This is a genomic window from Azospirillum cavernae, assembly GCF_003590795.1.
Lineage (GTDB): Bacteria > Pseudomonadota > Alphaproteobacteria > Azospirillales > Azospirillaceae > Azospirillum > Azospirillum cavernae.
Genome location: NZ_QYUL01000001.1, coordinates 547678 through 1000334 on the forward strand (window position 1 = coordinate 547678; position 452657 = coordinate 1000334).

Annotated in this window: 427 protein-coding genes, 4 tRNA genes, 1 other RNA gene, 3 pseudogenes and 1 riboswitch (2 of these 436 only partly in view); of the genes and pseudogenes, 217 read left to right on the top strand and 218 right to left on the bottom strand. The window is 65.8% G+C overall.

Annotation, left to right across the window (positions count from 1 at the left end):
• On the top strand, positions 1-40 hold the 3' end of the coding sequence (locus D3877_RS02600) for an efflux RND transporter permease subunit (protein ID WP_119829201.1). It extends 2381 nt beyond the left edge of the window; the window shows 40 of its 2421 coding nt (coding positions 2382-2421); its start codon lies beyond the left edge, outside the window; it ends in the stop codon at positions 38-40.
• A 29-nt stretch (positions 41-69) separates the two neighbouring features.
• Here the strand turns inward: D3877_RS02600 and D3877_RS02605 are convergent, their stop codons facing one another.
• Positions 70-1908, bottom strand: a complete 1839-nt coding sequence (locus D3877_RS02605) for a sigma-54-dependent Fis family transcriptional regulator (protein WP_119829202.1) — start codon at positions 1906-1908, stop codon at positions 70-72.
• A gap of 224 nt (positions 1909-2132) precedes the next feature.
• Between D3877_RS02605 and D3877_RS02610 the strand changes: the two genes are divergently transcribed.
• The 5 genes from D3877_RS02610 (at position 2133) to D3877_RS02630 (ending at position 7866) form a co-directional block, all read left to right on the top strand.
• Positions 2133-3287 carry a serine hydrolase domain-containing protein gene (locus D3877_RS02610; RefSeq protein WP_119829203.1) on the top strand — a complete coding sequence of 385 codons (1155 nt, stop codon included), beginning with the start codon at positions 2133-2135 and terminating at the stop codon, positions 3285-3287.
• Positions 3288-3348: 61 nt separating this feature from the next.
• A complete protein-coding gene (locus tag D3877_RS02615; RefSeq protein ID WP_199720684.1) occupies positions 3349-4761 on the top strand; it encodes a methyl-accepting chemotaxis protein in 1413 nt (470 codons plus the stop codon).
• A 254-nt stretch (positions 4762-5015) separates the two neighbouring features.
• Positions 5016-6095, top strand: a complete 1080-nt coding sequence (locus tag D3877_RS02620; RefSeq protein ID WP_238474698.1) for an aromatic ring-hydroxylating dioxygenase subunit alpha — start codon at positions 5016-5018, stop codon at positions 6093-6095.
• Positions 6096-6124: 29 nt separating this feature from the next.
• A complete protein-coding gene (locus tag D3877_RS02625; protein WP_119829206.1) occupies positions 6125-6868 on the top strand; it encodes a GntR family transcriptional regulator in 744 nt (247 codons plus the stop codon).
• Between the two features lie 26 nt (positions 6869-6894).
• Entirely contained in the window at positions 6895-7866 is a 972-nt protein-coding gene (locus D3877_RS02630) for a PDR/VanB family oxidoreductase (RefSeq protein WP_119829207.1), read from the top strand.
• Positions 7867-7879: 13 nt separating this feature from the next.
• Here D3877_RS02630 and D3877_RS02635 read toward each other — a convergent pair whose 3' ends face one another.
• From D3877_RS02635 to D3877_RS30775, 5 genes are read right to left on the bottom strand one after another with little or no spacing between them, the layout of a single operon-like run.
• Positions 7880-8842, bottom strand: a complete 963-nt coding sequence (locus D3877_RS02635) for a metal ABC transporter substrate-binding protein (RefSeq protein ID WP_119829208.1) — start codon at positions 8840-8842, stop codon at positions 7880-7882.
• Positions 8843-8876: 34 nt separating this feature from the next.
• Complete coding sequence (locus D3877_RS02640; protein ID WP_119829209.1) at positions 8877-9761, bottom strand: metal ABC transporter permease; 885 nt, start codon at positions 9759-9761, stop codon at positions 8877-8879.
• Positions 9758-10534 (bottom strand): zinc ABC transporter ATP-binding protein AztA, encoded by a 777-nt coding sequence (aztA, locus tag D3877_RS02645; RefSeq protein ID WP_199720685.1) that lies wholly within the window; start codon positions 10532-10534, stop codon positions 9758-9760. The genes D3877_RS02640 and aztA overlap by 4 nt, the downstream gene beginning before the upstream one ends.
• Entirely contained in the window at positions 10531-10695 is a 165-nt protein-coding gene (locus tag D3877_RS29710; protein ID WP_158599766.1) for a hypothetical protein, read from the bottom strand. The genes aztA and D3877_RS29710 overlap by 4 nt, the downstream gene beginning before the upstream one ends.
• The gene (locus tag D3877_RS30775; protein ID WP_274379595.1) at positions 10682-10810 is read right to left on the bottom strand and encodes a hypothetical protein; all 129 of its coding nucleotides are present in this window, start codon (positions 10808-10810) and stop codon (positions 10682-10684) included. The genes D3877_RS29710 and D3877_RS30775 overlap by 14 nt, the downstream gene beginning before the upstream one ends.
• Before the next feature lie 386 nt (positions 10811-11196).
• Between D3877_RS30775 and D3877_RS30430 the strand changes: the two genes are divergently transcribed.
• Positions 11197-11451, top strand: a complete 255-nt coding sequence (locus tag D3877_RS30430) for a helicase-related protein (protein WP_238474699.1) — start codon at positions 11197-11199, stop codon at positions 11449-11451.
• Between the two features lie 498 nt (positions 11452-11949).
• Here the strand turns inward: D3877_RS30430 and D3877_RS02660 are convergent, their stop codons facing one another.
• The 3 genes and pseudogenes from D3877_RS02660 to D3877_RS30435 form a co-directional block, all read right to left on the bottom strand.
• Positions 11950-12279: a hypothetical protein gene (locus D3877_RS02660; protein WP_119829211.1), complete on the bottom strand. Its 330-nt coding sequence runs from the start codon at positions 12277-12279 to the stop codon at positions 11950-11952.
• Positions 12276-12716, bottom strand: a complete 441-nt coding sequence (locus D3877_RS02665; RefSeq protein ID WP_238474840.1) for a glycosyltransferase — start codon at positions 12714-12716, stop codon at positions 12276-12278. The genes D3877_RS02660 and D3877_RS02665 overlap by 4 nt, the downstream gene beginning before the upstream one ends.
• Positions 12688-12771: pseudogene (locus D3877_RS30435) on the bottom strand (transposase); the annotation flags it as partial. The pseudogene D3877_RS30435 and the gene D3877_RS02665, both read right to left, overlap by 29 nt.
• A 476-nt stretch (positions 12772-13247) precedes the next feature.
• On the opposite strand from D3877_RS30435, the gene D3877_RS02670 reads away from it, so the two are divergent.
• The 4 genes from D3877_RS02670 (at position 13248) to D3877_RS02685 (ending at position 17372) form a co-directional block, all read left to right on the top strand.
• Positions 13248-13712, top strand: a complete 465-nt coding sequence (locus tag D3877_RS02670; protein ID WP_119829213.1) for a DUF192 domain-containing protein — start codon at positions 13248-13250, stop codon at positions 13710-13712.
• Between the two features lie 75 nt (positions 13713-13787).
• Positions 13788-15416: an HlyD family secretion protein gene (locus D3877_RS02675; RefSeq protein ID WP_119829214.1), complete on the top strand. Its 1629-nt coding sequence runs from the start codon at positions 13788-13790 to the stop codon at positions 15414-15416.
• Positions 15406-16143, top strand: a complete 738-nt coding sequence (locus tag D3877_RS02680; RefSeq protein WP_274379596.1) for an ABC transporter ATP-binding protein — start codon at positions 15406-15408, stop codon at positions 16141-16143. The genes D3877_RS02675 and D3877_RS02680 overlap by 11 nt, the downstream gene beginning before the upstream one ends.
• Positions 16140-17372 (top strand): ABC transporter permease, encoded by a 1233-nt coding sequence (locus D3877_RS02685; RefSeq protein WP_119829215.1) that lies wholly within the window; start codon positions 16140-16142, stop codon positions 17370-17372. The genes D3877_RS02680 and D3877_RS02685 overlap by 4 nt, the downstream gene beginning before the upstream one ends.
• Here the strand turns inward: D3877_RS02685 and D3877_RS02690 are convergent.
• Positions 17341-17742 carry a hypothetical protein gene (locus D3877_RS02690; protein ID WP_119829216.1) on the bottom strand — a complete coding sequence of 134 codons (402 nt, stop codon included), beginning with the start codon at positions 17740-17742 and terminating at the stop codon, positions 17341-17343. The genes D3877_RS02685 and D3877_RS02690 overlap by 32 nt on opposite strands.
• A gap of 166 nt (positions 17743-17908) precedes the next feature.
• Between D3877_RS02690 and D3877_RS02695 the strand changes: the two genes are divergently transcribed.
• The 7 genes from D3877_RS02695 (at position 17909) to D3877_RS02720 (ending at position 21623) form a co-directional block, all read left to right on the top strand.
• Positions 17909-17985, top strand: a tRNA-Pro gene (locus tag D3877_RS02695).
• 37 nt (positions 17986-18022) lie between these two features.
• Entirely contained in the window at positions 18023-18319 is a 297-nt protein-coding gene (locus D3877_RS02700) for an ETC complex I subunit (RefSeq protein ID WP_119829217.1), read from the top strand.
• 62 nt (positions 18320-18381) lie between these two features.
• Positions 18382-18458: transfer RNA gene (locus tag D3877_RS02705), tRNA-Arg, on the top strand.
• A gap of 342 nt (positions 18459-18800) precedes the next feature.
• A complete protein-coding gene (locus D3877_RS02710; RefSeq protein ID WP_119829218.1) occupies positions 18801-19313 on the top strand; it encodes a sigma-70 family RNA polymerase sigma factor in 513 nt (170 codons plus the stop codon).
• Positions 19313-20254 carry an anti-sigma factor family protein gene (locus D3877_RS02715; RefSeq protein WP_119829219.1) on the top strand — a complete coding sequence of 314 codons (942 nt, stop codon included), beginning with the start codon at positions 19313-19315 and terminating at the stop codon, positions 20252-20254. The genes D3877_RS02710 and D3877_RS02715 overlap by 1 nt, the downstream gene beginning before the upstream one ends.
• Before the next feature lie 9 nt (positions 20255-20263).
• Positions 20264-20395, top strand: a complete 132-nt coding sequence (locus D3877_RS30780; protein ID WP_274379597.1) for a hypothetical protein — start codon at positions 20264-20266, stop codon at positions 20393-20395.
• Positions 20396-20408: 13 nt separating this feature from the next.
• Positions 20409-21623: an ATP-binding response regulator gene (locus D3877_RS02720; protein ID WP_119829220.1), complete on the top strand. Its 1215-nt coding sequence runs from the start codon at positions 20409-20411 to the stop codon at positions 21621-21623.
• Between the two features lie 11 nt (positions 21624-21634).
• Here D3877_RS02720 and D3877_RS02725 read toward each other — a convergent pair whose 3' ends face one another.
• Positions 21635-22402: a class II glutamine amidotransferase gene (locus D3877_RS02725; RefSeq protein WP_119829221.1), complete on the bottom strand. Its 768-nt coding sequence runs from the start codon at positions 22400-22402 to the stop codon at positions 21635-21637.
• Positions 22403-22552: 150 nt separating this feature from the next.
• Positions 22553-23287 carry a hypothetical protein gene (locus D3877_RS02730; RefSeq protein WP_238474700.1) on the bottom strand — a complete coding sequence of 245 codons (735 nt, stop codon included), beginning with the start codon at positions 23285-23287 and terminating at the stop codon, positions 22553-22555.
• 143 nt (positions 23288-23430) lie between these two features.
• Here D3877_RS02730 and D3877_RS02735 point away from each other — a divergent pair, with 143 nt between their 5' ends.
• Positions 23431-24072 (top strand): peptidoglycan L,D-endopeptidase MepK, encoded by a 642-nt coding sequence (locus D3877_RS02735; protein ID WP_158599767.1) that lies wholly within the window; start codon positions 23431-23433, stop codon positions 24070-24072.
• A gap of 28 nt (positions 24073-24100) precedes the next feature.
• Here D3877_RS02735 and D3877_RS02740 read toward each other — a convergent pair whose 3' ends face one another.
• Entirely contained in the window at positions 24101-25135 is a 1035-nt protein-coding gene (locus tag D3877_RS02740; protein ID WP_119829223.1) for a DUF2125 domain-containing protein, read from the bottom strand.
• 111 nt (positions 25136-25246) lie between these two features.
• On the opposite strand from D3877_RS02740, the gene D3877_RS02745 reads away from it, so the two are divergent.
• Positions 25247-25834 carry a gamma-glutamylcyclotransferase gene (locus D3877_RS02745; RefSeq protein ID WP_119830749.1) on the top strand — a complete coding sequence of 196 codons (588 nt, stop codon included), beginning with the start codon at positions 25247-25249 and terminating at the stop codon, positions 25832-25834.
• Positions 25835-25849: 15 nt separating this feature from the next.
• Here D3877_RS02745 and D3877_RS02750 read toward each other — a convergent pair whose 3' ends face one another.
• Positions 25850-26725 carry a LysR family transcriptional regulator gene (locus D3877_RS02750; RefSeq protein ID WP_119829224.1) on the bottom strand — a complete coding sequence of 292 codons (876 nt, stop codon included), beginning with the start codon at positions 26723-26725 and terminating at the stop codon, positions 25850-25852.
• Positions 26726-26842: 117 nt separating this feature from the next.
• Here D3877_RS02750 and D3877_RS02755 point away from each other — a divergent pair, with 117 nt between their 5' ends.
• The 3 genes from D3877_RS02755 (at position 26843) to hypD (ending at position 31096) form a co-directional block, all read left to right on the top strand.
• The gene (locus D3877_RS02755; RefSeq protein WP_119829225.1) at positions 26843-27820 is read left to right on the top strand and encodes a quinone oxidoreductase family protein; all 978 of its coding nucleotides are present in this window, start codon (positions 26843-26845) and stop codon (positions 27818-27820) included.
• Positions 27821-28229: 409 nt separating this feature from the next.
• Positions 28230-29909: a methyl-accepting chemotaxis protein gene (locus D3877_RS02760; protein ID WP_158599768.1), complete on the top strand. Its 1680-nt coding sequence runs from the start codon at positions 28230-28232 to the stop codon at positions 29907-29909.
• A 65-nt stretch (positions 29910-29974) separates the two neighbouring features.
• On the top strand, positions 29975-31096 hold the full coding sequence (hypD, locus tag D3877_RS02765) for a hydrogenase formation protein HypD (RefSeq protein WP_119829227.1): 1122 nt from the start codon (positions 29975-29977) through the stop codon (positions 31094-31096).
• On the opposite strand, the gene D3877_RS02770 is transcribed toward hypD, so the two are convergent.
• From D3877_RS02770 to D3877_RS02785, 4 genes are all read right to left on the bottom strand, one after another.
• Positions 31093-31572, bottom strand: a complete 480-nt coding sequence (locus D3877_RS02770) for a hypothetical protein (RefSeq protein ID WP_119829228.1) — start codon at positions 31570-31572, stop codon at positions 31093-31095. The two genes, hypD and D3877_RS02770, sit on opposite strands and share 4 nt — an antisense overlap.
• A 9-nt stretch (positions 31573-31581) precedes the next feature.
• A complete protein-coding gene (locus D3877_RS02775; protein WP_238474701.1) occupies positions 31582-33102 on the bottom strand; it encodes a GspE/PulE family protein in 1521 nt (506 codons plus the stop codon).
• Positions 33099-34658 carry a hypothetical protein gene (locus D3877_RS02780; RefSeq protein ID WP_119829230.1) on the bottom strand — a complete coding sequence of 520 codons (1560 nt, stop codon included), beginning with the start codon at positions 34656-34658 and terminating at the stop codon, positions 33099-33101. The genes D3877_RS02775 and D3877_RS02780 overlap by 4 nt, the downstream gene beginning before the upstream one ends.
• A 178-nt stretch (positions 34659-34836) precedes the next feature.
• Complete coding sequence (locus D3877_RS02785; protein ID WP_119829231.1) at positions 34837-35514, bottom strand: hypothetical protein; 678 nt, start codon at positions 35512-35514, stop codon at positions 34837-34839.
• A gap of 367 nt (positions 35515-35881) precedes the next feature.
• Here D3877_RS02785 and D3877_RS02790 point away from each other — a divergent pair, with 367 nt between their 5' ends.
• On the top strand, positions 35882-36703 hold the full coding sequence (locus D3877_RS02790) for a universal stress protein (protein WP_119829232.1): 822 nt from the start codon (positions 35882-35884) through the stop codon (positions 36701-36703).
• Positions 36704-36779: 76 nt separating this feature from the next.
• Here the strand turns inward: D3877_RS02790 and D3877_RS02795 are convergent, their stop codons facing one another.
• The 6 genes from D3877_RS02795 to D3877_RS02820 all read right to left on the bottom strand — a co-directional run bounded on the left by D3877_RS02795 (position 36780) and on the right by D3877_RS02820 (position 42939).
• A complete protein-coding gene (locus tag D3877_RS02795) occupies positions 36780-37517 on the bottom strand; it encodes an ABC transporter ATP-binding protein (RefSeq protein WP_119829233.1) in 738 nt (245 codons plus the stop codon).
• The gene (locus D3877_RS02800) at positions 37505-38257 is read right to left on the bottom strand and encodes an ABC transporter permease (RefSeq protein ID WP_119829234.1); all 753 of its coding nucleotides are present in this window, start codon (positions 38255-38257) and stop codon (positions 37505-37507) included. The genes D3877_RS02795 and D3877_RS02800 overlap by 13 nt, the downstream gene beginning before the upstream one ends.
• 18 nt (positions 38258-38275) lie before the next feature.
• Complete coding sequence (locus D3877_RS02805) at positions 38276-39307, bottom strand: ABC transporter substrate-binding protein (protein WP_119829235.1); 1032 nt, start codon at positions 39305-39307, stop codon at positions 38276-38278.
• Positions 39308-39573: 266 nt separating this feature from the next.
• Positions 39574-41442, bottom strand: coding sequence for an adenylyl-sulfate kinase (gene cysC, locus D3877_RS02810; RefSeq protein ID WP_119829236.1), 1869 nt, complete (start codon positions 41440-41442; stop codon positions 39574-39576).
• Between the two features lies 1 nt (position 41443).
• Positions 41444-42241, bottom strand: coding sequence for a sulfate adenylyltransferase subunit CysD (gene cysD, locus D3877_RS02815; RefSeq protein WP_119829237.1), 798 nt, complete (start codon positions 42239-42241; stop codon positions 41444-41446).
• Entirely contained in the window at positions 42238-42939 is a 702-nt protein-coding gene (locus D3877_RS02820; RefSeq protein WP_119829238.1) for a phosphoadenylyl-sulfate reductase, read from the bottom strand. The genes cysD and D3877_RS02820 overlap by 4 nt, the downstream gene beginning before the upstream one ends.
• 271 nt (positions 42940-43210) lie before the next feature.
• Between D3877_RS02820 and D3877_RS02825 the strand changes: the two genes are divergently transcribed.
• From D3877_RS02825 to D3877_RS02845, 5 genes are all read left to right on the top strand, one after another.
• The gene (locus tag D3877_RS02825; protein ID WP_119829239.1) at positions 43211-43768 is read left to right on the top strand and encodes a precorrin-2 dehydrogenase/sirohydrochlorin ferrochelatase family protein; all 558 of its coding nucleotides are present in this window, start codon (positions 43211-43213) and stop codon (positions 43766-43768) included.
• On the top strand, positions 43765-44598 hold the full coding sequence (gene cobA / locus D3877_RS02830; protein WP_119829240.1) for a uroporphyrinogen-III C-methyltransferase: 834 nt from the start codon (positions 43765-43767) through the stop codon (positions 44596-44598). Before D3877_RS02825 ends, cobA begins: the two co-directional genes overlap by 4 nt.
• 42 nt (positions 44599-44640) lie before the next feature.
• Positions 44641-44952: a DUF2849 domain-containing protein gene (locus D3877_RS02835; RefSeq protein WP_119829241.1), complete on the top strand. Its 312-nt coding sequence runs from the start codon at positions 44641-44643 to the stop codon at positions 44950-44952.
• Positions 44953-45016: 64 nt separating this feature from the next.
• Positions 45017-46708 carry a nitrite/sulfite reductase gene (locus D3877_RS02840; RefSeq protein ID WP_119829242.1) on the top strand — a complete coding sequence of 564 codons (1692 nt, stop codon included), beginning with the start codon at positions 45017-45019 and terminating at the stop codon, positions 46706-46708.
• Positions 46695-47198, top strand: a complete 504-nt coding sequence (locus tag D3877_RS02845; protein ID WP_119829243.1) for a DUF934 domain-containing protein — start codon at positions 46695-46697, stop codon at positions 47196-47198. Before D3877_RS02840 ends, D3877_RS02845 begins: the two co-directional genes overlap by 14 nt.
• Before the next feature lie 286 nt (positions 47199-47484).
• Here the strand turns inward: D3877_RS02845 and D3877_RS02855 are convergent, their stop codons facing one another.
• Both D3877_RS02855 and D3877_RS02860 read right to left on the bottom strand, forming a co-directional pair.
• Complete coding sequence (locus D3877_RS02855; RefSeq protein WP_119829244.1) at positions 47485-48699, bottom strand: threonine ammonia-lyase; 1215 nt, start codon at positions 48697-48699, stop codon at positions 47485-47487.
• Positions 48696-51092 (bottom strand): penicillin acylase family protein, encoded by a 2397-nt coding sequence (locus D3877_RS02860; RefSeq protein ID WP_238474702.1) that lies wholly within the window; start codon positions 51090-51092, stop codon positions 48696-48698. Before D3877_RS02860 ends, D3877_RS02855 begins: the two co-directional genes overlap by 4 nt.
• 248 nt (positions 51093-51340) lie before the next feature.
• Here D3877_RS02860 and D3877_RS02865 point away from each other — a divergent pair, with 248 nt between their 5' ends.
• Positions 51341-51874, top strand: coding sequence for a hypothetical protein (locus D3877_RS02865; RefSeq protein ID WP_119829246.1), 534 nt, complete (start codon positions 51341-51343; stop codon positions 51872-51874).
• On the opposite strand, the gene ygfZ is transcribed toward D3877_RS02865, so the two are convergent.
• The gene (gene ygfZ, locus D3877_RS02870; protein WP_119829247.1) at positions 51871-52773 is read right to left on the bottom strand and encodes a CAF17-like 4Fe-4S cluster assembly/insertion protein YgfZ; all 903 of its coding nucleotides are present in this window, start codon (positions 52771-52773) and stop codon (positions 51871-51873) included. The two genes, D3877_RS02865 and ygfZ, sit on opposite strands and share 4 nt — an antisense overlap.
• 182 nt (positions 52774-52955) lie before the next feature.
• On the opposite strand from ygfZ, the gene D3877_RS02875 reads away from it, so the two are divergent.
• The 6 genes from D3877_RS02875 to D3877_RS02900 all read left to right on the top strand — a co-directional run bounded on the left by D3877_RS02875 (position 52956) and on the right by D3877_RS02900 (position 58928).
• Positions 52956-53465, top strand: a complete 510-nt coding sequence (locus D3877_RS02875; RefSeq protein ID WP_158599769.1) for a DUF2867 domain-containing protein — start codon at positions 52956-52958, stop codon at positions 53463-53465.
• Between the two features lie 184 nt (positions 53466-53649).
• Complete coding sequence (locus D3877_RS02880) at positions 53650-55218, top strand: ABC transporter ATP-binding protein (RefSeq protein ID WP_119829249.1); 1569 nt, start codon at positions 53650-53652, stop codon at positions 55216-55218.
• A 21-nt stretch (positions 55219-55239) separates the two neighbouring features.
• The gene (locus D3877_RS02885; protein WP_119829250.1) at positions 55240-56316 is read left to right on the top strand and encodes an ABC transporter permease; all 1077 of its coding nucleotides are present in this window, start codon (positions 55240-55242) and stop codon (positions 56314-56316) included.
• The gene (locus D3877_RS02890) at positions 56313-57245 is read left to right on the top strand and encodes an ABC transporter permease (RefSeq protein ID WP_119829251.1); all 933 of its coding nucleotides are present in this window, start codon (positions 56313-56315) and stop codon (positions 57243-57245) included. Before D3877_RS02885 ends, D3877_RS02890 begins: the two co-directional genes overlap by 4 nt.
• Before the next feature lie 82 nt (positions 57246-57327).
• Complete coding sequence (locus D3877_RS02895; RefSeq protein WP_119829252.1) at positions 57328-58401, top strand: BMP family ABC transporter substrate-binding protein; 1074 nt, start codon at positions 57328-57330, stop codon at positions 58399-58401.
• 89 nt (positions 58402-58490) lie between these two features.
• Entirely contained in the window at positions 58491-58928 is a 438-nt protein-coding gene (locus D3877_RS02900; RefSeq protein ID WP_119829253.1) for a DUF29 domain-containing protein, read from the top strand.
• A 20-nt stretch (positions 58929-58948) separates the two neighbouring features.
• Here the strand turns inward: D3877_RS02900 and D3877_RS02905 are convergent, their stop codons facing one another.
• Positions 58949-59407 carry a hypothetical protein gene (locus D3877_RS02905; protein WP_119829254.1) on the bottom strand — a complete coding sequence of 153 codons (459 nt, stop codon included), beginning with the start codon at positions 59405-59407 and terminating at the stop codon, positions 58949-58951.
• A gap of 129 nt (positions 59408-59536) precedes the next feature.
• Here D3877_RS02905 and D3877_RS02910 point away from each other — a divergent pair, with 129 nt between their 5' ends.
• Together D3877_RS02910 and D3877_RS02915 are read left to right on the top strand one after the other, a co-directional pair.
• Positions 59537-60232, top strand: a complete 696-nt coding sequence (locus tag D3877_RS02910) for a phosphatidylserine decarboxylase (protein ID WP_119829255.1) — start codon at positions 59537-59539, stop codon at positions 60230-60232.
• Positions 60232-61104, top strand: coding sequence for a CDP-alcohol phosphatidyltransferase family protein (locus tag D3877_RS02915; RefSeq protein WP_119829256.1), 873 nt, complete (start codon positions 60232-60234; stop codon positions 61102-61104). Before D3877_RS02910 ends, D3877_RS02915 begins: the two co-directional genes overlap by 1 nt.
• A 29-nt stretch (positions 61105-61133) precedes the next feature.
• Here D3877_RS02915 and D3877_RS02920 read toward each other — a convergent pair whose 3' ends face one another.
• The gene (locus D3877_RS02920; protein WP_119829257.1) at positions 61134-61505 is read right to left on the bottom strand and encodes a hypothetical protein; all 372 of its coding nucleotides are present in this window, start codon (positions 61503-61505) and stop codon (positions 61134-61136) included.
• Between the two features lie 192 nt (positions 61506-61697).
• On the opposite strand from D3877_RS02920, the gene D3877_RS02925 reads away from it, so the two are divergent.
• Positions 61698-62288 carry a GNAT family N-acetyltransferase gene (locus D3877_RS02925; protein WP_119829258.1) on the top strand — a complete coding sequence of 197 codons (591 nt, stop codon included), beginning with the start codon at positions 61698-61700 and terminating at the stop codon, positions 62286-62288.
• 24 nt (positions 62289-62312) lie between these two features.
• Here D3877_RS02925 and prmB read toward each other — a convergent pair whose 3' ends face one another.
• Positions 62313-63254 carry a 50S ribosomal protein L3 N(5)-glutamine methyltransferase gene (gene prmB / locus D3877_RS02930; RefSeq protein ID WP_119830750.1) on the bottom strand — a complete coding sequence of 314 codons (942 nt, stop codon included), beginning with the start codon at positions 63252-63254 and terminating at the stop codon, positions 62313-62315.
• Positions 63255-63295: 41 nt separating this feature from the next.
• The gene (gene arsC / locus D3877_RS02935) at positions 63296-63637 is read right to left on the bottom strand and encodes an arsenate reductase (glutaredoxin) (protein ID WP_119829259.1); all 342 of its coding nucleotides are present in this window, start codon (positions 63635-63637) and stop codon (positions 63296-63298) included.
• Positions 63638-63822: 185 nt separating this feature from the next.
• On the opposite strand from arsC, the gene D3877_RS02940 reads away from it, so the two are divergent.
• The 4 genes from D3877_RS02940 (at position 63823) to D3877_RS02955 (ending at position 67499) form a co-directional block, all read left to right on the top strand.
• Positions 63823-64122, top strand: coding sequence for a hypothetical protein (locus D3877_RS02940; protein ID WP_238474703.1), 300 nt, complete (start codon positions 63823-63825; stop codon positions 64120-64122).
• Complete coding sequence (locus D3877_RS02945) at positions 64123-64695, top strand: DUF1007 family protein (RefSeq protein ID WP_119829261.1); 573 nt, start codon at positions 64123-64125, stop codon at positions 64693-64695. It abuts the gene before it with no gap.
• A 5-nt stretch (positions 64696-64700) separates the two neighbouring features.
• Positions 64701-65684 carry a nickel/cobalt transporter gene (locus D3877_RS02950; RefSeq protein ID WP_119829262.1) on the top strand — a complete coding sequence of 328 codons (984 nt, stop codon included), beginning with the start codon at positions 64701-64703 and terminating at the stop codon, positions 65682-65684.
• 654 nt (positions 65685-66338) lie between these two features.
• Positions 66339-67499, top strand: coding sequence for an amidase family protein (locus D3877_RS02955; RefSeq protein ID WP_158599770.1), 1161 nt, complete (start codon positions 66339-66341; stop codon positions 67497-67499).
• Positions 67500-67584: 85 nt separating this feature from the next.
• Here D3877_RS02955 and D3877_RS02960 read toward each other — a convergent pair whose 3' ends face one another.
• The 3 genes from D3877_RS02960 to D3877_RS02970 all read right to left on the bottom strand — a co-directional run bounded on the left by D3877_RS02960 (position 67585) and on the right by D3877_RS02970 (position 73057).
• Complete coding sequence (locus D3877_RS02960) at positions 67585-68988, bottom strand: methyltransferase regulatory domain-containing protein (protein ID WP_119829263.1); 1404 nt, start codon at positions 68986-68988, stop codon at positions 67585-67587.
• Between the two features lie 142 nt (positions 68989-69130).
• Positions 69131-71188 (bottom strand): O-linked N-acetylglucosamine transferase, SPINDLY family protein, encoded by a 2058-nt coding sequence (locus D3877_RS02965; RefSeq protein WP_119829264.1) that lies wholly within the window; start codon positions 71186-71188, stop codon positions 69131-69133.
• A 39-nt stretch (positions 71189-71227) separates the two neighbouring features.
• Positions 71228-73057, bottom strand: coding sequence for an ABC transporter ATP-binding protein (locus D3877_RS02970; RefSeq protein ID WP_119829265.1), 1830 nt, complete (start codon positions 73055-73057; stop codon positions 71228-71230).
• 364 nt (positions 73058-73421) lie between these two features.
• Between D3877_RS02970 and D3877_RS02975 the strand changes: the two genes are divergently transcribed.
• The 4 genes from D3877_RS02975 (at position 73422) to D3877_RS02990 (ending at position 75694) form a co-directional block, all read left to right on the top strand.
• Positions 73422-73964: a phage tail protein gene (locus D3877_RS02975; RefSeq protein ID WP_119829266.1), complete on the top strand. Its 543-nt coding sequence runs from the start codon at positions 73422-73424 to the stop codon at positions 73962-73964.
• A 34-nt stretch (positions 73965-73998) separates the two neighbouring features.
• On the top strand, positions 73999-74559 hold the full coding sequence (locus D3877_RS02980; protein WP_119829267.1) for a phage tail protein: 561 nt from the start codon (positions 73999-74001) through the stop codon (positions 74557-74559).
• 15 nt (positions 74560-74574) lie between these two features.
• Entirely contained in the window at positions 74575-75159 is a 585-nt protein-coding gene (locus D3877_RS02985) for a phage tail protein (protein WP_119829268.1), read from the top strand.
• 67 nt (positions 75160-75226) lie between these two features.
• Positions 75227-75694 (top strand): GNAT family N-acetyltransferase, encoded by a 468-nt coding sequence (locus D3877_RS02990; protein ID WP_199720687.1) that lies wholly within the window; start codon positions 75227-75229, stop codon positions 75692-75694.
• Between the two features lie 251 nt (positions 75695-75945).
• Here D3877_RS02990 and D3877_RS29275 read toward each other — a convergent pair whose 3' ends face one another.
• Positions 75946-76659: a hypothetical protein gene (locus tag D3877_RS29275; RefSeq protein WP_147395078.1), complete on the bottom strand. Its 714-nt coding sequence runs from the start codon at positions 76657-76659 to the stop codon at positions 75946-75948.
• 15 nt (positions 76660-76674) lie between these two features.
• Here D3877_RS29275 and D3877_RS29280 point away from each other — a divergent pair, with 15 nt between their 5' ends.
• From D3877_RS29280 to D3877_RS03010, 4 genes are all read left to right on the top strand, one after another.
• The gene (locus D3877_RS29280; RefSeq protein WP_147395079.1) at positions 76675-76968 is read left to right on the top strand and encodes a hypothetical protein; all 294 of its coding nucleotides are present in this window, start codon (positions 76675-76677) and stop codon (positions 76966-76968) included.
• 38 nt (positions 76969-77006) lie between these two features.
• Positions 77007-77819, top strand: coding sequence for a sulfotransferase domain-containing protein (locus D3877_RS03000; RefSeq protein ID WP_238474841.1), 813 nt, complete (start codon positions 77007-77009; stop codon positions 77817-77819).
• An 80-nt stretch (positions 77820-77899) separates the two neighbouring features.
• The gene (locus D3877_RS03005; protein WP_119829272.1) at positions 77900-78199 is read left to right on the top strand and encodes a lasso peptide biosynthesis PqqD family chaperone; all 300 of its coding nucleotides are present in this window, start codon (positions 77900-77902) and stop codon (positions 78197-78199) included.
• Positions 78183-78719 carry a lasso peptide biosynthesis B2 protein gene (locus D3877_RS03010; protein ID WP_158599771.1) on the top strand — a complete coding sequence of 179 codons (537 nt, stop codon included), beginning with the start codon at positions 78183-78185 and terminating at the stop codon, positions 78717-78719. The genes D3877_RS03005 and D3877_RS03010 overlap by 17 nt, the downstream gene beginning before the upstream one ends.
• Positions 78720-78752: 33 nt before the next feature.
• Here the strand turns inward: D3877_RS03010 and D3877_RS03015 are convergent, their stop codons facing one another.
• Genes D3877_RS03015 through D3877_RS03030 form a run of 4 tightly spaced genes read right to left on the bottom strand, consistent with a single transcriptional unit; the run spans position 78753 to position 82880 of the window.
• A complete protein-coding gene (locus tag D3877_RS03015) occupies positions 78753-80663 on the bottom strand; it encodes an asparagine synthase-related protein (protein WP_119829274.1) in 1911 nt (636 codons plus the stop codon).
• A 34-nt stretch (positions 80664-80697) separates the two neighbouring features.
• Positions 80698-81075 carry a hypothetical protein gene (locus D3877_RS03020; protein WP_119829275.1) on the bottom strand — a complete coding sequence of 126 codons (378 nt, stop codon included), beginning with the start codon at positions 81073-81075 and terminating at the stop codon, positions 80698-80700.
• Positions 81072-81701, bottom strand: coding sequence for a 2OG-Fe(II) oxygenase (locus D3877_RS03025; RefSeq protein ID WP_119829276.1), 630 nt, complete (start codon positions 81699-81701; stop codon positions 81072-81074). The genes D3877_RS03020 and D3877_RS03025 overlap by 4 nt, the downstream gene beginning before the upstream one ends.
• A gap of 42 nt (positions 81702-81743) precedes the next feature.
• Positions 81744-82880, bottom strand: coding sequence for a 2OG-Fe(II) oxygenase family protein (locus tag D3877_RS03030; protein ID WP_158599772.1), 1137 nt, complete (start codon positions 82878-82880; stop codon positions 81744-81746).
• A 136-nt stretch (positions 82881-83016) separates the two neighbouring features.
• Here D3877_RS03030 and D3877_RS29715 point away from each other — a divergent pair, with 136 nt between their 5' ends.
• The 3 genes from D3877_RS29715 (at position 83017) to D3877_RS03040 (ending at position 84699) form a co-directional block, all read left to right on the top strand.
• Positions 83017-83169 (top strand): hypothetical protein, encoded by a 153-nt coding sequence (locus tag D3877_RS29715; protein ID WP_158599773.1) that lies wholly within the window; start codon positions 83017-83019, stop codon positions 83167-83169.
• Positions 83170-83217: 48 nt separating this feature from the next.
• On the top strand, positions 83218-84012 hold the full coding sequence (locus D3877_RS03035) for a 2OG-Fe(II) oxygenase (RefSeq protein WP_119829278.1): 795 nt from the start codon (positions 83218-83220) through the stop codon (positions 84010-84012).
• A 78-nt stretch (positions 84013-84090) separates the two neighbouring features.
• Positions 84091-84699 carry a sulfotransferase family protein gene (locus tag D3877_RS03040; protein ID WP_147395080.1) on the top strand — a complete coding sequence of 203 codons (609 nt, stop codon included), beginning with the start codon at positions 84091-84093 and terminating at the stop codon, positions 84697-84699.
• A 168-nt stretch (positions 84700-84867) separates the two neighbouring features.
• Here D3877_RS03040 and glmS read toward each other — a convergent pair whose 3' ends face one another.
• A complete protein-coding gene (gene glmS, locus D3877_RS03045) occupies positions 84868-86694 on the bottom strand; it encodes a glutamine--fructose-6-phosphate transaminase (isomerizing) (protein ID WP_119829280.1) in 1827 nt (608 codons plus the stop codon).
• Positions 86695-86761: 67 nt separating this feature from the next.
• Complete coding sequence (gene glmU, locus D3877_RS03050) at positions 86762-88114, bottom strand: bifunctional UDP-N-acetylglucosamine diphosphorylase/glucosamine-1-phosphate N-acetyltransferase GlmU (RefSeq protein WP_119829281.1); 1353 nt, start codon at positions 88112-88114, stop codon at positions 86762-86764.
• 271 nt (positions 88115-88385) lie between these two features.
• Here glmU and gph point away from each other — a divergent pair, with 271 nt between their 5' ends.
• Both gph and D3877_RS03060 read left to right on the top strand, forming a co-directional pair.
• Positions 88386-89066 carry a phosphoglycolate phosphatase gene (gph, locus tag D3877_RS03055; RefSeq protein WP_119829282.1) on the top strand — a complete coding sequence of 227 codons (681 nt, stop codon included), beginning with the start codon at positions 88386-88388 and terminating at the stop codon, positions 89064-89066.
• Between the two features lie 141 nt (positions 89067-89207).
• The gene (locus D3877_RS03060) at positions 89208-89399 is read left to right on the top strand and encodes a hypothetical protein (RefSeq protein WP_119829283.1); all 192 of its coding nucleotides are present in this window, start codon (positions 89208-89210) and stop codon (positions 89397-89399) included.
• Here the strand turns inward: D3877_RS03060 and D3877_RS03065 are convergent.
• On the bottom strand, positions 89389-90270 hold the full coding sequence (locus tag D3877_RS03065; RefSeq protein WP_158599774.1) for a DUF3108 domain-containing protein: 882 nt from the start codon (positions 90268-90270) through the stop codon (positions 89389-89391). The two genes, D3877_RS03060 and D3877_RS03065, sit on opposite strands and share 11 nt — an antisense overlap.
• A 139-nt stretch (positions 90271-90409) precedes the next feature.
• Here D3877_RS03065 and D3877_RS03070 point away from each other — a divergent pair.
• The 4 genes from D3877_RS03070 (at position 90410) to D3877_RS03085 (ending at position 92551) form a co-directional block, all read left to right on the top strand.
• Positions 90410-90484: transfer RNA gene (locus D3877_RS03070), tRNA-Val, on the top strand.
• 254 nt (positions 90485-90738) lie between these two features.
• Positions 90739-90903 (top strand): sugar tyrosine-protein kinase, encoded by a 165-nt coding sequence (locus D3877_RS03075; protein WP_119829285.1) that lies wholly within the window; start codon positions 90739-90741, stop codon positions 90901-90903.
• Between the two features lie 167 nt (positions 90904-91070).
• A complete protein-coding gene (gene panC / locus D3877_RS03080; RefSeq protein WP_119829286.1) occupies positions 91071-91979 on the top strand; it encodes a pantoate--beta-alanine ligase in 909 nt (302 codons plus the stop codon).
• 113 nt (positions 91980-92092) lie between these two features.
• The gene (locus tag D3877_RS03085) at positions 92093-92551 is read left to right on the top strand and encodes a flagellar basal body-associated FliL family protein (protein WP_238474704.1); all 459 of its coding nucleotides are present in this window, start codon (positions 92093-92095) and stop codon (positions 92549-92551) included.
• A 75-nt stretch (positions 92552-92626) separates the two neighbouring features.
• Here the strand turns inward: D3877_RS03085 and D3877_RS03090 are convergent, their stop codons facing one another.
• A complete protein-coding gene (locus tag D3877_RS03090; RefSeq protein ID WP_119829287.1) occupies positions 92627-94018 on the bottom strand; it encodes a class II 3-deoxy-7-phosphoheptulonate synthase in 1392 nt (463 codons plus the stop codon).
• A 230-nt stretch (positions 94019-94248) separates the two neighbouring features.
• Between D3877_RS03090 and D3877_RS03095 the strand changes: the two genes are divergently transcribed.
• On the top strand, positions 94249-95607 hold the full coding sequence (locus D3877_RS03095; protein WP_119829288.1) for an AmpG family muropeptide MFS transporter: 1359 nt from the start codon (positions 94249-94251) through the stop codon (positions 95605-95607).
• A gap of 181 nt (positions 95608-95788) precedes the next feature.
• A complete protein-coding gene (locus tag D3877_RS03100; RefSeq protein ID WP_119829289.1) occupies positions 95789-97168 on the top strand; it encodes a hypothetical protein in 1380 nt (459 codons plus the stop codon).
• 78 nt (positions 97169-97246) lie between these two features.
• Here D3877_RS03100 and gor read toward each other — a convergent pair whose 3' ends face one another.
• Together gor and D3877_RS03110 are read right to left on the bottom strand one after the other, a co-directional pair.
• Positions 97247-98608 carry a glutathione-disulfide reductase gene (gene gor, locus D3877_RS03105; RefSeq protein WP_119829290.1) on the bottom strand — a complete coding sequence of 454 codons (1362 nt, stop codon included), beginning with the start codon at positions 98606-98608 and terminating at the stop codon, positions 97247-97249.
• Positions 98609-98758: 150 nt separating this feature from the next.
• The gene (locus D3877_RS03110) at positions 98759-99256 is read right to left on the bottom strand and encodes a flagellar basal body-associated FliL family protein (RefSeq protein WP_119829291.1); all 498 of its coding nucleotides are present in this window, start codon (positions 99254-99256) and stop codon (positions 98759-98761) included.
• Between the two features lie 377 nt (positions 99257-99633).
• Here D3877_RS03110 and D3877_RS03115 point away from each other — a divergent pair, with 377 nt between their 5' ends.
• Positions 99634-100770: a nicotinate phosphoribosyltransferase gene (locus D3877_RS03115; RefSeq protein ID WP_238474705.1), complete on the top strand. Its 1137-nt coding sequence runs from the start codon at positions 99634-99636 to the stop codon at positions 100768-100770.
• Positions 100771-100828: 58 nt separating this feature from the next.
• On the opposite strand, the gene D3877_RS03120 is transcribed toward D3877_RS03115, so the two are convergent.
• The 3 genes from D3877_RS03120 to D3877_RS03130 form a co-directional block, all read right to left on the bottom strand.
• A complete protein-coding gene (locus D3877_RS03120) occupies positions 100829-101161 on the bottom strand; it encodes a (2Fe-2S) ferredoxin domain-containing protein (RefSeq protein WP_119829293.1) in 333 nt (110 codons plus the stop codon).
• Between the two features lie 101 nt (positions 101162-101262).
• Positions 101263-101811 carry a hypothetical protein gene (locus D3877_RS03125; RefSeq protein ID WP_119829294.1) on the bottom strand — a complete coding sequence of 183 codons (549 nt, stop codon included), beginning with the start codon at positions 101809-101811 and terminating at the stop codon, positions 101263-101265.
• 142 nt (positions 101812-101953) lie between these two features.
• On the bottom strand, positions 101954-104569 hold the full coding sequence (locus D3877_RS03130) for a glycosyltransferase (RefSeq protein ID WP_119829295.1): 2616 nt from the start codon (positions 104567-104569) through the stop codon (positions 101954-101956).
• Positions 104570-104783: 214 nt separating this feature from the next.
• On the opposite strand from D3877_RS03130, the gene D3877_RS03135 reads away from it, so the two are divergent.
• The gene (locus tag D3877_RS03135; protein ID WP_119829296.1) at positions 104784-105221 is read left to right on the top strand and encodes an HIT domain-containing protein; all 438 of its coding nucleotides are present in this window, start codon (positions 104784-104786) and stop codon (positions 105219-105221) included.
• On the opposite strand, the gene D3877_RS03140 is transcribed toward D3877_RS03135, so the two are convergent.
• The 5 genes from D3877_RS03140 to D3877_RS03160 form a co-directional block, all read right to left on the bottom strand.
• A complete protein-coding gene (locus D3877_RS03140; protein WP_119829297.1) occupies positions 105199-106260 on the bottom strand; it encodes an ABC transporter ATP-binding protein in 1062 nt (353 codons plus the stop codon). The two genes, D3877_RS03135 and D3877_RS03140, sit on opposite strands and share 23 nt — an antisense overlap.
• Before the next feature lie 73 nt (positions 106261-106333).
• The gene (locus D3877_RS03145) at positions 106334-107356 is read right to left on the bottom strand and encodes a Fe(3+) ABC transporter substrate-binding protein (RefSeq protein WP_119829298.1); all 1023 of its coding nucleotides are present in this window, start codon (positions 107354-107356) and stop codon (positions 106334-106336) included.
• A gap of 105 nt (positions 107357-107461) precedes the next feature.
• Positions 107462-109135, bottom strand: coding sequence for an ABC transporter permease (locus tag D3877_RS03150; protein ID WP_119829299.1), 1674 nt, complete (start codon positions 109133-109135; stop codon positions 107462-107464).
• A 185-nt stretch (positions 109136-109320) separates the two neighbouring features.
• Complete coding sequence (gene typA, locus D3877_RS03155; protein WP_119829300.1) at positions 109321-111147, bottom strand: translational GTPase TypA; 1827 nt, start codon at positions 111145-111147, stop codon at positions 109321-109323.
• Between the two features lie 315 nt (positions 111148-111462).
• Positions 111463-113046, bottom strand: coding sequence for a calcium-binding protein (locus tag D3877_RS03160; protein ID WP_158599775.1), 1584 nt, complete (start codon positions 113044-113046; stop codon positions 111463-111465).
• 393 nt (positions 113047-113439) lie between these two features.
• Between D3877_RS03160 and D3877_RS03165 the strand changes: the two genes are divergently transcribed.
• Positions 113440-115353 carry an autotransporter assembly complex protein TamA gene (locus tag D3877_RS03165; RefSeq protein WP_119829302.1) on the top strand — a complete coding sequence of 638 codons (1914 nt, stop codon included), beginning with the start codon at positions 113440-113442 and terminating at the stop codon, positions 115351-115353.
• Positions 115354-115370: 17 nt separating this feature from the next.
• Positions 115371-119675, top strand: coding sequence for a translocation/assembly module TamB domain-containing protein (locus D3877_RS03170; RefSeq protein WP_238474706.1), 4305 nt, complete (start codon positions 115371-115373; stop codon positions 119673-119675).
• A 21-nt stretch (positions 119676-119696) separates the two neighbouring features.
• Here D3877_RS03170 and D3877_RS03175 read toward each other — a convergent pair whose 3' ends face one another.
• From D3877_RS03175 to D3877_RS03185, 3 genes are all read right to left on the bottom strand, one after another.
• Positions 119697-120542, bottom strand: a complete 846-nt coding sequence (locus D3877_RS03175; RefSeq protein WP_238474707.1) for a class I SAM-dependent methyltransferase — start codon at positions 120540-120542, stop codon at positions 119697-119699.
• 3 nt (positions 120543-120545) lie between these two features.
• Positions 120546-120857, bottom strand: coding sequence for a hypothetical protein (locus D3877_RS03180; RefSeq protein ID WP_119829304.1), 312 nt, complete (start codon positions 120855-120857; stop codon positions 120546-120548).
• 81 nt (positions 120858-120938) lie between these two features.
• The gene (locus D3877_RS03185; RefSeq protein WP_119829305.1) at positions 120939-121274 is read right to left on the bottom strand and encodes a hypothetical protein; all 336 of its coding nucleotides are present in this window, start codon (positions 121272-121274) and stop codon (positions 120939-120941) included.
• A 617-nt stretch (positions 121275-121891) separates the two neighbouring features.
• Between D3877_RS03185 and D3877_RS03190 the strand changes: the two genes are divergently transcribed.
• Positions 121892-122566 carry an RNA polymerase sigma factor gene (locus tag D3877_RS03190; RefSeq protein WP_238474708.1) on the top strand — a complete coding sequence of 225 codons (675 nt, stop codon included), beginning with the start codon at positions 121892-121894 and terminating at the stop codon, positions 122564-122566.
• A 60-nt stretch (positions 122567-122626) separates the two neighbouring features.
• Here the strand turns inward: D3877_RS03190 and D3877_RS03195 are convergent, their stop codons facing one another.
• From D3877_RS03195 to tldD, 6 genes are all read right to left on the bottom strand, one after another.
• A complete protein-coding gene (locus D3877_RS03195) occupies positions 122627-122791 on the bottom strand; it encodes a DUF1328 domain-containing protein (protein WP_119829307.1) in 165 nt (54 codons plus the stop codon).
• A gap of 127 nt (positions 122792-122918) precedes the next feature.
• The gene (locus tag D3877_RS03200) at positions 122919-124994 is read right to left on the bottom strand and encodes a YjbH domain-containing protein (RefSeq protein ID WP_119829308.1); all 2076 of its coding nucleotides are present in this window, start codon (positions 124992-124994) and stop codon (positions 122919-122921) included.
• 74 nt (positions 124995-125068) lie between these two features.
• A complete protein-coding gene (locus D3877_RS03205; protein ID WP_119829309.1) occupies positions 125069-125593 on the bottom strand; it encodes a glycine cleavage system transcriptional repressor in 525 nt (174 codons plus the stop codon).
• 40 nt (positions 125594-125633) lie between these two features.
• Positions 125634-126395, bottom strand: coding sequence for a glycosyltransferase family 2 protein (locus D3877_RS03210; RefSeq protein WP_119829310.1), 762 nt, complete (start codon positions 126393-126395; stop codon positions 125634-125636).
• A 55-nt stretch (positions 126396-126450) separates the two neighbouring features.
• Entirely contained in the window at positions 126451-126852 is a 402-nt protein-coding gene (locus D3877_RS03215; protein ID WP_119829311.1) for a hypothetical protein, read from the bottom strand.
• Between the two features lie 115 nt (positions 126853-126967).
• Positions 126968-128401, bottom strand: coding sequence for a metalloprotease TldD (gene tldD / locus D3877_RS03220; RefSeq protein ID WP_119829312.1), 1434 nt, complete (start codon positions 128399-128401; stop codon positions 126968-126970).
• Positions 128402-128607: 206 nt separating this feature from the next.
• Between tldD and D3877_RS03225 the strand changes: the two genes are divergently transcribed.
• From D3877_RS03225 to D3877_RS03265, 10 genes are all read left to right on the top strand, one after another.
• Positions 128608-129984, top strand: a complete 1377-nt coding sequence (locus D3877_RS03225) for a DUF3422 family protein (protein ID WP_119829313.1) — start codon at positions 128608-128610, stop codon at positions 129982-129984.
• A 558-nt stretch (positions 129985-130542) separates the two neighbouring features.
• The gene (gene coxB / locus D3877_RS03230) at positions 130543-131388 is read left to right on the top strand and encodes a cytochrome c oxidase subunit II (RefSeq protein WP_119829314.1); all 846 of its coding nucleotides are present in this window, start codon (positions 130543-130545) and stop codon (positions 131386-131388) included.
• A gap of 113 nt (positions 131389-131501) precedes the next feature.
• Positions 131502-133115 (top strand): cytochrome c oxidase subunit I, encoded by a 1614-nt coding sequence (ctaD, locus tag D3877_RS03235; RefSeq protein ID WP_119829315.1) that lies wholly within the window; start codon positions 131502-131504, stop codon positions 133113-133115.
• 105 nt (positions 133116-133220) lie between these two features.
• Positions 133221-134120 (top strand): heme o synthase, encoded by a 900-nt coding sequence (gene cyoE, locus D3877_RS03240; protein WP_119829316.1) that lies wholly within the window; start codon positions 133221-133223, stop codon positions 134118-134120.
• The gene (locus D3877_RS29720; protein ID WP_158599776.1) at positions 134117-134284 is read left to right on the top strand and encodes a hypothetical protein; all 168 of its coding nucleotides are present in this window, start codon (positions 134117-134119) and stop codon (positions 134282-134284) included. The genes cyoE and D3877_RS29720 overlap by 4 nt, the downstream gene beginning before the upstream one ends.
• A 4-nt stretch (positions 134285-134288) precedes the next feature.
• Positions 134289-134897 (top strand): cytochrome c oxidase assembly protein, encoded by a 609-nt coding sequence (locus tag D3877_RS03245; protein WP_119829317.1) that lies wholly within the window; start codon positions 134289-134291, stop codon positions 134895-134897.
• A 20-nt stretch (positions 134898-134917) separates the two neighbouring features.
• Positions 134918-135787, top strand: a complete 870-nt coding sequence (locus D3877_RS03250) for a cytochrome c oxidase subunit 3 (RefSeq protein ID WP_119829318.1) — start codon at positions 134918-134920, stop codon at positions 135785-135787.
• 42 nt (positions 135788-135829) lie between these two features.
• Positions 135830-136201 carry a DUF983 domain-containing protein gene (locus D3877_RS03255; RefSeq protein WP_119829319.1) on the top strand — a complete coding sequence of 124 codons (372 nt, stop codon included), beginning with the start codon at positions 135830-135832 and terminating at the stop codon, positions 136199-136201.
• Positions 136198-136929 carry an SURF1 family protein gene (locus tag D3877_RS03260; protein WP_119829320.1) on the top strand — a complete coding sequence of 244 codons (732 nt, stop codon included), beginning with the start codon at positions 136198-136200 and terminating at the stop codon, positions 136927-136929. Before D3877_RS03255 ends, D3877_RS03260 begins: the two co-directional genes overlap by 4 nt.
• A gap of 5 nt (positions 136930-136934) precedes the next feature.
• A complete protein-coding gene (locus D3877_RS03265; protein WP_119829321.1) occupies positions 136935-138428 on the top strand; it encodes a carboxypeptidase M32 in 1494 nt (497 codons plus the stop codon).
• 75 nt (positions 138429-138503) lie between these two features.
• Here D3877_RS03265 and D3877_RS03270 read toward each other — a convergent pair whose 3' ends face one another.
• Positions 138504-138851, bottom strand: a complete 348-nt coding sequence (locus tag D3877_RS03270) for a gamma-glutamylcyclotransferase family protein (protein WP_119829322.1) — start codon at positions 138849-138851, stop codon at positions 138504-138506.
• A gap of 237 nt (positions 138852-139088) precedes the next feature.
• On the opposite strand from D3877_RS03270, the gene thrC reads away from it, so the two are divergent.
• The 4 genes from thrC to D3877_RS03290 all read left to right on the top strand — a co-directional run bounded on the left by thrC (position 139089) and on the right by D3877_RS03290 (position 142711).
• On the top strand, positions 139089-140498 hold the full coding sequence (gene thrC, locus D3877_RS03275; RefSeq protein WP_119830753.1) for a threonine synthase: 1410 nt from the start codon (positions 139089-139091) through the stop codon (positions 140496-140498).
• Positions 140495-141754, top strand: coding sequence for a M16 family metallopeptidase (locus tag D3877_RS03280; protein ID WP_119829323.1), 1260 nt, complete (start codon positions 140495-140497; stop codon positions 141752-141754). Before thrC ends, D3877_RS03280 begins: the two co-directional genes overlap by 4 nt.
• A gap of 36 nt (positions 141755-141790) precedes the next feature.
• Positions 141791-142381: a GNAT family N-acetyltransferase gene (locus D3877_RS03285; protein WP_119829324.1), complete on the top strand. Its 591-nt coding sequence runs from the start codon at positions 141791-141793 to the stop codon at positions 142379-142381.
• 123 nt (positions 142382-142504) lie between these two features.
• Positions 142505-142711, top strand: a complete 207-nt coding sequence (locus tag D3877_RS03290; protein ID WP_119829325.1) for a hypothetical protein — start codon at positions 142505-142507, stop codon at positions 142709-142711.
• Between the two features lie 10 nt (positions 142712-142721).
• Here the strand turns inward: D3877_RS03290 and D3877_RS03295 are convergent, their stop codons facing one another.
• From D3877_RS03295 to efp, 5 genes are all read right to left on the bottom strand, one after another.
• On the bottom strand, positions 142722-144356 hold the full coding sequence (locus tag D3877_RS03295) for a peptidoglycan -binding protein (protein WP_119829326.1): 1635 nt from the start codon (positions 144354-144356) through the stop codon (positions 142722-142724).
• A 53-nt stretch (positions 144357-144409) separates the two neighbouring features.
• A complete protein-coding gene (locus D3877_RS03300; protein ID WP_119829327.1) occupies positions 144410-145600 on the bottom strand; it encodes a flagellar motor protein MotA in 1191 nt (396 codons plus the stop codon).
• A 34-nt stretch (positions 145601-145634) separates the two neighbouring features.
• Complete coding sequence (locus D3877_RS03305; RefSeq protein ID WP_119830754.1) at positions 145635-146429, bottom strand: OmpA family protein; 795 nt, start codon at positions 146427-146429, stop codon at positions 145635-145637.
• 139 nt (positions 146430-146568) lie between these two features.
• Positions 146569-147390 carry an inositol monophosphatase family protein gene (locus D3877_RS03310; RefSeq protein WP_119829328.1) on the bottom strand — a complete coding sequence of 274 codons (822 nt, stop codon included), beginning with the start codon at positions 147388-147390 and terminating at the stop codon, positions 146569-146571.
• Positions 147391-147487: 97 nt separating this feature from the next.
• Positions 147488-148054, bottom strand: coding sequence for an elongation factor P (gene efp / locus D3877_RS03315; RefSeq protein WP_119829329.1), 567 nt, complete (start codon positions 148052-148054; stop codon positions 147488-147490).
• Between the two features lie 167 nt (positions 148055-148221).
• On the opposite strand from efp, the gene epmA reads away from it, so the two are divergent.
• Positions 148222-149295, top strand: coding sequence for an EF-P lysine aminoacylase EpmA (epmA, locus tag D3877_RS03320; RefSeq protein ID WP_119830755.1), 1074 nt, complete (start codon positions 148222-148224; stop codon positions 149293-149295).
• A 155-nt stretch (positions 149296-149450) separates the two neighbouring features.
• A complete protein-coding gene (locus D3877_RS03325) occupies positions 149451-150140 on the top strand; it encodes a substrate-binding periplasmic protein (protein WP_158599777.1) in 690 nt (229 codons plus the stop codon).
• A 79-nt stretch (positions 150141-150219) separates the two neighbouring features.
• Here D3877_RS03325 and D3877_RS03330 read toward each other — a convergent pair whose 3' ends face one another.
• The 4 genes from D3877_RS03330 to D3877_RS03345 all read right to left on the bottom strand — a co-directional run bounded on the left by D3877_RS03330 (position 150220) and on the right by D3877_RS03345 (position 154253).
• Positions 150220-151551 carry an OmpP1/FadL family transporter gene (locus tag D3877_RS03330; RefSeq protein WP_238474709.1) on the bottom strand — a complete coding sequence of 444 codons (1332 nt, stop codon included), beginning with the start codon at positions 151549-151551 and terminating at the stop codon, positions 150220-150222.
• 232 nt (positions 151552-151783) lie between these two features.
• Positions 151784-152590 (bottom strand): TSUP family transporter, encoded by an 807-nt coding sequence (locus D3877_RS03335; RefSeq protein WP_119829332.1) that lies wholly within the window; start codon positions 152588-152590, stop codon positions 151784-151786.
• 25 nt (positions 152591-152615) lie between these two features.
• Positions 152616-153320: a thiamine phosphate synthase gene (thiE, locus tag D3877_RS03340; RefSeq protein ID WP_119829333.1), complete on the bottom strand. Its 705-nt coding sequence runs from the start codon at positions 153318-153320 to the stop codon at positions 152616-152618.
• A 3-nt stretch (positions 153321-153323) separates the two neighbouring features.
• The gene (locus tag D3877_RS03345; RefSeq protein ID WP_119829334.1) at positions 153324-154253 is read right to left on the bottom strand and encodes a class I fructose-bisphosphate aldolase; all 930 of its coding nucleotides are present in this window, start codon (positions 154251-154253) and stop codon (positions 153324-153326) included.
• A gap of 303 nt (positions 154254-154556) precedes the next feature.
• On the opposite strand from D3877_RS03345, the gene D3877_RS03350 reads away from it, so the two are divergent.
• Both D3877_RS03350 and D3877_RS03355 read left to right on the top strand, forming a co-directional pair.
• The gene (locus tag D3877_RS03350; RefSeq protein ID WP_119829335.1) at positions 154557-154901 is read left to right on the top strand and encodes a type II toxin-antitoxin system HicB family antitoxin; all 345 of its coding nucleotides are present in this window, start codon (positions 154557-154559) and stop codon (positions 154899-154901) included.
• 221 nt (positions 154902-155122) lie between these two features.
• A complete protein-coding gene (locus tag D3877_RS03355) occupies positions 155123-156811 on the top strand; it encodes a methyl-accepting chemotaxis protein (RefSeq protein WP_119829336.1) in 1689 nt (562 codons plus the stop codon).
• A gap of 222 nt (positions 156812-157033) precedes the next feature.
• Here D3877_RS03355 and gap read toward each other — a convergent pair whose 3' ends face one another.
• On the bottom strand, positions 157034-158041 hold the full coding sequence (gene gap / locus D3877_RS03360) for a type I glyceraldehyde-3-phosphate dehydrogenase (protein ID WP_119829337.1): 1008 nt from the start codon (positions 158039-158041) through the stop codon (positions 157034-157036).
• A 63-nt stretch (positions 158042-158104) separates the two neighbouring features.
• Complete coding sequence (gene tkt / locus D3877_RS03365) at positions 158105-160102, bottom strand: transketolase (protein ID WP_119829338.1); 1998 nt, start codon at positions 160100-160102, stop codon at positions 158105-158107.
• Positions 160103-160556: 454 nt separating this feature from the next.
• Between tkt and D3877_RS03370 the strand changes: the two genes are divergently transcribed.
• From D3877_RS03370 to ftsH, 20 genes and pseudogenes are all read left to right on the top strand, one after another.
• Complete coding sequence (locus tag D3877_RS03370) at positions 160557-162095, top strand: hypothetical protein (RefSeq protein ID WP_147395081.1); 1539 nt, start codon at positions 160557-160559, stop codon at positions 162093-162095.
• Positions 162096-162420: 325 nt separating this feature from the next.
• Positions 162421-162645 (top strand): hypothetical protein, encoded by a 225-nt coding sequence (locus D3877_RS03375; protein ID WP_119829340.1) that lies wholly within the window; start codon positions 162421-162423, stop codon positions 162643-162645.
• A 4-nt stretch (positions 162646-162649) separates the two neighbouring features.
• Positions 162650-162964, top strand: a complete 315-nt coding sequence (locus D3877_RS03380; RefSeq protein ID WP_119829341.1) for a cell division protein ZapA — start codon at positions 162650-162652, stop codon at positions 162962-162964.
• A 13-nt stretch (positions 162965-162977) separates the two neighbouring features.
• Positions 162978-163141, top strand: a non-coding RNA gene (gene ssrS, locus D3877_RS03385) — 6S RNA.
• A 35-nt stretch (positions 163142-163176) separates the two neighbouring features.
• Positions 163177-163767 carry a 5-formyltetrahydrofolate cyclo-ligase gene (locus tag D3877_RS03390; RefSeq protein ID WP_119829342.1) on the top strand — a complete coding sequence of 197 codons (591 nt, stop codon included), beginning with the start codon at positions 163177-163179 and terminating at the stop codon, positions 163765-163767.
• Between the two features lie 10 nt (positions 163768-163777).
• Positions 163778-164602: a TIGR00282 family metallophosphoesterase gene (locus tag D3877_RS03395; RefSeq protein ID WP_119829343.1), complete on the top strand. Its 825-nt coding sequence runs from the start codon at positions 163778-163780 to the stop codon at positions 164600-164602.
• 191 nt (positions 164603-164793) lie between these two features.
• A complete protein-coding gene (locus tag D3877_RS03400) occupies positions 164794-165546 on the top strand; it encodes a YebC/PmpR family DNA-binding transcriptional regulator (protein ID WP_119829344.1) in 753 nt (250 codons plus the stop codon).
• A 51-nt stretch (positions 165547-165597) separates the two neighbouring features.
• A pseudogene (gene ruvC / locus D3877_RS03405) lies at positions 165598-166137 on the top strand (crossover junction endodeoxyribonuclease RuvC); the annotation flags it as partial.
• A 167-nt stretch (positions 166138-166304) separates the two neighbouring features.
• Positions 166305-166718 carry an endonuclease domain-containing protein gene (locus D3877_RS03410; protein ID WP_238474710.1) on the top strand — a complete coding sequence of 138 codons (414 nt, stop codon included), beginning with the start codon at positions 166305-166307 and terminating at the stop codon, positions 166716-166718.
• A complete protein-coding gene (ruvA, locus tag D3877_RS03415; protein ID WP_119829346.1) occupies positions 166715-167341 on the top strand; it encodes a Holliday junction branch migration protein RuvA in 627 nt (208 codons plus the stop codon). The genes D3877_RS03410 and ruvA overlap by 4 nt, the downstream gene beginning before the upstream one ends.
• Positions 167338-168408, top strand: coding sequence for a Holliday junction branch migration DNA helicase RuvB (ruvB, locus tag D3877_RS03420; protein WP_119829347.1), 1071 nt, complete (start codon positions 167338-167340; stop codon positions 168406-168408). The genes ruvA and ruvB overlap by 4 nt, the downstream gene beginning before the upstream one ends.
• Positions 168401-168916: a YbgC/FadM family acyl-CoA thioesterase gene (locus tag D3877_RS03425; RefSeq protein ID WP_119829348.1), complete on the top strand. Its 516-nt coding sequence runs from the start codon at positions 168401-168403 to the stop codon at positions 168914-168916. Before ruvB ends, D3877_RS03425 begins: the two co-directional genes overlap by 8 nt.
• Before the next feature lie 5 nt (positions 168917-168921).
• Complete coding sequence (gene tolQ / locus D3877_RS03430) at positions 168922-169656, top strand: protein TolQ (protein WP_119829349.1); 735 nt, start codon at positions 168922-168924, stop codon at positions 169654-169656.
• 3 nt (positions 169657-169659) lie between these two features.
• Complete coding sequence (tolR, locus tag D3877_RS03435) at positions 169660-170139, top strand: protein TolR (RefSeq protein WP_119829350.1); 480 nt, start codon at positions 169660-169662, stop codon at positions 170137-170139.
• Positions 170140-170154: 15 nt separating this feature from the next.
• Complete coding sequence (locus D3877_RS03440; protein WP_119829351.1) at positions 170155-171459, top strand: hypothetical protein; 1305 nt, start codon at positions 170155-170157, stop codon at positions 171457-171459.
• Positions 171460-171461: 2 nt separating this feature from the next.
• A complete protein-coding gene (gene tolB, locus D3877_RS03445) occupies positions 171462-172814 on the top strand; it encodes a Tol-Pal system beta propeller repeat protein TolB (protein WP_119829352.1) in 1353 nt (450 codons plus the stop codon).
• A 150-nt stretch (positions 172815-172964) separates the two neighbouring features.
• Positions 172965-173429 (top strand): peptidoglycan-associated lipoprotein Pal, encoded by a 465-nt coding sequence (gene pal / locus D3877_RS03450; protein ID WP_119829353.1) that lies wholly within the window; start codon positions 172965-172967, stop codon positions 173427-173429.
• 225 nt (positions 173430-173654) lie between these two features.
• Complete coding sequence (gene ybgF / locus D3877_RS03455; RefSeq protein ID WP_119829354.1) at positions 173655-174509, top strand: tol-pal system protein YbgF; 855 nt, start codon at positions 173655-173657, stop codon at positions 174507-174509.
• On the top strand, positions 174497-175858 hold the full coding sequence (gene tilS, locus D3877_RS03460) for a tRNA lysidine(34) synthetase TilS (protein ID WP_238474711.1): 1362 nt from the start codon (positions 174497-174499) through the stop codon (positions 175856-175858). The genes ybgF and tilS overlap by 13 nt, the downstream gene beginning before the upstream one ends.
• 81 nt (positions 175859-175939) lie before the next feature.
• Positions 175940-177874, top strand: coding sequence for an ATP-dependent zinc metalloprotease FtsH (gene ftsH, locus D3877_RS03465; RefSeq protein ID WP_119829355.1), 1935 nt, complete (start codon positions 175940-175942; stop codon positions 177872-177874).
• Positions 177875-178002: 128 nt separating this feature from the next.
• Here the strand turns inward: ftsH and D3877_RS03470 are convergent, their stop codons facing one another.
• Positions 178003-179178: a hypothetical protein gene (locus D3877_RS03470; RefSeq protein WP_119829356.1), complete on the bottom strand. Its 1176-nt coding sequence runs from the start codon at positions 179176-179178 to the stop codon at positions 178003-178005.
• 114 nt (positions 179179-179292) lie between these two features.
• Positions 179293-180141, bottom strand: a complete 849-nt coding sequence (fabI, locus tag D3877_RS03475; protein WP_119829357.1) for an enoyl-ACP reductase FabI — start codon at positions 180139-180141, stop codon at positions 179293-179295.
• Positions 180142-180247: 106 nt separating this feature from the next.
• Between fabI and D3877_RS03480 the strand changes: the two genes are divergently transcribed.
• Entirely contained in the window at positions 180248-181576 is a 1329-nt protein-coding gene (locus D3877_RS03480; RefSeq protein ID WP_238474712.1) for a YihY family inner membrane protein, read from the top strand.
• 76 nt (positions 181577-181652) lie between these two features.
• On the opposite strand, the gene D3877_RS03485 is transcribed toward D3877_RS03480, so the two are convergent.
• Both D3877_RS03485 and D3877_RS03490 read right to left on the bottom strand, forming a co-directional pair.
• Positions 181653-182618: a DnaJ C-terminal domain-containing protein gene (locus D3877_RS03485; RefSeq protein WP_119829359.1), complete on the bottom strand. Its 966-nt coding sequence runs from the start codon at positions 182616-182618 to the stop codon at positions 181653-181655.
• Positions 182619-182659: 41 nt separating this feature from the next.
• Complete coding sequence (locus tag D3877_RS03490; protein WP_199720688.1) at positions 182660-183133, bottom strand: RT0821/Lpp0805 family surface protein; 474 nt, start codon at positions 183131-183133, stop codon at positions 182660-182662.
• A gap of 173 nt (positions 183134-183306) precedes the next feature.
• Here D3877_RS03490 and pdxH point away from each other — a divergent pair, with 173 nt between their 5' ends.
• The 5 genes from pdxH (at position 183307) to D3877_RS03515 (ending at position 189094) form a co-directional block, all read left to right on the top strand.
• Positions 183307-183906: a pyridoxamine 5'-phosphate oxidase gene (pdxH, locus tag D3877_RS03495; protein WP_119829360.1), complete on the top strand. Its 600-nt coding sequence runs from the start codon at positions 183307-183309 to the stop codon at positions 183904-183906.
• 304 nt (positions 183907-184210) lie between these two features.
• On the top strand, positions 184211-185602 hold the full coding sequence (locus D3877_RS03500) for a methyl-accepting chemotaxis protein (RefSeq protein ID WP_119829361.1): 1392 nt from the start codon (positions 184211-184213) through the stop codon (positions 185600-185602).
• Positions 185603-185677: 75 nt separating this feature from the next.
• Positions 185678-186502, top strand: a complete 825-nt coding sequence (locus tag D3877_RS03505; protein WP_119829362.1) for an MBL fold metallo-hydrolase — start codon at positions 185678-185680, stop codon at positions 186500-186502.
• A gap of 40 nt (positions 186503-186542) precedes the next feature.
• Entirely contained in the window at positions 186543-187772 is a 1230-nt protein-coding gene (locus tag D3877_RS03510; protein WP_119829363.1) for an SLC13 family permease, read from the top strand.
• Between the two features lie 86 nt (positions 187773-187858).
• Positions 187859-189094, top strand: a complete 1236-nt coding sequence (locus tag D3877_RS03515) for an HD domain-containing phosphohydrolase (RefSeq protein WP_238474713.1) — start codon at positions 187859-187861, stop codon at positions 189092-189094.
• 18 nt (positions 189095-189112) lie between these two features.
• Here D3877_RS03515 and D3877_RS03520 read toward each other — a convergent pair whose 3' ends face one another.
• The 5 genes from D3877_RS03520 to pdeM all read right to left on the bottom strand — a co-directional run bounded on the left by D3877_RS03520 (position 189113) and on the right by pdeM (position 195418).
• Positions 189113-190336 (bottom strand): CobW family GTP-binding protein, encoded by a 1224-nt coding sequence (locus D3877_RS03520; RefSeq protein WP_119829365.1) that lies wholly within the window; start codon positions 190334-190336, stop codon positions 189113-189115.
• The gene (locus D3877_RS03525; protein WP_119829366.1) at positions 190306-190806 is read right to left on the bottom strand and encodes a Fur family transcriptional regulator; all 501 of its coding nucleotides are present in this window, start codon (positions 190804-190806) and stop codon (positions 190306-190308) included. The genes D3877_RS03520 and D3877_RS03525 overlap by 31 nt, the downstream gene beginning before the upstream one ends.
• Positions 190807-190955: 149 nt before the next feature.
• Positions 190956-192989, bottom strand: coding sequence for a PhoX family protein (locus D3877_RS03530; protein ID WP_119829367.1), 2034 nt, complete (start codon positions 192987-192989; stop codon positions 190956-190958).
• A 124-nt stretch (positions 192990-193113) separates the two neighbouring features.
• Complete coding sequence (locus D3877_RS03535) at positions 193114-194592, bottom strand: cryptochrome/photolyase family protein (protein ID WP_119829368.1); 1479 nt, start codon at positions 194590-194592, stop codon at positions 193114-193116.
• A 70-nt stretch (positions 194593-194662) separates the two neighbouring features.
• Entirely contained in the window at positions 194663-195418 is a 756-nt protein-coding gene (gene pdeM / locus D3877_RS03540; RefSeq protein ID WP_338014554.1) for a ligase-associated DNA damage response endonuclease PdeM, read from the bottom strand.
• Between the two features lie 109 nt (positions 195419-195527).
• Between pdeM and D3877_RS03545 the strand changes: the two genes are divergently transcribed.
• Positions 195528-195917, top strand: coding sequence for a 2Fe-2S iron-sulfur cluster-binding protein (locus D3877_RS03545; RefSeq protein WP_119829370.1), 390 nt, complete (start codon positions 195528-195530; stop codon positions 195915-195917).
• Between the two features lie 146 nt (positions 195918-196063).
• Here D3877_RS03545 and D3877_RS03550 read toward each other — a convergent pair whose 3' ends face one another.
• The 6 genes from D3877_RS03550 to D3877_RS03575 all read right to left on the bottom strand — a co-directional run bounded on the left by D3877_RS03550 (position 196064) and on the right by D3877_RS03575 (position 205239).
• A complete protein-coding gene (locus D3877_RS03550; RefSeq protein WP_119829371.1) occupies positions 196064-198547 on the bottom strand; it encodes a ligase-associated DNA damage response DEXH box helicase in 2484 nt (827 codons plus the stop codon).
• A gap of 220 nt (positions 198548-198767) precedes the next feature.
• Entirely contained in the window at positions 198768-200837 is a 2070-nt protein-coding gene (locus D3877_RS03555; protein ID WP_338014555.1) for a methyl-accepting chemotaxis protein, read from the bottom strand.
• 538 nt (positions 200838-201375) lie between these two features.
• Positions 201376-202005 (bottom strand): glycerol-3-phosphate 1-O-acyltransferase PlsY, encoded by a 630-nt coding sequence (gene plsY, locus D3877_RS03560; RefSeq protein ID WP_420796879.1) that lies wholly within the window; start codon positions 202003-202005, stop codon positions 201376-201378.
• The gene (locus tag D3877_RS03565; protein ID WP_119829372.1) at positions 202002-203288 is read right to left on the bottom strand and encodes a dihydroorotase; all 1287 of its coding nucleotides are present in this window, start codon (positions 203286-203288) and stop codon (positions 202002-202004) included. The genes plsY and D3877_RS03565 overlap by 4 nt, the downstream gene beginning before the upstream one ends.
• Positions 203285-204262 carry an aspartate carbamoyltransferase catalytic subunit gene (locus tag D3877_RS03570; RefSeq protein ID WP_119829373.1) on the bottom strand — a complete coding sequence of 326 codons (978 nt, stop codon included), beginning with the start codon at positions 204260-204262 and terminating at the stop codon, positions 203285-203287. The genes D3877_RS03565 and D3877_RS03570 overlap by 4 nt, the downstream gene beginning before the upstream one ends.
• An 86-nt stretch (positions 204263-204348) precedes the next feature.
• Positions 204349-205239 carry a transcriptional regulator GcvA gene (locus tag D3877_RS03575; RefSeq protein ID WP_119829374.1) on the bottom strand — a complete coding sequence of 297 codons (891 nt, stop codon included), beginning with the start codon at positions 205237-205239 and terminating at the stop codon, positions 204349-204351.
• A 173-nt stretch (positions 205240-205412) separates the two neighbouring features.
• Here D3877_RS03575 and D3877_RS03580 point away from each other — a divergent pair, with 173 nt between their 5' ends.
• The 4 genes from D3877_RS03580 to D3877_RS03595 all read left to right on the top strand — a co-directional run bounded on the left by D3877_RS03580 (position 205413) and on the right by D3877_RS03595 (position 207596).
• Positions 205413-205664 (top strand): DUF1127 domain-containing protein, encoded by a 252-nt coding sequence (locus D3877_RS03580; RefSeq protein ID WP_119829375.1) that lies wholly within the window; start codon positions 205413-205415, stop codon positions 205662-205664.
• Positions 205665-205669: 5 nt separating this feature from the next.
• Positions 205670-206092 (top strand): GFA family protein, encoded by a 423-nt coding sequence (locus tag D3877_RS03585; protein WP_119829376.1) that lies wholly within the window; start codon positions 205670-205672, stop codon positions 206090-206092.
• A gap of 226 nt (positions 206093-206318) precedes the next feature.
• Entirely contained in the window at positions 206319-206654 is a 336-nt protein-coding gene (locus tag D3877_RS03590) for a cupredoxin domain-containing protein (protein ID WP_119829377.1), read from the top strand.
• A 93-nt stretch (positions 206655-206747) separates the two neighbouring features.
• The gene (locus tag D3877_RS03595; protein WP_119829378.1) at positions 206748-207596 is read left to right on the top strand and encodes an FTR1 family iron permease; all 849 of its coding nucleotides are present in this window, start codon (positions 206748-206750) and stop codon (positions 207594-207596) included.
• Positions 207597-207630: 34 nt separating this feature from the next.
• On the opposite strand, the gene ruvX is transcribed toward D3877_RS03595, so the two are convergent.
• Positions 207631-208176: a Holliday junction resolvase RuvX gene (gene ruvX / locus D3877_RS03600; RefSeq protein ID WP_119830761.1), complete on the bottom strand. Its 546-nt coding sequence runs from the start codon at positions 208174-208176 to the stop codon at positions 207631-207633.
• A gap of 434 nt (positions 208177-208610) precedes the next feature.
• Here ruvX and serA point away from each other — a divergent pair, with 434 nt between their 5' ends.
• Positions 208611-209855 carry a phosphoglycerate dehydrogenase gene (gene serA / locus D3877_RS03605; RefSeq protein ID WP_199720690.1) on the top strand — a complete coding sequence of 415 codons (1245 nt, stop codon included), beginning with the start codon at positions 208611-208613 and terminating at the stop codon, positions 209853-209855.
• A 102-nt stretch (positions 209856-209957) separates the two neighbouring features.
• Positions 209958-210659, top strand: coding sequence for a hypothetical protein (locus D3877_RS03610; protein ID WP_199720691.1), 702 nt, complete (start codon positions 209958-209960; stop codon positions 210657-210659).
• 34 nt (positions 210660-210693) lie between these two features.
• Here D3877_RS03610 and D3877_RS03615 read toward each other — a convergent pair whose 3' ends face one another.
• The gene (locus D3877_RS03615) at positions 210694-212205 is read right to left on the bottom strand and encodes an MFS transporter (RefSeq protein WP_199720692.1); all 1512 of its coding nucleotides are present in this window, start codon (positions 212203-212205) and stop codon (positions 210694-210696) included.
• Positions 212206-212291: 86 nt separating this feature from the next.
• Here D3877_RS03615 and D3877_RS03620 point away from each other — a divergent pair, with 86 nt between their 5' ends.
• The gene (locus D3877_RS03620; protein WP_119829381.1) at positions 212292-212876 is read left to right on the top strand and encodes a TetR/AcrR family transcriptional regulator; all 585 of its coding nucleotides are present in this window, start codon (positions 212292-212294) and stop codon (positions 212874-212876) included.
• Positions 212877-212934: 58 nt separating this feature from the next.
• Here D3877_RS03620 and carA read toward each other — a convergent pair whose 3' ends face one another.
• Positions 212935-214107 carry a glutamine-hydrolyzing carbamoyl-phosphate synthase small subunit gene (gene carA, locus D3877_RS03625; RefSeq protein ID WP_119829382.1) on the bottom strand — a complete coding sequence of 391 codons (1173 nt, stop codon included), beginning with the start codon at positions 214105-214107 and terminating at the stop codon, positions 212935-212937.
• 373 nt (positions 214108-214480) lie between these two features.
• Between carA and D3877_RS03630 the strand changes: the two genes are divergently transcribed.
• From D3877_RS03630 to D3877_RS03660, 7 genes are all read left to right on the top strand, one after another.
• Complete coding sequence (locus D3877_RS03630) at positions 214481-214942, top strand: GatB/YqeY domain-containing protein (RefSeq protein ID WP_119829383.1); 462 nt, start codon at positions 214481-214483, stop codon at positions 214940-214942.
• Positions 214943-215065: 123 nt separating this feature from the next.
• Complete coding sequence (gene dnaG / locus D3877_RS03635) at positions 215066-216970, top strand: DNA primase (RefSeq protein ID WP_119829384.1); 1905 nt, start codon at positions 215066-215068, stop codon at positions 216968-216970.
• 158 nt (positions 216971-217128) lie between these two features.
• A complete protein-coding gene (rpoD, locus tag D3877_RS03640) occupies positions 217129-219105 on the top strand; it encodes an RNA polymerase sigma factor RpoD (RefSeq protein ID WP_119829385.1) in 1977 nt (658 codons plus the stop codon).
• A 275-nt stretch (positions 219106-219380) separates the two neighbouring features.
• Positions 219381-220064, top strand: a complete 684-nt coding sequence (locus tag D3877_RS03645; RefSeq protein ID WP_119829386.1) for an HAD family hydrolase — start codon at positions 219381-219383, stop codon at positions 220062-220064.
• A gap of 95 nt (positions 220065-220159) precedes the next feature.
• A complete protein-coding gene (hfq, locus tag D3877_RS03650) occupies positions 220160-220408 on the top strand; it encodes an RNA chaperone Hfq (RefSeq protein WP_012974114.1) in 249 nt (82 codons plus the stop codon).
• Positions 220409-220412: 4 nt separating this feature from the next.
• Positions 220413-221729 carry a GTPase HflX gene (hflX, locus tag D3877_RS03655; RefSeq protein ID WP_119829387.1) on the top strand — a complete coding sequence of 439 codons (1317 nt, stop codon included), beginning with the start codon at positions 220413-220415 and terminating at the stop codon, positions 221727-221729.
• 151 nt (positions 221730-221880) lie between these two features.
• A complete protein-coding gene (locus tag D3877_RS03660; RefSeq protein WP_119829388.1) occupies positions 221881-222468 on the top strand; it encodes a hypothetical protein in 588 nt (195 codons plus the stop codon).
• A gap of 7 nt (positions 222469-222475) precedes the next feature.
• Here D3877_RS03660 and D3877_RS03665 read toward each other — a convergent pair whose 3' ends face one another.
• Complete coding sequence (locus D3877_RS03665; protein WP_119829389.1) at positions 222476-223129, bottom strand: aspartyl/asparaginyl beta-hydroxylase domain-containing protein; 654 nt, start codon at positions 223127-223129, stop codon at positions 222476-222478.
• Positions 223130-223307: 178 nt separating this feature from the next.
• Here D3877_RS03665 and D3877_RS03670 point away from each other — a divergent pair, with 178 nt between their 5' ends.
• Positions 223308-224135 (top strand): inositol monophosphatase family protein, encoded by an 828-nt coding sequence (locus tag D3877_RS03670; RefSeq protein WP_238474715.1) that lies wholly within the window; start codon positions 223308-223310, stop codon positions 224133-224135.
• Positions 224136-224159: 24 nt separating this feature from the next.
• On the opposite strand, the gene D3877_RS03675 is transcribed toward D3877_RS03670, so the two are convergent.
• The 6 genes from D3877_RS03675 to D3877_RS03700 form a co-directional block, all read right to left on the bottom strand.
• A complete protein-coding gene (locus D3877_RS03675) occupies positions 224160-224984 on the bottom strand; it encodes a universal stress protein (RefSeq protein WP_119829390.1) in 825 nt (274 codons plus the stop codon).
• 154 nt (positions 224985-225138) lie between these two features.
• Positions 225139-226080 carry an ABC transporter substrate-binding protein gene (locus tag D3877_RS03680; RefSeq protein ID WP_119829391.1) on the bottom strand — a complete coding sequence of 314 codons (942 nt, stop codon included), beginning with the start codon at positions 226078-226080 and terminating at the stop codon, positions 225139-225141.
• 23 nt (positions 226081-226103) lie between these two features.
• Positions 226104-226871, bottom strand: a complete 768-nt coding sequence (locus D3877_RS03685) for an ABC transporter permease (RefSeq protein ID WP_119829392.1) — start codon at positions 226869-226871, stop codon at positions 226104-226106.
• Positions 226868-227662: an ABC transporter ATP-binding protein gene (locus D3877_RS03690; protein ID WP_119829393.1), complete on the bottom strand. Its 795-nt coding sequence runs from the start codon at positions 227660-227662 to the stop codon at positions 226868-226870. The genes D3877_RS03685 and D3877_RS03690 overlap by 4 nt, the downstream gene beginning before the upstream one ends.
• A riboswitch (TPP riboswitch) is annotated at positions 227659-227767 on the bottom strand. Its footprint overlaps the gene before it by 4 nt.
• A 5-nt stretch (positions 227768-227772) precedes the next feature.
• Positions 227773-228231 (bottom strand): acyl-CoA thioesterase, encoded by a 459-nt coding sequence (locus D3877_RS03695; RefSeq protein ID WP_119829394.1) that lies wholly within the window; start codon positions 228229-228231, stop codon positions 227773-227775.
• Positions 228232-228315: 84 nt separating this feature from the next.
• Complete coding sequence (locus D3877_RS03700; RefSeq protein WP_158599778.1) at positions 228316-228957, bottom strand: TetR/AcrR family transcriptional regulator; 642 nt, start codon at positions 228955-228957, stop codon at positions 228316-228318.
• A gap of 607 nt (positions 228958-229564) precedes the next feature.
• On the opposite strand from D3877_RS03700, the gene D3877_RS03705 reads away from it, so the two are divergent.
• From D3877_RS03705 to D3877_RS03715, 3 genes are all read left to right on the top strand, one after another.
• Complete coding sequence (locus tag D3877_RS03705; RefSeq protein WP_119830763.1) at positions 229565-230680, top strand: acetoin utilization protein AcuC; 1116 nt, start codon at positions 229565-229567, stop codon at positions 230678-230680.
• Positions 230681-231039: 359 nt separating this feature from the next.
• The gene (locus D3877_RS03710; RefSeq protein ID WP_238474716.1) at positions 231040-231441 is read left to right on the top strand and encodes a hypothetical protein; all 402 of its coding nucleotides are present in this window, start codon (positions 231040-231042) and stop codon (positions 231439-231441) included.
• Positions 231438-231992: a hypothetical protein gene (locus D3877_RS03715; protein WP_119829396.1), complete on the top strand. Its 555-nt coding sequence runs from the start codon at positions 231438-231440 to the stop codon at positions 231990-231992. Before D3877_RS03710 ends, D3877_RS03715 begins: the two co-directional genes overlap by 4 nt.
• Positions 231993-232077: 85 nt before the next feature.
• On the opposite strand, the gene D3877_RS03720 is transcribed toward D3877_RS03715, so the two are convergent.
• Positions 232078-233538 carry a hypothetical protein gene (locus D3877_RS03720; protein ID WP_119829397.1) on the bottom strand — a complete coding sequence of 487 codons (1461 nt, stop codon included), beginning with the start codon at positions 233536-233538 and terminating at the stop codon, positions 232078-232080.
• Positions 233539-233823: 285 nt separating this feature from the next.
• Here D3877_RS03720 and D3877_RS03725 point away from each other — a divergent pair, with 285 nt between their 5' ends.
• From D3877_RS03725 to D3877_RS03735, 3 genes are all read left to right on the top strand, one after another.
• Entirely contained in the window at positions 233824-234507 is a 684-nt protein-coding gene (locus D3877_RS03725) for a hypothetical protein (protein WP_238474717.1), read from the top strand.
• Positions 234508-234719: 212 nt separating this feature from the next.
• The gene (locus D3877_RS03730) at positions 234720-235097 is read left to right on the top strand and encodes a response regulator (protein ID WP_238474718.1); all 378 of its coding nucleotides are present in this window, start codon (positions 234720-234722) and stop codon (positions 235095-235097) included.
• Between the two features lie 279 nt (positions 235098-235376).
• Positions 235377-235856 (top strand): single-stranded DNA-binding protein, encoded by a 480-nt coding sequence (locus D3877_RS03735; protein WP_119829399.1) that lies wholly within the window; start codon positions 235377-235379, stop codon positions 235854-235856.
• Between the two features lie 287 nt (positions 235857-236143).
• Here D3877_RS03735 and D3877_RS03740 read toward each other — a convergent pair whose 3' ends face one another.
• The 5 genes from D3877_RS03740 to D3877_RS03760 form a co-directional block, all read right to left on the bottom strand.
• On the bottom strand, positions 236144-237028 hold the full coding sequence (locus tag D3877_RS03740; protein WP_119829400.1) for a helix-turn-helix transcriptional regulator: 885 nt from the start codon (positions 237026-237028) through the stop codon (positions 236144-236146).
• A gap of 18 nt (positions 237029-237046) precedes the next feature.
• Positions 237047-237616, bottom strand: coding sequence for a YbhB/YbcL family Raf kinase inhibitor-like protein (locus D3877_RS03745; protein ID WP_119829401.1), 570 nt, complete (start codon positions 237614-237616; stop codon positions 237047-237049).
• A 93-nt stretch (positions 237617-237709) separates the two neighbouring features.
• On the bottom strand, positions 237710-238714 hold the full coding sequence (hemB, locus tag D3877_RS03750) for a porphobilinogen synthase (protein WP_119829402.1): 1005 nt from the start codon (positions 238712-238714) through the stop codon (positions 237710-237712).
• Positions 238715-238788: 74 nt separating this feature from the next.
• Entirely contained in the window at positions 238789-239625 is an 837-nt protein-coding gene (locus D3877_RS03755) for a metallophosphoesterase family protein (protein WP_119830765.1), read from the bottom strand.
• Between the two features lie 19 nt (positions 239626-239644).
• Positions 239645-240538 carry a diacylglycerol kinase family protein gene (locus tag D3877_RS03760; RefSeq protein ID WP_119829403.1) on the bottom strand — a complete coding sequence of 298 codons (894 nt, stop codon included), beginning with the start codon at positions 240536-240538 and terminating at the stop codon, positions 239645-239647.
• 262 nt (positions 240539-240800) lie between these two features.
• On the opposite strand from D3877_RS03760, the gene D3877_RS03765 reads away from it, so the two are divergent.
• From D3877_RS03765 to D3877_RS03785, 5 genes are all read left to right on the top strand, one after another.
• A complete protein-coding gene (locus D3877_RS03765; RefSeq protein ID WP_119829404.1) occupies positions 240801-241862 on the top strand; it encodes an enoyl-CoA hydratase/isomerase family protein in 1062 nt (353 codons plus the stop codon).
• A gap of 222 nt (positions 241863-242084) precedes the next feature.
• Complete coding sequence (locus D3877_RS03770; RefSeq protein WP_119829405.1) at positions 242085-242558, top strand: MarR family winged helix-turn-helix transcriptional regulator; 474 nt, start codon at positions 242085-242087, stop codon at positions 242556-242558.
• Positions 242559-242959: 401 nt separating this feature from the next.
• The gene (locus tag D3877_RS03775; RefSeq protein WP_119829406.1) at positions 242960-244189 is read left to right on the top strand and encodes an ABC transporter substrate-binding protein; all 1230 of its coding nucleotides are present in this window, start codon (positions 242960-242962) and stop codon (positions 244187-244189) included.
• A 95-nt stretch (positions 244190-244284) separates the two neighbouring features.
• Positions 244285-245172, top strand: a complete 888-nt coding sequence (locus tag D3877_RS03780) for a branched-chain amino acid ABC transporter permease (RefSeq protein ID WP_119830766.1) — start codon at positions 244285-244287, stop codon at positions 245170-245172.
• A gap of 62 nt (positions 245173-245234) precedes the next feature.
• Positions 245235-246158 (top strand): branched-chain amino acid ABC transporter permease, encoded by a 924-nt coding sequence (locus D3877_RS03785; protein WP_238474842.1) that lies wholly within the window; start codon positions 245235-245237, stop codon positions 246156-246158.
• Positions 246159-246218: 60 nt separating this feature from the next.
• On the opposite strand, the gene D3877_RS03790 is transcribed toward D3877_RS03785, so the two are convergent.
• Positions 246219-247058 (bottom strand): 23S rRNA (adenine(2030)-N(6))-methyltransferase RlmJ, encoded by an 840-nt coding sequence (locus D3877_RS03790; protein WP_119829408.1) that lies wholly within the window; start codon positions 247056-247058, stop codon positions 246219-246221.
• Positions 247059-247183: 125 nt separating this feature from the next.
• Positions 247184-247774: a transglycosylase SLT domain-containing protein gene (locus D3877_RS03795; protein WP_238474719.1), complete on the bottom strand. Its 591-nt coding sequence runs from the start codon at positions 247772-247774 to the stop codon at positions 247184-247186.
• Between the two features lie 607 nt (positions 247775-248381).
• On the opposite strand from D3877_RS03795, the gene D3877_RS03800 reads away from it, so the two are divergent.
• Positions 248382-249740 carry a tetratricopeptide repeat protein gene (locus tag D3877_RS03800; RefSeq protein WP_119829410.1) on the top strand — a complete coding sequence of 453 codons (1359 nt, stop codon included), beginning with the start codon at positions 248382-248384 and terminating at the stop codon, positions 249738-249740.
• 19 nt (positions 249741-249759) lie between these two features.
• Here D3877_RS03800 and D3877_RS03805 read toward each other — a convergent pair whose 3' ends face one another.
• Both D3877_RS03805 and D3877_RS03810 read right to left on the bottom strand, forming a co-directional pair.
• On the bottom strand, positions 249760-251229 hold the full coding sequence (locus tag D3877_RS03805; RefSeq protein ID WP_119829411.1) for an alkaline phosphatase D family protein: 1470 nt from the start codon (positions 251227-251229) through the stop codon (positions 249760-249762).
• 158 nt (positions 251230-251387) lie between these two features.
• A complete protein-coding gene (locus tag D3877_RS03810) occupies positions 251388-251876 on the bottom strand; it encodes a GNAT family N-acetyltransferase (protein WP_158599779.1) in 489 nt (162 codons plus the stop codon).
• 242 nt (positions 251877-252118) lie between these two features.
• Between D3877_RS03810 and D3877_RS03815 the strand changes: the two genes are divergently transcribed.
• The 3 genes from D3877_RS03815 to D3877_RS03825 all read left to right on the top strand — a co-directional run bounded on the left by D3877_RS03815 (position 252119) and on the right by D3877_RS03825 (position 257648).
• Positions 252119-254617, top strand: a complete 2499-nt coding sequence (locus tag D3877_RS03815; RefSeq protein ID WP_119829413.1) for a glycogen/starch/alpha-glucan phosphorylase — start codon at positions 252119-252121, stop codon at positions 254615-254617.
• Positions 254618-254876: 259 nt separating this feature from the next.
• On the top strand, positions 254877-255911 hold the full coding sequence (locus D3877_RS03820) for an aspartate-semialdehyde dehydrogenase (RefSeq protein WP_119829414.1): 1035 nt from the start codon (positions 254877-254879) through the stop codon (positions 255909-255911).
• Positions 255912-256040: 129 nt separating this feature from the next.
• A complete protein-coding gene (locus D3877_RS03825) occupies positions 256041-257648 on the top strand; it encodes a peptide chain release factor 3 (protein ID WP_119830767.1) in 1608 nt (535 codons plus the stop codon).
• A gap of 93 nt (positions 257649-257741) precedes the next feature.
• Here the strand turns inward: D3877_RS03825 and D3877_RS03830 are convergent, their stop codons facing one another.
• The 4 genes from D3877_RS03830 to D3877_RS03845 all read right to left on the bottom strand — a co-directional run bounded on the left by D3877_RS03830 (position 257742) and on the right by D3877_RS03845 (position 267075).
• The gene (locus D3877_RS03830; protein ID WP_119829415.1) at positions 257742-258659 is read right to left on the bottom strand and encodes a transglutaminase family protein; all 918 of its coding nucleotides are present in this window, start codon (positions 258657-258659) and stop codon (positions 257742-257744) included.
• 7 nt (positions 258660-258666) lie between these two features.
• Positions 258667-261201: a circularly permuted type 2 ATP-grasp protein gene (locus D3877_RS03835; protein ID WP_238474720.1), complete on the bottom strand. Its 2535-nt coding sequence runs from the start codon at positions 261199-261201 to the stop codon at positions 258667-258669.
• A gap of 252 nt (positions 261202-261453) precedes the next feature.
• Positions 261454-263472 (bottom strand): di-heme-cytochrome C peroxidase, encoded by a 2019-nt coding sequence (locus tag D3877_RS03840; RefSeq protein ID WP_119829417.1) that lies wholly within the window; start codon positions 263470-263472, stop codon positions 261454-261456.
• Positions 263473-263718: 246 nt separating this feature from the next.
• Entirely contained in the window at positions 263719-267075 is a 3357-nt protein-coding gene (locus tag D3877_RS03845; protein WP_119829418.1) for a transglutaminase family protein, read from the bottom strand.
• 262 nt (positions 267076-267337) lie between these two features.
• Between D3877_RS03845 and D3877_RS03850 the strand changes: the two genes are divergently transcribed.
• Both D3877_RS03850 and D3877_RS03855 read left to right on the top strand, forming a co-directional pair.
• A complete protein-coding gene (locus D3877_RS03850) occupies positions 267338-268240 on the top strand; it encodes a hypothetical protein (RefSeq protein WP_238474721.1) in 903 nt (300 codons plus the stop codon).
• An 11-nt stretch (positions 268241-268251) separates the two neighbouring features.
• On the top strand, positions 268252-269043 hold the full coding sequence (locus D3877_RS03855) for a lysozyme inhibitor LprI family protein (RefSeq protein ID WP_119829420.1): 792 nt from the start codon (positions 268252-268254) through the stop codon (positions 269041-269043).
• A gap of 20 nt (positions 269044-269063) precedes the next feature.
• On the opposite strand, the gene D3877_RS03860 is transcribed toward D3877_RS03855, so the two are convergent.
• Positions 269064-269972, bottom strand: a complete 909-nt coding sequence (locus D3877_RS03860) for an aldose 1-epimerase (RefSeq protein ID WP_119829421.1) — start codon at positions 269970-269972, stop codon at positions 269064-269066.
• Positions 269973-270164: 192 nt separating this feature from the next.
• On the opposite strand from D3877_RS03860, the gene D3877_RS03865 reads away from it, so the two are divergent.
• Entirely contained in the window at positions 270165-272870 is a 2706-nt protein-coding gene (locus D3877_RS03865; protein ID WP_119829422.1) for a serine/threonine-protein kinase, read from the top strand.
• Positions 272871-272943: 73 nt separating this feature from the next.
• Here D3877_RS03865 and D3877_RS03870 read toward each other — a convergent pair whose 3' ends face one another.
• On the bottom strand, positions 272944-273498 hold the full coding sequence (locus D3877_RS03870; protein ID WP_119830768.1) for a peptidylprolyl isomerase: 555 nt from the start codon (positions 273496-273498) through the stop codon (positions 272944-272946).
• 171 nt (positions 273499-273669) lie between these two features.
• On the opposite strand from D3877_RS03870, the gene D3877_RS03875 reads away from it, so the two are divergent.
• From D3877_RS03875 to D3877_RS03890, 4 genes are read left to right on the top strand one after another with little or no spacing between them, the layout of a single operon-like run.
• Positions 273670-275349 carry an intermembrane phospholipid transport protein YdbH family protein gene (locus D3877_RS03875; RefSeq protein WP_158599780.1) on the top strand — a complete coding sequence of 560 codons (1680 nt, stop codon included), beginning with the start codon at positions 273670-273672 and terminating at the stop codon, positions 275347-275349.
• The gene (locus tag D3877_RS03880; RefSeq protein ID WP_338014558.1) at positions 275346-275609 is read left to right on the top strand and encodes a YnbE family lipoprotein; all 264 of its coding nucleotides are present in this window, start codon (positions 275346-275348) and stop codon (positions 275607-275609) included. Before D3877_RS03875 ends, D3877_RS03880 begins: the two co-directional genes overlap by 4 nt.
• Complete coding sequence (locus tag D3877_RS03885) at positions 275606-275947, top strand: YdbL family probable chaperone protein (RefSeq protein ID WP_238474722.1); 342 nt, start codon at positions 275606-275608, stop codon at positions 275945-275947. Before D3877_RS03880 ends, D3877_RS03885 begins: the two co-directional genes overlap by 4 nt.
• Before the next feature lies 1 nt (position 275948).
• Positions 275949-277943: an O-linked N-acetylglucosamine transferase, SPINDLY family protein gene (locus D3877_RS03890; protein WP_119829424.1), complete on the top strand. Its 1995-nt coding sequence runs from the start codon at positions 275949-275951 to the stop codon at positions 277941-277943.
• Positions 277944-277953: 10 nt separating this feature from the next.
• Here D3877_RS03890 and D3877_RS03895 read toward each other — a convergent pair whose 3' ends face one another.
• Positions 277954-278679: a hypothetical protein gene (locus D3877_RS03895; RefSeq protein WP_119829425.1), complete on the bottom strand. Its 726-nt coding sequence runs from the start codon at positions 278677-278679 to the stop codon at positions 277954-277956.
• A 160-nt stretch (positions 278680-278839) separates the two neighbouring features.
• Between D3877_RS03895 and D3877_RS03900 the strand changes: the two genes are divergently transcribed.
• Positions 278840-279433, top strand: coding sequence for a D-glycero-alpha-D-manno-heptose-1,7-bisphosphate 7-phosphatase (locus D3877_RS03900; RefSeq protein WP_119829426.1), 594 nt, complete (start codon positions 278840-278842; stop codon positions 279431-279433).
• Here D3877_RS03900 and D3877_RS03905 read toward each other — a convergent pair.
• The 5 genes from D3877_RS03905 to D3877_RS03925 all read right to left on the bottom strand — a co-directional run bounded on the left by D3877_RS03905 (position 279390) and on the right by D3877_RS03925 (position 286991).
• Positions 279390-281702, bottom strand: coding sequence for an LPS-assembly protein LptD (locus tag D3877_RS03905; RefSeq protein ID WP_119829427.1), 2313 nt, complete (start codon positions 281700-281702; stop codon positions 279390-279392). The two genes, D3877_RS03900 and D3877_RS03905, sit on opposite strands and share 44 nt — an antisense overlap.
• Positions 281703-281857: 155 nt before the next feature.
• Entirely contained in the window at positions 281858-283279 is a 1422-nt protein-coding gene (locus D3877_RS03910) for a homospermidine synthase (protein ID WP_119829428.1), read from the bottom strand.
• 144 nt (positions 283280-283423) lie between these two features.
• A complete protein-coding gene (locus D3877_RS03915; RefSeq protein ID WP_119830771.1) occupies positions 283424-284698 on the bottom strand; it encodes a type III PLP-dependent enzyme in 1275 nt (424 codons plus the stop codon).
• 427 nt (positions 284699-285125) lie between these two features.
• Positions 285126-285689 (bottom strand): 1,2-dihydroxy-3-keto-5-methylthiopentene dioxygenase, encoded by a 564-nt coding sequence (locus D3877_RS03920; RefSeq protein ID WP_119829429.1) that lies wholly within the window; start codon positions 285687-285689, stop codon positions 285126-285128.
• A 105-nt stretch (positions 285690-285794) separates the two neighbouring features.
• Positions 285795-286991 carry an MFS transporter gene (locus tag D3877_RS03925; protein WP_238474723.1) on the bottom strand — a complete coding sequence of 399 codons (1197 nt, stop codon included), beginning with the start codon at positions 286989-286991 and terminating at the stop codon, positions 285795-285797.
• Positions 286992-287193: 202 nt separating this feature from the next.
• Here D3877_RS03925 and serS point away from each other — a divergent pair, with 202 nt between their 5' ends.
• The 4 genes from serS to D3877_RS03945 are packed head-to-tail and all read left to right on the top strand — an operon-like array spanning position 287194 to position 291393.
• The gene (gene serS / locus D3877_RS03930) at positions 287194-288465 is read left to right on the top strand and encodes a serine--tRNA ligase (RefSeq protein WP_119829430.1); all 1272 of its coding nucleotides are present in this window, start codon (positions 287194-287196) and stop codon (positions 288463-288465) included.
• Positions 288465-289247 (top strand): 5'/3'-nucleotidase SurE, encoded by a 783-nt coding sequence (surE, locus tag D3877_RS03935; protein ID WP_119829431.1) that lies wholly within the window; start codon positions 288465-288467, stop codon positions 289245-289247. Before serS ends, surE begins: the two co-directional genes overlap by 1 nt.
• Positions 289244-289897, top strand: coding sequence for a protein-L-isoaspartate(D-aspartate) O-methyltransferase (locus D3877_RS03940; RefSeq protein WP_119829432.1), 654 nt, complete (start codon positions 289244-289246; stop codon positions 289895-289897). The genes surE and D3877_RS03940 overlap by 4 nt, the downstream gene beginning before the upstream one ends.
• Positions 289894-291393 (top strand): peptidoglycan DD-metalloendopeptidase family protein, encoded by a 1500-nt coding sequence (locus D3877_RS03945; protein WP_119829433.1) that lies wholly within the window; start codon positions 289894-289896, stop codon positions 291391-291393. Before D3877_RS03940 ends, D3877_RS03945 begins: the two co-directional genes overlap by 4 nt.
• Here the strand turns inward: D3877_RS03945 and D3877_RS03950 are convergent.
• Positions 291350-292207: an ATP-binding protein gene (locus D3877_RS03950; protein WP_119829434.1), complete on the bottom strand. Its 858-nt coding sequence runs from the start codon at positions 292205-292207 to the stop codon at positions 291350-291352. The genes D3877_RS03945 and D3877_RS03950 overlap by 44 nt on opposite strands.
• A gap of 224 nt (positions 292208-292431) precedes the next feature.
• Here D3877_RS03950 and yajC point away from each other — a divergent pair, with 224 nt between their 5' ends.
• The 4 genes from yajC to D3877_RS03970 are packed head-to-tail and all read left to right on the top strand — an operon-like array spanning position 292432 to position 295879.
• Positions 292432-292857, top strand: a complete 426-nt coding sequence (gene yajC, locus D3877_RS03955) for a preprotein translocase subunit YajC (RefSeq protein ID WP_119829435.1) — start codon at positions 292432-292434, stop codon at positions 292855-292857.
• Positions 292858-292896: 39 nt separating this feature from the next.
• A complete protein-coding gene (gene secD / locus D3877_RS03960; RefSeq protein WP_119829436.1) occupies positions 292897-294495 on the top strand; it encodes a protein translocase subunit SecD in 1599 nt (532 codons plus the stop codon).
• A gap of 12 nt (positions 294496-294507) precedes the next feature.
• Positions 294508-295458: a protein translocase subunit SecF gene (gene secF, locus D3877_RS03965; RefSeq protein ID WP_119829437.1), complete on the top strand. Its 951-nt coding sequence runs from the start codon at positions 294508-294510 to the stop codon at positions 295456-295458.
• 28 nt (positions 295459-295486) lie between these two features.
• Positions 295487-295879 carry an Mth938-like domain-containing protein gene (locus D3877_RS03970; protein WP_119829438.1) on the top strand — a complete coding sequence of 131 codons (393 nt, stop codon included), beginning with the start codon at positions 295487-295489 and terminating at the stop codon, positions 295877-295879.
• A gap of 102 nt (positions 295880-295981) precedes the next feature.
• Here the strand turns inward: D3877_RS03970 and D3877_RS03975 are convergent, their stop codons facing one another.
• The 4 genes from D3877_RS03975 to D3877_RS03990 form a co-directional block, all read right to left on the bottom strand.
• Positions 295982-296575 (bottom strand): superoxide dismutase, encoded by a 594-nt coding sequence (locus tag D3877_RS03975; RefSeq protein WP_119829439.1) that lies wholly within the window; start codon positions 296573-296575, stop codon positions 295982-295984.
• 130 nt (positions 296576-296705) lie between these two features.
• A complete protein-coding gene (gene hpnE / locus D3877_RS03980) occupies positions 296706-297962 on the bottom strand; it encodes a hydroxysqualene dehydroxylase HpnE (protein ID WP_238474724.1) in 1257 nt (418 codons plus the stop codon).
• A 14-nt stretch (positions 297963-297976) separates the two neighbouring features.
• Positions 297977-298858 (bottom strand): presqualene diphosphate synthase HpnD, encoded by an 882-nt coding sequence (gene hpnD, locus D3877_RS03985; RefSeq protein ID WP_119829440.1) that lies wholly within the window; start codon positions 298856-298858, stop codon positions 297977-297979.
• A gap of 60 nt (positions 298859-298918) precedes the next feature.
• Positions 298919-299791, bottom strand: coding sequence for a squalene/phytoene synthase family protein (locus D3877_RS03990; RefSeq protein WP_119829441.1), 873 nt, complete (start codon positions 299789-299791; stop codon positions 298919-298921).
• Positions 299792-299917: 126 nt separating this feature from the next.
• Between D3877_RS03990 and D3877_RS03995 the strand changes: the two genes are divergently transcribed.
• On the top strand, positions 299918-300772 hold the full coding sequence (locus D3877_RS03995; RefSeq protein WP_119829442.1) for a phytoene/squalene synthase family protein: 855 nt from the start codon (positions 299918-299920) through the stop codon (positions 300770-300772).
• Between the two features lie 5 nt (positions 300773-300777).
• The gene (locus tag D3877_RS04000) at positions 300778-301191 is read left to right on the top strand and encodes a VOC family protein (RefSeq protein WP_119830773.1); all 414 of its coding nucleotides are present in this window, start codon (positions 300778-300780) and stop codon (positions 301189-301191) included.
• Positions 301192-301219: 28 nt separating this feature from the next.
• Here D3877_RS04000 and trmFO read toward each other — a convergent pair whose 3' ends face one another.
• From trmFO to D3877_RS04035, 7 genes are all read right to left on the bottom strand, one after another.
• Positions 301220-302557, bottom strand: a complete 1338-nt coding sequence (gene trmFO / locus D3877_RS04005; protein ID WP_119829443.1) for a methylenetetrahydrofolate--tRNA-(uracil(54)-C(5))-methyltransferase (FADH(2)-oxidizing) TrmFO — start codon at positions 302555-302557, stop codon at positions 301220-301222.
• Between the two features lie 28 nt (positions 302558-302585).
• The gene (locus tag D3877_RS04010) at positions 302586-302993 is read right to left on the bottom strand and encodes an HI0074 family nucleotidyltransferase substrate-binding subunit (RefSeq protein WP_119829444.1); all 408 of its coding nucleotides are present in this window, start codon (positions 302991-302993) and stop codon (positions 302586-302588) included.
• Complete coding sequence (locus D3877_RS29725; RefSeq protein ID WP_158599781.1) at positions 302981-303286, bottom strand: nucleotidyltransferase family protein; 306 nt, start codon at positions 303284-303286, stop codon at positions 302981-302983. Before D3877_RS29725 ends, D3877_RS04010 begins: the two co-directional genes overlap by 13 nt.
• Positions 303287-303389: 103 nt before the next feature.
• Complete coding sequence (locus D3877_RS04020) at positions 303390-303581, bottom strand: hypothetical protein (protein ID WP_119829446.1); 192 nt, start codon at positions 303579-303581, stop codon at positions 303390-303392.
• A gap of 54 nt (positions 303582-303635) precedes the next feature.
• A complete protein-coding gene (uvrA, locus tag D3877_RS04025; protein ID WP_119829447.1) occupies positions 303636-306491 on the bottom strand; it encodes an excinuclease ABC subunit UvrA in 2856 nt (951 codons plus the stop codon).
• Positions 306492-306624: 133 nt separating this feature from the next.
• Positions 306625-308226, bottom strand: a complete 1602-nt coding sequence (locus tag D3877_RS04030; RefSeq protein WP_119829448.1) for a CYTH and CHAD domain-containing protein — start codon at positions 308224-308226, stop codon at positions 306625-306627.
• A 57-nt stretch (positions 308227-308283) separates the two neighbouring features.
• Positions 308284-308802, bottom strand: a complete 519-nt coding sequence (locus D3877_RS04035; RefSeq protein ID WP_119829449.1) for a SixA phosphatase family protein — start codon at positions 308800-308802, stop codon at positions 308284-308286.
• Between the two features lie 147 nt (positions 308803-308949).
• Here D3877_RS04035 and D3877_RS04040 point away from each other — a divergent pair, with 147 nt between their 5' ends.
• Both D3877_RS04040 and D3877_RS04045 read left to right on the top strand, forming a co-directional pair.
• Positions 308950-311097 carry an RNA degradosome polyphosphate kinase gene (locus D3877_RS04040; RefSeq protein WP_119829450.1) on the top strand — a complete coding sequence of 716 codons (2148 nt, stop codon included), beginning with the start codon at positions 308950-308952 and terminating at the stop codon, positions 311095-311097.
• A 28-nt stretch (positions 311098-311125) separates the two neighbouring features.
• A complete protein-coding gene (locus tag D3877_RS04045; RefSeq protein ID WP_119830774.1) occupies positions 311126-312664 on the top strand; it encodes a Ppx/GppA family phosphatase in 1539 nt (512 codons plus the stop codon).
• A 90-nt stretch (positions 312665-312754) separates the two neighbouring features.
• On the opposite strand, the gene D3877_RS04050 is transcribed toward D3877_RS04045, so the two are convergent.
• Positions 312755-313712, bottom strand: a protein-coding gene (locus tag D3877_RS04050) for an IS630 family transposase (protein WP_119829451.1) whose coding sequence is annotated in 2 segments (ribosomal slippage) — positions 312755-313369 and positions 313371-313712 — 957 coding nt in all. Because the reading frame shifts where the segments join, the coding sequence is not laid out codon by codon here.
• A gap of 189 nt (positions 313713-313901) precedes the next feature.
• Here D3877_RS04050 and D3877_RS04055 point away from each other — a divergent pair.
• The 3 genes and pseudogenes from D3877_RS04055 (at position 313902) to D3877_RS04065 (ending at position 315496) form a co-directional block, all read left to right on the top strand.
• On the top strand, positions 313902-314189 hold the full coding sequence (locus D3877_RS04055) for an ArsR/SmtB family transcription factor (protein ID WP_119829452.1): 288 nt from the start codon (positions 313902-313904) through the stop codon (positions 314187-314189).
• Positions 314190-314401: 212 nt separating this feature from the next.
• Positions 314402-315243, top strand: a pseudogene (locus tag D3877_RS04060) (permease).
• 16 nt (positions 315244-315259) lie between these two features.
• Complete coding sequence (locus D3877_RS04065) at positions 315260-315496, top strand: thioredoxin family protein (RefSeq protein WP_119829453.1); 237 nt, start codon at positions 315260-315262, stop codon at positions 315494-315496.
• Positions 315497-315539: 43 nt separating this feature from the next.
• On the opposite strand, the gene D3877_RS04070 is transcribed toward D3877_RS04065, so the two are convergent.
• Positions 315540-316784, bottom strand: a complete 1245-nt coding sequence (locus tag D3877_RS04070) for a lysozyme inhibitor LprI family protein (protein WP_119829454.1) — start codon at positions 316782-316784, stop codon at positions 315540-315542.
• Between the two features lie 254 nt (positions 316785-317038).
• Here D3877_RS04070 and mazG point away from each other — a divergent pair, with 254 nt between their 5' ends.
• Complete coding sequence (gene mazG / locus D3877_RS04075; RefSeq protein WP_119830775.1) at positions 317039-317848, top strand: nucleoside triphosphate pyrophosphohydrolase; 810 nt, start codon at positions 317039-317041, stop codon at positions 317846-317848.
• Positions 317849-317875: 27 nt separating this feature from the next.
• Here the strand turns inward: mazG and D3877_RS04080 are convergent, their stop codons facing one another.
• The 4 genes from D3877_RS04080 to D3877_RS04095 all read right to left on the bottom strand — a co-directional run bounded on the left by D3877_RS04080 (position 317876) and on the right by D3877_RS04095 (position 322857).
• Complete coding sequence (locus D3877_RS04080; RefSeq protein WP_119829455.1) at positions 317876-319330, bottom strand: sodium:proton antiporter; 1455 nt, start codon at positions 319328-319330, stop codon at positions 317876-317878.
• A 65-nt stretch (positions 319331-319395) separates the two neighbouring features.
• Complete coding sequence (locus D3877_RS04085; protein WP_119829456.1) at positions 319396-319806, bottom strand: DUF1850 domain-containing protein; 411 nt, start codon at positions 319804-319806, stop codon at positions 319396-319398.
• Positions 319803-321893 carry a TRAP transporter permease gene (locus D3877_RS04090; RefSeq protein ID WP_119829457.1) on the bottom strand — a complete coding sequence of 697 codons (2091 nt, stop codon included), beginning with the start codon at positions 321891-321893 and terminating at the stop codon, positions 319803-319805. Before D3877_RS04090 ends, D3877_RS04085 begins: the two co-directional genes overlap by 4 nt.
• A gap of 25 nt (positions 321894-321918) precedes the next feature.
• On the bottom strand, positions 321919-322857 hold the full coding sequence (locus tag D3877_RS04095; protein ID WP_119829458.1) for a TAXI family TRAP transporter solute-binding subunit: 939 nt from the start codon (positions 322855-322857) through the stop codon (positions 321919-321921).
• A gap of 247 nt (positions 322858-323104) precedes the next feature.
• Between D3877_RS04095 and D3877_RS04100 the strand changes: the two genes are divergently transcribed.
• The 11 genes from D3877_RS04100 (at position 323105) to D3877_RS04150 (ending at position 334065) form a co-directional block, all read left to right on the top strand.
• On the top strand, positions 323105-323605 hold the full coding sequence (locus tag D3877_RS04100; protein ID WP_119829459.1) for a (2Fe-2S)-binding protein: 501 nt from the start codon (positions 323105-323107) through the stop codon (positions 323603-323605).
• Positions 323606-323686: 81 nt separating this feature from the next.
• Positions 323687-323893 carry a tautomerase family protein gene (locus tag D3877_RS04105; RefSeq protein WP_119829460.1) on the top strand — a complete coding sequence of 69 codons (207 nt, stop codon included), beginning with the start codon at positions 323687-323689 and terminating at the stop codon, positions 323891-323893.
• 67 nt (positions 323894-323960) lie between these two features.
• Positions 323961-326351 carry a xanthine dehydrogenase family protein molybdopterin-binding subunit gene (locus tag D3877_RS04110; RefSeq protein ID WP_119829461.1) on the top strand — a complete coding sequence of 797 codons (2391 nt, stop codon included), beginning with the start codon at positions 323961-323963 and terminating at the stop codon, positions 326349-326351.
• Between the two features lie 14 nt (positions 326352-326365).
• Complete coding sequence (locus D3877_RS04115) at positions 326366-327157, top strand: FAD binding domain-containing protein (RefSeq protein ID WP_119829462.1); 792 nt, start codon at positions 326366-326368, stop codon at positions 327155-327157.
• Positions 327158-327246: 89 nt separating this feature from the next.
• Positions 327247-328059 carry an FRG domain-containing protein gene (locus D3877_RS04120; protein ID WP_147395082.1) on the top strand — a complete coding sequence of 271 codons (813 nt, stop codon included), beginning with the start codon at positions 327247-327249 and terminating at the stop codon, positions 328057-328059.
• Between the two features lies 1 nt (position 328060).
• Positions 328061-329140: a DUF262 domain-containing protein gene (locus D3877_RS04125; RefSeq protein WP_119829464.1), complete on the top strand. Its 1080-nt coding sequence runs from the start codon at positions 328061-328063 to the stop codon at positions 329138-329140.
• Positions 329141-329207: 67 nt separating this feature from the next.
• Positions 329208-330131 (top strand): AAA family ATPase, encoded by a 924-nt coding sequence (locus tag D3877_RS04130; protein ID WP_119829465.1) that lies wholly within the window; start codon positions 329208-329210, stop codon positions 330129-330131.
• Between the two features lie 7 nt (positions 330132-330138).
• Complete coding sequence (locus D3877_RS04135) at positions 330139-331368, top strand: vWA domain-containing protein (protein ID WP_119829466.1); 1230 nt, start codon at positions 330139-330141, stop codon at positions 331366-331368.
• The gene (locus D3877_RS04140) at positions 331365-331694 is read left to right on the top strand and encodes an XdhC family protein (RefSeq protein ID WP_199720693.1); all 330 of its coding nucleotides are present in this window, start codon (positions 331365-331367) and stop codon (positions 331692-331694) included. Before D3877_RS04135 ends, D3877_RS04140 begins: the two co-directional genes overlap by 4 nt.
• The gene (locus D3877_RS04145) at positions 331691-332407 is read left to right on the top strand and encodes an XdhC family protein (protein ID WP_119829467.1); all 717 of its coding nucleotides are present in this window, start codon (positions 331691-331693) and stop codon (positions 332405-332407) included. The genes D3877_RS04140 and D3877_RS04145 overlap by 4 nt, the downstream gene beginning before the upstream one ends.
• Positions 332408-332433: 26 nt before the next feature.
• A complete protein-coding gene (locus D3877_RS04150) occupies positions 332434-334065 on the top strand; it encodes an NTP transferase domain-containing protein (protein WP_119829468.1) in 1632 nt (543 codons plus the stop codon).
• 8 nt (positions 334066-334073) lie between these two features.
• Here the strand turns inward: D3877_RS04150 and D3877_RS04155 are convergent, their stop codons facing one another.
• Positions 334074-334769, bottom strand: coding sequence for a type 1 glutamine amidotransferase (locus D3877_RS04155; RefSeq protein ID WP_119829469.1), 696 nt, complete (start codon positions 334767-334769; stop codon positions 334074-334076).
• A 161-nt stretch (positions 334770-334930) separates the two neighbouring features.
• Between D3877_RS04155 and D3877_RS04160 the strand changes: the two genes are divergently transcribed.
• From D3877_RS04160 to D3877_RS04175, 4 genes are all read left to right on the top strand, one after another.
• Entirely contained in the window at positions 334931-336463 is a 1533-nt protein-coding gene (locus D3877_RS04160) for a bifunctional metallophosphatase/5'-nucleotidase (RefSeq protein WP_119829470.1), read from the top strand.
• Between the two features lie 109 nt (positions 336464-336572).
• Positions 336573-337652 (top strand): hypothetical protein, encoded by a 1080-nt coding sequence (locus D3877_RS04165; RefSeq protein ID WP_119829471.1) that lies wholly within the window; start codon positions 336573-336575, stop codon positions 337650-337652.
• 5 nt (positions 337653-337657) lie between these two features.
• Positions 337658-338668 carry a hypothetical protein gene (locus tag D3877_RS04170; protein WP_119829472.1) on the top strand — a complete coding sequence of 337 codons (1011 nt, stop codon included), beginning with the start codon at positions 337658-337660 and terminating at the stop codon, positions 338666-338668.
• Between the two features lie 54 nt (positions 338669-338722).
• A complete protein-coding gene (locus D3877_RS04175; RefSeq protein WP_238474725.1) occupies positions 338723-339445 on the top strand; it encodes a protein tyrosine phosphatase family protein in 723 nt (240 codons plus the stop codon).
• A 31-nt stretch (positions 339446-339476) separates the two neighbouring features.
• On the opposite strand, the gene D3877_RS04180 is transcribed toward D3877_RS04175, so the two are convergent.
• Entirely contained in the window at positions 339477-340442 is a 966-nt protein-coding gene (locus D3877_RS04180) for a threonine/serine dehydratase family protein (protein WP_119829473.1), read from the bottom strand.
• A 397-nt stretch (positions 340443-340839) separates the two neighbouring features.
• A complete protein-coding gene (locus D3877_RS04185) occupies positions 340840-341685 on the bottom strand; it encodes an AAA family ATPase (RefSeq protein WP_119829474.1) in 846 nt (281 codons plus the stop codon).
• A gap of 155 nt (positions 341686-341840) precedes the next feature.
• Here D3877_RS04185 and D3877_RS04190 point away from each other — a divergent pair, with 155 nt between their 5' ends.
• A complete protein-coding gene (locus D3877_RS04190) occupies positions 341841-343322 on the top strand; it encodes a methyl-accepting chemotaxis protein (RefSeq protein WP_119829475.1) in 1482 nt (493 codons plus the stop codon).
• A 24-nt stretch (positions 343323-343346) separates the two neighbouring features.
• Here D3877_RS04190 and D3877_RS04195 read toward each other — a convergent pair whose 3' ends face one another.
• From D3877_RS04195 to D3877_RS30440, 10 genes are all read right to left on the bottom strand, one after another.
• The gene (locus tag D3877_RS04195; protein ID WP_119829476.1) at positions 343347-343679 is read right to left on the bottom strand and encodes a DHCW motif cupin fold protein; all 333 of its coding nucleotides are present in this window, start codon (positions 343677-343679) and stop codon (positions 343347-343349) included.
• An 89-nt stretch (positions 343680-343768) separates the two neighbouring features.
• Complete coding sequence (gene alaS, locus D3877_RS04200; RefSeq protein ID WP_119829477.1) at positions 343769-346450, bottom strand: alanine--tRNA ligase; 2682 nt, start codon at positions 346448-346450, stop codon at positions 343769-343771.
• 193 nt (positions 346451-346643) lie between these two features.
• Positions 346644-347441: a twin-arginine translocase subunit TatC gene (gene tatC / locus D3877_RS04205; protein WP_119829478.1), complete on the bottom strand. Its 798-nt coding sequence runs from the start codon at positions 347439-347441 to the stop codon at positions 346644-346646.
• 7 nt (positions 347442-347448) lie between these two features.
• Positions 347449-347901, bottom strand: coding sequence for a Sec-independent protein translocase protein TatB (gene tatB / locus D3877_RS04210; protein WP_119829479.1), 453 nt, complete (start codon positions 347899-347901; stop codon positions 347449-347451).
• Between the two features lie 54 nt (positions 347902-347955).
• Positions 347956-348192, bottom strand: a complete 237-nt coding sequence (locus D3877_RS04215; RefSeq protein WP_119829480.1) for a twin-arginine translocase TatA/TatE family subunit — start codon at positions 348190-348192, stop codon at positions 347956-347958.
• A 130-nt stretch (positions 348193-348322) separates the two neighbouring features.
• Complete coding sequence (gene scpB, locus D3877_RS04220; protein ID WP_119829481.1) at positions 348323-348940, bottom strand: SMC-Scp complex subunit ScpB; 618 nt, start codon at positions 348938-348940, stop codon at positions 348323-348325.
• Positions 348941-348955: 15 nt separating this feature from the next.
• A complete protein-coding gene (locus tag D3877_RS04225) occupies positions 348956-349738 on the bottom strand; it encodes a segregation and condensation protein A (protein ID WP_119829482.1) in 783 nt (260 codons plus the stop codon).
• Between the two features lie 9 nt (positions 349739-349747).
• Positions 349748-350425: a site-2 protease family protein gene (locus D3877_RS04230; protein WP_119829483.1), complete on the bottom strand. Its 678-nt coding sequence runs from the start codon at positions 350423-350425 to the stop codon at positions 349748-349750.
• 44 nt (positions 350426-350469) lie between these two features.
• A complete protein-coding gene (nagZ, locus tag D3877_RS04235; protein WP_119829484.1) occupies positions 350470-351564 on the bottom strand; it encodes a beta-N-acetylhexosaminidase in 1095 nt (364 codons plus the stop codon).
• Positions 351536-351754 carry an SPOR domain-containing protein gene (locus D3877_RS30440; RefSeq protein ID WP_238474727.1) on the bottom strand — a complete coding sequence of 73 codons (219 nt, stop codon included), beginning with the start codon at positions 351752-351754 and terminating at the stop codon, positions 351536-351538. The genes nagZ and D3877_RS30440 overlap by 29 nt, the downstream gene beginning before the upstream one ends.
• A 126-nt stretch (positions 351755-351880) precedes the next feature.
• Between D3877_RS30440 and D3877_RS30445 the strand changes: the two genes are divergently transcribed.
• Positions 351881-352444 carry a hypothetical protein gene (locus D3877_RS30445; RefSeq protein WP_238474728.1) on the top strand — a complete coding sequence of 188 codons (564 nt, stop codon included), beginning with the start codon at positions 351881-351883 and terminating at the stop codon, positions 352442-352444.
• Positions 352445-352736: 292 nt separating this feature from the next.
• Here D3877_RS30445 and argS read toward each other — a convergent pair whose 3' ends face one another.
• Both argS and D3877_RS04250 read right to left on the bottom strand, forming a co-directional pair.
• Positions 352737-354497: an arginine--tRNA ligase gene (argS, locus tag D3877_RS04245; protein WP_119829485.1), complete on the bottom strand. Its 1761-nt coding sequence runs from the start codon at positions 354495-354497 to the stop codon at positions 352737-352739.
• Positions 354498-354501: 4 nt separating this feature from the next.
• Positions 354502-355701: a deoxyguanosinetriphosphate triphosphohydrolase gene (locus tag D3877_RS04250; protein ID WP_119829486.1), complete on the bottom strand. Its 1200-nt coding sequence runs from the start codon at positions 355699-355701 to the stop codon at positions 354502-354504.
• Between the two features lie 136 nt (positions 355702-355837).
• Between D3877_RS04250 and erpA the strand changes: the two genes are divergently transcribed.
• The 4 genes from erpA to D3877_RS04270 all read left to right on the top strand — a co-directional run bounded on the left by erpA (position 355838) and on the right by D3877_RS04270 (position 357881).
• Complete coding sequence (gene erpA / locus D3877_RS04255; protein ID WP_119829487.1) at positions 355838-356227, top strand: iron-sulfur cluster insertion protein ErpA; 390 nt, start codon at positions 355838-355840, stop codon at positions 356225-356227.
• 15 nt (positions 356228-356242) lie between these two features.
• Positions 356243-357016: an exodeoxyribonuclease III gene (locus D3877_RS04260; RefSeq protein ID WP_119829488.1), complete on the top strand. Its 774-nt coding sequence runs from the start codon at positions 356243-356245 to the stop codon at positions 357014-357016.
• 112 nt (positions 357017-357128) lie between these two features.
• Positions 357129-357701 (top strand): hypothetical protein, encoded by a 573-nt coding sequence (locus D3877_RS04265; RefSeq protein ID WP_119829489.1) that lies wholly within the window; start codon positions 357129-357131, stop codon positions 357699-357701.
• Between the two features lie 90 nt (positions 357702-357791).
• Positions 357792-357881: transfer RNA gene (locus tag D3877_RS04270), tRNA-Ser, on the top strand.
• 111 nt (positions 357882-357992) lie between these two features.
• Here D3877_RS04270 and D3877_RS04275 read toward each other — a convergent pair.
• From D3877_RS04275 to D3877_RS04305, 7 genes are all read right to left on the bottom strand, one after another.
• A complete protein-coding gene (locus tag D3877_RS04275) occupies positions 357993-359126 on the bottom strand; it encodes an ISAs1 family transposase (RefSeq protein WP_119829490.1) in 1134 nt (377 codons plus the stop codon).
• Positions 359127-359680: 554 nt separating this feature from the next.
• Positions 359681-361081 (bottom strand): nitrogen assimilation response regulator NtrX, encoded by a 1401-nt coding sequence (gene ntrX, locus D3877_RS04280; protein ID WP_119829491.1) that lies wholly within the window; start codon positions 361079-361081, stop codon positions 359681-359683.
• Positions 361071-363377 (bottom strand): sensor histidine kinase NtrY-like, encoded by a 2307-nt coding sequence (locus tag D3877_RS04285; protein WP_119829492.1) that lies wholly within the window; start codon positions 363375-363377, stop codon positions 361071-361073. Before D3877_RS04285 ends, ntrX begins: the two co-directional genes overlap by 11 nt.
• A 169-nt stretch (positions 363378-363546) precedes the next feature.
• Positions 363547-364992, bottom strand: coding sequence for a nitrogen regulation protein NR(I) (ntrC, locus tag D3877_RS04290; RefSeq protein ID WP_119829493.1), 1446 nt, complete (start codon positions 364990-364992; stop codon positions 363547-363549).
• Complete coding sequence (locus D3877_RS04295) at positions 364992-366176, bottom strand: two-component system sensor histidine kinase NtrB (protein WP_119829494.1); 1185 nt, start codon at positions 366174-366176, stop codon at positions 364992-364994. The genes ntrC and D3877_RS04295 overlap by 1 nt, the downstream gene beginning before the upstream one ends.
• Entirely contained in the window at positions 366176-367162 is a 987-nt protein-coding gene (dusB, locus tag D3877_RS04300; RefSeq protein WP_119829495.1) for a tRNA dihydrouridine synthase DusB, read from the bottom strand. The genes D3877_RS04295 and dusB overlap by 1 nt, the downstream gene beginning before the upstream one ends.
• Positions 367163-367281: 119 nt before the next feature.
• A complete protein-coding gene (locus D3877_RS04305) occupies positions 367282-368109 on the bottom strand; it encodes a cytochrome C assembly family protein (RefSeq protein WP_119829496.1) in 828 nt (275 codons plus the stop codon).
• Between the two features lie 154 nt (positions 368110-368263).
• Here D3877_RS04305 and D3877_RS04310 point away from each other — a divergent pair, with 154 nt between their 5' ends.
• Together D3877_RS04310 and D3877_RS04315 are read left to right on the top strand one after the other, a co-directional pair.
• A complete protein-coding gene (locus D3877_RS04310; protein ID WP_119829497.1) occupies positions 368264-369439 on the top strand; it encodes a bifunctional 2-C-methyl-D-erythritol 4-phosphate cytidylyltransferase/2-C-methyl-D-erythritol 2,4-cyclodiphosphate synthase in 1176 nt (391 codons plus the stop codon).
• Between the two features lie 195 nt (positions 369440-369634).
• Complete coding sequence (locus D3877_RS04315) at positions 369635-370138, top strand: CinA family protein (protein WP_119829498.1); 504 nt, start codon at positions 369635-369637, stop codon at positions 370136-370138.
• Positions 370139-370144: 6 nt separating this feature from the next.
• Here the strand turns inward: D3877_RS04315 and D3877_RS04320 are convergent, their stop codons facing one another.
• The 11 genes from D3877_RS04320 to modA all read right to left on the bottom strand — a co-directional run bounded on the left by D3877_RS04320 (position 370145) and on the right by modA (position 380733).
• On the bottom strand, positions 370145-370591 hold the full coding sequence (locus D3877_RS04320; protein ID WP_119829499.1) for a type II toxin-antitoxin system RatA family toxin: 447 nt from the start codon (positions 370589-370591) through the stop codon (positions 370145-370147).
• Between the two features lie 21 nt (positions 370592-370612).
• Positions 370613-371569 (bottom strand): lipoyl synthase, encoded by a 957-nt coding sequence (lipA, locus tag D3877_RS04325; protein ID WP_119829500.1) that lies wholly within the window; start codon positions 371567-371569, stop codon positions 370613-370615.
• 236 nt (positions 371570-371805) lie between these two features.
• Positions 371806-373203, bottom strand: coding sequence for a dihydrolipoyl dehydrogenase (gene lpdA / locus D3877_RS04330; protein ID WP_119829501.1), 1398 nt, complete (start codon positions 373201-373203; stop codon positions 371806-371808).
• Between the two features lie 15 nt (positions 373204-373218).
• Positions 373219-373521, bottom strand: a complete 303-nt coding sequence (locus D3877_RS04335) for a chorismate mutase (RefSeq protein ID WP_119829502.1) — start codon at positions 373519-373521, stop codon at positions 373219-373221.
• 21 nt (positions 373522-373542) lie between these two features.
• Positions 373543-374853, bottom strand: a complete 1311-nt coding sequence (locus tag D3877_RS04340; RefSeq protein WP_119829503.1) for a pyruvate dehydrogenase complex dihydrolipoamide acetyltransferase — start codon at positions 374851-374853, stop codon at positions 373543-373545.
• Between the two features lie 16 nt (positions 374854-374869).
• On the bottom strand, positions 374870-376249 hold the full coding sequence (locus D3877_RS04345) for a pyruvate dehydrogenase complex E1 component subunit beta (RefSeq protein WP_119829504.1): 1380 nt from the start codon (positions 376247-376249) through the stop codon (positions 374870-374872).
• Between the two features lie 79 nt (positions 376250-376328).
• Entirely contained in the window at positions 376329-377339 is a 1011-nt protein-coding gene (gene pdhA / locus D3877_RS04350) for a pyruvate dehydrogenase (acetyl-transferring) E1 component subunit alpha (RefSeq protein WP_199720694.1), read from the bottom strand.
• A 173-nt stretch (positions 377340-377512) separates the two neighbouring features.
• Positions 377513-377902 (bottom strand): FtsB family cell division protein, encoded by a 390-nt coding sequence (locus D3877_RS04355; RefSeq protein WP_119829505.1) that lies wholly within the window; start codon positions 377900-377902, stop codon positions 377513-377515.
• Between the two features lie 192 nt (positions 377903-378094).
• Complete coding sequence (modC, locus tag D3877_RS04360) at positions 378095-379207, bottom strand: molybdenum ABC transporter ATP-binding protein (protein WP_119829506.1); 1113 nt, start codon at positions 379205-379207, stop codon at positions 378095-378097.
• A 22-nt stretch (positions 379208-379229) separates the two neighbouring features.
• The gene (gene modB / locus D3877_RS04365) at positions 379230-379925 is read right to left on the bottom strand and encodes a molybdate ABC transporter permease subunit (protein WP_119829507.1); all 696 of its coding nucleotides are present in this window, start codon (positions 379923-379925) and stop codon (positions 379230-379232) included.
• Positions 379926-379935: 10 nt separating this feature from the next.
• Positions 379936-380733, bottom strand: coding sequence for a molybdate ABC transporter substrate-binding protein (modA, locus tag D3877_RS04370; RefSeq protein ID WP_119829508.1), 798 nt, complete (start codon positions 380731-380733; stop codon positions 379936-379938).
• 178 nt (positions 380734-380911) lie between these two features.
• On the opposite strand from modA, the gene rpe reads away from it, so the two are divergent.
• On the top strand, positions 380912-381565 hold the full coding sequence (rpe, locus tag D3877_RS04375; protein ID WP_119829509.1) for a ribulose-phosphate 3-epimerase: 654 nt from the start codon (positions 380912-380914) through the stop codon (positions 381563-381565).
• 62 nt (positions 381566-381627) lie between these two features.
• Here rpe and D3877_RS04380 read toward each other — a convergent pair whose 3' ends face one another.
• On the bottom strand, positions 381628-382008 hold the full coding sequence (locus D3877_RS04380; RefSeq protein ID WP_119829510.1) for a tautomerase family protein: 381 nt from the start codon (positions 382006-382008) through the stop codon (positions 381628-381630).
• A 145-nt stretch (positions 382009-382153) separates the two neighbouring features.
• On the opposite strand from D3877_RS04380, the gene D3877_RS04385 reads away from it, so the two are divergent.
• Entirely contained in the window at positions 382154-383014 is an 861-nt protein-coding gene (locus tag D3877_RS04385) for a LysR family transcriptional regulator (protein ID WP_119829511.1), read from the top strand.
• A gap of 7 nt (positions 383015-383021) precedes the next feature.
• Here the strand turns inward: D3877_RS04385 and D3877_RS04390 are convergent, their stop codons facing one another.
• From D3877_RS04390 to D3877_RS04400, 3 genes are all read right to left on the bottom strand, one after another.
• Positions 383022-383591 carry a thermonuclease family protein gene (locus D3877_RS04390; RefSeq protein ID WP_119829512.1) on the bottom strand — a complete coding sequence of 190 codons (570 nt, stop codon included), beginning with the start codon at positions 383589-383591 and terminating at the stop codon, positions 383022-383024.
• A complete protein-coding gene (locus tag D3877_RS04395) occupies positions 383569-384291 on the bottom strand; it encodes an SOS response-associated peptidase (protein ID WP_238474729.1) in 723 nt (240 codons plus the stop codon). The genes D3877_RS04390 and D3877_RS04395 overlap by 23 nt, the downstream gene beginning before the upstream one ends.
• A gap of 175 nt (positions 384292-384466) precedes the next feature.
• Complete coding sequence (locus D3877_RS04400; RefSeq protein ID WP_119829514.1) at positions 384467-385069, bottom strand: hypothetical protein; 603 nt, start codon at positions 385067-385069, stop codon at positions 384467-384469.
• A 303-nt stretch (positions 385070-385372) separates the two neighbouring features.
• On the opposite strand from D3877_RS04400, the gene D3877_RS04405 reads away from it, so the two are divergent.
• Together D3877_RS04405 and D3877_RS04410 are read left to right on the top strand one after the other, a co-directional pair.
• On the top strand, positions 385373-387709 hold the full coding sequence (locus D3877_RS04405) for a xanthine dehydrogenase family protein molybdopterin-binding subunit (protein ID WP_119830779.1): 2337 nt from the start codon (positions 385373-385375) through the stop codon (positions 387707-387709).
• Positions 387710-387818: 109 nt separating this feature from the next.
• Complete coding sequence (locus D3877_RS04410) at positions 387819-388574, top strand: EAL domain-containing protein (RefSeq protein WP_119829515.1); 756 nt, start codon at positions 387819-387821, stop codon at positions 388572-388574.
• Between the two features lie 7 nt (positions 388575-388581).
• On the opposite strand, the gene D3877_RS04415 is transcribed toward D3877_RS04410, so the two are convergent.
• Positions 388582-389088, bottom strand: coding sequence for a GNAT family N-acetyltransferase (locus tag D3877_RS04415; protein WP_119829516.1), 507 nt, complete (start codon positions 389086-389088; stop codon positions 388582-388584).
• Between the two features lie 94 nt (positions 389089-389182).
• Here D3877_RS04415 and cysQ point away from each other — a divergent pair, with 94 nt between their 5' ends.
• The 4 genes from cysQ to rnhA are packed head-to-tail and all read left to right on the top strand — an operon-like array spanning position 389183 to position 392301.
• Complete coding sequence (cysQ, locus tag D3877_RS04420) at positions 389183-389956, top strand: 3'(2'),5'-bisphosphate nucleotidase CysQ (protein ID WP_119829517.1); 774 nt, start codon at positions 389183-389185, stop codon at positions 389954-389956.
• On the top strand, positions 389950-390828 hold the full coding sequence (locus D3877_RS04425; RefSeq protein WP_119829518.1) for a ferritin-like domain-containing protein: 879 nt from the start codon (positions 389950-389952) through the stop codon (positions 390826-390828). Before cysQ ends, D3877_RS04425 begins: the two co-directional genes overlap by 7 nt.
• Positions 390829-390841: 13 nt before the next feature.
• Positions 390842-391837, top strand: coding sequence for a homoserine kinase (locus D3877_RS04430; RefSeq protein WP_119829519.1), 996 nt, complete (start codon positions 390842-390844; stop codon positions 391835-391837).
• Positions 391834-392301 carry a ribonuclease HI gene (rnhA, locus tag D3877_RS04435; protein ID WP_119829520.1) on the top strand — a complete coding sequence of 156 codons (468 nt, stop codon included), beginning with the start codon at positions 391834-391836 and terminating at the stop codon, positions 392299-392301. The genes D3877_RS04430 and rnhA overlap by 4 nt, the downstream gene beginning before the upstream one ends.
• 59 nt (positions 392302-392360) lie before the next feature.
• Here rnhA and D3877_RS04440 read toward each other — a convergent pair whose 3' ends face one another.
• Positions 392361-392843, bottom strand: coding sequence for a peroxiredoxin (locus tag D3877_RS04440; RefSeq protein ID WP_119829521.1), 483 nt, complete (start codon positions 392841-392843; stop codon positions 392361-392363).
• 111 nt (positions 392844-392954) lie between these two features.
• Positions 392955-395033, bottom strand: a complete 2079-nt coding sequence (locus D3877_RS04445; protein ID WP_119830780.1) for a protein-disulfide reductase DsbD family protein — start codon at positions 395031-395033, stop codon at positions 392955-392957.
• Between the two features lie 253 nt (positions 395034-395286).
• On the opposite strand from D3877_RS04445, the gene D3877_RS04450 reads away from it, so the two are divergent.
• Positions 395287-395862 (top strand): YqgE/AlgH family protein, encoded by a 576-nt coding sequence (locus D3877_RS04450; RefSeq protein ID WP_119829522.1) that lies wholly within the window; start codon positions 395287-395289, stop codon positions 395860-395862.
• A gap of 28 nt (positions 395863-395890) precedes the next feature.
• On the opposite strand, the gene moaE is transcribed toward D3877_RS04450, so the two are convergent.
• The 7 genes from moaE to D3877_RS04485 form a co-directional block, all read right to left on the bottom strand.
• A complete protein-coding gene (gene moaE / locus D3877_RS04455) occupies positions 395891-396343 on the bottom strand; it encodes a molybdopterin synthase catalytic subunit MoaE (protein WP_119829523.1) in 453 nt (150 codons plus the stop codon).
• 4 nt (positions 396344-396347) lie between these two features.
• Positions 396348-396599 carry a molybdopterin converting factor subunit 1 gene (gene moaD, locus D3877_RS04460; protein WP_119830781.1) on the bottom strand — a complete coding sequence of 84 codons (252 nt, stop codon included), beginning with the start codon at positions 396597-396599 and terminating at the stop codon, positions 396348-396350.
• A gap of 14 nt (positions 396600-396613) precedes the next feature.
• Entirely contained in the window at positions 396614-397867 is a 1254-nt protein-coding gene (moeA, locus tag D3877_RS04465; RefSeq protein WP_119829524.1) for a molybdopterin molybdotransferase MoeA, read from the bottom strand.
• Positions 397868-397926: 59 nt separating this feature from the next.
• Positions 397927-398433, bottom strand: coding sequence for a molybdopterin-guanine dinucleotide biosynthesis protein B (gene mobB / locus D3877_RS04470; protein WP_119829525.1), 507 nt, complete (start codon positions 398431-398433; stop codon positions 397927-397929).
• 10 nt (positions 398434-398443) lie between these two features.
• Positions 398444-399040: a CDP-diacylglycerol--glycerol-3-phosphate 3-phosphatidyltransferase gene (pgsA, locus tag D3877_RS04475; protein ID WP_119829526.1), complete on the bottom strand. Its 597-nt coding sequence runs from the start codon at positions 399038-399040 to the stop codon at positions 398444-398446.
• Between the two features lie 51 nt (positions 399041-399091).
• Positions 399092-401050 (bottom strand): excinuclease ABC subunit UvrC, encoded by a 1959-nt coding sequence (uvrC, locus tag D3877_RS04480; protein WP_238474730.1) that lies wholly within the window; start codon positions 401048-401050, stop codon positions 399092-399094.
• A gap of 404 nt (positions 401051-401454) precedes the next feature.
• Positions 401455-402225 carry an SDR family oxidoreductase gene (locus tag D3877_RS04485; RefSeq protein WP_119829527.1) on the bottom strand — a complete coding sequence of 257 codons (771 nt, stop codon included), beginning with the start codon at positions 402223-402225 and terminating at the stop codon, positions 401455-401457.
• Between the two features lie 57 nt (positions 402226-402282).
• On the opposite strand from D3877_RS04485, the gene D3877_RS04490 reads away from it, so the two are divergent.
• The 3 genes from D3877_RS04490 to D3877_RS04500 all read left to right on the top strand — a co-directional run bounded on the left by D3877_RS04490 (position 402283) and on the right by D3877_RS04500 (position 403747).
• The gene (locus tag D3877_RS04490; RefSeq protein WP_119829528.1) at positions 402283-403116 is read left to right on the top strand and encodes a hypothetical protein; all 834 of its coding nucleotides are present in this window, start codon (positions 402283-402285) and stop codon (positions 403114-403116) included.
• Positions 403117-403258: 142 nt separating this feature from the next.
• Positions 403259-403453 carry an RSP_7527 family protein gene (locus tag D3877_RS04495; RefSeq protein WP_119829529.1) on the top strand — a complete coding sequence of 65 codons (195 nt, stop codon included), beginning with the start codon at positions 403259-403261 and terminating at the stop codon, positions 403451-403453.
• 105 nt (positions 403454-403558) lie between these two features.
• Complete coding sequence (locus D3877_RS04500; protein ID WP_119829530.1) at positions 403559-403747, top strand: hypothetical protein; 189 nt, start codon at positions 403559-403561, stop codon at positions 403745-403747.
• 80 nt (positions 403748-403827) lie between these two features.
• Here D3877_RS04500 and D3877_RS04505 read toward each other — a convergent pair whose 3' ends face one another.
• The 4 genes from D3877_RS04505 to radA form a co-directional block, all read right to left on the bottom strand.
• The gene (locus D3877_RS04505) at positions 403828-404535 is read right to left on the bottom strand and encodes an SDR family NAD(P)-dependent oxidoreductase (RefSeq protein WP_119829531.1); all 708 of its coding nucleotides are present in this window, start codon (positions 404533-404535) and stop codon (positions 403828-403830) included.
• Positions 404536-404607: 72 nt separating this feature from the next.
• Positions 404608-406056 carry an amidophosphoribosyltransferase gene (gene purF, locus D3877_RS04510; protein WP_119829532.1) on the bottom strand — a complete coding sequence of 483 codons (1449 nt, stop codon included), beginning with the start codon at positions 406054-406056 and terminating at the stop codon, positions 404608-404610.
• An 87-nt stretch (positions 406057-406143) separates the two neighbouring features.
• Positions 406144-406830, bottom strand: coding sequence for a CvpA family protein (locus tag D3877_RS04515; protein WP_119829533.1), 687 nt, complete (start codon positions 406828-406830; stop codon positions 406144-406146).
• A gap of 12 nt (positions 406831-406842) precedes the next feature.
• A complete protein-coding gene (radA, locus tag D3877_RS04520) occupies positions 406843-408249 on the bottom strand; it encodes a DNA repair protein RadA (protein WP_119829534.1) in 1407 nt (468 codons plus the stop codon).
• A gap of 151 nt (positions 408250-408400) precedes the next feature.
• Between radA and map the strand changes: the two genes are divergently transcribed.
• From map to D3877_RS04540, 4 genes are read left to right on the top strand one after another with little or no spacing between them, the layout of a single operon-like run.
• Positions 408401-409228 carry a type I methionyl aminopeptidase gene (gene map, locus D3877_RS04525; protein WP_119829535.1) on the top strand — a complete coding sequence of 276 codons (828 nt, stop codon included), beginning with the start codon at positions 408401-408403 and terminating at the stop codon, positions 409226-409228.
• A complete protein-coding gene (locus D3877_RS04530) occupies positions 409225-409833 on the top strand; it encodes an NUDIX hydrolase (RefSeq protein WP_119829536.1) in 609 nt (202 codons plus the stop codon). Before map ends, D3877_RS04530 begins: the two co-directional genes overlap by 4 nt.
• A 55-nt stretch (positions 409834-409888) precedes the next feature.
• Positions 409889-410515: a Uma2 family endonuclease gene (locus D3877_RS04535; protein WP_119829537.1), complete on the top strand. Its 627-nt coding sequence runs from the start codon at positions 409889-409891 to the stop codon at positions 410513-410515.
• Positions 410512-410961 (top strand): cupin domain-containing protein, encoded by a 450-nt coding sequence (locus D3877_RS04540; protein ID WP_119829538.1) that lies wholly within the window; start codon positions 410512-410514, stop codon positions 410959-410961. The genes D3877_RS04535 and D3877_RS04540 overlap by 4 nt, the downstream gene beginning before the upstream one ends.
• A gap of 20 nt (positions 410962-410981) precedes the next feature.
• On the opposite strand, the gene der is transcribed toward D3877_RS04540, so the two are convergent.
• From der to D3877_RS04560, 4 genes are all read right to left on the bottom strand, one after another.
• Positions 410982-412382 carry a ribosome biogenesis GTPase Der gene (gene der, locus D3877_RS04545; protein WP_119829539.1) on the bottom strand — a complete coding sequence of 467 codons (1401 nt, stop codon included), beginning with the start codon at positions 412380-412382 and terminating at the stop codon, positions 410982-410984.
• Between the two features lie 51 nt (positions 412383-412433).
• Positions 412434-413780 (bottom strand): PQQ-like beta-propeller repeat protein, encoded by a 1347-nt coding sequence (locus tag D3877_RS04550; RefSeq protein ID WP_119829540.1) that lies wholly within the window; start codon positions 413778-413780, stop codon positions 412434-412436.
• Between the two features lie 3 nt (positions 413781-413783).
• A complete protein-coding gene (locus D3877_RS04555) occupies positions 413784-414428 on the bottom strand; it encodes a tetratricopeptide repeat protein (RefSeq protein WP_119829541.1) in 645 nt (214 codons plus the stop codon).
• Between the two features lie 214 nt (positions 414429-414642).
• On the bottom strand, positions 414643-415284 hold the full coding sequence (locus tag D3877_RS04560; RefSeq protein WP_119829542.1) for a response regulator transcription factor: 642 nt from the start codon (positions 415282-415284) through the stop codon (positions 414643-414645).
• A gap of 406 nt (positions 415285-415690) precedes the next feature.
• Between D3877_RS04560 and D3877_RS30110 the strand changes: the two genes are divergently transcribed.
• A complete protein-coding gene (locus tag D3877_RS30110; RefSeq protein ID WP_199720695.1) occupies positions 415691-415867 on the top strand; it encodes a hypothetical protein in 177 nt (58 codons plus the stop codon).
• Between the two features lie 418 nt (positions 415868-416285).
• On the opposite strand, the gene D3877_RS04570 is transcribed toward D3877_RS30110, so the two are convergent.
• From D3877_RS04570 to D3877_RS04590, 5 genes are read right to left on the bottom strand one after another with little or no spacing between them, the layout of a single operon-like run.
• The gene (locus D3877_RS04570) at positions 416286-417065 is read right to left on the bottom strand and encodes an SDR family oxidoreductase (protein ID WP_119829544.1); all 780 of its coding nucleotides are present in this window, start codon (positions 417063-417065) and stop codon (positions 416286-416288) included.
• Positions 417004-417768 (bottom strand): HdaA/DnaA family protein, encoded by a 765-nt coding sequence (locus D3877_RS04575; protein ID WP_119829545.1) that lies wholly within the window; start codon positions 417766-417768, stop codon positions 417004-417006. Before D3877_RS04575 ends, D3877_RS04570 begins: the two co-directional genes overlap by 62 nt.
• A 13-nt stretch (positions 417769-417781) precedes the next feature.
• Positions 417782-418849 carry an AI-2E family transporter gene (locus D3877_RS04580; protein WP_119829546.1) on the bottom strand — a complete coding sequence of 356 codons (1068 nt, stop codon included), beginning with the start codon at positions 418847-418849 and terminating at the stop codon, positions 417782-417784.
• Entirely contained in the window at positions 418846-419406 is a 561-nt protein-coding gene (locus D3877_RS04585; protein WP_119829547.1) for a CDP-alcohol phosphatidyltransferase family protein, read from the bottom strand. Before D3877_RS04585 ends, D3877_RS04580 begins: the two co-directional genes overlap by 4 nt.
• Position 419407: 1 nt before the next feature.
• Positions 419408-420787 (bottom strand): DUF2066 domain-containing protein, encoded by a 1380-nt coding sequence (locus D3877_RS04590; RefSeq protein WP_119829548.1) that lies wholly within the window; start codon positions 420785-420787, stop codon positions 419408-419410.
• Between the two features lie 97 nt (positions 420788-420884).
• Here D3877_RS04590 and purM point away from each other — a divergent pair, with 97 nt between their 5' ends.
• The 3 genes from purM to D3877_RS30115 all read left to right on the top strand — a co-directional run bounded on the left by purM (position 420885) and on the right by D3877_RS30115 (position 422851).
• Complete coding sequence (purM, locus tag D3877_RS04595) at positions 420885-421943, top strand: phosphoribosylformylglycinamidine cyclo-ligase (protein ID WP_119829549.1); 1059 nt, start codon at positions 420885-420887, stop codon at positions 421941-421943.
• On the top strand, positions 421940-422617 hold the full coding sequence (gene purN, locus D3877_RS04600) for a phosphoribosylglycinamide formyltransferase (RefSeq protein ID WP_119829550.1): 678 nt from the start codon (positions 421940-421942) through the stop codon (positions 422615-422617). Before purM ends, purN begins: the two co-directional genes overlap by 4 nt.
• 87 nt (positions 422618-422704) lie before the next feature.
• Positions 422705-422851, top strand: a complete 147-nt coding sequence (locus D3877_RS30115; protein ID WP_199720696.1) for an aa3-type cytochrome c oxidase subunit IV — start codon at positions 422705-422707, stop codon at positions 422849-422851.
• Between the two features lie 76 nt (positions 422852-422927).
• Here the strand turns inward: D3877_RS30115 and D3877_RS04610 are convergent, their stop codons facing one another.
• From D3877_RS04610 to D3877_RS04625, 4 genes are all read right to left on the bottom strand, one after another.
• Positions 422928-423365, bottom strand: a complete 438-nt coding sequence (locus D3877_RS04610) for an ArsC/Spx/MgsR family protein (protein ID WP_119829551.1) — start codon at positions 423363-423365, stop codon at positions 422928-422930.
• Between the two features lie 139 nt (positions 423366-423504).
• Positions 423505-424530 (bottom strand): ABC transporter substrate-binding protein, encoded by a 1026-nt coding sequence (locus D3877_RS04615; protein WP_119829552.1) that lies wholly within the window; start codon positions 424528-424530, stop codon positions 423505-423507.
• 25 nt (positions 424531-424555) lie between these two features.
• Positions 424556-425356 carry an ABC transporter permease gene (locus D3877_RS04620; RefSeq protein WP_119829553.1) on the bottom strand — a complete coding sequence of 267 codons (801 nt, stop codon included), beginning with the start codon at positions 425354-425356 and terminating at the stop codon, positions 424556-424558.
• A gap of 7 nt (positions 425357-425363) precedes the next feature.
• Entirely contained in the window at positions 425364-426188 is an 825-nt protein-coding gene (locus D3877_RS04625; RefSeq protein ID WP_119829554.1) for an ABC transporter ATP-binding protein, read from the bottom strand.
• Positions 426189-426409: 221 nt separating this feature from the next.
• Between D3877_RS04625 and D3877_RS04630 the strand changes: the two genes are divergently transcribed.
• From D3877_RS04630 to D3877_RS04645, 4 genes are all read left to right on the top strand, one after another.
• On the top strand, positions 426410-426994 hold the full coding sequence (locus tag D3877_RS04630) for a helix-turn-helix domain-containing protein (RefSeq protein WP_238474731.1): 585 nt from the start codon (positions 426410-426412) through the stop codon (positions 426992-426994).
• Between the two features lie 89 nt (positions 426995-427083).
• Entirely contained in the window at positions 427084-427872 is a 789-nt protein-coding gene (locus D3877_RS04635; protein WP_119829556.1) for a substrate-binding periplasmic protein, read from the top strand.
• Entirely contained in the window at positions 427869-429416 is a 1548-nt protein-coding gene (locus tag D3877_RS04640) for a SpoIIE family protein phosphatase (RefSeq protein ID WP_119829557.1), read from the top strand. Before D3877_RS04635 ends, D3877_RS04640 begins: the two co-directional genes overlap by 4 nt.
• 182 nt (positions 429417-429598) lie before the next feature.
• Complete coding sequence (locus D3877_RS04645; protein WP_119829558.1) at positions 429599-430357, top strand: response regulator transcription factor; 759 nt, start codon at positions 429599-429601, stop codon at positions 430355-430357.
• A 19-nt stretch (positions 430358-430376) separates the two neighbouring features.
• Here the strand turns inward: D3877_RS04645 and D3877_RS04650 are convergent, their stop codons facing one another.
• From D3877_RS04650 to D3877_RS04665, 4 genes are all read right to left on the bottom strand, one after another.
• On the bottom strand, positions 430377-431402 hold the full coding sequence (locus D3877_RS04650; RefSeq protein ID WP_119829559.1) for a sensor histidine kinase: 1026 nt from the start codon (positions 431400-431402) through the stop codon (positions 430377-430379).
• The gene (locus D3877_RS04655) at positions 431399-431848 is read right to left on the bottom strand and encodes a DUF1987 domain-containing protein (RefSeq protein ID WP_338014563.1); all 450 of its coding nucleotides are present in this window, start codon (positions 431846-431848) and stop codon (positions 431399-431401) included. The genes D3877_RS04650 and D3877_RS04655 overlap by 4 nt, the downstream gene beginning before the upstream one ends.
• Complete coding sequence (locus tag D3877_RS04660) at positions 431827-432378, bottom strand: SiaB family protein kinase (protein WP_119829561.1); 552 nt, start codon at positions 432376-432378, stop codon at positions 431827-431829. The genes D3877_RS04655 and D3877_RS04660 overlap by 22 nt, the downstream gene beginning before the upstream one ends.
• 129 nt (positions 432379-432507) lie before the next feature.
• Positions 432508-434268 carry an ATP-binding response regulator gene (locus D3877_RS04665; RefSeq protein ID WP_119829562.1) on the bottom strand — a complete coding sequence of 587 codons (1761 nt, stop codon included), beginning with the start codon at positions 434266-434268 and terminating at the stop codon, positions 432508-432510.
• A 302-nt stretch (positions 434269-434570) separates the two neighbouring features.
• On the opposite strand from D3877_RS04665, the gene D3877_RS04670 reads away from it, so the two are divergent.
• Entirely contained in the window at positions 434571-435233 is a 663-nt protein-coding gene (locus tag D3877_RS04670) for a hypothetical protein (RefSeq protein WP_211100284.1), read from the top strand.
• Positions 435230-435775, top strand: coding sequence for a hypothetical protein (locus tag D3877_RS04675; protein ID WP_119829564.1), 546 nt, complete (start codon positions 435230-435232; stop codon positions 435773-435775). The genes D3877_RS04670 and D3877_RS04675 overlap by 4 nt, the downstream gene beginning before the upstream one ends.
• A gap of 8 nt (positions 435776-435783) precedes the next feature.
• Here the strand turns inward: D3877_RS04675 and hisE are convergent, their stop codons facing one another.
• Both hisE and D3877_RS04685 read right to left on the bottom strand, forming a co-directional pair.
• Complete coding sequence (hisE, locus tag D3877_RS04680; protein WP_119829565.1) at positions 435784-436194, bottom strand: phosphoribosyl-ATP diphosphatase; 411 nt, start codon at positions 436192-436194, stop codon at positions 435784-435786.
• 59 nt (positions 436195-436253) lie between these two features.
• The gene (locus tag D3877_RS04685; RefSeq protein ID WP_238474732.1) at positions 436254-436970 is read right to left on the bottom strand and encodes a Crp/Fnr family transcriptional regulator; all 717 of its coding nucleotides are present in this window, start codon (positions 436968-436970) and stop codon (positions 436254-436256) included.
• Positions 436971-437166: 196 nt separating this feature from the next.
• On the opposite strand from D3877_RS04685, the gene D3877_RS04690 reads away from it, so the two are divergent.
• A complete protein-coding gene (locus D3877_RS04690) occupies positions 437167-437940 on the top strand; it encodes a DUF502 domain-containing protein (RefSeq protein ID WP_199720697.1) in 774 nt (257 codons plus the stop codon).
• Here D3877_RS04690 and recG read toward each other — a convergent pair.
• The 7 genes from recG to D3877_RS04725 all read right to left on the bottom strand — a co-directional run bounded on the left by recG (position 437918) and on the right by D3877_RS04725 (position 448482).
• Entirely contained in the window at positions 437918-439999 is a 2082-nt protein-coding gene (recG, locus tag D3877_RS04695) for an ATP-dependent DNA helicase RecG (RefSeq protein WP_119830785.1), read from the bottom strand. The genes D3877_RS04690 and recG overlap by 23 nt on opposite strands.
• 392 nt (positions 440000-440391) lie before the next feature.
• On the bottom strand, positions 440392-443403 hold the full coding sequence (locus D3877_RS04700) for a chemotaxis protein CheA (RefSeq protein WP_119829566.1): 3012 nt from the start codon (positions 443401-443403) through the stop codon (positions 440392-440394).
• Between the two features lie 22 nt (positions 443404-443425).
• Positions 443426-443842: a response regulator gene (locus tag D3877_RS04705; RefSeq protein WP_119829567.1), complete on the bottom strand. Its 417-nt coding sequence runs from the start codon at positions 443840-443842 to the stop codon at positions 443426-443428.
• Between the two features lie 12 nt (positions 443843-443854).
• Positions 443855-444955, bottom strand: coding sequence for a chemotaxis-specific protein-glutamate methyltransferase CheB (cheB, locus tag D3877_RS04710; RefSeq protein ID WP_119829568.1), 1101 nt, complete (start codon positions 444953-444955; stop codon positions 443855-443857).
• On the bottom strand, positions 444952-446376 hold the full coding sequence (locus D3877_RS04715; RefSeq protein WP_119829569.1) for a chemotaxis protein CheW: 1425 nt from the start codon (positions 446374-446376) through the stop codon (positions 444952-444954). The genes cheB and D3877_RS04715 overlap by 4 nt, the downstream gene beginning before the upstream one ends.
• Positions 446373-447266 carry a CheR family methyltransferase gene (locus D3877_RS04720; protein WP_119829570.1) on the bottom strand — a complete coding sequence of 298 codons (894 nt, stop codon included), beginning with the start codon at positions 447264-447266 and terminating at the stop codon, positions 446373-446375. Before D3877_RS04720 ends, D3877_RS04715 begins: the two co-directional genes overlap by 4 nt.
• 13 nt (positions 447267-447279) lie before the next feature.
• A complete protein-coding gene (locus D3877_RS04725; RefSeq protein WP_119829571.1) occupies positions 447280-448482 on the bottom strand; it encodes a methyl-accepting chemotaxis protein in 1203 nt (400 codons plus the stop codon).
• Positions 448483-448660: 178 nt separating this feature from the next.
• Between D3877_RS04725 and D3877_RS04730 the strand changes: the two genes are divergently transcribed.
• Positions 448661-450673: a methyl-accepting chemotaxis protein gene (locus D3877_RS04730; RefSeq protein ID WP_119829572.1), complete on the top strand. Its 2013-nt coding sequence runs from the start codon at positions 448661-448663 to the stop codon at positions 450671-450673.
• A 25-nt stretch (positions 450674-450698) separates the two neighbouring features.
• Here the strand turns inward: D3877_RS04730 and mltG are convergent, their stop codons facing one another.
• Together mltG and fabF are read right to left on the bottom strand one after the other, a co-directional pair.
• The gene (gene mltG / locus D3877_RS04735) at positions 450699-451709 is read right to left on the bottom strand and encodes an endolytic transglycosylase MltG (RefSeq protein WP_119829573.1); all 1011 of its coding nucleotides are present in this window, start codon (positions 451707-451709) and stop codon (positions 450699-450701) included.
• 6 nt (positions 451710-451715) lie between these two features.
• Positions 451716-452657, bottom strand: partial view of a beta-ketoacyl-ACP synthase II gene (gene fabF, locus D3877_RS04740; RefSeq protein WP_119829574.1) — the 3' portion only. Its footprint extends 321 nt past the window's final position; the window shows 942 of its 1263 coding nt (coding positions 322-1263); the start codon falls outside the window, past its right edge — the gene reads right to left on this strand; its stop codon occupies positions 451716-451718.

Below are 452657 nucleotides of genomic sequence, written 5' to 3' on the forward strand. Positions count from 1 at the left end.
GGGCGCGGCGACGCCCGCGCCGGTGTTGGCGGCGCTGTGAGGCGGGCGCGGGGCGTGGGGCGGGGGGCTTCACTCCCCCCCGTCGCGCGCCCCGTACAGGCCAAGCTTGCGCAGCCGGTATTCCAGCGTCGGACGAGTCAGCCCCAGCGCGCGGGCGGTCGCCGCGACGTTGCCCTTGTGGCGTTGGAGGGCGGCGGCGAACAGGCGGCCTTCCAATTCGGTCAGGGACGATCCGCTGTCCACCAGCGCGTCCACCGGGTCGCCGCCGCGTCGTTCCGCGTCTTCGGCGGGCGGTTGGTCGCTGGACGGGCGGTCGTCGGCGGGCGGCGGCCCGCTGGACAGGCGGCCATCGGCCAGCAGGGTGAAGGCGGATTGCGGCATCGTCTCGCCGTCGCGGAACATGTGGATGATGTCGATCAAGCCATCGTCGGGCGCGTGGACGACGCCGCGTTCGATCAGGTTCTGCATCTCGCGGATGTTGCCGGGGTAGCGGTAGTTCAACAGCGCCTCGGTCGCCCGCCGGGTGAAGCCGCGCGGCGAGCGGCCATGCTCGCGGCTGTAAAAGGCCAGGAAATGGTCCATCAGCAAGGGGATGTCGTCGCGCCGTTCGCGCAAGGGCGGCAACGTCACTGGAAAGACGTTGAGGCGGAAGAACAGATCCTCGCGGAACCGTCCGGCCTTCACCTCGTCGCGCAGATCGACGTTGGTGGCGGCGACGACGCGGACGTCCACCGGAATGTTGCGGGCGCCGCCCACCCGTTCCAACTCGCGCTGTTGCAGGACGCGCAGCAGCTTGCCTTGGGCGACCAGAGTGAGGGAGGCGATTTCGTCAAGAAACAACGTGCCGCCGCTGGCCCGCTCGAACCGGCCGGGGCGGGAGGCGACAGCCCCGGTGAAGGCCCCCTTGTCCACGCCGAACAGTTCGGATTCCACCAGCGTGTCGGGAATCGCCGCGCAGTTGACGGCGATGAAGGGACCGTCGCGGCGCGGGCTGAGATCGTGGAGCGAGCGGGCGAACAGTTCTTTGCCGACGCCGGATTCGCCGACGAACAGCACCGTCGCCCGCGTCGTCGCCACCCGTTCCAGAAGATGGCGGGCGGCGATGAAGCTGGCGGACAGGCCGATCACCGGCCCATGGCCCGGCGTGGCGGTTGTGGCTGGGGCGGTTGGGGATGGCGCGCCCGCCGTCTCGGCGGATGGACGCGGGGGTGGGGCGCTCCACGCCACGCCCAGCGCGGCGAGGTCGGACGCCTCGTCGCCCCAGGCCTCGGCGGATTTCGCCACGCAGCGGCACTGCGCGGCGCCCATGCCCCGGCATTCGATTTCCCGAAACAGCACGGTCTTGCCAAGCAGACGGCTGGTGTAGCCGGTGGCGTAGCCCGTCTGCATCCAACAGACCGGATCGGAGGCGACGCCATAGGCGGCCAGATGCTCGCTCGCCTCGGCGGAATCATGCCACAGGAACTCGCCCAGATAATGGCCGCGCTCCTTGTCGAATTCAAAGCGGCGGGTCGTGACCTTCACGAAGCCTTCCAGCATGTGCATGCGCGGGCCGGTGGCGAAGGCGCTGGCGAGATCCTCGTTCGGCCAACGTTGCCGCACCAGATCGGCGTCGCGCGCGCCTTGCGCGTAGCCGATGCGGGTGAAGAGCGCGCGGGCGCGCTCGATCCCCAGCGCGTCGATCAACTCGCGCCGCAGATGGCCCACGCTGGCCAGATCGATCAACAACATCCGCCGGTCGTTCAGCCAGATGCGCCCGTCGCCCAGGGTGAAGAACAGGCATTCCGCCAGATCCTGCAAGGTTGGGCTGGCGGTTTTCGGCAGATCGTCGCTGCTGCCCCGCTGCATCACCTTGCCGGATTGGCGCGACGCCTCGGCCAGCGAGATGCGGTCGCCTGTGTCGGTCATGCCTGCTCCTCCCCTTTCCGCGATCATACCGCTGCATGCCGGTCTTGCGCGTCGGATTTTCTGGCGCTGTTCATGATGATGATAAAAGCTAATTGATTAACAAACAAACTGTTATATAAAATACCAAATGTGAGCGTTGCGGATCGTTGCCATGGCGGACGAACTCCTTTGATTCGTTTGGGTCTTTCCCGTTTTCCCTTCCTCTTGACGATGAGTTGCCGAGCATGACCAACCCGTCCGCGAACGCTTCAAACCTGTCTCTCGCGCTGGACCGAATCCTGGACGGCGTTGTCGCCGCCGGGCGGATCGCCGGTGGAACCGTTCTGGTCGCCCAGGATGGCGAGACGCTCTACCGCCGCGCCTTCGGCCACGCCGACCAGGAAAACGGCGCGCTGATGACCGACACCCTTCCGGTCCGCTTCGCCTCGCTCACCAAGCCGCTGGTCTCGGCGGCGGCGTTGGCGCTGGTGGAGCGGGGCGTGTTGGCGCTCGACGGGCCGGTCGCCGATTGGCTGCCCGCTTTCCAGCCCGCCCTTCCCGATGGCCGCCGCCCGGTCATCCGTCTGCGCCATCTGCTGAGCCACACCGCCGGGTTGGGCTATCGCTTTCTGCAACCGCCCGATGGGCCGTATCACCAAGCCGACGTGTCCGACGGGTTGGAAACGACGGGGCTGTCGTTGGACGACAATCTGGCGCGCGTCGCGTCCGCCCCGCTGCTGTTCGAGCCGGGGGCCGGTTGGTGCTATTCGGTGGCGACCGACGTGTTGGGGGCGGTGATCGCGCGGGCTGACGGCGGCGATCTGGCGGCGTCGGTGGCCCGGTGGGTGACGGGGCCGCTGGGCATGACGAACACCCGGTTCGGCGCCGACGACCCGACGCGGCTGGCCCCCGCCTACATCGACGGCGACGCGGGCGCGCGGCGGATGGAGGAACCGGACAGCGTGATGTTCGGGCCGTCCCGCCTGATCTACCGCCCGTCGCGGGCCTTCTCGCAGACGCTGTTTCCGTCGGGCGGCAGCGGCATGACGGGAACCGCGCCTGACTATCTGACCTTCCTGGAAGCGATCCGCACCGGCGGCGGGGCCGTGCTGTCGCCGGAATCCTGCGCGCTGATGACCGGATCGGCCACCGGGGATATCCCGGTTTTCATCCCCGGCCCCGGTTGGGGCTTTGGCCTTGGCTTTGGCGTGCTGACCGACCCTGCGACGGCGGGCAGCCCCTGTTCGCCGGGAAGCTGGGGCTGGTTTGGCGTCTTCGGTTCGCATTTCTGGGTCGATCCCGTTCGTCGGACCAGCGTCGTCGTCGTCACCAACACGGCGGTGTCCGGCATGATTGGTCCCTTCGCCGACGCGGTGCGCGACGCGGTGATCGGCGGCTGAACCCTGGCATGGGGGGACAGCCCCCATGCTGTCCCCTCAACGCTTTTGGATTTCAACCATCATGACGTCCCCCACCTCCGCATTGGCCGAATCCGCCGTCGCCATTGTCCAGGAAGTTGATCGGCGAATCGGCGGCGTCGGTCTTGAGTTGGCGGGCGTCACCGCCAACCTGCAAGACGTGTCCGCTGTGGTCCTGCGCCAGGGCGAACAGTTCCGCACCCTGCGCGGCGCCGTGGACGCCATGACCGGCGCCAACGCCGACATCGACCGCAACGCTGACCGGGCCAGCGCGCTCGCCGCCGCCGCCGCGACCGAGGCGGGCGACTCCCACGCGGCGGTGGCCAGCGCGGTGCGGGAAATCACCGGGCTGATCGACGGGGTCGCCCGGATGGAACGGCAGTTGGCGCTGGTCAACAGCTCGCTGACGCAAGTCGCGGCGGTGTCGCGGGCGATCCAGGCCATCGCCAAGCAAACCAACCTGTTGGCGTTGAACGCCACCATCGAGGCGGCGCGGGCGGGGGAGGCGGGGCGCGGCTTCGCCGTGGTGGCGACGGAGGTCAAGGAGCTGGCCCGGCAAACCCAGACGGCGACGGTGCAAATCGGCGAAACCGTGCAGGCGTTGACCAGCCAAGTCGTTGGGTTGATCCGTGACAGCGCCACGGCGACCGCCAGCGCCACCCAGGCCCGCGCAGGCACCGGCCTGATCGAGACGGTGGTCGGGCGGATGGAGGGGATCTTCGCCCAGGTCCACGCCGCCACCCGCGACATCGCCGACAGCGTGCGGGGCAATCTCGAACGCTGCGGCGCGGTGGAGCGGGAATTGGACGATCTGGAACCGGCGGTGGCCGGGTCGGCGCGTCATCTGGAATTGGCCAACCAACGGTTGGGCGCGTTGTTGGAAACCAGCGAGGCGTTGATCGACTATGTCGGGACCAGCCCGATTCCAACCGACGAAACCCCGTTCCTGCGCGCCACCGCCGACGCGGCGGCCCAGGTGTCCGCCTTGTTCGAGGCGGCGGTCCAGCGGGGCGACATCAGCCTTCCGGCGCTGTTCGACGAGGATTATCAGCCCATTCCCGGCAGTGACCCGCAACAGTTCCTCTCCCGCTTCACCAACCTGACCGACCGGCTGCTGCCGCCGGTGCAGGAGCCGCTGCTGGATCTCAGCCCGCGCGTCGCCTTCGCCACCCTCTGCGACCGCAACGGCTATCTGCCGACTCACAACCGGGCCTACAATCAGCCGCAAGGCGCCGATCCGGTGTGGAACATGGCGCATTGCCGGGGGCGGCGTCTGTATCAGTTCCGCGCCGCCTTGAAGGCCGCCCGCTCGTCGCGCCTGTCGATCCACACCATGCAGCGCGACATGGGTGGGGGGCAGCGGGTGCTCATCAAGATCATGAACGCCCCGGTTTTCGTGCAAGGGCGCCAGTGGGGGGCTTTCAGCATGGCCGTTCTGCCCGATCCGGGGCGCTGATCGCCGCGCGCTCTCTCCAAAATGTATACAGCGTCCGGCTTTGATCTGAATCATCATCCGCGCGCCATGGCCGAACACTCTGCAAAATCAGCGATATAAAGACGTTCTGATACGGATTCATGCGCAAACTGTGATTTTGCATCACAATCAGTCTTGGAATCCAGATCGGGAAAATGTATACATTGCTCAACGGCGACGATCCGAGATGCGCCGAATCCCAAGCCCCATGAACGCCAGCCCCAAGGGAGGGAGCGTTGACCGACACCGCCAGGGACTCCACGCCGAATTTCCCAATGAACGCGTGGTACGCCGCCGCTTATGACGTCGAACTGCGGCGCGAATTGCTGCCGCGCACCATCTGCGGCAAAAAGCTGGTTCTGTACCGCCGGGCCGACGACGCCATCGTCGCGCTGGAAGACGCTTGCTGGCACCGTCTGCTGCCGCTGTCCAAAGGGCGGCTGGAGGGCGACAACCTCGTTTGCGGCTATCACGGGTTGGTGTTCAACCCCGAAGGCCGCTGCGTCGGCATGCCGTCGCAGGAAACCATCAACCCGTCGGCCTGCGTCCGGCGCTATCCGGTGGTGGAGCGTCACCGCTTCGCCTGGGTGTGGATGGGCGATCCGGCGCTGGCCGATCCGGCGACGATCCCGGACATGCATTGGAACCATGATCCCGCATGGGCCGGGGATGGCCGTCTCATCCAGGTGAAATGCGATTACCGGCTGGTGCTCGACAACCTGATGGATCTGACGCACGAAGCCTTCGTGCATGCGTCGAGCATCGGCAACCGCGCGGTGGCCGAGGCCCCGTTCGAGGTGACGCACAACGACCAATTCGTCACGGTCACGCGTTGGATGCGCGACATCGAGCCGCCGCCCTTCTGGGCCAAGCAGCTTGGCAAGCCCGGCAACGTGGACCGTTGGCAGATCATCCGGTTTGAGGGACCTTGCACGATCACCATCGACGTCGGCGTCGCCCCGACTGGGACCGGCGCGCCGGAGGGCGACCGTTCGCAAGGGGTGAACGGCTTTGTCCTGAACACCATCACGCCGGAAACCGACAAGACCTGTCACTATTTCTGGGCCTTCTGCCGCAACTACAAGTTGGGCGAACAGAAACTGACGGCGGAGCTGCGCGACGGCGTCACCCGCATCTTCGGCGAGGATGAGGTGATCCTGGAGGCCCAGCAGCAGGCCATCGACGACCACCCCGAGCGGGCCTTTTACAACCTGAACATCGACGCTGGGGCGATGTGGTCGCGCCGCCTGATCGACCGTATGATTCGCGCTGAACAAGCGTCAGCGCCGTCGCCGATCCGGCAGGCGGCGGAATGATCCGTCGGTGAAGGCCAGAGGGAACCGCCATGGATGAGCAACCCCGCGCGTCGCAGACCGTTCGCACGCTCCTGCAACTGCGGGAGCTGATCCTGAACGGCGAACTCAGCCCGGGCGAACGGGTGTCGGAGCTGGGCATCGTCGAGCGGCTGGGCGTGTCGCGCACGCCCGTCCGCGTCGCGCTGGTCCGGCTGGAGGAGGAGGGGCTGGTTGATTGCCTGCCCACCGGCGGCTTCGTCGTCCGCGCCTTCAGCGAGGCCGACATCGCCGACGCCATCCAACTGCGCGGCGTGCTGGAAGGCATGGCGGCGCAGCGGGCCGCCGAACGCCGCCTGAGCCGGGATGAATTGCGCGGCCTGCGCGACGTCGTCGGCAGTCTGGACGCGCTGGTCCGCCAACGCGACCTGACCATCGACGATTTTTCCGACTACATCCGCCTGAACGACCAGTTCCATGGGCTGTTGCTGCAACTGGCCGACAGCCCGGTTCTGAAGCGGTCGATGGAGCGGGTGCTGTCGCTGCCCTTCGCCTCCCCCGGCGCCTTTGTGCGGGTGCAGGCCGAATTGCCGGAATCCCGCGAGATCCTGGTGATCGCGCAGGAGCATCACCGCGCCATTCTCGACGCCATCGAGAATGGGGAGGGCAGCCGCGCCGACCATCTGGCGCGCGAGCATTCCCGTCTGGCCCGCCGCAATCTGGACATCTCCGTGAAAAACCAGCGCCAGCTCGACCGGGTGCCGGGGGCCTCCCTGATCCGGTTGCGCAGCGCCTGACCAAACCCATTTCTGCGAGGAATCCCATGCGCTTCGCCATTGACTGGCAGGACGCCCGGCTGCGCGCGACGCGCGACCTGGCCGCCGACATCCGCCTGTTCGAGATTGAACCGGCCAACCCGGCCAAACCTCCGGCGCCGGGAAGCCACATCAGCGTGACCGTGACCATCGACGGGCAAACTGATGCCCGCTGCTATTCGCTGATCGGCGTCGCCGAGGATGGCGCGTACCGCATCGCGGTCAAGCGTTTGAAGGAAAGCCGGGGCGGCTCGGCCTACATGTGGAGTCTCGCCCCCGGCGCGCGGCTGCGGATCTCCGAACCGCAAAATTTGTTCGAGCTGACGCTGGGCCGTCCCGATTATCTGCTGATCGCCGGGGGCATCGGCGTCACGCCGATCCATGGCATGGCGATGACCCTGGCGGCGCGCGGCGCGAAACTGCGGATGCTTTACGCCTGCCGCCAGCGCGCGGAACTGGCCTTCGCCGACGAGTTGCGCGAGCGGCTGGGCGACCGGCTGGAAACCTATGTCGATGAGGAGGGGCAGCGGATGGATCTGGCCGCCGCCATCGACGGGCTGGACCCCGACGGCGAGCTGTATCTCTGCGGCCCCATCGGTTTGATGGAGGCGGCGCGCCGCCAATGGCGCCAGAGCGGTCGCCCGATGGAGCGGTTGCGCTTTGAATCCTTCGGCAACAGCGGACGTTTCGCGCCGGAAGCCTTCACCGTCCGCATCCCCCGCTTGGGCAAGACGATCACAGTGCCGGACAACCGCTCGATGCTCGACGCGCTGGAAGCGGCGGGGGTTGAGTTGCTGTCCGATTGCCGCCGGGGCGAATGCGGCCTGTGCGCGGTGGACATTCTGGCCGTGGAGGGCGAGGTCGATCACCGCGACGTGTTTTTCAGCGACGGGCAGAAGGCGGAAAATCACCGGCTGTGCGCCTGCGTGTCGCGCGTTGCCGGCGGCGGCGTCACCATCGACACCGCGCGCCGGGACTGACGCCGGGGAGGCGTTACGAGGCTGGGGTGAGCGCCTTGGTGAATTGGCCCAGATTGTGGCGCATCATGTCGATGTAGGTGGCGGCGGGGCCATCGGCGGCGGACAGCGCGTCGGAATAGACCCGACCGCCGATGCGGGCGCTGGTTTCCCGGGTGATCTGCTCCAGCAGGCGGGGGTCGGCGATGCTTTCCACGAAGACCGCCTTGACCTTTTCCTTCTTGATCTGACGGATCAGCGTGGCGATGTCGCCCGCCGACGCCTCGGCCTCGGTTGACAGCCCAACCGGGGCCAGGAAGGTCACGCCATAGGCCTTGGCGTAATAGCCGAAGGCGTCGTGCGAGGTGACGATCTTGCGCTCCTTGCGCGGAATTGGCGCCAGCGCCGTCTTGATCTCGGCCTCGACCGCGTCGAGTTTGGCGCGGAAGGCGGTGTGGTTGGCCCGCAGCGCGTCCGCCTTGGCCGGAGCGACGGCGACCAGGCCCTTCAGGATGTTGTCGGCGTAGATTTTGGCGTTGGCGACCGACTGCCAGGCGTGCGGGTCATGGGCGTGCGCGCCATGCCCGGCATGGTCCTTCGCGTCATGCTCCTTCGCGTCATGGCCCTTGGCGTCCGGCTCCTCTTCGCCAGCGATGGGGGGGACGCCCTTGCTGGTGACGGTGATCGGCCCCTTGTAGCCCGACGCCTTGACCAGACGGTCGATCCAACCCTCCATGCCCAGCCCATTGGCCACCACCAGATTGGCGGCGCCGAGAGCGCGCGCGTCGGCGGGGGTGGGTTCATAGACATGGGCGTCGCCGTCCGGGCCGACCAGCGTCGTCACCGCGACCTCGTCGCCGCCGATCTGGCGAACCAGGTCGCCGAGAATTGAAAAGGTCGCCACCACCTTGACCGGCTCGGCCAAGGCGGGAAGGGAAAGGCTGGGAAGGGCGAACAGGGTGAGGGCCGCCGCCAGCGTGGCGGCAAAGCTGCGTTTCATAGCGCGCGAACTCCATGGGTGAGGGGGCGTGGATTCAGGCTTCGAGGTGCCGACCGGGAAACCAGCGCGCCCGCAGGCTGCCGACCGGGCCAAGCCCGACGGACAGCAGATAGGCGGTTCCGGCGACCAGAATGATCGACGGCCCGGACGGCAGGTTGAGATGAAAGGACAGCAGCAATCCGCCGACGCCCGAGGCAAAGGCGATGGCCATGGCGACCAGGGCCAGCGACCAGATTCGTTCGGCCCAAAAGCGCGCGGTGGCGGCGGGCAGCATCATCAGGCCAACGGCCATCAGGGTTCCCAGCGCCTGGAAGCCGCCAACCAGATTGAGAACGACCAAAACCAGGAACACAAGATGGCAGGCGGCCCCCGGCCCGCCGACCGCGCGCAGATAGCCGGGATCGAAACACTCGACCAGCAAGGGGCGGTAGAGCAGGGCCAAGGTCAGAAGCGTCACGGTGGAGATGCCCGCCACCATCAGCAGCCCGGCGTCGTCCACCGCCAGAATGGTGCCGAACAGCACATGCATCAGGTCGATGTTGCTGCCGCGCAGCGACACGATCAGCACGCCGCCCGCCAGCGAGATCAGGTAAAAGGCGGCGAAGCTGGCGTCTTCGCGCAGGTCGGTGGCGCGCGACACCAGTCCGGCCAGCAACGCCACCGCCAGACCGGCGAGGAAGCCGCCGAGGCTCATCGCCCACAGCGACAGACCGGCGGCGAGAAAGCCGATGGCGGCCCCCGGCAACACGGCGTGGGACATGGCGTCGCCCATCAGGCTCATCCGCCGCAGGACCAGCAGCACGCCAACCGGCCCGCAGCCCAACGCCAACGCCAAACAAGCCGCCAGCGCCCGGCGCATGAAGGCGAATTCAAGAAAGGGACCGACCACGGCGTCAAACAGAGCGTCGGGCGCTATCATGGCGTGGACCTCCGGCAGGGCGTGGCGCTCTCATCCCAGGCTTCGGCCATGGCGCGGGCGCGTTTCAGATTCGCGGCGGTCAGGCTGTCGTCGGTGCGATCCCAGGCGATGGCCTCGCGGGCCAGCAGCAGCGTGTCGGGAAAATGGGCGCGGACCTGTTCGATGTCGTGCAGAACCGCGACCACGGTCCGTTCCTCGCCGTGCCAACGCCGGACGACGTCGAGCAGGTCGGCGGTGGTGCGGGCGTCGATGGCGGTGAAGGGTTCGTCGAGCAGAATCAGGCGGGCGTCCTGCACCAGCAACCGGGCGAACAGCACGCGTTGGAATTGCCCGGCGGACAGCGCGCCGATCGGGCGCCGCTCGAACCCCGGCAAACCGACGGCGGCGAGCGCCTCGCCCGCCTGCTCGATCTGGCGCCGCGTGACGGCGCCAAAAAGGCCGACCCGCCGCCAATGGCCGAGCAGCACGGTGTCGAGCACGTCGATGGGAAAGCTGCGGTCGATCTCGGCCTGTTGCGGCAGAAAGGCGATGTCGCGTCGCTGCGCTCCGGTGAGAACGACACGCCCGCTCAGCGGTCGTAGGGTTCCGGCGATGGCCTTCAACAGGGTGCTTTTTCCCGCGCCGTTCGGGCCGACCACGGCGGTCAAGGACCCGGCGCGGAAGGCTCCAGACAGGTGATGCACCGCCGGATGGCGGCGATAGCCCAGCGTCAGATCATGCAGGCGAACCAGATCATCCGGCGCCGTTCGAGCGGCCATGGCGTGAGCGATCATGACGGATCCTCGACAATCCCACCCAAGGTGAACCAATCCAAGGCCCAGGCGACCGTGATCCACAGCAGGACGCACAGCAGCAGAACCGCCATCACGCGCGCGCCCGCCGACGTGGCCAGCGGTGAGCGGCGCCGGGCGGTCTTTGGATCAACGCGGGTCATGATCGCTGCGCAAAATCAGACGGGCGGATCCGGTGTTGCGGGGGGCCGCCGCCGCCTCCTGGCCGATGGGAGAGGCCGAGGGTGCGCCCGGCGCGGCAAGGGGAGCGTCCAACATGCGTTTAATCTCTGGGGTCCATTGATGGAGGCTAAATAGATATGTTATAACATATCAATTCTTGCAAGCGGAAATCGGATGGGGCAGGAGAACGCGCGTTCGCTCCACGCCCTATCCCGACAAGCTGACCCTGCGGCTGGAGCATTGGGCGTGCGAGGCGCCCGACTGGCTGTTCCTGGCCCAGCGCGGCGCCGATGGGGCGTGGCGGGAGATCACCTACGCCCAGGCGCTGGCAAGCGTGCGCGCGCTGGGCCAAGCCTTTCTGGATCGTGGCCTGTCGGTGACGCGCGGCGTGGTGGTTCTGCGCGCGCGAGCATGTCTCCAACGAGTTCTTTCCGCATCAGGCCAACCTGTCGCGCGACCACCGCGCCTTCGTCGAAGACCGCTTGCGCGAAGGGCCGTTGCCGACGGCGGCGGTCTGCACGGCGACGCTGGAACTGGGCATCGACATCGGCGACATCGCCAGCGTGGCGCAGATCGGCCCGCCCTGGTCGGTGGCCAGCCTGCGCCAACGGATGGGCCGCTCCGGCCGCCGCGCCGGGCATTCTTTCGCCAGCCAAAGGCTGGAACCGGCGGCGTTGCCAGACATCGCGCGCCGGTTGCTGGGGGCGACTCCGGCCCCTGGCCGAACGGCGGTGTGACGACGAGACGATTCTTTGGCGCCTTCATCGGTCTGTGTGGAGAGCACGCCGACAACCTCATGGGCTTCGGTGAAGCGGGGCGGGCGAATGGGCGGGCTGTCCACCGCTTCCATCGCGATCAGGCGGGAATCGCCAAGGCCGCCAACGCTTTCGAACAGACGCAAATGCGGCGATCCGGGCACGGCCTCGCCGACATGTTTGAAAATCGGAACCTCATCGTCCGTCGTGACGGCGATCAGACGTCCCCGATGCGCGTCGATGCGGTCGCCCATGATGGGTGCTGGAAGGATGGTCTGTTCTTCCAGCGCCAACGAAACGCCGCTGCCTGCTGGCGCATCCGGGCGTCGGAAGGACCGAAACCGTCACTCCCAGCGCGGCGCCGACATCGGCGTTGAGAATGGAAGTTTTGCCGCTGCCGTTCTGGCTTTCGAGGAGCAGCGCCGGGCGGTCGAACAGGACCGACAGATCCTCGGGGGGGAATCATACTCCTGCACGCTGTCAAAGTTGTGGATGCGCACATTTTGTGTAGCATAAGCATCTGGGGTCGTGGGTGACGTTGCGACAGGCGGGTTTCCCAGAGTATCGACCGACCCGTGCCGGGAACAGGGCAGGAGGGAGTATCCGGGTTTCCTCCGCGTTCAGCGGCAACTCCTTCCCATACCGTTCCTCGACGGCATCCTCGGCGATCCCGCGCAAGCCCTTGACGACATTCTCAGCCTTGAGCACGCCAGTGCTGACGAGATCGTCCAGCTTGCCCCGCGTCTTCGAGTCCAGTTCCTTGAACAGCTTTGCGGCGGCGCCGGTCAGCGCCTTGCCCAGTGGACTCACCGACACGCTGTCCGCCTCACCTGGCGGCGTGAAGGCCGCAGCAGACCGATCTGCCGCGCCAGGCAATCGGGCAGATTGTAGCCGTCGATTGCTGTTTCGCAGGCCGCCCGCCCCAGCGCGGCAAAGGCGCCGGGATCCCTCAGCACATCCACGACCCGGTCAGCGATGGTCTCCGGGGTGAAAAAATCGGCCAGGAGGCCGTTCTCGCCGTCGCGGATGACGTCCCGCACCGGCGCGGTGTCGGACCCGACCACCACACAGCCGAGCGCCATCGCCTCCATCATCGACCAGGACAGGACGAAGGGGTAGGTCAGGTGGACATGGACGCGAGACACCTGGATGGCGGCTACGTAATGGTCATAGGGAAGATGGCCGAGAAAGACGACGCGCCGGGAAGGCAGCGCTCGGTCGCCGAACGAATTGCCGGAACCACCAATACACCGTCTGCCACGGTGGGAAATCTTTCGGCAAAAGCCGCCCGCCGCAGCCAGAAAAGCCCTGGAGCGGATGAACGCCATGGACTTCACCATGCATGCCGTTGTCCCGCATCAGGTGGGTGATGCGATGGCGACCGCCGCCCTCACCTTCAGCCTTCAACTCAGCGTGCATTCGGGGGAATGCCGTAGGTCATCATGCAATCTGAGAAAATAATTCTGAATACATTAAAGCAAAATAAGGTATTTTTATTAAAAATATCTGGAATTAATTTGGTTTATTCATAATATAATTTCAAAATTAATCCTAGAAATCGCACCGAAGTTCGATCTATTATATCGGCAATCCGCACATTTTTATGATTGAGTTATATTTCAATTTCCACATTATTTATTGTTCGTCATGGATTCCTCTTGATACCCTGTGTTTTCTCAAAAGACTCTCCACTTTTCCAGGGCGACTCCAGTCACTGGACAAGCGCGGTGGGGGCGGGCATCGTCGGGCGGTCTTAACAGGAAGCGGGATTGGGCGCGATGATCGGGCGGATGATGCGGGCGGTGCTGTTCGGAATGCTGATGCTGGCGGCCTTGCCCGCCGCCGCGCTGGAGAGCTTCCAGAAATCCACCCTGACCGTCGAAACGGCGGGCGGGGGCAAGTTCCGCTTCGACATCGAACTGGCGCTGACTCCGGCGCAGCAGGCGCAAGGCTTGATGTTTCGTCAGACGATGGCCGACGACGCTGGAATGCTGTTCGTCTATGACCGGGTTCAACCGGCCAGCTTTTGGATGAAAAACACGCTGATTTCGCTGGACATGCTGTTCATCGGCGCCGATGGGCGGATCGTGAACATTCATGACCGCGCGGTCCCGCAATCGCTCGATTCGGTCAACTCCGCCGGGCCGGTGAAGGCGATTTTGGAGCTGAACGGCGGGATGAGCGCCCGGCTGGGCATCCGCCCCGGCGACCGGGTGGTTCATGCGACCTTCGGACCGAAGTGATCCGGGCTTTCCGCCGCAGACCTTTCCACCGATGAGCGCCGCCCCCATCTTGTCGCCAACAAGACGGGTGGCGGAATGAACGGGCGGCGGGTGATCGGTCTGACGGCGGCGCTGATTCTGGGCGGCGGGGCGGCGGCCTATGTCCTGCTGGCGCGGGCCGAGGCGCCGCCGCTCTACCGGCTGGCGCGGATCGAGCAAGGTCCGCTGGTCAGCGCCATCACCGCCACCGGCACGATGAGCGCCCTGGTGACGGTGGAGGTCAGCTCGCAACTCTCCGGCCAGATCGCGGAGTTGAACGCCGATTTCAACAGCCGGGTGTCCAAGGGGCAGGTTCTCGCCCGGCTGAACGGCGATCAACTGGACGCCCGTCTGGCGCAGGCCGCAGCCGATCTGGATTCCGCGCGCGCCAGCCTGGCCCAGCAGCAGGCCCAGCAGGACAAGGCGCGCGCCGACGTCGCCAACGCCAAGGCCAACGTCGCCAACGCCGACGCCCAGGTGGTGCGCGCCGATCTGGCGTTGCGCGAGGCGGAGCGTGATTTGGTCCGGCGGCAGGATCTGCGCGGGCGCGGCGTGATCGCCGCCGCCGATCTGGAAAAGGCGGAAACCGCCGCCCGCAGCGCCCAGGCCCAGCGCGTCGCCGCCCTGGCGCAAAAACAGCAGGCCGAGGCCGGGGTGGCGTCGGCGGAAGCCTCGCTGGAGGTCGGGATCGCCCAGATCGGCGTCGCCCGCGCCCAGGTCGCCCAGCGGGAAGCGGCGCTGCAACTGGTTCGGGTGGACGCCAACCGCTCGGTCATCCGCTCCCCCATCGACGGGGTGGTGGTGAATCGCGCGGTCAATTCCGGTCAGACGGTGGCGGCCAGCCTGTCGGCCCCGACGCTCTTCACCATCGCCCAGGATCTTCGCCATATGGAGGTGCTGGCCAACATCGACGAGGCCGACATCGGGCGGGTGCGCGAAGGCATGCCGGTGCGCTTCACCGTCAACGCCTTTCCCGGCGATCCGTTCGTCGGCACGGTGGCGCAGGTCCGTCTGGCCCCCAAGGAAGACCAGAATGTCGTGACCTACATCGTCGTCATCACGGTGGACAATCCCGAGATGCGGCTGTTGCCGGGCATGACCGCCAATCTGCGGATCACGGTGGACGAACGCCCTTCGGCGCTGAAAATCCCCAACGCCGCTTTGCGTTTCCGCCCGCCCGGCGTCGAGCCGCCCGCCGACGCGCCCGCCGTCCCCTCGGGCGGTGGAGAAGGCGGACGGGCGGCTCAGGCGTTGGAGGCGGCGACCCGCCGGGTGGCCGACGGTCTGGCGCTGGACGAATCCCGCCGCCGCGACGTCGCCGCTTTGGCGACCGAGGCGCGGGACCGTTTTCTGGCGCTCGACGCCGAGGGCGGCGACCCGGAACGCCGCCGAACCGCCGCCGCCCGCATCCGCAGCGAGACCTTGGCCCGTGTCGCCGCGCTGCTCGACCCCGCCCAACGCGAACGGTTCGAGGGGTTGGTGGAGCCGCGCCGCACGGCGGAAACCACGCGCACGGTCTGGATTCCGGGAAGCGCCGGGCCGGTCGGCGTGCCGCTGCGTCTGGGCATTGGCGACGGCAGCGTGACGGAGGTGATCGCCGGGGATCTCCGCGCCGGGCAGGAGGTCATCATCGGCGTCGCCCCGCCCGACCGCGACAACCGGCGGGGGCCGCGCCTTGGCTTCTGACGCGCCACCTGATGAGGTCATCGCGGTGGAGGGGCTGACCCGCTCCTATCGGATGGGGCCGCAGGTCGTTCACGCGCTCGACCATGTGACGGCGACGGTGCGGCGGGGGGAGTTCGTGGCGGTGATGGGGCCGTCGGGGTCGGGCAAATCCACCTTCATGAATCTGCTGGGCTGTCTGGACCGCGCCGACGGCGGACGCTACCGGCTGGACGGGGTGGAGGTCGGCGGCCTGTCGTCGGACGCGCTGGCGGCGGTGCGCAACCGCAAGATCGGCTTCGTCTTCCAATCCTTCAATCTGCTGCCGCGCCAGACCGCTCAGACCAACGTCGAGCTGCCGATGGTCTACGCCGGGCTTGGCCGGGCGGCTCGGGGGGAGCGGGCGCGGGCGGCGCTGGCCGCCGTCGGGCTGGAGCGGCGGGCGCATCACCGCCCGACCCAACTGTCGGGCGGCCAGCAGCAGCGCGTCGCCATCGCCCGCGCGCTGGTCAATGATCCCATGCTGTTGCTGGCCGACGAGCCGACGGGCGCGCTCGACAGCGCGACCAGCCTCGACATCATGGCGCTGTTTCAGCGGCTGAATCGCCAGGGCATCACCATCGTGCTGGTGACGCATGAGCCGGACGTCGCCCGTCACGCCGGGCGGGTGTTGAGTTTCCGCGACGGGCGGCTGGTCGGCGACCATTCGCAGATCCCAGAGGACGCGCTCAGCGCGGAGGCGGTGGCGTGAACGCGCTCGACGCCCTGCGGTCGGCCTTGGAGTCGCTGCGCGCCAGCCCGCTGCGCAGCGCCTTGACCATGCTGGGCATCGTCATCGGCGTGGCGGCGGTCATCGCCATGGTGGCGGTCGGGTCGGGCGCGCGCGATCAGGTGTTGCGGCAGATCGCCAGCCTTGGCGCGAATCTGGTGCTGGTCGGGCAGGGCAGCGTCGCGCGCGGCGGGGTGAAGCTGGGGGCGGGCAGCGCCTCCACCCTCACCGAAGACGACGCGGCGGCGATCCTGCGCGACATTCCCGGCGTGGCGGTGACGGCTCCGTCCGTGCGGTGGGGCTTGCAAATCGTCGCGGGCAACCAGAATTGGGGCAGCGTTCTGTTCGGCGTCACCCCCGATTATCTGGAGGCGCGCGAATGGACCATAACCCACGGGCGCGGCCTGTCCGACGAGGATGTCGCGCAGGCCAACAAGGTGGTGGTTCTGGGCCAGACGGTGGTGCGCAACCTGTTCGGCGGCGGCGATCCGGTGGGGGAGGTGGTGCGGGTGTTCTCCACCCCGCTGACCGTCATTGGCGTGCTGGGCGAGAAGGGGCAGAACACCCAGGGGCAGGATCAGGACGACGTGATCTTCGTTCCGCTGTCCACCGCCAAGCGCAACATTCCCGGCATGGCGAAATCCAACCCGCGTTTTGTCCACAGCATGGCGGTCAAGCTGCAAGACGGGGTGGATCAGGAGGAGGCGCAGCGGCAGATCCGCGAGCTTCTGCGCCAGCGCCACCGGCTGGTTCCCGGTCAGGACGATGATTTTTGGATGCGCAACCTGTCGGACGTGTCGGCGACCCGCGATGAATCCTCCCGCGCGCTGTCCTTTTTGCTGGCGGCGGTCGCGGCGGTGTCGCTGCTGGTCGGCGGCATCGGCATCATGAACATCATGCTGGTGTCGGTGACGGAGCGCACGCGCGAGATCGGCTTGCGGCTGGCCATCGGCGCCCGGCGGCGGGACATTCTGGTCCAATTCCTGATCGAATCGACCACCCTGTCGTTGATCGGCGCCGGGTTCGGCGTGTTGATCGGGGTGGGAGCCGCCATGCTGGTGGCGGAGCTGGCGGGCTGGCCGACGCTGATTCGCCTCGATTCCATCCTGTTGGCCGTGCTGGTCAGCGGCTTGATCGGCATTTTCTTCGGCCTCTACCCGGCCCGCCGCGCCGCGCGCCTCAACCCGATTGACGCGCTGCGGCACGAATAGCGGCGAGATGCTTGTCCAGCGTCGCATCGGCGGCGAGCGCCACCGTGCGCGCCGGGCTGCGCGCCAGCCTTGCGGCCAAGCGCGCCACCCAAAACACCGACGCGGGCGCCGCCAGAACCGCCGGGCGCCGTTCGGCCAAACACCGGGCCAGCGCCAGGGGGGAGGTCGCCGCGTGGCGTTTGGCCAGATCAATCTGGCCGATGGCCGGATCCAGCGCCGCGCGCAACGCCCCGCCCCCCATCGGCGCCACGAGATCGACGGGGTGGCCCGCCTGGACCAGCGCGTGGGCCAGCGCCACAACCGCGCGGCGATCCGCCCGGTCGGTCAAATCGGGGGTGAACAGGGCGACGCGGGGGAGGGGGGAGGGCACGGGCGAGGATCCCAATCATTGGCGAAACGGAACGGTCGGGGCGACCAAACGCCGCGCGCTGGGGCGGGCGTCGCCCGACGCGGCGTTTTCGTCAAGAAACTGACGCGGAAATTTGCGCCGACTTCTTGCCGTGGGCGTGGCGTTCGTGTATCTCACAACGCGGCGACGGGGTGTAGCGCAGTCTGGTAGCGCGCCAGTTTTGGGTACTGGAGGTCTCCGGTTCGAATCCGGGCTCCCCGACCACCGCCACAGGAACGATTTTCGAGGGGGACGCCGAGCCATGAACGTGCGGATCTATCAGCCGACCAAGACGGCGATGCAGTCCGGTCGGGCCAAGACGCACCGCTGGCAGCTCGATTACGAAATCGAGACGCCGCGCCGCCCGGAACCGCTGATGGGCTGGACCAGCTCCGGCGACACGCTCAACCAGGTACGCCTGATGTTCGAGACGAAGGAAGAGGCCATCGCCTTCGCCGAGCGCAAGGGCTGGGATTATTCGGTCGCCGACGCGCCGGTGCGCCGCATTCGCCCGCGCAACTACGCCGACAATTTCCGCATGGACCGTCCGCGCGTCTGAGGCCTTTGAAGCCCGTGGGTTCACCCTGAATCCACGGCTTGGTCTTTCCCACAAGCTCAGACGGCCCCATAGCTCAGTTGGATAGAGCAATCGCCTTCTAAGCGATAGGTCGCTGGTTCGAATCCAGCTGGGGTCGCCAATTCCCAACGACGCAGCTTTTTTTGCACGGCGTGTTTGCGCTTGCCCTTGCACCCGCAGCGTCGCGCGGGCTTCCCACCCCACCAAAACAACCCGTTCCGCTCCATTGCGTTGGCGCATTTTTGCGACCTGAACCGGGAAGAACGGCGCTCCGCCAAAATTTTGACGCAGATGCGCAAAAGTCTGGAATAAAGAGCGCGCGGGGGACGTTGGCACATCCATGCATCGGGTCATTCTGTGGCCCAGCCCTGGATTGCGGCGCCACACCGTCCTGTTCGCTCGGTTCGACGAAGAGGGGGCCGTGGCCGTCGCCATGGCGTGACCGGAACTATCGGGTGCGCGGTTGAGCAAATTCGGGGTTGATCTGGAAGTCCACATCGCGTCCTTGCGGCGCTATGCGCGGGCCTTGCTGCGCAACAATCGTGCGGACGCCGAAGATCTGGTGCAGGAGGCCTTGGTGCGCGCGGTGTCGCGTTCCGACAGCTTCCAGGCGGGGACGAATCTGCGGGCGTGGTTGTTCACCATCCTGCACAACGTCCACGTCAATCAGGTCCGCTCCAAGGCCGCGCGGCCCGCCGAGGTTGACGTCGACGACGTCGAATCGAAGCTGGTCTCCCCGGCCCGTCAGGAGGAAAGCGTCGAGCTGCGCGAGATGATGCGCCTGGTCGACGCCTTGCCCGAGGAGCAGCGCAAGGTGCTGCTGCTGGTGGCGCTGGAGGGCCTGAAATACGAGGAGGTCGCCGAGTTGCTCGGCGTGCCGATCGGGACCGTCATGTCGCGCCTGTCTCGGGCGCGGGAGGCGATCAGGGCGAAACTGGCGAACGAGGGTGGCGTTGCCCTCCGGCGGGTGAAGTGATGAACGCGCGACAGGTGACAGAGGACGATCTCCACGCCTATGTGGATGGGCAACTCGACAGCAACCGCCGTTTGGCGGTGGAACGCTGGTTGGCCGACGACGACGAGGCGGCGGCCCGCGTCGAGGATTACCGAACGCAAACCGCGCTGCTGCACGACCTGTTCGACAGCGTTCTGCGCGAACCGCCCAGCGACGCGGTGCAGGATCTGACCGACCGGCTGAAAGGCCGCTTGGCCTTCAACGACAACCGTCCGGCGTGGCACGCCCGCCCGCTGGTCCGTTTCGCCGCCGCCGTGCTGTTGCTGGTGGCCGGGGCTGGCGGCGGTTGGATCGGGCGCGGCGTTCAGACCGTCTCCCCGGCGGGGCAGCAGCGCCAGACCTTGGCGACCTTCGCCGAGGAGGCGACCCAGGCCCACCGCTTCTACACCGCCGACGAACGCTTTCAGGTGGAACTGGGCGCCGACAATCAGGACGAGTTGAACGGCTGGCTGTCCAAACGGGTCGGGCGCGACGTTTTTGGTCCCGATCTGGGCCGCATCGGCTTTCGGCTCATCGGCGGCCGGTCCTTGCCGACCGATCTGGGGGCCGGCGCGCAATACATGTACATCAACGAGGCCAACAAGCGGATCACGCTGTTTGTCGGCGCACCGCAATCGGGCAACCCATCGACCTTCAGCTTCACGCAAAACGGCGACGTCGCCACCTTCTATTGGGTGGAAGGGACGTTGTCCTACGCGCTGGCCGGACGCTTGTCGAAAGAGGAGTTGTTGGAGATCGCCAAGGCGGTTTACAGCGACGTCAAGGCCGGTCCCCCCCGCCGCCCGCCGCCTAGCGAGCCGCAGCCGCGCCCAGCGGAGACGGCCCCGCAACAGCCGCAGATGCAAGACGCCCCGGCCGCCGTCCAGCCGATCAGCGACACGCAAAAGCCCAAGGACAGTTGAGCGACCCGGATGAAAGGCCGCCTTGTCGCGATCGACAAGGCGGCCTTTCGCCTTCTGCGCCGCAATCGCGAAAAATCGTTGCAATTCATCGCTCTTGCCGCAACGCTGATGGTGGTGATGGGTGGTGTTTGCCAGACGTGAAGGGCGCAGTCCGATGAGTCGGAACCAGATCGACCCCCAGCTTGACGCGCAAATCAAGGGTGCGCGCATCCTGATTGTGGATGACAATTCATCCAATGTTGAGTTGTTGCGCGAGATTCTGACCCACGACGGCTACACCCGCATTCTGGGGGAAACCGACCCGCGCAAGGTCCCGGCGCTGTGCGAAGCGGAAGCGTTCGACCTTCTGCTCATCGACATCCGCATGCCACACATGAGCGGGTTTGAGCTGATGGAGCGGGTGCGCCCGATCTTCGGCGGCGATTACGTGCCGATTCTGGTGCTGACCGCCCAGACTGACCAGGACACCCGGCGCAAGTCGCTGGAACTCGGCGCCAACGACTTTCTGACCAAACCCTTCATCGCCTGGGAGTTGCTCCACCGCGTCCGCAACATGGTGGAGATCCGCACCCTCTACCGTCGCGCCGCCGACCAGAATCGCGAATTGGAGCGGCGGGTGTCGGAACGCACCGCCGAATTGACCAGCGCGCTGGAGGTCGCGCGTCAGGCCGACCGCGCCAAGCTGGATTTCCTGTCGGTGATGAGCCACGAGCTGCGCACGCCCTTGAACTCCATCATCGGTTTCGCCGACGTGCTGGGCAGCGAATCGATGGGCAAGCTCGGCAACCCGGACTATGTCGAATACGTCAAGATGATCGAGGAAAGCGGCAAATCGCTGCTGACCATGGTCAACAACATTCTGGACTACACGCGCGGCTCCACCGGCTCCATCGAGTTGCAGGAATCCGACGTCAATCTGCCGCAGCTTCTGACCAACTGCATGGATTTGCTGGCGGCCAAGGCCGAGGGCAAGCGGTTGGCGGTGACGGCGCAACCGACCCCGTCGCTCCATCTGCGGGCCGACCGGCGGCGGTTGCGGGAAATGATCCTCAACGTCCTCGACAACGCGGTGAAATTCACCCCGCCCGACGGCGGCGTCTGGGTTGGCGCCGAACGGCGCGGCGACGCGGTGGCCATCGTCGTGCGCGACAACGGCCCCGGCATCGCGCCCGACCTGCTGGGCCGCATCTTCAACCCCTTTACCCAGGCCGAACGCACGCTGGTGCGCCAGCATGAGGGGATCGGCTTGGGCCTGCCCATCGTCCGCCGTCTGGCCGAGTTGCACGGCGGCACGGTCGAACTGACCAGCGCGCCGCAGCAGGGAACCGAGGTTGTGATCCTCCTGCCGGCGGAACGTTTGCTTGGGTGAAGCGCTGGGCGTCAGTGAAAGGTGAAGGCTTCCGGCGCGCCGCCGACGCGGGCGACCAGACCGCCGCCGTTGGGAACCAGCCGCCAGGAGTCGCGCTGGGCGTCCACCGGCTCCGACACCACAATCAGGCCGTTGTCGCTGTTGCGCCAATAGAGGCTGGGCGGCTTGTTGTCCGACGCCCAGCGCACCGCCCACACCCGTTCGCCATCGGTCCAGGTGGCGGTGAAGCGCAGCGGTGAACGGATGCCGCTCGCCGTCATTTCGTCGCGGATGTCGTGCAGCACCGATTGGAAGGCGCCGACCGAATCCTCTTCCAACCCACGGCCCAGCGCGGTCAGGAAAATCGCCTCGCTGTCGGTGGTGCCGGTGCGCGAGGCGTAGAGATGATCGGGGATCATCGCCTCGACCCGGCGGCGCAAGTGACACCAGTCACCGACCTGCCCATTGTGCATGAACAGAAAGCGCCCGGCCTTGAAGGGGTGGCAGTTGGCGCGGCTGACCGCCGTTCCCGTCGCCGCGCGGACATGGGCGAAAAACAAGTGCGAGCGGACATGGCTGCAAATCGACTGCAAATTCTCGTCCGACCAAGCCGGGCGAACCTCGCAGTAACGGCCCGGCTCGCTGCGCTCGCTGTACCAGCCGACGCCGAACCCATCGCCGTTGGTTTCGGTCTTCGCCTCCGACGCGTGCATGGATTGTTCGATCAGCGAATGGCAGGGGGTGCTGACCAGGGATTCCAGCAGCACCGGCTCGCCGCAATAGGCAAGAAAACGACACATCGACAGGCGCACCTTTGAAAGCCGCGCGGAAGTGAGTGCGTCAATTTGACCAGAACCCCGTTGTAAAACAAGACGTCCTCTTCATCAAACCGTCACAACGGGAGCGGGTGTGGCTTTTCTGCCGTGCGCGAGCGCTGATTGTTTGCAAGGTCAACGTTTTGGTTCGGGGGGCGCCTGGGTCTCGATGGTCCATTTGCCGTCCTTGAACTCCAGCTTGGCGGCGTAGCTGCTGGCGGTGATGGCGGACAGTACGGTGTCCCACTGGCGGTGGGGCAGGCGGTTGATGTCGAAATTGCGCGCGGTCGGAACCCGGTGCGGCGACCAATAATAGGTGACGCCGCCGCCCAGCAACAGCGCCGCCCCGGCCAGAAAGCCGACGGCGGCGGCGGCCAGTTGCAGCGGGATGGCGGGCGACAGCCGTTTCATCCGGCGGCTGGTCAGGATGGCGTGAAAGCGCACATGGCCTTGCGGCGCCCAGGCGGGAACGATCAGGCCGAACGGACGGTCGCCCACCCGGTCGGCGGGCTGCACCACCGCCATGCGGCTTTGCACCTCGCGGCTGCGGGTTTCCGACAGCAGCGCGCCGACGGGGCGCCCGTTGCGCACCGTCAGCTCGAACACCCGCCGCCCGGACGGCACCAGCGCGACGCCGCCGGGGTTGGCGTCGATCTCCTTGGCCAAGGCGGGCAGGAAGGAGTAACCGGGGCCGCCCTCGTGAATTTCATAGAGATAACCGCTCCACAGCGGTTCAACCGCGTACCAGCAGCTTTCGGAGCTTTTCAGGCAGCGACGGCCAAAGGCGCGCGCGTAGGATTCGGCGTCCTTGCGCTCGACGCCTTCCAAATAGCCAAACATCACGTTGGTGGCCTGCCGGGCGCCGGGCACCGATCCCCCTTGTTCAAAACCGCTGAACCGCACCAAATCCGGTGGAACGGATCGGCGACGGCCCCCCAAATATGGACTTTTCACCCCCGTCTGTCAGTAGGGGCGGGGACGGGACAAGTCAACATGGAAAGGCTTTGGCTTGGGTGGTGTTGACTTGGGCGGCGGTTTGCGTAACGTCCGCCACCGGCATGATGGACGACCACAGCGACGATTGGCCCCGCGCGCGCCTGACCCGGCGGGGGATGTTGACCGGGCTGGCGGCGGCGGCGGCGCTGGCGGCGCAGACGCGCCCGTCGCAGGCGCTCGACACGACCGTCCCGCAATGGCTGACCGTTCCGCGTCGGCTGGTGATGCGCAATCTGAACACCGGCGAGCGGTTGAACACGCTGTTCTGGCGCGATGGCGCGTATGATCCCGCCGGGCTGGCGACGGTCGATCATTTTTTCCGCGATTGGCGCACCGGCGAGACGGTGCAGACGGCGGCCTCGCTGCTCGACATCCTGTGGCGTTTGCAAATGGCGGCGCGCTTCACCGTGCCGCTGGAGGTGCTGTCCGGCTATCGCTCCGTCCAAACCAATGAGATGCTGCGGCGGACGATGGGCGAAAGCGTGGCGCACCGCAGCTTCCACATCCGGGCGATGGCGGCGGACATCCGTTTGCCCGGCCTGTCCTCGCTGGCGGTGGCGCATTACGCGAACGGGCTGGGGCTGGGCGGGGTCGGCTATTACCCCGACAGCAATTTCGTCCACATCGACAGCGGCCCGCGCCGGGTGTGGATTCGCTGAGGCCGATTTACGAAGGCTGGGCTGGTCGTCACCACACCACGCGCGGCACCGACGCGATTTTCAGCGGGCCGAGGAACAGGGAATGGTTCTGCACCGTCACCGGGGTGGTGAGGACGGGCGCGCCGCCGGGGCCGGTTGGGCGGGACAGCATGGTCAGGACCGTGCGCGCCATCGCCGCGTCGTTCGGGCGCATCATCGGCTTGACCGCGTTCAGCGCGGCGGGCGCGCCGTGGATTTCCGCCGTCAGGGCGGCTTGCGGCTGAAGCTCCCCATCCAGCGCCAGCGTGCCGTTGAGCGCGATGGCCAGCGGCCCCCAATCCAGTGCCAGCCGATCCAACTGCACGGTCCCGCCGTCGCGGCTCCAGGCCGACAGGCTGACCGGCTCGGGCTGGGGCAGGCGGCCCAACACGCGGGCGGAGAGTTCGGCCCGCTTGACGTCGCGGCCCAGCGACGAGGGCGCGCTGTCGGGCAGGGTCATGCCGTTCGCCGTCACGCCGATGGTCAGGCCGGTGGCGGCGTTCGTGTCGGGCGGCGTGTTCGGCTGCGCGGCGGTGAGGTCGAGCGAGGCGATGGGCAGCGGCAGGTTCAGCGCTTGGGCCGTCAGGTCGGTGAAGCTCAGGCGCAGGTTTTCCAGCGTGCCGTTCATCGTCCACACCGCCTGTCCGCCGCCGCCGCCGCGCGCGGTCACATCCAGCGGCGGTTGCCCGGCCTGAACCAGCGTCACCCGCTGTTCGCCCGGCAGGCTCAAGGTCACGTGGGTGACGTCCCAAGGCGCAGCTTCCGCCACCAGACGGGCGCCGCGCCATTCCGCGCCGCGCGTCGCCAGATGCGGTTGCTCCAGCGCCGCGCGCAGGGTGAAGGGGAATCCGTCCACCGACAGCCCGCCGTGATCGGCCAAGCCGCCGTTGGCCCGCTGCTGGTCGATCCAGGCCAGCACCCCGCGCTCGACCGCGCGGGCGGCCTGCTGCCACCACAGCGCGTAGCCAACCGGGGGCAGGGCGATGAGGACCGCCAGAATCACAATCAGGCGGCTGCGGAGCTTGGGAAAGCGCATCGGTGGCATGTCCGTTCCGTGTCGGTCCTGTTATAGCGACGACGGCCCCGCCATGCTAGGCTTGGGGACTTGTTTTGTCTGTGGCCTCTTTGCGCCCTCCGCCGTTTTGTTTGTCGGATCATGCCCCTTCACACGCAGGCATCCCCGCCCGATTGGTCATCGGACATCACGCTGGCGCCCGGCGCCGATCTGTGGGTGTTCGCCTATGGGTCGCTGATGTGGAACCCCGGTTTCCCCTACATCGAGCGCCATGTGGCGACCTTGAGCGGCTATCACCGGCGCTTTTGCGTCGCCTCACACCGCTATCGCGGCACGCCGGAGACTCCGGGGCTGGTGTTGGGGTTGGACCATGGCGGATCCTGCCGGGGCATCGTCTTCCGCATCGCCGCCGCCGAGGTTCCCGCCGCCCTGGATTACCTATGGGACCGCGAGATGACCAACCGCGTTTACCGCCCGCTGTTCCGCCGCTTGCGGCGACGCGACGGCAAGGCGGTGGAGGCCTGCTGCTTCGTCGTCGACCGCCAGCATTATCAATATTGCGGCGGGTTGGACGAGGCGTCGGTCATTCAGCGCATCGCCCGCTGTTGCGGCCAGCGCGGCCCGAACGTCGAGTATCTCGCCAACACCGTCAGCCATCTTGACGCGCTGGGCATTCCCGACGCGGCGCTGCGGCGGATTTACGCCGGGGTGCGGCAAACGACCGACTGAGGCGACCGACCGCGCTCAACCGCCGATCAAATCCCGTTCGGCGTTCATGATGGCGATCACCGCGTCCATCACCGCGCGCACCCGCGCCGACCGCCGCAGATCGCGGTGAACCAGCAGCCACAGCGCGCGCGGTTCCGGTTCGCTGTCGGTCGGAATCGCCACCAGCGCCGGGTCGCTGCGGCCCAGGAAATGCGGGATGGCGGCGACCCCGGCGTCGGCCCGCGCGGCGGCGTGCAGGCTCGCCAAATCATTGGCCCGAAAGGCGAAGGGCCGCCCGGCGGCGGCGGCGCGCAGCCAGCGCTGTTGCGGCACATGGTCCATGCTGTCGTCGTAACCGATGAACTCCCAATCGGCGGGCGCGCGGCGGTCCCGATAGGCGGGCGTGGCGTAGAGGCCATAGCCCATCGCCCCCAGCCGCCGGGCGACCAGCCCATCATCCTCAGGGTCATCGAGACGGATGGCGAGATCGGCCTCTCGCCGGGTCAGGCTGACGCGGCGGGCGTCGCCGACCAGTTCGACCACCAGCTTGGGCAGGGTCTGGCGCAGGCGGGCCAGACGCAGGGCGAGGAAATGGCTGGCGAAGACCGGCGGGGCCGACAGGCGCACGGTTCCGGCGGGTTCCCCGGCCTGCCCGCGCGCGTGGCGTTCCAGCGCCAGAACGGCGTCCTCGACCCGTCCGGCCAGTTCGGCGATGTCCTCCCCCTCCGCCGTCGGGACATAGCCGCGCGGCAGACGGTCGAACAGCTTGACGCCGAGTTCACTTTCCAGCGCCGCCACCCGGCGGGCCACCGTGCTGTGATCGACGCCAAGGGCGCGGGCGCTGGCCGACAGGCTGCCGCCGCGCGCCAAGGCCAGCAACACGCGCACATCATCCCAATTGAGGCCGGTCATCCGCGCAAAAATCCCCAGAAGATGGGTGATAATGCCGAATTTCTGGGGATAGGACCACAGGGTAACGTCGTGGGCGTCGCAACCAACCTCGTCACACGACGACAGGGAGATGCCCCGATGATCCGTTCCATCCGTCTGAACCAGCCCGGCGGCCCCGAAGCCCTGCGCGCCGAAATGATCGACCTGCCGCCCGCCGGGCCGGGGGAATTGCGCATCCGCCACGCGGCGGCGGGCGTCAATTATGTGGACGTCTACCACCGCACCGGCTTGTACCCGTTGCCCGCCTTTCCCGCCGTGATCGGGGTGGAGGCCGCTGGCGTGGTGGAGGAGGTCGGGGCGGGCGTGTCCGGCTTCACCGTCGGCGACCGCGTCGCCTGGGCCGGGTTGCCCGTCGGCGGCTACGCCGAAGCGCGGCTGTTGCCCGCTGAACGCGCCATCCGCCTGCCCGACGGGGTGGAGGCGGTGACTGCGGCCTCGCTGCTGCTGCGCGGGATCACCGCGCACATGCTGTTGACCCGCGTTCGCCCGCTCGGGCCGGGCGACACGCTGCTGGTTCATGCGGCGGCGGGCGGGCTTGGGCTGGTGCTGACGCAATGGGCCAAGAGCCTGGGGGCCACCGTGATTGGGACGGTCGGCAGCCCGGACAAGGCCGACATCGCCCGCGCCCACGGTCTGGACCATGCGATCCTGTATCGCGAGGCCGATTTCGTCGCCGAAACCCGCGCGCTGACCGACGGGCGCGGCGTGGATCTGGTGGTGGACGGCATCGGCGGCGACACGCTGCGGCGCAGCCTGGACGCGGCGCGCGCCTTCGGCATGGTCGCCAGCGTCGGGCAGGCGGGTGGCCCCATTCCGGCGCTGGACGTCGCAGACCTCGGCCCGCGCCGCTCGCTCTGCCTGTCGCGGCCCAGCGTGTTCGGTTACATGACCGATCTCGCCACCTATCGAACGGCGGCGAGCGTTGTCCTGGACTGGGTGGCGGTGGGCGCCTTGCGGGTCGGGCCGGTCGCCTGTCTGCCGTTGGAGGCGGCGGCGGAGGCTCACCGCCTGTTGGAAGGGCGGGGCGCCGGTGGGGCGCTGGTGTTGACGCCGTAAGCGGTGGCCTCTTTGACCATGATTTGGGGGAAATTCCTCAAGTCATGGTTGTGGGGGATGGGGGATCTGTATCGACGACAGCCGTGATGAGACGTTTTGCCACGCCAATCTATGGCTGCAATCGTGTGTTTCACGGCTCGCGCTGCATATCAAAGTATGCAGAAAACATATGCGGGATTATGCTCAAAAATTAAGCAAAAGAAATATAATAAGAAGAATGAGAATTTTTAGTTCTAAATTACACCAAAAAGAGAAGCAAAAATACACTCATCCCTGCGTAAATTCATGCCTTCAGAGAGAATATTTAAAACCTGACCTATTGGTTATATAAGAGAATTATTGTTTATATTTTGACGCTTTTCCCATGCCGCCGTACCTTTTGTGCACGCTCTTCAAGAGGATGGTTGGCATGCAAAACATCAAAATCCGCATCAAATTCGTAATTTTGTCTCTGGTCATGCTCGTCGCCTTGACCGGAATTGGTGTGATCCTCTTGATGGCGCTGCGCGATCAACAAGAGGAAAACAGCCACGACAAAGTCCAGGCGATCACCGAAGCGGCGGTGAACATCGTCACAAGCTTTGAACAACGCGTCGCCAAAGGCGAGTTGACGCTGGAGCAGGCGCAGGAGGCCGCGCGCCACAGCCTGCGGGCCATGCGTTATTCCGGCGGCGAGTACATCTTCGCCACTGACATCGACGGTAAAACTTATGTCCATGGCGGCCGCCCGGAAATGGAGGGCCGCAACATGATCGAGGCGAAGGACGCCAACGGCGTCGCCTTCATTCGCAAACTGACCGAGGGCGCCCGCAAGGGTGGGCAATTCGTCGAATATTCCTGGCCGAAGGCGGGCGCCAGCGAAGCCAGCCCGAAGGTTGGCTTCGCCCAACTGTCGCCGGATTGGAAATGGGTGATCGGCACCGGCGTCTACATCGACAATCTTGAGGCGGACTTCCGCCGACACGCGATGCAGGCCGGGGTGCTGGGGATCGGCTTAGGCGGCGCTGGTTTGATCCTGGCCTACCTGATCGCCCGCTCCATCAGCGAACCACTGCTGCGGTTGAGCGTGGTGATGCGCCGTTTGTCGCGCGATGATCTGACCGTCACGGTTCCTGACACGGAGCGGGGCGACGAGATTGGGGAGATGGCCAAGGCGGTTGGCGTCTTCAAAGAGCGTGGCGTCGAAAACCAACGGCTGCGTCAGGCCCAGGAAGAGATGCAGGCGAAGGCGGAGAACGACCGCAAGGCCTTGCTGATGAAGCTTGCGGACAATTTTGAACGGTCCATCGGCGACGTGGTGTCCGCCGTCACGGCGTCGGCCAACGACATGCAGACCTCCGCCGAGACGCTGACGACGACGACGGGCGCGGCGGTCAGCCGTTCCACCGCCGCCGCTGGCGCGGCGGAAGAGGCGGCGGTCAGCGTCAACACAGTGGCCGGGGCGACCGAGGAGTTGACCGCTTCGATCCGGGAAATCAGCCGACAGGTGTCCGCGTCCAACGATGTGGCCGCGAAGGCGGTGGGCGAGGCCAGCAAGACCAACGCCCTGATGGGCAGCTTGGCCCGCGCGGCGAACGAGGTTGGCGACGTGGTCAGCCTCATCAACTCCATCGCCGGGCAAACCAATTTGCTGGCGCTCAACGCCACCATCGAAGCCGCCCGCGCCGGGGAGCATGGCAAGGGATTCGCCGTCGTCGCCAGCGAGGTGAAAAGCCTCGCCACCCAGACGGCGCGGGCGACCGAAGACATCCAGGCCAAGATCGGTGAAATCCAACAGGCGACCGGCGTCGCCGTGTCGGCCATCCGCGACATCGGCGCCGTCATCGACCAGATGAACAGCATCTCCGGCGCCATCGCCTCGGCGGTGGAGCAGCAGGGCGCGGCGACGCGCGACATCGCGGGCAACATCACCCAGGCCGCCGCCGGGGCGCAGGCGGTCTCGCAAAACGTCGCCGGCGCCAGTCAGGCGTCCAGCGAGGCCGGGCAAAAGGCCGAGCGGATGTTGGACGGGGCCGGGCAACTGGGCAAGGTCGCCCAACGTCTGCGCGGCGAGGTCAACGGCTTCCTCTCCAGCATCCGCGCCGCTTGATCCGCATCAACGCCACAGCCCCCCAATCTCCGTCATAAGGCGGAGTGATTGGGGGGCTTGCGCGCATGAAATACGTCGATGAATTCCGCGATCCGGCGCTGGCCCGCAGCGTCGCCGCCGCCATCGCGCGGGAGGCCGCGCCCGACCGCGCCTATCACCTGATGGAGTTCTGCGGCGGCCACACCCACGCGATTTCCCGCTACGGCATTCCCGATCTTTTGCCCGGCAACGTCCGCATGATCCACGGGCCGGGCTGCCCGGTCTGCGTTCTGCCGGTTGGCCGGATCGACGACGCCATCGCGCTCGCCCGGCGACATGAGGTGACGCTGTGCGCCTATGGCGACGTTCTGCGCGTGCCGGGATCGGGGCGGGTCAGCCTGCTGAAGGCCAAGGCGCAGGGCGCCGACGTCCGCATGGTGGTGTCCCCCGCCGACGCGGTGCGCGTCGCCGCTGACAATCCCGACCGCCAAGTGGTGTTCTTCGCCATTGGCTTCGAGACCACGACTCCGCCCACGGCGCTGGCTGTGCGGGCGGCGCAGGCGCGCGGATTGAGCAATTTTTCCGTCTTCTGCAACCATGTCCTCACCCCGTCGGCCATCGAGGGCATCATGGCGGCGGCGCAGGGGCGGTCGGAGGAGCTGCGGTTGGACGGCTTCGTCGGCCCGGCCCATGTCTCCGTCGTCATCGGCAGCCAAGCCTATGAGCCGGTGGCCGAACAGCATGGCAAGCCGGTGGTCATCGCCGGGTTCGAGCCGCTGGACGTGCTGCAATCCATCCTGATGCTGATCCGCCAGATCAACCAGGGGCGGGCCGAGGTGGAAAACCAATACACCCGCGCCGTCACCCGCAGCGGCAACGAAAAGGCGCAGGCGCTCGTCGCCGAAACCTTCGAGCCGCGCCTGTCCTTTGAATGGCGCGGGCTGGGGAGCATTCCGCGCAGCGGCCTGCGGCTGCGCGACTCCTTCGCCGCCTTTGACGCGGAGACGCGCTTTGGCGTGGAAAGCGCCAGCGTTCCCGATCACAAGGGCTGCGACTGCGGGTCCATCCTGCGCGGAGTGAAGCGGCCCAGCGACTGCAAGCTGTTTGGCGGCGTCTGCACGCCCGACAATCCAATGGGATCCTGCATGGTGTCCGCCGAGGGGGCGTGCGCGGCGCATTACACCTATGGGCGCTTCCGCGATTCCTAACCGCTGGGCGTCGCGGCGGCGGGCGTCGCGCTGGTCTTCACCACCCAATAGGTCGCGGAGACCGCGCCACTTTGCGCGGCGGCGGCCCCGCAGGATTCGGCCACCGCGTAAATCCCTTCGGCATAGCGCGCTTTCAGCCGCTCCAGCGCCGTCTTGGCGATCTGGTCCTTGGGCGTTCCCGACAGACAGAACCAGGTCCCCGTCGCGTCCACGCCATAGGACCAGGCCAGATCCTTGGGCGGGGTCGGGCGGGCGCCGAAGCTGGGGAAGAGGGCGGCCTCCCATGTTTGCGCGGTCGGCGCGGCCAACCCGGCGGCCTGCCGGGCGCGGAAGGCCGACTCCAGCGCCTGGAATCCGGCGTCGGCGGCGCTGCTGAACTTCACGCGCGCCTCGGTGTCCACCCCGATGTATTGGACGCCGCCCATCGTCACCGTCGCGAGCAGGCCGACCGCCACCACGGCGGAAATGAGGTTCATCGCGTGTTCCTAGGGGCGCAAGGCGGGGGCCGACGCGCCGACGCCCTGCGCCTCGCTGCCGAAGACCCGGCGGATTTCGGCGCCGGTGGTTTGCCCGGCGTGGAATTTGGCGATGGCGTCCTGCAACATCGTCGGCCAGCTTCGTTGCCCCTTGGCGGCGTTGACGACGCTGGCGGCCCCGTCGAAGCGGGCGCATTCGCTGACCACCGTCCGCCCGGCGTAACCGCTGTCGAAGCAGGACTCGCAGCCCGCGCCGTGGCAGGCCGGGCAGACGGTGCGGATCAGCGATTGCACCATCACGCAGCGCAGCAGGTTCTTGATGTCGTGCGCCGTCACGCCGAGATGGCGCAGTCGGTCGATGGCCCCAAGGATCGAGCCGGTGTGCAGCGTGGTCAGAACCATATGGCCGGTGTCGGCGGCGCGCACGGCGATCTTGGCGGTTTCCTCGTCGCGCACCTCGCCCAGCACGATGACGTCGGGATCGGCCCGCATGAAGGAACGGACGACCTGGGCGAAATCCATGTTGACGGTCGGGTTGACGCTGACCTGCCCGGCGTAGGCGACGCGGTATTCCACCGGATCCTCGATGCTGTAAACCGCCTTGCCGATGCGGTCGATCTCGCGGATCGTCGCCGTCAGGGTGGTGGTCTTGCCCGATCCGGTCGGCCCGCAAATCAGACACAGCCCATGCCGCTGGTCCACCGCCCGGCGCCATTCGGCCACGCGGGTGATGCCCAGCCCGTCCAACACCGGCTGGATCCGCTCGGCGTCCAGCACGCGCAGCACCAGGATTTCGCCATCGACCGAGGGCACGGTGGCGACGCGCAGGTCGATGGAGCGCCCCCGGATCTCCAGATCGAAACGGCCCTCCTGCGGCACCCGGCGTTCGGCCAGATCCATGGCGGCGCGGTCCTTGATCTGCGCCGTGATCGTCGCGTAATGGTCGAGCGCGCCTTCGTGCATCAGTTGACGGATGCCGTTGACGCGGAAGAACACGCTGTAGCTCTTGCGGCGCGGCACGATGTGGATGTCCGACGCGCCCGCCTGCGCCGCCTGGGTCAGCAGGGTTTCGACGCCTTCGGGGTCGCTGGTGTTGCCCTCGCCCCGGCGGACGCGGTCGAGGAAATCGTCGAAATGGTCGGGCACGAAGGCGACGAAACGGACCCGCTTGCCGGGGTAATGCCGGGCGACGACGCGCGCCGCGATCATCTCCTCATGCAGGGTGGCGACATAGACGCTGTCCGCCGTTTCCCCGGTGACGATGATGGCGTGTTTTTCCAGCAGGCGCAGCGGCACCGGGGTGGCGGCCACCGGCTCCGGCGCGTGGGCGGCGGCCTCGTGGCGGGTTTGCGCCTCCATCAAATCGGCGCGGGCGACGAAGCCGTTGCGGACCAGGATCGACCCCAGCGGCTCCCCCGTCACCCGCTGTTCAGCCAGCGCCGCGTCGAGGATGGAGCGCGACACCAGCCCCCGGTCGAGCAGATAGGCCGCCAGCTCCTCGCGCACGGCGGTCGGGGGATCCAACCTCATTGGCGGCATCCCCAATGGGAGCGGTTGGTCAGCGACACGGCGAGCGGCGCGCTTCCGCCAGCGACCTCGGCGGCGGAGCGGCGGGCGGTGGCCGGTTGGGCGAACAGCTCGCCATGGGCGCATTTGCCGCCCGGCGCGACCGTGATTTGCGAGGCCGAATCCGACGCCACCCGCGCCCCGCCAAGGTCGAGCACCCCCGCCGATCTGGGCCGCGCGCCGTTCAGCCCGACCGCCGTCGCGGTCATCTCCAGCGCGCCGTTTTCCAGGACGACGCCGAATTGCGTGTCGCTTTCGGCCCCGACGTCGGCGCTGTCCAGAATGGTTTGCCCGCCGCCGGAGCGAATCGCCGCCATCGGCACGCCGCCGCGCCCGCGCACCCGCAAGCGGGGGCGCTGCCGTTCGCCGGAAAAGGTGACGGCGGCGCCCAGCGCGCTGACCAGCCCGGCGCGCCCGGTCCCGACCTGCGCCACCACGTCGGCGTCGCGGAACAGCGCCTCGCCCCCCGTCACCTGCACCCCGTCGCCGGTGTTCGAGGTCACGGTCAGGCTGCCGGTGACGTCGAGTCGGGCGTGATAGCCCTTCAGCGCCGGGCCGTTGGCGACGGAAATCGCGTTGGTTCCGGCGAAGCTCAGGCGGGTTCCCGGCATGGCTTCCACCGGGGTGTCGAAGGCGACGTTCTCCACCCGGATGTCGGTGGGCAGGCGGAAGGGCGCGCCGGTGGGAAGGCTGGCGATGACGACCCCGGCGGCCTCGCCCTGCAAGACCAGCCGCATCGTCCGCCCGCCGCCCGATCCGTTGGCCAACTGGTCGAGCAAGGCGGCGGGAACCTCGTGCCGACCCGGCGCGAGGCGCAGCGCCATGCCGTTGGGCTGGGTCGCCTGCCACAGCCCCAGGGCGGCGGTCAGCGACATGGCGTCGGCGGCGGTGGTGCCGCTGCCGTCGCCGGCTTGAGTCGGGGCGACGTGGCGGCGCACGGTGGCCGACGCGGCGACGGCGGCCAGATCGGCGGAGGATCCGCGCGTGACGCCCAACGCCGACCCGGCGGGCAGGGTGAGCTGCCCGTCCTTCATCGTCAGCCCGGCGCAGTCCGGCATTTTATCGGACCCAATGGCGGGCGCGACGATGGCGGCGATGATCCCGGCCCGGGCGATCTCCGCCGGAGCCGCCGGGGCGCTCAAGACATAGTTGCGGGCGCCCGGCGCGCCATCTTGCGGCCAGGGCGTGGTGACGATGCTGGGGGAGATCTGATCGGGGGCGGGGGCGAAGACGCAATAGCCATAGGGAACGCCCCAGGGCGTTTGCACGCCCGGCATCAGCCAGACCGGCAGTTCCGTCTTGCCGTCGGGCCGCTCCTTGGGCGCGGGGGCGTAGAGGGTGCCGTCGTTTTTCAGGGTGCGGAGGTTGGCCTCCACCAACGCGGCCAGCTTGTGCATCTGCCCGGCGCTGCGCTGGGCCTGGGCGATGCGGTCGGAGGATTGCACCAGCGTGAAGGCGGTGTAGCCCGTCGTCGCCACCAGCGAGATCGCCATGATCGTGATGATGAGAAGGGAAACCATGGGCCGCCGTCTGTTGCCGCCGCCTGTCGCCGCCGTCATTGGTCGAACGCGGCGCTCACCCTAACCCGGAACGCGTTGAGACCGCCGCAAAAAACAAAGGACCGGCGGTGGGGCCGCCGGTCCAGCGTCGGGCGCTTTGTGAGGGGAAGCGCCCTGGGGGAGGGAATGATCCTGCGTCTTACATGTGCTTGAAATAGGCGACGTGCTTGCCGGTGTCGGCGCCCACGGCGATGGTGTTGGCCGCGCCGCCCAGGATGATGGTGGCGGTGGTGGTGCCGAGCGGCACGCAGAAATAGCGGTAGACCGCGCCCAGCGCGTCCAATTCCGCCTTGGTGGTGATGCCGCTGACGGCGACCGTCACGGCGTTGACCGTGATGTTGGCGAGGCCGGTGAAGCTGCTGGCGGTCGAGGCGACGTAGCCCGCCGACTTGGCGATTTCCAGACAGGCGTTGGCGCCGGTGGTGGAGGTCAGGACGGTGTAGATGCCGGTGTTGGTGGTTTCGTTGCCGGCGGCGGTGGCGCCGCCGGTGCCGGTGCTGTCGATCACGTAACCGGCGGCGGTCGGGCCGGTGCCGAAGGTGGTCGCGGTGTTGATGGCGGGCGGGTAGGAGGACATGTAGGTCGGCGGCGTGGCGCTGGTCAGCACCGTGGAGCTGGGCAACGACGCGGTGGTGGTGTTGCCGTCGTTGCTCCACATCGTCCAGGCGGCGTCGATCTGCTCCATCGCGCTGAGCACCTGCACGGCTTGGGCCTTGGCGCTCATGTTGGTGAAGGCCGAGCCGGTGTAGAACACCCCGGCGGCGGCCATGAATCCAGAAATGGCGACCGCGACGACCACCGAAAGCAGGTTGAACATTCAGGCACTCCTTGTTGGGTCGTCACAGGGGGAACGTGTTTGGCCGCCGTTCGGCGTCCGCCGCGCTTTCCCTTCCGCGCCGCCATCCCGCAAGGGGGCGGCCCGGTTCGGACATGTCTTTGAACCGACTCAATGCCCAGAGTCGTTAAGGCATTCTAAATTTCGCTTTTAACGATTCTCAGTGACGACCGTCACAGGCTGGTCAAAATGCTGCGGCATGCTGTCATGCGGGCGCAACAGATGGCTGCGACTCTTGACCGCAGTGCGGTAAGACTTGACGGGTATACAGATGAATGGAGTGATGTTTCCGCCGTCAGGGCCAACCGCAGACGACAACCGTCGCATAAGACAAAAGGGGAGGATCTCAATGCCTTACAAACACATCCTGGTTCATCTGGACTCCAGCCCGCATGTGGGCGCCCGTCTGGACGCCGCCGTCGCGCTGGCGACCAAGCATGGCGCGTTCCTGCGCGGCCTGTTCGCCCAGGGCGACCGCAACGCCACCAGCATGATCGCCCGTCGTTCCAGCGACCATCTGACCGAGGCCGCCGTCAAAAGCGAGGCGATGTTCAACGAGGCGCTCGCGGCGTCGGGCCTGCGCGGCCAATGGCACGGCCTGACCCACGGCGAGCACAATCATGTGATTCGCGAGGCGATCATCTGGTCGCGATTCGCCGACCTGACCATCCTTGGCCAGTATGACCGCGACGTCGGATCGGACGGCGCGCCGGAAGAGTTGAACGAGCAGGTTGTGCTGAACTCAGGCCGTCCGGTTCTGGTGATTCCCTACGCCGGAAACTTCCCGGTGATCGGCAAGCGGGTCGCCGTGGCTTGGAACGCCGAGCGCGAAGCCGCCCGCGCCCTGTCCGATTCGCTGCCTTTCCTGGAAAAGGCGGACGAGGTGACGGTCATCACCGTTCTGACGCAAGCCGCGTCGGGCAACGCCGAATCGCCGCGCGTCGGTCTGCTCGATCATCTGGCGCTGCATGGCGTCACCGCCGAACAGACGCATTTCACCGTGAGCGACATCGGCGCGATGGACGCGCTGTTGGCCCGCACCATGGACACCGGCGCCGATCTGCTGGTGATGGGCGCGCATGGCCATTACGGCTTCCCGTTCCTGCACCGGGGCAGCGGAACCCGCCATGTCCTGCGCACCTGCCCGGTGCCGTTGCTGCTGTCGCATTGAGCGTTGGCGCATTGAGCGTTGGCGCATTGATCGGGCGCCCCTCTCCCGAAAAACCGGGAGAGGGGATCCGCGTCGCTCAGATGCTGTAATTGTCGGCGATTTCCAGCCGCAGCTTTTCCACCTGATCGCGGAAGACCGCGCCGTCGCGCCCGGCGTTGTTTTGGACGTCGCGGACCACCCGCGCCGGGGAACCGCCCAGCACGATGATGCGGTCGGCCAGATGCACCGCCTCCTCCAGATCATGGGTGACGAACAGGATGGTCTTGCCGGTTTCCCGGTGAATCCGCCGCAATTCGTCCTGAAGATTGTTGCGGGTGATGGCGTCGAGCGCGCCGAACGGCTCGTCCATCAGCAGAATGTCGGGATCGACCGCCATGGCGCGGGCGATGCCGACGCGCTGGCGCTGGCCGCCCGACAGCTCGTAAGGCCAGCGGCGGGCGTAGCCGTCCAGCCGCACCAGCTTCAAGGCGTCTTCGGCCCGGCGCAGCCGGTCGGCGCGGCTGACCGGCAGACCTTCCAGACCCAATTGCACATTCTTCACCACCCGGCGCCAGGGCAACAGGCGGGCGTCCTGGAAGACCAAACCAACCGGACGATGGGCCGGGCGTTGGTCCTGGTGGATGATGACGTTGCCGCCGCGCGCCTTGTGCAGCCCGGCGACGACGCGCAGCAGGGTGGATTTGCCGACGCCCGACGGGCCGACGATGGCGACGAAGCTGCCGCGCTCCACCGACAGGGTGACGTCCACCAGAACCGGCGGCGCGTCGGCGCCATAGCCGATGGAGACGCCATCAAGATCAATCACCGCTGCCATGACAACACCCGCGACTGCACCTGCATGAACAGGAAATCCGACACGCCGTAGAGCAGCGCGATCGTCACCATGTAGAGCACGACGATGTGCGTGGCCAAGAGGCCCGACGCTTCCATCATCCGCATGCCCAAGCCGGAAATGCCAAAGAGTTCCGCCGCGACCACCGTCATCCAGCCTTGCCCCAGCCCGGCCCGCAGGCCCGCCAGGATGCCCGGCAAGGCGCCCGGCAGGATGATTTTGAACAGGCGCGGGATCAACCCGCCCTGTCCGAAGGCGTGGCCCAGCTCGATCAGATCCTTGTCCACCCCGCGCACGGCGGAATAGCTGGCGTAATAGTTGATCCAGAACACCGTCAGGGCGATCAGGAAGGACGCCGCGCCCTCGCTGACGCCGAACCAGATGATGGCGAAGGGAATCCAGGCGATGGCCGGGATCGGGCGCAGCATGCGCACGACCCAGGCCTGGAAGGCGTCCCAGATCGGCCACAGCGCCGCCGCCGTGCCGAAGCTGACGCCCAGGAACGCCCCCAACGACAGGCCGACGAGGTAGTGGGACAGGCTGGCGAGGACCATCTCCTGCCAGATGCCGCGCTGGAACTCGGCCAGAAAGGCGGCGGGAACCGCGCTGGGCGACGGAATCAGGCGGGCGGGGACGATGCCGCTCTGCGCCACCGCCTCCCAGCCCAGCAGGAAGGCGACGACGCCCAGCGCCGACAACGCCAAGGAATGTTGGATCTTCATCGGTCGTTTTGCACGCGGTTACTTGGCGACGGCGGCGTCATAGAAGCGGAAGTCAAAGGCCTCCGCCACCGGAATGACGCCGTCGGCGGAGCCAATTTCCTTGGCGAAGGCCATCATCTTTTCCACCGCCGGAACCACGCCGTGCGGGTCGGCGACGAATTTCGACCCTGGCCCCCGGAAGGCGGCCTCAAGCGTCGCCGGTTCCATCAACCCCTTGCCCAGATAGTTGTTGACGATCTTCGACGCTTGCGCCGGATCCTTGTTGATGAGGTCCACCGCGCGCAGATGCGCCTTGACCAGCGCGTTGATCGCCTCTGGGTACTTCTTCAGCACTTCGGCGCGGGCGGACATCACGGTGCCGGGCTGGTCGGGGAACATCTGCGCCCCGGTCGCCAGCAGGGTGACGTTGGGATCCATCTGCTGCGTCACCGTCACCGTCGGTTCGCGAATCGTCGCGGCGTCGAGCGCGCCCGCCAGCAGGGCCTGTTGGGTCTTTTCAATGCCCATCGACACCAGTTCGACGTCGGCGGGATCGACCTTGATCACCTTGAACAGCCAATGCTTCAGCACGGTGTCGGGGACCGAGCCGGGCGGCTGGGTGCCGATCTTTGGCTTGCGGCCGGTGTCGGCGAAGAATTTCTTGAAGGTCTCCGGCGTCGGATTGGCGCCCAGCGCCTTGGCGAAGGGGCCGCGCCCGGCGACCACCATCTCCTCAACCGCCGAATTGGCGATGACGGCGACGTCCACGCCCTTGGTGCGGGCGACCAGCACCGGGGCGACGCCCGCGTAGAGCAGGTCGATTTGCCCGGCGGCCATCGCCTGGATGGCGTGCGGCCCGGATTCAAAGCGCGTCAGCTTCAGGGTGATCCCGGCGTCCTTGGCCCAGCCCTGACCATCGATGATGAACAGCGGCGAGGCGGCCAGGATGGGAATGTAGCCGATTTCCAGCTTCACCGGATCGGCGGCGCGGGCGGCGCCGGAGGGCAGGGCGGCGACGGACGCAAAGGCGGCCATCGCAAGGACGGCGGCGCGGCGGGTCAAGCTGTGCATCGAATCATCCTCGACAGAGTTCTGTTGTTATTTAGCACGGAATGTGGCGAGAGGAAGATTGATTTCAACAGTCGCGTGGGAGGGAATTGGGGATTTCACAGATTTTTGTGTGGAGTGGTCGGTGAATTCCCCCTCCCTAACCCTCCCCCGCCATGCGGCGGGAGAGGGAACTCCGCCGCACGTCGTCAAGGATCACGCCCGCTCTCCCGCTGTGAAGCGGGGGAGGGATGGGGAGGGGGCGACCACGCCCACGCTCCCCACAAACATCAGATCACGTAGGTCAGTTCCTTGCCGGACTTCAGGCTGGATTTGCCCAAAGTCTCGTCCACGTAATCCAGCAACTGGGCCAAGGCCTCGCTGCGGTCGAGCGCGCCGGTGTCGATCAGCAGTTCCGGCGATTCCGGAGTCTCATAGGGGGCGGAGACGCCGGTGAATTGGGCGATTTCGCCCGCCCGCGCCTTTTTGTAGAGGCCCTTGGGGTCGCGCTCCTCGCACACCGACAGGTCGGCGCCGACGTGGATTTCGTGGAAACGGTCGCCGCCGATCACCCGCGCCCGCGCCCGGTCGGCCCGCAGCGGCGAAATCAGCGAGGCGATGACGACGACGCCCGCGTCGGCGAACAGCTTCGCCGTTTCGGCCACCCGGCGGATGTTCTCCGCCCGGTCGTCCGGCGAGAAGCCCAACCCGGCGTTCAGGCCGTTGCGGACATTGTCGCCGTCCAGAACGAAGGTCTGCCAACCCCGGTCGAACAGCGCGCGTTCCAGCGCCATCGCCAGGGTGGATTTCCCCGCCCCCGACAGGCCGGTCAGCCACAAAATGCCGCCCTTGTGGCCGTTGGCCGCCGCGCGCTCGTCCAGCGAGACGGTGTGGGAGACTTCGGTCAGGTTGGCCGACGCCGAATCCTCGGCCTCGATCACCAGGCAACCGCCGACGACGTCGTTGCCGTCCAGCAGCACGCCGCGCCCGGTGCGCGGCAGATCCGCCGCCAGATCGACCGCGATGGGCGAGCGGGAGCGCAACACGACCTCGGCCACCTCGTTGCGGTGGACCGCCTTGCCCGGCGTGCTGGTCAGATCCTCCACATTGATGACCGCCGTCACCTGCTCCACCGTCACCCGGTGTTCGGCGGTGGCGATCTTCAGCGTGTAGGTCTTGCCCAGCGCCATCGGCTCCGACACCAGCCAGAACAGGCGGACGCTCAGACGGTGGGTCAGGGTCGGGGCCGCGTCCTCGTGATGGGCGATGTGGCCGCGCTCGGCGAAGATGCGCTTGTCCAGCGTCACGCCGATGCTCTGCCCGGCCTGGGCCGACAGAACCGGGTTCGGGTTGTTCCACGCCTCGATGCTGACCACCGTGGCGCTGGCCCCGCTGGGGGCGAAGCGCAGGGTGTCGCCGACCTTCAAGCGCCCGCTTTCGACGCGGCCCGCCAGGATGCGGCGGTCGTCGGGCTTGTAGACGTCCTGAAGCGGGAAGCGCAGCGGCTGGTCGGGGGAGACCTGCTGTTGGCGGAAGCTGTCCAACTGCTCGATCACCGTCGGGCCGAGATACCAGGGGGCCTGATCGGTGCGGGAGACGATGTTGTCGCCATGGCGGGCCGAAATCGGAATCACCGCCTTGGGGAACAGGCCGAGTTCCGACAGATACTCCTTGATCTCGTGGGCGACCGTCTCATAGCGGGCCTGCGAGAATTCCACGCGGTCCATCTTGTTGATGACCACGGAGACCTGACGGACGCCCAGCAGATGCAGCAGGAAGGCGTGGCGGCGGGACTGCTCCAGCGCGCCTTCCCCGGCGTCGATCACCAACAGGGCGGCGTCGGCCTGGGAGGCTCCCGTCACCATGTTCTTCAGGAACTCGGTGTGGCCCGGCGCGTCGATGATGACGTAGGGGCGCTGCTTGGTCTTGAAATGGATCTGCGTGGTGTCAATGGTGATGCCCTGGTCACGCTCGGCCTGGAGCGCGTCGAGGAGGAAGGCCCACTCGAACGGCATGCCGCGCTTGCGGCTCATCTCCTGGACCTGTTCGACCTTGCCGTCGGGCAGGCTGCCGGTGTCGTTGAGGAGGCGACCGATCAGGGTGGATTTGCCGTGGTCGACATGGCCGACGATGACGATGCGAAGCTGTGAATTCGGCATGTTACATGTACCCCACGCTGCGCAGGCGCTCGAAACTGTCTTCGGATTCATTGTCCATCGCCCGACCGGCCCGTTCCGGGATGCGGGTGATCATCAATTCCTCGATGATCTCATCAATGTTGGACGCGGTCGAATCCACAGGGAAGGTGATGTTCTTTTCCCCCAGCGAGCGGTAACGCTTGCCGTCGCGGGCGAAGTACAGCGGAACGATGGGAATTCCCTCGCGCTTGGAATAGCGCCAGATGTCCAGCTCGGTCCAGGCCAGCAGCGGATGGATGCGGACATGGACGCCTTCGGGGAAGCGGGTCTTGTAATGATCCCAGAACTCGGCGGGCTGGTCCTTCACGTCCCAATCCCCTTCCAGCGAGCGGGGAGAGAAGACGCGCTCCTTCGCGCGGGTCGCCTGCTCGTCGCGGCGGATGCCGACCATGATCCCCTGATAGGCGTCGCCGCGCAGCAGGCTCTTCAACCCTTCCGTCTTGCGCGCGGCGGCGCGGGTCAGTGGCGGCAGGGTTTGGTCCATCTCCTCTTCCGGCGGGCATTGCTCGACGATCAGGTTGAGATCCCATTCCTTGTGGATGCGGTCGCGGAACTCATAGACTTCCGGCAGCTCCATCGCGGTGTCGAGCTGAACGACGGGGAAGGGGATGCGCCCGAAAAACGCCTTGCGGCAGAGCCAGAGCAGGACGTTGCTGTCCTTGCCGATCGACCACAACAGCGCAAGCTTGTCGATGCGGTTGTAGGCCTCGCGAAGGATGTAGATGCTCTGGTTCTCAAGCTGGTCGAGATCGGCGCTCATCGGGCGGTTCCAATCATGGTCATGTGTATGCCGCATTCGGTTTTGTCGGTCCCGGCCCAACGGCCGGAACGCAGGTCGGCGCCGGGCGTCACGCGCTCGGTGCAGGTGTAACAGCCGATGGACAGGAACCCGTCGGCTTCCAGCGGGTGGCGCGGCAGATCGCGCCGGATGAACTCTTCCTCCAGCCGCGCCTTGTCCCAGGCGGCCAGCGGGTTGACCTTGATTTTGCCCCCTTCCGCCTCGAACAGCGGCAGGGCGGCGCGGGTCGCGGCCTGAAAGCGTTTGCGCCCGGTGATCCAGCCGTCGAACCCGGCAAGGGCGCGGTCGAGCGGGATGGTCTTGCGCAGATGGCAACAGGAATCGTGGTTCTTGGAGAACAGCAGGCCGTTCGGGTCGCCGACCGCCAGATCCTCCGCCGTCGGCCCGACCTCGCGCAGGTTGGTCAGGCCAAGCCGTTTCACCAACTGGTCGCGGTAACGCAGGGTTTCGCCGAACAGCTTGCCGGTGTTCACCAGGATCACCGGGAAATCCGGCGCCGCTTCCGCCGCCATGGCCAGCAGAACGGCGGATTCCGCGCCAAAGGAGGACACCAGGGCGATCCGACCGTCCAAAGCCTGATGGAGCGCGGCCAGCAGAGCGGCGCCCTCCAGCCTTCCGTAACGTTCGGTCAGTTCTTTGACCCGCGTCGCCATATCCATGGGGGATCAACCTTCCGGTCGTTTAATTCTCTACTTTTAAAGTAGATTGAAGCGTCTGATTTGCACATTAACACCGGGTTTGAAGTGGTGCAACGCAAATACATTATCTAGTTGTTTAATAGGATTGTGTTGTTTGTGTGAAATATGTTGATTGTCTCCCGCATCAGCGGCTAAATACCGACATGCGCCAGAACCCCGCTGATTTCTGTGTAATTTTCCGCCGCCGCGCCCTCCGCCGCCCCCTCAACCGTCGGGTCCATGGGGGCCGCCGATGATTCCGGTGGCGCTTGATCCGGCGCGGGTGCCCATCGCGCTGGTCGGCAATGGCCCGCTGGCGGCGCGGCGGCTCAGCCAATTGCGCGAGGGCGGCGGCGATCCGCTGGTGTATTCGCCCGAACCCGACGCGGAGTTCGCCGCGCTGGCGGGGGACCGGCTGGTCCGCGCCTTGCCCTTCACCGCCGAACTTGACGCCGTGCGCGTCCTCTTCGTCATGGGGTTGGAGCCTGCGGTGGAGAAATCCTTGGCGGAACTGGCGCGCTCGCGCGGCGTTCTGGTCAATGTGGAAGACGTCATCCCCTTGTGTGATTTCCATTCCCCGTCCGTCGTGCGGCGCGGCGACCTGCTGCTGACCATTTCGACCGGCGGGCGCAGCCCGACCCTGGCCAGTCTGGTCCGGCAACGGCTGGAAACCCTGTTCCCGGAAAGCTGGGGCGACCGGATTCGCGTCATCGCGGCGCTGCGCGACCGGCTGCGGGGCGAAGGGGCGTCCATGTCCGCCGTCGCCAAGGCGACCAAGGACCTCATCGCGCGGGAAGGATGGCTGCCATGATCCAAACGCGGGGCGTCACTCTTCCGGCCTTCGCGCCCGGCGCCGTCTGGCTGGCGGGCGCCGGTCCCGGCGATCCTGGCCTGTTGACCCTGCTGGCCGCCAAGGCGCTGGCCGAGGCCGACGCCATTGTCCATGACGCGCTGGTGGATTCCGCCATTCTGGAGCTTGCCAACCCGGCGGCGCGGATGATCGACCTTGGCAAACGGGCCGGGCGACCGTCGCCCACCCAAGACTCGATCAACGACGCGCTGGTGACGCTCGCCCGCCAGGGCTTGCGGGTGCTGCGGCTGAAGGGCGGCGACCCGTTCGTCTTCGGGCGCGGCGGCGAGGAATGTCTGGCGCTGGCCGAGGCGAAAATCACCTTTCGCGTCGTGCCGGGCGTCACCGCCGGAATCGGCGGGTTGGCTTATGCCGGAATCCCGGTGACGCATCGCGGGCTGGCGACCACCGCCACCTTCGTCACCGGCCACGACAAATCCGGCGCGCTGCCGGACAATTTGGATTTCTCCGTCCTGGCCAAGCTGCCCGGCGCGCTGGTCTTCTACATGGCGCTCGGCACGCTGGACGAGATTGCGCGCCGCCTGATCGCTGCGGGCAAACCGCCGATGACGCCGGTCGCCATCGTCTCCAGCGCCACCACCGCCGCGCAAACGGTGGTGGAGAGCAACCTTGCCCATTGCGGCGAAGACCTCATCCGGCTACAGCCCAAGCGCCCGGCCATCGTCGTGGTTGGCGAGGTGGTGCGGCTGCGCGGCTGGATGACCCAGTTTCAGCAAACGACCATGGCGCCCGCCCCCTTGTCCGCGCCATTGTCCGCCTTATCCGCCTGAATGTTGCCGCCGAACGTTTTTGAGAAGCGAGGAGAGCCAGACATGCCGTCCCCCGATGGAACGCTGCACGCCATCACCGCCAACCGCCTGCGGGACGGCGTCGTCGTCTTTCTCGGCGCCGCCGGGGCTTGGGTGGAGTCCTTCGCCGACGCCGCCCTGCTGACCGAGGCCGAGGCCACGACGGCGCTCGCCGCCGCCAAGGCCCAGGCCGAGCGCGACCAGTTCGGCGTCGATCTCTACGCCTTTGAGGTGGAGAGCGAAAACGGCGCGGCCCTGCCGGTGAAGATGCGCGAACGCATCCGCACGCTTGGCCCGTCGGTCCGCCTTGATCTTGGCAAGCAGGCGGCGGCCTGAGGCTGCGGCCTTAGAGACCCCGCCCTTCGCGCCTTTGCCCGCCCACGCCCTTGGGAACCGTGACATGAACCACATCGCGCCCGGCGCCCGCGCCGGGATCTATCATTACGACGAGATCGACCGCCGTTTCGTCGGCGAACGCGTCGAGCAGTTCCGCCGCCAAGTCGAACGCCGCCTGTCCGGCGAGCTGACGGAGGAGGAGTTCAAGCCGATCCGGCTGATGAACGGCCTCTATCTCCAGCTTCACGCCTACATGCTGCGCATCGCCGTCCCCTATGGGGTGATGAGCGCGGTTCAGCTCCGCAAGCTGGCCGAGATCGGGCGGACCTACGACAAGGGCTACGGCCATTTTACCACGCGCCAGAACCTGCAATACAACTGGATCAAGCTGGAAGACACCCCGGCGATCCTGAACGCGCTGGCCGACGTGGACATGCACGCGCTGCAAACCAGCGGCAATTGCGTGCGCAACGTCACCACCGACCAATTCGTCGGCGCCGCCAAGGACGAGGTGGTGGACGGGCGCGTCTACGCCGAAATCCTGCGGCAATGGACGTCGCTGCACCCGGAATTCACCTATCTGCCGCGCAAGTTCAAGATCGCCATCTCCGGCGCCGCGAGCGACCGCGCCGCCGTGCGCGTCCACGACGTCGGCCTGCTGGCCCGGCGGAACGAGGCGGGCGAGGCGGGCTTCACCTTCTACGTCGGCGGCGGTCTGGGGCGCTCGCCCTTCATCGGCAAGCTGGTGCGCGAGTGGGTGGCGGAGGAGGATTTCGTCGCCTATCTGGAAGCCATCCTGCGCGTCTACAACCAGTATGGCCGTCGCGACAACATCTACAAGGCGCGCATCAAGATCCTGGTGCACGAGCTTGGCCTTGAAAAGTTCAAGGCGGAGGTCGAGGAGGAGTTCGCCCGGCTGCGCGGCCCGAAATACCGCTTGGACCCGGCCATCGTCGCCGAAATCCGCACGCATTTCGCCCCGCCGCCCTTTGAGGATCTGCCGGAGACCTCCAGCGCGCTGGAGCGCGCCAAGGCGGAAAACCCCGCCTTCGCCAATTGGGTGGCGGTGAACGTCGCCGAGCACAAGGCGCCGGGCTACGCCATCGCCACCATCTCGCTGAAGCCGCCCGGCGGCATCCCCGGCGACGCCAGTTGCGACCAGATGGACGTGATCGCCGATCTGGCCGAGCAATACAGCTTTGGCGAGCTGCGCGTCAGCCACGTCCAGAACATCGTGCTGGCCCACGTCAAGCAGGATGAGCTGTACGCGCTGTGGCAAAAGCTCGACGCCGTCAACCTCGGCACGGCGAACGCCGGGCTGATTGGCGACATCATCGCCTGCCCTGGTCTGGATTACTGCGCGCTGGCCAACGCCCGCGCCATCCCGCTGGCCCAGGCGATTTCCGCCCGCTTCGCCGACCCGCTGCGCCAGCGGACCATCGGCGAGCTGGGGATCAAGATCAGCGGCTGCATCAACGCCTGCGGCCACCATCACGTCGCCGCCATCGGCATTCTCGGCGTCGACAAGAAGGGCACGGAGTTCTACCAGATCACCGTCGGCGGCGACCCGACCCTGACCACGGCCATCGGCGACATCCTCGGCCCGGCGGTGACGGAGCATGAGGCGGTGGACGCCATCGAAGCCATCGTCGAGGTCTATCTCGCCAACCGAACCGGCGAGAGCGAGCGTTTCCTCGACACGCTGGCCCGCGTCGGCCACGGCCCGTTCAAGGAGAGAATCTATGCCGCTGATTGAGAATGGCCGCATCGGCGAAGACGCCTGGAGCTTCATCCCGGACGGGGAGCCGGTCCCGAACGACCGCCCGGTCATCATCAGCTTTGAACGCTGGCAGGCCGAACGCGCCAGCTTCGACGGTCGCAACGCCAAGCTGGGCGTGCGGCTGAAAGGCGGCACGCTGGCTGGGGCCATCGCCCCCGACCTCGACCGCTTCGCGCTGGTGGCGGTGGAGTTCCCGAAATTCCGCGACGGGCGTGGTTTCTCCACCGCGCGCGAGTTGCGGGAGCGGTATGGCTACGCGGGCGAGATCCGCGCGGTCGGCCATGTGATCCCCGACCAGTACCAGTTCCTGGTCCGCACCGGCTTCACCTCGGTCGAGGCGCCGGAAGGGACCAACCCGGAGAGCTGGGCCAACGCCCTGACGGAAATCACCATCGCCTTCCAACCCAGCATCGACGACACCCAACCCCTGTCGCTGCTGCGCCGCAAGCTGGGCGTCGCCGGGTAAAAGCCAGGGTTATCGCATTTGGCGTCAAATCTCCCTCTCCCGCTCCGGGAGAGGGAAGGGGCCTGCCGCGAAGCGGCGGGAAGGGTGAGGGGTGATCCAAGGAGCCATGCGGTTTTGGACTCTTGGGCCACCCCTCACCCTCCCCACTCCGTGGGTCCCCTCCCTCTCCCGGAACGGGAGAGGGAGATTCAACGCCACATGCGATAAAACCCTGAAGTAAAGGCTTCCCCCTGTTTCCCTGTCCCGCCACGGCGGCCACGGCAAACAGGGGGAAGCCCGCAGTGGTTTAAGAGACGTCCGTCATCAGCGCCGTCGGGAAACCGGCGTCGCGCATGCGGACCATCAAGGCTTGGACGTGGCTCTGGTCGCGGGTTTCCAGCACGACGTCCACCTCGGCCATCTTCACCGGCACATTGTGGAACAGGCGCTGGTGATAGACCTCGACGATGTTGGCCCCGGCCTCGCCCAGCAGGCGGGTGACGCGGGCCAGCGCGCCGGGGGCGTCGGTGATGCCGATGCGCAGGCGGACGATCCGCCCCTCATAGACCAGGCCGCGCATCAACACCTGCGCCAGGATGCGCGAATCGATGTTGCCGCCGGAAATGACGATACCAACCTTGCGCCCGGCGAAGCGCGCCGGGTTGTCCAGCACGGCGGCCAGACCGGCGCCGCCCGCCCCCTCGGCCACCAGCTTTTGCATGGTGGACAGGCGATAGACCGCCTCCTCCAACCGGGTTTCGCCAACCTCGATCACGTCGTCCACCAGGGCGCGGACGATGGGCAGGGTGATGCCGCCGGGGGCCTTCACCGCGATGCCCTCGGCGATGGTGGCCCCGCCGCAAACGATGGGCTGTCCGGCCAGCGCCTGCGCCATCGCCGGGTAGAGCGCGCATTGAACGCCGATGATCTGGATCGCCGGATTCAGCGCCTTGGCCGCCGTCGCCATGCCCGCGATCAGGCCGCCGCCGCCGATGGGAATCACCAGCGTGTCGAGATCGGGAATTTCGGCCAGAAACTCCAGCGCCGCCGTGCCTTGCCCGGCGGCGACGAAGGGATCGTCGTAGGGGTGGACGAAGGTCAAGCCCTGCCGCGCCGCCAGATCATGGGCGAAGGCGGCGGCGTCGCTCAGCGTGTCGCCGTGCAGCTCGACCTTGGCCCCCAGGCTTTCGGTGCGCTCCACCTTGGTGAAGGGGGTGAAGCTGGGCATGACGATGGTGGACCGGATGCCCAGACGGGTGGCGTGGCAGGCCACGGCCTGGGCGTGGTTGCCCGCCGACATGGCGATGACGCCCGCCGTCCGTTCCGCCGCGCCCAGCGACAACAGCTTGTTCAACGCCCCGCGCTCCTTGAAGGAGCCGGTGGCGTGTTGGCTTTCCAGTTTCAGGTGGATGCGGCACCCCGCCATGTCCCCCAGGCGGGTGGCCGAAACCACCGGAGTCCGCGACAGATGGCCTTCGATGCGCGCCGCTGCGGCGCGCACATCCTCCAAACCAATGGTCATTTTTGTTGTGTCCCGGTGTTGCGTGGTGTGAGTGTCAGCACCTCCGCCCCTGCCGCGATCAACGTGCCACGGTCGCCGGACAGACGCAACGAACCGCCGTCGCGCCAGATGGAAACAAGGTCGCCCCAGTGCGACGACAGCGGATTTCCCGATTGCCCGGTGGCGATTGTAAATCGGGAGTTGTCCAGGTCGGCCAGATCATACACCCCACGATAGCCAGCGCCGTGAACATGGGCGAAGGGCGCCGCAGAATCGCGCAGCCGGGTCGAACCGCGATTGACGGTGAAAAAGCCGCCGTCGGTTTCGATGGACAGATCGGTCAAGGATCCCAGGATCGGCAGCTTGCCGAGGATGCGGTGGCTGAGCGCCGCGCGGTGCTCGTCGCCCCAGCGCCAGCGGGCGGGGTTGCCGCCATGGCGCTTGGACAGATCCTCCAGCGCGGTGGTCAGCGCCTTGGCCACGATGTCGGCGCAGGTCTCGGTCTCCGGCGTCGTCACGTCGTCGCACCAGCGCGGGGCGGTGTTGAAGACATGGCGCAGGGTTTGCGGGCGCAATTCCCAATAGCTGGCGAAGTCGGGGCCGAGTTCGTCGGCGAAGACGGCGCGCGACAGCTCGCGCAACCACGCCTCGAAAATCAGCGGCTCGGGCCGGTCGCGCGCCATGGCGCCGTCCCAGCTCCGCAGCAGGGCGGCGGCGTCGGTGGCGATGCCCTTGGGCAGCGGGTATTTCAGCAGCTCGGGCAGGAAATCGCGGGCGGGCAGGGAGATGATGTCCATCTGCTGGCGCGCGACGTCGTCCACCGAATGGCGGCGGTCGCCCAGCATTTCGACGATGCGCTTGGCGCGCGAGGCGTCCGGCCAGTCGGTCGCCAGACGATAGGGGTAGTCGCGCCCGACGATGGCGTTGTTGGCGTTGACGAACTGGCCCGACGGCGGGTTGACCGCCTGGGGCAGGGTGTAGCTGGGCAGGAAGCCGCTCCAATCATACTCGCCGGTCCAACCCGGCACGGGAACCCGCCCGTCGCCCTTGCGGCGGATCGGCACACGACCGGGGGAGATGATCCCCACCTCGCCCGCGCGGTCGGCGTAGACGATGTTCTGCTGCGGGGCCACGTGCAGGCGGACGGCGTTGCGCACCGCCTCCGCGTCGTCGGCGTGATTCAGGCGGTACAGCGCCTCGGGCGAACGGTCGTCGCTGGCCAGTCCGGGAAAGGCCAGCGCCAGGACATGGCCCTCCGGCGGGGCGTCGCCAGCCTCCAGGCCGGAGACCACCGGGCCGTGCCGCGTCTCGCGCACAGTGAACGTCTCGTCGGCCTGTCCCTTGACGTGGATGGTCTCGCTGCGGCTGACGAAGGGCTTGGCGCCGTCGGGGGTGACGTAACGGCTGGGATCCTGCGGGTCGATCTTCTCGACGAAGATGTCCTGGGTGTCGCTGTGGGTGGTGGTGAAGCCCCAGGCGACCTTGCCGTTGTGGCCAAGGACATGCAGCGGCACGCCGGGAACCGTGGCCCCGGCGATGGTGAAATCGGGCGTGACGATGCGGGCGAGATACCAGAGGATCGGCGCCTCCAGCCCCAGATGCGGGTCGTTGGCGATGATCGGCTTGCCGGTGCTGGTGCGCGCGCCGGTCAAGGCCCATTCGTTCGACGCGGTGTCCGGGCCAAGGTCGGGCAGGGCGGCCAGCGTCCGGCGGACGCCCTCGCCCACATCCAAATCGCGCAGTTCGGCGGCCAGCGTCACCGGCGTGCCGGGCGGGTCGGCGGGGAACAGATCCTCGACCTGCTGCGGCGTCAGCCGCTTCAGCAGACGGGCGCGCAGCAGCTCGTCCCGGTAATTGCCGGACAGTTGCAGCGCCATCAGCTTGCCCCAGACCAGGGAATCGGCGGGCCGCCAGGGTTCGGGGTGGTGGCTGAGCAACTGAAACTCAATGGGCAGCGCCTCGCGGTGGCCGTCGAGGTAGCTGTTCACCCCCTCGGCGTAGGCGTCGAACGCCTCGCGGGCCTCGGGCGACAGACCGGCGCTCATCGCCTCGGCGGCGCGGTAAAGGCCGAGCGTGCGCATCAGCCGGTCGCTTTTCAGGGCGAAATCGCCGTAGCGGACGCCGACCAACTCGGCCAACCGCCCCGCGCCCAGACGGCGCATGGTCTCCATCTGCCACAGCCGGTCCTGGGCGTGGACATAGCCCAAGGCGCGGTAGGCGTCGCGCGGGGCGGCGGCGAAGATGTGCGGCACGCCGTTGCGGTCGCGCAAAACCTCGGCCTTGGCGTCCAGCCCGGTCAGGGCGACCTCGCCGCTGATCTGCGGCTGTTGGCCGCGCAGCCAGAGGAACCAGCCCCCCGCCGCCAGCGGCGGCAGGGCCAGCAAGACGGACAGCGCGATCCCGGCGCGGGCCAAAAGGCGGCGCGTTATGACAATCCGTTGAAGAAACATCACAATCCGTTCAACCCGAAGCGAAGGCCAACCATGATCGGGGCAGGTCATGGCGCGGGCAGACTTACGCCGTCACGCCCGGAATGTCGCGCCCGATTCGCCGCATCGCTGCGCTGCACGAGAGGTTTCTGGGATCGCCGGGCGCCGGTGTTCCAGCGACGGCCTCTTGTGCTACAGAGGGGCGGGGATGTTGTGCGGGAGGAACCACGCCGATGACCGGGCATTCCGCGCCGCCACGCCGCCTGATCGGGCGAATCCTGCGCCCGGTGGTGACGATCGCCGCGCTGCTCTATTTCGTCATCGACGCGCTGGTCTATTGGATCATCCGGCCCTTCGCGCGCTGGCTTGGCGGTCTGCCGATCTTCGCCGGCTTCGTGCACTGGGTGTCGGGGCTGGAACCTTATCCGGCGTTGATCGTCGTTCTGCTGCCGCTGGTGCTGTTGGAACCGGCCAAATGGGCTGGAGCGTGGCTGCTCGCCACCGGGCAACCCAGCACGGGGCTTGTGGTTCTGGTCGGGGCCGAGCTGCTGAAAATCACGCTAGTGGAGCGGTTGTTTCACATCACCCGCGACCGGCTGATGACCATCCCGTGGTTCGCCTGGATCTTCACCCGGCTGGTGCGCTGGCTGGAGCGGTTGAAGGCTCTGCCGCCCTGGCAAGCCGTGCGGCGGTTGGCCGGGCGGGTGAAGGATTTGGCGCGCGAGGCGGCGCGCGCCGTGCGCCTTTGGGTGCAGGGCTTGGGTTAAGCCGCCCCCGCCGCGTCCCACTCCGGCGTTTGCCACGTCAAACGAGTCTCTCCGACCGTCAATGGGGCCGCCGCGTCTTCCAGATCGGCCAGCCGCAGCAGGGCCAAAGCCTGGTTGTCCAGGCCGCTGCGGATCTCGCCGACCTCCTTGTCCCCCATCGTCACCACCGCGCCGGGGGCGGGCAGGGGGCCGTCGAGCGTCACCGGGAACAGCTTTTTCTTGATGAGCGCGCGGTATTTGGTCCGCGCCGTCAACTCCTGCCCCATGTAGCAGCCCTTGGACCAGGAAATGGCGTTCAGCGCGTCCAGGCGGTTTTCCAGGGGAATCGCCTTTTCCGGGACCATGTCGGCGCCGCCGTCCGGCACGCCGAGCGATAGGCGCAGGCGGTCATAATCGGCGACCTCGCGACGCTCCAGCCCGACCGCGTCCAGCGCCGCCAAGCCGTCGGCGGGCAGGTAAAGCCGCGCGCCCAAGGCGGACAGGCGCGGGTCGGTGACGGCGACTCCGCCGCCAAAGGGGCGGACGGCCCCGGCCTCCTCCGGCAAGCCCAACGCCGCCAGCGCGCCAGCGCCAAAGGCGACGACGACGCGCAACGAGTCGGCGCGATCCTCCAAGGCGATCTTGGAGCGCAGCTTGTACATTTTCAACCGGCGCAGCAGATCGGCCCGGCGTTCCATCTCCGGGTCGAGCAGCAACGCGCCGCCCGACTCGATCAGAAGGAAATCATGCAGGAACTTGCCCTGCGGCGTCAGGAACAGGGCGTAGGCGGCGCGATCCTCCCGCACCTGGGTCACGTCGTTGGAGACCAGCCCTTGCAGGAAGGCCGCGCGGTCCTCGCCCGCCACCGCCACCACGCCGCGCCGCTCCAGCACCGCGTACCCTGTCGCATTCGCCGCCATGATCGTCCTCGTTTCGTCGCGCTGTCCGGTCAAAGTTGGGTCAGCGGGTCGGGTCTGGCAAGGGCGCTTCGTTGCGTTGCGGGAAAGACGGGATGATTTATCCACCGGCGCCCGACGCCGCTCGAACGCGATCCACAGAGGGTGTATGCCATCAAGGCCGCTCCCGCGTCGGAGAACGCCTCATGATCCCGATCACCGTGACCGAAATCCCAAGCGTCAGCGCTCTGCGCGGGTCGCTCGCCCGCGCCAGCTTTTGGGATGCTTATGAGGCGCCCTTGCGGAACGGCTCGCTGTCGCCGACCGAAATCGCGTTGAAAAGCTTTGGCGCGACTCCGCCATGGGTGTCGTGGCTGATGGCGTTGCGCAACGGGTTGGTGCGGCTGGTCGGCTTGAAATCGGTTGGCGCGCTGGCGGTCAGGTCCGACAAACCGGCCTCGGCCTACCGGGTTGGCGACCGGCTGGGGATCTTCACCATCCAGGCGATCAGCGACGCCGAGATTTTGATGGGCATCGACGACCGCCATCTCGACGTCCGGGTGTCCATCGTCAAGCCGGAGGCGGGAGAGACGCCGCGCTACGTCGTGTCCACGGTGGTGCGGGTCCACAACGCGCTTGGTCGTCTCTACATGTTGCCGGTTGGCCGCATTCACCCGTTGATCGTCCGGGCGATGATGCGCCGGGCCGTCGTCTGAGCGGCTGTCTGACCACGCGGCGGGCAGCCGAGGTCCAGTGCTGCCGTTAAAATCAGCACATGCATTCGGATTGGGCGGTTGATCGGCTGTTGACGGGTGGCCCGCCCGCCGCGTTACTCTGTGCGACAGGGTGGCATGGCTTTGGCATTGCCGCTTGGCTCTTCACTTTTCGGGTCCGCGCCCCTTGGATTCCTCCCTTCCGACCGATCCGCCGCCGCCCCGTTTGGAGCTGCGCGGCATCACCAAGCGGTTTCCTGGCTGTCTGGCCAACGACCATGTCGATCTCGTCCTGCAACCGGGCGAGATCCACGCGCTGTTGGGGGAGAATGGGGCCGGAAAATCGACGCTGGTGAAGATGATCTACGGGGTGCTCCACCCCGATTCCGGGACGATTCTGTGGCAGGGACGGGAAACCCGCGTGCCGGATCCGGCGGGCGCGCGCCAGCTTGGCGTCGGCATGGTGTTTCAGCATTTCTCGCTGTTCGACACGCTGACCGTGACCGAGAACATCGCGTTGGGCCTGGAAAAGCCGGGGCCGATGGACGCGCTGGCCGCGAAGATCCGCAGCGTGTCGGAACGCTATGGGCTGGCGCTGGACCCCGAGCGCCACGTCTTCCATCTGTCGGTCGGCGAGCGGCAGCGGGTGGAGATCGTGCGCTGTCTGCTCCAAGACCCGAAGCTGCTGATTATGGACGAGCCGACCTCCGTCCTGACCCCGCAGGAGGCGACCAAGCTGTTCGAGACCCTGCGCCGTCTGGCGGCGGAGGGCTGCACGATCCTCTACATCTCGCACAAGCTGGAGGAAATCCGCGCCCTGTGCAGCCGCGCCACCGTGCTGCGCGGCGGTCGGGTGGTCGGCGCCTGCGACCCGCGCCTTGAGACGGCGCGCGGGCTGGCCGAACTGATGATCGGCAGCGAGCTGTCCAGCCCGGAACGCCCGCCGCAGGGCGCGGCGGGGGCGGCGCGGCTGTCGGTGCGCCATCTGTCCACCACGTCGGACAACCCGTTCGCCACCAACCTCAAGGACGTGTCGTTCGAGGTGCGGGCGGGCGAGATTCTGGGAATCGCCGGGGTGGCGGGCAACGGTCAGGCCGAGTTGATGGCGGCGCTGAGCGGGGAGGTTCTGGTCGCCGATCCGGCCTCCGTGGTCATCGAAGGGGCCAGGGCCGGGCATCTCGGCCCGCGCGCGCGCCGGGCGCTGGGGTTGGCGTTTGTGCCGGAAGAGCGGTTGGGGCGCGGTACGGTGCCGGAACTCAGCCTGTCGGACAACGCGCTGCTGTCGGGCTACGCCAGCGAAACCCTGGTGACGGGCGGCATGGTGCGTTTCGGGCGGGCGCGGGCCTACGCCGAAACCATCATCAAGGGCTTCAACGTCGTCACCCACGGCCACCGCGCCGAAGCGCGCTCGCTGTCCGGCGGCAATCTGCAAAAATTCATCATCGGTCGGGAAGTCCTGCAACGGCCCAAGCTGCTGATCGTCGGTCAACCGACCTGGGGCGTGGACGCGGGCGCGGCGGCGGCGATCCATCAGGCGTTGATCGGTCTGGCGCGCTCGGGCGCCGCCGTTCTGGTCATCAGCCAGGATCTGGACGAGCTGTTCGTGTTGAGCGACCGGATTTCCGTGCTGTTCCATGGGCGGCTGTCGGACAGCCGCCCCACCCACGAGACCAGCGTGGAACGGATCGGTTTGTTGATGGGCGGCCTGTTCGCCACGCCGCCGGACGAAGACGGGGAGATCGCGCGTGCGCTGTGACGTCGTGAAGGGATGCAACGCATGAGCCTCATCCGTCTGGAACCTCGTGGGCAGGCCTCGCAGGCCATGGTCTACGCCACGCCGCTGTTGGCGGTGCTGCTGACCTTGCTCAGCGGCTTTGTCCTGTTCCTGCTGCTCGGCTTTGATCCGATGAAGGCGCTGCACGCCTTTTTCGTCGATCCGGTGTCGTCCAAGCGCGGCATTGGCGAGTTGATCGTGAAGGCGACGCCGCTGACCCTGTGCGCCATCGGTCTGGCCATCGGCTTTCGCGCCAATGTCTGGAACATCGGGGCGGAGGGGCAATTGACCATGGGCGCCATCGTCGGCGGCGGTCTGGCGCTGGCCTTTTACGGCGAGGGCGGTTGGTGGCTGCTGCCGTTGATGGTGATCGGCGGGGCGGCAGGCGGCATGGCCTGGGCGGCGATTCCGGCCTATCTGCGGCTGCGCTTCAACGCCAGCGAGATTCTGACCAGCCTGATGCTGACCTATGTGGCGCTGCTGATGCTGAATTATCTGGTCCATGGGCCGTACCGCGATCCCGACGGCTTCGCCTTCCCCGAATCCCGGCTGTTCGAGGCTGACGCGGTGATGCCGATCCTGTGGGCGGGGACGCGCGTGCATCTCGGCGCGGCCTTGGCGCTGTTCGCGGTGGCGGCGGGCTGGGTGTTGATCGCCCGGACCTTCATCGGCTTTCAAATCAAGGTCATCGGTTTGACCCCGGCGGCGGCGGGCTACGCCGGGTTCGACCAGAAGCGCGTCGTCTGGCTGGTCCTGCTGCTGTCGGGCGGTCTGGCGGGGGTCGCCGGGATGGGCGAGGTCGCCGGTCCCATCGGGCAGATCACGCCGAACGTGTCGCCCGGCTATGGCTTCACCGCCATCATCGTCGCCTTTCTCGGGCGGCTGCACCCGGTCGGCATTCTGCTGGCGGCGCTGCTGATGGCGCTGTCCTTCATCGGCGGCGAGGCGGCGCAGATCGCCATGGGTTTGCCGAAGGCGATCACCGGGGTGTTCCAGGGGATGCTGCTGTTCTTTCTGTTGGCGAGCGACGTGCTGATTCGCTACCGGGTCCGATTCGGCGCGCGGAGGGCTGTGGCATGAACGCGGAATTGGCGTTGATCGGCCCGATCCTGGCGGCGATGTTCGCGGCGGCCACCCCGCTGCTTTTCGCCGCACTGGGCGAGCTGGTGGTGGAAAAGTCCGGCGTCCTCAATCTGGGGGTGGAGGGCATGATGCTGGTCGGGGCGGTCTGCGGCTTCGCCGTCACCGTGAAGACGGGTAGCGCGCCGCTGGGCTTTCTGGCGGCGGCGGGGGCGGGGGCGCTGACGGCGTCGCTGTTCGGGGCGCTGACGCTGGGGCTGCTGGCCAACCAGGTGGCGACCGGGCTGGCCTTGACCCTGTTCGGCGTCGGCCTGTCCTCGTTGATCGGGCAGGGCTTCGTCGGCATTCCGTTGCAGGGCATGCCCAAGCTGAACATTCCCGGCCTGTCCGACCTGCCGGTGGTCGGTCAGGCGCTGTTCGGGCAGGATGTTCTGGTTTATCTGGGCGTTCTGGCCGTGCCGCTGGTCCATCTGTTCCTTTACCGCACGCGCGCCGGTCTGGTGCTGCGCGCGGTGGGCGAGAACCACGCCGCCGCCCACGCCCTGGGCTACAAGGTCATCCGCATCCGCTTTCTGGCGGTGCTGTTCGGCGGCGCGATGAGCGGGCTGGGCGGGGCCTTCCTGTCGATGGACTACACGCCGATGTGGGCGGAGAACATGACGGCGGGGCGCGGCTGGATCGCGCTGGCGCTGGTGGTCTTCGCCACCTGGAAGCCGCATCGGGTCATGCTGGGGGCGTGGCTGTTCGGCGGCGTCACCATCGCCCAGCTTCATGTTCAGGGGTTGGGGTTCGACATCCCGTCACAGCTCTTGTCGATGCTGCCCTATCTGGCTACCGTTCTGGTCCTGGTGTTGATTTCGCGGGACGTCGCCCGCATCCGTCTCAACGCGCCGGCCTGTTTGGGCAAGCTGTTCCACCCGGACGCCTGACCCGACCGCGCGCTGTTTTTTCGCCGCAATCAGAAACCCGAAACCAAAAGAAACATGGAGCTTTGACGTGAACAGAAGGACGATGGGCAAGACTCTGCTGGGGCTGGCCGGGGCTGCTGTGGTCGCGCTGAGCGTCGGCGCGGCGGCGGCGCAGGACAAGCTGAAGGTCGGCTTCGTGTATGTCGGCCCGATCAGCGATCACGGCTACAGCTACCAGCACGATCAAGGCCGTCTGGCGGTTGAAAAGACGCTGGGCGACAAGGTGTCCACCACCTATGTCGAAAACGTCCCGGAGGGCGCCGACGCCGAGCGCGTGATCGAGCAGTTGGCCGCCAGCGGCCACAAGTTGATCTTCACCACCTCCTTCGGCTTCATGAACCCGACGTTGAAGGTGGCCCAGCGCTATCCCGACGTGAAGTTCGAGCACGCCACCGGCTACAAGCGCGCCGCCAACGTCGCCACCTACTCCGCGCGCTTCTACGAAGGCCGCACGGTGGTTGGCGCCATCGCGGGCAAGATGACCAAGTCGAACGTCATCGGCTACATCGGCTCCTTCCCGATTCCCGAGGTGGTCAGCGGCATCAACGCCTTCACCATCGCGCTCCGCGAGCAGAACCCGAAGGCCGAGGTCCGCGTCGTCTGGGTCAATTCCTGGTATGATCCGGGCAAGGAAGCCGAGGCCGCCAAGGCGTTGATCGACCAGGGCGCCGACGTCATCGTCCAGCACACCGACAGCCCGGCCCCGATCCAGACCGCGCAGGAGCGTGGCTTGTGGTCGGTCGGCCAATCGTCGGACATGACCCGCTTCGGGCCAAAATCGCACCTGACCGCCATCGTCGACGATTGGAACGGCTATTACGTCGACCGAGTCAAGGCGGTGCTGGACGGCACCTGGAAGGCCGTGGACACCTGGGGCGGCTTCAAGGACAAGATGCTGTTCCTGGCCCCTTACAACCCGGCGATCCCGGCGGACGTCGTGGCGCTGGCCGACACCATCAAAGCCGACATCATGTCGGGCAAGCGCCACTCCTTCCAGGGGCCGGTCAAGGACCAGTCGGGCAAGGTGGTGATCCCCGAAGGCAAGAGCGCGACCGACGAGCAGATCCTGAAAATGGATTGGTACGTCGAAGGCGTGCAGGGCAAGGTTCCTAAGTAAGCCTTTTGGCGCTGGCGGGCCGGAGGCGAATCTCCGGTTCCGCCGCCCAGCGGCGCGCATGATGGCGCGCAGGGGAGAGGAGACCAGCGATGGAGCAGCCCCTCTACGACCGCGATTTCTACGCCTGGGCGAACGAACAGGCGGCGCTGTTGCGCGCGGGAAAGCTCGACGCGGCGGACATCGCCCACATCGCCGAGGAGATCGAGAGCATGGGCCGCAGCGAAAAGCGGGAGTTGGTCAATCGTTTGGCCGTTCTGCTGCTTCATCTGCTGAAATGGCGTTTTCAGCCCGGCCTGCGCGGCAACAGTTGGCGTTTGAGCGTGAAGGAGCAGCGCTATCGGTTGGCCAGCCACATGGCGGACAACCCCAGCCTCAAATCAAAATTGGATGACGCGGTGGCCGACGCCTATCGGTTGGCGCTGGTTGACGCGGAGCGGGAGACGGGGCTGAGCGAGTCAACCTTTCCCGCCGCCTGCCCTTGGAGCTACGCGCAGATGATCGACCATGATTTCTGGCCGCAGCCCTGATTTTACAGATACGGCGGCCCTTACAAATACGGCCCCAGCAGCCGCAGGAAGGGCCGGGCCTCTTGCAACACCAGCATGGTCTGGTGGAACAAATCCTCCGGCGCGGCGTGATGCTCCAGCGTGCTTTCGGAGAAGAGGATGATCTTCTGGCCGCCCTGGACGATGAATTTCACATGCTTCAACCCGTCGATCCCGCGCAGCAGAGACAGAAGCGTGCGGCGGCGGTCGGGGGCCTGGGCGGTGAAGGGGACATGGCCGACGTCGGCCCAAATCTGGCAGATCGACCCCTCGCCCTCGTGACGGACGGCGATGTTGAAGGGCAGGCCGTCGGCCATGAAATGCAGCTTGCAGGGTTTGGGCGGCTTGGCGATGCCCAACACGCCTTCCGGCGTCATCTCGATCGACCCGGGCGTGATGGGCAGAGCGCCGTCCGGCACTTCGGCCAGCAACTGAATGGTCTTCAAATCAGGAACGGTCACGGGGCGGCGCTCGATTTTGCAGTGGCTTGTGCGGTTAGCATGGTGTCTCGCCGCTAAAATTCTGTAAAGGGCTTGATCGGGCGTCTACAATGGCCGCTCGCAATTGGTTGAACAGTGAAGACAGAGGCGATGTCCGCCATCGATACCGTCGTCGTTCCGATCCACCGCGCTGGCTGGCCGTTCATCGCCGCTTTCGCCGTCGTTTCGTTGATCCTGGGTCTTGCCGTCTGGACCCCGCTGGGCTGGGCCGGTCTGGTTCTGACCCTGTGGTGCGTTTATTTCTTCCGCGACCCCGACCGCGTCACCCCGACCCGCCCCGGCCTGCTGGTCAGCCCGGCGGACGGTCGCGTCACCATGATCGTCCAGGCGGTTCCGCCGCCGGAATTGGGCATGGGCGACGCGGCGTTGACGCGAATCAGCGTTTTCCTCAACGTCTTCAACGTCCACGTCAACCGTGTGCCGACCGATGGAACCATCGTCGCCGCCGAATACCACAAGGGCAAGTTCCTGAACGCCGCCCTGGACAAGGCCAGCGACGAGAACGAACGGATGTCCTTCCGCCAACGTCTGCCCGATGGCCGCGAGATCGCCTATGTGCAGATCGCCGGTCTGGTTGCCCGTCGCATTTTGTGGTGGGTCAAGGCCGGGCAGGAGGTGAAGGCGGGCGAACGCTTCGGCCTGATTCGTTTCGGCAGTCGCACCGACATCTATTTGCCGGATGGAGTCGCCCCGCTGGTTTGCGTTGGACAATCGGCCATCGGCGGCGAAACGATCCTGGCTGATTTGAGCGGGACGGAGCCGCAGCGCTACGGGGATGTGCGGTGATGAAACGCCCGCCTGTTTTCAAGCAGCCGATCTTTCGGCCCGGTCGGGCGCGCCGTCCGCGCCGTCCGCACCCTCGGCTCAAGGGGTTGTCGATCAACCATCTGCTGCCGAATGTGCTGACGGTTTTGGCGCTGTGCTCCGGCCTGACGGCGATTCGCTTCGCCATTTTGGAGCGTTGGGAACCGGCGGTGATCGCCATCGTGATCGCCGCCATTCTTGACGCGCTGGATGGCCGGATCGCCCGGCTGCTGAACGGGCAAAGCAAGTTCGGGGCGGAGCTGGACAGCCTGTCCGACGCGATCAGCTTCGGCGTCGCCCCGGCCTTCATGATGTATCTGTGGGGGCTGAACGGCGCTGGCACCTTGGGGTGGATCGCCGCCATGGCCTACGCCGTCTGCTGCGCCCTGCGGCTGGCGCGTTTCAACTCCCGGCTGGGGGTGGTCGATCTGCCGCCCTGGGCTTACAACTATTTCACCGGCGTTCCTGCCCCAGCCGGGGCCGGACTGGTGCTGCTGCCGATGACCTTGGGGTTTGAGGCGGGGCCGAGCATCGTCGGCCATCCCGTCATCATCGTCCCCTGGACGCTGATGATCGGCGGCCTGATGGTCAGCACCCTGCCGACCTTCTCCTTCAAGGGCGCGCGGGTTCCGGCGCAATGGGTGGTTCCCGCCCTGGCCGGGGTCGGGTTGGTCGCCGCGATGATGGTCAACCAACCCTGGTGGACGCTGTCGCTGGTCGGCTTCGCCTATTTGGGCAGCTTGCCCTTTTCGGTCGGCCAGTTCCGCAAATTGCAGAGCGCGGCGGAACTGATGCAGGCCGATTCGCCGGACTCGGACGCCGCCGAAGAGCCTCTTCCCCCGACGGCGGTCTGAACCACGTCGACTCGGCTGCGACAGGCGGTTTACTCCGCTGCGGCGAGCAGGCTGGCCATCCCCTCGACGGACAGCGCGCGTTCGCCAATGGTGACGCGCGCCACCATCGGGATTTGCCGCAGACATTGGCCGACATGGTCGGATTCGGCGCGCACCATGCCGCCGACCTCCATCTCGATGGTGAGCGTGTCGTCAACCAGACGGCTGACCAGCGTCAACGGGACGAGGCCGCGCTTGGCGACCAATTCCAGAACGCGGGGCAGGGTTCCAGGATCGGCGTCGGCGATGACGGAGAAGACCACGCGGCGGCTCGGATCGCAGGGGCGCGATTCGGCGGCTGGCGGGGCCAGGGCGACGGTGGGGGCGGCGGATGCGACGGTGGATTCGGGGGTGCTGGGCATGATGCGTCGGGCCTTGACTGCGAAACTGCGGAGTGGGCGTGCGTTTACCCGGCTCTCAAAAGAGAACCGGGCCGCTAATTCGCAGAATGCTGGCAAACCGATGCGCGTTCATGGCGGCTAAGCTACGGTGCCTCGTCGCGTCCGTCAACCGGCGCGAACGCCGCAACCGTCACGAACAGGAACCGCCCCGTCATGATCGACGACCGTCTCACCCTTCGCCCGGCCTGCGCCGACGACGCGCCGGAGCTGGCGCGGCTGATTACGATCGCGGGCGGCGGGGTTTACGAATTTCTGCTGGACGGCCTCTATCCCGACCTGTCGGCGCGGGAGATGCTGACGCCGGGGCTGGCCGGGCGAACCGGCTCTTTGTCGTATCGCCAGAGCGGAGTCGCCGAATTGGATGGCCGCGTCATCGGGGTGGTTCACGGCTATCCGGTCGATTGGATCCGAACGGAGGATTACAGCGGCCTGCCGCCCGACCGGGTGGAGCATCTGGCCAGCTTTTCCCAAACCCAGGATTGGGGCAGCTATTTCCTGTCCGCGCTGGCGGTGGACGAGGCGTTCCGCCGCCAGGGCGTCGCCGCTCGCCTGTTGGGGTGGTTTGCCGAACGGGCGCGCGGCGGCGGTTTCGACCGTGTGACCCTGCATGTCTGGGCCGACAACGACGCCGCGCGACGGCTCTACGCCAAGGAGGGCTTTGTCGAATTGGGCCGCGCGGCGATTCCGTGGCATGAACGCCTGCCGCATCAGGGGGGAAGCGTTCTGTTGCAGCGGCGGGTGTGAGGCCCGCCGCCTTTGCCAAGCGCCTTACTTCACGCCCTTCAACTGGTCCCGCGTCAGCCAGAACACTTCGCCAAAGCTGTTGGCGGTTTCCAGCCAGAAGAAATCCAGGTTGGGATAATCGGCCTCCAGAATCTCGCGGCCCGTGCCGAACTCGCAGATCAGGCCGCCTTCGGGCGTCAGATGCTTGGCCGATTCCTTCAGGATGCGGCGGACGATGTCCAACCCGTCGTCGCCGCCCGCCAGCGCCATCGACGGTTCATGGCGGAATTCGGCGGGCAGGGCGTCCATCGCCTCGGCGTCCACATAGGGCGGGTTGGTGATGATGACGTCGTATTTGCGGTTTTTCAGCGGGGCGAACAGGTCGCCCTGATGCAGGGTGATGCGGTCGCCGAATCCGCTGTCGGCGACGTTGCGCTTGGCGACCTCCAGCGCGTCGGCGGACAGATCGACCGCGTCCACCTGCGCCTCTGGGAAGATGCGGGCGGCGAGGATGGCCAGACAGCCCGACCCGGTGCACAGATCCAAGACCCGCTCGACCGAGGTCGGATCCTCGACCAGGGTGAAATCATCGCCGCCGAACAGGTCGGAGTACAGCAACTCGCCAATGAAGGAACGCGGGATCAAAACCCGCTCGTCCACGTAAAAGGGGATGCCCTGGATGTAGGCCTTGTTCAGCAGATAGGGGGCCGGTTTGCGGGTGTCGACGCGGGCGTGCAGGATGTTCGCCACCGCCTGCCGTTCGGCCAAGGTCAACCGCGCGTCCAAATAGGGATCGAGCTGGTCGATGGGCAGATGCAGGGTTTCCAGCACCAGAAACACCGCCTCGTCAAAGGCCGTCGTGGTGCCGTGGCCGTAATCCAGCTCGGCCTGGTTGAAGCGGCTGACGCCGTAGCGCAGAAAATCGCGGATGCTGGACAGTTCGGCGGCGGCGGTCGCGGCGGTGTGTTCGGTCGAGGGCGTGGTCACGGGGCGGTCTCCGGTGGCGATGGACGAAAGGGCGGCGGGCGTCACAGCAGGTCGAGCACGGATTCCGGCGGACGACCGACGCGGGCGCGGTCGCCCTTGACCACGATGGGGCGCTCGATGGCGCTGGGGTTGGCGGACAGGGCGGCGATCAGGGCCTCGCCATCCAGATCCGCCGGGATGCCCGCCTCGGCGGCTTCCTTGGCGCGGCGGATGTCGCGCGGCCCAAGCCCGAGCTTGCCCAGAATCGCCGTCAGTTCGGCGGGCGAGGGCGGGGTCTTGAGATATTCGACCACCAACGGCTCGACGCCCTTGTCGCGCAGCAACTCCAGCGTTTGCCGGGATTTGGAGCAGCGCGGGTTGTGATAAATGGTGACGTCGCTCATCGGAATCCCCGTTTCTTGGTTCTCCGACAAATACACCCGTCGGGCGCTCCGCGCCAAGCCGCCGCGCGGTGATCGGCGATCTTGCTGGATTTCCCGCTATGTTATAACGTTGTCACGACCCTGTATTGCGGGGGTGGTGGATCATGGTCGGCGGACCAACACGGCGAAGCGGGAGCGAGCGGGCGATGAAAACAGGACGGCGGAGTCTGTTGCGCGGTCTGGCGCTGGGCGGCCTTGGCGCGGCGCTGGGCGGGGCGGGGTCGAACGCCTGGGCCTTCACCGCGCTGCCGGGATCCGATTATGGCGCTCTGTTGGATGGCGCTTGCGGGGCGTCGGTGGATCATCGCCGCCAGATCGCCGCGTTGGAAAGCGCCTTGGGCGGCACCTTGGCCGATCCGCGCATCGTCGCCCTGTTGCAGAACACCGCCTGCCCGAACTGCGGCTGTCCTCTTCTGACGCCGCCCGGCGCGCCTGCGTCCTTCTGAATGCGGCGTTTGGGGCTGCTGGCGGCGGTGGGGGTGATCGCGCTGTGCGAACCGGCGGCGGCGCACCCGCATGTCTTCGCGGAGGTGTCCTTCGGTTTGCAGTTCGCCGACAAGGGGCTGGAGGCGATTGACGTCACTTGGCGCTTTGACGAGATGTACTCGCAAGCCATGCTGCCCGATTATCTGAAGAAGGGCGAAAAGCAACTGTCGGCCAGCGGCGTTCAGGGGCTGTACAACGACGTGTTCCGCTTCCTTGGCGATTTTCACTATTACACCGACGTCGCCGTCGGCGGCGCGCCGCTGAAGGCCGTCAACGCGGGCGGCTTCACCGCGCGGGCGGAGCGCGGGGCGCTGGTCTTCCACTTCATGATTCCGTTGGACAAGCCGGTCGCCTCCGGCGTGGTGGAGTTGCTGGGCTTCGATCCCGATTACTTCATCGAATACACGCTGGCCGGGCCGCCGCAGGCGCATGGCAAGCCGTTTCGCCACCAGTGCAAAACCCAGCGATTCCAGCGCGAAACCGACATCACCGGCCCCATCGGCGTGGCCGGCCTGTCCTGCACCATCGGGTGAGGCCCATGCGCCGTCTCAGTCTGCTTGCATTCGGCTTGTGGTTGGCGCTGGCCGTTCCGGCGCTGGCGGCCAGCCCGCTGGCCGGTGGCCGCGCCGCCGCGCCCGACGAGGCCGCCGCCTCGCTGTCGCTGCTGCCCGAACCGTTGCGCGGCGCGGCGCAGAGCCTGAACCGCCTTCAAGCCGATCTCAGCCGCCGGATGACCGGGCAGCTTCAGGAGATGCGCGACGCGGACGGCGCCGATGGCGGCTCGCTGGTCGCCGGGGCGTGGCTGTGCTTGATCGCCTTTGTTTATGGCGTGCTGCACGCCGCCGGGCCGGGGCATGGCAAGCTGGTGGTGTCCTCTTACTTTTTGGCGAATCGCGCGGCGTGGCGGCGCGGCGTGCTGCTGTCGGTTGGGGCGGCGCTGACCCAGGCGTTGGCGGCGATCCTGCTGGTGGGCGTGCCGGTGCTGCTGTTGGGCATGACGCGGGCCAGCGCCCTGGGGCAGATCCGCTATCTGGAGCTTGCCAGCTATGGCGTGATGACGCTGATCGGGGTGGGGCTGTTGGTGCGCGCGGCGCGTGGGCAGGTCGGCTGCGGCCACGATCATGGCTTGAGCGAGCACGGTCATCATCAGGGGCACGACCACGCTTGCGGCCACCATCATCATCACGCTCCTCCGGCGGCGGAGCGTCGGGGTTTCCGGCTGTTGGCCTTTGCGGTCGGCTGTCGGCCCTGTTCGGGGGCGGTGCTGGTGCTGCTGTTCGCGCTGGCCAACGACATGGTTCCGGCGGGCTTGCTGGCGGTTCTGGTGATGGCGGCGGGGGTGGCCTTGACCACGTCTGCGGCGGGATTCGTCGGCATCGGCGCCCGGCGCGGGGTGGAGCGGCTGCTGTCGGCCCGCCCGCGCGCCGCCCATGTGGCGGAACGCGGCATGGCGTTTGGCGGGGCGGGGGCGGTGACGCTGCTGGGCGGATTGCTGTTTTTGGCGGCGCTTGGCGGGCTTTGACGCCGCGACCACGCCGCAATCGTTGCGGTTGAGGGTTTCCGGGTGATAGTTCCCGCAATTTCAATGTTTTGGCGAGAAGTACGGCATGTCCGCTCGACAAGGCCAAGTGGCCAAGATCGCGATCTGGCGCATCAAGGTGCCGGACGAGGAACTGGAAGCTTTGGCGGGAACTGAGCAAATCTGAACCTTCGTGGCAACTGAACGAAGTGGACACGACGACGTGCCGCCGATGACCAGCGTGGCGCGCAAAAGTCTGCGCCGCGCAGGATGCGGTGAGGATGCGTTAAGCCGCGCAAGGTTTCTGTTCCAACGGCGGAACGGTCGAAGTTCTACGTCGTGACGAGGTGGTCGAGTGATGAGGCGTTACGCATCTGACCATGGGCGGGGGCGCTGGACGGCTTGCCAAAAAGGACTTCACCGTGTGGAACTGACCGAGGCGCATGTGCGCGCGGTCGAGCAGGGCGGCCTTCAACATTTTCCATCACTGAAAACGCCGGACACCGGCCTGTCGATGCCAAAGCCAGGACGAGCGCCGGCAAGGGCGAGGCCGGGCGATGGACGCCTGCCCATGCGGGTGAGGATCTGTTCTGCACAAGGGCGTCGCCACCAGGCGGGACCACCTCCTCGAGCGGTGGTGCCGGGTATGAATCGACGGTGACGTCGAGCTCTGGCGGACGGAGCGGTTTGCTCGGCAAGGTCAATCTGGGACGAGTTCGCCATGGGATCGGCGACTCATCACCGCCCACCAGGGCGAGACGGTCAAGCCCCTGGAGTCACGGCCAGCCCGGTCATGGATCGCAAGATCGTCGCGGGCGGGTCCCTCCGGCGGCTCGGCGGCGGCGGTGGCGCGCGGGTGGCGCTGGGCGCGACCGGCACCGACACCGGGGTTCGATCTCGTCAACCGGCGGGCTACACCGGCACGTCGGCGTCACAGCCGACTACGGGGCGTGCTCGCGCTGGGGCATCGTCGCTACGCCTTCCCTCGCTGGATCAGGCCGGGCCGGATGGCTCGCACGGTGGAAGACGCGGCGATATGCTCGCGCTCCATGTGTCGGCTCGATCAAGGATCTCGACTGGTCGAACTGGCGGTTCCCGATTTTCGGCGCGCTGACCGGCGACATCCGTGGCCTGCGCGTCGGCATTCCCAAGGAATACCGGGTCGAAGGGCTGTCGGCGGAAATTGACGCGCTGTGGAGCCAGGGCGTCCAATGGCTGAAGGACGCGGGCGCCGTTCCGGTCGAGATCAGCCTGCCGCACACCAAATACGCGCTGGCCGCCTATTACATCATCGCCCCAGCGGAGGCGTCCTCCAACCTCGCGCGCTACGACGGCGTCCGCTTTGGCCTGCGGGTCGAGGGCGGCAGCCTGAACGAGCTGTACGAGAACACGCGCGGCGCCGGTTTCGGCAAGGAAGTGCAGCGCCGCATCCTGATCGGCACCTATGTGCTGTCAGCCGGTTACTACGACGCCTATTACAACAAGGCCCGCCAGGTGCGCACCCGCATCAAGTGGGACTTTGACGAGGCGTTCAAGAGCTGCGACGTCATCCTGACCCCGACCGCGCCCAGCACGCCTTTCGCGATTGGCGAGAAGATGGACGATCCGGTGCAGATGTACCTGAACGACGTCTTCACCGTGCCGATCAACCTCGCCGGTCTGCCCGCCATGTCGGTTCCGGCGGGCTTGGGCGCCGACGGTCTGCCGCTGGGCCTGCAATTGATCGGTCGTCCGTTCGACGAGGAAACCCTGCTGCGGGTCGGTCAGGTGCTGGAAAAGGCCGCGAACGTCACGGCGACGCCGAATTTCATGGCGTGACGCTGCGGTTTTCTGGTTGAGAGCGTGAAAAAGGGTCGGCTCGATTGAGCCGACCCTTTTTTGTTCAGGATAAGCGCCGCAACCGTCACACCATGCCCAACCGCCGCCATACGGGCAGAGTGACGCGCTGTGCATGGTCGATGGCGGACGTCAACGCGAAGCGGCGTTGCGCCTCCGCGTCCAGTTCCGCCGGATTGTTGGCGAAGGCCATCACCTGGAAGGGGCCGAGATAGTGATCGACCAAAAGCGCCGGCTCCATCGGCGCGCCGGTTTGAAGCCCGTGGTGGAGCATCGCTTCGGCGGCGCTCGCCGTCAGCCCGGCGCCGCCGACCGAGGACGCCAGAAACGCGACCGCTCTGCCATCCGCCATCGCGGCGGCGCTTTGCGCGCGGTTGAAGCGCTGGACCGACGGCAGAATCCCCCCGTCCAAACCCCCGATGACCGGCAGCGCGACTCCCAGACCCGTCAGACAAAGGACAAGGTCGCGGGGTGAGGGCGCTTGGCCGCTTTCCAGCACGGCGGGAAGGTCGAGCAGGTCGCCGACGCGGCGCGGCGCCTCGGCCAGAGCGGCGAGGATCGGGCCATACACCCGCTCCTCCAGCACAACCGGCCCATCCACGGCTTGGATGGTGAAGGGCAGGGCGATGGGAGCGATCTGCGCCAGCCCGAGGTCGCGCAGCTTGGCGTCGCGCCGCTGGGGGGAGAGGGGACGGGCGTCGCGCGCGAACACGTCGCAGCGATGCCCCTCCTGCCCGCAATAATCGGCGAAGGTCTCGCGCGCGGTTGGATCGGCGATCCCGGCCAACAGCGCGCGCTGCGCCGCGCTCAACGTCAAGGTCGGCTCATTCTGGAAGATGTGCGCCGCCCCGGCGTAGGTCAGCGCCGCCGCCGCCATGTCGCGCGCCACATCGGCGTGCAGCAAGGGTTGCCAATGAGCGTTCAGATATTCATGCGCCAGATAGGCCCAGTGCTTGTTCTCATCAAGGGGACCCGGATTGCGCACGCGCCGCAACAGTTCCGGCCCGCCCAAGGTGACGGCGCCGGCCGCTTGCAGCGCTTCGGCGAATTCCATCCCCTGACGAACCGCCTCGACGCTGTTTCCGGCGGCGTTGCGGGCGTATTCCTGCAACAGGCGCTGCAACGGCAGCAACGGCGCCCAGGCCGACAGCGAATTGTAGCTGACATAGGCGACGCCGCCCGGCTTCAGCGCGCGATCAAGAAAGCGGACGATCGCCCGTCGCGTCTCCGGCCCGACCCAACTGTAAACGCCGTGCAGGGTGATGTAATCAAAGGCGGGCAGCTCCGGCCCGGCGCCGTCGACGAGATCCTCGAAACTCCGCTCGTGGAAGGTGACGTTCCCCAAATCGGCGGCCTTGGCCATGGCGCGGGCGCTGGCGATGTGGGCGAGGTGGAAATCGACGGCATGGACGTTCGCGCGCGGGTTGGCGGCGGCCACGACGTTGGCGGTGATCCCCTGGCCGCAACCCAATTCGCACCAGGTGAAATCGTCCCCCGCGATGGCGGCTCCACCCCGTTGAGCAGGCAGACGAGATCAAGGTGAGCGGGCGCCTGTTCGCGAAACAGGCCCGCGCCATATTCGACATCGGCGACGTACCCGGCGTTCCAACGAGTCATGCCTCACCCTCTCCGTTCCGTTGTTTTTGAGCGACCTTGGCGCACCAGCGCCGCCACAACGCGCGGTAAACACGCTCCAGATGGCGGGCCATGCGGGGGGCGTCGCACAAAGAAGAAGCCAAAACCCGCTCCCGCAGCCCAGCCCGCAGCGTCGCCAGCCCATGGCTGTCGGTCGCCGCACGCTGGGCGATGGCGATGTAATCGTCGGGCGAGTCGGCGATGAAGGACGTCAGTCCGACGGTCGTCAGGATGGAGGCGCTCCACCGGGCGACAAGGCGCGGCTGCGGCAGGGTCACGACCGGCACGCCCATGAACAGGGCCTCGAAGGTGGTGGTGGATCCGCTGAAGGGGAACGGGTCGAGCGCCACGTCGACGCCGTCATACAGCGCCAGATGCTCGGACACGCTGTTCAGGCTGCCGGGCAGGAATTCGACCCGCGTCGGATCGACGCCGCCCGCCACGAGGTGGTCCAGGATGCGCGCACGGCAGGCCGGGGCGTCGTAGTGTTTTTGATACTTCAACCGCAGCCGCGCGTCCGGCGTCGCGCTCAGCACCCTGGCCCACAGATCCAGCGTCGCGTCCGACATTTTGGCCGGGTTGTTGAAGCAGCCAAAGGTGGGAAACCCGTTGCGCAGCAGCGGCGGCGGGGTCAGCGGCGGCGGATCATCCGGCGGCGCCATGATGACGTAGGAGGGCAGGCGCATCAGACGTTCGGTGAAACATTCGCTCAGCGGGCGGGCGCCGATCACCCGATCAACGATCAAGGCGTCGATCACCGGCATGGCGCTGGTCGTCACGTCGTGGTGGCTGATCTGGACCGGCGCCGGTTGGTGGGCGCAGACGCTGAGGCGGTTCCCGTCGAAATGCCCGGCGAGGACCACCAGAATGTCGATGCCGTCGGAGCGGATTCCCTGGGCGAGCGCCTCGTCGCTCAAACCGGCGACCATGCGCCAGCCGCCGCTCAACGCCTGGAACCGCTCCACGGTGGGGTCGAGGATGGGAATGTCGGAATAGACGAACAGGTCGAACCGCTCGCGGTCATGCGCCCGCAGAACCGGCTCAAGGTTGCGCGCCACCGGCTGGGCGGCGTGCAGATCGGTGCTGAGATAGCCGACGCGCAGGCGACGGTTGGGATCCGGCCAATTGGCGTGCGCGGGATCCTGCGGATAGAGCGGGCGCAGGAAACGCTCCTCGAACGCATGCGCCGCTTGAAAGCATGGTTCGGCGTCGGGCAGCGGCAGATACAGCCCGGCGCTGGCGATCGCGTTGACGACGTCGATCCGGTGCGGCGCCAGCCGGTTGGCGCGGGCAAGGCACATCGCCGCCTCACGCGGGCGGGAGAGGTTGAGCAGGCTGCAACCCATGTTGTGCAGCGCGTCAACATGGGTCGGGTTGGCGGCGAGCGCGACGCGCAGCCGAACCTCGGCCATGTCGTGCCGCCTCGCGTCCACGACGTCGAGCCATGCCAGATTGAAGGCGGCGGCGCTGGCGGGATCCAGGCGGGCGGCGCGGTGGAGCGCTGTTCGCGCCTCTTCGATCCGCCCGATCTGGCCGCTCATCGCGCCGACGTCCAGGATCGGCCCGGCGGCGCTGGGGTCAAGCGCCGACTGAACGCGGGCCAGGGGAATCGCCTCCGCGTAGCGACCCTGCCAACCCCAGCGTTCGCAGAGCTGGCGCAGCGCCTCGACGATGTCGCCGCGCAGCCGCAGCGCGCGGCGGAGCAAGGTCTCCGCAACATCCTGATGACCGGCGGCGTTGAACACGGCGGCGGCGGAGAGGAGATGGGCCGGGGATTCTGGGGACAAGGCCAGGGCGTGCAGCAGATTTTGCGCGGCAAGATCGTGACGACCAGATTGCGAGGCCAGAACGCCAAAAAGTTGCCAGACATCAGCCTGGGCTGGCTCGCGTTCCAGAATCAGCCGGTATTGCTCCTCCGCTTCGGCGACGCGGCCGGATTGGTGATGCGCGAAGGCGGCGATCAGCGGCGCGTTGGTGTCCAACATGGTCGATGCGGGAATGGTGAGCGGGAACGCCACCATAGCGGGCGGGGCCATCCGGCGCCATGACGATCCGGGATTCTTGACCCGGCCTTCTCAATCCATCGCCAGATGGGCCAGATGCGGGGAGGCGGCTTTTACGACGGGCCAAGGGCCGGATGCGACCAGCCGCCCGGCGTCGAGGACGATGACATGGTCGGCGAACTGAACGGTCGATGGCCGGTGAGCGATCAGCACAATCGTGATGCTGGCCTTCAGAGTCTGCATCACGTTCAGGATGCGCTGTTCGGATTCATGGTCAAGCGCGCTGGTCGCCTCGTCAAGAATCAACACATCCGGCCCCGACAGCAGCGCCCGCGCCAAGGCCAGCCGCTGGCGCTGACCGCCCGACAGCAAGGCGCCGCGATCACCCACCATGGTGTCGAGGCCCTGGGGAAGCGCCCGGACGAAATCGGCGGCGTCGGCCTGCTCCAGGGCCGCCCACAAGCGTTTATCGCCGTCGCCGCCGCCGTTCGCCCGGCACGCGATGGCGAGATTGACCCGAACGCTGTCGCGGAACAGGAAGCTGTCCTGCGGCACATACCCGACGCGCCGCCGCCAGGACCGCCGCGCCGCGCCTCCGGCCACCGGCTGGCCGTCGATCAGCATCCGGCCCTGGTCTGGTTCGATGAGGCCGAGCAGCAGGTCGGCCAGCGTCGATTTTCCGGCGCCCGACCGCCCAACCAGGGTGGTGACGGCGCGCGCGGGCACGACCGTGTCGATGCCGGACAAGGCCCATGGGCCATCCGGGGTGTACCGGATCCCAACGCCGTCCAACCGCACCCCCTGCGTCAGCGCCGCCGTGTGGGACAGGTCGGCCGGTGGCGACGCGGCAGGCGTTTCCGAGTCCACCATGTCGGTTCGGCAGCGGTTCAGAAGGTCAAGCACGGCGGCGTGGGCGGGCAGCGCGTGCAGCACGATCCGCCAAGCGTCCTGGATGCGCTGCGCCGTGGTGAGAAGCCGGGCGAAGGCCGCCATCAACACCAGGGTTCCGGCCAGTTCCATATCCAGAACCCGCACAGCGAACCAGACGGCGACCGCCGCCGCCGTTGCCGCCAACCCCTGCGTCACCGCGCGCGCCCATCCGGATTGGCGTTGAAACGCGATCATGTCGGCGCGGACGTCGCGCATGCGCGTTTCAAAAAGCCGGGCGCGCTCCGCCTCCAGCCCGATGGCGCGGATCACCCGCATGCCGGCCAGATCCTCCGACAAGTCGCGGTGCAGGGCTTGCATCCCGGCCACGGCTTGCCGCCCGAGTCGGTGGGCGTGGCGGCTCAATGGCCGCGACAGCGCCAGAGACAGGGCGCCCAGCGCCAGCGCCGCGCCGGTCATCGTAGGCGACAGCCGCAGCGCCACGGCCAACAGAACCGGGATTTCCACCGCCCAACCGGCGGAGCGGAGCAGGAATTCCAGACCGTTCGCGGCGCGTTGCGCCTCGCCGATCACCGCGTTGACCACCTCCGCGCCAGCCAGCCGGTTGAAGGCGCGCCATTCCATCCCGGCGACCGCCTCGTGCAGTTGGCGGCGCAGATGGTCGACATAGCCGAGCCGCAGGCGCGCCACCCGATCCCCGCGCGCCGCGATCACCAGCGCCGCCGCCGCGACCAGGATCACATAGAGCGCCAACGCGCCTTCCAGCCCCAGAGGCGCCAGCCACAGATCGCCTTTTCCCGCTTGTCCGCCCCCAACCCCGACCATCGACAAAAGCGGCGCCAGCAGCAGCAGGCCCGCCCCTTCAGCCAGGGCGGCGATCACGGTCAGCGCCGCCAGCCCCCCCAGCCGCCAACCGGCGAACGCGGCGACGTCATGGAGGAAGCGCGCGAATTCGCCGATTGGCGTCTTGGCGGCCAACCAGAGGCGGGGCAGATGGAACTGGAACAACGGCATGTTGGTTCGCGGCTTTCTGGCGGGCGGGCGGCGCAACCCTAGCGAACCATCCGCCGGGTTGGAACCAAGACCGAGCGGGCGAGGCGTTCGAGTCGGGCTGGAAAGGGCCGTTCAAGCGCTGCGGCGATTATCAAAGGTGGAATTTTATTGCAAACAAAACACGTTTACATGTCGCGCGGCTCCTATTGCTACACAATTGAAATTTCCGGCGCACCCGTTTGCATGTGTTGTCTGTGTTTGTCACAATTTGATGAGACAAGACAAAATCAACTCATGATATATGCTGTTGGCAGTATCCGAGGTTGTCGGTCGCAATCGGCCCAGACGCCTCGGATTTGGTGGCAAGGCTGGGAGGAGGGACGCCATGAGCGATTGGTTCCTAGGTGAAATTCGACTGTTTCCGATGAACTGGGCTCCGCAAGATTGGCATGTGTGTGACGGAACTGTCATGCAAATCCAACAGAATCAGGCGCTGTACTCGCTGATCGGGACGACCTACGGCGGGGACGGGAAAAACACCTTCCAATTGCCCGACCTGCGCGGACGGGTGCCGGTCGATCAAAACTATAACGACACTTCGGGCGAGTATGTGCGGGGCAAGGCCATGGGCGTGGAGACCGTGGCGTTGACCGCCGCGCAGACCCCCCAGCACCAGCACACGCTGAACGTGTTGAGTACGGCGGGCGCCACAGCCAACTCGGTTGGGTCCAGCATCTCCGGGACGGCGACAAGCCCCATCGTTCTCGTGGCGCCAAACCTTTTCGCCTCACCCGGCCCGGCTCCGATACCGCTCAACCCGGCCGTCCTCTCGACGACAGGCGACGGCGCGGCGCACAACAACATGCAGCCTTTCCTGGTTTTGAACTTCTGCATCGCCACAAGCGGCATCTATCCGCCGCGCAACTGATGACGACCAGAAACCTTAGGAAAGGAAACACCCCATGAGTGATTATTTTGTTGGCGAAATTCGCTTGTTCGCTGGAAAGTACCCACCAGCCAACTGGAATTTGTGCGACGGCACCCTTCTGAAGATCTCCGAGTATCAAGCCCTCTACGCCATAATCGGCACGACCTATGGCGGCGACGGCGTCAACACTTTCGCCCTTCCGGATCTGCGTGGCCGCATTCCGATTGGCCAGGGTACGGGGACCGGCCTGACAAATCGCGTGTTGTCCCAGAGCGGCGGCGCCGAGACCGTCGCCTTGACGGCGGCGAACATGGGGCCGCACACCCACAACCTGGTGACTGCGGGCGCCGCCGCCGCCAGCCCGACGCCCGGCCCCACCGTCATGTACGCCAACACGGCGTCGCCGACGACTCAGTATCTTAAGTCTGGCTTGGGGACCGCTGGCGCGACGCCGACCAATCCGATCGCCGGCACGATTTCCACCGCTGGCTCAATTTCCACCGCTGGCTCAGCGACGGCGCACCCCAACGTCATGCCAACCGCCATTCTGACTTACATGATCGCCTTGAATGGCACTTTCCCCACCCGCGCGTAAGAGAGGGGCAAAAATATGGACGCCTTTATCGGAGAAATCCGCATTTTCCCCTTTGGCTATATTCCGCAGGGTTGGCTCGCCTGCAATGGCGGGCAATACAATGTGCAGGACCATCAAGCGCTCTATAGCATCATTGGCAACACCTGGGGTGGCACAGCGATGCAGACCTTCAAGGTGCCCAACCTTGCGGGTTTCTGCGTGATGGGGCAGGGCACAGGCCCCGGCCTGTCGCCCCGGTCGTGGGGCGCCACCACGGTCGGCGCCAAGACGGCGACGCTCAACTCTGCGCAACTGCCCTCGCACACCCACACGCTGACCATCCAGGGAGCGGTTCCGGCCCAGGCATTGACGAACACCACGGCCACGCCGACCGCCAACCAATCCTGGCTGGCTCGTCCGGTGCAGCCCAATTCCACGGGCGCCAACGCGGTGCCGGCCTACACCAAGGTCACAACCCCCAACAGCACCCTGCACCCCAACACCATCGCGCCCGCTTGCGGCATCGCGGCCGGCGCGGTGAGTCCGCACGAGAATCGGCAGCCTTACCTGACCATGGTGTTCGCCATCAACGTTGACGGCGTATACCCGGTGCGGAACTGATCTTTTGCCGGTGACGCCCAAACCAACCCTCGCGCCGCCCGCCCCTTGGGCGGCGCGAGGGTTCGCCTTGCGGACTGAAGCCGTTGAGGATGCTCCCTTTTTGTTGCGGCTCTACATGTCCGTGCGGATGGCGGAGCTGGAGCCGACGGGGTGGCCCGAGGCGATGAAACACGCCTTCCTGACCTCCCAGTTCGCGTTGCAGACGCGCCATTACGCCGCCGCTTACGCCGATCCGGATTTCATGATCCTGACCTGCGGAGACGAATCGGTCGGACGGCTGTATCTTGCCCACACCGACGCGGATTTGCGCGTCGTGGACGTGTCGCTGTTGCCGGAACGGCGGGGGGGCGGGCTGGGGCGCGCGCTTCTTCAGGCCGTGCAGGCGCGGGCGGCGGACGACGGGCGAACGGTGAGTCTGAGCGTGGACATGCGGAACCCGGCGCAAAATCTCTATCGCCGCTTGGGTTTCGTCGAGGATGGAACGGAAGGACCGTCCTGGCGTATGATCTGGCGCTCACCCACCCCGCCAGCGTGAAGCCTGGGGCGCGTCAATCTGCATCCCCAACGCGCAGGAATTGGCTCGGCGCCATCGGCGCTTGCCTTTTCCCCACCTTCCCGCATAAACTTGACGTTGACGCCTTATGGAAACGAAGGCTGGCAACGCCAAACGCCTTGAAGGTAGAACCATGAATTCGCGTGACTCCTTGAATCCGGTGAATGCCGCGCCCGTTCTTGGCAAGAAGGCCTGGATGGCTCCGGAAATCCGCGATCAGGCCATCAAGAGCCTCACTGAAGCAAAAACCAACCAAACGAATGAAACGGATCCTTCTTTCGGCCCGTCGTAACGCAGGTCTGTCTTCTGATTTGTGTTGGTGTCGTTAATCGTAGAGATGATCGTTGTTTTACTATCGAGTCTGCGGTCTTGCCGTCGCATCCGATTTTCCTCTTCCAGGGATGGTGATCGCAGACGAGGTCTTGTCTCAGACGGATGTGCGCGTTCGGTGCGGCACGGCGCCAGCAGCGCTGGACGCCGCAATTCGGGTCGGGCCGACGTGGCAACTTGACGACGCCGCTTTTCTGTTTCGGGTTCCACAAGTCGCGCGTTTCCTCGTCACGAATGGAAACGAGGTTGTCGTTGATCTCCACGCGTCGTCGACCACCACCGACGCCGCGCCCTTCCTGCTGGGCACCGCCTTCGGCGTCTTGCTTCATCAGCGCGGACAGCTTGTTTTGCACGCCGCCACCCTTTCGTATCGGGGCCGGGGGGTGGCCTTGTGCGGCGTCACCGGCGCCGGGAAATCCACCCTGGCGGCGGCGCTTTGCCAGGCGGGTTGTGATTTCGTTGGCGACGACGTCGCCGCCATCCGCTTCGATGACGGCGGTGTGCCCACCATCCTGCCAGATGGGCGGCAGCACCGATTGTGGATGGACGCTGTCGAACAGCTTGCGCTGACCGATTGTCTGGGACCGCCAGTTCGACCATGCCTTAAAAAATTCCACGTTGATCCGCCGAGGATGGCGACGCAAGGACCGACGCCGCTAACCACGATCATCATCCTGCGGAAAGCGGATTCACCAGGTCGGTTCGATTTGACGCCGCTGGATCCTGTCGACGCCGCTGCGTTGGTGCGCGACGAGGTGTATCGCTCAAAGACGGCCAGCCATCTGGGGCGCGACGCTGACCTGTTCCAGCAGATCGCCGCCTTGCTCGGTCGGGTTCGGGTTTTTCTGCTGGACCGCGCCATGGATTTCGCATTGCTGGACGACACGGTCGCCGCTGTGCTCGCGCAGATCGACAAGGAGGTGTGATGCCGTCCGGGGGCAAGATCGTTTGGCTCGCCTCTTACATGAAATCAGGCAACACATGGCTTCGGTTGCTGATCGCCAATTATCTTTTCGCAGCCGACGCGCCAATCGACATCAACCGGATTGATCTGAACAGCCCTTATCCGGTTCGGAAGGATTTTCTTGAGGAAAAAAGCATCGTTGATCCGAATCTGCTCAGCTTTGACGAAACAAACCTTCTCCGCTCCATCATTATGGAGGATTTTGTCCAGCGGTGCGACAGGATCAATTGCATCAAGGTCCATGACAAACACGGCGTCACCATCGATGGCACGCCTCTCTTCGGGCGGGGGGACGCTTGGTCAGCGGTTTATATTCTCCGCGACCCGCGCGACGTGGCTGTATCGCTGGCGTTTCACTACAATGTGACGTTCGACCGCGCGATCAAGATGCTGAACAACCCCAAACAGCGGATCGCTGGATATCGTGGCAAATACGTCCCGCAGGTTGAGCAAGGGGTCAGCGATTGGAGCGCCCATGCCGCAAGTTGGGTCGACCAATCCGATTTTCCCGTCCATATCCTGCGATTCGAGGATTTGCGGGCCAATCCTGTGGAGGCGTTCGGCGCGGTGGTCGCCTTTATGGGGCTTGAAAAGCGACAGGAACGGGTGGAGCGCTCCGTTCGCTTCAGCGATTTTACTGAGTTGCAACGTCAGGAGCGCCAATCCGGTTTCTCCGAACGCTCGTCGCGATCAACCGCGCCTTTCTTCCGATCCGGTCGGGTTGGAGCCTGGGCCAAGGTTCTGACCACGGCGCAGAGCGACGCCATCGCCGCCGCCCACCACCCGATGATGGAACGATTCGGGTATTTGTGATAAGCATGCCGGGCAAAAATGCCCACCGAGCGGCGCGGCTGACGCCGGGGCCATGCAGGGGCAAGACGACGGAGACATCCATGAACAACCCGACGGAAGCTTGCGGAACGCTTCGCCGCGCCGATGGCCTGCTGACCGCCGATGTCGACGGGGAACTGCTGATGATGAGCGTCGAGCAGGGCCGTTACTTCAATCTGAACTCCGTTGGCTCCCGCATCTGGGAACTGCTCGCGGCGCCGGTGGCGGTCGATGAGTTGGTGGACGCGCTGACCGCTGAATATGACGTGGCCCCCGACGAGGCCCGGCAGGAGGTCGAGCGTTTTCTGGGCGCGCTGCGCGAACGTGGCCTGCTCGTCACGGACAATGCGTCGGCTGCGTAAACTCCTCGCCCTGCCGTTGGCGGATCAGTGGCTGGCAGCGGAGGCGGCGGTCTGGTTGGCGTTGGCGCAGCTTCTGCTGGCGGTTTTGCCCTTCCGGTGGATCGCGATCAGCCTTGGTCCCCTGGCGCGTGAACGATCCGATGGAGCCGTCGCCCCGGTCGATCTGATTCGGCAGGCCCAAGTCCGGCGGATCGGTCAGACGGTTGAGCGAACCGCCCGCCATCTGCCATGGACCGCGCTTTGCTTGCCCCAGGCGCTCGCCGCCAGGGCCATGTTGGGCCGACGCGGCATTCCCGCCACCGTGCATTTCGGCATGGCTCTGTCCGATGACGAAACGACCGATCAAGAGGCGACTGAGGGCGGGCGGCGGATGCTGGCCCATGCCTGGGTGACGGTTGGCCGGACGGGGGTGGTTGGGACGCCCGCCGCCGGGCGTTTCGCTGTGGTCGCCCGCTTCACCCATGAAACGGGCAATCACGAAACGGGCAACCACGAAACGGACGGCCAAACCGTTGGGTGACAACGCGCCGCATCCGTGATGTCGCCGCGCGTGTCAGTGATGTTGCCGAACATAGGAAATAAAGCGTAAAACACGCGGCGCCGTTTCCGCAACCTTGCGCAAAGCCCGGTCGCCACCCAATTCGCCCGAGCGGCGCAACGCCTCTTCCGGGGGCGGCAAGGCGCGCAAACGCTGTTCCAAAGCCTCCAGATCGAACAGCGCGTTGATCCGTGGGTGTCCGCGCAGGTCGGAAAGCTGACGGAGCAGCGTGTCGCGTTGCAGGGCGACGACCAGGGAGGCCTCGGGAAAAGGGGTATGTTTGGTGGAGTTTTTAAGGATCTTGTCCGGCAGGATTCCAATCATGGCGTCGCGGTACAGCCGCCGCGAAACACCGTCGCGCAGGAACAGCGCGCTTGGCAACGACAGCGCGAATTCGATCACCCGACGGTCGAGCAGGGGGAAAGCGGCGGCAATGCCGGTGCGGGCGCCCGTCAGCGCCCAATGTTCGGGCCGCCGCGTCAGAACCGGCCCGTTCAGGAGGCGCAGACGATTGGCGACGGCGTTGGGGCGCATCGGCGGCGACGGCGGGGGGACGCCGCCCATCGCCTCGTTGCGCAACAGCAGCCTGATTGAGGTCATTGGCGCGCTGTCCCGCGTTCTGCCGAGCAGACTCCGGGCGAAGGTCTGAATGGCGTCTGGCAGCAGATAGTTCAGCACCTCGCCACGCAGCGTATCCGTCATCAAACAGCCCCTGGCGACGGACACCGCCCGAATCTCGCGCGCGAACCTCCACCAGCGACCGGCGAGCAGCGCTTCGGCCAGGGCGCCGCGACCGTTGAAGGACGCCCCCTCATCGCCGCCCCACCCTGAAAGAAAAATCTGCGCGCCGCGCGCCGCCGCGTCCATGCAGATCCACGCGTTGGGATCGGCGGGGTCGAACGGCAGGGGTTGATCGCAATCCATCCGGGGCAGCAGAAAATCCAGCGGAGGGCCAATGCGCGCGGGAATGCTGACGATGTCCGGTTCCTGGTCCAGCACCGTTTGGGCGAGCGGACCTTCGCCGTCCGGCGCATAGTCTCCCTGCGGCGTCGGCAGGAATGGGTAGGCGAGCAACGGGCGCCCCGTCGCGCGCAAGGCGCGGGCGGCGAGGACGGTGATGGAGGGGGAATCAAGCCCGCCGCTCAGGTGAGTCGCCACCGGCCCGGTTTCCGGCAGGCGGACGCGGACCGCTTGCGTGACCAGCGCCGCCATCTCTTCGGCGGCCTCTTCCGGGCGGCAACGGTTTTGGCCTGCGGTCGCCGGGTCGAGCCGCCAATGCCGCCCGCTTTCCCGCCGACGCGCCGACACACGCGTCCACGCCCCCACCGGAAGCCGTTCAACGCCGCGAAGCACGGAGCGGTTGTTGGGCGTCCCGCGCATCAACAGCGTGCTCAGAAGGGCGGCTTCGTCGAGTTCCCGCGCGACGAAGCCGCTGGCGTTCAGGCCCCGAGGCAGCGAGGCGAAGGCGAACACCCGATCCGGTTGATCGTTGATGAAGAGCGGTCGGACCCCCATGCCGTCACGGGCGCACAGCAGCGTTTGATCGCGCGGATCCCAAGCGGCCAGGGCGAAGTCGCCGAAAATGCCGCCAAGCCCTCCGTCGGACCCGTCAGCCTCCCGACGTTCCAGCGCGTTCAACAGCGCGGCCTCGTCGGTTTTTCCGTCGGCGCCTTCGTAGAGTCGAGCGTCAGCGGCCAGCACGAGACCGCTCGCGCCGCGCGGCAGGGCGGTGGCGGCGGGCGGGTCAACGCGCGGAATGGCGGCGGCTGGCGCAAATTCAAGCGTGGCGAGCGCCATCGGCCCTTCGACAAAACTCGCCACCGCAGGGGTCAGGCCCGACTCGATCATGGCGGCGACCATGGCGGCGAGCCGCCCGGCCTCAGCCGGTCGGCCGTCAAGATGGAGGAAGCCGCAGATCAACCGCATGAATCATGTCCGTGATGGTGGCGTCCTGGCGCGGTCAATTGAGCGACCCGTCAAAGTCGATGTCGACATAATGCGGCGGCGCCCAACTGTTCTGATCCGGCGTCCGGGCGTCGCGTTCCAGGCTGGCGCTGGGTGACGCGAAAGGTTCAGCGCGTTCCTGCGGCAACAGGATCAGGTCGGCTTGCCAATGGGGCATCGCCTCAACCGGAGACGACGGCGCGCTGTCCGTCGCGTCGCCGACCAGAAAGCGCAGAGCGGCGTCGAATCCCGGAGTCTCGCCTTTGGTCAGTCGCCCATGAACAAAGCCGCGCGCGCGCAAATAGGCGTCGACGTCGATGTGTTCGGCAACGCCCGCCTCGGCGTGGATCACCGCGTCGGCGAGGGGGCCTCCCACATAAGCGGACGGGATCATGACGTGCGACGGCTCCGGTACCAGCAGTTGATGGCGAAACGCTGGTCCCTGAACGCGCCGGACGGGCAGGCGACCGGGCGCACCTCGTGGGGCGCCCAGGAGGGGAACAGCAGCAGCATGTCCTGTTCTGGCGTGATGTCCAGGAACTGTCCACCCTGTTCGGGCGGCAGGATGGAATGCAGCCGCAATTCGCCGCCGCTGTAGCTTTTGGGTTCGGCGTGGAAATAGTGCACGCCGGTCAAGGCCCGATCCGTCGTTTTGTCGGACGGGCCGGTTCGCGTGTCGATGTGCCGTCGGTAGAACGCGCCATCGCCATGGGCGACAAGCTCAATCTCCAACCGACCCAAATCGAAAGATGACAGGCGCAGATCGGCGACGGTCGGATCCATGACCGACAGAAAACGCGCCTCCAACGCGTCCCGCAGCGATCCGAAATCCCGCAGAACCCGTGAGACGCGCATCTCGGGATTGATTTTCCTGTCGCCAACCCCGGTGGGCCTGAAGGTGTCCCGGTTGGCTTCGGCGTGAGCCAGCAACTGGCCGATCAAATCGGAGCCGAGAAAATTGCGGATCACCCGGTGGGGGGCGGGCTGCTCGAAAGCGCGCAGGGCGGGGGCGGTGCTCATGCTGCGATCCTGGTTCCGTCTCTGGTCAGGGCTTGTGGGTGGTCAGGGCGTCGGCGCTTGGTCGCACGGAAGGACGTCGAGCGCCACGCAGATTCGCGGCTCGCCCACGCCTGTGGGAATGGTCCCATGTCCAAGGAAGGAGGGGAAAATCAGCAGCGTTCCGTCCTGCGGCTCCACGCGCCAGCGTGGAAAATCCGGCAAGGATTCCCCGATGAACCGGGGCCAGGGGCCGAAGGCGAGCGATCCCGGTGGCGGCGCCTCGCGCTCCGCGCCTCGCGTCTCGCTCGTCGGAACGCGCGCGTAGTAGACGACGGTCAGCCAGCCCTGGGGATGAATGTGAGTCTCTTCGTGCCCGTCATCCGACAGGACCAGCGCCCAACCCTGCAACCGCGCCGTTTGCGGGCGATGGGCAATCAGCGGGTGCGGCGCGTTGAGACGCTCCGCCAGATAATCATCGACCTGTCGGCGAACGACGGCGAGCAGATTGCGGATCGCCGGATGTTCAACGCTGGCCAGCCCTTCAAGGCGCAGATTGCGCCCGTACGTCGGCTTGGTCTCCGGCGATGGGGCGAGCGCCGGGTGCGTCAGGATCGCCTGGGTCAGCTCCTCATTGTCGATCAGCCCGGAATCCAGTTCGATTCGGCGGCACAAATATTCCGGGTCGATCAAGCGAACGACGTCCGACGTTCGACCGGCCAAGGAAAGCGCGGCGGACAGATAGGCGAGATGAAGGGTGGAGCCGACGCCGCCGTCGATGGCCCCCTGACACAAGCTCGCCAGATCCTCGGCGGCGCCGTGCGTCAGGCAGTCGTTCGCGAAGGCGCCCAGCACCATGCTGTCGCTGGGATTCTCGTCCAGAACCTGCGCCGCCGCCGTCCGGGCCTCGTCGATCCGGTTCAGGGCGTAGAGGGCAAGGACTCTTTGTCGGCGCGCGTCTCGCGCTGTTCCGGCGATCTCTGGGGCCAAGACCCTCAACGCCAGGTCCGGCTGGTCGCAGGCGATCGCGGCCTGCGCCAACTCACACGCGAGCGCCGGCGTCAGCCCGCCTTTTTCCGCAAGCGGGGACAGAAGGTCGTGGATCTCCACCCAACGCCGATCGTCCCGAAGAGCGACCGCAAGATCGCGCAGCAGATCGGGGCGGTCAGGGCGCGCGGCGACGGCGGCGCGCAGCAGCGGCAAGAAAGACCGGGCGGGCGGGCGTCGTGTTGGCTGGTCCGTCCGCCAAACGATCTGGGGTCCGTGGGTTGGCATCATTCTGTCGCGCGGATTGATCTGGGGGGAGAATGGATCAAGCGGCGCTGGAGAGTAAAGCTGCATGCGCGCCATTCCGGCGGGCCGCGCGATTCAGCCGCGCCCGATCACCGACGCAAGCGAGCCGGGAATGGACGGCGCGGACCTTCGCGGGGAATTGATCGGTTGGCCCGTCATGCTCCTATTGCTTGCTTTTGCCGAATTGATTTCCGCATGATGCGAAGGCTTTGCCCCACTTGGCCAGCCCCGCTTCGGAGATGAGGTTATGCGGTCCTTGCTTTCCGGCCTTGGGCCGGACGATGTTCGTCTCGATCCTTTTCCCCATTTGGTTGTGCCGAACGCGCTGGACGAGGAGACGCACCAGCGGCTCAGCGAGACGTTTCCGCCCTTTTCGATGATCGGTTGGGCGGGTAAGGCCACGCCGCGCAGCAACTGCCGCTTTCAACTGTCGGCGTGGCAGATCATGGAAATGACGCCGCTACCTGACATATGGAAGGCGTTCGTCGGCCATCACAGCGCGCCCGCCTTTTTTGCGGAGGTGGTGGCTCTGTTCCGCGATCATTGGCCGACGGCTCTCAAAGAGGCGCTGGGCGGCGATCTGCTGAACCATTCGATGGGGCTGATGATGCGCGACAGCTTCAATGAGGCGCGCATTCTTCAAGACGCGCGGGCCGAGATCAACACGCCGGTTACGACCGTCCCCTCCACCTCGCGGGGGCCGCATCTTGACATGCCAAATCGGCTTTTTACGTGTCTTTACTATCTTCGCCATCCCGATGATGACGCGGTGGGGGGTGATTTGGAGCTGTTCCGTTGGAAGAATGGCCCGATCTCCAACACGGAGACATACGCGCTGCCGGGTGATTCGGTGGAGGTCGCCGCTGTCGTTCCCTACCAGGCCAATCAGATGGTGATCTTTCCGCAGGGGATCGACGCGATCCACGGCGTCAGCGTCCGCCATCCGACGCCTCACACCCGCCGTTACGTCTTCATCAGCGCCGAGATTGAGCAAAACTGGCTGGTGTCGCCTGCGGCGGCGACAGTGTCCGGGGAGGGGTGAATGAGGATTCTGGTTTACGGCATGCAGTCGAGCGGCTCGACCGCGTTCACGCTGTTCCTGGCGCAACGATCGGATTGTTTGGCGCTGGTCGATGTCCCCAACAATTTCGCGGCGCCCCGCATCGTTACCGACCTGGACATGGTGACGAAGGTGGTCGTGACCACGGCCTATCCTCTGGCCGTGCATCTTGAGCGTTTTCGTCCTGACCGGGTCATTCTGCTGTTGCGGGATCCCCGTGACAATTATGTCAGCCTGCGCACCAAGGGATACCGGAACTACTCCGGCTTGATCGACGAGAAATTCCTGATCCTGGATCAGATGTTCGCCGAGCGCGAACGCTTTGACGCCGTCATCGAATATGAGGATTTTGTCGCGCGGGATCCGGCTGTGCTTGAGACGATCCGGGCGCTTGGCTGGCCGGTGGAGGATGATTTCTACAACTACCGGCGCCGCCACAACGAAATGCTGGCGGCGCTGTGGCAGCATGTTCCTGATCTGATGCCGGACTTTGAGTTCGTGTTCGGCAATGTCCGTGGCGCGGAAGTTTCAAACCGTTTTGTCGGGCAGACCCGCGACGAGGAACTGGACGCCAAGTTGGAAAAACTGTGCCCCCGCTTGCTCGCCCATTACCGGGCGCGCCCGCTGACTGGCGTTAGGGCAGATCGCGTTAAATCGGGATCAATGTGACGCGCGAATCGGCTCGATCAATCAAAGCTTAGAAGAGCGCCGTGCTGTTTCACATTTTAGGCACGGCGCTCTGGGGCGCTCTTGCTGTCGTGTTCCTCTGAGTTTTCTCAAAAAAAGCTCTCTGCTTTTCCAGGACGCCCCCAGAGAAACTCCATTGTTGAATCTTGCTCACTCAACCGTGACGCTTTTCGCCAAATTGCGCGGCTGGTCCACGTCGGTGCCTTTCAGCACCGCCGTGTGGTAGGCCAGCAACTGGACCGGGATGGCGTAGAGCAGCGGAGCGACCAGCGGGTCGCAGGTGGGGAGTTCGACCGACCAGCGCACCGTGTCGCCCAGCTTGGCGATGCCCTTTTTGTCGGCCAGCAGCAGGACCTTGCCCGACCGGGCGCAGACTTCCTGCACGTTGGAGACAACCTTCTCGAACAGATTGTCGGACGGCACCAGGACGATCACCGGGACGCTGTCGTCGATCAGCGCGATGGGGCCGTGCTTCAACTCCCCCGCCGCGTAGCCTTCGGCGTGGATGTAGCTGATTTCCTTCAGCTTCAGCGCGCCTTCCAGCGCCAGCGGGTACATGGCGCCACGGCCCAGATAGAGCACGTCGCGGGAATCGGCCAGCTCCTGCGCCAGCTCTTTCAAGCGCTCGTCATGGGCGAGCACGCTGGCGGCCAGCGCCGGAACCTCGCGCAGGGCGTGGGCGATTTCCTGCATGCGCTCCGGGCCGATGGCGCCACGGGCGCGGCCCACGGTGACGGCCAGACAGGCCAGCGTGGTCAATTGGGTGGTGAAGGCCTTGGTCGAGGCGACGCCGATCTCCGGCCCGGCCATGGTGTAGAGCACCGCGTCGGATTCGCGCGCGATGGTGCTTTCCGGGGAATTGACGATGGACAGGATCTTTTGGCCCTGCCGCTTGCAATAGCGCAGCGCCTCCAGCGTGTCCAAGGTCTCGCCCGACTGCGAGATGAAGATGGCGACGCCGCCCTCCGGCAGCGGGGCCTCGCGGTAACGGAATTCGGACGCGATGTCGACCTCGACCGGGATGCGGGCCAGCGTCTCGAACCAGTATTTGGCGACGAACCCGGCGTAATAGGCGGTGCCGCAAGCCACGATGGTCAGCTTGGTGGCCTTGGCCACGTCAAAGGGGAAATCCGGCAGCGCGATGTAATTGTTCACCGGGTTGATGTAGGCGTTCAGCGTGTCGCCGATCACCTGCGGCTGCTCGTAGATTTCCTTCAGCATGTAATGGCGGTAGCCGTCCTTGCCGATCAAGGCGCCGGAGACCGCCGTCGTCTTCACCGGGCGGTGAACCACGGCGTCGCTGGCGTCGTGCACCACCGCCTCGCTGCGGCTGACCACCACCCAATCGCCGTCTTCCAGATAGCAGATGCGGTTGGTCAGCGGGGCCAGCGCGAAGGCGTCCGACGCCAGATACATTTCGCCGTCGCCATAGCCGACGGCCAGCGGCGTGCCGTGGCGGGCGCCGATCATCAACTCATGCTCGCCCGCGAAGATGACGACCAGGGAGAAGGCGCCGGTGAAGCGCTTGAACGCCTTGGCCGACGCCTCCACCGGGGACAGCCCGTCCTTGTCCATGTAATGGGTGATGAGTTGGGGGATGACTTCGGAATCGGTCACGCTTTCAAAGACGCAGCCATGGCCGATAAGCTCGTCCTTCAGCTCCCGGTAATTCTCGATGATGCCGTTGTGGACCACGGCGACGCGCGGGGTGGCGTGCGGGTGCGCGTTGGTTTCGGTTGGCCCGCCATGGGTGGCCCAGCGGGTGTGGCCGATGCCGACCGTGCCGGACAGCGGCGCGTCGCGCAGCCGGGCGTCCAGATTCAGCAGCTTGCCTTCGGCGCGGCGCCGTTCGATGCCGTCGCCAACCAGGGTGGCGACGCCGGCGCTGTCATAGCCGCGATACTCCAGGCGGCGCAGCCCTTCCACCAGCCGAGGGGTCGCGTCATGGATGCCGTTGATGCCGATGATGCCGCACATGGGGACTCTCCTGGGGGACTGCGGGCCTGGGGAATGCTGGCCTTGGTGGACTGCTGGAGCGGGAAGGTTACGCCTTGTTCGCCTTCTCGGCCTGTTTGCGCTCACGGAAACGCTTGGCCCAGCCGACATAGGCCTTTTGCTGAGCGCGGGAGACGACCAGCGCGTCGGCCTCGACCGCCGAAGTGACGACGCTGCCCGCGCCGACGATGGCGCCGTCGCCGATCGACACCGGGGCCACCAGGGAACTGTTGGAGCCGATGAAGGCGCCCGCCCCAATGTCGGTGTGCGATTTGCTGAAACCATCGTAATTGCAGGTGATGGTTCCGGCGCCGATGTTGGCTTTCGCCCCGATCCGCGCGTCGCCGATGTAGGTCAAATGGTTGACCTTGGCCCCCGATTCCACGACGGCGTTCTTGATCTCGACGAAATTGCCGATATGGGCGTCCGGGCCGATGTCCGCGCCGGGGCGCAGGCGGGCGTAGGGGCCGATCACCGCGCCGCTGTCGATCCGGGTCTGTTCCAGATGGCAGAAGGGCTTGATTTCCACCCCGTCGGCGACGGTGACGCCGGGGGCGAACACCACATGCGCGCCGACGATCACGTCGCGGCCCAGCCGGGTGTCGTGGCTGAACAGCGTGCTGTCGGGGTCGCACAGCGTGGCGCCGTTGTCCATCGCCGCCTTGCGCAGGCGGCGCTGCATCAGCCGTTCGACCTCCGCCAGCTCGGCGCGGGAGTTGACGCCGACGACCTCGGCGGGCGCGGCCTCCACCACGGCGCAGGCCATGCCGGAGACGCGGGCGATCTGCACGACGTCGGTCAGGTAAAATTCACTCTTGGCGTTCTGGTTGCCGACGCGCCCGATCAGGTCGAACATGCGCGCCCCGTCAAAGGCCATCAGACCGGCGTTGCACAGGGTTACGGCGCGTTCGTCGGCGCTGGCGTCGAGATACTCGACGATCTTCTCCAAACCGCCGCGCGCGTTCAGGATCAGGCGGCCATAGGCGCCGGGATCCTCGGGCCGCATGCCCAGAACGACCACCGCCGGGTCGCTGGCCTGCCGCCGCGCCGTCACCATGGCGCGCAGCGTGTCGGGCGTGACCAGCGGGGTGTCGCCGTACAGCACGACGACGTCGCCGGTGAAGCCTTCCAACAGGCCGAAGGCGGCGCGCACGGCGTCGGCGGTGCCGCGCTGCTCCTGCTGGACGGCGGTGGGGTAGGGGGCGACGGCGGCGGCGACGCTGTCCATGCCGGGACCGACCACGACGACGACGTGATCGGGGTCCAGCGCCTTCACGGCGGCCAGCACATGCCCGACCATCGGGCGACCGGCGACGCGGTGCAGCACCTTCGGCATATCGGACTTCATGCGTGTTCCTTTGCCAGCGGCGAGAATCACGCAAGCGAGAGGACGGTGTGCCATGGGAGTCTTCCTGACGGGCCGAATGGTGAAACCGGACTGAGGATCGCGGCGTCTGACGAAGCAAACACCGGCGAACGCCCTCATGTGCCACAAGCGACGGCGCAAGCCCAAGTCAACTTTTGTGTCAGCGTGTCATAGATCGTGGTCAACCCCCTCAACCGGCGGGGGAAAGCGCGATGGTCCTGTGCAGGGTCTGCATGGTTGACGGGACGGAAGCTGTGCTAGGACGGGAGCGGTTTCTTTGATCCGACCCAACCTTGCGGGGCTTGCGATGCCGTTTCCCTTTTCCGCGCTGGTTTTCGATCTCGACGGCACTCTGATCGACAGCGCCCCCGACATGACCCGCGTGCTGAATCGCACCCTGGCCCATTTCGACCGCCCGTCGCTGACCGAGGCGCAGGTGCGGACCATGGTCGGCGACGGTTCGGCCATGCTGGTCCGACAGGCTTTCGCCGCCACCGGCGCGGTTCTGGACGATGAGACGGTGCAACCGATCCTCCGCCATTATCTCGACCGCTATTTCGAGGATGAGGAAGCCTCCGCCCTCTATCCCGGCGTGACGGAAACGCTGACGGCGTTGGCGGAGCGGGGCGTCCGGCTGGGGCTGTGCACCAACAAGCCCGAACGCATCAGCCGCAAGTTGTTGGACGCGCTCGGGCTGGCTCCCCTGTTCGGCGCGGTGGCCGGGGGCGACACCCTGCCGGTCAAAAAGCCGGACGGGCGGCATCTGTCTTGGGTGCTGGAACAATTGGGGGCCGACCCGCAGGCGCCAAACGCGGCGATGATCGGCGACAACGGCAACGACGTGAAGGCGGCGCGCGCCGTCGGGGTGCCGGTGGTGGCGATGAGCTACGGCTATCCCCGCATGCCGGTCGAGGAACTGGGGGCGGATGTGATCCTCGACCATTTCGCCGATCTGCCGACCGCGTTGGAGCGGCTCGCCGCGCGGTGACGGGCGGGCGCTATCCCACGCTATCCCTCTGCGCTTTGTGGTTATCCCTTCGGACGGCGGACCTCACCATCAGCATACGATAATATGATGGCGTGAATGGGCGCGCGGATCGCCGCGCCGCCCGGAAGAGGAGGGCACGCCATGACCACTCGGATCGCGCGGATCGTGTGCATGGGAAAGCTGGGCGGTTACGCGGCGCTGCTGGGCGGCGCGCTTCTGGAGATTGACGGCCACATGCTGTGGCCGTCGTTGGACGCTGTGATGGCGGACGTCCAGCGGCTTGGGATCGAGACGGCGGGCGCCGTGATCGACACCCGCAGCGTCACGGGATAGCCCGCGTCGGCTCCCCGGCGCGGGCGACGCCGATCAAATGGATGACGACGGCGCCGAACGCGCTGTCGGTTTCCAAGCGAACGGGCAGGGGCGGCGCGTCGGGCAGAATGGGGGCCAACCAGACATCGGTCGGCGGCCCGCCCGGCGGGCGCGGCGTGGAGTCCTCCTCCCGTCGCCAGAAAGACGGGCCAGAGGATTGTTTCGCCTGACCGGCGATGGGAATGATCGATGCCCGGCATTCCTGCGCTGGGCCGGAGAACATCGAATAGCGCGAGGGCGCCAACGGGCGCGTGCCGCCATTGTCGAACCGCATGTCGTAGCGCCGCCGCCCGTCATAAACGGGAACCACGCGGGCGCAGGTCTCGCCGCGCCCGGCGGCCAGCAACAGAAGCAAACCGGCGCTGAGCGGATCGTAGGTGGCGCGGCGCAGAGCCTCGGGAACTGGCGGTCGGTCATCCTCCTCCGGCGGCGGCGTGACCGTGGCGACGACCCCGCCATCGGCGCTGTAGGTCAAGGCGACGCTGCGCGGCTTTTCCCGAAAGACGCTGCTTTGGCTGTGCTGCGCCGGAATCAACCGATCCATCTGGATGGCGCCGTTGCTGCGCGACAGGGTTTTCCAGGGCAGAATCTTGGCGAGGAACCCGCCATTCTGGGCGGTGAGGTCGATCCGATAGGCGTGGTCGGTCAGATCCAGCAGGATGGCGGCGTCCAGAACCGCGATGCCGCCGACATACACCCGGTAGCTGGCCGTCACCGGCGCGGCGACCCCAGGCGCGGGCAACGCCAGCGCGGCGCACAGAGTCAGCCAAAAACGAAGGGCGCGCGGGCGCGCTGAGGCTTGCCGTTTGGCTGTGCGATTTTCTTTCCTCACGGAGTGAATCTCCTGCTTGACAGCAATCAACGAACGCCTTAGAAACCCGCCCACCGCAGCGGCGGCGCCGACGACAACCGGCGAGACGCCGCTTCCGCCAGGGGACAGCCTGGACCGATGGACAGAGAATTCTGGGATCGGGCGTGTAGCTCAGCGGGAGAGCATTCGCTTCACACGCGAAGGGTCACAGGTTCAATCCCTGTCACGCCCACCATTAAAAAGGCTTCGAGAGAAATCTCGAAGCCTTTTTTCTTTTGCGTGATTTCCAGCCATCCACCACTCGTCGGACGCGCCAAGAAAGCCGTTGGAGGATGGGGTATGAGGCAAAATCGACATTCTAAATGAGTGATATATTTTTTGGCCGCTTGATGGGGAAACCTTGCGCAAGATTGATGCAGATCAGCCCTAAGACGCGGGGGGATGGTCTAGGTTTGGAGCATCCTTACCCAATGATCGGGATGTCATCTCATGGAAGATACGCGCACTAGTTTGCTGGCCCTTGGCGCGCTCGTCGTCGTTCTGGCCATTCTCATCGGTTCGGCCATTCTGGCCCCGTCCTTTTTGGCTCTGCTGGCCACGATCCTCGCTTGGGCCAACCTGACCTATCTGATTGGCGTCACGTTGATGCGTTGAACGCGGTTGCCGCGCGGCGGGGGGGGAACGGCGGCCTTCGCCGTCCCCCCCGTTGTGCGTCCGTGTTCTGATCGGGCTTGCTCTTGCGTCGCAGCACGCGGCGCTGGACAGGAACGGTTCGGCGGTTTATCCAGCGCCAGTTTTCGACGCGCGCAAGGGATGACGCCATGACGACGCCGACGGTTGCCCAAACGGACAGCGCCCTTGCCGCAGGCGGCGCGGCGGATCATCTGACGGTCCTGCGCAACGTCGCCGATCTGCGCGCCCAAGTCGCCGCGTGGCGTGGCGCCGGGCAGACCGTGGCCCTGGTTCCCACCATGGGCGCCCTGCATGACGGGCATCTCGCCCTGGTCCGACGCGGGCGCGAATTGGCCGATCATGTCATCGCCAGCGTCTTCGTCAACCCGACCCAATTCGCCCCGCACGAGGATTTCGACCGCTACCCGCGCGACGAGGCGGGCGACGCCGCCAAGCTGGCGTCCGCCGGATGCGCGGCGCTCTACGCCCCGACGGTGCGCGGCATGTACCCCGACGGTTTCGCCACCGCCATTTCGGTCGGCGGTCCGTCCGAGGGGTTGTGCGGAAGCTTCCGGCCCCAGATGTTCGGCGGCGTCGCCATTGTCGTCACCAAGCTGTTTCTCCAGGCGTTGCCCGACGTGGCGGTGTTCGGGGAAAAAGATTACCAGCAACTGATGGTGATCCGTCGCTTCACCCGCGATCTCGACATCCCGGTGCGGGTGGAGGGCCTGCCGACGGTGCGCGAGGCCGACGGGCTGGCCCTGTCCTCGCGCAACGCCTATCTCAGCCCTGACGAGCGCGCCCGTGCCCCGGAACTGAACCGCGCCCTGACCGTCGCCGCCGCCGCGCTGACCGCTGGGGCCGAGTTGGACGGCGTGTTGACGGCGGTGCGCGGGCGGATCGCCGAGGCGGGCTTCGGCGCCATCGACTATGTGGAGCTGCGCGACGGCGAGACTTTGGCGCCAATCACCCGCGTCGAGCGTCCGGCCCGGTTGCTGGTGGCGGCCTGGTTGGGCAAGGCCCGCTTGATCGACAACGTGCCGGTGCAACCGGCGTGAGTTTTTGGAGCCGCTTCAGATTGTCACAAGCGACGGTTTGACCGGGGGGGTAGCATTCCCTAAACTGTCGCTTGGGTGGATCCTGTCGGATCCTGGTGGGCGGAGAGGCTATCTTGCGGCTGGTTCGACGAAACGCCAACGGAGAAACGGTGTCGCTGCTGCCGGTGATTCTCGCCGGTCTTTTGGTGACTCTGGCTGTGTTGGGTGGAACAGGCGCGGTGATCGCCAGCAAGAACGCCAGCCCCAGCGCCGGATCCGACAAGCTTGGCCCGAAGAAGAATTACGCGGCCTTGCCGCAAATGACCTTCACCCTGGGCGGCGGCGACGCCCGTCTGGTCGATGTGAAGGTTCTGCTGGAGGTTGATCCGCTGGTGGACGGCAAGGTGGCCGAACCCTATGTGCCGCGCATCACCGATCAATTGTCGGACAAGATGCGCCAGATCGACCCGCAGCAATTGGCCGGGGCCGATGGGGCCAAGCTGATGAAAAGCACCATCGCCAGCGTGCTGGATCGTGAAATGCGCAACGTGCGCGTTCGCGAGATTTTGCTCGACCGCTTGGTCGTTCACTGATTTTTTCAGATTTTTTGATCGTTTGGTCGCAGAAACGAACGGACCGAAGCCGCGAGGCTCCGGTCCGTTTTTCGTTCACTCGGCGGCGACGGACGCGCGGCGCTGGGCCTCACGCTCCACCCGGCCACGCTTCAACTCGCCGGCCAGCAGGAAGGCCAGCTCCAGCGATTGGCTGGCGTTCAGGCGCGGGTCGCAAGCGGTGTGGTAGCGCTGCGCCAGCTTGTGATCGGTGATCGCCTGGGCGCCGCCGGTGCATTCGGTGACGTCCTGGCCGGTCAGCTCGAAATGCACGCCGCCCGCCTGGGTGCCTTCGGCCTGATGCACGTCGAAGAAGCCGCGCGCCTCGGCCAACACCTTTTCCACCGGGCGGGTCTTGTAGCCCGTGGTCGATTTGATGGTGTTGCCGTGCATCGGGTCGCAGGACCAGACGACGCTGCGCCCCTCGCTCTTGACCTTGCGCAGCAGGGGCGGGAATTTCTCCGTCACCTTCTCGGCCCCCATGCGGACGATCAGGGTCAGACGACCGGCCTCGTTGTCGGGGTTCAGGATGTCGATCAGGCGGATCAACTCGTCCGGGTCGGTGGTCGGGCCGCATTTCAGGCCGATGGGGTTCTTCACCCCGCGCAGGAACTCGACATGCGCGCCATCGGGCTGGCGGGTGCGGTCGCCGATCCACAGCATGTGGGCCGACACGTCGTACCAATCGCCGCTCGTGCTGTCGATTCGGGTCAGCGCCTCTTCAAACGGCAGCAGCAAGGCTTCGTGGCTGGTGAAGAAATCGGTCTCGCGGATCTGCGGGGTGGTTTCCGCCGTGATGCCGCAGGCCGCCATGAAGGCCAGCGTTTCGTCCAGCCGGTTGGCCAGCTCCTGGAAATGCTCGCCCGCCGGGGAACGCTCGACGAAGCTCAGGGTCCATTGATGGACCTTGTGCAGATCGGCGTAACCACCCTGCGCGAAGGCGCGCAGCAGGTTCAGCGTCGCCGCCGCCTGGGTGTAGGCCTGCATCATGCGTTCCGGGTCGGGAACGCGCGAATCGGCGGTGAAGTCGAAGCCGTTGATGATGTCGCCCCGGTAGGAGGGCAGCGACACGCCGTCGATGTCTTCCATGTCGGTGGAACGCGGCTTGGCGAACTGACCGGCCATGCGGCCGACCTTGACCACCGGGATGGCCGCGCCGAAGGTCAGCACGACCGCCATCTGCAACAGCACGCGGAAGGTGTCGCGGATGTTGTTGGGGTGGAATTCGGCGAAGCTTTCGGCGCAATCGCCGCCCTGCAACAGGAACGCCTTGCCGACCGACGCGTCGGCCAGCTTGGCCTTCAGCTTGCGGGCTTCACCGGCGAAGACCAGGGGGGGATAGCTGGCCAGACGCTGTTCGACCGCTTCGACCTTGGATTGGTCGGGATAGGTCGGCATCTGCTTTGCCGGTTTCGACCTCCAACTGGCGGGTGTCCAACGCTCGACCATGACGCGCCTGCTCTTCCTTGACGGGGGTGACGAATGCGATTGGGCCATTAGGCCGGTGATCGCCCCAGGGGGTCAACTCTATAGCCCGATTCGCGGCAACTTTTCCACCGTTTCAGGGGAAACATTCGCAACGCTTGGCAAGCCCGCCGCTGGCAAATGAACCGTGACAGCCAACCGGGCCGGGCCGTATACACAGCGTTCGCGCAGCCGATGTCCAAAGGAAAACGCCGGTGAAACCATCCGTCTGGCCCGCTTCCTGGCTGAACGCCGTGTCGATCTATCTCGACCGCCGGGTTCTGGTGATCCTGTTTCTGGGCTTTTCCGAAGGCTTGCCGCTGGCGCTGACCGGATCGACCCTGAGTGTCTGGCTGCGCGAACAGGGGGTGAGCAAGACCGGAATCGGCCTGTTCGCCCTCGTCACCATGCCCTACGCCCTGAAATTCCTGTGGGCGCCGCTGATCGACCGTTTGCGCCTGCCGCTGCTGACCCGGCTGTTCGGGCGGCGGCGCGGTTGGGCCTTGGTCACGCAGGCCGGGCTGATGGTGGCGTTGCTGGGGCTGGCGGGGACAAATCCGGCGACAGAGCTTTGGTGGACGGCGTTGTTCGCGGTGCTGGTCTCCTTCTGCTCGGCCAGTCAGGACATTGTTGTGGACGCCTATCGGGTCGAGGTGCTGGACGAGAACCGGCAGGCCGCCGGGGCGGCGGTACTGGTGCTGGGCTATCGCTTCGGCATGCTGGCGGCGGGGGCGGGGGCGCTCTACATCGCCGATTTCCATGGCTGGAGCGTGGCGTATGAGGCGATGGCGGCGCTGGTGCTGGTCGGCGTCGTGACCATCCTCATCAACAAGGAGCCGAAGGTCGCCGTTTCCCCGGAATCGCTTCAGCGCGAACAGCACGTCGCCGACTGGCTGGCGGCGCGCCCGCATCTGTCCGGGCGGATGGCGGCCCTGCTGTCCTGGCTCTATGGCGCGGTGGTCGCCCCCTTCGCCCAATTCATGAGCCGCAAGGGCTGGGTCGTCATGCTGGCCTTCATCGCCACCTACAAGCTGGGCGAGGTGCTGGCCGGGGTGATGTCGTCACCCTTTTACGTCGATCTCGGTTTCACCAAGCTCGAAATAGCCAATGTGACCAAGCTGTTCGGGCTGTGGGCGACGATCATCGGCGGGCTGCTCGGCGGGTTGCTGGTCGGGCGGGTCGGGGTGCTGCGCGGCCTGATGATCGGCGGCATCCTGCAAATGGTCTCCAACATCAGCTATGTGGCGTTGGCTTGGGCCGGGCATGACGTGTCGGCGTTGGCGGTGACGGTGGCGGTGGAGAATGTTTGCGGCGGCGTCGCCACGGCGGCCTTCGTCGCCTATCTGTCCGGCCTGTGCAACGTCGCCTACACCGCGACGCAATACGCGCTGCTGTCGAGCTTTTACAAGCTGGGCGGCGATCTGTTCGGCGCGTCCTCGGGCTGGTTGGCCGACCGCATGGATTGGGTCAGTTTCTTCCTGCTGTCGATGGCGGGGGCGCTGCCCGCCTTGATCCTGCTGACCCGCCTGATGGGGCTGGAATCGCGGCGGGCGGCCCCCGCCCCGGCGGAGTAGCGGGGCAGGGCGCGCGCGTGTTTGAGGTTTGAAACGCGGCGGTAATTCTACTGTAACGATTTAGATCTGAAAGATTTTCCCGCATAGAGGTATAAAGCAAAAAGGCCGGTCCCCGACAATTCGACTCAATCGGACACGCTTCGCCGAAACCCGACCGGCTGATACAGGAAGGGTTCAGGACATGACGATTCGAATTTGTCCCATCGCCATGGTCGCGTTGGCGGCGCTTGGCGCGGGCGTCGCGCTGCCAGCGCAGGCGCAAATCACCCCGGTGGACATCCCGGCCAGCTTTGGCGTCGGCGATCAGGGCACGACGATTCAGGGCTGGATCGCCAACAACCAGCAATCCCAAATTCGCGGGCATGGTTGGGCGGTGTGGGCCGGGCTGAACGCGCCGTCGGGCCAAAGCCACAACGGGGCGGTTCTGCCGGTCTGGGAAACCTGGCTCGGCACGGACGAGGTTTTCGCCGTTCCGACGAAGTCGCTGCTGACCGCCGACAAAAAGGCGGTGACGGCCCCGGCCCGCCATTTCGTCAAGCCGCACCAGTTCGGCCATCTCGCCCAGTTGGCCGGGAAAGCCGCCGCGTCGAAAGGGGACGCGCTTCAGGTCGTTTCCTTCAACAAATTCAGCCCGTCGGCGGCGTCCTTCATCGCGGCCCCGCAAACCATCGCCGGGTTGAGCGGCTCGTATTCGATCAACACCAAGGCCAGCTTGGCCACGCTCAACAGCGCTTGGGCGGCGACCGTTCCCACCACCAACCGGGCGATCAATGATTTCCCGGTCGACGCGCTGGAGTTGAAGCCGGTGTTCGGCGTGGTCGCCCAAAAGGGCTACACGCCGCTGCCGCTGTGGCAAGGGCCGTCGCAAGCGACCAACGCCACAAACCCGACGCCCAACACCTGGAAAACCTGCGTCGCCGTCGATCCGGCGGGCACGGGCGGCACAATCCCCATCAGCCAGAGCAAGCTGAGCAAGGCCGACGTCGCCGCCCTGAACGCGGCGGCCAAGAGCGCAGGGTTGGCCTGCACCGTCGGCTATTACGCCCCGGTCGGCGCGCTGTACAATTTCACCCTGTCGGCGGACGAGGCCGCCGCGATGAAGAGCGCCCAAGGGGTCACAGCGTCGGCGGGCGATTACGCCGTGCTGTTCGCCATGCATGTGAACAGCAAGGAAGTTCCGTTCTGGACGTGGCAGACCTACTATTGGCAGCCCGGCCCCGACACCCCGAACAAATTCCCCGGATCCAAGGCGGACGCTCCCGCCAGCCTCCCGGCGCCGTTCAACAACTACGCCATGTGCACCAGCTACAGCCAGACCATCCCGGTCAACAGCACCAAGATGGCGGTGTGCTTCAACCCCTATCTGGAAACCGATCCCGGCATTCCAGCGGGCATCACGTCGAACTGCGTGAGCTGCCATGGCTTGGCCGGGGTGGGCACAGGCCCCACATATCCGGCGAACTACAGCAAGCCGATCAATTTCTTCGGCGACACCAAATATTTCACCAAAAACTCGACCCGCACCGATTTCTCCTGGGCGGTGGCCAGCCCGCCGAATTGATCGCCCGCCGAATTGATCGGTTGAGGCGATCCTGAAAGGGAAGGGGCGGCGCATCCGAGGGAAGCGCCGCCCTCTTTGTCAGGTCGGATCGGGCGATTTTTCGCGCATCAGCACGAATTCTTCGGCGGTGGAGGGGTGCAGGGCGATGGTGCGGTCGAAATCGCGCTTGGTCGCCCCGCAATTCAGGGCGATGCCCAACGCCTGCATCATTTCCGGCGCGTCCATGCCCATCATGTGGCAGCCCAACACCCGTTGGCTCTCGCCATCGACGACCAGCTTCATCAGGATCCGCTCGTCGCGGCCCGACAGCGTGTGCTTCATCGGGCGGAAACCCGCCTTGTAAACATCCACCTTGGCGTGGGCCGCGCGGGCTTGCGCCTCGGTCAAGCCGACCGTGCCGAGCGGCGGGATGGAGAAGACCGCCGTCGGCACATTGTCGTAACCGATGCGGGTGGGGGTGTCGTTGAACAGGGTTTCGGCGAGCGCCCGCCCCTCGGCGATGGCGATGGGGGTGAGCGCCATGCGGTCGGTGACGTCGCCGATGGCGTAGACGCTGTCCACGCTGGTGCGCGACCATTCATCGACCGGAATGGCCCCGGCCTTGTCCAGCGTCACGCCGATGGAGTCCAGGCCAAGCCCGTTGGTGTTGGGGTGGCGCCCGGTGGCGGCCATGACGAGGCCGACGTCGTGCGTCCGGCCCAGATGGTCGGTGACTCGGTAGCCGTCGGCGGTTTTCTCGATCTTGGTCGGTTTGGCCCCGGACAGGATGGCGATTCCGCGCTTTTTCATCTCGCCTTCCAGCGCGACGCGGATGTCGTCGTCAAAGCCGTTCAGCAGATGCTCGCCGCGAATCATCAGCGAGACGTCGGCCCCCAACCCCCGGAAAATCCCGGCGAACTCGACGGCGATGTAGCCGCCGCCCAAAATCAGCACGGATTTCGGCAGAACCGGCAAATCCAGCGCCTCGTTGGAGGTCACGGCGTGTTCCATCCCCTCGATGGGGAGCTTGGTCGGCCAGCCGCCAGTGGCGATCAGGATGCGACGCGCGGTGTGACGCTTGCCGTCCACCTCGACCGTGTGGGGATCGACGATGCGGCCAAAGGACTCGAACAGCGTGACGCCGGAGTTCTTCAGCATGGAGAGGTAGAGGCCGTTCAGCCGGTCGATCTCCGCGTTCTTGCGGGCGATCAGGGTCGGCCAATCGAAGGCGGGAGTCGGAACGTCCCAACCGAAGCCGCGCGCGTCCTCGAAGCCGTCGCCGAACTGGGCGGCGTAGACCAGCAGCTTTTTCGGCACGCAGCCGCGAATGACGCAGGTGCCGCCGACTCGGCTGCCCTCGCAAATCGCCACCTTGGCGCCATAGGACGCGGCGCGGCGGCTGGCGGCGACGCCGCCCGACCCGGCTCCGATGGTGAAGAGGTCAAAATCGAACTCGGCCAAGGCCGTCTCCTTCCGCTGCGCTGTCTGACGCCCACCATCGTCCGGCGGCGGCGTGGGCGGAGTGTTCCGCATTCCACCGGAGCTGTCGAGGGGCGCAGCGACGATATGGGACGTCGGCGGGGGATGAAAAGGGTCGGCAGGGTTGCGCGGTCAGCGCAGCAGCATGTCCTGCACCAGAACCTGCCGGATCTTCAGCGGGCGGATCGCCTTGTTGGCGGCGAAGCCCAGCGCGTCCTTGATGTAATGCGGGCCGTCCTGGCCGCGCAGCTCGTTCGGATCGACGTCCAGCATGCGGACGCTCATGGCGTCGGCGATGCGCGCAAGGTGGGGTTTGACGGTTTCCAGCGGAACCGACGGATCAAGCTCCAGCACGACGCGGACCTTCAACTCGCGCAGCCGCTCGCCGTCGCGCAGGGTGAAGCTCATGGCGGGCATGGCGGCGTAGGCGGGTTGCGTGCCGACGATGGTCTTGGCGGGAAGGGCGCCGGTGTGGGCGGTGGCGGGCTTCAGCATCAACACGCCGCCCGCCCCGGCGGCGGCCAGCGTGACGATCAACAGGAACAGCGCTGGGATGATGCGACCGCCGACGCGCTCCGCCTCCGACAAAAATTCCTGCCGGGTCGGGCCTGTCGCCGCTGTCCTCACCATGATGTCCGCCGTTGGGTCATCGCCGTTCCTTGCGCGTTCATGGGGGGACTGTAGAGGCCGCCAAGCTCTTCGTCAAATATCGGTATTTTATACTGTTTTGTTGTTCCGTTTCGTCTGTCGTTTCTTGAGTGTTCAGGCAAAAGACGCTGGGTATTTGTTTGGTATTCGATCCAAATGCGATCTTGCGGTTGTGACGCGGGCGCAACCCTGCCATCCCGGCGGATGTGTTTTGGGCGGAAGCCTCTTCCCCATTGGGGCTGGGCCGTATAATGCTGGCCATCCGGTCAATCGGCGGCCCCGCGCAAGGCGGGCGCGACGGGTGACGCGCGATGGGATGGCAGGGCGGAAGGCGAGGGCATTTGGCGATGAGCGAGAGCATGAAGCGGCCGCTGGCCGTCCACCCCTCGGCGGCGGCGATTGGCGATTGGACGGACACCTATTTCCGGCGGACCAAGGAAACGGTCGGCAAGTTCGGCGACAAGAAAGTCACCTACGCCATCTTCATGCGCCGCCCGGTGGTGTGCGCCCCGCGTCTGGCGGTGGAGTGGTTGCAGGCGATCGCCCGCGACCGGGGGTTCGAGGTCGACATCCAGTTGAACTTCCCGGAAGGCAAATGGGTCGGCGCGGGCGAGCCGATTTTGTACGTCACCGGATCCTTCTATCATCTGGTGGACACCGAAACGATCCTGCTGCAAAAGCTGGGTCCGGCCTGCGTCGCCGCCTACAACGCCTTCACCATGTGCGCCGATCTGCCCAAGGTGGCGTTCCTGGCGATGGACGCGCGCCATTGCGCCGGAACCGACATGGCCGAGGTGATGGCCTACGCCGCCTCCGTCGGGTCGGATCGGGCCAAGCGCAAGGTTGGGGCCAAGGGCTTCGTCGGCAACGCCACCGACGCCACCGCGCATTTCTTCGGGCAGGCCAAGGGCATGGGCACCATGCCGCACGCGTTGATCGGCTACGCCGGATCGACCGTGCGCGCGGCGGAGATGTTCCACGAAACCTTTCCCGATTTGCCTTTGACCGTGCTGGTCGATTATTTTGGCCGCGAGATCACCGACGGGTTGGAGGTCTGCCGCCGCTTCCCCGAATTGGCGGCGCAGGGCAAGCTGACCCTGCGGCTCGACACGCCCGGCGGCCGCTTCGTCGAGGGGCTGGACCCGCCCGGCTCCTACGCGGTGTTGGAGCGGCACGCGCCGCATTCGATCCGTGGCTATCGCGACGAAACCCAACTGCGCTACCTGATCGGCACCGGCGTGTCGGCGGCGGCGATCCATTACGTGCGCGAGCGGCTGGACGACGCCGGATTCCCGGCGGTCAAGATCGTCGCCAGCAGCGGCTTCGGCCCGGCGAAATGCCGTTTGATGGCCGAGGCCAACGCCCCGGTGGACATCATCGGCACCGGCAGCTATCTGCCCGAACGCTGGACCGAGACCTACGCCACCGCCGACATCATCGAATATGACGGCGAAAAGCGCGTGAAGGTTGGCCGCGAGTTCCTGTTCCGGCGCTGACCCGCAAGCAATCGGCGCGCGCCCTCTCCCGGCCCGTGGCGTGGGAGAGGGCGTTCCTTCAGCGGCTCAGCACCATGACCAGCCGTTCGACCGGCCTGTTGTCGGTCAGGTGCGAGGTAACGATCTCGTCGATGTCCTCCGGCGTTTCCGGGCGGTACCAGATCCCTTCTGGATACACGACCATCAGCGGCCCGGCGGAGCAGAAGCCCAGGCAGCCGGTCATCGCCATGCCGACATCGGTCAGGCCCGCCGCCTGGACCTTCTGATCCAGCCGTTGCCACAGCGGATGGGCGTTTTTCGCCGCGCAACTGCCGCGCGGATGGCCGGGCGGGCGTTGCTGGGCGCAGCAAAAGACGTGGTGACGAAAGGTCTGCGGGATGTCGAGGGGCATGTTGGGCGCTCCATAGCCATAAAGTTTCTATGGATAATGCCCGATTTGTGCGGCGCAGCAAGAAATTTGTAATCGTTCCAGACTGGCGCGGCGCTGTTCCGTCACACATCCACGATGGTGTGGGGGCGCAGCGCGCCATCGACGGTCAGCAGCAGATGCAGATACACCGCGACCTTGCGCGCCCGGTCGGTGTGGCGGGCCAGACAATCGCGCAGTTGAATCGCCAAAATGGCGTTGCCCGCCACCTGTTCGGGGGTGAAGCCGGGCAGGGGGGCGGTGGCCGCCTTGATGATGCGGTCCTCATCCACCGGAACTTTTGCGGCGGGGTCTTTGAGGAGTTTTTCCGCCAGCGCCTCTTCGTCCAGATCGGGCGGCGGCGGTTGGGCGGCGGGGGGCGGGGCGTTGGCGGTCAGATGCTCGCGCAGATTGGCTTTCAGCCGGTCCCGCTGACGCTCATTCAGCGTGTCGAACTGGTCGATCTCGTCGAACAGCAGGTCGTAAATGCGGCGGTGTGGCGGCGGCGGGTTGCGGTCGCGGCGGTCTTGCCGGGGGTTGCGTTTGTAATTCCGCTCCGTCGCGGTCCCGGTGCGTTCAACACCCGCCGACGTGCGCACCGAAAATTCGGACTGGCCCAAGCCGCTTCCGGCCATCGCGCGCCCCCCATGGGGAGACTCCCCACAGGAAAAAGTCTGGCAGAGATCGCCGGACAGTCAATGGCGTTCCGGTCATAGAACGGGCGGCGGATGCGCGCAAGGCGTCCGCCGCCCGTTGGTCAGAGACCAAGCCCCCTCGTCAGTCGGCGGCGCCGCTGCCCAGCGCGTCCTTCACCGGCTCCGGACGGCTCTTGCCCAGGGTCAGATTGGGGAAGACGTTGATGAGCGAGGTGATGAAGGCCGCCAGATAGGGCAGGGATTGCACCACCAGCAGACCCGACCACATGAAGGCGTCACGGTTTTCATGGCCGAACACGAACACGATGGCCAGCGCCGCGCCCCACAGCGACACCAGCAAGGCCAACTCCTCGCTGGCCATCAGGAAGGCCTGCATCAGCGCCGGTTGGTTCTCGCATTTCGGCGTGCGGACGAAGGGACGGCCCGAGGTGAACATGCCCAGCCACATGGCGCGCCCGACCGTGTGGGTCAGCGCCATGCCGGCGATGGCGGCCCCGACCTTGTCCCAGAAGCCGCACTTCACCCGCGCCTCGTACAGCCAGAGCGACGCGCCGACCTTGAAGGCGAAGACGCTGAGCGTCGGGATCATGAAGACGTTGGGCGGGAACTCGAAATATTTCGGGAAGGCCAGCAGGCCGATGGACCAGACAATGCCGGCGATGCCGAAGACCATGTGGGCGGCGTCGGCGAACCAGGGCAGCCAGCCGGTGATGAAATGGTACTTCTGCCCGGTGGTCAGCTCCTTCGCGCCCGGCGACAATTGCCGCCAATGATGCTTCAGGATCTGCACGGCGCCATAGGCCCAGCGGAAACGCTGAGTCTTGTAGGCGGAGAAGCTGTCGGGAACCAGCCCCTTGCCGTAGCTTTCCGACATGTAGACGGCTTCGTACTTGTTCTCGAACAGGCGCAGGCCAAGGTCCGCGTCCTCGGTGATGCACCATTCGCCCCAGCGCCCGACGCCTTCCAGCGCCGTCTTGCGGATGATGGTCATCGTGCCGTGCTGGATGATGGCGTTCTGCTCGTTCCGCTGGATCATGCCGATGTGGAAGAAACCGGCGTATTCCCAGTTTATCATCCGCTGGAACAGGTCGTGGTCCCAATCGCGGTAATCCTGCGGCGACTGGACGAAACCGACCTCGGGACGGCTGAAATGCGGGATGGTCGCCTTCAGCCAATCGGGGTGAACCTGATAGTCGCTGTCGATCACCGCGATGTGCTGGGCGTCCGGCGCGGTCTGGGCCAAGCCGAAATTCAGCGCCCCCGCCTTGAAGCCGGGCCAATTGTCGAGGTGGAAGAAGCGGAATTTCGGGCCAAGCTGCTTGCAATACTCCTCGACCGGCTTCCACACCGCCGGATCCTTGGTGTTGTTGTCGAGCAGCAGCACTTCAAAGTTCGGGTAGTCCAGCCGGGCCAGCGCGTCCAGCGTCTGCATGACCATGTGCGGCGGCTCGTTGTAGCACGGCACATGGATCGACACCTTGGGCGCGTCGGGCAGCGGCGCGGCGGAGCAGGGGATGAACTTCCGCTTGAAGTTCTTCTGCCAAACGACGTCGGTCAGCTCCATGCCGTCGATCAGCATCACGGCGAACAGCACCAACTGGAACAGGATCAGAACGCCCCAAGCGATTTCGGTGGTGAGAGCCAACCCCGCCGCCGACGCGGCGCTGACCGTGAAGACCAGGACCGAGGCCACCGCCTGAATCAGCGCGCCGTAGAACAACTGCCCGCCCATCTTCAGATGGTCGCCGCGCCGCCACAGGAAAAACACCAGCGGCAGGAAGGCCAGCGCCACGGCGGTGGCGCATTTGACTTGCCAATTGCGGATTTCCTGAACGCCGCCGATCATCGGGAATTTCGGCGTGCGGTAGGCGTCCCACAGGCCCCAACTGGTTCCGGCGGTGCCCTCGATCTCCCGCTTCCACGGCTGGTCGAAGGCCTCCATGATGAAGTAATCAAGCTTGTTCTGGGCGGCGATGTTCAGGAAGTTGCGGATGAACTTCGCCTGATTGACTTGGCTCGCCTCCGCGCCCCGGCGCCAGGGGCCATCGGCGGGCCAGCCGATTTCACCGATCAGGATGTGCTTGTTGGGGTATTTGGTCTTCAACTCGTTGTAGCGGACCATGGCGTAATCGACCGATTGATCGACCGGCACGCCTTCCCAATAGGGCAGAAGATGGACGGCGATGAAATCCACCGCTTCCACCAATTCCGGGTGCTTCAGCCAGACGTGCCACGGCTCGGCGGTGGAGACCGGGACGTTGACCTTCTTCTTCACCCGTTTGATGTAGTCGATCATCTGCGGCACGGTCACGTTGGCGCGCAGAAGCGCCTCGTTGCCGACCAGAACGCGGCGCACGTTGTTGTTGGCGCGCGCCAGCTTGATGAGCGCGGCGATTTCCGGCTCGTCGATTTCCGGCTTCCCGGCAATCCAGGCGCCCGCCAGCACCGGCAGGCCGTATTTCTTGGCGATGGGCGCGACCAGTTCCGAACCGTCGGTGGCCGAATAGGTGCGCACGCCCTTCACCGCGCCTTCCAGCGCGATCATGTCCTTTTCGATGTCGTCGGCGCTGGCCTTGTCGCCCTTCGACGGGCTTTTGTTGGGATGGAAGGGCGTGTAGCCGACGCCGTTGATGGCGCCCGCCCACGAGCGTTCGGCGACCGGGCGATTCCACCACGCCCATGCCCCGACATTGCCGAGGATCACCAGAATAAGGACCGCAAACGCTTTTTTGCGCATGTGAGTCGTTCTCGCTCGCCGCACCCAGTTTCACCCGGACGCGGCGGCGTCAAGCCGCCCCGTCCACCCCAAGATCATCAGAAAATGGCAAAGGCCGATTCATCAAAGATCGTAAGATGTTCTATACATCCTTCATGGCCGCGCTGCCACTGTCGGCTTTGCGCGTCCTGCCATTCGTCCTAGGTCATACGGCCTTGCCACAGGGGACAACGCCATGTTTTCACTGCATGAACGGCTTCAGGCCGACAGCCTTCCGGTCAGCGATCTGGGATTGTGCCGGGTCTTGCTGATGAACAACCGGGTTTGGCCCTGGCTGATTCTGGTTCCCCGCCGGGCGGGCGCTGTGGAGATCCATCGCCTGTCCGCCGCCGACCAGACGGCGCTGATGGCGGAAATCGCCGCCGCCTCGCGGGTGGTCGAGCGGTTGTTCGCCCCGGACAAGCTGAATGTCGGGGCGCTGGGCAACATGGTGCCGCAACTGCACGTCCACGTCATCGGGCGGACGCGCGGCGATCCGGCCTGGCCGGGGCCGGTCTGGGGATCGGGCCACGCCGAATCCTACACGGCGGAGGAGGGCGCGGCTCTGGCCGCCCGCCTCGCCCAGGCGCTGGCCGAGGATGCGGACAGCCTCAGGCGGTCGGAAACAGCATGACGCGCTGAACATCCACCCACGCCGCCAACTCATCCCCAGCCTTCACATCGACATGGCCGGGCAGGCGGGCGTGAATCTCGCCGCTCGGCGCGCCGGGCAAGGCAAGGCAGATGCGGGTCGAGGCGCCGAGGAAGCTGGAATGACGCACCAGCACCGGCACGGCGTTCGCGCTTTGGCCCGGCGGGGCGAGTTCCAGATCCTCGATGCGGCAGGCCACCTCGACGCGGGCGCCGCTGGTCATGGTCGGCGTGGCGAAGCGGCCAAGCGGCGTGTTGAGGTGGCCGTCCTCCACCGTTCCTTCAAAGCGGTTGATCTCGCCGAACAGGCGGGCGACGAAGCTGTTGGCGGGCTGGCGGTAGAGCGCCAGCGGCGTGTCGGTCTGCACCAGCCGCCCGGCCTCCATCACCGCGACGCGGTTGCCGATCTCCATCGCCTCTTCCGGGTCGTGGGTGACGACGATGGTGGCGATGCCGCTGGCGCGGATCAACCGCACCACCTCGTCGCGGACGGAGCGGCGCAACTGCTCGTCCAGGGCGGAAAACGGCTCGTCGAGCAAAAGCACCTGCGGGTCGCGGGCCATGGCGCGGGCCAGGGCGACGCGCTGCTGCTGGCCGCCGGACAGGGTGTGCGGGTGGGCGTCGGCGTAGCGGGTCAGCGCCATCAGCTCCAGCAATTCGGCAACCCGGCGTTCGCGCTCGGCGCGGGGGCGGTCGGTTTGGCCGAAGGCGATGTTTCCGGCCACGGTCATGTGGGGAAACAGGGCGAAATCCTGAAACATCATGCCGACCGGGCGGCGTTCCGGCGGCAAGGACCGTTCGGGGGAGGCCAAAACCTTCCCACCCACCGAGATGCGCCCGTGCTGCACGGTTTCCAACCCGCTGACCAGACGCAGCAGGGTGGATTTCCCGCAGCCCGATGGGCCGACGACGCACAGGATCTCGCGCGGGGCGACGCTGAGCGACACGCCGTCCACCGCGCGGTGCGGCCCGTAATGATGGACGATGTCGGACAGGATGACGGAGGGGGCGGGCGCGGTCATCGGCGGGCGGCGGTCCAGAAAACGGGAACGAAAACAGCCCCGCCCCGGTCAGGGGGCGGGGCTGCGGAGCATGTCACTTCCAGCCCGCGCGGTCCATGACGCGCAGGGCCTGCGGGGTGAACTCGGCGAAGGAGGCCGCGTTGACCGCCGCTTGCTTGAAGCTGCCCAGCTTGGTCAGTTCGGCGTGGGGCTGCACCGCCGGGTTGACCGGGAACTCCATGTTGCCGTCGGCGAACATGCGCTGCGCTTCGGGGCTGAGCAGATGCTCCAGCAGCTTGCGGGCGTTCTCGGCGTGCGGCGCGGTCTTCACCACCCCGGCGCCGCTGAGGTTGACGTGGGTGCCGCGATCATCCTGGTTGGGGAAGATCACGCCGATCTTGGCGGCGACCGCCCGGTCCTCCGCCTTGGCCGAGGTGATGAGTTTGCCGACATAATAGGTGTTGGCCAGCGCCACATCGCCTTCGCCGACCGCCACCGCCTTGATCTGGTCGGTGTCGCCGCCCTGCGGCGGGCGGGCGAGGTTGGCGACCAGACCCTTCACCCAGGCCTCGGTTTTCTCCTCGCCGTTGGCGGCGATCATCGAAGCGGTCAGGGCCAGGCTGTAGGGGTGGGTGCCGCTGCGGGTCAGGACCTTGCCCTTCCATTCTGGCTTGGCGAGATCCTCATAGGTCTTGATCTGGTCCGGCTTCACCCGGTCCAGCGAATAGACGATGACGCGGGCGCGGCTCGACAGACCCCACCACGCGCCATCCGGCGCGCGCAGATTGGCCGGAACCTTGACGGCCTCCAACGTGGGGGAGGTGGTGGGGGCGAGCAACCCTTCCTTGGCGGCGGCGGCCAGACGCCCGGCGTCCACCGTGATGAACAGATCGGCGGGGCTGCTGGCCCCTTCCGACTTCAGGCGCTGGATCAACTCGTCGTGGTTGCCCTCGATGATGTTGACCTTGATGCCGGTCGCCTTGGTGAAGCTGTCGTAGATCGCGCGGTCGGTGTTGTAGTGGCGCGAGTTGTAGACGTTCACCTCTTGGGCGTGCGCCGAGGTCAGGGTGAGGGCGCCAAAGGCGACGGTCAGGCCGATGATCGTCTTAACGGACATTCCAAGCTCCAGGATTGCGAACTGTTCGCGTATTTTGTGCGAATGGATATCAGTTGCAAGAGGAGATGTCGAGATTGCGGTTGACCCTAAGACCCCATTGCGGGATCAGCGCCCATGGCCGGGGCGCGACGCCGCGATGCTGCGGCTTAACGCGATCACCGGCAGCAGCCCGACCAGCACGATGGCCAGCGCGGGCAGGGCGGCGTCGTCCAACCGCTCGGTCGAGGCCATGCGGAAGGCTTCGATGGCCAGCGTGTCGAAATTGAAGGGCCGCAGGATCATCGTGGCGGGCAGTTCCTTCACGATGTCGACGAAGACCAGCAGCGCGGCGCTGAGCAGGCTGGGGCGCAGCAGCGGCAGATGGACGCGCCGCATCACCTGCAACGGGCTGTGGCCCAGCGAGCGGGCCGCGCCCTCCAGATTCGGGCCGATCTTGGCGAATCCGGCCTCCAGCGGCCCATAGGCGACGACGAAGAAGCGGATCAGATAGCCATAGAGGATGCCGATGATCGTGCTGCCCAGAATGGTTCCCACCGGCCAGCCGCCCCAATCGCGCATCAGCCCGACGGCGATCAGGATGCCGACGGCGATCACTGTCCCCGGCGTGGCGTACCCCAGCGAGGCGAGGCGGACGGCGGCTGCGGCCAGACGGCTGCGGTCGTGCCGCACGCCATGGATCACCAGCAGCGCGGTGGCGACCACCAGCGCGGCCCCGGCCCCGGCCAAAATCACGGTGTTGACGGCCAGATCGACGAAGCGGTCGAGCGTCAGATCGCCGCCGCCGCGCAGGATCATGGCGATCAAAATGGCGGCGGGCAGCAGAAAGCCGAAAAAGATCGGCGTCAAACACACAATCCAGGCGACCAGCGCGCCGCGCGCCGACAGGCGGGGGGCGGGCAGCGCCCGGTAACGGCTGGTGGTCTGGTGAAAGCGCATCCCGCCGCGCGACCAGCGTTCCAGCCCGACCAGCGCCAGCACGAACAGCAGCAGGACGGAGGCCAATTGCGCGGCGACCGCCGCGTCGCCCAAGGCGAACCAGGTCCGGTAGATGCCGACGGTGAAGGTGTCGATGCCGAAATAGCGGACAGCCCCGAAATCGGCCAGAGTCTCCATCAGCGCGTAACCAACCCCGGCGACCAAAGCGGGGCGGGCCAGCGGCAGCGCCACCCGGCGAAAGGCGCCGAAGGCGGTGCAGCCCAGGGTGCGGCTGGCTTCCAGCACGCAGACCGACTGTTCAAGGAAGGCGGCGCGCGTCAGGACATAGACGTAAGGGTACAGCACGGAAGACAGGACGAATCCCGCGCCCCACGGGCTGTGAATGGCGGGAAACCAGTAATCGCCGCGCCGCCAGCCGGTTAGGCCGCGCAGCGCGCTTTGCAGTGGTCCGGCGAATTGCAGGAAATCGGTGTAGGTGTAGGCCAGCACATAGGCGGGCATCGCCAACGGCAACAGCAGCAGCCATTGCAGAATTCGCCGCCCCGGAAACTCGTGCATCGTCACGGTCCAGGCGCAGGCGACCCCGGTCACGCTGGTGACGGCGCCGACGATTCCCAGAAGGATCAGCGTGTTGACGACGTAATCGGCCAGAACGGTGCCGATCATGTGCCGCCACAGATCGCCGGTCGAGGCGGCGGACTGCACAAAGACGGCGAGAATGGGAACGGCGATGAGGATCGCGAGGATCAGGGCGATCAGGCCAGTGGGGCCGACGCGCGCCAGCAGGCGGAACGGGGAGAAGGACGGGGAGCCGGTGGACTTCGCGTCGGTCGCCAGCGCCATGCGTGGGGATCCTGGGGTGGGAAAGCGGTCTTGAGGCGGCGCGTGTCAGGCCCCCTCCCTAACCCTCCCCCACCTGCGGTGGGAGAGGGGACTGCCGCTGCCTTTCCCTTCACCGCCACAGGCGGGGGAGGGAGGGACCCACGCTGAACAGCGTGGGAGGGAGGGGGCTTGAGACGTTTTCGGTCTTAGCTGGCTTCCGCCGCGCGCGAATGACGCTTGCGCTCGTTCGGGTCCAGGTAACGCTTGCGCAGACGGATCGACTTCGGCGTGACCTCGACCAGTTCGTCGTCCGAGATGTAGGACAGCGCGCGTTCCAGGGTCATCTGGATCGGCGGCGTCAGACGGACGGCTTCATCCTTGCTGGTCGTGCGGATGTTGGTGAGCTGCTTGCCCTTGATGACGTTGACCTCAAGGTCGTTGCCACGGGTGTGCTCGCCAATAATCATGCCCTGATAGACCGGAACGCCCGGATCGATCAGCATCGGGCCGCGATCTTCCAGGTTCCACAGCGCGTAGGCGACGGCGACGCCGTCGCTGTTGGCGATGAGAACGCCGGTGCGGCGCGCCGCGATGGCGCCCTTGAACGGGGCGTAGCCGTGGAACAGGCGGTTCATGATGCCGGTGCCGCGCGTGTCGGTCAGGAATTCGCCCTGATAGCCGATCAGGCCACGCGACGGGGCGTAGAACACGATGCGGGTCTTGCCGCCGCCGCTGGGGCGCATCTCGACCAGATCGGCCTTACGCTCGGCCATCTTCTGCACGACGGTGCCGGAGAATTCCTCGTCCACGTCGACGACGACTTCTTCAATCGGCTCCAGACGCTGGCCGCTCAACTCGTCGGTCTTGAACAGCACGCGCGGACGGCTGATGGCCAGCTCGTAGCCCTCGCGGCGCATCGTCTCGATCAGGATGCCCAACTGCAATTCGCCGCGACCGGCGACCTCGAAGGCGTCGCCGCCCGTCGTGTCGCTGATGCGCAGAGCTACGTTGCCTTCCGCTTCGCGGAACAGACGGTCGCGGATCATGCGGCTCGTCACCTTGTCGCCTTCGCGACCGGCCAGCGGGCTGTCGTTGACCGAGAAGGTCATCGCCAGGGTCGGCGGGTCGATCGGCTGCGAGGCGATGGGGTCGGTGACTTCCGGGGCGCAGATGGTGTCGGCGACCGTGGTCTGGGTCAGACCGGCCAGCGCGACGATGTCGCCAGCCTGCGCCTCGTCCACCGGAACGCGCTCCAGGCCACGGAAGGACAGCACCTTGCTGATGCGGCCGCTCTCGATCAGCTTGCCGTCACGGCTCAACGACTTGATGGCCATGTTGACCTTGACGGTGCCGGTCTGGATGCGGCCGGTCAGGATGCGGCCCAGATAGGGGTTGGCTTCCAGCGTGGTCGCCAGCATCGTGAAGGGCGCGTCCTCGACGACCTTGGGGGCCGGGACGTGGTCGCGGATCAGCTCGAACAGCGGGGTCAGCGTCTCGCGGGCGCCGTTCTCCAGATCGGTGGTCGCCCAGCCGTTGCGGCCCGAGGCGAACAGCGTCGGGAAATCAAGCTGCTCGTTGCTGGCGTCCAGCGACGAGAACAGGTCGAACACCTCGTCATGGACTTCATGCGGGCGGGCGTCGGAACGGTCCACCTTGTTCACGATGACGATGGGGCGCAGGCCGAGCTTCAGGGCCTTGCCGAGCACGAACTTGGTCTGCGGCAGCGGGCCTTCGGCCGCGTCGCAGAGCAGGACGACGCCGTCCACCATCGACAGGATGCGCTCGACTTCACCGCCGAAATCGGCGTGGCCGGGGGTGTCGACGATGTTGATGCGCAGGTCGTTCCACAGGACCGAGGTGCACTTGGCGAGAATGGTGATGCCGCGCTCGCGCTCCAGATCGTTGGAGTCCATGGCGCGCTCAGCGACCTGCTGATTCTCGCGGAAGGAACCGGCTTGTTTCAGGAGCTGATCGACCAGGGTGGTTTTGCCGTGGTCGACGTGAGCGATGATGGCGACGTTTCGGAGATTCATGGAGCCTTGGTCTCGCAATGGCACCCCCGACACGCGGTACGACACCGCAACCAAACAAAAAGGCCCGCCGAAGGACTTCGGTGGGCGCTGTCGGGGAAACTGTTGCGGCGCAATATAGCGATCTGCGGCAAAAAGGCAAGCGTTACCCTGCAAGAGAAACGCCTGGGCAGGAATGCGTGCGGCGCTGGGCGGCGGCTTTCGGAAGTCACCGCCCTCGCGCACATGTTGGGTCTTACCCCATGGTCGATGTCCGTCCGATGCGCCCTGCTCGGCGGGAGGGAAAACGATCATGCCAGAGTGACGTTTTCGTTCGCCTCATACGTCGAACGTCGGTCCGATGAGGATGAAGTCAGAGGAGCTGATTTGCGTAACGCCATCCAGGGTAGCGATGGCGGTGCGCATCGCGTCTGTCGCGTTGTCGTCGTAAAACAGAAGGCTGTTCGTCGTGTCGAAGAAAAGATACATCCCAGCGGGCGTTCCGACAGTGCTTATGCCTGCTCCTGTGTATATTTGTCCGCCGAGACTGGCTGTGTTAAGGCTGGAAAACACTGACGTGGAAAGCGCGATTTTATCGGTTCCGCGCTCAAAGACCTCGATAAAATCTACGCCTGTATTTGGGGTGGCGCCGGAAAAATATACAAAGCCGTATGTGCTTCCGTAATATGCATTGTCAAACACTAGAATATCAGCCCCAGATCCACCAACAAGGCGATCAGTGCCGGTGCCGCCATAGAGCGTGTCAGCGCCACTTCCACCATACAGTGTGTCGCCCCCCGAACCGCCGAAGATAACGTCGTTGCCGCTGTCGCCATACAAAAGATCATTGCCGGACCACCAAACAGACCCAAAGGCGGTCATGTCGCCATAGATGGTGTCATTGTCGGCGCCGCCATAGATGGTGTCGTTGCCCACGAGCGAGCCATAGAGCCTATCCTCGCCGTCGTCGCCATGCAGCAACGCTCCCGGCCCACTGGTTTGGTGGATTTCTGTGTTGGTGGAATATGCGTAGAGCCAATCGTTGCCGCCGCCGCCGATGAGGGTGTCGGCATTTAGCGGGTCGTAGGCGTGGACATCGGCGCCGTAAATAGTGTCGTCGCCCAGGTCGCCGAACAACAAATCCGACCCGGCGCTGCCGGAAATGACATCCTTTCCTTGGCCGCCATAGATTGTGTCTGCTGTAATCCCGCCTTGGATGGTGTCGTCGCCAGCATTGCCGAACAACCACAGGCCATTGCTGTTGCCGGTGTAGGAAATCGAATCGTTGCCGGCGCCGCCATAAACCGTGTCGGCCCCGGATGTGTTGAAGATGGTGTCGTTGCCGTCCCCGCCGTAGATCAAGTTGTGTCCGCTTGAGCCGTTGATGAGGTCATTGTCGGAAAGCCCGCTGGTGATCCCTGTTGATGTTCCGCCGTAGATGGTGTCGTCGCCCGAATCTCCCCAAATTGTATCGTCGCCGTTTCCGCCTTCCAGAGAGTTTCCTGAAAAATCAATCGGTTCCCACCAGTAATCATTAGAACCGCCAATAATCACATCCTGTCCATCACCGCCAAGTACGGTGTCTGAGCCGCGTCCTCCGTGCAAGTAGTCATTTCCGCTGTCCCCAGAAATAAAATCGTTTCCACCGCTTCCTTTTGCGTAGTCATTGCCCTGCCCTCCATAAATTGTGTCATTTCCCTCGCCGCTAATAATGCTGTCGGCACCCTGATTTCCAGACATGAGTTGAGCGTTGCTCGTGGAATAGTCATAAAGATACAGCGTGTCATTTCCGGCGCCGCCAAAAATGGTGTCAGCGCCGTTGGCGCCCAATTTGTCGTCGCCGCCAAGGCCATAGATCACGTCGGATTCAGACGAAGAAATCAGGGTTTCGGCAGCGTCGGAAAGAGTCAGCGTTGTGGCCATGGTCGCCCCCATTTGGTTCATCAGACCGGCTGTTCGTCGATCACGGGAACGAGAATTTGTTGCCACGGACCGCTGACGCCGGACTGATAATTTCGTGAATTGGAAATAACAATAAATAGCGAGGGGGTGGCGAGCAAGCGATTTAAGAGAAAAAATATCCAGAGAAAGCCTAAAAAATTGACGCAAATTTTTTCATTTTCTCAAAGGTAGAAAAATAATTTCTAAAGGATTTGTGATTTCGGTCATTCTGTCGCGGGCGCTCTGTAGTGGGGGTGCGGGCGCCACGCTGTTTCGGATTCCACAAGGGCAGGCTGAGCAAGCGGTTGATGCCCGATCTGACGTGGCGCAATTCCGGGATGGAGATGAACGCCGTTCGCACTTACAGTCGACGCCATGAACCGGCTCCCCCTTCTTCGACCTGTCCTGCCACCGCTGCTTGCGGCGAGCGTCCTCCTGGGGCCGCTGGCGGTCGCTGGATGGGCGCAGGATACGCCCGACCCGAACGACGCCCCTCCGGTGACGGAGGCGCCGCAGGCCCGCACGCCCTACGACGTCACCCTCGACGGGGTGGACGACGACGGGTTGCGCGACACGCTGAGCCAAGCGTCGGCGCTGGTCGGGTTGACCGGCGACCCGCCGCCGTCGCTGGTCGGGCTGGAACGTCGGGCCGACAGCGACCGCGAACGGTTGCAGGCGGTGTTGCGCTCCAACGGCTATTACGACGCCCGGCTTGATGTGCGGATCGACGGAACGGTCCAACCGGCCAAGGTCACGGTCACGGTGACTCCGGGGCCGCTCTACCACGTCAAAACCGCGACGCGGACGCTTCTGGTGAACGGCGCGGCTCTGGGCGGTCCGGCGGCGGAAACGCTGTTGGGCGAACCGACCCTGACGGCGGGCGAACCGGCGCTGGGGCAGCGGGTGGTGGACGGCGAAGCGGCTCTGCTCGACCGGCTGAATCGCCGGGGCTACGCCTTCGCCAAAATCGACGACCGCCGGGTGGTGGTCGATCACGGCGACCGGACGATGGATGTGGCGTGGCGGGTGGCGCTTGGCCCGCTGGTGCGCAACGGCGCGCTGCGGGTCTCTGGGCTGGAGCGGGTGAACGAGGATCTGGTGCGCGGGCGGGTGGCTGTGACTCCGGGGGCCGTGCATGATCCGGCCAAGCTGGACCAGGCGCGGCAGAATCTGGCCAAGCTGGAGGTCTTCGACAGCGTGCGCGTCCGGTTGGACGACCAGCCCGGCCCGGACGGGGTGACGCCGGTGTTGGTGGCGGTGTCGGAGCGCAAACGGCGCTTCATCGGCGGCGGCGTCACCTATTCCACGCAGGAAGGGGTGGGCGCGCAAGCCTATTGGGGCCATCGCAACCTGTTCGGCGGGGCCGAGCAACTGCGCGTCGGGCTTGAGGTTGGCCGCGTCGCTGGGGCGTCGGGCGGAACCAGCAACAAATCGGCCAGCCAAATCAAGAACCTGCCGGATCTGCGTTTCAGCCTGTCCTTCAAGAAGCCTGATTTTCTGGCGGTGAAGCAGTCGCTGCTGGTCAATTTTCAGGTCGCGTCGGACCAGCCGCCCGCCTACAGCCGCGTCGTCACACAATTGACCGGCGCGCTGGAACGTCCGCTGACCGATCAATTGAGCCTCAGCTATGGCCTGACGGCGGAGCGGGGGCGGGTGGAGACTCAAGCGCGGACCTATCAAACCTCTTACATTGGCGCGCCGTTGGCCGTCGCCTGGAACGGAACCGACGACCCGCTGAACCCAACGAAGGGTGAACGCGGGACGTTCCAATTCACCCCCTGGATCCCGGCGGGCGGCGCGAGCCGTCGGCCTTTCGCCACGCTGCAACTGGGCGGGTCGGTCTATTACGATCTGGCCAAGGATGGCCGTTACGTCGCGGCGGCGCGCGTCGGGCTGGGCAGCGTTCTGGGCGCGTCGCTCGACCAGATTTCACCCGACCATCGCTTTTACGTGGGCGGCGGCGGGTCGGTGCGCGGCTATGGCTTCCAAAAAGCGGGACCGCGCAACCGTTTTGGCGAGCCGGAAGGCGGGCGCTCCTTGCTGGAGCTTGGCGCGGAGCTGCGGATCAAGGTGACGGACAGCATCGGCGTGGTGCCCTTCATCGACGCTGGCACGGTGGCCGACCGGGCCTATCCTGATTTTTCATCGTCGCTGCGGGTTGGGGCCGGGTTGGGCGGACGTTACTACACCGATTTCGGGCCGCTGCGGGTCGATGTCGGCGTGCCGTTGAACGCGCCGAAAGGCGACGCGCGTTGGCAACTCTACATCAGCCTTGGGCAGGCCTTCTGATGGCGGAAATTTTGGCCGTGAGTCGGTTGCGCCGCGTCTTGACCCTTTTGGGAATGACGCTGGCCGTCCTTTTCGGGGCGGCGCTGTTGGCCGTTGGGGCGGGCGCCGTGTGGCTGGACGGCGAGTCCGGGCGGCGTTGGCTGGCGCGGAGCGTCGAAGCGGTGGCAGCCGGTCCCGATTCTCATCTAACCCTTGGCGCCATCGAGGGGAGCTTGCCCTTTGATCTGGCGCTGAAGCGGGTGACGATGGCCGACGGGCAAGGCGTCTGGCTGACGGTGGACGCGCTGCGCGTCACGCTGTCGCCGTCGGCCCTGCTGACAAGGCGCGTGCGGATTGAGCGGTTGGAAGCGGATTCGGTGGAGGTCGCCCGCGCGCCGCAAGCGACGGCGCCAGCGCCCCCCGCTGCGGCGCCGGGGCCGGGAGTTGGCTTCGCCTTGCCGGACCTTCCCGTCAGCGTCGGGTTGGATCGGTTGGCGGTCAATCGCCTGCGGCTTGGTGCGGCTCTTTTGGGCGAGGCGGCGACGCTGCGGGTTGATGGGGCGCTGGCGCTCGACGCGGGCGGGGCGGGGCTGGATGGCCGGTTGAGCGTGGAGCGGATTGACGATCAGCCGGGCAAACTTGACGCCAGCGTTGTTTTCGTTCTGGCGAGTCAGCGGCTTGAGCTGGCGGTGAACGGGGCGGAACCGGCGGGGGGCGTCATCGCCCGCGCGCTGTCTTTGCCCGGATTGCCGCCGCTGTCGCTGGCGCTGAACGGGCGCGGAACGCTCGATGATTGGACCGGGGCCGTGACCACGCAGGTCGGCGCGACCAAGCCGTTGACCGCCGAGGCGAGCGTCAAGGCGACGGCGGACGGGCGCGCGTTGAACCTGACCGCCCAGGCGGCGCCGGAGGGGCTGCTGGATCCGGCTTTGGCGCGGCTGGTCGGCGCGCGGTCGTCGCTGACCGCCGCCATTCTGCTGAAACCCGACGGCGGGGTGACGCTGCGCCCGCTGACGCTGGAGACGGCGGCGGGACGGGCCAGCCTGGACGGGACGATGGCCGCCGATCACCAGAGCCTTTCCCTGCGCTGGTCGGTGACGGCGGGACCGGACTCCGCTTTGCACGCGCTGGTCCCGGCGGCGGCGTGGCGTGACGCGCGGGCCGACGGCGTGGTCGAGGGCACGTTGAACGATTTGGCGCTGACCTTGTCCGCCACGGCGACCGAGGTGGTGGGCGGCGATCCTGTTTTGGCCGGTCTGGTCGGCCCGGCGGCGACGCTGATCGGGGCGGCGCGGCTCGACAGCGCCAGCGGGCGACTCACCTTGGATGCGTTGACTGGGCAAGCCGCCGCCGCCACGCTGTCGGCGCAAGGCGCGTTGGATGGCTGGGGGCGCAGCGGCGGGTTGACCGTCACGGCGACGGCGGCGGATCTGAATCGCTTTTCCGCGTTGGCCGGGCGTCCGCTGGGCGGCGCGCTGTCCCTGTCCCTTCCCGTGCGGCGGGAGGAGGACGGGCGGCTGTCGGCGACGCTGTCGGGGCGCATCGACGGTTTGTCCAGCGGAACGCCGGTTGACGCGCTGCTGGGCGCGGCGGCGACCGTCAAAGCGGCGCTGACGCTGGCCCCCGACGGCGGGATGAGGCTGGACAAAGTGGAGCTGGCGGGCGGCAACGGGCGGCTGACCGGAACGGGCGCGCTGGTCGCCGGTCAACTCGACGCGACGGCCCGGCTGGAGGGAACCGCGTTGGGGCCGTTGGGCGCGGCGCTCGGGACGCCCTTGGATGGGGTTTTAGCGGCGGACGTCACGGCGCGGGGTCCGCTCGACCGGCTGGCGGTGACGGCGCGGGCGCAGGCCAGCGGGCTTGTGGCCGATGGCCGAGGTTTGGGCGCGACCAGCCTTGAGGCGACCGCCGCCGGTTTGCCCGACCGACCGGCGGGGCGCGTGACCTTGCGCAGCCAGCCGGAGGGCGCTCCCTTGGCGCTCGACGCGGCCTATGCGTTGGACGGGGACACGTTGCGGCTGTCGGATCTCAGTCTGGTCACGGGGGCCAACCGCATCACCGGGGCGGCGCAGCTCGCCATGACGTCCGGCGTGGCGACAGGCCGCCTTGAGGGGGCCTTGCCCGATCTGAGAGCTTTGTCGGCGCTGGTTGGCGCGCCGTTGGACGGCGCGGCGGGCTTCACGTTGGCGTTGGATGGCAAGGGCGGGCGGCAGGCGGCGACGCTGACCGCCAACGCGACGACTCTGCGGGTGAACAGCGCGGCGGGCGCGCCGCTGACCGTGCGGCGCGTGAGCGTGGCGGCGGAACTGGCCGACGCGCTGGGCAAGCCCTCGGGCAAAGCCTCGCTGGAGCTGTCCGGCGCGGAGAGCGGCGGCAACGCGATCACCAGCCTGACCGCCAGCCTGGACGGCGGGTTGGCCAAGGCGAATTTCCGCGCGGCGGCGACCGGAACCGGCGGCGGCGGGCCAATCGGCCTGGATCTCGCCGGATCGCTGGGCCAGGACGCAGGCGTGACGCGGGTGCGTTTGGAGCGGCTGGAGGGTCGTTTTGCAGGGGAAACCCTGCGGCTGACCGGCCCGGCGACGATCACCGCCGCCGATCAGCGTTACGAGCTGGCGGGCTTGCGGGCGCTGGTGGGCGGCGCGCGGCTGTCGGTTGATGGGGGCATGGCGGGGGATCGGTTGAAGGGGGACATCCGGCTGGATCAACTTCCCTTGGCGCTGGCCCGTCTGGCCGATCCGTCGCTGACGCTGGACGGCGTGGCCTCGCTCCAGGCGAGCGTGAGCGGCACGCTTGGCAGCCCACGCGCCGACGCGACCTTGCGCCTTGCCGGGTTGCGCGCCAAACAGGCGACCCAGGCGGGAATCCCCGGCGTCGACGCCACAGTGACGGCGCAATGGCGCAACAACCGCTTGTCGGTCAACGGCGAGGCGGCGACGCCGAACAAGGCCGGAAAGCTCACCCTGCGGGCGGCGCTGCCGCTGGTGATGAATCCGGACAGCCACGCGGTCGGCGTGCCGCCGAAGGGCGCGCTGGAGGCGGTGGTCGAGGGGACGCTCGACGCCGCTCTGGTCAATGATCTGCTGGCGTCCACCGGCGACCGGGCGCGCGGCAGCGTCAAGCTGGATGTGCGGGCCAGCGGCACGGTGGCGGCGCCCAAGCTGGGCGGCTCGGTGACGCTCAGCGGCGGGCGGTTCGAGAATCGAGCGTCGGGGGCCGTTCTCAGCGGCATCGAGGCGCGGCTGGTCGGCGATGGCGAGGTCTTCACCATCCAATCCTTGCGGGCGCGGACCAGCAACGGCGGGACCATCGGCGGGCAGGGCGTCATTCGACCTGCGGCGGCGGGCGACCGGCAACTTGATCTGGCCATCACCGCCGACAACGCCCGGCTGGTCGACAATGATCTGCTGACGGCGGACGTGGACGCCAAACTGACCGTGACCGGCGGCTTTCTCAGCGCCCGTCTGGCCGGGCCGATCCGTCTGCGCGGCGCTGACGTGCGGATTCCGAACCGGCTGCCGGTCAACGTCGTCGATCTGAAGGTGGAGGAGGTTGGAACGCGCCGCAACGGCCCGACGCGCAAGCCGATTCCCCCCCGCAAGGCGGCGGACAAACCGCCGCCGCCCTTCGCCTTGGCGTTGGATCTGACGGTGGACGCGCCGAACCGGATCTTCGTGCGCGGTCGTGGCCTCGACACCGAATTGGGCGGCCAGCTCCGCATCGGCGGGCGGGCCGACGCGCCCGAAGTGACCGGGAGGTTGAGCGTCCTGAAGGGGCGGCTCGACATCCTGTCGCACAGCTTCGCCTTCAATCGCGGCAATCTGGATTTCGACGGAACCCAACCCATCGACCCGCGCCTTGACCTGCTGGCCGAGGTCGCGGCGAACGGCGTCACGGCGCAGATCGAGGTGTCGGGCACCGCCGGGCAGCCGAAAATTGCCCTGACCTCGCCCCAGGGCCTGCCGCAGGACGAGATTTTGTCAGCGGTTCTCTTCGGCAAATCCGTCGGGAGCTTGGGCGCGGGCGAGGCGGTGCAACTGGCGCAATCGGCGGCGGCGCTGACCGGCGTTGGCGGCGAAGGCGGCGGGCTGCTGGACCGGGTGCGGCGATCCACCGGGCTGGACCGTTTGGACTTCTCGCAAAGCTCCGACGGCAAGGGTGGCGCGGTGCAGGCCGGGCGTTATCTGGACGACGGCGTCTATGTCGGGGTGGAGCAGGGCATGGGCGCCAACCAAACCCGCGCCAAGGTCGAGGTGGAGATCTACAAAGGGCTGAAGGGCAAGGCGGACGTCGGAGCGGATTCCGAGACCCGCTTTGGCCTCAGCTATGAAAAGGATTATTGAGAAGGGTCGCCTTGATCGTCGTCACTGCCCGACGATGATCCGAACATGGGCGGGAACCGGAACCACCCCATCCACCGCCTGCGCGGCGAAGCGGGCGGCGATGTCCGATTCCAAAGCGGCGCGCTCGTTGGCGGGCAAGCCGCCCAGCCGATGGCCGAAACTCATGTCCAGAGCGGCCCGCCAAAAGGGTTGATCGGCGGGGGCCTTGCGCACCGGCGTCAGGTCGCTTTCCGTGACCGTGCCGAAACCAGCTTCGCTCATGGCGGCGGCCAGCGATCCAGGGGCGGCGAAGCGGAACAGCGGGGCCAGGCTGTGATCCTCGCCCAAACGCGCGGCGACCGCCGCGCCGATGTCGGCGAACAGCCCGTTGCCCGCCAACGGTCCCCACACCATGAAGGCCGCCCGGCCACCGGCCCGCAGCACGCGGCGGACGTCGCGCAGGGCGGCGAGCGTATCGGGGACGAACATGACGCCGAACCGGCAGGTGACGCGGTCGAACGCGCCGTTGGCGAAGGGCAGACTTGTCATGTCGGCGGCGGTGAACAGCGGCGGCGCGGTTTCCGTCGCGGCGCGGCGGACGGCCCCGCCCAGCATGCCGGGAACCAGATCGCTGCCGACCACAAGCCCCGCCCCGCCCACCCGGCGCGCCGCGCTGAGCGCCGGTTCGCCCGCGCCCGACGCCAGATCGAGCACACGGTCGCCCGCCACGACCCCGGCGGCGTCGAGCAGCGGACGGTTCAGCTTGTCGGCCAGATCGGCCATGGGATCGGCCCAACGGTCCCAAGCGTCGGCGCTGGCGGTCCAGCGGGCGCGTTCAATGGCGGCGTCAGGGGCGTTGGCGATGGGGGCGTTGGCGGGGGAGAGCATCAATCAGTGCAGGAGCTTTGCCGTGCCGGACACACGCTGGACCGTGTCGGCGTCGCTCAACCGTTCGCCGAGGGCGTTGAATTCCTCGGTCAATTTCCGGTGAGCGTCGGTCAGTTGCTGGATGCGGGTCTGCGCCGCCTGCTGTTGCGCGGACAAGGACGCGATGGTTTCCGACAGCGACTTGATGTGCTGGGACTGGCGCAACGCGCCCTCGTTCAGGCTGCGCCTAATCGAGCCAACGGCTGCCAGCACGACGACGCTGATCGTCACGCCGGTTGTGATCGCGACGATGCTGAACCCCGTGAACCAGTCCATGGCCAAAAGCTTCCGCCCTTTTTCTCCGTCGGTCAAGACGTCAGACGTGGAGCCAGACGTGGGGAATAGGGGCGGGTTTTGTCAGGCGAGAACGCGTTCGACGGTCGCCGGGGCCAGCGTGCGCAGGCTTTTCAAGTGATCGCCGAAGGCGCGCAAGGCCGGCAGGATCTCTTGCGACTGGTCGGGGGTCACATGGGCGTCGGTTTTCAGCACGATGCCGGGCGCTTCGGTCATCAGACGTTGGGCGCGGATCGGTCCGACCTTGTCGTCGAGAAACATCGACAGCCCCATCAGCAGACCAAGCGTCACGTCGTCCGGCGTGGCGGGCTGCGCCAGAGCGTCATGAAGTTCGTTCAGCAGGGTGTAGGCGACGATGGAGGTGCGTTCGATGGTGTCGACGTCGGCGGACATGGGCATCTTGCGGAATCCTTTGGGCGGGAAGGACGGCGGGAGGGGGCGTTGGCGGGCGGAATCGAGTCGCAAGGATAATCGGCGATTTATAACCAAACTGTTAACCACTGACTCTCCGAGTCGCTCCGAGTCGTTTTTTCCGAGTCGCAACCTCTCATATTTTTATGGCCGATGCAAAAACCCTTTTGAGATGAATCGGTCCGCCGAATCCACCCTTTCCCTGTGGGGGCAGCTTGTTGGTCATCTTTGCAATATAGAGAAGAAAAAAATTCCTAATATTTATGATGTATCCCTATTGGTTTGTTGTAATTTTCTAATAATCATGTGAAGATGATAGCGTAATAGGATGTAGTCTTGAGTTATTCCGAAAGTAGTATTACCGCATATACGTCAAACAAAATTTATAAGAATCTTATTCAGAGTCGGAAAAGGGGGCGTGAAAGTTTGATTTTCGGTTTTCCTGGTGAAATCCGTTGAGAACTTTGTCTCTGGCTTTCAGCCCCTGACTGTTTTGGAAAAAGGCGGTTTCCAGGCGAGGCACTCCCGTGTCGCTCCGATCCGCTTTGCGGTTGTCCTTGTCCGTGCGCGGTGTGGACGACGGTCAACATGGAGACTCATTCCAGATGACTCATCTCACAGCTCACCCCATCTCTCGCTCGTCCGGCGTTCCGGTGTCGATGCTTGGCGGCTTGGCTGGCGCCATCCCCCTGAGCGCTCCCCCCTTGGGCGGCGTTCCTTTGAGCGACGACGTGGACGGCGCGCGCCTTACCGATCTCGATCCGGATGGATCGTCCGACGCGGCCATCATTTTGCTCATCACCCAGGAAATCCCGCGCCTGCAACGCTTCGCCCGTTCCATGGCGCGGGACGTCACCCTGGCCGATGATCTGGTGCAGGAGTGTCTGGAGCGCGCCCTTGCCCGTCTGCATCTGTGGCAACCGGGCAGCAACCTGCGCGCTTGGCTGTTCACCATCTTGCGCAATCTGCACATCAACGGCTTGCGCCGCCGCCAGCCGATTCTCGGCATCGACGACGAGGCTCTGGCCGCCTTGGGCGGGGTGCCTGGCTCCCAATTCGTCAGCCTTGAACTGCGCGACATGCGCCGGGCGTTGCGGGTGCTGCCGAGCGAGCAGCGCCGCGTCGTCTTGCTGGTCGGGTTGGAAGGGGCATCCTATGGCGAGGCGGCGATCCAACTCGGCATCTCGCTTGGCACGGTGAAGTCCCGGCTGTCGCGCGGGCGTCGGGCGCTGCGGCGGTTGGTTGAAGGACGATGCCCGTCCGATCAACTGAACGCCTGAGGCGAACAGCCGAAGGGGCAGGCCAATAGGCTTCAGCGCGGCGAAACGGGCCGGACGGCGTCAACGCCGCCGGAACAACCCCATAATCAGGCTGGCGGCAAACAGAACCAAGAACAGGAAGAACAGAATCTTGGCGATTTCAGCGGTCGCCGCCGCGATGCCGCCAAAACCAAGCACGCCTGCGATCAAGGCGATCACGAAGAACATCAACGTCCAATACAGCATCACAGCCTCTCTGGTCCGACCTTCCGCTCCATCATCGGCGTGCGGTGTCGGGCTTTCCAACGCCGGTGGCGCGGCAAGGTTCCGAAGAATTTCACGACGCGCGTCCAGGGCGGTGAGAGGCGGCGGCTCAATCCATCAGGCGTGACCATGTTCCGGCCAACCGGCCAAAGCCGCCGGGAACGCGGGCGTCATACAGGGGCAGGGGTTGGCGCAGCCGTTGCCCGGCGTCGCGGCCCAACGTGCGAACCGCTGTTTCCAGCGTCCCGCCAACCGGCAACCAACCCGACGCGGCGACCGGCACGACCAGCGCCATGCCCCAATCCATCCGCCCGCCAAAGCGGCTCTGCCCGCGATCCGGCCCCTCGGTCCAGGCCGCGTGGGCGGTCAGGGCGACGCCGCCTTCAAAGCGGCGGATCACCTCGACGCCGCCGCCCCAATCGCCGCCCAGATAGCGGCCCAACCGCAAAACGGTGGTGGTTGTGGCGCCGGGATTCTCCCAATAGAGGCTGGCGTGCCCGGTCAGCCGCGCGCTGTCGCGGGCGACGCCCAGCGGCGCGGCGGCTTTGCGTTTCCAGACATGATTCAGGTCCAGACCGGCGGCCCAGCGGGCGGTGAGCGGCTGGTACAACGCCTCGGCGCCGACGCCGCCGAACATTTCCTCAAAATGACCGATGGACAGGCGGGTGGTCAGACCGTCAGCGGGAGTGGCGAGATGGGCGGCGAACAGATGCTCCGCCGCCCAGGGGCGTTCGCTGTGGAGCGGAATGTCGCTGCGCACGGGTTCCGACGCGGGCAGGGCGTTGGTGTCGAGCATGAACAGGTTGTCGTCGGCCCGGATCCGCAACGCTCCGCCCAGAACCAACCCACGCGCCGGTTCGCCGCGCAGCACGATGTCGCTGTAGCTCCGGTGCGTCAGATAGGTTCCGAGTTCGGCCAGATCAAACTCTGAGGCCACCCGAACGCTGAGATCCAGGTGGGGGCGCCAATCGGGCGGGCGCTGGTTGGGTGGCTCCAGGGTCGCGGTGCGCCACAGTTCATCAACGCTGCCGCGATGGCGGGCGGCGCGTTCGACGTCGCGGCGCAGCAGGGTCAGGGACGCGGCGTCCAGCCCATGGGTTCCGGTGACGATCCGCAGCCGCTCGACCTGCGGCGCGCTGAGATCGGCCAGCAGGCGGGCGGCGTGACCGGCCTCTTGCGCGCTGGGGAGCGCGGCGCTTCCCGCTGGATTGAGCCACAGGGTCGCCGTGTCGCCACTGACCTCGGCGGCGCGGGCGGGCAGGCCGTGGGTCCGCGCCAAGGTAAGGATGTCCCCGGCGGGCAGGGCGGCTTCGTTGGACGGGCGCGGTCCGACGGCGGGCGGCGCGCGGCGGTCCGGCTCGGTCCACTCCTTGGGAGCGAAGCGAAACGACAGCCGCAGCATCGCCCGCCGCCCTTGCTCGAACGCCGCGCCCGCGTCGATCCAGGAGAAGGGGCGATAGGACAGGCCAATGTTGTAGCGGCTGCCCGGCGCAAAGCCCGGCTCATCCTGCCGCTGGGCGCGGAAACGGTCGCCGCTGGTCTCAATTTTCAAGCTCAGGTCGGGAATCGGCGTGCGCCACTCCACCCCGCCGAACAGGGCGACCCGCTCGCCGCCAAACCAAGCGCGCGGTCCGCGCAGGCTTGGCCACAGCGACGGGTCGCGGTCGCGGCGGAAACGTCCGCCAAGAAAGCGCAGCGGGTTGCGCAAATGCCCGGCCTCGCCCAGCGTTCCCCAGCCGACCCCCAGCGTGACGTCGAAATCCTGCCAGCGCCGCGACAGCGCCAGATATTCCCCGGCGAAACGCCCCTTGCCTGGCAGATCAAGGCCCGATCCGGTGACGTCGCGCCCGCCGACCACCAGCGCCGGTCCCCATTCGCCTTCCTCGCGCAGCCGCAGTTTGACGTCCAGGCCGGGTTCGCTCAGCCCGTAATAACCGGGATAGAGGCTGTCGCGGGCGGTGACTTCCAGCCAAGGCAGGGGTTGCGCCGACAGGGTGACATGGCGGTGCAAGCGCCCAAGCCCGCTCAGCCCGCCGGTCATCGACCCGTCCGGCGGCATTCGGGCGGTCGGGGTTTGCAGCAGCCCGACGCTCCCCCAGTCCGACAGGCTGGCGCCGACATCCTCCGCGCGGGTGGCGGTGGGCGACGACAGGAGCGCCAGGACCAGAAGAACGGAGCGTTTCACGCAATGATACGCAAAGGATTGGCTTGTGATCCGATCCTTTGCGCATCATACGATGGAATGCAATCAAAAACCCGCTACAGAGCTTCGGTTTTGCAATTCAAAGAGAGGGCTTCCGCCGTGTTGGCGATGGCGGACAGGCACACGTCCGCCCGTTCCGGCGGGATCGCCACGGAAAAGCGCAGGGCGTAGCGTTCGCCGTCGCGGTCGGGCAGGGTTTGCGCGTCGAGACGAACGATGTTCGCGGCGAATTGGGTGAAAATCTCCGACAAACGGGCGACCAGACCGGGTTGGTCGCCGCCCGACACCTCGACCCGGTGGGTGATGAGCGCTTGCGGGCCGGGGACCGGATCGAAGGCGAAGGGGGTGACCTTGACCTCGGCGCCCGCCAGTTCCGGCAGGGCCGACAGGCTGCCTTGCACGTCGTCCACGCTCAGGCCGCCGGGCAACTCGCACACCGCCGAGAACTCCGCCCCGCTGCCCAGCGAGGCGAACGTGGCGTCGCGCAGGTTGATTCCCAGTTCAAACAGATGCCCGGTGATTCCCGACACCAGCCCGACGCGGTCGGGGCAAAAGGTCGATACCAACGCCAGTCCGCTCAAGGACGCCTCCCTGGATTGTTGTGTGTGGCTCCGGCTCCTGTCAGTCCGGGCGCCAATGGCGGTCCCGCCCGCCATGTTGGGCGGGAGGAACGCGCGCGATAAAGGTCATGTCGCGCAACTCGCTGATGTGATAGTCGAAGTTGATCTGCCCAAAATCCAGCGGAAAACCGCCGCCGAACGCCCGATGATATTTGGTGGCGAAGGTCGCGACGTCGGCGGCCATCGAGGTTTGCTTGTGGATCGACTGGCTGTCGGGATCCTCGTCCGGGTTGGTGGCGAGGTGATCGCCCGGCAGCAGCTCGCAGCGTCCGCCCAGCGCCCAGACGCGGATCGCCAGATCGGGATCGCCGTAATGGGCGCGGTAGTCGGTGGAAAACCAGCCGCCGACTTCCTCCACGCTGCGGCGCGACATCACCGGGAAATAGGCGTAATACAGGCCATAAATCACCCCGAAATGCGGATGATCGGGCCGGTTCAGCCCGCCCAGAAATGGGAAATCCAGCTTCTCCTTGGCGGCGATGGTCTCGGCCACGCCGTCGAGCCAGCCGGGCAGGGCCAGATGATCGTCGCTCATCGCGACGATCACATCCCCGCTGGAGGCGGCGTAGCCGGTGGCGTGGGCCGTGCAGTTGCCGCGCCGCTCCGTCTCGATCACCGACACCACGCGCGGCGCGTCGATGGCGAAGGGGGCGACCAGCACGATTTCATAATCATGCCCGACGCTGTGTTCTTGGATCGCCCGGATCGCCGCTTCGGCCAAGGGCTGGCGCAGCGTGGGCAGGATGATGGAGAAAGTCGGCATCGGCTGGTCCCGCGTGTGAGGGCTGCGCGCGTTTCTGGGAGGAGCGGCGCCCGGATCAGGCGTCGCGGGCCGTTCCAATGGGCGTTCCCAAGGGCGTTCCCCCGGATGGCGCGTCCGCCCCGTCCGCCGTCGCGGCGGCCAGAGCGCTCGCCGCGCGTTTGCGCCGCCAAAGCCGGGCCAAGCCCATCATGGCCGCGCCGATGGCGACCCCAGTCAAGCCGATCACGACCAATCCAAAGCCCAACCCGAAGGCGGGCGGCATTTCGCCGCTGGTCGGATCGAGTTGCAACAGCCCGGGAAAGGCGAAGACGCCGATCACCGCCATCAGGCCGATGCCCATGAAGGAGCCGGACAACGCCCAATAAGCCTGAACGACGCCGCGCCGCGTCGCCGCGATCCAAATGGTCCAGGCGTTGATCGCCACCAGACACGCCAAAGCCAGAAAGATCAAAAACATCGGGCTGCTTCCAAGACACAATCGACCCGTTGACTAAGGCGGTCGCAGCCTTCGTCTGTCAAGAGTGGCGGTTATGGGCGGCGGCGGGTCGCAGGCGCCCGCCGCCGGATCGTCCTCAGCCCCCCGTGCCGCCGACCGTCAGCCCGTCCAGCCGCAAGGTGGGCTGGCCGACGCCGACCGGCACGCCTTGGCCGTCCTTGCCGCAGGTGCCGACGCCGGGGTCCATACGACTGTCGTTGCCGATCATCGACACGCGGGTCAGGCTGTCCGGCCCGTTGCCGATCAGGGTGGCGCCCTTCACCGCCGGGCCGATCTTGCCGTCTTCGATCAGATACGCTTCGCTGGCCGAGAAGACGAACTTGCCGTTGGTGATGTCCACCTGACCGCCGCCGAAATTCTTGGCGTAGAGGCCCTTCTTGACCGAGGCGATGATCTCCTCCGGGCTGTGATGACCGTTGCGCATCACGGTGTTGGTCATGCGCGGCATCGGGTGATAGGCGAAGCTCTGGCGCCGTCCGTTGCCGGTCGGGCGCATGCCCATCAGGCGGGCGTTCATCCGATCCTGCATGAAGCCGACGAGGATGCCGTCCTCGACCAGAGTCGTGCATTGGCCGGGCGTGCCCTCGTCATCGACGGAGATCGAGCCGCGCGCGTTTTCGATGGTGCCGTCATCGACGATGGTCACGCCGGGGGCGGCGATGCGCTGGCCGAGCAGGCCGGAGAAGGCCGACGTCTTCTTGCGGTTGAAGTCGCCCTCCAGCCCATGGCCAATGGCCTCGTGCAGCAGGATGCCGGGCCAGCCATTGCCGAGCACCACCGTCATCTCGCCCGCCGGGGCGGGAACCGAGGTCAGATTCATCAGGGCCTGCCGCAACGCCTCGTCGGTGAAGGCGCGCCAGGTTTCCGGCTGGATGTAATGCTCGTAAGTGACGCGCCCGCCGCCGCCATAGCTGCCGGTCTCCATGCGGTCGCCCTCGGCCACCACGACCGAGACGTTCAAGCGCACCAGCGGGCGCAGATCGGCGACGCGCACGCCGTCGCCGCGCAGAATCTGCACCGCCTGCCATTCGCCGCTGATCGAGCAACTGACCTGCCGCACCCGCTCGTCCTTGGCGCGGGCGTAAGCGTCGATGTCGGCCAGCAGCTTCACCTTTTCCTCGAACGGGACAAGGTGCAGCGGGTTGTCGGGCATGTAGAGCGCGCGGTTGGTGCCGCCCGGCGGTTCGGCCAGCGTGCCGCTGTGCCCGGCCTGGACGGCGCGCACGGTGGTCGCGGCGCGGCGGATCGCGTCTTCCGACAAAGTGGAGGCGTGGGCGAAGCCGGTGGCCTCCCCGGCGATGGCGCGCAGGCCGAAGCCCTGCGTGGTGTCGAAGCTGGCCGATTTCAGCTTGCCGTCGTCCCAACCCAGCGATTCGCTCTGGGCGTATTCCAGATAAAGCTCGCCGTCGTCGGCGCTGGCGAGGGCCTCTTGCACGACGCCTTCCACACGGGCGCGGTCCATGCCCGCGCGGTTGAAGAAGAGATCGTCGGTGATGGCAAGCGCGCTCATGAACACTCCGGGTCTCAGGGGCTGAACGGATCGCGATGGATCGTCGGATCGGTGCGGATGGGTGGTGAAACCGCCGACGCTCTCGCGCCGCTGCGTGCAGTGTGGTCTAAGATTGAACATACAGTGTGGCGTCGCGGGCGTCGTCCGGCAAGGCTTGGCGTTTCCGCGACGGCGACGGCGCGTCAGAAAAACAGGGAAGGGCGAGCATGAGCGAGCGTGAGGCAAGCCAAACCACCGGACTCCAGCCGCGCGACGCCACGCCCGCCGGGGCTTCCGCCTCAAGCGCGCGGGTCCTGAAGGATCACGCGCTGCGGCTGGCCCTGACCAACGAGGTCCATGCCCGCCCGCCGGACTCCATGACCGCGCCGGTGCGCGTCACCATGCTGGCCATGCTGTCGGGCGAAGGGGCGGGGGAGACCGACCGCCGTCATCTGGAATCCCTGTGCGACTGGGCCGGGATCCCGCGCCCGTCCCAAGGGGCCACCCACCACAGCGCCTCGTTCGGCAGCTTCCGCCTGAAGTGGGAGCGGCACACCGAATTTTCCACTTGGACCGTCTTCCGCCCCAGCGTCACCCCGGCGGGGACGCTGGCGGATCCCTTCGTTGAACCGGCGCTGAACGCCGTGCCGCGCGAATGGCTGAACGGGCTGCCGGGCGAACTGATGGTCGGCGTCCATGTCGCCGTGCTCGACGACCAGACGCCCGAGCCGTCGGCGAACATGATGACGGCGATGTTCGGCTCCGAAAATTACGTCGGCTCGCGCATCGCCGGACGCTCGGCCACCGCCTGGACGGACTTCCGCATCCATGGCGACGGCTTTTCGCGGATGCTGGTGATGGATCATTCGATGACGCCGCGTCAGACCGGCCGTGTCGTTCAACGCCTGTTGGAGATTGAGACCTACCGCGTGCTCGCCCTGCTGGCCCTGCCGGCGGCGCGCGGGGTGCTGCCGCGCATCAACCCAATCGAGGCCGGGCTGGCCGACGTGACGACGCGAATCGCCACCCTGCGCGGCTTGCAGGACGAGCGTGATCTGTTGGATCGGCTGACGCTGCTGGCCGCGCAGACCGAACAGATCGCCTCAGAAACCTCCTACCGATTCGGCGCGGCGCGGGCTTATCACGAGCTGGTGGAGAAGCGCATCGACGAGCTGCGGGAGATCCGCATCGAAGGGCTGCAAACCGTCCGCGAGTTCATGGACCGCCGCCTGACCCCGGCGATTCGCACCTGCGAGGCGGTGGAGCAGCGGCTCAACAACCTGTCGCAACGAGTCGCCCGCGCCAGCAACCTGTTGCGCACCCGCGTCGAGATTGCGGTGGAGGGGCAGAACGCGGAACTGCTCCAGTCGATGGACCGCCGGGCGCAGTTGCAACTGCGCCTTCAGGAGACGGTCGAGGGGCTGTCGGTGGTGGCGATCAGCTATTATCTGGTCGGCATCGTCGGTTACGCCGCCAAGGGGCTGAAGGGCTTCGGACTGAAGGTCGATCCCGACATGTTGGTTGGGCTGATGATTCCGATTGTGATCGCATTTGTCTGGTCCGGCGTCCGGCGCATTCGCAAAGTCATCGCGGGCGACCATTGACGCTGTTTGGCTCTTTTTGCGGCCATCGTCTGTTCCTGTTCTGACAACTTGCTTGCGAACTCCAGCCTTTCAAGGCTGGGGTTTCATACAGAAACTTTCCTGTTCTCGTTGATTCGGGCGGCGAGGATTCTTCCACGCGCGTTGCGTCGTCGTTCGATAATCGCCCTCCATGATGTGCTCAGGACAAAATCACGACGACTTTTCGCGTTCAAATAAATTTGCTGGACAAACGGACTGCGACAAGCTGCCGCATGGTTTAACCCTTCATAACGCTCAAGCTTTCTGTTCCAACGGAGTCGGAAACCGCTTGTCGTTGTTGGTCAGCCGCAGGGTTAGGAATCGCTTGTAACCGAGTGTGATGTAGGGATAAGCTCGGCCTGCGGGGAAATGACGCCCTCAGAATGGCACGAACCCTGCATTATCCGGTTTTTGCTAAAGCGCCCAATCGTATTCCAGATGCATTGATCGGAGTGCGAACAATTATGGGCGAAAGCGGTTCCGGCGGGAAGAGACGACTGCGACCTATGACGAAAGTCGCGGCATAGATGAGGGTTGGGGATGAAACGGCAAAATCTGCGCGCCGCCGGACTTGGGGCGGTCCTCTCACTGGCGGGAGTCTGCGGAACGGCGGCGGCGAACGAGCCGCACCCGTGGCAGATGGGGCTGCAAGAGGCGGCCTCGCCGGTCAAGCACCTGATGGACTCGTTCCACAGCCTGCTGACCATCATCATCACGCTGATCGTGATCTTCGTGGCGGCGCTGCTGGCCTATTGCGCGGTTCGTTTCAACGCCAAGCGCAACCCGGTTCCGTCCAAGACCGCGCATCACACGCTGCTTGAGGTGGCCTGGACGGTTTTGCCGGTCATCATCCTGATCGTCGTCGCCGTGCCGTCGTTCAAGCTGCTCTACATGGCCGAACGGGTGCCGCAGGCCGACATGACCATCAAGGTCACGGGCCGCCAATGGTATTGGGATTACGAATATCCCGACCAGGGCAACATCGCCTTTTCCAGCTACATCATTCAGGAAGCCGACCTGAAGCCCGGCCAGCGCCGCCTTCTGGAGGTCGACAACCGCGTCGTCGTGCCGGTCAACGCCACCGTGCGCCTGCTGGTGACGGCGGGCGACGTCATCCACTCCTGGGCGCTTCCGGCCTTCGGCGTGAAGAAGGACGGCATGCCGGGCCGCATCAACGAGACCTGGTTCAAGGCCGAGCGCGAAGGCGTCTATTACGGCCAATGCTCTGAAATCTGCGGCACCAACCACGGCTACATGCCCATCGCGGTCGAGGTCGTCTCGAAAGAGAAGTTCGACGCCTGGGTCGCCAAGGCCAAGATCGCCTTTGGTCCGCGCGACGCCAGCCGCGACGTGGCGCAGGCTCCCATCGGTGCGACCGTCGAATAACGCCGCCTGACACCGCAACGCCGAAAAGAACCAACCCCAGCCGCCGCCCACGGCTTTCCGACAGCGGAAAGCGACGCGGGCGGGCCTGAGGGGCAGCGACAAAGGGTAGAGACATGGCAGACGCCAATCCTGGGCAGGCTCACGGCCACGACGATGGCCACGGACACGACCACCACATTCCGGGGTTCGTGCCGCGCTGGCTCTTTTCGACCAACCACAAGGACATCGGAACGCTCTATCTGATCTTCTCGGTGATCGCCGGGCTGATCGGCGGGCTGTTCTCCGTCATCATGCGGCTGGAGCTGCAATCGCCGGGCTTGCAGTTCGTCGCCGACGGCCAGATGTGGAACGTGCTGATCACCGCGCACGGCCTCATCATGGTGTTCTTCGTCGTCATGCCCGCCTTGATCGGCGGCTTTGGCAACTGGTTCGTGCCGCTCATGATCGGTTCGCCCGACATGGCCTTCCCGCGCATGAACAACATCAGCTTCTGGCTGATCGTTCCGGCCTTCCTGCTGCTGCTCGGCTCGGCCTTCGTCGGCAACGGGGCGGGCACCGGCTGGACGATCTACCCGCCGCTGTCCTCGCCGCTCGGCCACAGCGGGCCGTCGGTCGACATGGCGATTTTCGCGCTGCATCTGGCGGGCGCCAGCTCGATCCTGGGCGCGGTGAACTTCATCACCACCATCTTCAACATGCGCGCGCCGGGCATGACGCTGCACAAGATGCCGCTGTTCGTCTGGTCGATGCTGGTCACGGCGTTCCTGCTGCTGCTGGCCGTGCCGGTTCTGGGCGGCGCCATCACCATGCTGCTGACCGACCGCAATTTCGGCACCACCTTCTTCAACCCGGAAGGCGGCGGCGACCCGATGCTGTTCCAGCATCTGTTCTGGTTCTTCGGCCACCCCGAAGTCTACATCATGATTCTGCCGGCCTTCGGCATCATCAGCCACATCATCTCGACCTTCTCCAAGAAGCCGATCTTCGGCTATCTCGGCATGGCCTACGCGATGGTCGCCATCGGCGTCGTCGGCTTCGTCGTCTGGGCGCACCACATGTACACGGTCGGCCTGGACGTCAACACCAAGGCCTATTTCACCGCCGCCACCATGATTATCGCGGTGCCGACCGGCGTGAAGATCTTCTCCTGGATCGCCACCATGTGGGGCGGCTCCATCGACTTCAAGGTGCCGATGCTCTGGGCCATCGGCTTCATCTTCCTGTTCACCGTCGGTGGCGTGACCGGCGTGGTCCTGGCCAACGGCGGCTTGGACAACGTCATGCACGACACCTATTACGTCGTCGCCCATTTCCACTATGTGCTGTCGCTGGGCGCGGTCTTCTCGATCTTCGCCGGGTGGTATTACTGGATCGGCAAGATGTCGGGCCGCCAATACCCGGAATTCTGGGGCAAGGTTCACTTCTACACGACCTTCATCGGCGTCAACATGCTGTTCTTCCCGCAGCATTTCCTGGGTCTGGCGGGCATGCCGCGCCGCATCCCGGATTACCCGGACGCCTTCGCCGGTTGGAACATGGTTTCCTCCTTCGGCGCCTATATCTCCTTCGCCTCGACCCTGCTGTTCGTCTGGATCGCCATCAAGACGCTGCGCAGCGGCGAACGGGTGCCGGGCGCCTATTGGGGGCCGCAGGCCAGCACGCTGGAATGGACGGTCAGCTCGCCGCCGCCGTTCCACGCCTTTGAAACGCTGCCGCAGGTCAAGTGACCGGGTGAGGACCCAACGCCGGGCGACGCTTCCAACCGGACGCCGCCCGGCCATGGGCCGACAGGGCAAACGCAAAAAGCACGAACAAGGCGGGGAGGGACGGCCATGACGGATGCAACGCTTGAGCGGGTTCCCGGCGCGTCCGCCGGAGACTACATCGAGTTGCTGAAGCCTCGGGTCATGTCGTTGGTGGTGTTCACCGGGCTGGCCGGGCTGGTGCTGGCGCCCGGACACATTCACCCGCTGATTGGCGCGGTGGCGGTGCTGTGCATCGCGGTGGGCGCGGGCGCGTCGGGCGCCATCAACATGTGGTACGACCGCGACATCGACGCGGTCATGACCCGCACGGCCAACCGCCCGATCCCCTCGGGCCGGGTCGGCGCGGATGAGGCTCTGGGCTTTGGCTGCACGCTGGCCGTGCTGTCCACTCTGGTGATGGGGGTTGGCGTCAATTGGACGGCGGCGGCGTTGCTGGCGCTGACCATCCTGTTCTACATCGTCGTCTACACCATGGGCCTGAAGCGGCGGACGCCGCAAAACATCGTCATCGGCGGCGCGGCGGGGGCCTTCCCGCCGATGATCGGGTGGGCGGCGGTGACGGGCGACGTCGCCGTGCCGTCGATCCTGCTGTTTTTGCTGATCTTCCTGTGGACGCCGCCGCATTTCTGGGCGCTGGCGCTGTTCCGCAACGGCGACTACACCCGCGCGGGCGTGCCGATGATGCCGGTGGTCGCCGGACCGCGATCGACCAAGCGGCAGATGCTGGTCTACACGCTGGTCCTGCTGCCGGTCGCCGCGTCCCCCTATTTCGTCGGGATCGCCGGACCCGTCTATCTGGCGGCGTCGAGCCTGCTGGGCTTGATGTTCGTCGGCTGCGCCGTGCGCGTGCTGCTGTCCAGCGACGACGGCCCGGCCAAGAAGATGTTTGGCTTTTCCATCCTGTATCTGTTCCTGCTGTTCGCCCTGATGATCGGCGAGCGGCTTGTCGTTGGAGGTGGGGCATGACCGTTGTGGATCGGGAACTTCCGGGCCGACAGGACGCCGCCCAAGTGGCCAGCGAGCGGGCCAAGCGCCTGCGCGGGCGCAATCTGGCGGTGCTCGCCGGGCTGATCGGTCTGGTGGCGCTGTTCTACGGCATCACCGTCGTGCGCATGAGCATGGGGCATTGACGCGATGGACCGCGCGCTGCGCCGCCGCAACCTCGTCATCCTGACCTCGCTCTTCGGGCTGGTCTTCGGGATGATCGGGCTGACCTACGCCTCGTCGCCGCTCTATTCGCTGTTCTGCTCGGTCACGGGCTTTGGCGGGACGACGCAGCGGGCGGCGGCGGCGGCGGCGACGGTGATCGACCGCAAGGTGACGATCCGCTTCAACGCCGACACCAACATGAATTTGCCCTGGTCCTTCCGGCCCGAGCAAAAGGACATGGTGTTGAAGATGGGCGAAACCGGCTTCGCCGCCTACCGGGCGGAAAGCCGCTCGACGCGGGCGACGGTCGGCACGGCGGTCTACAACGTCACGCCGGACAAGGTCGGGCAGTATTTCAACAAGCTCGAATGCTTTTGCTTCACCGAGCAGATTTTGCAGCCGGGGCAGTCGGTGGACATGCCGGTCGCGTTCTTCGTCGATCCGGCGATGAACAACGACCCCAACATGGACGACGTCACCACCATCACGCTGTCCTACACCTTCTTCCGCGCCAAAGACAGCGACGCCGTTCTGGCGCAGCGGGCGCCGGGAAGCAATCAAAAGGCGGCGCCCAGCGCGACCGCCACAAACTGAACCATTGGGGTTGAGAGACGATGGCCGACATCACCCACGGGCACGCGCCGCAAGAACCATCCGCCTCGATTGGGGCCGGTGTTCCGCATCCTTACCATCTGGTCAGCCCCAGCCCATGGCCCTTGCTGGGCGCCTTCGCGGGCGGCTTGTTGGCGACCGGCATGGTCCTGTACATGCACGGGTCGGGCAAGCTGCTGCTGATCCTGGGCGTTCTGTCGATCCTGGGCGTGATGTTCGGCTGGTGGCGTGACGTCATCAAGGAGGCGGTGGTCGAAAAGGCGCACACGCCGGTGGTGAAGATCGGCCTGCGCTATGGCATGGCGCTGTTCATCGCCTCGGAGGTGATGTTCTTCGCCGCCTTCTTCTGGGCCTTCTTTGGCGCGGCGCTGTTCCCCAAGGCGTCGCCGACCAACCCGGAGGCCCATTGGCCGCCGCCGGGCATCGAGGTGATCGACCCGTTCCACATGCCGCTGATGATGACGTTGATCCTGCTGCTGTCGGGCGTCACCGTCACCTGGGCGCACCACGCCATCATCGAAGGCAAGATGAAGGAAGCCTCCAAGGCGCTGGGCATCACCGTTCTGCTGGGCGTGATGTTCACCTTCTTCCAGGGCTATGAATACGCCCACGCCGCCTTCAAATTCACCGACGGCATCTTTCCGTCCACCTTCTACATGGCCACTGGCTTCCATGGCTTCCATGTGCTGGTCGGCACCATCTTCCTGGCGGTCTGCTGGATCCGCACCAACAAGGGTCATTTCACCCCGGAAAGCCATTTCGGCTTCGAGGCGGCGGCCTGGTACTGGCACTTCGTGGACGTGGTGTGGCTGTTCCTGTTCATCTCGGTCTATTGGTGGGGCGGCCTTGGCGGCGCGCATGGTGGCCATTGAGGGGGCGGTCATTGAGGAGCCGAGCGTGAGGAGCCTGGGCGGTTGACCGGCTATCATCCGAACATTTCCCCGGTCACGGCGGGCCTGCGTTGCGCATGCCCGCGCTGTGGCCGGGGAAAGCTGTTCAAGGGCTTTCTGGACGTCGCCGAACGCTGCGACGTCTGCGGTCTCGATTTTTCCAAGGTGGACAGCGGCGACGGCCCGGCGGTCTTCCTCATCTTCATTTTGAATTTTCTGATCGTGCCGATGGCGCTGTGGGTGTCGATGTCGGTGGATTGGCCGTTGTGGCTGCACGCCATCGTCTGGAGCGTCGTCGTCACCGGCCTGACGCTTGGCATGCTGCGCCCGGCCAAGGCGCTGGTCATCGCCCAGCAATACCGCTTTCGCCGCAGCGAGCTTGAGTCGGGCGAATGAGTGGCGCACGCGTCTTCCGTCCCACCCTGGCCGCGACGCTGACGACCATTCCGGCCATCGCCGTCATGCTGGGGCTGGGGACGTGGCAACTCCAACGCATGGCGTGGAAAACCGACCTGATCGCCCGGGTGGCGGAGCGGGTCACGGCGCCGCCGGTCGCCCTGCCGGTCGCGCTTGACGATCCCGCCGCGTGGGAGTTCCGCCCGGTCACGCTGTCGGGCCAATTTCGGAACGATCACGAGATGCTGCTGCTCGCCCGCCCGCGCCAGGGGCAGGCGGGGTATGAGGTGATGACGCCCTTCCAGCGCGCCGACGGCGGCGGCGTGGTGCTGGTCAATCGCGGTTTCGTGCCGATGGACAAGCGCGCGGCGGCCAGCCGCGCGGCGGGCCGCGTCGAGGGGCCGACCAGCCTGCGCGGCATCGTCCGTTTGCCGCAGAGCGCCGGACTGTTCCAGCCCGACAACGCGCCGGGCGCCGAGGTCTGGATGCGCGCCGATCCGGCGGCGATGGCGGCGGCGCAAGCGCTGGGGCCGGTCGCCCCCTTCCTGGTGGAGGCGCTGCCCGGCCAAACGCCGGGCAACCTGCCCGCCGGGATCGAACCGCGCGTTGAGTTGCCCAACAACCACGCGCAGTACGCCTTGACGTGGTATGGGCTGGCGGCGACGCTTGCGGTTGTGTATGTGCTGTCACAACGCAAAAGCCGCCGCGACGGCGAATCCAACAGGTAGGCCGCATGACCGCGTATCAGGAGCTTGAACGCCGCCACGCCCGCATCGCCGCCATTGGCGACGCGTTGGGAGTTCTCGGCTGGGACACCCAGACGATCATGCCGGACGGCGCGAACGAGGGGCGGGCCGAACAGACGGCCACCCTGTCCGTCATCGTCCATGAGATGGCCACCGATCCGCGTCTGGCCGATCTTCTGGCCGAGGCCGAGGGCGACGACAGCCTGGATTCCTGGCAGCGCGCCAATTTGCGCGAGATGCGGCGCAATCACGTCCGCGCCACCGCCGTTCCCACCGAACTGGTGGAGGCGACGAGCAAGGCGACCTCGGTCTGCGAGATGACGTGGCGCACGGCGCGGGCGGACAGTGATTTCGCCGCTCTGCTGCCCTCGCTGCGGACGGTGCTGGATTGCGTGCGCGAAAGCGCGGCGGCCAAGGGCGCGGTGATGGGGCTGTCGCCCTACGACGCCTTGCTGGACGAGTATGATCCGGGCGCGCGGACGGCGCGCATCGACGAACTGTTCGCCGACCTCGCCGGATTTCTGCCCGACCTGATTGGGCGCGCGCTCGACAAACAGGCGGGGCAACCGACGCCGCTTCCCCCCGCCGGTCCTTTTTCGGTCGAGGCGCAACGGGCGCTGGGCGTCTCAATGATGGAGCGGATGGGATTCGACTTCCAACGGGGCCGGTTGGACGTGTCGCTGCATCCCTTCTGCGGCGGGGCCACCGACGACGTCCGCATCACCACCCGTTACGCCGAAGAGGATTTCACCAAGGCCCTGATGGGCGTGATTCACGAAACGGGTCACGCGCTGTATGAGCAGGGCCGCCCGCGCGCCTATCTGGCGCAGCCGGTGGGGCAGGCGCGCGGCATGGCCGTGCATGAAAGCCAATCACTCATTATGGAGATGCAGGCCTCACGGTCCGCTGAGTTCATCACGTGGCTGGCTCCCGTCGTCCGCGAAGCCTTCGGCGGGACGGGACCGGAGTGGGAGGTGGACAATCTCCGCCGCCTGTATGGCCGGGTGGAGCGCGGCTTCATCCGGGTGTACGCCGACGAGGTGACGTACCCCGCCCATGTCATCCTGCGCTATCGCCTGGAAAAGGCGCTGGTGTCGGGCGATCTGGCGCTGGCCGATCTGCCGGGGGCCTGGAACGACGGCATGCTGGAGTTGGTCGGCGTGGTCCCGCCCGACGACAGCCTGGGCTGTTTGCAGGACATTCATTGGCCGAGCGGCGGCTGGGGCTATTTCCCCAGCTACACGCTGGGGGCGATGACGGCGGCGCAACTCTTCGCCACCGCGCGCGAGGCGGAACCGGAGATCGTTCCGGCGCTGGGCCGGGGCGATTTCGCCCCGCTGGTCGGCTGGCTGCGGACCAACATCCATCAGACCGGCTGTTTCCACGCCTCTGGCGACGCGTTGTTGACCGCCGCGACGGGCCGTCCGCTCGACGTCAGCGTGTTCAAGCGGCATCTGGAAACCCGTTATCTCGGGGGCTGACGAGCCGGACCGGCGATCCCCGCCGCCCTCTGCATAAGGACGGCGAGGATCCCGGCAACATCAAAGGTTGTGTGGTCAGATCGGGGCGAAACGGGCGTCCACATACACCCAGACGGACCGTCCGGCGGCGGTGTCGGCGGCGACCCGCTTGTAGGCGGCGACCTCATACGCGTCGGCCTGCGCCAGTTCGGCGTCGGTGATTTCGAACACGGTCCCGTCCACCCGGTCGGCGTTGTCGCCGCTGAAGGCGATGATCGGGTGGTGGGTCTTGCCGCTGGTTTTGACCACTTGCGGGTCGTCGATGGGAACCATCGTCCGATCATAGCCGACCAGTTGATCCGTGTAGCCCTGCAACAGCCGCCCGAACGTGGCTTGCTGCACGTCATCCTGCTGGAGCGTGCCGTAGGAAAAAAGCAAGGGCATGATTGACCTCAGCGTTGTGGCGTGAACAGGGCGCGGGCGACCGGACCCGCCGGGGCATCCGGTTCAGGCGCCCGTCCACCTTGGGCGACCAACGAGATACCGGGCAAGGACGGTTGTCAACACGGCCAAAGCCGGAGAATCATTAGCCAGACGCAGGACGGGGCGTTGCGCGCGCCCCTTGCGCCGGGGGAGGGGGAGCGCTAACTATGCCCTCCTCATCGGACGGAGTTGGAAGCGGTGCAGTACGTCAGCACGCGGGGCGCGGCCCCGGTCCTTGGGTTTGAAGACGTTCTCCTGGCCGGGCTGGCCCGCGACGGCGGGTTGTATGTGCCGCAGACTTGGCCGCAATTTTCGGCGGAGGACATCCGCGCGCTGCGTGGTCTGCCCTACAGCGAAATCGCCGTTCGGGTGATGCTGCCCTTCCTGGGCGGCGCCATCGCCGAGGACGAGTTCCGCGCCCTTGTTCAGGACGCCTACGCCAGCTTCGACCACAGCGCCGTCACGCCGCTGGTCCAACTCGACCAGCGCACCTGGGTGTTGGAACTGTTCCACGGCCCGACGCTGGCCTTCAAGGATGTGGCGCTGCAACTGCTGGGCCGTCTGTTCGACCATGTTCTCGCCAAGCGGGGCGAGCGCGTGACCATCGTCGGCGCGACCTCCGGCGACACCGGGTCGGCGGCCATCGAGGCCTGCCGCGATCGCCAGAACATCGACATCTTCATCATGCACCCGAAGGGCCGCACGTCGGAGGTGCAGCGCCGCCAGATGACCAGCGTGCTGTCGTCGAACGTCCACAACATCGCCTTGGACGGCACCTTCGACGATTGTCAGGATCTGGTGAAGGCGATGTTCAACGACGGCGCCTTCCGCGACAAGATGGGGCTGTCGGCGGTCAATTCGATCAACTGGGCGCGCATCATGGCCCAGATCGTCTATTACTTCACCGCCGCCGTCGCGCTGGGCGCGCCCGACCGCAAGATCGCCTTCACCGTGCCCACCGGCAATTTCGGCAACGTCTACGCCGCCTATGGCGCGCGGGCGATGGGGCTGCCGATTGAGAAGCTGGTGGTCGGATCGAACTCCAACGACATTCTGGCGCGCTTTTTCGCCAGCGGGACCATGGCCGCCGCGCCGGTTGTGCCTACCTTTAGTCCCAGCATGGACATCCAAATCTCTTCCAACTTCGAACGGTTGCTGTTCGACCTGCTCGACCGCGACGGCGACGCCGTGACCGCCGCGCTGAATGCTTTCCGCGCGGAGGGCAAGTTCGTCGTCACCGAGGCCCAACTGGCCAAGGCGCTGACGATTTTCTCCGGCCATCGGGTGGACGAGGACGGCACCATGGCGACCATCGCCGCGACCTGGGAGGAGAGCGGCTATCTGCTCGACCCCCACACGGCGGTTGGCGTCGCGGCGGCGAAGGCCGATCCGCTTGATCCGGCGATCCCGATGGTGGTGCTCGCCACCGCCCACGCCGCCAAATTCCCCGACGCGGTGGAGAAGGCGAGCGGCCATCGGCCGCCGCTGCCGCCGCGCCTTTCCGACCTTTACGAGCGTGAGGAACGGTTGACCGATCTGCCCAACGATTTGGGCGTCGTTCAGCAATTCGTCGTGTCCCACGCCCGCGCCGCCCAGGAGGCCGCATGAGTTCCATTCGTGTGACGACACTGCCCAACGGGCTGCGCGTCGCAACCGACACCATGCCCGACGTGCAGTCCGTTTCGCTTGGCTGCTGGGTCGGGGTGGGAACCCGCAACGAGGCGGCCAGCGTCAACGGCGTGGCCCACCTTGTCGAGCATATGCTGTTCAAGGGAACGGAGCGCCGTTCGGCCTTCCGAATTTCCGAAGAGATCGAGAATGTCGGCGGTCAACTGAACGCCTACACGACCCGCGAGCAGACGGCCTATTACGCCAAGGTTCTGCACGAGGATTCCGGGCTGGCGCTCGACATCCTGGCCGACATGATCCAGCACTCGGCGCTGGACGCCGACGAGTTGGCGCGTGAGCGCACGGTGGTGTTGCAGGAGATCGGCCAGAGCGCCGACACCCCCGACGACATCATTTTCGACCATTTCCAGGCCACCGCCTATCCGAATCAGGCGCTGGGCCGCCCGGTTCTGGGCGCGTCGGACATCGTCGCCAGCCTGCCGCGCGAGGCGCTGGTCGATTACATCGGCGGCCATTACGGCGCGCCCGGCATGGTGCTGTCGGCGGCGGGCCGGATCGAGCATGACCGGCTGGTCGACATGGCGTTCAAGGCCTTCGGCCACCTGTCGAGCGAGGCCCCGCCCGCGCCGGAAACGGCGGTCTACAAGGGCGGCGATTTCCGCGAGGCGCGCGATCTGGAGCAGATGCATTTCGTCCTCGGCTTTGACGGGGTGGGGGTGCACGACCCCGATTTCTACGCCCATTCGGTGCTGTCCACCCTGCTGGGCGGCGGCATGTCGTCCCGCCTGTTCCAGGAGGTGCGGGAGAAGCGCGGGTTGGTCTATTCCATCTACACCTTCACCGGCGGCTACCACGACGGCGGCCTGTTCGGCGTCTACGCCGGGACCGGCGAGGACGAGGTGGCGGAGCTGGTTCCGGTCATCTGCGACGAACTCGCCAAGGTCGGCGAGGATGTGACCGAGGATGAGGTGGCCCGCGCCCGCGCCCAGTTGAAGGCCGGAACGCTGATGGCGCTGGAAAGCACCATGTCGCGCTGCGAACAGTTGGGGCAGCAATTGCTGATCTACGACCGCCCGATCCCGGTCGAGGAGATCGTCCGCAAGATCGACGGGGTGGACCGCGAGACGGTCATCGCGGCGGCCAAGCGCTTGCGCGCCAGCCCGCCGACGGTGGCGGCGCTTGGGCCGATTGACCGGCTGGAGTCCTATGACCGCATCGCGGCGCGTCTGGCCTGATTGGGAGGGGCGCTGGATGGGGTGGTGGGGGGCCTTATGATTCGTCTGCTTGGCAGTGGCCTCATCAGCCCGCCCGCCATGCGGTTGGACGGCCCCTCCTGCTACATCCGCCCGCCCTTGCCGCGCGATTGGCGGGAGTGGGCGGAGTTGCGCGATGAATCCCGCGCCTTCCTCACCCCGTGGGAGCCAACCTGGCCCGCCGACGCGCTGACCCGCAGCGCCTTCGGTCGCCGTTTGCGGCGGCAGGCCCAGGAATGGCGCGACGACGAGGGGTACAGCTTTCTGATTTTCGACCGCCGCACCGACGCCATGGTCGGTGGGCTTGGCCTGACCAACATCCGACGCGGCGTCGCCCAGATGGGCACGCTGGGCTATTGGGTGGGGCAGCGCTACGCCCGGCGCGGGTTCGTCTCCGGCGGCGCCCGGCTGGTCTTGGATTTCTCCTTTGGCCAGTTGGGTTTGCACCGGGTCGAGGCCGCCTGCCTGCCGACCAACGCGCCCAGTCGTGGGGTGCTGGAGAAGGTGGGCTTCACCCACGAAGGCTACGCCCGTGGCTATTTGCGCATTGATGGGACATGGCGCGACCATGTTCTGTACGCCGTCCTGCATGAGGAATGGCGAGGCTGACGACAAGACCAAAGGATGAGGTTAGGTCTGTCTTTTGGTTGATGTCCCCATTGTCAGCTTAACGAACCATTAACCGATTTCGAGCATCCTTACGTGTGCGTGGTATCGGCTAATGGTGATAAAATGTCAAACGCACCCACCTGGACGAAAGAAACGCCCTATTCCTACGCGGTCGAGCAGGGCCGTTGTCGAGTTGAGCTTCAGTATGAAGAAGACGGCCTTCGCAGCGGCTGGGCCGTTTATGCTGGAGAAAATCTGATCCGTCGTTGCGCCGAATTGATTCAGGCGCGCGTGGTCGCCATGGCGGTGGTGGCGGGTCGGGAGCCGTGAGTCTTCCGGCTCAGCGTTGGTCGAGCTTGATTTCGATGCGGCGGTTGCGGGCCATCGCCTCGTCCGTCACGCCGGGGTCGAGCGGTTGAAACTCGCCGAACCCGGTCGCGGCCAGACGTTCGGCGGGAATGCCCTGGTCGATCAAATATTTCACCACGGAGATGGCGCGGGCCGACGACAATTCCCAGTTTGACGAGAATTGCAGGCGAACCGGGCGCACGTCGGTGTGGCCATCGACGCGCAGCACCCAATTGATGTCCGAGGGAATGACCTTGCCGACCTCGATCAGGGTGTGGGCCAGTTCGGCCAGCCGCTGCTTGCCGCCTTCTTCCAGATTGGACGAGCCGGAGGGGAACAGCAGTTCGGATTGGAAAACAAAGCGGTCGCCGACGACCCGCACGTCCGGGCGGTTGCCCAACGCCTCGCGCACACGGCCAAAAAACTCCGACCGATAGCGGGCCAAATCCTGAACCTTGGCGGCCAAGGCCTGATTGAGCCGCGATCCCAAATCGGCGATCTGCACCTTCTGCTCAGTCGAGGTCTTTTCCGAGGCGTCGAGGATGGCGGCGACGCGGGCCAACTGGTCGCGCAGCGCCAGAAGCTGTTGGTTCAGCGCCTCCACCTGCTGGCGGCTCTTGCCGCCTTCGGCCTGTTCGCCCGCCAGCGCGCTCAGCAGATCCTTGACGCGGATGTCGCGCTGGTCGATGTCCTTTTGCGCCAGCATGGTCCGCTCGGCGGCGGTGGCGAGTTGCGTTTCCAACGCTTTCGAGCGGTCGCGCAGGCTGCCCAACTCGGCAAGCAGGGCTTGCCGCTGCGTCTCGGTCAGTTTGGCGGCGGCCAGGGCGGCGGCGAGTTGGCTGTCGAGGCTCTTGGCGCGCTCACGGGTGGCTGTCAGGTCGGTGGTCAGGCTCTGCCGTTGCTCGTCGGCCAGTTTGGCGGCGGCCAGCGCGGCGAGGAGGCGGCTGTCGAGACTCTTGGCCCGGTCGTTGGCCTTGTCCAAATCGGCCATCAGCGCTTGACGTTGGCCGTCGGTCAATTTGGCGGCGGCCAGAGCGGCGGCGAGCTGGCTTTCCAGAGTCTTGGCTTGGTCGCGGCTGGCGTTCAATTCCGTCGTTTGGCTGAGCTGTTGCTCCTTGGCCAACCGGATGATGGCGGCGGCGGCGGCCAGATCGCCTTCCAGCTTTTCCCGCGCCTCGCGCAGCGCCTTCAGGTCGTTCTGGAGGCTGATGATCTCCTTCAGCTTCAGCTCATAGCTTTCGCGATCCACCCGAACGGCGCGCTGCAACTCGTCCAGCGTGCGGGCGGCGCGGTCGCGGTCCTCCTGAAGCTTGCCCATGGCGAGCGTCATGTCGTCGCGCCGGATGACGGAGGATTGCAGCTCTGAGGACAACTGAGCGATGTTGACGCGCAGATCGGCGTTGGCGTCGCGCTCCAACGCCAGCATGTCGTTGATTTCCGCGACCTTGCGGTTCAGCGCCACCAACTGCTCGTCCCGCCCGGTCAGGGTCGCCGCCAGATAGAATTGGGCGACGACGAAGACCATCAGCAGGAAAATCACCACCATGACGAGCGACGACAGCGCGTCCACCCAGCCGGGCCATGCGTTGGCGTCCCGGTGGCTGTTGCGGCGGCTGATGCTGGCCATGGGTGGTCCTTAATCCGAGACAGGGCGCTTTTGGGTGGGGAGGGGGCCGCGCTTTAACGCGGCTGCGACTCCGCCTCTTCGGCCAACGCGGCGATGGTGCGGGCCAACAGCTTGATCTCGCTGCGAATTTCCTGCACGGACTGAACCCGGCCCACCGCCGATTCCTCGACCATCCGGGCCAGATAGATGTCCATGTTGCGCAGATGCTGGCGCGAGGCGTCGTCAAACCCGCCGACGGTGGATTCGGCGACGCGCTCCAGCAGCGCCTTCATGTCCAACTGGCTTTCGCCCAGCCGCAGCAAAAGCTGCTGCTCCGCCCGCATATGGTCGGTCAGGGAGGAGATCCGTTCGGTCAGCGCCATCAGATTGGCGTTGGCGGAACGGCGCCCTTCCTCGGCGCTGGCGACGGTGCGTTGCAGGGAATCGAGATTTTCCGCCGTCTGCTCCAGCAAGGCTTGGAGATAGGCCGGGACCGACTGCTCGCCAACCTCCAACCCGCCCGCGCCGCCGCTCGACAGGCGGGTGGCGCTGGATAGCCAGTCTTCCAAATCCTGGAAAAAGCGGTTGTGCGCTTGGCTGGCCTGAAGCTCCAGAAAGCCCAGAACCAGCGACCCGGCCAAACCGAACAGAGAGGAGCTGAAGGCGGTTCCCATGCCGACCAGCGGCGCTTCCAACCCCTTTTGCAGATTGCCGAACATGGCGCCGACGTCGCCGCCGTTGACCGACAGGCTGCCGATGACGCCGCCGACCGACTGCACCGTGTGCAGCAGCCCCCAAAAGGTGCCGAGCAGGCCCAGGAAAATCAAAAGCCCGATCAGGTAGCGCGACAGCTCCCGCGATTCGTCCAGGCGCGAGGCGATGCCGTCGAGCAGGGAGCGCATCGACAGCGCCGACAACGTCAACCGCCCGCGCCGTTCGCCCAGCATCCGGGCCATCGGGGCCAGCAACACCGGCTCTTGCAGCCCGGCGGGCGGCGCGCCGCTCTGGTATTTTTCCAGCCACGCCACTTCGGGCCGCAGCATCAGAACTTGGCGGAAGATGAAGGCGACGCCCGCCAGAAGCGTGGCGAGAATCACGCCGTTCAGGGGCGCGTTGTTCAGGAAGGCGGCGCGCAGCGCCGGGAACAACAGGGCGCAGACGATGACGACGACCACCAGGAACAGGATCATCCGGGTGAGAAACCGCTCAGGACGTGTCATCGGGGTGGCGACCTCCAGGGGTCGGTTCGGGGCGATGGCGCTCATCGGGCCTCTCGTTGCGCGCGCCGGAGCGCCGCGTCTACTCGTTCAGAAACTCGATGTCGATGCGGTCGGAAGGGCCGCCGGTCAGGGTGTCGAGGCCCAGCGCGCGCACGTCGATGCGGCTGCTGCGGACGCCAAAGGCGGTGAGACGTTCGCGCAAACTCAGCGCGCGGGCCAGCGACAATTGCCGGGCTTCGCGCGCCGTTTCCGCCGTGCCGCTGGCGTAAGAGCGCAATTGCAGCCGCGCGGTGTCGCTGGCGCGCAGGCGTTTGAGGATGTCGTCCACCAAGCCGTCCGCCGCCTCCGGCAACGCGGGCGCCGCGCCGTCGAACACAAGGCTGAGCGCGCTGGCGGGCGGGGTGGCCACGGTGGCGGGCGGTGTGGCGCTTGTCGGGGGCAGCGCTGCGGTTTGCGTGGGTGGGCTGATGGCCGAAGGCCCAGCCGTCGCGGAGGTGGAAGGCGAAGGAGCCAGAACCGGCGTGCTTGGCGCCTGCGCCGTCGGGGCGGGCGTCGGCGCGACTTTGGCCGTTTGCGTTGGGCGAGGGGTTGGTTTGGCCGGTCCTTCGACCAACGCGGGCAAGGCCGGTGGTTCAAAGGGAATCGGCGAGACGAAACGCGGCGGCGCCTTCACCTTGGGGGGCGTGCCGAGGGACGGGCGGTTCGGCACCGTCAGCGGCGTGGCGTTTTCCAACGACAATTTCGCCGGAGCCGCGACCGGCTGGGCCGGGGTGGCGGCGTCGGCGGGCGACAGCGCCGGGAGAGTCAGAACGATGACGGACAGGGCGCACAGCGCCACAGCCCGGCGAACACCCGTCGGGTTTGAACGGCTCATGCGGTCGGACATTCCCCAACGGTCCAAGGCGGTGCTTCCACGCTTCCCAAAAGACCCCGGAACCATAGCGCATCGTCGCTTCACGCGACAACGCTCTTGCGGCGCCGGGGCTGGTTGTTCGACCGGACAAAGGTCAGAGTTAGGCCTTGGCGGTCTCGCCGCGCTTGTCCGCCGCCGCCTTCAACAGGCGCGACACCGGCACCTGAAGGTGGGAGTTGGTGGCCAGAATGCTGCCGCCGAACACCGGGTTGCGCCCGCCGCCGATTTCACCAACGAAACCACCCGCTTCCGTGACCATCAGGGCGCCGGCGGCGCAATCCCACGGGGCCAGCCCACGTTCCCAATAGCCGTCAAAGCGACCAGCCGCGACATAGGCCAGATCCAGCGCGGCGGACCCGAAGCGGCGGATGCCCGCCACCTCCTTCATCACCGCTTCCGCTTCGCCCAGGAACCCGGCGTGATCGCCCCGGCCCTTGAAGGGAATGCCGGTGGCCAGCAGGCAATCTTCCAGACGGCGGCGTTCCGACACGCGCAGGCGCTGGTGGTTGACGAAGGTGCCCTGGCCCTTTTCGGCCCAGAACATCTGATCGCCAATCGGCTCATACACCACACCGGCGACGATCTCGCCGCTCTTTTCGAGCGCGATGGAGATCGCCCAGTGGGGCAGGCCGTGCAGGAAATTCGTGGTCCCGTCCAGCGGATCGACGATCCAACGGGCGGTGGCGTCGCTGCCCTTGGAGACGCCGCTTTCTTCCATCAGGAATCCGAATTCGGGCCGCGCCTTCTGCAACTCTTCGCGCAGAATTTTTTCGGCCTTGATGTCGGCGTTGGACACGAAGTCCGCCGGACCCTTGCGCGACACCTGGAGGTGTTCGACCTCGCCGAAGTCGCGAACGAGACCTTTGGCCGCTTTTTCAGCGGCGCGGACCATCACGTTGATGAGAGCGGAGCGGGTGGCCATGAGGATGCGTGTACCATGCTGTGCGGGGACTGAAAAAGAATACACCGGCCCTCGCGGAAGGCGAGAGCCGGTGGATCAGGACAAACCGAAAAGAGGATCAGTCCTTGGCGCGTTCGATGTATTCGCTGGTCGCGGTGTCGACGACGATGCGGGTGCCCGCGTCGATGTGCGGCGGAACCAGAACCGACACGCCGTTTTCCAGCTTGGCCGGCTTGTAGGAGGAGGAGGCGGTCTGCCCCTTCACCACCGGGTCGGCTTCGACGATGGTCAGTGTGACCTTGCCGGGGATTTCGACGCCCAGCGGGCTGCCTTCGTGCGTCTGCACGACGACTTCCATGCCGTCTTGCAGATAGACGGCGGGGTCGCCGATCAATTCACGGTTGATCGTGACCTGCTCGAAAGTTTCCTTGTCCATGAAGGTGAAGCTGTCACCTTCGGCGAACAGAAAGGTCATTTCATGCTCGTCCAGGCGAGCGCGCTCAACCGTCTCTTGGGTGCGGAACCGATCGATCGACTTGGTGCCGGTGCGCACGTCCTTCATTTCAAGCTGGATGAAGGCGCCGCCCTTGCCGGGCTGGACGATGGCGGTTTTGGTGATGACCCAGAGCTTGCCGTTGTGCTCCAGCACATGGCCGGGGCGCATCGTGTTGGCGTTGACCTTCATGGTATACTCATAATTTCCAAGATGCGGGCGGCGCGGACCCTAGCAGCTTGCCCCGTCTTAGGCAACGCCGCGCAACGGTTTCCGACGCCTTTGCTTGTGATTTGGGCGACTCGATGCTCAGATGCGCGGCCAATCCGCCTGTTCCCTGCCCAACTCGGATGATCGTCATGCCCTCCGCGTCGCCCGTACTCCCGTCCTGGCACCCCGATGACTTTGCCCGTCGGGCGCCGTTTCTGGCCGCGCGGGGGCGGGCGCTGGGCGCGGCGCGTCGCTTTTTCGGCGAGCGGGATTTTGTCGAGGTCGACACCCCGGCCTTGCAGGTGTCGCCGGGGATGGAGCCGCATCTCCAGGCCTTCGCCACCGATCTGCATGGCCCGCACCCGGACGACCAGCGGCGGCTGTATCTGCACACCAGCCCGGAATTCGCCATGAAAAAGCTGCTGGTGGCCGGGGTGCCGCGCCTGTGGCAGTTGGCCCATGTCTACCGCAACGGCGAGCGGTCGGGCACGCACGCCCCGGAATTCTCCATGCTGGAATGGTATCGGGCGGGGGAGGGCTACCGCGCGCTCATCGGCGATTGCCAGGAGTTGGTGCGCGGCGCGGCGCGGGCCGCTGGACGCGAGCGTTTCGCCTTTCGCGGCATGACCTGCGATCCCTTCGCCGACTGGCGGATTTTGACGGTCCCCGACGCCTTTTTTGAGTATGCCGGAATCGACCTGATGGCGGCCTATGACGGAACCCACGATCCTGATCCGACGGCTTTGGCGGCGGAGGCGGCGCGGATCGGCGTTCCGCCCCACGCGGGCGACCGTTGGGAGGACATCGTGTTCCGCATCATGTTCGAGCGGGTCGAGCCGCATCTGGGCGCCGACGTTCCCTGCGTGTTGACCGACTACCCGCTGTGCATGGCGGCGCTGTCGCGGCCCAAGCCCGACAACCCGCGTCTGGCCGAGCGGTTCGAGCTGTACGCCTGTGGTTTGGAGCTGGCCAACGCCTTTGGCGAATTGACCGACGCGGCGGTCCAGCGCGCCCGCTTTGAAGCCGACATGGATTTGAAGGAACGGATTTACGGCGAGCGTTTTCCGGTGGACGAGGATTTCCTCGCCGCTTTGGCCCATGGCATGCCGGAAAGCAGCGGCATCGCCATGGGCTTTGACCGGCTGGCGATGCTGTGCGCCGGGGCCGACGACATCAATCAGGTGCTGTGGTTGCCAGTGGCGGACGCCGTTTCGGGCCGATGAGGCGCGGTGAAAGACTCCTTTTTGCAACAAATGCTTAACGAATCCCGGTCACGCTCAAGCGGTTGAAACGTTTGTCAGCGCGATTGTCTTCTGACACCGGAGGGGTTCCAATGCTGCGCAACGTCGTGTCGTTCTGTTTGGGAATGGGGTGTTTCATGTCCGCCGCCTCGGCGGACACCGTCACTCTGGTGACGACCGAATACCCGCCTTATTACGCGGCGTCGCTTCCCGAAAAGGGCGTGGTGTCCGCCATCACGGCGGCGGCCTTCAAAAAGGTCGGCTATGATGTGACCGTTGAGTTCCTCCCCTGGGCGCGCGCCGTGTCCGAGGTGGAGAAGGGGACCTATGATGGCTTGCTTGGCGTGTGGCATTCGGCGGAGCGGGAGCGTTTTCTCGTTTACTCCGATCCCATCCTGGACAATGAAATCGGTCTGGTGGCGCTGAAGGATCGCAACATCAGCTACAAGGCGCTCAGCGAGTTGAAGCCCTACCGGATCGGAACCGTGCGCGGTTACGCCAACCCGGCCAGTTTTGTTGAGGCTGGTTTGACGACGGACGAGGCGAACGACGATCTGACCAATTTGAAAAAATTGATCGCGGGCCGGGTTGATCTGGCCCTGGTTGACAAAGGGGTGAGCGACGATCTGATCGCCGGGCATATGCCGGAGAGCAGGGCGAGCGTGGTGTGGTTGGAGCCGCCGATTTCGAAAATTCCGATGTTCAACGGCTTCGCCAAGAACAAGGCTGGCTATGAGCGGCGGGTCGCCGATTTCGCCAAGGGGCTGTCGCAATTGCGGGCGAGCGGCGAGTTTGCCGAGATTGTGAAGAAATACGGCTTCCGCTGATTTTTGGCGCGCGTCGTAAAATAAAAAACGCCGCCGGGTTGCTCCGGCGGCGTTTTCTTTGGCGGTGATCCAGACCCGGTCAGAAGGACAAGCGGGCCTGAAGGCCGATGATGTCGATGCTGCTCTTGTAGTTGGCCGACAGATTGCCGCGCCCGGCTTCGGCGCCGGTCAGATCATCCGTCAGATGGACCGACGTGCTGGGGATGAAAACATGCGAGTAGGCGGCGTCGACCTGCAACGATTCGGTCAGGCGATACCCCGCGCCGACCGACAGCCAATAGCGGTTCTGCTCGGGGATGCGCGGCGTCCGGGTTTCGACGTCCACGGCCCCTTTGTCAAAGGCGACGCCGCCCCGCAGGGTCAGGTCGTCGTTGACCTTATAGGAGGTGCCGAGCGCGTAGTACCACGTGTCCTTCCAATTTTCCTCCGTCAGGGAGTTCAGCGCCGGATTGTTGACGTTGACGCGCAGTTCCTTGAAGCGCGACCAGTTGGTCCACTGCACATCGGCCATCACCGCCCAACGGTCGGTGATCTCCTGATACAAGCCGATGGAGGCGATGTCGGGCGTGGTCATATCGGCGCGGGCGCCCTGGGTCGGCAGTGCCGAGGCCAGCGACGCGGGCAGGCCGGTGAAGGACACGGTGCCGGTCAGCGTGTGCTTGACGGCGGAGCGGTACGCCAGACCGACGCGGGTGCTGGTGGTCGGCTGAATCAGCGCGCCAAGGGTGAAGCCCCAGCCCCAATCATCGCCGGTCACGTCGCTGGTGACGTCCAGCGTGCCGGGACGACCGAGTCGGCTCGCGCCGAAATCGGACGCCTGCGACAGCTTGGCCTTGGCGTACTGGATTTGCACGCCGCCGCCGACCGTGAACATCGGGTTGATCCGATAGGACACCGTCGGGGTGAAATTGTAGGTCTTCAGATCGGACCGGATGCCGTGATAGCGGCCAATCCAGTTGTCGCCGTAATTGGTGACGAGACCCCAGGGTCCGTTGGCCGACAAGCCCAGCTTCAGATCATCATTGACCGAATAGACGAAATACCCGGCGGGCACGACCGCGTCCTGCGCGATGTCGCCGGGCGTCGAATTGCCGGAAATCGATGAACCGCCGAGGCGGGTGGCGCGGGTGGCGCGGGCGTCTTCGACCTTCGCGCTGACCATGACGCCCGACGCGGTTTGCACAATCTGGTTTCCGGAAATCAACCCCATGGTCGCCGGGTTGTAGAACATGGCGCTGGCGTCGCCGTTGCCACCCGCCGTGACGCCGGCATAGGCGGTTCCCTGGCCAGAAACGCTCTGTTCCTTCAGCGCAAAACCTGCGGCCAGAACGGAGGACGGAGCGGCGATCGGAGCGGCCACGGCAATGGCGGCGGCGGCGGCGGCGGTCAGAAGACGGGCTTTCAGCGTCATAGGAGACATAGTTCCTTCCCCAGATTGTGTTGTTGACGCTATGATACACAAACTGACGCATAGGTAAATAGCGCGCAGGAGATTAATTGATCGAACGTACAAAGGGTCGCGCCGACCGTTGGCCTTTGCCAAGCGATCTTCGTTCAAACGGTTTGATTTTTTCAAAGAGAGAGGCTTTTTCGCAACGTTGTTGCGTTGCAAAATCTGGCGGAGGGCCAGAACAGAGAATTTTTTACACGAACCAGCCGAGCAGGGAGGCGAAAGCCACGCGTAAAATGTTGCTTTCATCCGTCCACACCAACTTCACGGTGATGGCGATGGACGCGGTGACAAGCATAGGGCGCACGATTCGCGCCCCGTTGCGGATGACCATATGGGCGCCAAGCTGCGCGCCAATGTACTGACCGGCCCCCATCAGAAGGCCGACGATCCACACCACATGCCCGCCGAGGATGAAGAACAGCAGGGCGGCGAGGTTGCTGGTCAGGTTCAGCACCTTGGTGTGGGCGGTGGCCCGGCGGAAATTATGGCCGAGCAGGGAGACGAAGGCGATGGCGAAGAAGGTGCCGGTTCCCGGCCCGAAAAACCCGTCGTAAAAGCCGATTCCGGTGCCGATGGACAGGGCGAAGGCGTGCTCGCCGATGCGCTGGTGGGCGTCGAGATCGCCCGCCTTGGGCGACAGGAGCAGATACACGGCGATGCCGATCAGCAGGATCGGAATCACGTCGCGCATGAAGCTGGGATTCAGCATCTGAACGACCGTCGCCCCCGCCGCCGCGCCGACGAAGGTGCAGGCGATCATCGGCAGCATGGCGCGCGGGTTGACCTCGCCGCGTTGGACGAACTTGATGGTGGCGGACAGAGCGCCAAAGCTCGATTGCAGCTTGCCGGTCGCCAGCGTTTCGGCGGGCGGCAACCCGGCGGCGAGCAGGGCGGGAATCGCCAGCAGGCCGCCGCCGCCAGCGATGGAATCGACGAAGCCCGCCAGCAGACCGACCGCGAACAACAGGCCCAAAGTCTCGGGCGTCAGAAAATCCATGGTCGTTCCGTCGCGACGCCGACGATCAATCGGCGTCGGCCTCGTCGGTTTCGGTGATCGTCGTCCAAACCTTTGGCGCGGCGGCGATGGCGGCGTGCAACGCCCTCACGCCCGCGCCCGGCCCGTCGGAGTGATCCCAAACGGCGCTGACCACCGCCAGGAAATCCGCGCCCGCCGTCACCAGCGGGGCGCAATTGGCCGCCGTGATTCCGCCGATGGCGACGCAGGGAACCTCCATCAACTCCGACCACCAATGCAGAATCTCAGGTTCGGCGTGGTGTTCGGCGATTTTGGTGGCGGTGGGGAAGAACGCGCCGAAGGCGACGTAATCGGCCCCTTCCTCCGCCGCGACCATGGCGAGATGGCGGCTGTCATGGCAGGTCACGCCGACAATGGCGTCGGCCCCCATGATCTTGCGCGCGTCGCGGTACGGCGTGTCGGTCTGGCCGACATGGACGCCGTCGCAGCCCATCTCGCGGGCCAGACGGGGGTGATCGTTCAGGATGAAGGCGACGTCGCGGTCTTGCGCGATCGGGCGCAGGACGTCGCAGGCCCGGCGCACGTCGTCGTCCGAGCAATTTTTGAGACGAAGCTGAAGACAGGCGACGTCGCCCGCGTCCAGCGCGTCGATCAAACGCGGCGCGAACGCCGCCGGTTCCAGGACCGGCGGCGTCACGAGGTACAGTCGGCAGGCGGATGTCTCCGCCTGGGACGGCTTGCCCTTGGCCAAGGATTACTCCTTGCCCTGATAGATCTTCATGATCCGGTCGAGCAGCTTCAACGCCTCGTCGCGCGGGCGCTGGAAGGCGTTGCGGCCGATGATCGAGCCGTTGCCGCCGCCGTCGCGGATGGCGCGGGCGTCGTCGAACACCGCGTCCTCGCCCTTGGTGGCGCCGCCGGAGAAGACCACGATGCGGCGGCCGTTGAAGGCGCACTGCATGATGTGCTTCACACGCTCGGCCTGGGTGCCGATGGCGATCTGCTTGGCCTCATAGACCTTCTTGGCCTCGGCCTGTTCCAGATGCGCCGACGGCAGCTTGACCTTGATGATGTGGGCGCCGAGCAGGGCCGCCATGTGGGCGGCGTAGCCGATCACGTCGATCGCCAGTTCACCGTCCTTGGTGACGGCGCCGCCGCGCGGGTAGGACCACAGAACGGTGGCGAGGCCATAGGATTTGGCCTCCTTCGACAGCTCGCGGAACTCCTCATACTGGTCGTACATGCAGTCGGAGCCGGGGTAGATGGTGAAGCCGATGGCCGACGCGCCGATGCGCAGGGCGTCCTGGACCGAGGCGGTCACGGCCTGGTCGGCGGCTTCCTTCTGGGTGGACAGGCTGTTCGCGCTGTTCATCTTCAAGATCAGCGGGATCGAACCGGCAAAGGTGCTGGCGCCAGCCTCCAACGAACCCAGGGGGGCGGCGTAGGCGTTGCAGCCCGCGTCGATGGCGAGCTGGTAGTGATAGTGCGGGTCGTAACCCGGATCGTTCGGCGCGAAGCTGCGAGCCGGACCATGCTCGAAGCCCTGGTCGACCGGCAGAATCACCAGCTTGCCGGTGCCGCCAAGCTTGCCTTCCATCAGGATGCGGGCGAGGTTCGCCTTGGTGCCGGGATTGTCGCTCTCGTAATTGGCGAGGATGTCTTTGACGCGGCGCGTGAGCTTCATTGTGGCTCTTCCCCTGGGGCGTTTTCTGTAAATGGCGCCGTCTTAGCCCAGACAGCGCCGCTTTGCAACGGGCCGACCGGCCTAAGGCGGCCTTTTGCCACGGCATAGGGCGCGGATTGGCCCGAGCGCGCTGGTTGGCCCGGCGTCGTTTGGTTCCACAGCGTTTCGCGCTATTCCCTTCGGTTGTGAAAATTGAGGCAGGTCAAACCACCGTCGAACAGTCCAGGGTTATGGTTGGGGACAGAGGACATGGCGGCGTTCGCAGCCTGTGATTTTTGGAATCGCCCTTTCAGGAACACCGGCATGATGGAATACAAGGGTTACAAGGCCCAGATCGACTTCGACAACGAGGCGGGATTGTTCGTCGGCGAGGTCATCAACACCCATGACGGCATCGGTTTTTCCGGGCGGTCGGTGGACGAGCTGAAGGACGCCTTCCATCGGGCGGTCGAGGATTATCTTGAGTTGTCGTGCGACATGGGGGGGGAGGTCAACCAGCCCTTTTCCGGCCAACTCGCCATCCGCGTGAATCCCATGCTGCACCGGGCCATCGCCACCTGCGCCGAACGGGAAGGCAAGAGCGTGACCGCCTGGATCGCCGAATGCCTGAGCCGGGCGACGGGCGTGTCCAACCAGCGCGACGGCTGACCGGATTCGGCTGACCGGATTCGCGTTTTGCAAAGCCCTTTGCGATTGAATTGTTCAGTCTTTGCAACACGCAACATGTCCCGAAGCCCAAAGCGGGCGGAAAATGGTCCGACGCCTGCGGTTTGGTGATGTTTCGTTTCTGAAACGCATTGTTTGGCAGGCCGCAAGATTGGCATTCCGTTTGCTTGCCTCCCCTGAAATGAGAATCAAAGGGGGACGCCATGAGCGGAACAAAACTAACCTTGCGGGCCAAGCTCTGGGCGTTGGTCGCGTTGGCGAGCGTCGCGTCCATCAGCATCGCGGCGGCGGGCTTGTGGCTGAACAAGCAAAGCATGCTTCAGGACCGCAAGGCCTCTCTCCAGCATGTCGTTGAAATCGCCCATGGTTTGGCCACTGGCTATGACGCCGAGGTCAAAGCCGGGCGGTTGACAAAGGAACAGGCCTTTGAACGTTACAAGGCCAACGTAAACACGATGCTTTACAACGGCAAAGATTACATCTTTGTCCAAAATCTCCAATACCAGACGGTCATCCACCCGTTCCGTCCCGACGTAATCGGCAAGGACCAGCGCGACAACAAGGATTCCAACGGGGTCTATTTCGTCCGCAATCTGGTGGACACCGCCCGCAACAAGGGGCAGGGCTTCGTCGAATACATGTATCCGAAGCCAAACTCCGACATTCCTTTGCCCAAGCTCAGCTTTGTGAAGTTCTTCGAACCGTGGCAGCTTGAAATCGGCACGGGCGTCTACATCGACGATCTCGACGCGCGGTTCAACGAGAACCTCGTCAAGGTCATGGGCGTGGTCGCGCTGCTGGCGCTGCCGGTGATCGTTCTGATCGCGCTGGTCGGCAACGGCATCAGCACCCGCGTGCGCCGTTTGGCCGCCGCGATGGGGACGCTGGCGCAGGGGGACCTGTCGGTCGCCGTGCCGGAGACCACGCGCCAGGACGAGTTGGGCGACATGGGCCGCGCGGTGCAGGTCTTCAAGGAAAACGCCGAGGCCCGCCGCCGTTTGGAAGCCGAACAGGTCGCCGTGACCCAGCGCGCCGAACAGGACAAGCGTCAGTCGATGGACCGGCTGGCCCATGGTTTTGAAGGATCGGTCGGCGGCATGATTCAAGCGGTGACGGCGACGACCAGCGAATTGGAACAGAAGGTCCGCGCCATGTCGCAGGCGGCCGACCAGACCAACCATCTGGCGAGCGTTGTCGCGATGGCCAGCGACACCACGGCGGCCAACGTGCAGACGGTGGCGGCGGCCTCGCAGCAACTCAGCAGCTCGATTGTTGAGATTGGTCAGCAGGTGACGGAAGCCAGCCGGGTGGCCGAGGAAGCGGTCGGCTTGGCCCAGCAGGCCAACAACCGAATCGGCAGCTTGGCCGACGCGGTGGACAAGATCGGCGCCGTGGTCGGCCTTATCAACTCCATCGCCGGGCAAACCAACCTGTTGGCGCTGAACGCCACCATCGAAGCGGCGCGGGCTGGCGAGGCTGGCAAGGGCTTCGCCGTGGTGGCGTCGGAGGTCAAGGCGCTGGCCAACCAGACCGCCAAGGCCACCGATGAAATCGGCGGACAGATGAGCGGCATCCAATCCGTGACCGGACAGGCGGTGATGGAAATCCAGCGCGTCGCCGCCGTGATCGACCGGCTGAGCAACATCGCCACGGCAATTTCGGCGGCGGTCGAGGAGCAGAACGCCGCCACCGCCGAAATTTCCCGTAGCGTCCAGCAGGCCGCCGCCGGAACCGGCGAGGTGTCGAGCAGCATCGCGGGCGTCACCGTGGCGTCGGACCAAAGCGGGCGGACGGCGCGCGAGTTGGTGGACGCGCTGGGCAAGCTCAGCGGGCAGGCCGACGGGCTGAAGAGTCAGGTCAGCAGCTTCCTCAACACCGTGCGCGCGGCCTGATCGGACAGGGGCTGGCGCGCTCTGCCCCCTCCCTAACCCTCCCCCGCTTTGCGGGAGAGGGGACAAGGCTGAAGCCCGACAAAGCTCCTGTCTCCCTCTCCCGCAAAGCGGGGGAGGGTTAGGGAGGGGGCAAGCAACCCCCACCACATCCTCCACACAAACAAAAAGGGCGCTCCCCATCAGGGAAGCGCCCTTTTCTCAATCCGGCGAGCCGGTAAGCGGTTACTTCGCGTTGACCATGGCGACGGCGGTGTCGCTCATGCGGTTCGAGAAGCCCCACTCATTGTCGTACCAGGTCATGATGCGGACGAAGTTGCCGCCGATCACCTTGGTCTCGTTCAGCGCGAAGATCGAGCTGTGCGGATCATGGTTGAAGTCGGTCGACACCAGCGCTTCCGTGTAGGCGCCCAGGATGCCCTTCAGCGGGCCGTTGGCGGCGTCGGAGATCGCCTTGGTGATCTCCTCCACCGTGGTGGCGCGCTTGGAGTTGAACTTGAAATCGACGACCGAGACGTTCGGGGTCGGCACGCGGATGGCGGTGCCGTCCAGCTTGCCCTTCAGGCCCGGCAGAACCTTGCCGACGGCCTTGGCGGCGCCGGTCGAGGTCGGGATCATGTTCAGCGCGGCGGCGCGGGCGCGGTGCAGGTCGCTGTGGTTGGTGTCCACAATGCGCTGGTCGCCGGTGTAGGAGTGGATGGTGGTCATGAAGCCGTGTTCGATGCCGACGAGGTTGTCGAGCACGAAGGCGACCGGCGCCAGGCAGTTGGTGGTGCAGGAGGCGTTGGAGACGATGCGGTGCTCCGCCTTCAACTGGTCATGGTTGACGCCATAGACGACCGTGATGTCTTCGTCGGTGGCCGGGGCGGAGATCAGCACCTTCTCGGCGCCCGCTTCCAGATGCTTGGCGGCGGCGTCGCGCTTGGTGAAGATGCCCGAGCATTCCATGGCGACCTGGACGCCCAGATCCTTCCAGGGCAGCTTGGCCGGGTCACGCTCCTGCACGACCTTGATCTCGTGGCCGTTGACGATCAGAACGCCGTCGCGGGTCTCGATGGTGCCGGGGAAACGGCCATGGACGCTGTCATACTTCAGCAGATGGGCGTTGGCCTTGAGGTCGGCGAGGTCGTTGATCGCCACGACCTCGACGTCCTTGCGGCCGCTCTCATAGATGGCCCGCAGAACCAGACGGCCGATGCGGCCAAAACCGTTGATCGCTACCCGAACAGCCATGTCTTCCTCCAATATGAAAATTGACGGCGCCCTTTGGATGCCGGGCGCCGCCGCCGCTTTTTCTCAGAGACGCGCCTTGACGGCGGCTGTGACCGCTTCGGCGGTGATGCCGAAGTGCTTGTAAAGCTCTTGATAGGGGGCCGACTCGCCGAAACCGGCCATGCCGATGAACACCCCGTCGCTGCCCAGCCAGCGGTCCCAGCCCAGCCGGATCGCCGCCTCGACGCCGACGCGCACGCCGTCGCCCAGAACCGCCGCCTGATAGGCCGAATCCTGCTCGGCGAACAGCTCCCAGCTCGGCATCGACACCACGGCGGTCCCGATCCCGTCGGCCTGGAGCGCCGCGCGGGCCTCCATCGCCAACGACACCTCGGAGCCGGTGGCGAGGATGGTCGCCTTGCGGTCGCCCTCGGCCTCGGCCAGAACATAGGCGCCGCGCGCGCTGCGGTTTTCCGCCGTGTGCTCGGTGCGCAGGGTCGGAACGTTCTGACGGGTCAGCGCCAGCACCGACGGGCCGTTCACCCGCTCCAGCGCGATCTGCCAGCATTCGGCGGTTTCCACCGCGTCGCCGGGGCGCAGAACCAGCAGGTTGGGGATGGCGCGCAGGGCTGCCAGATGCTCGACCGGCTGGTGGGTCGGGCCGTCTTCGCCCAGACCAATGGAGTCGTGCGTCATCACGAAGATGGAGCGCTGCTTCATCAGCGCGGCCAGACGGATCGCCGGGCGGCAGTAATCGGCGAACTGCATGAAGGTGCCGCCGTAGGGAATGACGCCGCCATGCAGCGCCATGCCGTTCATCAGCGTGGCCATGCCATGCTCGCGCACGCCATAGCGGACATACTGACCGGCGAATTCGCCCCGGCCCTTCACGTCGACGCTGCCCTTGGCCTTGGTGTTGTTCGACGGCGTCAGGTCGGCGGAGCCGCCGACCATCTCCGGGATCAACGGAACCAGGATGTCCAGCGTGTTGCCCGAGGCGACGCGGGTGGCCCAGCTCGGCTTGTCGGCGCTGATTTTGGCCTTGAAGGCGACGATGGCGTCGTTCAGCGCGGCGGGAACGCCACGGCTGACGGCCTGCGCGAAGGCGGCTTGCGTGGCGGAATCCTGCGCGTTCAGGCGGGCGGTCCAGGCGGCGAGCGCGTCGGCGCTGCGGGCGCCGGCGGCGCGCCAGGCCGACAGAACATCGTCGGGAACGACGAAGGGCGCGTGCGGCCAGTCGATGGCGACGCGGGTCGCGGCGATTTCATCGGCGCCCAGCGGCGAGCCGTGGCAGCCATGGGTGTTCGCCTTGGTCGGCGCGCCCTTGCCGATGATGGTGCGGCAGGCGATCAGCGTCGGCTTGTCGGTCGAGGCGCGGGCCTGGGTGATGGCGGCCTCGACGGCGGCCATGTCGTGGCCGTCCACGGAGATCGTGTTCCAGCCATAGGAGCGGAAGCGCGCCGGGGTGTCGTCGGTGAAGCTGAGGTCGGTCGAGCCGTCGATGGAGATGTGGTTGTCGTCCCACAGCACGATCAGGCGGTTCAGCCCCAGATGACCGGCCAGCGAGCACGCCTCGTGGCTGACGCCCTCCATCAAATCGCCGTCCGACGCGATGACGTAGGTGGTGTGATCGACCAGCGCGTCGCCAAAGCGGGCGTTGGTGATCCGCTCGGCCAGCGCGAAGCCGACGGCGGTGGACACGCCCTGACCCAGCGGGCCGGTGGTCATCTCGATGCCCAGCGACGGATCGACCTCCGGGTGGCCTGGGGTCAGGCTGCCCAACTGGCGGAAGCGCTTGATCTCCTCGATCGTCATCCGCTCATAGCCGGTCAGATAGCCCAGCGCGTAGATGAGCGCGGAGCCGTGACCGGCGGACAGGATGAAGCGGTCGCGGTCGGCCCAGTTCGGGGTTTTCGGATCGAACTTCAGGAATTTGGTGAACAGGACCGTCGCGACGTCGGCCATGCCCATCGGCATGCCGGGGTGGCCGGACTTCGCGGCCTCGACCGCGTCCATGGCGAGCGCGCGGATCGCGTTCGCCATCGTCTGAAGGGAAGGCTGGGCGGAAGAGGCTGCGGACATCGGGGCGGTTTCCTGAGGTCGAACGCGTGGGACGCGCGATGGGCGACAACCGCGCGGGAGGCGCGATGGGCACAACAGAGTTGCGGGCGCCTGTCAAGGCTCCACAAGACGCGCGCACCATGCCGCTCCCTCGCCCCTAGGTCAACATGGGAATGGGGCGTCGTATGGCATGGCTGACGGGGTGGGAATGGCGGCGGGCGTCGGCCACAGATGAAAAATCCGAGAGAAAATATTACGAATAAAACATATCAAAAGATGCAGCGTTGATTCAACTTGTCTTAAAAAGTAGTATTAATTCTCTATACAACATCGAGTTGCTAGTGCGAAAAATCGTTCAGCAAATTTGGAGACAAATCCAATCTTGCTCGTGATTGTCGCAGAAGAAAATCGAAAATCACGCGTTGAAAGGATGAAAAATCCTCCTAAAAATCCCTCATTTTTGAAATGGTGACGCATGTCTAACGGCTTTCCGTACAACCAAATTCTCACCACCTATTCGCCGAGTGCAGGAACGTACGAAGGTTATACTTTTGCCGCCGCCGTGTGGGCCAACGGGTTGACGATGGTGGAGCTGCAAAACGGCACGGATTCGAGTGGAACTCCGGGGTACAGCTATCAATGCGTTCCCGGCATTGACGCCAATGGAGATTCCAACACCAGCCTGACGTTCCTGGTCAACACCAACAACGCCACGCAGGATCCGCCATATTATTTCCTGTGCGGATCAACGGCCAAACACGTCATTCTTTATTCGTTCACGCCGCAGGCCACGCCATCCGATTTGACGTCGGATTGCATCTCGCAAATGTCCACGGTCATCACGCTGGACTGCCCGGTGGCCAGCGTGATGTTCTATCCGCCGACGGGGGTTCTGTACGTCGCTGGCTCGAATGGCGATTTGTCGACCTGGACGGTGACGTTCGACAGTGAGACCGGAATCCCCTCCGTCGCCTCGATCAACAGCACCAACGTCTATGATTCCGCGCCCAATGGGCAGATCCAGCTTTTCCTGGTCAACACGGGGAGCGGTTCTCCCTACGCGGTGGCCACCGGGCTGTGCACCTCGACGCAAAATGGGCTGGTGTATTTCAGCGCGGATTTGCAGGAAACCGGCTTCCTGAGCGACACCCCCGCCGACACGGTCGCGATCGCCCCGGCGCCCAACGGTCTCTACGCCGTCACCGCCACCACGTTGCAGTATTACAACGCGGCCAACATCAAGACGTCGCAGGCGCTCGCGGACTCGTTCACGGCGCCTTGGCAAACGCAGGTCACGGCGCCAAGTGGGACGACGTTCACCTCGGCGACCTTCTGCGCAATGCCCGGCGTGACCGACTATCCGCAGGGGCTGTTGCTGATCGGCGGTTACATCGGATCGTCCGACAACAGCGACGAAAACGGCGTGGTGTACGCCTACAATCCGGCGACCGGAAGCAGCGAGGAGCTGGAGAGCAGCATCTCTGGACCCGTCTATGGCATTATCGGCGATTGCGTCACCCACGCGTTGTATTGCAACGGTTCCAACGGGTTGGGCTTTCTCAATCTGAATCCTGGCGCGGATGGCGCGTTGAACACCACCCTCGTGGTGAACACGCCAACGAAGTCAAACGGGAAGGGATGGCTGCACATTCTTGAAGACATCGCTTTTGCGGCGATCGTCGTCGCCACGACCGCCGTCGGCGCGCCGGAGGTCGCCGTCGAGGAGGTGGAGTTGGACGCCGGAGCCGACGCCGTTGTTGATGAGAGTGGCTATGACGCTGATTCAGAAGACAACGATGACACCGATTCTGAAGGCGGTGATGACGATGACGCGCCGGTGAACGACGCTCAACTGGCGCAGTCCCAGGCGGTGCAGGCTCCGCCGCCGGTTGATGGAACGCCGACCGATGGCGTTGACGCGCCGATGAACGACGCTCAACTGGCGCAGTCCCAGGTGAACCAGGCTCAGCCGCCGGTCGATGGAACGCCGACGGCCGGGGCCAACAACGTCTGAAATCGACAGCGACGCGTCCGCTTCCGAACCTCCCGGTTTGTGGCGCTTGGACGGGTGGGCGCGTGGTTTTGCAGGTTTTCCGAACCCGCCCTTGCGTGGGCCGGGTTCGGAACGCCGATTTTCAGGGGGCCGTCGCCCACAGTTCTAAACGGGGCGGCGGGCCGAGGGCGCGACGCTCCGTCTCTTCCCACCGCGATGATTGGGTGTTGACGTCGCCCGGCGGGCGGCCCAACTCTAGGCGTCCGAGCGGAGGACAACCGCCGTCGCGGGCGTCCGCGATGGTTTGGGTTTTCGTCAAAAGCTCTCTCGTCAAAGGCTTTGGCCCATGGAATCCGTAAAAGCCGCGCTTGAGCGCCTCAACCGCGCGGTGGACCGTTTGGAGCACGCGGCGACGGCGCGCGAAGCCCGCGTGACGCGCCGCCATCAGGAACTGAGCCAGGCGCTGGACACGGCGCGGGCGGAGCGGGCGACCGCGCAGGCCACCGCCGACACGGTGTCGCAGCGGTTGGAGGTCGCCATCGGCCGTCTCGAACAGGTGCTGGAGAACTGACGCCATGGCCCAGGTCGACATCGAGGTCAACGGACGCGCCTATCGGATGCTCTGCGAAGACGGGCAGGAGGGGCGGTTGCGCGAACTGGCCGCCTATGTCGATGGCCGTCTGAAGCATCTGACCGGCGGCGGCAAATCCGGGTCGGACGCGCAGATGATGCTGATGACCTGTCTGGTGATGGCCGACGAGCTGCAAGACCTGCTGGCCGGGCGCGGAGTCGTTCCGGTGTCGGTCGTCGAGCAGGCCGACGTGGTCGCCGGACTCGATCTCGTCACAAAACGCATCGAAGAGGTTGCTGTTCGGCTCGAGCGCGCCTAGATTGGGTGTTGGAAGGTCGCTGCCCGGTTCGACAGATCGCAATAATCCCCAGGGCCGATAACCTTGATCCATTAGGGAGCTGTCCCTGTCCAGGCCTTGGCCTGATTACACGGCGCCCACCTGCTCATGCAGGCCATGGAGGATAGGCATATGATCACCGGCCATGGCGGCCCCTTCCGCTTCCTTCTTTCCCTTGCTCCGCGACTCTGCTGATGACCGACCCGCTGGGGACCGACCCGCTGGGCAAGGACGCTGCCCGTGCTGTGGCGCGCGTCGTGCGCGACTCCATCGCCGACCCGGACCCGCGCGACCGCGCGGCTTTGGCGGTGCGCGACCGGCTCGCGCAACTCGCCCTTCCCATGGCGAGCGTTGGCGGCTACTGGCCGCTTGGGTCGGAACTCGACGTTCGGCCCGCTTTGCTCCATTTTAAACAAGCAGGTTACGCGGTGGCGCTGCCGGTCTCCGGGCCGCGCGGCACGGCGCTGGTCTTTCGCGATTGGGATCCGGCGCTGCCGATGGCGGCGGGCCGCTATGGGATTCAGGAGCCGGACGCGAGCCGTCCAGTGCTTCAGCCTGGGGTTCTGCTGGTGCCGTTGCTGGCCTTCGACCGCAGCGGCCAGCGTTTGGGCTATGGGGCGGGTTATTACGACCGGACGCTCGACGCGCTGCGCGCGCGTGGTCCGGTGGTCGCGGTCGGCGTCGCCTTCGCGGCGCAGGAGGTTGCGGCGGTGCCCTGCGGCCCGCATGACGAGCGGTTGGATTGGATTGTGACGGAGCGCGAGACGCTCCGTTTTGGGGAATAAGGCGGGAACGATGCGGATTTTGTTTTTCGGCGACGTGGTGGGCCGGGCCGGGCGGGACGCGGTGATCGCGCACATGCCAGCGCTGCGCGAGCGGCTGGACCCCGACCTGACCGTGGTCAACGGCGAGAACGCCGCCGGGGGCTATGGCGTCACCGTCAAAATCGCCGAAGAATTCTTCGCCGCCGGGATCGACGTGGTGACTCTGGGCAACCACACCTGGGACCAGAAAGAGCTGGTCGGCACCATCGAGCAGCAACCGCGCATCGTCCGCCCGGTGAATTACCCGGAAGGCACGCCGGGGCGCGGCTTCGTCCTGTTGCAGGCGCGTGGCGGGCGCAAGGTGCTGGTCATCAACGTGCTGCTGCGCCTGTTCATGGAGCCGATGGACGACCCGTTCGCGGCGGTGGACCGGGTGCTGAAGGCGCACCGGCTGGGCGCGGGCGGGGTGGACGCCATCCTGATCGACGTCCATGGCGAGGCGACCAGCGAGAAGATGATTATGGGCCATTTCTGCGATGGCCGCGCCTCGCTGGTGGTGGGAACCCACAGCCATGTGCCGACCGCCGACCACACGGTCTTGCCCAAGGGAACCGCCTATCAGACCGACGCGGGCATGTGCGGCGATTACGACAGCGCCATCGGCATGAAAAAAGAGGTGGCGATGGCCAAGATGGTCCGCAAGCTGCCAACCGAGCGGCTGTCTCCGGCGGAAGGCGAGGGGACGGTCTGCGGCTGCTATGTGGAGACCGACGACCGCACCGGGCTGGCCCTGCGCATCGAGCCGCTGCGGATCGGCGGGCGGCTGAGCCAGACCTTCCCGGAACGGAGCCAGTGACGGGACAGCCGGGGCGCTGAGACGAAAAGCGGCGCGCGGCGGTCTGCGCCGCGCTCTCGCCATATTGACTTTCTAATCCGGTGGGTGTCGTCTGCCGCGCCGAAAGCGTGCGGTGGCGTGACGGACCTGTTACATGTGTTCTGCGCCCATCCACCGATTTAACCCGTTCTTGTTCGAGGCTCGTTCGCCCCATGGCCGGTCATTCCCAATTTAAGAACATCATGCACCGCAAGGGCGCGCAGGACGCCAAGCGGTCCAAGATTTTCAACAAGCTCGCCCGCGAAATCACCGTGGCGGCCAAAGCGGGCCTGCCCGACCCGGCGGCCAACCCGCGCCTGCGCGCCGCCATTCTGGCGGGCCGCGCGCAAAACATGCCGCGCGACCGCATCGACCGCGCCATCAAGCAGGGCACGCCCGGCGGCGGCGACGACGCCAACTATGAAGAGATCCGCTACGAGGGTTACGGCCCCGGCGGCACCGCGCTGATTGTCGAGGCGCTGACCGACAACCGCAACCGCACCGCCTCGGAAGTGCGTTCCGCCTTCACCAAGCATGGCGGCAGCCTGGGCGAGACCAATTCGGTCAGCTTCATGTTCAACCGGGTCGGCGCGATCCTCTACCCCGTCGCCGCCGCCAGCGCCGACGTCATGTTCGAAGCGGCCCTGGAGGCGGGCGCCGACAATGTGGAATCGGACGAAGACGGCCATCAGGTGACGAGCACGATCGAGAATTTCGGTCTGGTGCGCGACGCGCTGGAAGCCAAGTTCGGCGCCCCGGAAAGCGCGCGTCTGACCTGGCTGCCGTTGAACACCGTCGCCCCCAGCGAAGAGGCGGCGGCCAGCCTGTTGAAGCTGATCGACGTGTTGGAAGACAACGACGACGTTCAGGTGGTCGAAGGCAACTTCGACATCTCCGACGAGCTGATGCAAAAGCTCACCGCCTGAATTTGGGCGGGGCCTGATTGGGCTTGGGTTGGGGCGAACGGGGGCAGGGTTGTGTTTGCGCAGGCCGGACGACACGGAACGGCGCCGCCTTCGGCGGTTCGTCTGCTGGGGATCGACCCTGGCCTGCGCCACACCGGGTGGGGCGTCATTGACGTCGTCGGCAACCGCCTGACCCACGTCGCCGACGGCGCGGTCCATTCCGACGCCAATTGCACGTTGGCCGAACGTCTGGTCCAGCTTCACGACGCCCTGTCGGCGGTGCTGGAGCGATACGCCCCGGACGAGGCGGCGGTCGAGGAGACCTTCGTCAACGCCAACGCCGCGTCCACCCTGAAGTTGGGGCAGGCCCGCGCGGTGGCGCTGCTGGTTCCGGCGCTGGCCGGTCTGGCGGTGGCGGAATACGCCAACAATATGGTCAAAAAGGCCGTCGTCGGGCAGGGCCGGGCGGACAAGGCGCAGGTGCAGGCGATGATCCGCCTGCTGTTGCCCGGCTGCGCCATCACCACCGCCGACGCCGCCGACGCGCTCGCCGTGGCGATCTGCCACGCCCATCATCGGTCCAGTTGGACGATGTGGCGCCGTGGCGGCGGGGTGTTTCCGGTGAAGAGGTCCCTCTCCCCTGAGAGAGCTGAGGCGCGCGTCCTGGAAACCCTCTCCCCCCGGGGAGAGGGCTGGGTGAGGGGGACGCGTCGCGGATCCTCTCGGGTTCGGCCAGCGCCCCCCCCTCACCCCAACCCTCTCCCCGGGGGGGAGAGGGGGTGAAGCCGGTCGCGGCGGCCAAGGCGAAGCCCAGCGATTTTTTGACCGAACGCGCGCGCGATTTGCAGCAGTCGGCCACCGATGTCGAGAAGATGGTCTGGCAGAAACTGCGCAACGCCCAGCTTGGGGCGAAATTCCGCCGACAGGAGCCGATCCTTGGCTATGTGGCGGATTTCGTGTCGCACGATCACCGGCTGATCGTCGAACTTGATGGCGGGCAGCACGCCGAGCAAACCGCCGCCCACGACGAACGACGGACCAAGCTGCTGGAGCAGGCCGGTTTCCGCGTCCTACGCTTTTGGAACACCGACGTGATCGCGAATCTCGACGGCGTTCTGGAAACCATCCGCGCCCGTCTGGACGAAACGCCGACGCTCCGCCATCAACCATCCGGTCGGGAAACGCTTCTATGATCGCCAAACTCACCGGAATCGTCGATTCCACCGGAACCGACTGGGTCGTTCTGGACGTCAACGGGGTCGGCTATCTGCTGTCCTGCTCCAACCGCACGCTGTCGCGGATGGTTGTGGGGGAGCGGGCCTCGCTGGTGGTGGAAACCTTCATCCGCGAGGAGCGCATCGTTCTGCACGGCTTCGGCGATCCGGGCGAGCGCGATTGGTTCAAGCTGTTGACCACCATCCAGGGCGTCGGCGCGCGGCTGGCCCTGTCGATCCTGGGCGTGCTCGACCCCGACCAGCTCACCCGCGCCATCGCCGCGCAGGACAAGACCGCGCTGATCCGCGCCGACGGCGTCGGGCCGAAGGTGGCGGCGCGCATTCTGAACGAGTTGAAGGACAAGGTCGGCAATCTGACGCTCGGCCCCGCCGCCGCGCCCGCGACGCCGGTCAAGGGCGCCCCGGCGCTGGCGGCGTCCACCGCCAACGCGGCCTTGGCCGACGCGGTGTCGGCGCTGGTCAATCTCGGCTATGGCCGGTCGGAAGCCTTTGGCGCGGTGGTCGCCGCCGGGCGGGCGCTGGGCGATGACGCCAGCGTCTCCGACCTGATCCGCCAGGGCCTGAAGGAATTGAGCCAATGACCGGGCCGGACCGTCTGGTGCAGCCGGGCCAAGGGCAGGGCGACGGGGCGGAATCCTCGATCCGGCCCTTGACCCTGGCTGAGTTCATCGGCCAGCGGCAAGCGCGGGAAAACCTGTCGATCTTCATCCAGGCCGCCCGCTCGCGCGGGGAGGCGCTGGACCATGTGCTGCTGTTCGGCCCGCCGGGGCTGGGCAAGACGACGCTGGCGCAGATCGTGGCGCGCGAGCTGGGCGTGGGATTCCGCGCCACCTCCGGCCCGGTGATCGCGCGGGCGGGGGATTTGGCGGCGCTGCTGACCAACCTCCAGCCCCACGATGTTTTGTTCATCGACGAGATTCACCGCCTTAATCCCGCCGTGGAAGAGGTGTTGTATCCCGCTATGGAGGATTTCCAACTCGACCTCATCATCGGCGAAGGGCCGTCGGCGCGCTCGATCCGCATCGATCTGCCGCCCTTCACGCTGGTCGGCGCGACGACGCGCAGCGGCCTCATCACGCGCCCCTTGCGCGAACGCTTCGGCATTCCGGTGCGGTTGCAATTTTACGAACCCGACGAGCTGGAGCTGATCGTCCGCCGCGCCGCCGGGGTGCTGAACATGGCGATCACGCCGGAAGGCGCGCGGGAAATCGCCAACCGGGCGCGCGGCACCCCGCGCGTGTCGGGGCGCCTGCTGCGCCGGGTGCGCGACATCGCCGCCGTGGCGGGGGTGGACGAGGTGGACAAGCGGGTGGCCGACGCCGCCCTGACCCGGCTGGAGGTGGATCGGCTGGGGCTGGACAGCATGGACCGCCGCTATCTTGGGCTGGTCGCCACCAATTACGGCGGCGGGCCGGTCGGGGTGGAGACTCTGGGCGCGGCGCTGGGCGAACAGCGCGACGTGCTGGAAGAGGTGGTCGAACCCTATCTGATTCAGCAGGGCTTTCTGCAACGCACGCCGCGCGGGCGCATGCTGACCGACCAGGGATTCCGCTATCTCGGCCTCAACCCGCCGAGCGCGCCGATCCGCCAATTCGACATGCTCGACCGTCTGGCCGACAGCGCGGAGGGGGAGGGCGACGATGCCTGATCCGGCGCTTTCCCTGTCCGGCTGGTTCGCCGAGGACGGCACGCACCGTTTTCCCGTGCGCGTCTATTACGAGGACACCGACGCGGGCGGCATCGTCTACCACGCCAATTACCTGCGCTTCGTCGAACGGGCGCGGTCGGAGATGCTCTATCTTCTGGGCTTTCGCCAGACCGCCATGGCGGCGGGCGGCCCGGATTCGCCAAGTGTGTCATTTGCGGTACGGCGGACGACGATTGACTTCGCCGCCCCGGCCCGGCTTGAGGATACGCTTGAAGTGGAGACCAGGATCGCCGATATCGGCGGTGCCTCCTTCGCAGTTGCACAATTCATCCGCCGCGATGGGCGCTTGCTCGTCCGCGCCGATCTGCAATTGGTGACGATCAACGCGGCGGGACGCGCCGTGCGCCTGCCCGGTTCGGTGCGCGCGGCGATGGATCGGCTGCGTCGGACGCAAGAATCGTTTCAACCCGGCCCCAATCGGCCCAACACCCTGCAAACACGAGACTGACCGCGATGGATGCCCTGCAAACCGCCCAAATGGTCGGCGCCGCCGCCGCCACCAAGGCTCCCGAGATCACGATCCTCGGCCTGTTCTGGCAGGCTGACGCGGTCGTCAAGATCGTCATGCTGATGCTCGTCGTCGCCTCGGTCTGGTGCTGGGCGATCATCATCGAAAAGCTGATGCGCATCCGCCGCCTGAACGCCCAGGCCGACGCCTTTGAAGAGGGCTTCTGGTCGGGCGGGTCGCTGGACACGCTCTATGACCGCATCGGCCAGAATCCGGGCGACCCGATGGCGGCGACCTTCGCCGCTGGGATGCGCGAATGGCGGCTGGCCGCCGACCGTGGCCTGTCCGGCACCATGAAAGGCTCGCTGCAACAGCGGGTCGAGCGGGTGATGGCCGTGACCATCGGGCGCGAGATGGCGCGGGCCGAACGCTACATGACCTTCCTGGCCTCGGTCGGTTCGACGGCCCCCTTCATCGGGCTGTTCGGCACGGTGTGGGGCATCATGAACTCCTTCACCTCCATCGCCGGGTCGGGCAACACCAGCCTCGCCGTGGTGGCGCCGGGCATCGCCGAGGCGCTGTTCGCCACCGCCATGGGCCTGCTGGCCGCCATTCCCGCCGTGCTGTCCTACAACAAATTCTCCACCGACCTTGGCCGTTACGCCGACCGGCTGGACACCTTCTCGGGCGAGTTCGCGGCGATTTTGTCGCGCCACCTCGAGGAGCGGGGAGCCGCCTGAACCATGGCCGGACAACTCGCAGGCAAATCCCACGGGCGCGGCAAGCGCCGGGGCTATCGCGCGATGGCCGACATCAACATGACGCCGTTCATCGACGTCATGCTGGTGCTGCTGATCGTCTTCATGGTCGCCGCCCCGATGCTGACCGTCGGCGTGCCGGTCGATCTGCCCAAGACCAACGCCGCCCCGCTGGAGCAGCAAAAGGATCCGCTGTTCGTCACCGTGCAGACCGATGGACAGATCTTCGTCCAGGAATCGGCGGTGGAACTGGGCAACATGGTGCCGCTGCTGATCGCCGTGACCAACAACAACCCCGAAGCCCGCATCCTGGTGCGCGGCGACCGGACGATCGCCTATGGCAAGATGCTGGAAGTGATGGGCACGATGAGCGCCGCCGGTTTCAAAAAGGTCGGTCTGGTGGCTGAGATGCCAAGCGGCCCCGCCGCGACCTCGGCGCGCGTCGGCGCTGCCCCGGTGCGTTGAGGCGGGCGGATCTCCATGCGCAAGCCCCTGATCGCCTCGGCTGTTCTGCACGTCGCGTTTGTCGCGTTGATGGTGCTCGGCATGCCGCCCAGCGATCGCAAGCTCGAAATCACCCCGTCGATCCCGATTGAGATCGTCGAGATGGGCGAGGTGACGCAGGCCGCCCGCGTTGAAAAGGGCGAGACCAAGCCCGCCAACGCGGTTCCGCACCCGCCGGTGCCGGAAACCAAGCCGACGCCGCCCGCCCCGACGCCGCCCGACGAGCAGGACGAGCCGCCGCCCCCACCGCCGCCGCCAACCCGCACGCCGGAGCCGCCGAAGGTCGCCCAGGTCCCGCCGCCGCCGCGCGAGCCGACCCCGCCGCCCAAACCGACGCCTCCGCCGCCGCCACCTCCCCCGGCGCCGCCGCCCCCACCTCCGCCGCCTCCCGCGCCGCCGCCTCCGCCGGAGCCGTCGCCCGTTCCCACGCCCAAGCCCCCGGAACCCAAGCCGGAGCCGAAGCCGGAACCGCCGCGCCCGCCGGAACCGCCACGGCCTGAGCCGCCCAAACCGGAACCGCCGAAGCCGCCCGAGCCTCCCCGGCCGCCCGAGCCGCCGAAGCCGGAACCGAAAAAGCCGGAGCCGCCCAAGCCGGAGCCTAAGAAGGCTGAGCCTGCGCCCGCCAAACCGGAACCGGCCAAGCCCGAACCGGCGAAGCCCGCGCCCGCCAAACCGGCGGAACCGGCCAAACCGACGGAAACCGCCAAGGGCGATCCGAAAAAGACCGACGCCCCGGCCAAAACGGCGGAAAAGGCGGCGGCCAAGACGGATCCGCTGTCGGACCTGCTGTCGAACGTCGGCAAGCTGAAGCCGTCGGACAACCCGAAGGCCGACGGCAAGCCGTCCGCTTCGGCGTCGGCCAAGGCGGACAGCGCGGCCAAGCCCAGCCAGCAAACCGCCTCGGCGGCGCCCGCTGGCGCGACCAAGGCGGTGAACGGCCCCGACAAGCCGTTCAAGCCGTCGGGCCGGGCGCTGGACGCCATCCGTGGCCAGCTCAGCAAGAACTGGAACTTCGATTCCGGCCGCAAGGACTCGAACTCGATGCAGATCGAGATTCACGTCGAGGTGGGCCGTGACCGTTCCGTCATCCAGGCCTACATCGACGAGAAGTACCGTTCGCGCTATATGACCGACGCGGCCTTCCGCGCGTCCGCCGACGCCGCCGTTCGCGCGGTCAAGCGCTCCAGCCCGCTGGAGCTGCTGACCAGCGAGTTCACGGCGGACAAATACGACCAGTGGCGTTACATCGTGTTCAATTTTGACCCGAGGGACATGTTCTGACCATGACGACGAAGACGAGGCTTCTGCTGAAGCTCGCTGGCTTGACCGGCGCGCTTCTCTTGTCCCTCGGCGTTGCCGCTCCGCAGGAGGCGCGCGCCGAGTTGCGCATCGACATCACGCGGGGCGTGGTCGAACCGCTGCCCATCGCCATCACCAGCTTCGCCGGGGCCGGTGGACGCGACGCCCAGACCGGGGCCGACATCGCCAAGGTGATTTCCGCCGATCTGGAACGGTCGGGCCTGTTCCGTCCGCTCGACCCGCGCGGCTTCCTGCAAACGCCCGAACAGCTTCGCGCCGGCGATCCGCGTTACCAGGATTGGAAGGCGTTGGGCGCGCAGGCGCTGGTCGCGGGCAACACCACCACCGGGTCCGATGGCCGCATGAAGGTGGATTTCCGCCTGTGGGACATCGCGTCCAGCCAATACATGCACGGGCTGAGCTACACCGCGCCGGTCCAGGAATGGCGCCGCATCGCCCACATCGTCGCCGACGCCATTTACAAGCGTCTGACTGGCGAGGACGGCTATTTCGACACGCGCATCGTCTATGTGGCCGAATCCGGCCCGGCGAACGTGCGCAAGAAGCAGCTCGCCATCATGGATCAGGACAGCGAGAACCACCAGTTCCTGACCGACGGGCAATCTTTGGTCCTGACGCCGCGCTTCTCGCCGACGACTCAGGAAATCACCTACATGTCGTACTTCAACAAGAAGCCGCGCGTGTATCTGTTCAACATCGACACGGGTCGGCAAGAGGTGCTGGGCGATTTCCCCGGCATGACCTTCGCCCCGCGCTTCTCGCCCGACGGCAACCGCGTCATCATGAGCATGGCGCAGAACGGCAACACCGACATCTACACGCTGGATCTGCGGACCCGCCGCCAGACCCAGTTGACCGACTCGCCGGGCATCGACACCGCGCCCAGCTATTCGCCGGACGGCCAGCGCATCGTCTTCGAGTCGGACCGGGGCGGCAGCCAACAGCTTTATCTGATGGGCGCCGACGGGTCGGGCGTGAAGCGTTTGAGCTTTGGCGAGGGGCGTTACGGCACGCCGGTCTGGTCGCCGCGCGGCGATTTGATCGCATTCACGCGTCAGCGTGGTAGCAGCTTTGCAGTGGGCGTGATCCGCCCGGACGGTTCGGGCGAGCGAATCCTGAGCGAAGGCTACCATGTGGAAGGCCCCACCTGGGCGCCCAATGGCCGCGTCTTGATGTTTTTCAAAGACTTGCCGTCGGGTGACGGGCGTGGACGGAACGCCAAGCTTTATTCCATCGACATTACGGGGGCGAACGAGCGCCGTGTCAGCACGCCGTTGGACGCGTCCGATCCGGCGTGGTCGCCCTTGATTCCCTAATCAACTGCTCCTATTTTGCGGCAGCGCGAAGACAACGCTTGCAGGCGGTGGTCGGACGTCGGTTTTCCGTCGGGGTTGGCGGAAAAGAGCGGTCTTCGCAATGCTGATCCGACCATCCGAACAGACGTTGTTTCTAAGGGGTCCCTGAACATGCGCATGAAATTCCTGGCTTTGGCCGCCGTCGCCCTGCTCGCCGCTTGCGAAACCGCTCCGAAGGACGCCAACACCGGCGCCGCCACCGGCACGAACGCGATCCGTCCCGGCTCGCAGGAAGACCTGGCCGTCAATGTTGGCGACCGTGTTTTCTTCGGTCTGGACCGCTATGACCTGTCGCCGGAAGCCCGCGCCACCCTGGACCGTCAGTCCAAGTGGATGCAGACCTATGGTTCGGTCACTGTGACCGTCGAAGGCCATGCCGACGAGCGCGGCACCCGCGAGTACAACCTGGCGCTCGGCGAGCGTCGCGCCAACTCGGTGAAGAACTACCTGGCCGCCAAGGGCGTCCCGGCCAACCGCGTCAAGGTCGTGTCCTACGGCAAGGAAAAGCCGGCCGTCGTCGGTTCGACCGAAGCCGCCTGGTCGCAGAACCGCCGTGGCGTGACCGTCGTCGACTAAGGTCGGCACGGAACCGTTCGGGTTCAAAAGAACGCCGCGCCGGGGAAACCGGGCGCGGCGTTTTTTATGCCCGGTCTCGGGGCCGCTGCGGCGGTCTTTGGCTGTGTCGGGTGATCGGGGCGGGTGCGCTCGGCGCTCTCTTCTGCTAAACAGCGGTCATCACTTTGCCTTTTTGACTTGGCACCGTCACAACGGGATCCTCAAGCCCGGACAGGAAGATTGCGCATGACCAAAGCCTCCTCCGTCGCCGCTCTGCTGTTGAGCGGTCTGCTGTGCGGGACCTCCGCCCTTGCTCAAACGGCGTCCCAGATCGACCGTGTTCAGCGGTTGGAGGGGCAGGTCGCCGCGCTTGGCGGGACTGTGCAGGTGGCTCAGGATTCGTCGCTCGCCGCCGATTTCGAGGTGCGGCTCCAGCGGTTGGAGCGCGACGTGTCGGTGATGACCGGGCGCTATGAGGAGACCACCTATCAGATTTCGCAAATGCGCGAACGTCTGGAAAAGATGAACGCCGACATTGATTTCCGCCTGAAGGACGTGGAGTCCAAGGGCGGCGGGGCGATGGGCGGCAACGCCATGGGCGACGGCGCGTTGGGGCCGTCGAAGGCGGCCAAGGGAGCGGACAAGCCGCAAGAACGCGCGCCGGAGAAGGCCCCGGAAAAACCGTCCGCCGTTGCGGCGTTGCCCGCCAACGCCACGCCGGAAAAGCAGTATGAGCGCGCTTTTGAACTGTTGCGCCAGGCGGACTATGACAAGGCGGAAAAGGCGTTGCAGGAGTTCATCACCAAGAACAAGACCCACGCCTACGCCAGCAACGCGCAATATTGGCTGGGCGAAAGCTATTACGTCCGCAACAAGTTCCCCGAAGCGGCGCAGGCCTTCGCCGAAAACCTGTCGAAATACCCGAAGAATCCCAAGGCGCCGGACAGCCTGCTGAAACTTGGCATGACCTTGCAGCAGTTGAACAAAAAGTCGGACGCCTGCACCGCCTTCAACCAGTTGATGACCAAATTTCCCGAAGCCTCGGCCAGCGTGAAGCGGCGCGCCGACACGGAGCGCAAGCGCATCAATTGCCCGACCTGACGACCCGCCCGCCAGCGGCGGCGGCTCCGGTTTCCGACGCGGAGTTCGCCCGGTTGATGGCGCGTCTGGGTGGTTTTGAGTCCGCCCCCCGGCTGGCGGTCGGCGTTTCGGGCGGCGGCGACAGTCTGGCCCTGACCCTGCTTCTGCATCGCTGGGCGACGGAGCGGGGCGGGGCGCTGTTGGCGCTGACGGTCGATCACGCCTTGCGCCCGGAATCGGCGGCGGAAGCCGCCGGGGTCGCGCAGACGATGGCGCGGATCGGCGTTCCCCACCGCGTCTTGCGCTGGGAGGGGGAGAAGCCCCACGCCGGTCTTCAGGCGGCGGCGCGCGAAGCCCGGCATCGCTTGCTGATCGCCGCCTGCGTTGAGGCGGGCGTCCTTCATTTGGCGCTGGCCCACAATCAAGAGGATCAAGCGGAAACCCTTCTGCTGCGCCTGTCGCGCGGATCCGGGGTGGATGGGCTGGCCGGGATGGCGCCGAGTCGTTCCGCCGGACCCATCCGGTTGATCCGCCCCTGTCTGGATCTGCCGCATGAACGGTTGCTGGCGACCTGCCGGGCGGCGGGGCTGGACTGGGTCGAGGATCCCTCCAACCAAAACCCGCGCTTCGCCCGCGCCCGATTGCGCGCGGTTGGGGCTTTGTTGGCCGACGAGGGGCTGACCGCCGAGCGGTTGGCCGAAACCGCCCGCCGCGCCGCCCGCGCCCGCGCCGCGCTGGACCGCGCCACGGCGGACCTGCTGGCCGTGGCGGCGTCGCTGCGTCCCGAAGGCTGGATCCGCCTGGACCCGGCGCCGGTGATGGACGCCCCGGAGGAAATCGCGCTGCGGGCGTTGACCCGCTGTCTGACCGTGGTTGGCGGCGGGGCGCGCCCGATCCGCGACGCGGCGGTGGAACGGCTGTATGGCGAGCTGCGGACGGGGCTGGAGCGGGGGCGAACGCTGGCGGGGTGTCGGGCGCTGCGCCGCCGGGGCGCCGTCCTGATCGCGCGGGAGGCCGAGGCCGCCACGGATCGTCGCGTCGTCGCGCCGGGGGAGTGCGTGTGGTGGGACCGCCGCTTCACCGTCGCGCCGTCCGCCGCTCGACGCTCGCCCGTGGAGGTGGCGCGTTTGGGCGTTTCCGGCTGGTCGCGCGTGGTCGCGGAAAAACCCGAGTTGCGGCGGCTCGATCTGCATGCGACGGTGCGGGAGACACTGCCAGGTCTGTGGTCGGATGGGCGGCTGCTGGCGGTTCCGACGCTGGGATTTGCCGGGGATGACCAACCGATGACCGACCATGTGCGCTTTTCTCCGGCCTTGCCGTTGGCAGGGCCAGCTTTTCCGGTTGTTTTGGCAAGCGGCGGCATTATTTAATCTGGGAACGTGCCCGTGGAGACCGGGGTGCGGCCTTGTCGGCGCACCGCACGGCGATGGGTTCGCAGAAAGGCGTGTGACGTGAACAATTTCGGCAAGAATCTCGCCCTCTGGATCATCATAGGGCTGCTGCTGGTGGCCCTGTTCAACCTGTTCCAGAGCTCTTCGACCCGCAGCCCGCAAACGACCGTTCCGTTCAGCGAGCTTCTCGCCGAAGTGGATCGGGGGCAGGTTGCCGATGTCCAGATCAAGGGCAACCAAGTGTCTGGCCATTTCAGCGATGGCCGCTCCTTCAGCACCTTCATTCCGCCCGAAGCCGGGCTGGTGGAGCGTCTGACCAACAAGAACGTGCGGATCAGCGCGGTCCCCGACGACAGCAACGTCCCGTCGCTGTTCTCGGTCCTGCTGTCCTGGTTCCCGATGCTTCTGCTGATTGGCGTGTGGATCTTCTTCATGCGTCAGATGCAGTCGGGCGGCGGCAAGGCCATGGGCTTTGGCAAGTCGCGGGCGCGCCTGCTGACCGAAAAGGTTGGCCGCGTCACCTTTGACGACGTCGCCGGCATCGACGAGGCCAAGCAGGAACTGTCGGAAATCGTCGATTTCCTGAAGGACCCGCAGAAGTTCCAGCGGCTGGGCGGCAAGATTCCGAAGGGCTGCTTGCTCGTCGGCCCGCCCGGCACCGGCAAGACCTTGACCGCGCGCGCCGTCGCCGGTGAAGCCAACGTGCCGTTCTTCACGATTTCCGGTTCGGACTTCGTCGAAATGTTCGTCGGCGTCGGCGCGTCCCGCGTCCGCGACATGTTCGAACAGGGCAAAAAGAACGCCCCCTGCATCATCTTCATCGATGAAATCGACGCGGTGGGCCGTCATCGCGGCGCCGGTCTGGGCGGCGGCAACGACGAGCGGGAACAGACGCTCAACCAGTTGCTGGTCGAAATGGACGGGTTCGAGGCGAATGAGGGCGTGATCCTGATCGCCGCCACCAACCGCCCCGACGTTCTTGATCCGGCGCTGCTGCGTCCGGGCCGCTTCGACCGTCAGGTCGTGGTGCCCAACCCCGACGTTCTGGGCCGCGAGAAGATCCTCAAGGTCCATATGCGCAAGGTGCCGCTGTCGCCGGACGTTGACGCCAAGGTGATCGCGCGCGGCACCCCGGGCTTTTCGGGCGCCGATCTCGCCAACCTCGTGAACGAGGCGGCGCTGCTGGCGGCCCGCATCGGCAAGCGCGTGGTCGGCATGAGCGAGTTCGAGAACGCCAAGGACAAGGTCATGATGGGGGCCGAGCGCCGCTCCATGGTCATGTCGGAGGATGAGAAGAAGCTGACCGCCTACCACGAGGCCGGTCACGCCATCTGCGCCGTCCACAGCGTGGACAGCGATCCGGTCCACAAGGCCACCATCATCCCGCGCGGTCGCGCCCTGGGCATGGTGATGCGTCTGCCGGAAGGCGACCGGATTTCGCTGTCGCAGGCCAAGCTGCTGGCCGATCTGTGCGTCGCCATGGGCGGCCGCATCGCCGAAGAGCTGATCTTCGGCAAGGATCGGGTGACGACGGGCGCCTCGGGCGACATCAAGATGGCGACCGAAATGGCCCGCCGCATGGTCACGGAATGGGGCATGAGCGAGAAGCTCGGCCCGCTCCTGTACGGCGAACCGACGCAGGAGGTGTTCCTCGGCCATTCGGTGACGCAGCACAAGAACATGTCGGACCGCACGGCGCAGACGGTGGACGAGGAAATCCGCCGGATCGTCGATGAGAGCTATGAAAAGGCGCGGACGATCCTGACCGAGAACATCGATCAGTTGCACGCGCTGGCCAAGGGCTTGCTGGAGTTCGAGACGCTGAGCGGCGAGGACATCAACCGTCTTCTGCGCGGCGAACCGATCATCCGCGACGAGGACCGGGAGAGCTACACCCCCGCCCCGCCGCGTCAGCCGACCTCGGGCCGCCGTTCCTCCGTTCCGCCCACCGGCGGGAAGGAAGGCGGCATGGGGCCGGAGCCGCAGGGAACCTGATCGCCGCTCAGGCTTGCCGGAGGCGTTTCGCCTCCGGTGGGCTTGGCGGGTGAGGGTTCGCGCACAAAAAAGCCGACGCATTCCTGGGGATGCGTCGGCTTTTTCTTTGATGGCGTTCTGGAAGAGGCTTAGAAAGACCCCTTCTGCTCGCGCCGACGGTCCAGCGCGATGTCGAACTGACGTAGCAGCTTTTGGGTGCCTTCAAAATACAGCTTGCGCGAGGGCGTGTTCTTCATGCAGCGGGCGTCAAGATGGGACACGCTGGTCAGCGCCGACACGCAATAGCCGAGCAGCCAATAGCGCGACCGGATGGTGCGCAGATACTCGCGGAATGGTTCGGGCTTTCCGGCCATGAACGAGCTGAAGGCCGTTTCGTAATCGGCCAGAATGCCCCGAATGTCCATCAAGGTGGTGTCCAGCAGCTTGCCCACCTTTTCGATGTGCATCAGCAACTGGGTCTCATAGGGTTTGTGCATGCGGATGTCGACCGGCACGCAATCCTTGGATTTCAGCCAGTTCAGGATCACACGCGCGCGCGGGGCGATGCGGCGCAACTGGTATTCGTAGAAGGTGGTTCCCTTCCAGGCGCTGAAAATCGTGTCGGCTTCGCTGCGTTCGATGCCGAAGGCGGACACGAACAGCCCGGCCTCTTCCAGGTTGGGGTTCCAGATGGCTTCCAGGAAGCGCTCGATGCTCTGGGCGTTGCCGCCGCCGCCGCTGCCACCCAACGCCTTGCGGACGATGGGTTCGATGCGGGCGCGGATGAGGCGGCGAAGCTGGTGGTCTTCCTCGTTGCTGATGAGCCAATGGCGGGGATCGACGTTGACCTTTTCCGCCTCAAAACAGGTTTTCAGCAGGAAGGCGTCGAGCGACGGGACTTCGTCGATCATCGACAGCATTTTCATGTCGCCGATGATGCCATTTTCCCCCGGGCCGTTCTTGATGCCGAACTGTTCTTCCAGCAACAGCGCGCTGTTGTGGCCGCGCAGATAAACGGCGACCCCGCCGGATTCCGGCGACTTTGCGTTGTGCGGCACATAGATGCCGGTTTCGACCGGCCGTCCGCCACCCTCGGCTATGTCGTCATCATCCCCCGAGATCGGGCCGCCGCCGCCGTCGTCAAGGCCGTTGAAGCTGGGGTATTTGAACAAAATCGAGCTGTTCAGCCCCTGCGCCTTGAACATTCTCTGCTCTTCGGGGATGTCGCGCGTGATCGCGATGAGATTCATCGACACGCTGGAGCCGCCGTAGAGAATCTGTTCCAGAATCGGGGAGACCGAATCCATAGTCTTGCGAGCGCGCATCAAAATTACCCGATCTCAGGAATTATGGGCAGAGCATAGACGGCATGGGCACAAACGGAAAGGGGGATCGGCTGAGCGATCCCCCTTTGCAATCTATGGATGTATTGTTGAACGTTAGCCCGCTTTCGGCGCGCCGCCCAGCGAGTTCAGAAGCTGGGCCACCCCGGCGGCCTCATCCACCGCAACCATGCCAACGGTGTGATAGCCGCTGTCGACATGCATCACCTCGCCGGTGACGCCGCTGCCCAGATCGGACAGCAGGAACAGGCCGGCGCCGCCGACCTCCTGGATGGTGACGTTGCGCTTCAGCGGGGCGTTCAGCTCGTTCCACTTCAGGATGTAGCGGAAATCGCCGATGCCGCTGGCGGCCAGCGTCTTGATCGGACCGGCGGAAATGGCGTTGACACGGATGTTCCGGCCCCCCAGATCGACGGCGAGGTAACGCACGCTGGCTTCCAAGGCCGCCTTGGCGACGCCCATGACGTTGTAGTGCGGCATGACGCGCTCAGCCCCATAGTAGGATAGGGTGATCATGCTGCCGCCGTCGGTCATCAACGGCACGGCGCGTTGCGCCACGGCGGTGAAGGAGTAGCAGGAGATGTCCATGGTGCGGAGGAAGTTGCTCCGCGTGGTGTCGAGATACAGGCCGTCCAACTCGTTCTTGTCGGAAAACGCGATCGCATGAACCACGAAATCCAGCTTGCCCCATTCCGCTTCGATGGCGGCGAACGTCGCGTCGATGCTGGCCTCGTCGGTCACGTCGCAGGGCAGAACAAGGCGCGCGCCGACCTGATCGGCCAGCGGCTTCACCCGCTTCAACAGGGCGTCGCCCTGATAGGTGAAGGCCAACTCCGCCCCGTGCTGGGCCAGGGTGGACGCAATCCCCCAGGCGATCGAGCGGTCGTTCGCCACGCCCATAATCAGGCCACGCTTGCCAGCCATGAGCGGCATCGGATTGGACATTGGTACCTCGTGAACTGGGCTATTGCCGCGAAAAGTGGGGCGCATCCTACACGAAAGCGTCGGCCGGTCAAACCGACGCCGCAGAATCCGGGGCAGGAGATTCACCATGACGCCGCTTGAACGCCGGTTGGCCCAATCGCGCCGGATGGTCGCGCGCTTGCGTGATTGGGGCGGCTTCTTCGGCCATTCGATGCTGCGCTTTTACAACGACAATTGTTTCCAGACCGCCGCGTCGCTGACCTACACCTCGTTGCTGGCCATCGTGCCGCTGATGACCATCGGCTTCGCCATCTTCTCCGCCTTTCCGGCTTTCAGCGCCTTGCAGACGCAGATCCAGATGACGATTTTCAAGAATCTGGTGCCGGAGATCGGCGACGCGATTCTGGATTATCTGAGCCGCTTCATGGCCAACGCCGGGCAGATGCCGATTTTTGGCGTCATTGGGCTGGCGGTGTCGGCGGTGCTGCTGATCTGGACCATCGAGGGGGCCTTCGCAACCGTCTGGCGGGTGCGGGAGCCGCGCTCCTACGTCACCCGCATCCTGTCCTTCTGGGCTGTGGTGTCGCTGACGCCGCTGTTCGTCGGGGCCAGCCTGTCGCTGTCGAGCACGCTGTGGACGGCCCTGGAGTTCGCCCATCTCGACGGCGTGGCCTATCCCCTGGCCGGTGTCGGCGTGCTGCTGCCGCTAGCGCTGCAATTGGTCGGCTGCTCGCTGCTCTACCTCATCATTCCCAACCGCGAGGTGTTTTGGCTCGACGCCTTTTGCGGCGGCGCGGTGGGGGCGGTGTTGTTGGAGGGATCAAAGGCGGTGTTCGCCTGGTACATGCGTGAATATCCGGCCTATCAAACCATCTATGGGGCGCTGTCCACCGTTCCGATCTTCCTGTTCTGGCTCTACATCGCCTGGTCGACGGTCCTGTTCGGCGCGGTGGTGACGGCGTCCCTGCCGGAATGGCGGGCGGGAAAGATCACGCGCGGCGGGCCGGAAGGCTTGTCGCCCGCCCAGCGGCTGGCGCTGGCGTTGGCGGTGCTGGCCGAGTTGAAGGAGGCGAGCCGACTCGGCGTTGGCTTGCCGCGTCGGACGCTGGTGGCGCGGGTGCCGGTGGGCAGCCTGTTGATCGACGGCATTCTGGACCAACTGCTCGACGCCCATTGGGTCGCTCACACCACCCGCGACTCGTGGGTGGCGACGCGCGATCTCGCCGAATCGACTCTGCTCGACCTCATCAAGGCGCTGGGCATCGGCATGCGCGGGTCGGTGCGGGAACTGGGCGATCTGAACCGCCCGTGGCAGGAGCGAACCGCCCGCCTGCTGGAACTGGCCGACGGACGCCAGGGCGAGGTGCTGAACGTGTCGATCAAGAGTCTGCTGGCCGACGGCGTGGCGGAAGAGAACAGCTCGACCACGCTGTCGGTTCGCGCGGTGAAGGGGTAGGGGGCTTGCTCTCCAAAGAAAATGGCCCGCCAAAGGACGGGCCGGTTTTCAGAAGTCGCACAGGCCAATTAGGCTATCAGTCCAGCCCCGCCTTTTTGCGGACGTCGTAGCTGCGGGTCTTGGACCATTGCTCCATGAACTTGACCAGCTCGGCGTCGGGCGGGTCGGGCAGCATGACCTTCAGCTTCACATACTGGTCGCCCGCCGTTCCGCCGGATTGGCTGGCGACGCCCTTGCCGCGCAGGCGCAGGACCGATCCGGTGTTGGCGCCGGGCGGCACCTTCACCGCCACCTTGCCGCTGATCGTCGGCACATGGATGGTGGCGCCCAGAACCGCCTCGTTCAGGGTGATGGGCACCTCGACATGGATGTCGCCGTCCTGGCGGGTGAAGAAGGGATGGGCCTCGACATGCACCTCGATGATGGCGTCGCCGTTGGGCATGCCGCCCATGCCGGGCAGACCCTGACCCTTCAACCGCAGCTTCTGCTCGTTCTCCGTGCCGGGGGGAACCGCCACGTCGATGCTTTTGCCGTTGGACAGGCTGATGCGCCGCTTGGTGCCTTGGGCGGCCTCGACGAACGGGACCGACACCGAATAGGCGATGTCGCTGCCGCGCACCTTCGGCCCGCTGGACGATCCGGCGCCGGGGCCGCCGGTGGGGCCAGCCCCCGCGCCGCCGCGACGGCGGGCGCCGCCGAACAGGTCGGAAAACCAATCGTCGCCACCGCCGGCGCCGCCGAAGAATGAATCATCGGCGGCGCCGCTGTAGGCGCGTCCACGTCCGGCATGGCCGCGTGGACCCGCGTGACGTTCCTGGCCCGAGGAGTCGATCTCCCCCCGGTCGAACTTGGCGCGTTTCTCGGAGTCGGACAGCAGGGTGTAGGCCGCTGAAATCTCCTTGAAACGCTCCTCATTGGCGGCGTCGCCCGGTTTCAGATCCGGGTGATGCAGCTTGGCAAGTTTCCGGTACGCCTTCTTAATGTCATCGGCGCTGGATGATCGGCTGACGCCAAGAACGCTGTAGGGGTCACGCGTGGCCACGGGCAAAGCAATCCTGCCCCCAGGAGCGGGGCATCAAAAGGTTACTGATTGGCGATGATCTTCCACGTTCCATCGGGTTGTTTGCAAGCGGTTCCGTAAGCAAGCTCCGTCCGACCGCCAACCGTGACCGTCTGTTGATACTCGCGGCAATAGGTTCCGCCGTTGCTGTAGCCGTCGCGCGTGGTGGTGACGGTGCCGGAATTGCCCGATTGCGGGTTGTTCCAGGCGATCCGATCGCCCACCGGGGCGGCGTAGGCGCGGCGCGCGGCGGTGCTGGCGAAATCGGCGTCGGCCTTGTCCAGCGACGCTCCGATCTCCTTGCCGACGAAGGCGCCCAGCAGCGTGCCGACGCCGGTGGCGATCAGCTTGCCCGATCCGCCGCCGATCTGCGACCCGATCAGGCCGCCGGCCACGGCGCCGCCGACGGTGCCGAAGGTTTCCTTGGTGCCGCCGGTGGTGCAACCGGCGAGCAGGGCCACGGCCAGAACGGTCGGGACGAGTTTCTTCACGAACATCTGCGCCTCAAAAAGGTTTGGGTCCCGCCCGCGCCTTATCCGATGGCGCGGTGGTGGACAGTGATATAAGCGACCCTATCCTTGCTGTGAATTGGCATGACGGTGGGCGCCATCGTTTTTCACAGCTTTACAACAGCCCGCCCTTGCCCCCGGATGGAACAGGACGATCCGCGATGACCGACACGAGTGACCGCAACCCGTATGAGCTGTTCGCCGAATGGCTGGACGAGGCCGGACGAAGCGAGCCGAACGACCCGAACGCCATGGCGCTGGCCACCGCCGACCCGGCGGGCGCGCCGTCGGTGCGCATGGTGCTGTTGAAGGGGGTGGATGACCGGGGTTTCGTCTTCTACACCAACACGGAAAGCCGCAAGGGCGAACAGCTTCTGGCCAACGCCAACGCCGCGCTGTGCTTTCACTGGAAATCACTGCGCCGCTCGATTCGGGTCGAAGGCCGGGTGGAGCAGGTGACGGACGCCGAGGCCGACGCCTATTTCGACAGCCGTCCGCGCGAAAGCCGCATCGGGGCCTGGGCCTCGCAGCAGTCGCGCCCGCTGGAAGGGCGGTGGGAGCTGGAAAAGCGGGTGGCTCAATTCGCCGCCAAACACGCCATTGGCCGCGTGCCGCGCCCGCCGCACTGGACTGGATTCCGCGTGCTGCCCGCCCGCATCGAGTTCTGGCAGGATCGTCCCTTCCGTTTGCACGACCGGCTGCTCTATCTCAGGGACGAGGCGCAAGCGACGGGGTGGACCACGGACCGGCTCTATCCTTAAGCGACCTCCCGTCGCGGGGCGCGCCCACCGAACGGGCGCGCTTCCGGCGCCGATTTTCGCGCGTGTCTTCGCGTGCGTCTCCCAATCGGGATGGTTGTTACCGGTCCGGGAAAACCCGAATGTTACGCTCTTGCGGCATTTGACACAATCTTGAGGCGCTCGTTCACGCTTGGGTATTCGACCAATGGACAAGGGGTAGGCCCCTCAGTTTGGGGTTCCATCGGTTGCGAGAAAACTTAAATAGCGTAATAATTGTGCGCGGGAGTGAGCGTTCAGAAACAAATCTACAAAAACGGTGGTGGACATGGACAGCGGGTTCGGAATTCGGCCTCACCTGATTGAAGACATCGCCAAAGAGGCGGGCAATCTGGGCATTGAGATCGCGGACATCGCCGGACACATTGAGGACGTCAACGCGCGCGTCAACCGGCAATCCACGGTGTTTGTTGAGCTTCGCGACACCGGCGCCAAGATGTCGCAAAGCACCCAACGGATTTCCGCCGCCTCCACCGTCGCGCGCGCCGTCACCGAACAGGCCCGGCAGGAGGTGGAAAGCTCCCACGACCGGGTCCAGACCTCGCTGACCGACATTCACGCGCTGGTGTCCTCGGTGGCCGGGATTGAGCAGCAGATCATCGGGCTGCGCGGCGCGCTGGACCGCGTCGGCAAGGTGGCCAAGGAAATCTTCACCATCGCCAAGCAAACCAACCTGTTGGCGTTGAACGCCACCATAGAGGCGGCGCGGGCGGGGGAGGCCGGGCGCGGCTTCGCCGTCGTCGCCAACGAGGTCAAGGCGCTGTCGTCCAAAACCAGCGAGGCGACGACGGAAATCGACTCGACGCTGAAATATCTGAACGAGCAGGCGCAGCGGTTGATGACCGAAAGCTCGGCCAGCGCGGTCAAGGCCCGCGCGGTGAGCGAGGGCACCACCGCCATCGGCGCGGTGATCGAAACCGTCGGTCGGGCGATGCGCGAACTGCACGGCGAAACCGACAAGATCGAATCGGCGTCGGCGGAGATCGGGGCCAACTGCGCCGATCTGGAGCATGAGATCGCCGATCTGGCGGTGGGCGTGAAGCTGTCGAGCGAAAACCTGTCGCAAGCGCGCGATCGGGTGAACACCCTGGTCGGCATGAGCGAGCGTTTGATCGGCATCACCGCCGAATTGAACATCGAGACGGTGGACACCCCCTTCATCAAGCTGGTGACGGAGGCGGCGGCGAAGGTCTCGGCGGCGTTCGAGGACGCGGTCGCCCGTGGCGAGGTGGGCGAGGCTGACCTGTTCGACCGCGCTTATCAGCCGGTGTCGGGATCGGATCCGCAGCAATTCACCACGCGCTTCACCCAGATTTGCGACCGCCTGCTGCCGGACATTCAAGAGCGGGTGTTGGCGGGGAACGAGCGAATCGTCTTTTGCGTGGCGCTGGACGAAAACGGCTATCTGCCGACTCACAATCGGAAATTCAGCCAGCCGCAAGGGCGCGACGCGGTGTGGAACGCCGCCAATTGCCGGAATCGGCGGATGTTCAACGACCGCGTCGGCTTGGCCGCCGGGCGCAACACCAAGCCGTTTTTGCTGCAAACCTACCGTCGCGACATGGGCGGCGGCAATTTTGCGCTGATGAAGGACGTTTCCGCCCCGGTGATGGTGCGTGGCCGCCATTGGGGCGGCTTGCGCGTCGCGTATAAGGTGTAAGAGCGCCGCGTTTGCGCTAAACTCGCGCCACAACGGCAAAAGGGCGCGGGTCTTCGCGCGTGAAGGGGCGGGCGCATGGGGTTTTCTGTCACCTTTTGGGGCGTCCGGGGAACCATCCCATGCCCGATGGCGTCGCATCTGGGCTTTGGCGGCAACACCTCTTGCGTCGAGGTGATCGCGGGCGACCAGCGGATCATTCTGGACGCGGGCACCGGCCTGCGCCCGTTGGGGCGCAAGCTGCTGGCGGAGGGGGTGACGTCGGCCACCCTGCTGCTCAGCCACACCCATCTCGACCACATCAGCGGCTTTCCCTTTTTCGCCCCGGCCTACACCAAGGGATTCGGGCTGCGCGTGATGTCCGGCCATCTGATGGGCAGCCCGAACATCGAAGCGGTGATGTCCCGCCAGATGGAGCGGCCCCTGTTTCCGGTGCCGCTGCGCACGATGGGCGGCGACATCAGCTTCATCGAGATACCGGCGGGCCACAGCTTCAAGCTGGCGGGCGGCGTGCGCATCCACACCGCCGCCCTGAACCACCCGGACGGGGCCACCGGCTACCGAATCGAGCATCAGGGCCATTCGGTCGCCTACGTCACCGACACCGAACATGTGACCGACCATCTTGACCGCAACATCCTCAACCTTGTCGATGGCGTCGATCTGCTGCTTTATGATTCGACCTACACCGACGAGGAATGGACGCAGCGAATCGGCTGGGGCCATTCGACCTGGATGGAGGCGGTGCGCATCGCCCGCACGGCCCATGTCAAACAACTGGGGCTGTTCCACCACGACCCCGACCATGACGACGCGGCGATGACGGCCATCGAAACGGCGGCGCGGGCCGAATTTCCGAATTGCTTCGCCGCGCGCGAAGGGACGACGCTGGTCCTGGGATGAGCTATAGGGAGGGCCGTGTTACTCCCCCTTGGTTTTCCCCATGACCGCCACCATCCTCGGGCTGTTCGCCATCACCTATCTGGGCATGGCGCTTGGCCGCTTTCCCGGTCTCAGCATCGACCGCACCGGCATCGCGCTGGTGGCGGCCATTCTGCTGTTGGCCGTTGGCGCGCTCGACACCAAACAGGCGGTCGAGGCCATTGATTTCCCCACCATCTTCATCCTGCTGGGTCTGATGATCCTGTCGGCGCAATACGCGGGCAGCGGTTTTTACGATTGGTGCGCCCTGCGGGTGGCGCGGGCGGCGCGGTCTCCGGCCCGCCTTTTGGCGGTGATCGTCGCGGTGGGCGGCGGGCTGTCGGCGGTGTTGGCCAACGACGTGGTGGTGTTCGCCATGACGCCGATGCTGTGCGTCGGGCTGTCGGCGCGGCGACTCGACCCGCGTCCGTATTTGATCGCGCTGGCCGGGGCGGCCAACGCCGGATCGGCGGCGACGATGATCGGCAACCCGCAGAACATCCTGATCGGGCAGGTCGGTCATCTCAATTTCTGGCGCTTTCTGGAGGTCTGCGCGATTCCGGCCCTGGCGGCGTTGCTGATCGTCTACGCCGTCGTCTGGCTGGTGTGGCGGGGCCGCTTCGGCGAACCGCAGGGGGACGGGCAAGTGGCCGAGGCGCCGTTGGACCGTTGGCAGTTGGGCAAGGCGGTGACGGCCACGGCGGCGCTGCTGGCGCTGTTCGCCCTGCCGATCCCGCAGGAGCATGCGGTGCTGCTGGTGGCGGGCGTCATGATGATAAGCCGCCGCATGGCCAGCCGCGACATGCTGGGGACGGTGGATTGGCATCTGCTGGTGCTGTTCGCCGCGCTGTTCGCCATCAACCACGCGCTGGGGCTGACCGGCCTTCCGGCGGCCTTGATTGGCGATCTGACGGCGGCGGGCTGGCTCCCCGACCGGCTGGCGGTGATGGCGCCGCTGGCGCTGGTGGGCAGCAACAGCATCGGCAATGTCCCGGCGGTCATCCTGCTGCTGGCGGCGTGGCCAACCCCGCCCGAAGGGGCGCTGTACGGCTTGGCCCTGCTGACGACGCTGGCCGGAAATCTGCTGCTGCCCGGCAGCCTCGCCAACATCATCGTGGCGGAGCGGGCGGCGGCGTCCGGCGTGCGGCTGGGCTTTGTCGAACACGCCCGTTGCGGCGTGCCGATGGCTCTGCTGTCCATGGCGGTCGCCGCCTTGTGGCTGTGGGCGCGGGGGTGGATGACGTTCGCTTGATCGGGCGCGTTCTTTCTTCTGCCAGACTTCGCGCATGAGGTAGGGTTGAGGGCGTGCGGGCGGGTTGCTGGGGGAGTGTGGGCGCCGTGGGTCTCGTCGGTCAGTTTCTGGAATTCATCGAACAGACGCCCAACCAGTCCCTGCGGGCGTTGAGCGACCGCGTGCTGCGCAAATGCCGCGAGTTGACCGAAGCCGAGGCCGGCAGCGTCTTCATGCTGCGCGGCCAGGGGCGGGGGCGGCATCTGGAGGCTGTCAGCGTTCAGAACGACGTGGTCCGAGCCAAGACCGCCGCCTTCACCATCCCGCTCGACACCACCTCCATCGCCGGTTATGTGGCGATGACTGGCCACACGCTTCTGATTGAGGACGCCTACGCCATCGCCGAGGATCGGCCCTACCGCTTCAATCCGGCGTTCGACCAGCGCACCGGCTTCCGCACCGGCTCGATCATGGCCTTCGCCCTGAAGGGTTTTCGCGGCAAGCCGGTCGGGGTGGTGCAACTCATGAACCGCCGTCCGGGCGCGGATGGCGCGCCGCTGACCTTTCTGCCGGGTCACGAGGCGATGATCGCCCCGGTCAATCATCTGGTTGGGCGGGCGCTGGAACGCGCGGCGACGCTGGAGCGGTTGAAGGAACGCAACCGCGAACTGACGCAGGAGCGCCGTCGCGTCGCCGAATTGCAGGCGGAGACGGAACGCGCCTTCATGATCTCGGTCAATCTGCTGGCCAAGGCCGCCGAGGTCCATGACGAGGACACCGGCAACCACATTCTGCGGGTCAACGAATACTCCCACGCGCTGGCGGTCTGGGCGGGCTGTTCGCGCGCCTTTTGCGAGGAGATCCGCTTTTCCGCCGCCCTGCACGACGTCGGGAAGATGAGCGTCGATCAGGCCGTGCTGCACAAGCAGGGGCGGTTGGACGAGCGCGAGTTGGCCGAGATGAAACGCCATCCGGTCTATGGCTATGAAATCCTGTCGGCCTCCGACCGGCTGAAGATGGCCGCCGAAATCGCCCACTGCCATCATGAGCAATGGGCCGGAACCGGCTATCCGCGCCAGTTGAAGGGGGAGGAGATCCCGCTGGCCGCGCGCATCGTGTCCATCGCCGATTGTTACGACGCGCTGCGCAGCAAGCGGCCCTACAAGCCGTCCTTCAGCCACGACAAGACGGTGTCGATCATGACGCAAGGCGACGACCGCATCGACCCGGCCCGCCATTTCGACCCGCGCCTGATGGCGCTGTTCGCCGAAAACCACGCGGAGTTCGACCGCATTTGGAACGAACTCCGCGATGAGGAGGAGGAGGGCGCGGTCAAGGCCTGACCGCGCGCGTCCCGCGCCTTACGCCGCCGGGGCCTCGCCCTCGCCCCAGACCAGGCTGTTGAACAGGGGTTCGATCACCGTCGGCCCCAGATCGCGGGTGATGAAGACCAGCTTGGTGCGTTGATCCTCGCTGGGCCATTCCTCCAGCCGGACGGGGGGATGGAACATGTGCTGGACGCCATGGACCACCACCGGCAGGTCGCTTTCCTGGACGTTCAACAGCCCCTTCACCCGCAACAGATTGTCGCCGCCCTGGGCGATCAGCGCCTCCATGAAATCGACGAAGCCGTTCCAGGGAACGCGGCGGTCGATCACCATGCAGAAGGCGCGGATGTGGTCGTCGTGGCGGTTGGCGTCATGGTGGTGGTGATCGTGGCCGCAATCGGCGGCGCAATGATCGCCATGCTCATGCTCATGCTCATGCTCATGATCGTGGTGATGATCGTCATGCGTGTGGTCATGCCCATGCTCACCATGCTCATGATGCTCATGTCCATGATGCCCATCTTCATGATGGTCATGGCCGCGCGCCTGTTCGTCGCGATAGGCCTCTTCGCGCAGCCAGCGGACGACGTCCGGGCTTTTGGTCTCCGGGTTGTAGAGACCGGCGTCGAACAGCACGGCCGGGTCGATGGCGCCATGGGCGGCGGGGATGATCGGGGCCGCCGGGTTGATGGCGTTCAGCCGCTTCATCAGCGCGACGGTCGCGGCGGGGGCGGCCACGTCGGTCTTGGTCAGCACGATGCGGTCGGCGACGGCGGCCTGTTTGACGCTTTCCGGCTGGCGGTCAAGCTGGCTGGAGCCGTGGGCGGCGTCCACCGTGGCGATGACGCCGTCCAGACGGAAGCGGGCGGCCAGCAGCGGATCGGTCATCAGCGTGTGGATGATCGGCGCGGGATCGGCGAGGCCCGTGGTTTCCACCACCACCCGCTCGAAATCCGGCACCTCGCCGCGCACCCGCTTCAGGAACAGGTCGCGCAGCGTGTCCACCAGATCGCCCCGGATGGTGCAGCACAGGCAGCCGCTGTCCATCAGCACCATGTTTTCCGACGCCTTGGCGACCAGCAGATGGTCCAGCCCGACCTCGCCAAACTCGTTGATGATGACGGCGGTGCGGGCCATGGCGGGATGGCGCAGCAACGCTTGCAGCAGCGTGGTCTTGCCGCTGCCGAGAAAGCCGGTGAGCACCGAAACGGGCAGGCGGGGGGAGGTCACGGGTGTTTCTCCTGACAGTCTTTGCAGACGCCGCGCACCTCGACGGTGGGGCGTTGCACGCGAAAGCCGCGCACGGTGGCGGCGGCGTCGATGGCGGATCGGATCGACGGGTCGTCAATCTCGGCGGCGTCGCCGCAGCCCTCGCACACCAGGAATTGCCCGGAATGCGAGGCGCCGGGGGCGGCGCAGCCGACATAGGCGTTGAGCGATTCGATGCGGTGGACCAGCCCCTGATCGACCAGAAACTCCAGGGCGCGGTAAACGGTCAAGGGCGCGGTCGCCTTGCCGTCCTGCTGGCTCAGATCCTCAAGAATGGCGTAGGCCCCGCGCGGGCGGTGGCTCGACCACACCAGCTCCAGCACCCGGCGGCGCAGGATGGTCAGGCGGGCGCCGCGCTCCGCGCACAGCGCGTCGGCGCGGGTCAGCGCGTCGGCGACGCAATGGGCGTGGTCGTGCGGCGCGGCGGCGGTGTGGGCGTGGTCGGTGTGAGCGCTCATGATGTTATTTTATAACATTTCTAAGCGCGATGAAAACCCCGCTTCGTCGTCGCGGGCGGAAAAAGCGTGGGCAAGGAAAAGGGGCGGCCCCTTGCGGAGCCGCCCCCTTCTGTGTCAGGCGCGTGTTCGCGGTCTGGCGGCTGTGCCGGTCAGAGGCCGAGGACCCCGCCGTCCTTCTTGGTGATGACGATGACCGAGGGGCGCGGCGGCATGCCCGGCTTGAAGTCGGGCCAGCGGGTGGCCGGCTCCTCAAAGGTGGAAAGCTTGCCGAAGGGCTTGTACAGCTCCACGCCGTCGGTCGCCGGGTGCTGGACGGAGATGAACAGCGCCTTGTCGTCGGGGGTGAAGAAGGGGCCGCAGATTTCGGCGCCGACCGGGTTGCGGTAGAACATGCGCGACAAGCCGCGCAGTTCGCCGTCGGTTTCCACCGCCCAGATTCCGTCGGCGGTGCCCGACGCCTTGGCCCAATTCTCGCCCTGGTCGGTGCCGACCCACAGGCGGCCATGATTGTCCACGGCGACGTTGTCGGGACAGGCGAACCAACCGTTGGCGCTGGTGTCGGCGTGATATTGGCCGCCAACCTTCGCGTCCTTCGGATTGCCGCCGCGCAGCAGCATCTTCCAGGTCGCCTTGGTCGCCGTGTGGTCGCCGTCGTTCGGGGTGATCTCCACAATCTGGCCCCAATCGTTGACGGCGCGCGGGTTGGCGGCGTCGATCTGTTCGGGCTTGCGCTTGTTGTTGTTGGTCAGGACGACGTAAACCGTGTCCTTCTTCAGATTGATTTCAACGTCTTCCGGGCGGTCCATCTTGGTCGCGCCCAAAATGTCGGAGGCCATGCGGGCGTTGATGAGGACGGTCGCCTGATCGGGGAAGCCCTTCTCCGCCGTCAGACCATTCTGGCCTTGGACCAGCGGCAGCCACGTCACCGATCCATCGGCGCCGAACTTGCCGACATAGAGCGTGCCTTCGTCCAGGATGCCCAGATTGGCGGCGCGGTTGGTCGGGTCGTACTTTTTGGCGGCGACGAATTTGTAGACATACTCGAACCGCTCGTCATCGCCCATGTAGGCGACGACCGTGCGGTTCTTCATGACGACGACGTTGCAGGCTTCGTGCTTGAAACGCCCCAGCGCGGTGCGCTTGCGCGGGGCGGAGGTCGGGTTGTAGGGGTCGATTTCGACGATCCAGCCAAAGCGGTTGGCCTCGTTGGCTTCCTTCGTCACGTCGAAACGGTCGTGGTAGGCCCCCCAATTGTACCAGGCGCCCGGAATGCCGTAGCGCTTGAACGCGGCGGCGTTCTTGTGGTCGTCGGCCATCTTGCCCCAGAAATAGCCGTTGATGTTCTCTTCCGCCGACAGCCAGGTGCCCCACGGGGTCATCCCGCCGGCGCAGTTGTTCAGCATGCCGCGCACCACGGTTCCGGTGGGGTCGGCGGCGGTGCGCATCAGGGGATGACCAGCGGCCGGGCCGGTGATGCGGCATTCGGTCTCGCCGGTGATCCGGCGGTTGTATTTGGACGCGGCGTCGTACGTCCACTTCCCCTTGACCTTGCGGATTTCGACGACCGAACCGCCATGGGCGGCGATTTCGATGTCGGCCAGATCCTTGGTCATCCGGGCGAAGTTGGCCTTCTGCTGCTCTCCGTTCAGGCCGGGGAACATGACCTCTTCGTCGGTGTACTCATGGTTGGTGCAGAGCAGCCCATGGTCGGCGGTCTTGGAACCGAGCGGCAACGGCGCGAAGCCATTGAAATCATTGTTGTAGCCGAACTGCGTCGCCTGAGCGGCGGCGGTCTGCTTCATCGGGTCGAAGGCGGGCGCGCCGGGCAACACCGGGTCGCCCCAGCGAATCAGCACGTTGACGTCGTGACCCGGCGCGACATGATGAGTTTCATCCACGCCATGGGCGATTTCTTCAAAGCGGAAGCTTGGCGTCGCGGCGCCGGGGGCGGCGTTCGGCGTGGCGGCTTCCGCCTCGGCGGGGGCGCTGAACAGGGCGACCGGGCCGACCAGCGCGCTGAGCGCCGAACTGGCCAGCATGCCGCCGATCAAGCCACGGCGACCAACGCGCTCGTTCAACACGTCACCCAGCGTCGGGTTGGACGACGGGTTGACGCCGACGTCTTCCTGGCTGTCGAAGGTGAGGTATTTGGTGCCCTTGCGGGTGATTTCGTCGCCGTTCATTTGCCTGCCTCGCCTGGCGCCGCCGGATGGATCCGGGGGCGTGTCTCTGGGTTGGCGACACACTAGTTTGGATTCATGACGTTTTCTTTGCGGCTCCATAACGGTCCTATGAAATGACGGGCCGTCAGAGCGTTCGCCCCTTTTGTTCGGCGAACAGCGACAGCGCCCGGTTGCGGGCCAGCGCGTGGTCGATGATCGGGCGTGGGTAGCTCTCGCCCAGCCGCACCCCGGCCTGTCGCAGAATCTCCGGCGGGGCGTCCCACGGCTTGTGGATCCAGCGCGGCGGCAGGCGGCGGAGTTCGGGGACGAAGCGGCGGACGTAATCGCCCTCGGGATCGAACTTCTCGCCTTGCAGCACCGGGTTGAAGATACGGAAGAAGGGGGCGGCGTCGGCCCCGCAACCGGCGGTCCATTGCCAGCCCCCGGCGTTGTTGGCCAGATCGGCGTCCACCAGCGTGTCCCAGAACCAGCGCTCCCCCGTCTGCCAGGGCAGCAGCAGATCCTTGACCAGGAACGAGGCGGCGATCATCCGCACCCGGTTGTGCATCCAGCCGGTTTCCCAGAGCTGCCGCATCCCGGCGTCCACGATCGGATAGCCGGTGCGCCCGCGCGTCCAGGCCGCCAACCCGGCGGGGTCGTCGCGCCAGGGGAAGGCGGCGAACCGCTCGTCCAGCGGCTGGTCGGCCAGATGGGGGGCGTGGTGCAATAGATGGTGATTGAACTCGCGCCAGCCGATTTCCCGCAGGAACGACTCGACGCCGGTCTGCCGGTCGGGGTGGGCGTCCGCCGTGTGGCGGGCGGCGTGCCAGATCTGGCGCGGCCCGATCTCGCCAAAGGCCAAATGGGGCGACAGGCGGGCGGTGCCGTCCTGGTCGGGGCGGTCGCGTTCGGTCGGGTAGCGGGCGACCGGTCCGTCGAGGAACGCGGCCAGTGCGTCGCGCGCCGCCGCCTCCCCCGGACTCCAGGCCGCCCGCAGGCCGCCTGCCCAATCCGGGGCGGTGGGCGCCAGGCCCCAGGACTCCAGCGGGTCGGAGGCGGGCGGCGTCGCCGGGGCGATCAGCCGTTGGGCGGGCAGCAGGGCGGGAACGGGCAGGGGCAGGGGCGGGGCCAGCGTGGCCGACAGGCTGCGCCAGAAGGGGGTGAAGACCTTGAACGGCCCGCCGCTTTTGTTCTGCACGGTCCAGGGTTCGGCCAGCAGATTGGCGTTGAAGCTGCGCGCCTCGACTCCGTCGCGCTTCAGCGCCTCCTTGATCGCCGCGTCGCGGGCGGTCTGGGCGGGGGCGTAGCGCCGGTTCCAAAACACCGCCCCGGCCCCGCTCTCGCCGATCAGGGCGGGCAGGATCGCCGCCGGATCGCCGCGCCGCAAAATCAGCGGCGCACCCAGGGCGGCGCAGGCCGCGCCCAGCCGTTCCAAACTGCCACGCAGCCACCAGCGCGACGCGCCGCCCAGCGGGCGGGGGTCGCCGGGGACCTCCTCCAGCACATAAAGCGGCAGGATCGGCGCGCCGAGGCTGGCGGCGGCGTGGAGCGCCGGGTTGTCGGCCAGACGCAGATCGTTGCGGAACCAGACGATGACCGGCGTGGCGCTGAGGGGGGCGGGCATGAGGGCGGCTCGTGCGATGGGCGGCGGCGAGCCTTCGGATATAGGCGGTTGGGCCGGTTCGACCAGGGGGTCAGCCGCCGCGATCCGGCGACAGACGGTCGCGGGGGAAGCGATGGACCCGCCCGCGCGCCGTCAACAGAACTTGGAAGTTCGGCCCCAGCAGCCCGGCGATGGCCGGATTCAGAACGTTCAGCCCGCCGGTGAAGGCCCCGAAGGCGGGCAGGATCAGCTTGGCCCCGTCGGTGACGAAACAGCGGTCGCGCAGCCGCCGCCCGGCCAGCGCCAGCGCCGCCGCCGGGTGCAGATGGCCGGACAGCTCGCCCACCGCGCCAGGTTGCGCCTCGTGCCGGAACACCAGCGGGCCGAGCCGAACCTCGGCGGCGGCGCGCCCGCCCAGCCCCTCCGGCGGATCGGGGTCGTGGTTGCCGGTGATCCACACCCAATCGACGGCGGCGGTCAGCGCCCGCAGCCGCGCCGAATCCTCCGCCGTGATGCGCCCGCCCGCCCGGCGGTCGTGGAAGCTGTCGCCCAGGCACAACACCCGGCTTGGCCGCTCCCGCTCGATCACCGCCGCCAGTCGGTCCAGCGTCGCCCGCGTGTCATAGGGCGGCAGCATCCGGCCCCGCGCGGCGAAGGACGATCCTTTCTCCAAATGCAGGTCGGCGACCGCCAGAACCCCTTCGCCCGGCCACAGCAGCGCGCCCGACGCGTCGGCCAGCAACGCCGCCCCGCACAGGGTCAGCGCCGCCCGGCTGTCGTCAGTCGGACAGGGTTGGGCGTCGGCTTGCGGGAAACCCGACATTGTTCGTTCACCGGCTTTCGTCACGGACGGCTCAAATCCTTAAAAAATTTGTGGGCATAGAGCTTGCACGGAAGGGCGTGGCCGCCGCGACGCCCGTCGCGGCGAACCCGCAACCACACCCGGAGGAAAGACCATGGCCACCGTGACCTTCGCAGGCCCGACCCTGCCGAAAGACGTGACCGTCTACGCCATCGCCGGCGACACCAGCACGCTGCTGGCGTTGGCGAAAAAGAACAACATCACCATCCCCTTCCAGTGCCAGGACGGCGAGTGCGGCTCCTGCCTCGTCAAAGTGACCTATCTGGACGGCAAGACCCCGATGGCCATCCACCTGACGGAAAAGGAAAAGGTCACTCTGTCGGTCAACGGCAAGCTGACCAAGGATCTGCTGGCCCAGGCCGAGGTGAACGACCGTCCGCCGCCCTACCGTCTGGCCTGCCAGTTCATCGTCCGCGACGAGAACATCCGCATCGAGTTCAGCGGCGAGCCGGGCGTCGAACCGGAACTGCGCAAGTCGGCCTGAGGAGTCTCGGCCTGAGGAGTCGCCAGCCCCCTCCCTGACCCTCCCCCGCTTCGCGGGAGAGGGAAACGCGGCCCTCTCCCGCGAAGCGGGGGAGGGAGGGACCCATGCGTCCGCATGGGGGGGAGGGGGCCTTGGCGGGGGCGGCGTCACAACAGCCGCCCCTGCCGGTCAGGCTCGGCCCGTTTGGGCGGCGGGCGCAGCTCCGGCATCGCCTCCGCGACCAGTTCGGCGGCGGCGGCCAGCAGCTCGTCCGTGGCGTCGCCGTCGATCCGCTCGCGCCCGATTTCCAGGATCACCGGCACGGCCAGCGGGGAAATCCGGTCGAGATCCTTGCGGGCGATCCGCCCGCGCACCCGCGCCAGAAAATCGGCCAGCCGCCGGATGTCGGTCAGCCCGCCCGCCGCGTCGGCCCGCGTCGCCCGCAGCAGCACATGCCCCGGATCATGCTTGCGCAGCACGTCGTAAATCAGGTCGGACGAGACGGTGACTTGCCGCCCGCTCTTTTCCTGGCCCGGATGGCGGCGTTCGATCACCCCGGCGATCAGCGCCACGTTGCGGAAGGTCCGCCGCAGCATCGAGGATTCCTCCATCCAGGCTTCCAGATCGTCGCCCAGCATGTCCTGGTCGAACAGCGCGTCGAGATCGTCGGGGGAGCGCAGCGACCACACCGCCAGCACGTAATCGGTGGCGACGAAGCCCAGCGGCCCCAGCCCCAACCGCTCCATCCGTCGGGTCAGCAGCATCCCCAGCGTCTGATGCGCGTTGCGCCCCTCAAAGGCGTAGGCGACGAGGAAGCGTTTGCCGTTGCGCGGAAACAGCTCCACCAGCAGCCCGTCGCGCGCGGGCAGGACCGAGCGCAGGCGCTGAAGCTCCAGCCACTCGCGCACGTCGTCGGGCAGATCCCGCCAGCCCGCCGGGTCCGCCAAAATAGCCCGCACCCGTTCGGCCAGATGGGTGGTCAGCGGCAGCCGCCCCCCGGCGTAGGCGGGGATCTTCGGGTCGCCGGTTCCGCCCTTGGCGACCTGCGCCTCCATCTCGCGCACGCCCAGGAATTTCAGCAATTGCCCGGCGAAAAGAAAGGTGTCGCCCGGCGTCAACCCCTGGATGAAATACTCCTCCACCTCGCCCAGAACCGGGCCGCGATTCAGGCGGACGCGCAGCAGCGGCTCCTGCGTGATGGTCCCGACATTCATCCGGTAGAGCCGGGCGACCGCCGGGCCGCTCACCGCCATCCGCCCGTCGTCGCCCCGGCGCAGGCGTTGGAACCGCTCATACGCGCCCAGCGCGTAGCCGCCGGTCGCCACGAAATCCAGAACATCGTCGAATTCGTCGCGGCTGAGGTCGGCGTAGGGGGCGGCGGAGACCACCTCCTCATAGAGCGCGTCTGGGTGGAAGGGCGCGGCGCAGGCCATGCCGAGCATGTGCTGGGCCAGCACGTCGAAGCCGCCGGGGCGGAGCGTGTCGCCGTCCAACGCGCCTTCGCGCACGGCGTCCAGCGCGGCGCGGCATTCCAGCACCTCGAAACGGTTGGCGGGAACCAGCAGGGCGCGGCTTGGCTCGTCCAGCCGGTGGTTGGCCCGGCCAATCCGCTGAATGAGGCGGCTCGATCCCTTGGGCGCGCCGATCTGCACCACCAGATCGACCGCCGCCCAATCAATGCCGAGATCGAGGGAGGAGGTGGCGACCACCGCCCGCAAATCCCCCCGCGCCATCGCCGCCTCCACCTTGCGCCGCTGCTCCACCGCCAGCGATCCGTGATGCAGGGCGATGGGCAGGGTGTCGTCGTTGACCTTCCACAGCGCCTGAAACACCATTTCGGCCTGGGCGCGGGTGTTGACGAACACCAGGGTCGTGCGCTGCTGGCGGATCTGTTGATAGAGTTCGGCCATGGCGTGTTGGGCGGTGTGCCCGGCCCAGGGCAGCCGTTCGCGGCTGTCGAGAATCGCGATGTAGGGGGCGGCGCCGCTGCGCCCCAGCACCAGCTTGACGTCGCCGCCGTCCTTCCGCCCGCTGCGCGACAGCCACGCCAGCAATTGGTCGGGCGCCGCCACCGTCGCCGACAGCCCGACCCGCCGCGCCGCCGGGGCCAAGCGCCCGAGCCGCGCCAGCGCCAGCGCCAGCAGGTCGCCGCGCTTGGTCCCGGCCAGCGCGTGCAGCTCATCGACGATGACGCAGCGCAGGGGGTGGAACAGCCGGTCGCTGTCGCTGTAGGACAGCAGGAGGGCCAGACTTTCCGGCGTCGTCATCAGGATGTGCGGCGGGTGGGCGCGTTGCCGCCGCCGCTTGGCCTCCGGCGTGTCGCCGGTGCGCGTCTCGGCCCGGATGGGCAGGCGCATTTCGGCGATGGGGCTTTCCAGATTGCGCTGGATGTCCACCGCCAGCGCCTTCAGCGGCGAAATGTAGAGCGTGTGCAGCCCGTCGCGCGGCCGCTCCGCCAACTCGATCAACGAGGGCAGGAACCCCGCCAGCGTCTTGCCGCCGCCGGTCGGCGCGATCAGCAGCGCGCTCGCCCCCTCGTCCGCCGCCGCGACCATGGCGAGCTGGTGGGCGTGCGGCGCCCAACCGCGCGAACGGAACCATCCGGCGACGTTGGGCGGGATGAGATCGGTCGGGGCGGCGGGGGAGGGCATCGGCACGGCGCTGGACGACAATGGGCTGGGAGGAAACGCCGCCCAGCATGGCACAGGGAACGGCCCAACGCGTGGCCGTTCCGTCTGCGCGCTGAAAACAGCGTCGGTGGGGATAGCCTTGCTTCCCCATACTCTCGAGAGGATCGCAGGCTATCGAACGCTCGACGCTGCTGGAAACATAGAAAACGTCTACGACGCGTCAAGGCTGCGGGGAACCCGATCAGGCCGCCCGCACCGTGGCGATGAAGTTGGCGACCTCGCTGCGCAGGCGTTCGGCGTCGCGGGCCAGACCGCCAGCGGCGTCGAGAACCAGGGTGGCCGCCGATCCGGTTTCCGACGCGGCCTGGGTCACGCCGGTGATGTTGCTCGACACCTCGCCGGTGCCAAGGGCCGCTTGCGACACGTTGTTGGCGATGTCGCCGGTGGCGGCGTTCTGCTCTTCGATGGCCGCCGCGATGCCAGTGGCGATGTCGTTGATCTGGTTGATCGTGCTGGCGATGCCGCCGATGGCCGATTGCGCGCCGCCGGTGGCGGCCTGGATTTCCTTCACCTTCACCTGGATGTCTTCGGTGGCTTTGGCCGTCTGGTTGGCGAGCGCCTTGACCTCCGACGCGACCACGGCGAAGCCCTTGCCGGCCTCTCCGGCGCGGGCGGCTTCGATGGTGGCGTTCAGCGCCAGCAGGTTGGTTTGTCCGGCGATCGAGTTGATGAGGACGACGACCTGTTCAATCTGTTGGGCCGCCTGCACCAACCCTTCGATGGCCAGCCCGGTGCGCTTGGCGTCTTCCACCGCCTGCGCGGCGACGCGGGTGGAGCTGGTGACTTGCCGACCGATTTCACCGATGGAGGCCGACAATTCTTCGGTCGCCGCCGCCACGGTCTGGACGTTGGCCGAGGCCTGTTCCGCCGCCGCCGCCACATTGTTCGCTTGGGTGCTGGTTTGGGTGGCGGTGGAAGACATGGCGGTCGCCGTGCTTTGCATGTCGGTCGCCGCCGTGGCCACCGTCTCGACGATGCCCTGGACGCTGCTTTCAAAGCGGTCGGCCAGTTGGAGCATCGACGCGCGGCGGTCCGCCGCCGCTTTGGCGCTGGCCTGCTTGGCCTCGTCTTCCAGAAGCTTGGCTTGGTTCATGTTGTCGCGGAACACCTGCACGGCGTCGGCCATGTCGCCGATTTCATCCTTGCGGCCAATGGCGGGAATCGCCGCCGTCAGATCGCCGCGCGCCAATTGCCCCATGGCGCGGGTCATCGCCACGACCGGAGTCGCGACGCTGCGGCTGATGGCCCAGGCCATCACCACGGCCAGCAGAGCGGCGATGGGCGTCAGGGTTTTGGTGGTCGTCTCGGCGAAGTTGGCGGTCGCCACCGCGTTTTCGCGGAGCTTGGTTTGTGAGGCGCTGGCCGTGTCACGAATGTCTTTGAGCTTAGCCGCGACCTCGGTGGCGATGGGGGTCAGTTGGGTGTTGAGAATGTTGTCCAGGGCCGCCATGCGCTTTTCCATGTCGGACAGACCGGCGCTGAAGGTCTGGAACAATTCCGTCGCCTTTTTGATGCGGTCGGCCTGACCGTCGGCAAGCGGGAGGGCGGCCAATTCCTTCAGCCCATCGCGGGATTGGGCGAGGCGGTATTGGACGCGAGCAAAATCATACTCCTTGTCGCCATCCAGCAGCCGAAAGATCAGGATGCGCGACGTCCACACGCCTTCGCTGATGCGGTCGATGGTCGCCAGCGTGGCGAGATGCTCAGCCTGGATCTCGGCGTCCCGCATTTCTACCAGCAGGGTGCGGATGTTCGATCCAGTTTCATAAACAATGGTCTTGTTCAGGCGATCCTGTTCAATCCGGTTCGCCACATAACTCTTGGTGGTCGCGTCGTATTGACGGATTTTCTCAATGGCGGCGTCAGCCTGCGATTGTTCGGCGGCGGTTTGCATCAGCTTTCGGCTTGCTGCCAACTCAGCGACCGAGGCGCTCAATTCCTTTTCCGTGGTTTCCGCGTTGCTGGCGGTTCCAGACATGACATAGCGCATGAAAGCCACTCTGGCCCGCAACAGCGCAAGGTCCGCGTACTGCACCTGGCGAACCACCTGCCCTTGGTCGGCGAAGTCGGACAGGCTCTCTTCGGATTGCTGGGTTGTCTGCCATGATACGCCGCCAAGCAGAAGAAGCAAAAAGACCACGACAGCAAAGCCCAAGGATATCCTGAGGCTGATTTTCAGATTTCCAAACATTTCGTATCCAAACATTTTTAGGAAACGCCACCAACCGATCTCATTTGCCGGATTTGACATCGGTCAAGAGAGCGTTCATGTCATTGGTGTCGATTGACGTTAACGTAACATAGTAATTTTTAGGATATCAGGAGAAAAATGAAACATAATTCTTAATGATTAAATGCCATAATTTATCTGTATGCTATCCATAAATTATTATTATTTTAAGAAACACCACAATATTAGAGAATAATAAAATATCAGCAATTGCGGAATATTGAGTAAATACCCAAGTATGCAGTGTAATCGCGCAAAGGCGCGACCTGCATACTTTTTGTATTTTTTAAAAATTGCCGGTGACGTGTTGCTCACGCCGACGCCCAAAAGCAAAAATCAGCTTCATTGGTGACGTTGGGTCGCACGTCTGGCGCGTTGGCGACAGCGGCGGCGCAAGGATCGCCGCCACTGGTGCTTTTTAAGAAATTATCAAGAGTCTTTTTGAGTCATTTTTTGTCGTGTGGAACGACGCCCCCTGAGCGACGGAAGCACGCCACCGAGGGGAGCGCCCCATCGCCGGTCAACCCCGCTGGCCCAAAATCCGCTGCGGGGCGCCGGATCAGGCGGCTTGCTTTCCCGCCCCGATCTTCGGCTCTTCGCCCTTCAGCAGGCGGCGGATGTTCGCCTCGTGGCGGATGAAGACCAGGATCGCGATGAACAGGCACAGGCCCGCCACCAGCGGCCCGCCGAACCACCACCCCGTCAGCGGGCTGAGCGCGATGGCGGTCAGCGCCGACAGGGAGGAGATGCGGAACAGCCCGGCCACCACCAGCCAGGTCAGGCAGGCCAGCAGGCCGACCGGCCAGCAGACGGCCAGCAGCACGCCGATGGCGGTGGCGACGCCCTTGCCGCCCTTGAAGCCCAACCACACCGGAAAGCTGTGGCCCAGCATGGCCCCGCCCGCCGCCAGAACCGCCGCCGTCATGGCCATATCTGGCCCGATGAAGCGACCGGCCAGATCCAGGGCGACCAGCGCGGCGACCGCGCCCTTGCCGCTGTCCAGCAGCAAGGTGGCGAGCGCCAGCGGTTTGTTGCCGGTGCGCAGGACGTTGGTCGCCCCGATGTTGCCCGATCCGATCTGGCGGATGTCCCCCAGACCGGCCAGACGGGTCAGCACCAGACCGAAGGGGATGGACCCCAGCAGATAGCCCAGCAGGGCGGCGGCGACCAAAATCAGCACGGCGATCAACCCTCCGACCAGACGGCGCGGCCATCGACGATGGTGCGCAGGGGGCGGCCCTGGACCGGGCGCTTGTCGAAGGGCGAGTTCTTCGACTTCGACTTGAAGCGGCTGACGTCGATTTGCCAAGGCTGGTCAAGGTCGAAGGCGACCAGATCGGCGGGACCGCCCTTGGTGATGCGGCCCAGCGGCAGGCCCAGAATGTCCGCCGGTTTCACCGTCACACAGGCCAGCGCCTGGGGCAGCGTCAGCGCGCCCTTGTGCACCAGCTCCAGCGTCAGCGGGAACAGGGTTTCCAGACCGCTGACGCCGCAGGCGGCTTGCCCGAAGGGCAGGCGCTTTTGATCCTGGTCCTGCGGGACATGGTCGGACGCGATGGCGTCGATGGTCCCGTCGGCCAGACCGACGACGATGGCGCGGCGGTCCATTTCGCCGCGCAGGGGCGGCGACACCTTGGCGAAGGTGCGGTAATCGCCGACGTCGACCTCGGTCAGGGCGAAATAATGCGGGGCGGTGTCGCAGGTCACGCGCAGGCCGCGTTCCTTGGCCCGGCGGATCAGATCGACCGATTCCCCGGTGGTGACATGGGCGAAATGCAGCCGCCCGCCGGTCAGCTCGACCAGACGCAAATCGCGTTCGATCATGATGATCTCGGCCTCGCGCGGGATGCCGACCAGCCCCAGGCGGGTGGCGATTTCGCCCGCGTTCATCATGCCGCCGCCCAGGCTCGGCTCTTCGGGATGTTGGACGATCAGCTTGTCGAAGGTCTTGGCGTAGCTGAGCGCCCGGCGCATCGTTTTGGCGCTGCCGATGGCCTTGGTCCCGTCGGTGAAGGCGACCGCCCCGGCCTGGGCCAGCAGGCCCATTTCGGTGATCTCGTTCCCCTCGGTCCCGCGCGTGGCGGAGCCGTAGGCGAAGACCTTGACCAGCTTGGCTTCGCGCGCGCGGCGGGCGACGAACTCCAGCCCGGCGACCTCGTCCAGCACCGGGTCGGTGTTGGGCAGCAGGGCCATGGCGGTGATGCCGCCGACGGCGGCGGCGCGGGACGCGCTCTTGATCGTGTCCTTTTCCTCGTCGCCCGGCTCGCCGATCAGGACGCGCATGTCGACCAGACCGGGGGCCAGGCATTGGCCGGTCAGGTCGATGGCCTGGATTCCGTCGGGCACGCCGTCGGCGAACAGGCCGGGACCGAAATCGGCGATCCTGGACCCGTCGGTCAGCAGATTGGCGCGTTGGTCGAAGCCGGTCGCCGGGTCGATCACGCGGGCGTTCAGATAGGCGACGCGGCTCATTGGGCGGCTTCCCGGCAATCGGCGTTGCGGCGGTCACGGGTGAGAAGGTCGAGCACGGCCATGCGGACGGCGACGCCCAGCTCGACCTGATCGAGGATCATGGAGCGCTTGAGGTCGTCGGCGACCTCCGAGGCGATCTCCACCCCGCGATTCATCGGGCCGGGGTGCATGATGACCGCGTCGGGCTTGGCGACCTCCAGCTTTTCGTAATCCAGGCCGTAGAAGTAGAAATACTCCCGCGTCGAGGGGACATATTGGCCGCTCATCCGTTCGGTCTGAAGCCGCAGCATCATGACGACGTCGGCGTCCTTCAGCCCGGTCTTCATCGAATGGTGGACCTCGACGCCCAGCCGTTCGATCTGCGAGGGCAGCAGGGTCGGCGGCGCGACGCAGCGCACCCGCGCGCCCATGGCGTTCAACAGATGGATGTTGGAGCGCGCCACCCGGCTGTGCAGGATGTCGCCGCAGATCGCCACGATCAGCCCCTCCAGCCGCCCCAGACGGCGGCGAATGGCCAGCGCGTCGAGCAACGCCTGGGTCGGGTGTTCGTGGTGGCCGTCGCCCGCGTTGATGACCGAACAGTTGACCTTGTCGGCCAGCAGCTTCACCGCGCCCGATTCGGCGTGGCGGACCACCAGCGCGTCGAGATGCATGGCGTTGAGCGTCATCGCCGTGTCGATCAGCGTCTCGCCCTTTTTCACCGAACTGCCGTCGGACGACATGTTTATGACGTCGGCGCCCAGCCGCTTTCCGGCCAGCTCGAAGCTGGTGCGGGTGCGGGTGGAGTTCTCGAAGAACAGGTTCACCAGCGTCCGCCCGTCGAGAAGATGGGACTTCTTCACGGGGCGCCGGTTCTGCTCGACATAGCCGTCGGCGAGGTCGAGGATCTGGGTGATCTCGGCGGACCGCAACCCCTCGATGCCGAGAAGGTGGCGGTGCGGAAAGATCGCTTCGGAGATGGGGTTCGCGCTCATGGGCGCGGACTATAGGAGCGGTGCGGGACGCCCGCAAGCGCCCGCGACGGGCCGCGCCGTGGTGGATCGGCTCAGGGCGGATCGGCTCAGGGCGTTTTTCCGGCCTCCTCGAACAGCCAGTCGCGGAACGCCTTGACCTTGGGGCGGGTGAAGTAATGCGGCGGGGCGGCGACGTAATAGGCGAGGCTGCCGGGCAGATGCACGTCGAACAGTCGCACCAGCCGCCCGGCGGCGATGTCGTCGGCCACCAGAACGCCGCGCGCCAGGGCGATGCCGTGGCCGCTCATCGCCGCTTGCAGGGTGAAGGACGAATCGTCGAAGCGCAGGCCGCGCTCGACGTCCACCCCCTCGATCCCCGCCGCCCGGCACCACACCGCCCACGAGATGTTGTAATCATCATGCAACAGGGTGTGGTGACGCAGATCCTCCGGGCAAGTCAGCGGGTTGGCGTTTTTCAGCAACGACGGATGGCTGACCGGGAAAATATCCTCGGTCAACAGCCGTTCGACCTGAAGATCTGGCCAATGGCCGCTGCCGAAGCGAATCGCCAAATCCACGTCCTGCCGGGCGAAATCGACGATCTGCGACGTGCTTTGCACCCGCACGTCCATGTCAGGGTAACGCTTTTGAAAGCGCATCAGGCGCGGCACCAGCCATTTCGACGCGAAGCTCGGCATCGCCGAAATGGTCAGCGGCCCGGCGCTGTCGTTGCGGATCAGCCGTTCGGTCGCCTGGGACAGCGTGTCGAGCGCCTCGCGCACCGACGGGACATAGCTCTGCCCGGCCTCCGTCAGGGCCAGCGCCCGGTTCATTCGGCGAAACAGAGGTAATCCGAGCCATTCCTCCAGCGCCTTGATTTGGTGGCTGACGGCGGCTTGGGTGACGTGCAGCTCGTCGGCGGCTTTTGTGAAAGACAGATGACGGGCGGCGGCGTCAAAGGCGCGAACCGCGTTCAGCGGCGGAAGTCGGCGGGACATCGGAAACCAAATGTGGGGGTGATCGGATTAGCTTTCCTAATTCAGTCTATGAGAAAGCGTCGTTTGTCCGCAAGAACCGGGTGGTTCATGGTTGGCCTCACGACAGACAGTCAGCGTGGCGCTGCCGACCGGCCCCTCGGTCCAGCCACCCTTTGATCCGATGGAGACCGACCATGAGCCAGACCACTCCCTCCGCTTTCGACGCGTCCGGCATCGCGGCCCCGCAGGCCGTCGCGTCGCCCCGCCGCGCTGGCGTCGGCGTCGGCGGCGTTGTCGCCGCGCTGTTCGACGGTCTGGCGACCTGGACGGAGCGCCGCCGCCAGCGCCGGGCGTTGGAACGGATGCCCGACCATATGCTGGCGGACATCGGCCTGTCGCGCGCCGACGCCGAACAGGAAACCGAAAAGCCCTTCTGGCGGGGTTGAGCGCGATGAGCGGGGTTGCGGAACCGCAGGATCTGACCGGGCGCTGCCTGTGCGGCGGCTTGCGGTTCCGGCTGACCGAACGGCCCATGGGGGTGGTGAATTGCCATTGCGGCCAGTGCCGCCGCTTCCATGGCCATTTCGGCGCCTATGTCAGCGTGCCGCGCCCGACGGTGCGGTTCGAGGCGGAGGAGACGCTGCGCTGGTTCCAGTCGTCCGCCAAGGCGCAGCGTGGTTTTTGCGGGACCTGCGGCTCCTCCCTGTTCTGGAAGGGCGACGACAGCCCGTTTCTGGACGTCACGGCGGGGTGCTTGGACGCGCCGACCGGGCTGACCACGCTGCGGCATATTTTTGTCGCCGACCAGGGTGATTATTACGTCATCGACGACGCGTTGGAGCGTTTCCCCGGAACCGCGTCGGAACCACCGTGATCGGGACGGATCGCTGGTTTTTTGCAACACGCGCCCGCCGGGCCGGACTCCGTCCGGCCCTTTTTGTGTGTTTTGTCAGCGGGTTGGCGGTGGGGTTTTGAAGCTGCGCGATTCGGTCGCAGGTGTTGTGCGCTTGCAGCAAAAAGCTTTTGATTGACCGAAGGACCTATGGGTGAGAATGATTTGCAGACGCACATGCATTCCTTTCCCCTGAGGTCTCTTCCCGATGCGCCCTTTGATCGCTCCGCTCGCCCTGTGCGCCGCTCTGCTGGCGCCGATGACGTCCGCGCTGGCCGATGACGCGCCGATCACCATCGTCATCAAGGACCACATGTTCACCCCCGCCGAGGTGAAGGTCCCCGCCAACAAGCGGGTGACTCTGCTGGTCGACAACCAGGACGCGACGTCGGAAGAGTTCGAGAGCGCCGAGTTGAAGGTCGAAAAGATCGTCGGCGGGCGCAAGCAGATCAAGGTTAGTTTCGGCCCGCTGAAACCCGGCAAATACCCCTTCTTCGGCGAATTCCACGAAGCCACCGCCAAGGGCGTCGTCATCGCCGAATGAGGCGGGATCGCAGGGACTGACCGCGTTTCCCCTGACCGCGTTTCCTCGTAAGAACCGCCGCGCTTCGTTGTTTTTGTCGGATTGGAGAACCCCATGCTCGCCAGCCTGATCATCGTCTTCCGCGAGGTTCTGGAGGCCGGTCTCATCATCGGCATCGTCATGGCGGCGACAAAGGGCGTGGTCGGTCGCGGGCGCTGGGTCGCCATCGGCATTGGCGCGGGCATCGTCGGCTCCTGCGTGGTGGCGTGGTTCGCCGACGCGATCAGCGGCATGTTCGCCGACACCGGGCAGGAGATGTTCAACGCCTGCGTTCTGCTGGTCGCCGTCGTCATGCTGGCGTGGCACAACGCCTGGATGGCCCAGCATGGGCGGGAGATGGCGCGCGACATGGCGGCGGTGGGCCGCGCGGTGTCGAACGGCGAACAATCGCTCGCCGCGCTGGCCGTGGTGATCGGCGTCGCTGTCCTGCGCGAAGGGGCCGAGGTGGTCCTGTTCCTCACCGGCATTCTGGCGTCGGAAGAGGGCGGTTTGACGACGGTGCTGGCGGGCGGTCTGGGCGGCGTGGCCTTGGGCGCGCTGATGTCCACCCTGATGTATGTCGGCTTGCTGCGCATCCCGACCCGTCACCTGTTCCGGGTGACGACGTGGCTGTTGACCCTGCTGGCGGCGGGCATGGCGGCGACCGCCATGTCCTTCCTGGCGCAAGCGGGCGTTCTGGAAAGCGGCGGGACCATCTTGTGGGACAGCTCCTGGATTTTGCGCGACAAGAGCGTGCTGGGGCAGGCGCTGCACGTCCTAATCGGCTACACCGACCGCCCGACCGAGGCGCAGTTGGCGGCCTATGTCGCCACCGTGCTGGCCATTCTGGCGCTGACCCGTGTGGCGGGCGGCGGCGGCAAACCCGCGCTGGCGGATCGCCGCGTCGCCAACCCGGCAGAGTAAGGCCCGGCGGAGTAAAGTCGGGCGGAGTAACGCTTCAGCGTTCGCGGTCAGTCCATTCCTCGGCGGAATTTTCATCCTCGGCGTCGCGTTCGGCCTGACGGCGCTGGTTGGCCAGCATGTCGAGCGCGCCTTGCAGGATGTAGGCGGCGGCCATCTTGTCCACCACCTCGTCCCGCCTTTTGCGGGTCATGTCGGCCTCGCCGATCATGAAGCGCTCCACCGCCGAGGTGGACAGCCGCTCGTCCCAAAAGGCGATCTGCGCGTCCCAGCCCAGCAGGTCGGCGCGCTCTTCCAAATTCTTGGCGAAGGCGCGCACGGACTCGACGCGCGGCCCCTCGGTGCCGTCCATGTTCAACGGCAAGCCGACGACCAGCCCGCCGACGCTGTAATCGCGAATCGTCTTGGCCAGTTCGCGGGCGTCCTGGGTGAATTTCGTCCGCATCAGAACGCCGATGGGCGAGGCGACGATCAATCCGGGATCGGCGACGGCCAACCCGACGGTCTTGGAGCCAACATCCAGCCCAAGCAGGCGCTGGCCTCTGCCCAACCGGGCGGTGAGTTCGGGGAGTGTGTGAATCATGCCCCGGACCATAGGATCCCGGACGTCCCCCGGCAAGATCGCTCATTGACGTGACGTCACGGGGGGAATCTGAAACCGTGAGCAAGAGGAAGCGATTTTCGGACACGGATGAACACGGATACCCACGGATGAACACGGATAAAAATTATATGGCTTGATCCGTGTTCATCCGTTGGCCGACGACGTCGGCATCCGTGTTCATCCGTGTCAAAATTCCGCGCGATCAAACGGCCTTGTCCTGAGTGGGGCGCACGACTGTCGCCCGCGCGGCGCGCGTTTTGCGCCACGCCGTCATGCGCGAACGGCTGCGGCGGCGCAGCATCGGTTGGGTGACAAGGCCCGCTGTTGGCGTTACGGTGCGCCTTCGCTTTGCCGTGGCCCGTCGTCGGAGTGTTTCGCGGCGGACGGGCCGTTGACCAAGACGGATGCCGACCGTGACCAAGCTCTCGCTCTCCAAGGACAAGATCAACATCCTTCTGTTGGAAGGGGTTCACGACAACGCCATCGACGAGTTGGCGCGGGGCGGTTACGCCTCGGTCGAGCGCCTGCCGCGCGCGCTGGACGAAGAGGAATTGCTGGAGCGCATCGGCTCCGTCCATATTCTCGGCATCCGTTCGCGCACGCATCTGACCGCGCGCGTTCTGGAGGCGGCCAGCAAGCTGATGGCCGTCGGCTGTTTCTGCATCGGCACCAACCAGGTCGATCTGAAGGCGGCGCGCCGTCTGGGCATCCCCGTCTTCAACGCCCCCTATTCCAACACCCGGTCGGTGGCCGAGCTGGTGATCGGCGAGATCATCATGCTGATGCGCGGCATCTTCGAGAAGTCGGCGCTGGTCCATGGCGGCGGCTGGATGAAGTCGGCCAAGGATTCCTACGAGATTCGCGGCAAGACGCTGGGCATCGTCGGCTATGGCCACATCGGCACCCAGGTGTCGATCCTGGCCGAAGCGATGGGCATGCAGGTCCGTTATTACGACGTGGTCCGCAAGCTGGCCCTGGGCAACGCCCGTCCCTGCGAGACGCTGGAGGAGCTGCTTTCGGTCTCCGACGTCGTCACTCTGCATGTGCCGGACACCCCGCAGACCCGCAACATGATCGGCGCGGCGGAACTGGCGTCGATGAAGCCGCGCAGCCATCTCATCAACGCCGCGCGCGGTCAGGTCGTGGACATTCCGGCGCTGGCCGCCGCGATGGAGTCGGGCCATGTGCTGGGCGCCGCCATCGACGTCTTCCCCAAGGAACCGGGGGCCGACAACGAGGTGTTCGAAAGCGCGCTGCGCGGCATCAAGACCGCCATCCTGACCCCGCACATCGGCGGTTCGACGGTGGAGGCGCAGGCCAACATCGGCACCGAGGTGGCGCAGAAGCTGATCGAGTATTCGGACAACGGATCCACCGTCGGGGCGGTCAATTTCCCGCAGGTGGCCTTGCCGGTGCAACTGGGCTGCACGCGCTTCCTGCACGTTCACGAAAACCGTCCGGGCATGCTGCGCAAGGTGAACGAGGTGTTTTCGGGCCGCGACCTGAACATCGCCGCGCAGTTCCTGCAAACCGATCCCGAGCTGGGCTATGTCGTCGTCGATGTCGATGGCGAGGTGGACGAGCTGGAGGTCACGAACGATCTGCGCGCCATCGACGGCACGCTGAAGGCGCGCTTCCTGTTTCCGGGCAAGCGTTGATTTTGGCCTGAGGCTTTTTTGCCTGAGGCTTTTGTTGCAAGGGGGCTTGCCGATGGGCGGCGGCGCGGCGACATTGGTCGCATGATCGCCCATCGGCTTGCCATGATTGTCGTGTGTCTCGTCGCCGGGGCGTGCGTCGCGCCCCCCGCCGGGGCGCAGACCGCCGCATGTCCGCCGATGGCGCGGGCGACCTTGTCCCTGGACATCGCGCTGGCCCCGATCCAGCGCGACGACGGGCTGTCCATCGCGCAGCTCGCCCGGCAGCCGGGGCGGGCGCCCGGCCCCGCAGGGTCGGCGCGCGGCCATGTGCTGGGGCTGACCCAGGCCCGCTATGGCGAACAAACCCAGGTCAGCGCGCTGTTCCAACCGATGGGCGACGGCAGTTTCTGCGCCTCGCCCAAAACGCTGACCGTGTCCTTCGGCTTTCAGCAGCGCGTGGTGCTCATCGCCCGCGAATTGCCTCCGGCGAGCTGCATTTTCCGCGAAGTGCTGGAGCATGAGATGAAGCACGTCGCGGTGGACGAGGCGCTGTTGCGCGACTTCGCCCCGCTGGTCCGCCGCCGTCTCGACGACGTGGCGGCGCAACTGGCGCCGGTGCGGGCGCGCAGCCAAAACCAAGCCATGCAAGCCTTCCGCCGCAGCCTGGATTCGGCGATGCGGGCGACGATGCAGGAGTTCGGGCGGGAACGCGACCGGCGGCAAGCCCTGGTGGACACCGCCGAAGAGTATGAGCGGGTTTCAAAATCCTGCGGCGGCGAGGTCCGCGATTATCTGCCCAAACCGCCGACGCGGCGGCAGGGCTGACGCGGGACCACGCCGGGCGTCAACGATCCTGCCCTCAACCCTGCGGTTCTTGCGGGCGTGGCGCGTGGCGCAGCGCGCAAAACACCAGGATCGTCAGGGCGCCGAGGAGCAAGGCGGCGGCGCCCAGGACCGTTTGGTGGGCGCTGGAAAAGGCGCGCGTCGCCGTCGCGATGATGGCGTCCCCCTCCGCGCCGCCGATGGTCTGAGCGGCGGTCATGGCGTCGTTGATCGAGTTCGCCGCTGTCGCTGGAACCATGCCAAGGACTCCCATCGCGCCGCTGAAATGGGAATGATAGGCGGCCCCCAGCAACACCCCGAAAAAGGTGATTCCAAGCCCAGCGCCAAGTTCATAGCCGGTCGCCTCAAGAGAACCGGCGGCGCCCGCCTTGTCGGTGGGCGCGCTGCTCATGATGGCGACGGACGAGGCCAGAAGACCGCAGCCCAACGCCGTTCCAAGCAGGCCAAGCAACGCGGCGGCGATGAGGGGGGAGGCGTCGACGCTCACGCGCCCAAGCAGGAAGAAGGACGCCGCCGCCGCGCCCATGCTGGCCGTCGCGACCGCGCGCAGGCCAAAACGCTCAGTGAGCATCCCGGAAAACGGGCTGACGGCGGCGGACGCGGCGGCGAGCGGCAGCATGAACAGCCCCGCGTCCAGCGGCGTCTTGCCGAAGACATATTGAAGCTCCTGCGCCAGGACCAACTCAAAGCCCGCCATCGCGCCGGACGCGACGAAGGCCATCAGCAGGCCGACGCTGAAGACGGGCGTGGCGAACAGCGACAGATCCAGCATCGGCGTGGCCGACGCCCGCTGAATCCGGGCGAACCAAACGAGCATGGCGACGCCGAGAATCAGCGTCAGCGTGCCAAAGACTCCTTCGCCGGTCGGCATGAAGCCCGATTTGATGGCGTAGGCGGTCGCGATCAAGCCGAGGATGAGGATCAACGCCTGTTGGATGTTCCAAGCTCCCAGCGGTTTGGACGGCTGACGCGGCAGGACGAACCAGGCGGTCGGCAAGACCACCAGCATGACTGGCAGGTTGATGAGGAAAACCGACCCCCACCAGAAATGCTCCAGCAGGGCGCCCCCGGCGAGTGGACCCAACGCCGCGCCGACCGACGCGACCGCGCTCCAGACGCCAAGGCCCAAGGCGCGCTCCCGTTCATCCTCGAAGCTCTGGCGGATCAGCGCCAGAATGGAGGGCATAATCATCGACCCGCCAACCGCCATCAGGGCGCGGGCGGCGATGAGCAGCAGAGGCGCCGGAGAAAAGGCGGCCATCACCGAGGCGATGGTAAAGACGGACAACCCGATCAGCATCATCGGGCGATGGCCGACGCGGTCGGCCAGGGTGCCCATCGGCACCAGAAGCCCGGCCATCATCAGCGAATAGATGTCGATGATCCAAAGCGCCTCGGTTGCGGACGCGCCAAGCGCGGCGGTCAGCGTGGGGACGGCGATGTGCAGAATCGTCATGTCGATGACGATTGGAATGAAGGCGAGAATGACGGTGGCGAGAACCAGCCATCGGTTCGGCTGCGGATGCACGATACACTCCTTGTCGGGCGTTCACAGGCCCCGACACAGGGGTTATATATAAATCCGTCCAGATGGATTGAAAAGAGGGGCGCCGAGTGGGAAGACGTCAATCGATTGATCGCGACAGCGTTCTGGAAGCCGCCGAACGGGTTGTGGCGCGGGATGGGGCGCTGGCCCTCACCCTGGACGCCGTCGCCACGGAGGCGGGCGTCAGCAAAGGCGGCGTGCAATATTGCTACAACACGAAGGACGCGCTGATCGAGGCGATGGTCGATCGGGTGATGAAGAGTTATGACGACAGCGTGAAGCGCTATTTGGCGGCGCATTCGGGTGAGCCGTCCGCCCGCGTTCTGGCGCATGTCGAGGCGACGCGGGCCGAGGACGTCGCCAGCGGCGCCCGATCATCGGCGCTGCTGGCGTCGTTGGTCCGCGCGCCCGACTATCAGCGCGCGATTAAGAAGGGCTATCGGGAGATTTTTGACGGCGTTGACGCCGGTTCCAACGCGGATTCCGGCGTCAACTCCAGCGCCAGGGACCGGGCGCTCATCGCGATGCTGGCCGCCGAGGGCGCGTTTCTGTTGCGCGGCCTTGGCCTGCACGACATCGGTGAACAGGAGTGGGAGCGGGTCTTCGCCGCGATCCGCAAACTCGTCACGGAAGCGCCCGCGCCGACCGAATAAGAACGGCGCGCCGGTCCGTCACACCCCCCGCCGCGCGGGAGATGTGACGGACGGAGCGTCAGGCCGCTGCCTTATCGGTCATGAAGCCGACGAAGCGGTTGAACAGATAATGGCTGTCCTGCGGGCCGGGCGAGGCTTCCGGGTGGTACTGCACCGAGAAGACCGGCTTGCCGGTCAGGCGGATGCCCTCGTTGCTGCCGTCGAACAGGCTGACATGGGTGACTTCGGCGTCGGCGGGCAGGGTTTCCGGCAGCACCACGAAGCCGTGATTCTGGCTGGTGATCTCCACCCGGCCCGAGGCCAGATCCTTGACCGGATGGTTGGCCCCGCGATGGCCCAACGGCATCTTGGTCGTCTTGGCCCCCAGCGCCAGCGCCAACATCTGATGGCCCAGGCAAATGCCGAAGATCGGCAGGCCGGTGGCGATCAGGCTCTGGATGGTCGGCACGGCGTAGATCCCGGTGGCGGCGGGGTCGCCGGGGCCGTTGGACAGGAACACGCCGTCGGGCTTGTGGCGCAGCACCTCTTCGGCGGTGGCGGTTGCCGGGACCACCGTCACCTTGCAACCGGCGGCGGCCAGGCAGCGCAGGATGTTGCGCTTGGCCCCGTAATCGATGGCGACGACGTGGAATTTCGGGTCCGTCTGGGTGGCGTAACCGCCGCCGATGCTCCAGGCGGCCTCATCCCAGCCGTAGGTCTGGCGGCAGGACACGTCCTTGGCCAGATCCATGCCTTCCAGACCCGGCCAGCCCTTGGCCTTGGCGACCAGCGCGTCGAGATCGAACTTGCCGTCCGGCGCGTGGGCGACGACGCCGTTCGGCGCGCCCAGATCGCGGATGCGGCGGGTCAGACGGCGGGTGTCGACGCCGCTCAGCCCGATCAGGTTGTGGCTTTTCAGCCAACCGTCGAGATGCTGGGTGGAGCGCCAGTTCGACGGGTCGGTGATGTCGGCGCGCAGGATCAGGCCGCGCGCCGCCGGAGTCACCGTTTCGATGTCTTCGGCGTTTGTGCCGGTGTTGCCAATGTGCGGGAAGGTGAAGGTGATGATCTGCCCGGCGTAGCTGGGGTCGGTCAGGATTTCCTGATAGCCGGTCATCGAGGTGTTGAAGCACACCTCGCCCACCGAATCCCCCACGGCCCCGATGCCTCGGCCACGGAACACGGTGCCGTCAGCCAGAACCAGCACGCCGGTGTGAACGGCCTTGTCGGAGGGGGGAGAGGCGAGAGTCATTCCGTTGGACCTTCCAAAAACCGCGACCGTCGACGAATCGACCAAATTTTGCTGCGGCGGAACGGCGACGGTCTGGCGTCCCGCCGGGCGCGCACACGGACCCGCTCGCACCCCCTCTCCGCCGAAAGGGGCGGTTGACGGGATCGAGTGGGCGGATCAGGGCGGGCCGGACATCGTATAGGACGATTGCCGCCGCGATTTCCAGCAATAGCTTTGCAGAGCGGCGTTGCGGTCGCGCTTTCTCTGGCGTTTCATGGGGCGGGCCATGCGCCGCCGCTCCTATATAAGCATGGCAATCGGCGACCATATTCGAAATAGTCGCCCTCCGCCGTTGGCCCTTCGCGCCATCGGCCAGACGATGAGGAACAGGAACATGCTGCGCACGCGGTTGAACGAGGCCTTGAAGGACTCCATGCGCGCCAAGGACGCGCGGGCCGTCTCCACCCTCCGCATGGTCCTGGCGGGCCTGAAGGACCGGGACATCGCCGCCCGCCCGCGCGGCGTGACCGACGGCGTCGACGAGGGCGAAATCATGTCGATGCTGCAAACCCTGATCAAGCAGCGCAACGAATCGGCGACGATGTACGATCAAGGCGGCCGCCCGGAACTCGCCCAGCAGGAGCGCGAGGAGATCGCCGTCATCGAACGCTTCCTGCCCAAGCAGATGACGGAGGAGGAGGTCCAGGCCGCCATCGCCGCCATCGTGGCCGAACTGGGCGCGTCGTCGATCAAGGACATGGGCAAGGTGATGGCCGAGCTGAAGAGCCGCCACGCCGGCGAGATGGACTTCGCCAAGGCCGGCCCCCTGGTCAAGCAACGCCTGTCGGCGGGCTGAACCGCGCCTGTTCCGAGTCGCGCGACTCGGGAACAAACAGGTCAGATCACCGCCGCCGCCGTTGGCGCGGCGCGCGGCGATCTGTTATAGGCTGCCGCCCCGCGTGACCCGGTGATGTGAGCCATGGCCTTTCCGCCCCAATTCCTGGAAGAGCTGCGCACCCGACTGGCTCTGTCGGACGTGGTGTCCAAACGGCTGCGCCTGATCCGCGCCGGGCGCGAGTTCAAGGCGCCCTGTCCCTTCCACAACGAAAAATCCCCGTCCTTCTACGTCAACGACCAGAAGGGCTTCTTTCATTGCTTCGGTTGCGGCGCTCATGGCGACGTCATCGGTTTCGTCATGCGCCACGACAACCTCGCCTTTCCCGAGGCGGTGGAGCATCTGGCGGGCGAGGCCGGGTTGCCGGTGCCGCGCCCGACCGAGGAAGACCGCCATCATTACGAACGCCGTAAAACCCTGCATGATCTGGTGGAGCAGGCGGCGCGCTGGTTTGAGCAGCAACTCCACGCCCCCGCCGGGCGGGCCGGGTTGGATTATCTTCAGCGGCGCGGGCTGGACACCGACAGCATGGCGCGCTTCCGGCTGGGCTACGCGACCGGCGATTCCGGGGCGCTGCGCCAGCATCTGTTGAAGCTGAAATTCGACGAAGAGGACATGGTGTCGGCGGGGCTGCTGAAACGGCCCGAGGATGGCCGAACGCCCTACAGCTTCTTCCGCAACCGGGTGATGTTCCCCGTCACCGACCGGCGCGGACAGGTCGTCGCCTTTGGCGGGCGGATTTTGGAGGGCGACGGGCCGAAATACGTCAACACCCCCGACACCCCGTTGTTTCACAAGGGAACGCTGCTCTACGGCCTGTCGCGCGCTCGGCAAGCGGCGGCGGACGGCAAGCCGGTCATCGTCGCCGAAGGCTATATGGACGTCATCGCCCTGGTCCGCGCCGGGTTCGAGGGCGCGGTCGCCCCGCTGGGCACGGCGCTGACCGAAACCCAGGTGCAAGAGCTGTGGAAGCTGATCCCGGCGTCGGAAAAGGTGCCGTTCCTGTGTTTTGACGGCGACAACGCCGGGCGGCGGGCGGCGTGGCGGGCGGTGGAGCGGATTTTGCCCCATCTGGCCCCCGGCCAGTCGGCCCGCGTCATGTTCATGCCCGAAGGCGAGGATCCGGACAGCCTGATCCGCGCCCAGGGGGCGAAGGCGATGACGGCCCTGCTGGAGCAGGCGATTCCGCTGTCCGAAGCGGTCTGGCGGATGGAAAGCGAAGGCAAGCCGACCGACACGCCCGAATCGAAGGCGGCGGTCAAGGCGGCGCTGGAATCCCGCGTCGGAACCATCGCCGACCGCGACGTTCAGGCCTTTTACCGCACCGAAATGCGCCGCCGGGTGGACGAGGCGTTCGCCCCGCCCGCGCGCGAACGCTTCAGCCGTGGCCCCTGGCAGCCGGGTCGCCGTCCGGGCGAACCGCCGCGCCGCCATGTCGCCGGAACGCCGGGCCGACTGACCGCCAAACCGGCGGGGGAGGGGCGCGGGCGGGTGTCGCGTCTGGCGTCGGTGCGCGAACGGATTTTGTTGGCGACCATCATCAACCACCCGCCGTTGTTCAGTGAATTGGGCGAGCCGCTGGGGCTGTTGCCGTTGGGCGACCCCGATCTCGAAAAATTGCGTTGGGCGGTCATAGAATGTCTGTCCGATGACCGGAACCGCGACTCGGGACTTGACGCGGCTGCCCTTTGTCGCCACTTGTCATCCGCTGGCCATGAAACGATGGTCAGCGCTTTGCTAGGCGAATCGACCTATGTCCACGCTGGCTTCGCCCGCCCGGAAGCCTCGACCGAGGATGCCCGGAAAGGCTGGTGGCCGACATGGCAGCATCTGCTTCACCGGCGGCTGCTCGATGATCTTAGGGAAGCCAAGGCGGCTTTGACCCGCGACAACAGCGAGGCCAACCTCGCGCGGGTCGTGGCGCTTCAACAGGAGCTTGTCGCGTCCGCTCAGGGAATGACGGACGGCGAGGACTCCGACGATGTGTGATCGCGCGAGCGGTCGTTGATCGGGTTGACGGGCCGCAAGTCATGTCGGGTTCGAGGGCGGGTACAGAGCTGGGAGGTGGGGGCGGACGGTGCGGGAAACCGCAGCCGAGCGTCCCTTTCGTCTTTTTTTCAATGGGGTAATGCGGGGGCACCGATCGCATGGCCACGAAAGCTGCGAACAGCGTGGAAGTTTCCGAAACGCGGGAGGAATCCGGCGACGGTCCTCTGATGGATGGCATGGGTCTTGCCGTCAAGAAGATGATCGCGCGCGGCAAAGAGCGCGGGTATGTCACCTATGACGAGCTGAACGCAGCTCTGCCGCAGGATTCGTCATCCTCCGAGCAGATCGAAGACACGATGGCGATGCTGTCCGAAATGGGCATCAACATCGTCGAATCGGAAGAGCAGGATTCGGAGAGCAACACCGAGGCGGCGAGCGACGGCGAAGGCCGCTCCTCAGGCAACCTCGACGACGACGACATCGGCCGCACCGACGACCCCGTGCGCATGTATCTGCGCGAGATGGGTTCGGTCGAGCTGCTGTCGCGCGAGGGCGAAATCGCCATCGCCAAGCGCATCGAAGCCGGGCGCGAGATGATGATCGGAGCGATTTGCGAATCGCCGCTGACCATCCGCGCGATCCTTGAGTGGCACGACGCCCTCATGGAAGGCAAAATGCTGCTGCGCGACATCATCGACCTCGACGCCACCTATGGCGGCGGTCCCGATGGTGAAGAAATTCCCGAAGCGCTGGCCGAGGTGGTTGAGGGGGCTGTCGCCCCGCCCGCCGAGGACGGCGAAGAGCCGCCGCCGCCGCGCCCCGAAGGCGAAAGCGAGGAAGGCGAGGAAGGCGACGAGGGCGACAACAGCCTGTCCCTCTCGGCGATGGAAGCCGCGCTGAAGCCGCAGGTCATCGAGACCTTCGAGAACATCAAGGCGACCTACGACAAGCTGCACAAGATCCACGAATCGCGCATCACCTCGATGCAGCGCGGCGAGGACATCACCAAGCAGACCGATAAGAAGTACGAGAAGCTGAAGCTCGAAATGGTCGAGCTGATGAACACCGTGCGTCTGAACAACCAGCGCATCGAGCAACTGGTCGAGCAGCTCTACATCCTGAACCGCAAGCTGACGAGCTTTGAAGGCCGTCTGCTGCGCATGGCGACGGAATGCCGGGTCAAGCGCGAAGACTTCCTGAACCAGTATTTCGGCCATGAGCTGGATCCGGGTTGGCAGGAGCGCATTCGCGGCCTGAATCCCAAGACCTGGGGCAAATTCGCTGAGAAATACGATGCGGAAATCCGCAAGGTGCGCGAAGGCATTTCCGGCGTCGCCGAGGAAGGCCGTCTGCCGATCAGCGAGTTCCGCCGCATCGTCTCGACCGTGCAGAAGGGCGAGAAGGAAGCCAGCCGCGCCAAGAAGGAAATGGTCGAGGCGAACCTGCGCCTCGTCATCTCCATCGCCAAGAAATACACGAACCGTGGTCTGCAATTCCTGGATCTGATTCAGGAGGGCAACATCGGCCTGATGAAGGCGGTGGACAAGTTCGAGTATCGGCGCGGTTACAAATTCTCGACCTACGCCACTTGGTGGATTCGTCAGGCGATCACCCGCTCCATCGCCGATCAGGCGCGGACGATCCGCATCCCGGTCCACATGATCGAGACGATCAACAAGCTGGTTCGCACCAGCCGCCAGATGCTGCACGAGATTGGCCGCGAGCCGACCCCGGAAGAGCTGGCTGAACGTCTGATGATGCCGCTGGAAAAGGTCCGCAAGGTCCTGAAGATCGCCAAGGAGCCGATTTCCCTCGAAACGCCGATTGGCGACGAGGAGGATTCGCATCTGGGCGACTTCATCGAGGATAAGAACGCGGTCTTGCCGCTCGACGCCGCCATCCAGGCGAATCTGCGCGAGACGACCACCCGCGTCCTGGCCTCGCTCACCCCGCGTGAGGAGCGTGTCTTGCGGATGCGGTTCGGCATCGGCATGAACACCGACCACACGCTGGAAGAGGTCGGCCAGCAGTTCAACGTGACCCGCGAGCGCATCCGCCAGATCGAAGCGAAGGCGCTGCGCAAGCTGAAGCACCCGTCGCGGTCGCGCAAACTGCGCAGCTTCCTCGACACCTGAGCGCAGTGTCTTATTGACGAAGCGCTCCCCCTTGGGCGACCAGGGGGGAGCGCTTCGTTTTTGTTGATGGGTGGGGCCGTTCCCGCCTGTATTGACGACAGCAAGTCGCTGTCCCTGCGCGTGGTCGATCAGAGTGGCGGCGGAACGAGGCTTTGGCGGATGCGGAGCGCCAAGCCGGTGACAGTTTGATTGTTCCGATCATCATGTCCGGCGTTTTGCTGTGACCGCCTCCCAACCGTGATGGCGCCAGACTGCCGCAGATCTGGGAGACTGCTATGTTCGATCATTCGACCCTGCCGCGCGCCGTCCTCTATGATTGGGACAACACGTTGGTCGACAATTGGGGAACCGTGCGCGCCGCGCTGAATCACGCGCTGGTTTCCTTCGATTTGCCTGCCTGGGACGAGGAGGAGGCGCGCGTCCGCATCAAGCAATCGCTGCGTGACAGCTTCCCGCGCATCTTCGGCGAGCGCTGGACCGAAGCGCGCGACCTGTTCTACGCCTATTTCGCCGCCCATCACCTTGACCATCTGCGCCCGCTGCCGGGCGCCGAATCGCTGCTGCGGTTGTTCGCCGAACGCGGCGTCTATCAGGCGGTGGTGTCGAACAAGACGGGAAAATTCCTGCGGTCGGAGGCCGAGGCGCTGGGCTGGACCCAATATTTCGGACGGCTGGTCGGGGCGCAGGACGCGCCGTTCGACAAGCCGAACATCGCCCCGGTGCGGATGGCGCTGGAACCGTCGGGGCTGGAACCGGGGCCGCAGGTCTGGTTTTTGGGCGACGCCGACATCGATATGGAATGCGCCCATGGCGCGGGCTTGGTTCCGGTGTTAATAGGGCAGGGCGAGGGGAGCGGCTTTGATCGCTTTCCACCCGCTCACCGTCACGTCGATTGCGAAGCCTTGTGTGGCTTGGTTGGCGCGGGTGGTGATACCATATCCGTTCAGTCGGGTGTTTGATCCGGTCCCGCAAGGGATGGGGGCGGCATCGTGGACGAAAGCGGATCGACCCCGCAAAGGTCGATCCCAAGAACATTCAAGAAGGGGGCATCTTAATGTCTGAAAAAAGCCAGAACGTGCAGGACGTGTTTCTCAACCACGTTCGCAAAAACAAGACTCCCGTCACCGTCTTTCTTGTGAATGGCGTGAAACTTCAGGGCATCATCACTTGGTTCGACAATTTCTCGGTTCTGTTGCGACGCGACGCGCATTCGCAACTGGTCTACAAGCACGCGATTTCGACGGTCATGCCGGCGCATCCGATTCAACTCTTCGAGCCGCCCAAGGAAGGTGAGAGCGTCTGATCCCATGACCAATGACGAAGGTGCGGCGCCGTTGGGCGCTGGCCGTGTGATCGTGGTCCACCCCGTCCTCCGCAGCGAGGCGGACGGGGTTTCTCGCCCCCCCGAATCCTGTTTGGAGGAGGCGGTCGGCCTTGCCCAGGCGATCGAGCTGGATGTCATCCACGCCGAATGCGTCAAGGTGAACCGTCCGCAGCCTTCGACCTTGCTTGGCTCCGGCACGGTGGAGCATCTGGCGGAGCTGGTGGAGGAGCAGGAGGCTGATCTTGTCATCCTCGATCATGCCTTGTCGCCGGTGCAGCAACGCAATCTGGAACGCGCGATCAAGGCCAAGGTCATCGACCGCACCGGCCTGATTCTGGAGATTTTCGGCGCCCGCGCCCGCACGCGGGAGGGCATGCTCCAGGTCGAACTGGCGTCGCTGACCTATCAGAAATCCCGTCTGGTGCGGTCCTGGACCCACTTGGAACGCCAGCGTGGCGGCTTCGGCTTCCTTGGCGGCCCCGGCGAATCGCAGCTTGAGATGGATCGCCGTCTGATCGGCGACCGCATCATCAAGATCAAGAAGGAACTGGACGAGGTGCGGCGCACCCGTGGTCTGCACCGCAAGGCGCGGGCCAAGGTGCCCTATCCGGTGGTGGCGCTGGTCGGCTACACCAACGCCGGGAAATCCACCTTGTTCAACCGGCTGGCCAACGCCGACGTCTTCGCCAAGGATCTGCTGTTCGCCACGCTGGACCCGACCATGCGTCAGGTCACGCTGCCGTCGGGCCGCAAGGTGATCCTGTCGGACACGGTGGGCTTCATTTCCGACCTGCCGCACGGTCTGGTCGCCGCCTTCCGCGCCACGCTGGAAGAGGTTGACGCCGCCGACATCATCCTGCACGTCCGCGACATCGCCCACATCGACACCGACGCCCAGCGCGCCGACGTCTATGAGGTGTTGAGCGACATGGGGCTGGAGGCCGACAACGACGAGCGGGTGATCGAGGTTCTGAACAAGATCGATTCGCTCGACGAGGACAGCCGGGCGGCGATTTTGACGCAGAGCGGGCGCAACCCGCGCGCCGTGGCGGTCTCCGCCCGGACGGGCGAGGGAATCGACGCGCTCGACCGGCTGTTGGACGAGCGGATGAACGCTCACCGGCAGGTGGTTGATCTTGACGTCGGGCTGGATGACGGCGCGGCGCTCGCTTGGCTCTATTCCAAGGGCGAGGTGTTGGAACGGCGCGACGACGAGGAGCAGGCGCACCTGCAAATCTCAATTGATCCCGCCGATCTGGCGCGCTTCGAGAAGCGGTTCTTGCAACAGCCCGATCTCTGATCGGCGTCACGCGAGCGATGACGGGACAGGGCGCGGTGGCGGCATCGCGCCCTGTTCCGCTTTTGGCTTGCCCGTCCGCGCGACTTGGCGGGTGACGGCGGACCCGCGCCGAGGTCATAATGGCGGGGTTGTCATCGCTTCCGGGTTCTTCGTGCGCGTTCGCTCCGTTCTTCTGCCGCTGGCCTTGGCGCTGGCGTGGCCTGTTCTGACCTTTGGTCTGGCGGCGGCGCAACAGCCGCCGACGGGGCCGATCCGTCTGCCCTTGCCGCCCGGCTATGTCGAGGAGCCGGATGAGCCGCCGGAAGATCCCCTGCCGCCGCTGCCCCGTGAATTCCAGATCGCCCCGACCGATCCGCTGGTCGAAGCCCCCGACGCTGCCGCGTTGCTGAAGGCGTGCAAGGAGCAGGCCTTCACCGACTGTTTCCGTCTGTGGCAACCGCCACCGCCGCCACCGCCGGAGCCAGAACCGGAAAAGGACACGGCGGGCCAACCGCCGCCAGCGCCGCCCGATCCCAAGGCCCCGCGCGAACCGGCGCAGGGTGGCCCTGTGCCGCCGCCGCCGCCCAACCCGGCGAAGGACGCGGCGACCGCCGCCGAGGACAAGGCGACCTTCGACGCGTTGGCCAAGGCGCTGAAGGACAGCGGCCTGGACGGCAAGGTCCTGCTGACCAACCCGACCAACGACGGCCCGACGCTGAAACTGGACAGCAAACCGGCGACGGCTGCGCCCAAACGGTGACGCGCGTTTACGGCTGGCGTCGCGTCCGCCACTCCACCAGCGCGTTTCGCGCCGTTTCGGCCAATTCGTGGCGAAGCGGCGCGTTGGCCGCCAGCGCCGCTGGGGCCAGACCATGCACCCAGTCGGTGGACGGCGCGTCGATCAAAAGAACGATGCGTTGGCGGTCAGCCTCGTTTTCGACCTGATGCGGGAAAGAAAAATCGCCGGTCCAGGCGACCCCTTCGGGATAAGCGACGGCCTCCGCCCCGATGAGGGTTCTGGCCCCTGGCGGGGCGTGAATGGGAACCAGAAGGCGGCATTCGGACAGGTGAAGGGCTTGGTTGTCGAAATGCCAAACCAAACGTCCACGCGGCGGCTGACGGCTGATGTAACAGCCCAACACCGGCGCGGCGAATCGCTCCAACAGCGCCCGCACGCTCGGCATCCGCTCCAACAGGGGCGTCGCGTTGTCCGGAAGGTTGGTGTTCGACCCCACCGGACGATTGACCAGCGTGATCGCCGTCCATTCGTCGCCGCCGCTGAAAAAATGCCGCTGATCCGGCGCCAGCGTGGCGTCCAGCGCGTCGAAGTCCGCCTGAAGCGCGGCGATGTCCGTCTTGAGAGTCAGCGGAGCGTGCAGCGTCAACCCGCTGCCGACGGTCGCCTCTTGCCACGCGAACATCACCGGAGTCCTTCCCGCATTCAACGATGGCTCGTCGTAGCAAGTCCGCGAGCAAACCGCCAGAGCGCGCCGGTTCGGCGGCGCTTGTGACGCAGGAACGCGCCATTGCCCCTGTCGCTTTGGCGCGGATGGCGTCATTGTGGTGATCGCCCAACGCGAACAAGGCGAGCGACCACCCGTGACCCAGTCCTTTCCGTCTTCCTTGGCTTTGCCTGACGTCGATCAGGTGTCGGCCTTGATCCGCGCGGTGGCCAAGACCGAGATTTTGCCCTGGTTCCGCAACCTGGACGCCTCCGCCATCCGGGAAAAGACAGGGCCGCTGGATCTGGTGACGCTGGCCGACGAGGCGGCGGAGCGCGCCTTGACCCCGGCCTTGGCCGATCTGCTGCCCGGCAGCCGGGTGGTGGGCGAGGAGGCGGCGTCCGAGGATGAGCGCGTGTTCGACCATCTCGACGGCGACGCCCCGGTGTGGATCATCGACCCGGTGGACGGCACGATGAATTTCGCCCAGGGCCGCCCGCTCTTCGCGGTGATCGTCGCCCTGGTCCATCGCGGGGAGACCATCGCCGGTTGGATTCATGACCCGATGGACGGCCGCATGGCGACGGCGGTCAAGGGACACGGGGCGTGGCTGGACGGGCGACGGGCGCGGGTGGCCGAATCCGTCCCCCTGTCGGCGATGGTCGGCGCCCTGTCCACCCGTTTTTGCGGCGAGGCGATGGCCGCCCAGCTTGAGGAGCGGGCGAGCGGTCTGGGCGAGCGCGCCAACCTGTCCAGCGCGGCGCAGGAGTATCTGCGCCTGCTGGAAGGGCGGGCGCATTATGCGCTCTATCACCGGCTGATGCCGTGGGACCACGCCGCCGGGGTGTTGATGCACGCCGAAGCGGGCGGTCACGCCGCCTTGAGCGACGGGTCGCCCTATCGCCCCACCCTGCGAACCGGCAGCCTGCTGGCCGCGCCCGACGCCGAAAGCTGGCGGGCCTTGCGCGACCATCTGTTCGGCTGAGAAAGAGGCCGGAAGCCCGTCCGCTCAGTGCGACATCAGGACGGGCAGCGGCGTGTTGGACAAAACGCTGCGGGTGGCCCCGCCCAGCACCAGTTCGCGCAGGCGGGAATGGCCATAGGCCCCCATCACCAGCAGATCTGCGCCGATCTCTCCGGCGCAGGCGAGGATCAGGTCGCCGACCTCGCCGCCCAGCGCGACCGCCGCGTGGTGGTGGGCGGCGATTCCATGGCGGGCCAGCCAGCCGACCAGGGCGACGCCGTCTTCGGGGGTCTTGCCCGGCGGGTCAATGGTCAGCACGGTGACGCTTTCCGCCTCTTCCAGGAAGGGCATGGCGTTGCGGACGGCGCGGGCCGATTCGCGGCTGTTCTTCCAGGCGATGAGAATGTTGCGCCCGATCGGCGCGGTCGCCGGTTGGATCGGCGGCAACAGCAGGGTGGGGCCGACGGTTTCCAACGGCAGCCGGTCGGGAACATGCAGCGCCACGCGCTCCCCCGACCGTTGGGCGGCGGATTGGGCGATGATGGTCAAATCGGCGTAGGGCGCGCGTTCGGCCAGCAGGGCGACATGGTCGCCCTCTTCCACGCTCCAGGAATAAGACAGGTCGGCCAGCGCCAATTGGACCTCGGCCTCGATCCGTTCGGCGTTCTCATGGGCGATGGCGGTCGCCTCGGCGATGTAGCCGTAGGAGGCGGCGCGCCCGGTCGCCCCGGCGGGCATCGACACCGGGGTGGCGATGTAGAGCGCCTGGACATGGGCGGAAAAACGCTTGGCCAGCGCGGCGGCGATGGCCAGACGGGTGGCGTGGGCGTCGTCGTTGGCCATGTGCAGAAGAATGGTCTTGATCGGCATTCCCAATATCCCCCGGTCTGATCGGCGGCCCGACCGTCGGCCTGTTCGTCAAACCGGCGGCGGAGCGTCGCCCGTTAGAGGTAACGCTCCGCACTATCGGAAGGCAATGGGCTGTCGCCGTCCTGCGCCGCTGAGTCGCGTCGCCTGAAGCTCCTTACTTGACGACCACCGCGTAACGCTCCACCGGCTCCACCGTCTTGATGAGGCCGCGCGCCTTCAGGAATTCGGCGAAGCGGGTGTAGCGGGCGGAATCGAGCGCCGCCGGGCTGTGGGAGAAGCGCGGCAGCGTGTCGGCCCAGGCGCGGCGGTTCAACTCGTCGTTCAGTTCCGGGCGGCCCTTGACGAAGGCGGCCTGCGCCTCTTCCGGGTGGTTCAGGATGTAGAGCGTCGCCCGCTCCACCGCGTCGAGGAAGCGCTTGATGCGGGCGTCGCCGGTCTTGTCCTTGTGGGCGACGACGATCAGCTCGTCATAGGGCGGGACGCCTTCCTCTTCGGGGTAAAAGGCGCGGCCCGGATGCTTTTCAATGTCCATCTGGTTGAGTTCAAAATTGCGGAAGGCCCCGATCACCGCGTCCACCTGCCCCGACAGCAGCGACGGCGACAGCGAGAAATTCACGTTCACCAGCGTGACGTCGTTCAGGCTCAGCCCCTGCTTTTCCAGCATGGCGCCGAGCAGCGCGTCCTCAAACCCGGCGATGGAGAAGCCGACCTTGCGGCCCTTCAAATCCTTCAGGCTTTTGATCGGGCCGTCGCGCAGAACCACCACGGCGTTGAGCGGGGTGGAGATCAGCGTGCCGACGCGGACCAGCGGCAGCCCTTCGGCCACCTGGATGATCTGCTGCGGCTGGTAGGAGATGGCCAGATCGGCGCCGCCCGCCGCCACCAGCTTGGGCGGATCGTTGGGGTCGGCGGGGGCGGTCAGCGTCACGTCCAGCCCGACGTCTTTGAAAAAGCCCTTTTCCTGGGCGACGATCAGCGGGGCGTGGTCGGGATTCACGAACCAGTCGAGCATCACCGACAGCTTGTCTTGCGCGACGGCGGGCGCGGCGGCCAGCAGACCGGCGAGGATGGTGGTCACGGTGAACAGGCGCTTCATTCAGAACAATCCTTGTGGCGGGGCTAGGCTGAATCGTCAGCGGGTTGGGTGTCGGGCTGCCAGGGCAGGGCGCGGCGGGCCAGCGCGTCCACGGCGGCGTAGAGCGCCACGGCGAACAGGCCCAGAACCAGCACGGCGGCGAACAGCACATCAATTTGCATGCGGGCGTTGGCGTGCAGCATCAGATAGCCAAGGCCCGACGAGGAGCCGACCCACTCGCCGATCACCGCGCCAATCGGCGCGACGGCGGCGGCGACCCGCACCCCCGACCAGAAGGCGGGCTGGGCGGCGGGCAGTCGGATCACCCACAGCGTCGCGGCGGGCGTCGCCCCCATGGTGCGGGCAAGGTCGAGCCAGCCCGGCTCCGTCCGGCGCAACCCGTCGAACAGGGCGGTCGTCACCGGGAAATAGATGACCAGAATCGCCATGGCGATCTTCGACGCCATGCCATAGCCCAGCCACAGCACCAGCAGCGGGGCCAGCGCGAAGACCGGAATCGCTTGGCTGACCACCAGCACCGGCATCAGCCAGCGCCGGGCCGCGCGGAACCGCGCCAAGGTCAGGGCGCTGAGGCCGCCCAAGGCGACGCCGCCCAGCAGGCCAAGGATGATTTCGGTCAGCGTGGTCAAACCATGCTGAAACAGCAAGGGGGCCTGCCGTTGCATCGCATCGGCCACCGCCAGCGGGCTGGGCAGCAGATAGCGCGGCAGTCCGGTGAACCAGACCAGCGCCTGCCAACCGCCCAGCAGAACCGCGAGCGTGACGACGACGCGCGCCAGCGGGGCGATCATCCGGCCAACCTCCGCAACAGCTCCGCCTGGAGCGCCAACAGGGCCGGATCATCGACCCGTCGGGGGGCGATTCCGGGCGGGGTCAGGGCCGGGCCGACGCTGGCCGGGCGTCCGGTCATCACATGCAGCCGGTCGCCGATGCGCAACGCCTCCAACGGGTCGTGCGTCACCATCAGCACGGTGCGGCCAACCAGGGTTTCCGCCGCCGTTTCCTGAAGCCGCAGCCGGGTCAGCGCGTCCAGCGCCGAAAACGGCTCGTCCATCAGAACCAGCGGCTTGTCCTCCATCAGGGTGCGGGCCAGCGCCACCCGTTGCCGCTGGCCGCCCGACAGGGTGGCGGGCCGGTCGCCCTCCCGCCCGGCCAGACCAACGCGGTCGAGCAGGGCGGCGGCGCGGGCCGCCTGTTCCGGCGTGACGCGCTTGCGCCGCAGCCGGTCGCCCAACAGCACATTGTCGAGCACCGACAGCCAGGGCAGCAGCAGATCCTGTTGGGCCATGTAGGCGATGCGCCCGGCGAGCGGCAAGCCATCGTCGGTTTCCACCCGCGTCGGCGCTTCCGGTTCCGCCAACCCGGCGAGGATGCGCAGCAGGGTGGTTTTGCCGACGCCGCTCGGCCCCAGCAGGCAGGTGGTGCGCCCGGCCTCCAGCGTCAGCGTCAGGTCGGAAAACAGGACGTCGCCGCCATAGGTCAGACGCGCCGACGACACGCGCACGGCCAGGGGCGCGACGGGCAACGGAACGGCGGGGGAACGAAAGGGCGAAGCGCCCGCGACGCGGTCGATCTGGTCCATGGGCGGCTCACTGATCCCTACGCCGGCATGAACCGGATCAGGTTCCAGGGGTCGTCTCAGCGCTTGAGACCTCTCAGCCGACCATCGGCTCCCCCCAGTGAAGGCGCGAACTATAGGCGCGGCGCGGCGTCGCCCGCAAGAGCGGCGTCGGGCGCGCGGCAGGCCTCCAGCGCGGCGACGCTGGACGGGGGCAGGGGGCGCGACCGGCGGTCGCCCTGATCGACATGGACGATCACGCTTTCGGCGGAGGCGACATGGCGGCCATCCTGAAACAGGGCCTGTTCCAGCCGAATGGAACTCCGCCCCAGCGACGCCACGCGGGTGGCGACGTCCACCGATCCGGGCCACCGGATTTCGTCGGCGAAATCAATCACCAGCCGGGCGATGACGAACGCCCCGTCCGGCGCGTGCAGCGGCCCGGCGGGATCATAGAGCAGCTCGACCCGCCCCGTTTCAAACAGGGTGGAAAAGACCGCGTTGTTGACGTGGCCCTGACGGTCGGTGTCGGCGTAACGCAGCTTGTCATGAGTGTGGTGGGGATAATCGGTTGGCTTCGGTGGTGTGGTCATGCGCCGCGCTCCGTGTGTCGCCAATGACAGATTCGCATGACGTCCATCATGCGAAAATCAGTGTTTCGCATGATGGCCATCCTGTCAATCGACGGCGCGGGTTGCGGAGTCCGTCGCCCCTTCGGGATTGGCCAGCCGGGCCGCCGCCGCCTGACAGGCGGCCAGGACGCGCGCCGACGTCTCGCCATCCTCCACCGCGCGGGCCAGGGTGACGCCGCCGACGCACAGGGCCAGAAGCGCGATGGCCTCGTCGTGGCGAGTGGGATCGACGCCGTTCGGATCTGGGTTGGCGGACGGGGCGGCGGTTGGGCCGCAGATCGCGCGCAGGGATTGGATCATTTCGGCTTCGAAGACCCGGCGGAACTCCGCCGGGCTGCGCGCCGCTTCCGACGCCACGGCGGCGAAGGCGCAGCCGTTGGCCGGATCGTCCCGGTGGGCGGGCGTCAAATAGCGTTTCGCCAGCCGGGTCAGGCGTTGGGGCCAATGTTCGCCGCTGGGGCCTGTGGTCCAGCGCGTCCGGTTGTTCGCCAGCGCGTGGCGGAAGGCGGCGGCGGTCAACTCCTCCTTGTTGGCGAAATGGGAATAGAAGGCGCCGTGGGTCAGCTTGGCGTCGCGCATCACCAGACCGATGGCGGCGCCCATCAAACCTTCCGTCCGCAGCCGAGCGGCGGCGGCGTCCAGAATGCGGAGAAGCGACGCCTGCTTGCGTTCGACGCGGGTCGCCATGACGACCTCCTTCCATGGGGTGACGTGGAACAGCATGTCGGCATGACGAGCGTCATGTCAAACGCCCCGACTTTTCGATCCAGGGCAACCGCATTGGGATTTTCAGCGCGTGATTGCCGACGCTTACGGGCTGAACTAGGAATCATGACCTGTTTCCTATGGAGTCGTCGTCATGCCCCACGCGACCAACCTGTTCGCCACCGCTGTCCCCGATGGGGCGGGGCTGCGGCTTGGCGCGCCGCATGGGCCGGTGGCGGCGTCGGTGAAACAAGTGAACAGCGCGCGCGACTATGGTTCACAGCGTTTCAAACGTTCCATTCGTCCAGCCCACCCCCCTGTCCAGCGCCCGGTTTGTGAACCATTCCCCCATGGGGTGGGCGCGCCGCGTCGGCCGGTGGCGGCGTCGGTGAAACATGTGAACAGGGCGCGCGACTATGGTTCACAGCGTTTCAAACGTTCCATTCGTCCAGCCCAACCCCCTGTCCAGCGCCCCGCTTGTGAAACATTCCCCGATGGGGCGGCGCTGCGGCCCGGCTTTCCGGCGGTCGCGGCCCTTGACCAACCCTGGCTCGCGCGCCACGTCATCGCGACACGCAAGGATGACGCCATGCCCGCTTCCCGACCCCCTCTGTTCATCGGCGGCGAGATTTACCGGGGGTCCACCTATGGGGCCAAGCACCCGCTGGCGATCCCGCGCATTTCCACGGTGATCGACCTCAGCCGGGCGATGGGCTGGTTGCCGGACGCCGTGTACCGCGACACCCACGTCGCCAGCGAAGCGGAGATTCTCCGCTTTCACAGCGCCGATTACGTCGCCGCCCTGCGACGGGCCGAGGCGGAGCAGCGGGTCGATGCGGAAACCGGCGCCCGCTACAATCTCGGCAAAATGGAAAACCCGATTTTCGCCGAGATGTACCGGCGCCCGGCGACCAGCGTCGGTTCGACCCTCCAGGCGGCTAGGCTTCTGTTGGCGGGGGAGGCGGATGTGGTCTACGCCCCGGCGGGCGGCACCCACCACGCGCGGGCCGGACGGGCCAGCGGCTTTTGTTATTTCAACGCGCCGGTTCTCGGCATTCTTGACCTGCTCGACCAGGGGGTGGAGCGGGTGCTCTACGTCGATCTCGACGCCCACCACGGCGACGGGGTGGAGGAGGCCTTCGCCGACGACGACCGGGTGTTGACCATTTCGGTGCATGAGGATGGCCGCTGGCCCTACACCGGCAAGGCCGAAGATCGGGCGGGCGGCATGGCCCGCAATCTGCCGATGCCGCCGGGCTTCAACGACAGCGAAATGGCCTACGCGATGCGCGAGGCGATTTTGCCCTTGGGCCGCGCCTTCGCGCCCCAGATTTTGATGATCCAGACCGGGGCCGACGCGCTGGCGGAGGATCCGCTCAGCCGGTTGGAGCTGTCCAACCGCGCTTTGTGGGACGCGGTGGCCGATCTGCTGCCGCTGGCCCCGAAAACTCTGGTGGTCGGCGGCGGCGGTTACAATCCTTGGTCGGTTGGGCGCTGCTGGGCTGGGATCTGGGCGGTGTTGAACGGCGTCAACCCGATGACGCCGCTCACCCCCGAGGCGGAAGCGATCCTGCGCGGTCTGACTTGGCAGCGCGCCGCCGGGCGGAATCCGCCAGAGCGTTGGTTCACCACGCTTGCCGACGACCGTCGTCCAGGGCCGGTGCGCGAGGAGGTTCGTCGTGTGGTGGGTATGGTTGTTTTGTAACCATTCATCGCGCTGGATCGGAAATTTGATGCGTCCATTGACGTTGCATTGACGAATCCCGATTGTTCAGCGACTCTGGATCTCTTCCCGTCTCTCGCCGTGGCTCAAGAGCAGTCAGGCTCGGACAAAGGAAGCGACGAGAGGGGATGCCGCAATCGCATGTCGAACACGACTCTGTTTCTAATCGCTATTGTCGTGATTATGCTGCTGGCTGCGATTCCGATAGCCATGATGATGAAGAGAATTTTTATGCGAACGTCCATGGAAAAAATTCCGGATGGATCAGCTGAGAACAAAATTTACGTTCTGAGCTGATATCCCAAGAAGTTGCACAACCGGGTCAAGCACTGAGCAACGTCGTGAACATCCCAGGCGACGGCAAGCAGATCGGCTTGGAACCGACATCCGCAAAGGCGGAAAAACAGATCAAGGAACTGGCCGACCTGCCGCCCTTGTTCGTCCATGAGGTGGGAGACCCGCAATCCGGTTTGATGAAGTTCGTCGCCACGCTGACCCAGGCCAAGGCGTCGGCTGAGGCCCGCGCGTCGGGTGAAAAAGTTCAGGTGAACCCGATTTGGCGTTGCGCCAACGTCGCCGAAGTCTGGGCCCCCAGCTTTGACGAGGCCAAACAGATGGTGGAGGTCGCCTTTCCCTTCAAACTTGGTTTTGAAAAGGCGTTTCTGCGGGGCGGTGGCGGCGGCGGAAAGTCGAACGTGCCGAAAAGGCCCGCGAACCCGGCCAGGGCGGACGCCTCATCATGATGCTGAACTTCATCATCATTCTGGCGATCATCGCCATCGGCGCATGGCTCAGCAACATTCTGCTGGTCGTTGAAGCGCGGGTTTCACAAACCCGAGGCCGGGTGCGCAGCGCGCGGGGAACCGTTGACAAGCTCGATCACACCATCAAGCGACTGCACCGTGATGAGGAAAAACTTCACGAGGAAATCGAAACCTTGATGCGTGAAACGCTGGAACTGCGCAAGGATCAGACGGAGGTCCAGAATCGCTTGGCCGCCGCGCAATCCAGGCGCCGCCCGCAAATCCTGATCCTCACCGACCGTCGCAATCCCAACGACAAGGAATGGCTGGTGACGGTCGTCAATCCGCAAATTGGCGAAATCGACGCCGGGCACCCTCTGGCGGTCGAATGGGCGCGCGGGCGGGAGTATCTGGTTTGGGCGGAATCGGAACGTGACGCGTCAGAGCGCGCCAACCGGCGCTTCAGCGCCCGACCGGGTTATCAGGTGAAGTCGGTGGCGGCGGTAAAAACGGATTTGTATTCGTCGACACCCGCCAAAACGGCGGCTTGATCCCCGCGTTTCATCCGCCCGAACCGTCGCGGTGTTTCTCCGATTCGAAGGAACCAAAGAAACACCGCGCTGGCGGATGCCTGAATCAGCGGCCGGTCTTGGCGGCGACGCCGCCCGTCTGACGCAACGCGTCATGCAGGTAGGGCGACAGTGATTGCCGCATGGTGCGCAGCCACTCGTGAATGACAATCAGCGAGCGGGACGCGACCGGCGGGGTCATGCCCAGCTTGACCAGATCCTCGCGAGTCATGGTGGCGACTTGATCCAACCGATGGCCGGTCAGACGCGCCCAAGCCGGGGCCGAGCAGGGATTCATCGAAATGACGTGAAGCCCCTCGCGCTCGACCATTTCGGCCTTGCGGCGGGCGTATTGGCTGTCTTCCAACTGGCTGAACGGGCCGGAGAACCCGTTCTCGACCAGAACGCGCTTCGCCTTCGGGGCAATGGTGGCCACCCGTTCCAGGGTCGCCATGCCGGTGGACAAGGACGCCAGATCGACCGTGACCGGAACCATGAAGGTCAGCCGTTCGCCATCGCCGACGTAATAGTCAAAACCCGACACCTCGGCCCAATTGAAGAACCACTGCGAGATGTTGCCGCCAAAATCATAGAGACGGCCACCGCGCTGCAATTCCGGACCGATCAAGTCCCAGAATTCATAAAAGCCGTCGCCCGACCCCATCATGTTCATGAAGTCTTGCGAGATTCGGCGGTGTTCGACCATTTCCGGGCCGAACAGACGCGCCAGACGTTCGTTCACCTCGTACTCGACGACCTTCAATTGGAGGCCTTCCAGCATGGCGGTCGCCATCAGGTGATGGGACAGCAGCGTCTTGCCAACGCCGCCACGGTCATTGAGGACGAAGATCGTGCCCAGCATGCGATCGCCTTTCCAAAAAACGTTTGTTGTTTCGTCGTGAGACATGAGTGTGCGTGCGCCTTGCGATTCCACCGGAGGAGCGGCGGGCAGGGTGGGCGTTTCGGTGTGCGGGGCCACAAGCGTCGGATCGTTGGCGTCCGGTTCCGGTTGTGGCGGGAGGGATGCCGGGAGGGCGTCCAATTCCGGGGATGACGGGGCAATGGTCGGCGAATCGTCGGACTCGCCCTGAAATGAAACCTCTTGCGGCGCGTCTTCGCCGGGGGGGGCGACGGCCTCCTCAAGCGGCATGTCATCCGCCGTGGCGTCGGTCTCGCCTGATTCGATCTCCACGGGTGGAGAGGGCCGACCAGCCTCCAACGCCGCCCGATGGACCGCCGCCAGCGTTTCCGCCGGCGTCGCGCTTTCGCCCTCGCCAAGACTGTCGCCACGCCCTTCGTTGCCGACCAGGAAGAAGGCAGACCGCAAGGTCACAGCCGAAATTGGTTGGTTGGCGCGGGCCGTAACCCCCAATTGGGCGAGCAGGTCGGAAATTTCCGACCAGGACAAACCGCGTTCGCGCATCAGCCCGATGTCGGTGTAGCTTTCCCGAACCGCCTGCATGGCGCTGCGGCTGCCGGCGGGGCGATCGGCAAGGAGCCGTTCAAGTTCCGTGCGATCAATCGACACCGTTCGGGTATTCCGGCAATGATGACGTGTTGGCGGGATGCCGCTAAAGCGATGGGCCAGAAGGAATCCGTTCCCCCGGCGGCCAAAAAATAGTACAAGCGGCCACAGCGCGCAAACGGTTTCCAACCGGGGCGAACGGCGTTAAACAGATGGTGGCGGGGGACGCCGCCGGTGATTTGCGCGGTTCGTCGGTCTTCAGCGAAACGCGGTCGGTGAAAACTCCAGGGTTTGGCAAGGATGTCCCACGATTTTGGGTCAATCGGTTCACAGAACCGGCGCTCCGGATTGAAATCCGGCGCGGCGTCTGGGGGTGGTTCCGGTCCCGGCATCGGCTTTCACGAGTTGCGTCAGGCTCTTGAAATTTCAACCCTGCGCGAAGATTTGGAACGGCTGTCGCACGGCGCCGACGCGCTGCGCGGGCATGTCGAAGACACGGTGGAGCAGGTGCGCGACCGTTTCGCCGCGTTGAGCGCCGAGGAAATGGCCGACGCGGCGGCGATGGCCCCATTGCTGCAATTCGCCGTCGCGGCCTTGCTGGATGTGCGGGAGCAGGTCCGCCGTTTGGACACGCGAACCGGGGCGGTTGGCGACGAGGACCGCCCATCCTGGCAAGGGGTGATCGACGCGCCGCGCGCGCGGCCGTCACACCACGCCGCTGCGGTTGTCTCATCATCGCCTGAGGTCGAGGACGCGCCGCCGCCGCCACGCCCCGATCCAGCGCCATCGCCCGTCATGATGACGCCCCCGGCGCCGTCCGCTCCGCCCCCTAGGCCTCGCGACGTTCCCACCTCGGATCCGACCCTGCGCGGCGAGACGCGGCAGGCGGCCCCGCCATCGATGTCGGCGTCCTGGTTGACCTCTGAAAGCCCGCTCCCGCCACCCCCGTCGCGGGCCGCCGCCACTCGCGGTGGCAGCGTCGTCGCGCCTTCGCCGGGCGGCATTGATTGGCTTGGACGGGCTGGACGCTGATCGGCCCTTTGTGACTGTTGCCAAAGAGACCCGCCTTGATGTGAAACGATGCGGCGTTGACTCTGAAGGCTTGCCGTTGTTCCAAACACCCGGTACGACTCGATTGTTGGTAAACGAAAATTTACCAAAATTTAAAGTGGGCGTTCGGGGAGTCGGTCATCATGCTGAAGACGGACGCGCAAACAGGACCATGCCGATCCTTGCGACCCTCCTTGTCCGGTCGATCTCTGTCAGTTCTTTTGGTTGAGGATGAGGAGGCGTCGGCGGCGGCGGTTTGCGCGGCGGTGGACAAGCTTGGCCACCGGCTTTGCGGCACGGCCAGCAGCGAGGCGGAGGCGATGGCCATGGTTCGACAGGAGCGGCCAGACGTCGCCCTGATGGATGTTCGGCTGGCCGGTGGAGATGGCATCGCGGTTGCCAGGCGACTGCACAATGATTGTGGAATCCGCTCGATCTTCCTGTCCGGCTACGCCGATCACGGCGTGATGGGGCGCATCACGGAAAGCTATCCGTTGGGAGTGGTGCACAAGCCCTTTTCGGCGGCCCAACTGAAAATCGTTTTGGATTTGGCCGCCCGTCGGCTGCGCTGACGGACGGGTGTTGAGGCGCGCGCGGCGGCTCTGGAATCGGTTTCCAAAAACCGTATCCCTCTGCTACACATGTTCGCGAAGTGTTCCGGCGCGCCGCAGCGATGACGGGTTGACCACAGTCACGCCCGTGTGCTTCGTTGCGGCGGAAATTAGGTCGTGGCCGCGCGTTGGGCGCGTCGGCTTGGCTGATCTGGAATTCCGGCATCCCAACGCCCGTTGGCGAGGATTTTCCGCCCCGAAGGGGATGTTGGGGCACGCGCGCTGAAGGAGTATCGAGCGATGAATGTGTGGACGTTTACGGGACGCTTGGGCGCCGACGGCGAGTTGCGCACGACCCAGAGCGGTGAAAAGGTTTTGGGGTTCCGCGTCGCCAACGACGTCGGCTTTGGCGAGCGCAAGACGACGCAATGGGTCGATTGCTCCATCTGGGGCCGCCGCGCCGAATCGCTCGCCCCGCATCTGACCAAGGGCAAGCAGGTCGTCATTTCCGGCGAAGTGACCTTGCGCGAATTCGACAAGCGCGACGGCACCCGTGGCGCTGGCTTGTCGGTGCGCGTGGCCGAAATCGACTTCACCGGCGGCGCCCGTGAAGAGGGCGGCGGCGGAAGCTACGGCGGCGGTGGCGGCGGTTATGAGCCGCGTGGCGAAGCCCGCAGCGGCGGCTATGGCGCCGGTGGTTCGGCTGGCGGTGGCGCGCGCAGCGGCGGCTCCGCTCCTCCGCCCCGCCACGATGATCTGGACGACGAGATCCCGTTCTGAGTCACGGACCGGACATTTTGTCCAAAGCGGACGCTTGCCGCACGGTGGTGGCGAAGGCGGGAAACTGCCGAAGCTCCACTGTGCATCAGGTCAGGTGGACGGCGATCTCGGTGGCCTGCGCCGCTTCGCCCCATGTTTCCCAATCCACCATTCCCCCCGACCGCACAGCTTCTACCTCCTGTGTCGGCCATCAGGCGCACAGAGGCCGCTGGTCGTGCGGGGCTTGGTGAGTCAACGGCATCGTCCCGGCCCGGCTTGTCGATCCGGCCCGGCTTGTCGATGTTGTCTCATCCAGAGTTTTTTCTGAACCTTCCATCCGTGCGCAACTCCGATGGATTGCTGCCCGTCGCGTCCTTGATCCGTCGGGCGAAGTGGGAGCGTGAGGCGTAGCCGCAGGCATCCGCCGTCTCTTGCACGGAACGGCCTTCAACTTCCAGCAGCGTCTGGGCGTGGGCAACCCGCTCCCCGGTCATGATCCGGCGGACGGAGCTGTCCTCCTCGGCGAGACGACGACGGAGCGTCGCGCTGCTCAGGTTCAGGGCGCGGGCGACGCTGTCGGCGGTCCAAGGCTGGTCGGGTTGGGTGCGGACCAGCGCCCGCACCGCGTCGGCGATTCCGGTGGGGGCCACCGGGCCAAGCCACCAGACGCCAGTTTCCAGCAGGGCGAGCAACACCTCCATGCAGCGATGCTCGGCGATCTGCGGGCTGACCGGGGAGCCGCTGGACAAGCCGTCCGCCGCGTGCAAAACGGCGTCGGTCAGGCTGGGGGTCAGCGTTACCCGATAATCGCGCGCTCGCCGACCATCGCCAAGCGCGGCGTTGGCGTGGGCGCGCAGCAGGCGGCGCACCATGTCGGCGGGAAACATCAGGATGAGGGAACGGTAGAGGCCGCTGTCCGGATCCGGCTCGTTCACCACCGCGCCGCGCCAGCCGGCGGGCAACAGCAGCGCGTCGCCCTTGCGATAGTGATGGCTGCCGTCAGGGTCGCTGATCTCCTTCCGCCCGTCGAGCAGGATGATGAGGCCGGTGGCGCCGACCTCAAGATCCGCGATCCGCTCCCGGTCACGGGCGATGAAGGCGCCCAGAATCGGGACGGTTGGCAGGCCGTCGCCGCCCGGACGGTTGTCGCGGGCGGCGAAGCGGGACAGCTTGGCGATGGGATCGTCGATCATGACCGCCAGTTTAGCCGGTCAGCGCCCGTAACGCGCGGTCAAGGTGGCTTTGCCCAAGCTGTTTGCGGTCAAAAAATAGCCGACCATCGCGCCGGACGAGTCCGACGTCACGACGGGCAATTGATCCACCTTCAGGGCGTGAACGGTGACGATGTAGCGGTGCGGCTTGTCGCCGACCGGCGGGCAGGGGCCGAAATAGCCAACCGCGCCAACATCGGTGCGGCTCTGGACCGCCCCAGCCGGGAGTTTGGACCCGGAGGCGACGCCCGCGCCGGTCGGCAGGCTGGTTGTGTTGGCGGGCAGGTTGAAGACCAGCCAATGCCACCAGCCGCTGCCGGTCGGCGCGTCGGGGTCATACATCGTGACGGCAAGGCTGCGGGTTCCGGCGGGCGGATCGCTCCAACTCAAGGCCGGGGACAGGTTGCCGCCGGAGCAGCCAAAACCGTTGGCGACCTGCGGGGCGACGATCGGCGCCTCCGCCGACAGATCGGCGCTGCGCAGCTCGAAGGCGGTGGCGGACCGGGTGGCGGCGGGCAGGACGGCGAGGCTCAACAGGCCTGCGGTCAACAGGGTGGACAGGGCGCGCATCGGCGGGGTCTCCATCGTTGGGGGGTGGCCCGACGATAGACGGACCGCGCCGACGCTGCGGTCCCGATCCGCTCAAACGCGCGCCCGTTTTGCTCAGCGTTGGCGCAGCAGCTTGGCCGCGTCCACTGCGCCATAGGTTAGGATCGCGTCGCAACCGGCCCGCTTGAAGCCGGTCAGCGTTTCGATCAACGCCTTGTCGTAGTCCAGCCAGCCGTTGATCGCCGCCGCGCGCAGCATCGCGTATTCACCGGAGACGTGATAGGCGAAGGTCGGCATGGCGAAGGCGTCCTTCACCCGGCGGATGACGTCCAGATAGGGCAGGCCGGGCTTGACCATCACCATGTCCGCCCCCTCCTGAATGTCGTGGGCGACCTCGCGCAGCGCCTCGTCGGTGTTGGCGGGGTTCATCTGGTAGGTCTTCTTGTCGCCCTTCAGGAAGCCGCCGGAATTCACCGCGTCGCGGAACGGCCCGTAAAAGGCCGAGGCGTATTTCGCGGCGTAGGAGCAGACGCGCACCAACTCATGCCCGTTGGCGTCCAGACGGTCGCGGATGGTCCCAATGCGCCCGTCCATCATGTCCGACGGCGCGACGATGTCGGCCCCGGCGTCGGCCTGGGACAGGGCTTGTCGGGCGAGAATCTCCACCGTTTCATCGTTCTGGATGTAACCGTCGCGCAAAATGCCGTCATGGCCGTGGCTGGTGTAGGGGTCGAGCGCAACGTCGCACAGCACGCCGACGTCAGGGGCCGCCGCCTTCAGCGCGCGGATGGCGCGGTTCATCAGATTGTCGGGGCGGTAGGATTCCGCCGCGTCTTCCGACTTCGCCTCCGATCCCACCACCGGGAACAGGGCGACGCAGGGAACGCCGAGCGCTCCGGCCTCCACCACCGCCTCGCACAGCAGATCGATGGTCATGCGCTCCACACCGGGCATCGACAGGACCGGGTCGCGCCGGTTCTCCCCCTCGATCACGAAGACCGGCCAAATCAGGTCATCGACCGTCAGCGTGTGTTCTGCGACCAGACGCCGGGTCCAGGCGTCGGCGCGGTTGCGCCGCAGACGGGTGCGCGGGAAGGAGGCGGGGACGGAGATCGGCATCGGACAACCACAACGCTCTTGGGAATCAGGTGCGCGATCCTACGCCCCCGCCTGTGCCGAACTCAACCACAGCGTCAGGTTGGCGGGGTTGCGTCGTCAGACCCAAGAAGGCTCCAGCGGTCGCCGTCCTTGCGCCAGTCCGACAGCGGCCCGTCGGTGAACCCGTGGCCGTCCCACGCGCGCACCTGAAAGGATACGCAAGGCGGGTCGATGGCGATGAGGTTGTAGCCGTTGGCTTCGCCGCGAAGTCGGGTCGATGTGGCGGTGGACGCTTGCGCCACCAGGATGGAACGGGCGGCCTGCGGGTGAGAGCGGGCGATGTCGCCGGAATAGGCCATGTGCAGATGCCCGGCAAGCAGCAGATCGACGCCGCAGCGCTCCAGAACGGGCAGGGCCAACCGACGCCGACCAACCAGACGGGTGTCGGGCGCGTCGGGCGGCGGCAGAAAGGGGTGGTGGGTGAACAGCACCTTGAACAGGTGGTTGGGCAGCGGATCGAACACGTCGCGGATCCGCGCGATCTGCGTCCGGTTCAGCCGCCCGGCGGAAAAATCCAGAATGACGGCGCGAGCGGTGTTGATTCCCAGAACCGCGATCTGGTCATCGACGTGAAAGGGGCTGAGATCGGCGGTGATGTAACGGCGGTACAGCCTGAAGGGATCGGTGAAACGCTTGAGCAGATTATACACGGGGATATCGTGATTGCCGGGCACCACCAGATGGGGAAAGGGCAGGCTTTGCAGGAACTCCCGCGCCGCCGCGAAATGGCTGGGTTTGGCCCGCTGCACCAAATCGCCGGAGACCACGATCAGGTCAGGGTTCTGAATGGTCAGATCGCGCAACAACCCATCCACCACCTGCGGGTTGATCCGTCCGAAATGCAGGTCGGAGATGTGGGCCAGACGTTTCAAATCAACCTCATGCAAAACATCAGCGTGGAGCCAGAACCCTCAGCGCCGATGGACGAATTTGGTAATGCAGGGGGGCGTTCAACCGCTTGACCTCGCCGTCATTGACCATGCTCAACGCGTGGCGGCGGCTGGTGACGGTCAAGCGGTTGACGGCGAAGCAATCCAACGCCTCGTCCTGTCGCCAACGCCCAAGGACCAGACGACTCATCAGGCGCAACATCGCCAGCGCGCCGCGTTCGCGCGCCACATAGACGCCCAACTGGCCGCTGTCCAACGCCGTCCGCCGCAGCAACAGGCCGAAGCCATCATCATACAGATTGTTGGACACCGCCAGCACCGGAGTCCGCACATGCCGCAAGCCTTCGCCCCAGTCGATTTGCACGTCCAGCATCGGCAGGCGGTAAAGCGTTTTGGCGAGCGCCATGGCGGCCCCCGGCCACTTCAGCAGACGATGCAGACGGCGATGCCGCTCCCGTTCCCGCACCACGGCGGGGTAGAAGCCGAGGACCGAACTGTTGAGGTAGGGATCGCCGTTCACCTCGGCCACGTCGATGGCGCGGATTTGACCGTCGGCCAACGCCTCCACCGCCGATTCAAGATCAAGCGGTGTGTTAAGATCGCGGGCTAACATATTGAGAGTTCCCAAAGGAAGGACGCCAACCGTCTTCTTGGTCGGCAGAGCCAACCGCAAGGCGGTGTGCACCGTGCCGTCGCCGCCTCCGATCACGACCATGTCGGCGTCCGACGCCAAAGCGCGGGCGATGGCGGCGGCGCAATCGGCGCCATCCACCGCCTTCGCGGCGACCTCCGCCCCGCGCCGCTCGAAAGCGTGGTGGATCAGGGTGAGGATGCTGTCCACCGGCTGGTCCACCAGCGATCCCGCCGAGCGGTTGAGAATGACGGCAACCTTCATGGCGTGACTTTCCTGATCTTGCCGCGCGTGGCCTCCCGCGCGCCCCGCCACAGATGAGGGCGCGGACGAAGTCCGCCAAGTCCCAATCGGTGGGAATGGCGGCGACGCTCGTCAAAACATCCGTTTGCGTATGGTTGATTTGACAGCGGCGCGTCGTCCCGTATCATCGCTGTGTTCGGTCCCCCGGAGGAAACGCCGGATGCGGGTCGGTTCCTCACGCCATCACCCGCCCTTCCATCGACAATTGAGAAAAATCAAACCGATGAGCGACAATGCTGAGATCCTGTTTGAACGCCGTGGCGCCATCGCCCTGGTCACGCTCAACCGCCCGAAGGCGCTGAACGCCCTGACGCTCGGCATGATTCGGCTGTTCGACCCGCAACTGCGCGCGTGGGACGCCGATCCCGAGGTGAAGGCGGTGGTCATCCAGGGCGCGGGCGAAAAGGCCTTCTGCGCCGGTGGCGACGTCGTCAGCCTGTATGAGGCGGGCAAGGCGGCGCGGGCCGGGAGCGGCGACGGTTCGGCCATCCGCGCCTTTTTCAGCGGGGAATACATCCTCAATCGCCTCATCAAGCGCCTGTCCAAACCCTATGTCGCGCTGATTGACGGCATTTCGATGGGCGGCGGCGTTGGCCTGTCGGAGCATGGGACCCACCGCGTCGTCACCGAACGCACGCTGTTCGCCATGCCGGAAACCGGCATTGGCCTGTACCCGGACGTCGGCGGCACCTATTTCCTGCCGCGCCTGCCGGGCCAGACCGGAACCTGGCTGGGGCTGACCGGGGAGCGGTTGAAGGCGGCGGACATGTTGGCGGTCGGCGCCGCCGACGCTTTTGTTCCCAGCGCCAAACTCGACGATTTGATCGCCGATCTGGCCGCCGGAACTCCGCCCGACGAGGCCATCGCCAAGGTCAAGGACTCGGCGGGCGACGCCCCCAACGCCGTTCATCGCGCGGCTGTCGATCGTTGCTTCGCCTTCAACACGGTGGAGGAAATCGTCGCCAGCTTGACGGCGGAGGGAACCGAGTGGGCCGCCGGGCAATTGACGACGCTCAAGCGCGTGTCGCCGACCAGCCTGAAGGTGACGCTGGAGGCCATTCGCCGGGGCGCGTCGCTCGATTTCGACGGCTGCATGGTGCAGGAGCTGCGTTTGAGCATCGCCTTTCTGGACGGCGTCGATTTTTACGAAGGCATCCGCGCCGCGCTGGTGGACAAGGACCGGAATCCGAAATGGTCGCCCGCTGATCTGGCGGAGGTCGGCCCGGCGGATGTGGCCCGCCATTTCGCCGAACCAACGGGAGGCGATCTGGTCTTCCCGGCCTGAATCGGATGAGACAAAGCCGGGCGCTCCGAGAGGGAAACCGCAAGGAACGCCCGGTTTTCGCGCCGCAGGCGCACGCGTTTTGCCCGGCAAAGAGGCCGGGTAAAGGGCAATTTTTCCAGAATTATTAAGATGATTGGCGACGAATGATCGGTTAATCTGCCTTTAAGGTTCCGGTAACGTCCTTGCGCGGGGATCGTCCGGTTAGAGCCAAAGGAGACCGCGGTGCGCAAACCCTATTATGAAAGCATCCTGTTGATCGAGCGGCTTCACCGCCATTTCCTCGAGGTGCTCAAGACCGAACTGGATCGGCTGGGGATCCAGGACATCAACAACGTCCAGAGCCTGATTCTCTACAACATTGGCGAAGACGAGATGACGGTCGGCGAATTGACCGCGCGCGGCTATTACCTTGGCTCCAACGTTTCCTACAACGTCAAGAAAATGGTCGAAAACGGCTATCTTGGGCAGGAACGCTCGCCGCACGACCGCCGGTCGGTGCGTGTGCGCCTGTCGGAAAAGGGACTGGACCTGCGTGAAAAGATCAGCCAGATGTTCGAGCGTCAGTTGACCGCTCTGGAAAAGGCTGGTTTCAGTGACGAAGAGTTGAACAAAACCAACGAGACTCTGCGCAAGCTGGAGCGTTTCTGGTCGGCCTCCTTGGATTACAGCGGCTTTCCGATGACGTCGGCCGCCTGACTCGGATATCTGTGAATCGCCCGCCACACAGCTCGGACCGATTCCAGATAGCCTGACATGATGATGAAGACGCCTCTGCGCCCAACAGCGCGGGGGCGTTTTCGTTTGCGCGCGTTTTGTGGCGCAGGCGCGCCGCCATTGAACGCCATACACCTGCGGATGCAAAAGGCCGTTGGCGTCGCCGGTCTTCATGAATTTTGCTGTCTAGGCTGAAATTCCGCTTCGCTTACAAGGTGATGCGCCTGCATAGTGGTGCCTGAAAGGGTGGCGCGACACGGCCAACCCGTTTCTCTTGAAACGGATTTGCCGCGACGGACGACCGCCCGGTGTTTTCGATGATCGTTTTCGACGATTGACCAGGAACCACATCCAAGAATCGCTGAGGGGGAGGAAACACACCCATGAACGCACGTCTTCTGGCTGGCGCCGCGCTGACCGCCTTGACCATTGGAGCCGCCCTGACCGCCGGTTCGGCGTCGGCCCAAGGGCTTTCGGGCGATATGGTCAAGATCGGCGTGCTGAACGACCGCTCTGGCCTGTACGCCGATCTTGGCGGTGAAGGCTCGGCGGTCGCCGCCCGTATGGCGGCGGAGGAGTTCGGCAACAAGATCCTGGGCAAGCCGATCCAGATCGTCACCGCCGATCACCAGAACAAGCCGGACATCGGTTCCAACATCGCCCGTCAGTGGATCGACCAGGACGGCGTCGACGTGATCGTTGACGTTCCGAATTCCGGCGTCGCGCTGGCGGTTCAGGAAGTCACCCGCGACAAGAAAAAGATCTTCCTGATGGAAGGCCCGGCGACCTCGCGCCTGTCGGGCGACGCCTGCTCGCCGACCGGCTTCCATTGGGCCTATGACACCCACGCGCTGGCCGTCGGCACCGGGCGCGCCATGGTACAGGAGGGCGGCGACAGCTGGTATTTCCTGACCGCCGATTACGCCTTTGGCCATCAGTTGGAGGCCGACACCGCCGCCGAAGTCAAGAAGGCGGGCGGAAAACTGGTGGGCGCGGTGCGTCATCCGCTCAACACGTCGGATTTCTCGTCCTTCCTGCTTCAGGCGCAGTCGTCGGGCGCGAAGATCGTCGCCTTGGCCAACGCCGGCGGCGACACGATCACCTCGATCAAACAAGCCTCGGAATTCGGCCTGACCCAGAGCGGCAAGCAAAAGCTGGCCGGGTTGCTGCTGTTCATCTCCGACGTGCACGCGCTGGGGTTGTCGGTCGCACAGGATCTGGTGCTGACCACCGGATTCTATTGGGACATGGACGATGAGAAGCGCGCGTGGTCGAAAAAATTCTTCGACAAGTTCGGCAAGATGCCGACCATGGTGCAGGCGGGCAGCTATTCCGCTGTTCGCCACTATCTGAAGGCGATTGAAGCGGCGGGCGTCGACGATGGCCCGACGGTCGCCGCCAAGATGAAGGAGATGCCGGTCAACGACATGTTCGCCAAGAACGGCAAGATCCTGGCCAATGGGCGCATGGTCCACGACATGTATCTGGCCCGTGTCAAGAAGCCGTCCGAATCGAAGGGGCCGTGGGATTATTACCAGATCCTGCGCACCATCCCCGGCGCGGAGGCTTTCGCGACCGTCGAGGAAAGCGGCTGCAAGCTGGCCGCGAAGTAAGCCAACCGACGCTCATAAGTCTGTGACGAAACGCGCCCGCCCGTCGCCAAACCATCGGCGACGGGCGGAACACGCGGGGGAGATCGACGGTTATGATGGGGACCATCTTCGGCATTCCACCACAGGCGCTGTTCGGGCAGTTGCTGTTGGGGTTGATCAACGGTTCTTTTTACGCGCTGCTCAGCCTGGGGCTGGCGGTGATTTTCGGCATGTTGAACGTCATCAATTTTGCCCATGGCGCGCTCTATATGATGGGGGCGTTCGTGTCCTGGCTGCTGCTGACGCAGTTTGGCATCGGCTATTGGTGGGCTTTGCTGTTGGCCCCCATGATCGTCGGGCTGTTCGGCGTGGCGCTGGAAAAGACCTTGCTGTCGCGCCTTTACAAGCTGGACCATTTGTATGGGCTGCTGCTGACCTTCGGTTGCGCCCTGATGATCGAGGGCGCCTTCCGTCATCTCTATGGCGTGTCGGGGCAGCCCTATCCGATTCCCGAGGCGCTGCGCGGCGGGCAAAATCTGGGCTTCATGTTCCTGCCGAACTATCGCGGTTGGGTGGTGGTGGCGTCGTTGATCGTTTGCATCAGCACGTGGATCGCCATTGAGAAGACCAAGCTTGGCGCCTATCTTCGCGCCGCCACGGAAAACCCGGTGCTGGTCCAGGCCTTTGGCATCAACGTGCCGCGCATGGTGACGCTGACCTACGCCTTTGGCGTCGCGTTGGCCGGTCTGGCGGGCGTTCTGGCCGCGCCGATCTATCAGGTCAGCCCGCTGATGGGATCGAACCTCATCATCGTGGTGTTCGCCGTGGTCGTTATCGGCGGCATGGGGTCGATCCTGGGCGCGGTACTGACCGGCTATGGCCTGGGGCTGTTGGAGGGGTTGACCAAGGTCTTCTACCCCGAAGCGTCCAACATCGTGGTGTTTGTGATTATGGCCGTGGTGCTGATGATTAAGCCCGCTGGTCTGTTCGGACGGGAGAGGTAAAAGCCATGAGCCTTCCTTCGCACGGCGCCGCAACCGTCGCTGTCGGCGGCAGCGGCGTGCCGATGGGCCGGTTGATTGGGCTGGCCGCTTTGGCGGTTTTGCTCGTGGCCCCCTTCGCGCTCTACCCGGTTTTCCTGATGAAGGTGTTGTGCTTTGCGCTGTTCGCCTGCGCCTTCAATCTGCTGATCGGTTTCAGCGGTCTGCTCAGCTTTGGTCACGCCGCCTTCTTTGGCGGCGCGGCGTATGTCACCGCCCACACGGTGAAGGTCTGGGGGCTGTCGCCGGAGCTTGGCATTCTGCTGGGGACGGTGACGGCGGCGGGCATGGGCTTGGTGTTCGGCGGCATCGCCATCCGCCGCCAAGGCATTTACTTCGCCATGATTACGCTGGCTCTGTCGCAGATGGTGTTCTTTCTGGCGCTGCAACTGCCCTTCACCCATGGCGAGGACGGCATCCAAGCGGTGCCGCGCGGCACTCTGTTCGGTCTGTTTGACCTGAACCACCCCTTCACCATGTATTATTTCGTGCTGGCCGTGTTTCTGTTCGGCTTCGCCGTGATCTGGCGGACGGTTCACTCACCCTTTGGACAGGTTCTGAAGGCGATTCGTGAGAATGAGCCGCGAGCCATTTCGTTGGGCTATCGCACCGACCGATACAAGCTGTTGGCCTTTGTGCTGTCGGCGGCCCTGGCGGGCATGGCGGGCGGCACCAAGGCGATTGTCTTCCAACTCGCCACCCTGACCGATGTGCAGTGGCAGATGTCGGGCGAGGTGGTGTTGATGACTCTGCTGGGTGGCATGGGCACCCTGTCCGGTCCGGTGGTTGGCGCGGCGCTGGTGGTGGCCCTGGAAAATTATCTGGCGGCGACCAACCTGCCGGTTCCGGTGGTCATCGGCGCGATCTTCGTCGCCTGCGTGCTGCTGTTCCGGCGCGGCATCGCTGGGGAAATACTGGCTCGTTTCGGCAACGGTCGACCACAAGCCTGATGCGTTGGTGGACGACAAAGGGCGGCGTCGCGGCAACCAGCGACGCCGCCCTTTTTGTGTTCAGGCTTCCGGCGCCAGCCAAGTGACCGACACGCCGCCGCCGGTGGTCGGCAGGACAGCGTGCAGGGCGGCCAGAGTCTCCTTCAGAGTCTCATCCAACCGCCAGGGCGGGTTGACGATCAACAAGCCGGAGCCGTTCAGACGCAGATGGGTGTCTTCGGGATGCCACGTCAATTCGGCCAGCAGGATCTTGGCGATGCCGGTCTTTTCCACCGCCTCCTGAAAACGCCAGACCGCCGCGCGCTCTTTGATCGGATACCACAGGGCGTAGACGCCAGTCGGCCAGCGACGATGCGCGGCGGCCAAGCCCTCGACCATGCGCGAGAATTCGTCCGGCTGCTCGAAAGGCGGGTCGATCAGGACAAGGCCGCGCTTTTCCTTGGGCGGCAAATGAGCCTTCAGCGCGACATAAGCGTCGATCTCGTGGACGGCGACCTGGGGATCGTCGCGGAACTCGCGGCGCAGCGCGTGGGCGTCATCAGGGTGCAATTCACCCAGCACCAAACGGTCCTGCGGGCGCAGCGCGGCGCGGGCGATGCGGGGCGATCCCGGATAGGCGCGCAACACCCCATCGGGGTTGATCGCCGCCACGGCGTCCAGATAGGGCGTCAGCGACGGGTGAGGGGCGTGGGCGCCGAACAGGCGGCCAACGCCGTTCTCATACTCCAGGGTCTTTTGCGCGGCCTCGGAGGTCAGATCATAGCGACCGATCCCGGCATGGGTGTCCAGCACGCAAAAGGGGGCGGGCTTGACGCGCAGATGGTCAAGGATCAACGCCATGACGGCGTGCTTCATCACGTCGGCTGGGTTGCCCGCGTGGAAGATGTGGCGATAGTTCATGGAACGGGATTTACCCGATCACGCCGAACCACACCAGATGTGTCTTTAAAATCTCGGCGGACGATCCCGGCCAAGCCAGGGGATTCGGTCCAAATCCTGTCAATCAAGCGCAGCGACTGGCTGCGTCAATCGATGGCGGCAACCTGCTGAGCGTTCTGGAAACTGCGACGGGTCTTGGGAGCGACGCTGACCGGATCGCTGTCTTCACAACGGGAGGAGGCCAGAAGTTTTGCGCTTTGCGGATCAAGATCGCTCAGATGCTGCCAAATCTTGCAGACATAAGCCTGGGCGCTGCGGGTGGAGCCGCCGTTGTAGCGGGCAAGAGCGGTCTTCCAATTGCCCTCTTCCCCATGGAAGCGGACCAGAAGCTTTCCGGCGTAAAACACGTTGTCGCGCGGTTCGACGATGCGTTCGAGGGGTTGAAACTGGCCGCGATGCGAGGCCAAGGACAATTGCATGCAACCGACATACACGTTGGAGCGGATTTGGCCCTTGCGGTCGCGAAGCTGTTTGGCGGCGTCGTTGACGCTGCGGGCGAAGTAAGCGCGGCCTTGCAGGCTCATCGCGAAGGGGTGGGGGGCGCCGTCCTGTCCGCTTTCGACCAGGGAAATCGCCACGAGCAAACCAGAGGGAATGTTCAGTTTTTGCTCGGCCTCGACCGCGTGGGTCACGCAGCTTTCTTGAGCCTGGGCTGACGTCGTCGTCAGCGGAGCCATCAAGAGTCCGGCAGCCAGTGCGACTCCACCACCCCATGTGGCGCGTACGCGCTGTTTTCGTCCTCGCATCTCCGACCTCCTCAGTCTGGCGCCCCGTGTCAAACGGTGGCTGTTGACCCCCTGCTCGGGGTCTCTGTTCCGGTCGCCGAGTCGCTTGCGGCAACCGCCTCCTACCCAAAGTTCGACGCCTCCCAATCGAGCGCCGGGGCAACATTTCCAAAAATTTGAGCCATCGTCAACTCAATTACGCCCTGGTAATACCGCGCCCTCTGGTTCATCGGGATGGTTGAGACGGTGATGGGCGGGTGGCGTTCTTCCAAAAACAATCGATAAGTCACTGTTTTTCATCAAATGTTCAAAAAGAGCAGAGCCCCGTCGCAAGAGTGAATTTCCCCCTGATAAAAATTGCCGTCCTGCGACCGCGTGTCGCCGGAATCACACGTTGGAATCATTTTCAGGCCCCCCTTGCGCGGTGCAGCATGATCGGGCAATAAGCTTGGCCGCTCCTTTTTCGGCTTTTGACCGTGCGACGCGTCCTTGCCGCCGTCCTGTGGGACAGGCGCTCAGACCGGCCCCCAACGGATCACCCCAACCAGGATCACGCCCCTTGCCAGCGGACCCGTCCATCGGCGAAACGCCGCCTTGCGCCTTGATCGAGGCTCTGTTTCAGCGGGGGTACGAGCGTCTTTACGCCGCCGATCCGGCGGGCGCGGCTGACGCCTTTCGCCGGGCGGTCGCGGTCGATCCAGCGCATGGCGAGGCGTGGGCGGCCCTGGCGGATTCGCTGAACGACTCGACCATCGACTCGACGGATGATTGCTGCGCCGCGAAAGATAATGGCGCGACGGCGAACGCTTATGGCCACGCGGCGGCGCTCGATCCCGGCTCCTGGATGTGGTGTTTGGGGTGGGCTGAGGCGTTGCGGCGTTGCGGCGAGGTCGCGGCGGCCATAGCGAAATTCTCGGATTTGGCGGCGGAGCGACCGGATTCCGCCCAAGTCCGCCTGGGCTACGCCCGCGCGCTGTCCGCCGACGGACAAGCCGACGCGGCGCTGACCGAGTATCGCGAGGCCGTCGCCCTGCGCCCCGACGATGTCGAATCAGCCTTGGAACTGGCCGAGGCGCTGAGCGCCAGCGGCGACGCTCTGGCGGCGGTGGAACTGCTGCAACCGCTGTCGCGGCGTCTGCCCGACGATCCAACTCTGCACCACGCCATCGGACAAGCCTGGATCGCTCTGCGCGAACCGGAGAAGGCGTTGACCGCCCTGCGCCGCGCCCGGGATCTTGATCCCAACGATGCGCTGGGAAGCACTGCGGCCATTCTGGCGTTGGAGGCTGGGGAGGGGGCGGATTTGTCGGCGGCTTATGTCCGCGCCCTGTTCGACCGTTATGCCGACCGTTTTGACCGGGATTTGCTGGGCAAGCTCGGCTACGCCGCGCCGGACCTGCTGAAGGCGGCTGTGGACCGGCTGGGCGCCTCGGCGGGGTTGCGCGTGTTGGATCTTGGTTGCGGCACCGGACTTGCGGGCGTGTCCTTCCGTCCGTTGGCGGGCTTTCTCGCCGGGGTTGATCTGTCGCCGCGCATGGTGGACAAGGCGCGCGACCGGGCGCTCTACGACCGGCTCAGCGTCGGCGACGTGGTGGCGGCGTTGGATGAGGCGGCGGAGGCCTGGGATTTGCTGGTCGCCGCCGACGTCCTGGTTTACATCGGCGATCTGGTCCCCATGTTCCAGGCGGCGGCCAAGGCGCTGGTTTCCGGCGGGCGCTTCGCCGCCACGGTGGAGCGTGCCGCCGATGGGGAAAAGGACTTCGCGCTTGGTCCGACCCGGCGTTACGCGCACGCCGAGGGCTATGTCCGCGTCATGGCGGAGGCCGCTGGTCTGACCGTCCGCCTGATGGAACCCTGCACGCCGCGACGGGAAAAGGGCGTCGCCGTTCCTGGCCTGCTGTTCATCGTCGAGCGGTGAGCGGCTGACCCGTCGGGCGTCAAATCGCTTGGCTGTAGCGCGTGGCGTCGCCCTCGGCGAACCAGCGCGCGCGCAGTTGCCCCTTGTCGTCAACCGCCAGCGACAGCCAGCCGCGCTTGCCGATGGTCCGTCGCCCGCTTTCGGGAAATTTCGGCATGTCCAACCGATAGCCGGGCAAGGGTTCTTCGCTGTGGGCGGCCAGCCGTTCGGTGGCGTGCCGACGCAGGCCCGTCGGCGCGGGCGCGGCGAGCGACAGGCCAAGCAACTGCCACAACTCCACCCCGCCGCCGCGCAGCACCCCGCGCCCGCCCACCCCCGATCCGTTCGACAGAACGGTGATCCGGCAGCCGGTGCGGCGGGAGAAATCGGTCAAGGTCTCAATCAGGCGCGCCCACTCCGCCACATGGCTGCGGCTGCGCCATTGGTCGCTCAAGCGGCGGGTCAGGCCCGACAGGCCGGGCAGCCAGCCGCTCAGACGCTCGATTCCCGCCGTGGCCGGGATCAGCAGTGGCGTCCCGGTCATCACGATCAGATGACGACACCCCTCGAAACGATCCAACCAACCGGGCAGCAAGGCCCAACTGCGCTCGGACAGCACGCGTCGCCGGTTGCGCTCGCTGCGCAGATCCAGGGCCAGCAGGCCGGTGTCGCCCAAATGGAATCCTTGAGTCATCGTGGCGCGGGCGGTGCCCCAGGCGCAATCAGGCGGCGACTCGATCACGGCGCCCAGTTGGAACAGCGCGTAGTTGCGCCGGGCCGCCATGAAGACGCCGCGCATCACCTTGCTCGTGGCCTCGCTGTCCGGGGCGGCGCCCCAGCCATCGGCGATGTCGGCGTCGTCCCACATCATGACCGACGGAATGCGGGCCAGAGCCTCGGCCACGTCGGCCTGCCCCCACTGGCGCAGGTAACGGTCGAAACCGGCGTTCATCAACTCTTCGGCCATGGTGGGGGAGAAGGGATGAGCGGTCTGAACGGCGCTCGGCTCGCCCCGCCACGCGGTCAGCAGCGGCGAGGCGGCGAGCACAGCCTCGCCGTCGATCTGACCGCCGCCTTGGACCAACAAATGATAACGCTCCGTCTCATGCTGGCGCAGCAGCTCGGGCCAGAGGGGGGCCGGGGAATGGTTTTCGCCTGAAACCGGCGGCGCGGTCATTCCGGCTCCGCACACAAAGGCGATGCGCGGGTGTGAGAAGCGTCCCGGAACAACGATGCTCCAGGATGGGCCGTCGGGGAATCCATAGGCAAGGTTGCTGTCCTGCATCCCGCGCGGCACGGCGAAATCAAAACGCCAGACATGACGGTTGCGCCAAACGGTGACGTGGCGGGGCGGAACGGGCAGGGTGACGCCCTCCACCCGCAGATCGTCCGGTTCGACCTCGCCATCCAGGATGAACAGGGCGGACAGCCACCAACGATCCCGCTGCTCGCCTCGGAAATAGAGAATTGGCCCGAGCAGGATGCTCGGCTCCGCCCGCTTGCGCGCCATGCCCACCCATTTCAATCGATTCCGGTCCAGTCTGGATCCGATAACTGAACCCGCGCTGCGGCGCATTCAAAAAATGGGGAGTGGATCAACGGAGGTTGGCGACGAAACCCGCTTTGGACGCGTCCACCCTTTCGATGAAAACCATTCCGGATAAGAAACTATCGTTTACAAGTATGTGCATATCCGGTTGTGAATGGATTCCACGCGGCATTCGCAGGCGTTTCCGGCAGGCATTTTTCCAACCGCAGCGCCGTCATGCCATCCTCATAATAATCGGGATACTGGCCGAACTGGACATAGCCGGTGCGCAGATAGAGGGCCAACGCCGCCGTGTTGTCCCGCCGAACCTCCAACCGGACCGCGCCACAACCCAGCGCCGCCGCCTCATCCTCCAACGCGGCGAGCAGCGCGCGGGCGACGCCCAACCGGCGGCATTCGGAATGCACCGCGAAGGAGGACAACCGTCCGATGGGCGTGCGCGCGTGAACGGCGATCTGGCCATAACCGACCACCTGACCGTCCCGCACCGCGACCATGCAGGCCCCCTTCGCCTGGGTGATGGCGTAACGGAAATGGCGCGCGGTCATCCGATCCGTCGGAAAGCTGACGGATTCGATGAGCAGCAGCGCGGGCAGATCGGAGACCACCGCGCGCCGAAACGACAGTGGTGTTGCAGCGCAGTGGACAGGAGCGATTTCGTGACGCATCGTTGTAAGGTCGAAAACGGGAAGCGGTCGCAACCTTACTCCCTTTGCGTCAGAGGGGAAGCGTTGCCGCGTCTGGTTTCGGAAAGCTTTGCTTAACCAACTCCGCTCACTCTTCCACCGTCAAGGAGCGTCGTCCCGCAGCCGTTCGCTCCGGTTGGCCTTTCAACGCAGAAAGTCAAGACATGGACGCTCGGTACAAATCCCGTGACATCGAACGCCGCAGTCTGGATGTCGACAGCCTGAAGCGGTCGTTCCTGGAATGGCTGGTCTATTCGGTCGGCAAGGACGCCCGCGCCGCCACCCGGCGCGATTGGTTCCACACCGTCGCCCTGGCGGTGCGCGACCGCGTCGTCGACCGCTGGATGGACACGACCCGCAGTTATTATCACGAGGACGCCAAGCGCGTATATTATCTTTCTCTTGAATTCCTGATCGGTCGCCTGCTGACCAACAGCCTGTCCAATCTGGGCATCATGGACGAATGCCGTCAGGCGCTCGACCGGCTGGGTCTGTCGATGGACGACGTGGTCGATTCCGAGCCGGACGCCGCGCTGGGCAACGGCGGCCTTGGCCGTCTGGCCGCCTGCTTCCTCGATAGCATGGCCTCGCAAGGTCTGCCGGGCTACGGCTATGGCATCCGCTATGAGTTCGGCTTGTTCGAGCAGCGTTTTGAAAATGGCTGGCAGGTCGAGCATCCCGAGCAATGGCTGCAATTCGGCAACCCGTGGGAGTTCGCCCGGCCTGAGGTGCTCTATCCGGTCCAGTTCTATGGCCGGGTCGAGGAGTTCCGCGACAGCGTCGGCGAACGCGCTTATCGCTGGGTGGATTCCGAACGCGTGTTGGCGATGGCCTATGACACCCCGGTGGTCGGCTATGGCGGCGACACCATCAACACGCTGCGCCTGTGGTCGGCGCGCGCCACCAGCGACTTCAATTTCGGGCACTTCAACGAAGGCGCCTATATGAAGGCTGTGGAGCAAAAGATCCTGTCGGAGAATCTCAGCCGCGTCCTCTACCCCAACGACGCGACGGAGATCGGCAAGGAGCTGCGCTTCAAGCAGGAGTATTTCTTCACCTCCGCCTCGTTGCAGGACATCCTGCGCCGCTATCTGCAACACCACACCAGCTTTGACAATCTGCCCAACAAGGCGGCGATCCAGCTCAACGACACCCATCCGGCCATCGGCATCGCCGAGTTGATGCGGCTGTTGATCGACCAGCATGGGCTGCGGTGGGAAAAGGCTTGGGAAATCACCCAGGCGACCTTCGCCTACACCAACCACACCCTGTTGCCCGAGGCGCTGGAAGCTTGGCCGGTGCGCATGGTGGAGCGGATTTTGCCGCGCCACATGCAGATCATCTATGAAATCAACGCCAAATTCCTCACCCGTTCCAAGGCGAAGGCGGCGGGCGACAACGCGCGGCTGTCGCATCTGTCGCTGATCGACGAACGCGGCGACCGCCGGGTGCGCATGGGCAATCTCGCTTTCCTTGGCTCGCACAAGGTCAACGGCGTGTCGGCCCTGCACACGGAGCTGATGAAAGAGACGGTCTTCGCCGATTTCCACGCGGAATTCCCCGACCGCATCACCAACAAGACCAACGGCATCACGCCGCGCCGCTGGTTGAAGCAGGCCAACCCGGCCCTGTCGGAGCTGATCTCCTCGCGCATCGGCGAGGGCTGGATTTCCGATCTCGGCCAGATCGCGGCGCTGAAGGAGAAGGCCGACGACGTGGTGTTCCGCGAGGAATTCCGCCGGGCCAAGCGCAAGAACAAGAAGCGTCTGGCCGCCTACATCGCCCGTCAGACCGGCGAAGAGGTGCAGATCGACAGCATCTTCGACGTGCAGGTCAAGCGCATGCACGAATACAAGCGCCAGCTTTTGAACGTGCTGCACACGGTGGCGCTCTACAACGAGATGCGCGACAACCCGACCGTTTCGTGGGTGCCCGTCACCAAGATCTTCGCAGGCAAGGCGGCGCCGTCCTATCACATGGCGAAGCTCATCATCAAACTCATCAACGACGTGGCCAAGGTGGTGAACCATGACCCGTCGGTGCACGACAATTTGAAGGTGGTCTATCTGCCCAACTACAACGTCACCGCCGCCGAAATCATCATCCCGGCGGCTGACATTTCCGAACAGATCTCCACCGCCGGGATGGAGGCGTCGGGCACCGGCAACATGAAGCTGGCCCTGAACGGCGCGCTGACCATCGGCACGCTGGACGGCGCCAACGTCGAAATCCGCGAGCAGGTCGGCGCCGACAACATCTTCATCTTCGGCCTGACCGCCGAAGAGGTGAATGATTTGCGGGCCAACGGCGGCTTTAACCCGCGCGAGGTGATCGCGTCGAATCCCGCTTTGAAGCGGGCGTTGGACATGATCGCGACCGGGGCCTTCTCGCCGGACGACCGCAACCGCTACCAGCCGATCCTTCAGGCGTTGACCGACGGCGGCGACCATTTCCTGGTGACGGCGGACTTCGCCGATTATTGCCGGGCGCAGGACGCGGCGATGCAGCTCTACCGCGATTCCGAGGAATGGACCCGCAAGGCCATCATCAACACCGCCAGCATGGGGTGGTTCTCGTCCGACCGCACGGTCAACGAGTACGCGACGGAGATCTGGGACGTTCACCCGGTGAAGCCGACCCATGACGGCGAAGGCTTCCGGTAAAATTGACACAATGGAACGCGCGGGCGCTTTACAAGCCCCGCGCGTTCCGTTATGAAAACGCCATCATGATCCGCATCGCGACCACCACCATGACTACGAAAAAAGCGACTCGCTTCGGCGGGCTGCCTCGTGGCATGAGCTGATCGGTTCGACCAGCGTTTCACCCACGAGCAGGCCCCGCCGGACACGGACGGGGCCTCGTCGTATCTGGGGTCTGCGGTCCGGTCCAAACAGGACAGATGAAGGACGGAACCCCGAGATGAGCAACAGCAGCAACCCCGCTTCCCGCAACGCTGGTCCCCGTCGCGTCGCCATCGTTGGCGCCACCGGCGCCGTTGGCCGCGAAATGGTCAATGTTCTGCACGACCGCAAGTTCCCGGTCAGCGAACTGGGTCTGTTCGCGTCGGAACGCAGCGCGGGCAAGGTGCAGGAGACCCCGTATGGCGCCAAGACGCTCCAGGCGTTCGACGCCGACGTGGTCAAGGGCTATGACGTCGTGCTGCTGGCGGTGTCGGGCGATTTCGCCAAGGCGCACGCCCCGACGCTGGCCTCGGCGGGCGCGCTGGTCATCGACAACAGCTCGGCCTTCCGTTACGACGACAACATCCCGTTGATCGTGCCGGAGATCAACGCCCACGCCTTCCAGGGCGGCGGTCGTCTGATCGCCAACCCCAACTGCACCACGGCCATCGCGGTGGTCGCGCTCGGCCCTCTGCACAAGGCGTTCGGCCTGAAGCGCGTCATCGTCTCCACCTATCAGGCGACCAGCGGCGCCGGGGCGGAGGGCATGGCCGAGTTGGAAGAGCAGACGCGCAACCAGTTGGAAGGCCGTCCGGTGACGAACAGCGTGTTCCGTCACCCGATTCCCTTCAACCTGATCCCGCAGATCGACGCCTTCCAGGACAACGGCTACACCAAGGAAGAGATGAAGGTGACGTGGGAGACGCGGAAGATCCTCGGCATCCCCGATCTGCCGCTGAGCTGCACCGCCGTGCGCATCCCGACCTACCGCGCGCATTCCGAAGCGATCACCATCGAAACGATCCAGCCGGTGACGCCGGACGCCGCCCGCGCCGTTCTGGCCGACGCGCCGGGCGTGAAGCTGGTCGATGATCCGGCCAACGGCGTCTACCCGATGCCGCTGACCGCCGCCAGCCAGTATGACGTCGAGGTTGGCCGCATCCGCGCCAATCTGGTGTTTGGCGACCACGGCCTTGACCTGTTCGTCTGCGGCGACCAGTTGCTGAAGGGCGCGGCGCTGAACGCGGTGCAGATCGCCGAACTGGATCTGTAAGACGGTCTAGCCTCTGGAAACCGGGGCCGTCGCCTGCTATGTAGTGCGCAAGGGCCGATGGGCGCGTTCCGCCTGTCGGCCCTTTTCGCTGTTCGCTTCGTTTTTTCGCTTCAGTCACGGGAATCGCGCATGTCCGAGCTTCAGGACGCTGTTTCCCGGCGTCGGACCTTCGCCATCATCGCGCACCCCGACGCCGGCAAAACCACCCTCACCGAAAAACTGCTGCTGTTCGGCGGCGCCATCCAGATGGCGGGCGCGGTGAAGGCGCGCGGCGAACAACGCCGCGCCAAGTCCGACTGGATGAAGGTGGAGCGCGAGCGCGGAATTTCCGTGACCGCCTCGGTCATGACCTTCGACTATGACGGGCGCACCTTCAATCTGCTCGACACGCCGGGCCACGAGGATTTCTCGGAGGACACCTACCGGACGCTGACCGCCGTGGACAGCGCCGTGATGGTGATCGACGGGGCGAAGGGCATCGAAACCCAGACGCTGAAGCTGTTCGAGGTCTGCCGTCTGCGCGACGTGCCGATCATCACCTTCTGCAACAAGATGGACCGCGAGGCCCGCGACCCGTTCGAGCTGATTTCGGAAATCGAAAGCGCCTTGGCGCTGGAGGTGACTCCGGCGAGCTGGCCCATCGGCATGGGCCGCGATTTCCTGGGTTGCTACGACCTGATCCGCGACCGGCTGATCCTGATGGACCGCAGCAAGGGCGACGAGATCGACGACGGCATCGAATGCAACGGCCTGGACGATCCGCGTTTGGACGAGCTTCTGCCCGCCCACGCCGCCGCCAAGCTGCGGGAAGAGGTGGAGATGGCGCGCGGCCTGATGCCGCCCTTCGATCTGGAATCCTACCGCGCCGGTCACTTGACGCCGATCTATTTCGGTTCGGCGATCAACAATTTCGGCGTGCGCGAGCTGCTGGCCGGTCTGGCGGAAAACGCCCCGCCGCCGCGCCCGCAGCCTGCCGACCCGCGCGTGGTCCAGCCCGACGAAGACAAGGTGACGGGCTTCGTGTTCAAGGTTCAGGCCAACATGGACCCGAACCATCGCGACCGCATCGCCTTCGTCCGCATCTGCTCGGGCCGTTACAAGCGCGGGGCCAAGCTGAAGCACATCCGTTCCGGCAAGCTGATGGCGGTCAACAACGCGGTGCTGTTTCTGGCCCGTGACCGCGAGGTGGCGGAAGAGGCGTGGCCCGGCGACATCATGGGCATTCCCAACCATGGCACTTTGCGCATTGGCGACACGCTGACCGAGGGCGAGGATCTGCGCTTCACCGGCGTTCCCAGCTTCGCGCCGGAACTGTTGCAGCGCGTCCGCCCGGAAGATCCGATGCGGATCAAGCATCTGCGCAAGGCGCTGGAGCATTTCGCCGAAGAGGGCGCGTCCCAGGTCTTCAAGCCGCTGACCGGAGCCGATTGGGTGGTCGGCGTCGTTGGTCAACTCCAGTTTGAAGTGCTAGCCGCGCGCATCGAGGCCGAATACAGCATCTCCGCCCGCTTCGAGGGCGCCGGGCTGGACGCGGCGCGTTGGGTCGAGAGCGACGACGAAGAGCAGTTGAAGAGGTTCATCGACCTGAATCGTTCGGCCTTGGCCGAGGATCACGACGGCGCGCTGGTCTTCCTCGCCCGCAACGCGTGGCACATGAACCGCACGCAGGAGGATTTCCCGGCGTTGCGTTTCCTGAAGACGCGCGAGCAGAATAAGAAGGTTCACACCGGGGCGTGATTGGCGTTCATTCGTCCGTTTGACGGAAAGCAAAAGGCCCCGCCGATGCGACCATCGGCGGGGCCTTTGTCTGCGCGGATTCGCGCCAAACTCTCAGCCTTCAATCGGTTCCACATCGACGCTGACGCTCAGGCCATGACCGGCCCCGCCGACCAGGATGCCGCGCGCCGGACTGACGTCGTCGTAATCGCGACCCCACGCCACGGTGATGAAATCGCGGTTGGCGACGCAGGCGTTGGTTGGGCAGACGTCGAGCCAACCCGCCGCGCCGCACCAAACCGAGGCCCAGGCGTGGCTGACGTCGGAGCCGACCAGACGTTCGCGACCGGGGGGCGGCAAAGTGCGCAGATAGCCCGACACATAGCGGGCGGGCAGGCCGACGGCGCGGAAACAGCCGATGATGACGTGGGCGAAATCCTGACACACGCCGCGCCGCTTGCGCATCACCTCGGCGATCGGCGTGGACACGGTGGTCGCCGTTGGGTCGAAGGCGAATTCATCATTCATTCGAATCGTCAGATCAATCGCCGCCGCCGCCACCGGACGACCAGGCGTGAAGGAGGCGCGGGCGTAGTTCAACAGCTCCGGGCTGGAGGCGACGAGCGCGCTGTCGAAGCAATATTGAGTGATCTCCGCCCCATCCTCCGGGCCGGACAGGGCGCGCAAACCGTCGCGCACTTGTTCCCATGGGGTGGTCTCGTCAGCGTCCAGCGTGGGTGCGTCAAAGACCTCGACCTCGCTCTCGGCGATGACGGTGAAGCTGCGGTGCGGCTCCTGCACCGCCACATAGGTGACGGTGTTGCCGAAATAATCCACCCGGTCGCTGCGCACGGCGGGCGTCGGCTCCACCGTCAACAGGCTGCGGCGAACCCGCTGGCGCGGGTGTGGGCGCGCGGCCAAATGCAGCAGATGGTGAGAGACCGGCACGTCTTCGCCATAGTCATAAGCCGTGGCGTGGCGCACGCGGTAGCGCACCGAGGCTGGCTCGTCCGAGACCGGAGGTTGGGTCATGTCGGTTTCAGGCTGATCGGGCGAAGGCATGGCTGAAATACGCGTGTGCGAGGAAGTTGGATATGTCGGGCAGCGACATCGCCAGCGTGTCGAGCAACGTGTGAAGCTCATCGCTGGACCGCAAGGAGTCGGAATTTCGCAGGATTTCGCGCCCGTCGGCGACGATGGCGAGCGCGCCGCCGGTCGGATCGCTGGCGGTCCCCGCCCCCAGATTGGGCAGGGCGGTGAGGTGACGCTCCAGCGCCGCCAATTGAAAGGCCAGCGCGCGCGGGTTGGTCTCGTCAGCCAGCAGCAGTTCCAGGACCGGGGTCCGATGAAGGCTGGTGAGATAGCGGGAGCGGTAGGTCATGACGCTCTCGCCCAGTTCCAGCAGCACGGCCAGAGTGGCCGACTGCACCGATTCGTCCTGGCGGTCCAGTTCGGCGATGCGCACGCCGCGCATGACCGACACAATGTGCAGCGCCCGTTCGATCCGGCGGCCAACGTCCAAGAAACGCCAGCCCGGCCCGCGCGTCATGCTTTCCTGCTCCAACCCGGCGACGGCGGCCAAGCTGGTCATCACGTCGTCCATCCGCAGCAACAGGGCGGCGGCGTCCAGGCGGATTTTCGGCGGTTGGGTCTGACGGTCGATGGTCGAGACCACCCGCCACATGTCCATCGACAGACGGTCGCGCACCGAATAGGCGATGCGGTGCAGGCGAACCACCTGCGCCCGCAGGCTGCTGGGGTGTTCGGGATCGACGACGGCGGAATAAAGCGCGTCGCGCAGCCCGCGCCCGCCGCCCGTCTCGGTTGCCCGCGCCATCTCCCAGGGGATGACGCCTTCGGTGGCCAGAAGAGACAGCAGGGTGCGCAACTGGGCCGACGCGCCTGGCGTGTTGCCGTCGGTCAGGCGGCTTTGCGTCGCGCGCAACAGGCGCACGGCGCCCTCCGACCGTTCGGCGTAGCGGCCCAGCCAATACAGCCCGTCAGCCACGCGGCTTGGCAGATCATTCGCGGCGGGGCGGGCGACGGCGGGGGTTGGCTCGACCGCCAGCGCCGCGCGCGGCTGCGCGGGCGCAACCTCGGCCCGGCGGGCGGCGAGAACCCAGGTGTCCTTGCTGCCGCCGCCGCGCTGCATCGACACAACCAGATGGCCCGGTTCGCTCGACACGCGGGTCAGGCCGCCGGGAAGAACGGTGTAGCCGCCGCTGGGGGTGGCGCACAGGAAAACGCGCAGCACCAGCGGGCGCGGTTGCAGCTTGCCGTCCTGCCAGACCGGGGCGGTGGACAACGCCATCTGCTCTTGCGCCACAAAATACCAGGGGCGCCGCTTGATCTTGTCGATCAGCGCGTTGCGTTCCATGGTCGAGAGCGTGGCGCCGAAGATCGGCTCGAACCCCAGAGCCGGGAAAGCGGGCTTGATGACCAGACCGGGCAGATGGTCGATGACATAGGCGCGTTCGGCGTCGTTGCCGCACCACCAGCTCGCCACGCTGGGCAGGCGCAACTCTTCGCCCAGCAGATGGCGGCAGAGCGTCGGCAGCGACGATTTCATCGCCATGGATTCCATCAGGCCGGAACCGAGCGCGTTCGCCACCACCACGTTGCCCGCGCGCACCGCCTCAATCAGCCCGGCGACGCCCAGCGAACTGTCGGAACGCATCTCCAGCGGATCGGCGAAATCGGCGTCCAGCCGCCGCAGAATGACGTCCACCCGCTCCAGCCCCGACAGGGTTTTCAGGAACACCTGCCGGTCGCGCACGGTCAGATCGGCCCCCTCCACCAGCGTGATGCCGAGGTAGCGGGCGATGTAGACATGCTCGAAATAGGTTTCGTTGTAGGGACCGGGGGTCAGCAAAACCACGCGCGGGCGATCCCGGCGCGGGCTGAGCGACAGCAGGGTGTCCTTGAAGGTGTCGAAGAAGGGGGCCAGCCGCTCCACCTGGCAATGGCGGAAGCTGTCGGGCAGCACCTTCGCCATCACCGCGCGGTTTTCCAGGGCGTAGCCGCTGCCGCTGGGGGCCTGAGTCCGGTCGGACAGCACCCACCAACGGCCATCGGGCGCGCGGGCCAGATCGGCGGCGTAATAATGAAGGTGAACGTCGTTCGGCACCCGGATGCCATGCACGGCCCGGCGGAATCCCGGATCGGCGTGGATCACGGCGGGCGGCAGGCGGCCATAACGGGTGAGCGTCTGCGGCCCGTACAGGTCGGTCAGAATGGCGTTCAGCAGCGAGGCGCGCTGAATCAGCCCCGATTCGATGGCCTTCCATTCATGGGCGGGCAGCAGCAGCGGCATCATGTCGAGCGGCCAGGGCCGCTCCATCCCCTTGGGGTCGCCGTAGATGTTGTAGGTGACGCCGTTTTGGTGCAGCAGTCGCCGCGCCTCTTCCCACCGCACCGCCATCAGGTCGGTGTCGAGCGGGCCGAGCGTGCTCATGAAGGTTTGCCAATGCGGGCGCAGGCGCCCTTGGCCTGTCACCATTTCGTCATAGACATGGCCGGAGCCATAGCCGATGGCGTCGGCCTCGCCGAACAGCGATCCCTGGGCGAACGGCACCGGCTGCGTCCCCATCAAAGGAGAAGTGGACGGGGCGGCGGAGGGCGGATCGTACTGGGACAAGGTCTTTTTGGGTGCGTTGCCTGAGAATGGAGCAACACTGTGAACGTCCCGGCCCCCTGATGCAAGGTTGGCGAAACCAAAGTGGATTTTTGAATCAATATCCTGTCGGAAGGATGATGTTCCATTCCAAACAAATTGGGGCGCGCCGGTTGCCCGACGCGCCCCAATTTCACCCCCAACCCAACCGGATCACAGGGTCTTCAGATATTCCAGCAACTGCCAACGCTGGCTGTCGGTCAGGCTGGCGCCGAACTCGTGCCCGGTGTTGCGGTTGCCCGGCTTGGCCGTGTCGAAGACGAAGGTCGATTCCGGCGCCTTGCTGTCCACGCCGACCTTGACCGGGTCGATGGCGATGGTCCCCATCTTGAAGGTCGCAGAACGGTCGGCGACCGGCAGCAGCATTTCGTACAGGTTAGGCACCGATCCGTTGTGCATGTAAGGCGCGGTCGCCCACACGCCATCCAGCGGACGGGCCTTGTAGGCCAGCAGACGCTTGATGGTGTCGGCCAGATCCGATTCGGCCTTGGCCGCCGCGTCAACCTTGGACAGCGGGGCCTTGTTGGCGGTCGATTCCTTGACCGAGCTGACCGTCTTGGCGGTTTCCGTCAGGATTTTGGCGATCTTCCGGTGCTGGTCAGTCGTCTTGCCAGCCGCCGCCGCCGAGACCAACGGCGAGGTGTCGATGGTCTTGGTCGATTTGGCCTTGCCCGATCCCGACCAGTTGGCCGAGGAGGCTGACGCCCAGGGGGCGGGGGCGTCGTCGCCCAACAGCAGATCGCCGATCAGATCCGGGTTTTTGGCGATGTCGCCGAACACCGCGCCGATCACCGCGTTGGACAGCAGGGTCGCCGCCAGATCGGGATCCTTCAGCGGCGTGCCGCCCAACAGCTTCGGCGGCATGGCGACGCCAGCGATCGCGCCGGTGGCCGACTGGCGGCACAGGGCGTCGACCGCCATCTTCGGATCGGCGGCGTAGTTGATCGTGACCATTTTGGCCTCGACCGCCGCGTCGATGCCCTTGGCGCAAATCGTCCCGAAGGCGGCGATGACCGCCTTGGGATCGTTCGGCTTGGCCCAGTTGAACAGCGGCACCATGGTGATCGGTGCCGTGGTGTAAGTCATGTCGCGCGGCAACACCGCGTGGCAGCTTTCACAATTCTGCTTGTAGAGATCCTGGCCGGCCGCCGCCTTCACGATGTCGACGTTGCCCGCGATGCTGTCCGGCCACACCGGCGAACGCAGCTTGCGGAGCTGGTTTTCCATGGCGACGAGATTCTGCCCGCGCACCGTCGAGTTGTAATAATAATGCGCGGCGTCCTTCGGCGGCGTCAGCGTGATCTTGCCGAACACGCCCAAAACCTCGCCCGCGTTGCGGCCCAACGCCTCAAAGGAATTCGCGTTGGCGAGCAGGCCGTTCCACTGCACCCAGGGCTGATGCGGCGCGTCCCACAGATAGGGGTAGCTGACCGGGGCGTTGGGCGCGCGGTTGTTCTTCGGCAGATTGAGGTCGATCACCGACACGCGGTTGAAGATCATGCCGAACGCGTCGGTGCGCATCGGCCCCCATGGCGTGTCGGGCGTGCTCTGCGCGACGAAGGTCGCGAAGGACGCGTCGAACGCCTTCAACTGGTTGAACAGGGTGATCTTTTGGGTGTCGATGGCGGTCGGGCCAAGAACACGGGCGGCGAAAGCCTCAAAGGCGGCGTTGTCGGTGACGGTGGCGTGAACCGCCGCGCTCAGCCCGCTGATGAAGCCATAGAGATCGCCGGTCGTCACCGCGCCATCGACGCGCAGAGTCTTGCCATTCACCCGCACATCGCCGGTGTGGCAAGAGGCGCAGGTCATGCCGATCCATTCGGTCTTGTCCGGGTCGGTGTCCTTGACGAAGCCGACCGGCAGCAGATCCGGGTTCCATTTGCTGGCGCTGCCGGCGGTGTAGCCGTAACGCGGCACGCTTTTGACGAAGGGCGCCTTGGTTTGCGGATCCTGCAAGGCCATGAACCAATCATAGCGCATGATCTGCGAGCCTTGCGTGGTGTTGTAGTACCACTGGCGCGCGTCTTGCGTCCAATTCTGGTCAAGATACCAAATTCCGTCAATTTCCGACGGCGGCTTGACCGACACCGGGCGCGGCGGCTGCGGCTGCTCCGCGCAGGCGGTCAGCAGCAGGCTGCCCAGCGCGGCGGCGGCGAAAAGAGTGGCTTTCATCCCTGTTGTTCCCCCAGCAGGTTGATGGCGTGTCGCCTTCCACGGGAGAGGGTAGGTTTGATAACCGCAGTGCGTGTAGTTTTATCGCGCGAGTGGGGTAAAAAATAGGCTGAATCATACAAGAATACGGATTGAAAGCTTTCCTCGCGCTCCGCTTACCCTCCATTGAGCGCGCTGAGAGGCGCGTGGGTTGTCATTTCAGACAACCCACGCGCGACTCACGGAAACAACCTTAGCCGCGCCGCCTTAGCCGCGCCGCAGATCCAGCGTCATCGGGAATTGCGGGTTGCGCTCCTCCGCCGCCACGGTCATCGGCCCCGGCGTGTGGCCGAAGGGGAAGAAGCGGGCCAGACGACGGCCCTCCGCCTCGTTCGCGTTGACCGGGAAGGTGTCGTAGTTGCGCCCGCCCGGATGCATGACGTGATAGGTGCTGCCACCGATGGAGCGACCGGCCCAAGTGTCCACGATGTCGAAGATCAACGGCGTGTGAACCGGAATGGTCGGGTGCAGGCAAGAGGGCGGCTGCCACGCGCGATAACGCACGCCGCCGACGAACTCGCCCTCCGTCCCGGTGGGGACCAGCGGCACGCGCCGCCCGTTGCAGGTGATGGCGAAACGGGCGTCGATCAGGCCGTTCACGCGCACCTGCACCCGCTCCACCGAACTGTCCACATAGCGCACGGTGCCGCCGCCGCCCGGTTCCTCGCCCAGAACATGCCACGGCTCCAACGCCATGCGCAGTTCCAGGCTGATGCCGCGCTGGTTGACCTGCCCATAGGTGGGGAAGCGGAAATTCATGTGCGGGGCGAACCAGTTGTCCTGAAGCGGATAGCCGTGATCGCGCAAATCCTGCAACACGTCGTTCAAATCCTGCTGCACGAAATAGGGCAGCATGAAACGGTCGTGCAACTCGTTGCCCCAGCGCACCAGCTTGCCCTTGTAGGGCGTCTTCCAGAAGCGGGCGACCAGCGCCCGCATCAGAAGCTGCTGCGTCAGGCTCATTTCCGCGTGCGGCGGCATTTCAAAGGCGCGGAACTCGACCAGCCCAAGCCGCCCGGTGGAGCTGTCGGGCGAATAAAGCTTGTCGATGCAGAATTCCGCCCGGTGGGTGTTGCCCTGAACATCCACCAGCAGGTTGCGCAGGATGCGGTCGATCATCCAGGGCGGGCACTGGCCAAAGCTGGCCAGTTGCTGATCGATCTGGTTGAAGGCGATTTCCAGCTCGTAAAGCTGGTCGTCGCGCGCCTCGTCCACGCGCGGGGCCTGGCTGGTCGGGCCGATGAACATGCCCGAGAAGACGTAGGACAGCGCCGGGTGATTCTGCCAATAGGTGATGAGGCTGCGCAGCAGATCGGGGCGGCGCAGGAACGGGCTGTCTGACGCGGTGATGCCGCCCATCACCACATGATTGCCGCCGCCGGTGCCGGAATGGCGACCGTCGATCATGAACTTCTCAGCGCACAGGCGGGATTGCCGGGCGTCTTCGTACAGGTCGATGGTGTTGCGCACCAACTCGTCCCAACTGTGGGCCGGGTGGATGTTCACCTCGATCACGCCGGGGTCGGGGGTGACGGCCAGCGAGTTCAGACGCGGGTCCTTGGGCGGCTGGTAGCCTTCGATCACCACCGGCATGTCGAGTTCGACGGCGGTCGCCTCGATCTCCGCCAGCATGGCGATGTAGTCTTCCAGCGTGCTCATCGGTGGCATGAACATGTGCAGACGACCGTTGCGCGCCTCGCAGGTCAGCGCGGTGCGGACGATCCACCACGCCGATTTGCCCTCTTCGGGGACTTCGGCGCGGACCTCGGCCATCACCCGTTGGCGCTGCGCCTCGCGCGCCTCGCCATGCACGCCGCGATCCGCCTCGCGCGCGGCGCGGCGGGTGTCCTGGCTGCGTTGGAGCGGGTGGGGGGGCAGGGGCTTCCGCTCCTCAAAGGGATCGGTTTCCCAGGCGTAGGGGTAATCGCTCTTCGACACCCAGGGCAGGGATCCCAGGGGCAGGCGGTAGCCGACCGGGCTGTCGCCGGGAATCAGCACCAGCTTTTGCTGGCGCAGCGGCCATGTGCTGGACAGCCATACCGGACCCTTCTGGGTCATGCGGCGGTTGATCGGCATGGCGAAGCCGACCGGCTCGTTCAGGCCCTTGGTGAAGACGCGGGCCAAGCGGGCGCGTTCTTCCTTGTCGTCCAGCTTGCTTTCCAGCGGATCGACGTTGACGGGAAGCTTGGCTTCCTTGTTCAGGTAATACCAAGAATCCTCATAAGCGGCGAGCACCACAGCCGGATCGACGCCCAACCGCTTGGCCAGCGTGACCAGGAACACGCCCGCGTCCTGCGCGGTGTGGCCGTAATCAATGTTCTCGCGCGCCAGCAGGTCGGTGTTGGCCCACAGCGCTTCGCCGTCGCGACGCCAATAGACGGTCATCGCCCAGCGTGGCAGCGATTCGCCAGGATACCATTTGCCTTGGCCAAAATGCAGCAGCCCGCCGGGGGCGAAGCGCTTCATCATGCGGTGGACCAAGTCGGCGGCCAGACGGCGCTTGTTGGGGCCGACGGCGGCGGTGTTCCATTCCGCCCCTTCCATGTCGTCGATCGACACGAAGGTCGGCTCGCCGCCCATGGTCAGACGGACGTCGCCCGCCTTCAGATCCTCATCCACCCGATGGCCGAGCGCCTCGATGGCCGTCCATTGCTGCGGCGTGTAGGGCTTGGTGACGCGCGGCGCTTCAAAAATGCGCGTGACGGTCATCTCATGCTCAAACTCGACCTCCGCCTCGTCAACGAGGCCGGAAATCGGCGCGGCGGACGACGCGTCGGGCGTGCAGGCCAGCGGGATGTGCCCCTCGCCCGCCAGCAAGCCGGAGGTGGGATCCAACCCAACCCAACCGGCGCCGGGCAAGAAAACCTCGGTCCATGCGTGCAGGTCGGTGAAGTCGGTTTCGGTGCCGGACGGGCCGTCCAACGACTTTTGATCGGCGGTGAGCTGGATCAAATAGCCCGAGACGAAGCGGGAGGCCAAACCGAGATGGCGGAAGATCTGCACCAGCAGCCACGCCGAATCGCGGCACGACCCGGTGCGTTTGGTCAGCGTTTCCTGGCAGGTCTGGATGCCCGGCTCCATCCGAATGACATAGCCGATTTCGCCCTGAAGCCGTTGGTTGATGGCGATCAGGAAATCAATGGTCGGGGTCTTGTCGCGGGGGATCCCGGTCAGATACTCCGCCAGCGCCGGTTCGACCTCTTCGGTCTCCAGATAGGGGCGAAGTTCCTTTTGCAGCCAGTCTTCGTAGGCGAAGGGGAAATGCCCGGCCTTCTCTTCTAGAAAGAAGTCGAAGGGGTTGATCGAGGCGATTTCGGCGACCAGATCGACCTCGATGATGAATTCCCGTGTTTTTTCCGGGAAGACGAAGCGGGCCTGATAGTTGGATTGCGGATCCTGTTGCCAATTCAGGAAATGATGTTTCGGCGTCACGCGCAGCGAATAGCTGAGGATCGGCGTTCGACAATGCGGAGCGGGGCGAAGGCGGACGATCTGTGGACCGAGGGAGACCAGCCGGTCGTAACGGTAAATGGTCTTATGGTTCAACGCGACGTGGATCGCCATGTGTACCCCACCTCATGCCTGTTCAAAATCTATGCACGCGCCGGTTTGTCCGGCGCTTCGCCCACCACGGTATCATTGATAAATCCGCCCTGACAGGGCGCGTGCGTCGTGGCTCTATCGCAGTTGCGAAAAAGTCACGATCTTTCTCAACGGACGCGGCCAGACTTTCATCCGTTCGCGTTCCTCTCTATATAGGTTAACGTTTGGGTAATTCTTTCAGTCAGGGTTAGAAAATAGGATGGTGTCGTTGGCGGCCTCTTCCATGGATGGCGATTCCCAGTCCTCCGGCGGAATGGGGGGCGCTGGCCGTGGTGTGGTCACGGGGAAATATTTCAATTTCAAACCGCTGCCGCCGCCGAACGATATTTTGGGCAACCCGTTGGTCGTTCCCAATCTGCCAACCAACAAATTGCCCAAGGAAACCCTTGGCAGCCGCATCAAGCGTGCGATGTCCCGCTTCAGCATGGGCAGCCAATCGGCGGACACCAAGCTGCGCTGGAAACTGCACGACACCATCCAGGCGACCATGGCGTCGTTGTCGCCCTCCGTCACTCTGGTGGCGGAAAAACGCGCGCCCGCCAAGCGCAAGAAATCCTCGGTTCCGATCATCGTCGTTCGGCATCCGTATCATCTGCGCCATGTGTTCGAGATGCTGCCGCAGATCCCCGACACGCTGATGATCGAACGTCGGTATCTGGAACTGCTGATGAACCGCGCGCTGAAGCGGTATGGCGAGCAAATGGCGTTGGTGAAGGGCAGCGCCTTTTCCTTTGAGCATGAGGCGCGCGAGTATTTTTTTTCTGGTTTCCGTATGGAAAAGGCTCTCAAGCAGGTCAATTCCCCCGATGAGCGTTTCGCCGCCTTGCAAGCCATCCACACCTGCTATTTTCATGGCCGCAATTATTACTATTACGCCCTGATTCGACGGGAAAAATTGGCGCCCGACAACAAGCTGTTCATGCTGTTCGCCCGCGCCGTCTATTTCATGGCGCGCGTTGATTGGAACGGCGAGCTGCTCGACAAACCCAGCCCGCGCGCCATGCCCAGCCGCGAATCCATGATGTTCTTCGTGGAGCGTGACAAGTCGGTCGTGACGCGCTATCGCAGCGATCAGGATTTCCAGCGTCAGGTGAAAGCGGTGCTGGAAGCGTTCCCGGCGGCCTGAGGGATTTTGCGATGTGGTCTGTTCTGCTTGGCTCGGTTGGCGGTCTTCTGGCTGGGTTTCTGGCGGTGGCTCCGGCCCTGGCCGCTGATGATTGCGCCGCCGCCGACACGCCGATGGCGCAACTGATTTGCCGCGACGCCGCGCTCAGCCAAGCGGCGAGCGGCTTGGATGGGGCCGTGGCGGCGCTGGGCGAGACCACCGACGCCAACGGGCGGTTGGCCATTGACGCCCAGCAAACCCTGTGGCTGTCCCGTCGCAACGAGATTTGCCCGGTCGCGCCCGGTGATCTGACCGACGCCAAGGCGACAAAAGCACGAACAGAGTGTTTGGCGCGCAGCTTTTCCACGCGCACGGCGCAGATTGAGGCGCAGCGTGCGGCGCGCGGCAAGCCGGTCGCAGACCTGCCGCTGAGCATCACCGACGCCGCCGCCCCGCGCTTGGTCCCGGTCCAGGCGCGTCCGGCAACCTTGACACGCCCGGTGTCGGTCAACGCCCTGGTCGGGCGCTGGGCCAAGGCCGATCCGATCAGCCGCGCCGCCATCGATGATTGCCGCAGCTCGTATCTTGAGGTGACGCGGGAGCAGACGGCCAATCTGGTCGATCCGCGCATTCCTGGTTTTCCGGTTGAAGGCCGTCTGGCTGCGACCGGCGAATTCAGCAAGGGCGTCAATGTGATCGATGGGAACGGCAACATCCTGGCGCTGGTTCGCCTGGACGCGGCGGAAACGCCGCGCCTGGATCGTTTGACCGTTCAGATGGCGCCGCCGTCCACCTTCGCCGCCAGCTTTGTCCGCTGCCGCTGACGCCTTCAACCCCGTCTGGCTTAAAGCGGTGACACGCGAAAGCGCACCGTGCCGCTCAAGCGTTCACCGGGGGGCAGGGCGATGACCCCGGCGTCGGCCTCGTCTGGATGGTTGACCGCGTCGGTCATGTGAGTGACCGGCTCCAGGCAGAGGAAGGAGTCCCTGGCCGGGGCGTAAACGATCAGGTGTCCAAACGGGCCGTCGGCCACCATGCTGACGCTTGTTCCCTCCGCCGCCCCATCGGTCCACGTCACCGTCGCCAAACCATTCCAGCCGGTGAAGCCGTGGTCGAGAATCACGCCGTCATCCATGGCGACCCCCGCCGGAAAATCCAGGGTGATCGGCAACGGAGAGCGCGCGCGCGGCAAAACGCTGTCGTCGCTCTCCCACATGCCACTCAGTCCCGCCGTCACCCGCGTGCCGGGCGGCTTGGGAAAATACGGGTGCAACCCCAAACCAGCGGGCATGTCGCTGTCGGAGTCGTTCACCAAATCCAGGGTCACGATCAACCCGTCATCGTCGAGCGCGATGGTCTGAAAGGCGCTGTAGCGCCACGGCCAAGCGTCGGCTTGATGATGGTAGGACAGACGGGCGGCCCGGTCGCCGCGCTCTTCGACCGTCCAGGGCGCGGTCCAGCCATGGCCGTGGATGGCGTGTGAAAAGCCGGGGTTGGGCGGCAGCGTCACGGAGCGCCCCTGAAAGGTGAAGCGTCCCCCGGCGATCCGGTTTGAAAAGGGAACCAGCGGAAAACAGGCCATGTCCGTTGGCGACAGGCCGAATTTTGCGCTGGTGGGCGCCGGGCGGAACAGATCAACGGAGCCGTTGACGCCGGTTTTCGTCCATGAGGCGATTGCCCCGCCGCAGAGGGGAGCAAGGCGGCAGACCATGGCGCCATGCTGCAACACAACATCATCGCCGGTCTCAATCATGAGCGTTCCCCGCTGCTTGTCCCTCCGCTTTTATCGCACATGCGAAGACGGAAAGGAACGGGCGCGGGTGGTAGTGAACCCCCGTGTTTTTGACGAAAAATCTCGCTATCGTATACGCGTCCTTTACCGACGCGAGATCACACTGTCGTCTCCGCGATGTCGCCGCCCGTTTGCCGTCTCTGAAAGGTTCGTGTGTCCAGCCCGCTGCCAAACCGCCCGGTTGCTCCTTCGCCCTCCACCTCCGTCGGCGTCGTCGATGAGGCGGAGCTTTGCGCAAGCTTGGCCGATTACCACGCCTGGCAGGCTCGCGTTGTGATCGGCGTCGCGCTGCGGTCCTATCTGGACCCGCTGGTGCTGACGCCGACCGAGGTGATCCATCACGCCAAAGCCTTGAAGGCGCTGATGGACAGCGGCCAGCTTGTCGAAAGCGCGGCGGCCAAGATCGCCACCGTTCAAGCGCGTTTGCCCGGGCAAGAGCAGCGCGCCCGCCGACTGGCGATCCAGACCGCGATTGACGAGACTTGGGGCAAGGCGCGAATAGCCCAAGTGGCCTTCGCCAGCATCCCCAAGGGGCGGTCGGCCATTGATTCGGTGCTGGCGGCGCCGCCGGGGAAATCGCCGACGGGCGACGTGGCTTATGATCTGCGGGTGGCGCTCAGCGTTGAGTTGAACGAGCTTCGCACATGGTCGGTCAAGCTGGACCGATTGCTCGACCTTTACCAGTGGGACAAGGATACGCGGCTGTCCGACGCGGTCGATGGTGTCATTGGCGATGTTTTGACGTCGGTCGGCGCCGGGATGGAGCTGTTCGGCAACACTCTGCTGCCCGGTTCGTTTCTTGTGATGCTGTGCGAACTGTTGTTCGGTCGGGTCAGCATGGACGCCATGGGGCCGAATCGGCTGGGTGTGCTCAACGCATTGTTCCGCCAAGGAAAGCTTCCGCAAGCGCGGATGGCGCTGCTCGACCGCATCCGCCGGCAATTGAAGGCTCCGCAACCCTTGGGGCGGGGGAGCGTCGATCAAGAGGGTGAGATTCTCAAGACGCTGACCGGCCATCTTCTGACTCGCGGCGGTCTGATCGGCGGCCCTGCGATGGCTGATGGCCTGACGGTGCGCTATTCCCGTCGTTTGGAGCAGGGCGGGGCCAGCGCTTACCGCAAATCCATCGTTGGCGTCAGCGAGGGGCAATCAGACCTGATCTGTCGCATCCATTATCTGACCGCTGTGTCCGCCGCCCCCGCCGCCGAGCGGCACATGGACGAGATTGTCGCTTCGCTGGAGGCGGCGGTCGGCAATGAGGTTCTGATTGAAAACATGCTGGTCCAGACGCCCGACACAGCGTTGCTGGAGCAGGGATTCAGCGCGGCGGTGGCGTCCATTCGCGCCTCGGGTCTGCCCGAAGACGCGCGCGCGCGCATCGCCGCGCGGGCCGAACGGTCGGTTGACGACTATGTGAAGTCAGGCCGTCTCGCCGCCCGCCTTCGCCAGATGGAGCCGGTGCTGCGCCGCCGCACGATTCGGCTTGCGGAAATCGCCTGTTCCAACCTGATCCGTGACGATGGCGCGCTGCCTCTGATGCGCCAGCACATCCTGGAGATCGTTCGTCAGCCGCAGTTTCAGGCCGATCTCGCCGCCCAACAGAACAATGAGATGGCGCAGGCCGAGGTTCGCCGCCTGTTCGAGCTGTTGGAGCGTTTGCGGCAGATCCCGACATCGTCGGCTCCAGCTCCACAGATTCCAATGGTTCAAACGGCGGCCACCGTGGCTGCGCCATTGCTCACGCCGGTGATGCGGGGCCTCGCGGCGGAAACCGTGATGGTTGCCCCGCCCCGCTCACCGCCCGTCGTGCAACCCCCGCAACCGCCGGGCATGGCGATGACGGTGGCGGCCCCGCGCGGCCCCAGCACGGCCAGTTCGGCGGTAGCGAGCTTGGACATCTGCCCGAGCTGCTTTGCCGCTCGCCCCGCGCCGGACGCCTGCCGGGATTGCGGCTATCCGGCCAAATCCGACAACCGGCCCGGCGTCCACTTGATGCCGGGCACCACGTTGATGAGCCGCTACAAGGCTGGCCGGGTGCTGGGGCAGGGCGGTTTTGGTGCGACCTATTTGGGCTGGGACGACCGCCTGCATGTGAAGGTGGCGATCAAGGAATATTACCCCTCCAGCCTGATTTCCCGCGCCCAAGGGTCCAGCAACGTCATTCCCTTTTCCGATGAGCACGCCCAGAGCTTTTCCTCCGGTCTGACCAAATTCCTGGACGAGGCGCGCATGCTGGCCCGCCTGCGCGACGTCAAGGAGATCGTTGGCGTTCAGGATTTCTTCGAGGAAAACGCCACCGCCTATTTGGTCATGGAGCTGCTGGAAGGCCGCACCATGAAAAAATACCTCGCCGACAGCGGCGGGCGGCTGGACGTGCGCCGCACCCTGTCGGTGCTTGGCCCGATCATGAAGGCGTTGCAAACCATTCATGATCAGGGGCTGATCCACCGGGACATCAGCCCCGACAATATTTTTCTGACCAACGCCGGTGAGCGGAAGTTGCTGGATTTCGGCGCGGCCCGTCAGGCGACCAGCGGGCAGGGGGCCGGGTTGACGGTGATCCTCAAGCCCGGCTTCGCCCCGCCTGAGCAATATTCCAACGAAGGCAAGCAAGGGCCTTGGTCGGACGTCTACGCCATGTGCGCGACGATCTATCAGGCCCTGACCGGCAAGACGCCGCCGGACGCCACCGCGCGCTTCATGAACGATAAGGTGCCCAAACCCAACGAGTTGGGCGCCGGTCTGTCGCCCGCCTTTGAAAAAGTGCTGCTGTCGGGTCTTTCCATGCGCTGGCAGGAACGTCCGCAGAGCATGCGCGACTTGTTGCGTTTGATGACCAACGCGCTGGGAACCGTGTAACGCTTTTCTTCAAGGCAAAGAAGGGACTGGCGAACCAGTCCCTTCTTTTTTCGTCGGCAAGACAACGAGGACGTTACTTGGCGTCCGCCGCAACCTGCATCTTGATGATCTTGTCAGGGTCGGTGACTTGACCATTCCGGGACTGGCTGCCCTTCTTGATCTTGTCAACGAAATCCATGCCTTCGACGACGCGGCCCCACACCGTGTACTGACGGTCGAGGAAGGACGACGGGGCGAAGCAAATGAAGAACTGGCTGTCCGCGCTGTCGGGATCGTTGGTGCGGGCCATCGACAGCGTGCCGCGAATGTGCGGCGTGCTGGAGAATTCGGCCTTCAGCTTCGCCTTGCCCGAACCACCCGAGCCGGTGCCGGTCGGGTCGCCCGTCTGGGCCATGAAGCCGTCGATCACGCGGTGGAAGACGACGCCGTTGTAGAAGCCCGCGCGAGTCAGCTCCTTGATGCGGGCGACGTGATTCGGCGCCAGATCCGGGCGCAGCTCGATCACCACGCGACCGTCTTTGAGGTCGAGATAAAGGGTGTTTTCCGGTTCCAAGGCCTTGGCCTCCCCCTGAGAGAATAGAAACGTGGCGAACAGGGCCGCCAGCAAGACGCGGGTCCACCGCAACATGGGAAACACTCCGATGAGCCGAATTCCGCGCCGGGGACCATAGGGGAAAAGCCGCCCCATGCAAAGCCGCCCGACGCGGCGGACTGTATCCTTCAATGGTCACGGGCGATAGGGTCGTGCGTGGGTGTTCATCAGGTTGTTGCACAGATGGGGTGGGGACGGGGAATGAGGATGCGCGGGCGATGGGCGACGACGGTGACGCTGGCGATTCTGGTGGCGCTTGCGGTCACGGCGTTTTCCCTTTTGCGCGCCCGTCTCGACGAACGGACGACGGCGGCTCTGCGGGAGGCCGGGATCGAGGGGACCGTTGCGACCATCGACGCTTTGGAACTGACGCTTTCGCCGCCGGGGCTGATCCTGGCCGTCACGCTGGTGAAAGATCCGGCGGTGGGCGGCGACGCCATGGGCGGTCTCATCAACCTGTCTGGCGCGCTGGCGGTTGATTGGCTGGGGTGGGGCGACCTTGCTCTGACGCCGGTCGGCTGTCTGACGCTGCGCGTTGAGGATGTGACGGTTGCCGGAACGCCACTGTTGGCCCCCGAAGGCGCGCGCCTGTGCGCGGTTGATGGCGGGCCGTTGCTTCGCTGGTCTCCGCAGGGAGCGGCGCTGACCGGCGCTCTGCTGGTTCCACGGATTGACGCGCCGACACGCCAGTTGCGCGCCGACACCGTGTCTGTGGGGCTGACGCAAGCCTCAAACAGCGCCGTCACGCTGGATCTGAGCGTCGGCGCGATTCGCGACGGCCGCGCCTTGCCCGTCGTCACCCCTCTGTCGTTGGTGGCGCGCGCCGATCACTCTGCGGGGGAGGCGTGGCGGTTTTCCGGCGCCGTGACCGGCGGTCATGGCGCGCTGACGGTGGATTTTTCCGGCTCCCATGATCCGGCCGCCGGGACCGGACAAGCGGAGTTGCGCGGCAAACCCCTGCGGCTTGGCGGCAAAGGAGCCAAGCTGAACGATCTGTCGCCGCTGCTGGCGTCGCTCCTGACCAAGGTCAGCGGCGCGCTCACCGCGCGGGCGGCGCTGAGCTGGAAGGGCGACGCGCTGCGCTCCAGTGGAAAGCTGCTGATCGAGAGCCTTGGCGGCGTGGTCGGGCCGGTGACGGTCGTCGGCTTGAACGGGGCTGTCGCCCTGTCCAGCCTGTGGCCGCCGGTCATTCCCGATGGGCAGAGCGTGGCGATGGCGTTGCTGGACGTCGGCGTGCCGCTGACCGACGGGGTCATCCGCTTTGGCTATGGCCGCGACCGGCGGGTGGATGTGGACGAGGCGGTTTGGCGCTGGAGCGGCGGCACGGTGCGCGCCGATCCGTTCGAGCTGTCTCCGACGGCGCCCAAGGGCCTCATCACCCTGCGCGCCCAGGGGGTGGACGTGGCCAAGCTGCTGGAGATGATCCAGGTTGAGGGGATGGCGGCGACGGGGGTTCTGTCTGGCGTTTTGCCGGTCCGCATCCAAGACGGACGCGCGCGTTTGGTGGGAGGGGTGTTCGAGACCTCCGCGCCCGGCACGCTGCGCTACGCGCCCGCCAGCCCACCGGCGGGGCTGTCCGGTCCTGAAGGCAGCCCAACCGCGCTGTTGATGGGGGCGCTGAGCGATTTCCGTTACGAGAGCCTGCGGTTGTCCCTTGACGGGGAGGCGGGGGGCGAGTTGCGCGCGGGCTTGGCGGTGCGCGGAACCAACCCCACATTCTACGATGGCTATCCAGTCGCCCTTAATCTTACTCTGTCGGGCGCGCTTGACCGGATTTTGCGGCAGAGTCTCGACGCCTACCACATCCCGGATGCGGTGCGCGAACGCATGACCGGCTTCGACCATCCCGGCGCTGACCATCTCGGCGTTGGCCACAAGGAACCGTGACCGTCATCATGAAACACCGGCCCCCTCATCGTCCACGCGTCCGTCTTCCGCTCGCGCTTGGCCTTCCGATTTTGGCGCTGGCGGCCTGTTCGCCGACGATCAAAATCGAAGCGCCCGACAAACCCATCGAGATCAATCTGAACATTCGGATCGAGCAAGAGGTCCGCGTGCGGGTCGAGCGGGATGTGGACAGCGCCATCCGCAACGATCCGGCCCTGTTCGGCCTGCCGCCCGCTCCGGTGAAGGGACAAACGCCATGATGACGCGCCGCTTCATTCCCGCCCTTCTCGCCCTGCTCCTGAGTCTGGGCGCGCCGATGCTGGTCTATGGCCAGGACGCCCTGAGCGCCGCCAAGACGGCGGGACAGATTGGCGAGCGGCCCGATGGGTTGGTCGGCGCGCTGCCCGACGCTCCAGCCGCCGCGCGCGCGCTGGCTTCCGACATCAACGCCCAGCGCCTGGCCCGCTATCAGGAGATCGCGCGCGGCAATGGGACGGCGCTGGACAAGGTCCAGGCGGTGGCCGGGGAGCAGCTGGTGGAACGGACTCCCGCCGGTCAGTTCGTGATGACCCCGGCGGGGCAGTGGCGGCGAAAGTGACGTGACCACGACCACCGATCTTCGCGGCGCGCTGGCCGATTGTCGCCGTCGCTTGGCCGAACAGCCGAACGACGCGGCGGCTCTGAGCGCCCTGTTCGCCACGCTGGACGCGCTGGACCAGCCCGGCTTGCCGGAAGAGGCGGTGGCCCGCTCCAACTATGCTGAAGCGTTGCGTCGCCAAGGCCGCGCCATGGAGGCCGAGGCTCATCACCGAAAAGCCGTGGCGTGGCTGCCAAGTTTCGGCGGCAACCATTTCAACCTTGGCGTCACGCTGCAAACCCTGGGTCGGACCGCCGAGGCGGCGGACGCCTATGGGGAGGCCGCCCGGCTGATGCCGAATTTCGCCGGCGCCGCGTGCAACCAAGGCGCCATGCTGCGCGAGCTGGGGCGTCTGGCCGAGGCGGACATGGCGCTGCGCCGGGCCGTGGCGCTGGATGGCGGGCTGGCCGTCGGGTGGCTCAATCTGGCGGCGGTGTGGCGGGATCAGGGCAAGATGGTGGAGGCCGTCCAGGGCTTTCGCAACACGCTGGCCCTCCGCCCCGATCTGGCCGAGGCTCAAGCCAATTTGGCCCTGGCGTTGAAGGAGGTCGGGCGTCTGCCCGACAGCCTGCCGGTGTTCGAGCGCGCCTTGCGTCTGGGCCTCCCCGACAATGGCGGGGTGCGGGCGCAGTTGATACAGCAGCGCCGCCATCTGTGCCGATGGGATGGTCTGGAGATTCTGTCCGAACGGCTGGTCGCGGCGGTCCGCGATGGAACCAGCCAGCAGATTCACCCCTGGATCTTTCTGGGCGAGGGGGCCGGGCCGCGTCTGGAACGATTGTGCGCCGAACGGTACAGCGCGTGGCGCACGCGCGGCGTCCAACCCGCCTTTCCCCTCCGCCGGACAAAGAAGGACGAGCGGTTGCGCATCGGCTATCTGTCCGCCGATTTTCACGAGCACGCCACGGCGCTGCTGATCGCCGAACTGATTGAGCGTCATGATCGCAGCCGCTTCACCATCATCGGCGCGTCTTATGGGCCTGACGATGGCGGAGCGTTGCGGGCGCGGCTGCGGCGCAGTTTCGACGAATTCCTTGATCTCTCCGCCTTGTCCGACGAGGCCGCCGCGCGCTGTCTGCACGACCGAGGCGTTGATGTTCTGATTGATCTGAAGGGCCACACCAACAACGCCCGCCCCGGGATCGCCGCCTGTCGACCCGCCCCGGTTCAGGCGCAATGGTTGGGCTATCCGGGAAGCATGGGCGCGCCCTTCATTGATTGGATCATCGCCGACGCGGTGGTCGCTCCGCTTGATCGGGCGGCGGAATTTTCCGAGCGAATCATCCGCTTGCCGGAAAGTTACCAGCCGAATGACGGCGCCCGGCGCATTGGGGAAACGCCCAGCCGGGCGGCTTGCGGCTTGCCTGAGCAGGGATTCGTTTTTTGCTGCTTCAACGCCGCCTACAAAATCAACCCAGCCTTGTTCGACCGCTGGTGTCGGATTCTCGCCGACGCGCCCGGTTCGGTTCTTTGGCTGCTCGACAGCCACGCCGAGGTGGCGCCCAACCTGCGGCGTGAGGCGGCGGCGCGGGGTATTGCGCCGGAACGGCTGGTCTTCTCGCCGCGCTTGCCGGGGCCGGAGTATCTGGCGCGCTACCGCTTGGCTGACCTGTTTCTCGACACCGGGCCGGTCGGCGCCCACACCACGGCGAGCGACGCGCTGTGGGCCGGGTTGCCGGTGCTGACGGTTTTGGGAAACGCCTTTGCCGGACGGGTGGGGGCGAGCCTGTCGCGCGCCGTCGGTTTGCCGGATTTGGTGATGACGGATTGGGACGCCTATGAAGCGACGGCGCTGCGGCTGGCCCGCGATCCTGGCGCTTTGGCGCTTCTGAAGGCGCGGCTGGCGGCGGCCTTGCCCACGGCCGCTCTGTTCGACACCGACCGCTTTGCCCGCGCGCTGGAAGAGGTTTTCGTCACTCTATGGACGGACCACGCGCGGGGCGAGACCCACCGCTGAGCCTAGCCCGTTAGGGATAGGCGCAGCGGTCGGCGGTGACGTCCACGAAGGACCGTTGACCGGGAGCGAAGGTGAAGCGGTACTCGTTGTTGTCGATCACCAGAGACTGGTGCAACGGCAGAACGCCGGTGGCGACCGTGCTTTTGCCACCGATCCCGGTGATCTTGATGGTCACGGGTTGCCCCGGATCGAACCAGCTTTCGGGGTTTCCCTGGGCGTTGTGGGCCGATTGCCCCTCGCCGGTGACGGTGATGGCGCCGTTGGAGAAGGTCGTGCCGCGCGCGCCGCCCTTGAGCAGCGGCGTGGTCAGGGTGAAGCGCTTGCTGTCGGCAGGCTGGCAATTGCGTTGAGCCTGGGCCTGGCTGATGATGAAAGCCAGACGGTTGGCGTCCAGGCCGCCCTTGAGACGTTCGGCCAGCAACTGGCTCAGCCGCGCCAACTCGCCGGTTGGGACTTCGCGCTGAAGGCGGACTTCCAACTCGGCGCTGCGGCTTTCGGCGGTGCGGGCGGCGTGCTGCATCTGGGTCGCCAACAACTCGAATTCAGCCTTCTGGCGCGACAAGGCGGCGATTTCCTCGCGCAAAGTGATGTCGCGGCCCTTCAACTGTTCGATGCCCATCTGGTACGCGAACAGCCCGACGCCCAGCACCACGGCGGCCATCAAGCCAAATTTGCCAACCCCGCTCAAGACGCGGCGGCGGTAACGGCGTTCGTAGTCGTAGCGTCCCAGGGTCATGATCGGATGCGTCGCGGGCGTAGGAAATGGAAAGCGCCTATGGCTAACGGCAACGCGTGTGCGATGCAACCCCTTGACAGGGGATGGCTGGGACATTGTTTTCAGATGGCGCGCGCCCGTGCTAACACCGCATGATTCTCACCATCGCGAGTATGCCCGCGTGCCTTGCCCCGCACTGTTTCTTGACCGCGACGGCGTCATCAACGTCGATCACGGCTATGTCGTGACCCATGACCGTTTCCAGTTTGTGGACGGTGTTTTTGATCTGGCGCGAGCGGCCATGGATCGGGGGTATCGCGTCGCGGTCATCACCAACCAGTCGGGCATCGCGCGGGGGTATTTTTCAGAGCCGGAGTTTCTGGCCTTCACCGCCTGGATGGTCGAAGAGTTCCGGGCGCGCGGCGTCGATTTGGCGGGCGTTTACCATTGCCCATACCATCGGGCTGGGCCGGTTGAACGCTTTGCCCGCGAGAGCTTTTGGCGCAAGCCCGCCCCCGGCATGATCCTGGAGGCGGCGCGGCGGCATGATCTGGATCTGGCCCGGTCGATCTTCGTTGGCGATCAACCGACCGACATGCAGGCGGCTCAGGCGGCGGGGGTTGGCATGCGGGTGTTGGTTGATCCGATGGGGACGGTTGCGGATACGAAAACGGCCAACCGGGTGGTTGGCCGTCTGTCGGACATTGTTCCGTTTCTTGCCGACCCTATTCTTACTGGCCGGTCGTCGCCGAATTTCCCAGGAAATTCATGCTGATGCTCGGTGTCTTGAACTCACCGACATTCTTGAAGACAAATCGGAAGAAAAGCGTGTTGCCGTCCTTCACGCCATTGCTTGACGTGGTGAAGTCGCGGCGAAGGATGGTCTGGAAAATAAGGCACTCATCCCCATAAGTGAGGGTGGCGAGCGTGGATCGCGGGCCTGGCTGCGGTTCCATCGCTTGCACATGGGAGATTCCCAACCCCCAATTTTGCACAAAGTTGGAATTGAGCGAAAAGGTCGCTTGCTCAACCCGATCAAGGGTCGTCGCCGTGCGTGAGGTGGTCTGGTCGACAAAGGTGTAGGAGGTTCCCAAGCGCAGCAGCGGCACACCGGCTGACGCGTTCAACGAATGGCGGCGCGGCTTCAGCGTGTCGTGATCGATGCGGAAGCCGTAATTCACATCCAGCCATTCCGCCGGTTGCAGATCAAGGCGTCCGACATAGTCCGACACATGGTCTTCCAGGCCCGAACCAACCTTGAAGCCCGAACTGTCGGTCAAGCGATGGCTTTGTCCAAGAAACAGGCTTGCAGAGCCTTGCTTGTAGCCATAATAGGCGGTGCGCAAGCCGTATGTGACCCGCATGCCGTCATCCAGCCGGTCGATGCCGGTGTAACGGTTGGGGGTCAGCAGATTGACCTCGTCGAACTCAACATCGACGCTGTCTTCGTTCGGGAAAATCTTTCCATTCGGCAGTTTGGGCGCCACGGTCGCTTGCACGATCGGTTCGATCAACTGTTGCGAGGATTGGCCATAGCGCACGAACGGATAACGAACCATGACCTGCCCTTGCGGGAAGAAGCGGAATCGGCTGACGTCGCTGCTGCCGCGCGTGGTCGGATCGGTGGTGTTGAAGTGGTCGGCGGAATAACCGGCGGCCAGAACATTGGCTGACAACGTGGTGATGAAGCCAACGTTCGACACGATGTCGCGTTGCCAGCCAGGTTGCACCATGACACGCCGGGAATTCGGCCCGGCATCGTTCGGACGCGTGATCGCGAGAAGGCTGCTGTCCAACGACCAACGCCCGCCAAACAGGCTTCCAGGTTCACCCAAAGCGTTGTAGCGCGCCGTCGGCAGCGCAATTGGTTCCGGGGTCGTGTTGCCGTAGCGCAGATCCTGGAAGCCGAAAGCCGCAAGGGCCGCGTAGTTGCGCCCACGGAAGCCTTCGACGAAAACCTTGCTGGTCAGGTAATCGTCGCGGACATCGTAATAGCGACGCAAGAATGTTTCATCGCTGGCCTTCTTGACGTCGAATCCGGCTCGCCAGGTGTCGTTGATGTCGAACAGACCTCTGGCGGCGGCGTAGCCACGAAGACGCTTGTCCTTGGGCGCTCCCGTCGCGGGTCCGTTGGGCAACTCACCTTGAGTGATGGCGCCGTCCAGTTCCAACCGACCATTCTCGAACCGTTTGCGGTAATTTCCCCCAAGCAGAAGCCCCTGCTTGGAAAAACCGCTCACCTCGAACGTGGCGTCCTGGTTGCCGCCAATGTCCCAGTAATAACGGGTTTTCAGAATGGCGCCGAGATCGGAGCTGTTGCCGAAGGATGGCGTCAGGAAGCCACTCTTGCGGTCCACGGACGGATCGGCGTGCGACAGATAGGGCGTGTAGAAAAACGGAATTCCGAAGAACTCCATCGTGGCGTCCTGATAGCGGACCTCATGCTCCTCGTTGTCGTGAACGACGCGGACGGCGCGAATCTGCCACAAGGGAGCCTTGTTCGGATCAGACTTGCACAGCTCGCAAGGGCTGTAGACGCCACGGCTGACCTTGGTGATCTTGCCGTCGCGCCGTTGCCCCTCGTTGCCAACCATACGGCTGTTGTCGATCATCAGAACGCGGACATTCTCGATGAACACGTCCTTCAAGTCGTCCGTCAGTTCGGCATAGTCGGCAAAGGTGATTTCGCCCGACGGCTCGACCAAACGAATGGCCCCGGTCGCGGTGACGATTTTGGTTTTCTGGTTGTAGGTGATCTTGTCGGCGCGGACGGTGCGCTTGCCCTGCGCCAACTCCACATTGCCGGTCGCCGTGACCAGATTGTTCGTCTCGTCGAACATCACCTGATCGGCGGTCAGCAGCGTCGGCGGCTGGGGCGCCCGCGCGGGTGATTGCGCGTCCGCCAGATCGGCGGTCACGACGCCGCACGCGATCATCAACCCGACGATGCCGGAGCGGAGGATCGGCGACAAGGCGGTCTTGCCGGTGACGCTGGCGCGTCGGGGGGCGGTGGCGCGGTGGCGCCGAAGGACGTGCTTGGGCATGGTTGGAACGATTGGGGGAAGCGCCCCCCAAGTCAACGGTTTCGCAACGGGATCATGCCGGTAACGACGTGACTGTGGTCAACCGCCCACGGGAATGAACGACGGGTGGGCCGAAAAAGGTCCGGCCCACCCGAATTTTTGTCCGACTTGTCGGATCAGACGACGCGGAAGTTCTTGAACTGCCACGGATCGCTCTCGTCGATGTCCTCGGGGAACAGCAAGCCGCGATCCTGCAACGGGGTCCAATCGCCATAGGCGCCGACGACCTCGCCCAGATAGGGGGCGGCGATCTCCAACACTCGGCGGAAATCGACCTCGTCCGGTTCGACGACGCCCCGATTCGGGTTCTCCAGCGCCCAGATGATGCCGCCCAACACGGTCGACGTCACCTGCATGGAGGTCGCGTTGTTGTAGGGGCAGAGCTCGCGCGCCTCTTCGATGGTCAGGCGCGAGCCGTACCAATAGGCGCCTTTCTCGTGGCCCATCAGAAGAACGCCCAACTCATCCATGCCGCTGACGATCTCGTGCATCATCAGGCGCTGGCTGGCCTGGATCGCCCAGTTCTTGCCCGCCAACTCATGCACCGACTTCACCGCGTCGTCGCACGGGTGGTAGGCGTAATGGCAGGTCGGGCGGTAAACCACCTTCTCGCCCTCGCGCACCGTGAAATAGTCGGAGATCGAAATCGCCTCGCTGTGGGTGATGAGGAAGCCATGGAAGGGGCCTTCCAGCGGCGTCCAGGTCCGCACCTTGGTCGAGGCGCCGGGGCGCATCAGATAGATGGCGGCGTCGCACCCGAACTCGTGGCGGCGGCCATCCTCGGGCAATTGCTTTTCATGCGTGCCCCAACCCAATTCCGCCGGCTGGCAGCCTTCGCCGACAAAGCCGTCGATCGACCAGGTGTTGACGAACTCGCCGATCTGCTTGGGCTGATTCGACACCTGGGTGTCGCGTTCGGCCACATGGATGGTCTTGACGCCCAGCCGCGCGGCCAAACGGCCCCAACCGTCGCGGTCGGTCGGGACGTCCGTCTCGACCCCGGTGTCGGCGGCGATGTTCAGCAGGGCCTGCTTGACGAAGTGCGACACCAGACCGGGATTGGCCCCGTGGGTCAGCACCGCCGTTGGACCACCGGCGAAATCGGCGCGGCGGGCCAGCGCCGCCTCGCGCAGGGCGTAGTTGGAGCGCAGCGAGGGCGACAGGCTGGAGTCGGTGTAACCTCCCGCCCACGGCTCCGTGCAGGTGTCGATGTAGAAGGCGCCGATGCGATGGCAGAACTCGAACAACGCGATCGACGACACGTCGACCGACAGGTTGACGAGGAAATCGCCCTTGTCGAGCAGCGGCTTCAAAACCTGGAAAAAATTGTCGTTGTTCAACGGGTTGTTGTGGAACGCGACGCCATATTCCTCCGCCTCCTCGCGCCCGCGCTCTTCGGCGGTCACGATGGTGATTCGATCCGACGTCAGACCATCGAGGTGACGAAGAAGCAGCGGCAAAACACCCTGGCCAATCGATCCAAAACCAACGATGACCATGCGGCCTGTGAACGTGCAGAGCTTCGTGTCCAGGGCCATGATTGCTTGTCTCCCCCGAGGTAGTTTAACGAACGACATACGCCGACGCCCGTCCCCTCTTCGGTGAAGAGTGGATGATCGGGCGTCGGAGCGGTGAATGTTACAGAATTTCTTGGATTTTATCCACAGTTTCCAGCGTTCCGCTTACGCGGCGCAGGACCGCAGGCGGTAGCCGGGCGTTTCGAGCAGCGGCGCGTCCGCCACTTCGACCACGCGGGCTTGATCGAATCCGTTGAAGGCCGTGCGCAGGCAGGAGCCATAAGCGCCCAATTGGCCAAGCTCGATCCAATCCCCGGCCTGGATGTCCGACGGCAAAAAGAACGGGCCGTTCATCTTGTCGGCGCTGTCGCAGGTCGGGCCGTAAAAGCTGAAACCTTCGTCCGTCGCATCGGTCATCGCCGCGAAGGGGCGAATCAGGCGGGCGGGAAAGCGGAAACCGGGAACCCCGGCGTCGGAGAGCGCGCCATAGACGCCGTCATTGATGAACAACTCGCTCCCCCGGCGCTTGACCACCTGAACGACCAGCGAGACGCCGGGCGCCACCAGGGCGCGGCCCGGCTCGCACCAGACGCGGCAATGGTCGGGCAGGTCGAGCGCCTGGACGCCGCGCGCGATGGCGGCCATGAAGTCGCCCAGCGGCGGCGGGGTGACGCCCGGATAGGACACCGGAAAGCCGCCGCCGACGTCCAACATGTCGATGGCGACGCCGGAGTCGGCGATCACGCGCCCGGCCAATTCCAACGCCCGCTCATAGGCGGACGGGTCCAGCATCTGCGAGCCGACATGGAAGGACACGCCGACGCGGGCGGCGACGGCGCGGGCGGCGCGCAGCAGCTCCGCCGCTTCGTTCATCGCCGCGCCGAACTTGCCCGACAGGTCATAGACGGCGTTGCCCTTGGGCAGCCCCAACCGGACCACAAGACCAAGGTCGGCGGCGTGTTCGGTTTCCTCCAGAATCTTGGTCAGTTCTTCCGCGCTGTCGAGCACGAAGTCGCGGACGCCATATTGCTCGTAAGCGGCGCGGATCGCCTGACGCCCCTTGACCGGGTGCATGTAATGCAGCGTCGCGTCCGGGAACATCTGACGAATCAGGCGGATTTCGCCGGGGGAGGCGACGTCGAAATGGCGCACGCCGCCCGCCCACAGGGCGCGCAGAACCGCCGGTTCCGGGTTGCACTTCACGGCGTAGAGGACATCGCCGCCACGCCCAACGGACTCCGTCGTTGCGTCAAAGGCGGTGACGAAGCTGTGGGCGGTGTCGGCCAGAACGCCGGGGCGAACGCAGTGCATCGGCTCTTCCGGGCGATGCAGGGCGACCGCCTGGACGACGCTGGTCCGGCGGGCGGTGGACAGGGACACCGTGGCCAGCGTGTTGCGGCGCAGCGGGGTGACGGCGGAACGGGAACGCAGGAAGCCCATGGCGCACTCCATACCCTGAACGCGGATTTCAATCCGGTTCAGTGAGCAGACGGCGATCCACCGACGCCGCGCCAAAACCTGAAGACAGGAATGGCGTTGCGATGCGGGGATCAACGAATTGTTCGGATAGGGGGGTGAAGACGGAAAAAGCCGGTTCGGGCACGGCCCCGGGCTGCGAAGCTCCGGGCAACAGCGCGTCGATTTCCGGCTATAGGGCTACCGTCTCAAAGCCCCACCGTGGGCAGCACACATACTAACCTCCCTCTCGGGACCGACCCACTGGAATGGCCGGTTCTTCCAAAAAGGACGCGGTACGTCGTAGCATAACCACAGAGGGCCATAGGCACGTGCGGGTGCGTCGTTCGATCCCTGAAATACGCTTTTTGCGCGGCAATTCAAGTGAATTTTTTGCGATGCGGGCGCGGTTTCAGCGGGGCGAGGCGGTAGGGCCTTCGTAACCGGGAAAGCGCGCGGCGATGTCGGCGCCCGTCGGTTCGGCCATCCAGCCGTCCGGGCGCTTGAAAAAGCGGATGGCGGTGAAATGGGGATCTGGCCCCATGTCGAACCAGTGGCGCACCCCCGCCGGAACGCTCAACAGGTCCCCGGTTTCGCAGACGATGCGGAACACCCGACGGTCGATGTGCAGATAGAACGCTCCGCTGCCTTCGACGAAAAAGCGGGCTTCATCCTCGCTGTGGGTGTGTTCGTCGAGAAATTTGGCGCGCAAGTCGGCGGCGTTGGCGACGCCGCGCGGCACGCGGGCGACGTCAACCGTCTTGTAACCACGGGCGGCTTGCAAGCGCGCGACGTCCGTCGCGTAGGCGGCGAGCACATCCTCGCTTCCGGCGTCGTGGGGCAGGGAATGGCTGGCGGCCCAGCGTTCGAACAGAATGCCGGTCATGGCCAGATGCCCAACCAAAACAATGAGATCTCGGGTCGCCAGTTCCGGGAAGGACGGGTCATGGTCGCGGTAAACGGTCAGATGGGTCATGGGCCGTCGCCGATTTGCCTCGTGCGCGGTCAGGATCGGTCGTGACCCTTTAAGAAAACGCGAACGCGTGCGGTGTTCCGTTGTCGCACCCCCAAAAGCTGTGGCTCAGCGGCGGCGCAGCAGGCCAAGGGCGACCAGCGCCGCGACCGACAGCAACCCGCCGATGAACAACGCCACCCCGGTCCAGCCATAGCCGTGCCAGAACAGCCCGCCCAACGTTCCGGCCACCGTCGATCCCATGTAGTAGCAGAACAGATACATCGACGACGCCTGACCACGGGCGGTTTGGGCGCGCTGGCCGATCCAGGCGGACACAATGGAGTGCGCGCCGAAAAAGGCGAAGGTGAACAGCGCGATGCCGATCAACATCGTCGCAAGATGGTCCAACTCCAACACGGCCAGCCCAGCGATCATCAGCAGAACCGCCGCCACCAACGTTCGGTCATTGCCAAAGCGTCCGGCGAGCCAGCCGAACAGCGGCGAGCTGACCATGCCGAAGCAATAGACGATGGACACCGCCCCAACCAAGGCCGGGCGCAGCTCAAAGGGCGGGTCGGTCAGCCGAAAGCCGATGTAGTTGAAGGCGGTGACGAAACCGCCCATCAGCAGGAAGCCCAACGAGAACAAAGCGAGGATGCCCCGGTCGCTCAACAGCCCGCGCCAGGACTGCGCCTGGGCGCGCAATCCCGATGGCCGTCGCACGAAATGGCGCGACGGCGGCAGCGCTTTCCACACCGTCAGCGCCGCGACCACGCCCAGGGCGCCGACCAGCCCGACGGCGATCCGCCAATTGCCCAGATCGGCGACCAGCGCGGTCATCACCCGGCCCGACATGCCGCCCATCGCCGTTCCGCCGATGTAGAGGCCCATGGCCACCCCGGCGGATTTGGGGTCAACCTCTTCAGAAACATAGGCCATGGCCACGGCGGGCAGACCGCTGAGGGCGATTCCCTCCAGCGCGCGCAGGATCAGGAATCCGTGCCAATCCGGCATCACCGCGCCGACGATTCCCAGCAACCCCGACGCCAGCAGGGCCGCCACCATCACCGGCTTGCGCCCGATCCCGTCCGACAAGGCTCCGGCGATCAGCAACGCCACCGCCAGCAGCCCGGTGCTGAGCGACAAGGTCAGGCTCGATTCCGCCGGGGTGACGCCAAACTCACGCACAAAATCCGGCATCAGCGGCTGCACGCAATAGAGCGTGGCGAAGGTGGAAAAACCCGCGACGAACAGAATGCGGCTGGCCGACCTATAGGCGGCGGTTCCGGCCTCCAAATAGGCCGTTTCGTCTCCGTCGCGCACGCGCGTGTCCCCTTCGGTCCCGGTTCTCCGCTGCAACGCGGCGGGGGAGACAGTGGCGCGACCTTCCGCCGCTGTCCAAGGCTGCATCGGCGTGGCGGCCATGCCGGGAGCGCAGAACCGCTGTCGCTCCGGCCTTGCGCTGGATCTTCGGGGAGCCGCGCCGTATAACCAACCTCCCACCCATTCGCAGTCTGTCCGAGCCATGCACGACCTTCGCGCCATCCGAGAGAATCCCGAAGCCTTCGACCGTGGCCTTGGCCGCCGGGGATTGGCGGCGTTGTCGTCGTCGGTGATCGACCTGGACAGCCGCCGCCGCGCCGCGCAGACCCAGTTGCAGGACATGCAGGCCCGCCGGAACGAGGCGGCCAAGGAAATCGGCCTCGCCAAGCGCGAGGGGCGCGACGCCCAACCGATCCTGGACGAGATGGCCGCGCTGAAGGACCGTCTGCCCCAGGTGGAGGAGGAGGAGCGCCGCCTTGGCGCCGAACTCGACACGCTGCTCGCCGGTCTGCCCAACATCCCCGCCGACGACGTGCCGGACGGCCCGGACGAGACCGCCAACGTCGAGATCCGCCGCTGGGGCGCGCCGCCCGCCATCGCCAACGCCAAGCAGCATTACGAGCTGGGCGAGGCGCTGGGCCTGATGGATTTCGAGGCGGCGGCCCGCATGTCGGGCGCCCGCTTCACCGTGCTGAAGGGCGGGCTGGCCCGCCTGGAACGCGCCCTGGCCGACTTCATGCTCGACATCCACACGTCGGAGCATGGCTACACCGAAATCGCCCCGCCGCTGATGGTGCGCGACACAGCCCTGTTCGGCACCGGCCAGTTGCCGAAATTTGAAGAGGATCTGTTCAAGACCACCGGATCGGATCATTACCTGATTCCGACGTCCGAAGTGCCGCTGACCAATCTTGTCGCCGACCAGATCGTCGCCAGCGAAGAGTTGCCGCTGCGCTACACCGCGCTGACCCCCTGCTTCCGCGCCGAAGCCGGATCGGCGGGGCGCGACACGCGCGGCATGATCCGCCAGCACCAGTTCTGGAAGGTCGAAATGGTCGGGCTGACCACGCCCGAACAGTCGGAGGCCGAGCATCAACGCATGGTCCGTTGCGCCGAAACCGTGTTGGAACGGCTGGGTCTGCCCTACCGCACCATCGTGCTGTGCACCGGCGACATGGGCTTTTCCTCGCGCAAGACCTACGACGTCGAGGTCTGGCTGCCGGGGCAGAACGCTTACCGCGAGATCTCCAGCGTGTCGAATTGCGGCGATTTCCAGGCCCGCCGCATGAAGGCCCGTTGCCGTCCGAAGGGCGAGAAACAAACTCAATTCCTGCACACCCTCAATGGGTCGGGTGTGGCGGTCGGGCGTTGCCTGATCGCGGTGTTGGAAAATTACCAGCAGCCCGACGGCTCGATCCTGGTTCCCGACGCCCTTCGCCCCTACATGCGCGGCATGGAGAGGATTTCCGCCTGATGTTCGTTTTGCCGCTCGACCTGTCGAAAACCCGCATCCTCGTCACCAACGACGACGGCATTCACGCCCAGGGGCTGAAGGTGCTGGAAGCCATCGCGCGTTCCCTGTCGGATGACGTGTGGGTGGTGGCGCCGGAGATGGAGCAGTCGGCGGCCAGCCATTCGCTGACCATCAACCGGCCCCTGCGCCTGCGCAAGCTGGACGACCGCCGGTTCACGGTGGACGGCACGCCGACCGATTGCGTGCTGCTGGCGATCAACCATGTGATGAAGGACGCCCGTCCGACGCTGGTCCTGTCCGGCGTCAACCAAGGCTCCAACATCGGCGAGGATGTGACCTATTCCGGCACCATCGCCGCCGCGATGGAGGCGACGCTGCTCGGCGTTCCCGCCATCGCCATGAGCCAGCATTACGAAACCGGCAACCCCATCGACTGGTCGGCGGCCATTGCCCATGGCGCCGACGTGGTGCGCAAAGCGGTCACGGTGGCGTGGCCGAAAAACGTCCTGCTGAACGTCAATTTTCCGGCTTGCCCGGCGGATGAGGTCACAGGCGTGCGGGTGGTGCGGCACGGCAAACGCAAGATCGGCGACGAGTTGATCGAGCGAGTCGATCCGCGCGGCAAGGCCTATTTCTGGATCGGCACCTTGCGGGGCGAGGCCGACGTGGCCGAGGACACCGATATTTACACCGTGTTCAACGGCGGGATTTCGATCACGCCGGTGTTCCTTGATTTGACCCACACGCCGACCTTGCAGACACTGAAACAGGCCTTTGTGTGAGCACAGACGCGCGCAAGATCCGTTTGCTGATGGCGCTTCGTGGGGCGGGGGTGTCCGACACGTCCATCCTTGGCGCCATCGAACGGATCCCGCGTGACGTGTTTGTGCCGGACGCCTTTCAGGATCATGCCTGGGACGACATGGCGCTTCCCATTGACTGCGGCCAGACGATCAGCCAACCGTTGATCGTGGCGCTTATGACGCAGGCGCTGGAATTGCATCCCCGTCATCTGGTGCTGGAGATCGGCACCGGATCGGGGTATCAGGCGGCGGTGCTGGCGCAGCTCTGCCGCCGGGTCTTCACCATCGAACGTCTGCGCCCCCTGTTGAACGAGGCGGAACGCCGGTTTCGCCTGCTGAACATCGGCAACATCACGACTCGCCTGGGTGATGGAACCCGTGGTTGGCCGCAACAGGCGCCGTTTTCCCGTGTGCTGGTGACGGCCGCCGGGGGGCAGGAGCCGCCAAAAGACTTGACGGATCAACTCGCCGTTGGTGGTGTCATGGTCATTCCGCTGGGCGGGGATTATCGTGAACAGACGATGGTCCGCCTCCGGCGCACCGATTCCGGTATTCTTCGGGAGGATCTGTGGCCCGTTCGCTTCGTTCCGCTGCTGTCCGACCCGCCGCAACAGGTTCGTTCCGCATGACCTCCGCCGCTTGCCCGACTCCGCTTGGGCGCCCCGCGCGCCGCGCCTCACGTTTGGCCGCCGCCTCGCTGATCGTTCTGGCGTTGGCCGCCTGTGAACGGGTCGGCGGACTGGCCCCCGTCGTCAACATGGGAAGCGGCAGCACGCCGGATTCGGCAGGCGGGTCGATCATGGTGCAGAAGGGCGACAGCGCTTACACCGTCGCGCGCCGTCACAATGTGCCGCTGCGCGACCTGATCGAAGCGAATCGCCTCTCGCCGCCCTACAAGCTGGAAGCCGGTCAGCGGCTGGTCCTGCCGACGGCTCGACAATACATCGTCCAGCGTGGCGACACGCTGTACGGCATCTCCCGCATGAACAACGTGGATGTCAGCGAATTGACTCGGCTGAACGGTCTGACGGCGCCCTTCGCGGTGCAGGCCGGACAGGCGCTGCGCTTGCCCGGCGCCGACAGCCGTCCGCCGACCGGCGCGCCGGACATCAAGGCTCCGGCCACAGGCGCGATGGTGGCCGAGGCGCCGTCCCCGGCGACCACAACAGCGCCGTCGTCCGGGCGTGGGGCTGGACGGTCGTCGATCCAGGCCGCCGAATTGGCGCCGCCCGGCGCGGCGGCTCCGACTCCGCTCGCTCCCTCCGCTCCAGCGGCGGCGGATTCCGCGCCCCCTCCGGGGCCAAGCGGTGGCGTGGCCGGGGCGCCGATTCCCTTGACCAAACCCTCCATGGGGGCGAGCGCGGCGACGGCTCCGGCGGCGGGCGTGTCCGAACCCGAAATGGCCTATCAACCGGGGCAGGGACCGACCAATCTGCGCGCGCCGAGCCACAAGCCCGAGACGACGGCGGACGCCGCCGCGTCTTCGGTTCAGGCTGCGCCCGCCGTCTCGGCGGCAACCCCGACTCCGCCCAACCTGCCCGCCGGACGCAACGCCGCGCCCGCCGAAGCGCCGCCGACCGAAATCGCCGGCGTTCCCCCGCCGCCGCCGTCAAAACCGGATTTCGCCAAGACCGACCCCGCCAAGCCGGAGGCCAAACCCACCGAAGCCAAGCCGGACGCCGCGCCGCCCCCGCGTGGCGGCGCGCGTTTCCTGTGGCCGGTCAAAGGACGCTTGATTTCGGGCTATGGCCCCAAGCCCGACGGCCTGCACAATGACGGGCTGAACATCGCCGCCAGCAAGGGTACGGCGGTGGTCGCCGCCGACAATGGAATCGTCGCCTACGCCGGGAACGAGTTGCGCGGCTTTGGCAATCTGCTGCTGCTGAAGCACGCCGACGGCTGGATCACCGCCTACGCCCACCTCGACCGCATCGAGGTGGAGCGCGGGGCGACGGTGAAGCGCGGGCAAACGGTGGGCCGGGTCGGTCAAACCGGCTCCGTCACCAGCCCGCAGCTTCATTTCGAGCTGCGCAAGGGCAGCCAGGCGGTGGACCCCTCCGGCCAGATGGACCGCAAGCCGGTCAGCGAAGGGGCGTTCCGAGACGGCCCGCCAGGTCCTGGATGAACTGCCACGCGACGCGGCCCGACCGGCTGCCGCGCGTGACCGACCATTCGACCGCTTCGGCGTGGAGCTGCTCGGTGGCGATCTCCAGGCCGAAATGGCGGGCGTAGCCCTCGATCATCGCGAAATAGGTGGTCTGGTCGCAATTGTGGAAGCCCAGCCACAGGCCGAAACGGTCGGACAGCGAGACTTTTTCCTCGACCGCTTCCGCCGGGTTGATGGCGGTCGAGCGTTCATTCTCGATCATGTCGCGCGGCATCAGGTGGCGGCGGTTCGACGTGGCGTAGAACACCACATTGTCGGGCCGCCCCTCGATCCCGCCGTCCAGAACCGCTTTCAGCGACTTGTAATGCGCGTCGTCATGGTCAAAGGACAGGTCGTCGCAGAACAGGATGAAGCGGCGCGCTTCGCCCTTCAGCCGGGTCAGCAGGCGGGGCAGGGTGGGGATGTCCTCGCGGTGGATTTCCACCAGCGCCAGCTCGTCCGGACGCTCCTGGCACACCACGGCGTGGATCGACTTGACCAGAGAGCTTTTGCCGGTGCCGCGCGATCCCCACAGCAGGGCGTTGTTGGCGGGCAGACCGCCCGCGAAACGCCGGGTGTTGTCCAACAGGATGTCGCGCTGCCGCTCCACACCCTGCAACAGAGCGATGTCCACCCGGTTGACCGACGGCACCGGCTCCAGCCGATCAGGGTCGGTGTGCCAGACGAAGGCGTCGGCGGCGGCGATGTCGAGCGCGACCGGCGGTGGCGGGGCCAGACGGTCGAGCGCGTCGGCGATGCGGGTCAAGAGCGGGATCAAAGAGTCGTCTGGCATCGTTTTCCTGGCGCCTCTGCGCGAATTTTCATGGAAACCGGGCGTCCGCGCCGCCATCTTTGCGACGCGCCCGCACGGTATCACAGCGGTGCGGGCGCACAAGCCGCCGCCAAACCCCGGATGACGGCGCATCACCGTTGCATCCCAAGCATGGGCGGCTATAGTCGCGGCGTCCCGGCGGAACGCCGAACCCCGCGCGAGACCAACCCAAAAGGAGCTCCCAGATGTTCGTTTCGACGGCTTATGCACAGACCGCCGCGCCCGCTGCCGGTGGTGACATGGTTGTGCAATTTCTGCCGCTGATTCTGATCTTCGTCGTCTTCTATTTCCTGCTGATCCGTCCGCAGCAAAAGAAGATGAAGGAGCACAAGGCCATGCTGTCGGCCATCCGTCGCGGTGATCGCGTCGTGACCGGCGGCGGCATCATCGGCGTCGTGAACAAGGTCGGCCCGGACGACGAGCTGACCGTCGAAATCGCCGAGAATGTCCGCGTGCGCTGCGTGCGCTCGACGGTCAACCTCGTGCTCGCCAAGACCGAACCGGCCAGCGGCAAGCCCGGCGACGCCGCCGCCCCCGCCGACGGCGCCGCCAAGACCGACGAGGCGCCCGGCGCCGGTGGGTTCCTTGGCAAGCTGTTGGGCCGCAAGTAACCCGGCTTGGCCGGTCGTCCAATCGGATTCGAGTGACGCATGCTCTATTTTTCGCGCTGGAAGATTTATATGATCGTGGCGACCTGCGTCGCCGGGTTCATCGTGATGTTGCCGAACTTCCTGGGCCGCGAGACGCTGGCCAGTCTGCCAAGTTGGTACGCCAACAGCCGGGTGGCGCTGGGTCTCGACCTGCGCGGCGGATCGCATCTGTTGCTCGAAGTCGATATGGCCACGGTCATCCGTGACCGGGTCGAAGGGCTGGTGGACGGGGCGCGGCAGCAACTGCGCACCGCCAACGTCGGCTACACGGCGATCACCGCCGGGGACCGCGCCGTGACCGTCCAGCTTCGCGACGCCGCCCAGACCGATGACGCGGTGAAGGCTCTGCGTGGCCTGTCCAACCCGGTCGGCGGCGTGACCATGGCCGGTGGGCAGCCCGACATCGCGGTGTCGGTCAACGGCCCGACGGTGACGGTGGCCTTGAGCGAAGTCGCCCTGCGCGACCGCGCCACCCAGGCCATCGAGCAATCCATCGAAATCGTTCGCCGCCGCATCGACGAGACCGGCGTGAACGAGCCGACCATCGCCCGCCAGGGCACCGACCGCATCCTGGTCCAGCTTCCCGGCGTCGAGGATCCCGACCGCGTCAAGCGTCTGCTCGGCACCACGGCGAAGATGACCTTCCGTCTGGTGGACAGCAGCGCCGATCCCTCGACGGGCCGCGCCCCTCCGGGATCGGAGATTCTGCCGTCGAGCGAAGGTGGACGCGGCCAGACCTCTTACGTCATCCGCAAGAAGGTCGAGGTGGATGGCGCCACCCTGAAGAACGCGACGGCCTCCACCAACTCGCAGAGCGGCGAGTGGGTGGTGAATTTCGAGTTCAACAGCGCCGGAGCCAACCGTTTCGCCGAAATCACCAAGGCGAACGTTGGTCGTCCCTTCGCCATCGTGCTTGACAACAAGGTCATCAGCGCCCCGGTCATCCGCGAGCCGATCACCGGCGGGCGTGGCCAGATCAGCGGCAACTTCTCCGCCGCGTCGGCCAACGATCTGGCGGTGCTGTTGCGCGCGGGCGCCTTGCCCGCGCCGTTGAAGGTGATCGAAGAGCGCACGGTCGGCCCCGATCTGGGCGCCGATTCGATCCGCTCCGGTCTGACGGCGGTCGCCGTCGGCTTCGTGATGGTCTGCGTCTACATGATCGCGTCCTATGGGCTGTTCGGCGCCTTCGCCTGCTTCGCCCTGCTCATCAACATCGTGCTGACGCTGGCGGCCTTGTCGCTGCTGCACGCCACGCTGACCCTGCCGGGCATCGCGGGCGTGCTGTTGACGCTGGGTCTGGCGGTGGACGCCAACATCCTCATCAACGAGCGCATTCGCGAAGAGACGAAGAAGGGCCGGGGCGTGTTCGCCTCGATGGAGGCCGGGTTCAGCCGGGCCTACAGCACCATCGTCGATTCCAATCTGACGACGGCGATCAAGATGGCGCTGCTGTTCATCTTCGGCACCGGCACCATCAAGGGTTTCGCCGTCACCATCACCTTCGGCATCCTGATTTCCATGTTCACCGCCACGGTGCTGGTGCGCCTGATGATGGTGACATGGCTGCGCCAGACGCGGCCCACCGCGCTGCCGGTTTGAGGAGGTAGTTCCATGTTCCGGCTTCGCCTGGTCCCCGACAACACCAAGATCCCCTTCATGAACGGCCGGTACGCTGGCCTTATCACGTCGGCGTTCCTGTCCATCGCCTCGTTGATCCTGTTCTTCCATCCGGGGCTGAATTACGGCATCGACTTCCGTGGCGGCATCGTCATCGAAGCCCGCACGCCGCAGGCCACTGATTTCGCCTCGCTGCGCCACACCCTGACCGGGCTTGGCATGGGGCAGGTCGCGTTGCAGGAGTTCGGATCGAATCAGGACGTCTTGATCCGCCTGGAACGCCAGCCCGGCGACGACGCCGCCCAGCAGGTCGCCGCCGACAAGGTGCGCGCCACGCTGGCCACCGCCGTTCCCGGCACCCAGGTCCGCCGCGTCGAAGCGGTCGGCGCTTCGGTCAGCGGCGAGCTGTTCGCCAACGGCATGATGGCGCTCGGCCTCGCCATGCTGGCGATGCTGCTCTACATCTGGTTCCGCTTTGAATGGCAGTTCGGCTTGGGCGCGGTGGTGACGCTGCTGCTCGACATCACCAAGATCGTCGGCTTCTACGCCGTCACCGGCTTGCAGTTCAATCTGGTGGCGGTCGCCGCGATCCTGACCATCATGGGCTATTCGATCAACGACAAGGTCGTGGTCTATGACCGGATGCGCGAGAACCTGCGCATCTACAAGAAGATGCCGTTGCGCGACCTGATCGACCTGTCGATCAACGAGACGCTGAACCGTACGCTCGGCACCTCGATGTGCACCTTCCTCTCGGTCATTCCGCTGGCGCTGTTCGGCGGCGAGGCCTTGCAGGATTTCGGCATCGTGCTGCTGCTTGGCGTGTTCATCGCCACCACCTCGTCCATCTTTATCGCCGCGCCGATCCTGCTGTTCCTCGGCGAAAACCGCCTGCGTCGCGGCGCGCCGGACGTTCAGCCCACCAACGCCCCGACGACGCCCTAAGCGCGGCGTCGTCGGAAAGGACTGCCCCATGGCCGACATCACACCGATGATCTCGTCTGACCGTCAGGTCATCGACGGTTATGGCGAGGGGCAGTTCTGCGTGTCCGGGCGCTGGTGGGTCGGGGCGGTCATCGTGCTGCCCGACCGCACGTTGCCGTGGAGCGTCGGCCCGGACGTCAGCGCCGACATGGCCGCGCTGACCGCCGCCGATTTCGCGGAGATCGTCGCGGCGGAGCCGAAAGTGGAGCTTCTGTTGCTCGGCACCGGCCCGACGATGCGGTTCGTGCCGAAGGCCCTGCGTCAGGAGTTGCGCGCGGCGGGCATCGTCGTCGAGTTCATGGACAGCCGCGCGGTCTGCCGGACCTACAACATCCTGCTGGCCGAAGGGCGGCGGGTGGCTGTGGCGATGCTGCCGGTGTAAAGCGGTGCGGCTGAATCGCTCGGCCAGAAACAACAAAGGCGTCCCAACCGGGACGCCTTTGCCGTTTTCAACGCACGCCCATTTTCAACGCAGGCATTGAGATCAGACGCCGAGCTGTTCGGCGGCGAAATCCCAGTTCGCGAGGTGGTCGATGACCGCCTTCACGAAATCGGCGCGGCGGTTCTGGAAATCGACGTAATAGGCGTGTTCCCAGACATCGATGGTGAACAGCGGCTTCTTGCCATGGGCGAAGGGGGTGTCGGCGTTGCCGGTCTTGCCGACCTTCAGCGTGCCGTTCTCTTCGTACAGCCACGCCCAGCCGGAACCGAACTGGGTCAGGGCGGCCTGGGTCAGCTCTTCCTTGAACTTTTCCACGCTGCCGAAATCGGCGACGATGCGGGCTTCCAGCGCCGCCGGGATGACGCCGCCGTCCTTCTTCAGGCTCTGCCAGAAGAAGGTGTGGTTCCAGATCTGGGCGGCGTTGTTGAAAATGCCGATCTTGGTGGCGTCGCCGACCGTCTGCTTGATGACGTCTTCCAGGCTGGCCTCGGCCAAGGGCGAATCCTTGGTCAGGTTGTTCAGGTTGGTGACGTAGGTCTGGTGATGCTTGCCGTGGTGCAGGCGCAGCGTCTGTTCCGAAATGTACGGGGCCAGAGCGTCATACGCGTAGGGGAGCGGCGGAAGTTCAAACGCCATGTCGAAACCCTCTCTTCTTGAAAAGTCCTTCCGGGCCGTGCCTTGGGAGCGCGGCGCCTCCACCCGACCAAATAGGCCGAAGGCGCAACGATGTGAAGTCTGGAAACGCTCTAGACTGCCGGAAAGCGCATCAACGGGCTGAAAGTATGAGCTTTGCCGCACGGTCGCCCGAACGAACGGCGGCTTCCAGGCTGGCCGGAAGCCCGGTGTCCGTCCAGTCCCCGGCCAGCGTCAGATTGCCCCAGCGGGTGCGGGTCGGCGGGCGGCGCAAAACCGAGTCGGGCGCTTGGTCGGGTGTCGCCCGACGTTCCTTCACCACCCGATAGGGGCGAATCGGGCCATCAAGCCGCAAGGCGGCGGCGACGTCGCGCCACAGAAGGGCGGCGATGGCCTCGGCGGGTTGGTCGGCCAGGACGTCGGCGTCGCTGACGGTGACGGCGACGACGTCCTCCCGCGCGAACAGCCATTCGGCCTGTCCGCCGATCAACCCCAGAAAAGGCAGACCACCCGGCAAGCGCGCCGATTCGTCGAGCCGGTAATGGACGTTGACGATGGCCGGGCCGGGCGGCGGCACGGTCAGGCCGGGAACCAACCGCTCCGCCACCCAAGCGGGAGCGGCGAGGATCACCGACTCGCCGGGGGGCAGATCCACCGCCGCGCCGCCGACCGACAGGCCAACCACCCGCGCGGCCCCAGAATGTTCATCACTAAAGCGCAGGGCGTCCACCCGCGCGCCCAGCCGCACATCGGCCCCCAGCGCCGCCAAACGGCGCAAGGCCGGATCGACGAAGGCGGCGGTCAACCCACGCGGCGTGACCAACGGACGGCAGGCCGCCTCGCCGCGCAGCAGGGTTTCCCGCATCACCGCGCCGAACAGGCGGGCCGAGACGCGCGCCGTTGGGCCGTTCAGCGCCGACACCGCCAACGGTCGCCACAGCCGTTCGTGCAGCGGCCCGCCAGGCGGCAAGGCTTGATCCATCGTGTGGTCCGGTCCGGCGACCACTGCGCGCAACGCCGCCAGATATTGCCAGGGGCGGCTGCCCGGAACCCGCCGGGCGTCGTCGAACAGCCACAGCCCGCCGGGGCGCAAAGTCCAGAGCGCGCCGTCGCGCTGGTCCAGGAAGGGGAAGGCGGCGGGGCGCAGGGCCGTCAGCGCGTCCCCGGTCCCGCTGCGCCGGGCGTAATCGACCAGCGCGTGGTTTCCGCTGAGCGCCATGTGGCTGCCATTGTCGATCATGCGGTCGAGCGTGGCGTCGTAAAAGGACCGGCAGCGCCCGCCCGCCTGCGGCGCCTGCTCGTACAGCGCGACTCGCCGACCCGACTCGGCCAGCCGCAGCGCGGCGGCCAACCCGGCCAGCCCGGCCCCGATCACATGACAGGTGGTCATGATGAGCGCGTCGCTCAGGCGGCGGGCGGCGAGCCGAGCAGGCAGCGCAGGGCGACCCAGGCGCTTTCCCGCCGACCGACCCGCACCCGTTCGGAGGGATCGCGCCAGCCCCGCGCGCGCAGCCGCCGCAACAGCCGGTGATACAGCACCATCATCGCCACCGCCGCCCACAGCGATCCGCCGACTTTGCCCGCGATGGCGTCGCGCGCGTCGGCGAAATCAGCCTCCGCCAGATCGGCCACCGCCTCGCAGGCGCGGGCGAGGTTGGGGTGGGCCAAAGCCTCCTCCGGGATCTGGGTGTGGATGCCCGCCAGCGCCAGCGCCTCGCGCGGCAGATAGAGCCGCCCCAGCGCCGCGTCTTCGCTCAGGTCGCGCAGAATATTGGTCAGTTGCAGCGCCTCGCCCAAGGCCAGCGCGAAGGCCTCGGTGTCCGAATCGGCGCGGTCGAAGACGCGAATCGCCAGCATCCCAACGGCCCCGGCGACGCGGCGGCAATAGGTCCGCAGGGTCGCCAGATCGGGCGCGCGCAAGCCCGCGCCGACGTCCATCGTCATGCCGTCGATCAGCGCGTCCAACTCGGCGCGCGGCAGGCCATAGCGGTCGATGGCGTCCTTCAAGGCGGCGGCGACGGGATTGGTCGCCGCGCCGCCGCTGTAAATCTCGTGAATGTCGCGCCGCCATTCCGCCAGCCCGGCGCGTTTGGCCGCCGGGGAACCGGGTTCGTCGGCGATGTCGTCAATGCGGCGGCAAAAGGCGTAGATGGCGAACATCGCCGCGCGTTTGGAACGCGGCAGCAGGCGCATCGGCCAATAAAAACTGCTTCCCGACCGTTGGGCGACCATGGAGGGCGATTCGGCGCACGGCGGCGTGGCCGCGTGGGTCAAAGGGCTGGTCATGCGCGAGACATCCTGGGCCGACGATCAAACCGGACGTTCGAGCGAACGCGGCCCCGGAGTTTAGGAGGCGGTGACGCTTCGCGCCAGCCCCCGCGCCACGGCCAGCAGCTTGTGATGCGGGCCAAGCTCGACGCGGGTCTTCAACGGGTCGTGCGCGCGCAGCCGCTGCGACAGCGCTTCGGCGACGCTGAGGATGACCGAGGCCTCCAGCCGCAGGCCGCGATGCTGGATCAGGCCGGGCAGGGCGGCGGCGTCCGTCAAAAGATCGTCCGTCTTATCAAGGGTTTGGTTGAAGATCACGCGCAGACGCGGATCGCTCTGCGGCTCCACCAGCTTCTCCACGCTGATGCCCGCCTCATCAAACCAGACCAACGGGATGTAGCAGCGTCCCAACAGCGTCCAATCGTCGCGCGCGTCCTGAAGATGGTTCAACACCTGCAAGGCGGCGCACAGCGCGTCCGACGCCATGCCGGCGGCGATTCCCTCGCCGTGCAGCTCCAGCAGATAGCGCCCGACCGGGTTGGCGGAATAGCGGCAATAGAGCAGAAGATCGCTCCAACTGTGGCAGCGGGCGCCGACCGCGTCGCGGCGGAAGGCGCGCAACACTTGGCGCGCGTGGCGGTCGCTGACCCCGGTGGCTTGCAGGCTGTCCCGCAGATCCAGCGCCGGTTTCAGATAGGCGTGCTTGGCCTGACCCGAGGTCAGGGTCCGTTCCAAAGCCTCCAGATAGGACAGCTTGGTTTCCGGCTCCAGATCCGCGTCGTCGGCGATGTCGTCGGCCAACCGCAGGAAACGGTAAAAGGCCATGACGTGCGGGCGCAGATGCTTGGGCAGCAAGCGGGAGGCGACGGGGAAATTTTCCCCGCTCTCGTCCTTGCGGGCGACCGGGTTGGGCTTGCGGGGCTTGGCCGGGGCGAGGTTGAAATCGGTCATGGGAAACCTTGCCTGCTGCGCGTCGGGGCTGGCGGTGTGGCCTTCCGCGTTTAATATGGGCTTGGACTGAGGATTTGTCTTACGTTCCAAACCACACCACCTTTCTTTTTTCCAATCGGGATTCCCATGGCGACGGCAACGACCGACCTGTCCTATTGCGGGCGGGAGGTCCGAAAACACGACAACGATCATTTCTTGACGGGACTCTTCGCTCCAGAAGATCGGCGCGAGGCGTTGTTTGCGCTGCACGCCTTCAACGTGGAAATCGCCAAGACCCGTGAAGTCGTCAGCGAACCAATCCTTGGTCAGATGCGGCTCCAATTCTGGCGCGACGGCGTCGAGGCTGTCTATGAGGACGGACCCGTACCGCGCCACGCCGTGATGGACCCGTTGGCGGAGGCGGCAAAGACCTTGAGCCTCAGTCGGTCTCTGTTTGATCGGCTGATCGACGCGCGCGAGGCCGATCTCGACGACACGCCGCCCGCCGACCTGACCTGTCTGGTCAATTACGCCGACGTCACCGGCGCGCCGTTGGTGCAATTGGCCCTTGAGATTCTCGACGTGCGGAGCGAGCAGGCGATGGCCGTGGGTCGGCATGTCGGCATCACCTACGCGCTGACCGGCATTCTGCGCGCCGTTCCCTTTCTCGCCCGTCAGCACCGGCAGTTGCTGCCCGCCGACCGGATGACCGAGCATGGCGCTCAGTCGGAGGATCTGTTCGCGGGCCGTTCAAAATCAGAACTGCGCCCGGTGATCGCCGATGTGGCGCGGGTGGCGGCGGAGCATCTGGACCAAGCCCGCCGGTTGCGCCGGGGCCTGCCGAAGGCCGCGCTCCCCGCCTTGCTGCCCGCCGTGCTGGCCGATCTGCATCTTGGCGTGATCGCCAAAGCCGACCATGACGTCTTCGCCCCGCGCGTGCTGCTGCCGCACCCGTTCCGGCATTTGCGCTTGGGCTGGGCGGCGCTGCGCGGGCGGTACTGATGACGGTGGTGCGTGGCCTCAATCACCTGACGCTGGCGGTGGTTGATCTGGACCGCGCCCTTGCCTTTTACCACGACCTTCTGGGGTTCCGGTTGCGGGCGCGGTGGTTGCAAGGCGCCTATCTGGAAGCCGGGGCGCTGTGGCTGTGCCTGTCGGTTGACGCCGAGGCTGAGAAGGCGGTGCGCTGCGATTACACCCATGTCGCCTTCGACGTTGCGGCGGACGACTTCTCGGCGCTGTCGGAGCGCGTCGCCGCTGCGGCGCGGGTTTGGAAAGACAACCGCAGCGAAGGCGACTCGTTGTATGTCCTTGACCCGGACGGACACCGGATCGAGTTGCATGTCGGCGGGCTGGAGAGCCGGTTGGCGGTCTACCGACGCAACCCGCCGTCGGGGATGGCGCTGTTCGACGAAGTCTGATTGGCGTCGTCGAACAGCGTTCCTGAACTCACACCCAAGCCGCCAAATCGGCCAATGCGCGGCGCGTGTAGGCCAGCTTGCGGTCCCGCCCGCGAATTTTGTCGTCAACCGGGGGGAACAGGCCGAAATTGACGTTCATCGGCTGGAAGGTTTCCGCCTCCGCGCCGCCGGTGATGTGGCTGAGGATGGCGCCAAGCGCCGTGGTCGGCGGCGGGGCGACGCAATCTTGCCCCAGGCGGTCGGCGGCGGCGAAGCGCCCGGCGAGCAGGCCGACGGCGGCGCTTTCCACATAGCCCTCACAGCCCGTGACCTGCCCGGCGAAGCGCAGGCGCGGCTGGGACTTCAAACGCAGCGCGCCGTCGAGCAGGCGCGGGCTGTTCAGGAAGGTGTTGCGGTGCAGACCGCCCAGACGGGCGAATTCGGCGTTTTCCAGACCGGGAATCATGCGGAAAATACGCGCCTGTTCGGCGTGGCGCAGCTTGGTCTGGAAACCGACGAGGTTGTACAGGGTGCCCAGCGCGTTGTCCTGGCGCAACTGCACCACGGCGTAGGGGCGGCGTTCGGGCTTGTGCGGGTTGGTCAGGCCGACCGGCTTCATCGGGCCGTAGCGCAGGGTGTCGACGCCGCGTTCGGCCATCACCTCGATCGGCAGGCAGCCTTCGAAATAGGGGGTGGTCTTTTCCCACTCCTTGAAATCGACCTTTTCGCCGCCGATCAGCGCGTCGATGAAGGCGCGGTAATCGTCCTTCTCAAAGGCGCAGTTGATGTAATCCTTGCCGGTGCCGCCGGGGCCGGGCTTGTCGTAGCGCGACTGGAACCACGCCTTCGACAGATCGACGCTCTCCAGATAGACAATCGGGGCGATGGCGTCGAAGAAGGCCAGCGACTCTTCGCCAGTGAAGGCGCGGATGGCCTCGGCCAGCGGCGGGGAGGTCAGCGGGCCGGTGGCGATGACGACGCTGTCCCAGTCCTCTCGCGGCAACCCGGCGACCTCGCCGCGCTCGATGGTGATGAGCGGGTGGGCGGTGATCGCCTCGGTCACGGCGGCGGCGAAATGGTCGCGGTCCATGGCCAGCGCGCCGCCCGCCGGAACCTTGTGCGCGTCGGCGCAGCGCAAGATCAGCGAGCCGCAGCGCCGCATCTCTTCGTGCAACAGGCCGACCGCGTTGTATTCGGCGTCGTCGGAGCGGAAGGAGTTGGAGCAGACCAGTTCCGCCAGCTTGTCGGTGTCGTGGGCGTCGGTTTTGCGGACAGGCCGCATCTCGTGCAGGACGACGGGGATGCCGCGTTCGGCGATCTGCCACGCGGATTCGGACCCGGCGAGACCGCCGCCGACGACATGGACGGGGCGAAGATTGTCGGTCATGGATGGTTCCAACGAACAAAAGTTTGCGTCACACGCGCGTCATAGCGGCGCGCAGCGCCAGAAGCCAGCGTTCGATCAACGCAGCGTGTTCCGGCAGACGGGAGAACAGCGCGTTGGCCTTCTCCTCGTCATAGGTGTGAACCGTCAGATTGCGGTCGTTCATCATAGCGATGACGGCCTCCGCCTGCGATTCGTCCAGAAAACCGGCGATCTGGCTTTCCCGCGCCACCGCCTTTGGACTGGCTGAGGTCAATCGCTCCGGCCCGGCTTGATCGGCGATCACCGCGCGGGCGGCCTTCCAGGCGGTTTCCACCGCCAAGGTGAAACGCAGAATCGCAGAATCCCGCACGATGTCGTCCTTTGGGCGGGCCAACACCTCTTTCAGCCGCCCCAGCGCCTGTTCGGCGTTGTCCAGTTTCCGTTCTACCGGGTCCATTCGACGCCTTCGCTCAAAACAACCGCGCGGAACTCGGGCCGGGCGTGGGTCAGATCCACCACATCGACGAAATAGGGAGCTGTGCTTTCCTCAAGATCCTCGGCGATGTCGGCCATCAGCCCGGCGGGAATCGCCTCTGCCGGATCAATGGCGACGTCGATGTCGCTCCAGTGCCGCACGTCGCCGCGCGCGCAGGAGCCGAAGAGGAAGACGCGCGCCTCCCGACCGTCAAGCCGATCAAGGACGATCCGCTTGACGGTGTCGAGCGCGCGCAGGCGGACATCATTCATCATGACGCGAGGATAGCACAGAAGGTTGCGGGTCCGCCGCCACGGCGAACGAATGCCCGGCGTTCCAAATGGGACGGTCGGGCGTTCGTTCACGACGGCGGGGGCGTCACTCGGTCTTGGTCGTGGTGCTGCGTTCGATGGTCGTGGAACCGGGTGGGACGAGAATCGTCGAGCCATAGGTCGGCGTGGTCGTGCTCGTCGTTGTGCTGGTGGTGGCGGTTCTGCTCGATCCGCAAGCGGTCAGCAGCAACAGCGCGCCAACCGGAGCCGCGAAACCCGTGAAAAGCGATCTGGTCATCTCTGGTCTCCCATCATGTGGTTGATGGTGAAACGCGCGGATGGTCCTATTTGTTCACGCCTCTTCACGCGCCTTGCTTTTCGCCGCCGCCAGATAGGGCGCCAGATAGCGCCCGGTGTAGCTGCGCTTGACCTTGGCGACCTGTTCGGGCGTGCCTTCGGCGACGATCTCGCCGCCGCCGGTGCCGCCCTCCGGGCCAAGGTCTATGATCCAGTCGGCGGTCTTGATGACCTCCAAATTGTGTTCGATCACCAGCACCGTGTTGCCCTGATCGACCAGCGCGTGGAGAACCTCCATCAGCTTTTCGACGTCGGCGAAATGCAGGCCGGTGGTCGGTTCGTCCAGAATGTAAAGCGTGCGCCCGGTGGCGCGGCGGCTGAGTTCCTTGGACAGCTTGACGCGCTGCGCCTCGCCGCCCGACAGGGTGGTCGCCGCCTGCCCGACATGGATGTAACCGAGGCCCACCCGTTCCAGCGTGTCGAGCTTGTCGCGGATGCCCGGCACCGCCTTGAAGAACTCCTTGCCCTCCTCCACCGTCATGTCGAGGACGTCGGCGATGGTCTTGTCGCGGTAGGTGACGTCGAGCGTCTCGCGGTTGTAACGCTTGCCGTGGCAGACGTCGCAGGTGACGTAGACGTCGGGCAGGAAATGCATCTCGATCTTGATGACGCCGTCGCCCTGGCAGGCCTCGCACCGTCCGCCCTTGACGTTGAAGGAGAAGCGGCCCGGGCCATAGCCGCGCGCCTTGGCCTCCGGCAGACCGGCGAACCAGTCGCGCATTGGCGTGAAGGCCCCGGTGTAAGTCGCCGGGTTGGAGCGCGGGGTGCGGCCAATCGGCGACTGGTCGATATCGATGACCTTGTCGAGATGCTCCAAGCCCAGCACCGAATCATGCTCGGCGGGATGCTCGCGCGCGCCCATCAGCTTGCGCGCCACCGCCTTGTAGAGCGTTTCGATGATGAGGGTGGATTTTCCGCCGCCCGACACGCCGGTGACGCAGGTGAAGGTGCCCAGCGGAATCTTGGTCGAAACGTTCTTCAGATTGTTCGCCCGCGCGCCCGTCACCTCCAGAAATTGGCCGGGATGACCGGGGCGGCGACGCTCGGGGATCGGCACGAAGCGGGTTCCGTTGAGGAATTGCGCCGTCACGCTGTCGGGGTGGCGGCAGACCTCCTCCGGCGTGCCTTGGGCGATGACGGTTCCGCCATGCTGCCCGGCGCCCGGCCCCATATCGACCAGATAATCGGCGCTGCGGATGGCGTCCTCGTCATGCTCGACGACGATCACCGTGTTGCCGATGTCGCGCAGCCGCTTCAGGGTTTCCAGCAGGCGGTCGTTGTCGCGCTGGTGCAGGCCGATGGACGGTTCGTCCAGCACATACAACACCCCGGTCAGGCCGGAACCGATCTGCGAGGCCAAGCGGATGCGCTGGCTTTCGCCGCCGGACAGGGTGCCGGAGCCGCGCGCCAGCGTCAGATACTCCAAGCCGACGGCGTTCAGGAAGCCCAGCCGCTCGTTGATTTCCTTCAGGATGCGGTAAGCGATTTCCTGATCCTTGGGGCGCAGATGCGCGTTCAACTCGCCAAACCACGCCGCCGCCTCGGCGATTGACAGCTCCGTCGCCTCGGAAATGTGACGGCCACGGACCTTGACGGCCAACGCCTCCGGTTTCAGCCGCGCGCCTTTGCAGACCTCGCAGGGTTGGGAGGATTGGAATTTCGCCATTTCATCGCGCGACCACGCGCTGTCGGTCTCGCGGTAACGGCGCTCCAGATTGTTGATGATGCCCTCGAACGGCTTGGCGGTCTGGTAGCTGCGCAGCCCGTCCTCGTAGGTCATCGTGATCGGCGTCTCACCGGAACCGTAGAGGATGGTTTGCCGCACCACGTCCGGCAACTCCTCCCACGGCGTCGTCATCGCCACGCCGAAATGCCGGGCGATGCTGTCAAGCGTCTGGTCGTAATATTTGGAGCTGGACCCGGCCCAGGGCGCGATCACGCCTTTGGACAGCGGCAGCCGTTCATCCGGAACCACCAGCATCGGGTCGAAGTAAATCTTGCTGCCCAAGCCGTCGCAGGCCGGGCAAGCGCCGAACGGGTTGTTGAAGGAGAACAGCCGGGGTTCGATTTCCGGGATGGTGAAGCCCGACACTGGGCAGGCGAATTTTTGTGAAAACACCGTCTGTTCGGCGGTTTCGGCGTTCTCCACCCAAACAATGCCGTCGGCCAGCCCCAGTGCGGTTTCCAGCGAATCGGCCAGCCGGTTGCCCAGACCGTCGCGCACGACGATGCGGTCAACCACCACCTCGATGTCGTGCTTGAGCTTTTTGTTGAGGGCGGGCACCTCGTCGATCTCGTGCATGGCGCCATCGACGCGCACGCGCTGGAAGCCGCGTTTGCGGAGATCCTGTATTTCCTTTTTGTACTCGCCCTTGCGGCCGCGCACGAAGGGGGCCAGCAGCAGCAGGCGCGTTCCCTCCGGCATCGCCATGATGCGGTCCACCATCTGGCTGACCGTCTGGCTTTCAATGGGCAGCCCGGTGGCGGGGGAGTAAGGAACGCCGACCCGCGCCCACAGCAGGCGCATGTAATCGTAAATCTCCGTCACCGTGCCGACGGTGGAGCGGGGATTGCGCGAGGTCGTTTTCTGTTCGATCGAAATGGCGGGCGACAGCCCTTCAATCGAATCGACGTCGGGCTTTTGCATCAGTTCCAGAAACTGGCGCGCGTAGGCCGACAGGCTTTCGACGTAACGACGTTGCCCTTCGGCGTAAATCGTGTCGAAGGCCAACGACGATTTGCCGGAACCCGACAGGCCGGTGATGACAATCAGTTCGTCGCGCGGCAGATCCACATCGACGTTCTTCAGATTGTGTTCCCGCGCGCCACGGACGCTGATGAATTTGTTCATGGTGTGTTCTTTTACCCGAAGCCTGTCCGGTTGGGAAGAGGCATCATGCCCAAAGGTTCGGCCCCGACAAAGCCGCCGTGACGATATAGGCGCAAGGCCAGCGATTGCCACCGCGCGGCGGCAAGCTCTTGGCTCACGCCCAGAACGCCGGGGTGTCGTGAAAGCGTTTCCACAGGTCGGGCAGGGCGCGGCGGCGCTTGTCGGCCTGCCGGTCGATCCAGGCGGCGGTGGCGGCCAGAGTCTTGCCGTCCACGCCGGGCAAGGCCGCCAGCATCTTGCGGCTGGTCGCCGCGTCGTGATCGGCGTCAAGCGCCTGCAACAGCGCCTCGACGACGCCGATGAAGGGCAGGGTGGCGGTTTCCGGGTAAAGCCCGCGAAAGAACTCCGCCGTGTAGCGCAAGGTGCGCAAGCGCCGCCGCAGCTTTTCCCGCGCCTTGGCCTCGTCGGGGATCTTTGGCGCCTTTTCGATCTTGGCCATGCGGGCGGCCAGCCAATCGGCGGCGACGCTGGCGATGGGGGCGTTCAACGCGGCTCGCCGCGCTTCGTCGGCGTTGCTCAGCCACAACCCATCCTCCAACCAAGCGGCCAGCGCCAGGACGTTGGTGGTGCAGCGCGGGGCGAGGATGGCGGCGACCGCCTCGCGCGCGGGTCCGGCCCCAGCGCTGCGGGCGGCGGCTGCCAGCGCGGGCAGCCCCTCCGGCGCTTTCGGGCTGGCCGACAGAGGGTCGATGACGCCCGACAGGGCGACGTCCCAGCCGCGCGCCGGACCAAGCTGCTTGGCGAGCGCGCGGCTGTCCTCCACCAGCCGGTCGGCCTGGGTCGAGGCGACGAGCGGCGCGAACAGCCGGTGCGCGGTGCGCAGGCGACGCAGGGCGACCCGCATCCGGTGCAACCCCTCGACGTCGCTTCCCGCCAGCGCGCAGGCTTCGTTGGCGAGGAATTGGCGCAGGGCGTGGCGCAGGATGTGGCGGTAGGCCTCGGCCACCGTGGTGACGGGCGATAGGGCGAGCGGGGGGGAATCGACCGGGGCGGGCAAGCGTCCCGTGACCAGCCGCAAGCCAACCTCGGCCTTGCTTTCCGTGCCGATGCGCATCGGCACGGCGTTTTGCAGGCGCAAGGCCACATCAAACAGGCGAGCGACCCGGCCCGCCTTCAATTCCAGCTCAACCTCGCTGATCGGGTGAGAGCGTCCACCCGCCTCAATCACCCCCTCATCCACCGCAAGCTCGATGGCGGTTCGGGGATCCGGGCGGATCAACAACGTGGTGCGACGAAAGTCAGTCACGAACTGCGGAGCAAGCGCGGCGCGCGCATCCGTGGGCACCAGACCGGCGAGGCTTTCGGCGGAAAAGACCGACAGATCCAGCGCCTCGCCAGCCACTGGCCAGTCCCACTCGCGCCGCACCGCCACACCCGCCGAATCGCTGGAGGTGGCGCTGTTCACCGTCTTCAAGGTTTGGGTGAAGCGATCACCGTCTTGCCGAACCCGCAAGGCGACGCCCTGGGCGAACAGCCGCAAATCGGGGGTGTCGAAATAAACCGTGCGCAAATGGCGAACCGTCGCCGCGCCTTCCGCCTGCTCCAACACGCTGGGAAGAGCGGCCACGCGCGCCAGATCCGCCGGGGCGACGTGGAGTTTCAGCTCCACCTCGCGAACGGCGGTTCCCTTGGCGACCGGGGAGGGCGCCGTGCTGGTGAGACTGGTGGGCGGCGCGTCGGGCGTGACGGGGGGCAAACGGGTGGTTCCTTCCGGTCGGTCGGATCCGTGGATACTCCAAGATGCGGCGCCGCGTTAAGTAAGTTTGCGCGGCTGCACAAAATCGGCCAGCCGCCCGGCCCCCAGATCCAGGTCACGCCACCGCATCGTCTCGAACAGCAGAACGGCGCAGGAGCCGGTCGGGTATTTTTCCGCCAGATCCTGGCGGTGGTCGTGGTCGCCGCTTCCCGTCAACTCCTGCGCCAATTCGTGCAGGTCGGGGTTGTGGGCGATCAGCATAACCCCCTTGGCGGATTCCGGCGCGTCGCGCAGCCGTTCCAACAGCGTCCGCGCCCCGCACAGATAGAGGCCCCGCTCATGCTCCACGGGGGGAAAGGGCGATCCCATGGCCGCCATCACCCGCTTGCGGGTTTCCACCGCGCGCAGAGCCGTCGAGCAGAGCACCAGATCGACGCGGGCGTGGTGCATCCGCAAGTGGTTGCCGACCAGAGTCGCCGCCTTTTCCCCACGTGGGGCGAGCGGGCGGTCGTGATCGCCGGTGGCGGGGGCGTCCCAGGAGGATTTGGCGTGGCGGAGCAGGAACAATGTCTTCATGGCGAGGCGATTCCAGGAAAACGCGCGGGGCGGCGAGAGGGAAAGCAACAGGAGTCCTGAAATCGTAACGCAAATGGGGTAGAGTTGTCGCCCTGAGCTTTGACCGCGCCGATCACCGGCGCACCCGAACGAACATCAGAGGCTGCCGTGACCAATCTCCAGGATCTCGATACGGTTTGCATTGAAGCGACTGCCCCGGAACGCTTCATCAACCGTGAGTTGTCGTGGCTGGCGTTCAACCAGCGCGTCCTGGACGAAGCGGAAAATCCCAGCCATCCGTTGCTGGAGCGGCTGCGCTTCCTGTCGATTTCGGCCAGCAACCTTGATGAATTCTACATGGTGCGCGTCGCCGGTCTGAAGGGGCAGGTGGCGGCGGGAGTGAAAACCCCCAGCCCGGAAAACCTCACCCCGGCCCAGCAGTTGAACGCCGTCAAGGCGCGCATCGTCGAGCTGATGGCCAGCCAACAGGCGATGTGGCGCACGCTGAAAGGCGAAATGCGCGAAGCGGGAATCTCCGTCGTCGATCCCGAGGAGCTGACCGAATCGGAAAAGGATTGGCTGGAGGCCAAGTTCCTCGACGATATTTTCCCGATTCTGACCCCCATCGCCGTCGATCCGGCCCATCCCTTCCCGTTTTTGCCCAATCTGGGCTTTTCCATCGCGCTCCAACTGCACGACCCGGTGAAGCTGCGCCACATCGACGCGCTGGTGCCGCTGCCCTCGCAGCTTGAACGCTTCATCCGCCTGCCGGGATCGGAGATCCGTTTCATCCAATTGGAAAAGACGGTGATGCTGTTCATCGACCGTCTGTTCCCGCCGTTCCAGGTCAAGGCCCATGGCGTCTTCCGCGTCCTGCGCGACAGCGAAATGGAAATCGAGGAAGAGGCCGAGGATCTGGTCAGCACCTTCGAATCCGCGTTGAAGCGCCGTCGCCGGGGCCGGGTCATCCGCTTGGCGACGGACAACCACATGGCCGCCGACCTGCGCGAGTTCCTGCGCAGCGAGTTGAAGGTGGCGCCGGACGACGTGTTCGCGCTTGATGGCTTGATCGGTTTGGTCGACACCAAGAATTTGATCGTGGACGAGCGCCCGGATTTGGTCTTCCGCCCCTTCAACGCCCGTTTCCCGGAGCGGATCCGCGATTTCGGCGGCGATTGCTTCGCCGCCATCCGTCACAAGGACATCGTCGTTCACCACCCGTATGAGAGCTTCGACGTGGTGGTGCAGTTCATCCGTCAAGCGGCGCGTGATCCGCAAGTCGTCGCCATCAAGCAAACGCTCTACCGCACCAGCAAGGACAGCCCCATCGTCGCCGCGCTGATCGAGGCGGCGGAGGCCGGCAAGTCGGTGACGGCGCTGATCGAGTTGAAGGCGCGCTTCGATGAAGAGGCCAACATCCGCTGGGCGCGCGATCTGGAACGCGCGGGCGCCCAGGTGGTTTACGGCTTCGTCGATTTGAAGACGCACGCCAAGGTGTCGATGGTGGTGCGGCGCGAGAACAAGGCGCTGCGCAGCTACGTCCATTTCGGGACGGGCAACTATCACCCGATCACCGCGAAGATTTACACCGACCTGTCCTTCTTCACCTGCGACCCGGCGCTCTGCCACGACGCGGCGGTGATGTTCAACTTCATGACCGGCTACGCCACGCCGAAGGTTCTGGAAAAGATCGCCATCGCGCCGATCACCCTGCGCCAACGTCTGACCGACCTGATTGAGGCGGAAATCACCCACGCCAACGCCGGTCGCCCGGCGGCCATTTGGGTGAAGCTGAACTCGTTGGTCGATCCGACCATCATCGACCAGCTTTACAAGGCCTCGCAGGCGGGCGTGCAGATTGACATGGTGATTCGCGGCATCTGCTGCCTGCGTCCGGGCGTCAAGGGTCTGTCGGAAAACATCCGCGTGCGCAGCGTCGTCGGTCGCTTCCTGGAGCATGGCCGGGTGATCTGCTTTGGCAACGGCCATGGCCTGCCCAGCGCGCAAGCGAAGATCTTCATCTCCTCGGCGGATTGGATGACCCGCAATCTGGATCGGCGAATCGAGACGCTGGTTCCCATCGAAAACCCGACGGTCCACGAGCAGGTGCTCGACCAGATCATGGTCGGCAATCTGAAGGACGAGGCCAGCACCTGGAAGCTTGGCCCCGATGGCGTGTATCATCGCATCAAGGCTGGCCAAGACGCGTTCAGCGTCCACAATTACTTCATGACCAACCCCAGCCTGTCGGGCCGGGGCAGCGCCTTGAGCAACAAACGCACGCCGCCGCGTTTGATGCTCCGCACGGTGTCGTGACGCCCGGGTGATGGAGTCGATGATGGTGATGGACGACAATCGCGTGATCGCATCGGTCACGCCCTCGCTGGGATCCGGCCATGACCGGCATGGGGCCGAGCGGGTCGCGGTGATCGACATCGGATCAAACTCGATCCGGTTGGTCGTCTATGATGGGTTGACGCGCTCGCCGATGGCGCTGTTCAACGAAAAGGTTCTGTGCGGTCTGGGGCGCGGTGTGGAAAAGGCGGGAACGCTCAACCCCGACGGCGTGGCACAGGCGTTGATCGCGCTGGAGCGTTTCGCCAGCCTGACCGCCGGGATGGAAATCGCCCGGCTCGACGTGATCGCCACGGCGGCGGTGCGCGACGCCAAGGACGGCGCGGCCTTTGTCGAAGCGATTGAACGCCGCACCGGCCTGACCGTCCGCGTCATCAGCGGCGAGGAAGAGGCTCGGCTGTCCGCCATGGGCGTGCTGTCCGGCACGCCGGAGGCCGACGGGCTGGTCGGTGATCTGGGCGGCGGCAGCCTGGAACTGGTTGGCTTGAATCAGGGCGTGATTGGCGAGCAGGTGACGCTGCCGCTCGGCCCGCTGCGGCTGATGGAAACCGGCGTCACCCGCCAAAATGGCCTGATCCGCCTGATCGACCAGCATTTGGAATCGCTGCCCTGGCTGCACAAGGCCAAGGGGCGGCCCTTCTACCCGGTGGGCGGAAGCTGGCGCGCCATCGCCAAGCTGCACATGGAGCAAACCAGCGCGCCGCTGCACATCATCCACCATTACACCCTGCCAGCGCTTGAGGCGCGGGAGTTCGCCGCCCTGATGGGACGGCAAAGCCGCTCTTCGCTGGAAAAGATGGCGGGATCGCGCCGCCGCCTGGACACGCTGCCCTTCGCCGCCCTGGTGTTCGAGCGGCTGTTGCGGGTGGCGCAACCGTCCAAGGTGGTGTTTTCCGCCTATGGCCTGCGCGAAGGGCATCTCTTCTCGCTGCTGTCGCCCGAGGGCCAGCGTGAGGATCCGTTGCTGGCCTCCGCCGCCGATTGGGCGCGGCGCTTCGTTCGCATGGGCGATTCGTCTCTGTTGACCGACTGGACCGCCGGTCTGTTCGCGGGCGAGGACGACAACGCCATCCGTTTGCGCCACGCCGCCTGTCTGTTGAGCGACATCGGTTGGGCCGAACATCCCGATTACCGGGCGGATCACGCCTTTTTGCGCATCCTGCGCTACCCGTTCCCGGCGTTGGACCATGACGAGCGGGCGTTTCTGGCGCTGTCGGCCTACGCGCGTTACGCTGGAACCATTGATTCGCCAACCACGATCGGCGCGCGGTCTCTGGCCTCGGAAGGGCAGGGGTTGCGCGCTTTGGTTCTGGGGTTGGCGCTGCGTCTGGCGCACACCCTGTCAGGCGGGGCCACCGGCCTGCTCAAGCGCACCTCGCTGAAGGTCAGCGGCGAGCGGTTGGTCCTAACCTTGCCGGAAGACGGCAGCGTGCCCTCGGGCGAAGCGGTGCAGCGCCGGGTGGACGCGCTGGCCAAGGCGCTGAACCGCAAGGGTGACGTTCAGTCGGCGCGGGCGCAAGCCGCCTGATTTTGATCGGACGCTTTCCCCGCTGGAGGAGTGGGGAAAGCGTTGATCCGCTCTCTATCCTGGCCAACTCCCGCTTAGAGCATCGAGCGCTTAATCTGGCGCATATCCAGCGTGCTTGAGGTAGTTCCAGCATTCCTCATGCGTATAGAGGTCACAGATGGAGCCGACGGCATTCCAGAGTTCCTCAATGGTGCGTGCGCCGATGCGTCGGAGATGTGCCTTGAGCTTGGCGAAGGCCATCTCGATGGGGTTGAGGTCGGGGCTGTAGGGGGGCAGAAAAAGGAACCAGGCTCCTTTTTCTTTGAGGATGGCTTTGGCCTTTTCGCTTTTGTGGCTGGACAGGTTGTCGAGGATGACGACGTCGCCCGGTCGCAGGGTGGGGGCAAGCTGGGTCTCGACATAGGTTTCGAAGAGAACCTTGTTCATCGCGCCCTTGATGATCCAGGGGGCGGTAAGGCCATCGCAACGCAAGGCGGCGATGAAGGTCTGGGCGCCCCAATGGCCGAATGGCGCTTTGGCCTTGAACCGCTGGCCGCGCTTGGCTCGCCCGCGCAGCCGGGTCATCTTGGTGGTGGTGGCGGTTTCGTCGAGGAACACCAACCGATCCGGTTCCTCGCGCATCCGGGGCTGGCGGTGGCTTCGCCACGTCCGACGGTCATCAGCGACATCAGCGCGACCGGCTTCGGTCGCCAGCACTGTTTTTTTTGACGGTGAAGCCGCTGGCGATCAGGAAGCGCGACAGCGAGGCGGGGTGAGCCGTGACCCCGCGCTCGGCTTTCAGCTTGGCCGCCAGTTCCGGCATGGTGATGTCGCCCTGCGCCTCCACCCAACCGATCAGAAGCGCGGCGTGGGGAGCCAGTTTGCCGCCTCCCGGCGGACGTCCTTGCCGCGCTGGTTCCAGCGATCCCGTCGTCGCCATCCGCTGGGCAAGGCGGATGCTCGTGCTGGCGCTCACGTCAAACCGACGCGCCGCTGCCCGGCGTGACCCGCCTTGCTCGATCTCACCGTAAATCCGAACACGAAGATCCGACGAATAGCTCTGACCCATGTTTCACCTCCAACTACCGTGAATCATGGCGAAAAAACAAACGCAAGCCTTCGATTCAGATTTCACGCGCGATGCTCTAACGTCCACTTGTTTGGAGTGCGTCAGAATGCCCCGTACTTTTTCGGCGGTGGGAAGCGTACAGTCTCAGCTATGCGCTTCAACGCATAAGCGGATGTTCGGATGCCTTCAATGCACGAACTGATGTCCGCTCTGGCCGACCCAACGCGCCTTGGGGCGTTGCGATTGCTTTGGGATGGCCGTGAGCGTTGCGTCTGCGAACTGATGGAAACGCTTGGCGTCACCCAGTCCCGCATGTCGCGCCATTTGGGGGTTCTGAAGGCCGTTGGCCTTGTGATCGACCGTCGGGACGCCCAATGGGTTCGCTACCGGCGGAATCCAATCATCGCCGCCCCGGTCGTCGCCGTTGTCGACGCCGTCGTGATGGCGATGCCCGGCGCGCGAAAGGAAATCGCATGACCGTCAATGCGCACATGATTCCCGATGGGGAGTCTCGACCGGCGGCATGGCCCTGGATTGCCGGGACAGCGGCGTTTGTCATCACCTGGGTGGCGCTCTACGCCCAACTTCCAGCCTTTTCCGATTGGGTGGTGTCCGTGCTTCCCTTGGAGAGGGGCGGGCATTTCGAGGAAGCCGTTCGCTTCTTCGTCTACGACACCCCAAAGGTGCTGATGCTTCTGACGTTGGTTGTGTTCATCATGGGCGTCGTCCGCAGCTTTTTTTCGCCTGAGCGCACGCGGGCGCTGTTGGCTGGCCGTCGCGAAGGAATTGGCAATGTGGCCGCTGCCGGCTTGGGCATTGTCACCCCGTTCTGTTCTTGCTCCGCCGTGCCGCTGTTCATCGGTTTTGTGTCGGCTGGGGTTCCGTTGGGCGTGACCTTCTCGTTCCTGATCGCCGCGCCGATGGTCAACGAGGTGGCGTTGGGTCTGCTGTTTTGGTTGGCTGGAAGGTCGCCCTGACCTACCTCGTCTTTGGACTCGGCGTCGCCATCATCGCCGGGTGGATCATCGGGCGCTTGCATCTTGAGGGATGGCTTGAGGAGTGGGTGCGCAATGTGCGGTCCAACGCCGACACTCCGCCTGCGAATCACGTCACCGTTGCCGACCGCGTCAAGGCGGGTGTCGACGCGGTTCGCGAGATTGTCGCCAAGGTCTGGTTGTGGATCATCCTCGGCATCGCTGTCGGAGCAGGCATCCACGGCTACGCGCCAGCGGAACTTCTCGCCGCCATCATGGGCCGGGACTCTTGGTGGTCGGTGCCTGCGGCGGTGCTCATCGGCATTCCCATGTATTCCAACGCCGCCGGGATTATCCCCATCGTTGAGGCGCTGATCGGCAAGGGCGCTGCTCTCGGCACCGTGCTGGCCTTCATGATGTCGGTGATCGCCCTGTCGCTTCCCGAGATGATTATCCTCCGCAAGGTGCTGAGCCTTCGTCTGATCGCCGTGTTCATCGGCGTCGTCGGCCTTGGCATCCTGATCGTCGGCTTCCTCTTCAACGCGTTGTTTGCCTAAAAACAGGGAGGGTTCGATGAAGACCATCAAAGTGCTTGGCCCCGGATGCAAACGCTGCCAGACCACCGCCGACATGCTGCGGACGGAGGCGGACCGCTTGGGCGTCGATGTTCAGATCGAGAAGATCACCGACTATGCCGTGATCGCCGGGTATGGGGTCGTTTCGACGCCCGGCATTGTCATTGATGAAACGCTGGTTCATGCAGGGGGGCTGCCGAAGCCCGAGGAACTGGCCAAGTGGCTAACCGCGTGAGCGGGGACGAGAGGCGGCGTCCGACCTGTTCTTTCTCTGTCGCTCAGTCGTCCTGCATCAGGGCCGACAGGTGGGACGCGATGAGTCGGTCGGCGGCGGCGCGCGCCGCCTGTTCGGCCTGCGTCGGGGTGAGGTTGAATGTGTCCCGGTACAGCTTGGCGGTGGCGGTGATCGCGGCGGGCAGGGCGGCGACCGTCGCCTTGTAATCGGCCTCCGACCACACATTGAAATCGCGCCAGGCGCGGAAGGCGGCCAGCACGGCCTTGCGCTGCTCCGCCGCCAGTTTGGAGTCGTCGGATTGCGGCGGGTCGAGCAGGGTGGCGGGCATCAGCGAAGCTTGCAGCGCGTCGATCTCAGTTTGACGACCGCCATTCTGGCGGAGGAGGCCGCCGCTGTCCTCTTGCCCCGGGAGCGTGTTCGGCGACATCCGCGCTTCGACCTTCTTCCATTCCGGCAAATCAAACACGGAGACTGGCGGGTTGCACAGGGCGGGGGAGGCGTCCCGGCTGTTGTTCCAGAAGGCGCCAAAGGCCTCGAAGGCGGTTACGCCGTGTTTGGTGAACAGGAAGCAGGGGGCGTCCATTTCGGTGGTGGACAGCACATGGCGCAGCAGCAGCAAGGCGGATCCCACCGGGGCGGCGGCGACGTCGCCCAATTTGACCATTTCCTCTTTCATGTCGGGATCGGGCGTCAGGTCACGGAGAATGGCGGACGTCAGCGCCCGAACCATGGCTTCGCGGCTCGTGTCCTTGTCCGGCGGCGCGGCCATGCCGGACTGAAACAGATAGACCAACCACGCCTTGGCCGCCGGACCGTCATAGCGCTGGAGCGCGGCGACGGCGGCCTTCGGATCCTTGGGAATGGCGGCGGCGATGGCCGCAAGCTTCTTCTGCGCGGCGCCGTTCAACGCCTGGATGTCGCCGACGCGCTTGTTGTACAGCCGCAGGCAGGCGTCGGTGTTGGCGCGGTCCGCGCAGGTCCGGTCCCGTTCGGCCAGAAAGCTTTGCTGGCCGCGCAGAACCGCGTCGCGCTCGCTGACCGGCGTGTTGGCCAGCGTCTCGCGCAGCGTGGTGGCGACGTCCTCAACTGAGACCTTGATGTCGGCGCTGGCGCACAGCGTTCGGTCCACCGGGGTCGCGGACTTGGCGCAGTTCAGCGGCGCGGTTTGCGCGGTTCCGGGTGTTGCGTGGGCCGCGCTCTGGGCGCTGGCGATTGATGAACCGCCGCCCGCCGCCAATCCGGCCATAAGAGCGGCCCAGCCAAGAAACCGCACCGTCGAACGCGCCATCCTCGCATCGCCTTGTGTTGGACAATCATCGCTGGCGACGATAGACCATTGCACGCCGGATCGGAAGAATGGCCAAAGGCGCGACATGTGACAGGCGCATCACACGGCAAAGCCGCCCTGCTCCCAAATCTGACGGCTTGTTTTCCATAATCATTATTATGTGTTATTGATGGGCCGTGGAAATGCCCGGGCCGGTCGGCTATGGTTCCGGCCCAATCGAACACCCGTTATCCCGTTTCGGAGACCCGAAGATCATGGCCCGCAACATCGACCGGCTCATCGACGTCATGGCGCGGCTGCGCGATCCCAACGGCGGCTGCCCGTGGGATCTGGTGCAAACCTACAAGACCATTGCGCCGCACACCATCGAAGAAGCCTATGAGGTTGCCGACGCCATCGAGAAGGACGACAAGGCGGCGCTGCGGGAGGAACTGGGCGATCTTCTGTTCCAGGTCGTCTATTACAGCCAGATGGCGCGCGAGGAAGGACTGTTTGATTTCGAGGAGGTCGCCGGAGTCATCACCGACAAGATGATCCGCCGCCATCCCCACGTCTTCGGCCCCGAAGAAATCAACAGCGCCGACCAACAGACCTCGCGTTGGGAAGAGCACAAGGCCGCCGAACGCGCCGCCAAGGCCGCCGAGGAAGGCCGCGCCCCGTCGGCGCTGGAGGGAGTCATCCCTGCCCTGCCCGCCTTGACCCGCGCGCTGAAGCTGCAAAACCGCGCGGCGCGGGTCGGCTTCGACTGGACCGACGCCCGCGACATTCTCGACAAGATCGAGGAGGAGGTGCAGGAACTGCGCGCCGAGATGGACGCCGGTTCGGCGCAAGACCGCGTCGCCGACGAGTTGGGCGACCTGCTGTTCGCCCTGGTTAACCTCGGCCGTCGCCTGAAAGTGGAGCCGGAATCGGCGCTGCGCGGCACCAACGCCAAGTTTGAGCGCCGTTTCCACCGCATCGAAGCCCTGCTGGCTGACCAAGGCCGCAAACCGGAAGACGCCACGCTCGACGAGATGGAAGCCTTCTGGCAGCAAGCCAAGCGAGAGGAACGCGGCGAGGCGTGACGCCCCGCCCCTGCCCGGTCCTCTCCGTCAGAGGAAAAACACCAGCGTGGTCAAGCCCAACAGCGGCACCAGGATGCCAAAGGACCACGCCATATAGCCAAAGAAGCTCGGCATGGCGACGCCGCGTTCTTCGGCGATCGCCTTGACCATGAAGTTGGGGGCGTTGCCGATGTAGCTGTTGGCCCCCATGAAGACCGCCCCGGCGGAAATCGCCGTCAGGGTCAGGGCCAGATCGCCCATCAGGGTCGCGGCGTCGCCGCCCGCCGTGTTGAAGAAGATGAGGTAGGTCGGCGCGTTGTCGAGGAAGCTCGACAGGATGCCCGCCGCCCAGAAATAGGCGGCGGGGTTGGGTTTGCCGCCGTCGTTCACCGCCGCGATGATCGCGCCCAACGCGCCGTCGGTTCCCGCCTTAAGGATGGCGATGGCGGGAATGATGGTCAGGAAGATCGCGGCGAACAGCTTGGCGACCTCGATCATCGGCCCCCAACTGAAGCCGTTCAGGCGACGGCTTTTCTCGCTCGTCAGCTTCAACGACAAGACGGAGATGCCGATCAGCAGGATTTGCGAGACGATGCTCTCCAGTGGCACGGTGACGTGGTGGAGCGTGACGCCGACGCCGGGATGCCAGACGCCGCTCAACAGCACCGCGCTGATGATGGCGACCAGCAGCAGCAGATTGACGCCGCCCTCGACCCGCACCGGCTCCCGCTCATGCACGCCCTCGATCAACGGGTGTTTGCCAGGGTCGCGGGTGTGCAAGACCAGATCCAGGACGAAATAAATCGCCAGCAGCAGGCCGGACAGGAAAACCATCGGCCCGAACAGATGCGTCGTCGGCCAAAAAAAATCGACGCCCTTCAGAAAGCCCAGGAACAGAGGCGGGTCGCCCAGCGGCGTCAGCGAGCCGCCGACGTTCGACACCAGGAAGATGAAGAACACCACCGTGTGGACCTTATGGCGGCGGTGTTCGTTGGCGCGCAAAAGCGGGCGGATCAGCAGCATCGACGCGCCGGTGGTTCCCATCAGGCTGGCCAGCGCCGTTCCCAGCGCCAAGCCAACCGTGTTGGCCAGCGGCGTTCCCACCAACGACCCAACCAGCCGCACCCCGCCCGCCACGGTGAACAGCGCGGTCAGCAGGACGATGAAGGGGATGTATTCCAACAGAACGGTGTGCAGCAGCTCGTAGGTCGCCAGTTCCACGCCAAAGAACGCGGCGAAGGGCAGCAGGAAGGCCAAGGCCCAGGCGGCGGAGATTTTGCCGAAATGATGGTGCCAGACCATCGGGGCCAGCAGCGGAAACAGCGCGATGGACAGCAGGATCCCAGCGAAGGGAACCACCCACAGCGCCCCCATCGCTCGCCCGTCGAGATGCGGCGCGCCCGCCTCCGCCGCCAGGGCGAGATCGGGCACGCCAATCCCGACAAGGCCGATCAAAAGAAGCGACAGCGCGGCGGCGCGGCGGGGAAAAATCTGCGTGGTCATCGGTCCAAGGCACCGGCTGGAAAGGGTGGCGGAGTATGCGGTTTGATCCCGGCCAAGCCAAGACGCTATGGCGCGGGCGACGGCGAACTTTCGTAGCCCGGTCGGCAAGGGTGGATCGTCACTGCCTCCCCCGCCCGTCCGGTCCAGGCGCTCAACAACCGGCAGTCCTTTCCGGCGCACAGCCGGTGATCGGCGGTGAAGCCGGATGCCGCCAGAGTCACGCTGTCCTGCGGGGCCAAGCGCGGCGTCCACACCCACCACCCGTCGATCAGACGGGCGTCGGTTCCCGGCTCCATGCCCGCCCCGGTTCCCCGGACGCGGGCCTCGGTCAGGACCAAGCGCCCCTCCTCCACCCGCCACTCCTCCCGCCATTCGGTCTTTTCCACCGAATGGGTCCAGGACAGGGTGAAGGACGCCCCTGGCAACGTGGCGAGCAAAGCGCCGCCCAGCGCCGCCGCCACGCACAACCCGCTCACGCCGGGGCGGTCGCCAAGGCCCGCCGCTGGCGGTGCTGCCAAAGCAGGAACAGCCCGGTCATGACGAAGGCCGCCTCGTCGGTCATCGGCACGGCCACCACGAACAGGAAGGACGTGGCGGCGGCGTAAACCCGCGCCGCCCAGGACAGCGGCGTCCAGAAAAAGCCGATGGTCGCCGCGCCCCACAGCCCGATGGCGACGCAGGCCTTGCAGAGAATGTAAGCGACGTCGAACCAGTCGCCGCTTTGCAGCATCAGCGCCGGATCATAGACCGCCATGAAGGGGACGACGTAGCCCGCCATGGCGATGCGGGTGGCGATCCAGCCGATGTCCATGTGATCGGCCTTGCAGATCGACGAGGCGGCCAGCGCCGCCAACGCCACCGGCGGCGTCAGATCGGCCATGATGCCGAAATAGAAGACGAACATGTGCGAGACGATCAACGGGACGCCCATGGTCAGCAAGGCTGGCGCGGCGATGGACGCGGTGATGATGTAGTTGGCCGTCGTCGGCAGCCCGGTGCCGAGCACGATGCAGGCGATCATCGTCAGCACCAGCGCCGCCAGCAGATTCCCGCCCGACCAATCGACGATGGTGGAGGCGAAGCTCGACGCCAGCCCGGTCAGCGTCATCATGCCGATCAGCACGCCGACCAGCGCGCAGGCGACGCCGACGCCGACGGCGTTCTTCGCCCCGTCGGCGACGCTGCGCACCACCAGCGACAGGGTTTCCCGACCGCCCCGGAACAGCAGACAGGGAATGATGAGCAGAACCACCATGGTGAAGGCCAGATGCTCCGTGCGCAGCCCCAACCGCCACAACCCGGCGGCGGCCAGCCCGACCACCACCCAAAAGGCCACCCGCAAACTCATCGGCCCGATGGTGGTGACGATGCGCATGCCCAGAATCAGCGCCGCCGTCGCCGCGATCCCCATCACCCCGGCGAACAGCGGGGTGAAGCCGGAAAACAGCAGATAAACCAAAGCGGCCAGCGGCAGAATCATATACCAACCCTCGACCACCGCCTTCGCCGCGTTCGGGCATTGATCGCGCGGCAGCCCGACCAGATTCCGCATCCCCGCTTCCAGATGGACCATCCAAAAGGCGCTGCCGAAATAGAGGAAGGCCGGAATCGCGGCGGCGACCGCCACCTCGCTGTAGGGAACGCCAATGGTTTCCGCCATGATGAAGGCGGCGGCCCCCATCACCGGCGGCATCAACTGGCCGCCCATGCTGGCGGTGGCCTCGACCGCCCCGGCGAAGGCCGGGCGGTAGCCGAAGCGCGTCATCAGCGGGATGGTGAATTGCCCGGTGGTCAGCACGTTGGCCACGCCCGACCCGTTTATCATCCCCATCAAGCCGGAGGAGATGACCGCGACCTTGGCCGGTCCCCCCTTGGCGTGGCCGACCATGCCGAGCGAGACGTCGTTGAACAGCTTAATCATCCCGGCCCGCTCCAAAAAGGCGCCGAACAGGATGAACAGGAAGATGTAGCTGGCCGACACGAAGGTTGGCGTGCCGTAAATCCCTTCGGTCGACAGGAACAGATTGTCGATAACCTGATCCAGATCGTAACCGCGATGCCCCAGCCCGAAGGGCAGATAGCGCCCGAACAGCGCGTAGGGGATGAAGACGCCGCACATGATCGGCAAAGCGAGGCCCATGATGCGCCGCGCGCCCTCAAACACCAGCGCCACGGCGATGGTTCCGACCACCAGATCGGTGGTGGTCGGATCGCCCGAACGCTGAATCAGATCCACCTCGAAGACATAATGATAGAGGCCGATGGCGAAGGCGGTCAGTCCCAGCAGCCAATCATGCCAGGGCACCCGCTTGCGCTCCGCCTCCGGACGGAAGCCGAACAGAGCGTAGGTCATCAGCAGCAGAAAGCCGACATGGACCGACCGCACCACCATGCTGGACAGCGGGTTGAAGGTGGCGGTCCACAATTGGAAGGTGGAAAAGGCCACGGCGATGAGAAACACGGCCTTGCCGTCAAAGCCCTCGAACGCGATGACGGTGGACGGGTTTTCGCGGTCGATGGCCTGACGGATTTGGGCGTCCGCGTCGCTTGTCTTCGCGCTCATAGCGCCCGCTCCGAACCGCGCCCGCTCACATCAGGCCCTTTTCCTTGAAGAACTTGATCGCGCCGGGATGCAGCGGCACCGGCGACTGGGTGGCCCCGGCGTCCAGCTTGATCTGCTTGGCCGCGACATGGGCGGCGGCCAGCGCGTCAAGATTCTCGAACAGCGTCTTGGTCATGGCGTAAGCCGCGTCGTCGGACACGCCGGAATGGCTGACCAGCAGGTTGCGGACGGCGGCGGTCGGCACCGCGTCGGTCTGGCCGGGATAGGTGTTGGCGGGGACCTGTTCGGGAATGAACGCCGGATCGCCGACCTTGGCCACCACGTCGGCGGGAATGCTGACGATGGTCACCTCTTGCGAGGTCGACAGATCCTTGATCGCGGCGACGCCCAGCCCGGCGGAAATCAGCGTGGCGTCCAACTGGCGATTCTTGATGAGATCGACCGATTCGCCAAACGGCAAATATTCGGTGCGGGCGAAATCCTTATAGGCCAGCCCGGCGGCGCCGAAGATCGCCCGCGCGTTCAGCTCCGTCCCCGATTTCGGCGCGCCGACGGAAATCCGTTTGCCCTTCAGATCGGCCAGCGTCTTGATGCCCGATTCCTTGCTGGCCACCACCTGGATGTAATTGGGGTAGATGGCGGCGATGGTGCGCAGCTTGTCCAGCTTGGTCTTGAAGCCCGCTTCCTCGTTGCCCTTCCAGGCGTCGCCCAGCGAATCGCCCAGCGTGAAGCCGATCTCTCCACGCCCGGCCTGGAGCAGATTGAGGTTTTCGACCGACGCCTTGGTCGCCTGCGCCGTGACCTTGGCCCCCGGCAACGCCTTGCCATAAACGTTGGAAAGGGCGACGCCCAGCGGGTAATAGACCCCGCTGGTTCCCCCGGTCAGCACGGTGATGAACGACTCGGCCTGAGCCGGCAGTGACGCGAACAGGCAGACTCCGACGGCGGCGACAAGGCGTTTCATGCTGGCTCTCCCGGTTGTCTTTGGCGCGCCCGCGTGCTGCGGGGATCGCCAAGCCACTGTAACGCGGCGAAAAATTGCGCGCCAGTACGGACTATCCGAGTCTTGGACGGTTTCAAGACACTTCTTTTGGCCATCCGCCATCGGACGGCTTGACCTTGGCCCATCGACACACCCTATCCTTGGTCCAGCAACCGACTCTCGACCCAAAGAACAGCCAGCCATTCAAAAGCCAGCGGGAGGATTATCAATGCCCTGTACCGTTACGATGACCGTCAACGGCAAGACGGTCTCGCGCGAGGTGGAGGAGCGGACCCTGCTCGTCACCTTCCTTCGCGAGCATGTGGGCCTGACCGGCACCCATGTCGGGTGCGACACGAGCCAATGCGGCGCCTGCGTCGTCCATGTCGATGGCCGTTCGGTGAAATCCTGCGCCACCCTGGCGCTCCAGGTCGACGGCGCGACCGTGACGACGATCGAGGGGCTGGCGGCGGCCGACGGCGCGCTGCACCCGATGCAGGCGGCCTTTCGCGAGCATCACGGTCTGCAATGCGGCTTCTGCACGCCGGGCATGGTCATGAGCGCCGTGGATCTGGTGAACAGCAACCCGTCCTTGTCCGAACAGGACATTCGCGAGGGGTTGGAGGGCAACATCTGCCGCTGCACCGGCTACCACAACATCGTCAAGGCCGTGCAGGCCGGGGCCGAGGCGATGAACGCCGACCAAGCGGCGAAGATCGCCGCCGAGTAAGTGGAGCATCCCAAGCGAAGCGATGTCCGCTCTGCGGGCCGCCCATCAGCCTGAAGCGCGCTTGAACGAGGAAAAAGGCGAATGCCTTACGTCAATCTGAAGATCACCAAGGACGGTGTGACCAAAGAGCAAAAGGCCGAACTTGTGCGCGGAATAACGGATCTTCTCGTCCGTGTTCTGAACAAGAAGCCCGAACACACGCACATCGTGATCGACGAAATCGATGTCGAGAATTGGGGATATTGCGGAGTTCTGACGTCGGAGTATCGAGCGAACGACAAAGACTAACGGCGGCGCGTCCCAATCACTCGTCATAACGGGCCGGAACACGGTCGATTGTGGGAGGATACACCAGATGGCGAACCCCAATGGCGTCGGCGCGTCGGTGCGTCGGCGCGAAGATCCTCGGTTTCTGACGGGCCGTGGCAATTACACGGACGACTTCAAGCGCCCGAACATGACCCACATGGTTCATGTCCGCTCGCCCTACGCCCACGCTCTGGTCAAGGGCATTGACGCCAGCGCCGCGCTGGCCGCTCCCGGCGTGGTCGCCGTGCTGACCGGGGCCGACATGGAGGCCGACAAGGTCGGCAGCCTGCCCTGCGGTTGGCAAATCCACTCCAAAGACGGCTCGCCGATGAAGGAGCCGGGGCATTTCCCGCTGGCTCGTGGCCGGGTCCGTTACGTCGGCGACGCCGTCGCCGTGGTGATCGCCGAGACCAAGGATCAGGCGCGCGACGCCGCCGAACTGGTCATGGTCGATTACGAGGAGCTGCCCGCCGTCGCCGCCTCCACCCGCGCCGCGACGCCCGACGCCCCGCAGGTGCATGACGAGGCGCCGGGCAACGTCTGTTACGACTGGCACATCGGCGACAAGGCGGCGGTGGATTCCGCCTTCGCCCAGGCCGCCCATGTGGCGAAAATTGATCTGGTCAACAACCGGCTGGTTCCCAACGCGATGGAGCCGCGCGCGGCGCTGGGCGAGTATGACCCGTCCAGCGGCGAACACACGCTGACCACCACCAGCCAGAACCCCCACGTCATCCGTTTGCTGATGGGGGCCTTCGTGCTGGGGATTCCCGAGCACAAGCTGCGGGTGGTGGCGCCGGACGTCGGCGGCGGTTTCGGCTCCAAGATTTTCCATTATGGCGAGGAGGCCGTCGTCACCTGGGCGGCGAAGAAGATCGGCCGTCCGGTGAAATGGACCGCCGACCGTTCGGAAAGCTTCCTGACCGACGCCCATGGCCGTGACCATGTCAGCCACGCCGAATTGGCGATGGACAAGGATGGCCATTTCCTGGGCTTGCGCGTCGCGACCTTGGCCAATCTCGGCGCCTATCTCTCGACCTTCGCGCCGTCGATTCCGACCTACCTTTACGCCACCCTGCTGGCCGGTCAGTACAAGACCCCGGCAATCTACGCCGAGGTGAAGGCCGTCTTCACCAACACCGCCCCGGTGGACGCCTATCGCGGGGCCGGTCGCCCGGAAGCCTGCTATTTGATCGAGCGTCTGGTGGACATCGCGGCGGGGGTGGCTGGTCTCGACCGCGTCGAGATCCGGCGGCGGAACTTCGTCCCAGCCTCCGCCATGCCTTATCAGACGCCGGTCGCCTTGCAGTATGACAGCGGCGACTTCGCCAAGAATCTCGACATCGCCCTGCCTCTGGTCGATTACGACGGCTTCGCGGCGCGCAAGGCGGCGTCGAAGGCCAAGGGCAAGCTGCGCGGCATTGGTTTCTCCACCTACATCGAAGCCTGCGGCATCGCCCCCAGCAACGTCGCCGGGGCGTTGGGCGCGCGGGCCGGTCTGTACGAAAGCGCGGAGGTCCGCTTCCACCCCACAGGCTCGGTGACGGTCTTCACCGGGTCGCACAGCCACGGCCAGGGCCACGAAACCACCTTCGCCCAACTGGTGTCCCAGCGTTTCGGCGTGCCCATCGAGAATGTCGAGATCGTTCACGGCGACACCGCCAAGATCCCGTTCGGCATGGGCACCTACGGCTCCCGCTCCTTGGCGGTCGGCGGTTCGGCCATCGTCAAGGCGATGGACAAGGTGGAGCGCAAGGCCAAGAAGATCGCCGCCCACATGCTCGAAGCCGCCGAAACCGACATCGAGGTGAAGGAAGGCCGCTTCACCGTCGCCGGAACGGACAAGAGTCTGGGCATCGGCGACATCGCCCTGCAAGCCTATGTCCCGCACAATTTCCCGCTCGACGAGTTGGAGCCGGGGTTGGACGAGCAGGCTTTCTATGATCCGAAAAACTTCACCTACCCGAACGGTTGCCATGTTTGCGAGGTGGAGATTGATCCCGACACCGGCGTGACCCAGGTCGTCGCCTTCTCGGCGGTCGATGATTTCGGCAACGTCATCAACCCGCTGATCGTCGAGGGACAGGTGCATGGCGGCATCGTCCAGGGCATCGGGCAGGCGCTGCTTGAAAATTGCGTCTACGACGATGAATCCGGCCAGCTTCTGACCGGCTCCTACATGGATTACTGCATGCCGCGCGCCGACGACGTGCCGTCCTTCACCGTGCGTTACCACGAAGACCAGCCTTGCACCCACAACCCGCTGGGCGTGAAGGGCTGCGGCGAGGCCGGGACCATCGGCGCGTCCGCCGCCGTGATGAACGCGGTGGTCGACGCGCTGGGCGCGTTCGGCGTCACCCATATCGACATGCCCGCCACGCCGGAAAAGATCTGGCGTGTCATTCAAGACGCGACGCCCGCCATGGCCGCTGAGTAAGAAGGAGAAACCCGATGTACGCGTTCTCGTACCAACGGCCCACGTCGCTCGCCGAGGCGGTCGCCGCCATCCAGGCGGACGAGGCCAAATTGTTGAGCGGTGGGCAAACCCTGCTGCCGACGCTGAAACAGCGGCTGGCCCAGCCGTCGGTTCTGGTCGATCTCAGCGCCGTTCCCGACATGAAGGGCGTCGCGGCGGTCGATGGCGGCCTGACGGTCGGCGCCTTCACCCGCCACGCCGAGGTGGCGCATTCCGACTTGGTCAAGGCGACCATCCCGGCGCTGGCCCATCTGGCCGAGGGGATCGGCGACCGGCAGGTGCGCAACATGGGAACGCTCGGCGGCTCCATCGCCAACGCCGACCCGTCGGCGGATTACCCGTCGGCGGTGGTGGCGCTGAAAGCCACGCTGACCACCGACCGCCGCGCCATCGCCGGGGATGATTTCTTCACCGGCATGTTCGAGACGGCGTTGGAGCCGGGCGAGATCGTCACCTCGGTGCGTTTCGCCACGCCCGACAAGGCGGCCTACGCCAAGTTCCGCAACCCGGCCAGCCGCTACGCCATCGTCGGCGTGTTCGTGGCCAAGTTCGGGGCGGAGGTCCGCGTCGCGGTGACGGGGGCCGCCGGATCGGTGTTCCGCGTTCCCGCCTTTGAAGCGGCGCTCGCCGCCAATTTCAAGGCGGAGGCGTTGAACGGCCTGTCGGTCAGCGCCGACGATTTGAACGCCGACCTGCACGCCAGCGCCGATTACCGCGCCCATCTCGTCACCGTGATGGCCAAGCGGGCGGTTGAGGCGGCGGGGTAAATAACAAAAAGGAGAATTTTTCTTGATAACGTGCGGGGAAATTGTATAATGGGCAGCACTTCCATTTTTTCGGCCCCGCACGTCCTATCATGACGACATTAACCGAACATACAGTTACATCTCTGCAAGAATACACAAAACTTGTAGAGGACTTGATGTCAAGATCAAGACAACCTTTGTGGTTTCGTGGATGTGGGGATTCGAATCATAAATTAATTCCATCTTTATATCGACATCCTGAGAAAACAAATTTTTCTGATTTGTTTTCTCTTGAATCAGAAATAATTGCTCGTTTTAGGGCTAGAGCTATTCCTTATTGCAATGCTGTGCCAAGCGATAATTGGGATCTGTTATTTCTGATGCAACATCATGGAATACCAACTAGACTTTTGGATTGGAGCGAAAACCCGTATATAAGCTTATTTTTTTCTCTTACCACAGCATCTTATAGTGTTGTCGGAAAAACCAGGGCGTTCGATAAAGATGCCGCAGTTTGGTTTTTGAATCCGAATTCATGGAATCAATATGCTCTTCGATCAATTAGTTTCAAAGGCGGTATATTAGTAACTCCAGATAGAAAACTTAATGGATATAAGCCTTTTTCCGAACTCGATGAGATGTATAACGAACCAGTCGCTATTCTTGGCGCTCACAATAGTCATAGAATTGTTGCTCAAAGAGGTGTTTTCACTATTTTTGGAAAAGATACATCGCCAATGGAGGATGTATATAAGAAGGAATCATTCCCAGATGACACATTATTAAAAATCATATTACCATCAAGTTATATAGAGTCTCTTCTGAATTCAATTAGATCTATTGGCTTCACGGACTCCGTTATCTATCCCGATCTCGATGGCCTTGCCAAAGAGATGAAAAGAATCTTTGGATATTGGGTGTAATATGTTTAAAGTCCGCCCCTTCGAAACAAAAACCCTCAGCTGGTGGCATTCTCAGCAAGATGACATTGCTTTATCTCCTGTTTATCAGAGAAAAGGCGGGATCTGGACTGCTCAAGATAAATCATTCTTGATAGATTCAATTATAAATGGCTACGACATACCGAAAATATATATAGCAGATTTCACTTATGTAAATACGTCATTAAATGAAAACAAAAAGGCTTACGCCGTGATTGATGGAAGGCAAAGGCTGGAGGCTATTTTTGACTTTTTTAATAATAAAATTACCCTTAGGGATGATTTCGTATTCTTTGATGAGCCGTCACTTCCTTTAAAAGGTCTATCATATCGTGATATAAAATTAAATTACCCTAAAATTGCAAGTATATATGAAAATTTTAATCTTTCTGTTATGAGCGTGATAACTGATGAAGAAGGTAAAATTAATGATCTTTTCGTTCGTCTAAACAAAAATAAACCTCTTACTGGCGCTGAAATACGCAACGCCATGTCTGGACGGCATCCAATTGTGATTAGAGAAATTAGTCGCCATAATTTCTTTAAAAAATGCGTTCGTTTTACCACAAAAAGGGGACAAGATTTAAATACAGCTGCTAAAATACTCTTAATAGAATTTAGTGGAAAGCTGGTTGATACGAAAAAAACTCACTTGGATCGATTTGTTGAGGAGGGTGAAAAATCTCAATCTTCCGATATTGATCGAGTTGCCAACCGAACATCAAGCATTCTGGACGCAATGAGTGAAATATTCTCGAATAACGATAGTTTGCTTTCATCTCAGGGACCAATAGCTCTTTACTATTGGTTCGTTCGATCTATTGAGCCATCGTCAAGAAGGTATGCAAGGGAATTTTTGAATGATTTTGAGTTAAAAAGAAAGTCAAATAGGAATGTAGCGAAAAAAAATGCGGATCAAGCTGACAGCTTATTGCTTCAATATGACGTTTTAAATAATAGCGCAAATGATGCGGGAAGCCTTATGATGAGGTTTCAAATACTTTCATCTCTATTTAGGGATTTTATTTCAAAACGTGAATTTCATGAAGCATCGGTAGAGTAGAATAAAAATATGCGCATTTTCAAATGAATATACCATACTCTATATGGGCATAAGATAAGGTTTCAACATGCCCTCTTCCCTCCCCGCCTCCGTCGATGACACGGCGGCCCTGCTTGCCCGTGGCGATTACGTCGCCGACCGTTCGTTGGCGACCGCGCTGTTTCTGGCGCTGAAGCTCAAGCGCCCGCTGTTTCTGGAGGGCGAGGCCGGGGTCGGCAAGACCGAGATCGCCAAGGTGCTGTCGGCCACGCTGGGTCGCCGCCTGCTGCGTTTGCAGTGCTATGAAGGGTTGGACGCGTCGTCCGCCGTCTATGAGTGGAACTACGCCCGCCAGATGATGGAAATCCGGCTGGCCGAGGCGTCGGGCGCCAAAGACCGCGACGCGCTGGCGTCCGATCTGTTTTCCGAGCGCTTCCTCATCAAACGCCCGCTGTTGCAGGCGTTGGAGCCGGACCTCGCCGGGCCGCCGGTGCTGTTGATCGATGAGTTGGACCGCACCGACGAGCCGTTCGAGGCGTATCTGCTGGAAATCCTGTCCGACTTCCAGGTGACGATCCCGGAATTCGGCACCATCCACGCCCCGGAACCGCCCATCGTCATCCTGACGTCCAACCGAACCCGCGAGATCCACGACGCGCTGAAACGCCGCTGCTTCTATCATTGGGTCGATTACCCCTCGGCGGCGCGCGAACGGCAGATTCTGGCCTTGAAGGCGCCGCAGGCCGACGCCCGGCTGGCAGCGCAGGTGGTGGGGTTCGTCCAGTCCCTGCGCGGCTTGGACCTTTACAAGTCGCCCGGCGTGGCCGAAACGTTGGATTGGGCGCAGGCGCTGGTCGAGCTGAACCAGTTGGAGCTGGAACCTTCCGTCATCAACGACACGCTGGGCACGCTGCTGAAGTATCAGGACGACATCGCCCGCATCCAGGGCAGCGAGGCCGCCCGCATCCTGTCCCAGGTCAAGACCGAACTGGCCGCCACCACGGCGCGGTGAGGACGGCATGACCGGCAGCGACGCCACGCCCGCCAACCGGGACCGTCTGGCCCTGAACCTGATGCATTTCGCCCGCGCCCTGCGCGCCGCCGGTCTGCCGGTCGGGCCGGGCAAGGTCTTGCAGGCGGTGGAGGCGGTGGAGGCGGTGGGGTTGGCCAGCCGCAGCGATTTCTATTGGGCGCTGCACGCCGTGCTGGTCAACCGCCATGACCAGAGCGAGCTGTTCGACCAGGCCTTTCACGTCTTCTGGCGCAATCCCGACATCCTGAAAAAGATGATGGCGATGATGCTCCCGACGGTGCGGACGGAACCCGCGCCGGACAAGCCGGAGATGGCGCAGCGTCTGGCCGACGCCCTGCACGGAACCGCCCCGGAGGTGGAGGGTAAGGAAAAGACCGAAATCGAGATCGACGCCACCTTCACCATGTCCGCCGCCGAACGGTTGCAGGCGAAGGATTTCGAGACGATGAGCGCCGAGGAGATGGCGCAGGCGAAAAGCATGCTCGCCCGCCTCGCCCTGCCGCTGGCTGAGGTCACGACCCGCCGTTATCAACCCGATCCGCATGGGCCGCGCGTCGATCCGCGCGGCACGCTGCGGCGGATGCTGCGGTCCGGCGGCGATCTGGCCGATCTGGCGCGCAAACGCAAACGCACGCGCCCGCCGCCGCTGGTGGTCCTGTGCGACATTTCCGGTTCCATGACGCGCTATTCGCGCATGATTTTGCATTTCATGCACGCCGTCACGAACGATCGTGACCGTGTTCACAGCTTTGTCTTTGGCACGCGGTTGACGAACATCACCCGCCACCTGCGCCACAAGGATGTGGATGTGGCGCTGGACGCGGTGTCGAGCGCGGTGGCCGACTGGTCGGGCGGAACGCGGATCGGCACGGCGCTGCGCGCCTTCAACCGGCAATGGGCGCGTCGGGTGTTGGGCCAGGGCGCGATCATTTTGCTCATTACCGACGGGCTGGACAGGGATGCAGGGGAAGGGCTTGCGGAGGAGGCCGAACGGTTGCACAAAAGCTGTCGGCGGCTCGTCTGGCTGAATCCATTGCTGCGGTGGGAAGGCTTCGCGCCAAAATCCTCCGGCATTCGGGCGTTGCTGCCGCATGTGGACGATTTTCGCGCGACGCACAACCTGAACAGCCTCGCCAGCCTTGCCGACGCCTTGTCGCGGCAGGGCGCGCGTCGGCAGCCGGGCTTGCGCCGTTGGGTCAAGGAGGCGGCGGGATGAACGACACCCTGATGGCGGACAACATCATAGAACAGGCCGCCGTGTGGCGATCCGCCGGGCGCAAGGTGGCGTTGGCCACCGTGATCGCGACCTGGGGATCCTCCCCCCGCCCTGTCGGCAGCCAGATGGCGGTTGACGAGGCTGGCGCCATGGCCGGTTCGGTGTCGGGCGGCTGCATCGAAAGCGCCGTCGCGCACGAGGCGGCGAAAACCATGGAGGACGGCGAACCGCGTCTGCTGTCCTTCGGCATCACCAACGAAATGGCCTGGGAAGTCGGGCTGGCCTGCGGCGGGCAGGTTCAAGTCTATGTCGAGGCCGTGGAATGAAACGCGACATCCTGGATCGTCTGGTCGCCGCGAAAGCCGCCGCGACCCCGGTGGCCATCGTCACCGATCTGAACAGCGGCCTGCAATCGCTGGTCCTTGACGACGCCGTGCATGGCGCCTTCGGCCTGGAGCCGGAAATTCTGGAGGAGGTGCGACGACGCATCCGCCAGGACCGTTCCGGCGTGCTGACCGATCCGCAGGACGAAGACGGCTTTCGTCTCTTCGTCCATGTCCACAACCCGGCGATGCGCCTGCTGATCGTCGGCGCCGTTCACATCGCCCAGGCGCTGGCCCCCTTGGCCGTGCTCAGCGGCTATGACGTGACGGTGATCGACCCGCGCGGGGCCTTCGCCACGGAAGCGCGCTTTCCCGGCATCAAACTGAATCACGACTGGCCGGACGAGGGGTTGACCGCGCTCGCCCCTGACGTCCGCACCGCCATCGTCACCCTGTCGCACGATCCCAAGCTGGACGATCCGGCGCTGATCGCCGCCTTGCGCTCCCCCGCCTTTTACGTCGGCGCGCTGGGCAGCAAGCGCACCCACGCCCTGCGGCTCGACCGTCTGCGCGACGAGGGCTTGAGCGAGGCGCAGGTGAAGCGCATCCGGGGGCCGGTCGGCCTGTCCATCGGCGCGGTGACGCCCGCTGAAATCGCCCTGTCGATTCTGGGGCAGATCACCTGCGTCCGTCGTGGCGAAAACCACCCCTGCTGACCGTTTGAACAGGAACCACCGCGCCCATGCGTTTCGGCTCCCTGCCGCTTGACGAGGCCGAGGGCGCCATCCTGGCGCATTCCCTGCGGCGCGACGGTCTGTCGTTCAAAAAAGGCCGTCGCCTGTCCGCCGAGGATGTCGCCGCGCTGCGCAAGGCGGGCGTCGAAACGGTGGTCGCCGTCGCGCTCGACCCACAGGATGTTGGCGAGGATGCGGCGGCGGCGCGGGTGGCCCGCGCGGTCGTCGGAGATTCCCGGTTGGGCGGTGGCGTGACCGTCGCCGCTCCCTTCACCGGGCGGGTCAACATCTTCGCAGCATCGCGCGGCCTGCTGCGGCTGGATCCGGCGCGAATCGACGCCATCAATCTGATCGACGAAAGCGTCACCATCGCCACCCTGCCCGACTTTGCTGTGGTCGAGCCGGGCCAGATGCTGGCGACCGTCAAAATCATCCCCTTCGCCGCGCCTGAGTCCATCATCGCCCAAGCGGAGGAACTGGCCAACGCCGGTTCCCCGCCGCTGACCGTCGCCGCCTTTCGCCCGCTCTCGGTTGGGTTGATCCAAACCCGCCTGCCCGGCGTCAAAGACAGCGTGCTCGACAAGACCGTCGCCGTGACCCGCGAGCGGGTGGAGGCGCTGGGCGGCTCCCTGGTCATTGAGACCCGTTGCGCCCATGACGAAACCGACCTTGCCGCTTGCGTTCAGGCGTTTCCTGCGGTCGATCTGCTGCTGATCGCTGGGGCGTCGGCCATCACCGACCGGCGCGACGTGCTGCCCGCCTCCATCGCGCGGGCGGGCGGCGTGGTCGAGCATTTCGGCATGCCGGTTGATCCGGGCAATCTGCTGCTGCTGGCCCGGTTGGGCGACATTCCGGTTCTGGGCCTGCCCGGCTGCGCCCGCTCGCCCAAGCTGAACGGGTTCGACTGGGTGTTGCAACGGATCGCGGCGGGGGTTCCGCCAACCCGCCAGGACGTCATGCGAATGGGGGTGGGCGGCCTGCTCGCCGAGATCCCCAGCCGCCCCCTGCCCCGCGCGGGCACCGCGCCGACGCCGGAGGCCCCGCGCGCGCAGCGCGTCACAGCCCTGGTTCTGGCCGCTGGCCGGTCGAGCCGGATGGGCGGAACCAACAAGCTTCTGGCCGACGTCGGCGGCGCGCCGCTGGTCGCCCGCGCGGTGGACGCCGCGCTGGCCTCGCAAGCCGACACCGTCATCGTCGTCACCGGCCACCAGGGCGAGGCGGTGGCCGCCGCGTTGGCGGGCAAGCCGGTTCGCTTCGTTCACAACCCGCATTTCGCCGACGGCCTCAGCGCTTCGCTGCGGGTCGGGCTGGCGGCGGTTCCGGCGGACGCCGACGCGGTGGTCGTCTGTTTGGGCGACATGCCGCGCGTCGCCGCCGGTGTGATCGACCGGCTGATCGCCGCCTACAACCCGCTGGAAGGCCGCGCCATCTGCGTTCCGACCACCCACGGCAAGCAGGGCAACCCGGTGCTGTGGGATCGCGGCTATTTCACCGAAATGGCGGGCTTGACCGGCGATTCCGGGGCGAAACGCCTGATCGGCCAGCACGCCGACCAATTGTGCGAGGTGTCGGTGGACGACGCGGGCGTTCTGTACGACGTGGACACGCCCGATCTGCTGGCCCAGTTCCGCGCGGGGTAAACTCAGCCTCAGGCCAGCGCCAGCCAGCGCCGGGTGATGGCGCGGGCGAAATCCTCCGCTGCCGGAAGATGGGCGTCGAGCGCGTGGTCCAACCCGTCAAGCACGCTGCGGTTCTTCTCCCGCGCCTCTTCGCCAAAGCGCGAGGCCCAGCCCCGAACGATGCCCGCCGTCGCCTCTGGATGGAACTGGAAGGCGTAGGTGGCGCGGCCCAAACGGAAGGCCTGCCGCCCGCAAACCGCGCTGTGGGCCAGCGGAACCGCGCCGTCGGGAAACTCGAAGGTGTCGTAATGCCATTGCACGAGGTTGAGCGACGGGCCGAAGCCGCCCAGCACCGGATCCTCGGCGGCGTGGTCGTGCAGCGTCACCGGGCAGACGCCCAGCTCCGCCGCGTCATGCCGGTAAACCCGCGCGCCATAAGCCCGCGCGGTCAATTGCGCGCCCAGGCAAATCCCCATCACCGGACGGTCGGCGTCGGCGAAGGCGCGGATCGTCTCCATCACCTCGGGGAAATGCGGGCCGTGGCTGTCGTCCCAGGCGTCTTGCGGGCCGCCCAGCACGACCAGACCGGCGAAGCCGTCGCGGTCGGGGATGGCCTCCCCCTCATTCGCGGCGATTGTCACCAGGCTGGCGCCATTGTCGACCAGCGCCTCGCCAACGATGCCGATGGGGGCGGTTTGGCTGTTTTGCACGACCAGGATGCGCATGATGAACCACGCTCGCGAGCTTCGATGAACCGTTCCCCTGTTGTGAGGGGAGCCGACGCGGAGTTCAAGCTGGGCCGTGGCCGCGCAAAGCCGCTATGCGCGGCGTCGATGATCTGGTTTAGACTGCGCTGACGTTCGCCGCACTCAGAGGTTTGACCCGCATGTTCGCCCCCCTTCGCACGCTGCTCGCCGCGTCGGTGTTCGCCGGTTCGCTTGGTCTTGGTTCGCTGGCTTTGACCGGCGACGCCTGGGCGCAGAACGGCAGCCTGACCTTTCTGCACGTCAACGACGTGTATGAAATCGCCCCGGTGAAGGGCCAGGGCGGTTTCGGCCCCCTGATGACCCTGCTGCGGCAGGAACGGCAGCGCGACGGGCAGGCGATCACCACGGTTGGCGGCGATTTCCTGTCGCCGTCCCTGTTGTCGGGAACGACGCAGGGCGAGCAGATGATCGCGCTGTTCAACGCCATCAAGGTGGACGCCGTCACCTTCGGCAACCATGAATTCGATTTCGGCGTAGATCCGTTGAAAAAGCGGATGGCCGAAGCCGCCTTCCCCTGGATCGGCACCAACGTCAAATCAGCCGACGGCTCGGCCTTCGCCACCACCGTTCCGCATTGGACCAAAATTGTCGGCGACGTCAAAATCGGCTTTCTCGGCCTGATAACCCCGGAAAGCGCCCGGCTGTCGAGTGGCGGACCCAGCCTGTCCTTCGCCCCGGTGCAGGACAGCGCCACGGCGGCGATCAAGGCGTTGAAGGCCGACGGCGCGGCGGTGATCGTCGCCCTGACCCATCTGACCATCGAGGAAGACCGCGAGTTGGCCAGCAAGGTCAAGGGCATTGATCTTATTCTCGGCGGTCACGACCATGACCCGATCAGCTTTTACGAAGGCTCGACCCTGATTTTGAAGGCTGGCCACGACGCGCAATATCTGGGCGTCGTCAAGCTTCTGGTCTCCACCAAGACGACGGACAAGGGACCGGCCACCACCACCCTGCCGACGGAATGGCGCTTCGTCTCCACCGCTGGCGTCGCCCCGGACGCCGAGGTCGAACGCGTGGTCGGCGGCTACACGCAGAAGCTGGACAGCGATCTGGCCGCCGTGATCGGGACGACCAGCGTCGATCTCGACAGCCGCAAGGACAGCGTCCGCACCCGGGAGGCGACGATGGGCAACCTGATCGCCGACGCCATGCGCGGCGCGTTGAAGGCCGACGTCGCCATCACCAACGGCGGCGGCATCCGCGCCGACGCCCTGCGCCCGGCGGGAACCGCCCTGACCCGCAAGGACATCTTCGCCGAACTGCCCTTCGGCAATGTCGGGGTGTTGGTGGAGATGAGCGGCGCCGATCTTCTGGCCTCGCTGGAGCATGGCGTCAGCAAGGTGGAGGACAAGGCCGGGCGCTTCCCGCAGGTGTCGGGCCTGACCATGACCTATGACCCCAAGGCCGCCGTCGGCAAGCGGGTCATCGCGGTGACGGTGGGCGGCAAGCCGCTGGATCCGACGGCGACCTACCGCGTCGCCACCAACGACTATCTGCTGAAGGGCGGCGACGGTTACGACGCCTTCCCGCGTTCCAAGGTGCTGGTCGACGCCTCCGGCGCGGTGCTGCTGGCCACCATCGTCATGAACCATGTCGAAGCCTTGAAGACCGTTTCGGTCGGGATCGAGGGCCGCGTCGTGGCGAAATAATCGCAAGGCGCGTCATAATCGACCCGCCCGCCGTCGCCGCGTTGCATGGGGCGGCCCTTTCACTTTAGGGTGCAAGGGCTGCCCCTTTTCCTGCGACGAAGACGCCCCGATGTCCAAAGCCCCGCAGTCCCGTTCCAACGACTTCGCCCAGACCTTCAACGCCGCCCATGGCGAGGTCGGGCTGTCGCGGGTCTCCGTCGCCCATGTCCTGCAACGCATCCAGTCCGACCCCTCTTACCTGTTTGGCGAGGAGTTGAAGCGTGGCGCGGGGCAATGCCCCTTCCACAGCGCCGCCGCCGCCGGGGGGGACGCCGCCGAGGGAGAGGCCCCAGAACCCGCCGAGGGGGAAGCCGCGCCCGGTCTGCCCAAGGACGACGCCGACAAGATCGTCGTCAACACCCTGCTGGCCTTTCTGTTCAACCGGCTGCGCGACCACATCGCGGTGAAGATGCCGTTTGACGAGGCGGGCATGCTGATGCTGCCAATTCCGCCGCTGTCGCCCCATGGTCTGAACCCGGCGCACCGCGACGCCATGGCGGCGGCCCCGCCCGACGTCTTCTGTTCGGTGCTGCGCGACGCGACCTGCCATCTGCTCGACGCGCTCATCACCGGCTGGGTCAAGGATCTGCTGCTGGAGGAGGAGCATTACCGCGCGCTCGGCTCGGGCGAGATCTCCATCGACGCGGCGGCGACCTTCATCTTGCGGCTGACGCTGGACAATTCCCCGCTCTACCAGCGCGCCGGGTACGACATGCTGTCGATCACCAAGACCGGCAGCCACACGGCCATCCACATTTGTTGGGCGCTGGTCGAAGCCGCGCCGCTGCTGGTTCCCGGCAAGGACAACGCGTTTTATGACGATCTCATTCGCCGCAGCCTGAAACAGATCGTGCCGCTGTCGATGGCCAGCCTGGGCATGCTGGTTCACTACATGGAGAAAAGCGGGATCGAGCCGCCTGACGGTTTGGCCGTTCACCGGCTGCCCAAGGAACAGACCGCTTTCGTGCTGGACGAGTCCGGCTTGATCCGCCTGAACGTCGATCCGATCACGAGCTTCGCCAAGCCCGGCGAGCGCTATTACACCGGCTGCCCGGCCTTCTACACCACCGGCCTCATCAAGCTGTATCTCGACATCGTCGGCGGGCTGGCGACGGATTACAACGCGTACCAACGCTTGCAGGAGGCTTGAGATCCATGGCGCGCGCCAATGATTTCGCCCTGACCTATCTGGCTGCCCACGAGGCGGCGGGCATGACCCGCGTCAATCTGGCGCCGATCCTTCACCGCATCGCCGAAGATCCGAACTATCTGTTCGGCCAGGAGTTGCAACAGCTTGGCGGGCAATGCCCGGTCCATGGCGACACCCGCAAGGAGGATTACGAGAAGGTCGTCATCAACACGCTGCTGGCTCTGCTCTATGGCGACTTGCGCGCGCACATCACGAATCGGCTGCCGTTGGGCGAGGATGGGCACATCATCCTCGCCAACCCGCCGGATTCACCGCATGGGCTTGACGTCGCCGATCCCGCCGGGTTGGACGCCGCCGATCCCGACCGCATGGTCGGCTTTCTGCGCGACGCCATCTGTCATCTGCTGGACGCCATCATCAACGAATGGACGATCAAGGTGATGGTGGAAGAGGATCGTTGCCGCACCGAAGGGACGATCACCGAACTGGCCGCCGCCTGTTTCGTGCTGTCGCAGGCGCTGCAAAGCTCGGTTCTGCATTCGCCATCGGGTTACGACATGATGTCGATCACCAAAACCGGCAGCCACACCGCGTTGCATGTTTGCTGGAATCTGGTCGAATCGGCCCCTCTGCTGCGGCCCGACCTGGACGCCGCCGCCTATGACGATCTCGCCCGCCGCAGCCTGAAACAGATCCTGCCCTTGTCGATGGGCAGCCTGGGCATGCTCTGCCAGTTCATGGCGGCGGGACGGATCGAGGCGGACGACCATCAGGCGATTCACCCGCTGCGCGCCGACCAATTGGCCTTCGTCTATGACGAAGAGCAGGACGTCATCCTGCTGAACGCGACGCTGATCGAGCCGACGGCGATGGCGGGGGAGCGCCATTACACCGGCTGCCCGGCCTTTTACGCCAACGGCCTCATCAACCTCTATATGGAAATCGTGCTGGCGCTGGCCGCCCGCTATGGGATCTATCAGCGTTTGCAGGGCAAGGGCGCTGGCCTGACCGCTTGACGTGGGCCGTTCCACCCCTATGTTGGCGCGCGTATGAAGTTGGAAGGGTTCCCGTTGGCCAACAAGAAATGGTTCCTGCGCCGCATCACCACGGCGCTTGCGGATGGCATCAAGCAGGGGCGTGGCCGCATGGCGACTCCCTGGCAGCGGGCGCTTGGCCATTTTGAAAGTGTGTTCATCGACCACGCCTGTTTCCGGCTGATCTATTCCAACACGCACCGCATCTCCCCCAACATGTTCCGGGCGAGCCAGCCCTCGCCCTCGCACATCGCGGCGGCGGCGCGCAACGGCGTGCGAACCATCTTGAACCTGCGCGGCGGGCGCGACTGCGCGTCTTACATTTTGGAGGCGGAAGCCTGCCGGGCGCATGGGGTCGAACTGGTCGATTTCCCCGTCAACTCCCGCGACATGCCGAAAAAGGAAACGCTGCTGAAGGCGCGCGACCTGTTCGCCACCATGCAATATCCGGCTTTGATGCATTGCAAGTCAGGGGCGGATCGCGCCGGTTTCATGGCGGCGCTCTTCATGTTCATCCACGAACAACAGGCGCTGCCCGACGCCACCAAGCAATTGTCGTGGAAATACGGCCATTTCAAGCAGGCCAAGACCGGCATCCTCGATTATTTCTTTGACCTCTACGGCGCCTACAACGACAAGCGCCCCACCCCCTTTTGGGAGTGGGTCGAGCGCGTCTATGACCCGGTGGAGGCCAAGGCCAGCTTCCGGTCCCGCGAATGGGCCGACGCCGTGGTGGATCGGGTGCTGGGGCGGGAGTAACCCGCCCTCGCCTCTCCCCGTCCCGCTTCCATCACGCCGCCGCCAGCGTCCGCGCCAGCGTGTCGCCATCGACGTTGCGGCCCGACAGCACGGCGACCGTCCGCCCCGTGCGTCCCAGCCGTCCGGTCAGCAGCGCCGCCACCGCCGCCGCGCCAGCCCCCTCCGCCACCATGCCGAAGGAGCCATGCAGGGCGCGCATCGCGGCGGCGATCTCGCCTTCCGTCACCTCGACCACGTCGTCAACCAGCGTCGCCACCACCTCTTGCGGCAGCTTGCCAAGGGCGTGGACGTTGATGCCGTCAGCCAGGGTCAGGCCGCCGCGCTCGCCCAACCGCACGCCGATCACCCGCACCGACGGCTTGATCGCCTTCACCGCCGCCGCGATCCCGGCCAGCAGCCCGCCGCCGCCGACCGGAACCACCAGCGTTTCCACGTCTGGCCGGTCCGCCAACACCTCAAGCCCAACGGTGCCCTGTCCGGCGATGACGTCGGGGTCGTCGTAGGGATGAACGAAGGTCAGGCGCCGTTCCGCCGCCAGTTCCAGCGCCTTGCCCTTGGCTTCCCCCACCGTTGCGCCGTGCAAGACCACCTCGGCCCCCAGATCCGCCGTGCGGTCCACCTTGCAGCGCGGGGCCGTCACCGGCATGACGATGGTGGCCTTCACCCCCAACCGCCGGGCGTGCAGCGCCACCCCCTGCGCGTGGTTGCCCGCCGACATGGCGACAACGCCGCCCGCCCGTTCCAACGCCGTCAACCGCAGCAGACGATTCAGCGCCCCGCGCTCTTTGAAGGCCCCGGTCGCTTGGAAGGTTTCCGCCTTCAGCCACAAATCCCGCCCCAGCGCCGGGGCGTGCAGAAGCGGCGTGCGGACGATGTGGCCATGCAAACGCTCCGCCGCGTTGGTGACGGCGCTCAGCGGCAACCAAGCGGGAAGACGGTCTTCGGAGGAGGCGCAGACGGACAGCGTGCGCGCGGCATCGAGATGCGCGGTGTGCATCGGAAAAATCCTTGGGAGCGGAATGACGTGGGGGTGTCGGGCGTAACCCGGATCGCCTCAGCGAACCGGGGGAGTAATTCGCGCCAAGCCACGCATTCGCTCGCCAAGCGCAGTCCCGCAGCGCGGAACCGTGATCGGACGACGAACAACAGACAGAGAAGAAACTGGATTGAGGGTTCCAGCGACCGCATCGTGCAGCGTCACGCCACACACTCCACACAATCATCAAACACGAAGACGGCAACTCACCGACGCTGTTAGAGCGTCGGGCCGGTAATTCGCATTCGCATGGTGTGGGCGTACTTCATGATCTTTGCTTACCCGTTGCGGCGGCGGTCCGTCAACCCATCATCCGCCGCCGCAACCAATTTTCTGTCGGCGCGATGATCGAAAAAGATCAACGGCCCTCGCGCTTGGCCAGAAAGGCCAAGCGTTCCAGGGTGTGAACGTCCTGTTCATTCTTCAGCAAGGCCCCGCACAGCGGCGGAATCAGCTTGCGCGCGTCCTTCACCCGCAAGGTTTCCGGGTCGATGTCCTCGATCATCAGCAGCTTGATCCAATCGAGCAGTTCCGACGTCGAGGGCTTTTTCTTCAGCCCCGGCACGTCGCGCAGATCATAGAACAGGTTCAGCGCCTCGCGCAGCAAGGCCGCTTTCAGGCCGGGATAATGGACCTCGACGATCTGTTCCATCGTCGCCCGGTCAGGAAAGCGGATGTAGTGGAAGAAGCAGCGGCGCAGGAAGGCGTCCGGCAACTCCTTTTCATTGTTCGACGTGATGATGACGATGGGCCGCTTGGCCGCCTTGATGGTCTGGCGGGTCTCGTAGACGTGGAACTCCATGCGGTCGAGTTCGAGCAGAAGATCGTTGGGAAACTCGATGTCGGCCTTGTCGATTTCGTCGATCAGCAGCACCGGCGGGGTCGGCGCGTCGAACGCCTCCCACAGCTTGCCGCGCACGATGTAGTTGCCGATGTCGTGAACCTTGGCCTCGCCAAGCTGGCTGTCGCGCAGACGGCTGACCGCGTCATATTCGTACAGCCCCTGCTGCGCCTTGGTGGTGGATTTGACGTGCCAGGACAGCAGCGGCTTGTTCAACGCGCGGGCGATCTCCACCGCCAGCACGGTCTTGCCGGTGCCGGGTTCGCCCTTCACCAACAGCGGACGTTCCAGCGTGATCGCCGCGTTGACGGCCACCATCAGATCCTCGGTGGCGACGTAGCTGTCGGTTCCGGTGAAGCGCATCGATGCCCTCTTGATCAAAATCCGCGCCCATAGTTGAGGTTTCGCGTTCCTCTGGCAAGTGCGCGCGCGTGGCGCAGGGCGGCAAAATTGGTTGGTACGCTGTTTGCTTTAGGTGCTGTCAAACCACGTTCTGTGGCGATAAGGAGACAATCGACATGTTTGCAGCCTTCGCCCGGATGTCCCAATCCCCCGATTCGTTTGGCGCAGGGTCCTATGCCCTGATCGATCAAGTGCCGACCGCGATCATGCTGTGCGACATCAAGAGCTTCGACATCATCCACGCCAACCCAAAATCCATGGAGATGCTGCGCTCCATCGGTCATCTGTTGAAGCTGTCCGCCGATGATGTGATCGGGTCCAGCATCGACGTGTTTCATCGCAATCCAGAACATCAACGGCGTCTGCTGGCCGACCCGGCCAATCTGCCAATCAACACCCGCATCCATCTGGGCGACGAGGTTCTCGATCTGCACGTCACGGCGGTGTACGAGAAGGGACGCTACACGGCGGCGATGCTGATCTGGAACGTCGTCACCGACGCGGTGCAGGCCAACGAACGCAACGCCCGCCTGCTGCGCATGCTGGACGAGATGCCGACCGCCGTCATGGTCTGCGACCCGAACGATGATTTCCGCATCACCTACATCAACGAAACCAGTCGGAAGACGTTGAAACCGCTGGAACAGCATCTTCCGATCACGCTCGACAAAATGGTTGGGCAATCCATTGATATTTTTCACAAAAACCCACACCACCAACGGCGTGTGATCTCTGACCCCAGTCAGCTTCCCTGCAACGCCATCATCCGGTTGGGGCCGGAGGTTTTGAAGCTGCGGGTCTCGGCGATTCATGACGATCAAGGGCGGTATCAGGCCGCGATGCTGTCCTGGTCGGTGGTGACGGCGAGCCATCGCATGGCCGAGAATGTCACCGAAATCGTCGGCACCATGGCGGGCGCCGCCGAACGGATGACCGCCGCCGCCGAAGAGTTGGTGAGCGCCGGGGGCGTCGCCAGCGAGCAGGCCACCAGCGCGTCGTCCGCCATCGAGGAGATCAGAGCGTCGGTCAGCGAGATCACCCAGCAGATGGCCAACGTCTCCGCCATGGCGATCAACGCGGTGAAGGAGGCCGAGGAGTCCGATCAGTTGGTTTTAACTCTGTCACAAAGCGCACAGGCAATTGGTCAGATTGTCCAAATCATCGCGTCGATAGCGGGGCAAACCAATCTTTTGGCGCTGAACGCCACCATTGAAGCCGCCCGCGCGGGAGAAGCCGGAAAGGGATTCGCCGTGGTCGCCAGCGAGGTGAAGAGTTTGGCCAGCCAAACCGCGAAGGCGACCGACGACATCGCCACGCGGGTGAAGGAAATCCAACAGGCGGCAAACGGCACCATCACCGCCTTTGACCGCATCGGGGCGGCGATTCGCAACGTTCAGGACATTGCCCAAAGCGTCACCGCGTCGATGGAGTTCCAAGAGGCGGCGACGCAAGAGGTTTCGCGCAGCATAGTCGGCGTCAGCGACGCCACGCAGAACACCGACCGGGCGGCAAGGTCGGTGCATGACATCGCCAGCACCGTGTCCAACCTGTCGGACACCTTGAAGGCGGAGCTTCAGAACTTCATCAAATCGACCTGAAACATCCGCCGCCGCTGTTCACCGTCAATCGACGATGAACAGCGTCGCGCCCGTTTCGGTGGAGGAGCGGTGCGCGGCGTCGCCAAAATCCGACACCTGATAGCTCATCCCGGCTTTCAGGGTGAAGCGGCGGCCATCCTTCAATTCCGTCACCAGTTCGCCGCTCATCACGAACAGCACATGGCCCCGGTCGCACCAGTGATCGGCCAGATAGCCCGGCGTGTATTCGACCAGCCGCACCCGCAGGACGCCCGCGCTGAAGGTCCGCCACAGCGCCATTCCGGTTTCGCCGGGATGCTCGGTGACGGCGACGCGGCTCCAGTCGGTGACGGTGAAGGGCAGAGTCGGCAGCTTCATCGGTCGGCGTCCTTGAAAGGGGGATACAATCGGGCCGGGCAAGAAAAAGGCCCGCCGGTTGGGCGGGCCTTCTCAAAACAAGGTGAGGATCAGGACGCGCGCTTGGCCGTGATCGCCTGTTCAATCGCGGCGATGGCCGCCGGAGCGAGCGCCACGTCCGGGCCGCCAGCCTGCGCCATGTCCGGGCGACCGCCGCCGCCCTTGCCGCCCAGCGCTTCAGCGGCGACGCGGACCAGATCGACCGCGCTCAAACCGCTGGTCAGATCGTCGGTGACGCCGATGACGATGGAGGCCTTGCCCTCGTTCCCGGCGATCAGCACGACGACGCCGGAACCGATCTGCGCCTTCAGCGCGTCGGCCATTGGCTTCAGATCCTTGGCGGGCAGACCATCAAGGACGCGGGCGGCGAATTTCACCCCCGCCACGTCCTTGGCCTCGCCAGCCCCATCATTCTTCGCGCCGCCGCCCGCTGAACCGCTGAGCGCGACCTGACGGCGCAGGTCGGTCAATTCACGTTCCATCTTGCGGCGTTCATCGACCAGCACGGCGACGCGGGACGGGACCTCGTCGGGCTTCACCCTCAAGGTGGAGGCCGCTTCCGTCAGCCAATGGTCGCGTTCGGTCAGCCACGCCTTGGCCCCGGCCCCGGTCAGCGCCTCGATGCGGCGGACGCCAGCGGCGACCGCGCTCTCCGACACGATCTTGAAGACGCCGATGTCGCCGGTGCGCCGCACATGAGTGCCGCCGCACAGCTCAATGGAGTAAGCGCGGTCGGCGGAACCATGGGCGCCGCCCATCGACACCACGCGGACCTCGTCGCCGTATTTCTCGCCGAACAGCGCCATGGCGCCGTCCGCACGCGCCTCGTCCGGGGACATCAGACGGGTGATGACGTCGCTGTTGCCCAGAATGCGGCGGTTGACCTCATCCTCGACCGCCGCGATGTCCTCGGCGGTCAGGCCGACCGGCTGGCTGACGTCGAAGCGAAGACGCTCCGGCGCGACCAGCGAGCCTTTTTGCGTGACGTGGTCGCCCAAACGGTTGCGCAGCGCCTCGTGCAGCAGATGGGTGGCCGAATGGTTGGCGCGGATCGCCGACCGGCGGGCGCTGTCCACCCGCAACTCCACCACATCGCCGACCTTCAAGCTTCCCTTGGTCACGGCGCCGACATGCGCCCACACCGCGCCCAGCTTCTTCTGGGTGTCCGACACGGTGAATTCGGCGCCGTTGGCGCTGAAGATCACGCCGGTGTCGCCCGCCTGACCGCCCGATTCGCCGTAGAACGGCGTCTGGTTGACGACGACGAGGATCTCCTCGCCCGCCGCCGCGCTCTCGACGCGGGCGTCGCCCTTGATGAGCGCCGTCACCTTGCCTTCGGCGACTTCGGTGTCGTAGCCGAAGAATTCCGTCGCGCCGAGTTCGTCCTTGACCTCGTACCACAGCTTTTCGGTGCCGACCTCGCCCGACCCGGCCCAGGATTCGCGCGCCTTGCGGCGCTGCTCATCCATCGATGCCTTGAACCCGGCCTCGTCCACCGCGCGGCCCTGGCTGCGCAGAACGTCCTGCGTCAAATCCAGCGGGAAGCCGTAGGTGTCGTAGAGCTTGAAGGCGACCTCGCCCGCCAGCGGCTGGCTTTCGCCCAGACGGCCAACCTCGTCTTCCAACAGGCGCAGGCCACGGTCGAGAGTCTGCTTGAAGCGGGTTTCCTCCAGCTTCAGCGTTTCGACGATGAGCGCGCGGGCGCGGATCAATTCGGGGTAGGCGTCGCCCATCTGCTGGACCAGCGCCGAGACCAAACGGTGCATCAGCGGCTCGACCGCGCCGATCATGTGGGCGTGGCGCATGGCGCGGCGCATGATGCGGCGCAGCACATAGCCCCGGCCCTCGTTCGACGGCAACACGCCGTCGGCGATCAGGAAGGAGGAGGAGCGCAGATGGTCGGCGATGACCCGGTGCGACACGGCGTGCGCGCCGTCCGGCGAGGTCTTGGTCGCGTCGGCGGACGCGACGATCAACGCGCGCATCAGGTCGATGTCGTAATTGTCGTGCTGGCCTTGCAGCACGGCGGCCAGACGCTCCAGCCCCATGCCGGTGTCGATGGACGGCTTGGGCAGCGCCACCAGATTGTCAGGGCCAAGCTGTTCATACTGCATGAACACGAGATTCCAGATCTCGATGAAGCGGTCGCCGTCCTGTTCCGGGCTGCCCGGCGGGCCGCCAGCGATCGACGGGCCGTGATCGAAGAAGATTTCCGAACACGGGCCGCAGGGGCCGGTGTCGCCCATGCGCCAGAAATTGTCGTCGGTCGGAATGCGGATGATGCGGTCGTCCGACAGCCCGGCGACCTTGCGCCAGATCCCCGCCGCGTCCTCGTCGCTGCTGTGGACCGTCACCAGCAGCTTGTCGGCGGGCAGGCCATATTCCTTGGTGATGAGGTTCCAGGCGAACGCGATGGCGTCGTCCTTGAAATAATCGCCGAAGGAGAAGTTCCCCAACATCTCGAAGAAGGTGTGGTGGCGCGCCGTGTAGCCGACATTGTCCAGGTCGTTGTGCTTGCCGCCCGCGCGCACGCATTTCTGCGAGGTCGTCGCCCGCTTGTACGGCCGCTGCTCCGCCCCGGTGAAGACGTTCTTGAACTGGACCATGCCCGCGTTGGTGAACATCAGCGTCGGGTCGTTGCGCGGCACAAGCGGCGACGATTCAACGATCTGGTGGCCCTGTTTGGCGAAATAATCCAGGAACGTGCGGCGGATGTCGTTGGCGGTCTGCATAGGACGGTCGTGGCTCCGAATAGGCGAGGCGGCCAGTTTTCAGCCGGACCCTGCTTTTAGCGCGAGTTTGACCACCTGTCCACACAACGACCGATTCTTGTCCCTGAAACACCCGTGTAAAAACGACAAGGCACGGCGTTGCGCCGTGCCTTGTCGTTTTCGTGCGGGAATACGCCGCTAAACTCGGCGCTCGTTACGCGTCGTCGTCGTTTTCAGCGGCGGCGCGATTCTTTTCCATACGGCGCCCGATGAGAATCGAAATTTCATAGAGCGCCAGCAGGGGAATGGCCAAACTGACCTGGCTGATGATGTCCGGCGGCGTCAGAACGGCGGCGATGACGAAGGCGAAGACGATGGCGTAACGGCGCTTGGACGCCAGCATCTCCGTCGTCACCAACCCGGCGCGGATCAGCAGCGTCAGCAAAACCGGCAATTGGAAGGCGATGCCGAAGGCGAAAATCAGCGACATGACCAGATGCAGATACTCGCCGACGCGCGCCTCGAACTCAATGGGCAAAGCCGGAGCGTCTCCGCCTGGATGGAACTCAAACCCGAGGAAGAAGCGCCACGCCATCGGGAAGATAAGGTAATAGACCATCGACGCGCCCAGCAGGAACAGAACCGGCGTGGCGGCGAGGAAGGGTAGGAAGGCCCGACGCTCGTGCTTGTAGAGGCCCGGCGCGATGAACATCCAAATCTGGCTGGCGACGATGGGGAAGGAGATGAAGCAGCCGGCCCAAAAGGCCACCTTCACATAGGTGAAGAAGGCTTCGGTCAGGCCGGTGTAGATCATCCGGCGCCCCTGCCCGGCCAGGATGTCGGCCAAGGGCTGGACCAGGAAATTGTAAATCTTGTCCGACACCGCGTAGCACAGCAAAAACGCGATCAAAATCGCGGCAATCGCGTACATCAGCCGGTTGCGCAGCTCGATCAAATGATCGATCAGCGGCATCTTGCTTTCTTCAATCTCGTCCTGGGTGTCGCCGCTCATGGCTGTGTCACGCCTGCTTGTCCGTCGAGTGGGAGATGACCGGCGCGACCGCCGTGGCGACGACCGGGGCCGGTTGCGGTTGCTCGTCCGTCGTCGGCGAGGCCGCCACGACCGACGGGGCGGCGACCGCCGGTTCCGGTTCGCTCTCCACCGGGCTGCCGACATGGCCGGTCAAGCCGACGTCGAACGCCTTGGAAACCTCGCCTTGCGGGTCGATGGTGTCTTCCATCATCTTCTTGATGTTCATGTCGCGGGTTTTCAGGGCTTCGTTGCGAAGCTCGTCCAACTCGGTCTCACGCATCATGTCGTCGATGTGGGTCTGGAACTCGCGCGCCACAACGCGCGCCTTCCGCACCCATTTTCCAAGGGCGTAGATCGCCTTTGGCAGATCCTTCGGGCCGATGACCACCAGGGCCACGACCGCGATCAGCATCAGTTCCGACCAGGCAATATCAAACATGGCATTCCGGAAATTGCGAAACGGAAGGGTCGGGAGACGCCGAGGGCACCGCCCTTAGCCGCGCGCCGCTTCGTCCTTTTTGGCCGCGAGATCGGCGCTGTTGGCCGACTGGTTCGGAATGACCTTGGCGGTCGCCGCAGGATCGGCCTCATCCTCGTCCTTCAGACCGGCCTTGAAGGACTTCACGCCCTTGGCCAGATCGCCCATCACCTTGGGCAGTTTTCCCGCGCCAAACAGCAGCAGCACGATGAGAAGAACGATGACCCAATGCCAGATGCTGGAAAAGCCCATGACGCGTGCATCCCAAATGAAAGCCCCTGAGACGGGACGGCACTATGGCAGAAAGGGGGTGGGGTCGCAACGCCCGCCCCGCCCGGCTTAACCTTTGTTCACAAAGCGTTCATCGAACCGTTGAGCGCGCTCAATCCTCGTCCGAATCCGCCGGGGAAACCAGCGCGTCTTCGCCTGTTCCGCCCAATCCCAACAGCACAGGGCGGGAATCGAGCAGACCGGCGGCGCGCAGATCCTCGACGCTCGGCAGATCGCGCAGGCTTTCCAGGCCGAAATGATCGAGGAAATGGTCCGTGGTGATCCAGGTCAACGGACGGCCCGGCGTCTCCCGGCGGCGGCCCGGACGGATCCAGCCATGCTCCATCAGGATGTCCAGCGTCCCCTTGCTCGTCACCACGCCCCGGATCGCCTCGATCTCGGCGCGCGTCACCGGCTGGTGATAGGCGATGATCGCCAGCGTTTCGATGGCGGCGCGGGAGAGTTTTTTGGAAACCTCCTCCTCCTGCCGCAGGATCGGGGCCAGATCGGCGGCGGTGCGAAAGGCCCATCCGGCCCCGGTGCGCACCAAATTGATCCCGCGAGGCGCGTAATGCGCGCGCAGGGAGTCCAGCAGCGCGCCGACCTCCGGGCCGATCCGCGTCGCCAATGTTTCTTCATCCAGCGGATCGGCGGAGGCGAACAGCAGCGCTTCGAGCAGCCGCAGCTTGCCCATGCGGGCCTCTTCCGCGTTGGTGACTTCTTTAATCATCCCATGCCTGTGTCGTCAGTCGTCGCCATCGCGTGTGGCGCGGCGGAGGTAAAGAGGGGCGAAGGCGCCATCCTGGCGCAACTCAAGCTGTCCGGCTTTCGCCAATTCCAGCGTCGCCGCGAAATGCGCCGCCATTGAGGAGCGGGTCAGCAGCGGCCCCCCCGCCTCACCGGGAAGGAAGCTGGCCAACGTCGCCCAATCGGGCATGTGACCGAGAAGATCGGACAGGCGGCGGACGGCGTCCTCCAGCGAATAGAGACGAACCGGCGTGATGCGCAAAACCCCGCCATCCTGGCGCTTGCGGTGATCGCCATAGGCGCGCAGCAAATCGTAAAGCGTGACCTCGTAGACCGACTTGCGCCGGATGTCGATGTCCTCCGGCGCGCCACGGGAAAAGACGTCCTGGCCCAGACGCGGGCGGGCGAACAGGGCTTGCGCCGCGCCCTTCATCGCTTCCAACCGCTGGAGTTGGAAGGCGAGCGCGGCGGCCATGTCCTCGCCGGATGGTTCGTCATCCTCCTGTGCTGGAATCAGCAGGCGCGATTTCAGATAGGCCAGCCACGCCGCCATCACCAGATAGTCGGCGGCCAGTTCCAGCCGAACCTTGCGCGCCTCGGCGACGAAGGCGAGATACTGGTCGGCCAGTTGCAGGATGGAGATGCGGGTCAGATCGACTTTTTGCTCACGTCCCAGAATCAGCAGCAGGTCGAGCGGCCCCTCGAACCCGTTGAGCACCAACATCAATTGGTCGGGCGCCGCGACCGGCTCCGACCGGCTTCCGAACAAATCCTCCGTCATGGCCCTGCCCTAGCCGTTTCCGGTCAGGATCTGAATCAGGTCGATCACCGCGTCAACCGGCGGCCCCATCAGCCACGTCATGATGTTCAAATCGACGCCGATCTGCCGCCCCAGCATCGGCAGCAGGAAAAAGGCGGCCAGCAGGATCGGCATGCCGAATCGCTCCAGCCGCGCCAATGGAAAGGCCAGAACATCGGGCAGAATCCCGACGGCGACACGCCCGCCGTCCAGCGGCGGCAAAGGGATGAGATTGAAGACCATCAGGATCACGTTGACGAGGATCGACACCTCCGCCGCCGCCCGCAACCATTGCTCAACCATTCCATGCTGCGGGTTGACCAGCCCCCACAGGATGGCGGACAACAGCGCCAGCACGAAGTTGGTGCCCGGTCCGGCCAAGGCCACCCACACCATGTCACGGCGCGGATGGTTGAGCCGCCCGAAATTCACCGGCACCGGCTTGGCCCAACCAAAGACGAATCCTGTTGTGAAATACATCAACGCGGGCAGCAGCACCGTGCCGAACGGGTCGATGTGGCGCAGCGGGTTGAAGGTGACGCGCCCAAGCTGATAGGCGGTGTCGTCACCCAGCCGCCACGCGACAAAGCCATGCGCTGCCTCGTGCAGCGTGATCGCCAGGATGGCCGGAAGGGCCACCGCCGTCACGCGGAAGATCCACTCCTCCATCGCCCGCTCTCCTGTCTTTAAACGTGTTTCTAAGAAAAATTATGTTAGGCGTTGATTGGTTGGAGCAATTCGGCAAGGCGCTCTGTCAACGCCGTCACGTCGGCGGGTTTGGGCGCGCCGCGCATCGCTTGCGCCCGCGCCCAGCGTTGGGCCGCCGCGTAGCTCATCGGCGGAACCACCTCGGCGACCGCTTGCATCTCGTCCAGGACACCGTTGCAGTGAAGCACGATGTCGTTGCCCGCCGCCATCACGGCTTTGGCGCGCGTCCGCACGTCGCCCGCCAAGGCGTTCATGGACAGATCATCGGCGAACAGCAAACCGTCGAAGCCAATGGCCGGACCGCGCACCACATCGCGCATGACGATGGCCGAGGTGCTGGCCGGGGATGTCGGGTCGATGGCCTTCAACACGACGTGGGCCACCATCGCCAGCGGCAAATCGGCCAAAGCGCGGAACGGCGCGAAATCGGTGGCTTCCAACGCGGCGCGCGGCGCGTCCACCACCGGCAATTCGGCGTGGCTGTCGGCGAAGGCGCGGCCATGGCCGGGAATGTGCTTGATGACCGGCAGAACGCCGCCCGCCATCAGGCCGTCGGCGGTCGCCCGCGCCAGATCCGCCACCAGTTCGGGATCGCGGCCAAAGGCGCGGTCGCCGATGATGTCATGCGCGCCATCAACCGGCACGTCGCACACGGGCGCGCAATCCACCGTCACGCCGACCTCGGTCAGCATGTGGGCGAGCAGGCGTCCGTTGATCCAAGCCGCCTCGCGCCCGGCGGCGCGGTCGCGCAGAGCCAAGGCGCCAATCACCCCCATCGGCGGGTGAGCGGGCCAGTGCGGCGGGCGCATGCGCGCGACGCGGCCACCCTCTTGGTCGATCAACACCGGCGCGTCGGGGCGTCCGACGCTGGCGCGCAAGTCACGAACCAGGGCCGCCACCTGCGCGGGCGTGTCGCAATTCCGGCGGAACAGGATGAAGCCAAGCGGATCGGCGCTGGCGAAAAAGGCAGCCTCGGCGGGATCAAGGGCCGTGCCCGCGCAGCCGAACACGACGGCGCGCGGGCGGTTGGTCTTGACGGGAGACGTCGTCGCCGAGGAGGGCGTGACGGGCTTAAGGACGGACAACCACACACCCCACATTTTGGGCGCGCAACTGGGCGCAAATGGATTTGGCCCGCGTCTCGTCGGCGCCATTGCCTTGGACGCGGTAGAATATGCCCTTTCCCGCCAGATCAACCTTGGCGACCTGGAGGGACAGGCCGCCCAGCGCGTCCGGATGACGGCTGGCGATGCGTTTCCACTCCGCCGCCGCTTCGGTCTCGCTGCGCACGGAGGCGAGCTGGATTCGCCAGTTCCCCGAACCGCCGGTGATGGCGGGCGCGGGTTTGGCGGGTTGCGCGGGGGCGGAGCGGGAGCGGCGGAGACTTGCTGGGGCGCAGGGGGCGAGGCCGCCGGTTTGGCCGCGTTCTGCGCTGGAGTCTGGGTCGCAGCGCTCGGCGGCGGCGCGACCGGCGCGGCGGTGATCGACGCGCGCGGGGCGGCGACTGGCGGCGGCGGCGCAATCGGCGTAGGTGCGGGCTTGACCGTCACCGGCGCGGGCGTAGGAGCCGGAAGCGCCGCCGTTGCGGTCGGTTTGGCCAGTGGGGCGACGGTCACGGTCGCGGTCGGCGCGGGCTTGACCGCTGCGGTTTGCGACGCCGGAGCGGCGGGTGGTTTGGTCGGATTTTGCGGCGCGACCGTTGGCTTGGCCGTCGGCGGCGTCGCGCTTGGCTTCGTCGCCGACGTTGGCGCGGGCGCTTGCGGGACAGCGGCGACCGTCGGCTCCAGAGAATCCCGTGGCACCGTCGCGGTCGCTCCGGGTGGCGGGGGCGGCAACTGGCCGATCACCGGCGCGGCGAGCATCGGCGGCAGCGACGGCATTTGCGGCGTCACCACCGGACGGGGCAAGGCCACCTCGGGCGGCGGCAGCAGCCGTTCGACGTTCGGGTGGTTGCCGCCGCGCTCGTGCAACCGCTCATAGACCAGCTTGTCCTGGTGCGGCACGTCCATGCCGCCCGGCTGCTCGGGCCGCGACTTGGTGGGCGACGGATCGGCGGTCAGGAGCGGCGGACCATCCCCCGACATCCGATCGCCGCCACGATAGCTGACCAGAATGGTGCCGGCGAAAGCGACGATCCCGACCACGGCAAAGCCCAGCCCCAAAAGGCCGCGCTTGCCCTGCCCCGATCCGCCCCCGCCCCCCGATGATGGCGGCGGCGCGCCATAGGGGGACGAGGCGTAGGATCCGTCGCCCACTCCGTTACCCGTCTGATTCATGAACGCAGTTCCTCCGCCGGTTCCACGCCCATCACCTTCAGGCCCGAGGCGATCACGGTGGAGACCGCCGAGATGAGAGCCAGACGAGCGACCGTCACCTCCTCATCCCCCTCGATCAGGAAGCGCAACGACGTGTCGTCGCGGCCCCGGTTCCACAGGGCGTGGAAGTCGCTGGCCAGATCGTAAAGGTAGAAGGCGACGCGGTGCGGCTCATGCGCGTCCGCCGCCGATTCCACCAGACGCGGCCAGGTCGCCATCCGCTTGGCGAGCGCCATTTCCTCCTCGGCGTCGAGCCGGTTGAGGTTGGCGGCGGCGGCGAGCGCCGCCGGAGTTTGATCGACGTGCGGCAGCGCCGTCGCCGCGTGGCGCAGGACCGAGCGGCAGCGGGCGTGCGCGTACTGCACGTAAAACACCGGGTTGTCCTTCGACTGCTCCGTCACCTTGGCGAAGTCGAAATCCAGCGTCTGGTCGTTGCGGCGGGTCAGCATGATGAAGCGGACGACGTCCTTGCCGACCTGCTCGATCACGTCGCGCAGCGTCACGAAGGTGCCCGCCCGCTTGGACATCTTCACCGGCTGGCCGTTCTGCATCAGGTGGACCAACTGGCACAGCTTGACGTCCAGCGACGCCTTGCCCTCGGTCACGGCGGTGGTGGCCGACTGCATGCGCTTGACGTAACCGCCATGGTCGGCGCCCCAGACGTCGATCAGGTTGGCGAAGCCTCGGCGATATTTATCAAAGTGATAGGCGATGTCGTTCGAGAAGTAGGTGAAGGAGCCGTCCGACTTTTTCAGCGGGCGATCCACGTCGTCGCCAAAGTCAGTGGACTTGAACAGGGTCTGCGGGCGCGGCTCCCAATCATCGGGCTTCTTGCCCTTCGGCGGCTCCAGCACGCCGGTGTAGATCAGGCCGCGCTCTTCCAGCGTGGTTAACGCCGTGTCCACCGCCCCGGCGTTAACCAGCGCGCGTTCGCTGCTGTACACGTCCATGGTGACGCCGAGAACGCCCAGATCCTCCTTGATCCATTCCAGGATCATGGCGATGGCGAAATCGCGGCAGGCGGGGAGCCATTCGGACTCGTCCTTGCTCTTCCAGGCCGCGCCGTCGCGCTTGGCCAGAGCCTCGCCCACCTCTTTGAGATATTCGCCGGGGTAAAGACCGGCGGGAATCTCGCCAATGTCGTCGCCCAACGCCTCGCAATAGCGCAGATAGGTGGAGCGCCCCAGCACATCAACCTGAGCGCCCGCGTCGTTGATGTAATATTCGCGGCTGACCGCGTAACCGGCCTTTTCCAGCAACGCCGCCAGGGCGTCGCCGAACACCGCGCCGCGTCCATGCGCCGCGTGCAACGGGCCGGTGGGGTTCGCCGAAACATACTCGACGTTCACCGGCTCGCCCTTGCCCATCGCGCTGTCGCCATAGGCGACGCCAGCGGTCAGCACGTCGCGGACGCGGTCGCGCCAGACCTCCGCCGTCAGGCGCAGATTGACGAAGCCCGGCCCGGCGATTTCGACCGAGGCCACATCGGGCCGCGTCTTCAGCTTGGCCACCAGCAATTCGGCGAGCGCGCGCGGGGCCATCTTGGCGGGTTTCGCCAGGATCATCGCCGCGTTGGTCGACAGGTCGCCATGGGCCGCTTCGCGCGGCGGCTCGACCGTCAGACGGCTGCTGTCCAACCCCGCCGGGATCGAACCCTCGGCGGCCAGTTCTTCCAGCAGTTTGCGAATATCGGTCTCGAAAGCCTTGAAAATATTCATCGTCTTAGGTCTTGGCATCCATGTCGAAAAGACGGCCGTACTCGGCCAGCGCAAAGCGGTCGGTCATGCCCGCGATGTAATCGGCGACGTGGCGCGCCCGCACCACCGCGTCAGCGTCGCCGCCCTGCGTGGTGATGTCGCGCTGCCATTCGGTCGGCAAGGTGTTGGGTTCGGCCATGAACAGCTCGAACAGGGCGCGCACCACGCGCTTGCACTTGCTCATCTCCCGGTTCACCCGGAAATGGCGGTACATGCGCTGGCGCAGGAAGGCGCGGACGGGGCCGTGCGCCTCCCACATTGCCGGAGAAAAGCTGACCATCGGCAGGGGCAGCCCGCGCAACTCCACGGCGCTGCCCGGCTTGTGTTCGGCCAGACGGCGGCGGGTTTCCGCCAGCAGGTCGCTGACCATCACGTTTATCATCCGCCGCACCGTCTCGTGGATCAGACGCGAGCGTTCCAGATCGGGGTATTTTTCCAGAACCTGACGGATCACCGGCCCAACCAGCGGCAATTCCGCCACCTCCTCCACCATGAACAGACCGGCGCGCAGGCCGTCGTCGATGTCATGGTTGTTGTAAGCGATGTCGTCGGCCAGGGCGGCGACCTGCGCCTCCGCCCCCGGATTGGTGTGAAGCTCCAGATCCCAGACGTCGCGGAAGGCGGCGATGGTCGTCGGCAGGGCCGCGCCCGTTTTGGTCGGCAGCAGCGGCCCGTTGTGCTTGACCACCCCCTCCAGCGTTTCCCAGGTCAGATTCAGCCCGTCAAACTCGGCGTAGCGGCGCTCCAACCGGGTCAGGATGCGCAAGGTCTGATCGTTGTGGGCGAAGCCGCCATAGGGGGCCATGCAGGCGTTCAGCGCCTCCTCGCCCGCGTGGCCGAAGGGCGTGTGGCCAAGATCATGGGCCAGCGCCACCGCCTCGGCCAAATCCTCGTTCAGACCCAGCGTGCGGCTGATGGAGCGGGCGATTTGCGCGACCTCCAGGCTGTGGGTCAGCCGGGTGCGGTAATAATCGCCCTCGTGATAGACGAAGACCTGCGTCTTGTATTTCAGCTTGCGGAAGCCGCCGGAATGCACAATGCGGTCGCGGTCGCGCTGGAAGCACGAGCGCGTCGGGCTTTCCGGCTCCGCCACCAGACGCCCGCGCGTGTCCGCCGGGTCGCAAGCGTAGGGAGCCAGCCGTTCCTGGGTGAAATCCGCCTTCATGGGGCGGACACTACCCATGGGGAACCGCCCGCGCAACGGCGAAGGCGTGCTATGACATGGCGGAACTTTGACGCGGCGGCCTTTCCACCCTACATTCGTCTCAACAGCTTCCCGCACCGCACCAGAGGCGACCGCCATGCCCGACACCGCGATTCCCGCCGACCGCGCTTCGACCGAGGGAGCCACCGCCGCGACCGACCGCGTTCTGACCGTCAGCGAAAGCGCCGCCAAGCGCGTCGCCTTTCTGATCGCGCAGGAAGGCAACCCGGCGCTGATGCTGCGCCTGACCGTGTCGGGCGGCGGCTGCTCCGGCTTCCAATACGGCTTCGGATTTGACGATTCCGTCAACGAGGATGATTTCGTGTTCGAGCGGGACGGAACCAAGGTCGTCACCGACGATTCCTCGCTCGACCTGCTGGCCGGGGCGACGTTGGATTACGTCGAGGATCTGATGGGCGCCGCCTTCCAGATCAAGAACCCGAACGCCACCGCCTCTTGCGGCTGCGGCAATTCCTTCGCCGCCTGAAAACGGATCCGTTTCGTGAAAATCGCCACCTGGAACGTCAATTCCGCCAAGGCCCGCCTGCCGCTCATCACCGATTGGCTGCGTCTGACGTCGCCCGACGTCGTTCTCTTCCAGGAAATCAAATGCGAGACCGCCGTCTTTCCCGGCGCGGCCTTTGAGGAGCTTGGCTATCACGTCGCCGTGGTCGGCCAGAAGGCCTACAACGGCGTCGCCCTGCTGTCCAAGACGCCCGCCGAGGACATCCTGACCCGCCTGCCCGGCGAACCGGAGGATGAGCAAGCCCGCTACATCGAGGCGACGGTGGCGGGCATCCGCATCGCCTCGCTTTACCTGCCCAACGGCAACCCGATTCCGGGCGAAAAATTCGCCTACAAGCTGCGTTGGATGGATCGGCTTTACGCCCACGCCCGCGATCTGCTGGCCCGTGAGATTCCCTTTGTGTTGGGCGGCGACTACAACGTCATCCCGCAGGACCGCGACGTCTATTCCCCCGCTGATTTCGCGGGCGACGCCCTGGCCCAGCCGGAGACGCGGGCGAAGTTCCGCGCCTTGCTCAATCTGGGTTTGACCGAAGCTTACCGGGCGCTGCACGACGACGACCGCGCCTACAGCTTTTGGGATTATCAGGCGGGCTGTTGGCCGCGCGACAAGGGCTTGCGCATCGACCATTTCCTGCTGTCGCCGCAGGCCGCCGACCGGCTGGCCGAATGCGTCATTGATCGAGGACCGCGCGGCGGCGAGAAGGCGTCCGACCACACCCCGGTCATTCTGGAGCTGCGGGACGTCTGATCGTGTTTTGCCTGACAGTTGAGAAGTATTTTGTTAAAAGTTTCACGGTTAGTGTAGCCAATTCGGGATAGGCCATCCGCCGCCCGACAGACCCACGGAGGATCAGGGCGGGATGGTGTGGGGGCGCAGCTACAGCCGCGAAGAGGTTCGTGAACTTCTGTCGGCCATCGAACGCCAAGCCATCGACGCCGCGCGTCTGGCCGAAAAGGCGCAGCGCGACATCGGCGACGACCGTTTCGCCTCCTTCCTCGACTTCCGCAAGAAGGTGGAGGAGATCCGCGCGCTGTTCGCCCTGACTGAGGATCGTTTGCAGGGCGTGGACGACGGCAAACTGTCCGACCTGCGCAACGAGTTCGAGCGCATGGATCTGCTGCTGATGGGCATGTTGGCGAAAGCGACGCGCAGCTATTTCGCCACCATGCGCGACGATCAGGTTCTCCCCATCGGCGCCCGCGAATTGTTCGAGCCGGAATTGAAGGCCATCGACCAGACCCGGCAACGCCTGTCCCATCCCCGTTACGAAGGCCGCGTGTCCCCTGACGTTCTGGAGGATCTGGAGGCGACCGCCGTGATGATCCGCAAAACCATCACCCGCGCGCCCAGCCTGCCCGACTTCTCCGACAGCCCTTCGGCGCCGCGCGCGGTCAAACGGTTGCGCACTTTGGGCCGCCCAATCCGCAACTGAGAATGCCGAAACGCGACGACGACGCGCGCAACGCTTGACCGCCGTCGTCACTTTCGTTAATCCGGTCTTCCACGCAGTTCAACGCGCGCTGGATGGGTGGCCGAGTGGTTTAAGGCAGCGGTCTTGAAAACCGCCGTAGGTGTGAGCCTACCGTGGGTTCGAATCCCACCCCATCCGCCAAATCAAAGTATCAAATTGTTAAAAATACAAATTAATCAGCCGGATGCTGATTTTTACTCACAATTCAGCCCACAAACAGGCGTTGAACTGTGAGGGATCAGGGGAATCGCTTCAGGTTAACGGTCCGGCTAGTCGGATTAGTGTTTCGAGATAATCCGGGTCGAGGTTTGCGCGTTTTCGTCGGACCTTGAGGCTGTGCTTGTAGGTCGTCTTTCGGATGAGGTTGATGGCCATATGCCGAACGATGGCCATGTTTTGGGGACCGTTTCCTGATCTGAGGCGAGCGAGATCGTCGTGAAAGACGACATCGAGCACCCAATGGAGACCGTTTTCGATGCCCCAATGGGCGCGGACGGCGCGGGCGAAGGTCTGGGCATCCAAGGTGGTGGAGCACAGGTAGTAGCGGCGGTCTCGCTGGGTCCGACCGTCGCGTTCCACGATGGTTTCGATCATGCCGATCATGGCGAGACCGGGAAATCGGGGTTCGTCGGGGTAGCGCCGGTCGGAGAAGAGCCAGCCGACGTCATGGCAGACGGTGTGGCGGCGGAGTTCCAGGCGGCCATGGTCGTTGTCGATGGTCTCCAGCGTATCCGCGATCATCTCGGCTGGCGGATCGGCGAAGAAACGCTCGACATCGGCGTGAGTGGTCGGCCGATTGCCCTTGAGCGCCAAAAGATAGTCCGCACCCTTGGCGCGGATGGTTTCGGCGATGGCGGTTTGGGCGCCCATGGCGTCGATGGTAACCAAGGCGCCCGCGAGTTCCAGGCGTTCCAGCAAGAGCGGGATGGCGGTGATCTCGTTGGACTTGGCTTCGGTCGCCTCCTGGCCCAGGACCAAGCGCTGGCGCGCGGCCCAGGCCGAAACCAGATGCAACGGCGCCCGCCCTTTGGCCCGGTCATGACTGCGCCGCGAGGTCTTGCCATCGATGGCGATGACGTCGGGCGCCTCCTCGCACAGCTGCGCCACCCAGTTGGTGAAGCAGTCCTTGAACAGATCGGGAGACAAGGCGTTGATCACATCGTTCAACGTGTCGTGGGCGGGAAGACCGCGTTCGTAGGGCAGAAACCGCCGCAGAAACTCAAGCCGCAGGTCGCCCCACAGCCGGATCTCCACAAAATCTTCCATGCCGCTCAAGGTCGCGCACAAAACCAGCAGCAGGATTTCCGGCAGGGGATACACCACCCGCCACGACTGGCGGGGATCCTTCAACGCCGAAAAGTGATCCAACATCGAACGCGACGCCATGGTCGGCTCCCAAAGCCAAGGAGCCTTTCAGGAATCACAGAACCACACCTCTTGGAAAGGAGGACCGCCGTTAACCTGAAGCGATTGCCCTGTGTGAGGGATGAAGGGCGATTTCCAGCGCCCCTCGCCTTCCGTATGTTCCCGTAGACTCACGAACGATGCGGACCGTGTCAACCAGCACCTGAACGCTCGTGTCGTGCCAATTGACCAGCGTGCTTATGATTTTATTGATGGCCGCCTGTGTTCGCGGTCAGCGCCGTTTCAATCCGGACGCCGCTGAAACACACACTCTATCCATGGGAAACAGACCAAAATCCATGGGAAACAGACCAAAGCGGAAACCGGAATGGCCCGCGACAAGCCCATCCTTGACGGAGTCCGCTATGCCAAGACACTGATCGAGCAGCGAGCAAATCGCTTTTGGGCACCGCAACCCTCAAGCGCATGATCGATCAGGACCGTCAGAACTCCGTCCGTGCCGCCTGAATCAGCAAAAGGGACCATACGTCCAGACGGATCACCCCGCATCAACTCCGTTTTGCATTGCCTGCCCCTCACTCGATGAACAGTTTGCCCTTTTCGCTGCCATGGACGCCCAGCGACTTCAGCTTGCGGTGCAGGGCCGAGCGTTCCATGCCGACGAAGGACGCGGTGCGCGAGATGTTGCCGCCAAAGCGCGTGACCTGGGCCAGCAAATACTCCCGCTCGAACACCTCGCGGGCTTCACGCAGGGGCAGGCCCATGATTTCGCCGCCCTTGTCCCATTTCAGCACGGTCGGGGTGATGGCGCCGATTTCCGGCGGCAGGGTGTCGGCGCGAATCGGCTCCTTCACGTCGCCCTGCGCCATAATCAGCAGCCAATCGACGACGTTGCGCAGTTGGCGGACGTTGCCCGGCCAGTCATAGGCCTGAAGCGCCGCCATCGCGTCCTCGCCGAACTCGCGCACCGGCAGGCCGGAGCCTTCGGCGGAGCGCTGCATGAAGTGGCGGGCCAGATGCGGGATGTCTTCGCGCCGTTCGGTCAGCGACGGCACGCGGATCGGAACCACCGACAGACGGTAGAACAGATCCTGGCGAAATCGCCCCTGGTCGATCTCCGCCTGAAGATCGCGGTTGGAGGTGGCGATCACCCGGACGTCCACCTCGACCCGCTGGCCGCCGCCGACTCGCTCGAACACCTGCTCTTGCAGGGCGCGCACGATCTTGCCCTGGGTTTCCAGCGGCATGTCGGCCACCTCGTCCAACAGCAGCGTGCCGCCATGGGCCTGCTCGAAGGTGCCGATCTTGCGGCCATGGCCGTCCACCCCGGCTTCGGTGCCGAACAGCTCCATCTCCAGCCGTTCCGGGCGCATGGTCGCGCAATTCAGCCCGACGAAGGGGCCGTCGTTGCGACGCGAGCGGGCGTGGATCAGCCGAGCGACCACCTCCTTGCCCGACCCGGCGGGGCCGGTGATCAGCACGCGGCTGCCCGTCGGCGCCACTTTTTCGATGCTCTGGCGCATCTGGTTGACGGCGGAGGAGCGGCCGATCAGCTCGACGTCGCCTCCAGCCCGCAGCTTCAGCTCTTGGTTTTCCCGCTTCAGCCGCGACGCTTCGACCGCGCGTTCGACCATCAGCAGCAAGCGGTCGGCCTTGAAGGGCTTTTCGATGAAGTCGTAGGCGCCGATCTTGATCGCCTGGACGGCGGTTTCGATGTTGCCATGACCGGAAATCATGATGACGGGCAAATTCGCGTGGTCGCGCATCAACTGCTCAAGAATTTGCAAACCGTCCAGTCGGCTGCCCTGGAGCCAGATGTCGAGCACCACCAGACTGGGCCGTCGCGCCGACACCTGGGCAAAGGCTTGATCGGCGTCGGCGGCCTCGCGCGTCTTGATGCCTTCGTCGTTCAGGATGCCGGCGATCAGCATCCGAATGTCGGCCTCGTCATCGACGATCAGAATGTCATGCGCCATGGGCCGCGTGCCTCATCTCTCCGCCGGTCTCCGCCGGCCTGTCGTCGCGCCCGGCGGCGTTCGCCACGGTCGCAACAGGGTGCGGAATCACCAAAGCCACGCGTGCGCCGGGGCCGCTCTCGCGGTCGCTCAGCGTCAACGCGCCGCCATGGTCTTCCATGATCTTCTTGACGATGGCCAGCCCAAGGCCGGTGCCTTTGGCCCGCGTCGTCACATAGGGTTCGGTCAGCCGGTCGCGCTGCTCGTCGGTCGGCAGACCCCTGCCGTTGTCCTCGATGGTCAGCGTGACCTTTTCGTCGTCGCTCGCCACCGTGATCGACACCTCGCCGCCCGGCAGGGGCGCGCCATCGGCGGAGAGCGCGCGGCCTTCGATGGCGTCGGCGGCGTTCTGCAACAGGTTGGTCAGCGCCTGGGAAATCTGGCGGCTGTCGCAGGCCACCGTCAGCGGCCCCGGCGGCAAACGGGTGTCAAAGCGGATGCTGCCGCTGTGCGCGCTGGATTGCAGGAACACCGCCTGCCGAACCAGATCGTTGATGTTGCAGGGCTTCATCACCGGCTGCGGCATCCGCGCGAAGGCGGAAAATTCATCCACCATGCGCCGGATGTCGTCCACCTGCCGGACGATGGTGTCCGTGCACATGGTGAACACCTCGGTGTCGCTGGTGATTTCCTTCAGATATTTGCGGCGCAGACGCTCGGCGGACAGTTGAATCGGCGTCAGCGGATTCTTGATCTCGTGCGCGATGCGCCGCGCCACGTCAGCCCAGGCCGCCTTGCGTTGGGCCGACACCAGTTCGGTGATGTCGTCGAAGGTCACGACATAGCCGCGCACCTCGCCGCCACGCCCTTCCGCCGCGATGCGGACCAGCAGGGTGAGGGTGGCGGAACCGGGGCGGCGCAACTGGATCTGGTCCTGCACCACGCGGCCCGGTCGTTTGGGCGCGTTTTCCAGCAGATCGGCCATGTCCGGCGACAGATCGACCAGAGCGACGCCCATCAGCGTTTCGGGATCCTCGACACCCAACAGGCGCGCCGCCGACAGGTTCGGCAGATTGATCCGTCCGGCCCCGTCCAACCCCAGCACGCCCGCCGACACGCCCGCCAGCACGGTTTCGGTGAAGCGCCGCCGCTCGTCCAACAAGCGGTTGGTGGAGAGCAGCTCGCGCCGCTGCCCCTCGATCTCGGTGGTCATGCGGTTGAAGGCGCGGGACAGCAGGACGAAATCATCCTCGCCCGGCGGTTCCGTCACCCGAACGGTCAAATCACCGGCGCGCACCCGCTCCGCCGCGCCAATCAGGGCGCTGATCGGGCGGGCCAGCCGCGTGGCGAAGTTCAACCCGGCCCACACCGCCGCCAGCAGCAGCAGCAGCGCCACCACCAGGAAAATCAGAGTGAAGGTGATTTGCAGGCTGCCGCGCTGGTTTTCCAGATCGGCGTATTCCTTCACCGCCCCTTGCGCGGCGGCCATGTGGGAGAGCACGCGCGGCTCGACCATCCGACCGACATAGAGGAAACTGTCGGACACCCGGTCCAACCCGATGAGCGCCCGCACGCGGTCGTCGTTTTCGCTGACGATCAACACCACCTCGCCACGCCGGGCGATCTGGAGCTTTTCCTCCGGGATCGGGTCGAATTCCAACGTGAAGGTGTAGCCGGAGCGGGCGATGATGGCGCCGGTGGTGCCGTTGAAGACGATGGCCTCCGACAGCGCGCGCAGCATGGATTGGGTGGCGACGATCTGCTCAAACCGCTGCGGATCGCTCGACAGGCGCGCTTCCTGCGACAGGTCGTTCGCCATCGCCAGCGCGTCGGCGCGGATGTTTTGCTGGTGTTCGTGCAGATAGGCGCTGGCGACGACCAGCGACTCGTTGACCGCCGTGCGCACCCGGTCGCTGAACCAGCTTTGCACCCCGACGTAGAAAAAGATGGTGGAAAACACCGCCATGATGATGGCGGGAGCCACCGCCAGCAGGCTGAAGACCAGAACCAAACGCGTGTGCAGCCGCGACCCGGCCAAGCCGCGCCGACGCCCCATCCAGATGCCGACGATCCGGCGCGAAATCAGCACGCCCAAGGTGAGCAGCAGGGCCAGATCCAGCGTCAGCAGCAGGGTGACGGTGCGCGGGTTGGATTGGCCGAAGGGGGCGCTTTCCGTCATCGCCGCGTAGGTGGCGAAGCCCGCCGCCAAAGCCGCCAGCGACAAGGCGAAGGCCAGCCGCTTGGTCAGCCCCATGCGCGCCGACCAGCGGAGAAAGCGTTGCCACACTGGGGATGGGTTTTCAGACGTCGTTGGCATGATCCGGCGCTAATCTGTTGCCGGAAAGATACACCTCTGTTGCCGCATTGCCAAGCGACAACAACACGACTTTTCACGAGAGGCTTTGGCCTTCCATCCCCGGCGGCGGTGACGTCAGCGCCAAAGCCTGTCGCAAAAAAGTCACAAGATGCGCGGTGTGAAGTCGTCCTTACTTGATGCCACGCATCACCTGGATGTCGAGGTCGCGGATCTTCTTGCGCAGGGTGTTGCGGTTCAGCCCCAGCATCTGCGCCGCCTTGATCTGGTTGCCGCGCGTCGCCGACAGGCTGAGCGAAATCAAAGGCCGCTCGATCTCGCGCAACACCCGGTCATAGAGGCCGTTGGAAGGGATGCCGTCCTTGTGCGCGGCGAAGTAATCCTTCAGATGGCGTTCGACCGCCGCCGAAAGCCCCTCGCTCTGGGTTTCCTCGACTGGCTGGGCGGCGGGGGTGGCGTCGGCCAACTCGGCCTCCACCACGTCCAGGCTGATGACCTCTTGGGAATAGAGCGCGGCCAGACGGCGGACCAGATTTTCCAGCTCGCGGACGTTGCCGGGCCAGCGGTAACGCTTCAGCCGGTCCATCGCCCCTTGGTCGATGCTCTTGGCGGGCAAACCCTGGCTGATGCCGATGTTGAGGAAATGGCGGACCAGCAGCGGGATGTCCTCCGTCCGCTCGCGCAAGGGCGGCAGACGGATCGGCACGACGCACAGGCGGTAGAACAGATCCTCGCGGAACAAGCCCTGGCGGATCAGCGTGCGCAGATCGCGGTGGGTCGCCGCGATGATGCGGACGTCGGTCTTGATCGGGGTGCGCCCGCCGACCGTGGTGTATTCGCCCTCCTGCAACACGCGCAGCAGGCGGGTTTGCGCCTCCAGCGGCATGTCGCCGATTTCGTCGAGAAACAGGGTGCCGCCCTGGGCCTGCTCGAAGCGCCCGGTCGAGCGGTTGGTCGCCCCGGTGAAGGCCCCCTTCTCATGCCCGAACAGTTCGGATTCGATCAGCTCGCGCGGGATCGCCGCCATGTTGATGGCGACGAAGGCCCCGTTCCGCCGTTTGCCGTAATCATGGAGCGCGCGGGCCACCAGCTCCTTGCCGGTGCCGGACTCGCCGGTGATCATCACCGTCAGGTCGGTGCCCATCAGCCGGGCGAGCACCCGGTAGATTTCCTGCATGGCCGGGGAACGGCCAATCAACGGCAATTGTTCTTCGCCATCGTTCGGATCGTTCACCATCGGCGCGGCGTGGGTGTTGGAATTCAACGCCCGCTCGACGACCGACACCAGCTCCTTCAGGTCAAAGGGCTTGGGCAGATACTCGAACGCCCCACGCTCCGCCGCCTTCAGGGCGGTTATCAGCGTGTTCTGCGCGCTCATCACGATGACGCGCAGCTCGGGCCGCAGTTTCTTGATGCGTGGAATCAGATCCAGGCCGTTTTCATCGGGCATCACCACGTCGGTGATGACCAGATCGCCCTGCCCGTCCGCCACCCAGCGCCACAGGGTGGCGGCGTTGCCGGTGGTGCGCACCTCGTGCCCCAGACGGCCCAGGGCTTGCGTCAGAACGGTGCGGATGGCGCGATCGTCGTCCGCGATCAGGATGGTCGCCGCAGTCATCAACGACCCCCTCGACCGCCCCGGACCAGCGAGACATTGTGGGAAATCTGCGAATCATCATACATGGGCAACGACACCTTGAAGACGGTACGGCGCGGCTGGCTGTCGAACTCGATGGTTCCGCCGTGATCGCCGATGAGTTTCGCCACCAATGCAAGACCAAGGCCAGTTCCGTTCACTTTGCTGGTCACGAACGGATCGAACAGGTTGGACCGCAAGTCTTCGGGAATGCCGTCGCCATTATCCTGGACGGAAACCAGCAACGGCAGATGCAGCCGGGTGTCGCCGCCGGGAAGCGCCATGCGCACCCCCTGCTGATAGGATGTGCTGAGCGTGATCTCGCCGCCTGATTCTGGGGCAGCTTCTGCCGCATTTTTAATCAGATTCAGGAAAACCTGCACAAGTTGGTCGCGATTTCCGTAAACAGCGGGCAAAGATGGGTCATACCGCTCAACAAAGCGTATTTTTCGGGCAAAGCCGCTCTGGGCGACGTTGCGGACATGCTCCAGCACCGTGTGGATGTTGACGTCGGCCCGCTCCAACGGGCGCTCGTCGGAAAACACCTCCATCCGGTTGACCAGGGCGACGATGCGGTCCGCCTCGTCGCAGATCAGCCGGGTCAGCACGCGGTCCTGCTCGTCCGCGTTCTCCTCCAAAAGCTGGGCCGCGCCCCGGATGCCCGACAGCGGGTTTTTCACCTCATGCGCCAGCATCGACGCCATGGCGGTGACGGAGCGGGCGGCGTGGCGATGGGTCAATGAATTGTCGATTTTGCGGGCGATGGACCGCTCATGCACCGTCAGCAGCACATGGTCGGGCGGATCGCCCATGCTGGCCACCTGGACCGTCACATGATGCGGGCCGATGCGCGGAGTGTCGATGATGACACCCTCTTGCGAGACGCGGCGGTTGCCCCGCCGCACCTGCTCGATCAACCCCACCACCGGGCTGTCGGCGGGCAGAAGCTCCGCCAGCGGCATGCCATCCATCGAACTGAAGGACAGGTCGAAAAACTCCTGCGCCTCCAGATTGACGAAGCGGATCTCGTTGGCGGCGTCCACGACCAGAACCGGATCGGGCAGCGTGTTCAGCACCACGGAGGCGTCGATGCGGGGGGCGCGCGGGTTTCCGGCGCGAGTCCGGTTGCGGCTGCGCGTCGGTGCGCCAGTCGGCACAGGATCCATCAGGCGGCCATCCTTTCGATTGCCGGAACGAAAAAATCACGGATGCACTGGCGCACCGCGTCGGGGTCGCCCAAACGGTTGACCTCCTGCCGGAACTCGTTGGAGCCGCGCACGCCGGTGGAATACCAAGCCACATGCTTGCGGGCGACGCGGACGCCGCCATCGATCCCGTAATGGCTGAGCATGGCGTCGAAATGCTCCAACAGCGTCTCCATCCGCTCCAACAGGGATGGATCGGGCAGACGGACGCCGTCTTGCAAATGCCGCATCGCCTGCGCGGGGAACCAGGGGCGGCCATAGGCGCCGCGCCCAATCATGATTCCGTCAGCCCCGGATTCGGCCAGCGCCCGGTCCACATCCTCCAGCGTCGTGATGTCGCCGTTGACGATGACCGGGATCGACACGGCGTCTTTCACCTGACGGACGAAGGTCCAGTCGGCGGAGCCGGTGTAGAACTGGTTGCGGGAGCGGCCATGGACCGTCACCATTTTGATGCCCGCGTTCTCGGCGATGCGGGCCAGCGACGGGGCGTTGCGGTTGCTCTCGTCCCAGCCGGTGCGCATCTTCAAGGTGACGGGGATTTTCACCGCCTTGACCGTCGCCTCCAGGATGCGGGCGGCGTGCCGCTCGTCGCGCATCAGGGACGATCCGGCGTTGCCGTTCACCACTTTTTTAACCGGACAGCCGAAATTCAGGTCGATCAGCGCCGCGCCGCGATCCTCGTTCAGCTTGGCCGCCTCGGCCATCACCTCCGGCTCGCAGCCCGCCAGTTGGACCGCCATCGGAAATTCTTCCGGTTCGGTCTGCACCATGCGCAGGGTTTCGCGGTTCTCGCGGATCATCGCCTGGCTGGCGACCATCTCCGACACGACGAGGCCGCAGCCCGCGCGTTTGACCAGACGCCGAAACGGCAGGTCGGTCACGCCCGACATGGGCGCCAGGATGACGGGTCCGGCGAGCGTGAGAGGGCCGATTTGAAGGGTCATTCGCACCTGCCCGCTTGTTGGGCAAAACAGAAATATGCCGAGGAATTAGGCAACGTAGCACGCAAACGCGCCATTGTGCAAGCGCGAAGCCCGATTCGCGCCGGAGATTGCCGCAAACGTCACGCCCAAGCCGGTTGGCCCAACAGGATGTTGGAGACGAACTTCACCCCCGGATAGGCCAGCGTCAGCAACAGATAGGCGATCAGCACCAGCCGCGCCGCCGTCCGCCCGCGCATGCCGGTGCGGTATTGGGCGAACAGCAGGACGCCGACCACCACGAAGGTCGCCAACGACAGCAGCGTCTTGTGATCGACGCGCAACGGCATCTGTTCGAAATGCAGCACGGCCATGCCGCTCGCGAGACCGACGCCCAACACGACCTCCGACGCCACCAGCAGGGCGACCTGCAAACGCTCGCTCTCCGCCACCGGCGGCAGGAAGCGGGTCAGCGGAGTCGGGCGCTTGCTCTTCAACGCCCGCTCTTGCAGGAAGGCGGCGAGCGAGGCGACGGCGCTCAAGGTCAGCAGGGCGTAGGTGAAGACCGACACGGCGATGTGCAGGTCGATCCACACACCCGGCGCGCCTCCGCGCAACACCGGGGCGGGCGCGTCCTCCGTCAGGGTCGCCAGCGCGCCGACCACCAGCAGATAGGGCAGCAGCAGCGGGGCCAGCCGCCACGCCGCCCGGTGAAAGCGGCTGAGCGGCAGAAACAGCGCCATGCAGGCGGCGACCGTCACCCACAGCGCCGTGGAAAAGCCGGTCTGCCATTGCCCGGCGACCTGAAGAGCCGCCCACATGCCCGGCCCGGCGGCGGCCAACAGCAACGCCCCCCAAAAGGCCCAGCCACGCCCATCCTCCCCCCGACCGGCGACGCGGCGGTAGGGGTAGATCGACGCCGGCAACAGCGCCAGCAAAGCCGTGAGGCTCAAAAGAAAATTCTGCGACATCAGGCCGACCGCGCTCCTGTTTCCCGCTGCCGCGATCCCGAGCGCCGCCCCGATGGGGGCGCGCCGGTCGCGGGTCTTGGCGGAACCACGGCGACAGGCTAGGCTCCGCCGCGATCCCGTCAAGTGTCCTTGACGTCCTTTTACGGTTTGTCCCATGCCCGCCAGCGCGCCCCTGCCCTGCATCGCCCTCATCGTCGCCGGTGGTTCCGGCCAGCGTTTCGGGGCGGAGCGGCCCAAACAATATCTCGACCTGCTCGGCAAACCGATCCTGCGCCACACCTTGGACGCCTTCCTCAACCACCCCCGGATCACCGGCGTGCAGGTGGTGATCGACCCGGCGTGGCGCGCGCAGTATGACCGCGCCGTCGCCGGTCTGACCCTGCCGGAGCCGGTGACGGGCGGCGCGACCCGGCAGGATTCCGTGCGCAACGGGCTGGAGGCGCTGGCCGCGCTGGCCGCCCCGCCCGCCCGCGTGCTGATCCACGACGCCGCCCGCCCGTTGACCGACGCGGCGACCATCGGCGCCGTCATCGACGCGCTGGACGAGACGCCTGGCGCCGTCGCCGCCGTTCCGGTGGCCGACACGCTCAAACGCGGCGCCCAAGGGCTGGTCGGGGCCACGGTGGACCGCGACGGGCTGTGGCGGGCGCAGACCCCGCAGGGCTTCCGCTTCGCCGACATTCTGGGCGCCCACCGCGCCGCCGCCGGGCTGGCCCTGACCGACGACGCGGCGGTCGCCGAACAGGCCGGGTTGCCGGTGCGCCTCATCCCCGCCAAAGAGGACAATTTCAAGGTGACGACCCCCGATGATCTGACCCGCGCCGCCCGCGTCCTGATGGCTGAGCTGGGCGACATCCGCACCGGCACGGGCTTTGACGTTCACCGCTTCACCGAGGGGGATTTCGTCACGCTGTGCGGCCTGCGCGTGCCGCACGACCAGGGGCTGGACGGCCATTCCGACGCCGACGTCGGGCTGCACGCGCTGACCGACGCTCTTTTGGGCGCGCTGGCCGCCGGGGACATCGGCAGCCATTTTCCGCCCAGCGATCCGCGTTGGCGCGGGGCCGACAGCGCCCGATTCCTGCGCCACGCCGCCGACCTTGTGGCCGAACGCGGCGGGATCATCGCCCACGCCGACGTCACCATCATTTGCGAGCGCCCCAAAGTCGGCCCGCACCGCGCGGCGATGGCCGCCCGGATCGCCGACATTTTGGGAATCGCCGAGAACCGCGTCAGCGTAAAGGCGACGACCACCGAACGGCTGGGCTTCACCGGGCGCGGCGAGGGAATCGCCGCCCAGGCGGTCGCCACCATCCGCCTTCCGGGGTGATGGTCAATGGCGCGCCGGGATGGCTTCCGGGATCGCCGACAATCGGGTTAGAGCGCCGTGCGCCAAATCTGAAACAGCACAGCGCTCTAAGCTTTGATTTAGCGAGCGGATTCACGCTTCAAATCGATTCCGATTTTACGCGATCCGCTCTAGACTGCCGTTGCGTTGAAAAAACGTTCCCGGAGAAGAGCTTCCATGTTCCCCGATCTCATCCGCGATCTCGCCGCCCAGACGCTCGCCGAATATGGGTTGTCCGGCTACATGCTGGCGACGGCGGAATCCTGCACGGGCGGGTTGATCGCCGGGGCGCTGACCGACATCGCCGGATCGTCAAAGGTGGTGGATCGCGGCTTCGTCACCTACACCAACATCGCCAAGACGGAAATGCTGCGGGTGCCCGCCAGCCTGCTGCACGCCCATGGCGCCGTCAGCCCGGAGGTGGCGGTGGCCATGGCGGTGGGGGCCTTGGCGCGCTCGCGCGCCGACGTGACGGTGGCGGTGACGGGAATCGCCGGGCCGGACGGCGGAACCCCGGAAAAGCCGGTTGGCCGCGTCTACATCGCCACCGCCGTGCGCGGCGGCGACGCGCGGGCCAAGGAATACACCTTCCCCGGCGACCGCAGCGCCGTGCGACTGGCGACGGTGCAGGCGGCGTTGGAGCGGCTGCGTCTCGCCCGGCCGACGGGAAGCTTCCGATAAGGAGTCTCAGCGCTCAGGCGGGCGGCCGTAAAGCTGATCGGCCCGCGTCTCGAAGGCCTGGACCATGCGGCGCACCGCCTCGTTGAACAGCAGGCCCATGATTTTTTGCAGCATTTTGGAGCGGAATTCGAAATCGACGTAGAAATCGACGCAGCAGCCGCCCTCATGCTCCAGGAAAATCCAGTGGTTGTTCAGATACTGGAACGGCCCGTCGGTGTACTGAACGTTGATGCGGCTTTCGGCCTCGTTCAGTTCGACCCGTGAGGTGAAGCGTTCGCGGACCATCTTGAAACCGATGATGAGGTCCGCGAACATCACGACGCCTTCGCGCTTGCGGATGCGGGACGCCAAACACCAGGGCAGAAATTCGGGATATTTCTCCACATCGGCGACCAGCGCGTACATTTGCTGCGGCGTGTAGGGAAGTATCTTCTTTTCCGCGTGCGTCGGCATTCCCGTACCCTGTCCTGTCCCTTATCCCGCCGCGATCCCCAGCTTGCGCAGCCGGGCGTCCCGCAGCTTTTCGAAATCGGCGCCCGCGTGGTAGGACGAGCGCGTCAAGGGCGACGACGCCACCAGCAGGAAGCCCTTGCCACGGCCCACCGTCGAATAGCCGTCGAATTCCTCCGGCGTCACGAAGCGGTCAACCGCCACATGCTTGGGCGTCGGCTGGAGATACTGCCCAATCGTCAAAAAGTCCACATCGGCGGCGCGCAGATCATCCATCACCTGCCCGACCTCCTCCTTCGTCTCGCCCAGACCGGCCATCATGCCGGATTTGGTGAAGATCGTCGGATCCAGCTCCTTCACCCGCGCCAGCAATTGCAGCGAGGTGAAATAGCGGGCGCCCGGACGGATCGTCGGGTACAGGCGCGGAACGGTTTCCAGATTGTGGTTGAACACGTCGGGCTTGGCGGCGACCACCACCTCCAACGCGCCCTTCTTCTTCTGGAAATCGGGCGTCAGGATTTCAATCGTGGTGTTGGGCGAGGCGGCGCGCACGGCGCGGATGGTGCGGGCGAAATGCTCCGCCCCGCCATCGTCCAGATCGTCACGGTCCACCGAGGTGATGACGACGTGGTGCAGCTTCAACTGACCGACGGCCTCCGCCACCTTCTCCGGCTCATGCGGGTCGAGCTTGTCGGGGCGTCCGGTCTCGACGTTGCAGAAGGCGCAGCCGCGCGTGCAGATCGCGCCCAAGATCATGAAGGTGGCGTGCTTCTGCTTCCAGCATTCGCCGATGTTCGGGCAGGCCGCCTCTTCGCAGACGGTGTTCAGCTTGAGGCCGCGCATCAGGCTGCGGGTCTCGTTGTATTCCTGGCTCATCGGCGCCTTGACGCGAATCCAGGCGGGCTTGCGCTGGATCGGGTTGTCGGGCTTGTGGGCCTTTTCGGGGTGGCGCGGCTTTTCGGTCTGGTCGACGAGGGACATGGCTGAAAGACTCCCGACGGCCGACGACAGGGCGGCCCCGAAGGAATGAACGGAAAAAGCGGTCAGACCCGCCCTTCAGGCGGAAACAGCTCGGGCGGATAGGCCGGATCGCGCGCCCGGTCAAGGGTGAACGCGACCTGTCCAGACCCGCAGACGCCCATTCCCATCACAGCGTCATGCCCGGCGCAAGGGCCGGGCATGACGTCGCGACGAAAGAACGGCGATCCTAAGCCTGTTTAGAAGTGGATCGCGCGGCCATAGGCATCAAGGACCGACTCATGCATCATTTCCGACAGGGTCGGGTGCGGGAACACCGTGTGCATCAGTTCGGCCTCGGTCGTCTCCATGGTCTTGGCGACGCCGTAACCCTGGATCAGCTCCGTGACCTCGGCCCCGATCATGTGGGCGCCGAGCAATTCGCCGGTCTTGGCGTCGAAGATGGTCTTGACCAGACCCTCCGGTTCGCCAAGCGCGATGGCCTTGCCGTTGCCCATGAAGGGGAAGCGACCGACCTTCAGCTCATACCCCAGCTCCTTGGCCTTCTTCTCCGTCAGGCCGACCGAGGCGACCTGGGGATGGGAATAGGTGCAGCCGGGGATGTTGCGGACGTTCAGCGGGTGTGGATGCTTGCCCGCGATGTGTTCCGCGACGATCACGCCCTCGTGGCTGGCCTTGTGGGCGAGCCAGGGCGCGCCGGTGACGTCGCCGATGGCGTACACGCCCGGCTCGTCCGTCTCGCAATATTGGTTGGCCAGGATGTGGCCACGGTCGGTCTTGACCTTGGTGGTTTCCAGCCCGAGATTTTCGGTGTTCGGTGAGATGCCGACGGCGACGATCACGCGGTCCACCGTGATGTCTTCGATCTTGCCGCCATGCTCGACGGCGACCGTCACGTTGTCGGCGCCCTTGCGCAGGTTCCCGGCCTTGCCGCCGGTGATGACGCGCATCCCCTGCTTTTCAAACGCCTTGCGGGCGAGGCCGGAGATTTCCTCATCCTCAACCGGGAGGATGCGGTCCATCACCTCGACCACCGTCACCTTGGCGCCCAGCGCGTTGTAGAAGCTGGCGAACTCGATGCCGATGGCGCCCGAGCCGATGACCAGCAGCGACTTCGGCATGACGTCGGGCGTCATCGCCTTGCGGTAGGTCCAGACCAGCTTGCCGTCGTCTTCCAGGCCGGGCAGCGTGCGGGCGCGGGCGCCCGTCGCGATGATGATGTGCTTGGCCCCAAAGGTGCCGACCGGAGCCGATCCCTTCGTCACCGCCACCAGGCCCTTGCCCGCCAGCTTGGCGGCGCCCTCGATGACCGTGACCTTGTTCTTCTTCAACAGATGCTTGACGCCGCCGTTGAGCTGACCGGCGACCTTGCGCGAGCGCTGGACGACCTTGTCCAGGTCGAAGGTCGGGTTCTGCACGACCAGACCGTAATCGGCGGCGTGTTTGGCCAGATGCAGCACTTCGGCCGAGCGCAGCAGCGCCTTGGTCGGAATGCAGCCCCAGTTCAGGCAGATGCCGCCGAGGTTTTCACGCTCGATGACGGCGGTGTGCAGGCCAAGCTGCGCGGCGCGGATCGCCGCCACGTAACCGCCCGGCCCGCCGCCGATGACGATGACGTCGTAATTCATGTCGGCCAAGGGTGTTCTCCCCATTCAGGAGCGAGGCGCGTCCTGGGTTCCGGCGGCAAAGATGCCCTCTTCGACCCGGCACGCCTCGTCGATGATCGTCTGGTACAGGGTGGCCATGAAAGCCGGATCCAGGCCATGCGCCTTGCCGCGCTCCGCCGCCCGCGCCTTGACCGCTTCGACGCGGTCGGGCAGGACGGCGGGCAAGCCTTCCGCCTGTTTCACCACGGCGACGCGGTGGACGACGGACAGGCGTTTTCCCAGCAACGCGACGATCTCGTCGTCGATGGCGTCGATCTCGGCGCGCAGCGGGGCAAGGCTGTTGGACAAGTTCCGGCTCCCTCGGTCTGGTTACAGCAGCATCGACAACGGATCCTCGACCAGCTTCTTGAAAGCCGCAAGGAATTCCGCGCCGACCGCGCCGTCCACCACGCGGTGATCGACCGACAGGGTGCAGCTCATCACCGTGGCGACGGCCAACGCGCCGTTCTTCACCACCGGACGCTGTTCGCCCGCGCCCACCGCCAGGATGCAGCCCTGGGGCGGGTTGATGATCGCCGCGAACTCCTTCACCCCGAACATGCCGAGGTTGGAGATCGAGAAGGTGCCGCCCTGGAACTCTTCCGGCTTCAGCTTGCCGTCGCGGGCGCGCTTGGCCAGATCCTTCATCTCGGACGAGATTTGGGCCAGACCCTTGCCCTCGGCCTTCTTGATGATCGGGGTGATCAGGCCGGTCGGGGTGGCGACCGCCACCGACACGTCGGCGTGGTCATATTGCAGGATCGCCTCGTCGGTCCAGGCGGCGTTGGCCGCCGGAACCTTCTTCAGCGCCAGCGCGACCGCGCGGATGACGAAATCGTTGACCGACAGCTTGTAGGCGTCCGACCGGCTGTTCAGCTCCGTCCGCGTCTTCAACAGAGCGTCGAGTTCGATGTCGACGGTCAGGTAGAAGTGCGGGACGGTCTGCTTGGCCTCGCCCAGACGACGGGCGATGACCTTGCGCATGCCGCTGTTCGGGATGGCCGTGTAGGTCATGCCGAGCTTGTCGGACAGATCCTTCGCGTCCACGCCAGCGGCCTTCGGGGCCGGAGCGGCGGCGACCGGGGCCGGAGCCGCGACCGGAGCGGCGGCGGCGACCGGAGTCGCAACGGCCTTCGCCGGACCGGCGGCCTTGGCGGCCTCCACGTCGGCCTTGACGATCCGGCCGTTCGGGCCGGTGCCCTTAACCAACTTCAGGTCAACGCCCGCCTGTTCGGCGATGCGGCGGGCCAGCGGGCTGGCGAACACGCGCGCTCCCGTCGCCGGAGCGGCGGCGGGAGCCGTCGCCGCGACCGGAGCCGCAACGGCGGCGACCGGGGCAGCGACCGGAGCCGCAACGGCAACCGGGGCTGGAGCGGCGGACAAGGCGCTGTCGTCCTCGCCCTCTTCCAGCAGGATGGCGATGGGGGTGTTCACCGCCACGCCCTGGGTTCCGGCGGGAACCAGGATCTTGCCCAAACGGCCTTCCTCGACCGCTTCGACTTCCATCGTCGCCTTGTCGGTTTCGATCTCGGCGAGAACGTCGCCGGACTTCACCGTGTCGCCTTCCTTCTTCAGCCACTTGGCGAGGTTGCCCTCGGTCATCGTGGGGGAGAGGGCGGGCATCAGAATCTGAACGGTCATCGTGTCAGCCCTCCTCTCAACGGTAGCAGGCGCGCTTGGCGGCCTTGACGATGTCGTCCACCTGCGGCAACGCCAATTTTTCCAGATTGGCGGCGTAGGGCATCGGCACGTCCAGACCGGCCACGCGGATCACCGGCGCGTCGAGATAATCAAACGCCTGCTCCATCATCAGCGCGGCCATTTCAGAGCCGATGCCGGCAAACGGCCAGCCTTCTTCGACCGAGACCAGACGGTTGGTCTTCTTGACGCTGTTGACGATGGTCGCGGTGTCGAGCGGACGGATCGTGCGCAGGTTGATCACCTCCGCGTCGATGCCCTCCTTGGCCAGAATCTCGGCGGCGGCCAGCGCGTGACCGACCATGATCGAGAAGGCGGTGATGGTCACGTCCTTGCCGGGACGCTCGATCTTGGCCTTGCCGATGGGCAGCACGAACTCTTCGTCGTCGGGAACCTCGAAGCTCTGGCCGTAGAGGATCTCGTTTTCCAGGAAGACGACCGGGTTCGGATCGCGGATCGCCGCCTTCAACAGGCCCTTGGCGTCCGACGCCGACCAGGGGGCGATGACCTTCAGACCCGGACAATGGGCGTACCAGGAGGCGTAGCACTGCGAATGCTGCGCGCCGACGCGGGCGGCGGCGCCGTTCGGGCCACGGAACACGATGGGGCTGCCCATCTGGCCGCCCGACATGTAGAGCGTCTTGGCGGCGGAGTTGATGATGTGGTCAATCGCCTGCATGGCGAAGTTGAACGTCATGAACTCGACGATCGGACGCAGGCCCTTGAAGGACGCGCCGACGCCCAAACCGGCGAAGCCGATTTCGGTGATCGGCGTGTCGATGACGCGGCTGTCGCCAAATTCCTGCAACAGGCCCTGCGTGACCTTGTAGGCGCCCTGATACTGGGCGACCTCTTCGCCCATGACGAACACCTTGTCGTCACGGCGCATTTCCTCGGCCATCGCGTCGCGCAGCGCTTCGCGAACCGTGCGCTTGGTGGTCTTGGCGAAGAACTTGTCCTCGTCCGACTCCGGCGCGGCGATGGGGGCCGCCGGAACCGTCGGCGCGGCGGCGACCGGAGCGGCTTCCGCCACGACCGGGGCCGGAGCGGCGGCGGGGGCCGGAGCCGCGCTCTTGCTCAGCGCGCTGTCGTCCTCGCCCTCTTCCAACAGGATGGCGATGGGGGTGTTCACCGCCACATTGTCGGTGCCTTCGGCGATCAGGATCTTGCCGACGCGGCCTTCATCGACCGCCTCGACTTCCATCGTCGCCTTGTCGGTTTCGATCTCGGCGAGGACGTCGCCGGACTTCACCGAATCACCTTCTTTTTTCAGCCATTTCGCCAGCTTCCCCTCGGTCATGGTGGGGGACAGGGCTGGCATGAGCACTTCGATCGGCATTCCTCAACCTCCGGCGGCGCGGGGAGTCCGGTTTCCCGTCCCTCTGGCGCCGCTCCCGCTGTTCGTTGATCGTCTAGGATTAGAGGAGGACGTCGGTCCACAGCTCCGACGGATCCGGCTCGGGGCTTTGCTGGGCGAATTCAGCCGATTCGATCACGATGGCTTTCACCTCGCGGTCGATTTCCTTCAGCTTCTCTTCGTCGGCGTGGCCGCCCGCCAGCAATTTGGCCTTGAGCTGGTCGATGGGGTCGGATTCCGACCGCATCTTCTCGACCTCTTCCTTCGTCCGATACTTGGCCGGATCGGACATCGAGTGACCACGGTAGCGGTAGGTCTTCATTTCCAGAATGACCGGGCCGTTGCCTTCGCGGATGTAGTTCACCCACTGGTCGGCGGCGGCCTTGACCTCGAGAACGTCCATGCCGTTCACTTGGTAGCCCGGAATGCCGTAGGACGCGCCGCGCTGGTGCAGTTCGCCCGCCGAGGCGCGCTCCTGCGAGGTGCCCATGGCGTATTTGTTGTTTTCAATGACGAAGAGCACCGGCAGCTTCCACAGCGCCGCCATGTTGAAGCTCTCGTAAACCTGACCCTGGTTGATCGCGCCGTCGCCGCAATAGACCGCCGAGACGCCGCCATCCTTCAGGTATTTGTGCGCGAAGGCCAGGCCGGTCCCCAACGGAACCTGACCGCCGACGATGCCGTGGCCGCCGTAGAAATTCTTTTCGCGGCTGAACATGTGCATCGAGCCGCCCTTGCCGTGGGAGTAGCCCCCACGACGCCCGGTCAGCTCGGCCATCACGCCCTTGGCGTCCATGCCGCAGGCCAGCATGTGGCCGTGGTCACGGTAGCTGGTGATGACGCTGTCGCCTTCGTTCAGCGCGGACTGGATGCCGACGACGACGGCCTCCTGGCCGATGTAGAGATGGCAGAAGCCGCCGATCAGGCCCATGCCATAGAGCTGGCCCGCCTTCTCTTCAAAGCGGCGGATCAGCAGCATCTCGCGGTAATAATGAAGCAGCTCTTCGGACGAGACGGCTTGAGCGGGCGCAGACTCAGTTTGCGCCTTGGGACGGCGTCGGGACGCGGCCATGTTTCCTCCCCAGGGTTCACGCGGCGACGGTCTTGAGACAACCGTCGTCGCCGTACGTTGCGGGCGACAGAAAACCCGCACCGGAAGCGGCTATGGCGCGCACACTACACGAGCTTTACAGCCCGCGCAAACATCTGTTTTTTAAGGCGGATTTCTGATTAACCGATATTCGGTTAATTGACTGATTTGGGCCGCTTCTCCACGACCGCCTCGTTGGCGTCGTACAGTTTGGGCAGCGTCACAACCACGTCGCGCGCGTTGGACAGGTTCAACATCGACCGCGCGCGTTCGTCCAGCATGTCGCGATCCAGATTGTCGCCGCGCAGCAATTGGGCGCGCCGCTCCATCCGTTCCCGCTCGGTCTTGAGCTGTTGCAGCACCGCTTCGGCCTGGGCGATTTCGCTCTTGATCTGCTTCATGGCGACCAAGCCGCGATCGCCATGGATCGCGTAGTAGGCGAAATAGGTCACGACGCAGGCGCACACCCCCGGCACGATGGCCTGACGGAGCGCGCTTTTGGCGGCGCGGGCGAGGGAGTCGGCGAGGGAGGTCATCATCGTCATGGTGACTCAATGGAGCCACAGACGCTTTCCGCTGGTCAAACAAAAAGACACGAAAATCAGCGCTCTGCGCCGGTCTTGTTCGTCGCGCCCCCAGTAATGGTGGCGCGGCGGAAAAGACCCACAAGGCGACCGGCTTCACCCAATGACGCGGCGCAACAAAAACCAAAGAATCCAGCCAAGGACCCGATGGCGTCAGACGTCCACCACCCGACGCGGGCCGGGCGCGATCAGGTCGGGTTCAAAGGCCACGCCCTTGACCAACGCCACAACCTCGCGCCCCGGCGCCAAATCCAGGTCGCGCACCGCCGCGCGGGTGATGCGGGCGATGAGAAAGGAGCCGCCGACGGCGATCTGCACGTCCGCTGACGACGGCCCCGACTCGGCGACCGCCACCACCCGCCCCGGCAGGGCGTTGCGCACGCTGATTCCGCTGGGGGGCGACAGCGCGACGATGACGTCGCGGGCGTGGATGTGCAGGCGCACGGCCCCGCCGACCGGGCGCGCGACTCGCGGAACCGTCAGCCGCCCGCCGTCAAAGGCCAGCGCGCTCAGCCCATCCGCGTCAATGTGCCGCTCCACCGTCAGGTCGAGCACCGCGCCCGCGTCCTGAATCCCCGACAGCGCCGACAGATCCAGCCGCCCCATGACCGCGCCGACCGGCCCGGCGGCGACCACCCGGCCATCGGCGATCAGCACCATGGTCGTCGCCAGCCGCACAACCTCGTCCACCGCGTGGCTGACCAGCACGATGGGGATGTTCATCTCGTCGCGCAGCCGTTCGATGTAGGGCAGGATCTCCGCCTTGCGGGCGGCGTCCAGGGCGGCCATCGGCTCGTCCATCAACAGCAGGCGCGGCTGCGCCAGCAGGGCGCGGCCCAAGGCCACCCGCTGCGTCTCGCCCCCCGACAGCCCGCGCGGACGACGGTCGAGCAAGCCGCCCAAGCCCAACAACTCCACCACCGGCCCCAGCGCGATGCGCCGTTCCGCCGCCGCCACCCGGCGCAGGCCGTATTCCAGATTGCTGCGCACCGTCATGTGCGGGAACAGGCGGGATTCCTGAAAGACGTAGCCGACCCGCCGCTTTTCCACCGCCACGTCGATGCGGCGGGCGCTGTCGAAAAACACGGCGTCGCCAACGCGGATGTGGCCCTCGTCAGGCCGCGACAATCCGGCGATGGCGTTGATGACGGAGGTCTTGCCCGATCCCGACCGGCCAAACAGCGCGGTGACGCCGCGCTCCTCCGCCTGAAAGGCGATGTCGAGGGCGAAGCCGCCCAGCTTGCGGCGAATGGAGACGTCCAGCATCGCGCTTCCCCTACCCCCTCCTCTACCCCTGGCCGATCAAACGGCGCAGGCGACGGGCCAGAAACTCCGACGCCATCAGCGCGACCAGCGCCACCGAAAAGGAAATCACCGCCAGCCGCGCCGCCACGGCGTCGCCGTCCGGTTGCTGGGTGGCGGCGTAGATGGCCAGCGGCAGGGTCTGCGTCCGCCCTGGAATGTTGGAGACGAAGGTGATGACCGCGCCAAACTCACCCATCGCGGCGGCGAAGGCGACGATGGCCCCCGACAGCAGTCCCGGCGCCATCAGCGGCAACAGGATGGTGAAGAAGCGGTCCACCGGCCCGGCCCCCAGCGTGCGGGCCGCCGCCTCCAACCCGCCGTCAATCGCCTCCACCGACAGGCGGATCGCCCGCACCATCAGGGGAAAGGAGGTCACGGCGACGGCCAGCGACGCCCCTTCCGGGGTGAAAATCAGCTTAATCCCGAAGGTCTGCAACAGCCAACCGCCGATCACCCCCTTGGTCCCCATGGTGATGAGCAGGATGTAGCCGACCACCACCGGCGGCAGCACCAGCGGCAGATGCACCAGCCCATCGACCAGCGTCTTGCCCGGAAAGGAATAACGCCCAAGCACCCAGGCGGCCAGAACGGCCAAAGGCAGGCTGCCGACGATGGCCCAGCCCGCGACCCGCAGGCTGAGCAGCAACGCGGTCATTTCCATCGGCGACAGCAGATCCATGGCGGTCAGCTTACGGCAGCTTGGGGGCCGGGACGAAGCCGAATTCCTGGAACACCGCCAAACCTTCCGGCGATTTCAGGAAATCCAGGAACTTGACCGCGTTCGCGTTGGTCGTCGTCGCCGTCAGCGCCACCGGAAAGACGATGGCGGGGTGCGAGCCGGGCGGGAAAACGCCGACCACGGCCACGCCGGGATCCACCGCCGCGTCGGTCCGGTAGACGATGCCCAACGGCGCCTCGCCCCGGCTGACCAGCGCCAGCGCGGCGCGGACATTGTCGGTGCGCGCCAGCTTCGGTTCGATCTGCGCCCATTGGCCGAAGGATTCCAGGGCGGCTTGCGCGTATTTGCCAACCGGAACGTTGGAAGGATCGCCGGTCGCCAACCGCCCGTCGCCGAGCAGGGCGGGCAGATCGCCGCCGGGCTTCAGATCGGGCTTCAGCGTTGAACCCTTGGGCGCGATCACCACCAGCTCGTTGCCCAGCAGGCTGACCCGGCTGTCAACCTTGATGAGGTTGCGCTTTTGCAGATAGTCCATCCAATCGAGATCGGCGGAGATGAACAGGTCGGCGGGCGCCCCATTCTCGATCTGCTTGGCCAAGGCCGAGGACGCGGCGAAGGAACTGGTGATCGCCACCCCGGTCTTCGCCTTGAACTGACCGGCCAGCTTCTCCACCGCGTTCTTGGTCGAGGCGGCGGCCAGCACCAGAACATCCTGCGCCATCGCCGCCGGGGCGGCGGTCAACAGGCCAAGACCAACCACCGCCGCCGTCATCAGACGCCTTGCGGCCCCCTTACGCGCACCGACCATGCCACCCTCCGTTCGAGTATGATGTTCTATATCTCAACGGATACAGCGCTTCGCGGTTGCGGTAAAGCGCTAATGGTCAGCCATCTTGCCGCAGTTTCGGAAGCGGCATGGTCCCCGGCGGGGCGTCATGCTATGGAACGCCGTCTTTCACCTTCGGTCTTTTCAGGGAAGCCACGTCATGCGCGCCGTCAAAATCTCCCCGTCCATTCTCTCCGCCGATTTCGCCCGGCTGGGCGAGGAGGTGCGCGCCGTTGACGCGGCTGGCGCCGACTACATCCACATCGACGTGATGGACGGGCATTTCGTCCCCAACATCACCATCGGTCCCGCCGTGGTGAAGGCTCTGCGCCCGCACAGCGCCAAGATTTTCGACGTCCATCTGATGATCTCGCCGGTCGACGCCTACGTCGCCGATTTCGCCAAGGCGGGCGCCGACATCATCACCGTCCACCCGGAGGCCGGTCCCCATCTGCACCGCACCATCCAGCTCATCAAGTCGCTGGGCAAAAAGGCGGGCGTGGCGCTGAACCCGGCCACCCCGGTGGACGCCATCCAGCATGTGCTGGAGGAGGTTGATCTGGTGCTGGTGATGACCGTCAACCCCGGTTTCGGCGGCCAGAGCTTCATCATGAGCCAATTGCCGAAGATCCGCGACCTGCGCGCCCGCATCGACGCGCTCGGCAAGGCGATTGATCTTGAGATCGACGGCGGCATCAACACCGAAACCGCCCGGCTGGCCATCGAAGCCGGGGCGGACGTGCTGGTCGCCGGAACCGCCACCTTCACCGGCGGGCCGGACCATTACGCCGCCAACATCCGCGCCCTGCGCTGATCCGACGAACCGCGCGGCGGTTGACGGCCCCTGGGTTTGGGGCCGTCAACCGCCGCGCGTGGTCACGCGTATTGCGCGACGCCGTTGCCAAGCGACCAGTTTTCCTTGGCGACCTCCACCAGATTTATGAACACATCCTCCGGTCGGACGCCGGGCGTTTGCCCGAGCAAATCCACCACCCGGCGGAACAGCGCCTTTTTCTGGTCAACCGTGCGGGTGTTGTTCGCGGTGATCTGAATGAAGACCAGATCGTCGGAGCGGGCGACGCCGAGATAGGACGCGCTGTAGCGGAAATTCGCCGCGTCATGCTCCGTGATCGCCATGAACTGGTCGTCTTCCGGCACGTTGAAGGTTTCGTGCATCGCGCGGTAAAGCCCGTCGCAGATCGCCTGCTTGTAGGCGTCCGGCTTTCCGGCGCGCAGCGAGATGTGAAGGAGCGGCATGGGCGTGTCCTTTCCCGTTTGTCCTTGGCGTTGAGCGGTCCCCAGCTCGGCGGCGTGGAGCGGCTTTGAGGGGCGCTGTCAACCCTACCCGCCCGCCGTTATTTTGATACGCTATGAATGTTGATATCAATGATAAGCTTTGAAAATGATTGAGCGCCCCCTTGATCTGGACGCCGTCCAGGCCTTCATTCACATCGCCGAACTGGGCAGCTTCACCCGCGCCGCCGAGGCCATGCGGACGACGCAGGCGGCGGTCAGCCTGAAGCTGAAGCGGCTGGAGGACCGGCTCGGCTGCCGCCTGATCGAGCGGACGCCGCGCTCTGTGGAGCTGTCGGCGCGGGGCGCGGGCTTTCTCGAACAGGCCCGCGCGTTGTTGGAGGCGCACGACCGCGCGCTCGCCGTTTTCGCCGGGGCGCGGCGGCGCCTGACCATCGGCATCAGCGACCATGTGGCGGGGCCGGAGCTTCCCGCCCTGATCGCCCGTATGAACGCGCAAGACCCGCAGTTGCTGATCGAAATTCGCATCGGCTCGTCGGGCGACCTGCTGCAAAGCTACGACCGGCGGGAACTCGACACCGTGATCGTCCGCCTGCACGCCGGGCGCAATGATGGGGAGTTGTTGGCCGAGGAGCCGTTCGGTTGGTTCGCCGGGCCGGGCTGGCGACACCGCCCCGACGAACCCCTGCCCGTCGCCACCCTGGCCGAACCCTGCGGCGTGCGCGTGATGGCCGGGCGGATTCTGGACGCGGCGGGCGTGCCCTGGACGGAAATTTTTGTCGGCGGCGGCGTGACGGCGGTGGCGGCGGCGGTCATGGCCGGGCTTGGCGTGTCCGCCTTGGCCCCGCGCATGCTGCCCTTCGGCGCGGTGGACGTCGGGGCCAGACTGAAGCTTCCCGACCTGCCGCGTTTGCCGGTTCTTCTGCACAGCCGGGTCAAGGATGGCCGGTCGCGCGACGCGCTGGCCGCGCTGGCGGCGGCCTTCAAAAGCGCGGCGGCGCGCGGCTGAGAAAGCCTCAGCGCCCTTTTTCCCGAATCATGCGGGACCGCCATTGCCAGGGCTTTTCCACCTGCCCGGCCCACAGGCCCATTTTTTTGCTCTGGGCGAAAGCTTCGGCCTTTTGGTAGGCCATCGACAAACCGGCGTAATGGAACGCCCAGCCCATCGACACCATCGTCATCCCCAGATCGACGCCCCGCACCCGGCATTCGCCCTTCTTCTCGCCGTTCCGATCCTTTTCGGCGACGGTGCACGTCACCTCCTCGTCCTTCACCATGTTGGCGAGGACGGCGGTGGCGACCTTGAAACAGTCGAGTTCGTGGCCGTAGCGGTTCTTGCATTTCTGCCCCGGATCGGGCGCGTCGACGCCCATCAGGCGGATGGGCGTGCCGTCGATGATCAGCAGATCGCCTTCCACGGCGGTGGCCCGGCCCTTGATCGTTTCGTTCGGCGTTCCGGCCACCTTGCCGCCCGGCTTGGCCTTGGCGGCGTTCTGCGCCGACGCTCCGCCCGCCCCGCCCAGCAGGAGCGCAAGGCCAAGCAGCGCGGCCAGCGCCGCCCGATCAAAACAGGCTGAACTGGTCATCGGCGGGTTTCCGAACGGGTTCCGGCGGCGGATCGAGGCAGCCGGGATCGTCGTTGCGCACGCTGTTGACGCGCGGCCCGACCGGCGTCAGGTCCAACAGATCGTCGGGCGCGGGGCGCAGCAGTGTGGCGAGGTCCGACAGCGGCGTTTCCGGGTCAAACCACGCCGCCCAATCCCCTTCGTCCAGGATGACCGGCATCCGGTCATGCAGCACGGACAAGGCGGCGTTGGCGCTGGTGGTCAGCACCGTGGCGGTTTCCAACGGCGGAGTTTCCAAGGGCGGATCAAGCTCCGGTCCGCCCTTCGGCCCGCGCCAGGACTCCCACAGACCGGCCAGCGCGAACAGGGCGCGGTCACGGCGGCGGATGATCCGGCCCTGCTTGCGCCCGTCCACCTCCGCCCATTCGTAAAAGCCGTCCACCGGAACGAGGCAGCGGCGCAGACGAAACGCCTCGCGGAAGGCCGGTTTCTCCGCCGCCGATTCGGCGCGCGCGTTTATCATCCGCGCGCCGATGGACGGATCCTCGGCCCAGCTTGGAACCAGCCCCCAGCGCGGCAAGGCCAGACGACGCCGGTCCTTGTCCTTGCGGATGACCGGGATCTCCTGGGTTGGCGCGATGTTCCAGCGCGGCTTCAAATTCGGACGCTCCGGCACGCCGAAGATCCGTTCAATCGCGCTGACCGGGCTGGTGAGCATCATGCGTCCGCACATGGCCGCACTATGGCGGGCTTGTCGCCCGCACGCCAGCGGCAAGCGTTGGCAAAGGCAATGCTCCCCGGGCTGTTTTCCGGTCATCCTCCAAGCGCAGACCACCGGGGAAAGAACAGAGTCCTTCCCCCGGGTTCCGTCATCGGCCCTGTCGCCGCGTCGCCGGTCAGGCGTTTTCCTTGTTCAGGGCGCCCACCTGTCCATAGAGGTCGGCCAGATCAGGTTGCTTGTAGGATTTGTATTTGCCGACGATCTGCTGGATGGCGTCGGCCATCGCCTGCATCGCCGAGACGTCGGTGTTGCCGCCGTCCTTCTCCGTCCCGTAATGGACCGTCAGCCCCTCGCCATCGCCAAGGTCGGTGTGGAAGGTGTCGAGACAGCGGCTGGCGCTGGCGGCGCCCGCCCCAGACGCTCCGCCGTCCGACGCAGCCCCGGTCCCGCCGCCGCCAGCAGGCTTGAGGCCGTTGAGGAACCCAATCATATCCTCCATCGAACCGAGCAACTGCGCGCTGAAGGCGCTGTTGCCGCCAAGATGGGTTCCGCTGACCTTGAAGCCGTTCGGCATCTCGACGCTGAGCGTGTCGGAGGACGATTCGTCGCCGCCTACGCCGCCGCTCTCCGCCGAAGCGTCCTTGCCCGAGGTGGCGCTGGTCGCCGGGTCGAGCGCGAAGGCGTCGGCGGCCCCCGCCGCCTTGCCAGTCTGGCGATGACGATGCAGGTCGCGCCACCCGTCAATGGACCCCGAACCGCCGATGCTGCTGGTGGACATGTCTAAACCTCCCCCACGGTGGAATACATCAAATTTTAAGCAATTTTCATGCCGACACCTGGAACGCTTGTTGCCCGCCGATTCCCGGGATGGTTGTCCGGTCGCCGCCCGGCAAAAAGATTTCCGCAGCGGTTTGCGGACGAAATTGCCGGGCAAGGGCTGCCGGGCGATCTCCCCCCGGCTTCTCGCATCCCTGCCACGCGGATGGCGCCCATTCGCAGCCACGGGGTTTCCCTTTGCGGGATGGCGTCCTATCTTCGCGGGGGCAACCAACAGATCAACGCGGACAGCGGGAGTTCGACCATGAAGTTCGGCATCGGCCAAGCGGTTCCGCGCACCGAAGACGCGCGCCTTCTGACCGGAGGCGGCCGCTACACCGACGACGTGTCGCTGCCCGGCCAGACCTACGCGTCCTTCGTGCGCTCCCCCCACGCGTTCGCCGCCATCGGCGCCATCGACACCGCCGACGCGCTGGCGGTTCCCGGCGTGCTGGCGGTCTACACGGTCGCCGATCTCGACGCCGACGGGATTGGCCTGCTGCCCTGCCTGTCCGGGCTGACGCAGCGCGACGGTTCGCCCTATGTCGGCACGCCGCACCCGGCCTTGTCCAAGGGCTTCGCCCGCCATGTCGGCGATCCGGTCGCCATGGTGGTCGCCGAAACGCCGGAGGCCGCGCGCGACGGGGCCGAGTTGGTGATGGTCGATTACAGCGACCGCGAGTCGGTGACGGGCACCGCCGAGGCGCTGGAGCCGGGCCGCCCGCTGGTCTGGGACGCGGCGCCGAACAATCTGTGCTTTGACTGGGACACCGGCGACGAGGCCGCCGTGGAGGCCGCCTTCGCCAAGGCCGCCCGCGTGGTCGATCTGGAGATCGTCAACAACCGCGTCGTCGCCACCCCGATGGAAGGCCGCGCCTGTGTGGCCGGGGTCGAGGCGGGAACCGGACGGCTGCAAATCTACGTCACCAGCCAAGGCGTGCATTCGCTGCGCAAGCAGTTCGCCAAGATCTTCAATCTGCCGGAAAGCCAGTTCCATGTGCTGACCACCGACGTCGGCGGCGGGTTCGGCATGAAGCTGTTCAACTACCCCGAATATGTCGCCTGCCTGTTCGCCGCCCGCCGTCTCAATCGTCCGGTGAAATGGTCCTCGGAACGGACCGAAGCCTTCCTCACCGACGATCATGGCCGCGACCATGTCAGCAAGGCGCGTCTGGCGCTGGACGCCGACGGTCATTTCCTGGGCCTGCGGGTGGACACCATCGCCAATCTGGGCGCCTATCTGTCCAACTACGGCCCCTTCATCCCGACCGACGCCGGGTCGTCCATGCTGGTCGGATCCTACAAGACCCCCGCCGTCTATGTCCGGGTCAAGGGCGTTTTCACCAACACCCAGCCGGTGGACGCCTATCGCGGCGCCGGCCGACCGGAGGCCGCCTATCTGCTGGAACGCTTGATCGACCATGCCGGGCGCGTCACCGGGCTGGGCGCGGCGGAAATCCGCCGCCGCAACTTCATTCCCAGCGCCGCCATGCCCTACGCCACCCCGATGGGGCAGGTCTATGACACCGGCGATTTCATCCAGAATCTGGAAGACGGCCTGATTATGGCCGACGTCGCCGGTCTGCCCGCCCGCAAGGCGGCGGCCAAGGCGCGCGGCAAGCTGCGCGGCCTGGGCTTGTCCACCTACATCGAGGCGTGCTCGGGCGGCGGGCCGGAGCAGGCGACGGTTCAGGTCAACGGCGACGGGCGCGTCGTGCTGCTGATCGGCACCCAGACCAACGGCCAGGGCCACGAAACCGCCTACAAGCAGATCCTCGCCGACCGTCTGGGCGTCGCGCCGGAGGATGTCGAGGTGGTGCAGGGCGACAGCGACCGCGTCACCTGGGGGTCGGGCACGGGCGGATCGCGCTCCGTCCCCGTCGGCGGCTCGGCGCTGGCCGAGGGCGCGGCCAAGGTGGTGAAGACGGCGACGCCCGTCGCCGCCGATCTGCTGGAAACCGCCGCCGTCGACGTGGAGTTCGCCGAAGGCCGCTTCACCGTCGTCGGCACCGACCGCAGCGTGTCGTTGAAGGAGGTCGCCGCCAAGGCCGCCGCCATCGCCTCCCCCGCTGACGGCGGCGGAATCGCCTTTTCCGAAATGGCGCGCTGGACCCCGCCCGCCAGCACCTTCCCCAACGGCTGCCACGTCGCCGAGTTGGAGGTCGATCCCGACACCGGCGTGGTCGAGGTTGTGCGTTACAGCGTCGTCGATGATTTCGGCACGGTCATCAACCCGATGCTGGTGATGGGACAGGTCCATGGCGGCGTCGCCCAGGGGTTGGGACAGGCGTTGCAAGAGCGTGTGGTGTTCGATCCCGACAGCGGCCAGCTTTTGACCGGCTCGCTGATGGATTACCAACTGCCGCGCGCCGCCGACATGCCGCCGATCACGGTGAAGCTGAACTGCGTTCCCAGCACCACCAACATGCTGGGCATGAAGGGCGCCGGCGAGGCCGGGGCCATCGGCGCGCCGCCCGCCATCATCAACGCGCTGGTGGACGCCCTGTCGGAATACGGCGTCACCCACATCGACATGCCCGCCACCCCGCACGCGGTGTGGAGCGCGATCCAGGCGGCGAAGACCCAAATGGCGGCGGAGTGACGCGGCGGAGCGACGTGGCAAAACCGTCGTAAAATCACCGCAAACATGCAAATCTCCCTGAATTGCTCACCGCTTGACGGTCCGGCGATCCAGGGAGAGGGAAAGAGCGATGACGAAGGACGCGCCCTGTGGCGGTCACTGCGCGGAAAAGCTGGATCTGGATTTCACCATGGCGTTTCAGCCCATCGTGGATGTGAACGCCGGTGCGATCTGGGCGCATGAGGCGCTGGTGCGCGGGGTCGAGGGGCAAGGGGCCGGGTGGGTTCTGGGGCAGGTGAACGACGGCAACCGTTACGCCTTCGACCAGGCCTGCCGGGTGAAAGCCATTGAGCTGGCCGCCGGGCTGCCCTTCAACGGGGCGCGGCTGTCGATCAATTTTCTGCCCAACGCGGTCTACAAGCCCGAGGCCTGCATCCGCACCACGCTGGCCGCCGCCGCCCGCACCGGCTTCCCCACCGACCGCATCATCTTCGAGGTGACGGAGGGGGAACGGGTCATCAACCAGGATCACCTGACCAGCATCTTCGTCGAATACCGCCGCCAAGGCTTCATGACCGCCATCGACGATTTCGGCGCGGGCTATTCCGGGCTGAACCTGCTGGCGCAATTCCAGCCCGACATCATCAAGCTGGACATGGAGTTGACCCGCAACATCGACCAGGATCCGGTTCGGCGCGGCATCGTCAAGGGCGTGCTGTCGATCTGCGCCGATCTGGGAATCATCCCGTTGGCCGAGGGCGTGGAAACGATTGGCGAGGCGCGGGCGCTGCGCGATCTGGGCATCGCGCTGATGCAGGGCTATCTCTTCGCCAAGCCCGCCTTTCAGACCGTCGCCAACAGCCCGGCGGAACTGCCGCTGGGCTGACGCCGTCTCAGCCGCGCGTCGGCGCGGTCATGTAGGCCATGCCGTCGCCGTAGCTCGCCAGCTTCGCCGCCAGCGCCGGACCGCCGCCGTCATAGGGCGTGAAGCCCGCGCGGTCCCAATAGCTGCGCGCGCCCGGCGTCGAGGTCAGCGCCAGCCACGCGAAGCCGCCGCGCGCCGCCAGCCCGTGCGCGTAATCCAGCACAGAAGCCCCCAGCCCAAGCCCGCGCGTTTCCGGCAACAGGGCGATGTCGTGCAGATAGAGGCAATCCGCCGCAGCGGGCAACGCCCCCAAGGGCGCGTCAAGCGGCGGCGGAACGCCAAGCCGCCCCGGATGCATCACGCCATAGCCCAACGCCACCCCGTCCCGCTCGGCCAGACGGCACCCGGCGGGATACAGCGCCAGACGTTCGGCGAACACCGCCCGGTCTTCCGGGTAATCCGGGTGGACGACGTCCGCCACGCCCAGCACCGCGTCGAGATCCGTGTCCGCCATCGCCCGCCACCGCACAACCATCGCTCCCTCTCCCGCGTCGCCAATCGTTCAGGCACTTCCGGTCAACCCGCTCCGCGCGCTATGGTGCATCCCCAAAGCTTGAGGAGACATCACCATGCCCGACGCCGCTGCGGCGACCTTGCTGCCGTTCGTCCGCACCATCGCCCATGAAGCGGGTCAGGTCATCTTGCGTTTCTACAACGCTGGGATCGAAGTCTCCACCAAGGCCGACGGCAGCCCTGTGACCCTGGCCGACGACGCGGCGGAGGCGGTGATACTGCCCGCCCTGCACCATCTGACCCCCACCATCCCCGTGGTGTCGGAGGAGGCCGCCGCCGCCGGTCATCGCCCGGACATTTCCGGCGGGCGGTTCTGGCTGGTCGATCCGCTGGACGGCACCAAGGAATTCATCTCCCGCAACGGGGAGTTCACCGTCAACATCGCGTTGATCGAGCGGGGCGTCCCGGTTCTCGGCGTCGTCTACGCGCCCGCCACCGGCGATCTGTACGCCGCCGCCGGGCCGGGAACGGCGATCCATTGGGCGGAGGGGCGGCACGACCACCCGATTTCCGTGCGCCCCCGCCCCGCCGACGGCTTGACCGTGGTGGCCAGCCGCTCGCACGGGAACGGTTCCACCCTGGACGACTTCCTCGCCGCCTACAGCGTCAAGGACCGGGTGTCCTGCGGCAGCTCGCTGAAATTCTGCACGGTGGCGAGCGGCAAGGCCGATCTCTACCCGCGCTTTGGCCCGACCAGCGAATGGGACACCGCCGCCGGTCACGCCGTGCTGATCGGCGCCGGGGGCCGGGTGGAGCAGCCCGACGGGTCGCCGCTGCTCTATGGCAAGGACGACATCCTCAACCCGCATTTCGTCGCCTACGGATGGTGACGAGTCTCGGCGACGCGGCGCGCGCGGTTCTGACCGCCGCCGCGCCGTTGGAAAAGGCGCGCCTGACGCACCTCCATGCCGCCGCCTGGGCGGACGGGCGGCTCAGCCCCGACGTGCCGACCCCGCCGCCCGACCGCCCGGCCCGGCCCGAGCGGCCCGAACTGAAGCTGCCGCGCGACATGCCCAAGCGCGGACGCGGCGGCAACGCGCAAAACCGCGTCGCCCTGCTGCACGCGCTGGCCCACATCGAACTCAACGCCATCGATCTGGCCTGGGATCTGGTCAGCCGCTTCGCGGACGTCGGGATGCCCAAGGGCTTCACCGACGATTGGGTGCGGGTGGCGGACGACGAGGCGCGTCACTTCCAAATGCTGGAAGACCGGCTGAACGCGCTGGGGGCGTCCTATGGCGATTTGCCCGCCCATGACGGGCTGTGGCAATCGGCGACGGAGACGGCGCACGACCTCGCCGCCCGGCTGGCCGTGGTGCCGATGGTGCTGGAGGCGCGCGGCCTGGACGTCACCCCCGACACCGTGCGCCGCCTGCGCGCCTTTGGCGACGCGGAAAGCGCCGATTTGCTCCAGACCATCCATGACGAGGAAATCGACCATGTCGCCGCCGGGCGGCGCTGGTTCGGCCATCTCTGCGCCCAGCGCGGGGCGGAGCCGGTGGCGTTGTGGCAAGAGCTGGTCGGGCGCCATTTCCGGGGCGGGTTGAAGCGTCCCTTCAACACCGCCAGCCGCCTGCGCGCCGATTTCGGCCCGGAATTTTACGAACCCATCACGCCCGAGGCGCCGCCGCCGCCGCCGCCGTCGTCGCCGTCGCCCCGTCCCGCCCGCCCGCCGGTTGACCGGCAGCCCGAAACCCGTTAAGGCCCTCGCCATCATGGCCGTATACACCGAAGTCTCCGACGAGGATCTCAGCGCTTTCGCCGCCCAGTATGATTTGGGCGCGGTGCTGTCGTGCAAGGGCATCGCGGAAGGGGTGGAGAATTCCAACTTTCTGCTGGTGACGGAACGCGGCCCCTACATCCTGACCCTGTATGAAAAGCGGACCAAGCGCGAGGATCTGCCCTTCTTCCTGGGCCTGATGGAGCATCTGGCCGAGAAGGGCGTCGCCTCCCCCCTGCCGGTGGCGGGGCGCGACGGGGTGGCGCTGCGCGAGCTGTGCGGGCGTCCGGCGGTGATCGTCACCTTCCTGTCGGGCATGTGGCCGCGCCGCATTCACCCGCAGCATTGCGCCCAGTTGGGCGAGGCGCTGGCCCGCCTGCATCTGGCCGTCGCCGATTTCACCATGACCCGGCCCAACGCGCTGGCGCTGGCCGGTTGGCGCGATCTGTTCGCCAAATCCGCCGAGCGGGCGGACGAGGTGGCCGTCGGCCTGCGCGACACGCTGAGCGCCGAGTTGGACGCGCTGGAGGCCCATTGGCCGACCGACCTGCCGACCGGGGTCATCCACGCCGACCTCTTCCCCGACAATGTGTTTTTCCGGGGCGAGAGCCTGTCCGGCCTGATCGACTTCTATTTCGCCTGCAACGATTTCCTGGCCTACGACGTCGCCATCTGCGTCAACGCCTGGTGCTTTGAGATCGACGGCTCGTTCAACGCCACCAAGGCCCGCCTGCTGCTGACCAACTACCGCAAAATCCGCCCGCTGTCCCGGGCCGAGCTGGACGCCCTGCCCTGGCTGTGCCGGGGCAGCGCCACCCGCTTTCTGTTGACCCGCCTGTATGATTGGCTGAACCGCGCGCCCGGCGCCTATGTCCAGCCCAAGGATCCGCTGGAGTATCTGCGCAAACTGCGTTTCCACCAGACGGTGCGCGGCTTGGGCGATTATTACCTCGACGACGACGAACCGGCCAACCCGGGCGCCGCGTCATGAGCGAGGAGCAAGAGGCCGCCCGCAAGACGGTGGACATCTTCACCGACGGCGCGTGCAGCGGCAACCCCGGCCCCGGCGGCTGGGGCGCCATCCTGCGCTATGGCGCGGTGGAGAAGGAACTCTATGGCGGGGAGCCGGACACCACCAACAACCGGATGGAGCTGATGGCGGCGATCCAGGCGCTGGAATCGCTCAAGCGCCCGGTGGCGGTGCGGCTCTACACCGACAGCGAGTATGTGAAGAACGGCATCACCAAATGGATCCATGGCTGGAAGGCCAAGGGGTGGAAAACCGCCGACCGGAAGCCGGTCAAGAACATGGATCTGTGGCAAAGGCTGGAGACCGCCAAGCAGCCGCACGCCGTGGAATTCCACTGGGTGCGCGGCCATGACGGCCACCCGGAAAACGAACGCGCCGACGAGCTGGCCCGGCGCGGCGTCAGCGACGTCCGCGCAAAGGCATAACCCCCACCTGTGCGAAGCCCCCTTCCTTCCCAAAAAGGAAGGGGGCGCCCCCGCGACGCTTACAGGCTCGCCAGAACCGCTTCCGCCGACGACACGTCGAACTGGCCCGGCGCTTCCACGGCGACGTGGGTGGCCACGCCGTCCTTGGCGACCAGGGCGAAGCGCTGGCCACGGGTGCCCAGGCCATAGCCCGAACCGTCCATCGTCAGGCCCAGCGCGGTGGAGAAGGTGGCGTTGCCGTCGGGCAGCAGGAACACGGCGTCGCCCGCCCCGGCCTTCTCGCCCCAGGCGCGCATGACGAACGGGTCGTTGACCGCGACGCAAACGATGCTGTCCACGCCCTTGGCCTTCAGCGCCTCGGCGTTCTGGATGAAGCCCGGCAGATGCTTGGCCGAGCAGGTCGGGGTGAAGGCGCCGGGGACCGAGAACAGGACGACGGTCTTGCCCGCGAACAGCTCGTCGGTCGTGACCTCCTGCATGCCGGCGTCGGTCAGGTGCTTCAGCGTGACCGACGGGATGCGGTCGCCAACTTGGATGCTCATGTCTCTAACCCTTCCAGGTTTTTTCGGTTGCAGCGTTCCAACCGTAAAGACCTAGCGCTCCGCCATGACAATCGCAAGCGCGCCCCGCGCCCAACCAAGAAAATCAGCGCGTTATGACCGCTTGGACGCCCGATTCAACGCCTCGATCACCGCCGCTTCGCCCAGCAGTTCCGGCAGGGCGATTCCCTGCGGCGCGCCGGGGCCGTAGACGATGTTGAAGGGGATGCCGTAGCGGCCATGATCGGCCAGAAAGCGGGCGATGGCCTCGTCGGGCCGCGTCCAGTCCGCCCGCATGGCGATAAAAGCCGGGTCGGCGAAGCGCTCGGCGACGGCGCCGCGATTGAGGACCAGCTTCTTGTTGGCCTGACAGGTGATGCACCAATCGGCGGTGACGTCGACGAACACCACCCGCCCCGCCGCGACATGCTCGCGAATGGCGGACTCGGCAAAGGGCGTCCAGCGATTCGCCGCCTCGCTCGTAGAAGCCGCCGCGCCCACCGATGGGCCGACCGCCAGCGGCAGGGCGAAGGCGGTCAGCGCCAAGCCCCCGGCCAGCGCCGGTCCCGCCCAGCCGGAGCGTTGCGGCAAGCGCCGCCCCAGCCACAGCGCCGCCACCAACCCAATCATCAGAGCGGCGACTCCGCCCGCCGCCGCCTCGCCGATCTGCGCGACCAGGACCGACAGCAGCCACAGCGCGGTGGCCGCCAGGGCCACGCCCATCGCCGCCCGCAGCCGCGCCATCCAACGCCCCGGACGCGGCAGCCACGCCGCCACGCGCGGCCACGCCGCGACCAGCAGATAGGGCAAGGCCAAGCCGACACCCAAGGCGGCGAAGATGGCGTAAATTTCAACCGGCCCCTTGGCCAGCGCGAAGCCCACCGCCGTTCCCAGGAAGGGGGCCGAACAGGGAGTCGCCAGCAAGGTGGCGAAGGCCCCGGTGGCGAAGGGACCGGCCAGCCCGTCGCCCTCCAGCCGGTCGGCCAGCGCGCGCGGCAAAGGCACCTCGAACAGCCCCCACAGATTGGCGGAGAACAGCGTCACCAGCACCACCATGAAGACCAGGAACAGCGGTTGCTGAAACTGGATGCCCCAGCCGACCGCCCCGCCCGCCGCCTTCACCGCGACCAGCGCCGACGCCATCAGCAGGAAGGAGGTCAGGATCCCGGCGGCGCTGGCCAGAAACCCGGCGCGCACCGCGCCGGTCGCCCGCCCGCCATGCTTGATGACCGAGAGAAGCTTCAACGACAGAACCGGCAGCACGCAGGGCATCAGGTTGAGGATCAAGCCGCCGAGCAGCGCCACCCCCAGCATGGCGAACAGCCCACGCCCGGCGACCGCCCCCGCCAGCGGGGCGACCGCCGCCGGGGTTTCGACCGCGCGCGCGCCGTCCACCAGGGTCACGGTGACGGCCCGCCCGGCCAAATCCAGATCCTTGGGCGGATCGGACGCCCGCAGGGTCAGGCGCACCCGCTTGTCATTGTCGGAAAACACCGCCTTCGGCGCGGTGAAGCTCAGCGGCGGGTCGGTTTCGACAAAGACGTCGGGGGAGACGAAGCCGTCGGTCGCCGTCGCCTCGATCTCCAGCGCGTCGCCAGCGCCGCGCACCGAGGCGACGCTGACCAGCCCCGCCCCGCCCAGCGCGCCGACGCGCGGCACCAGCGATTGGGCGCGGGCGACGTCGTTCGCCGAGTCCCCCGGCTGCGCCGGTCCCGCCGGAAGGGCCAGGGACAGCTTGACCGTTTGCGGCACGCAAATGTCCGAACAGACCAGCAGATCGGCGGACAGCGCCAGATCCAGCGGCTTGCCCGGCGTTTGCAGAACGGCGCGCAGCGGCAACAGCGTCTCGACGTCGTACCCGGCGCTCTCGAACCCCAGAACGGAGAAGCGATGCGGCGCCGGATAGGACAGCGTCGCGTCCTTGAGATTGGTCGAACCGCTCCAATCCAGGCGCGGCGGGTATCCGGCGTCGCCGGGGGACCGCCAATAGGTCTTCCACCCCGGTTCCAGGCGCAGTTCCAGCCCCAGCGGCAGCGCGTCGAGATCGCCGACGGCGCGCGCCGAGGACACCAGCCGCGCCTCCACCGGCCCGGCCTTGGTCCAGGCGCCTTGGCCCGCATTCTGCGCCAGCGCGGCGAACGGGACCGCCGTCAGCATCGCGACCGCCAGCGCCCGAGCGGCAAAGCTGTTCATCGTCCGCATCCTCGTCCCCATCGTCGCGCGTCGGTCCCTTTGGCCGGTCCATCCGGGACGCCGCCCTCGGTCCATCCAGGGCGCCGCCCTATTGCGCCACCCCTATATAGGAACCCATATATAGGTGACAAAGATCGTGTCGTGCTGTCACACTCTGGTGAATGCGTCGCGAGAACGCCCACCACAACCGAACGTTCGGACAGGCATGGCCGCCCGCCGCCCATCCTGGATCGACGATCAAGGATGAACGCCCATGCCGCGACTGACCAAGTCCTCGGAATCGCTGACCGGCCAGCTGCTGATCGCCATGCCTGGAATGGAGGATCCCCGTTTCCAACGCACGGTCATCTACATGTGCGCGCACAACGAGGATGGGGCGATGGGGCTGGTGGTCAACCGCCTGTTCGGATCCATCACGTTCGAGGATCTGCTCGAACAGCTCGACATGAACATCAGCCAGCCCGCCAACAACCCGCCCGTCCATTACGGCGGCCCGGTCGAATCGGGGCGCGGCTTCGTCCTGCACTCCACCGACTATGTGCGCGACGGCACGCTGGTGGTGAACGACGACGTCGCCCTGACCGCGACCATCGACATCCTGCGCGCCATCTCCGAAGATCGCGGCCCGCGCCGCAACCTGCTGCTGCTCGGCTACGCCGGCTGGGGGCCGGGCCAGTTGGACGCCGAGTTCCAGGCGAATGGCTGGCTGAACGCGCCCTGCGACGAAAAGCTGCTGTTCGACACCGATCTGGACGCCAAATGGGAACGCGCCATCGGCAAGCTCGGCGTCAGCGTCTCCATGCTGTCGGGCGAGGCCGGGCACGCCTGAGGCGCGCGGCGGATCAACGCACGGCGGGTCAGGGATCCCAACGGGCGGCGGCGCTGTCGTCGCTGTCCTTGGCCTCGACCCAGCGTTCGCCGTCGGGGGTGGCCTCCAGCTTCCAAAAGGGCGCTTTGGTTTTCAGCCAGTCGATCAGGAAACGGCAGGAGTCGAACGCCGCGTCGCGGTGGGCCGACGCGGTGGCGACCAGCACGATTTGGTCGCCCGGCTCCAACCGGCCATAGCGGTGGATGATGAGCACGTCGTCGAGCGGCCAGCGTCGCCGCGCCTCCGCCTCGATCGCCTCCAACTGCTTTTCGGTCATGCCCGGGTAATGCTCCAGCGTCATGGCGCTGACCGCCGCCCCGCCCGCCATGTCGCGCACCAACCCGGAAAACAGCGTCACCCCGCCGATGGAGCTCCGCCCGCGCGTCAGAGCGGCGTATTCGGCGCCGACGTCGAAATCCTCCGCCTGGACCCGGATCGCCACCGCCTCAGCCCCCCGTGACCGGCGGGAACAAGGCGACCTCGTCCCCCGGTTCGATGGGGTGGTCGTAGGGGACATGCTCCTGATTGACCGCGACCTTGACCACCTTGCTGTTGGCCAGCGCTTCGGCGTGTTTGGGGCTGCGGGTCTTCAGCCAATCGACCAACGCGCCGACAGTCTTGACCTCGGCGGGAAGATCGACGGTTTCCGACGGCACGCCGATTTTGGTCCGCAGCCAGGCGAAATAGAAAATCTTCATCATCGGACCTCACGTCACCGAACGTCGTTGAAGGGCAGAAAATCCACCAGCATGCCCGGCTCGACCCGCGCCACATCCTCGGCCAACTCGATCAGCCCGTCGGATTCGACCAGGGACGACAACACCCCGGCCCCGTCGCGCGGGTGCTTCGTCGCCCGCAACTGGCCGTCGGCGTCACGGCTGAGGGAGGCGCGGAGATACTCCCGCCGACCGGGTTTTTTCTTGTACGCGAAGGTGGCGCGCACCGGATAGAGCGTCGGCGTTTCGTCCGCCGCCCCCATCAGCCGCAGCAGGATCGGGCGGGCGACGCGCAGAAAGGTGACGACGACGGCGACCGGGTTGCCGGGCAGCCCGACGAAGACCGCCTCCCCCACCCGGCCCAGCGCGACCGGACGGCCCGGCTTGATCGCCAGCCGCCAGAAATCGAGCCGCCCCGTGGCCTCCACCGCCGCCTTGACGTGATCCTCCTCCCCGGTGGACATGCCGCCCGAGGTGATGAGCGCGTCGTGGCTTCGCGCCGTCTCGGCCAGCCGGTCGCGGATCGTCTCGAAACGATCGGGCAGAATGCCAAGGTCGGTCACGGCGCAGCCCAGCCGGGCCAGCAGCGCCATCAGGGAATAGCGGTTGGCGTCATAAACCGCCCCGGCGTCGAGCGCCGCGCCCGGATCCCGCACCTCGTCGCCGGTGGAGAACACGGCGACGCGCAGCCGCGCCCGCACGTCCACCCGGCGGCAGCCCAGCGAGGCGAGCAGGCCGATGTCCTCGGGCCGCAAGCGCCGCCCGGCGGTGAGCACCACGGCCCCCCGCGTCACGTCCTCCCCCGCCAAACGGCGGTTGACGCCGCGCCGGATGCCCGGCGGCAGGGTGACGTGCCCATCCTCCGCCCGGCAATCCTCCTGCATGAACACGGTGTCCAGCCCGGCGGGCATCGGTGCGCCGGTGAAGATGCGCGCAGCCTCCCCCCGGCTGGCCGGTCGCGGCGACGCCTGCCCCGCCGCCACCCGCGCGGTGACGGGCAGCCGGGTCGGGCCGTTCGGGTCGAGGTCGTCGAAGAACACCGCGTAGCCATCGACCGCCGCATTGTCGTGCGGCGGCACGCTGAAGGGGGCGATGTGGTCGGCGGCCAGCGCCCGGCCCAGCGCGTCGGTCAAGGCGACGCCCTCCACCCCCGTCACCGGGCAGACCCGTTCGGCCAGCCGCGCCAACGCCCGGTCCACCGTCATCATCTCGCCGCCGAAGGCGAAGCAATCGTTGCTGAGTTGAACCATGATGCGGGCAGTCTAGTCTGCGGGGTCTGCCGGTGCGACGGAGAAATTGCCGCGATGGGTCAGGGATGTCCCAACCCGCAACGCTCCACCACAAAGGCCGCCACCGCTTCGGCGTCGTTCAAATCCAGAACGGGAACCGGGCAGCCGGGAACCGGGCCGTCACTGGCCACCGCGACGATGCTGGAATCGCCCGCCGCGATCAACGGCTTGTCCACCGCCGCCCGCCAAACCTCGATCTTCTCGTGCGGTTCGCGCTTGAAGCCTTCGATCAGCAGCAGATCGACCGGCGACAGCTTGGCGACCAGTTCGGACAGGGTCAGTTCCGGTTCGTCGTCGCGCAGCTCGTGCATCAAGGCCCAGCGGCGGGGCGAGCTGACCAGCACCTCCGTGGCGCCGGCGACGCGGTGGTTGTGGCTGTCCTTGCCCGGATGGTCGATGTCGAAGCCCTTGTGGGCGTGCTTGACCGTCGAGACGCGCAGGCCCCGCGCGGTCAGCGCCGGAATCAGCCGGACCATCAGCGCCGTCTTGCCGCTGCCGCTCCACCCGGTCAGTCCAAATATTTTCATAAGACGGCCCTCAGCCGACGCGGCGGGCGGATTGGGGCGGGACCGGCTTTTGTTCGGCCATCATGTGGGTCAGCCCAGCCCGCATGTAATCCCAGCCTGTGTAGAAGGTCAGCGCCGCCGCGATCCACAGGCCGACGGTGCCGACGAAGGTGACGGGGAACTCCGCCGGGCCGTGATCGCCGACGATCAGAAAGCCCAGCGCGACCATCTGGATCGCCGTCTTCCATTTGGCCAGCCACGTCACCGGCACGCCGACATGCAGGCCCGCCAGATACTCGCGCAGGCCCGACACCAGCACCTCGCGCAGCAGGATGACCACGGCGGGCAGAATCGACAGACCGTTCAGCCGGTCGAAGCCGACCAGCATGATCAGCGTCGCCGCCACCAGCAGCTTGTCGGCGATGGGGTCCAGGAACTTGCCGATCACGCTTTCCTGCGCCCAGGCGCGCGCCAGATAGCCGTCGAACCAGTCGGTGACGCAGGCAGCCCCGTAGAGCGCGCAGGCCGTGTAGGCCGCCCACGCCTCCGTCACATAGAACAGGCCGACGACCGGCGGGATGACCGCGATGCGCGACAGGGTCAGCAGGTTGGGCAGGCTGGTCAACATGGTCAGAGGCTCGAACCGCTGGAGGGGGCGAAGGAGGCGGGCGCGCGCATTCTAACCGTCGGGATGGAAGTGATCGTATATCTTTTTTGCAACCGTCCGATTGACGCCCTCGACCGACTCCAAATCGGCCAGCCCGGCCCGCGCCACCGCCGCCCCGCTGCCGAAATGATGAAGCAGCGCCTTCTTGCGGGCGGGGCCGATGCCGGGCACCTCGTCGATGGGGGATTTGCCGATGGCCTTGGTCCGTTTGGCCCGGTGGGTGCCGATGGCGAAGCGGTGCGCCTCGTCGCGCAGCCGTTGCAGGAAATAGAGAACGGGGTCGCGCGACTCCATCTGGAAGGGCGGGCGGCCTTCGATCAGGAAATGCTCGCGCCCGGCGTCGCGATCCGGCCCCTTGGCGATGCCGACCAGGGTCACATCGTCGATGCCAAGCTCGGCAAGCACGTCGCGCGCCACGTTCAACTGGCCGATGCCGCCGTCGATCAGCACCAGATCGGGCCAGCTTCCCAGCGTGCGTTCGGGGTCTTCCTTGATGGCGCGCCCGAATCGGCGGGTCAGAACCTCGCGCATCATGGCGAAATCGTCGCCCGCCGCGCCCTCGGTGCGGATGTTGAATTTGCGGTAGGCGTTCTTGATGAAGCCCTCCGGCCCGGCGACGATCATGGCGCCGATGGCGTGCGCGCCCTGGATGTGGGAGTTGTCGTAGACCTCCACCCGCTCCGGCGGCGAATCCAGCCCGAAGACGGTCGCCACCCCTTCCAAGAGCCGCGCTTGCGAGGAGCTTTCAGCCAGCCGCCGCCCGTGCGCCTCGCGCGCGTTGGTCAAAGCGTGATCGACGATGCGCCGCTTCTCCCCGCGCTTGGGTTCGACCAGTTCGACCTTGTGGTCGGCGCGCAGGCTCAACGCCTCCGTCAACAGCTCCAGTTCGGGCAGGGCGTGGCTGACCAGCACCAGCGGCGGGGCGGCCTTGTTCTCGTAGAATTGGGCGATGAAGGCGGCCAGCACCTCCTCGATTTCGGCGGCCTTGTCGTGGCTGGGGAAATAGGCGCGGTTGCCGTAGTTGCGCCCGCCCCGGAAGAAGAAGATTTGGATGCAGGTGACGCCGCCCTCGCTGTGGGCCGCCACCACGTCGGCGTCCTCCACCACCCCTTCGACGTTGATGTCCTGATGGGCCTGGATGGCGGTCAGGGCGCGGATGCGGTCGCGGTAGCGCGCCGCCGTCTCGAAATCCATCGCGTCGGACGCCGCCATCATCTGGGCGACGAACTCCGTCTGGATGTCGCGGCTCTTGCCCGCCAGAAAGGCGCGGGCCTGCCCGACCTGAGCCTGATACTCCTCCGGCGTCACGCGGGCGACGCAGGGCGCGGTGCAGCGCTTGATCTGGTGTTGCAGGCAGGGCCGGGTGCGTGACGAAAACACCGTGTCGGCGCAGTTGCGCAGCAGAAAGGCGCGCTGCAAGGCGGTGATCGTCCGGTTGACCGCGCCCGCCGACGCGAAGGGGCCGAAATAATCGGCGTCCCGCCCGCGCGCCCCGCGATGCTTGGTGAGCTGCGGGTAATCATGGTCTTTGGTTATCATGATGTGCGGGAAGGTTTTGTCATCCCGCAGCAGCACGTTGTAACGCGGCGCCAGCCGCTTGATGAGGTTCGATTCCAGCAGCAGCGCCTCGACCTCGGTGTGGGTCGTGACGAACTCCATGCTTTCGGTTTCCGACACCATGCGCTGAAGGCGGACCGGCAGCTTGACGACCTGGGTGTAGTTCGTCACCCGGCGCTTCAGATTGCGCGCCTTGCCGACATAGAGCACCGCCCCGTCGCCCGCCAGCATCCGGTAAACGCCCGGCGTCTGCGGCAGGGTTTTCAGATGCTCGCGAATGATCTCGACGCCGCGCGCCAGGTCGGCGGGACGGCGGCGCGCGCGGGCGGGCGCGCCGTTCACCGGGTCAGGAGCGTCGGGCGCGGAAGCCGCCCCGGAGCCGGGCGGGGTGTCGGAGGAATGCGTGTCGGACATGGCCCGACTGTCGTCGAGCCGACGCGCGCGGTCAACCGTCCGCCGCGTCATGGGCGCCGCGCGGCGACTCACCCTTGCCCACCGAGCGCCGCAGACTATCCACCGATCCTGTGGATAAGTTTGTCGATAACAAAGGGGGGAAGGGGTCGGAACCCAAGCGCCGCAAGGACTCTCAGGCATATGCCTAAAAATTAGGCATTTTCGCTAAGCCATTGATTTCTTTACGTCAGCTCCGAGTCAAGCGCGTCAAATGACCCTGCGGCACAAAAATGTCATTGATTGCAAACGCCCTCTTGCGCCGGTCTGGACACCTGTGTAAAACGCGCGGTCCTTTCCGGTGCCATCCTGGCCGCCGGGCGACAAATCCCCACGCGCGGAGTCGGTGAACGGAACGGGAGCGGCGGCTACTCGACCGGCACGAAGCCATGCGCGGGCTGCGCCCATCCCAGATGTTCCCCCCCGTCCAGGGCGATCATTTGGCCGGTCATGGCCGGGGCGGCGATCAGAAAGCGGATGGCGGCGCAGATCTCCTCCGGGGTTGTCCCACGGCGCAGCGGGGTCGAATCCCACTGGGCGGAAAACTCCTCCTCGGTCTGCCGATCATTCCGCAGGGTCGGGCCGGGACCGATGCCGTTGACGCGGATGCGCGGGGCCAGCGCCTGGGCCAAGGTTCGGGTCAGCGCCCACAGCCCCATCTTGGACAGGGTGTAAGAGAGAAAGTGCGGCGTCGGGTTCCACACCCGTTGATCCAGAAGATTGACGATCAGGCCGCGTTCGTCGGACGGCAGATGGGCGGCGAAGGCCTGCGACAGGACGAAGGGGGCGCGGAGGTTGGCCTCCATATGCGTGTCCCAGCTTTCGCGGGTCGCGTCCTCAACCCCGTCGCGCTCGAAGCGCGAGGCGTTGTTGACCAGAAGGGTCAACGGGCCGAGGCTTTCGACGGCGGCGGGCAGCAGCGCCTGCACCTCCGCCTCGCTCCCCAGATCGGCGGACAGGGCGACAGCCCGACCGCCCGCCTGGACGATCTGCGCCACCACCTCCGCCGCCGCGCGGCCTGAACGGTGGTAATGCACCGCGACGGCCCAGCCCTGGGCCGCCAGATCGAGCGCGATGGCCCGCCCTATGCGTCTGCCGGCCCCGGTGACGAGGGCCGCTTTCCTCTTGATCTCAACCATGCCGTCATACGTACCTTGCCATCGCTGCGGGTCAAGGGGGATGGAGGAGAGCCGACGATGTTGCGCGAGGCGTTCGAGTATCTGACAACCCCATGCGACCCGCTGGCCCGCCGGTTGGGCTATCTGTCCGAAGCGGTGGCGCTCGGGTCCCGTCACCGTCGCCAGCGCCAAAACTGGGCGCCTCATGTCGCCGCCTGCCGCCGCTTCATCGCACAAGCGGCGGCACAAGCCCCCAAAGGCGGGCAGGCCGTGGTCCTTGGATCGGGGCTGTTGATCGAAATCCCCCTGGAGGATCTGACCGCCCGTTTCGACGAGGTTCTGTTGGTCGACATTGTCCACAGCCGATCCGTCCGCAGACGAGTCGCCGGGATGCCCATGGTTCGGCTGGTCGCGCTGGACGTGACGGGGGCGCTCGCGCCGCTGGACGAGGCGTTGGAGAGGGGATGGGATCTGCCAACCGGATTCACCCCGCCCGCCCTGCCCGGCTCCCCGCCCTGCGCCTTCGCCATCTCCTGCAATCTGCTCTCGCAACTGCCGCTGATGCCGTTGGACGCCATCGAGCGCCGCGCGCCAGCCATTCCCGACGCCGCACGGTTGGCCTTCGCCCAGCGACTCGCCACCGATCATCTGCGCTGGCTGGCCGGGCTGGCCGAGCGCGCCGCCCTGTTCAGCGACACCGAAAGCCTGTGGTTGAACAACGGCGCCGTCATCGAGCGTGAGGATTCGGTCTGGGGCCTTCCCCTGCCCGCCCCTGACAGCTCCTGGCTGTGGGACATCGCCCCGGCGCCGGAGCAGGATTCTCGGCGTGATCTGCGGCACAGCGTCGGCGGTTGGTTCGATGTCGCTGGCCTTGTCAACAGTCTGCCCGCCGATTGCCCGCCGCCCCGTTGATTGACCCAGCGGATGCCGAAAGCGAGGAGCGGCGATGCGCGATGCGCGTTTCTTGGGACAGCTTTGTTGTCCTATCCTCACGGTCAGAAACAAGAAAGTCCTGGGAGGGGACGTCTCTCGTCAACGAGGAGATTCCCCAGCCATGTCCACGAACGCCCCCCTTTACGAACGCGATCCCCGCACCCACGACGAGATCATGCTCGCCGCCCGCCAGATGCGCGCCGACTACATGCGCGAACTGTTCGGCAAGCTGCGCACGGCCCTGTTTGGCGGCCACGCCGCCGCCAACCATGGCCCGGCCAAGCATGGTCCGACCCTGGCGCCCCACGCCCATTGATACCCAGACGGCCATCGTGATTTCTGCTAGACTAAGGCGGACCGTGACGTTTGCCCTCACCTGTGGCAGGGTCCGGTCCCTCTTATCCTAGCAAGGAATATTGCGTTGTCTCTGCTGCACACCGGCCGAACCTATGAACTCCGCGACACCCCGGAACGCCTTCTCGCCGTCTGGCCAGTGGTTCGGGACGCCGATTCCGACGCCGTCATCGTCACGGCGGCGGGCGACAACATTGGCGTGATCGGCACCAACAGCCAAGAGGCCATGGCGCTGGGCAAACGCGCTCTGGGCTGATGCTGTTCCAAACGCCAAGGGGCGGAGACAGCGGCTGTCGCCGATTGTCTCCGCCCCTTGGCGTTTGTGCGTTCTGAGGCTTATTGAGCCGTTACAATTTCGCCATGCAGGGTGCAGGCGGCTTCCGCGAGATCGACGAAACGGTCGGTGATCTCATCGGGCTGGGTGATTGTTTTTGAATCCTCGCCCGGGAAGGCTTGCGTCCGCAGCTTGGTCGCCACCACGCCGGGGTCGATCAAATTCACCCGCAGCGGCGACGCGGCGATTTCCATCGCGTAGGTTTTCACGATCATTTCCAGCGCCGCCTTGCTGGCCCCATAGGGACTCCAGTAGGGATAGGGCGCCTTGGCCGCCGCCGAGGTGACGAAGATCGCGCGCCCGGACTCCGACGTGCGCAGCAGGCGGTCCAGCGAGCGGATCAGCCGGTAATTCGCCGTGACGTTCAGATCCATCACCCGCGACCACAGCTTGGGATCATACTGGGCGATGGGGCCGAGCGCCTCCAGGGCGCCCGCGTTGCTGACCAGAATGTCGAGCTTGCCGAAACGCTCGTAGATCGAAAAACCCAACTGGTCGATCTTGTCGTAATCGCGCAAATCCAACGGAACCAAGGTGGCGTTGCGCCCGGTGGTCTTCAGGATGGCGTCGTCCACCTCCTCCAACCCGCCGACGGTGCGGGCGGTCAGGATGACGTGCGCGCCCTCGGCGGCGAATCGCTTGGCGACGGCGGCGCCGATGCCGCGCGACGCGCCGGTGACAAGAGCGATGCGACCGGACAAACGGGACATGGGATCAAGCTCGGTTGGTTGGAAAGGGTCTTGTAGCCCTCCCCCGATCCGGGAGAGGGCGTCTTCAATCGCTTACGCCCGCGCCGGAACGCCCGGCTCGTTTGTCGGGTTGTCCAGCGCGTCGGTCAACGCGATGGGGTAGTCGCCGGTGAAGCAGGCGTCGCAATAGCTCAGCTTGGCCGGGTCGCGCTTCTCCTCGCCCATGGCGCGGTACAGACCGTCCAGCGAGATGAAGGCGAGGCTGTCGGCCTGGATGAACTCGCGCATCTGCTCCACCGACATGCGATGCGCCAGCAGCTTGCTCTGTTCCGGCGTGTCGATGCCGTAAAAGCAGGGGTGCGAGGTCGGCGGGCTGGAGATGCGCATGTGCACCTCGGCGGCTCCAGCGGCGCGCACCATCTCGACGATCTTCTTCGACGTCGTGCCGCGCACGATGGAATCATCCACCAGAATGACGCGCTTGCCCTCGATCATCGCCCGGTTGGCGTTGTGCTTCAGCTTGACGCCCAGATGGCGGATCTGGTCGGTCGGCTCGATGAAGGTGCGGCCGACATAATGGTTGCGGATGATGCCGAGGTCGAACGGCACGCCCGCTTCCTGCGCGTAACCCAGCGCCGCCGGAACGCCGCTGTCGGGCACCGGCACGATGACGTCGGCGGGAACGCCCGCCTCGCGCGCCAGCTCACGCCCGATGCGCTGGCGAGCCTGATAGACGGAGGTCCCCTCCATCACGCTGTCGGGGCGGGCGAAATAGATGTATTCGAAAATGCAGAAACGGCGGCCCTGCGGCTGGAACGGGCGCAGGCTGTGGACGCCGTCGGAATCGATCACGATCATCTCGCCCGGCTCGACGTCGCGCACCAGCTCGGCGCCGACGATGTCGAGCGCGCAGGTCTCGCTGGTCAGCATGTGGACGTCGCCCAGCTTGCCCAGCACCAGCGGACGCACGCCCAGCGGGTCGCGCACGCCAATCACCTTGTTGGCGGTCAACGCCACCAGCGAGAAGGCGCCCTCGACCTGACGCACCGCCTCGATCAGCCGGTCAACCGGCGAACCGCCGCGCGCCGTCGCCATCAGATGGACGATGACCTCGGTGTCGGTGGAGGATTGGAACAGGCAGCCCCGGCGGACCAATTGGCGGCGCAGGGTCTGCGCGTTGGTCAGATTGCCGTTGTGGGCCAGCGCGAAGCCGCCGAACTCAAAATCGGCGTAGAGCGGCTGAACGTTGCGGATCGAGGTGTCGCCGGTGGTGGCGTAGCGGACATGGCCGATGGCCGACGCGCCCTTCAGCTTGGCGATGATCGCCTCGGAGCTGAAATGATCGCCGACAAGGCCCAGCGTGTGCTGAAGATGAAAGCGGCTGCCGTCGAAGCTGACGATGCCCGCCGCCTCCTGACCGCGATGTTGCAGGGCGTGCAGCCCCAGCGCGGTGATGGCGCCCGCTTGCGGGTTGCCGTAGATGCCGAACACGCCGCACTCTTCGCGCAGCTTGTCGTCGTCAAACGGATGCGTCGTCAGCATCTCAAAAGTCCTTCGTTAAAAGCGCCCCGTGGAAGAGGCGCCATCAGCCGGAGTCAGCGCAGCATTAAGGGTGTCGAGCGGCGCGACTCATCGCGCATTCTGAATCAGCCGTTCAAGGTCGCCGCGTTCGCGGTCCTTATAGCCGGTATCGGTTGGCGGCGCACCCCCGGTCTTCGAAGGGCTGGGCACCGGAGTCGACAGGCGGTCCAGCGCCTCCTTGGCCTCCACCGCCTGCTTGGCGCGGTCCCGCGCCATGTCCAGTTGCCCCAGGCTTTCCTTGCGCAAATTCTCCGGGACGATCTCATAAACCAGCGCCGCGCCGGTGGCGAGGAAGGGGCGGGTCTTCGCCGTTTGCAGCCATTGCGGATGTTCCGCCGTGTTCGGCACCAGCCAGATGAAGAACAGATAGGCCACCGACACCAGAACCGCGCCCTTGGCCAGTCCAAAGACGAAGCCCAGCGAACGGTCGAGCGCCGACAGGCTGGAGTTCTGCACCCCGCGCGACAGCGACCGCCCCAGAATGGTCAGCACGATCAAGGCGACGATGTAGACGCCGACCGACGCGATGGCGTAGGCCAGCATCTCGAACTTGATGCGCTGCTGCACCAGCGGCAGGACATAAGGCAAGGCGTACAAGGTCGCCACGCCGGCCCCCGCCCACGAGGCGACCGACAGGACTTCGGCCACCATGCCACGGGTGAAGGCCAGCAAGGCGGCCAACAGCAGCACGGCGATAACGGCGGCGTCCGCCGGGTTGATGGGAAAATTCTCCATGGCCTAACGCTCTCAATCCTCGTCGCGATGGCGCGACCGTTGTGGCCGCGCGCCCGGCTGGAACAGCGGCATCAACTCGCCCAGATGGTGGAGTTCCACCGTCTTCAAACCGTTGTCGCCGCGCCCACCCCGCGCTCCCGTTCGTCTAGCCGGAAAAATCGCGGAGGAAAAGCCCAGCTTGGCGGCTTCCTTCAATCGGGTGTCGCTCTGCCCGACGGCGCGCACCTCGCCCGACAGGCCAAGCTCGCCAAAGACCACGGCGTCGGCGGGCACCGGCTCGCCGGTCAGCGACGACACCAGCGCCGCCGCCACCGCCAGATCCGCCGCCGGTTCGGTGATGCGCAGGCCGCCCGCCACGTTCAGATAGACGTCGTTGGCCCCGATCTGCACGCCGCAACGCGCCTCCAGAACCGCCAAAACCATGGCCAACCGCCCCGAATCCCAACCGACCACCGCCCGGCGCGGGGTGCCCAACGGCGACGGCGCGACCAGCGCCTGCACCTCCACCAACACCGGGCGCGTGCCTTCCATTCCCGCGAACACGGCGGCGCCCGACACGTCGCCGCGCCGTTCGGCCAGAAACAGCGCCGACGGGTTGGCGACCTCGCCCAAGCCGCCGTCGCCCATCTCGAACACGCCGATTTCGTCTGTCGGGCCGAAACGGTTCTTCACCGCGCGCAGGATGCGGAACTGGTGGCCGCGCTCGCCCTCGAAATAGAGAACGGTGTCGACCATGTGCTCCAGCACGCGCGGCCCGGCGATCATCCCCTCTTTGGTGACATGGCCGACCAGCAGCAGAACGACGCCGCGCCGCTTGGCGACGCGAATCAGCTCCTGCGCGCTGGCGCGGACCTGGGCGACGGTGCCGGGGGCGCTGTCCAGATTGTCCACATACATGGTCTGGATGGAATCGATGACGATGATCTCCGGCCCGTTGGTCTCGTCCAGCGAGGCGACGATGTCGCGCACGTTGGTGGCCGAGGCCAGATTGACCGGGGCCGACGCGCAGCCCAACCGCTGGGCGCGCAACCGCACCTGATCGACCGCCTCCTCGCCCGAGACGTAGGCGCAACGATGCTCCTGCGCCAACCGCGCCACCGCCTGGAGAAGAAGCGTGGATTTGCCGATGCCGGGGTCACCGCCGATGAGGATGGCCGATCCGGGAACCAGGCCGCCGCCGCACACCCGATCAAACTCGGCGATGCCGGTCATCCGGCGCGGCGGCGCGCTGCTTGACCCGGCCAGCCCAAAAAACTCCAACCGCCGCCCGCGCCCGGCGCCCAACCCCTTGGGGGCGCTGTCGGGCGCCGCCTCTTCGGTCAGGCTGTTCCATTCGCCGCAGGCGTCGCACCGCCCCGCCCATTTCGGGAAGGACGCGCCGCAGGACTGGCACACATAGCGGTTGGTGGGCTTCGCCAAAACTCGGATGGTCCTATGCAGGGTAAGACCGCCGACATATAGCAAGACCCTCCCCGGAATCCTATGGGCGAAGCCCGGAAAACGCTGGGGCTTTTTTCGGCGCGCCATGGTGGTAGGGTGGCGGCGGCGCGCACCAGCGTCGAACATTCAGATGACCGAGGGTTTCGTGGCGGATAAGGAAGGCAAGCGCATCGTCCTGCATGGACCAGAAGCGTTCGCGGCGTTGCGCAAGGCGTGCCGTTTGGCGGCGGAGACGTTGGATTACATCGGCCCCCACGTCGTGCCGGGGGTCAGCACCGGCCATCTCGACCATCTGGTCGAAACATTTCAGCGCGACCGGGGCGGCATCCCCGCCACCATCGGCTATCACGGCTACCCGAAGGCCTGCTGCATCTCGCCCAACCATGTCGTCAACCACGGCATCCCCAGCGACGACAAGCGGCTGGCCGACGGCGACATCGTCAACATCGACGTGACGGTGATCCTGGACGGCTGGTACGGCGACAGCAGCCGGATGTATTTCGTCGGCGACAAGGTCGGGATCAAGGCGCGCAAGCTGGTCGATCTGACCTATCGCTGCATGATGGCCGGGATCGCCCAGGCCAAGCCGGGCGCCACGCTGGGCGACATCGGCCACGCCATCCAGACCCTGGCGGAAGCCAACCGCTGTTCGGTGGTGCGCGATTTCGGCGGGCACGGCATCGGCCAAGTCTTTCACGACGCCCCGCACGTCGATCATTTCGGCAAGCCTGGAACCGGCGTTGTGCTGCAACCCGGCATGGTCTTCACGGTCGAACCGATGATAAACGCCGGGCGGCACGAGGTGAAAATCCTGTCGGACGGTTGGACCACGGTGACGCGCGACCGCTCGCTCTCCGCCCAGTTCGAGCATCAGATCGGCATCACCGAGGATGGTTGCGAGATCTTCACCCTCTCCCCCGCCGGTTTCACCCAACCGCCCTATGGGGCCGCGCCATGAGCGACGATTCCGAAAAGGATGCGCTGAAGCCCTGGAAAGTTCTCGGCAGCCGTGACCTTCTCGACGCCAGCCCTTATTTGAAGGTGCGCGCCGAAACCGTGGAATTGCCCGATGGTCGACAGGTGGAAAGCTTCTATCAAGTGGAACAGCCCGACTACGCCCTGATGTTCGTCGAGACCGAAGACGGTCACGTCGTCATGCTGCGCACCTACAAGCACGGCGCCCGCCGCGTCAGCCTGACCTTTCCGGCGGGCGCGATTTCCCCCGGCGAGGATCCGCTGGCCGCCGCCAAGCGCGAGTTGCTGGAGGAAACCGGCTATGAATCCGACGATTGGACGGCGCTGGGCGACTATGTGGTGCAGGGCAATCATCGCGGCTGCGCCTGCCACATGTTCCACGCCAAGAACGCCCGCAAGGTGGCCGAACCCGACAGCGGCGACCTGGAGGAGATGCGGATCGAACTCCACACGCCCAAAGAGTTGATCGACGCGGCGGCGCGCGGCGAATACGCCTTCCTGCCGGTCATCGCCATGCTGGGCGCCATGCTGGTGCCGGAACTGCGCGCCGGTCTGGGCATGGCGGCCAAGGGGCGTGATGGGGCGTGATGGCGGACGCGGGGAGGCCGTGTTAGCCTGACCGAGTTGTAAGCCGGAGGCTGGCATGGGCGCGCTGCGCAAACATCGGTCGATGACGATGGCCGAATTCCTCGTGTGGGAGGAGCGGCAGGACGAACGCCACGAATTCATTCATGGCGAGATCGTCGCCATGAATGGCGGAACGGTGGCGCACAGCCAAATCTCCGGCAATCTCTACACCGCCCTGCGTTCGGCTTTGCACGGCACGCCCTGCCGGGTGTTTCGCGAAGGCCTCAGGATCATGGCCGACGACTCCATTTTCTATCCGGATGTCTTCGTCACCTGCGCCCGGCTGAACGACCAGGACCGGCTGGCGACCGAACCGACGGTGATCGTCGAAGTGCTGTCCGACAGCACGACCAACCGCGACCGCTTGGTGAAGAACACGGCCTACCGCACCCTGCCCTCGCTGACCCAATATGTGATCGTAAACCAGCGCGTCGCTGCTGTGGAAAGCGTTCGCCGCGACGGGGCGAACTGGCTGCACGAGGTGGTGACGGGCGAACAGGGCGTGTTGCGGATTCCGGCGCTGGGCGTCGATGTGCCGCTGTCCGTGATTTACGAGGACACGGAAACCCCCTTCGATCTGGAAAAGCTGGATGAAAGCCCGGACGACGGCGCCGAGGCGACGGAGGCCCGAGACACCCCATGAGCGCCGATACAACGCCCGACCGACTCATCGCTCTGCTCGGCCTGCGACCGCACCCGGAGGGCGGCTGTTACGTCGAGACCTACCGCGCGCCGACCGATCCGCCGGGTGGGCGGGGCAGCGTCACCGCCATTTATTTTCTGCTGACGGCGGGCGAGCGGTCGCACTGGCACAGCGTGGACGCCGTGGAAATCTGGCTGTGGCACGGCGGCGCGCCGCTGGAGCTGTCGATCCACGACGAAGCGGCCCAGACGCCGACCACCCAACGCCACCGACTCGGCATGAACCTCAAAAACGGCGAACGCCCACAGGCGGTGGTGCCGGTGGGCGCGTGGCAGTCGGCCCGCAGTTTGGGCGCTTGGTCGCTGGTGAGCTGCACGGTGGCGCCCGCCTTTGACTTCGCGGGCTTCACCCTGGCGCCGCCGGGCTGGGAAGCGCCCAGCGCCTGACCCTTCCCAAACCTAAACCGTCACTCGTCGGCGTAGGGGTTCTTGCCCTTGCGCAGCAACAGCCGCAACGGCACGCCGGGCAGGTCGAAGCTGTTGCGCAGGTCGGCTATCAGGTAGCGCTGATAGCTTTCCGGCAGATCCAGCGGCTTGTTCACGAACAGCGCGAAGGTCGGCGGGCGGGTCTTCACCTGGGTGACGTAGCGGATCTTCACCCGGCGGCCTTCGATCAAGGGCGGCGGGTGATGGTCGAGCACGCCGCCGATCCAGCGGTTCAACTGCGCGGTCGAGATGCGGCGGTTCCACACCGCGTAGGTCGCCAGGATCCCATCCAGCAGCGTGTCGAGCTTGTGGCCCTTCAACGCCGAGATGGTGACGACCTTCACGCCCTTGATGTAGCCGAGCGCCGCTTCCAGCTTGTCTTCGACCTGACGCAGCGCCATGGCGCGGTCATCGACGATGTCCCATTTGTTGATCGCGATGACCAGCGAGCGGCCCTCTTCGATCACCATGCGGGCGATGGTCAGATCCTGCTTGTCGAGGATCGCCTCGGCGTCCACCACCAGAACGACGACGTTGGCCATGCGGATGACGCGCAGCGTGTCGGCGACCGCCAGCTTTTCGACCTTTTCATCGACGCGGGCGCGGCGGCGCATCCCGGCGGTGTCCACCAGCTTGAACCGGCGGTCGCGCCATTGCCAATCGACGCTGATGGCGTCGCGCGTCATCCCGGCTTCCGGGCCGGTCAACACGCGTTCCTCGCCGACCAGGCTGTTCAGCAGGGTCGATTTGCCGACGTTCGGACGGCCAACGATGGCGATCTGAATCGGCTTGACCAGATCCTCGGCGGGTTCCGGCTGATCGCCGATGGGAATCGGACGGTCGCCGACGCTCTCGACAACCTCCTCCTCCGTCTCCTCCACGTCGCCTTCCTTGTCGTAGGGCATCAGGGCTTCGACCAGATCGGCCATCCCCTCGCCATGCTCGGCGGACAGCGGGATGGGATCGCCCAGGCCCAACTCGTAGGATTCATAAAGGCCGGACTTCGACGCCTTGCCCTCGGTCTTGTTGGCGACCAGCAGGACTGGAGTCTTGATCTTGCGCAGCAGCGCGGCGAAATGGCGGTCGAGCGGAGTCACCCCCGCCCGCGCGTCGATCATGAACAGGGCGACGTCGGCGCGCTCCAGCGCCTGCTCGGTCTGGCGGCGCATGCGCGCCTCCAGACTGTCGTCGGTCACATCCTCAAGCCCGGCGGTGTCCACCACGGTGAAGGACAGGCCGCCGACATGGCCGGGGGCCGAGCGCCAATCGCGGGTGACGCCCGGCGTGTCGTCCACCAGGGCCAGCTTCTTGCCAGCCAAGCGGTTGAACAGGGTCGATTTGCCGACATTCGGCCGACCGACGAGAACGACTGTGAACGACATGGGGCCAAAGGCCTCCTAAAGCAGACAAGAACCAAGAGACATCACGAACGATCAACGGAAGGCGACAAGCGATCCATTGTCGCACAGGACATAGAGGGTGTTGTTGGCGACGACCGGCGGCAGATAGGAGGCGGCGGGCAAGGAGCGCGTCACCTCAATCTGACCATTGGTCGTGGACAGACCCAGCAGAACGCCGTTCGACCCAGTGACCCACAGGCGGCCACCGGCCAGAACCGGACCCGCCCACACGATGGGGCCGGACTTGGCCTTGGGATCGTCGTAGCGTTCCAGCGGCGCGACCCAGCGGACGCGGCCCGCCTGACGGGTCACGGCCGCAACCTCCTGGTCGTTGGTCACGACATAGAGGTAGTCACCGGCCAGCCAGGGGGTTTGCACCCCGCCGATTTCGGTTTCCCACACGCGGTTGCCGATGCGCTGGTCGATGGCGATCATGCGGCCCGAATGGCCGATGGCGTAGACGATGCCGTGATCCATCACCGGCAGACCACGAATGTCGGCCAGATTGCTCAACGCGCCGGTGCGGCGGATGGCGGCGAGGCTTTCCTGCCACGACACCCGACCATTTTCCGGACGCAGACCAAACAGCTCGCCCGACGAATAGGGGGCGACCACCAGCGCGCCGTCCGCCGCCGGGCTGGCGGCTCCCAGCAGACCGGCGGTTTCCAGGATGCCCTGGTGCGACCACTGAATCTCGCCGTCGCTGGCCGACAGGGCGACCAGTTGGTTGTCGAGCGTCAGAACCAGAACGCGCCCGCCCGCCACCGTCGGCGCGCCGCGCACCGGACCGGCGACGCGCTTGCGCCACAAGATGGAGCCATTGGCGGGGTCGAGCGCCATAACCTCGGCGTAGCCCGTCGCGGCGAACAGACGGCCATCGGCGTAGGCCACGCCGCCGCCGGTGGCGCCGCCACGCTCATTCTCCGGCTTTGTGTCGACGCGCCAGACCGAACCGCCGGTGCGCTCGTTCAAGGCCGAGACATGGGCCTCGGCGTCCATGGCGAAGACGCGGCCATCGGCGATCACCGGAACGCCCAGCAGCATGCGCGAACTGCCCGACCCGGCGCCGACGTCGCCGCGCCACGCTTCCGCCGGGTTGGCTGACAAAGCGAGGTGGCCCATGGCGTGGTCGGCGACACCGCCGGGCTGCGCCCAAGCGGCGTTGACGGTCGGCGACGGAACCGTCACGGCGACGTCGGCCAGACGGGCGTCCGGCTCCACCTTGCGCTCGCGGGTCAGGATCGAAACGCGCTGGCCCGGCAGGGGCGGATCGGCGGTCTTGCCGAACCAGTCGCCAACGGTGTCGCAGCCGCCCAGAAAAACGGCGAGCAGCGAAGCGGACAGAAGCGCCGAACGGCGGATGTTGCGAGCCGTGGTCATCGTTCAGGTCTTGCCGTAAAGGGAAGCGAGATCAGCGGCGCGCGACCGGACACCCGCAGGCGCCAGCGCGTCGTCCGCCAGTTGCTGGAACAGGCCGCGCGCCTTGGCCGTGTCGCCGCCCCGCAGGGCGAGCACCGCCGTCAGCTCCCGCGCGGAAAAGCGCCAAGGGCTGGTTTCGGCGGTCAAGGGTGCCAGTTTGGCGGCGAGCTGCGCCGGATCGCCGGATTCAACGCGCTGCATCGCCCCCAACAGGGTGGCGAGATCGCGGTACGCCGGATCGACCGAGCCGTTGGCGGCGACGCCGTCATAAACCGTGGCGGCGTCGGCGGTCTTGCCCTGACGAACCAGAAGCGCCGCCGCGTTGAATTGGGCGAGCGCGGCCATGCGAACCTCGGCCCCGCCCGCGTAGGCGGCCAGAGCCTCCACGCCCTTTTCCGGCCCCTGTTGGGTCTGCGAAATGGCGGAGACCAGCGCGGCGGTGTCCTGCTGCTGCTTGTTCTGCTGCCAATTGCGCCAAGCGGTGTAACCGCCGGTGCCGACAACCACAGCCACGGCGGCGGCGATCATGTAGCCGCCATATTGTTTGAAGACATGCTCCGCGCGGTCCCGGCGCAGATCCTCGTCAACTTCGCGGAAAATATCGCTCATGGCCCTGCGGTGCAGTCCTTGTTCGCGCGGCCGTTGGCGGCACGGGCGCTGGGTCGGGTCACGCTGAACCCACGCCTCCGGCATAACCGGAGGGGCGGTTCGGCATCATCACAGGGCCGGATAGCATTGGGTACCACGCTCGTCAAGAGCGCAAGACGCGCGCCGCCTCCGACCCCTTGGGCCGTTTTGATGAAAATCCGCGCGCAGACGCGGTTTAGACCGTCAAAGCCGATGCGGCGATCACCGCTTGGGTGCGATTTTTGACGCCCAGCGATTTGAAAATCGCGGTGACGTGAATTTTAACGGTGCCTTCGGACAGACCAAGCTCGTAGGCGATCTGCTTGTTGGATTTGCCCTGACGCAGGCAATCCAACACCTCGCTCTGACGTTGGGTCAGGCCGTAGCCGCCGTGACGCTCCAAAGGCTCCTGGAAACGGCGGCGGATCGGCGGCTCCACCGTGGCGCCCAACGCGCCCGGCGGCACATAAATTCCGCCGGACATCACCAGATTGATCGCCCCCATCATCACCTTGACGCTGCTGGATTTGGGGATGTAGCCGGTGGCGCCATGGTCGATGGCGCTGCGGATGTCGCTTTGCGCCTCCGACGCCGACACGATGACGATGGGAACGCCGGGTTGCAGAGCCAGGACATCCCGGATGCCGGAAAACCCTGGCCAGCCCGGCATGTGGAGATCCATCAGAACGACGTCAATTCCCTGATTGTCCCGGCAATGATCGAGAAGCTCGCCGAAGGTGCCCGCTTCAACAAACACCGCGTCATCCTGCAATTGTTCGAGCACGCGCCGCAGCCCTTCGCGGAACAGCAGGTGATCGTCACCGATCAAAATTTTCATGGCGCTGTTACTTTCGCTCGCCGACCCTTGCGGGCGTCGGACCCTGCGCCCAGCGCGCCCTCGTGACGCGCGGATCGACTCTCCGACGGCAACTGGTGGGATACATTGTTATCACGTTCGGTCGAGCGCTCGCATCCCAACAAGAGCCATAGGTCATTTGCTGTTTTCTTTGGCCTCATATCTTTGGTCAGGCATTTTGCAAGCGCATCTCTTCCCATAGGTCATAGAAACAAATGGCGGAATTCATGACGAGACTTGCTCAGGTGATTCGTTCATCACGGGTCATCAGCCGTTTTCATACGGGCGCATGTCCGACAACCAACAGGTCGACAACGCCTTGACGAGGAGCCGTTGCTGGTGTGGTCTTGAGGACGCGCGCGCGGGCGCCATGAGACACGGGGACGACATGACGGGTTGGCAGATCATCGGCGCCGCGATGGTCGGGTATCTTCTGCTTCTGGCGCGCAGCGCCTGGAAGCAAGGGGAGTTTCTCCAATTTCTGCGCAGCCTCGCCATTGTCGCGTTGCTGATCGGCAGCGTCGCCGGGGTGGTGGCCGCCGCCATCGCGCTCGATTCCCCGTAAGGCGCGCCCCTGCCCGCCTCGCCCGCCGCCGCGTTCCATGCCGACGCGGGATAGCGGACGAGGGGGACCGGCGCGGCGTCACCACGCCAGGATCGGACCGATCATCGACCAGCCATAGAGCGTCGCCAGCAGCACCGCCAACGTCACGCACTCACGCACGAAAGCCAGAACCGACATGCCAACCTCCCATGTTCGCGCTACGTTCTGATTTCATACCAGAACAAACATCGAACTTCAATTCGCATGTTCGCTCTTTGTTCCTATTTTGACCGCGCTTGTTCCGGTGTGAGCACAAAGCGGCATGGTGTCAGGATCGTTTCAAACACACCGATCCAGGGAAGGCGGTGGAGCCGCCCAACCGCTGGACGGGACGTCGGACGCGCCGCCAAGAACAGCGCGTCCGACGGATGACAACCACTTACAACGTGCCCGCGTAGGCCCCGCCGTCGAGCAGGACATTCTGCCCGGTCATGTAGCCCGCCTGGGCCGAACAGAGGAACGCGCAGGCCGCGCCGAACTCCTCAGGATCGCCGAAGCGGCCCGACGGGTTGGTCAGGCGGCGCGCCGCCATCTCCTCGTCAATGCTGCGCCCGGCGGCCTTGGCCCCGCCCTCCATCGTCTTGCGCAGGCGGTCGGTCTCGAACGGGCCGGGCAGCAAATTGTTGATGGTGACGTTGTGGCGAACCGTCTGGCGCGACAAACCGGCGATGAAGCCGGTCAAACCCGCCCGCGCGCCGTTCGACAGCCCCAAAATGGGGATGGGGGCCTTCACCGCCGCCGAGGTGATGTTGACGATCCGGCCAAAGCGCCGCCCGATCATTCCATCCACCGTCGCCTTGATGAGGAAGATCGGCGCCAGCATGTTGGCGTCGAGCGCGCGGATCCAATCCTCACGCTCCCAATGGTGGAAATCGCCTGGCGGCGGGCCGCCCGCGTTGTTGATGAGAATGTCGGGATCGGGGCAGGCGGCCAGCGCGGCGGCCCGTCCCTCCTCCGTCGCGATGTCGCCGACGGCGGTGGTCACGGTCACGCCGGTGGCGGAGCGGATCTCGGCGGCGGTCGCCTCCAAAGTCTCGGCGCTGCGGGCGGTCAGGGTGACGTGAACGCCCTCCCGCGCCAAGGCCAACGCGCAGGCCTTACCCAACCCCTTGCTGGCCGCGCAGACGAGCGCGCGACGACCGGCGATTCCCAGATCCATGGTCACTCTCTCCCGTGTGTTGCTCCAGCGCCGCCAGCACCTCGCGCGCCAGCGGAACCGTCACCCGGCGGTGCGCCGCCAGCGAGGCGTGATCGAGCGCCGCCACCACCCGGCGGGCGGCGTCGAGCGAACGCTCCATCCGCGTCAGCAGATAGGTGATGACCTCCAGCCCCGGCCGCAACTGGCGGTCGGCGAACAGCTTGACCAGAACGGCGGCGAGCAGCGCGTCGTCGGGGGCGTCCACCTCCACCGCCGGAGCGCCCTTGATGCGGGAGCGCAGATCGGCCAGCCGCGCCCGCCAGCGCGACGGCGCCTTGCGCGACAGCAGCAGCAGATGGCCGTTCTGCTCGCGCGCCAGATTGTAGAGATGGAACAGCGCCTCTTCCCGCGCCGGTTTCCCGGCGACCCGGTCGGCGTCCTCGACCACCACGGCGTTGGCCGAGGCGAGAAGCCCCGGCAGATCGGCCTGATCGAGCGTCTCCCCGTTGGCGATCACCGCCCGGCTGCGCGTCCGCCAGACATGGCCCAAATGGGTTTTGCCGCAGCCCGCCGGGCCATAGACGGTCAAGGCCGGGGCGGGCCAGGCGGGCCAGCGGTCGAGCCACGCCACCGCGTCGGCGTTGCTGGACGCGACGAGGAAATCCTCGCAGCCCATCGCCGTCCGGTGGCCAAGGTCGAGCGGTATCTGCGCCGGGGCGTTCATCAGCCGGTTTCCATCAGCGCTCTGGCTCCACGCCGCGATAATAGCTGCTGCTGAGATACTGGCGCAGGGCGAAGCGGGTCAACACGCCGATCACCGCCGCCACCGGAACCGCCAGCAGCACGCCAAGGAAACCGAACAGGCTGCCCCCGGCCAGCAAGGCGAACATCACCCAAACCGCGTGCAACCCGACCTTGTCGCCGACCAGCTTCGGGGTCAGGACGTTGCCCTCCACCGCCTGCCCGAACAGGAAAATCCCGACGACGACCGCGACTCGCCACAGATCGTCAAACTGCAACAAGGCAAGCCCGGTGCTGACCACGAAGCCGAACAGCGACCCGACATAGGGAATGAAGGACAGCAGGCCGGACAAAAGCCCGATGACCAGACCGAAATCCAGCCCGGCCACGGTCAGCCCCATCGCGTAAAAGGCGCCCAGCACCAGACAGACCGACGCCTGCCCGCGCACGAAGCCGGACAGCGTGACGTTGACCGCGTCCGCCTGCTCGCGCACCGCCTCGGCGTGGTGGCGCGGCAGCCAGCCATCGACCTTCTCAACCATCAGATCCCAGTCGCGCAGCAGATAAAAGGCGACGATCGGCGTGATGAACATCACCGACAGCACGTCGAACAGGGCCAAGCCGCGCGACAGGATTCCAGTGATGACGTTGGCGATCCATCCGGCCACGTCGCCCGCGTAATTGCCCGCCGCCGCGCGCAGACGCTCCACATCGGCGGGCGGCAGGCGATGGACCAGCCGGTCGAGCGCGGGCAAGGCGCGCTCCTTCACCACGGCGACGTAGTCCGGCAGCACCTGCAACAAATGGGTGGTCTGCCCCTGGACCAGCGGCACCAGCAGCAGGATCATGACCACCAGAACCAACAGGAACCCCAGGAGAACCAGCGACGTCGCCAGCCAGCGCGGCAGGCCCAGCCGCTCCAGCCGGTCCACCGTGGGGTCGAGCAGATAGGCGATGGCCAGCCCGACCACAAAGGGCAGCAGCATGTTGGACAAAAGCCACAGGGCCAGAACAAACAGCCCCAACCCAATCAACCAGAAGCGGAGCTGTTTGTCCGGAGTCACGCGACGCCCCCATGGCGGTTGAACAGCAGCGCGGCGCGTTGGGCGTAGGCGACGCCGGACAGCGCCGTCGTCGCCGTGCAGGCGTAAACCAGCGCGTCCACCACCTCCAGCCCGAACAGATGAAGTTCCGGCAGCCCCAGCGCCGGGGGGGCCAGCACGGCGGCGGCCAGCGCGATCTGAACCACCGTGTTCAGCTTGCTGACGATCAATGGCTGCATCGCCAGCGTTTCCTTCAGCGTGAACAGCAGGATGACGCCGCCGACGATCATCACGTCGCGGAACACCACCATCATGACCAGCCACAACGGAATCTGCCCGACATAGGACAGCGCGACATAGACGCCGATGATGAGCGTCTTGTCGGCCAACGGGTCGAGATAGCCCCCCAACACCGTTTGCGCCCGGAACAGGCGGGCGATGGCTCCGTCGAGCGCGTCGGACACCCCCGCCGCGACGAACAGCCAGAAGGCCCACTCCATCCGCCCGGTCAGGATCATGTACATCGCCAGCGGCACCGCCAGGATGCGCAGAAAGGTGATGATGTTGGGAACGCTCACGTTACTGGACGCTCTTGGCTGGCAGGGTTCCCAGATCGCGCGGCGGCGCGCCCAACCCGCCGGACGAAACCGCCGAAGCGCCCAGGGGAGCCGTCGGCGCCAGCGCGGACGGCGCGCCAAGCGGGGCGGCCATGGCCTCGCCGCCGCTGCGCGGCAGCAGGGTCAATTGCCAGTCGGTGGACACCGCGCCCGGAACCGATGCAGGAGCCGACGGCACGCGGGTCATTGACAGGTCGCGTTTGGCCAGCGCTTGCGCCAGCCGGTCGGCGTCGCCGCGATGGGTCAGCGTCACCAGGGCGGCGCTGCGGGTCATGGATTGCAAATCCGTCCGGGTCACGGCGGCGAAGCCGGTCAGGCGCTTGCGCACCTCGACCCAATCGGCGGCGGCGGCCAGCGGCACGCGGACCAGCGTCGATTGTTCCGGCCCGGAGGCCATCACGTTGTCGCGCCGCCACGCCTCGTCCAACTGCGCGCCGACCGTCGCCACCGCGCGGGTCAGCACGTCGCCCGCCGCCGCGTCGGGCTTGACGCTGACGGTCTGCGCGTCGCGCGTCCCATCCAGGCCGTAGCGGGTCAGATCGACGCTCAACCCGCGCGCCGGATCGGCCCCGCCACCGGGCAACTCCACCCGCGCGACGATGACGCCGCCCGCGTGGTAACGCTGGGCGATGCGGGCCAGCGCCTCCGGGTTGCCCGCGATGGCCTCCTCCGTGCCGATGGCCTGGGCGTCGGCCAACTCGCCGTCCGGCACCACCAGCGGCACCAGCGAGGACGCGGCGGGACGCTCCTCCCACGCGGCGCGCCAGGGGGTGCGGTCCTCCCACAGCAGGGCGCGCCCGGCGGTCATCGTCACCGGCAAAACGACGAAGGGCTTGGCGGGCGGCTCGACATATTGGCTGTTGCCGGTGACGCTGCCGCCGATGACGTCGCGCACCGCGTTGGGACGGAAACGCACGGTGATCGACCCGACATATTGGGTGGCGGAGACCTTTTCCTCGTCGATCTCAAAGCCCTGGACCAGCTTGGCCAGCTCCGTTTCCGGCAGCTTCGGCGCGGCGCCGCCGGTGGGGACGAGGCGCTTGTAAAGCTCCGTCCACGCCCGGCTTTGCGCCTCGCGGATCGCGGAATCGCGGGCGCTGTTGGCGTTGGCGGCGGTGATGTCCACCTTGACGCCCGACACGGCGAAAGCGTCGGCGGCGGTGTTGGCCGTCGGCGCGCTGGACGGCAACGGAGAGGCGGCGGGAGACGCCGCGCCGAAGGGCTGCCCTTGCGTGATCGGCGCCGGAGTCGTCTGCGCCAGGGCGGAGCCGCCCGACAGGGCGCAGGCGACGGACAGGGCGGTGAGACCCGCAAACAGCGGCGCGCGACGGCGGTGGAGCATTGCAATGCCTTCCGATTCGAGTATGTTCGGCCCGAGCCAACGGCTCGGTATATAGCCCAGCTCAAGCGAGGATACCATCAGCACCCAGTCCAACAACATGTCCGACGCCTACAAGCAGGCTGGTGTGGACATCGACGCGGGCAACGCGCTTGTCGAAGCGATCAAGCCTCTTGCCCGCTCCACCGCGCGTTCCGGCTCCGACGCGGGCCTGGGCGGCTTTGGCGCGCTGTTCGATCTGCGCGCCGCCGGCTATCAGGATCCGCTTCTCGTCGCCACCACCGATGGCGTCGGCACGAAGCTGAAGGTCGCGATTCTGGCGAACCGCCACGACACGGTCGGCATCGATCTGGTGGCGATGTGCGTCAACGATCTGGTCGTGCAGGGGGCCGAACCGCTCCTGTTCCTCGACTATTACGCCACCGGCAAGCTGGACGTGGCCGCCGGTCGCGCCATCGTGTCGGGCATCGCCGAAGGCTGCCGTCAGGCGGGCTGCGCGCTGGTTGGCGGCGAGACCGCCGAAATGCCCGGCATGTATTCCGAAGGCGACTATGACCTCGCCGGTTTCTCGGTCGGCGCGGTCGAGCGCGAACACGCGCTGACCGGCTCCACCGTGCAGGCGGGCGACGTCGTTCTTGGTCTGGCGTCCAGCGGCGTTCATTCCAACGGCTATTCGCTGGTCCGCAAATTGGTCGACACGTCGGGCCTTGGCTACGACTCGGCCTGCCCGTGGGACGCCGCGATGACGCTGGGCGAAGCGCTGCTGACCCCGACCCGCATCTATGTGAAGAGCACGCTGAAGGCCGTGCGCGCCGGAACCGTGCGGGCGATGGCCCACATCACCGGCGGCGGCCTGATCGAAAACATTCCGCGCGTGCTGCCCGACGGGTTGGGCGTGAGGCTGGACGCCGGGACCTGGTCCCTGCCCCGGGTGTTCTCCTGGCTGATGAAGACCGGCGGGATCGCACCGTTCGAGATGGCCCGCACCTTCAACGTCGGCCTCGGCATGGTCGTCGTCGTTCCGGCGGACAAGGCCCAACAGGCCATCGACATCCTGACCGAGGGCGGCGAGACGGTGTTCACCGTCGGGACCGTCACCGCGCTGAAGGATGGCGAGCCGCGCGTCACCGTGACTGGCATGGAAACGGCCTGGGCATGACGTCAGCGCCAAAAACGGCGGCGCCAAAGCTGAAGCTGGGCGTTCTCATTTCGGGCCGGGGCAGCAACTTGCAGGCGTTGATCGACGCCTGCGCCGCCCCGGATTTCCCGGCGGAGATCGTTCTGGTTTTGTCGAACAAGGCCGACGCCTTCGGGTTGGAACGCGCCGCCAAGGCCGGGATCCCGACGGCGGTGGTCAGCCACCGCGACTTCCCAGGCGACAAGGCGGCGTTCGAAACGGCGATGGACGCCCAACTGCGGCAGGCGGGCGTTCAACTGGTCTGTCTGGCGGGCTTCATGCGGCTGCTGTCGCCGCTGTTCGTCACGCTGTGGAACGACGCGCTCATCAACATCCACCCGTCGCTCCTGCCCTCCTTCAAGGGGCTGGACACGCACGAGCGAGCGTTGGAAACCGGCGTGCGTTTCCACGGCTGCACCGTGCATTACGTGCGGGCGGAGATGGACGCCGGGCCGATCATCGCGCAGGCGGCGGTTCCCGTGCTGCCCGGCGACGACGCCCACGCGTTGGCCGACCGCGTGCTCGAATCGGAGCACGCGCTCTACCCGCACGCCGTCCGCCTGATCGCCGAGGGGCGCGCCCGCGTCGATGGCGCGGTCGTGCGGATCAACGGCGTTTCCCAGGAACTGGCCTCCTCCATCAACCCGCCCCTATAAAGGCGAGCGGGTTGGTTGGTTTTTGTTGCGCTTCGCCCATTCGTGGGCAGAATTGTCGGCAACACAAACCAAAGGAGGGTTCTTGAGATGGCGGCTGTTGGTTCCCCGACCCCGGTCAGCGACGATCTGGTCCGCACGCACATGCAGGGCTGGCTCGCCTTCACGCAGTTCGTGAAGATCGGCACCGGCGGCGTTATCGGCCTCTTGGTTCTGATGGCGATCTTTCTGCTGTGAAGCCGCTGACGGCGTTTCCCCCCCGGTCGATGACCGATGGGGAAACGCCGTCGCCCGCCTCACGCCGCGATGGGCCTCACGCCGCGACGGGCGGTTTCACGAAATGCTGGTGGCCGTGGTCGCACTGGCCGCGCGCGTGCTTGTCGTCGCAGCTCTCCTGCGAGGTCAAACCGATCCAAGCGTGCAGCGTCGCCGGGTCAAAGCCCGCCTCGCGGCGGTCGCCCGATTCCAGCAGCGGGCGGCGAATCAAATCGCGGTCGGCCAACATCGCGGCCAGCGCCGCCGCCTCGTCCAAATCGTCGGGCGTCACCGCGCCGCTTTTGACCGCGACGGCCCGGCGGTTGAACCACGCCCCAACCTCCTTGTCGCCGAAGAAGGCGCGCAGTTCCGCCGCGCTCAACGGCGCGGTCGCCAGATCGCGTTCGATCAGGCTGTGGCCAGCCGCCTGCAACTGAAGCCTCTGCTTGGCGTTCGCCGTGCAGCCGGTCAACCCGTAGAAAATCACCTCAGCCATCGCGTGCGCTCCGCATAGGGGGTGGTCCGAAAAGGGCAATCAGGACCAATTCCGTCCAGTCTAACGGCAGCGCAACATGAAAAAGGGCGCGACAGAATGCCGCGCCCACATTTTATGTAAGGTTATTCGCCGCAGGCGCTTATTTCGCCAGCCGCTTCAACGAATCCTCGACATACTGGTTGGTGAAGGTCTTGGACAGGTCGATGGAGGCCGCCGCCACCGCCGGGTCGAACGCCTTCAGCACCTTCAGCGCCGCGTCGGCCCCATCCTGGGTGAAACGGCCGTCGGGGGAGTAGGTCGGCTTGGAATGCTCGAACGCCTGGGCGTAGAGCGACTTGTTGCCGAGGAAATACTCCTCCGGCAGCACCTTCAGCACCTCTTCCGTGCTGGCCTTGTTCAGCCACAGCATCGTCTTGACGAAGATGTCGGACAGGGCTTGGGTGGTCTTCGGGTTGGCCTGGATGAAGGCCGCCGTGGTGTAGAGCACCGCCGCCGGGTACGGCCCGCCATAGACGTCCAGCGTGCCTTTTTCGGTGCGGGTGTCGGCGATGACGGTGATGTCGCCGTCGGCTTCGGCCTGGCTGATGACCGGATCAAGGTTGGAAATGGCGTCGATGTCGCCGCGCTTGATCGCCGCCACGGCGCTCGGGCCGCCGCCGACGCCGATGATCGACACGTCGTCCGGCTTCATCCCTTCCTTGGACAACAGATAATTGACCATGAAGTTGGTGGAGGAGCCGGGCGCGGTGACGCCGATCTTCTTGCCCTTCAGATCCTTGATCGAGGCGATGGTCCCAGCCTTTTTGACCGAGGCCAGAACGATGCCGGGGTAACGGCCCAACTGGGTCACGCCGACGATGCTCTGCCCCTTGGCCTGCATCTGGATGGTGTGGTCGTAAGCGCCGGTGACGACGTCCGCCGAACCGCCGACCAGCGCTTGCAGGCTCTTGGCCCCGCCGCCGAAATCGCTGATCTCGACGCTCAGCCCCGCCTCTTTGAAATAGCCCAGCCGTTCGGCCAGGGTCAGCGGCAGATAATAGAGCAGCGGTTTGCCGCCGACGGCGATCTTCAACTCTTTCTTTTCCAGCGCCTGCGCGTTGGCCGAACCGGCCGCGCCCAAGGCCAAGGCCACAGCGGCGGCGGCGATCAAAGTCCTGAAGCCCATGGGGCGATCCTCCCGACAATCAACGTTAATGGGTGGTTTGCGCCTCTTGCGGGCGCCAATGCAGCAGACGTTTTTCGGCCATCGTCACCGCCGAATCGATGGCGACGACGAAGATGGTCAGCACCAGCATGCCGGAAAACACGCCGACCGTGTCGAACACGCCTTCGGCCTGATGGATGCGGTAGCCAAGACCGGCGGACGAGCCGAGATACTCCCCGACCACCGCGCCGACCATGGCGAAGCCGACGGCGGTGTGCAGCGAGGAAAACACCCAGGACAGGGCCGACGGCAGATAGACATGGCGGAACAGGTGGCGGGAGTTGGCCCCCAGCATGCGGGCGTTGGCCAGCACCACAGGACTGACCTCCTTCACCCCCTGGTAGACGTTGAAGAAGACGATGAAGAAGACCAGCGTCACCCCCAACGCCACCTTGGACCAGATGCCCAGCCCCAGCCACAGGGCGAAGATCGGGGCCAGCACGACGCGCGGCAGGGCGTTGACCGCCTTGATGTAGGGGTCGAACACCACCGAGACCAGCGGCGCGCGGGCGAACCAGAAGCCGAAGGCGATGCCCGACACCGTGCCGATGACGAAGGCCAGCGCCGTTTCCAGCAGCGTGATTCCCAAATGATACCAGATGACGCCGGAAGCGAAGTCCTTGATCGTGCGCTCCAGCACCGCCAGCGGCGTGCCGAAGAAAAACGGGCTGAGCAGATTGGTGGTCACGGTCAGGACGTGCCACAGCAGGAAGAAGCCGACCAGAACCGCGACCTGCAACAGCAGGATGACGGGACGGCTCGGCAGGCGCTTGGCGTGGGATCTCATGATGTCGTCACCGCAGCTTGGTCTGGGCGTAGCCCTTCAGCACTTCGTCGCGCAACTGACCCCAAATTTCTTTGTGCAGCGCCAGAAATTGCGGGGTCATGCGGATTTCCGCCACGTCGCGCGGGCGATCCAGGGTGATCTTGTACTCGCCGATCAACCGCGATCCCGGCCCCGCCGACAGCACCAGCACCCGATCGGACATGGCGATGGCCTCCTCCAGATCATGGGTGATGAAAACCACCGATTTGCGATCCGCCGCCCACAAATCGAGCAGCTCGTTTTCCATCATCTGCCGGGTCTGGATGTCGAGCGCCGAAAACGGCTCGTCCATCAAGACGATCTTGGGATCGACGATCAGGGTCTGGGCCAGCGCCACCCGCTTGCGCATCCCGCCGGACAACTGGTGAGGAAAGCGGTCGCCGAAGCCATCCAACCCGACCCGCGTCAGCCACGGCCCGGCGCGGTCCAGCGCCTCGCGCTTGGACACGCCGCGAAACTCCAACCCGACGGCGACATTCTCCAGCGCCGACTTCCAGGGCATCAGCGCTTCGGCCTGGAACATGTAACCGGCCAGCGGGTTGATTCCCGTCACCGGCTGGCCAAAGCTCAGCGCCCGCCCCTCGCTGGGCCGCAACAGCCCGGCGGCGACGTTCAGCAGCGTGGATTTTCCGCTGCCGGTCGGGCCGACGATGGAGACGAACTCGCCGTCCGCCACCGTGAAGCTGGCGTTCTGCACGGCGGTGTAGGTGCGCCCGCGCCCGTCGGGCGATGGAAAAATGCAGGTCACGCCCTCCAAACAGAGAGCGGGCGCCGTCGCGGCGGCCTCGGCCATGGGTGGAACGTCCTTCCTTATTGGGGGGCGCGTCATGCGGGCCGCCATACTGGCCGATGCGACGCGTCGGGGCAACATGGTCCGTATGGCTCACAATCCGTTCGGACGCCGAACGAAAGGCCAGCCGCTTTGTTTATTTTTCAACTTATTTTGTAGAGATTATGATTTAATGAACATAATCATGTTGTAGTCTGGCGATGGCTAATGATTCGGAAAATAGTGTGAAATACGATGGCGGCGAGGCTCTGGCCGAATCCCTGGCGGCCAATCTGCGCCGCTTCCGCTTGAGCCAAGGCCTGTCGGTCGAACGTCTGGCCGCGCTGTCCGGCGTCGATCCGCGCGATCTGACCGCCATCGAACAGGGCGTGACCGTGCCGACCATCGCCTTGCTGTGGAAGGTGACGCACGCGCTGGAGATTCCCTTTTCCAGCCTGTTCAGCGTCGGGCAATCGGCGCGCACCACCGTGCTGCGCCGGGCCGAGTCGAAGATTTTGACCTCGCAGGATGGCCGTTTCACCTCGCGCGCGCTGTTTCCGTTTGAGGGCGAACGGCATGTCGAGTTTTACGAACTCCGCCTTGCCCCCGGCGCCGTGGAGTTGGCCGAGGCGCACGCCGACGGAACCAGCGAAAACATCACCGTGGCCCATGGGTCGGTCGAAATCGTCACCGGCGACGGGCCGCACCGTCTGGAAAGCGGCGATTCCATCCTGTTCGAGGCCGACTCGCCGCACGCCTACCGCAACAACGGCGACAGCGAAGCGGTGCTGTATTTGGTGATGAATTACGCCGAACCGTTGATGGCCTGATCTTGCCGCGCGTCAGCCACGTTGCGGCTGTTTGTCATACCGGGGTAGACTAAACCGAGGTGACGACAACCCAAGGCGAGAGGGGCAGCATGACGGGCCGACCAACCCGCCCGACGGCGCTTTCCACCGCTTGGTTGTTGTTTCTTCTGATGATCGTCGGGATCACCGGCGGATCGTCGGCGTTCGCGGCCACCACCATCAAGGTCGGCGCCTACGAGTTTCCACCCTATGTGTCGGACACCGGGCCGGGCGTGACCCAGTCCTTCCTGGATCTGCTGAACGCCAACCAGGATGAGTTTCGCTTCGAGCCGGTCGCGACCTCCCCCCAGCGCCGTTACGAGGATCTGGAGCAGGGCCGTTTCGACGCCATCGCTTTTGAAAGCCTCGCCTGGGGGTGGGAGAAACGCCCCGTGGACGCCACCCGCGTCTTCCTGCGCGACGCCGAGGTTTTCGTCGCCAAGGCGGGACCGGGCGTCGACCAATCCTTTTTCAACGCGCTGGACGGAAAAACGATTCTCGGGCGGCTTGGCTATCATTACGCCTTCGCCGATTTCAACGCCGATCCGAAATATCTGGAGAGCCAGCACCGCATGCGGGTGACGGTCACGCATGAGGGGAATGTGCGCAATGTGGTGGCCGGTCGGGCCGCGCTGGCCATCGTCACCCGCTCCTTCCTCAACCGCTTCCTGAAATCGGACCCGGAGTTGGCGCGCAAGCTTCTGGTGTCGGAACGCACCGACCAGATTTACGAGCACACCATTCTGGTCCGACGCGGCGCGCCCGTTTCGACGGCGTGGCTGAACGGGTTGTTGGATCGGTTGGACGCCGCCGGAAAGCTGGACGCCCTTTGGAACGACAGCGGGATCGCCACACGATGAAGCGCCACAAACCCCGCGCCCCCATCTGGCGGGGCGGTTCCCTGTTGGCGCGCGTCAGCGCCACCATGCTGGTCGCCACAATCGCCATCGGGCTGGTCGCCGTCGCCCTGTCGGCCCGCATCGTTGGCGGGCAGCGCCATCAGGATTTGCTGCGTCGGGCCGAACTGGTGGCCGCCACCCAGGCCGACGCGCTGAGCGGCCCGGTGTGGGAGTTGGACGAGCGCGCCGTTCAGGGAACCATCAACGCGCTGCTGGAGCGCGACGCCGCCATCCGCGCCATCGCCGTGTTCGAGGCGAATCGCCCCGCTCCGCTGGCCCGCGCCGCGTCGTCCGCGCCGCTTGGCGACCCGGCGGACCAGTTGCGGATCGAACGCCCGATCCATCTCAACAGCCGTGACGGGCGAACCGAAACCGTCGGTCGGCTGGAGATCGTCTATTCAACCGCCGAGGTGTGGCGGGCCACGCTGGACGCCCTGTTCCCGGTGGTCGGCCTGCTGCTGCTGTCGCTGCTGGCCGCCATCGGGTTGCTGGGCGTCACGCTGAACCGAATCATCCTGCGTCCCTTGCGCCGTTTGACCCAATTGGCCCGCGCCATGGCGCGCGGCGACTATGGCGCCCGCATCGACAGCGCGCGTGGCGATGAAATCGGGGTGCTGGCCGACAGCTTCAACCGCATGGCGGAAACCGTTCAGGAGCACACCCAAACCCTGGAAACCCGCGTTCAAGAGCGGACGGAGGCGCTGGCGGCCACCAACCGCGCCATCATGGACAGCATCAACTACGCGCAGTTGATCCAATCCTCGATCCTGCCGACCCCGGACAGCCTGGACGCCGGGTTGAGCGAGCACGCGATCCTGTGGCGCCCGCGCGACGTGGTCAGCGGCGATTTTTATCTGTGCCGACAGACCACCAACGGTTTCGTCATCGCGGTGGCCGATTGCACCGGCCACGGCGTTCCTGGCGCCTTCATGACGATGACCGCCAGCGCCATGCTGAACAACGCCATCGACCAGTTCGGGCCAGAGGATCCTGCGGCGATCCTGGCCGCCGTGGACGCCAAGGTCCGAACCACCCTGAACCAGGATGGCGAAGCCCGCACGCTGGCCCAACGCTTCGACAATGGCCTGGACCTCGCCATCTGCCATGTGGTTCCCGATGAAAACCGCCTGACCTTCGCCAGCGCCCGCATCCCCCTGCTGATCGTCACCGCCGAGGGCGTCGCCGAATTGCGCGGGGATCGCGAAAGCCTGGGCTACCGACGCCTCTCCGACACGCAATCCGCCCGCTTCACCAACCACAGCATCCCCTTGCGATCCGGTCAGAGTTTTTTCCTGGCGACCGATGGCTTGACCGATCAAAACGGTGGCGATCTTGGTCGACGATTTGGCAAACAACGCCTGCGCGACGAGTTGATCCACAGCCAGGGCAAGCCGCTGGACCTTGTGAAAGCGATGCTGGAACACACCCTCGACAGCTTCCAAAACGGGCGAGGACAGCGCGACGACATCACGCTGTTCGGATTCCGCGTACGGTTGCCGGATTGAGACGCAGCGGCGGCTCCCGTTCCATCAACACCCAGAAGCGGCGCTTTCGTGCTGACCTGTGTTACAAAAATATTAGCAGATATGACATCTTGTGTCGGCGCACTTGCGCAATTCACATGTTTTGATGCAACAACATTCTAGAGTATGCTCCATCCGGTCCGGTGGAAGAAGGAAATGAGAGTATGGCGGCGCCAACGATCATCGTGGTCGAAGATGAAAACTCCTTACGATCCGACATGGTCGAGTATCTTGGAAACTGCGGATTTGACGCGGTTGGCGCGCGGAGCGGCGCCGAACTCGATGGGCTTTTGAGCCAACGGACGGCGTCCGTCATCATTCTTGACGTCAACCTGCCAGACGAGGATGGATTCAAGATCGCCGCACGGCTGCGCGACGGGCATGGTGTCGGCATCATCATGGTGACGGCGCGCGGCACGACGGTTGACCGCGTGGTCGGGCTGGAAATCGGCGCCGACGCCTATCTGGTCAAGCCGGTTGAACTGCGGGAGTTGGAAGCCCAGGTTAAGTCCCTGTTGCGCCGACTGAGCGAACACAACGCCGAACAACCCCAGCCTCCCTGTGGGCCTGCCGCGCCGTCTGACAGCGCCGGGGAGCTGAGCGAAGAGGCGCGTTGGACGCTAGACCCGACCGAATGGGCGTTGACCAGCCCCACCGGAATCCGCATTGGCCTGACCAGCATGGAAATGAAGCTGACCAGCCTGTTGGCTGGACAGGCGCGCAAACCGGCAACCCGCGATCAAATTTCCCAGGCGCTCTACAATCGACGCTGGAATCCCGAAGACCGATCCATCGACACTGTGGTCGGTCGCCTGCGCCACAAGGTGGAGGCGACCATTGGCGGCGCCGCGCCGCTGAAGTCGGTTCATGGTGTCGGCTATGTTTTTTCGGCCCCTGTGCGCATTCTGGGCGGAGCGGCCTAAAGCGAGGCCCGCTTCGGCGTCAGTCCCGCTCCGGCGTCTGCCGTGGAAACAGCAGGACAAAGCGGGTTCCTTGATCGACGGCACTCTCCACCGTGATGCTGCCCTTCAGGGCGCCAATCACCAGATTGTGGACGATGTGCAGCCCCAGCCCGCTGCCGCCATGCCCCCGGCGGGTGGTGAAGAAGGGTTCAAACACCCGCGCTCGATTTTCCTCCACCATGCCCTGACCATTGTCGGAAAAGCGCAGACGGACCCAATCAGAATCGGGTTGTTCAACCTCGATCGCCATCAAGCCAACCCGCCCGTTCGGGAAGGCGTGGGTCAGCGCGTTCATCACCAGATTCGCCAAAATCTGCGACAGAACCCCGGGATAGCCGTCCAGTTCCAGATCGGGCGGGCAGAGCACCGACACGGTGTGCCCAAGCGGGCGCAATTTGGGCTGTAGGCTGACCAGCGTTTCCTGAATGTAGGTGCCCAGATTGAACCGACGACGCTCCGCGCTGGCTCGATCCACCGCAACTTGCTTGAAGCCGGCGATAAGCTGGGCCGCCCGTTGGCAATTCGCCAGAATGAGATCGGTGGTGTCCCCGGCGGTCGCCAGATAGCGGGAAAAATCACCACGGCTGACCGCCCCCTCATCCGACAGGCGCTTCAATCGCGCGGTCGCGTCGGCCAGATGCGAGGCGCAGGACACGGCGATGCCGACCGGCGTGTTGATCTCATGAGCGACCCCGGCCACCAGCGCGCCCAGCGAGGCCAGCTTCTCGGCCTGAATGATGGCCTCTTGCGCTTCGCGCAAATGCTCAAGCGCGGTTTCCGCCTCAAGCCGACGGCGTTCCAATTCCTGATTGGCGGTTCCAAGCTGGGCCTGAAGCCGGTCACTGACGCGGACCAAACGACGCTGCTCGCGCGTGCTGCGCTGAAAGGCGTCCACCAGCGCCTCAAAATCACTCACGCAGTCGGGCGCGACGACCGCCAAAGCCTCCCCCAGCGCGCGGGCCTTCTCAATGGCCTGTTCTTCGGCTGCGAAGAGATTGAATTTCATCCGATGGCGCCACTGGGAACGTCACGCAGAGAAAAAGCGACGTAGCGCAAATCTTCGGAGAAATCCTCACCCAACTCACGCATTGATTCATCGTTCTCTTCGTAACACCAGGACACGGAGACCGGACGGCCAAGCTTCGCCACCGCTTCCAGCATCTGAAAGATGTTCATCAACACTTTGGCGCTGGAGCTGTTGAAATAGAGAAGCTCCATGTCAAAGCGGATGGGGCGATCATCGGGTTCGGCCAGATACGCGCGCAGCGCGGTGAAGATTGGACCAAAGAAGGTGGCCACATCATCGGGATAGGATTCGCCGTGCAACCGTAAATGCCCGGCGGCGAAATCAAAGGCCACGCCCGGCGTGCGCCCGGTGGCGGGAATGTTGAGAGAGTCCATCGCTGTTCGCCTGTGTCCCGCTGCGGCCGTCAGATACGGACCTTGAGGCAAAAAAAACTCCGCTCCGCGTCCATCACATCAAAATCATAGTCGATGGGTTCGCTGGCGCGTCGCGCAATATCAATCAAGCCGATGGTCGCCCCCCGGCTGCCATCCTCCGGTTCTTCGCGCAGTTGCTCCCGGTAATAGGTCTTGATCCCCTCGCGATCCAGACTGCGCAGATGGTCCAAGCGCTCACGCAGACGCGGAACATCGGCGTTATGAACCGTGTTGCCGCAAACGATGAAGACCTTGTTCTGCTCCATGCCAATCGTCACCATCCCGGCGCTCAGTTCAATCGCACGCGTGGTGGCGCCCGTAACCTTTTCCGCCGAATAGCGGATGATGTTCTGCATTTGCTCGACAAAAACAGCAAACACCCGCCGCACCGTTGGCGCGTCGGCCTCCTCCAACGTCATCTTTTCCCGCAGGGCCTCCCCCAAAGAATAGAGAATACCCTCGGATAAATACCCGCTGAACGAGAACACAATTCCTTTTTCATCAAGGTCGCGTTTGATCGCTGCGTATTGCTGAGCAAGCATGGGGCAACGCTTTCTGGAGCGAATCAGAGGCCGAAGACGTCAATATCCGCTCAACGTCATCGCATAGCCTGCAAAATATGTCATTGTCCTTCAAAAAGGGCCATACGATTCATACGACTTCGTTTCAACCTACGCCATCACCGGCAGGATGACGCGAAAATTTGATCCAATTCCCGGCGTGCTGTCCACGGCGACGGCGCCGCCATGCAAATGGGCAATTTGTTGCACCGTGTGCAGGCCGATGCCGGTGCCCGGCACGCCGACCGCGCTGGTTCCCCGGAAAAAGCGCTCGAACAACCGAGGGATTTCACATTTGGGAATGCCGCGCCCTTGATCGGCGACCTCAATCACGGCCATCGCCCCGTCCGTGTGGCCGCGCAACGTGATGGCGCTGCCGGAGTTTGAATATTTGACCGCGTTGGTGATGAGGTTCGCCAAAACCAACCCGACGAGATGAGCGTCCACGTCGGCTCGTTCTGGCAGCGCGCCAAGGTCGAAATCAAAACGGCGATCCGGGTAGGCCACTTGAAATGGGTTGACCACCGTCAGGATCAGGGCCGCCAAATCAACTGGGCCACGCTCCAGAACCAGGGCGTTGCTTTGCAGACGCTCGTCGGTGAGATGGGAGTCGATCAGCCCGGTCAGGCGTTGAACGCTGCCCCGGATGACCGAAAGACGTTCCAGCATGTCCGGCCCCGCCTGCTCGGCCCGCATGGCCAAAAGCTGGGCGGCGCTGTCGATGATCGCCAAGGGGGTGCGGAACTCATGACTGACCATGCCAAGAAACTGGCTTTGGTTCTCCTTGGCCCCAAGTTCGCGTTCCAGCGCCCGCTCAGCCCGCTCCTTCGCCAGAATCAACGCCCTCTGGTTGGTCGCGAGTTCCGCCGTCCGCGCCTCAACCCGGTGTTCCAACGAGCGGTTCAGAGTGATGAGTTCTTCATACAAACACACATTGTCAAAGCCGATCGCCACGCGGTTGCAGAACAGTTCCAACAAGCGGTGTTCGTCAGCGGTGAAGGGTTCGGCCCGCTCCAACACAAGAATCGTCTTGCCATGCTCACGCGTGCGAAACACCAGAACGCAATGCCCACCGCCGTAAAGATTGTTGTGTGACTGATAAGCCGTCTCAATGGCCGACGCCAAAGCCGGTGACACGGCCTCGGCGATGGAAAGCCCGACGGCGCGGGTGTGGCGCCCGATTCCAGCCACCACCACGGTGTGCGACAGGCCATCCCCCCGCTCCGTCTGACGACAAGCCAGAATTGCCGGAACGCTGCCGGGATCGACGACGTGGGACAATTGCTCCACCAGTCTTTCGACAAAAGCCCGCATCGAACGCAGCTCAAACAACGAGGCCGAGGCGTTGAGAATCCGCTCCAGCCCCAGCCGGTTCCGCTCAATGGTCACAATATCGCGCCACGCCCGCAGGGCGCTGACCAGCGTCGTGAACAGGCGTTGAGCGGTCAATTCGCTCTTGGCCTTATAATCATTGATGTCGTAGCCAACGATCACGTCACGTTCGGGGGCCTGCCCCGGTTGGCCGGTGCGCAAAATGATTCGCATCCGCCGGTTTGCCAGATCATCGCGGATGTAACGAACCAACCGCAGCCCGGCATCCTCAGTTTCCATCACCACGTCGAGCAGAGCCACCGGCAGATCGGGCCGCTCGGCCAGAATGATTCGAGCCTCCGCCGCCGACAGGGCGCCGACCACCTCGAACGGACGGCCATCGAAATCAAAATCGCGCAGCAGCACCGCCGTCATGGCGTGGACCTGCGGATCATCGTCAACGACCAGAATGGGCCAGGGATCTCCGCTTGGGCGTGGTGGGCGTGCCGCCGCCGTGTCGTCGGCGTCGTTCCCGAACAGAGGCTCGTCGTCCCACGCCATCTTTGCAACCACCCTTTCAAGCCTCAACCATCCAGTCCGCCGCGATGGACACACGGTCAGAAGCAGGGAGGCGATGGTAGCATTTCCCCAGGCGCGGCGATCTCCGATGTTGAGATTGCTTCAATTTGTTACAAATTAATGTTCTTTGTTTCCCGATGGCGTGAATCCTCGCCATTCAGGCGTTTCGCGACGCTGCTGCAATTTGTATACTTTGGTTTGCAAGGCCTCTCATCAAATTGTTGTTGACACAAACAATTACTGAATGAGGCCATGACCGTCTTACTTTTACGGATGGTGGCCAAATGCCTCCGACCCAAGATGTTTTCGGTATGGCGGTTCTGCTTCTTGGTCTCAGCGCTCTAGGATTGTCGGTGATTTTCGAGGCGTCCCGGCTGAGCGCGGCGGCTGGACGGCTGGCGTTGATCCGTCGCCGCGCCCAGTCCCGCCAACGCGAAAAGCTTGAGCTGAAAATCCGCTTGGACAGCGGCGAGACCGAAGCCGCCGCCAAACAGGTAAAACTGGACGCCATGATGGCCGAGCGGTCGCGAATCATCGCCGCAACCGCCGCGTTGAAGCTGTCAAAAATCGAAATGGTTCATGAAATCGGTGAACCCGACAGCGGAATGACGCTGTTTCAAGCCGATCTGCGAACAATCCCGGAGCAGGGCCGCGCCGACCAGCGCCGCATCGTGTTCGCCAAAGAGATTTGGGAGCGCAACAACATCGCCCATGTGTGGGCGGAAACGCCGGAATCGGCGATGGCGGCGATCCAACGCGCCTTCACCACCCGGTCGGGCATCGTCGCCTCCCGGTTGCAGCGGGCCGTGCAGCCAAAGATCGCAGGGCCGACAAGCGACAGCACGGTTGCCGCCTCAGCGCCTCCCGCAACCACCCCCACCACGCCAGTTCTGCGAGCGCCCGCCACAGCGTCCATTGCCGCCGCCGCTGCGGTCCAGGCCGCATGACCGCGCTGTTTCTGTACGCCGCCGTGCTCTTCATGGTCGGCAGCGTTCTGGTCAACCGCATTGGTCAGCGCCGGATGGCCGTCGCGCGCAAAAGCTTGACGGAGGAGGAAACCGCGCTGCTGTCGCTGGAACGTGAGATCATTGACCACGGCCAAAAACTGAACCAAGTCAAGGAACGCGAAACCGCCTTGGACGATGAACTTCACGGCGCGCGCCTTGCCGTGGAGCATCTGACGGAAAAATTCGACGAGGCCCGCGCGGCGCCCGTTGAACGCTATCATATTTTTGATCGGCTGGACGCCCGTCCGGGCGGCATCTGGTCGCTGGAGGTCCGCCGCGCTGACGACGCGGGGAACGCGCGAATGATGGCCGCTTGGCCGATTCCACGCACCTATCTGATCGTCGCCTCCACCCCGCGTGAGGCGGTTGACCGGGCCTTGCAACGCTTTCCCCGGAACCAGGGTTTTGAGATCGGCAACGCGGTCCCGTGCCACCTGTTCAAAGCGAAACGGGCGAGCGCGACAGAGGATGGCAACGGCTGAGCGGTTGGCTACAGCTTCTCGCTCTTGCTCCGCTTGCCCGTTGAGGCCAAGGCCGGGGCGATAAATGCGGTTGGTTCTTCGGTCGCCTTCGGCAATTTTTCCGCGATGCCAAAGATCGTCGCGCGCCGCTGAATTTCCGCCATGACCTCGTCGGGGGAAATCTCCAGGTCAGCCAGCAGAACCACCAGATTGTACAGCAAATCCGCCGATTCCATGACCACGGCGCCCCGGTCGTTGCGCATGGCGTCGATCGCGACCTCAATGGCCTCTTCACCGACCTTACGGGCCATCCGGGCGCGCCCCTGGGCCAGCAGCTTGGCCGTGCGCGACCCCTCCGGCGCCGACAGCGGGTCACGCCGCAGCGTCTGAATGGAATCATAAAGAGTGCGAAGCGGGTCCGAGCCGACGAACGTCATCATGACCCTGAAGTCGTGACGATGAAGCCGTCCGTCAAGCTTAACTCATCATCGGTTGTGAATCAGACGCTGCCGCGCACGTCCTCGACCATGGTTTCCAGGCGGGAGACGTCGCGCACAACCAGCGCGTCGGGGCGTCGTTCGACCAAACCGTCGCGCGACAGGTCGCTCAACACGCGGGCGACGGTTTCGCGCGTGGTGCTGACGCGGGCGGCGATGTCGGAATGGACGGGGATCGGCGCGATCACCGAGATTTTGCCCTCAATCCGCCCCCGCTTGGCCAGCCGCAGCAATTCGGCGTGCACCCGGTTGTTGGCCCCCAGAGTGGACAATTCCATGATGCGGTCGGTGGCGACGCGCAGTTTGCCGCTCAACCGCAGCAGCATCGCCATGGCCAGCGACGGATGACCGGCGACCAGATCCTGAAAGGGGCGCGGGCCGAGAAAGGCGATCAAGGTTCCCTCGCGCAGCGCCACGACCGAGGCGGAACGGGGACGCCCGTCCAGCGCCGACATTTCGCCGACGAACTCCCCGGCCTCGATGTCGTCAAAGCTGATTTCCCGCCCACCGGCGGAATGGCTCAACACCCGGACCCGCCCCTCGACGATGAAGGCGACGTCGCTGGTTTCCGCCCAATGGTCGATCAACTGCTCGTCCAGGCCAAAGCGGCGCCAGCGGCATTGCCGGACGACCGCCGCCCGCTGCTCCGCCGACAGGGCGCGCAGCAGATGGATGCGGTCAAGCGCGTCGGGGGGCGCGATCTCGGAATGCGTGGACACGGCGGCGGCAAACCTTCGGATCGAGACATAGGCGTTTTCCAGCGCAGGATAACCCGCTCTGCATCGTAGGGGAAAGGGGGGCGACCCCAGTTTGCCCGCGCTTTTCGCAAGCGCGGTGGTTGAGCCGCGACGCGCCTTGCATCACTATGGCCGCAAAGGGATTTTCAGCGGGTGGGCCAGCGTGGACAGGAAAACCGTGAACAAGAACGTCGAAGACGGTCACAGCAAGGCGGCGGAGCCGCCGCGCCACCGCCGGGAACGGATCGGGCTGATCGGTCGGTTGCGCGCCTATTTCCTGGCCGGCATTCTGGTGACGGCCCCCATCGCCATCACCATCTACATCGCCTGGTGGTTCGTGTCCTTCATCGACGGGCACATCCGCCCGCTGATCCCGTCCTCCTACAACCCGGAAAATTATCTGCCCTTCTCGATTCCGGGAATCGGGGTGCTGACCGTCATCGTCGTCGTCACCCTGATCGGCGCCTTCACCGCCGGTTACGTCGGTCGCCTGATGCTGGGGCTGAGCGAGGGGGTGGTGGAGCGGATGCCGGTCGTCCGTTCGGTCTACAGCGCGGTGAAGCAGATTTTTGAAACGGTGCTCGCCAAGAAATCCAACGCCTTCCGCGAGGTCGTGGTCTTGCAGTACCCCCGCCCCGGCGTCTGGTCGCTGGGCTTCATCACCGGCGCCGCCCACCCGGAGGTGGAGGAGGTCTGCGCCACCGACATCCATGGGGAGGATATGGTGAACGTCTTCATCCCCTGCGCGCCCCCCACCACCGGCTTTCTGGTGATGGCCCCGCGTCACGAGGTGAAGGTGCTGAACATCACGGTCGAGGATGGGCTGAAGATGGTGATGTCCGGCGGCATCGTCGTGCCGCCCGACCGCCGTCCCAGCGCCAGCGCGCCCGAGTCCGCGCCCACCCCCGCCCCGACCAGCCCCGCGACCGTCAGCCCGACCGCAGCGTCTTAGCCGCCGCGTCGCGTTCAAACAGATACAGCAGAGTCCGCAGCGCCTGCCCGCGCGGCGTCGCCAATTCAGGATCGCGGTCCACGATCAGCTTGGCGTCGTCGCGGGCCACCGCCAGCAATTCGCCATGCACCGCCAGATCGGCCAGCCGGAAGCCCGGCAGGCCCGATTGCCGGGTGCCAAGCACCTCGCCCGCCCCGCGCAGCCGCAAATCCTCTTCGGCGATGATGAAACCGTCTTCAGTGTCGCGCAGGGTCTTCAGGCGGGACCGCGCGGTTTCGGTCAGATGCGGGTCGAACAGCAGCAGGCAGGTGGACGGCTTCTCGCCCCGCCCGACCCGGCCCCGCAATTGGTGCAGTTGGGCCAAGCCGAACCGTTCGGCGTGCTCGATCACCATCACCGTGGCTTCCGGCACGTTGACGCCGACCTCGATCACCGTGGTGGCGACCAGAACGTCCAGCGCGCCCTCGGCGAAGGCGGCCATCACCGCGTCCTTGTCGGGGCCGCGCATCTTGCCATGCACCAGCCCGACCCGGTCGCCGAAGCTGGCGCTGAGAAAGGCGTGGCGCTCCGTCGCGGCGGCGAGGTCGATCTGTTCGGATTCATCGACCAGCGGGCAGACCCAATAGACCCGCCCGCCCTCCTGCACCTTGCGGCGGACGCCGTGGACGATCTCCTCCAGCCGGTCCAGCGCGATGGTGACGGTCTGCACCGGCTTGCGCCCGGCGGGCTTTTCCATCAGGCGCGACACGTCCATGTCGCCATAGGCGGTCAGAGTCAGGGTGCGCGGGATCGGCGTCGCCGTCATCACCAGAACGTCCACCGCCCGCCCCTTGGCCGACAGTTGCAAACGCTGGTGAACGCCGAAACGGTGCTGCTCGTCGATCACCGCCAGCGCCAAATCCTTGAAGGCCACATCCTCCTGAAACAGCGCGTGGGTGCCGACCAAGAGAGGCAACTCGCCCGAGGCCAGCCGGTCGAGCACCGCCTGCCGCCCCTTGCCCTTGTCGCGCCCGGTCAGCAGGCCGATTTCAACGCCCGCCGCCTTGCACAGCGGGGCGAGGCTTTCGGCGTGCTGGCGGGCCAGAATCTCGGTGGGGGCCATCAGGGCCGCCTGCCCGCCCGCCTCCACCGCGTTCAGCATGGCGAGCAACGCCACCACGGTCTTGCCGCTGCCGACATCGCCTTGCAGCAGCCGCAGCATGCGGGCGTCCGCCGCCATGTCGGCGTAAATCTCCTCCAGCGCCGTGCTTTGCGAGCCGGTCAGCGCGAAGGGCAAGGCGGCCAGCGCCTTGCCGCGCAGGCTTCCATCGCCCTGGGTGACGCGTCCGACCAGCCGCCGCTGGCTGGAGCGCACCAGCATCAAGGCCAACTGGTTGGCGAGAAGCTCGTCATAAGCCAAGCGGCTGCGGATCGCCGAGGTTGGGGCGAGGTCGGCCTCGTCCTCCGGCGTGTGGGCGCGCTTCAGGGCGTCGGGCCAGGTCGGCCATTGGCGGCGGGCCAGCCAGGCCGGATCCTGCCATTCCTCCAGCGCAGGGATGTCGGCGAAGGCGGCGCGCACCGCCTTGCGCAGGGTTTTGGCCGGAAGACCGGCGGTCATCGGGTAGACCGGCTCCACCGTTTCGATTTCGTCGCGGGCTTCCAGCGGAACGACGGCGTCGGGGTGGGAGATTTGCGGGGTGTCGTTGAACCATTCGACCTTGCCCGACACCACCATGGTGGAGCCGACCGGAATCTGTTTGGCCAGCCAATCGCCCTTGACGTGGAAATAAACCAGCTCCAGCACGCCAGTGTCGTCGGTGCAGCGGATGCGGTAGGGGTGGCGCGGGTTGACCGGGGCGACGTGCGAATCAACGCGCACCGTCAGCGTGGCGATGCGCCCGTTTGGCGCCTGCGCGATCTTCGGCGAGAAACGGCGGTCGATCACCCCGCAGGGCAGATGCCACAGCAGATCGACGACATGGCCGCCCGCCAGCTTTTCCACCAGCTTGCCCAAACGGGGGCCGAGGCCGGGAAGCGCCGTGACCGGCTTGAACAAGGGAAACAGGATGGCTGGGCGCACGGGCGGCACGGTCTCGCAAGGTCAACGGACCTCAGAAAGCCGCTTGGGGAGCGGCCCGTCAAGACCAGGATTCACAAAAGAAAAAGAAGGGGGCGGAGCGCGCCGCGACCGGCGGCGACAGTCGGGGGCAACCAGGGCCGTGATTGGCCGCGTCGCGCTCCGCCAAAGGGCGCCGTCCGGTGGGGGTGCGGGAGAACCGGACGGGCTGAAGTTAGGTGGCAGGGGAACCACCGGGAGAGACATCAGAAAACGCACTGTGGAAGACGCACTGTGAAGACACTGCTCTCGGTGTGACGGGGCCGGTTCTGGGGGGAAGTCGAAGCGCCCCCGTCACAGGATGAACAGTAACCGCGCCCACCTGAACCCCGTCTGTCGGCTGGATGAAATCCGGTTCATGAAACAAGCGGTTGCGGCGTCCCCGCCATGCCTTCGGCGGCCCGCCGCTGCGCCGCCGCCGCCAGCCGGTACAGCTCGTCGCCGTCCAGAATGATGACGATCCGTCCATCGTTCAGCAACGACACGCCGCCCACCCCCGGCACTTCAGCCAGACCGGGGTGGCTTTCCCGCACAAACAGGTCGCCGCGCCGCAGCAGCTTGTCGATCTCCAGACCGATCCGACGGTCGCCCTGGCGCAGAACGACGATCAAGCGTTGCCCCTCGCCCACCGGCGGCCAATCGCCGCTGGCCGGAAAACCGAGCGCATCAGCCAGCCGAACCACCGGCAGCACCCGGTTGCGGCGCAAAACCGTCCAGCGCCCCGACACCACATGGAAGGCGTCGGCGGTGAAGCCGCACACCTCTTCGACAAAACGGTCGGGAATCGCCAACACCTGATCGCCGACCTGAAGCAGCAGGGTGCGCAGGATCGCCGCCGACAGGGGAAGGTCGATGGCGAAGGCGGTGCCCGCCCCTTCCCGCGTGCGGGTGGCGACGCTGCCGCCGAGCCGGGTGATGGCGTTGCGCACCACATCCATGCCGACGCCGCGCCCGGACGTTTCCGTAACGCTGTCCGCCGTTGAAAATCCCGAGGCGAAGATGAAGTCGCGCACCGATTCGGGGGAGAGGCGTTGGCTGTCCTCCTCCCCGATCAGGCCGTTGCGGACGGCCTTGGCGCGCACCGCTTCGGTGGAGATGCCCCGGCCATCGTCGGCGATCTCCACCACGACGCGGCTGTTGCGCTGGACCGCGCGCAGGCTGAGCGTCGCCTGGGCCGGTTTCCCGGCGGCCTCACGCTCGGCGGGGGATTCCACGCCATGGTCGATGGCGTTGCGCACCATGTGCATCAACGGGTCATAGAGCGTTTCGACCATGCTCTTGTCGATGCGGACGTCGCCGCCGTCCAGCGTGAAGCGGACCGTCTTGCCCTGCACGCGGGCCAGTTCGCGCACCACGCGGGGAAACTGGTTGAACAGGGTGTCGATGGGCACGACCCGCAAATCGAGGGCGGATTCGCGCAAGCGGTCCACCGACCGGCTGAGTTGGGCGTCGAGGTCCAACAGCGCGCGCCGGTGATGCTCGACCGCCTCCTGCACGGCGCGCAATTCGGGATCGCCCGCCCCCAACCGCTCCGTCAAGGCGGCCAACGCCTGTTCCAGCCGCAGATCGTTGGCGACGCCGTTCAACTCGCCCGACAGAAGAACCATGCCGTCGATCCGCGCCATGAAGCGGTCCACCACCTCCCCCGGCACCCGCAGCACCCCGCCGCCGGGCGCGGTCAGCGCGCGCGGAGACGCTGGCGCGGAGGGCGGCAGGGCGGGCGGGATGTCGGGCGGCTGGGTTGCGGGAGACGGCGCGGCGGTCGTCCTCGCGGGGACCGGATGGGCCATCGTCGGCGCGGACTCGGCGACCAGCGGCGCGTCGCCCTCCCCCGCCATGTCGGGCGTCGACGCCTCGTCCGGCTCATCCTCCGCGCTCGGCGCGCAGCGACGGATGTGGAGAAACTGCCCGCTGGGGTCGATGGCGGACAGCGCGTCGCGCAGCGGGTCGAGGCCCTGCGCCGACGCGACCAGCACCCGCAGCCAGGTCTTGCCGTCGATGAACTCCGGCCAATTGGTGATCGCCCGCACTTTGCCGCCCAACCAGGAGACAAAGCCGGAGGCCACCTCGGCGGAGGTTTCCAGAAAGGCCGTGACCTCGTACAGGGTCACGGTCGGGTCGGCGACCGCCGCGCGCAGATCCGCCGCGCTGTCCGGCGACAGGAAACGCAACAGCCCGGCGTCCAGGCCGAAGGCGGTCAACTCCTCAACCGTGAAGGGCCGTCGCGCCTCGGCGGCGGCGGACGCCGCGTCGACGAAACGGCGCAAGCGCCCCTCCAGCGCGGCGGCGGCGGCGGCGTCCAGATCCTCCGGCGGGTCAAGCGTCGCCTGATGGGCCAGCCCCGCCACCATCGCCCGGCCATCGTTGAGCAAGCCCGGCCAATCCTCATGCCCCAGCGGCGCCGCCCGCCGCGTCACGTCGGCGATCACCCGCAACAGGGCGGCGGCGCGGGGCAGCGCCAGGATGTCCAGAGTCGCCGCCAGCCGGTCGAGCAGCCCGGCCAATTCCTCCCCAGCCGCCGCCGGGTCGGCCATCAGCTCCAACGCGCGGGCGGTTCCCCGCGCCAGCGCCTGGGCGTTGTGGTCGGCCAGCAGGGTCGCCAGGATCGCCGATCCGGCGTCGCGCCCGGACAGCCGCCCGACCCGCGCGCTGGCCAGCGTCACCGCCTGCAACTCCCGCAGGATCGCGTCGGGGTCGCGCGCCGCCAAACCGGCGCGGAAGCGGCGGAAGACGTCGGCGAAGGGCAGGAAGTTCAAGCGCTCGCAGGCGATTTCCAGCCGTTCGGCGGTGTCGTCCACGCTGCGGAAGCCGTCGGCGTCCAGCGCCGCCAGATCCAGCGCGCGGGTCAGCGTCGCCATGCCGTCGTGCAGCAGACCGACGAACAGAGTCAGCAGTTTTTCGTTGTCGTGCAGGCGGGTTGGCGGCTTGACCGGCGGCAGCGCCGCCTTGACCGCCGCCACCGCTTCGCTCGCCCCGCCCAAGGCGTCGAGCCGGGCCAAAAGGTCGGGGTCGGCCTTGCCGTCCCGCCGCTCCCGAACCGCCAGATCGGCCAGACCGCGCAGCGCGTCGAGCGCCTCCAACAGCGGATCGCCAACCGCCCCGGTCAAGGCCAGCGCGCCGCCGCGCACCCGCCCCAAGATGGTTTCGGCGCGGTGGGCCACCGCCTCCATCGCGAACAGATCCATCGCCCGCGCCGCGCCCTTCAGCGAGTGGAAGGAGCGGAACAGCGCGGCCACGCGCTCCGCCCCGCCATCCTCGCCGGAGCCATCCTCGCCAGAACTGGCCGACAGCAGCTTTTCGATGGCGTCGAAATGCTCGCCCGCCTCGACGCCGAACTGCCGCCACAGGGTTTCGATCAGTTCGCTCATGCCCCGGCCCGTTCCGTCGTGGTTAGGAGCGAACCGGCAAACCGGCGGCCCGGCGGATGGCGACGACGATGTCGTGCCCCTTCTTGTGGGCCAGATCGAGGCTCATCGTGCCGGACGGCTTGGCGATGATCTCCACCGCGCCCAGCGCGCGGGCCTCGTTCGCTTCGGGCGAACCGACCTGGGCGACCGAGGAAATGATGATGACCTTGGCGCGCGACGTCAGGGACAGATGCTCCATCACCTCCAGCCCCGACATTTCCGGCATCTCGATGTCGAGCAGCACGATGTCGGGCTTCAGCGACTTGACCATCTCCAAGGCCACCTTGCCATTCTCCGCCGCGCCGACCAGATCGAGATCCTCGTCGGAGCGCACGATGTCGCCGATGATGGTGCGCATCAGCACCGAATCATCGACCAGCAGGATCGTAGGCTTCGCCATCAAACAGGTTTCCTATGCTTGCGTCAGGGTGAACAGGGTGTTGAGCTTGGCCGCGATGGCGGCGACCGGCAGGATGTCGGTCGCGACGCCCGCACGGATCGCCGAATTGGGCATGCCGTCCACGGCGCAGGACGCCGGATCCTGGACCAGCACCGGACAGCGCCGGGCCGCCAGCTCCGCCGCCCCGGCGGCGCCGTCGTCCCCCATGCCGGTCAGGATGACGGCGACCGGCGCGTCAGCCTCCAGCCCGGCGGAGCGGAACAGAAGATTGGCCGAGGGGTGATGCGGTTCGCCGCTGTCGGCGACCAGACGCAGGGCGAAACGCCCCGACGCCGACCGCTTGACCAGCCAATCGGCCCCTCCGCGCAGGATGGTGATGGAGCCGGGTTCCAGGGCCGCGCCCTCCTCCCCCTCCGTCACCGGGCGTTTGAGGCTGCGGGCCAGCGAGGCGGCGAACCCGGCGGTGAAGCTGGCGGGCATGTGCTGCGCCACCACCAGCGGGCAGGGCAACGGCCCCAGCGCGCCCAGCAGTTCCAGCAACGTCACCGGCCCGCCGGTGGACACGCCGACCACCACCAGATCGGGCCGCTTGCCGCGCGCCGCGACGCTGGGAGACCGTGGCGCGGCGGCGGGCGGCGCCGTCCGCGCCACGGTCGCGGCCTGCGGCGTGGCGGCGGCTGCGGACGATTCGCCCAACGCCGCCATACGCCAGCGGCCCCAATGGCGCACCTTCTCGGTCAGTTGCCGTTCAATCGACGCCATGTCGAAGGTGATGAAGGAAGTGTTCTTGCACACGAAATCGACCGCACCGGATTCCAGCGCCCGGATGGTGGCGCTCGCCCCGTCGGAGGTTTCGTTGGACACCATGATGCAGGGCGGCCCCTTTTCCTGGGCGATGGCCTGGACCGCTTCGATGCCGTCCATGATCGGCATGTTCAGATCCATGGCGACGACGTGCGGTTTCAGGCGGCGCGACAGGCGCAGGGCTTCGGCCCCGTTGCGCGCCTCGCCGACGATTTCGATGTCGGCGGCGGCCTCCAGCATTTTGCGCAGCGCCACACGGACGAAATTGCTGTCATCGACCACCAACAGCCGGATGCGGGGCGCGGTCATCGCACGCCTCCCCCGGTCGTCGGCGCGGCGGCGGGCGGCAGCGCCTTCGTCGCCCCATCAGTCGCCTTGGCGTCCGTCATCAGCCCTTCCGGGCGCAGCACGGGGATGAGCGCGCCCTCCAACCGGAGAACGGCGGCGGTCAGGCGGTCGGACATCGGGTCCACGTCGTCGGTCGGGATCTTGCGGATGCGCTGGATGGAATCGGCGATCACCGCCACCACGCCGCCGTCAATCTCCACCAGAATGGCGACGCCGGGAAGCTCGGACGGGGTTCCCACTGGGTTGCGCGCCAGCAGACGCCGCAGATCGAGAATCGGCAGGATCGCCCCATCGACGTCGGTCAAGCCGTCGAAGCTCGCCGCCCCTTGCGGCAGACGCAGCCGGTCCGACGCCTCGACCACGCGGCGGACCCGCTCAAACTCCAGGGCGTAGACGCGCGCCTCGACCAGAAAGGTCAGGAAACGGCGGAAGAAACGGCGCGGCAGACGGCTGTCGGCCATGTCGCCGCCCTCCGGGATCAGGGGGCCGATCTCGCCCAGATGGTCGCCCAACATGCCCATTCCGCTTCTCACGTCCAGCCAAGCCCCATCGTAATCCACGATTTCATTCGGCGCACCGGCTTCTCCCGCCTTCACGCGATCCAGCGGGAAACGGACCACGCCGCGCACCGCGTCCACCTGCACGCCAACCGGCCCGCAGGGCGTGGCGTGAACCACCGCATAACCGCCCACCAAGCCCGACCGCGCGCCCAACGGGTCGGCCAGCAGCACCGGACGGCTCTGCGCCTGCGCCATGCCGCGCACCAGCGCCGGGGCGTTCGGCAGCGGGCGCAGATCCGCCACCGGAAAGACCAGAACGACGTCGCCCATGTCCAGCGCGTGGGACCGTCCGCCCGCCTCGACGATCAACAGCCGCACAGTGGAGCGCTCCCGCGCCGGGTCGGGCGGATCGGCGGGCACCCCGGCCAACGCCTCCCCCTCCGGCAGCGCGGCGAAGGCCATGCCATGGCCAAGCTGCAACTGGTCGGGGTCGAGCAGCCGCAGCGAACGGTCGCCATGCCGCAGCCGCCCCGCCACCGGCGCGCCCGCATCCTCGGGCGCGGGGGCCTCCAGCGACACGCGGTCACGCGCCAACGACCCGCCGATCCGCCCGGCCCGCAGCGCCACCAGCCCATTGCCCGCCCGCAAAACGATCAACAGCCCGCCCTTGCGCCCGCCGCCCCACGCCAACCCCAGCGCCGGATAGCCGGTGACGTCCAGCACCGGCAGGATGCGCCCGGCGACGTTCGCCAGCCCCTCGACCTGCGGCGGGGCGAAGGGCAGCCGGGTGGCGCGGGCGGATTCCGCCACCTCCTCCACCTGGGCGTTGTCCACGGCGAAGGGGGTTCCGGCGATGTCGAAGGTGAGGAAGCCGCCGATCACAGCGCCCCCTCCCCGCCCGGCTTGCGGCGAAAGGCGACGGCCCGCTCGCCACGATGGCGCTCGAACGGCGCGCCCTCCGGCAGGCGGTCGGTCGCGCCCAAGGTCAGCCAACCGCCGTTCGGGGCGACGGCCCCGATCAGTTGCCGCAAGGCGCGGTCGCGGCTGTCGTCGTCGAAATAGATCATCACGTTGCGGCAGGACACGAGGTCGAAGCCGGTTTCCGGCGGGGCGGAATCCATCAGATTGCGCCGTTCAAAACGGACGATTCGCCGGGCGTCGTCCCGCACCCGGCGCCAGGATTCGGCCTCCCCCGCCAACGGAACGAACCAGTCGGCGTAGGCGGCGGGCAGATCGCGAAAGGCCCCCATGCCCTCGTCGCCATAACAGGCGTTGCGCGCCTGCCGCACGGCGATGCGGCTGAGGTCGGTCCCGAGAACGTCCAGCGTCCACTCGGTAACGATCCCCTCGCCCGTCCGCCGCGCCGCGCCCGCGTCGGCCAGCGCCTCCAGCGCCAGGATGGCCAGCCCATAAGCCTCCTCGCCGCTGGCGCACCCGGCGCTCCACAGGCGCAAAGCGCGCGCGTCGCGCCGGTCGGCGATCAGGCGGGGCAACACATGGCGGCGTAGATTCTCGTGATGCGGTTGATCGCGGAAGAAATAGGTTTCGTGGATGGTCAGATTTTCGATCAGGCTCAGCCAATCCGGGCTGTCCGGGGCGGCGGCCTCGATCTGCTCCACCCAGCTTTCCAGCACGGCCAGCGGCATGGCCGCCAGAATGCGCGTCAGCTTGCGTTCCAACGGACGGTCATGGCGGATCCCCGCCTTGCGCCGCACGTCGTCCAGCAGCCGCCGCGCCAGCGCTTCCAGGGGGGTGGAGAAAGGCGCGCTCACCGGCGGCGCTCCGTCACGGCGCTTTGAAGCGCTCGGCCAGACGGCGGGTTTCGTCGGCCAACCGCGAAAGTTGCACCATGGTCGCCGTGATCTCCTCCGACGCGGCGGCGTTCTTGAACGCGACGTTGCGGATGTTGCCAACGTTCGATTCGATTTCGACCATGCTGTCCTGCTGCTGGGCCATCGCGCCCGCCACGGATTGGAACATGCGGTCGAGCTGCGTCACCCGTTCGGCGATGCCGTCCATCATCTGCACCACCTCGGCGGTGGCGGCCATGCCCTCTTCGGCCATGGTCGCGGCGGCTTCGACGATCTCGGCGATCTGACGGGCGCTCTCCACCGCGTTGTCGGCCAGCTTGCCGACCTCTTCGGCGACGACCTCGAATCCCTTGCCCTGTTCCCCGGCGCGGGCGGCTTCGATGGAGGCGTTGACCGACAGGATGTTCGTCTTCACGGCGATCTGGGTGATCGCCTCCGTGATCCGTCCGATGCGGCGGCTGTTGTCGCCGATGGTCTGCGACACCCGGACCAGCCGCGCCATCTCCGTCTTGCCCTTGTCGGCGAAACCGGCGGTGTCCTTCACCATGTCCGACGCGGCGCGCGTGCTGTCGGTGACGGACGCGATGGCGCGGGCTGACTGCCCGACCGCATGAACCACCCGGTCCAAATCCTCGGTCTGGATCGACGCGCCGTCAGACACCTGGGCCACCGCCGTGCTGGCCTGCCCGGCGGCGACCGCGACCTGGGCCGCCTGCTCGCCGATTCGCTGGAAGGAGCCGCGCGCGTCGCCAACCAGCGCCGCCATCGCGCCGTAGCCGCCCGGCAGCGTGGGAGCGGCGGTCTTGCCGTCCGTCTCCCCGGCGTCGATCAGGCGGCGCAATTCGGCGTGCAAGGCGCTTTGCGTCGCCGCCAGCCGGTCGAGCGCGGCAAAGCTCGCCCCCAGTTCATCGCCGCGCGGCGGGGCCGCTTGCCAGCCGTCAAAGCGCCCATCGGCCAAATCCGCCGCCCGCCGTTCCAAGCGGCGCAGCGCGTCGGCCAGATCCAGCGCGACGACCAGCCCAATCAACAACGCGACCGCCAACGCTCCGCCCGTCGCCAGCCACAGAACGCGCGGCTCGGCCCCCGGCAACGCCAAGGGGATCAGCGCGGCGGCGGCGGGCAGCAGCGCCGTCAGGCACAGCTTGGGAAACACGCGCAGACCAGCCGGAAAGGACATGACGAATGGCTCCTCGCAAACAATCGGACAAGCCTAGGGCAATGGATGGTCAAGGCAACCGCCTTATGACTTGCCGGATGCACCCCGACCGACGCAAGGTTAAATCAAACGGCCACCACCGGGGCCAGTTCGCCCAAAGCCAGCTCGCCTGATGCCAGTTTGTAGGGACACCGTCGGCATGTCGATCTCCACCCGCATTTCTTTGGGCTTTTCCGCCATCCTGCTGCTGACCGTCACGGTCGCCGCCGTCGGCTGGAACGGGTTGGACACCTACGCCGCGCGGGTGGACGTCGCCAGCCGCACCGCGACGCTGGACGGCACGCTCAACCTCGCCCGCTTGGAAGAGGCGCGTTATCTGTTGGACGTCGATCCATCGGCCAGCCGCCGCGTCCGCGCCCTGACCGATGCGCTGAAGGCCGAGGCCGAAGCCCTGCTGAACGACCCCGCCCACCCGGTGAATCCTCAGGTCTTGAGCGAGGCGCTCGACAAGCTCAACCTCTACCGCAAAAGTTTCGACGAGGTGGTGCGGTTGGAGGTGGAGAAATTCGCCAGCATGTCAAAGCTGCGCAAGCAGACCGCCGTCCTGCTGGTCGCCGCCCAATCCATCTCCCACGCCCAGACGGAGCGGTACGCCGACGCCGTCATCCGCCTGCACACCGACCCGACCGACGCCGCCGCCCTGGCCGCCCTGGAATCCACGGTGGTGCTGTCCAGCATCGCGAACCGGATGATCCAGGAAACGCGGGGAGCGTTGCTCGACATCCAGCAATTCCTGATCGAAAATGGCGGGTCGGGGCGGGACTGGCTGAACGCCAGCATCGACAAGCTGCTTTACGTCGTCGCCGACGCCCGCAAAAGCGCCCCCGACGAGGCCACGCAAAAGGACATCGCCAATCTGACCGCCGCCGTTCTGGGGGTGGAGACCGAATTCCTGCTGGTCCGCGACATCATCCAGCAGCGGTTGAAGGCCCGGGCGGTGATGAAGGACGCCGCCGACGCGGTCAGCGAACGGGTCGGCGCGCTGGTCGCCGGGCAGTTGGCCGAACGCGAGATCGGGCGCAGCCGCGCCGTGGCTCTGCTGGGAACCGGCGCGCTCGGCGCGCTGGCGGTCGGCGTCCTGCTGTCGGTGTTGATCGCCCGCAGCCTGACCGTTCCGATCACCGCCACCACCCGGGCCATTCAACGCCTGTCCGAAGGCGATCTGACCGTCGTCGTGCCGGGAACCGGGCGGCAGGACGAATTGGGGGCCATCGGGCGGGCCATCGAAAGCGTCATCCAAGTGCTGCACGGTCTGCACCAGGAAATGCACCGCCTGTCCGGCGTGGCGACCGCAACCGACGGAACGGAACAGGCGATGACCGGCGGTCGCGCCGTCGCCTTCGCCGGCGCCTATGGCGAGATGGTCGATCTGCTGAAAGAGACAGGAACCGCCTTTCAAAGCATCGGCGATCAGGCGGCCCAAGTCGCCATCGCCGCCGGGCAGGCCAGCACCGCCATCGCCCAGGTGTCCGACGGCGCGTCGGAGCAAACCGACGATCTCGATCAGGTGGTGGTCGCCGTCGGCCAATCCGCCCGCGCCATCGCCCACGTCACCGACAGCACCCGCGACGCCGCCGACATGGTGAAGGACGCCACCGGCTTCGCCGCCAAGGGCAAACAGGACATGGCCCGGCTGTTGGGCGTGTCGCAGACCATCGCGGACAACAGCCGCCGCATCGGACGGATCACGGAGGCGATCACCCAGATCGCGGTGAAGACCAACATCCTGTCGGTCAACGCCTCCATCGAAGCGGCCCGCGCTGGGGAGCAGGGCAAAGGCTTCGAAGTCGTCGCCGAGGAGGTCGGCAAGCTGGCCGACAACGCGGTGGAAAGCGCCCGCCAGATCGCCGAAATCATCGAATCCGCCGCGACTATGGCGGCGGAGGGCATGGCCGTGACCGAACAGGCCCGGCGGATGATGGATGGTTTGGCCGAACGGGTCGCCCGCATCGACAAGGCGTTTCAGGCCGTCGCTGTGGCGATGGAGCAGCAGCAGGCTTCGGTGAAAGACATCGAAACTTCGGTGGAAAGCGTCCGCATGGTGGCGTCGAAGAACGCCGCCGCGTCGGAGGAAATCGCCGCCACCATGGTGCAACTGTCGCGTCTGGCTGACGAAACCCGCCATCAGGCGGCGCGCTTCAAGGCCATCTGAGGCGGGGCGGCCTGACCCGAAAGGATCAGGGGTCGGTCGCCGACTGCCGCGCCTGCTGAACGTCGCGCCATTTGGCGACGTTGCGGTTGTGATCGGGCAGAGTCTTGGCGAAGACATGCCCGCCCGTGCCATCGGCGACGAAATACAGCATGTCGTGCTTTTCCGGCTTCAGCACCGCTTGCAGCGACGCTTTGCCCGGATTGGCGATTGGCCCCGGCGGCAAGCCCGTGACCTGATAGGTGTTGTAGGGGGACTCGAACTTCCAGTCGTTCCGGGTCAAGGCCCGTCCCAACTCGCCCACCCCATCGGTCAGGGCGAAGACCACCGTCGGGTCGGATTGCAGCTTCATCCCCGCTTCCAGCCGGTTGATGAAGACCCCCGCCACCTTGGCGCGTTCGGCGGCAATCCCGGTTTCCTTCTCGACGATGGAGGCCAGGGTCAGCGCCTGCTGCGGCGTTTCAAAGGGCAGATGCGGATCGCGCGCCTTCCAGCCCTCGGCCAAGGCCTGGGTCATCGCCGTCTGCATCCGCTCGATGATCGAAGCGCGGCTGTCGCCATAGGCGAAATGATAGGTTTCCGGCAACAGCGCGCCGTTCTTCGGCGTCTGCTTGACCGTTCCGGTCAGCGCCGTTTCCTTGTCGAGCAGAGCGACGACCTGCGCGGAGGTCAAACCCTCCGGCACGGTGAAGCGCCGGACCACCGTGCGGCCCTGCCGCATCTGCTCAAGAACGGCGTCCATGCTGACGCCAGCGGGAAACAGATACTCGCCCGCCTTAAGGTCACGCGCGCTCCCGGCCAACCCCGCCAACGCGGTGATCTTCGCCCCCGCCAGAAACAGCAGGGGGGAAGACACGACTCCGGCGTCGCCCAGAGTTATGGCGATGGATTCAACCCCGCTGCCACGCGGGATGACGACGGTTTCCGGATGATCGAGAGGACCGGGTGCCATGACTTCCATGGCTCCCCAGACGCCGACTCCGGCGGTTGCGCTGACCAGGACCAGCGCCCCCGCAACAATTCGGAGGCCCCAGCCCATGATGCTTTACGCAAACTCCTTGAAGACCAACGACGCGTTGGTGCCGCCAAACCCGAAGGAGTTGGACAGCGCCGCGCGGACACGGCGCTCCTGCGCCACCTTCGGCACCAGATTGACGCCCTGGCAGCTTTCCGACGGATTCTCAAGATTGAGAGTCGGCGGAACGATGCCATGGTTGATCGACTTGATCGAATAGATCGCCTCGACCGCGCCAGCAGCGCCCAGCAGATGCCCAATGGCCGACTTGGTCGACGACATGGCCAGCGTGCTCATCGAATCGCCGAAGAGCCGCTTCACCGCGCCCAACTCGATCTCGTCGCCAAGCGGCGTCGAGGTGCCATGGGCGTTGACGTAGTCGATGTCGGACGGAGCCAACCCCGCGCGCTTCAACGCGCCGCGCATGGCGCGGAAGCCGCCGTTGCCATCCTCGGCGGGGGCCGAGATGTGGTGAGCGTCGCCCGACAGGCCATAGCCAACGACTTCGGCGTAAATGGTCGCGCCGCGACGCTTGGCGTGCTCCAGCTCTTCCAGCACGACGACGCCGGCGCCCTCGCCGATGACGAAGCCGTCACGGTCCTTGTCATAGGGCCGGGACGCCTGCGACGGCGTGTCGTTGAAGTTGGTGGACAGCGCGCGCATGGCGGCGAAACCAGCCACGCCCAAACGGCTGACCGCGCTTTCCGTGCCGCCCGCGACCATGACGTCGGCGTCTTCCCACATGATGAGCCGGGCGGCGTCGCCAATGGCGTGCGCGCCGGTCGAGCAGGCGGTGACGACCGCGTGGTTCGGTCCCTTGAAGCCGTACTGGATCGACACATGCCCGGAGGCGAGGTTGATCAGGCAGGCCGGGATGAAGAAGGGAGAGAGGCGGCGCGGCCCCTTTTCGTGCAGGGTGATGGCGCCTTCGGCGATGCCGGGAAGCCCGCCGATGCCCGAGCCGATCATGAC

Excerpts from the sequence above, each read along its gene's own strand:
- gph (WP_119829282.1), top strand. The coding sequence starts at position 88,386 with ATGCCGTTTCCCTTTTCCGCGCTGGTTTTCGATCTCGACGGCACTCTG.
- D3877_RS03510 (WP_119829363.1), top strand. The coding sequence starts at position 186,543 with ATGACCGCCACCATCCTCGGGCTGTTCGCCATCACCTATCTGGGCATG.
- ybgF (WP_119829354.1), top strand. The coding sequence starts at position 173,655 with ATGACCAAAGCCTCCTCCGTCGCCGCTCTGCTGTTGAGCGGTCTGCTG.
- cysC (WP_119829236.1), bottom strand. The coding sequence starts at position 41,442 with ATGCCGAATTCACAGCTTCGCATCGTCATCGTCGGCCATGTCGACCAC.
- D3877_RS03175 (WP_238474707.1), bottom strand. The coding sequence starts at position 120,542 with ATGCTCTCCCCCGCCAACGCCCCCATCGCCAACGCCCCTGACGCCGCC.
- D3877_RS04295 (WP_119829494.1), bottom strand. The coding sequence starts at position 366,176 with ATGGATCCTGTGCCGACTGGCGCACCGACGCGCAGCCGCAACCGGACT.
- arsC (WP_119829259.1), bottom strand. The coding sequence starts at position 63,637 with ATGAGCGACGTCACCATTTATCACAACCCGCGCTGCTCCAAATCCCGG.
- D3877_RS03125 (WP_119829294.1), bottom strand. The coding sequence starts at position 101,811 with ATGGCCGGAAGCGGCTTGGGCCAGTCCGAATTTTCGGTGCGCACGTCG.
- D3877_RS03575 (WP_119829374.1), bottom strand. The coding sequence starts at position 205,239 with ATGTCCCGCCGACTTCCGCCGCTGAACGCGGTTCGCGCCTTTGACGCC.
- D3877_RS04225 (WP_119829482.1), bottom strand. The coding sequence starts at position 349,738 with ATGACGGAGGATTTGTTCGGAAGCCGGTCGGAGCCGGTCGCGGCGCCC.
- D3877_RS02785 (WP_119829231.1), bottom strand. The coding sequence starts at position 35,514 with ATGTTCAACCTGCTTTCGGTGGTCGTCGCGGTCGCCATTTCTGGATTC.
- D3877_RS03395 (WP_119829343.1), top strand. The coding sequence starts at position 163,778 with ATGCGGATTTTGTTTTTCGGCGACGTGGTGGGCCGGGCCGGGCGGGAC.
- D3877_RS02820 (WP_119829238.1), bottom strand. The coding sequence starts at position 42,939 with ATGGATATGGCGACGCGGGTCAAAGAACTGACCGAACGTTACGGAAGG.
- D3877_RS02755 (WP_119829225.1), top strand. The coding sequence starts at position 26,843 with ATGATCCGTTCCATCCGTCTGAACCAGCCCGGCGGCCCCGAAGCCCTG.
- D3877_RS29715 (WP_158599773.1), top strand. The coding sequence starts at position 83,017 with ATGCGCGCCATTCCGGCGGGCCGCGCGATTCAGCCGCGCCCGATCACC.
- D3877_RS03270 (WP_119829322.1), bottom strand. The coding sequence starts at position 138,851 with ATGCCCTTGCTTTTTTCCTACGGCACGCTCCAGCAGGATGACGTGCAG.
- D3877_RS03355 (WP_119829336.1), top strand. The coding sequence starts at position 155,123 with ATGAGCGGAACAAAACTAACCTTGCGGGCCAAGCTCTGGGCGTTGGTC.
- pdhA (WP_199720694.1), bottom strand. The coding sequence starts at position 377,339 with ATGGCCGCGTCCCGACGCCGTCCCAAGGCGCAAACTGAGTCTGCGCCC.
- D3877_RS04485 (WP_119829527.1), bottom strand. The coding sequence starts at position 402,225 with ATGGTTGAGATCAAGAGGAAAGCGGCCCTCGTCACCGGGGCCGGCAGA.
- ntrC (WP_119829493.1), bottom strand. The coding sequence starts at position 364,992 with ATGACTGCGGCGACCATCCTGATCGCGGACGACGATCGCGCCATCCGC.
- D3877_RS03895 (WP_119829425.1), bottom strand. The coding sequence starts at position 278,679 with ATGACCCTGGGACGCTACGACTACGAACGCCGTTACCGCCGCCGCGTC.
- D3877_RS03280 (WP_119829323.1), top strand. The coding sequence starts at position 140,495 with ATGAGTTCCATTCGTGTGACGACACTGCCCAACGGGCTGCGCGTCGCA.
- D3877_RS04155 (WP_119829469.1), bottom strand. The coding sequence starts at position 334,769 with ATGCGCATCCTGGTCGTGCAAAACAGCCAAACCGCCCCCATCGGCATC.
- D3877_RS02780 (WP_119829230.1), bottom strand. The coding sequence starts at position 34,658 with ATGGTTTCCCTTCTCATCATCACGATCATGGCGATCTCGCTGGTGGCG.
- D3877_RS03550 (WP_119829371.1), bottom strand. The coding sequence starts at position 198,547 with ATGCCCTCCCCCGCCGCCCCGACCGATCTCATCCCGCCCAACGTCGCC.
- D3877_RS03180 (WP_119829304.1), bottom strand. The coding sequence starts at position 120,857 with ATGGACTGGTTCACGGGGTTCAGCATCGTCGCGATCACAACCGGCGTG.
- D3877_RS03860 (WP_119829421.1), bottom strand. The coding sequence starts at position 269,972 with ATGATTGAGACCGGCGATGATGTTGTGTTGCAGCATGGCGCCATGGTC.
- D3877_RS04635 (WP_119829556.1), top strand. The coding sequence starts at position 427,084 with ATGACGGGCCGACCAACCCGCCCGACGGCGCTTTCCACCGCTTGGTTG.
- D3877_RS04445 (WP_119830780.1), bottom strand. The coding sequence starts at position 395,033 with ATGAACAGCTTTGCCGCTCGGGCGCTGGCGGTCGCGATGCTGACGGCG.
- D3877_RS02795 (WP_119829233.1), bottom strand. The coding sequence starts at position 37,517 with ATGGCAGCGGTGATTGATCTTGATGGCGTCTCCATCGGCTATGGCGCC.
- D3877_RS03875 (WP_158599780.1), top strand. The coding sequence starts at position 273,670 with ATGCGCGGGCGATGGGCGACGACGGTGACGCTGGCGATTCTGGTGGCG.
- D3877_RS03910 (WP_119829428.1), bottom strand. The coding sequence starts at position 283,279 with ATGGCCCTGGACACGAAGCTCTGCACGTTCACAGGCCGCATGGTCATC.
- D3877_RS03300 (WP_119829327.1), bottom strand. The coding sequence starts at position 145,600 with ATGAGCGCCATCGCCCCGAACCGACCCCTGGAGGTCGCCACCCCGATG.
- nagZ (WP_119829484.1), bottom strand. The coding sequence starts at position 351,564 with ATGTGGGGTGTGTGGTTGTCCGTCCTTAAGCCCGTCACGCCCTCCTCG.
- D3877_RS03150 (WP_119829299.1), bottom strand. The coding sequence starts at position 109,135 with ATGGCGCTGGCGACCGACGCGAAGTCCACCGGCTCCCCGTCCTTCTCC.
- D3877_RS04590 (WP_119829548.1), bottom strand. The coding sequence starts at position 420,787 with ATGCTCCACCGCCGTCGCGCGCCGCTGTTTGCGGGTCTCACCGCCCTG.
- D3877_RS03690 (WP_119829393.1), bottom strand. The coding sequence starts at position 227,662 with ATGGACCAGATCGACCGCGTCGCGGGCGCTTCGCCCTTTCGTTCCCCC.
- pal (WP_119829353.1), top strand. The coding sequence starts at position 172,965 with ATGCGCATGAAATTCCTGGCTTTGGCCGCCGTCGCCCTGCTCGCCGCT.
- D3877_RS03290 (WP_119829325.1), top strand. The coding sequence starts at position 142,505 with ATGTCAAACGCACCCACCTGGACGAAAGAAACGCCCTATTCCTACGCG.
- D3877_RS03780 (WP_119830766.1), top strand. The coding sequence starts at position 244,285 with ATGGGGACCATCTTCGGCATTCCACCACAGGCGCTGTTCGGGCAGTTG.
- D3877_RS04625 (WP_119829554.1), bottom strand. The coding sequence starts at position 426,188 with ATGGCCGAGGCCGCCGCGACGGCGCCCGCTCTCTGTTTGGAGGGCGTG.
- tatB (WP_119829479.1), bottom strand. The coding sequence starts at position 347,901 with ATGTTTGATATTGCCTGGTCGGAACTGATGCTGATCGCGGTCGTGGCC.
- D3877_RS04390 (WP_119829512.1), bottom strand. The coding sequence starts at position 383,591 with ATGACCAGTTCAGCCTGTTTTGATCGGGCGGCGCTGGCCGCGCTGCTT.
- D3877_RS03490 (WP_199720688.1), bottom strand. The coding sequence starts at position 183,133 with ATGTTCGTGAAGAAACTCGTCCCGACCGTTCTGGCCGTGGCCCTGCTC.
- secF (WP_119829437.1), top strand. The coding sequence starts at position 294,508 with ATGTTCCGGCTTCGCCTGGTCCCCGACAACACCAAGATCCCCTTCATG.
- purN (WP_119829550.1), top strand. The coding sequence starts at position 421,940 with ATGACGTCAGCGCCAAAAACGGCGGCGCCAAAGCTGAAGCTGGGCGTT.
- D3877_RS03765 (WP_119829404.1), top strand. The coding sequence starts at position 240,801 with ATGAGCGACAATGCTGAGATCCTGTTTGAACGCCGTGGCGCCATCGCC.
- ntrX (WP_119829491.1), bottom strand. The coding sequence starts at position 361,081 with ATGGCGCATGACATTCTGATCGTCGATGACGAGGCCGACATTCGGATG.
- D3877_RS04045 (WP_119830774.1), top strand. The coding sequence starts at position 311,126 with ATGGACGACAATCGCGTGATCGCATCGGTCACGCCCTCGCTGGGATCC.
- D3877_RS03500 (WP_119829361.1), top strand. The coding sequence starts at position 184,211 with ATGGACAGCGGGTTCGGAATTCGGCCTCACCTGATTGAAGACATCGCC.
- glmU (WP_119829281.1), bottom strand. The coding sequence starts at position 88,114 with ATGGCACACCGTCCTCTCGCTTGCGTGATTCTCGCCGCTGGCAAAGGA.
- D3877_RS02610 (WP_119829203.1), top strand. The coding sequence starts at position 2,133 with ATGACCAACCCGTCCGCGAACGCTTCAAACCTGTCTCTCGCGCTGGAC.
- aztA (WP_199720685.1), bottom strand. The coding sequence starts at position 10,534 with ATGATCGCTCACGCCATGGCCGCTCGAACGGCGCCGGATGATCTGGTT.
- D3877_RS02745 (WP_119830749.1), top strand. The coding sequence starts at position 25,247 with ATGCCCCTTCACACGCAGGCATCCCCGCCCGATTGGTCATCGGACATC.
- efp (WP_119829329.1), bottom strand. The coding sequence starts at position 148,054 with ATGAAGGTCAACGCCAACACGATGCGCCCCGGCCATGTGCTGGAGCAC.
- D3877_RS03630 (WP_119829383.1), top strand. The coding sequence starts at position 214,481 with ATGCTGCGCACGCGGTTGAACGAGGCCTTGAAGGACTCCATGCGCGCC.
- D3877_RS03695 (WP_119829394.1), bottom strand. The coding sequence starts at position 228,231 with ATGACCACACCACCGAAGCCAACCGATTATCCCCACCACACTCATGAC.
- D3877_RS03915 (WP_119830771.1), bottom strand. The coding sequence starts at position 284,698 with ATGGGCTTCCTGCGTTCCCGTTCCGCCGTCACCCCGCTGCGCCGCAAC.
- D3877_RS04230 (WP_119829483.1), bottom strand. The coding sequence starts at position 350,425 with ATGGAGGAGTGGATCTTCCGCGTGACGGCGGTGGCCCTTCCGGCCATC.
- D3877_RS03260 (WP_119829320.1), top strand. The coding sequence starts at position 136,198 with ATGAGTGGCGCACGCGTCTTCCGTCCCACCCTGGCCGCGACGCTGACG.
- D3877_RS04560 (WP_119829542.1), bottom strand. The coding sequence starts at position 415,284 with ATGAAAATTTTGATCGGTGACGATCACCTGCTGTTCCGCGAAGGGCTG.
- D3877_RS03850 (WP_238474721.1), top strand. The coding sequence starts at position 267,338 with ATGGATGGCGATTCCCAGTCCTCCGGCGGAATGGGGGGCGCTGGCCGT.
- typA (WP_119829300.1), bottom strand. The coding sequence starts at position 111,147 with ATGAATCTCCGAAACGTCGCCATCATCGCTCACGTCGACCACGGCAAA.
- D3877_RS04020 (WP_119829446.1), bottom strand. The coding sequence starts at position 303,581 with ATGACCAGATCGCTTTTCACGGGTTTCGCGGCTCCGGTTGGCGCGCTG.
- D3877_RS02875 (WP_158599769.1), top strand. The coding sequence starts at position 52,956 with ATGATCCCGATCACCGTGACCGAAATCCCAAGCGTCAGCGCTCTGCGC.
- D3877_RS03210 (WP_119829310.1), bottom strand. The coding sequence starts at position 126,395 with ATGCCGACTTTCTCCATCATCCTGCCCACGCTGCGCCAGCCCTTGGCC.
- D3877_RS04080 (WP_119829455.1), bottom strand. The coding sequence starts at position 319,330 with ATGACCACGCAGATTTTTCCCCGCCGCGCCGCCGCGCTGTCGCTTCTT.
- D3877_RS03885 (WP_238474722.1), top strand. The coding sequence starts at position 275,606 with ATGATGACGCGCCGCTTCATTCCCGCCCTTCTCGCCCTGCTCCTGAGT.
- D3877_RS04275 (WP_119829490.1), bottom strand. The coding sequence starts at position 359,126 with ATGGCGTCGCGTTCGATGTTGGATCACTTTTCGGCGTTGAAGGATCCC.
- D3877_RS03685 (WP_119829392.1), bottom strand. The coding sequence starts at position 226,871 with ATGATCGCCCCGCTGGCGCGCGTCGTCGTCACGCTCGCGGTTCTGCTG.
- D3877_RS03950 (WP_119829434.1), bottom strand. The coding sequence starts at position 292,207 with ATGCCAGACGACTCTTTGATCCCGCTCTTGACCCGCATCGCCGACGCG.
- D3877_RS02970 (WP_119829265.1), bottom strand. The coding sequence starts at position 73,057 with ATGCCGTTGTTCCAGTTCCATCTGCCCCGCCTCTGGTTGGCCGCCAAG.
- D3877_RS04430 (WP_119829519.1), top strand. The coding sequence starts at position 390,842 with ATGGCCGTATACACCGAAGTCTCCGACGAGGATCTCAGCGCTTTCGCC.
- D3877_RS03215 (WP_119829311.1), bottom strand. The coding sequence starts at position 126,852 with ATGTTTTTGATCTTTCTGGCTTTGGCGTGTCTGGTGGCGATCAACGCC.
- D3877_RS03580 (WP_119829375.1), top strand. The coding sequence starts at position 205,413 with ATGAGCCAGACCACTCCCTCCGCTTTCGACGCGTCCGGCATCGCGGCC.
- trmFO (WP_119829443.1), bottom strand. The coding sequence starts at position 302,557 with ATGACCGACAATCTTCGCCCCGTCCATGTCGTCGGCGGCGGTCTCGCC.
- D3877_RS03265 (WP_119829321.1), top strand. The coding sequence starts at position 136,935 with ATGACCGCGTATCAGGAGCTTGAACGCCGCCACGCCCGCATCGCCGCC.
- alaS (WP_119829477.1), bottom strand. The coding sequence starts at position 346,450 with ATGCAGACCGCCAACGACATCCGCCGCACGTTCCTGGATTATTTCGCC.
- purF (WP_119829532.1), bottom strand. The coding sequence starts at position 406,056 with ATGCTGACGACGCATCCGTTTGACGACGACAAGCTGCGCGAAGAGTGC.
- pgsA (WP_119829526.1), bottom strand. The coding sequence starts at position 399,040 with ATGTTGACCAGCCTGCCCAACCTGCTGACCCTGTCGCGCATCGCGGTC.
- D3877_RS04305 (WP_119829496.1), bottom strand. The coding sequence starts at position 368,109 with ATGTCGCAGAATTTTCTTTTGAGCCTCACGGCTTTGCTGGCGCTGTTG.
- D3877_RS03700 (WP_158599778.1), bottom strand. The coding sequence starts at position 228,957 with ATGGCGACCCGCGTCGAACGCAAGCAGGCGTCGCTTCTCCGCATTCTG.
- modC (WP_119829506.1), bottom strand. The coding sequence starts at position 379,207 with ATGCTGGACGTCTCCATTCGCCGCAAGCTGGGCGGCTTCGCCCTCGAC.
- moeA (WP_119829524.1), bottom strand. The coding sequence starts at position 397,867 with ATGGTTCAACTCAGCAACGATTGCTTCGCCTTCGGCGGCGAGATGATG.
- gap (WP_119829337.1), bottom strand. The coding sequence starts at position 158,041 with ATGGCTGTTCGGGTAGCGATCAACGGTTTTGGCCGCATCGGCCGTCTG.
- D3877_RS03840 (WP_119829417.1), bottom strand. The coding sequence starts at position 263,472 with ATGAAAGCCACTCTTTTCGCCGCCGCCGCGCTGGGCAGCCTGCTGCTG.
- D3877_RS03075 (WP_119829285.1), top strand. The coding sequence starts at position 90,739 with ATGGAAGATACGCGCACTAGTTTGCTGGCCCTTGGCGCGCTCGTCGTC.
- D3877_RS02760 (WP_158599768.1), top strand. The coding sequence starts at position 28,230 with ATGCAAAACATCAAAATCCGCATCAAATTCGTAATTTTGTCTCTGGTC.
- D3877_RS04035 (WP_119829449.1), bottom strand. The coding sequence starts at position 308,802 with ATGAAGACATTGTTCCTGCTCCGCCACGCCAAATCCTCCTGGGACGCC.
- D3877_RS04440 (WP_119829521.1), bottom strand. The coding sequence starts at position 392,843 with ATGAGCATCCAAGTTGGCGACCGCATCCCGTCGGTCACGCTGAAGCAC.
- D3877_RS03815 (WP_119829413.1), top strand. The coding sequence starts at position 252,119 with ATGGACGCTCGGTACAAATCCCGTGACATCGAACGCCGCAGTCTGGAT.
- cysD (WP_119829237.1), bottom strand. The coding sequence starts at position 42,241 with ATGAGCGCCGATCTCGACCAGCTTGAGAACCAGAGCATCTACATCCTT.
- D3877_RS02915 (WP_119829256.1), top strand. The coding sequence starts at position 60,232 with ATGAAACGCCCGCCTGTTTTCAAGCAGCCGATCTTTCGGCCCGGTCGG.
- D3877_RS04725 (WP_119829571.1), bottom strand. The coding sequence starts at position 448,482 with ATGTCCTTTCCGGCTGGTCTGCGCGTGTTTCCCAAGCTGTGCCTGACG.
- D3877_RS03945 (WP_119829433.1), top strand. The coding sequence starts at position 289,894 with ATGACCTCCGCCGCTTGCCCGACTCCGCTTGGGCGCCCCGCGCGCCGC.
- dusB (WP_119829495.1), bottom strand. The coding sequence starts at position 367,162 with ATGACCCTTCAAATCGGCCCTCTCACGCTCGCCGGACCCGTCATCCTG.
- D3877_RS29280 (WP_147395079.1), top strand. The coding sequence starts at position 76,675 with ATGGCGACGCAAGGACCGACGCCGCTAACCACGATCATCATCCTGCGG.
- D3877_RS02790 (WP_119829232.1), top strand. The coding sequence starts at position 35,882 with ATGCCTTACAAACACATCCTGGTTCATCTGGACTCCAGCCCGCATGTG.
- D3877_RS04670 (WP_211100284.1), top strand. The coding sequence starts at position 434,571 with ATGCCTCCGACCCAAGATGTTTTCGGTATGGCGGTTCTGCTTCTTGGT.
- coxB (WP_119829314.1), top strand. The coding sequence starts at position 130,543 with ATGAAACGGCAAAATCTGCGCGCCGCCGGACTTGGGGCGGTCCTCTCA.
- D3877_RS02615 (WP_199720684.1), top strand. The coding sequence starts at position 3,349 with ATGACGTCCCCCACCTCCGCATTGGCCGAATCCGCCGTCGCCATTGTC.
- pdxH (WP_119829360.1), top strand. The coding sequence starts at position 183,307 with ATGACCGACACGAGTGACCGCAACCCGTATGAGCTGTTCGCCGAATGG.
- D3877_RS04150 (WP_119829468.1), top strand. The coding sequence starts at position 332,434 with ATGCGTTTCGGCTCCCTGCCGCTTGACGAGGCCGAGGGCGCCATCCTG.
- D3877_RS03305 (WP_119830754.1), bottom strand. The coding sequence starts at position 146,429 with ATGAGCCGTTCAAACCCGACGGGTGTTCGCCGGGCTGTGGCGCTGTGC.
- D3877_RS03665 (WP_119829389.1), bottom strand. The coding sequence starts at position 223,129 with ATGTTCGCGTGGCAAGAGGCGACCGTCGGCAGCGGGTTGACGCTGCAC.
- D3877_RS04530 (WP_119829536.1), top strand. The coding sequence starts at position 409,225 with ATGAGCGACGATTCCGAAAAGGATGCGCTGAAGCCCTGGAAAGTTCTC.
- D3877_RS03250 (WP_119829318.1), top strand. The coding sequence starts at position 134,918 with ATGGCCGACATCACCCACGGGCACGCGCCGCAAGAACCATCCGCCTCG.
- D3877_RS04515 (WP_119829533.1), bottom strand. The coding sequence starts at position 406,830 with ATGGAGAATTTTCCCATCAACCCGGCGGACGCCGCCGTTATCGCCGTG.
- D3877_RS02635 (WP_119829208.1), bottom strand. The coding sequence starts at position 8,842 with ATGAAACGCAGCTTTGCCGCCACGCTGGCGGCGGCCCTCACCCTGTTC.
- D3877_RS04095 (WP_119829458.1), bottom strand. The coding sequence starts at position 322,857 with ATGAAACGCCTTGTCGCCGCCGTCGGAGTCTGCCTGTTCGCGTCACTG.
- D3877_RS03570 (WP_119829373.1), bottom strand. The coding sequence starts at position 204,262 with ATGAGCGCGAACCCCATCTCCGAAGCGATCTTTCCGCACCGCCACCTT.
- D3877_RS04285 (WP_119829492.1), bottom strand. The coding sequence starts at position 363,377 with ATGCCAACGACGTCTGAAAACCCATCCCCAGTGTGGCAACGCTTTCTC.
- D3877_RS04450 (WP_119829522.1), top strand. The coding sequence starts at position 395,287 with ATGCCGCGACTGACCAAGTCCTCGGAATCGCTGACCGGCCAGCTGCTG.
- D3877_RS02775 (WP_238474701.1), bottom strand. The coding sequence starts at position 33,102 with ATGAGGTTGGATCCCCCGACCGCCGTGCGCGAGGAGCTGGCGGCCTAT.
- D3877_RS03060 (WP_119829283.1), top strand. The coding sequence starts at position 89,208 with ATGACCACTCGGATCGCGCGGATCGTGTGCATGGGAAAGCTGGGCGGT.
- D3877_RS04055 (WP_119829452.1), top strand. The coding sequence starts at position 313,902 with ATGCACGAACTGATGTCCGCTCTGGCCGACCCAACGCGCCTTGGGGCG.
- D3877_RS04660 (WP_119829561.1), bottom strand. The coding sequence starts at position 432,378 with ATGCTTGCTCAGCAATACGCAGCGATCAAACGCGACCTTGATGAAAAA.
- rnhA (WP_119829520.1), top strand. The coding sequence starts at position 391,834 with ATGAGCGAGGAGCAAGAGGCCGCCCGCAAGACGGTGGACATCTTCACC.
- D3877_RS02855 (WP_119829244.1), bottom strand. The coding sequence starts at position 48,699 with ATGACCATTGGTTTGGAGGATGTGCGCGCCGCAGCGGCGCGCATCGAA.
- D3877_RS04640 (WP_119829557.1), top strand. The coding sequence starts at position 427,869 with ATGAAGCGCCACAAACCCCGCGCCCCCATCTGGCGGGGCGGTTCCCTG.
- mobB (WP_119829525.1), bottom strand. The coding sequence starts at position 398,433 with ATGAAAATATTTGGACTGACCGGGTGGAGCGGCAGCGGCAAGACGGCG.
- D3877_RS02715 (WP_119829219.1), top strand. The coding sequence starts at position 19,313 with ATGAACGCGCGACAGGTGACAGAGGACGATCTCCACGCCTATGTGGAT.
- moaD (WP_119830781.1), bottom strand. The coding sequence starts at position 396,599 with ATGAAGATTTTCTATTTCGCCTGGCTGCGGACCAAAATCGGCGTGCCG.
- D3877_RS02940 (WP_238474703.1), top strand. The coding sequence starts at position 63,823 with ATGAAAACAGGACGGCGGAGTCTGTTGCGCGGTCTGGCGCTGGGCGGC.
- D3877_RS03010 (WP_158599771.1), top strand. The coding sequence starts at position 78,183 with ATGCGTCGGCTGCGTAAACTCCTCGCCCTGCCGTTGGCGGATCAGTGG.
- uvrC (WP_238474730.1), bottom strand. The coding sequence starts at position 401,050 with ATGTCCGACACGCATTCCTCCGACACCCCGCCCGGCTCCGGGGCGGCT.
- D3877_RS02725 (WP_119829221.1), bottom strand. The coding sequence starts at position 22,402 with ATGTGTCGTTTTCTTGCCTATTGCGGCGAGCCGGTGCTGCTGGAATCC.
- D3877_RS03130 (WP_119829295.1), bottom strand. The coding sequence starts at position 104,569 with ATGCGCAAAAAAGCGTTTGCGGTCCTTATTCTGGTGATCCTCGGCAAT.
- D3877_RS04610 (WP_119829551.1), bottom strand. The coding sequence starts at position 423,365 with ATGGCTGAGGTGATTTTCTACGGGTTGACCGGCTGCACGGCGAACGCC.
- ruvX (WP_119830761.1), bottom strand. The coding sequence starts at position 208,176 with ATGATTCACACACTCCCCGAACTCACCGCCCGGTTGGGCAGAGGCCAG.
- D3877_RS04665 (WP_119829562.1), bottom strand. The coding sequence starts at position 434,268 with ATGGCGTGGGACGACGAGCCTCTGTTCGGGAACGACGCCGACGACACG.
- rpe (WP_119829509.1), top strand. The coding sequence starts at position 380,912 with ATGCGCGCCGTCAAAATCTCCCCGTCCATTCTCTCCGCCGATTTCGCC.
- D3877_RS03820 (WP_119829414.1), top strand. The coding sequence starts at position 254,877 with ATGAGCAACAGCAGCAACCCCGCTTCCCGCAACGCTGGTCCCCGTCGC.
- D3877_RS04410 (WP_119829515.1), top strand. The coding sequence starts at position 387,819 with ATGACGAAGGACGCGCCCTGTGGCGGTCACTGCGCGGAAAAGCTGGAT.
- D3877_RS03715 (WP_119829396.1), top strand. The coding sequence starts at position 231,438 with ATGATGCTGAACTTCATCATCATTCTGGCGATCATCGCCATCGGCGCA.
- hypD (WP_119829227.1), top strand. The coding sequence starts at position 29,975 with ATGAAATACGTCGATGAATTCCGCGATCCGGCGCTGGCCCGCAGCGTC.
- D3877_RS03295 (WP_119829326.1), bottom strand. The coding sequence starts at position 144,356 with ATGGCCAGCATCAGCCGCCGCAACAGCCACCGGGACGCCAACGCATGG.
- D3877_RS03020 (WP_119829275.1), bottom strand. The coding sequence starts at position 81,075 with ATGATCCCGTCCGCTTATGTGGGAGGCCCCCTCGCCGACGCGGTGATC.
- D3877_RS04065 (WP_119829453.1), top strand. The coding sequence starts at position 315,260 with ATGAAGACCATCAAAGTGCTTGGCCCCGGATGCAAACGCTGCCAGACC.
- cobA (WP_119829240.1), top strand. The coding sequence starts at position 43,765 with ATGATCCAAACGCGGGGCGTCACTCTTCCGGCCTTCGCGCCCGGCGCC.
- D3877_RS03975 (WP_119829439.1), bottom strand. The coding sequence starts at position 296,575 with ATGGCGTTTGAACTTCCGCCGCTCCCCTACGCGTATGACGCTCTGGCC.
- D3877_RS04130 (WP_119829465.1), top strand. The coding sequence starts at position 329,208 with ATGCCCTCTTCCCTCCCCGCCTCCGTCGATGACACGGCGGCCCTGCTT.
- D3877_RS03440 (WP_119829351.1), top strand. The coding sequence starts at position 170,155 with ATGCGCAAGCCCCTGATCGCCTCGGCTGTTCTGCACGTCGCGTTTGTC.
- D3877_RS03225 (WP_119829313.1), top strand. The coding sequence starts at position 128,608 with ATGAGCGAGCGTGAGGCAAGCCAAACCACCGGACTCCAGCCGCGCGAC.
- cheB (WP_119829568.1), bottom strand. The coding sequence starts at position 444,955 with ATGACCGCGCCCCGCATCCGGCTGTTGGTGGTCGATGACAGCAATTTC.
- D3877_RS03285 (WP_119829324.1), top strand. The coding sequence starts at position 141,791 with ATGATTCGTCTGCTTGGCAGTGGCCTCATCAGCCCGCCCGCCATGCGG.
- D3877_RS02750 (WP_119829224.1), bottom strand. The coding sequence starts at position 26,725 with ATGACCGGCCTCAATTGGGATGATGTGCGCGTGTTGCTGGCCTTGGCG.
- hpnE (WP_238474724.1), bottom strand. The coding sequence starts at position 297,962 with ATGACCACCTGTCATGTGATCGGGGCCGGGCTGGCCGGGTTGGCCGCC.
- argS (WP_119829485.1), bottom strand. The coding sequence starts at position 354,497 with ATGAATATTTTCAAGGCTTTCGAGACCGATATTCGCAAACTGCTGGAA.
- D3877_RS04125 (WP_119829464.1), top strand. The coding sequence starts at position 328,061 with ATGTTTAAAGTCCGCCCCTTCGAAACAAAAACCCTCAGCTGGTGGCAT.
- D3877_RS03390 (WP_119829342.1), top strand. The coding sequence starts at position 163,177 with ATGACCGACCCGCTGGGGACCGACCCGCTGGGCAAGGACGCTGCCCGT.
- hflX (WP_119829387.1), top strand. The coding sequence starts at position 220,413 with ATGACCAATGACGAAGGTGCGGCGCCGTTGGGCGCTGGCCGTGTGATC.
- D3877_RS03525 (WP_119829366.1), bottom strand. The coding sequence starts at position 190,806 with ATGAGCGCTCACACCGACCACGCCCACACCGCCGCCGCGCCGCACGAC.
- D3877_RS03015 (WP_119829274.1), bottom strand. The coding sequence starts at position 80,663 with ATGCGGTTGATCTGCGGCTTCCTCCATCTTGACGGCCGACCGGCTGAG.
- D3877_RS03190 (WP_238474708.1), top strand. The coding sequence starts at position 121,892 with ATGACTCATCTCACAGCTCACCCCATCTCTCGCTCGTCCGGCGTTCCG.
- D3877_RS04570 (WP_119829544.1), bottom strand. The coding sequence starts at position 417,065 with ATGGATCTGGGAATCGCCGGTCGTCGCGCGCTCGTCTGCGCGGCCAGC.
- D3877_RS02630 (WP_119829207.1), top strand. The coding sequence starts at position 6,895 with ATGCGCTTCGCCATTGACTGGCAGGACGCCCGGCTGCGCGCGACGCGC.
- yajC (WP_119829435.1), top strand. The coding sequence starts at position 292,432 with ATGTTCGTTTCGACGGCTTATGCACAGACCGCCGCGCCCGCTGCCGGT.
- D3877_RS03400 (WP_119829344.1), top strand. The coding sequence starts at position 164,794 with ATGGCCGGTCATTCCCAATTTAAGAACATCATGCACCGCAAGGGCGCG.
- D3877_RS03350 (WP_119829335.1), top strand. The coding sequence starts at position 154,557 with ATGATGGAATACAAGGGTTACAAGGCCCAGATCGACTTCGACAACGAG.
- tldD (WP_119829312.1), bottom strand. The coding sequence starts at position 128,401 with ATGAGCGCGCTTGCCATCACCGACGATCTCTTCTTCAACCGCGCGGGC.
- mltG (WP_119829573.1), bottom strand. The coding sequence starts at position 451,709 with ATGGGCTGGGGCCTCCGAATTGTTGCGGGGGCGCTGGTCCTGGTCAGC.
- D3877_RS02670 (WP_119829213.1), top strand. The coding sequence starts at position 13,248 with ATGATCGGGCGGATGATGCGGGCGGTGCTGTTCGGAATGCTGATGCTG.
- D3877_RS02950 (WP_119829262.1), top strand. The coding sequence starts at position 64,701 with ATGCGCCGTCTCAGTCTGCTTGCATTCGGCTTGTGGTTGGCGCTGGCC.
- cyoE (WP_119829316.1), top strand. The coding sequence starts at position 133,221 with ATGACGGATGCAACGCTTGAGCGGGTTCCCGGCGCGTCCGCCGGAGAC.
- D3877_RS04310 (WP_119829497.1), top strand. The coding sequence starts at position 368,264 with ATGCCCGCCAGCGCGCCCCTGCCCTGCATCGCCCTCATCGTCGCCGGT.
- tolB (WP_119829352.1), top strand. The coding sequence starts at position 171,462 with ATGACGACGAAGACGAGGCTTCTGCTGAAGCTCGCTGGCTTGACCGGC.
- D3877_RS03330 (WP_238474709.1), bottom strand. The coding sequence starts at position 151,551 with ATGACGCTGAAAGCCCGTCTTCTGACCGCCGCCGCCGCCGCCGCCATT.
- D3877_RS30110 (WP_199720695.1), top strand. The coding sequence starts at position 415,691 with ATGACGGGTTGGCAGATCATCGGCGCCGCGATGGTCGGGTATCTTCTG.
- D3877_RS04535 (WP_119829537.1), top strand. The coding sequence starts at position 409,889 with ATGGGCGCGCTGCGCAAACATCGGTCGATGACGATGGCCGAATTCCTC.
- ruvA (WP_119829346.1), top strand. The coding sequence starts at position 166,715 with ATGATCGCCAAACTCACCGGAATCGTCGATTCCACCGGAACCGACTGG.
- D3877_RS03425 (WP_119829348.1), top strand. The coding sequence starts at position 168,401 with ATGCCTGATCCGGCGCTTTCCCTGTCCGGCTGGTTCGCCGAGGACGGC.
- D3877_RS03000 (WP_238474841.1), top strand. The coding sequence starts at position 77,007 with ATGAAATCAGGCAACACATGGCTTCGGTTGCTGATCGCCAATTATCTT.
- D3877_RS02910 (WP_119829255.1), top strand. The coding sequence starts at position 59,537 with ATGTCCGCCATCGATACCGTCGTCGTTCCGATCCACCGCGCTGGCTGG.
- D3877_RS04415 (WP_119829516.1), bottom strand. The coding sequence starts at position 389,088 with ATGGTTGTGCGGTGGCGGGCGATGGCGGACACGGATCTCGACGCGGTG.
- D3877_RS04645 (WP_119829558.1), top strand. The coding sequence starts at position 429,599 with ATGGCGGCGCCAACGATCATCGTGGTCGAAGATGAAAACTCCTTACGA.
- D3877_RS03310 (WP_119829328.1), bottom strand. The coding sequence starts at position 147,390 with ATGGCCACCCGCTCCGCTCTCATCAACGTGATGGTCCGCGCCGCTGAA.
- D3877_RS03530 (WP_119829367.1), bottom strand. The coding sequence starts at position 192,989 with ATGAACGGCGACGAAATCACCCGCAAGGGCACCAAATACCTCACCTTC.
- carA (WP_119829382.1), bottom strand. The coding sequence starts at position 214,107 with ATGACTCTCGCCTCTCCCCCCTCCGACAAGGCCGTTCACACCGGCGTG.
- D3877_RS03535 (WP_119829368.1), bottom strand. The coding sequence starts at position 194,592 with ATGCCCGCCCCCCTCAGCGCCACGCCGGTCATCGTCTGGTTCCGCAAC.
- D3877_RS30775 (WP_274379595.1), bottom strand. The coding sequence starts at position 10,810 with ATGTTGGACGCTCCCCTTGCCGCGCCGGGCGCACCCTCGGCCTCTCCC.
- D3877_RS02825 (WP_119829239.1), top strand. The coding sequence starts at position 43,211 with ATGATTCCGGTGGCGCTTGATCCGGCGCGGGTGCCCATCGCGCTGGTC.
- hemB (WP_119829402.1), bottom strand. The coding sequence starts at position 238,714 with ATGCCGATCTCCGTCCCCGCCTCCTTCCCGCGCACCCGTCTGCGGCGC.
- D3877_RS02605 (WP_119829202.1), bottom strand. The coding sequence starts at position 1,908 with ATGACCGACACAGGCGACCGCATCTCGCTGGCCGAGGCGTCGCGCCAA.
- D3877_RS03005 (WP_119829272.1), top strand. The coding sequence starts at position 77,900 with ATGAACAACCCGACGGAAGCTTGCGGAACGCTTCGCCGCGCCGATGGC.
- D3877_RS03565 (WP_119829372.1), bottom strand. The coding sequence starts at position 203,288 with ATGAGCCGCGTCGCCTATCTGAACGCCCGCGTGATCGACCCGGCGACC.
- D3877_RS04215 (WP_119829480.1), bottom strand. The coding sequence starts at position 348,192 with ATGGGCTTTTCCAGCATCTGGCATTGGGTCATCGTTCTTCTCATCGTG.
- glmS (WP_119829280.1), bottom strand. The coding sequence starts at position 86,694 with ATGTGCGGCATCATCGGCATCAACGGCATCCATGACGCGACCCCTCGG.
- D3877_RS02985 (WP_119829268.1), top strand. The coding sequence starts at position 74,575 with ATGGACGCCTTTATCGGAGAAATCCGCATTTTCCCCTTTGGCTATATT.
- serS (WP_119829430.1), top strand. The coding sequence starts at position 287,194 with ATGCACGACCTTCGCGCCATCCGAGAGAATCCCGAAGCCTTCGACCGT.
- D3877_RS04340 (WP_119829503.1), bottom strand. The coding sequence starts at position 374,853 with ATGACCGTTCAGATTCTGATGCCCGCCCTCTCCCCCACGATGACCGAG.
- purM (WP_119829549.1), top strand. The coding sequence starts at position 420,885 with ATGTCCGACGCCTACAAGCAGGCTGGTGTGGACATCGACGCGGGCAAC.
- D3877_RS02700 (WP_119829217.1), top strand. The coding sequence starts at position 18,023 with ATGAACGTGCGGATCTATCAGCCGACCAAGACGGCGATGCAGTCCGGT.
- uvrA (WP_119829447.1), bottom strand. The coding sequence starts at position 306,491 with ATGAACAAATTCATCAGCGTCCGTGGCGCGCGGGAACACAATCTGAAG.
- tkt (WP_119829338.1), bottom strand. The coding sequence starts at position 160,102 with ATGTCCGCAGCCTCTTCCGCCCAGCCTTCCCTTCAGACGATGGCGAAC.
- scpB (WP_119829481.1), bottom strand. The coding sequence starts at position 348,940 with ATGATTAAAGAAGTCACCAACGCGGAAGAGGCCCGCATGGGCAAGCTG.
- D3877_RS04345 (WP_119829504.1), bottom strand. The coding sequence starts at position 376,249 with ATGCCGATCGAAGTGCTCATGCCAGCCCTGTCCCCCACCATGACCGAG.
- D3877_RS02865 (WP_119829246.1), top strand. The coding sequence starts at position 51,341 with ATGACCGGGCATTCCGCGCCGCCACGCCGCCTGATCGGGCGAATCCTG.
- cysQ (WP_119829517.1), top strand. The coding sequence starts at position 389,183 with ATGCCCGACGCCGCTGCGGCGACCTTGCTGCCGTTCGTCCGCACCATC.
- D3877_RS03610 (WP_199720691.1), top strand. The coding sequence starts at position 209,958 with ATGATTGTCGTGTGTCTCGTCGCCGGGGCGTGCGTCGCGCCCCCCGCC.
- D3877_RS03090 (WP_119829287.1), bottom strand. The coding sequence starts at position 94,018 with ATGGTCGAGCGTTGGACACCCGCCAGTTGGAGGTCGAAACCGGCAAAG.
- D3877_RS04160 (WP_119829470.1), top strand. The coding sequence starts at position 334,931 with ATGTTCGCCCCCCTTCGCACGCTGCTCGCCGCGTCGGTGTTCGCCGGT.
- D3877_RS04180 (WP_119829473.1), bottom strand. The coding sequence starts at position 340,442 with ATGCACACCGCGCATCTCGATGCCGCGCGCACGCTGTCCGTCTGCGCC.
- D3877_RS04700 (WP_119829566.1), bottom strand. The coding sequence starts at position 443,403 with ATGAGCGAACTGATCGAAACCCTGTGGCGGCAGTTCGGCGTCGAGGCG.
- D3877_RS03645 (WP_119829386.1), top strand. The coding sequence starts at position 219,381 with ATGTTCGATCATTCGACCCTGCCGCGCGCCGTCCTCTATGATTGGGAC.
- D3877_RS03870 (WP_119830768.1), bottom strand. The coding sequence starts at position 273,498 with ATGTTGCGGTGGACCCGCGTCTTGCTGGCGGCCCTGTTCGCCACGTTT.
- D3877_RS04730 (WP_119829572.1), top strand. The coding sequence starts at position 448,661 with ATGTCGATCTCCACCCGCATTTCTTTGGGCTTTTCCGCCATCCTGCTG.
- panC (WP_119829286.1), top strand. The coding sequence starts at position 91,071 with ATGACGACGCCGACGGTTGCCCAAACGGACAGCGCCCTTGCCGCAGGC.
- D3877_RS04495 (WP_119829529.1), top strand. The coding sequence starts at position 403,259 with ATGTCCACGAACGCCCCCCTTTACGAACGCGATCCCCGCACCCACGAC.
- D3877_RS02625 (WP_119829206.1), top strand. The coding sequence starts at position 6,125 with ATGGATGAGCAACCCCGCGCGTCGCAGACCGTTCGCACGCTCCTGCAA.
- lipA (WP_119829500.1), bottom strand. The coding sequence starts at position 371,569 with ATGTCCCTCGTCGACCAGACCGAAAAGCCGCGCCACCCCGAAAAGGCC.
- D3877_RS03345 (WP_119829334.1), bottom strand. The coding sequence starts at position 154,253 with ATGAAGCTCACGCGCCGCGTCAAAGACATCCTCGCCAATTACGAGAGC.
- D3877_RS04100 (WP_119829459.1), top strand. The coding sequence starts at position 323,105 with ATGCCCTGTACCGTTACGATGACCGTCAACGGCAAGACGGTCTCGCGC.
- hfq (WP_012974114.1), top strand. The coding sequence starts at position 220,160 with ATGTCTGAAAAAAGCCAGAACGTGCAGGACGTGTTTCTCAACCACGTT.
- ygfZ (WP_119829247.1), bottom strand. The coding sequence starts at position 52,773 with ATGGCGGCGAATGCGACAGGGTACGCGGTGCTGGAGCGGCGCGGCGTG.
- D3877_RS03595 (WP_119829378.1), top strand. The coding sequence starts at position 206,748 with ATGCTCGCCAGCCTGATCATCGTCTTCCGCGAGGTTCTGGAGGCCGGT.
- D3877_RS03830 (WP_119829415.1), bottom strand. The coding sequence starts at position 258,659 with ATGACCCAACCTCCGGTCTCGGACGAGCCAGCCTCGGTGCGCTACCGC.
- D3877_RS04070 (WP_119829454.1), bottom strand. The coding sequence starts at position 316,784 with ATGGCGCGTTCGACGGTGCGGTTTCTTGGCTGGGCCGCTCTTATGGCC.
- D3877_RS04505 (WP_119829531.1), bottom strand. The coding sequence starts at position 404,535 with ATGTCCCGTTTGTCCGGTCGCATCGCTCTTGTCACCGGCGCGTCGCGC.
- D3877_RS04615 (WP_119829552.1), bottom strand. The coding sequence starts at position 424,530 with ATGGGCTTCAGGACTTTGATCGCCGCCGCCGCTGTGGCCTTGGCCTTG.
- D3877_RS02925 (WP_119829258.1), top strand. The coding sequence starts at position 61,698 with ATGATCGACGACCGTCTCACCCTTCGCCCGGCCTGCGCCGACGACGCG.
- D3877_RS04620 (WP_119829553.1), bottom strand. The coding sequence starts at position 425,356 with ATGAGATCCCACGCCAAGCGCCTGCCGAGCCGTCCCGTCATCCTGCTG.
- D3877_RS03705 (WP_119830763.1), top strand. The coding sequence starts at position 229,565 with ATGCCCGCTTCCCGACCCCCTCTGTTCATCGGCGGCGAGATTTACCGG.
- D3877_RS03740 (WP_119829400.1), bottom strand. The coding sequence starts at position 237,028 with ATGATCGACGATCCCATCGCCAAGCTGTCCCGCTTCGCCGCCCGCGAC.
- map (WP_119829535.1), top strand. The coding sequence starts at position 408,401 with ATGACCGAGGGTTTCGTGGCGGATAAGGAAGGCAAGCGCATCGTCCTG.
- D3877_RS04405 (WP_119830779.1), top strand. The coding sequence starts at position 385,373 with ATGAAGTTCGGCATCGGCCAAGCGGTTCCGCGCACCGAAGACGCGCGC.
- D3877_RS02845 (WP_119829243.1), top strand. The coding sequence starts at position 46,695 with ATGCCGCTGATTGAGAATGGCCGCATCGGCGAAGACGCCTGGAGCTTC.
- D3877_RS04145 (WP_119829467.1), top strand. The coding sequence starts at position 331,691 with ATGAAACGCGACATCCTGGATCGTCTGGTCGCCGCGAAAGCCGCCGCG.
- D3877_RS04650 (WP_119829559.1), bottom strand. The coding sequence starts at position 431,402 with ATGAAATTCAATCTCTTCGCAGCCGAAGAACAGGCCATTGAGAAGGCC.
- D3877_RS02640 (WP_119829209.1), bottom strand. The coding sequence starts at position 9,761 with ATGATAGCGCCCGACGCTCTGTTTGACGCCGTGGTCGGTCCCTTTCTT.
- D3877_RS03675 (WP_119829390.1), bottom strand. The coding sequence starts at position 224,984 with ATGCCGATCAAGACCATTCTTCTGCACATGGCCAACGACGACGCCCAC.
- D3877_RS29725 (WP_158599781.1), bottom strand. The coding sequence starts at position 303,286 with ATGATGAATGATGTCCGCCTGCGCGCGCTCGACACCGTCAAGCGGATC.
- D3877_RS03480 (WP_238474712.1), top strand. The coding sequence starts at position 180,248 with ATGACGCCGCTTGAACGCCGGTTGGCCCAATCGCGCCGGATGGTCGCG.
- D3877_RS03855 (WP_119829420.1), top strand. The coding sequence starts at position 268,252 with ATGTGGTCTGTTCTGCTTGGCTCGGTTGGCGGTCTTCTGGCTGGGTTT.
- D3877_RS02805 (WP_119829235.1), bottom strand. The coding sequence starts at position 39,307 with ATGCACAGCTTGACCCGCCGCGCCGCCGTCCTTGCGATGGCCGCCTTT.
- D3877_RS04140 (WP_199720693.1), top strand. The coding sequence starts at position 331,365 with ATGAACGACACCCTGATGGCGGACAACATCATAGAACAGGCCGCCGTG.
- D3877_RS03160 (WP_158599775.1), bottom strand. The coding sequence starts at position 113,046 with ATGGCCACAACGCTGACTCTTTCCGACGCTGCCGAAACCCTGATTTCT.
- D3877_RS04135 (WP_119829466.1), top strand. The coding sequence starts at position 330,139 with ATGACCGGCAGCGACGCCACGCCCGCCAACCGGGACCGTCTGGCCCTG.
- D3877_RS04675 (WP_119829564.1), top strand. The coding sequence starts at position 435,230 with ATGACCGCGCTGTTTCTGTACGCCGCCGTGCTCTTCATGGTCGGCAGC.
- D3877_RS04105 (WP_119829460.1), top strand. The coding sequence starts at position 323,687 with ATGCCTTACGTCAATCTGAAGATCACCAAGGACGGTGTGACCAAAGAG.
- erpA (WP_119829487.1), top strand. The coding sequence starts at position 355,838 with ATGCCCGACACCGCGATTCCCGCCGACCGCGCTTCGACCGAGGGAGCC.
- D3877_RS02740 (WP_119829223.1), bottom strand. The coding sequence starts at position 25,135 with ATGCCACCGATGCGCTTTCCCAAGCTCCGCAGCCGCCTGATTGTGATT.
- ruvB (WP_119829347.1), top strand. The coding sequence starts at position 167,338 with ATGACCGGGCCGGACCGTCTGGTGCAGCCGGGCCAAGGGCAGGGCGAC.
- D3877_RS02770 (WP_119829228.1), bottom strand. The coding sequence starts at position 31,572 with ATGAACCTCATTTCCGCCGTGGTGGCGGTCGGCCTGCTCGCGACGGTG.
- D3877_RS03785 (WP_238474842.1), top strand. The coding sequence starts at position 245,235 with ATGGGCCGGTTGATTGGGCTGGCCGCTTTGGCGGTTTTGCTCGTGGCC.
- surE (WP_119829431.1), top strand. The coding sequence starts at position 288,465 with ATGTTCGTTTTGCCGCTCGACCTGTCGAAAACCCGCATCCTCGTCACC.
- D3877_RS29720 (WP_158599776.1), top strand. The coding sequence starts at position 134,117 with ATGACCGTTGTGGATCGGGAACTTCCGGGCCGACAGGACGCCGCCCAA.
- D3877_RS04185 (WP_119829474.1), bottom strand. The coding sequence starts at position 341,685 with ATGCGCTTCACCGGAACCGACAGCTACGTCGCCACCGAGGATCTGATG.
- D3877_RS02980 (WP_119829267.1), top strand. The coding sequence starts at position 73,999 with ATGAGTGATTATTTTGTTGGCGAAATTCGCTTGTTCGCTGGAAAGTAC.
- D3877_RS03370 (WP_147395081.1), top strand. The coding sequence starts at position 160,557 with ATGTCTAACGGCTTTCCGTACAACCAAATTCTCACCACCTATTCGCCG.
- D3877_RS04400 (WP_119829514.1), bottom strand. The coding sequence starts at position 385,069 with ATGTCCACCAGCAGCATCGGCGGTTCGGGGTCCATTGACGGGTGGCGC.
- D3877_RS02675 (WP_119829214.1), top strand. The coding sequence starts at position 13,788 with ATGAACGGGCGGCGGGTGATCGGTCTGACGGCGGCGCTGATTCTGGGC.
- hisE (WP_119829565.1), bottom strand. The coding sequence starts at position 436,194 with ATGATGACGTTCGTCGGCTCGGACCCGCTTCGCACTCTTTATGATTCC.
- D3877_RS04395 (WP_238474729.1), bottom strand. The coding sequence starts at position 384,291 with ATGATGCTCACCAGCCCGGTCAGCGCGATTGAACGGATCTTCGGCGTG.
- D3877_RS03375 (WP_119829340.1), top strand. The coding sequence starts at position 162,421 with ATGGAATCCGTAAAAGCCGCGCTTGAGCGCCTCAACCGCGCGGTGGAC.
- D3877_RS03970 (WP_119829438.1), top strand. The coding sequence starts at position 295,487 with ATGGCCGACATCACACCGATGATCTCGTCTGACCGTCAGGTCATCGAC.
- D3877_RS02885 (WP_119829250.1), top strand. The coding sequence starts at position 55,240 with ATGAGCCTCATCCGTCTGGAACCTCGTGGGCAGGCCTCGCAGGCCATG.
- D3877_RS03135 (WP_119829296.1), top strand. The coding sequence starts at position 104,784 with ATGTTTTCACTGCATGAACGGCTTCAGGCCGACAGCCTTCCGGTCAGC.
- D3877_RS04115 (WP_119829462.1), top strand. The coding sequence starts at position 326,366 with ATGTACGCGTTCTCGTACCAACGGCCCACGTCGCTCGCCGAGGCGGTC.
- rpoD (WP_119829385.1), top strand. The coding sequence starts at position 217,129 with ATGGCCACGAAAGCTGCGAACAGCGTGGAAGTTTCCGAAACGCGGGAG.
- D3877_RS04110 (WP_119829461.1), top strand. The coding sequence starts at position 323,961 with ATGGCGAACCCCAATGGCGTCGGCGCGTCGGTGCGTCGGCGCGAAGAT.
- D3877_RS04540 (WP_119829538.1), top strand. The coding sequence starts at position 410,512 with ATGAGCGCCGATACAACGCCCGACCGACTCATCGCTCTGCTCGGCCTG.
- D3877_RS04315 (WP_119829498.1), top strand. The coding sequence starts at position 369,635 with ATGTTCCCCGATCTCATCCGCGATCTCGCCGCCCAGACGCTCGCCGAA.
- D3877_RS03025 (WP_119829276.1), bottom strand. The coding sequence starts at position 81,701 with ATGAGCACCGCCCCCGCCCTGCGCGCTTTCGAGCAGCCCGCCCCCCAC.
- D3877_RS04705 (WP_119829567.1), bottom strand. The coding sequence starts at position 443,842 with ATGGCGAAGCCTACGATCCTGCTGGTCGATGATTCGGTGCTGATGCGC.
- D3877_RS29710 (WP_158599766.1), bottom strand. The coding sequence starts at position 10,695 with ATGACCCGCGTTGATCCAAAGACCGCCCGGCGCCGCTCACCGCTGGCC.
- D3877_RS03185 (WP_119829305.1), bottom strand. The coding sequence starts at position 121,274 with ATGCCCATGTCCGCCGACGTCGACACCATCGAACGCACCTCCATCGTC.
- D3877_RS03195 (WP_119829307.1), bottom strand. The coding sequence starts at position 122,791 with ATGCTGTATTGGACGTTGATGTTCTTCGTGATCGCCTTGATCGCAGGC.
- secD (WP_119829436.1), top strand. The coding sequence starts at position 292,897 with ATGCTCTATTTTTCGCGCTGGAAGATTTATATGATCGTGGCGACCTGC.
- D3877_RS04380 (WP_119829510.1), bottom strand. The coding sequence starts at position 382,008 with ATGCCGCTCCTTCACATCTCGCTGCGCGCCGGAAAGCCGGACGCCTAC.
- D3877_RS03805 (WP_119829411.1), bottom strand. The coding sequence starts at position 251,229 with ATGGCGCGCAAGCGGGCGGAGCCGAGCATCCTGCTCGGGCCAATTCTC.
- tatC (WP_119829478.1), bottom strand. The coding sequence starts at position 347,441 with ATGAGCGGCGACACCCAGGACGAGATTGAAGAAAGCAAGATGCCGCTG.
- epmA (WP_119830755.1), top strand. The coding sequence starts at position 148,222 with ATGCCCTCCGCGTCGCCCGTACTCCCGTCCTGGCACCCCGATGACTTT.
- D3877_RS03585 (WP_119829376.1), top strand. The coding sequence starts at position 205,670 with ATGAGCGGGGTTGCGGAACCGCAGGATCTGACCGGGCGCTGCCTGTGC.
- D3877_RS03325 (WP_158599777.1), top strand. The coding sequence starts at position 149,451 with ATGTCCGCCGCCTCGGCGGACACCGTCACTCTGGTGACGACCGAATAC.
- D3877_RS02900 (WP_119829253.1), top strand. The coding sequence starts at position 58,491 with ATGGAGCAGCCCCTCTACGACCGCGATTTCTACGCCTGGGCGAACGAA.
- D3877_RS02975 (WP_119829266.1), top strand. The coding sequence starts at position 73,422 with ATGAGCGATTGGTTCCTAGGTGAAATTCGACTGTTTCCGATGAACTGG.
- D3877_RS03245 (WP_119829317.1), top strand. The coding sequence starts at position 134,289 with ATGGACCGCGCGCTGCGCCGCCGCAACCTCGTCATCCTGACCTCGCTC.
- D3877_RS04425 (WP_119829518.1), top strand. The coding sequence starts at position 389,950 with ATGGTGACGAGTCTCGGCGACGCGGCGCGCGCGGTTCTGACCGCCGCC.
- D3877_RS30780 (WP_274379597.1), top strand. The coding sequence starts at position 20,264 with ATGAAAGGCCGCCTTGTCGCGATCGACAAGGCGGCCTTTCGCCTTCTG.
- D3877_RS04550 (WP_119829540.1), bottom strand. The coding sequence starts at position 413,780 with ATGACCACGGCTCGCAACATCCGCCGTTCGGCGCTTCTGTCCGCTTCG.
- D3877_RS04120 (WP_147395082.1), top strand. The coding sequence starts at position 327,247 with ATGACGACATTAACCGAACATACAGTTACATCTCTGCAAGAATACACA.
- D3877_RS04385 (WP_119829511.1), top strand. The coding sequence starts at position 382,154 with ATGATTGAGCGCCCCCTTGATCTGGACGCCGTCCAGGCCTTCATTCAC.
- tolQ (WP_119829349.1), top strand. The coding sequence starts at position 168,922 with ATGGATGCCCTGCAAACCGCCCAAATGGTCGGCGCCGCCGCCGCCACC.
- D3877_RS02965 (WP_119829264.1), bottom strand. The coding sequence starts at position 71,188 with ATGGCCCCGCCCGCTATGGTGGCGTTCCCGCTCACCATTCCCGCATCG.
- der (WP_119829539.1), bottom strand. The coding sequence starts at position 412,382 with ATGTCGTTCACAGTCGTTCTCGTCGGTCGGCCGAATGTCGGCAAATCG.
- mazG (WP_119830775.1), top strand. The coding sequence starts at position 317,039 with ATGGCCCGCAACATCGACCGGCTCATCGACGTCATGGCGCGGCTGCGC.
- D3877_RS03995 (WP_119829442.1), top strand. The coding sequence starts at position 299,918 with ATGGCGACGGCAACGACCGACCTGTCCTATTGCGGGCGGGAGGTCCGA.
- D3877_RS03555 (WP_338014555.1), bottom strand. The coding sequence starts at position 200,837 with ATGTCAAATCCGGCAAATGAGATCGGTTGGTGGCGTTTCCTAAAAATG.
- D3877_RS03505 (WP_119829362.1), top strand. The coding sequence starts at position 185,678 with ATGGGGTTTTCTGTCACCTTTTGGGGCGTCCGGGGAACCATCCCATGC.
- D3877_RS03920 (WP_119829429.1), bottom strand. The coding sequence starts at position 285,689 with ATGACCCATCTGACCGTTTACCGCGACCATGACCCGTCCTTCCCGGAA.
- D3877_RS04320 (WP_119829499.1), bottom strand. The coding sequence starts at position 370,591 with ATGCCGACGCACGCGGAAAAGAAGATACTTCCCTACACGCCGCAGCAA.
- D3877_RS04490 (WP_119829528.1), top strand. The coding sequence starts at position 402,283 with ATGTTGCGCGAGGCGTTCGAGTATCTGACAACCCCATGCGACCCGCTG.
- D3877_RS02835 (WP_119829241.1), top strand. The coding sequence starts at position 44,641 with ATGCCGTCCCCCGATGGAACGCTGCACGCCATCACCGCCAACCGCCTG.
- D3877_RS02720 (WP_119829220.1), top strand. The coding sequence starts at position 20,409 with ATGAGTCGGAACCAGATCGACCCCCAGCTTGACGCGCAAATCAAGGGT.
- D3877_RS02890 (WP_119829251.1), top strand. The coding sequence starts at position 56,313 with ATGAACGCGGAATTGGCGTTGATCGGCCCGATCCTGGCGGCGATGTTC.
- D3877_RS02840 (WP_119829242.1), top strand. The coding sequence starts at position 45,017 with ATGAACCACATCGCGCCCGGCGCCCGCGCCGGGATCTATCATTACGAC.
- D3877_RS03100 (WP_119829289.1), top strand. The coding sequence starts at position 95,789 with ATGACGATTCGAATTTGTCCCATCGCCATGGTCGCGTTGGCGGCGCTT.
- D3877_RS03990 (WP_119829441.1), bottom strand. The coding sequence starts at position 299,791 with ATGACCGATTTCAACCTCGCCCCGGCCAAGCCCCGCAAGCCCAACCCG.
- ctaD (WP_119829315.1), top strand. The coding sequence starts at position 131,502 with ATGGCAGACGCCAATCCTGGGCAGGCTCACGGCCACGACGATGGCCAC.
- D3877_RS03115 (WP_238474705.1), top strand. The coding sequence starts at position 99,634 with ATGAAGCGGCCGCTGGCCGTCCACCCCTCGGCGGCGGCGATTGGCGAT.
- D3877_RS03145 (WP_119829298.1), bottom strand. The coding sequence starts at position 107,356 with ATGTCCGTTAAGACGATCATCGGCCTGACCGTCGCCTTTGGCGCCCTC.
- D3877_RS03760 (WP_119829403.1), bottom strand. The coding sequence starts at position 240,538 with ATGAAGGTTGCCGTCATTCTCAACCGCTCGGCGGGATCGCTGGTGGAC.
- D3877_RS03735 (WP_119829399.1), top strand. The coding sequence starts at position 235,377 with ATGAATGTGTGGACGTTTACGGGACGCTTGGGCGCCGACGGCGAGTTG.
- D3877_RS03680 (WP_119829391.1), bottom strand. The coding sequence starts at position 226,080 with ATGAAGCGCCTGTTCACCGTGACCACCATCCTCGCCGGTCTGCTGGCC.
- D3877_RS03165 (WP_119829302.1), top strand. The coding sequence starts at position 113,440 with ATGAACCGGCTCCCCCTTCTTCGACCTGTCCTGCCACCGCTGCTTGCG.
- D3877_RS04555 (WP_119829541.1), bottom strand. The coding sequence starts at position 414,428 with ATGAGCGATATTTTCCGCGAAGTTGACGAGGATCTGCGCCGGGACCGC.
- dnaG (WP_119829384.1), top strand. The coding sequence starts at position 215,066 with ATGGCCTTTCCGCCCCAATTCCTGGAAGAGCTGCGCACCCGACTGGCT.
- D3877_RS03335 (WP_119829332.1), bottom strand. The coding sequence starts at position 152,590 with ATGGATTTTCTGACGCCCGAGACTTTGGGCCTGTTGTTCGCGGTCGGT.
- D3877_RS04170 (WP_119829472.1), top strand. The coding sequence starts at position 337,658 with ATGGCGCGCGCCAATGATTTCGCCCTGACCTATCTGGCTGCCCACGAG.
- D3877_RS04195 (WP_119829476.1), bottom strand. The coding sequence starts at position 343,679 with ATGAAGCTGCCGACTCTGCCCTTCACCGTCACCGACTGGAGCCGCGTC.
- D3877_RS03545 (WP_119829370.1), top strand. The coding sequence starts at position 195,528 with ATGGCCACCGTGACCTTCGCAGGCCCGACCCTGCCGAAAGACGTGACC.
- D3877_RS02920 (WP_119829257.1), bottom strand. The coding sequence starts at position 61,505 with ATGCCCAGCACCCCCGAATCCACCGTCGCATCCGCCGCCCCCACCGTC.
- fabI (WP_119829357.1), bottom strand. The coding sequence starts at position 180,141 with ATGTCCAATCCGATGCCGCTCATGGCTGGCAAGCGTGGCCTGATTATG.
- D3877_RS02800 (WP_119829234.1), bottom strand. The coding sequence starts at position 38,257 with ATGAAGATCCAACATTCCTTGGCGTTGTCGGCGCTGGGCGTCGTCGCC.
- D3877_RS03825 (WP_119830767.1), top strand. The coding sequence starts at position 256,041 with ATGTCCGAGCTTCAGGACGCTGTTTCCCGGCGTCGGACCTTCGCCATC.
- D3877_RS04165 (WP_119829471.1), top strand. The coding sequence starts at position 336,573 with ATGTCCAAAGCCCCGCAGTCCCGTTCCAACGACTTCGCCCAGACCTTC.
- D3877_RS04355 (WP_119829505.1), bottom strand. The coding sequence starts at position 377,902 with ATGACGATGATGACCTCCCTCGCCGACTCCCTCGCCCGCGCCGCCAAA.
- D3877_RS04010 (WP_119829444.1), bottom strand. The coding sequence starts at position 302,993 with ATGGACCCGGTAGAACGGAAACTGGACAACGCCGAACAGGCGCTGGGG.
- D3877_RS03590 (WP_119829377.1), top strand. The coding sequence starts at position 206,319 with ATGCGCCCTTTGATCGCTCCGCTCGCCCTGTGCGCCGCTCTGCTGGCG.
- hpnD (WP_119829440.1), bottom strand. The coding sequence starts at position 298,858 with ATGACCAGCCCTTTGACCCACGCGGCCACGCCGCCGTGCGCCGAATCG.
- D3877_RS03905 (WP_119829427.1), bottom strand. The coding sequence starts at position 281,702 with ATGCCCAAGCACGTCCTTCGGCGCCACCGCGCCACCGCCCCCCGACGC.
- modB (WP_119829507.1), bottom strand. The coding sequence starts at position 379,925 with ATGGATCTGCTGTCGCCGATGGAAATGACCGCGTTGCTGCTCAGCCTG.
- D3877_RS02895 (WP_119829252.1), top strand. The coding sequence starts at position 57,328 with ATGGGCAAGACTCTGCTGGGGCTGGCCGGGGCTGCTGTGGTCGCGCTG.
- D3877_RS03790 (WP_119829408.1), bottom strand. The coding sequence starts at position 247,058 with ATGAACTATCGCCACATCTTCCACGCGGGCAACCCAGCCGACGTGATG.
- D3877_RS04575 (WP_119829545.1), bottom strand. The coding sequence starts at position 417,768 with ATGAACGCCCCGGCGCAGATACCGCTCGACCTTGGCCACCGGACGGCG.
- D3877_RS03140 (WP_119829297.1), bottom strand. The coding sequence starts at position 106,260 with ATGACCGCGCCCGCCCCCTCCGTCATCCTGTCCGACATCGTCCATCAT.
- D3877_RS03035 (WP_119829278.1), top strand. The coding sequence starts at position 83,218 with ATGCGGTCCTTGCTTTCCGGCCTTGGGCCGGACGATGTTCGTCTCGAT.
- D3877_RS03120 (WP_119829293.1), bottom strand. The coding sequence starts at position 101,161 with ATGCCCCTCGACATCCCGCAGACCTTTCGTCACCACGTCTTTTGCTGC.
- D3877_RS04265 (WP_119829489.1), top strand. The coding sequence starts at position 357,129 with ATGGTGTGGGGGCGCAGCTACAGCCGCGAAGAGGTTCGTGAACTTCTG.
- D3877_RS04090 (WP_119829457.1), bottom strand. The coding sequence starts at position 321,893 with ATGAGCGCGAAGACAAGCGACGCGGACGCCCAAATCCGTCAGGCCATC.
- D3877_RS03110 (WP_119829291.1), bottom strand. The coding sequence starts at position 99,256 with ATGGTGAGGACAGCGGCGACAGGCCCGACCCGGCAGGAATTTTTGTCG.
- D3877_RS02945 (WP_119829261.1), top strand. The coding sequence starts at position 64,123 with ATGCGGCGTTTGGGGCTGCTGGCGGCGGTGGGGGTGATCGCGCTGTGC.
- D3877_RS03775 (WP_119829406.1), top strand. The coding sequence starts at position 242,960 with ATGAACGCACGTCTTCTGGCTGGCGCCGCGCTGACCGCCTTGACCATT.
- D3877_RS03380 (WP_119829341.1), top strand. The coding sequence starts at position 162,650 with ATGGCCCAGGTCGACATCGAGGTCAACGGACGCGCCTATCGGATGCTC.
- D3877_RS03845 (WP_119829418.1), bottom strand. The coding sequence starts at position 267,075 with ATGGCGATCCACGTCGCGTTGAACCATAAGACCATTTACCGTTACGAC.
- modA (WP_119829508.1), bottom strand. The coding sequence starts at position 380,733 with ATGGTCGGTGCGCGTAAGGGGGCCGCAAGGCGTCTGATGACGGCGGCG.
- D3877_RS03795 (WP_238474719.1), bottom strand. The coding sequence starts at position 247,774 with ATGGCTCCGCTGACGACGACGTCAGCCCAGGCTCAAGAAAGCTGCGTG.
- D3877_RS03470 (WP_119829356.1), bottom strand. The coding sequence starts at position 179,178 with ATGCGCGCTCGCAAGACTATGGATTCGGTCTCCCCGATTCTGGAACAG.
- D3877_RS03745 (WP_119829401.1), bottom strand. The coding sequence starts at position 237,616 with ATGCGCGCCCTGTCCACCCTGTTGACCGCAGGCCTGTTGAGCCTCGCC.
- tolR (WP_119829350.1), top strand. The coding sequence starts at position 169,660 with ATGGCCGGACAACTCGCAGGCAAATCCCACGGGCGCGGCAAGCGCCGG.
- D3877_RS04190 (WP_119829475.1), top strand. The coding sequence starts at position 341,841 with ATGTTTGCAGCCTTCGCCCGGATGTCCCAATCCCCCGATTCGTTTGGC.
- D3877_RS04250 (WP_119829486.1), bottom strand. The coding sequence starts at position 355,701 with ATGAAGGCGGATTTCACCCAGGAACGGCTGGCTCCCTACGCTTGCGAC.
- D3877_RS30115 (WP_199720696.1), top strand. The coding sequence starts at position 422,705 with ATGGCGGCTGTTGGTTCCCCGACCCCGGTCAGCGACGATCTGGTCCGC.